Genomic DNA, 461,373 nt, shown 5'->3' with positions numbered 1-461,373 from the left:
TCCTTGGTGATGGGCCTCATCCTGGGCCAGGCAGCGCTCGTCTCCACCACCGGAATTATCCTCGGTACCGTTGGAGCCGTCACCTTCCTGGCAGGCACAAACTCGCCGGTCCCCGGCCTGGGGTACCTGGTCGCCGTCGGGCTTCTCACCCTGTTCACCTGCCTGGCGGCCTCCATCCTCCCTGCGATCGGCGCCGCCTGGCGAGACCCCATCAAGGAACTCCGGGTCCCGTGAGCGGCACCCTTCACGCATCCCCGTGCCGCCCAAAAACACAAAACCCCCGCAACGCCAGGCGCCGCGGGGGTTTTGCAAACAACAATAATTAGCCGTCGGTCTTCACGATGTACACGTCGCACGGGGCGTTGTGTGAAACAGCGTTTGCAACCGATCCCAGCACGCGAGCCAGGCCCTGCATGCGGACGTTGCCAACAACGATCAGTTCAGCCTTGAGCTTGGTGGCTTCTTCGAGCAGGACGTCGGCGGGCTTGCCCAGTGCCGAGGAGTACTCGGTCTTGACGCCGCTGATCTTCAGCTCTTCCGCGACGCGCTGAGCAACACGCTCTGCCTCGTCTGCTGTTGAGAGGAACCACTCGTCGTTTCCGATGGCAACCTTTTCGGTCTTGTCTTCGCCGAACGCGGTCACGACGCGCAGGGTGCGCCCGGTGGCCTTGGCTAGTTCCGCGGCAACGCGGGCAGCCTTCATGGACGTTGAGTTGCCGTCTACGCCGACAATGATGATTCCAGCCATTTGTTTCATCCTTTGCTTGCTTCGAAACACCAGCACATTGCGTACTGACGCCATATCTTGTCCCCTACTTTAGCCACAACTGCCCGTGTTTAGGCCTAAACGTGCGCGAACTTACCCTCCTGTTACGCGAACCGGGGCGGAAACGGCGTCGGCAAGGATTTCCAGCACATGCCGGTAGTCCTGCCCCGTGGCCCGTGTCATGCCAAGTTCGCAGGTCCTGTTGCAGGAGGCATGCACGATTGCGTCCATCGCCGCTACATCCCCGGCCTGTGCAGCCGTGGCTGAGGCCGTGAGTTCCGGGTGCAGCATGCCGCGGTCCCCGGCAAAGCCGCAGCAGCCCCAGTTGTCCGGCACCTGCACGGAATCCGCCGCCGCCTCCGCCACCTGAACCAGGGCGGGGTTCAGGCCCATGCGAACCGACGAGCACGTGGGGTGCAGTGCCATCGACTCCAATTTCTCCCAGCCCCCGCCCAGCAGCGGCAGCAGCTTCTCCGCCGTGAACTCCACCGCATCCACCACCCGCAACGGCCTCTGCCCGACCGCCAGGACTTCGCTTTCGATCGTGTGCAGCAAACCCTCGGTGCAACTGGAGGCGTCGCAAATGACGTCCAGCTCGCCGTCGCGCGTAGCCTCGCGCAGCAGCTTCAGTGTCCGTTCATGCATCTGCGCCAAGCCGGCGGCCATGCCCTTCGACGACCACGGCGTCCCGCAGCAGGCATCGGAAATGCCCTCCGGCACCAGCAGTTCCACCCCGGCGGCCGCACACAGCTGCTCAAAACTCGCCTGCACACCGGCCGAGCCGGCCTCCGCAGGCCCGAACATCACGTTCACGCAGGCGGGGAAATACACGGCCGCCGGCTCCTCCAAAGGTGCGGGCCGCCGTCGAGCCGCACCTCCCGCAGGCAGTTCGGAGGAGTACAGCGGCAGCGTGTCCGCACCAAGGATCTTTCGTCCCAGCTTGTTTGCCGGCTGCACGACGGCGGCCGGCACCTTCGCGGCGACGCCCAGTGCCAGCCCGGCCCCCTGGGTGACGGCGCCCCAATGCTTGGCGGCCGTCCCCCACACGCCGTTTTCAATCTTGCCGGCAGCCTTGGTGCGCAGGTGTTTGACCAATGTGCCGGTGTTGATGTCCACGGGGCAGGCGGTCTGGCACATGCCATCCACTGCGCAGGTGTCAACGCCGGCGTAGTCGTAGTCCTTGGCGAGCTCCTCCGCCAGGGCCGTGTTGCCGTCGTGGCGGGCCGCCTCCATGTCGCGCAGCGTGACAATGCGCTGGCGCGGGGTCAGCGTCAGGTTCTTGCTGGGGCACACGGGTTCGCAGTAGCCGCAGGAGACGCAGCGGTCCACTTCCGGGTCGACCTCCGGCGGCGCCGCCTTGATATGGCGCAGATGCGCTACAGGATCCTCGTCGAGAATGACGCCCGGATTGAGCATGCCGGCGGGGTCGCATAGCTCCTTAATGCGGCGCATCACCGCGTACAGCTCAGCGCCGTACTGGCGGCGCACAAATGGTGCCATGACACGGCCAGTGCCGTGCTCGGCCTTGAGCGAGCCGCCTTCGCCGAGCACCACATCCACCATGTCCTCGGTGAAGGCCGAGTAGCGGTCCAGCTCGTCCTTGCTGGCGAACTTGTCGGTGAGCATGAAGTGGATATTGCCGTCCTTGGCGTGCCCAAAAATGACGGAATTAGCATAACTGTACTTATTAAAGAGGGTGTTCAACTCCAGGCAGGTCCGGGCCAGTGCGGGCACCGGAACCACCACGTCCTCCAACAGTGCGGTGGTGCCCTGCGGGCGCGCCCCGGCCACCGACGTGTACAGGCCCTTGCGCAGGTGCCACAGCTCAGCCCGGACCAAGGCATCCGAGCTGAACTCGGCCGGCTCGTCCAGCCCCAGCGTTCCGGCAAGCGCCACAGCCTGGGCGTGGTGCCCTGCCAGTTCGTTCGGGTCACCGCTTTGGTATTCCACCAGCAGCGCCGCCTGCTGCTCAACATGCAATCCACGCACGACGCCGGGCACCTGTGTGAGCCGCTGTCCCACCTTGAGCGAGAGCGAGTCCATGAGCTCAATGGTTGCGGCGCCGCTATCCACCAGGGCGGGCAGGGCCGTGTTGGCGGCTTCGAGATTTTTAAACACCAGCAGCCCGGATGTGGCATGGGCCAGCCGCGGCACCGTCCGGAACACGGCCTCCGCCACGAACCCCAGCGTGCCTTCGCTGCCGATGACCAGGTGGGCCAGGATGTCCACGGGGTCCTCGAAGTCCAGCAGCGAGTTCAGTCCGTAGCCCATGGTGTTCTTCATGGCGAACTGCGCCTCAACGGTGGCACGGGAGACCGGATTGCTGCGCACCCTCTCGGCCAGTTCACCCAGGCCCTTGAACAGTTCGGGCTCCAGGGCGCGCAGGCGTGCCGAGGCATCTGGGGCGCCGGTGTCGATGACAGTGCCGCTGGGCAGCACCAGGGTCAGTGATTCCAGCGTGCGGTAGGCGTTGTCGGTGGTGCCGCACGCCATGCCGGAGGAGTTGTTGGCCACGACGCCGCCAATCGTGCATGCCGCTTCGCTGGCCGGGTCGGGTCCAAACTTCCTGCCAAAGCGCAGCAGCCTCGCATTCAGCTCCCGCACCGTAACCCCCGGTTGCACGCGGACCCGTGCCCCGCCGTCGAGCACGTCAATGGCACGGAAGTTCTTGCGCACATCCACCAGCAGTCCTCCGCTGACGGCCTGTCCGCTCAGGCTTGTGCCGCCGGAGCGCAGGGTCAGGGGCAGTCCGCGGGCGGCGCTGATCCTCATGAGCGCGCCCACTTCTGCGGCGTTTGCGGGGACGGCCACGGCCTGCGGGATCAGCAGGAAGTGCGAGGCATCGTGGGCATTGGCATGGCGGTCAAGGGCGCCCGTGCGGGTCTGTTCCGGGCGTCCCATGGCCGCAGCAATTTCCTGGCGCACCACGCCACTCAATGCTGCCGAGATTCCGTCATCCACGCCTGTCTGCGCCGACATTTTTGCCCCTTTGCATTCCCCTGGCCCATCGAGGCGGAATGCCATCAATGGTGCGTCCGCTGGCTTGCGCTCTCGCGTTCCACGAGTATTTCACTTTATGCTGGGCCAAACATCATCTCCAGCGTTGGGAGCACCATGAGCATCGCCACTGCAGACCTTTATGACTTGCACGGCCCCGAACTGGCCTCCGTTTCGGTGCAGTTTCGGGACTTTGGCGCGATTGCGACCTTCAGCGGGCCGGCCCGCACCATTCAATGCCTGGGCGGCAACGGACTGGTGAAGGCAACGCTGACGACGCCCGGCCGGGGCGCCGTCCTGCTGGTCGACGACGGCGGTTCACGGCTAACCGCGCTGATGGGGGACATGATCGCCCAGTCTGCGGTGGACAGTAGCCGCGCTTTCGCCCCGGGATCACCCCTTGAAGTTGGCCGGTCCCCGCAGTGGCAGCAATTGCGCCTTCTTCTCCGCTGTTAGCCGCACGAGGATGCCGCTCGGTTCGTGAAAGAACGCCAGCACCGTCTCGGCGATGACGCACTTGGTTTCGTCGACCGGATCAAAAATTGCGTAGGCCACGGTAAAGCTGGCACCCTTCACGGCACTGATCCAGAGCTCCACGCGGGCCGGGATGTTGCGGTAGTTCAGCGGCGTCAGGTACTTGACCCGGTGCTCGACCACCAATGCCTGCACGTCAGCAGCCAGCTCGGAGAAGATGGGCTGGGGCACTTCCACCCCCGGCAGTCCCGTCCCTGCCGGTGGCCCAAACGCGTGCACTCGGGCCTCCTCGAGGATGCGCAGCACCTCCACATTGTTGATGTGCCCGTAGGCATCCATGTCTCCCCAGCGCATGGGAACCTGGAGCGTGAGGTGCGTCCCGCCGTCGTGCTTGTCCTGTTGCTGGGTCATGAGAATCGTCCGCTTTCATGTGGCATGGCCGCCAGCACCTGCTCCTGCGCGGCGGCGAGATAGTTCGATAAATTGGCTGCTGCCTGCGCACGCTGGCCATGACGCCACAGGGCTAAAATCTCGGCATTTTGGCTGCTGAAGGGTGCGTGGAATGCGGGATCCGCGGCCATGGCATGAAACACCAGCCGCATCTCCGACTGAACATGAGCCATCAGGGTGTCCAACCGCGAACTCCCCGCCAGGGCCACCACCAGGGCATGAAATTGCTGGTTTGCCGCGGCCATTCCCGGCACGTCGTGCCGTTCGCGCGCAGCCAGGCCCTGCTGCACCGCCGCGGCGAGCTCCGGCTCGATGGTGGCCCCGGCCGCCGGCGTGCGCTCCTGCAGCAACGCCGCAGGCTCCAGGATGCACCGAATCCGGTACATTTCCTGCACATCAGCCCGCGACGGCTGGGCCACGAAAACGCCCCTGTTGGGGATGCGCGTGACAATCCGCTCCGCACCCAGCACGGCAAACGCCTCGCGCAGGGTGTTCCGCGAAACGCCCAGCGTCTCACCGAGTGACTGCTCCGACAGCTTCGTCCCCGGCCGCAGTTGACCACCCAAAATGGCCGCCCGCAGCCAATCCGCTGCCCCCTTGCCGGCATGGGCGCGTTTGAGGGTGGGCGCACTTTCGGTGACGTGCCCGCCTTTCCCCAGGGCCGACGTCGAACGTGGCGGTTGCCTTTGGCTCACCTCAGGACGCATCTTCGGCAGGCCATTCGCGGTTGAGAATGGCGTAGTGGCGCAGGGTGATCCATTCATCCTTGCTCCAGTCCGCTTCCACAAACGTTGCCTCACGCCGCATTCCGAGACGGGTCATGAGTGCGGCAGACTTTTCATTCCTGTCATCGCAAATCCCCTCCACCCGGTGCCAGCCGAAATGGTTGAAGGCGATGTTCAGGGCGGCGGCGCAGGCGGCATGGGCGATCCCCCGGCCCTGGACCTTGGGGCTGAAAACAAACCCGATTTCTCCTCGCTGCGGATTGGCGACATCCCACTTCAGCAGCACCTCACCCACGACTTCCGCGGAATTGCCATGCTCCACCGCGAGATCAAGCCACTGGCCGGGCGTGGACAGCTCCTTTTGTGATGCCATCGAGGCCATGGTCAGCACGGTGTCGGCCATGGTGTGGGGCGGGTGCGGCAGATAGCGGGCAACCTCGGCGAGTGACCTATAGGCATTCACGGCCAGCGCATCTGCCTCGGTGACGGGTCGCAGCCGGATGCCGTTGTGACTGAAGGGATAGCTCGGCTGGGATGGGGCGGAGATCTCGGAAGCCATGTTCAGATCCTAATGGCGATTGGTATTCTTCCTGGACGCAGCGGCTTTCGCGGCCGGTTTTGAGGGCTGCCTGGCAGCAGAAAGGCTTGCGGGAAACAGTCAGGATCCTTCGATAGCATGAGCGCATGTCTGCCGCTCCAACAACTCGCCGTCGCGTGGAACTTGTTTTGGTTCCCCTGGTCGCCGCCTTTTGCATGGCATTCGTCATCGGGGCCATAGTCCTCGACCGTGATGGCGGAGCCTGTCCCTCCCCCAACTGGGATAACCAGCTCACGCTCTCATTGGCAGGCAACCTCAACGGCATGACCCACGCCGCGGCAGTCAGTGCGTGCTCCGGTGCCGAGTGTGTGCCCGTGGCGCCCGGCACATCCGCGGCCGCTGCTGCCCTTCATTCAGTGGAGAACACCCGCTCCCTGACCCAGCAGAAGGACGGAACCTGGCTGTTGAACGTTGGCGCGCAGCCGCCCAATGCGGTCAACTTCAGTGTTTACGACCACAACGGCAAGGTACTCGCAACCGAGTCAGCGGCCTTGAATTGGACACGCGTCTCCGGCAACGAACGTTGTGGCGGCCGCATGGCGGGCATCAATGTAGTGATGGAGATGCCTTAGCTTTCGTGATGGAGTCGCTTGGGCGTTCCTCGGACGACTCCGGCCCGTTCATGTCTAGCGATTCAGGAAATGGATCAGGACGCCAAGTCCCCACGTCCCCGCAGCCAGCGAGGCGAAGCCAAATTCGGCAAGGATTCCCAATCCCGTCGCCTTGATGGCGGCCATGGACGAGGACACCGCTGCACGTGCATCCTTCTGCCGGGCGAGCTCGGAGAGAAACAGGCCCAGGGCAAAGCCCACCAGCAGCCCCACCACCGGGATCACGAAGAACCCAACGATTCCCAGCAGCAGCCCAATAACCACCGACCTGCCGGGAATGGACTGTTTCTTCATGGCCCGGCCGGTCAGCACTGCGCTGGAGGCCATGCCTGCGGCAACAAAGACAATGCCGACACCAAAGACAACCCACCCCAACGTGGATCCCGTCGTCAGCGCCCAGACCAGCAGGCTGATGCCAATCAAAATACTGCCGGGCAGCACCGGGACGATGATGCCGACTGCGCCGACCATGATGGCCAACCCGCAAACAATGGTCCAAATAATCTGTGCATCCATGCTGCAATGATGCCACTTCCACTCGAAGAGGCTGCACCGCCGCGGCGCAGCTTTCTCAATGTCAGCCCTGCCGGGCCTGCGGCCTAGACTTTCCCTGTGACCACAGTGCAGAAGCCCGACCCCCAGGCATCAGCAGGGCCGGCCCCCTCCGGGCCCGGCTGGCCTGCCGCGTTCCAACGTGCAGCCGCACTCAGCCGTGCAGCAGCATCGCCGCTTAGCCTTGCCGGACTGGCGGGCGCCATGGCGTTGGCGCTGTATTCGTTGTTCTCGTGGCTGCAATGGCAGAGCTTCACCATTCGTTCCTGGGACCTGGGGATCTTCACCCAACTGGCCAAGGCCTATGCAAACTTCCAGCCACCCATCGTGAGCCTGAAGGGTGAGGGCTACAACCTCCTGGGCGATCACTTCCACCCGTTGCTGGTGGTGTTGGGCCCGATCTACAAGGTATTCCCCCACGCGTTCACCCTGCTGGTGGTCCAAAATGTGTTGTTCGCCGTTTCCGTTGCGGTCATCACGCACTTTGCCATCAAACGGCTCGGCAGATTCACCGGCGTCTGCATCGGCATCGGCTACGCACTGAGCTGGGGCCTGCAATCGGCCGTTGACTCACAGTTCCATGAGATCGCCTTCGCCGTGCCGCTGCTGGCGCTCTCGCTCACGGCGCTACTCGATGGGCGGTGGCGCGCAGCCTGGATCTGGGCTGCCCTGCTGGTGTTCGTCAAGGAGGACCTGGGCCTGACGGTCCTGACGATTGGCCTCGTCATGGCGTTTCGCGTCCACACCACCGCGGGCCTGTGGCTTGCAGCGTGGGGGGCTGGCTGGTTCGTGCTGACCACGAAGGTGATCCTGCCGGCTTTGAATCCGGGCTCCCAATGGGCCTATGAAAGCCAGCTCAACATTGGCGGGCTGCTCAGCGACCCGCTCTCATTTTTCTATCCTGACAAGGTTGTCACGGTGCTTTTGCTGGTGGCCATCACGGCCGGGCTGTGCCTTTTTTCACCCCTGGCCTTGATAGTTCTACCAACTTTGGCGTGGCGTTTCCTGTCCGAGTTGCCCGTCTACTGGGGTCAGGATTGGCAGTATAGTGCCGTGCTCATGCCAGTTGTTTTTGCCGCCGCCATCGATGCCCTGTCCCGCCGGAGGGTCCTTGACTCAGCCCGTTTACGGCGACTTCTGGGTGCCGGAATCCTGCTCATTTCGGTGGTGCTGAGCAGCCAGTACGCATTGGGAAGCCTCCTTGATCCTTCACGGCACTTCCCCCTCACCACGGTGGCTTCCTCGGAAAACGCCCTCGCCGCAGTGCCCGACGGGGTCACAGTTGAGACCGACATTTCCCTCATGAGCTACCTCGTTGACCGCTCGGAGGTTTACTGGATCGGCAATGAAAACCCGCCACCGCAGTATGTGCTCATCGACGTTTCGGCCCGCCCCGGCCTTGCCCCCACCGCCGCGGCTGCGGAGGCGCAACAGCGTTTCCCCGGCACCCGCTATGAAACCGTATTTGCCGATTCCCGCTACCAGGTGGCCCGGCAAAAGTAGTCAATCAATAGCCCTGAACGCTCCCGCGGTTTTTTGGGCCCACGACGGCGAGGTCCCGCAGCGGTTCTGGGCCCACGACCGCGAGGGCCCCGGGCCGAGCTTGCGAGGTCCCGCAGCAGTTCCGGGCCCACGACCGCGAGGGCCCCGGGCCGAGCTTGCGAGGTCTGGGAGCGGTTGGGGAACGACGGCGAGGGCCCCGGGCCGAGCTTGCGAGGTCTGGGAGCGGTTGGGGAACGACGGCGAGGGCCCCGGGCCGAGCTTGCGAGGTCTGGGAGCGGTTGGGGTACGACGGCGGAACTTGGGTTCCGCCGTCGTTCTTGGCTTTACGGGTGGTCAGCCGCCGAAATACCGGCTAGGCAGCGGCCTTGCGTGCGGCGTCGAGATCGACGAAGACGGCGCGGTTAAGCTCAAAGGACTCGGCCGCAAAGTTCAGGATGTTGTCCTTCTGCACGCGGCTGAAATCGGTGCTGTCAAGGAGTTCGCGGTAGGCGTCCTTATACGGCTTGGGTTTGGTGATCTCATCGAACGCGTAGAAGTTCAGGCCTTCGCTGGCGATGCCGTAGTGGCGCTGGACCATGCGCTGGATGATCAGGCCGCCGGAGAGGTCACCCAGGTAGCGCACGTAGTGGTGGGCCAGCAGGAACTCGATGGATTCGCGGCCCATGGTGGACAGGACGTCGGCGTAGGCGAGGGTGGCGGGCACGATCACGATGCGGCCGTCGGCAAGTTGCGCTTCCCAATCCTCGCCGTGGTGGTAGGCCATGTCCGCTTCCAAGGCAGCGACGCGCGCCAGCTTCGGGTCGATGAATCCCCCCAGCTGGGGATGGTCTGTGTGGGCTGCCAGCGCTGTTTCCAGTGCCCGGTAAATGATGAGGCTCTGGTCCAGCAGGCTTACCAATGCCGGCGCATCCAGGGAGCCACCCATCAGCTCCGCCACAAACGTGGAGTCTTCAGCGGCCATGTGTGCTGCTGCGGTGTGGCTCTTGAGCTCCTGCGACAAGGCGGCGGGAATTTCGGACACTACGGATTCAACTGCGGGTGCGGACATGAGTAACTCCATGATTAGGTAACGGTAACCTTAGCTAATCAAGGATGGTGACACTGTGTCAAGATCTTAATGACACAGTGTCACTGACATTCGTCACATTTTCCTGCCTTAATCGACGCCCTTGATCTTCACCACGAAGAATGCACCCAGCAATCCGATGACGGCCGCCACCACGTACAGCGTGACGTAGCCACCCAAAATGGTGACGAGCGGCCACGCGATGATCGGGGCAATAACCTGGGGCAGTGAATTCGCCACGTTGATCACGCCCATGTCCTTTCCGCGGTTCGCAGCCGATGGCAGGACCTGGGTAAGCAGGGCAAAGTCGACGGCCAAATACACGCCATAGCCGATGCCAAGGACTGCGGCTCCCGTCAACGCTCCGGGCCAGGTGGGGAAGAACGCGAGGATCAGTGCGGCCAGGGCAATGATGCCGGAGGAAACAATGACAAAGGGTTTGCGCTTGCCCACCTTGTCGGTCCAGCGCCCGCCAATGACGGCGGTAATCAGCGTCAGCACCGCATAGATGCCGGTGAGGATCAGCACGCCAAATTCCGGGTTCTCGAACCCAACGGCGTCGGTCAGAAAGAACAGCAAGTACAAGGTGACCAGGTGGTTTCCCACATTGACCAGAAAACGCGTGATCCAGGCCCAGGCAAAGTCAGGGTAGCGGCGCGGAGAGATCCAAAAGCCCGTGAAAAAAGCGGGCCAGGTGAAGGCAGGCCTGTCCTTCGCATCCAGGACAGGGTCGTTGGAGAAGAACAGGTACGGCACCATGCCCACAATCAGGGCGACGGCACAGATGATGAAACCAAGGGAGAAGTTCCCTGCCACCACGGCGGCTATCGCGGCACCGACCAGGATGCCGGCCACCGTCCCCATCGAGGCGAGACCACCAATGCTGCCGCGCTGGCGCACCGGCACCTGGTCGGGGATGGCCGCCGTCGTCGCCGCAAGAGCGCCGTTGCAGCCCAATTGCACCAGGCACCACAGCAGGGTCATGGCGGCCACAGTGGGTGCGCCGGCCAACCCCACAAGGCCGATGGTGCCCAGCAGTGCGCCGATGAACACCCAGGGGACCCGGCGGCCGAAGCGGGAGGTTGTCCTGTCGCTGAAGGTGCCAAAAAGGGGATTCGCCACGAGGGAAACCGCGGCGCCAGCACCGGTGACGAGTGCCAGAATTCCTTCCTTGTCAGCTTCGCTGAAATCGGCGGCCTGCTGGCCCAACAGGACCTGGATGGGGCCGAAGAACGCGGCATTGATGCCCACGTTGACCAGCACAATGGAGGTGGTCCAGCGATGGCGCACATTGACCGTGGGTTCGGCGAGCGCCAGGCTCGGCGGCTGCACCCCCTGGTGTCCGGCAGTTTCCTTGTGGGTCATCGTGTCCTCAGCCTCCCCAGATGGGCAGATGATTGCCGCATTGTGTGTTCGCCCAGCTTACGTGCCAGCCGTGCGTTCCACATGAGCCGCACGAATTTGTTCAATAATGCGCAGCCCGGCCACCGAGTCGGCCGGGTCCACGGGGACCGGCCCGCCGTCAAGGATTGCTGCGGCCAGCAGTTCGTAAAAGCAGGAAAAATCGCCCCGTTCGGTGGGCACAGCCACGGTGGCGCCGTCGGATCCGAGCAGGCCCCATGCTTCTTCCGGGTCCACCCCGTAGCCGGGCATGCCCGGGTGGATGCCGGCTTGAATCTGGGCTTCCTGAATGTCAGCACTACGCTTGACGTACGCCGCCTTCGAACCAAGGACGCGCAGCCGGGGGCCGTTTTGTGCAACGTTGGCATTCACCCACAGGTGGGAGATGACACCACTGCCATGTTCAAGGGCGATGAAGACGTCGTCGTCCGTCAATTCCATGGGGCGACGGGCGTTGAGCTCCCCGTACACACGCACTACCGGGCCGAACAGCAGCAGCGCCTGGTCGATCAGGTGCGTGCCTAGGTCAAAGAGCAGCCCTCCCCCGTCAGCCGCCGTGGCCTGGGCCTTCCATTCCTTGGTGATGAGGGGCTGGTGGCGTTCCAGCCGGGATTCAAAGCGGTGGACCTGGCCCAGCGCTCCGTCGGCGAGCAGCTTTTGCACGGTGCGGAATTCGCCATCCCACCGCCGGTTCTGGTAGCTGCTCAGCAGTGTTCCGCGTTCCTTTGCCAAGGCGAGCAAGGCGTCCCCTTCCGAACTTGAGAGGGCAAAGGGCTTGTCTACAACAACGGAACAACCGTGCTCGACGGCGGCCGTGGCCAGTGGGACGTGGGTGGCCGGAGGTGTTCCCACCACGACGAGATCAATGTTGTTGTGGCTTCCGGCAGCAGCCCATTCCTGGCGCGTGAGAACGGCTGCTTGAGGGCAGGCGCGCCGGGCCGCGGCCTGGCGGTGCGGATCGGAGGTGACGATGACGTCGAGGCTGAACGCCTCCAGCGACGCCAGCGATGGTGCGTGGAAGACACTGCCTGCCAGGCCAAACCCCAGAAGTGCGGTGCGAATGCTTTGTGTCATGTGGCCAACCATACTGCCGGGTTACTATGTGTTCCATGACATTAGATGCTCCCAAAGTCAGCTCCCCCTTGGACCCGGCCGAACAAGCATTCCTGGTCCGCGCCCTTTCGGACAGCGACGACGTGACGGTGTTTGTCGATGGCACGGCCCACAGGCTGGGTACTGGCGCCAAGGAAGCAGTCCACGACCTGCTGCTGCGTTTCTCGCGCGGGGACGCCGTGAGCGTTGCAAGCATTTCCGAACTGCTCACCACCTCACAGGCGGCCGAACTGGCGGGCATCTCCCACACCTTCCTGCGCAATCTCACCGACCGGGGTGAGATTGCCGTGCAATACAGGGGCTCCCACAGGCGCATCCGCCGCCAGGACATCATGGCCTGGGTGGAGCGCCAAAAAACAGCAGATCAAGCCCGCTGAGCAGCCAGCCCATCCAGTCCGACCCGAACGCTCTTCTGCTAGTGTCAGCCCATGGACGATACCCTGGGGAAATTTGTGTCCGACTTCAGCGCCTTGGTGGGGCTGGCCCAAAAGGAAATGACGGCCGTTCCCAACGGCCGGCAATTGCTTGAGGAGCTGGAAAGCCACTTGGGTTCACCGCCGGGCATGCTCAGTGTTGTGCTGGAAGAGATCCCCTCCCACCGCCTGGTCGATGCGGACATTCTGCTCTCGGAATTGGCCGCGGCGGACCCGGACAGCCGGCTGCTGGGCATCGGAGGCGGCGACCAGCGCAACCACATGTCACTGAGTGACATGATCCAAAATGCGCTCACGTGGTCAAACATCCCCCTGGCCCAGCCTGATTACAGCAACGTGGCGGTGGGTCCGGCGGAACAGCGCCAGGTTGTTGCCCTTGGGTTGCGGCTGTTCAGGCATGGCGGCGACCCCGTCGCGGTGTTGCAGCGTGGCGCCAATCCACAGTTTGGCCGCCAGCTCGCGAGCCTTGAAGTCCTGGCCGCCGACCCCGCAACGGCGGCCGGAATGTTGGCGGAGCTGCGCCTGGGCATGGAAAGCCGCAGCATCTTCAAGGGCCAGGTCATTTCACTTGCCGCCGGTGATTACGGGCCCAGCATCGCCGGGGTGAGCTTCATTGCGCGCCCGGAGCTGTCGGGCAGCGATGTCATCTTGCCTGACGGTGTCCTCGGGCGGGTAGAAGAGCACACGCTTGGCATTGGCCGGGCTGCGGCTGCGCTGAGCGCCCATGGACAGCACCTCAAGCGTGGACTTCTGCTCTATGGCCCGCCCGGAACGGGCAAAACTCACACCGTGCGTTACCTGCTCAGCCGCAGCGAAGGCACGACGGCGATCCTCCTCTCAGGCGGCTCCCTCGCCCGCATCTCGGAGGCCGCCACGATGGCCCGCGCCCTGGCGCCCTCCATTGTTGTCATGGAGGATTGCGACCTCATCGCCGAGGACAGGAGTTTTGGCCACGGTCCGCAGCCACTGCTGTTTGAGGTGTTGGACGCCATGGACGGGTTGGACGCCGACTCCGACGTGGCGTTTGTACTGACCACGAACCGCGTCGACATGCTCGAGCGGGCCTTGGCCCAGCGCCCCGGCCGGGTGGACCTGGCCGTGGAGATCCCGCTACCGTCCGAACATGAACGGGCGGCTCTGCTGCGCCTCTACTCCCACGGCCTTGCCTTCTCAACGGACGCGTTGACGGCGGCAGCGGCACTGACGGCAGGCACAACGGCGTCGTTCGCCAAGGAACTTGTCCGACGCGCGGTGGTCGCCGCCTCCCTCACCGGCACCACCCCCGGGGACGGCCACCTCAACGACGCCACTGCCCAGTTGATGGCCGACTCCGAGGCGCTGACCCGCAGTCTGCTGGGCAGTGGGGACCCTGGACATGCCCTTGAAAAACACCGGGACGGCCGCTTTGGCGGGGACGGCCAGACTCCGTTCCAGCCGTGACCTGCCCGCGACCAGATTGCAGTTGCGTCCCCTTTGCGCCCAAGCACTGCCGGGACCGCACCTTCCACCGTAGCTTGTAGATACGGCGGAACGGCCGGCAGAAATTACAGGAGCAGTGTCATGGAGACCATGAGAAAGTCGTCAATGGTGGCACTTCTTGCCGCCGCAGCACTCACGCTGGCCGGTTGTGGGGGTACAGCAACTGAGGGCGGCACAAACTTGCCGGCCGTTTCCTCTGCCAGCAGCCCCGCCACTGGTGACGCAACAAGTCCCACCCAGGCGCCGCCGTCGAGCATCCCACCAACCACACCAACGGCGACCGAATCAAGCGGGGACCCCACCGTCCTGCCCACCCTCGCATCGGTCACCGTGGTTTACGTTGCCGTGGGTGACGGCGGAGTATCGGGTCCGGAATTTGGCTGCGGCGACAGCACTGTGGGCGTGACGAGCCCCGCCATCAGCTTCACCGACCCGGTTGAGGCGGCGTTGCGGACGTTGCTGGAAAACCACGACATGGAAGTTGGCGAGTCAGGATTGCGGAATGCGTTGTGGCAGTCGGATCTCACCGTGAAGTCGGTCGACAGGTCCGGGAACCCCATCATCGTGGATCTGGAAGGCACCTTGCAGCTGGCCGGCGAGTGCGACATTCCTCGGGCGCAACTGCAACTTCTACTCACGGCCCAGCAGGCTGCCGGATTCCCCATTGAGATCACGATCAACGGAATACCGATGGCCGAGGCCCTGAGCCTGAAGTGAGGCACACGTAGAAAAACTTTTGATGCCTATTTAGCAACAAACGTTATATCCTGAGCACGTGAACATTACAGCCTCCGGCGCCAATGCCGCCGCCGAAACCCTGTCCGAAGAAGCCGTCGACGCCCTGAACCGGGCCGGTGGTCCGTCGTCAGGGCCGGCGGGTGAGGCTGCGCCGCACAGGCATGAGTCGCTCCTGTCGGCCCGGGCCGCGAATATCAAGCAGTCGGCCGTGCGCGACGTTTTTGAAATTTCCATGCAGCCCGGCCTGGTGTCGCTGGCCGGCGGAAACCCTTACCTGCAGTCCCTGCCGCTTGACCGGCTGGCCGCCACCGCCGCCTCCATCATTGCCGAGCACGGCCTTGAGGCGCTGCAATATGGCGGCGGACAGGGCACCCTGGAACTGCGCACCCAGATCTGCGAGGTCATGGCGGCCGAGGGGATTCTCGACGCCGACCCCGACAATGTTGTCATCACGGCCGGTTCGCAGTCCGCACAGGATGTTGCGGCGAAGGTTTTTTGCGATCCCGGTGACGTGATCCTGCTCGAGGATCCCACCTACGTTGGCGCACTGAACACCTTCGAAGCCTACGAGGTGGATGTGCAGCCGGTGGTGGGTGACGAGCACGGCATCGTCCCGTCGCTGCTGCGCGAGCGCATCACCGCCCTGCAGGCCGAAGGCAAAAAGATCAAGCTGCTGTACACGATCCCGAACTTCAACAACCCCTCAGGCGTGATGCTGGCACCGGAACGCCGGCAGGAAATTGTGGACATATGCCGTGAGGCGAATATTTTGGTGTTGGAGGACAACCCCTACGGTCTGCTAAAGTTCGACGGCGTTCTGCCGGAGCCCCTGCGCTCGGCCAACCCCGACGACGTGCTGTACCTGGGCTCATTCTCCAAGATCTTCGCCCCGGGCCTGCGCATTGGCTGGGCCCTGGTCCCCGCGCACCTCAAGCAGCGCTATTACCTGGCCAGCGAAGCCGTGACCTTGTGCCCGCCCACCTTCAACCAGCTGCTGGTCAGCGAATACCTGCGCAACTACGACTGGCAGGGGCAGGTCAGCACCTACCGGGCCCTGTACGCCGAGCGCTGCGCGGCACTGCTGGCCGCGCTCGAGGAACACATGCCGGACGGCGTCTCCTGGACCCGCCCGGAAGGCGGCTTCTTCGTCTGGCTGACGCTGCCCGAGGGGATCGACACCTACCCGCTGCTGCACAAGGGCATCGACGCGGGTGTGGTGTTTGTCCCAGGCGCAGCGTTCTCAGCCGCCGGAGGACCCAGCAATAAGCTGCGCCTGGCATTCAGCGCCGTGCCGCCGGCAACTCTGGCCGAAGGCGTCAAGCGCCTGGCACCGGTGCTGGCGCAGGCCATCGCCGCCGCATAAAACGTGATCCACCGATTTGGTTGTTGGTCCAACGGCTTAAACACGAAATGCCCGTCTTTTAGAGGAAACGGAGGTTGCCTAAAGCGTATTTTCCACCAGAGAATGAGCACATGGTAGCTGTTCGTTTTCCACACCCCGGTGGCCGTGGCAGTTTCCTTTGCCGAGCAGAACCTTCTCTCAGCGACTGGCTTGGTGCCGGTGATATGCCGGGCGGATAGCAGTGAACCGGCCGCTCAGGTGGCTCGCAATCTTGGCATGTCGCGGGCTACCTGCTACATACGCCCAGAAAGACTCTCGGATTAGTCACACCTGGTCCAAGTTTATAGAAATTGCTATTGGTTAGTTGACTATTAGTCATTTTACCAATTCAGCTTCGAACCTCAGTCGCGTGCTGGCCGAAAAGATTTCACTTCCGACCAGCACGACATACCGAATTACCTGGTCACATTCTTGGACGGCCAACATTACGTTGCCGTAGATAGGCTATTGATATCAGAAAGCTTACGAGCGCTAGCGGACCTGCGCAGATAATGATGTAAAGTGGCGAAAATTCGAGCGCCAGAAAAAGTAAGACCGTCATGAGGGTTAAGACCCAAAGGATCGCAACGGTGTGCAGTTGAGTAAATTTATTTAGGCCGCTCATTCGTGAACATCTCCTTCTTGGCTCTCATTAAGACAGCAAACAGCTTCTCCACTTTACCCGAAGCAGGAAGCGGCCGCGCCGGTCATTCCCCCGAAGAGACCCCCACCGATGGTCCCGACCAATCCTGCTCCAACGGTGCCCACGATGGGCAGCGTTACTGTCCCGATGGCCGCTCCGCCGAGACCGCCGGCAAGTGCACCGGCTCCTGTCGCACCCACAGTTCCGAGTGCGCACTGGGCTACGCCACGGGAAGCAACCATCTCACCGGGGGGAGTTGCCGCTGAGACTACCAGAGAGCCGTCGCCCACTTCTGCGTAGACCAGATCCACAGCAGCACCGTCGACTCCAAGGGCTTGTGCAGGCAGTACTTCCTGGCTGCCAGTTGATTTGAGGGTGGCCACGGCCGTGCCTTCGCCCGATACTTCGAACTGGTAATCAGTGCTACTAATTCCAAATTGGTGCTCGTTGAGTTCGTAATACTTCAGGTCAGATCCCTGAACTGCCGAAACCGGAGCGGCTGTCCCTTGATCAGAAGCCATGCTCGGAGCGACGGAACCTAACGACATGGCTCCCGCCAGTGCAATTACCGACAATGCTTTTATTTGGTTTCGCGACATCACTGCCCTCTTTCCCAAGGTAAATTCAATGGTCATGCGGTGTTACGCACAACACGATCGACGCTACACACACGTCAAATGCATGTCAAAATTGCCTCGCAGGAAAGACCTGATTTTATTAGTCACTTATAGGGGCTCAGGTTGCGTCCCATGGGGTGGCGTAGTTCCCGGTTGCTGGGCGTCGGATGTCCGATGTGAAGAGCCATCGTGCGATGGTCAGTGAGAACCGATCAAAGTTACTCACAAAGGACACAAACACACCACGACGGCTCCAGGCCAGTCTGCCTTGTTCGACCTGCTTGGCCAACTTAAACTCACCTATGTCTCCGACCGGATCCGTACAACGACCGAAACCCTGTACCAGCAGCTCATCGAGGCCGAGGCCACCGCGTTCATCGGTGCCGGCCCGTTGACCCTGCCCTCGATCATGAAGTAGGCGCTTTCGGGGACCGTGACCTCTCGGCCGTGGACTACCCGTACGTGTTCCATGACGCGACCTACTGCAGGGCCCGTGTCGGGCGCCGGGAAGTGGGGGGCTTCGATCTCGGCGACAGCGAGCACGAAGGGTTCTGGGCCGCGTTCCTGCGCTCGATGAAAACCCGTGGACTCGATGGAGTGAAATGTGGAGTGATGCTGGCGATATCCGATGCCCACAGTGGCTTGAAGAAGGCCATCGCCACAGGGTTCCAAGGTGCGGGCTGGCAGCGGTGCCGGGTCCATTTCATGCCCGACGTGCTCGCGGTCCACCCAAAGGATCCCAGGACATGGTCGGCTCGATCATCCGCACCGCCGTCGCCCAACCCAACGCTGCAGCCCTGCTTGCTCCGGCTCGCCGGCGCCGTCATCGTCGAGCAACACTACGGATGGCAAGCACGCGACCGCCTGCTGCGGCGCGAAGGCCCGCTGCACGAGGCCGGGCCGGCCGTCCTGGCCGCCGCACGAGCCTTCATCGCGGCCGACTAAAGGCACGTGTCGACAGCTAAATTACAGATCGTGAACCTTGTCGAGACAGTGTGGCGCGTGAGTTCCTTACCAGCACCGTGGGGTTGGAGCGGCTGGGAATGGGCCTCCAACGGGCACTTCCCAGGACGCTGGGAAAACCATGAAGGAAATTTGGGCACCGTCGACGCCGGATCGAGCGTGGTGGGCTGCCAGTTCGCAGTACTGGCCTGTTTACGTAAGGTCCCCAGGCTGGCCCTCGACCTAGCCGACATTGGCGAAGAAGACGAGGGCAAGATCCTCCACCCACCCCTTACCCCGGGCATTATTCCGTGCCAATGCTTGGATGGCCGCACAGCGGCCACGGCGGGACTGAGTGGCAGCCCAAAACCGTCAAACCGTCAAACCGTCAAAAAATATGATTCAGCCGCTCCCCAAATCAGATCAGTGGATTGAGGCTACTTTTCAGGGCAGTCAGTCCAGCAGGAGCGCGGGTTCCTCCATGATGGCAGCAACGTCGGCCATGAAGCGGGCGGAGAGGTCCCCGTCCACGACACGGTGGTCGAAGGAACCACCCAGCGTGGTGATCCAGCGCGGAACCACTTCGCCATCCACCACCCACGGCTTTTGCTTAATGGTGCCGAACGCCACGATCGCCACCTCACCCGGGTTGATGATGGGCGTTCCCGTGTCGATGCCGAGCGCACCAATGTTGGTCACCGTCAGCGAGCCGCCCTGCATGTCAGCGGGCTGCGTCTTGCCGGCCCGGGCGGTGGTGGCGAGCAAGTTCAACGCAATCCCCAGTTCCTTCAGGGACAGGTTCTGGGCATCCTTGATATTCGGCACCATGAGCCCGCGGGGCGTGGCGGCCGCGATGCCAAGGTTCATGAAGTGCTTGATGATGATCTCATCGCCGGTCCACGTTGCATTGACCGAGGGGTTGCGTGCGGCGGCCCAAATAACTGCCTTGGCCAGGATCAGCAGGGGCGAAACCTTGATGCCTTCAAAGTCGCGTGAGACCTTCAGCCGCTTCACAAATTCCATGGTCCGGGAGGCGTCAACGTCGACAAAGATGCTGACATGCGGAGCGGAAAACGCGCTTTCCACCATGGCCTTGGCCGTCGCCTTGCGCACACCCTTGACCTTGATGCGCTCCACACGGGGGTCGTCGGCCAGCCCAGTGCCGGTGGCGGGAGCCCAGAACGTGCCGGCACCATCTTGTTCGGCGGTGCGCTGGTCCTGGTAGCTAAGCAGATCCTTCTTGGTCACTTCCCCGCGCAGGCCGGTGGCAAAAACCTCGCTGAGGTTGATGCCCAGATCCTTCGCGGCCTTGCGCACCGGCGGTTTCGCCAGCACGCGGTTTGCCTTTGCCACCATGCGGTTGGCTGTGGCTGCTGCCTTGCCGATCATGCTCGACGCCGAATCCTGGCCGGGTGCCGGAGTTGCCGCTGGGGCAACAACAGCGGGAGGCGCAGCCGGGGCGGGCACCACTGGGGCCGGCGCGGCAGCGGTCGCTGCGGCAGGGGCAGCCTGGCCGGGCACGGCGGAAGCCGAGCCCATCCGCGGGCGGCGCTTGACGGCGTCGGCCTTGGGACCTGAACCAACCAGCGGCTTCATCACTTCGCCACCATCGGTTGCAGGAGACGTGGAGGCAGGCGCTTCGGGGGCCGCCGGCGTGACAGGGGCCGTTACAGCAGCGTCCGAACCGATGGCGATGATGGGCTTGCCCACATCCACGGTATCCCCCTCAGCAACCATCAACTGGGCCACCACTCCCGCGTACGGCGAGGGCAGTTCCACGATCGACTTGGCAGTTTCAATCTCCACAATGACGTCGTTGACGGCAACGACATCGCCCGGCTTGACCTTCCAGGAGACGATTTCAGCCTCCAGCAGGCCCTCTCCGACGTCGGGCAGATTGAATAAATTCAGGGTAGACATGGTGGGCCTTCCTAGAATGCGAAGGCGCGGTCCAACGCCTCCAGCATGCGGTCGATGTCCGGCAGGTAGTGCTCTTCAACGCGGGCCACAGGGTAGGGCATGTGGAATCCGCCCACCCGGATGGCCGGCGCTTCCAGTGAGTAGAAGCAGCGTTCGCTGATGCGGGAGGCGATTTCTCCGCCGATGCCGCCAAAGGTGGGGGCTTCGTGGGCGACAACGAGCCTCCCGGTTTTGTTTACGGATGCTTCAACAGTGTCGAAGTCGATCGGAGAAATGGAGCGCAGGTCAATGACCTCGACACTGTGCCCGTCCTCCGCGGCGGCGTTGGCTGCGGCCAGCGCCACGGGTACCAGCGGACCATAGGCCACCAGTGTGGCGTCGCTGCCTGCACGGACAACATGAGCCTTGAACGGGTCGCCGGGGCTGTTCTCGGTGTCCACCTCGCCCTTGAGCCAGTAGCGGCGCTTGGGTTCAAAGAAGATCACCGGGTCCTGGCACTCAACGGCCTGTTGGATCATCCAGTAGGCGTCGTTCGCGTTGGAGGGTGTGATGATGCGCAGCCCCGGCGTGTGGGCAAACAACGCTTCAGGCGACTCGGAATGGTGCTCGATGGAGCCAATGCCGCCGCCATACGGGATCCGGATGACCACGGGTGCACTGAGCTGGCCGTCGGAGCGGGTGCGGATCTTGGCCAGCTGTGTGGTGATCTGGTTGAAGGCGGGAAACACAAAGCCGTCAAACTGGATCTCGCAGATGGGGCGGTGGCCGCGCAGGGCCATGCCGATGGCCGTGCCGATGATCCCTGATTCGGCCAGCGGTGTGTCCATGACGCGGTGGGCGCCGAATTCCTTTTTCAGGCCCTCGGTGACACGGTAGACGCCGCCCAGGGAGCCAATGTCCTCACCCATGAGAAAGCTTTTGGGATCGTTGGCCAGTTTGGCGCGCAGGCCTTCGTTGATGGCCTTGGCAATGGTCATTGTGCTCATGCGGCACCGCCCTGGGTCTGCGAGTTGTTGGTGTCGGCGTCCGCGAAGGAGGCCTCGTAATTTTCAAACCAGGCCAGCTCTTCAGCCACCAGCGGGTGGGCCTGTGCGTAAACCGTGGCAAACTTTTGGCGAATGTCCGCCCCGCCCATCGCCAGCGTGGCGCGACGGACATGGGCAGCCAGTTCGTCGCCGTCGTTCTTTACCTGCTCAAAAAAATCGTCGTCGGCAAGGTTTTCAGCACGCAGGTACGTCTCGAGACGCTGTAGCGGATCTCGGGTTTTCCAGAGTTCCTCTTCCGCACTCATGCGGTACTTGGTGGGGTCGTCGGCGGTGGTGTGTGCGCCAATCCGGTACGTTGAGGCCTCGATCAGGACCGGGCCGTGGCCGCTGCGGGCATGCTCGAGCGCCCACTGGGTCACGGCGTACACGGCCAGAACATCGTTGCCGTCAACACGGATGCCCGGGATGCCGTAGCCGCCCGCACGGTTGACGAGCGGAATCTTGGACTGGACTTCAAAGGGGACGGAGATGGCCCAGTTGTTGTTCTGGCAGAAGAATACTACAGGGGCGTCGTACGAGGCGGCGAACACCATCGATTCGTGGACGTCCCCTTCACTGCTTGAGCCGTCACCAAAGTAGGCAACGACGGCGGCCGGCTCGGTTGTCGGGTCGGCTGCCAGGTCGCGGCTGATGCCCATGGCGTATCCCACAGCGTGCGGCACCTGGGCCGCCAGGACCAGCGTGTAGAGGTGGAAGTTGGTTTCGCGCGGGTCCCAGCCACCGTTGGAGATGCCGCGGAACAGCTTCAGCAGATCCGCCAGATCCAGCCCGCGCGTCAGGGCCACGCCGTGTTCACGGTAGGTGGGGAAGGCATAGTCGGCCTTGTTCATGGCCCGGCCGGAGCCGATTTGGGCTGCTTCCTGGCCCACGACGGGCACCCACAAGGCAAGTTCACCCTGGCGCTGCAGCGCGGTTGCCTCGGTGTCGAAGCGGCGCACCGTGGCCATGTCCCGGTAGAAGCCGCGCAAAACGTCCGCATCCAGGTTCTGGATGTACGGGCTGAAGGTTGCTTCGTGGTGAAGTGCCCCGTGTTCGTCGAGGAGCTGGACCGCATCGTTCGGCCCCACAGTGGTGTTCTGCAGGACGCCGGCGGAGTCGCCTGCCTGCGGGCGCAGTGCCGCCTGACCTTCAGAGCGTGCTGTTTCCGGGACTGATGATGTTTCACCAGCGGTGCCACTTGCAGCGTGCGGGGCGTTGCCCATGCTGTCTCCTCGTCTGCCGAACCTCAAGGGAACCCAGGCTCCCATTTCGACTCGTTGGTACTGATATATGCCCCCAAGGGAATGCATTCCGCAGGGCGCATATATATACGTTTTCGATTTACCACTGTATCGGTACAGGCCCGCAAACCGTGCCTTTGTTAATGGCTAGGAACGTCGTGGCTCTTTTGTATAGGCTGCACAGATCTCCAGGAATCGAGTGTTGGCCGCCACTTCGCCAATACTGACGCGCACTCCCTCATCACCAAAGGCGCGCAATGAGAGGGCATGGCTTTGCGCCAACGCGGCAAACTCTTGGGAATTGGCACCCAATTCCAGCCACACGAAGTTTCCCTGTGCGTCCGGAACGTCCCAGCCGAGTTCCGCCAGGCCCGCCAGGACGCGCGTGCGTTCATCCACCAGGCTTTGTACTCTTTCCACAACCTGGTCGTAGTTTTCCAACGAGGCGACGGCGGCTTCTTCACCAATGCCGGAGACGGCGAATGGCGTTGCCGCAGCCCGCAAATATTGGGTGATCTCCGGCTGTGAAATGGAATAGCCGACCCGCAGGCCCGCCAGTCCATGCGCCTTGGAGAATGTCCGCAACACCATGACGTTGGTATATTTTCGGTACAATTCCACACCGTTGACGGCGTCCCCGGCACGAACGAATTCCTGGTATGCCTCATCGATGACAATCACCACATTGCTCGGGATGCTACGAATGAACTCTTCAGTTTCACCCGTGCGCAGGGCCGGACCCGTGGGATTGTTGGGTGTGCACAGCAGCACCACCTTGGTGTGTTCTGTGACGGCGGCCGCCATGGCGTCCAGGTCATGGCTGCCGTCGGAGCGCACCGGTACCTGCACACTTCTGGCGCCGGCCAGTCCCACGCAAATGGGGTACGCCTCAAAGGACCGCCAAGCGTAGACCACCTCGTCCTGCACGCCGTTCTCATTTTGCCCTGAGAAGGCGGCGAGAATCTGGTTCAGCGCGCCGAGGCTGCCGGCACCAGTGACAATGTCGTCGGCGGGGACGTCCAGAAACTTGCCCAGGGCGTTGCGGAGAAGGGTGCAGCTGCTGTCCGGGTAGCGGTGGATGTCAATGGCTCCACGCAACACATCCATGACAGCGGGGACCGGCCCCAAAGGGTTCTCATTGGAAGAGAGCTTGAAGCTTTCCAGCCCGGCCACTGACTCCGGCGGCTTCCCTGCCGCATATTTGGGCAGGCGGCCCACTACTGGGCGTGGCTGCACATTGGCATGGGCGGAGGCATTCATCTCGATCATGCAACAAGCTTATGACAGTACCGTCGGCACAAGGGATGCTGCCCAGTGTGTGGAACTATGGATACATGGGAAGAATCATTATTCAAGTTGTCGTCAACGCCCTGGCCTTGTGGGTTGCCAGCTGGATCCTGCCCGGATTCCACATTGCACCGGCCTCCGTAGTGGGTGAAGGCATTGCCGGATCCGAAGGCACCGCGGACACCGTTAATACGGTGCTGGCATACCTCTTCATCGGTTTGGTCTTCGGCATTGTCAATGCCCTGGTGAAGCCCATCGTGAAGTTGCTGTCTCTGCCTGTGACCATTTTGACCCTGGGGCTGTTCACGGTGGTCATCAACGCTGCCATGCTGTGGCTGACCGCCTGGGCCAGCAGTTTCACCCCCATTCGCTTTACGATTGATGACTTTTTCTGGACCGCCATTCTGGCTGCCTTGATCATCAGCATCGTTTCCATGATTGCCGGAAGCCTGGGCCGCACGGGCTCACGCGCCTGATCCCTTTTTGCGACTGTCCCGGCGTGACCTTCACTGCGGTCCCGGCGCGACGGGGTTGTCCAGCTTCGAGGCGCCTGTTCCGCCTTGTTTCAGGGCGTCAGGGCCACCCGCACTAGGGGCACGAGTGACCGTCCTGCCTTTATTTTTGGCATCCTCGTCGACGTCCCTGCCTTGATACACAAATTTTCTTGCCTGCACCACGGCTCCGACACCGACCCCCAGGAATGCCGCCAGTGTTTGCTGTGAGGTGAGCACGGCAGGGATGTCACTTGATTCAAGTGCGACGGCGTCGCTCACGTAATTCTCGATGGCGTGGGCTTCTTTCACCAGAGTTCCCACATCGCCGCTTCCGGCAGCAGCTGGCCGGTGCGAGGTGACGGTGACCCAGTTTGCGGTGGCAGCAGGAGCACCAAAATCCGCGGCGGTGACAATGTCGTTCTCGTTTTCCAGGGCAAGGACCGAGACGCCCTCCGCCACATCCAGATTCTTGGCGGGCGCCCCGGCAATCACGATCATCTTGACATTGATCTCGTTAAGGAACTCCGGGCTTGCCGCGGCAGCAGCGGCGTGGATGCCGCCACCGCTGTGGCCGGTGATGAGCACTTCATCGTCCGGCAGGGCGCCGGACGCGGCGAGCGCCTGCTTGATGAGGTCCTGAACCACAACGTGCTGCTGCTTGTATGCTTCCATGTGTTCGGCCGTGAGCCCTTCCAGGTTCCCTTCCATGTCGAAGGGGTTGGTGCTGTCAAGGGTGGACCAGTCTTCCGTTCCGGGCAGGTTCACCACCCACGCCGGCGAGCCGTCCGGCCGGACAACCTGGAGAACACCGATGGATCCCGGCGGGTAGGAGTAGGCTGCTTGGGTTTCTGCCAGCATGACGGAAATGCTTGCCGCTGTGGTCCATGGTTCTCCTTGTGACGGATCTGCCACGGCATGGCCGGGCGGCCACTGCCTGGCTTCCTTGTTCCATTCCTCCGCCGGGACGGGCCGCATGGTCAGGTGGCCGGGGCGGGCCACTCCTGCCGCGTCAAGGAAAGACCGGGCCGCCTTGGCCGGTTGGATGCCGGCTTTTGCCGCGTCGTGTGGTCGCAGCTGCGAGATCAGGTAGCTCATCGCCACAAGGGGGCCGGCAGCTCCGGCAGCGTAGGCGGCACCATTGTTGAGCAGGTCCTCGACACCGTCCCGTAACCCCTTGTCCTTGGCCTGCCGCATCCAGGCGGTTGCGTCGGCCAGCAGTTTCACGGCAGCCAGCGCCCCCCACCCCCATGTGGCCAGGCCGTCCTGGAGTGCAGCGACCCTGCCGTTCTGTGCAGTTAATGTTGCGGTGCGCGCCTCAGCGCCCGCATAGCTGTCGCCAGCCTGTGCAAGCTTTCGTGCCAAACTCACAGCCTGTATCTGTGCCTGCCGCCCCACCCACAACGCATGCTGCATGGATTCCAGCGCCCCGTAGGGGTAATCCGAGGCTGTTTGGGCAGCGTCGCCTAGCCACACCCGCTCAGATTGCAACCTGTCGAGCAATGGCTCCACGAGTTGCGCCAGCCTGGCGATCCCGGCACCAGCCTCAGCGATTTCCGCCAAGGTGTAGCTGATGGACCCTGCCCCGCCGCTGCGGCTGAACGTGGTTTCCCCTTCTGACTCAGATGCCATGATTCATGGCCCCCAGCCAGCTGTGCCCAGGCCGCCAAATACTGGGCCCGGTCCCACACCAAGCCCAAACCCCGGAGCCGCGCCAATGGCCTGCCCAGCACCGGATCCGGCGCCACTCCCTGCACCCAGCGGGCTGAAGCAACCGTTGGCGAGGGAGCTGGCGCGCAGGTGCAGGCCGTAGCTGCCAACGTCCCCCGCTGCCTCCTCAAATGCCTTCACCGCTGTTGCGAGTGCCACATTCAAGTCAGTGAGTGACGTCAGGAACGCAGCAGCTGCGGGCGAGCGCCATTCCGGTGTCTCCACGGCACCCAATTGCAGCCGAACGCCCTCCAGTTCCCCGGCGAGCGCGGCGAGCCTCTGGGCCACCACCGCCACGGATTCGGGACACGGGCCGGTGCGTGCACCAGCGCCGGCGTTGCCAGCCGCCGGCTCCCACCCAGTTCCCATCGAATAACTCATCGAACCCCCCTGTTGCACTCAGCCTAGAAAGCGGAAGGGCGCTCCGCCAGACGCACCCGCCGATTTGTGGATTTTCACCGTCCCGGCCGCGGCTGTGGAGGAATTGGCGGTTCATGAAAGAATTGGGCCATGTCTGATTCCGCAAATGCCACAGCCCGCATCCCTTCCGGCCGCCTGTCACTGGCCGCTTCCTCCGAGCGCATCGCCCTGGGCCCCTTGGACGGCCGCTACGCCGGCGCAGTCTCCCCGCTCGTTGATTACCTCTCCGAGGCAGCCCTGAACCGTGACCGGGTAGCTGTTGAAGTTGAGTGGTTCATCCACCTGACCAGCAACAACGTGCTTCCGGGCACCGAGCCGCTGACAGCTGAGCAGCAGGCAGGCCTGCGCGCCATTGTGACCGAATTCGATGCGACGTCCGTTACGGAACTGGCCGACATTGAAAAGGTCACGGTCCATGACGTCAAGGCTGTGGAGTACTTCATCGGCAACCGCCTGGCTGCCCTGGGCCTGGAGCGTCTGAAGCCGCTGGTCCACTTTGGCTGCACCAGCGAAGACATCAACAACCTCTCCTACGCCGTGGGCGTCAAGGGTGCCGTCGAGGACGTCTGGCTGCCTGCAGCGCGCGCACTCGTTGCCAAGATTGCCGAGATGGCGGAGCTGAACCGCGCAGTCCCCATGCTTTCGCGCACGCACGGCCAGCCCGCCACGCCCACCACGCTGGGCAAGGAACTCGCCGTCACGGCCTTCCGCCTGACCCGCCAGCTGGACCGCATCGCCAAGACCGAGTTCCTGGGCAAGATCAACGGCGCCACCGGAACCTACGCGGCACACTACGCCTCCGTCCCCGCGGCGGACTGGCAGGACGTTGCCAAGAACTTCGTCGAGGGTTTGGGCCTGGCGTGGAATCCGCTGACCACCCAGATCGAATCCCACGACTGGCAGGCAGAGCTTTACGCCGACATGGCCCGCTTCAACCGCATCCTGCACAACCTGTGCACGGACGTATGGAGCTACATTTCCATCGGCTACTTCGCACAGGTGCCGGTTCCGGGCGCCACCGGCTCATCCACCATGCCGCACAAGGTCAACCCCATCCGCTTCGAAAACGCCGAGGCGAACCTGGAGATCTCCAACGCCCTCCTGGACACCCTGGGCGCAACCCTGGTGACCAGCCGCTGGCAGCGCGACCTCACCGATTCCTCCAGCCAGCGCAACATCGGTGTGGCGTTCGGCCATTCCCTGCTGGCCATCAACAACGTCCTGGGCGGCCTGGGCCGGCTGGACACGGCAGAAGCCGTTCTGGCCGACGACCTTGACCACAACTGGGAAGTTCTCGCCGAGGCCATCCAGATGGTCATGCGCGCCGAGGCCATTGCCGGTGTTGCAGGCATGGAGGACCCGTACGAGCGTCTCAAGGACCTGACCCGCGGCCACCGCGTGGACGCCGCCCGCATGCAGGAGTTCGTCTCCGGCCTGGGCTTGTCCGCCGATGCGCAGGCACGCCTGCTGGCCCTGACCCCGGGCAAGTACATCGGTATCGCCGAGTCCCTGGTGGACCACCTGAGCAAGTAATTCCCAGGGAGTTCCTGTTTGGGGAATGTTCGACGGCGGCACCCGGATTGCGCGTACAGCGCAGCGTGGGTGCCGCCCTCGTTTTGGCAACACTCGAGCCTAAATCCGGTTGTCCAGCCAGGCGTCAAACATCTCACGTGCCACATCCTGCCGCCACCGCCAGAGCTTGCAAGGCTGAGTCGATCCCCGCCGCACTTCCAGGCAATCCGGCACCGCATACGGGATGCCGCAATCGGGGCAGCACTCCGCATCCCAAAGGGCATCGTTGACCATCACGCCGGCTTGCAACAGCCGGCAGTCGCCATAGACGCCCATCCGCACCAGTCGTGCACCAAGTTTGGTGGCTCGCGGCGCGTTGAATTTCCGGTATGTGTCCGTCATGGCGAATCCGGCGGGTTCCAGCAGCACCATGGCCCGCATCAAAAAGCAGATCATGCACTCGTTTTGATACGGCACCATGAGGCTGCCGGCCAGTTCCATGAAGATTCGGTCAACGTCTTCGTCAGGCGCTCCGGGCCCGCCATTTTCAGCGTTCTCGGCACCACTGTAGTGATCCATGGTTTTCCTTTCCATGAATTCAATCTCCCAGTTCAGCTGCCTGCAAGAAAGGGCCTCCCTGGATTTTGTGGACAACCACGATTCCCACCGCGCCTATGGAGGAACGAATGTCCGGTCACGCTATTTGCCAGCGCCCTGTGGCACAAAACATGGTGTGTTCCCGCGGACAAAGCGACCCCGCCACGAGAACCTGAACGGTAGATTGAAGTCCATGAGCAACGGCGATATCACCTTCCACACCCGCAAATGGGTCCGTCCCGAGGACCTCAATGCCAACGGCACCCTCTTTGGCGGCAGCCTGCTGCGCTGGATTGACGAAGAAGCAGCAATTTATGCCATCGTCCAGCTCGGCAACGGCATGGCCGTGACAAAGTACATGTCTGAAATGAACTTCGTTTCGTCGGCCGTCCTGGGGGACCTCATCGAGATGGGCCTGACTGCAACTCACTTTGGCCGGACGTCGCTGACCATGCGCGCGGAAGTGCGCAACATGTTCACGCGCGAATCCATCCTCACCATTGAAAAGGTTGTGTTCGTGAACCTGGGGCCGGACCACAAGCCTGCACCGCACGGCTTTGATTCCATCACCTACGACCGCGACCGGGTCCCCACCACCCACCTGAAGCCGGCCGGATAACCGCTCGGCACCCAACGCCGCGTCACACTGCCTGGGCCGCTTGGAACCTTTCGATCCGCACCAAGGCCTCACGGACGGCGTCGTACCCTGCCGCAAAGCTCAAGCGAACTGTGGCGAGCCCGCCAACCCCGTCAAAGTCGGCGCCCGGCACCAGCGCCACGGCCTCGGCTTCCAGCAGCGCCGCGCAGTATTCGCGGGAGTCGGCGAAACCTGCCAGTGCAGGGCCAAGGTTGGCGTAGTAGTAGAAGGCGCCGTCGGCCGGGGCGGCATCCGTCCAGCCCAGGCCCGCAACGTTGGACAGGACGTAGTCGCGGGTGCGGGCGAACTCGGCAACAGCCGCGTCGGCCTCCGCGTAGGCCTGCTCACTGAACGCTTCAAGTGCCGCCATTTGCGCCGGGGCCGGAGGGCACAGGGCCACATTGCCGGCCAGCGCGTCCACGCCTTGGAGGAGGTCGTCGGGCACAATCGCCCAGCCGAGCCGCCATCCCGTCATCCCCCAGTACTTGGAAAAGCTGGAAATTACGACGCCGGACCGGTCCAGTTCCCAGGCGCACACGCCCTTCGGATCCGAGTTGCCTGGGGCGGGGTAGGTGATGCCGTGGTAGATTTCGTCGCTGATCAGCCGCACGCCGTTGCCGCCGCACCAGTCGGTGAGGGCTGCCAGTTCCGCCCGGGAAACCATGGTCCCGGTGGGGTTGGCCGGCGAGGCCAGCATCAAGCCCGCCAGCGGGCCATGTTTGGCGACCGCCGCGTCGAGGATCGCCGGGGTGGGCTGGAAGCGGGAGTCTGCTCCGGCGTCGAGCTCGATGACCTCAATGCCCAAGGAGGTCAGGATGTTCTTGTAGGCGGGGTAGCCGGGGCGGGCCAAAGCCACCCTGTCGCCGGGGTTGAAGGCGGCAAGGAATACCAGCATGAACGCCCCGGACGAGCCGGTGGTGACGGCAACATTCCGGGCGGGAACATCCAGGCCGTACCAGCGTTTGTAGTGCCCGGCGATGGCCTGGCGCAGCCCGGAAATGCCCAGCGTGGGCGTGTACGTCAGCGGTGTGCCGGCGAAGTGCAGCGCGGCGGCCCGAGCTGAAACCGCACTGGGCGCTCCCCCGCTCGGCTCGCCGGCGCACAAGGAAATCACGTCACGGCCGGCGGCACGCATATCTGCCACCCGCTGCAGAATGTCCATGACGGCAAAGGGCGCCACCTTGGCACGGGCAGCAACGGTGAGTGGTGTGCGCATGGGGATCCTTCAATAAGGCGGGTGTGGACGGCCGGTGGAAGCGTGGGACCAAACTCCAGCTTGTCACACGCCGCTGCCGATACCCTTGTGGGGTGAGTGAATCTACCGAACGCACCCAGCAGGAACTGATCCAGCCCATCATTTTGCTCGTCGACCGGGAGGAACCAGCCGGCGAGCAGCATGGAATTGCTGCGGCGGCACTGGCGTCCGTCCAGGCCTTCCTGCGAGACCCCGAAAATCCCGACTGGCGGCAGTGGGCCTCCGGTGCGTTCGGCAAAACGGTCAGGCGGGCCGACGCCAAGATGTTCGCCAAGGTCCTTGGGGCCTTCCCCGAACACGTCCTCGCCACCGTGGGTGAGGCCTCGGCCGTGGGGCTGCCGCCCATGCCCGCCGCCGAACTGCCCAAGCTGCTGGCCAAATTGCAGGTGTCCGGCACGCAGCTGCCTCCCGGGGAGCCGCTGCCGCCTGCGCCGCTGAGCATTGTGCTGAACGCGTCCCTGGAGATGTCCACGGGCAAGGCCGCGGCCCAGGCGGCACATGCACTCTTTGCCTGGCTGCTGGAATCCAAGCCTGCCGTGGTGGAGGCGTGGGCTGCCGACGGCTTCCCCCTCGGCGTCCTCGAGCTGCCGGCGAAGGAGTTCCGCAAGGGCGCCCGCAAATCGGCCGGCCCTGTCATCCAGGATGCCGGGCGGACAGAGATTGAGCCCGGTTCGACCACCGCCTATGTGGCCGTGGCGAAGGCCAAATAGCACCCGCCCCCGAACGCCCGGTGGCCCGTACAAAAATAACCCTTGCGCATCCATACCTTCATGTGTAATTATTTACTGACAGGTGAAAGGGGGTGCAGAAATGTCATTGGAAGAAGAGATCGCGAAGGTTACGGCAGTTGCCCACCCCACGCGCTACCGCATCATCGCAGCGCTATCGGTCGAACCGCTCCACGTGAGCGAACTGGCCAGGCGTCTGGGAATGTCGCGTCCACTGCTTTACATGCACCTACAGCGACTCGAGGAGGCCGGCTACCTTGCCGGCCGGCTGGAGCTCTCCGCCGACGGCAAGGCCCTGAAGTACTTCGAGGTCGTGCCGTTCAAACTCACCATTGACCCGGCTGCAATCATGGCAGCCGTCGGACCGCTGGATGCGCCCGACACTGAACCTAAACAAGAAAGCGGTAAATGACATGGGACTCGAATTCGTACCGTGGTGGGCCTGGATCGCAATCATTGGCATCATCGGCGGCATCACCTACCAGATCGTCATTGCCCGGGCCAACGCCAAAACGCGTCAGGTGGAACTCGGCGGAGCGTCGGAACTGCGTGAAGTGGTCAAGGAAAACACCGCCGTCAGCACCGAACTGCTCGGCAAGCTGGACTCTCTCGACAAGCGCCTTGCCGCGGTCGAGAAAACCCTGACCGACATCCCCTAACCCAGCCACCGCTTAACCCAAAGAACGACGCCGGAACCCAGGTTCCGGCGTCGTTCTTGCGTCAGTGCCGCTTCAGTCAGGCGCGCCATCAGCAGGCGCCACTCGTTATTCGGTGGCGGCGAGCTGCCCGCAGGCTCCGTCAATTTCCTTGCCGCGGGTGTCCCGCAGCGTGGTGGGGATGCCGTTGTCGATCAGCGTGTTGATGAATTCCCGCATGACTTCCGGCTCGGAGGAGGTCCAGATGGAACCGGGGGTCGGGTTCAGCGGGATCGGGTTCACGTGCACCCAGCCGCGGCCGCGCTGGTTGAGCTTCTTCGCGAGCAGCTCGGCGCGCCAGGGGTGGTCGTTCATGTCCTTGATCAGCGCGTACTCGATGGACACGCGGCGGCCGGTGACCTTGTAGTAGTTGTAGGCGGCGTCGAGGGCGTCATCCACCTTCCACTTGTCATTGACGGGGATCAGCTCGTCGCGGAGTTCGTCGTCGGGCGCGTGCAGGGACAGCGCAAAGGTGACGGCCACGCCTTCCTCGGCCAGCTTGTTGATGCCCGGGACCAGGCCAACGGTGGAGATGGTGATGCCACGGGCGGACATGCCCAGGCCCTCGGGCGCCTCGGCGACCATGCGGTGCACGGCGTTCATGACGCGCTTGTAGTTCGCCAGGGGCTCGCCCATGCCCATGAAGACAATATTGGTGACGCGCTCGGCGTCGTGTCCGCCGTCGCGGCGCAGGTTGCCCAGCCCGCCCTCGGCGATGACCCGGTTGGCCTGCACGATCTGGTCCAGGATCTCCGCCGTGGACATGTTTCGGGTCAGCCCGGCCTGGCCCGTGGCGCAGAACGGGCAGTTCATGCCGCAGCCGCACTGGCTCGACACACACAGGGTCACGCGGCCGGGGTAGCGCATAAGCACCGACTCCACGAGCGAGCCGTCAAAGAGGCGCCACAGGAACTTGATGGTGTCACCGTTGTCCGTGGTGAGGCGCTTGACCTCGGTCAGCAGCTTCGGGAACATGGTCTCGGTGATCTCGGCGCGGCGGTCCTTGGGCAGGTCGCTCATCAGTTCGGGATCAGTGGTGTAGTGCTGGAAGTAGTGCACAGAGAGCTGCTTGGCGCGGAATGCCGGCAGGCCCATCTCCTTGAATTTTGCCTCGCGCTCGGGCAGCGTCAGGTCGGCCAGGTGCACCGGAGGCTGGGACACGCGCGGGGACTTGAACTGCAGCAGCGGGCGCCCACCCGGGTCCTTGGCCTGCTTCCAGCCCTCGGTGGCAGGCATGACCTGGGCCGCGCGGCGGGCAGGGCGCGACTTTGGGGCGGCGGCATCGGTTTCTGCGGCGGCGGGGCTGGGGGCGTTTTTGGGGGAAGTCATCCTTTCCATTGTCGCCTACGGACCGCGGTTCTGTCCCGTCCTGGCTGCCAACATCACATTCCGGCCCGCCCTGCCCGTTGTCCGCATGGCCGGTACGACGGCGGCCCCTCCGTCCACTGCCCTCGCACCTCCCACCGTGGTTGCACAGGAGGCTCCGCGTTTTCCGCCCCTGGTGGCATGCGGGGGCGGCGTGGGATCGCATAGGCTGAAATCATGTTCTCCTTGATCCTTGCCGCGGTCCTGGGCTGCGTCTATGTCTATTTGCGCCGCAAGGACCCGCGGATGCTCCGCAACGGCATCGTGTTGGTGGCTGCGTGCTGGTTTGCGCTGGCCGGGCTGGCCGAGGTTCTCTCCCAGTGGTTCCCCTGGACCGAGTGGATCACGCTGGGCATCCTGGTCCTGACGCCGCTGGCCGTTGTGGTGTTGGCCGGATTCCTGATCGCCAATGGCGTGACCATGCTGCGGAGGGAGGGGCGCAGCATGGGCAATTTGCTGTCCCTTGTTGCCGGCCTGGCCCTGCTGGCACTGCCCGTTGCAGCCTTCGCACTGGTGCTCACCCTCAATACGGTGGCCATTGGCGTGGCGGCGCTGATGTTCCTGTTGTGCAGCTATTTTGGCGTGGTGTTTGTGGTCTTCCTGTCCTATGCAGCCGTCTACGGGAAGATGGTGCACAGCATCACGCCGTCCGCCGTTGTCATCCTTGGCTCACAAATCATCAACGGCAAGGTGCCGCCGCTGCTGCGCTCCCGACTGAACAAGGGTCTGGAGGTTTACCGCGAGGCATCTCCCGCGGATGCTCCATTGCTGATCCCTTCGGGCGGGCAGGGCCCGGACGAATCCCGCTCAGAGGGTGCTGCCATGGCGGAATACCTGGTCCATGCTGGGGCTCCGGATGAGCATGTTGCGGCGGAGGAGCACGCCGCAAACACGGCCCAAAACCTGCAATTCTCGGCGGCCATTGCCCGCGACCACGGCAGAACCGGCCCGCTGGTGGTGGTCACGAACAACTATCATGTGCTCCGCGCAGCCCTGCTGTCGCGCAAGCTGGGGATCGACGCCCAGGTGGTTGGCTCGCCGACGGCTGGTTACTTCCTTCCCAGCGCATTCCTGCGGGAGTTTGCGGCCATTCTGAAGGAGCACAAGCTGCTGCACGTGCTCATGTGCCTGCCTTTTGTCGCCCTTACCGCATTGTTGACGACGGCGCTTGTCCTCGCCAACCAATAGGCCCTGGTTCCGGGGTGCCAGCGCCGACGGCGGGCATGGGCCAACCGGGCGCAGGGTGCCACAGCAGCGGCGGGCGCGTGCCGCCGTCGTGCTTGGAAAAAGCGTCAGTCAACAAACTCGGACTGGGTCACTATAAAATCCCACTCCCGCTGCGTCAGCGTCCCGTCACTCAGGGCACCGCCGGCAGCTTCAACAGCCACCGCGACGTGGTCCGGCACCGCTGCAGCCTCTGTATTTTCTCGTAGCCACTGCTTGGCCGGCAGTTCCATATTGATCCACCACAGGTGAATTTCCATTTGAGCCACCCCCTTGGATGTCCTTCAACGCTATGCCCGTTCGGGGCACCGGGCAAGGGATCGACGGGCCTAAATGGCCAGCCACGCAAGGACAAGAACGACGGCGGCCAGCGGGAACGCGAGCTGCACCAGGGCCGCCCTGGCCTTCTTAGGTGATGAAATGAGGAGGACGAGTCCGGCGGCAAGCATGGAGCCGCAGCCGGCCAGCACCAGCGCCGCACCCACGCCATGGTGCCCGGAAGCCGCGGCAAGTATGCCGGCCACCGCCACTACGGCAAGGAACAGGTTGTAGAAGCCTTGGTTGAAGGCCAGTTCCCTCGTGGCGTGGGCTTGCTCAACGGACGTCCCAAACGTCGTCCTGGTACTCTCCGCCGTCCAGCGCAGCGATTCCAACACGAAGATGTAAACGTGCACCAGTGCAGCCAGTCCGGCGAAAATAAGTGCTGCGCTGAGCAAAGGAATCCTTCTTAAGCGTTTGGCGTCAGCCGCGCGGAATGTTGCGCAGATTGCTGCGTGCCATGCTGACCGCTTCCCCCGCGCCCCTGTTCAGGACCACCTTGGACATGGCCGTGGCAAAACCAAGCACCTGCGCGCCCTTGAGCTTGGGCGGGATGGACAGGGCGTTGGGGTCGGTGACCAGTTCCACCAGCGACGGGCCGTCGTGGGCGAACGCGGCACGGTAGGCGTCGGCAATACCTGCGGGGTCGGTGACGCGCACGGCGTGGAATCCCATGGCCGTGGCGATGGCGGCGTAGTTCGTGTCAGGAACGTCAACACCAAAATCGGCCATCCCGTCAACAAGCATTTCCAGTTTCACCATGCCCAGCGTGGAGTTGTTGAAAACCACAACGTTGATGGGCAGCTTGTGCGCGGCAGCCGTGATCAGTTCACCCAGCAGCATGGACAGCCCGCCGTCACCGGACACGGAAATGACCTGTCGGCCGGGGTGGGCAGCCTGTGCGCCGATGGCCTGCGGCAGGGCGTTGGCCATCGAGCCGTGGAGGTAGGAACCGATCAGCCGCCGCGTGCCCAGCGGGTTGATGTAGCGGGCGGTCCACACATTGCACATGCCGGTGTCGGCGGTGAAGATGGCATCCTCTGCGGCGATTTCATCCAGCAGCGAGGCCGCATACTCAGGATGGATGGGCACCAGCTTGTCAGCCTTGCGGGTGTAGGCGCCAACTGCCTTGTTCATCAGCTTGTCGTGCTTTTTCAGCATTTGCTCCAGGAACTTTGCATCCTCCTTGGCCGCCACGAGCGGGATGAGGGCCGCCAGGGTTGGCAGCACGTCACCGTGCACGGCAATGTCAACGTCGGTGCGCCTGCCCAAATGCTCCGGCGCCCTGTCCACCTGGGCGGTACGTGTGTCTGGCAGGAACTGGTCGTAGGGGAAGTCCGTGCCCAGCAAGATCAGCAGCTCGGCACCGGCGATGCCTTCCGCGGCGGCCCCGTAGCCCAGCAAGCCCGTCATCCCAATGTCGTAGGGGTTGTTGTACTGGATGAAGTCCTTGCCGCGCAGGCTGTGCCCAATTGGGGCGTTGAGCAGTTCAGCCAAGGCTATGACTTCGGCGTGGGCTCCCTGGACGCCGGCGCCGGCAAAGATGGCAATCTTTTCAGCCTGGTTGATGGCATCAGCGAGCTCCGCCACGCTTTCGGGTGCCGGGACCAGGCTGGCCGGGCGCACGGGGCGTTGCAGGGGCGACGGCGCAGTGGCCGGGAGGCTGGCAATATCGCCTGGCAGCGTCACCACGGCCACCCCGCGCAGGCCCACGGCATGCGAGATGGCGTTGTTCATGACCCTTGGCGCCTGGTCCGAGGTGCTGATGAGCTCGGAGTACACTGAGCATTCGCCAAAGAGCCTGTCCGGGTGGGTCTCCTGGAAGAAGTCGCTGCCAATTTGCACGCTGGGCAGATGCGAGGCGATGGCCAGCACCGGCGCGCCGGTGCGGTTGGCGTCGTACAGCCCGTTCATCAGGTGCAGGTTGCCGGGTCCGCACGACCCTGCGCACACGGCCAGTTCGCCTGTCAGCTGAGCCTCGGCGCCGGCCGCAAACGCCGCGGCCTCCTCATGGCGGACGTGGATCCAGTCGATGCCGCCGTTGGCCGAGCCACCGGTTTTCCGTACCGCGTCCACCAATGGGTTCAGGCTGTCGCCCACAATCCCGTAGATGCGCCGCACACCGGCGGCTTGCAGTTGTTCGATGAGTTGGGTGGCAAGTTCCTTGGCCATGTCAGACCTTCCTGCAGCAGGTTGTCTATCTATCGGATACTGGCCAATATAGCCCCCTGCACCCGGCGGCGCAGCGATCGTCAACACAAAACAACGCGACGCTCATATGAGAACACCTACCACGCTCGTTTGATACAGTGGGATGAAGATCACGTTCAAAGGAGCGCCACCATGCCGCAACTCAATGCCGAGAGCCTCGCCCACCTGCCGGAATCCGTCGCGGTTCCCAGCTATGACCGCAGCGCCGTGAAAACTGGCATCGTGCACTTTGGTGTGGGCGGCTTCCACCGCGCGCATCAGGCCATGTACGTGGACCGGCTCATGAATGCCGGCAAGGCCCTCGACTGGGGCATCTGCGGTGTTGGCGTGCTGCCCCACGACGAGAAAATGGCCCGCGTCATGGCGGAGCAGGACTGCCTGTACACGATGCTTCTGAAGCATCCGGACGGCCGCCGCGAGGCCCGCGTCATCGGCTCCATGACGGAATACCTGTTCGCTCCGGCGGATCCGGAGGCCGTCATTGAAAAGATGGCTTCCCCCGACACCCGTATCGTCTCGCTCACCGTGACGGAGGGCGGCTACAACTTCCACCACGTCACGGGCGAATTCGACGCGGAGAATCCGGACGTCATCCACGACCTCACCCCCGGAGCGGCCCCGCGCACCACGTTCGGCCTCGTCACGGAGGCACTGGCCCGCCGTCACGCCCGGGGCATTGCGCCGTTCACGGTCATGTCGTGCGACAACATCCAGGGCAACGGCGACGTCGCAAAGAAAATGTTCACAGCCTTCGCAGAACTGAAAGATCCGGACCTCGCCGCCTGGATGCGCGAAAACGTCTCATTCCCGAACTCCATGGTGGACCGGATCACGCCCGTCACCACGGATGAGGACCGCAGCGCCATCGCCAAGGAATTTGGCGTCATGGACCAGTGGCCGGTGGTGTGCGAGCCGTTCGAACAATGGGTCCTCGAGGACCACTTCACGCTTGGCCGCCCACCGTTCGAGGACGCCGGCGTGCAGGTGGTTGAGGACGTCGAGCCGTACGAGCTCATGAAGCTGCGCCTGCTCAACTCCAGCCACCAGGCACTCTGCTACTTCGGCACGCTGGCCGGCTACACGTACGCGCACGAGGTCGCCCAGGACCCGCTGTTCGTGCAGTTCCTGCTCGACTACATGGACCTCGAGGGCACGCCCGCACTCGCCCCGCTGCCCGGCGTCGATCTGCCGCTCTACAAGCGCACCCTCATCGAGCGCTTCGCCAACGAGCACGTGCGCGACACCCTGGCCCGCCTCTGCGCCGAGAGCTCGGACCGGATCCCCAAGTGGCTCATCCCGGTGGTTTGGATCAACCTGGGGAACGGCAATTCCGGGAACGACGGCGGGATCTCCCGTTCCGCCGGCATCGTCGCCTCCTGGGCCCGGTATGCCGAGGGGACGGACGAAAACGGTGAACCCATCACCGTGGTTGACCAGCTCAAGGAGCCGCTCATGGCCGCCGCGGCGAAGCAGCATGAGGACAAGCTGGCGTTCCTGCGCAACCGCGACGTCTTTGGCGACCTCGTGGACAACCAGCGCTTCACGGAGGCGTACCTGCGCACTCTCGACACTCTGCACACCCGCGGCGCCCGCGCGGCCGTGGCAGAGCTCGTAGCACTGGGCCGGTAGCCCAACCCGTCCACCCATGACGTGGCAAGCCAACCACCGCCCCACCGGCCGGGACGTTGGCTACACCCCGTAGACAGTCCTCCGTGCGGTGGCGTACCGCTCGCGCACCAGGGCGCCCCATCCGCCGTCGGGCATGAAGGACCTCTCAATCCGCCGGCCCCAGACGGGCAGTTCGCCGGTTGCGGCCCAGGCGGCCTGGCGGGCAGCCCCAAGTGCCACATATTCACGCTGCTCGGGCACGTCGACGGGCACGCCGAACACCGTGGCGGCCGCCTCACGCAGCGCCCGCGACTTCGCACCGCCGCCGATCAGCAGCACCCGCTCCACGGGCACACCGAAGGAGGTCAGCGCAGCAAGCGCGTCGGCCAGTGAGTTCACAACGGCCAAGACCGAGGCGCGGGCCAGGTTCTCCGGCGTCATGTTCGCCCGGGTCATGCCAACGAGCGTGCCGGTGGCGTCGGGCAGGTTCGGGGTGCGTTCGCCGTCGAGGTAGGGCATCAGCGTCAGGCCGTCGGCATCGGGTGCGGCGGCGAGCGCAAGCCGGTCGAACTCGGCCAGGTCAACGTTGAGCATGGCAGCCCCGGCCGCCATGACGCGGGCCGCATTGATCGTGGCAAGCAGGGGCAGGTGCCGCCCCGTGGCGTCGGCAAAGCCCGCGAGTTGCCCCGATACGTCATGCACGGCCGTCTCCGAGACGGTGAACACCGTGCCCGAAGTGCCGATCGAGACCGCCACCTCCCCCGGCGCCAGTTCCAGGCCCAGTGCCGCACCGGCGTTGTCACCCATGCCGGCACCGACGACGGCGGCACTCGAGCCCCAGCGCGGGAGCAGCTGCCCGGCGCTTTCGTTGGGCGCGAGCACCTGCGGCAGGGACGGCACGGCGCCGAAGAACTGTTCCAGTAGTTCGGTCCGGTACTTGTTGGCAACCGGGTCGAAGTAGGCGGTGCCGGAGGCGTCGCTGCGGTCGGTGGACCACGACCCCGAAAGCTGCAGGTTGAGCCAGTCATGGGGCAGGCCCACGGTGTCCAGCCTGGCGGCCGCATCCGGCTGCGAACGTGCCAACCAGGCGAGTTTTGTCAGTGTGAAAGAAGCGACGGGGAGTATGTTGACGGCGCCAACCCATGCCTCGGGACCCAGCTCAGCAACCATGCGGGCAGCATCGTCGGCACTGCGCACATCGTTCCACAGCAGGGCGTCGTGGACCGGCACACCGGCCCCGTCCACACCCACCATGCCGTGCTGCTGGGCCGCAACGGCGACGCCCACAACACGGTCGCCCAGCCCTGCAATTCCAGCCGCATCCCAGGCCTCGGCCAGCGCTGCTGTCCACAGGCGCGGATCGATAGAGGTGCCATCCGGATGTGTGGCCGAACCGGCGGTCACTTGGGCACCCGTGGCAATATCCACGGCCACCACCTTGCAGGACTGCGTGGAGGAGTCAACACCCACCACCAGAGTGCCGGGCGCCGTCGAGCCGGGCACTGGTGAGCCGGGAATTGGCGAGTCGGGCGCCGACGAGCCCGCCGTCTGCGCGCCGCTCATGCGGACACCCCATGACTGGCGGCATGAGCCTGCAGTGCAAGGGCGAGGGATTCATCCAGCACCAGAGTATGGACAATTCCGGCCGCGATGCAGGCCCGCACGGCTTCCGCCCGAACCGCACCCTGGGCAACGGCGATGACCTTGGGGGTGCGCTGCAGCTGCTCGACCGTGACGGAGAGGATGCGGGCATCAAGTTCTGCCTGCACGGCCGTTCCGTCAGCGGCGATCAGCCTGCCGGAACATTCAGCCACGGCCCCCTTGCGGATGCCATCTTGCCGGACGGCGTTGTCCACCCGGTCCCACACGGTTGAGAGGTTGGGCGCCCACGCACCGATGGCCACGACGGCCAGATCCAGGGAATCCGCCTTGCGCATGGCGTCGGCGATTTCCGGTTGGCGCCGCAAGCCCGCGGCAGTGGCCGCACTGTCCACCACGAGGGGCGCCCACATGGGCCAGGTCCGGCCACCACCCACCCGGCCGAGGCGCTGAATGAGCTCCAGGGGATTTCCTCCGCTGCCGGCCGCGGGCAGGGCACCGGCCAGCTGCACGATGTTGCATTTAGGCAACTCCGAGACATGCCGGGCGGCCAGGTCGAGGGTGCGGGACCAGGAGATGCCAATCGTCATGCCCGTGCGTGCCGCAGCCATGAGTTCGTCGGCCACGGCGTGGGCCTGCAGGTCACGCTGGCGGAAATCGTCGCCGAGCGTCTTGACGACCACCACCCGGTGCAGCCCGAGAGCGGCGGCAAGCGCCTCGGCGTCGATCTCCACTGTGGCACCGGGGCGGCGGATTTCAATGTGAACAATGCCTTCAGCACGCGCCTCGTCAAGGAATCGGGCCACCTGGAACCGTGAGATTCCGTGCTCGGTGGCGATTTCAACCTTGGACTGGTTGTCCAGGTAATAAGCCTGCCCGATGCGGGCAAGCAGCTCCTCGTGGGATATTTCCGGCACGGTGCGCCTTCCTAAAAAGAAACATTTGAGCATTCGCTCTTGCTCAAACGAGTATATATGACTAGAGTCACTTAACAAATGAGCAAGATCATGCTCTCAAATGAGCGACAAGATTGAGAGTGACCAATGAAGTTCCCACCCCTCCGTGCCGCGAAAGCACAACGGCCCAGAACAGGCGCAAAAGCCGCCGCCTGGCTCGCCATCGCAGCCGCAGCCACCCTTGCACTGGGCGGCTGTGCCCCGGCCGGCGCCGCCCAAGACACCCTGGTGGTGGCCATTGTGGCCAACCCGCAGATGAAGGACGCCATCTCCCTGCAGGCCGATTTCAAGGCCAAGCACCCCAACGTCAACGTCAAGTTCGTGACACTGCCCGAGAATGAGGCCCGCGCCAAGATCACCGCCTCGGTGGCCACCGGCGGCGGCGAGTTCGACGTCGTCATGATCTCCAACTATGAAACCGAAATGTGGGCGGCGAACGGCTGGATCGAAAATCTCCAGCCCCTCGCAGACGCCACGGAGGGCTACGACACCAACGACTTCATCCCCACCATCAAGGATGCGCTCAGCTACCAGGATGACATGTACTCGGTCCCGTTCTACGGCGAGTCCTCCTTTCTCGTGTACCGCGAGGACCTGTTCAAGGAAGCCGGCATCACCATGCCGGAACACCCCACCTGGGATGAAATCGGCACCATCGCCCGCAAGCTCAACAACCCGGACGAGGACTTTGCCGGCATCTGCCTGCGCGGCCTGGCCGGCTGGGGCGAGGTCATGGCCCCGCTCGGCACCGTCATCAACACGTACGGCGGCCAATGGTTCGACATGGGCTGGAACGCCAAGCTGAACACACCGGAGGTCAACGCCGCCGTCACCGACTATGTGGACCTCCTGCACGACGCCGGCCAACCTGGCGCCGCAACCAGCGGCTACGGCGACTGCATCACCCGCTACAGCCAGGGCAAGGCGGCCATGTGGTACGACGCCACGGCCATGGTTTCCAGCATTGAGGACCCCGCATCCTCCCTGGTGGCCGGCAAGTCGCAGTACGCCCCGGCCCCCGTGAAAAACACGGAGTCGGCAGGCTGGCTCTACAGCTGGTCGCTGGCCATCCCCACCACAACGAAGCACAAGGACGCCGCCTGGGACTTCATTTCCTGGATGACGAACAAGGACTACATCAAGCTGGTCGGCAACACGATCGGCTGGGAACGCGTCCCTCCCGGCAGCCGCCAGTCAACGTATGAGATCCCCGAATACGCAGCCGTCGCCAAGGCCTACGCCAAACCCACCCTTGACGCCATGTACAGCGCCAAGCAATCCACCAGCATGGTCAACCCCGTCCCCTACCCGGGCCTGCAATTTGTGGGGATCCCGGAATTCCAGGACCTGGGCACCCGGGTGAGCCAGCAAATCTCGGCCGCCATTGCCGGACAAAAATCAGTTGACGAAGCACTTAAGCAGGCCCAGCTGTACGCCGAGCCCGTTGCCCAGTCATACCAAGAAGGAGGCAAGTAGTGGCTACCACGCTGGTTGACAAGCACAACCTCAAACAACACGGCCGCAAGAGCGCCAAGGACAGCTCCGGCATGTCCAGGGCGGAAGGCTGGCGCCGCCGCGGCCCGCTCCTGCCGGCCCTGATCTTCACCATCATCATTACGCAGCTGCCCTTCCTGGTCACCATCTGGTACTCGCTGCGCAACTGGAACCTGCTGCGCCCCGACGGCAACCAGTTCATCGGACTGGCGAACTATGTGGACATCTTCCTTGACTCCACCTTCCGCAGCTCGGCGTTGAACAGCATCGTCATCACGCTCGGCTGCGTGTTCCTTGCCATGATCCTGGGCATCATTTTCGCCCTCCTGCTCGACCGCAAGTTCCGCGGCCAGGGTGTAGTGCGCACCATGCTCATCACCCCGTTTTTGATCATGCCCGTCGCCGGCGCCACCCTATGGAGCATCTCCATGCTCAACCCGAGCTTCGGCCTGGTGAACTGGGTCATCTCACTGGTGGGCATCCCGCCGGTCGACTGGACGGCGTCGCACCCCATCATCTCCATCCTCATGGCCCTGGTCTGGCAATGGACCCCGTTCACGATGTTGCTGGTGCTGGCCGGCCTGCAGTCCCAGCCGAAGGATGTCCTCGAGGCCGCGCAGATCGACGGTGCCGGATGGACGAAGACGTTCATCTGGGTCACCCTCCCCCAACTGCGCCGCTACATTGAGCTGGGCGTGCTGCTGGGCACCATTTACGTGGTCAACACCTTCGACCAGATCTACCTCATGACCGCGGGCGGGCCGGGCACCGCCAGCGCCAACCTGCCGTTCTACATCTACCAGCGGGCCTTCCTGGGCTTCGACATTGGCCAGGCAGCCGCGATGGGCGTTGTGGTTGTTATAGCCACCATCATCATCGCCACCTTCGCCCTCCGCCTGATCTTCCGCAGCTTTGACGCAAAGGACTAAGCCGTGACCACCACCATCACTCCCCCCGCCCCCATTTCCGCCGAACGGAAGTCCCGTGAAGCACGACGGCGTTTCACCGGTTCCAGCATCACCACAGTTACGTGGGTGCTCGCCTTTGTCTTCTTCGCCCCGGTGATCTGGCTGGTCATGACGGCCTTCAAGCCCGAATCGGCTGCGGCGTCGAACCCGCCGGTGTTCTTCTTCGCCCCCACCTTCGAACAGTTTGAGGCGGTGCTGAGCAACGGCGCGGGCGCCTACTTCCTGAATTCGCTGATCGCCACGGGTGTCTCAACCATCCTTGTCGTCCTTCTGGCCGTGCCGGCCGCCTATGCGGTGAGCATCCGGCCCGTGAAGAAAACCTCGGATGTGCTGTTCTTCTTCATCTCCACCAAAATGCTTCCCGTCGTGGCTGTGATCATGCCCATCTACGTGATCGCCGGGCAGCTCAAGGTGTTGGACAACATTGGCACGCTCGTGATTTTGTACACGGCCATGAACCTGCCGATTGCCGTGTGGATGATGCGTTCCTTCTTCCAGGAAGTCCCGGCCGAAGTACTCGAGGCCGCGTCCATGGACGGTGCCGGGCTCATCAAGACCCTGCGGACCATCCTGATCCCCATGGTCACCCCCGGGCTGGCGGCCACGGCCCTGATCTGCGTGATCTTTGCCTGGAACGAGTTCTTCTTTGCCCTGAACCTCACAGCCGCCAACGCAGCCACGGTGCCGGTATTTCTGGTTTCCCAAATGACCAGCGAAGGCCTGTTCCTGGCCAAGCTGTCAGCCGCCTCGGTACTGGCCTCACTGCCCGTGGTCATCGCCGGCTGGGTCGCACAGAAGCAGCTCGTCCGCGGACTCTCGATGGGCGCGGTGAAGTAGAAACATGGCACAGCGCAACACTAAGACAGCGCCCCCCGCATCCTCGCTCCCGGACTTAATGACGGCCTCGGTCCTTGTCCGGCAGGGCGAGCTGCGCATCGAGCAGCGCCCCGTACCCACACCTGGCCCCGGCGAGGTGTTGGTGCGCATCACCTCGGTGGGGGTGTGCGGGTCCGACACCCATTACTTCACGGAGGGCCGGATCGGCAGCTTTGTGGTCGATTCTCCGCTAGTGCTGGGCCACGAGCCCGCCGGCGTCATTGTTTCACTCGGGACGGGGGTCACGGACCGCACGGCGGGTCAGCGCGTCTCCCTCGAGCCTGGCATTCCGGACCCGCTGTCGAAGCAGTCGCTGGCTGGCTGCTACAACCTGGACCCGGGCGTGCGGTTCTTTGCCACGCCACCCATCGACGGGGTGTTTTCTGAATATGCAGTACACCCGGCGGCTTTTTGCCACCCTGTTCCAGACTGTGTTTCGGACGATGCCGCTGCACTGCTGGAGCCGCTCAGCGTGGCGCTTGCCGCACGGGCGGCCGGCCGGATCCAGCTTGGCGACAAGGTGCTGGTCGCCGGAGCCGGCCCCATCGGTCTGCTGATCTCGAAGGTCGCCCAGCTGGCCGGGGCGACCGTCACGCTGACGGATGTGCGTGCTGAACGCCTCGAAATTGCGGAAACATACGGTGCAGCGCATACCTTCACGGCCGCCGAACAGCCTCCCGTTGAGCCTGTATTCGACGTGTTCATCGATGCCAGCGGCGCCGAACGCGCCATCCTTGGCGGGCTGGAGCGCCTGGCCCCGCGCGGACGCTGCGTCCTGGTGGGCATGGGCACCGATACGATCGCCCTGCCCGTGCCGTTGGTGCAGGGCCGGGAGCTCACGATCACGGGCACATTCCGCTACGCGAATACGTGGCCAACGGCCATCGCATTGGCAGCCTCCGGACAGGTGGATCTCGACGGGCTTGTCACCTCAACGCACGGCCTTGCAGACGTCGAGGCGGCGCTCACGGCCGGCGCCAACCCCGGCGCGCTGAAGGCCGTGGTCCACCCCTAACACCGTCGCTCGCTCACATAAGGGTCACTTTTCGCAGACGCTCGCTCACACCCTGGATGGTCGCAACCGACGCCCTTGCTGCAGGTGTTCGGGCGTTCCTGCGCATGGTCCCGGACATGAGCGAGCGATGGCTCGCCCCGCCGGCGAGAAGAGCTCCGTCTGTACGTGTTTTGCAGTCCATACGAGGTCAAGAACTCGTCGGGCGATGGTTACGGTTTCCTGTGGTGGCTTCTTGATCGCGTTGCTAGAGGCTCGCCGGGCTTCGATTTTCTCGAACCGGCCGAGCCTGCGCCGGCTCCGCATAGTTCGTAGCAAGGATGTCGCTGGCAGCTAAACGACCCTTGAAGTGCGCGGCGTACTGCCAGAACACCTGATCGATCACATAGTCATGGTCCAGGTACAGGGTTGTCGTTGTTACATAGCCCTCCGGTTCTGCACCGCAGAGTGTATTCGCGGCGAGCACAACGACGTCCCCTGAGTTGAACATGACGAGACCCGAACCCACTAGAAATCCGAGCCCGTCTACCACCACGAATCACAATGAACTTCACGCGGTCGAAAGCGATCGGTGCAATCGGGAGATAGCGGCTAATGGTTCGCTCGTTGAGAGTCGCGTAATCTCCTTCAGTATTGGCTTGATCTAGCATGTAATTTCGAAATGGAGAAAGCTTGGGTCCATCATCGGCGCTGAAAGGACAGCCAAGAAGGGTCTTCCGGGCTGAGAGCATGACGCGGTTGATCGGTGCAGCCAGGCGGAGGCGCAGAGGCGAACGGCTGGCGTCGCAACTCGCTACGAGTCGCTGCAGCCACAACGCGGTTTGATTTTCGAGCGTGCGAGGGGCCAGCCATAGGCTGGCCCCTCGCACGACAGTCAGTCGGTTGCGGAAGCTTCTGCGATGATCTGAGCCAGATCATCAGGGCGGCTCCACATAGGCCAATGGCCCGTTGGGAGATCGATATAGTCGACCTTCTTGAGGTTTGCGACCTCAGCGAACATTGGATGGCCTGCTTCAACGAGTTCCATCACCTGCGAACTCGGGATCGAACAACACACGAGAGTGGTCGGCACCTCAAAGCGTGCGTCGTTGAGGAGTTCCACGGCCTGGCGCAACACAGGGCCCGGTTCCGAAACGGCACGATTTCGGAACCGTTCGAGAGTGTCGGCGTCTAGACCGTCAAGGCTGGCTTGCTCGCCCAGTACGTTGAAGGGGGGCAGCGGAAGCCCCTCCGTGTCTTCGGGGAAGTCAGGAGCGAAAGCCGTGCCGGGGGCGACCGGGCCGCTATCGACCCAGATCACCCGGCGAACCAACTCAGGATGCCGATCAACTACGAGACTCACCGGTGCGTTGGCGCCGCTATGTGCCACGATTACCGTCGGCTCACCATCAGCAATCACGGCTTGCTCGATTGTTGCAGCCTGTTCGTCAAGCGTCCTGGAGGATCGTTCAGGGTCCGTTTGGTCTAGGCCAGGCAGAGTCAGCGGAACAGCTCGCAGCCCATGGGCCGTCAGCTTCTCCAGTACTTCTTCCCAGGCCCAGGCTCCCAGCCAGTGGCCAGGGACCAGGATGATTTTCGGGTTAGTCCTTTTAGTTGTCATACCAAGATCCTCGCAGTAGGTTTGGACAACTGCATGTCACTATTTATGGCACGATTATGGCGAGGGGTGTGGTGAGATGAAGCGGACGGAGAGGCTTCACGCGTTGTCAGAAATGCTGCGACGTAGTGGCTCTCGCGGGTGCACAGCTGACTGGCTGGCGAACGAGTTCGGTGTGTCCGTCCGCACGATTAAGAGAGACCTGGATGCGCTTGAGAACAGCGGCACGCCAATCTGGTCGCGTCCGGGGCCTGGCGGCGGGTATGGTCTGGCTGGACGATCCAACCTCCCGCCAATTACCCTGACGCCGGCGCAAGCAGTCGCCCTGCTTGCCGCTGTTACCGCTGCCCCCGATGCGCCTTATGCGGACCTCGCCGCAGCTGGCATTCGGAAGATTGTGGATGTGCTGGACCCTCGAACCCGTATGAAGGCGGACGAACTCGCCCGTCGAATCTGGGTCAACGCCGATTCGCCCGTTGCACGGGCGATCAGCTCCGCTCTTGAGCAAGCAATGGCCGAGCAGCTGGTTGTGCGTATCCGCTACACCTCGGCTAATGGGAACACAACCACCCGTGACGTTGAGCCCGTTATCTTCGCTTTCAGAGAGGGGCGCTGGTATCTGATCGGCTGGTGCAGACTGAGGAACGAAATCCGATGGTTCCTACTGAAGCGCATCGAACGCGCCAGCGTCACCAAGATCCCCTGCGAGAACCATGACGTTGAAGATATCGGCATCCCCCCAGTGACCGCCAGATCGGTACAGATCGGACACGATTAACGACCTTTGTGAGGGTGGTGTAGCTCTGTCGTGGGATCGTGACGAGCGGTGCAATAGAGATCGTGAGTGAGCTCAGCATTGGGTACTCAAGCCAGGACTGGAGACAGACGATCGGCACAGCTGTCGCGGTAGCCATTGCAGATCTGCTGCTGGAAGTTGCATGAACAAGACGAAGCTTCGTGAGAGGGCGCGACTGGCCACAGTCGAAGCAGGGGTGGTCGCGAGTACAGCTTTGAGGCTCTTCGCAGGGAGAAGGGTATGGCCGCCGCGCGAAGGGCCGCCCGATACGAAATGGATAGATAAGGCTCCGAAACGAAATCTCGCCCTGGCTCTGGACACTTACAGTGAACGTTTAAGGTCTGAATCAGGCGGCATTGAGGTTGTCCGACGCCGTGCAGAGTTCGCATTTACAGCGATCATCGCAGCGCTGGGACTCAGCACCGCTGCCTTCGAACGGCTCTGGGCCGTGGCGTCCAGCTCGATCTGGTTACTGGTTCTTTGGGTGTTTAGTGTTCTTGTCGTGGTTGTCGCAATCCTGATCTTTGCCCGCGTGGCGGTGTCCACCAAGGTCCTTGGAGTCGTTCAAGGACAAGACTTCATCGGCCGCCGGCCCCCGCGTATCCGAGTGAGCGTCGGGGAAATCACCCCGTATGTGATCGAGCGTTAGGGTGCCAGGGAGGGCTGGCAGAAAGCTAGCCGCCGGCCACGGACTGGATGACCATCAGCTCCTGGCCGGCGATGACGCGTGTATCGAGCCCTGAGAGCCGACGCACCTCATCGCCGTCGAGGTAGATGTTCACGAAGCGGCGCAGCGCACCGGTTTCGTCGCGCAGCCGGCGGCCAAAGACCGGATACTCCCCGGCCACCGCGTCCAGCAATTCCGCCAACAAAGCGCCTTCGCCCACGTCCAGGCGCAGCTCTGCACTGTCGCCGACCAGCGGCTGCAGCAGGCGCGGCACCAGCATCGTCACTTCACCCATTCTGCGTGACCTGGGCAGCCACGACGGCGGCACGGACGCACAGCACGTCCGGCAGCTGGTTCAGGACTGGGACGAAGTGTGCGCCCTCGTCGGCGCTGGCATACACGGTTCCGCCGCGGGTGCCGAAGTACAAACCGGCAGGTTCCGCGGTGTCCACGGCCGCAGCATCCCTGAGCACCACATTAAACTCGGGCTGCGCCAGGCCGTCGGCCAAGCGTGTCCAGGACTGGCCGCCGTCGTCCGTCCTGTGCACGGCAAGCTGCCCATCTGGGGGAATCCGCTCGGCATCGGCCTTGATGGGAATGACCCAGGCGGTTCCGGAGCGGCGCGGGTGGGTGAGTACCGTGAAGCCGAAGTCCGCCGGCAGGCCCCGGGCGATGTAGTCCCAGGAGTCGCCATTGTCGCCGCTGCGGTAGACGCCACCGTGGTTTTGCGCAAACAGAACCTCGGGATGGTTGGGGTCCCGGGCCACCTTGTGGACGCACTGGCCGAATTCCGGAGTCTCCTCGGGCAGGAAAGTTGCGCCAATTCCCTTGTTTCGGGGCTCCCACGAGACCCCGCCGTCAACGCTGCGGTAAACACCTCCCGTGCTCATGGCCACGTGGATGGTGTTGGGGTCTGCGGGGCTCGGCAGGACGGTGTGTGCCGCGGCACCGCCAAAGCCGGCGCCCCATTCGGACCGGTGCGGGTGGTCCCAGAGTCCTCGGTTGAGCTCAAAATGCTCGCCACCGTCCGTGGATTTCCACACGGAAATGGGCTCACATCCGGCCCACACCATGCCCGGCCGGCCGTCGGAGTCAGGCTGGATCTGCCACACCCGCTCCAACGCGGTATCGGTGTCCGGCGGAAACGTGATGGCGCCATGTTCCGGTTCCTGCCATGTGGCGCCAAGATCGTCCGAGTGCGCTACCGTGGGGCCCCAGTGCTCGCTGCGCAGCCCGACCAGGATGCGGGTGCGGCCGCCCCGGGTGTCGATGCCGATGCTGGGAATCTCCTGCATCAAGAAATGCGGCCCGGTAAAGCTGTAATTTTCACGGTCCGGGCTCGTGCCCAGCCACAGCCCCTTCTTGGTGCCCACGGCCAGCAAGTGGGTGCCACCTGGACGAATGCCGTCTGGTGCTTCGCTATTTTCCATGGGTTAAAGTCGACCACCGCAGCCACCACACATCAAGGGTTTCCCGCCGGTAACTTACGCGGCAGGGCCGCGTCGGCCGGGCGCATGCCTCCAAAACGGGGCATTTTGCCGGAAAAGCCATCGGAAGACGGCAGATTAACCCAGTTCTCAGCGAAGCACACCCACGCCAAATACCCCCTGGGGGTACTTGACACATACCCTATGGGGGTATAAATTGAAGTCATGGAAACAGCAGAGCATACCCACGGATACTCCGAAGAAAAGCAGGCCTACCTGCGTCGCCTCAAGCGCGCCGAAGGCCAGGTCCGCGGCATCGCCAGGATGGTCGAGGAAGACAAGTACTGCATCGACATCCTCACCCAAATGGCCGCTGTCAACAAGGCCCTGCACGCCGTCAGCATCGGCCTGCTCGAAGACCACATCGCACATTGTGTGGTCAACGCAGCCCATGAATCACAGGAAACCGGCAACCCGGAGATCGTCTCCGACAAGGTCGCCGAAGCAACCGCCGCCATATCCCGCCTACTCAGGAGCTAGCCGCATGAGCAACAACAGCCACACCACCACCGTCAACGTTTCCGGTATGACCTGCGGGCATTGCGTCAGCTCCGTCACGGAGGAACTGACCGAACTCAAGGGCGTGGAAAACGTCGCCGTAATTCTCAACACCGGAGGCATCTCCGAGGTCACCATCACCTCCACGCTGACCCTCGACCCCGCGGAAATCTCCGAGGCCGTTGCCGAGGCCGGATACCTCGTCGTCGCCAACAACGCCTAACCCGCCAACGATTAGGCCGCCAACACATTAAGGAGCGCCATGAGCGCCTCAGATTTTTTGTCCCAAACCGCCACACCCGGCCCCCGCATGGTCGAGATCGACATCGAAGGCATGACCTGTGCCTCGTGCGTCAGCCGGGTTGAGCGCAAGTTGGGCAAACTCGAAGGCGTCAGCGCTTCCGTGAACCTGCCGCTGGAATCAGCCCAGGTCATGGTCCCCGCCGGCATAACAGATGCGCAAATCATCGACACCGTCAAGGCCACCGGCTACAGGGCCACGCTGAAGAATCCTCCCGCCAAGCCCGCCGTTAAGCACGACGCCGGCCCGCACCTTGGGCACGGTTCCCACCCGGGTGCCACCCAAGAAGGCGGCTCCGCGCCGGGCGGACACATGAACGGCGAGCATGCCGGCCACGAAGAAAACCACGAGGACCACATGGCCCACGGCGGCACGGCGTCCACGCTGCGCCCGCGCCTGATCCTGGCCGCGATCCTGACCATCCCGGTCTTCCTCGTTTCCATGTTCCCGGCCCTGGCATTCCCGCATTGGGGCTGGGTTGCCGGCATCCTGACGCTGCCCGTGGTGACGTGGGCGGCCTGGCCGTTCCACCGCGCCGCAGCCATCAACGCCCGCCACTTCGCCTCGACCATGGACACGCTGGTCTCCATCGGCGTCAGCGCAGCGTTCCTGTTCTCCGCCGTGGAACTCGGCCTAGATCCCATGATGACGGCCCATGGCAGCTCCATTTCCGGCCACGCCCCGCTGTACTTCGAGGTCTCGGCCGTCGTCGTGACCTTCCTGCTGCTGGGCCGCTACCTGGAGGCACGGGCCAAGGCGAAGGCCGGCGATGCACTCAAGGCGCTGCTCAGCCTGGGCGCCAAGGAAGCAACCGTCCTGCGCCATGGCGTCGAGGTCAAAATTCCGGCGGCCGACCTTGCCGTGGATGAGATCTTCGTGGTCCGCCCCGGCGAGAAGATCGCCACCGACGGCGTCATCACCGACGGCACCTCCGCCATCGACACCTCACTGATCACGGGCGAGTCCCTGCCCGTCGACGTCACCGTCGATGACACCGTCACTGGCGCGACCATCAACACCTCCGGCCGCCTCCTCGTGCGGGCCACGCGCGTCGGCAGCGAAACCACGCTCGCCCAAATGGGCAAGCTGGTCAGCGCCGCGCAGGCAGCCAAGGCCCCCATCGCCCGGCTCGCGGACCGGATCAGTGCGGTATTTGTGCCGATCGTGCTCGTCATCGCGGTCATCACCTTCGCCCTCTGGCTGCTGACCACCGGCGACATCCAAGCCGCTTTCACGGCCGCCGTCGCCGTCCTGATCATCGCCTGCCCCTGCGCCCTGGGCCTGGCCACGCCGGTTGGCCTGCTGACCGGAACCGGCCGCGCCGCCCAGCTGGGCATCCTCATCAAGGGCCCGCAGGTCCTCGAGGACACCCGCACGGTCGACACCATCCTGCTCGACAAGACCGGCACCGTCACCGAGGGCCGCCTCTCAGTGGTCGACGTCGTACCCCTCACCCAGGTGCCGGCCGCCGAACTCCTGCGACTGGCCGGGGCCGTGGAATCCCACAGCGAACACCCCATCGCCCACGCCATCACAGCCCACGCCCGCGAAAAAGCGGACGAACAGGCCGGCGAAAATGGCACCCTCCCCGAACTGTCCGACTTCATGTCGGCACCGGGCGGCGGCGTCCGTGCCGTCATCGAGGGGCGCACCGTTTTGGCTGGCCGGGCAGGCTGGCTGGAGGAGAACGCCGTCGAACTTTCCGCTGCGGCACGGGCAGCATTGCTGGACCAGCAGCAGCGCGGCACCACAGCCATCTGGGTGGCCGTGGACGGTGAAGCTGCCGGACTGATCGCCCTCAAGGACACCATCAAGGCCGGGTCCAAGGAGGCCATCGCCAAGCTAAAGGAACTGGGCCTGCGCCCCATCCTGCTGACCGGTGACAACGCAGCCGTGGCCGCGCAGGTTGCTGCCGCCATCGGTATTGCCGCCGAGGATGTCTATGCGGAGATCCTGCCAGAGGGCAAGGTCGAGGCCGTCAAGAAGCTGCAGGAGGAAGGCGCCACGGTCGCCATGGCCGGCGACGGCGTGAACGACGCCGCCGCACTGGCGCAGGCCGACCTCGGCATCGCCATGGGTTCCGGCACGGATGTTGCCATTGCGGCCGCCGATCTGACGGTCATGGGCAGCGATTTGGGCCAGGTGGCCACGGCCATAGCCCTGTCCCGCAAGACGTTGGGCACGATCAAGACCAACCTGTTCTGGGCCTTCTTCTACAATGCCATCGGCATCCCGGTGGCAGCGTTGGGCCTGCTGAACCCGATGATCGCCGGGGCCGCCATGGCCGCCAGCTCCGTGCTGGTGGTGGCGAACTCGCTACGGCTGAGGCGCTTCGGCCGGTAAAGATTCGGCAGGCAGCTCGCCAGCTTCAGCGTCAAGGTCGACTGCGTAGGATCGCCCGCGCCGGGGTGATCCTCGCAGTTCGTCCAGCCGCACCAGGACCACGCCAGCCATGATCGCCAGGCCGCCCAGCAGCTGGATGGCCCGGGGCAGCTCACCGAGCAGGATCCACGCCCAAATCACGGCGAACAGCACCTCGAACAAGGCCACAAACGAGGCAACCTTCGAGCCCAGCCCGCGCGTCGAGATAATGCCCATGATGTAGGCAAAAACTGTGGTGATCAGCACCAGGCCCAGCACCGGAACCAGCCAGTTCACCTCGGTTCCGGCAAATACGGGGTTGTTGAAGGTGAACGCCATCGGCAGAATGCCCACCACGCCCAGCCCCAGGATCATGGCCGCACCCACCGCCATGCCCCCGCCGGCCATGAGAATGGGCGGGACATCGTCACCGGTGCGGGCCGACATCACAAAATACACTGCCGAGCACACCGCCGCGGCCAGCCCCCACAAAACACCCTCAACACTCACCTTTTGACTGCCGGCCAGATCCAACACCAGCACCAGGCCCGCCATGGCGCTGACGGCGCCAACAATCGTCAGCAGCCTCGGCCGGCGCCGGGTGATGATCCACGCCCACCCCACCAGCAGCACGGGCGAGAGATATTCCAGCAGCAGCGCCACCCCCACCGACAAGTGCTGCACCGCATTGAAGTAAAACAGCTGGCACAGCGCAATCGGCACCACGCCGTAAATCGCGATCCGACCCAGCGACCCCTTGACCTTGGCCCAGCGCCTCACCAGGGTGATGACCACCGGTATGAAAAGTACGACGGCGGCACCTCCTATGCGTGCAGCGACCGCTGCACCTGGAGACCAGCCAACATCGAAAAGCGACTTGGCGAAGGATCCCGACAAGGCAAAGGCTGCCGCGGAAATCAAGGCCAGCACGAGCGCCGGGGAGGCCAGGGCGGCGCGTGGCCCGGAGGCGGACACGCGGAAGGATGCTGTTGAAGTGGTCACGGATGGTCCATTTGTCAGGAGTAATAGGCGGTAGACTAATGACATTACGCCCGCAGATTGTCAGGAGTCAACATGGTCTTTAGTCATGACACGGAGATGGCCCTGCTCTCTGCCGTGAATTTGATCAACACCGCCCCCATCACCGTCACCGAAGACGGCACCGTCACCGGCCCGGACACTCTGGAATCCGTGGCCGAGCTGGATGCCTTTGTGCTTGCGGAGCAGTTTTCCGGATCGCGTGAACACTCCGCTTCGGAGGTCAAGGCAGTGCGTGACATGCGCACCGAACTGCGCACCATCTTCATTGCCGATGAACTCACCGCAGCCGACATGGTCAATGGACTTTTGGCCCGGGCACAGGCCCTGCCCCAGCTGGTCAAACACGACCAGTGGGACTGGCACCTGCACGCAACTGCCCCGGCCGCCCCGCTGGCCGAGCGCATGGGGGTTGAAGCAGCCATGGCGCTGGTGGATGTGATCCGCAGCAAGGAATTGGCGCGGCTGAAGGTGTGTGCCGCGCCTGATTGCTGCGCAGTGGTGATCGACCTGTCCAAAAACCGTTCCCGCCGGTATTGCGACACCGGCAACTGCGGCAACCGTGCCCACGTAGCCGCCTACCGCCGTCGTAAATCCGCCGAGATGTAAGATCACGCCCTCCAGCGGCGGAGTGTGGCTGCCGCAACCGCGGATTGAGCCCGTCGAAATCAACTGCCCAAAACACCGAAGGCCCGCATCATCATGAGATGCGGGCCTTCGTTGAACCTCGTAAGGGAATGACAATGACTGCTTACTTCATGGTTCCTGCAGCAACAGAGCCCTGCAGCTGGCGCTGGAACAGGACGTACATGACCAATACCGGAACAATCACGATGATGGCGGCCGCGAACAGTGCACCGAAGTCCACTGCATAGCCCATCTGGCCGGCGAAGGCCGCGATGCCCTGCGAGAGCACATAGTTCTCACGCTTGGTGTTGATGGCCACCGGGATCAGGTACTGGTTCCACAAGCCCAGGAAGTTGAAGATGGCTACGGAGGCCATGCCGGGCTTGGCCATGGGAAGCATGACCTGGAAGAAGGTGCGCCATTCGCCCGCGCCGTCAATCTGTGCGGCTTCGGCAATCTCGTTGGGGAGCGCCTTGAAGAAGGAGAACAGGAAGAACACGGTGAAGGGCAGCGCGAACGCCACGTACACGATGATCAGGCCGGGCAGGGTGTTCAACAGGCCCAGGTTCTGCAGGATGAAGAACAACGGAACAATGGCCAGGAAGACCGGGAACGTCAGGCCGGCGAGCATCAGGTAGTAGACGGCGCGGTATCCGGGGAAGACGTAGCGGGCCAAAACGTAGGCACACATGGCACCGAGCACCATCACGATGACAAGCGCGAAACCCACCACAATGACGGTGTTGAAGAAGTACATGCCAATGCCGGCTGTATTCCATGCGGTCACGTAGTTCTGGAATTGCCAATCGGCGGGGAGGGAGAACGGCGAGGCGAAGATTTCCTTGGTCGTCTTGAATGACGACATGAGGGTCCAGCCCAGCGGAATGAGCACCAAAAGCGCCCACAGGGCGAGCATGGTGTGGGAGACACCGGCCACCACCTTGTCACTCTTGCTGTCCTGCCCTTTGCGCTCAACGTGGTCACTTAGTCCCGTGGTTTTTGAAAGTTGCATTGACATTATTCAGACACATCCTTGCTGCCGCCGGTGATCTTGTTGACCAGGAATACAATCGCCGAGAAAAGCAGGGTGATGACTGCCAGCACCACACCCATGGCACAGGCCAGGCCAAACTGGTTCTTCGAGAAGGCCGTGGTGAACAGTTTCTGCGACATGACAAGCGTGGAGTTTTCCGGTCCGCCGGTGGAGTTCAAAACTGACATGTACACAAAGGCGTCGAGAGCCAGGATTCCCATGTAGACGTAGGCGGTCTGGATGTTGTCGCGGATCAGCGGGATCGTGATGCTGATGGCCGTGCGGAAGCGGCCAGCACCGTCAATGCGGGCTGCTTCGAAGGTTTCCGCCGGGATGCCCTTGATGGCTGCGATAAACAGGATCATGTAGAAGCCAACAAAGCCCCACACGATGACGAACATGGAGGCGATCATGGCTGTGCGCGCGTCGCCGAGCCACGGGTAGTCCTTAAAACCGTCCAGCCCGATGCCTGTCAGAATGCCGTTAAGCAGGCCGTTCTTCGGGTTGAAAATCTGCTGCCAGATAATGCCGATGACTACCGCAGGGATGACGTAGGGGAAGAAGGAGATGACCCGGTAGAAACCGGAACCCTTCAGGCCCTTGATCTGCCCGCGGCTGCTGCCGCCAATGGTGACAAGGGTGGCGAGCACCAGTGACAAGATCACCGTGATGACAGGCAGGAAGACGGCCAGCGTGACGCTGTTGCGGACCGAGATCATGAAGATGTCATCGTTGAAGAGCTTGACATAGTTATTCAAGCCCACGAACGGCATGTTGTTGTCGAAGCCGCCCCAGCTGGTCAATGAGTAGTACACCGCCTGAACAAAAGGCGAGATTACAAAGACCAGATAGATCACCAGTGGCAGTCCCAGGAACACTGCCATAAAGCTGACCTTGTCGAATGTCAGTTTTTTCCGGCGCCGCCGGGCGGTGGCGACAACGCCCCCCCCCGACTGCACTTCTTGTGTTGCTTGTGTCACTTCACTTCAATCTTTGTCACCGAATCGTCGTTCCGGACATTGTCGGTGATCTTCTGCATGGCCTCGGTGAGGCCTGCGACGTCGAGCTTGTTGTCGAGGAAGGAGTTCCACGGCACCAGCAGGTCGGCGTTCATGCCGTACAGATCGATGAAGTTCCAGGTGAAGATGTTCTTCCCGGCCTTGTCCAACATGGCGGTCTGGGACACCAATGCGGTGGACCCGAAGCCGTCGGCAGGGACGGTGCCCTTGACAACAGTGGGGGCCAGCTTCTCCTTGGCGAAGTTGGTGGCAGCATCCTTGGAGAGCATGATGCGCAGCAATTCCTTGCCAGCTGCAACATTGACGCCCTTGGACGGAACCACGAAGGGCTCGCCGCCAGCGGAGCGCACGCCCTGCTGGTCGATCTTCGGGCTGTCGGAGACAACGGGAACCGGTGCGCCCGTCATTTCGAAGCCGGCCTTGGTCTGGTCCTTCATCTCGTTTTCAATCCAGGAACCCGAGGGGTACAAGAGTGCTTCCTGGTCGTTGGACCATGAAGCCTGTGCCGCAGTGAAGACCGTGCCGGAACCGCCGGGCATGATGTAGCCAGCCTTGACGATGGCCTCCAAGCCCTTCAGGACTTCCTGCATGGCAGGCAGCGACCAGCAGCCTTCCTTCAGGTTTTCCAGGGCGAGGCGAACCTCGTCGCCGCCCTCCTTGATGGCCGACTCAATGCACATGGTCAGGTAGTAGGTTGCAGCCTCCTTGCCCCAAACGAAGAGGTACTTGTCCTTCTCCTTGGCCTTGGCACCGAGCTCGAGAGCCTCGGCCCAGGTGGTGGGGACCGTCCAGCCGTTTTCCTTGAACAGGCTGGCGGAGTACCACCAGGCGTAGACCGTGAGCACGTAGTTGATGGCGGCGAGCTTGCCGTCAAAGGTGCCCGGTGACAGCACGCCGTCAAACAGGGTGTCGGCGATCTTGGTGCCTTCGAGGTTGTTGGCATCAATGATGTCCTGCAGGTCCTCGAGCTGACCCAGGATGGTGCTGAAGCCGATGGACTTGGCACCGGAGTTGTCAATCAGGTCCGGCGGGGTTCCGCCGGCGAAGCGGGGCTGCAGTTCCTGGGCGATGTCGGTGGATGGGTTGATGCTTACCTTGACGTCGGGGAAGTTCTTGGTGAAAATTGCGCCGGCGAACTCGACGTAGTCGATGCCGTAGCCACCCTTGAAGATGACGGCGTCAAGAGCACCCGTGGAGGCAACGCCAAACGGGTTCTTCGTGGGATCCACGTCGCCACCGGGGGCAGCGGACGAGGTTTCGGGGGTGTTGCTGCCACCTGCACAGGAAGCCAAGGCTCCACCCAGGGGCAAAAGTACGGCGGTGGCCAGTGCTCCACGAAGGAATCCGCGACGCTGCAGAGGCTTGTTCTGAATAGTCATTCTGTGTACTGCCTTCCATTGATGGTACGAACGCTAAAACGGTTTCACTCTGTACTGCTCTGTACTTGGAAAGTACGTTTACTGCATTTCACTGCAATTCGTCTCGGTTGGCTTCATGCGTTTCAGCCGACTTCAACTACGTGCTGTTGGAATCACGCCTCACGCCTGAGCCGGCCAACATACTGGCCCACCAGTGCGGTATTGTGTTCGTCCCCGCCCGGGATATTTGCCGAAATATAGATGGGCGGTTTCTTCCCCGCACGGACCAGGCACTGGACTGTTTCAATCGTGAGCAACTGCGCAATGTATGCAGCTGTGATGGATGAAACAGCACCAACACCTCCTCCGCCGGAAACTTCAAGGGTGGTATCGCCATACGGCGCCCTGTTATCGATAACAATATCGGCAATCTCACTGAGACGCATACCACTTGGGTGTTTTGTTTCGACAGCATTGGTGTGCTCAAGGCTTGTGACGGCGATTACCTTGTGACCACGTTCCTTGGCGGCCAGGGCAAGCCCAACAATGGAACCGTTCACACCAGAGTTGGAGGCAATGATGAAAATGTCGCTGGGATCAACCAGCGAAAGCTTGAACAGCTCCTCGGCAACACCTGTCTCGCGCTCCAGGACGGAACCCTCCAGGGAATCAAGGGCGGCAACGTCGCGGTCGCCATGCAGCACCAGGTCGCGCAGGGCAATCTTGCTGGTGGGAATCAACCCCCCGGCGCGTCCGGCAATTTCCATGGCAAAGGCCTCAGAGTGGCCGGTGCCGAAGGCCTGAATCACTCCGCCATTAGCCAGGGAATCCGCCAGGGCCCTGGCTGCCTCGTCCAGCCCACCGGCAACCGCCCAGGCGGTGATTGCGTCGAGCCTGGCGGAAACTTCCAGGCTGAAGACTGTCAGTGAATCAGACATGGGCGCCACCCTTTCCTGCGCTGCGGGCATTGCGGCTGGCAGCCACCTCCAGCCGGGCGGCCCTGGTGGGGCGCCGGTGGGGCGAAACGGCCATGGCCGAGGCTGCAAGCTTTGATGTGGTCTGGGAAAAATTCACCTGTGCCACCAATAGGTAAATAAGGTCGAGAACCAGCAGCTGCACATGCTTGGCCGAGAGGTCATCGGGCTGCAGGAACTGCTCATGGACCGAGGTGATGATTGATTCATCGGCGCTCTCGGCCAGGGGTGAGCCCGGATTGTTGCTCAACGCCACCGTCAGGGCCCCGGCCTCCCCAGCTTCACGGAGCATCTGCAAGGTTTCTTCGGTGCGGCCGGTGTTGGAAATGCCGATGGCCACCGTGTTGGAATCCTGGATGGCGGCACTCGTCAATCCTGCGTGTACCTCGGACCAGTGATGGGCGTTGATGCCGATCCTGTACAGCCGTGACTGCAATTCCTTCGCCATGACGGCGCTGCCACCGATGCCGTAGATGTCCACGTGGTGGCTCATGGCAATGCGGCGGGCAATTTTGTTCATCTGCGCCAGATCCATCACGGCCGCCGTCTCTGCCAATGAACGGGTGTGGGCATTGACAAGGGTACTGAGGACGTCGCGGGGGGAATCATCGGGGCCAAAGGCCCGGCCGATGTCCGCCTTCCACGATTCCCGTGCGTCGCTGCGACCAAGATCCGAGGCGATGCTGACACGGAAGGGCACGTATCCGGCATAGCCAAGCAGGCGGCAAAAACGTGTCACCGTGGCCGGTGAGGTTTTGGTCCGCTCCGCCAGCTCCATGATGGACAGCTCCAACGGCGCCTGCGGGTGCTCCAGAAGATAGGTGCCGATTTTCGCCATGGCAGCGGGCATATCAGGTAGTTTGGCCTGAATGCGGTTCACGACACCGGCAGCCGGAACAGCTGCGGGAGAGGACGTGAAGGCTGACATCTGAAAATCCGTTTCTTTTTGGCGGGTACATAATGAAAACTATTATCATCACAGATGTAAGTCAAGTCACACCTAGACACAGAATGATAACGATGCGAAATTTTCTTGCCATTGACGCTGGCGGCACCTCCACCAGGGCCGTCCTGATCAATTCCTCCGGACAGTGCCTCGGCTATGGCACCGCCGGCGGTGGGAACCCGGTTTCCCGGGGATTTGATGCCGCCTTGGCGGCGCTGCTTGACGCTTCCCGAAAGGCCACTGGGGGCACCGCGGGAGAGGTTGCCGAAGTGCTCGTTGCCATGGCGGGTGCATCACTGGAATTGCCGACCCATTTGTTTCGCGACGGGTTCGCTGAGCTCGGACTCACCGGCAAGGTCATGATTGAATCTGATCTTTTGGCCACGTTTTATTCTGGAACTTATCACGATGATGGTTTGGCCTTGATAGCCGGCACCGGCGCCGTGGGCGCCCGCGTGGTGTCCAGCCGCCTGGAGGCGGTGACCGATGGAACCGGCTGGCTGCTGGGTGATAATGGCGCGGGTTTTTGGCTCGGCAGGGAGATTGTCCGGGCTGTTGCCGCCGCGCTTGACGGCCGGGGGCAGGCCACGTCCCTGACACTACTGGTGCTGGCGGAGCTGGGCGTTACCCTTGATCCAGGGGAACGCACCCAGGGCCGGCTGCGCGCCCAGCAACAGTTAATTCTTAAGGTTTATGAGCTGCCGGCCATTGAACTCTCGCGTTTTGCGCCGCTGGTGTTTCAGGTAAAGGACGACGCCGTTGCCCAGGACATCATTGACCGTGCAGCCCAGGCGTTGACTCAGACCCTGTTGGCGGCCAGCAGGGCGGGAAACGGCCCCGGGGAAGCCGACGGACGGCAATGGCAACCGGGGGCCCAGCCGCTGGTTTTCGGGGGGAGTGTGCTGACAAAGGGCGGAGCAGTGGCCGCAGCCGTGGTCGGCCGCTTGTCAGCCGCCATGCCCGGTGCGGGCGGGCCAGCCGGCATCTCCCCTGTTCTTGTCGAGGACGGGGTTGTCGGTGCGTCGGTCATGGTGCTCAAGCGCAGTGGCATCCAGGTTGATGCACCGATCTTTGCCCGGATACAGCAAAGCCTGGCCGCTCTCCGGGGCGGAAAGTAGCCAGGCCGGGACGGTGGGTGGGCCACATTCACCCCCTGTGTTGGGCCCACAGCCTCGAGGGCCCCATGGAAAAGGTTGCCTGCGACCTTTTCCATGGGAGAAGCTGGGGACTAACGGGCGGAGGTATCGCCGTCGTCCGTGGCCTTGTCAGCCTTCGCGGCGTCGTCAGCGTCCTTCTTGAGGTTTGCCAACCGGTCCGCGGAGCGGCGGTTGATGCCTGAGCCCTCACTGAGGTAGGGGTCGTTGTCCTTGTGGCCCATGACAAGCAGTGACGCAATGAGAAGTGTCGCGACAAACGCGATGCCAAAGGCGATTCCGCCCAGGTCCCAGCGCAGTCCATTGTCAGTGCCACCGGCCGACACCACCAGGGTGACCAGGCCCGCAACGGCGGCGAGGGCGAAAGAGAAGCTGAGGGGGAATTTGATGGATTTGCCTGAGTTTGGGTTCTTCGGCTCTACGCTGCCCACAATCGGTCCTTTTACTTGTTGGGTATTTCACGCACCACGCGCTTCTACGCAAAGTAGAACATATGGTCTTCAGTTTACGCGGCTTTTGCCTTGGTACTGTCATGTCGCAGTGTGAGGGCTGACAACGTCCACAAGGCGCCGCTCATTAAGGCACCGCCACCGCAGACGCCCAGCAGCGCATGGGGGCCGGCAGCGGCAAAGAAGGGCAGGAGCAGGCCCGTGCCCAGACCCAACACGCCGGAGATGATCCAATCGCTGCGCAATGGCGGGCGGGCTGCTTCGCCGCCTGCGGGTTTGCGCAATGCGGCAAAGAGTTCCGCAGCCCCCATAACGGCCAGCGCCGCGCCGGCAAGCCAGGCGACCACGATTGAGCTCAACGAGATGGCCACGACCACGCCACTGACGGCAATCAGCCCGGCGGCACCCAGCAGGACCATGCGGCGGGTATTGCCGCCGGGCAAGGCCAGTGAGCGGACAACCAGGTAGTGGGATACTGCCAGGGCAAGCAAATAACCGGCGACACTCAGGCACAGGCCGAGCGTTCCTGGATTGGCCCAAAACACCGTGAGCAAACCAAAGGCAACCGTGATTAGGGCGCGCAGTAAGACTGGCTGCCACAGCGGGCGGGTGCCGCTGGAAGAGATGCTTGCATGGCTTGGCTGGGGTAGGGCTGTTTCAGTCACCCATCAAGTCTAGCCGGGGCGGAGCTAGGCACCGACCTGCATCCACCGCCCGGTGCGGGCCCGCAGCCCGAGGGTCAGCCCGCGCGCACCCATATAGCCAAGGCTGAATGCGGCCCAGACCCAGAACAACCCGGAGACGGAGTCGCCTAAATCGTGTTGGTGGACCCAGTACAGCAGCGGCAGGTAGATGACGAGGTTGCCCAGGCCAACCAAGGCAAGGTAGCGGGCGTCCCCCGCTCCGATGAGTACGCCGTCGAGCACGAAAACGTAGCCTGCAAGGGGCTGGCCAACCGCCATGACAATCAGCGCCGCTGTCAGGGCTGCGTGGACGCTGGCGTCGGTGGTGAAGATCCAACCCACGACCCCTGAAGCGGCCCACAACCCCAACCCGGTGACAACACCGAAGCCAAGGCCCCACTTGGTCATGGTATTGGTCAAGACGCGCACCTGGGCTGTGTTTCCAGCACCCAGTTCCTTGCCAATCAGCGCCTGGGCGGCGATGGCCAGCGCATCAAGGGCGAAGGCCAGGAAGCTGAATAGTGTCATCGCGAGCTGGTGGGCGGCCAGGTTGGTTGACCCTTGAGCCGTGACAACGACGACTGTCACCAGTATTGCGGCCCGCAGCGACAGCGTGCGGAGCATGAGCCAGCTGCCCACCCGCGAGACGGCCCGAACGCCGGCCCAGTCCGGGAGCAGACCGACCTGATAGGTCCGTGCGGCACGGACGACGATGACAAGGTAGACGGCTGCCATGCCCCATTGGGCAATCACCGTACCCAGGGCAGCGCCGGCCACCGACATGCCGAGTCCGTAGACGAAGGCGAAGTTCATGACAATGTTGACGGCAAAGCCAGCCGTGGCCACTATCAAGGGGGTCTTGGTGTCCTGCAAACCGCGCAACACACCCATCGCCGCCATGACGAGCAGCATTGCCGGGATTCCGGCCAGGCTGATCAGGAAGTACTGTTGCGCAAATTCCAGCACCTCACCCCGGGCGCCCATGGCGTCGAGGAGGCTTCTTCCGGCAAACATGCCCGCAACAGCAAGGACCACGCCCAGCACCGCGGCCAGCCAGAGTCCGTCCCTGCCCACAGCGAGCGCCTGGGAGTGCTTTCCCGCGCCCAAGAGGCGCGCAACCGCAGGGGTGGTGGAATATGCCAGGAATACCATGAGTCCGACCACAGTCTGCAATACCGTGGCGGCCAGGCCGACGCCAGCCAGTTGCGGGACACCCAAGTGCCCCACAATGGCCGAGTCGGCCAGCAGGAACAACGGCTCAGCAATGAGTGCGCCGAAGGCCGGGATGGCCAGGCCACGGATGGCTTTGGCTGTTGAGCGGCGGGCAGCCTTCGCAGCGTCGTTCGGCATCACTTTATTCGGCATGACTCAACAGTATCGGCAGCCCGGCAATGCCCCGGCCCCGCGCTAGTAGCCGCCACCGCTTTCGCTGGCCATGTTGGCAAAGCGCGAGTAGTGGCCCTGGAAACCCAACACGATGGTTTTGGTGGGACCGTTACGGTGCTTGGCCACAATCACGTCGGCTTCGCCGGCACGGGCCGACTCCTTGTCGTAAATGTCCTCACGGTGCAGCAAGATCACCATGTCGGCATCCTGCTCGATCGATCCTGATTCACGAAGGTCCGAAACCATGGGTTTCTTGTCCGTACGCTGCTCGGAACCACGGTTCAGCTGTGACAGCGCCACTACGGGCACCTGCAGTTCCTTGGCCAGCAGCTTCAACGCACGGGAGAATTCGGAAACTTCCTGCTGGCGCGATTCCACGCGCTTGCCGGATGACATCAGCTGCAGGTAGTCAAGGACCACTAGTTTCAGGTCATGCTGCTGCTTGAGGCGGCGGCACTTCGCACGGATTTCCATGAGCGACATGTTGGGCGAATCGTCAATGAACAGCGGGGCATCGTTCATCCTGCCCATGGTTGTGGCGATCTTGGACCACTGGTCGTCCTTGACCGTTCCCTTGCGCAAATCCTGCAGGCTGATGGTTGCCTCAGCGGAGAGGAGGCGCATGGCGATTTCGTTGCGACCCATTTCCAGGGAGAACACCACGGTGGCCATGTTGTGGTCAATCGCAGCCGATCGCGCCCAGTCAAGTGCGAATGTACTTTTGCCAACGGCCGGTCGGGCCGCAATGACAATCATCTGGCCGGGGTGCAGGCCGTTGGTCAGTTCATCAAATTCATAGAAACCGGTAGGCACGCCGGTCATGCCCTGGCCCTTGTGTCCCGACGCCTCAATTTCATCCACAGTGGCTTCCATGACGTCCTTCAGAAGCACATAGTCCTCTGTGGTGCGACGTTCGGCCACGGCAAAGATCTCGGCCTGTGCCGCATTGACGGTGTCCTCGACTTCGCCGTCCTGGGCGTAGCCCATCTGGACAATCTTTGTGCCTGCCGTGACCAGCCGGCGGAGAACGGCGCGCTCGGCAACGATTTCAGCATAGAAACCGGCGTTGGCGGCTGTTGGCACGGACTGGATGAGCTGGTGCAGGTATGCGGCCCCACCTGTTTTGGTGATCTCACCGCGTTTCGTCAGCTCATCGGCCACCGTAACGGCGTCGGCGGGTTCGCCGCGGCCGTAGAGGTCAAGAATTGCCTCATAGATGCTCTCGTGGGACGGGCGGTAGAAGTCATTGCCGCGCAGGACTTCCACAACATCGGCGATGGCATCCTTGGACAGCATCATGCCACCCAAAACGCTTTGCTCAGCCACAAGGTCTTGGGGTGGCGTCCGGGCGAAATCCGGTTCGCGGGTGGTTGCTTCTGAATCTCTTGCTGGAGCCGACATTTTGGTGCCTCTTTCTGCCCTGCTGGCCGGGCTTTTCACCGCGGGTTGGCGGTGTGTTCCTAGTGCTACTACTCTTTACCAGCTGGTACCGACAAAGTTGCCGCAGAGGAGAGCTCAACTGCAACGTTAGACGTTGCCGGACCTTCCACCAACCTCGTTGTCCACCGACCCTGTGGATAACCGGTGCATTAACTGCCCCAGCTTGTGCACAGGATGGGGACAACTCTGTGGATAAGATCTCATTGCAGCCATCAAAGCGGCCCTGACCTGCGCAAACACTATCCACCGCCTGTGGAAAACAGTATTTTTGGCCACACAAATCATCTGGCTGGTGGCTCTTGACACTGCAGGTGACTAACGATACAGCCGGGATATCCACAGATATATGTCTATATGTGGATATCCCCAACGTGAAACCCCCGGTCGAATGCCGGCAGGTCGCCACCACCGGAAAACCGACCATGTGCCTGCATGCGCACGTGGACATGTTGGCCCTCTATATAGTTAGCACCACCACAGCGCCTGCAGGCACGAGGAGAGCGACCACATGGCCAACAAGACTCAGCCCACAAATATAGATCCCATGGAATTCATTGCGAGCGTGGACACCACAACAGTTCCCCGCGAGGACGCGCTCACCCTGCTGGAGATGATGCACGACGTCACGGGCCAGCCGCCGTACATGTGGGGGCCCAGCATCATTGGCTTTGGCGAGTACCACTACAAGTACGCCTCGGGCAGGGAAGGCGACGCTCCCGCCGTCGCATTTTCACCAAGAAAGGCGAACCTTGTGGTGTACGGGCTGAGTGATCCGCCGGAAGCCACGCCACTGCTGGCGAAGCTGGGCAAGTTCAAGTCGAGCGTATCGTGCGTGTACATCAACCAGTTGGCGGATGTGGACCTGGCTGTGCTGCGCCGGCTGATTGCCATGACTTACCGGCATTCCACCACCACCAACATCCAGTCACGGCAGTCCCAGCGCGAATAACAAAAACAAAAACAGTGCCAAAAAAGCCCGGCCCCCAATGGGGACCGGGCTTCTTGAAGCGGCGCAGCGAGACTAGCTTGCTACAACATTCAAGGTGATGGTCGCTGAAACATCTTCGTGCAAACGAAGAGTTGCAGTGTGCTTGCCAACCGACTTGATGTGGGCGGGCAGTTCAACCTTGCGCTTGTCAATGGTTCCCAGACCTGCAGCGGCAACAGCCTCTGCAACGTCGGCAGCCTTGACGGTACCGAACAGACGGCCTGAGGCGCCTGCCTTGACCTTGAGCACAACAGCATTGGCCTGGAGGGCAGTTGCCTGCTCCTGTGCGGCTTCAATGGTTGCGTGTGCGTGAGCAGCACGTGCGGCCTGAATGGTTGCAACCTGCTTCTCACCGCCCTTGGACCAGGCGAGAGCGAAACCGCGGGGCAGAAGGAAGTTACGTGCGTAACCGTTCTTCACCTCAACGATGTCGCCAGCGGCACCGAGGCCGCTTACTTCGTGGGTCAAAATGAGCTTTGCCATGTTTATTTATCTCCCTTAACCGCGGCCAGCGCCGGAGTAGGGCAGCAATGCAACTTCGCGGGCATTCTTGATTGCCTGGGCGATCTTGCGCTGCTCCTGGACGGTGACACCCGTGACGCGACGCGCACGGATCTTTCCGCGATCAGAGATGAACTTGCGCAGCAATGCTACGTCCTTGTAGTCGATGACGGTGACGTCAGCGGCCTTCAAGGGGTTGGACTTTGGTTTGGGCTTACGGAGTTCAGCCTTAGCCATCGTGGAGCTCCTTAATATTCGTGGAGCCCGTGGATATTAATCCGCGGGATGGTGTGCGTACGGCGGTTGCCGCACAATTGTAATGCGAGGTGCGCGAGGGTCCCTGACGTGGCGGCGGAGCCGGCAAGCAAGGGCGTGCAGCGCGCGTTAGAAGGGAGGCTCGGAGCTATCCGGGCCCGTGCTCCAGCCGCCGGTTGACCCGCCGGGCGTAGCCCAGGGATCTGCCGCCGGTGCGGATTGTGGCTGCTGCTGGCCGCCGCTCCAAGGTGCGTTTCCGCCACCCTGAGTGCCGCCGCCGAAGCCGCCTTGTCCCCCGCCGGCGTTGCCGCCGCCGAAGTTTCCGCCCTGGCCGCCTTGGCCGCCATTGCCGGCACCAAAGTTGCCGCCACCCTGAGCGCCGGAGCGCTGGGTGCGGTTGACCTTGGCGTTGGCATAGCGCAGCGAGGGGCCGATCTCGTCGACCTCAAGCTCCATGACGGTGCGCTTTTCGCCTTCTTTGGTGTCGTAGGTCCGCGACTTCAGCCGGCCTTGAACAAGTACGCGCATGCCCTTTGTCAGGGACTCGGCAACGTTCTCGGCCGCTTCACGCCAGATCGAGGCACGGAGGAACAGCGTTTCGCCGTCCTTCCACTCGTTTGACTGGCGGTCAAAGGTCCGCGGAGTCGACGCAATGGTGAAGTTCGCTACTGCTGAACCGCTCGGGGTAAACCGAAGTTCCGGGTCACTGGTGAGATTACCAATGACCGTGATAGTGGTTTCGCCTGCCATCTGCTCCTGCTTCCTGCTTGGTGTTTTCCTACAATGAAAAAGCTATAAATTGTTGACCGAAATTACTCGGCAACAACCTTCTGCTCTTCCGGACGTGTGATCTTGGTGCGCAGGATGGTCTCGTTGAGGCCAAGCACGCGGTCAAGTTCCTGAGCGGTAGCCGGTGCAGCAGTGAAGTTCACCACGGCGTAGATACCTTCAGACTTCTTCTGGATGTCGTAAGCCAAGCGACGACGGCCCCAGATGTCAACCTTTTCGATGGTTCCACCATCGTTGGTGATGACATTCAGGAACTTCTGAAGCGACGGCTCAACGGTACGCTCATCAACATCGGGGTCGATGATTACCATCAGTTCGTAAGGACGCATATGTGAACCCACCTCCTCTGGTCTAGGCGGTTACGGCATTTCCGTAACAGGAGGTTCATTTGCATTGTCTGGCCGGCAGGGGCACTCGATGAGTGGGTCCTTCGCCAGCACAGACTTGTCTATCCTACCGTAATTACGACGCCGGACACTCACCCCTGTGGGTAACTCCCACCACACGCCGTGGGTGAGTCATGCGAAGCTTCGCCCGGTGATTTGGCACCCGATCGAGAAGGGACGGCGTTTGCGGTTAAAGCCGGTGGTCTACCACCGGCCGAAGCCGCCAACGCCGTCCTTTCCGGTGGGCTCGGCCACTGACCGCGCCGCTCCGGAATTCTGCACCGTCCCCATGCCTTAAAATGGAATGATCCCGTTCCCTTTGCCGAAAGGCCCTGCCATGCGCTCCACTGACAACGCCGTTGCGCAGTGGCACGCGCAGAAACAGCTCCGGCTCAGTCCGGCCTGGAAACTTTTGCAGGGCGCCCCATGGACGCTCGCCTTCCTGCGGGCAGAATTCACTGCCACCAAGCAGCGTGTGGGGCTCGAGGAGTTCCACGCCGACCTGGCGGACTTCATGAAGGAACTGCGCGGGGAAAACCTCAGCCTGAACGAGGCCTGGCAGGCGTCCCACTACGCGGACTCGTGGGTGCGCAGCCAGTTCCTGTCCCGGCCCATGGTGGACGGGAAATTCCAGTACGAGCCAACCGCCGCAACGGCCCGGGTGTTGGCGTTCATGGACACGCTGACCGGCAGCCGCACCAACCTGAACAGTTCGCGCCTGAGCACGCTGTTGAACAGTATCGAGACGCTGTCGCTGCAAAGTGATCCCAATCCGGAATCACGCATCGCCGCATTGGAGGCGGAGGTTGCCGAGCGTGAAAATGAAATTGCGGCCCTGAAAAATGGTGCCAACCCGGCCATTCTGTCGGACGATTCCGCCGTCGCTGCCACCCGCAGCGTGCTTGACCTGGCCGCCAGCCTGCCCGCGGATTTCAAGCGGATGCGCGACGGCGTTGAGGTCATGTTGCACTCGATTCGCACAGAGATCATGGATTCCTCCGTGACGAAGGGCGTTGCTGTGGGCCAGGTGCTTGCCGGCGACAAGGCTCTGCGCGGCACGGCCGAGGGCGAGACGTTCCAGGGCTTCACCGAGTTCCTCAACGACCCCGTCCAGCAGGCCCGGTTCAGGCAGTCGGTCAACGAGGTGCTGGAACGCGACTTCAGCGACCAGCTCAGTTCCGAGGAACGGGCCAACCTTGCCTCCCTGCTGCGGGAGATGCGCCGTCAGGCCGCCGATGTGCACACCATCTACGGCCGCCTGTCCGAGAGCCTGCACGCCTACGTCCAGTCCGCCGAATTCAAGGAATCGGTGCTGCTGCGCAAGGCCATCCATGCCGCCGAACAAGCCGTTGCCACGGCCCGGCTGGGATCCCGCACCGGTGTGGTTGAGCCGCTGCTATATGCCCCCAACTTTGAGACACTGGCCGGGCTGGGCATCTTCAACCCGGAAGACCACGTGCCTCCGCCCAGGCTGGCCGCTCCCCCGGCCCTCAGCGATGCGGACATCCACCGCACCCCAGCGACACCGGCGCCCGACATGCCAGCCCTGCATGCCGCCGTCGACCGCGTGCGGGAAACCCGCAATGGCACGGCCACACTCGCGGACGTCTACACGTCCCTGCCCAGCGAACTGCAGCACATCAACACCATTCGCGGGTTGATTCTTGCCGCGCGCGGCTCCGGCGAGCGCATCGATCCCGAACGCAGCGAAACACTGACATTCACGCAAATTGACGGCACCTCGCGCACCGCCACCGTCCCCTTGTTCACCTTCACGAAGGACTCCACAGCATGAGCACCGAGCGCACACTCTTCCCCGGCGACACCGGATCGTTCCCGCTGGACATGCGCCAAGCCCTGGTTAGGCTGCTGCGCGGGCCCTACATCGACGGCACGGCGGAGCCAGCCCTGTGGACCACGGTCCTGACACACACTGTGTCCCTGCAGCAGTACCTGAGCGAAATTTTCCTGCTGCTGAGCATCGACGCCGAACGCAAGATCGCCCTGCTCACTCCTGCTGAGATTGACGCCGTGCACACGCAGCCCGTCGTGGCCAGGAAGCCGCTGCGCCGTGAGGAGACCCTGTTGGCGCTGCGCCTGCGCGTGCTCCTGGACCGGCATGCCGGCTCGGGGACTGACGTGAGCATGTCCCGGGCCGGCGCACGCGAGATCCTGGCCGAGCACCGCCACCCCGGCATGGTCGACGACAAGCGCCTTGACGAGGCGACCGATGCCGCACTGGCCCGGCTGCTGAACCTGAAACTGATTCTGCCCACCGAGCTGGACCATGAGTACCGGGTCAGCAATGCACTTGCCCTGGCGCTCCCTTTCGACTCGATTGACCAAATTCCGGCCTACCTTGCCGCCTTGGACAAGGCCGCCGGTACCGAAGCTCTTGACCTTGATGCCAGCCATCTGGACGAAGCGGATAACCAGGACGAACCGGACCACCAAGACCAAACCGTGCAGGAGATCTTCTAAGTGAGCATTGCAACCACACTGCCCATCGGCGAAGAGCTCAACCCCGGCCAGTTCAGGCTGAGCCAGATCCAGATCATCAACTGGGGCACCTTCCACGGCCGTCACAGCATGTACGTTGACCGGGCTGGCACCCTGTTGACGGGCCATCCAGGCGTGGGCAAGTCGACCCTTTTTGACGGCATTCAACACATCTTTTACGCCGCGCCGCGCTTGAACGAGTCAGCCCACGAGGCCTCCAACCGCAAGGACCGGCGCACCACATTCAGCTACATGCGCGGTCGCAAGATCAAAACGGCTGACGGCGTGGTGTACCAACGTCCCAGCGCCACCTGGTCGGCCACCGCCCTGGTCTTTGAAGACGGCCTGGGCCGGCACGTCACCATCGCCGCCCTCTTTGACCTGCCCGCCAACGGCCTTGAGGGGCAGGTCGGCAAACATTACCTCATACATGATCGGGCGCTCGACACCGAGGCGCTGGAAAACCACGGCAGCCGCCGCTTCTCGCCGTCGTCCCTGCATGCCGCACTCCCCGGCGCCGAGGCATTCGACGTGCACAAGACGTTTGCCGAGCGGTTCAGGCGCAAACTCGGCATCCACAACGACAAGGCATTCAGTCTCTTGCGCACCCTGCAGAACGGCAAGGGTCTGGACAAGGGCGTCAACCGCTTCTTCCGCTACGAGGTGCTGGACAAGCCAGCAACGCTCGCGGCCGCTGCTGCCGCCGTGGAAGACTTCAGCCACCTCAGCGGCATCTATCGCCAGCTCGAGGATGCCCGCGGCCAGCGCGATGCGCTGGCACCCGTGCCGGAGCTGCACGAAAAACTGCAACAACTGGCAGAAAAACAATCCCGCACAGTTGAGCTAAAAAACATTCAGCTGCCCCTCCTCCGCCAGCAATTCCAAGGTGAGCTGCTGGCCGCCAGGGCCGTCGCCCTGACGGAGTCGCAGGCGCTCAAACACGCGGAGATTGCTGCCGCAACACAGGCGAAGGATGCCCTGGGCGAGTCCGTTGCCGCACTGTCCCAGCAGCACGCCAACCATGGCGGCCAGGCCATCGAAAGCCTGGAAAAGGACATCCGCGCCGGAAAGCGTGAGCTGGCTGAACGGCAGCGGCTCGAGACCGCGGCAAGGGACGATCTCGACAGCGCCGGGCTCGTGTATGACTGGAGCGCGCAGGGGCTGGCCGACGCCCGCGCGGCGGCCGCATCCGGCGTCGAACATCAACAGGAAGAGACCGAGACTGCCCGCACCCGCGAGTACCAGGCGGTAGCGGCCAGTGTGAACGTCAAGGCCCAGGAAAAGGCGCTGCGGGCCGAGATTGCCGCGTACGAACGCCGCGGCTCCAACATCGACTCCCGGAGTGCCGGAGCTCGCCGCGCCATTTGTGCCGCCACCGGACTGAACGCTGCGGACATGCCCTTCGCCGGGGAGTTGGTGGATATTGGCAGCGGGCATGGTGCGTGGCGGCCGGCAGCGGAGAAGGTGCTGCGCTCCCTGGCCACCACCTTGCTGATCCGCGGCTCGGACATTGCCGCAGTGACCTCCGCAATCAACACCCTCGACGGGCACGGCAAGCTGCGCTGGAGTAACCTCGGCGTTCCCGCCAAGCCTGCCAAAGAGGGCCGCAACCACCTGGTGACGAAACTTGATTTCCACGAGTCCGACGCCGGATCCTGGCTTCGGGGAAAAATCGCCTGCGACTTTGCATTCACCTGTGTGGACGACGATGTGGCCCTGCACGAGCACGTAAAGGCGGTTTCCCAGGCGGGAACGGTGAAGCTCAGCTCAGCACTGTTTGAGCGGGACACCCGCACCATCAACCCGGCCGACTACCTGCTGGGGTTCAACAACGTCGCCAAGATTGCCCAGCTCGAGGAGCAGGCGCAGCTGCTCGCCGACGAGCAGGCCGCCGCGGAAGCATCGGCTGCGCAAAGCAGTTTGGCCAAGGAACAGTCGGCACGCAGACTGGCGGCCCTGAAACGGATCGCCGCCGACGGGCGCAGCTTTGAACAACTCGATGCCACGGCTCCGGCCGCAGCACTTGAATTATTGCAGGCCACGCTGGAGCAGACCATTGCCGGCAGCACCACCCTGGCCCAGCTGCGGGAATCCCTCGCGGCTGCCCAGGCAGACCTTGAGGCTGCTGTGGGCCGCGTGGCCGTGCTGCACCATGACCTGGCCGGGATTGAGAAGGACCTGGCCGCCGTGCAGGATGTTTTGGCCGGCGGCGGCCCCGGCAAGCTGGCTGACGAGTGGGCGCAGGAGGCCTTTGAGCCATACCTGCGCGACGGTGAACCTGCCACACTCGACGAGCTTGAAGTGTTATTGAGCCATGTCGCCGTCGACCTGGGCGAGCGCCTGGCCACCATCAAGGAACGCCAATTCCGCACGGAAGGCTCCCTGAGCGAGATCTTCAAGGCCTTTGCCCGGCAATTTGGGCCCTCCATGAGCGCAAGCCACGGCACGGGCGCCGAAGCTGCCACCCACTATGCAGAGCTGTACGGCAGGATCATTTCCGATGGACTGCCCCAACGTCAGGAGGAGTTCAAGGAGTACTTCAACAACCGCTCCTATGAACGCTTCTCCGACCTGCTGCAGCTGCTGGAGGAGGAGCGCCGCTCCATTGAGGAACGCATCCTGCCGCTGAACCAGATCCTGGCCGACGTGCCTTTTGAAAAGGGCAGCCGGCTGCGCCTGGAAGTTAAAACAAGCGTTCCGGACGAGGCCCGGGCATTCCGCAAGGAACTCAAGGAGGCGCTGGGCAATGCGTACACCAAGGCCACCGAGGAAAAGATGGCATCCAGCTACCAGCAGCTGGAACGACTGGTCAACGCCCTGTCGGATCCTGCCCTGGCACATTGGGCGGACACCGTCCTGGACGTGCGCCAGCATGTGACCATCAGCTGCAACGAACACCGCCCCAACGGCGAAATCGAGATCGGGTTGGAGCCCGGGACACTGTCAGGTGGCGAGGGTCAGCGGTTTACCTCCTTCATCATGGGAGCGGCACTGGCCTACCAGCTCGGGATCGATGTTCAGGGGTACAGCACCTACGGGACAGTCATGATCGACGAGGCCTTCATCCAGGCAAACTCCGAATACGCCGGAGCCGGCATCAACGCGCTGCAGGAATTCGGTTTCCAACTGCTGCTCGCCGCCCCTGAGGACAAGGTGGACCTGTCCCGGCACCTCGGCTCTGTCACAGATATCATCAAACACCCGCAGGCCAACGTTTCAGGCTTCGTCTCAACAGGCCAGTCCCCGGCGACCGCCACGGACATTCTCCTGCGGTAGGCCGGGGTTCGTAGAGGCCGATCTACGTGGAATGGGGTCCGGTCAAAACCCCGGCTGCTGCCGCGATCGTTTGCAGTTTCTCGCGCTCGGGCATCTCCAGCCCTACAGCAACGGGGTAACGGGCACATTCCAATGGTGTGTACGAGAGCTCGCGGTAATTGCGCCTGTGTAAAGGGGCCGTGGGCCCACACCACAGGTAGAGACGTTCAGACCGCCCCACGGCTGGCGCTCCTTGAGCAGCAGTTGCCCAGTGACGGCGTCCAGCATGTCCCGGTTGTGGCGGAGTACCCCTACGAAGCTTGTGGTGCGTTCGAGCACTGCTGTGCCTCCGGCGGTGTAGTCCAGGGGTTGTTGTTGGTGATGTGCGACGGCGGTGCCTGGGTGCCCAGCTGGGTCGCCTGTGTGGGTGGCTGGTGGGTGTTAAAAGGGTGTGGCCACCGGGTGGGGTGGCCGTGGTGGTTTTGGGGTGATGTTTGGTGGTGGTGTTTGGTGGTGGTGTGTTTAATGCAGGGAGGCCCCGCACCTGGTGGTGTGGGGCCTCGACCTGTTTTTATGTGTTGTCCGGCGGTGTCCTACTCTCCCACATCCTCTCGAATGCAGTACCATCGGCGCTGTGGGTCTTAGCTTCCGGGTTCGGAATGGGACCGGGCGTTTCCCCCACGCTATGACCACCGTAACTCGTTCCCCAAGACCAAGTGATTGGTTGGGTGGCTTGTTGGGTGTTCTGTGATGAACAACAGTATTTTATTATACGGGATGTTCCTGTGGGTGTCCCGCCACTGTGGGGTGGGGGTTATCACAGGTGTTGATCCCTGGTTTGGTTTCCATTAACAAACGGGTGGGTTTGTTGTTTGGGAACCACATAGTGAACGCGAGCAGTCTTTTTAGTTATAAGAGTGTGTGTGGTGTAAGTTATCGGCCTATTAGTACCGGTCAGCTTCACGAGTCTTTAGTCCTCGCTTCCACGTCCGGCCTATCAACCCAGTGGTCTAGCTGGGGGCCTCTCACACATAACTGTGTATGGAAATCTCATCTTGAAGCGGGCTTCCCGCTTAGATGCTTTCAGCGGTTATCCCATCCGAACGTAGCTAATCAGCGATGCACTTGGCAGTACAACTGACACACCAGAGGTTCGTCCGTCCCGGTCCTCTCGTACTAAGGACAGCCCTTCTCAAATTTCCTGCGCGCGCAGCGGATAGGGACCGAACTGTCTCACGACGTTCTAAACCCAGCTCGCGTACCGCTTTAATGGGCGAACAGCCCAACCCTTGGGACCTACTCCAGCCCCAGGATGCGACGAGCCGACATCGAGGTGCCAAACCATGCCGTCGATATGGACTCTTGGGCAAGATCAGCCTGTTATCCCCGAGGTACCTTTTATCCGTTGAGCGACGGCCATTCCACAATGTGCCGCCGGATCACTAGTCCCGACTTTCGTCCCTGCTCGAGGTGTCCCTCTCACAGTCAAGCTCCCTTGTGCACTTACACTCGAAACCTGATTGCCAACCAGGCTGAGGGAACCTTTGGGCGCCTCCGTTACTTTTTAGGAGGCAACCGCCCCAGTTAAACTACCCATCAGGCACTGTCCCTGACCCGGATTACGGGCCGAAGTTAGATGTCCAAAGTGACCAGAGTGGTATTTCAACGATGACTCCACCACAACTAGCGTTGCGGTTTCACAGTCTCCCACCTATCCTACACAAGCCACTCCGAACACCAATACCAAACTATAGTAAAGGTCTCGGGGTCTTTCCGTCCTGCTGCGCGTAACGAGCATCTTTACTCGTACTGCAATTTCGCCGAGTTTATGGTTGAGACAGCGGGGAAGTCGTTACTCCATTCGTGCAGGTCGGAACTTACCCGACAAGGAATTTCGCTACCTTAGGATGGTTATAGTTACCACCGCCGTTTACTGGGGCTTAAATTCTCAGCTTCGCACACAAGTGTGCTAACCGGTCCTCTTAACCTTCCAGCACCGGGCAGGAGTCAGTCCGTATACATCGTCTTGCGACTTCGCACGGACCTGTGTTTTTAGTAAACAGTCGCTTCCCCCTGGTCTCTGCGGCCCACACCCGCTCACGGAACGCTAGGTTCCTTCACGGGGCAGGCCCCCCTTCTCCCGAAGTTACGGGGGCATTTTGCCGAGTTCCTTAACCATAATTCTCTCGATCGCCTTAGTATTCTCTACCTGATCACCTGTGTCGGTTTGGGGTACGGGCGGTTGGAACCTCACGTCGATGCTTTTCTAGGCAGCATAGGATCACCGAATTCCCCCGTACGGGGGTCCCATCAGATCTCAGAATCGTCATCAAAGACAACACAACGGATTTGCCTATCGTGTTTCCTACATCCTTAGACCGGGACTACCATCGCCCGGCTCGGCTACCTTCCTGCGTCACACCTGTTAATACGTTTACCTCCCCGGTTCAGGTCCCACGCTCCCCACACACCCTGGTCCCGAAGGACACGCAGTGGTGGTTTGGGTGGTTAGTATCACCGGTTCAATAGGGGCGGTTCTTCACCGGTACGGGAATATCAACCCGTTGTCCATCGACTACGCCTGTCGGCCTCGCCTTAGGTCCCGACTTACCCAGGGCAGATTAGCTTGACCCTGGAACCCTTGATCATTCGGCGGACGGGTTTCTCACCCGTCTTTCGCTACTCATGCCTGCATTCTCACTCGTGTGGGCTCCACTGCTAGTTCACACTGCAGCTTCAATGCCCACACGACGCTCCCCTACCACTCCAAACCCCTGAACCAAAGCAAGCTTTGGCTAGGGCAATGTTTGAAATCCACAACTTCGGCGGTGTACTTGAGCCCCGCTACATTGTCGGCGCGGAATCACTTGACCAGTGAGCTATTACGCACTCTTTTAAGGATGGCTGCTTCTAAGCCAACCTCCTGGTTGTCTAAGCAATCCCACATCCTTTCCCACTTAGCACACGCTTAGGGGCCTTAGTTGGTGGTCTGGGCTGTTTCCCTCTCGACTATGAAGCTTATCCCCCACAGTCTCACTGCTACGCTCTGACTTACCGGCATTCGGAGTTTGGCTGACGTCAGTAACCTTGTAGGGCCCATTAGCCATCCAGTAGCTCTACCTCCAGTAAGAAACACGCAACGCTGCACCTAAATGCATTTCGGGGAGAACCAGCTATCACGAAGTTTGATTGGCCTTTCACCCCTACCCACAGCTCATCCCCTCCATTTTCAACTGAAGTGGGTTCGGTCCTCCACGCGCTCTTACACGCGCTTCAACCTGGCCATGGGTAGATCACTTCGCTTCGGGTCTAGATCACGCCACTACACTCGCCCTATTCAGACTCGCTTTCGCTACGGCTTCCCCACACGGGTTAACCTCGCGACGTAACACTAACTCGCAGGCTCATTCTTCAAAAGGCACGCCATCACAAGAACAACTACACCCCAAAGGATGCACGCTTGCTCTGACGGATTGTAAGCACACGGTTTCAGGTACTATTTCACTCCCCTCCCGGGGTACTTTTCACCTTTCCCTCACGGTACTTGTCCGCTATCGGTCATTAGGTAGTATTTAGGCTTATCAGGTGGTCCTGACAGATTCACACGGGATTTCTCGGGCCCCGTGCTACTTGGGATACTCACCAGGGAGTGCACTGCATTTCAGTTACGGGACTCTCACCCTCTACGGTCGGCCATTCAAAACCGTTCACCTATACATGCACCATTCCCCTTCCTAGTCCGGCAGAACTAGATCGGTAAGTCCCACAACCCCGCACCATGCAACGCCCGCCGGCTATCACACATGACACGGTTTAGCCTGATCCGCGTTCGCTCGCCACTACTAACGGAATCACTATTGTTTTCTCTTCCTGTGGGTACTGAGATGTTTCACTTCCCCACGTTCCCTCCACACATCCTATATATTCAGATGCGGGTCACCACCTGGTCTTGCAACCGGTGGCGGGGTTCCCCCATTCGGACACCCTCGGATCAAAGTTTGGTTATCAACTCCCCGAGGCTTATCGCAGATTCCTACGTCCTTCTTCGGCTCCTAATGCCAAGGCATCCACCGTGCGCCCTTAAAAACTTGACCACACACATGCAGTCAAACACAACACACCACACCAAAGCGGGTGCATCATGATTTTTGATTATCGAGAAAACCATGGAAACCAGCACCACCCCAAAAGGTGGTGTCAGATCCAGGTTTTATTTCATATTCTCAAAGAAATTGCTTTCTTATAAAAGATGCTCGCGTTCACTATGTAGTTCTCAAACAACAACCCCTTCACACACGTTCCCCAACCACCAGACACACAAAAATGTGTGTCACCCAGTGACCGGTTCAGTTATGTGAGGGAAACCAGAAATCAACAACGATCGACGATCCCCACGAAGGAAATCGATGACCCGTTGTTGTTTCAGGACCCAACAGTGTGCCAAACACCACCCACCAGAACACACCAATCCTTGATGAACTTTTCCCCACAACCCCAAAAGGTTGTTGTACTCGATTCAGATTGGCCCGTGCCGGCAGGCACCTATTTTATTGATATTCCACCCTTGAGCAGCACGCCGGGAAACTTTCGTTCCCGCTACGTACTATTCTCCTACCACGCAACGCTCAACACCCATGCGGGGTTGTGTTGGTGATTGGTGCTCCTTAGAAAGGAGGTGATCCAGCCGCACCTTCCGGTACGGCTACCTTGTTACGACTTAGTCCCAATCGCCAGTCCCACCTTCGACAGCTCCCTCCCCACAAGGGGGTTAGGCCACCGGCTTCGGGTGTTACCAACTTTCGTGACTTGACGGGCGGTGTGTACAAGGCCCGGGAACGTATTCACCGCAGCGTTGCTGATCTGCGATTACTAGCGACTCCGACTTCATGGGGTCGAGTTGCAGACCCCAATCCGAACTGAGACCGGCTTTTTGGGATTAGCTCCACCTCACAGTATCGCAACCCATTGTACCGGCCATTGTAGCATGCGTGAAGCCCAAGACATAAGGGGCATGATGATTTGACGTCGTCCTCACCTTCCTCCGAGTTGACCCCGGCAGTCTCCTATGAGTCCCCACCATCACGTGCTGGCAACATAGAACGAGGGTTGCGCTCGTTGCGGGACTTAACCCAACATCTCACGACACGAGCTGACGACAACCATGCACCACCTGTAAACCGACCGCAAGCGGGGCACCTGTTTCCAGGTATTTCCGGTTCATGTCAAGCCTTGGTAAGGTTCTTCGCGTTGCATCGAATTAATCCGCATGCTCCGCCGCTTGTGCGGGCCCCCGTCAATTCCTTTGAGTTTTAGCCTTGCGGCCGTACTCCCCAGGCGGGGCACTTAATGCGTTAGCTACGGCGCGGAAAACGTGGAATGTCCCCCACACCTAGTGCCCAACGTTTACGGCATGGACTACCAGGGTATCTAATCCTGTTCGCTCCCCATGCTTTCGCTCCTCAGCGTCAGTTAATGCCCAGAGACCTGCCTTCGCCATCGGTGTTCCTCCTGATATCTGCGCATTTCACCGCTACACCAGGAATTCCAGTCTCCCCTACATCACTCTAGTCTGCCCGTACCCACCGCAGATCCGGGGTTGAGCCCCGGACTTTCACGGCAGACGCGACAAACCGCCTACGAGCTCTTTACGCCCAATAATTCCGGATAACGCTTGCGCCCTACGTATTACCGCGGCTGCTGGCACGTAGTTAGCCGGCGCTTCTTCTGCAAGTACCCTCAACCAGACAACGTCTGGCCTTGTTCCCTACTGAAAGAGGTTTACAACCCGAAGGCCGTCATCCCTCACGCGGCGTCGCTGCATCAGGCTTTCGCCCATTGTGCAATATTCCCCACTGCTGCCTCCCGTAGGAGTCTGGGCCGTGTCTCAGTCCCAGTGTGGCCGGTCACCCTCTCAGGCCGGCTACCCGTCGTCGCCTTGGTGAGCCATTACCTCACCAACAAGCTGATAGGCCGCGAGTCCATCCAAAACCAATAAATCTTTCAACCAATCCCCATGCGAGGAAAAGTCAATATCCAGTATTAGACCCCGTTTCCAAGGCTTATCCCAGAGTTAAGGGCAGGTTACTCACGTGTTACTCACCCGTTCGCCACTAATCCCCCCGCAAGCGGGGTTCATCGTTCGACTTGCATGTGTTAAGCACGCCGCCAGCGTTCATCCTGAGCCAGGATCAAACTCTCCGTTAATAACTAAACAGACACACACGCAACCACCGGAAAATGGTGAGCAACGCATGCACTAAATTCGAAACCAGCTAAACGATCATGCATCACCACAGGGGCGGCAACACACAACCAAATAACCAATTCAATATAAATAAATTGGTATCAATAAAACTTGGCACACTATTGAGTTCTCAAACAACAACCACACCCAGCCAACACACCCGAACCATCAAACAATCCGTGGCGATCAGTGCCGAGGCAACTTTTTCAATCTTACCCCCAAACATTCAGCAATGCAAACCCGGTCAAACCCGATCCACATCCCTCAACACACGGCAGAACAACCGGCAAAAATACCGGCTCAAATACCAGGGAGTCCGCCGCTCCCGCATCAAGCGGGGCAACTCGAAAAACAATACACACCTTTACCCGCCAACACCAACTCCACACCCTGTGACACCCACCACCACACCCCGGCGCCCCGAAACCCCGCGGAAACGCCCGGGATAACGACCCGGAACACCACCCCGCCCACGGCCCGGGCACCCCTGCCCAGCCACCCAGCAGGCCACCCACCACCCGATACTGTGCCCAGCACCACACCCCGAACCCCCTCAACAGCCAGCGTCCACCCCACCAACCGACAACGCCATCACGCCATCACGCCATCACGCCGTCTAACTTCCCTACCATCACGGCGCCGTCGAACTTCCCTGCCATCAAGCTCCCTGGCTGCCTGGCTGCTGCGAGGATCTGGAGGTGGGCCGCTTCCACGGCATCCCCGTCAATGACCTGGACCGGCACCACCACATCAAAAAAAGTGCGACAAGCACCAGTTGGTGCCCGGCGCAGCCGGCCCCGGCAATCCGCACCAGCACACCACCGCGGCTTCGCGGCATCGCACCACCGCACCACCGCACCACCGCACGGTTGAGTGAACACCACCTGGCCCCGGTCTCCAACATCCCTGGCCGGGCACTGCGACCCTGCCACACCGACGGTGCGGTGACTCCAGGGCGCCGGCAGGGAAGAACCCACCGGCGGGACGACGGTGCCGACCAACGGCACCACACACCCAACCCTGGCCTCCACCCAGCCGGCCCGGAAGCAGCAGATCCCCGCCCCAGGTCATCACTGACGTGATCCAGGAAGTTACCTCCATCAATGCCACTAACACCAACAAGAAACACATGGCATCTGATGCCCCGTCAGGAACCACCCCGCACGGTGATCCGGACTGGGCTACTCAACACTGGGTTGTTAAACAAGGACGGCCACCGGGTGGGGTGGCCATGGTTTCGGGGCCCGGTCATTTCCGTACCCGGACGTTTCTGTACCCGGACGTTTCCGTACCCGGTCGTTTCCGTACCCGGTGGTTTCGGTGGATCGGTGGCTTCGAGGTGGCGGGCAGCCTCCGGAACGTGAGGGAGGATCCGTCGATATGGCCCGGAACGTGAGGGAGCGTTCTGGTGGGTTAAACAGCTGTGGCCACCGGGTGGGGTGGCCGTGAGGGTAGGGGGTGGTGGTGGGTTGGGTTGTTGTTATTGCAGGGAGGCCCCGCACCTGGTGGTGTGGGGCCTCGACCTGTTTTTATGTGTTGTCCGGCGGTGTCCTACTCTCCCACATCCTCTCGAATGCAGTACCATCGGCGCTGTGGGTCTTAGCTTCCGGGTTCGGAATGGGACCGGGCGTTTCCCCCACGCTATGACCACCGTAACTCGTTCCCCAAGACCAAGTGATTGGTTGGGTGGCTTGTTGGGTGTTCTGTGATGAACAACAGTATTTTATTATACGGGATGTTTTTGGTGGGTGTCCCGCCACTGTGGGGTGGGGGTTATCACAGGTGTTGATCCGTGGTTTGGTTTCCATTAACAAACGGGTGGGTTTGTTGTTTGGGAACCACATAGTGAACGCGAGCAGTCTTTTTAGTTATAAGAGTGTGTGTGGTGTAAGTTATCGGCCTATTAGTACCGGTCAGCTTCACGAGTCTTTAGTCCTCGCTTCCACGTCCGGCCTATCAACCCAGTGGTCTAGCTGGGGGCCTCTCACACATAACTGTGTATGGAAATCTCATCTTGAAGCGGGCTTCCCGCTTAGATGCTTTCAGCGGTTATCCCATCCGAACGTAGCTAATCAGCGATGCACTTGGCAGTACAACTGACACACCAGAGGTTCGTCCGTCCCGGTCCTCTCGTACTAAGGACAGCCCTTCTCAAATTTCCTGCGCGCGCAGCGGATAGGGACCGAACTGTCTCACGACGTTCTAAACCCAGCTCGCGTACCGCTTTAATGGGCGAACAGCCCAACCCTTGGGACCTACTCCAGCCCCAGGATGCGACGAGCCGACATCGAGGTGCCAAACCATGCCGTCGATATGGACTCTTGGGCAAGATCAGCCTGTTATCCCCGAGGTACCTTTTATCCGTTGAGCGACGGCCATTCCACAATGTGCCGCCGGATCACTAGTCCCGACTTTCGTCCCTGCTCGAGGTGTCCCTCTCACAGTCAAGCTCCCTTGTGCACTTACACTCGAAACCTGATTGCCAACCAGGCTGAGGGAACCTTTGGGCGCCTCCGTTACTTTTTAGGAGGCAACCGCCCCAGTTAAACTACCCATCAGGCACTGTCCCTGACCCGGATTACGGGCCGAAGTTAGATGTCCAAAGTGACCAGAGTGGTATTTCAACGATGACTCCACCACAACTAGCGTTGCGGTTTCACAGTCTCCCACCTATCCTACACAAGCCACTCCGAACACCAATACCAAACTATAGTAAAGGTCTCGGGGTCTTTCCGTCCTGCTGCGCGTAACGAGCATCTTTACTCGTACTGCAATTTCGCCGAGTTTATGGTTGAGACAGCGGGGAAGTCGTTACTCCATTCGTGCAGGTCGGAACTTACCCGACAAGGAATTTCGCTACCTTAGGATGGTTATAGTTACCACCGCCGTTTACTGGGGCTTAAATTCTCAGCTTCGCACACAAGTGTGCTAACCGGTCCTCTTAACCTTCCAGCACCGGGCAGGAGTCAGTCCGTATACATCGTCTTGCGACTTCGCACGGACCTGTGTTTTTAGTAAACAGTCGCTTCCCCCTGGTCTCTGCGGCCCACACCCGCTCACGGAACGCTAGGTTCCTTCACGGGGCAGGCCCCCCTTCTCCCGAAGTTACGGGGGCATTTTGCCGAGTTCCTTAACCATAATTCTCTCGATCGCCTTAGTATTCTCTACCTGATCACCTGTGTCGGTTTGGGGTACGGGCGGTTGGAACCTCACGTCGATGCTTTTCTAGGCAGCATAGGATCACCGAATTCCCCCGTACGGGGGTCCCATCAGATCTCAGAATCGTCATCAAAGACAACACAACGGATTTGCCTATCGTGTTTCCTACATCCTTAGACCGGGACTACCATCGCCCGGCTCGGCTACCTTCCTGCGTCACACCTGTTAATACGTTTACCTCCCCGGTTCAGGTCCCACGCTCCCCACACACCCTGGTCCCGAAGGACACGCAGTGGTGGTTTGGGTGGTTAGTATCACCGGTTCAATAGGGGCGGTTCTTCACCGGTACGGGAATATCAACCCGTTGTCCATCGACTACGCCTGTCGGCCTCGCCTTAGGTCCCGACTTACCCAGGGCAGATTAGCTTGACCCTGGAACCCTTGATCATTCGGCGGACGGGTTTCTCACCCGTCTTTCGCTACTCATGCCTGCATTCTCACTCGTGTGGGCTCCACTGCTAGTTCACACTGCAGCTTCAATGCCCACACGACGCTCCCCTACCACTCCAAACCCCTGAACCAAAGCAAGCTTTGGCTAGGGCAATGTTTGAAATCCACAACTTCGGCGGTGTACTTGAGCCCCGCTACATTGTCGGCGCGGAATCACTTGACCAGTGAGCTATTACGCACTCTTTTAAGGATGGCTGCTTCTAAGCCAACCTCCTGGTTGTCTAAGCAATCCCACATCCTTTCCCACTTAGCACACGCTTAGGGGCCTTAGTTGGTGGTCTGGGCTGTTTCCCTCTCGACTATGAAGCTTATCCCCCACAGTCTCACTGCTACGCTCTGACTTACCGGCATTCGGAGTTTGGCTGACGTCAGTAACCTTGTAGGGCCCATTAGCCATCCAGTAGCTCTACCTCCAGTAAGAAACACGCAACGCTGCACCTAAATGCATTTCGGGGAGAACCAGCTATCACGAAGTTTGATTGGCCTTTCACCCCTACCCACAGCTCATCCCCTCCATTTTCAACTGAAGTGGGTTCGGTCCTCCACGCGCTCTTACACGCGCTTCAACCTGGCCATGGGTAGATCACTTCGCTTCGGGTCTAGATCACGCCACTACACTCGCCCTATTCAGACTCGCTTTCGCTACGGCTTCCCCACACGGGTTAACCTCGCGACGTAACACTAACTCGCAGGCTCATTCTTCAAAAGGCACGCCATCACAAGAACAACTACACCCCAAAGGATGCACGCTTGCTCTGACGGATTGTAAGCACACGGTTTCAGGTACTATTTCACTCCCCTCCCGGGGTACTTTTCACCTTTCCCTCACGGTACTTGTCCGCTATCGGTCATTAGGTAGTATTTAGGCTTATCAGGTGGTCCTGACAGATTCACACGGGATTTCTCGGGCCCCGTGCTACTTGGGATACTCACCAGGGAGTGCACTGCATTTCAGTTACGGGACTCTCACCCTCTACGGTCGGCCATTCAAAACCGTTCACCTATACATGCACCATTCCCCTTCCTAGTCCGGCAGAACTAGATCGGTAAGTCCCACAACCCCGCACCATGCAACGCCCGCCGGCTATCACACATGACACGGTTTAGCCTGATCCGCGTTCGCTCGCCACTACTAACGGAATCACTATTGTTTTCTCTTCCTGTGGGTACTGAGATGTTTCACTTCCCCACGTTCCCTCCACACATCCTATATATTCAGATGCGGGTCACCACCTGGTCTTGCAACCGGTGGCGGGGTTCCCCCATTCGGACACCCTCGGATCAAAGTTTGGTTATCAACTCCCCGAGGCTTATCGCAGATTCCTACGTCCTTCTTCGGCTCCTAATGCCAAGGCATCCACCGTGCGCCCTTAAAAACTTGACCACACACATGCAGTCAAACACAACACACCACACCAAAGCGGGTGCATCATGATTTTTGATTATCGAGAAAACCATGGAAACCAGCACCACCCCAAAAGGTGGTGTCAGATCCAGGTTTTATTTCATATTCTCAAAGAAATTGCTTTCTTATAAAAGATGCTCGCGTTCACTATGTAGTTCTCAAACAACAACCCCTTCACACACGTTCCCCAACCACCAGACACACAAAAATGTGTGTCACCCAGTGACCGGTTCAGTTATGTGAGGGAAACCAGAAATCAACAACGATCGACGATCCCCACGAAGGAAATCGATGACCCGTTGTTGTTTCAGGACCCAACAGTGTGCCAAACACCACCCACCAGAACACACCAATCCTTGATGAACTTTTCCCCACAACCCCAAAAGGTTGTTGTACTCGATTCAGATTGGCCCGTGCCGGCAGGCACCTATTTTATTGATATTCCACCCTTGAGCAGCACGCCGGGAAACTTTCGTTCCCGCTACGTACTATTCTCCTACCACGCAACGCTCAACACCCATGCGGGGTTGTGTTGGTGATTGGTGCTCCTTAGAAAGGAGGTGATCCAGCCGCACCTTCCGGTACGGCTACCTTGTTACGACTTAGTCCCAATCGCCAGTCCCACCTTCGACAGCTCCCTCCCCACAAGGGGGTTAGGCCACCGGCTTCGGGTGTTACCAACTTTCGTGACTTGACGGGCGGTGTGTACAAGGCCCGGGAACGTATTCACCGCAGCGTTGCTGATCTGCGATTACTAGCGACTCCGACTTCATGGGGTCGAGTTGCAGACCCCAATCCGAACTGAGACCGGCTTTTTGGGATTAGCTCCACCTCACAGTATCGCAACCCATTGTACCGGCCATTGTAGCATGCGTGAAGCCCAAGACATAAGGGGCATGATGATTTGACGTCGTCCTCACCTTCCTCCGAGTTGACCCCGGCAGTCTCCTATGAGTCCCCACCATCACGTGCTGGCAACATAGAACGAGGGTTGCGCTCGTTGCGGGACTTAACCCAACATCTCACGACACGAGCTGACGACAACCATGCACCACCTGTAAACCGACCGCAAGCGGGGCACCTGTTTCCAGGTATTTCCGGTTCATGTCAAGCCTTGGTAAGGTTCTTCGCGTTGCATCGAATTAATCCGCATGCTCCGCCGCTTGTGCGGGCCCCCGTCAATTCCTTTGAGTTTTAGCCTTGCGGCCGTACTCCCCAGGCGGGGCACTTAATGCGTTAGCTACGGCGCGGAAAACGTGGAATGTCCCCCACACCTAGTGCCCAACGTTTACGGCATGGACTACCAGGGTATCTAATCCTGTTCGCTCCCCATGCTTTCGCTCCTCAGCGTCAGTTAATGCCCAGAGACCTGCCTTCGCCATCGGTGTTCCTCCTGATATCTGCGCATTTCACCGCTACACCAGGAATTCCAGTCTCCCCTACATCACTCTAGTCTGCCCGTACCCACCGCAGATCCGGGGTTGAGCCCCGGACTTTCACGGCAGACGCGACAAACCGCCTACGAGCTCTTTACGCCCAATAATTCCGGATAACGCTTGCGCCCTACGTATTACCGCGGCTGCTGGCACGTAGTTAGCCGGCGCTTCTTCTGCAAGTACCCTCAACCAGACAACGTCTGGCCTTGTTCCCTACTGAAAGAGGTTTACAACCCGAAGGCCGTCATCCCTCACGCGGCGTCGCTGCATCAGGCTTTCGCCCATTGTGCAATATTCCCCACTGCTGCCTCCCGTAGGAGTCTGGGCCGTGTCTCAGTCCCAGTGTGGCCGGTCACCCTCTCAGGCCGGCTACCCGTCGTCGCCTTGGTGAGCCATTACCTCACCAACAAGCTGATAGGCCGCGAGTCCATCCAAAACCAATAAATCTTTCAACCAATCCCCATGCGAGGAAAAGTCAATATCCAGTATTAGACCCCGTTTCCAAGGCTTATCCCAGAGTTAAGGGCAGGTTACTCACGTGTTACTCACCCGTTCGCCACTAATCCCCCCGCAAGCGGGGTTCATCGTTCGACTTGCATGTGTTAAGCACGCCGCCAGCGTTCATCCTGAGCCAGGATCAAACTCTCCGTTAATAACTAAACAGACACACACGAAACCACCGGAAAATGGTGAGCAACGCATGCACTAAATTCGAAACCAGCTAAACGATCATGCATCACCACAGGGGCGGCAACACACAACCAAATAACCAATTCAATATAAATAAATTGGTATCAATAAAAACTTGGCACACTATTGAGTTCTCAAACAACAACCACACCCAGCCAACACACCCGAACCATCAAACAATCCGTGGCGATCAGTGCCGAGGCAACTTTTCAATCTTACCCCCAAACATTCAGCAATGCAAACCCGGTCAAACCCGATCCACATCCCTCAACACACGGCAGAACAACCGGCAAAAATACCGGCTCAAATACCAGGGAGTCCGCCGCTCCCGCATCAAGCGGGGCAACTCGAAAAACAATACACACCTTTTTTAGGGCGTGCAAATCCTAGGCCCGTGCGCTCGATCACACCCACAGTGGGGGCGTTCGTGAGTGCTGCCCTATTGCTTGGATGAGTTCTTTATTAGGTACTTCGGCACCAACACGGCACACAAGGCGGTAATGGCCCACACGATGAGGGCGGCCCAGATCCAAGTCAGAAATCCGTGGATCCTAATGCCTCCAAACGGGAGGCTGGCAATCAGAAGGGCAAGCCAGGTTGAAACCAGTGTCGCTGCACCTGCCAATGCCGGCGCGTACTTGGTGGCGAGTTTGCTGATCAGCCCCACCAGCAGTGATTGCGCAATAGTAAAGACGACTACTGCGGTGATGAAGCCTCCGAAGCCCAACGTGAAGCGATGCAAGAGCAACGCGGCCAAGATAATAGCCACCGCCGAGCTTCCGAGCTGAATACCAATTCCCACCATAAGTTGCTTCATGGCACGATCCTATGCCTCATGGTCGCCTGCTTGTTCTATATGTCGGCACCCGATTCCTTACCTCTTGATGGGAAGTGCATGACCTCGGGGTCAACGCCGCTCCATACATAGGGTCCGGGTATCCGTCGCCAGGCAGCGGCGCGTGCATTCCAGGGCGGCTGCGTAGCCCGAGGCCGCATGTACCTATATATAGGTACATGACGCAGGTGAGGCGGTGCTTGCCAGAAGTGCCCAGCTGCCTAGAGAGAGAGAGAGAGAGAGAACGCGGGTCCCACGGCAGCAGCCCTACATCAGTCCCGCCAGCGCGAACCATGCCTGCCAAGAATCATTAGAGAGAAGTAGCGGTGCAAGGAAGGCCCGAATGGTCACGGGGTTCTCGCAAAGCCTCAAAAGGTGACGGAGGGTTTTTGGGCAACAAAAAATCCCCGGTAAGAACTCTTGGTTCTTACCGGGGATTCTTCAAAACGTGCGCGAGGGGGGATTTGAACCCCCACGCCCTCTCGGACACTGGCACCTGAAGCCAGCGCGTCTGCCGTTCCGCCACTCGCGCGTTTCGAACTATTTCACCGTCTTGCCGAAGTATTTTCGGCTTTCAGTGGAACAGCGAGATCAAGCATATAGGACGTTTGCCCGATTCACCTAAACGAGCCGTTCCGCACACCAGAAAGGGTACCTGGCGCAGCCTTTGGGACCCCCCTTTATCCCCTACATCACACGGAACTTGGGGCACTTCATGAACCAGGCAATTCCCCCTACTACGGTAGGAACTTTGCCACATTCGAGCCACCTTATGGGTATATTCAAAGACTGCGGCAGTAGTATCAAGCTTGAACAGAGTTGCCCGCAGCGCGGTCGGCTCAGGTGTTGCGCCCATCCGTGGTGCGATTGGAACATTGAATTCGTCCACCTATGGGCGGTAACAACAAGCAGCATCAAGACCTTGAGGAGAGGAGAGCGCATGGGATTGTTTGACAACGTCGAAAAGGGCATTGAAAAGGCAGTGCGTGGTGCCTTCTCACTTGGCTCCAAGACCCTGCAGCCAGTGGAGATGGCCAACGCCCTCCGCCGGGAGCTTGACGACAAGGCCATGACCCTTGACGCGGGCCGCACCTTGGCCCCGAACGTTTTCAACATTGAGCTGGGCGACACCGACTTTGAACGGGCCCGCGCCTGGGGAGTCACCCTCGCTGAAGAGCTGTGCGATGTTGTCATCAACCACGCACGCAGCCAGGGCTACGTGCTGCAGGGCCCCGTACGTGTGGCCTTCAACCACCAGGCCGAACTGCGAGCAGGCCAGTTTGAGGTCCTTTCTTCCACAGAGAAGGAAGGTGCGGCGCCGTCACAATCTGCGCCTGCTCAAGCCCCACAGAACGCACCGGCCCGGCCCACCCAAAGCCCCGTCGCCCAGGTACAGCCGGCGCCAGTGTACAAACGCCAACCAACGCCGTCGCCCGTTCAACCCGAGGCCCCTCAGGGACAGCAGGTCCTTGACATTGACGGCCAGCGCTACTCTCTGAACGCCGCCTCTATCGTCCTTGGCCGTTCATCGGAAGCCGACATCCTGATAGATGACACAGGCGTTTCCCGCAAACATTTGGAAATCCGCACATCGGCCGGCGTGAGCACAGCCGTGGATCTTGGTTCCACCAACGGCAGCTACGTGGACGGCCACCGTGTCCAAGGGTCAGCGCCCCTGCAGGACGGATCAAACATCACCATGGGCCGGACCCAAATCACCTTCCGAGTCCTCCCCGTACGCGGAGGGCCGCGATGAACGATCTCAGCCTTGTTGTAACAATCCTGCGCTTCGGCTTCCTGATTCTGATGTGGATCATGGTGTTCGCCGTCGTGGCAGCCATGCGCCGCGACCTGGTCATCGGCCGCAAGGCCAAAGTTGGCGCGCCCACAGCCCGGCAGGCCCGCAAGCACCCTGAGCTCGTCGACGAGGCTCCTCCGGCAAAGATGCAGGCGCGTGAATTGGTAGTAACCGAGGGACCCTTGGCAGGGACCACGCTGGAGCTGTCCGGCGTGCCAATCTTGTTGGGCCGCGCCCAGGAAGCCACCCTGGTGCTTGAAGATGACTATGCTTCCGGCCGTCACGCGCGCCTGTTCCCGCAGGGAACTCGCTGGTTTATTGAAGATTTGGGCTCCACCAACGGAACCTTCCTCGGCGGTGCGGCGTTGACGCGTGCACTTCCCGTGGAATTGGGTGTCCCGGTGCGGATCGGCAAAACGGTCATCGAATTGAGGCCGTGAACATGGCCGAAAACCCGCTGATTCTGCGCTACGCCGCCAGATCACATGTGGGCATGGTCAGGGCGAAGAATGATGACTCCGCCTACGCCGGCCACTATCTGGCCGTTGTCGCCGACGGCATGGGCGGTCATGCTGGAGGGGATGTCGCCAGTGCCTCCACCGTCCTGGACCTGATCCACCTGGATCACAATCGCCATGGCCAAGATGCCGGAGCGAATCTCGCTGACGAGATTCAAAGCGCCAATTCGCTGCTCTCCGAGCTGGTTCACGTCAATCCAAAACTTGCCGGCATGGGCACCACCGTGACCGCACTGCTGCTCTCCGAAAAGCGCCTGGCGTTCGCGCACATCGGCGATTCGCGTGCGTACCGGCTCAAGGATGGCGTCTTTGAGCAGCTGAGTATCGACCACACCTTCGTCCAGCGCATGATCGACGAGGGTCGTATGACCGAGGCCGAAGCCGAGGTCCACCCGCACAAGAACGTTCTCATGCGCGTCCTGGGCGACGTTGATGCCTCCCCCGAACTGGATTTGCAGTACTTTGACGCGGCCGCCGGTGAGCGTTGGCTGCTCTGCTCCGACGGGCTCAACTTTGTCCGCCACGAGATGATCGAAGAGGTCATTCGCAACACCAAGTCACTGGCCACGGCCGCCGACACACTGATCGACCTGACGCTTGCCGCCGGCTCCCCCGACAACGTCACTGTGGTCGTCTTTGACATCGCTGAGAGCGCTGGTGACGACGCGCCCACAGCCTCCCTCAATGCCGTCCAGCCTGCTGATGCCCATACGACGGCGGCCTCCCTGAGCGTTGAAGGCACGTACGACGCCGGAGAGGCGCCGTTGGCGTCCTCGGCAGCCTCCCCTGTTGTTGCCGCAAGCGACGATGCGGACGCGGAGGCTGGCGTTAATGGCGCTGTGGTTGCCGATGAAGAATCAGGCATCGATGCGGAGTCCGACGCTGGCGCCTTGGATCTCAATATCCGCGAAAAGGCGATTCGCCAGCTGCTTGCATCACGCGACCACGAATTGGTGGGCGCTGCGCTGACGGCAAATGCGGAAGGAAAGATTCCGCACCTGGCCCGCCGTCCTGCCACGCAGCGCGCTGCCACCGTTCTCACCCACAAGACCTCTGCAGCACCCACCGTCGTGGAAGACACGGAGGTGTCCCTGCCGCGACTGCGCTACCGCCCTGTTGTATTGGCGATCATCGGAGTGCTGACTGCGCTGGCCGTTGTGGCCGGCAGCTGGGCCGCCTATGCATGGACCCAGACGCAGTTCTTCGTCGGTGTTTCGCAGGGCAATGTGGCCATCTACCAAGGTGTCTCACAGTCATTGGGACCCATTTCACTGTCGCATCTATACCGGGAAACGACGGTGGAAGTTAAGTCCCTGCCCAACTATTCCCAGCAGCTGGTGGCCCAGACCATGCCGGCAGCAACACTGGGCGATGCCGAGCAGATCATCAAGGATCTCCAATTGGGCACGGGAACCAGTCTTCCCCCCTGCGACTTGGTCGCCCCGCCAAGCACCGCCCAGCCCACAGGAAAACCGTCAGCCTCCGGGGCTGCACCCGGCACCGCCACAGCCCCGGCCGCCACTGCCCCAGCAACAGCGCCTCCCACCACTGCCGCAGCACCGTCTCCGTCCGCGAAAAGCACTGCGGGCACCAAAGCCGGCAGTTCAGCCAGTGCCACGGCAACACCTGCGGCCAACCCGACATGCATCCCTGGAGGTGGAAAGTGAGTCAGCTGCTCACCGTGGCAAAGCCACGACGCAACACCGAGCTGCTCCTGTTGCTGCTTGCCCTGGGCATGTCGGCACTGGCCAATGCCTTGGTCAACCTCAACTTGGGCCGCAACATTGACAACGATTTCTACACGCAACTGGCCGTTTTGGCAGGTCTGTCCATCGCTTTCCATGTGACACTGCGCATCAAGGCGAAATATGCCGATCCGGTCATATTGCCGGTTGTTGTTGCTCTCAATGGCTTGGGCCTGGCGGTCATCCACCGCCTTGACATCACCTCCGGCCTAAAGGATGCAACTCGGCAGTGGATGTGGACCTCGCTTGCCGTGGTCGCGGCCATCACCGTGATCTGGCTTTTGCGCGACCACCGCATCCTGCGCCGCTACACCTATATTTCACTGCTCGCCTCGGTGGTTCTGTTGATCCTGCCACTGGTGCCCGGCATCTCTGCCGGCAGCGTCTACGGAGCCACCGTATGGATTTCCATTGGGCCATTTTCGTTCCAACCCGGGGAAATCGCGAAAATCACGCTGGCAATATTCTTTGCCGGGTATTTATCGTCCAACCGCGATTTGATCCTGCTGGCCGGCAAGAAGCTGGGGCCGTTGCAGTTGCCTCGCGCACGCGACCTTGCCCCCATGATCGTGGCGTGGCTGGCCAGCGTCGGCGTGCTGGTTTTCCAGCGCGACCTGGGCTCCTCGATTCTTTTCTTTGGCTTGTTCATGGTCATGATCTACGTTGCCACCAGCCGCGTGAGCTGGATCTTGATTGGCTTGGTTCTCATCGCTGTGGGCGGGTTCGCGGCGTACCAAATTTTCCCGCACGTGGCCCGGCGCATTGATGTTTGGGTCAACGCCTTTGACCCGGAGTACATTGGCGCAGCGTACGGCAGCTTCCAAGTGGTTGAAGGCCTGTTCGGCCTGGCCAACGGCGGGCTCATGGGAACCGGGTTCGGCCAGGGATCACCGGATGAATTGCCTGTTGCCAACAGCGACATGATCATTGCCGTCATTGGTGAAGAGCTGGGCATGGTGGGCCTCTTTGCTGTCCTGTCCCTCTACGCGCTGCTGATCGCGCGCGGCTTCCGCGCCGCATTGGGCACACGCGACGCCTTCGGCAAGCTCCTGGCCGTGGGCCTCTCCTTTGCGGTCGCACTGCAGTGCTTCGTCATCATTGGCGGCGTGACTCGCTTGATTCCGTTGACGGGCCTCACCACTCCGTTCCTTTCCGCCGGCGGCTCGTCACTGCTGGCCAACTGGATCATCGTTGCGTTGATCCTCAAAATTTCTGATGCAGCAAGGCGCCCCATCGACATTTCCGGCCCCGTGGCCCCAACTGACCCGATCCTCCCGCCCAACCAAGTCGGCACAGACCCGAACAAGGCCGCCCCGAACAAGCCACACCAGAACCCCAAGGAGGCGTCCACACCATGAATCAAGCAATCCGAAACTCCTGGATAGTGGCCATCGCCTTGTTTGCGCTGCTATTTGGCTCCATTTCCTATGTGCAGTTCTTTGCCGCGGATTCCCTCAATGACAATCCCAGCAACCAACGCCAGCTTTTTGCCAGATTCTGCAGCAGCCGCGGACCGATCCTCGTCGATGGCCAAGCCATTGCCGAGTCCGTGCCCACAAACTCGGATTGCAAGTTCCAGCGAACGTATAACGATCCGGAACTGTACGCGGGACTGACAGGTTTCTTCAGCAAGTTCTCGGGCCAGTACGGACTCGAATCCGCCATGAGCGATGAGCTCACCGGCAACTCGGACGATGCCTTGTTTGACCGCATCGCGCAGGTCTTCACGGGCGCGCAACCCCAGGGACGCTCGGTTGAACTGACCATTGATTCAGAGATCCAAAAACTTGCTTATGAACTGATCCCAGACAACATTGGCGGGTCGATCGTCGTGATGAACCCCAAGACGGGGGCGGTCATTGCCATGGCGTCCAAGCCAACGTATGACACGAATTTGATGGCAACACACAACAAGACCGACTTCGACGCCTCGATGGCCGAACTCGTCAATATTCCCGGCATCAACCTGTTCGGCTCCTCCGCGTACCGGCAGCTGTACTCCCCAGGGTCGGTTTTCAAGATCATTGACACCGCAGCGGCCCTGGAATCCGGGAAATATAATAAAGACAGCATACTTCCCAATCCTGCCGACATGACGTTCCCTGGAATGACGTATACCTTGCCGAACTACGCCTACGGGCAGTGCTACACGCAGGACAAGGCATCCTTTGCCTTCGCACTGGAAAACTCCTGCAACACCCCGTTTGCCAGCATCGCCTTGGATCTGGGACAAAAGGCCATCACCGCCCAGGCGGAGAAGTTTGGCTTCAACGACAAGTCCTTGAAGTTCCCTTCCCCGGTAGAGCCCAGCCGCTTCCCCGGCAGTGCAGGTGATCTGGATGATGCAGCCCTGGCCCAGAGCGCGATCGGCCAGCGCGATGTCCTGACAACACCGTTGGAGGTGGCCATGATGACCGCGGCAATTGCCAATGGCGGCAAACAGGTGGCCCCCAACCTCATAAAGACCATCCGCACCCCCGACCTAAAAACCGTTTCTTCCTTGGAACCAGAGGTCCTGAGGCAGTCGACAACTCCGGAAATCGCGGCACAAATCACCGAATGGATGGTCAGCGTCGTCGACAACGGCATTGGCTCCGCAGCGGCCGTTCCGGGCGTTGAGGTTGCAGGAAAAACAGGAACATCAGAGCTCGGAGACGGATTGAACAACGCATGGTTTACCGGATTCGCACCAGCGAACGATCCGGAAGTGGTGGTCAGTATCGTCATGCCAAATGTTGACGTGGCCACCGGAGCAGAATTAACAAGTCCCAATGCAAGCAAACTCTTCAAGGCGGTGTTGAACAAGTGAGGCCTATATCTGGTATCACCTTAGGCGGCAGGTTCCAACTCACATCACGCATTGCCATCGGTGGCATGGGCGAGGTCTGGAAGGCCCAGGACCTGGTCCTTGGTCGCATCGTTGCCATCAAGATCCTCAAGGACGAGTACACCGGCGATCCCGGTTTCCGGGCACGGTTCCGTGCAGAGGCCAAACACACGGCACTGCTGAACCATGACGGCATTGCCAATGTCTTTGACTACGGCGAAGAAGACGGCTCGGCCTACCTGGTCATGGAACTGGTCCCGGGTGAGCCGCTGTCGACATTGATTGAGCGTGAGCACGTACTGTCCGCCGACTGGACCTTGTCAATGATCGCCCAAACCGCCAGGGCCTTGTCAGTGGCACACGCCCAGGGTCTCGTCCACCGTGACGTGAAGCCTGGCAACCTGCTCATCACCCCTGAGGGCAAGGTCAAGATCACCGACTTTGGCATTGCGCGCCTGGCCGACCAGGTGCCCCTCACACAGACCGGACAGGTCATGGGCACGGCCCAGTACCTTGCGCCCGAGCAGGCCACAGGACAGTTGGCTACCGGATCAAGTGATATATATGCCCTTGGTGTTATAGGTTATGAGTGCATCACCGGCCACCGCCCCTTCTCCGGTGAATCACAAATCGCCATCGCCTTGGCGCAGGTCAACGATGCGCCGCCGCCGTTGCCGGATACTTTACCTCGACCCGTGCGGGCACTGTTGATGTCGATGCTGGCCAAGGACCCTGCCAACCGGCCCGCCAATGCCTTGAAGCTGGCTGAGGCTGCGGAGGCCATCCGTTCCGGTGACATCAAGGCCGCCCACGCGGCCGTTCCGGGCATGCTCCTCTTTGAGGCAAGCACGGGGCCCATCACGGCTCCCGTGGATATCAATGCCACGGCACCGACCTCGGTCGTCAGTAGCATTTCCGAACCCAACACCACGGCGCTTCCCCTGATTGAGGAAACCCCGGAAACTGATGCCCACACCCCAACCCGCGCAGAAATCCTCGGCGCGGAACGGGCATGGCAGGCCGAACAGGAAGAACCGGATGCCCTGCCGGAACCGGAAGAAGCAGTTGCGACCACGCCCGTGAAGAAGGGACGCAGTCCCTGGACCTGGCCGCTCGTGGCCCTGCTCGCGCTGCTGGTCTTTGCCATTGGCGCCCTGCTGCTGCAGGGAATGGGCTTGTTCGGCGGCACCCCCGGCCCGACACAGACCCAAACCCAGTCACAGTCTGCCCCGCCCCCCACCACCTCTGAGGCGCCAACGCCGACGATGGTGGAAACCACTCCGGAGCCCACTCCGTCGGCGCCGGAAACAGTCGATGTCATCAACAACCAGCTGGCGGGCCAGCCCTTCGCGGACGTCGCTGCGTTCCTCGACGGCAAGGGTCTCGTGGTGGAACGGGCCGACGAATCCAGCGACACCGTTGCAGCCGACATCGTCATTGCGGTTTCTCCCGTGGGCTCCGTCGAGGTAGGTTCGGTCATCACCGTCAGGGTGTCAACCGGCAAGGCCCTGGAGACCGTCCCGTCATCTGCCGGCAAGACCGGTATTGAATACGACCAGGCTCTGGTCGCCTTAAAGTTCATCCCGAACCGGGTGCCGGAATCTTCCGGGTCGGTGGCCAAGGGCGACGTGATTCGCGTCGAGCCCCCAGCAGGAACCCAGCTGGAGGTCAACTCCACTGTTGTCTACGTGGAATCCACAGGGCCGGAACCCACACCCAGTGCTGAGCCGGAGCCAAGCACGGACCCCGCCCCAAGCGACGAGTCGGCCCCGAGCAACCCGCCGGCCAATGCGCCGGCGAAGGACCAGGCCAAGGACCCGGCAAAGCCGTAAACCCCTCAAGAAGCACCCAAGCATCAGCTCTTCCACGATCGAAAGGACAACAGATACTCATGAGTGTCCCGCGCGTCCTTAATGACCGTTATGAGATTGGCGAACTGTTGGGCCGCGGGGGCATGGCCGACGTCTACAAGGCGCAGGACAAGCGTCTCGGACGGGCAGTTGCCATCAAGCTCCTGCGGGCAGATGTGGCCCGCGATTCGCAGCTCCAGGCCCGCTTCCGCCGCGAAGCCCAGGCGGTGGCGGGTCTCAACCACCCGTTTATTGTCTCCGTCTACGACACGGGTGAGCACATCACCCATGATCATGTCCGCGACAGTGCCCACGTCCCTTACATTGTCATGGAGTACGTCCACGGCAAGACGCTGCGGGATTTGATCCGCAGCAAGGACATTAATATTGAGCAGGCGGTCAACTACACTCTCGGCGTCCTTGCCGCCCTTGACTACAGTCACCGTGCCGGCATTGTGCACCGTGACATCAAACCCGCCAATGTGATGGTCACGGAGGATGACCACGGGGTCCTGGGCCAGGTCAAGGTCATGGACTTTGGCATTGCCCGGACCATTGCCGATTCAGCGGCCACCATGACCCAGACGCAAACTGTGATGGGCACGGCACAATACCTCTCACCCGAACAGGCCCGCGGCGAGAATGTCGATGCCCGCAGCGATCTGTACTCTGCAGCCTGCCTGCTCTACGAAATGCTGGCCGGCCGGCCGCCGTTCACAGGCGATTCCCCCTTCACGGTGGCCTACCAACATGTGCGCGAGCACCCTGCCCTGCCCAGTGCGTTCAATGACGAGATTTCCCCGGCCCTTGATGCAGTGTTAATGCGGGCGTTGGAGAAGGACCGTGACAAGCGTTTCCAGGATGCTGCCTCGTTCCGCCGTGCCCTGCGCGCCGCCAGCGCCGGTGTCATGCCGACGCCTGAGCCGCGGGTCACCCACGAAGCCGTTCCCGCCCCCGCCGTTCTGCCGTTGGTGGCCACGGCGCCCCCTGCCGCTGACGCCACCCACTTAACTGACGACGGCGGACCCGCCACGCGTGCCATGGCGAAAGTTTTGACTGGTGGCCCGTTGACTACGGACGACGGCGTCATCGAGGAAGTGCCCGACGTTGCGCCCGCAACCAAACGCCGGCGCAGGGCCTGGATGGTCACCCTGTTCGTCCTGCTCGCCGTCGTCCTTGGCGGCGGGGCGTTCCTGGGCTACAACTATTTGGAGTCCAGGCCTCCGGCGGTTCAGCCGGTGTCAGTGCCAGACCTCTCCGGTGTCAGTGGAGTTGAGGCAATGAACCAGCTTCGTGACGCGAAGTTGGAACCGCACAGCAATCTGGAGTTCTCCGGAACAGTTCCCAGCGGGGAAGTTATTCGCACCGACCCCCCGGGCGGCACAAGCATCAATCCCGGATCAACAGTGCAGGTTTACGTCTCCAAGGGGTCTTCCACGGTGACCATCCCGGAAGGTCTTGCCGGACGCACGGATGCGGATGTCCGGGCGGCACTGAGCGCCCTAAACCTGAAGATCATGCCCAATGACATGGTCAATGACGGGACAATTCCCGCCAACCTTGTTGTCACCACCGATCCCGCACCCGGGGAGACGGTTCCTGCAGGTTCCAGCATCACGATGAAGGTTTCCAACGGCGAGGTGCTCATGCCTTCGCTGTTTGACCTGACCGAGGACCCCGAGCAAGTCAGGGCAGTTGTCTCGGCAGCCCTGACGGCTGTCTCGCCGTTACTTGAGGTGACGTTCACGGAGGCAGAGAATACTGTTGTGCCGCCCGGATTCGTCACCAACCAGTCCATCAGTGCCGGCACAGAGGTGATCCAGCGAACCACCGTTGAGGTGACCCTGGCCAAGGCCCCGCCGCCCGAGGAGCCGCCAACGGCAGAGCCGACGCCCACGCCAACACCGAAGGCAAAGGCAAAGCCCAAGAAAACACCGACGGCGTCGCCGACGGAAGCCACCAAGGCCCCGTAAGAGACCGCGAAGTAAAAAACGTTGGAGCTGGCAGGTGACAGCTCCAACGTTTTTTTGTGTTGAGTTCTCTAGCTGTTGATCAAGGGGCTGAGCGTTGCGGCCGTGGCGGCAGCGCCAGCCAGGCCGAATGACTCAAGCCAGTTGCCCAACATGGTGTAGCCGCCTTCGGTGAGCACGGATTCCGGATGGAACTGCACCCCGCACAAGGGTGCGCTCTTGTGCGCCAAACCCATGATGACGCCGTCGGACGTCTTGGCGGTCACCTCCAGCACCGCGGGGATACTGGAGGGCACAGCAGACAGCGAGTGGTACCGGGTCGCCGTGACGGGGCTGGGGAGGCCGGTAAACACGCTTGTGCCGTGGTGGAAGACCTCGCTGGTTTTGCCGTGCATGAGCTGCTCAGCATGAGTGACGACGCCGCCATAGGCTTCAGCAAGCGCCTGGTGGCCCAGACAGACCCCCAGCATCGGCTTGGCGTTCGCCCCGCACCACTTGATGAGCTCGATGCACACCCCGGCCTCGGCAGGGGTGCCGGGGCCGGGGGAGACGAGGACGCCGTCGCGGGCAGCGGCTAATTCAATGGCTTCGGCGAGGGTGACGTCATCGTTGCGGACAACGGTGGTTTCGGCACCGAGCTGCTGCAAATAGCCAACCAGTGTGTAAACAAAACTGTCGTAGTTGTCGATCACAAGAATCCGTGTGGCCATGTCAGACCCCACCACCAATCGTCGAGTCATTGAGGGGATTGAACTGGGAAAGCCAGGGGAACACAAATTGCATGAGCAGCAGCATTGCCGCCGCCACGAAAAGAATTGTGGTGAGAATGCGGAACCACAGAGGTCCGGGAAGGTTTCTAAAGATCCAGCTGTACATGGTTAGCCGCTTCCTTTCTGGTTCGCTGCAACTTGGTTCGCAATTGCGGCGGGCGGGCCTGCGCTGGCCGGCTGCCATGATTCCAGGACCGAGTATGCAATGATGCGTTCCTCAGCGCCAAACCGCGGGTTGCAGCTGGTCATGGTCAGGAAACGTTCCGTCGGCACGGCTTCCGGCTGGGTGGGTACAGGCAGCAGCACGTCGGCACGGTTGGGCATCACGATCTGGTTGTTGCGGAAAACGTACGTGTAGTAGCCGTCATGGGTTTGGAGGTAGATCTTGTCCCCGGGGACCAGGGTGTGGATTGCGTCCAAGACGGCGCCGTGGGTCTGGCGGTGGCCTGCCACGGCAAAGTTTCCAATCCCACCTGGCATGGTGGAACTGTCGTACCGGCCCAGGCCCAGGGTGTCCAGTTGCGCCGGCGCCACACCTTCGACGAGCGGGCGGCTGTATGTTTCGCCGAACCGCGGAATGTAGGCAACACCAAAGACCGTACTGGGCGCCAAGGGCTCGGACATGACCACTGGCGGGCCAAAGTCGGTGGGAGCATCAGCTGCGGGAGGAGTCACGGGGCCCTGAAAGCCCTGGGCGAACTCGGACACGGCCTGCTGCTGGACCGAGTTGGCCTCGATGTTGGTCCACCACAACTCCCACACCACAAAGAGCAACAGCAGGACGCCTGCAGTTATCAGCAGTTCGCCGATGACCTGAATCAGGGTTCGAAAAAATCCTTGCTTGGGTCGCTGTTGCCGCTGGCGGCGCTCGGCTTGTTTCCGCCGCTTGCGCCGCGCCTCGTTGCCGGATAGCAATTCGTCCACGCCCACACCAGAATCGACATGGTCTAGCGATGGAACCACGCCGTTCTCCTTCATTGATGTTGAGCGGTAATGTCATGCAATCCAAGGCCGCATTAAATACAGCTAGAATTGCCTCAACAATACCGGCAGTTCAGCACCTGAGAACAATTTGCCCAGCAACATCGGCGCTCATGAACTGCCCTTTCAACTATCAAGCGGCGCGTCCATCCGGCCGCATTGCCAAGGAGCACCTGTGCCTGAGTCAAAATCGCGTCGCCGCCCCACCAAGGGACCGGCTCAAACACCTTCCAGCAAGGCACAGCAGCCCAACGCCGTCTGGTTCCTGCCGGTCATGGTCACCTTGATGTTGCTGGGGCTCGTATGGATCATCACTTATTACATCTCTGACGGCGCGTTCCCAATCCCCAACGTTGGCAACTGGAACATTGGCATTGGTTTTGGCATTGCACTGGCCGGGTTCATGATGACAACCCGCTGGCGCAGCTAGGCACCATCTTTGTCTTCATCCCTCTGTTTTACATCCTGGTCATCGCTCTGCACATAGCGACCCTTGGGATCATCTGCGGCACGGCCCGGTACGTCACCGGCCGTGCCGTAGTCGGCTTCAACGAACCTTCCGGCGCCGGCGTTTTCCGAGGCTTCCTCCACCCCTGCCAGACCGTAGTCACCCTCGATGTAGTGCCCCTCCGGGTCTCCGGGATTGTGGCCCACCTCTGAGCCGGCCCTGCCGTACTCACCTTGGACGTAGCGTCCTCGACTGCCGTCTTCATGCCCCGAGTCTGCCGGGATCGCTTCTTCATGACTGGACATCGTGCTGCCTGCCTTCCGCAGCACCAACACCGAAGCCCTGATGGCTGGCACAGGTGCCGCTCCTTCTCTCCAGTCTAGGCTTCTGCCGTGCGCTTGGACAGGGCGCCGGGCCGACGCCAGCGGCAACGGGACCTGGCGCCGAAGATGACAAAAGCCCCTGCCGGGGGAGGGCAGGAGCCTTTGCGCCTTACGGCCCGGAAGTCCAACTGGGGGATTGAACTTCCGGCGTCTCTAGGGCCTAGTGGCCTTCGAGGTTCTTATCCTCACGACGGCGGATGGTCACCATGATGACGATGCCTCCCGCGAGAAGTAGTCCGCCCAGGCCAAGGAACCAAAGTCCTGTGGCGCCGGTGACGGCCAGCGGCGGCTTCACCGTGGTGGCCGTCGGCGACGGGGACGGTGTTGCCACCGGCGGTGTTGTCGGGGTGACGGTCGGCGACGGCGTCGGGTTCGGCGGCACAACTGGCGGCACCACTGGCGGCACAACCGGCGGCACCACTGTGTGCGTGGTGCTGCAGACCTCCGCTGTTGCACCAGTTTCAGCCGTGGCCATCATGGCCTGTTCCGTCGGGGCTTGCGCAACACATGAGCTGGGCGGCACATCGCCGGATCCGAGGACCGCGTTGGTGATGGTTTTATCGCCGCTGCCTTCATTGATCTGAACTGTGTAGCTCAGCGTCTGGGTTGCACCCGGCGCCAAGGTGCCAACAGTCCAGGTCAGCATCGCCTCGGCAATGGCGGCCTCGCCCTGCGTCGCCTGCGTGCCGCCCACAAGCGAACTTGCGTCCAGAACACTGCCCAGGTCGTCGGTCAGGACGACATCGCGGACAGGAACGTCCGAGGTGTTGGCAGCGGTCAGCGTGTAAGTGATCTTCTGACCAATCTCCACCGTTGTGCCACTTGCCGGGTCACTGCCCTTGCTAACGCTGAAGGAACCGGCAACACGGCCGATGGTGTTCGTGACATCCACGGCAATGGCTGTTGCCTGGTCTGAGACCGTAAACGTGCTGTTGCTGATGTCAACGCCGGTCCACGTAAACGAACTGTCCACCAGGCCATCCCCGGCTCCCAGTCCCGATTCTGAAACCGTGCACTTGGTGCCCACGGGCAGGCTGACTGTCTTGGAGTTGCTGCCTTCAGTCCCCGTCAGCGTGAGGAACTGTGCAGCAGCCCCATCCCCACAGCTCAGGTGGATGTCGAAGGTTTGCTCTCCGTCATAGCCCTGGATGTCGCCGGCCAGCTTCTTTGTGACAACCACTTCGCCGAACTTCTGCGAGATGGTGTTGGTCGCAGCAACCGCCACGGTCTGGGTTTTCCCATCCTCAGGTGCGGGGATGGTGAAGGTGACGTTGCGGTCGCCAACAACAGCCTCGGTGGCCGATCCGATGACAGCGAATCCAACGCCGTCCCAGGTGAAGGACGGTCCCGTGGTTTCGGGCTCGGCCTGCTCGGTGACGGTGCAGCTGGCGCCCGCGGGGATGGCCTCGCTGGGGTTCCAGCTGCCGGATCCGGGGGTCAGCGTGAATTGACCGTTGGCGCCTGCCCAGCCGGTGCCAGTGCACGCCCAACTGAAGTCGAACGTGGTTCCCGGCTGCACGCCGTCGGCCACTCCTGTGCCAGCCAATTCCTTGGTGACGGCGAAGGAGCCGGTCAGTCGTGTGATGGTGTTGGTGACGGTGACTTCTCCGTGCGGGTTCATGGTCGTGAGTACGACATCCTGGCCGGGCGCGTATGACGGGGCCCAAACGTAGGAGGTGTCATCTGACGGGTGGTCGCCCAGGTCGTCCTCTGCAATGTGGCAGGAGGAGCCCAACAGGATTTCCGAGCCAACTTCCGACGCCGGGTCCCCGGCCTTGACTGACCAGTCACCCTGCGTGACCACTGCGGCCTCGCCGGCTCCGTAAGTGCAGACCCAGGTGCCGGTGAAGTTGCCGCCGGTGTACACACCATCGGGATCCTCCAGAACCTTTGCCACCTTAAGCGTGCCGTTGCGGCGCTCAGTGGTGTTGGTGATGGTGACAGGAACAACCTGATTTTCCGTCTCGATGGTGACGGTGACAGGGGCAGGCGTGGTCGCCCAGCCGTAAGAGTCGTCGACGAGTCCGCCTGTGGGCGGCACCTCGGTGACGGTGCACTCGCTGCCAACAGGGATCTGGCCGGTTTCCACAGCCGTTCCGCTGGCTTCAAGGGTGAGTTCACCCGAGTAGGCCTCACCACAGCTGACGTTGGCCGTGAAAGTCTTGCCCTGCACCACGCCACCGACGCCGGCAAGGTCCTTGAGAACCGAGACGGTGCCAAAGATGGGCTGCGTGTGGTTGGTAATGACCGCTTCCACCTCGGCGTCGCGGTCAACGGTGATTTTGCCGTCCACAACGTTCTCGCTCCAGGTACCGGGAATCCACTTGTGGGCGGCTTCCAGGTTTCCTGTGGGGAGGTCCTCGCTCAGTGCACACTCGCGTTGGGCGGGGACACCGTCAACGGTTGCCGATCCATCCTTGGCCAGGGCCAAGGTTCCGGTGTAGCCGATCCCACAGTCGTAGTTGACAGTGAACATCTTGTCATCGGCGGTGCCCGTGAACCCTGCGCCGTCGACCTTCTTGGTGACAGTGAAGGAGCCACTGTCACGGGTGAAGGTGTTGGTCATGACCAAGTTGGCGGGGCTGCCAACTGTGACCGTGTCATTTGTCGGCACCGATGAAACCCAACGGTACGAAGGATCATTCGGAACCGGGGCACTCAGTTCATCCTCGGTGATGACACAGTTGCTGTTGAGCAACACATCATCACTGACTGTGATGGCAGCAGATTTGGCCTTGGCGGTCCAGACGCCGTTGGAGACGATGGCGTTTTCGCCTTCCCCATAGGTACAGACCCAGTTGCCTGTGTAGTCACGGTCGATCGCCACGGCTCCGGCATTGTCGGGGCCCTCAAGGACCTTGGTGACCGTGACTGCGCCCTTGACCCTGGTGATGGGGTTTTCCACGTGGATGTCAGCCGAAGTGGTGTCGTTGTTCAAGGTGATTGTTGCGGGTGTGATGACGGCCGGACCCCATGCGAAGGAGTTGTCCTTCAGCTGGTCCTGATGCGGCACCGATTCGGTGATGGCGCATTCCCAGCCGAACGGAATGCGGTTGCTGGCGAGAGTTTCGGTTCCACCATTGGCAACGGTTGTGCTGCCGGCGATCGTAGCAATATCATCCTCGCCGGGAACCGTACAGCTGTAGTTGACGGTGAAGTAGTTGTCATCGCCGCCGATGTAGCCTGCCGTTTCACCCGTGACCTGCTTGGCCACCGTCAGCGACCCCATGTTGCGTACCAGGGTGTTGTTGACGTTGATGGTTGCAGAGTCCCCGGAAACCACTGTTGCGGAGGTGATCTCCGCCGCCTTCCACATGTAGGACGGGTCGTTGGACGGGGCGCCCAATTCGTCTTCCGTCGCCGTGCAGCTCGTGGTCAGTGGCAGGCCGGTAGCCAGCTCGATGGCCGGGGCACCCGCCGTCGTGCTCCAGTTCCCTGACGCATTCTCGGCACCGTCATAGGAACAGGTGAACGTTCCCGTGTACTCCTTCTCAGGCGAGACCACTCCTGTGGGGCCGCTGAACGTCTTCTGGAGCTTGACGGCGCCCACGTTGCGGACGATGTCGTTGGTGACGGTGACCTTGACCGGGTTGTTGTCGGTTGCCAGGACCACTGTTGCCGGCGCACCGGTTACGGCTCCCCAGCTGTAGGAGGCGTCCTTCAGCTGGTCCGCCGTGGGTGCAGCCTCGCTGATGGCACAGCTCCAGCCGAAGGGAACGTCGTCCAGCAGGGTGGTTTCAACGTTGGGACTGACCGATACCTGGCCGCCCATGATTCCTTCGACACCCTCGACCGAACAGCTGAAGTTCATGGTGAACTGCTGATCGGGCAGAAGCCCTTCAGTTGCGCCGGAGATCTGCTTCGTGAGCAGGATGCTGCCGGTGTTGCGCTTGACCTCGTTGGTGACGGTCAGCGACGCCGGTGTGGTGCCGACGATGGATGCCTCGGAGAAGACCGGTTCTGCCCACACGTAGGAGGGATCAACGTTGGGTGCTGTCAATTCTTTTTCACCGGTGATACTGCAGGCAGAACCCACCAAAATGGATTTACTACCCGACGTCGTCTGACCTGCTTTTACGGACCAGTCGCCCATTACCGGGGCGTCTGTTCCGTAGACGCACTGCCATCCGCCCGTGTAGACACGGTCTTTATCGACAACTTTGGTCACGCCGGTGAGCACCTTACTGACGACCAGTTCACCGTAAACGCGCTTGGTGGGGTTGTGAACGCTCACGACAATGGGCGTTTCGGTCTGGTCGATGGTGACGCTGGCGGGGCTGAACGTTGCCGTATCCCAGGCAAAGGACCCGTCAACCAAACCGCCCGTGCGGGTGTCTTCAGAAACAGCACATTCGCTGCCCAGCGGGATGCCAGTGATGGTGGCACTGGTGCCGCCTGCGAGCTCCGTTGAGAAGGAGCCGCTGGTGGGGCCACAGTTCAAGTTGATCTTGAATTTGTAGCCGGCACTCGCGTCGTAGCCTTCGTCAACGGTCTTTGTCACCGCAACGGAGCCAAATTTCTGGCTCAGTGTGTTGGTGGCCAGGACCTTGACTGAGTTCGGGTTATCAATTGTTATTTCGGGAAGCGTGAAGGTGAAGCCACGTCCATTCTGCGCTCCTTCGGCACCGGTTGCCGTGAACGTCACGGAATCCCAGGTGTAGGAGGGGTTCACCGCTGGGAAGTCTCCCTCAGTGACGGTGCAGGCTGCACCGGCCGGAATGACAGTGCCGGTCCCGGGGCCGTCCCAGAGCTGACCATTCGTCAGGTTGAAGGCGCCGTTGGCACCAACCCAGTTGTCCTTTTCACAGCTCCAGGTGAAGGGGAATTCCGATCCTTCGGGGAATCCCACTTTGGGGCCGGTGACACCCTTGGTCACGCTGAACAGCCCCGTGGAGCGGTTGATGGTGTTGGTGACGTCCACAATGCCTGTGGGGTTCGCAGCCGAAAGGACTACGACGCCGCCATTGGGTGAGAGTGCCGGTGTTCCCCAGCTATAAGAGGTGTCAGTTGACGGCGCGGTTGCCAGCTCCGACTCGATGACAGTACAGCGTGAACCCAACAGGATTTCGCTTCCGGCAACCGTTGCGGCGCCGCCTGCCGATGCTGTCCATGTGCCGTTACCTGAAGGCGTTTCGCCGTAGCTGCAGCTCCACGTTCCGGTGAAGTCCGCACCATTATTGGGTGCGCCGGCATATACGCCGTCGGGATCAACTAGGGTCTTGCTGACCTGCAAATCGCCATAGACACGCTTGGTCGTGTTGGTCACCGTCACTGCGACGATCTGGTTTTCTTCGGTGATCGTCACCGTCTGGGCTGCAGGTTTGCCATCCCAGGCGAAGGATTCGTCAACAAACACACCGCTGCCGGAGGGCAGTTCCGGCTCGTCGATGGTGCAGGTGGTGCCAACAGGCAGTTCAGGCGTGGTGCCCGCTGTGCCTGCAATGTTTTTGAATGTTCCGGTGTAGACATCACCACACGTGACTGTCAGGTCAAAGACCACGGAACTGTTGACTCCGCCACCTGCAACAGCCTTCACAACACTTAGTCCACCAAAGATGGCAACCGTCGTGTTGGTCACCGTGGCGGTGACGGTCTCATTCTTTTTGACAGTTACCGAAGCACTGTTGGGGTTCCAGTTTGCTGCGCCCCACTTGTGGGCGGCATCCAGCAGTTCATCGCTGGGTGCAGTTTCGCTCAGCTCACACAGGGCATTTGCGGGCAGACCATCGATCGTGACGCCGTCGTCACCCGCCGTCAGCTTGCGGGTGCCCGTGTAGACGCCACCACAGTCGTAGGCGACCTCAAACTGTGCACCCTCACCGACATAGCCGTTGCCGTCAACGACCTTCTTCAGGTTTAGTGAGCCAAAGGAGCGGGTGTACTTATTCTCCAGGGTTACGGCCACGGTGGTGCTGTTGCCGATGGTGACGGTGTTGCTGGGACTGAACGCCTCGCTCGTTGGTGCTACCCACTCGTAAGAGCCGTCGGCGAAGTCGCCGTTCTCTGTCGTGAGGTTCGGTTCGCTCAGAACACAGGAGGAACCGGCAGGAATGGCAGGGGATTCCTTTACGCCTGCAGTGGTGACTGTCAGCTCGCCTTCGACGTTGCTGCCCTTTTCCAGGGTGCACACGTAGGCGACGGTGAATTCACGGTCGCTAGGTCCCGTGTAGCCACTGTCCCCTTCGGGGCCGGTGATGGTCTTCGTGATTGAGAACGTTCCGGTGTTCTGCACAACGTGGTTGGTGATGGCGACGGATGCTGTCTTGCCGTTCTCGACCGTGACATTGTCCGAATCATAGGTGGCTGCACCCCACTGGTAGGAAGCATTCAGTAAACCACCGTCGGGGGCATTCTCCTCGACTATACAGTTGCTGCCTGCCGGGATTTCGTTGGCCGGGCTGGCGAATTCGCCATTGGCCTTGAGCTCGAACGGCTTCTCGACGCCTGCGCAGGTGTATGTGCCGGAGAACAGCATGTCTGTGTTTGCGAAAGCACCTGCGGGCCCTTCGACCTTCTTGGTGATCTTCAGCTGGCCGTAGTTGCGCTTGAAGTTGTTCGTCAGTTCAACGCTGGTATTTGAGCCGTTGGCGCCAATGGTGATGGGGCTTGCCGGCATGAAAGTATTGCCGGTCCACTCGTAGGAGCCATCGGCAAAGTCGCCGTCCACGGCAGTCAGCGTTTCCGTCAGGACACAGCTGGCACCAGTGGGGATGGGATCGGAGGTGGCTGAACCGTCCTTCTTGACGTTCAATGTGCCGTTTGCCACCTGGACAGCGGGTGATCCCATGGCGCAAACGTAACCGACCGGGAATTCGCGGTCATTATGAATGAACCCGCTGTTGGGTCCGACTACCCTCTTGGTGACCGTGAAGGTGCCCTTGTTCTGCGTGATCTTGTTAGTGATGGTGACCTTGGAGTCCGCACCGCTGGCGATCTTGACAGTATTGCTCGGGGAAAAGGCGGGAACACCCCATACGAACGAATCGTTCACCAGATTTCCACTGGGAGCCGTTTCGGTCACGGTGCATTCACGCCCGACCGGAATGCGATCAACGGTCATGGCTTCACCGGCCTTGATGTCAAAGGTGCCCGTGTAACTGGGGCCGCAGTTGTACGTGCCCGAGTAGAGCTTCTCCGGATTCGTCAGGCCGCTATTCGGATCCTCCAGAACCTTGGCAATGGTCAGGCTGCCCGAGGTGAAGGTGTTGGTGAAGGTACAGGTGACATTCGGGTTCGCCGTGTTGAGCGGCGCCCCCACCTTGTCCAAGGTAATGGCGCGGCCGTTCGTGGTGACGTTGGGAACGGCCACGGCTGTGCCGGACGCATCCAGCTGGGTGCAGACCATTGAGCTCAGGTCCCAGCGGGAATCACTGACGGGCCCTTCCGTGATGGTCACCTTGTCGGTGCTGATCAAGTCCTTCTTGAAAACTTCAACCGGCGTGCCTGCAACGGTGGGGGTCACACTCTGGCTGCCATTTTTCCAGGCGGAACCTTCCAGAGTTCCCGTTGACGAAAATTTGAATTCCTGGCTGGGTGGATTGATGCCAGCGGTGACCTTGTTAACAGTCAGCTCACGGATCTGCTCAACCGTTGCATAAATGCAGGCGTTCGTGTTCTTCTTCTCGTCGGTCCAGAAATCGTTGACAGCACTTCCGGCCGGTGTTGACGGGCAGGAAGTCGTGGCTGACCCAATGAAACCACCAATAATCAGTTTGTAGCGAAGTCCACCTTTAGTCAGGACCTGGTCGGATATTTGGGAGGTGAACTTGATCTGGTCTTGGCAATTATCAGTGGGGAACCAGTGACCATCTGGACACCCTCTGGATTCGTTTGACGTTTCCCACAAGGTCCAAGGAAACACCAATTCTGGTGACGAATCGAAGCCGGAGAGCTTGATCTTCAAATTGCCGCTAAAAAAGCTCGCCGTCGAAGAGACGGGGTTGTTGTAGTGCGTGATGCGGGCCAGATTGAAGGGAATTCCATCTGCAACAGATATATTTGCCGCCGGCGCAACCCCCACCGCACTCTGTCCGCCGGAAGTTGAAACATTTACGATTGAACCATCGGGACAACCGGCGTTACCGGAACCGTGACCGGTGCGGGCCTCCGATCCCGAACCGACAAATGTCGTAGACCTATAACGGTATCCAGATTGCGCCCATGAGGGCTCATCACGTGGCGTTAATTGGGCTGGATCGTAGGTGATGCAGTTATTCCAAGAATTGCCGTCGCTATTGCCGTTGCCTTTACTGATCCCCTTGTGGTCGCTCACTGCAGCCGTGATGCCGACCGTCGTGATTGGGGCGGCGGAGGCGGCCGGGGCCGTGACCAGGACTGAGCCGATGCCGAGGGTTGCCACCATGGACAGACTCAAGAGAGAGGCAAGAAACTTGCCCCTCGACTTCTTGGCGGGCGCGGCAAAACGCCGGCCACCCGAGCCGCTCGAGTGCACGCTTCGTTGCAGACGAAAAAGACCATTCATGTTGATTTCCCCCAGTAAGAGACCTGGCGCATAGGACGCGCCTCACCATGGTAAGGAGACAGGTCTGGGGGAAACACGAGTGGTGACCACTCTAATTTTTGCCGGTCACCACTCTATTTTTGGGCTTTCAGCACTCAGGATGAACACTCAGGAATAGTAGGCGTCCGTGTCATCTGGCACAGCGGCGCCATTCATCAGTGCCGCCAGCTGGTCCCGGGATTGCAGGTCCAATTTAATGAAAGTCCGGTACAGATGCCCCTCAATGGTTCGCAGGGAAACATTGAGCCTGCTGGCAATGGAGTTGTTGGATTCGCCTTGGGCCACCAGCAACGCGATCTGGTGTTCGCGCCGGGTCATCTTGGGCTGGTCGATTGTTTGAAAGACTGGTGACACCAGCCCTGGCATCTGTTCACGCATGGCCACAACTTTGCTGGCAGTCTTGCGGCTTCTATGAACTTTTCCGCGGTCATGGAACTTCCGGAGGGCATGCGTAGCCAACTCCACACCGATAAGTTCATAGCCGAAGTCCATGGCTGTGGCGCTGGCACTGTCCAGGACGGTGGGATCCTGGGAATGCATCGCCTTGGCCCAACTGACAAAAAATTCCTTACTGGTGGATTCCAGCATTTCCGACACCTCGGCCAAGCGGGAGACGGCAGTTGATTCTCCCACTCGCAATAGCAAGGACAGGACTGTTATCTCAATCCCCAAATAACCATGGGCGACGCATTCGCGTTGCAGGCTGCGCAGTCTTGCCAGTCCCAGTTCACCTTGGCCTGTCATGCATTGTGCAGCTGCGGCGTATGCTGCACCTTCAAGTTCATAGAATTTTCCGCTGCGCTGGTTCAGTGCAGCCAACTGCACCAGGGACTCCTGAGATGCGGCAATATCACCACTCATCACCTGGCCATAGGCGCGGATGCCCAAAGCGGTTGGCAACACAGACCAGGGATCATAGTCGGTCAGTGCACTCACCGCCGGTTCTAAAGCGTTAAGAACCTCTTCCATATGGCCTCGCCGGCAGGCCATCATCGCTGCAGCCAAATCCCGCAATCCGCCCGAATGCAGCATGAGATCAGGATTCTCGAACGTGTCCGGATGCAGCGCGGCACGTACGTAATCCCATGCGCCGTCGTAAATAAACGCGGCAACCGAACGGGTGTATGCCAAAATGGAAATGTCCGGACGCGGGAATCCTGCAGGGTCCTCCAACTCACCGATGACTTCCATGGCCAGGGCGACTGCACTGTCCAGCCGTCCCGTGGCGCTGAGAATTTCGCTGTAGAGCGACTTGAGCAGGACGCGGTCCCCAATGTTGTCCGTGAGCGGGTGCTCACGGAGTGCCTCGATGCGCTGCTTGGCCTGGGCGATTTCGCCGGTGGAAACTTCCATGGTTGCGCGAATGATCAAGACAGCAATGTCAGCTTCGGTGGATGAGTCATTGAGGGCAGGTGTACCAAAGCGGGCCTCAAAATCAGCGAATGCCTCCTTGAGTCGGTTTTGGTATTCCACATCTGAAAAATGGCTCAGATGCACAGCATGCAAAGCCCTGGCGGCATCTTCCGGATTTTCCGCCAGTGCAAACGCCTGCACAGCAAGCGCACGAGCCTCATCGGGCAGGTTTTGGGTCATCGTGGCAATGGCCCGCTCGGCCAACAACGCGGCTGATTCCCTTGAGAACACCTTCCTGTTGCTGAATTCCAAGGCGTCATTCGAGCGCATCAGCTGATTCGCGCAGGTGGTGGCCTCAAGCAGCCGCTCTTCCGACACGGCCATGCCACATTCCATGGACCACCGGGTGAAGTTGATGATCGCTTCAGGACTGGTCCGCCCATCATCGGGAAGCAACCTCGCAACATCGGCGAGGTACTTGCGGCTGCGCCCTACAGGAATAGTGGACCTGATCGCGGGCGCCGTAACAGCCCGGGCAAGCCGCATGGTCAATTGGGGGCCCGGCATAATTTCGACAAGTTCGCGCTGTTGAATGTCGTCAACTGCCTCGGCGCTTGTCAGGTCCAGCAGCACATCTAGTGGCAGCTTGCCGGCCAAGGCCAATATTTCAATGATGCGCTTCGAGTCGGGCTGCAAATGGTCAAGGTCCATCTGCAGGAATTCCCACGACTCCGTGCCGAGTTTGTCACCCGGATGGTCAAGGACCCACACGTTGTTGGCCCTGCGCAGCGAGCCTTCTTCCTGGGCGCCTGTCACCAGGCCTTGGAGCACCAGGGGGTTGCCGGCTGAGCGCCTGGTGAGGTAATCCGCCGTCGGACCTGCAACTTTGCCCCCCAAGAAATCTTCGAGAAATACTTGGACATCCTCGGAATGCAGGGGCGCCAGCTCAAACCGGGTCAGATGGCCGTCCCTCCACAATTCACGCAGGTGGGTGTTGTGGCCGCCTGGCTGGTCGACGAGGATCAGCCGGGCCTCGGTGGACATGACAACCTGCAAGATGATGGCGGCACTGTTGCTGTCCAAAAATTCTGCGTTGTCCACCATCAGAACGACGTGCTTGGCCGTTTCCAAGCCCAGGCTCACCTGGCCCAGCAGGCCGTTGAGAACCTCATAATAGTCATTGCTGCGGACAAGTTTGGCCCCCACACGGGCATTGACGGCGCCAAAAGGTATGGAAGCCAGTGCCTTGCTGGCGGAAAGCCTGACGATCGCGGCGTCGGGACCCAACGCTGAACGGATCTGGCCCAACATCCACGTTTTCCCCACACCGCGGGAACCAACGATGAGCACTCCCCGAGAAGAAGTCCCCGTCAGCTTTCGAACAATGTCCCCAACATTCGCCCGCCTGGCCACGCTTCCCCATTTCGTACAAACACAGTCAGATGCCTGGCATTGGCCGTCAGTACCGCATCAAACACCCCAGATACCACCCACTAGCCATTTGGCTAGTATTTATCTTCAGTCTAAGGACGAAAGGCTAATTGTGTCGATCAAAATGCGATGTTACGGGCATGATCTTGGTTTCTTTTGATCGCCGAACCCGTGCGCGGCCAAGAATCGCCGTGATGACCTCGGTTTTGGCGTCGGCGTAGTAGTTCATGTCAGCCCATTGTTGTTGGGCCAACGCTTTCTTAGTCTGTTCGTACAGTTTGCGTTCACCTTCGTACTGCCGGAGCCAGTCGCGGAGTTCCAGGTACGGCGGCACAGCTGCATTGCCGCTGGAGAATACATGGATGTGCACGTCCCGTTCTGCGGTCCTGAACATGCGGTGCCCCGGTTCCCGGACCCGTAGAACAAAGCCGGCATCCTCCAGTTGAGGCAGGTAGGCGGTCTCGTCGGCAACATCCCGGATCGTGAGCAAAATGTCGATGATCGGTTTGGCTGCCAGGCCCGGGACCGAGGTGGAGCCAATGTGCTCAACCATGAGCGTGTGTTCTCCGATTGCACCACGGATTTGCTGAGCCAGTTTTGTGAATCGTTCGGCCCAGTGGGGATCATAATCGACGATGACAATGGGGCGTTCTTCACGGCCGCCGATGAGCACGGCGTCCAGGTGGGCATCAGAAGTCATTCGCCCATTATCCACTTGTCAGCGCTGCCCGCCGGCCACAAATCACAACATCGAACAGCCAAAGGTCACCATGGGCAACCCACCCAGTGGATGTTCTGCCGCGACACCAATCTGAGTCATCCCGGCCGACCTGTAGAGGTTGATCGCTCCTGTGTTTTCCTCACGAACTTTCAGCTCAAATCTGCTGAAGCCAGCATTTGCAGCGCACGTCAAAGCATCGACTAAAAGTGTCCGTCCCCCGCCGCGACGAGAAGCCTGCGGCGCCACTGCCAACATCTCCAGACACGCAACCCCGCCCCCTCCATCGACGGTGAGTGCAAAACCTTCCACATCATCGCCAAGTGCAGCGAATCGGACGATCCTGCAGGTGAATTTCTCTTGGGCACGTAGGCCGACAGCGACTGCATCAATGTGCCCGTCCCTTGTTGCCACAGCGTCGAGCCATAAATCGATGCAGCGTCTCTGGTCACTTTCGATGACACCGTCCCTAATTTCCATTCCTCAAAAGTACCCGAGTACAACTAAGTCCTTGACGCCCTTTCTGATGTGGCCTAGGCACCGAAAAGGGAAAGGCGCGCAGCGAGACTAGTGATTTATGAGTGCGCTGCATTGGTCTTTGCCCAGTCCTGGCGGTCAAGACGGAGGCGGTCAGACACCATCGCCCTCCCTGCCAGGACGGATCTGGAGACACCGCCGTGACCATAGGCGAGTTTCTGTGAGACTCCCTGTGAGCCCTTGTTGTCTTGAAAGGCCTCGGTAACAGCATTTATCGCCCCCAACACCTCAAATGCGAGGCTCGGCATGGCTGCCCGGGATTCTGTACCAATGCCTTGCCAGTGGTGCACAACGCCCAGCCACGATTCAGTTCTCACCTCACGCAAGACTGAAAAACTTCGAGCTCTCAGCGCAACAGTGCCGACAGACCGGCCACCGTGAAATACACCCAGTTCCAAGGCCCAATCCTGAAGGTCCCACGAACCGCGACGGCTCCAATACTGCTGCATCACATAAAGAGCCCGGTCACGCGGTGGAAGATCAGTCCGCGGCGTTAAGAACGGATTCGCTCCGGGACCATGCACGCCTGCGGCAGCGACGGCGGCAAACTCCGACAGCTCATCACCGCGCGGCACACGGAGCTCCGGTCGCGCAGTCACAACACGCAACTAAGCGAGAGGACAGTAATCTTCAAACATCTGCCCAGTGGGCTCAGGGCTTGCCTCAGAATTTCTGGGTTCGTCCATTTGCTGGAACGCTCCGCCCGGGGCGCCGCAAGGCGCAGCCCAGCGATGCAGTTACGGCTGGCGGACGAACAGACGCACGAAGTGCCAGCAGCGTGAAAATAGGTCACTGTCCCCAGTGTTATCCACAGTGTGGATAACTTTTTCCCACAACCCACAGACTTATCCACCGACGTTGACAACTCATTCGAACTATCCACAAGCCATCTTCGAAACCGGGGTTATCCATAGTTGTTCACAAAGTTATCCACAGAAGTGGATAACTTTGGGCTGATTACGCCGTCCTTGCCGTTGAGCCCCGTCAGAAAGTAATCCACAGCTGTGGAATTACATGTGTGTAACTTATACCCATTGTGCAAAACCCTGTGGGTAACTACGTGTACGACGAACTTTAAACTACTCGAACTACAGCTCTGTAAGTTATGCCCATGTGTGGACAGTGCTGTGGATAACTGTGGATACGTGAAAGTATGGAGTCATGGAACTTGCCGATTCTCTTGATGTCCACAGGGTTTTCCCACAGCAGCCCAGTGAAGAACAGATCGATGAGTATCGCCGCCTCAGTGCAGAACAGGGCAGCTCAGTGGCCATTATCAGCACCCGGCTGCGCAACCGTGACTATGCAGCCACGGTAAGTGCCTACCTGTCAGTGTCCTATGACCCTCCGACATTGTTGGTCAGCCTCTACGCCGAATCCAGGATTGCGCTGGCAGTGGCGGAGTCGGGCACGTGGGCGCTGTCGCTGCTCACGGCGGAGCAGAAATCCCCGGCAAATTGGTTGGCCAGTCCGGGGACCCCCATCGAAGGCCTATTGAACCAGATTGATTTCAGGCGCGGGCCACTCACCGACAATGCTGTCATTGCCGGCGCACTGGCCTACTTTGAAGTTGAAACGACCGACATCCACACGGCAGCAACGCATTTGCTGGTCGTGGGTCAGGTGGTTTCCATGGGTGAGGACGCGCCGTGGACCAAAGACGTCTCACCGTTGATCCACTACGGCGGGGAGTACCGCAGACTCAAGCCCTGAAGGGCCGACCGGACGGTCCGGACGGTCACCGATGTCCTGCGGGATGCGAGACAACGGTGAGCCGGCCGCCGTCGAGCTTTAACCGAAGATGATGATCGGGAAGGTGGAGACCTTCCAGAGGGTCAAACCCACCAACAGCAGCGCCACGGCGCCAATGCCGCCCCACTGGATCAGGGCGCGGTTCTTAGTAGGGGCGTAGGCGACGGCCGCCGCGCACAGGACGCCGGCAATCAAGCCACCCAGGTGTGCCTGCCAGGCGATGTTCGGGATGATGAAGCCAATGGCTGCGTTGATCAGCAGGAGCACAACGATTTGGCGAAGGTCGCCGCCACGCTTCTTCTGCACCACAAAGAGTGCACCAAAGAGGCCGAACACGGCGCCTGAGGCCCCTACAACCACTGTGTCGATGGGGGACAACAGCAGGACCCCTACGGAACCTGCCAGTGCGCTGACGAGATAGATGGCAAGGAATCGTGCCCTGCCAAAAGCCGGTTCCAGGGCGTTGCCTAAAATCCACAGCGCGTACATATTAAAGGCGATGTGCATGAAGTTCGTTGAGTGCAGGAAGGCCGAGGTCACCATGCGCCACGGTTCCGATTCGGTCAGGAACGGGGCATAGGCGAAATTTTGAAAGATGAAGCCTTTGGGGATGGCCAGGTCCAGTGCAAAAGCCACAACACAAATCGCCATCATGGTCATGGTGATGACGGGTCGCCCGGCACGGGCCACACCGCCGAAGATTGTCCGCCGGGATGGGACGGCCTTGGTCGATTCACGGACACAGTCAACACACTGGACACCCACAGCGGCGCTGCGCTGGCAGTCAGGGCAGGTTGGCCGTCCGCACCGCTGGCAGCTCACGTAGGAAACTCGGTCAGGGTGGCGCGGGCAGACAGGGGCACCTGTGGAAGGGTCCTGGACCGGGAATGGCGTGCTCATTGTGGAGTCCTCAGCGAAGAGATAAAAGGATGGCTTCAACCACCGGCCCACAGGGAACCGGCGGCTGAAGCCAGGAAAACGAACTAGTGCCTAAAGCTCGATTGCTTAGAGCTGCTCAACGGTGACGGAGTTGATGACAACGTCTTCGCGGGGCTTGTCGCCTGCACCGGTTGCAACGCCTTCAATGGCGTCGACAACCGCGCGTGAGGCCTCATCGGTGACATCGCCGAAGATGGAGTGCTTGCCCTGCAGCCAGCTGGTGTTCACGGTGGTGATGAAGAACTGTGAACCGTTGGTGCCGCGGCCGCCCTGGATGCCGGCATTTGCCATGGCAAATTTGTAGGGCTCGTTGAAGTTCAGGTCAGGGCTGATTTCATCGTCAAATTGGAAGCCGGGGCCGCCAATGCCACGGCCCAAGGGGTCGCCAGCCTGGATCATGAAGTCCTTGATGATGCGGTGGAAGATGGTGCCGTTGTACAACGGGGCGTTGGTCTTTTCACCTGTGGCCGGGTGGGTCCACTCGATGGTGCCGGTTGCCAGGCCCACGAAGTTGGCCACTGTCTTGGGAGCGTGGTTTCCGAAGAGGTTCACCACGATGTCGCCAAGGCTGGTGCTGATAGTTGCTTTTGCGGTTGGGATAGCAGTCATGGCGATATTCTGCCATGACTACGTGGGAGTTTTCTGACAACACAGGCCATTCCGCGTCCGGCGAACTGCCACGGGATAGCAACAGTGCACTTGTAGACGTAGGCTAAAACATGAAACTGCTGACATCTGGAGGAATTGTGAAGAAGGTTGACCGCATTGCCCGAGGTTTGGAAGATTCACTCAACACCGGCGTTGACAGCGCGGTGGATTGGGTCGCTCCCCGCATGGAACACGCAAAGGACTGGACTGTTCCCCGTGTGGAAGCCGCACTTGGCTGGGCCGTCCCCCGCATTGAGAAGGGCCTCGAACAGGCCTCGCCCATGGTTCAGGATGGCATTCGCAAAGCTGCCCAGTACACAGCCGACGGCGTCGCTGCCGTAACCCCAAAACTCCAGGAAGGCCTTGAAAAGTTGGCACCAAAGATTTCCGATGTCGTTGATGAAGCCACACCCCACATCCAGGAGGTGATGACCAAGACCGGCCCGGCAATCACCACGGCCAAGGACAAGGTGGTTGACGATTTCATTCCACTGGTTTCGGAAAAGTTGGGCAATGCCGCCCATGCCGTTGAGGTTGCGTTGGAGAAGTCCAAGGTTTCCCAGCAGGTGGAGTTGGCCGCTGCCAAACTGACCGGCAACAAGAAGGCCATCGCCAAGGCTGAGAAGGCCGCCAAGGAGGCCGCCAAGAAGCTGGCCGATGAACTCCAAAAGGCTGCCAAGAAGGAAAAGAAGTCCGGCAAGGGTTGGCTTGTGGTCGGCATCATCGCCGCGGCCAGCGCAGCCGGTGTCGCCGCCTGGAAGGCGTCCAAGCCCGTTGAAGACCCTTGGAAGACTCCTGCCCCCGTTGTTCCGGCCACGCCGTCCCACGTTCCCGTTCCCGTTCCCGCGGACGACGGCGCACTCAAGCAGGCGGCCGAGCTCGCCGACACTGTGGAAGAGAAAGTGAAGGACGCCGCAAGTGCGGCTGCTGAAAAGGTTGTCGACGTGGCAGAACAAGCCAAGGAAACCGCAGTGGCTGCTGCTGAAACCGCGGGCGATGTGGTGGATGAGGCCAAGGATAAAGCCGAGGACGTCGCGGAGGCAGTCAAGGACGCAGCCGCCAAGCCGAAGCCAAAGGCTCCTAAACAGTAACTAAACAGTCGGGACAGGGCCGGGATCCGAGAGGATCCCGGCCCTGCTGCGTTTAGTCAGGCCTTATTTCTTCCGACGTGAGATTTTCAACCCGCTTCGTCCCTGACGCAAAATCACGATGGCCAGACCGGCGAGGATCAAGCCGAGCCCAAAGTAGGTGCCGGCCGGCAGTTCCTGGTTAAGGAAAATCCCGGCAAGGAGCGCTGCTCCTGGAATCTCCACCAGGATCATCATGGAGACAACAAGTGGTGAGATGGTTGCCAGTAGATAGTTGAAGATCGTATGGCCAAACAGCTGCGCCGCCACCGTCACCGCCAGAATGCCCCACCAGGCTTCAACCGGGATGTTGACTAGGGGTTGCCCAAAGATGAAACACATGGCCAGCAATATAACCGAACACAAGCTGTAGCAGAGACTCGAGTACACGCTCGTTGAGAGCGTTTTACGGGCTTTGGCACCGGCCAGCGTGTAAACGGCCGCCAGAGCCCCTCCAGCCACCGCGAGCAGGTCACCCAGCAGCGCTTCACGGGAGACTCCCATGTCAAAGCCGGTAATGACCACAACGCCGACGAGCGCCGTGCCAAGACCCAGCAGGACCGGTCTTGCCGGCTTGTTCCCCCTGATCCACTGATACAGCGCAATCCAGGCCGCCTGCAGGCAGACCAGGGCCGTTGCCGCCGCAACACTGGTCAATTTGACCGACGTGACAAAGCAGGCGAAGTGGAGGGCCAGGGCTGTGGCCGCAATGACGATGTGTTTCAGTTCCGACCGTCTCAGCGAGGTGAACTGACGGTGGTTCTTCAGAAGTGCCGGCGTTCCCAGCGCAATGGCTCCAAACACGTTGCGCCATAAGGCAATTGTCAGAGGTGGGGCCAGGGTCGCTGCCATGATGGGGCCGGATGCTGAAACGCCCAGAATGCCCACAACGGCCAGAAGAAATATCACCGTTCAAGCCTAGGCCACGCCCGGATTGCTGCTTACCTGCAGGTGGAGGCACCCGTGTGCGGTTGAGCCTCTGAAGGCAGTGGGGGTTTGAAAGGCAGTGGGGGTTTGAAGTCAGTGCCAGTTTGAAACGCAGTGTGGGTTAAACAAAACAACCCCGGTCCGAAGACCGAGGTTGTTTCCCATGGTGGAGGCACGGGGACTCGAACCCCGAACCCCCTGCTTGCAAAGCAGGTGCGCTACCAATTGCGCCATGCCCCCATGAGGCTGATTCAGTATATATGAACCAAGTCCAAATAATTCAACCTACTGAATCAGTTGCCTTGCTCCATGTTGTCTTCACAACTTTGGATTCCTGCCACTTCTTGTTCAAAAATACTGCAGCACCCAAAGCTGTGACGACTATCAACAACTTCTTCACTACACACCATCCTTGACCAAGAACCTTTAGGTTCCGTGGGCGTACCTGGACTTGAACCAGGGACCTCTTCGTTATCAGCGAAGCGCTCTAACCGCCTGAGCTATACGCCCTCACCGACCCTCAACGGGCCGAGATAAAACTTTACCGCACAGCTTCCCAAAACCCAAAATCGGCGGGTCCAAAAGAGTTTCAGACCCGCCAATTCAAGGATTTTTGCAGGATTTACTGCTAATCGTCAGTCAGGGTGACACCAATTCCGCCCACCAGGGTGGAGGAAATGTTGTACAGCCAGGCCGACAGGACCGAAAGTGTTGTCAACAACACAACATTGACGACGGCGACGATGGTCGAGAAGGAGGCAACCTGGCCCAAGGAAGCAAAGCTCAGCAGGTCAAAAGGCGTACCGGCTTCCTGGCCCTGGATCTCGTTGATGAACTCATTGACCTTGTCGAACAAGCCCATGGTGTCCAGTACCGACCACAATACGATCGTTGCCACCACGGTGATGATGCCGAGTGCCACCGACAGCAGGAAGGCCATCTTCAGCACCGACCATGGGTCGATCTTGCTGACGAGCAGCCGTGCACGCCGGGCCTTGGCCTTCGGGGCAGGCTTGACCAACGTCGGAGGGGCTTTGGGCTTGGATGCCAGGGCCGTTGCTGCCGGACGCTGTGCGCCGGGGGCCGCTGGACGCGTTACGCCTGGGGTCCCTACGGGCTTGGCTGCGCCGGCTGGACGCTGAGGCGGCCGGGCAGGGGCACCTACTTTTGGTGCTGAACCAGGCCGCGGAATCGGCTTATTGGTGCTCAATCGGTACCTCCAGTTATTCCGTCATTACCTTTTAAAGGTACTTCATCATTCTGCTGGCCGCTTTCTAGCTCACCCGCAGCTGATGCTGGCGCTTCCACGTCTTCATCGAATTCCTCGTCTTCTTCGAGGCCACGTTCGGTGTTGCGTGCTATGCCAATGATGCGGTCGTTCTTGTCCGGCTTGGCGAAGATGACACCCATGGTGTCGCGCCCCTTGGCCGGCACCTCGGAGACGTTGGACCTGACGACCTTGCCGCCTCCCATGACCACCAGGACCTCATCTTCCTCCTGCACGATCAAGGCTCCGATAAGATCTCCGCGGTCTTCAACCAACTTGGCCACCTTGATGCCCAAACCGCCTCGACCCTGCAGCCGGTATTCCCCAACCGCAGTTCGTTTTGCATACCCACCCTCTGTGACAATAAACACATAGGATTCATCGCTGACCACCGATGCTGACAGTAACTCATCAAAGTCACGGAACTTCATGCCCGTCACACCGGAAGTTGCCCGTCCCATGGGGCGCAGTGCCTCATTGGTGGCTGTGAAACGGATCGATTGGCCCTTGCGGGAGACCAGCAGCAGGTCATCCGCGTCAGAGACCAGCTGGGCTGAAACCAGCTCGTCGCCGTCGCGCAGGTTGATGGCAATGACACCTGCCGAACGGTTCGTGTCGTAGTCCTCGAGCGAGGTCTTCTTGACCAGACCATTCTTGGTGGCCAATACCAAGTACGGGGACTGCTGATAGTCCTTGAGCTCCATGACCTGGGCGATCTTCTCGTCAGGCTGGAACGCGAGCAGGTTGGCCACGTGCTGGCCCTTTGCGTCGCGGCCGGCTTCGACCAGTTCGTATGCCTTGGCCCGGTAAACACGTCCCAGGTTGGTGAAGAACAGCAGCCAGTGGTGGGTTGTGGTCACAAAGAAATGCTCGACGACGTCGTCACCACGCAATTGCGCACCCTTGACACCTTTGCCGCCGCGGTGCTGGGTGCGGTAGTTGTCGCTGCGTGTCCGCTTGACGTAGCCGCCGCGGGTGATGGTGACAACCATTTCTTCTTCGGGAATGAGGTCTTCCATGCTCATGTTGGGGTCGTAGCCCATCATGATTTCCGTCCGGCGGTCATCGCCGAAGCGGGCAGTAATCTCCGCCAGCTCATCGCTGACAATGCCACGCTGAATTTCAGGATCAGAGAGGATCCTATTGAACTCGGTGATCATGGATTCCAGCACGTTGAAACGATCAGTAATCTTCTGGTGTTCCAACGCAGCTAGACGACGCAACTGCATGTCCAAAATGGCCTTGGCCTGGATCTCGTCGATCTCGAGCAGCTGAATCAAGCCGTCGCGGGCTTCTTCGGTGGTGCTCGAGCGCCTGATCAAGGCAATCACTTCGTCGAGAGCATTCAGGGCCTTCAGGAGCGCACGTTGAATATGTGCTTCTTCCTCCGCCTTGCGCAGGCGGAAGCGGGTCCGCCGAACAATGACGTCCATCTGGTGGGTGACCCAGTGACGGATGAATGCGTCAAGCGGCAAGGTGCGGGGAACGCCGTCAACAATGGCAAGCATGTTGGCGCTGAAATTTTCCTGCAACTGAGTGTGCTTGTACAGGTTGTTCAGGACAACCTTGGCAACGGCGTCGCGTTTGAGGACAATAACCAAACGCTGGCCCGTACGGCCAGAGGTCTCATCGCGCATGTCGGCGATGCCGGAAATCTTGCCGTCCTTGACCAGATCGGCGATCTTTATGGCCAAGTTGTCAGGGTTGGCTTGGAATGGCAGTTCGGTAACTACCAAGCAGGTGCGTCCCTGAATTTCTTCCACATTGACCACCGCACGCATGGTGATGGATCCACGACCTGTGCGGTAGGCGTCTTCAATGCCCTTGCGGCCCAGAATCTGTGCGCCTGTGGGGAAGTCGGGTCCCTTGACGCGCTCAATCAACGCTTCAAGAAGTTCTTCTCGTCCCACATTGGGGTTGGCCAGGTACCACTGCACGCCCTCGGAGACTTCACGGAGGTTGTGCGGGGGAATATTTGTGGCCATTCCCACGGCAATGCCCGAGGATCCGTTGACCAAGAGGTTCGGGTAGCGGGCCGGCAGAATCGTAGGCTCTTGGTTCTTGCCGTCGTAGTTGTCCTGGAAATCAACGGTCTCTTCGTCAATGTCCCGGACCATTTCCATGGCAAGCGGCGCCATTTTGGTTTCCGTGTAACGGGGAGCAGCGGCGCCGTCGTTGCCGGGGGAGCCAAAGTTGCCCTGCCCCAGTGCCAAGGGATAACGCATGGTCCAGTCCTGGATCAGGCGCACCAGCGCGTCATAAATGGAACTGTCACCGTGGGGGTGGTACTGGCCCATGACTTCGCCAACTACACGGGCGCACTTATTGAAAGAGCGCTCAGGACGGTAGCCGCCGTCAAACATGGCGTACAGGACTCGGCGGTGCACGGGCTTGAGTCCGTCGCGCACATCCGGCAGTGCACGGCCGACGATGACTGCCATGGCGTAGTCCAGGTAGGAGCGTTTCATCTCTTCTTGGAGATCAATCTGCTCTACCTTGTCATGCATCAGGCTCCCTTCAAGAACCTCTGCACTGGTGTCATCCACTGTGGGTCCTTCTGGGTTCTGCGGTGTTTCGTCACTCATAATCTTTATATTCCATTCCCAATATATGTCTTGTTCGCACTATTTCCAGAGAGGCATGTTTCGTGCCGGTCTAGATGTCGAGGAACCTGACATCCTTGGCGTTTTGCTGGATGAAGTTGCGTCGTGATTCAACGTCTTCACCCATGAGGATGGAGAAAATCTGGTCGGCTTCAGCTGCGTCGTCCATGGTGACTTGCAGCAGGGTGCGGTGAGCCGGGTCCATGGTGGTGTCCCACAGCTCGGTGTAGTCCATTTCACCCAGACCCTTGTAGCGCTGGATGCCGTTGTCCTTGGGGATGCGCCGTCCGGCAGCTGCACCGGCTTTGAGCGCAGCATCGCGTTCCTTGTCACTGAACACGTAGTCGTGCGGCGCGTTCGACCACTTGATCCGGTACAGCGGAGGCTGAGCCAGGTAGACATAGCCGTTTTCAATCAACGGACGCATGTAGCGGAACAGCAGCGTCAACAACAAGGTGGTGATGTGCTGGCCGTCAACGTCGGCATCTGCCATCAAGACGATCTTGTGGTAGCGAGCCTTGTTCACATCGAAGTCTTCCCCGATGCCTGCTCCGAACGCCGTGATCATGGCTTGGACTTCGGCATTTCCCAAGGCGCGGTCCAGGCGTGCGCGCTCAACGTTGAGGATCTTTCCGCGCAACGGCAGGATCGCCTGGGTATTGGGGTTGCGTCCGCGGACGGCTGAGCCGCCTGCAGAGTCACCCTCCACGATGTAAATTTCCGACAGCGCCGGGTCCTTGGACTGACAATCCTTGAGCTTTCCGGGCATGCCGCCCGATTCCAGCAATCCCTTACGGCGCGTGCTTTCACGCGCCTTGCGGGCTGCAAGCCGGGCCATGGACGCCTGGATCGACTTGCGGATGACGTCACGGGCAGGGCCGGGGTTACGTTCAAGCCAGTCGCCCAGTCCGTCGGTGACAACGCGCTGAACAAAGCCCTTGACCTCAGAGTTGCCCAGCTTCGTCTTGGTCTGGCCTTCGAACTGCGGTTCCGAGAGCTTTACCGAGATGACGGCCGTGAGGCCTTCACGGATGTCGTCCCCTGTGAGGTTGTCATCCTTTTCCTTGATGATGCTCTTTTCACGCGCATAACGGTTGATCAATGAGGTCATGGCCGCACGGAAGCCTTCCTCATGCGTGCCGCCCTCATGGGTGTTGATGGTGTTGGCATAGGTGTGGACGCTCTCTGAGAAGGACGTAGTCCACTGCATGGCAATTTCCACCGCCATGCTGCGTGAGGAATCCTCGGTTTCAAAGGCAATGACGTCCTCATGGACGGTCTCGTACTTCTTGGAAGTGTTCAGGTGCTTGACGTAATCGAGCAGTCCGTCCATGTACTGGTAAACAACTACGCGCTTTCCGGTAGTAACGTCCTTGCCCTCCGGAATGGCGTCCAGATCCGGATCCTCACCGAGGTCCTCCAATGTTTCGCGCTCATCGGAGAGCGTGATTTTCAGACCCTTGTTCAGGAAGGCCATCTGCTGGAAACGGGCCCGCAGGGTCTCAAAATCAAAATCGACCGTATCAAAAATCGTTGCATCAGGGTAGAACGTCTGGGTGGTACCGGTCTCCGTCGTGGTCTCGCCCTTGACCAGGGTGCCCTGAGGTTTACCACCGTCAGCAAACAACATGCGCCAAACAAATCCCTGGCGGCGGATTTCTGTTTCAACCTTGCGGGAGAGTGCGTTCACCACTGAAATACCGACGCCGTGCAGGCCACCCGACACCGCGTAGCCGCTGCCGCCAAATTTCCCTCCGGCGTGCAGGATTGTCATGACGACTTCAACCGTGGGTTTGTGTTCGGTGGGGTGCATATCCACGGGGATGCCGCGGCCGTTGTCCACAACGCGAACACCGCCTTCAGCGGTCAGCGTGATCTCAATATGATCGCAGTATCCGGCCAGTGCCTCATCAACCGAGTTGTCCACCACTTCATAGACAAGGTGGTGCAGGCCGCGCGGTCCCGTGGAACCGATATACATGCCGGGGCGCTTGCGGACAGCCTCCAGTCCTTCCAGCACAGTGATGTCACTTGCATCGTAGTGACCATCGTTTGCTGGTGCAGCAGGTGTTTTGGTGCTCGGTGCCACGCCTGTCTGCGTGTTTTCCGGTTCTGGATTCACGGCACTATCCGAATTATTCGTCGTCACAGGCGCGTTCGACCCCTTTGGTTATTCAGCTCGATTGCCAACAATTGAACGGGCACGGGACATTCATTCACCGTGCATCGTTTCCTTTTCGAAGGCAGATAAATACCGCTCTCAACAGAACCAAAAACCTGACACAGCGCCGCGGAGAGACGGTTATACGCCAATTCTACCTTGTAACAGGCTCAGATGGTGCCCCAACGTGCCCTAAAACGCGAGAAAAGCGGCTCAGGACGCAATTGTTGTCGCTTCTTTAAGGAGATGTACGGCCCAAGGGGTTTGAATGGCCCTGCAGCGCGTTGGCCAGTTTCGGCTCCGGCGTGAACTCAGCCGTAGGTGTCGCGCGGACCGCGTCCCTTGACGTTGCGAAAACCCTTGCGCCAGCTGGGAGCAGTGGGCCCCAGGACCATGATCTTTGTGACCACACCTCGGCCGAGGGCTTCATCGAATTTGGCCAGCAAAGATGACGAGAGCAGACGCAATTGGGTGGCCCAGCTCGTTGAATCACATCTGATGTGAAGGGTCGTCACCTCAAAACTTTCGGGCTGGCAGTGGGCAGCAATATCGGGCCCCACCAAGTCATCCCATTGGGCCATCACCGAGCCAACCGCCAAGGGCGAGCTCCAACCCCTGTCGGACACGAGTCGGCTGACAACATTTCCCAGGCCCTGGGGATCACGTCCGCCACCGTACTTTGCGTCGAGAAACGGTTTCCGCTTGTTCTTGGGTGTTGCTTTTTCACCCAACCGGTTGCGCGAAATCCGCAATTCCCCACGGCTTTTGGCGATGGTGCGCATGCGGTTCAGAGCCTCTTGGGCGGCGTCCACTTCGGTGGTGTGATCACTAGCTGCAGCTTGTTGACTGCGTTTTTTCCCCATGGGATCGTGAGGATTTGAGCCGGGTAGTGACTTATTCATCTGGAACTTCAGCCAGAACGACTCCGCCGGGAACCACCTGCACGGTTGCCCCGGCCAATTCGGCAGGAATGTCCTCACCCACGGCTGCTGTCACCAACACCTGTTCGGCCGCAGTGACCATCCCGGCAAGCTTCGTGCGGCGTTGAGCATCCAATTCGGCAAACACATCATCAAGGATGAGGATCGGCTGGTTCCCGGCAACATGCTTGTCCTCATCAAGGACATGGAAGGATGCCAGCCGCAAGGCCAAAGCAATGGACCACGACTCACCATGCGAGGCATAGCCGCGGGCCGGTGCCTGGCCCAATAACAAATCCAGTTCATCCCTGTGGGGACCGACCAGGGACATGCCGCGTTCAAGTTCGCGCGTCCTCGAAGCCAGCAGCTCTGCCCGGTACTTCGCGGTGAGTACCTCCACCGTGCACAGCGAAAGGTCTTCCCCTTCTTCAATTTTTGCTGGCACCCCAACCTCCGGGGAGCCGTCCATGTCGGGGGATGCGCCGTCGTGCTTCTGCGGATCATTTAAACTGCTGCGGTAAATTGCGTGCAAAAGTTTTGAACCGTCTGTCAACTGGGCATAGGCCTCGGCCATGTGCGGGCGCAGCCGGTTGAGCAGTTCCAGGCGTGCTTCCAGCAGGGTCGCGGCCACAATGGCAAGGTGTTCGTCCCACACATCAAGGGTGGACAAATGGGATTCGGAGACGCCGGAGCGGGAGAAATGTTGAGACCGTGCGGATTTCAACAAGGCATTGCGCTGTTTGAGGACGCGGTCATAATCGCTGCGCGTGCCGGCATGCTTGGGTAGCAGGACCACCAACAAGTCATCCAAAAAACGACGACGGTTCCCAGGGTCACCCTTGACGAGCGCCAAGTCTTCGGGCGCAAACAGCACCGTACGGCAAATGCCCAAAATGTCTCGTGCCCGGACCGGATTCGCACGATTGATGCGGGCACGGTTGGCACGGGTGGCGTTGATTTCCACTTCGACCATGACCTTTTGTCCGCCCCGGACGAGCTGCGCCCGGACAAGTGCCCGCTCGGTGCCAAATCGCAGGAGAGGGCCGTCGTTGCTGACCCGGTGGGAGGAAAGCGTGGAGAGGTAGCCGATGGCTTCCACCAGATTGGTTTTACCCAACCCGTTTGAACCAACAAGCACCGTGACGCCGGGGGTGAGCGTCAGGTCAACTTGGGCATAGCTGCGAAAATCGGTCAGCGAAAGGTGTTCAAGATACATGGAGTCGAACTTTTTCCACTGCTAGGAACCCGCGGGTTTTGTGGCGTGTCCACCAAATTGGTGGCGCAGTGCCGAAACCATTTTCATGGCTGGGGAATTGTCCTCACGGGATGAGAACCTGGCAAAAAGGGCTGCCGTGATGGCCGGCGCAGGGACTGCATTGGCGATGGCCTCTTCCACAGTCCAGCGACCTTCACCTGAATCTTCAACGTAATCGTCAATTGATTCCAAACCTGGATCCTCATCCAGTGCCTTGACCATCAGATCAAGCAGCCAGGAACGAACAACCGTTCCCTTTTGCCAGGCGCGGAAAGTTCCTGGCAAATCCTCGATGATTTCCTTCTTGGCAAGAAGTTCATAGCCTTCGGCGTAGGCCTGCATCAAACCGTATTCGATGCCGTTGTGCACCATTTTCGCGTAGTGGCCCGCACCAATACCGCCAACGTGAACAAAACTGTCGGCCCGTTCACCCTCAGGACGGAGGGCGTCTAGGACAGGAAGAGCACGCTCGATGTCTTCCTTGGCGCCGCCGGCCATAAGCCCATAACCATTTTCCAGGCCCCAAACACCACCTGAAACACCAACATCCATAAAGCCGATGTTCTTCGCAGCCAACATCTCGCCGTGTTTTTGATCTTCAGTGAAACGCGAGTTTCCGCCATCTACCAGAAGGTCCCCAGGTTCCAGCAGCTGCGAAAGTTCGTCTATGACGGAAGTGGTGATGTCACCTGAGGGAACCATGACCCAGATCAGTCTGGGCGCAGGAACAGCCGCAACCAATTCAGTCAGTGAGGGCACGTCGGTGACGTCGGGGTTTCGGTCAAAGCCTGTGACGTCAATGCTCGCCGCACGCAAACGCGCCCTCATGTTGAATCCCATTTTTCCAAGTCCAACGAGTCCGATATGCAAGGTGATAGCTCTCTTTCCTGGGTTGGAGACTGGAGGGAATCAAATAATGGCTGTCAATTACTGATTGGGCAGCCTTACCGGCATGACCAGGTAACGGTATTCGTCGCGGCGTTCGCTGTCGATCTCGTCCTGGGCACTGAGCATTGCAGGCTTTGGTGCGGAGGTGAAGGAGAACCTGACGTACTTGCTGTCAAAGGCGCTAAGCCCTTCGCTCAAGTAATGCGGATTGAAGGCGACGGTTATTTCATCGCCAACCAGGGCGGCTTCCAGGTTTTCAGAGGCCTGCGCGTCTTCGCCGGTTCCGGCATCCAAGGTCAGCTGTCCATCGGTGAAGATCAGCCGGACCGGAGTGTTGCGTTCGGCCACGAGTGATACACGGCGAACCGCTTCTGCAAGCGCACTGGTTTCAACCGTGGCATGGATGGGTGTGGTATCCGGGAACAGCGAGCGGATCTTGGGGTAGTCGCCATCGACCAACAATGAGGTGGTGCGGCGTCCACCGCTTTCAAAACCAATGAGTTCGCTGTTGTCGGACAAGGCAATGTTGATGTTTCCTGAACTGCCCAGTGTCTTGGCGACTTCGCTCAGTGTTTTGGCCTTGACCAGGGCACCTGCTGAGATGTTCGGTGTTGAGGGATTCCAACGAATTTCGCGAAGCGCCAGCCGGTAGCGGTCGGTCGCCAGCAAAGTAATGAGGTCGCCTTCAATCTCCATTTTTACGCCCGTGAGAACGGGCAGAGTGTCGTCCTTGCTCGAGGCAATGATGACCTGGGAAACAGCCTGTGCAAAGGCTTCGCCGTCGACGGTTCCACTGATGTCAGGCAGTGCGGGGAGTTCCGGATAGTCGCTGACAGGCATCGTTGACAAATGAAAACGGCTGCTGCGGCAGGTCAATGTGACCTTGCTGCCGTCGGTTTCAACATCAACAGGTGCGGCAGGGAGACTGCGGCAAATGTCCGCAAGCAACCGGCCCGAGACCAAAATGGTGCCCTCTTCGGAAATATCGGCAGGAATTTGCAGGCGCGCTGAAATTTCGTAGTCGAAACTGGCCAGGCTCAACGTTCCGGCTTCTGCCTTCAACAACAACCCTGAAAGCACTGGAACAGGTGGGCGTGGTGACAGGGAACGTGCGGCCCAGCTGACTGCTTCGGTCAGAACATCCCGTTCGACTCGGAACTTCACGGAAGGGTGCCGCCTTTCATGGTGCGAAAAAGTATCGTGCTGATTTTGCCCAACTTCCATGGAGGCCGTGGGCAGAGATGACATTACATGCTTGCAGCCAGCTTAGCCCCTTGGGCAGGGGATTTGGGTATCGCTTTGGAGTTGGTCAGGCTCGGTGAACAAGGGAAGGTAAATGTTCTTTGAAACGAATGAATCTGTAGTTCGTAGTGTTAATAAGTCCTGTGGATACTGTGGATAAGTGCCTCTCGGCCTGCACCACGGCTAAATTTGTCTGTGCACAGTGTGTGAGGATCCACCGCTTGAGGCTGTGAGGATGGGTGGAGAACTTTTCCGGCCGTTTTAATGATCCACAGGTTGGCGTGTAGTTATCCGCAGACTAGTGATGTTGTGCACCGGTCATCCACAGGGTTATCCACACCTGTTAATTTCTTTTTAAATTCGCCGCTGCGCGGCTCAAGCCTCGCGCTGCTGTTGCTTGATCTTGTTGGTTAGTTCCGTCACCTGGTTGTAGATGGCGCGACGCTCGGCCATGAGCTCACGAATTTTACGATCAGCATGGATGACAGTTGTATGGTCGCGTCCGCCAAATTCCTGTCCGATCTTCGGCAGGGACATGTCAGTGAGTTCACGGCACAAGTACATGGCGATCTGCCGAGCAGTGACCAAAGTCCGGGTGCGGGACTTGCTGCACAGTTCCTCAAGGGAGATGTTGAAGTAAGCAGCGGTCTGTCCCAGGATCGCTGTCGAGGTGATCTCTTGGGCGCCGTCGTCGGTGATGAGATCCTTCAACACCATTTCAGCCAAACCAACATCCACCGGCTGGCGGTTCAGACTGGCGAAGGCTGTGACACGAATCAGGGCGCCTTCAAGCTCTCGAATGTTCGTGGAAATCTTGGAGGCAATGTACTCAAGTGCGTCGTCAGGGGCTGAAAGACCTTCACCAATGGCTTTTTTACGCAGAATCGCAATGCGCGTTTCAAGCTCGGGCGGCTGCACATCGGTGAGCAGGCCCCATTCAAACCGTGACCGCATGCGCTCTTCAAACCCCTGGAGGCGCTTGGGCGGCAGGTCGGAGGTGATCACTACCTGCTTGTTGTTGTTGTGCAAGGCATTGAAGGTGTGGAAGAACTCTTCCTGGGTGGCTTCCTTGTTTGCAAGAAACTGGATGTCATCAATGAGCAGGATGTCAACGTTGCGGTACAGCTGCTTAAAGCTGGCACCTTCATCGTCCCTAATGGAGTTGATGAAGTCGTTGGTGAACTCCTCAGAACTCACGTAACGCACCCGGATACCGGTATAGAGTCGGCGTGCATAGTGTCCGATGGCATGAAGCAGGTGGGTCTTGCCCAAACCGGAATCACCATAAATGAACAACGGGTTGTAGGCCTTGGCCGGTGCTTCAGCCACTGCGACAGCTGCAGCGTGCGCGAAACGGTTGGACGAACCAATCACAAATGAATCAAAAACATACTTGGGATTGAGCCGGCCGAACTCCTGAGAAGTGCTGGGCAACATCGGCGAAGGTTTGGTGGCCGGTCCCACATGTTCGGGGGCGCTGTTCTTCTCACTTGGAAGGACTACCGCGGCCGGTGCCGCCTCTTCTTCCTTGACCGGAGGCACAAGATCGGCGTTGACGCTGAAGGCGCAGCCGATTTCTTCCGGAAATACTTGGGCAAGGGCGTCACTGAGGGCCGTGTGGAGCTGTGTCTGCAAAACTTCGCGCGTGAGCTCGTTGGGAACAGCCACCAACAAGGTATTGCCGATCAAGCCCTGGGGCTGGGTTAGAACAACGAATCCGCGCTGTCTGGGGGAAACCCGCTCATCTTGTTCCAGAATCCTGATGACGCGTCGCCAGGAACTGCCAACGTCATTGATGTCCTCAGTGCTCATTGATCGTTCCATCCTTACTCCCGCAGAATCTGCGGAAATGTTCATTGGGTGCACGCCTACCAGACGTGATTTCGGTTACAGCAGGCAAAGCGCCACTTTCTTCGCCCTGTCAACCGTTGAATCAAAGTAATCCACAGAGTTATGCACATCCGTGGATAACTAGCTACGCGCCTAGCCTAGAGGATGAAAAGCCTAGAAGATAGCGAGAGAAAGTGCTTGTGGATAAATGTCACAAGGATGGGTGTTTTTGGTGTCCATCCACAGATCTTGTCCACGGACTTGTGCACAGCTGTGCACAACGCCTGGATGGGGCTGAACCGGCCCTGTGAGGACAAAATGGATGAAGACCAGGCCCCCCAGCTGCTGTTCCGGCAGTATGGCGTTTGACTGGACGGGGCTGGATGACCTAACGTTGTGAAGTCCCATGTGTCTGTTTTGCGCTCTTGCGCACGCCCCCTGTAATTAGGGAGCGAAACGAGCAGGCATCCATATACTTAGCGTCGACCCCTTTCTTACCTGTTAGCTACGGGCAAGGCGCATCTTTGATTGTCTTGGAGTAACTACCGTGAGCAAGCGGACTTTTCAGCCGAACAACCGCCGTCGTGCCAAGAAGCACGGCTTCCGCCTTCGTATGCGCACCCGCGCTGGCCGCGCCATTTTGGCAGCCCGCCGCACCAAGGGTCGCGTAGAGCTGTCGGCCTAAACAATAACTGCTTGACGTCTAGTCGAGCCTTAGTGAAGTAGCAGTTGATCGCAGGTGCTAGCCACCAAGAATAGAATGCGGACTTCCGCCAACTTCTCACATACTGTACGTTCCGGCGTCCGCAATGGACGCCGGAACTTAGTGTTATATATGGTGTTCACTTCTGCCGACTCACCCAGCCAAATCGGGTTCATCGTGTCGAAGACCGTCGGGAACGCTGTGACTCGCAACCTCGTTAAGAGGAGACTGAGGGAAATAGTTGTCGAGACTGTTCGGCAGCATCCTTACGGAGTCAATGTAGTGGTGCGGGCACTGCCCGTTTCTGCTGCTGCCTCTTTCAGTGAGCTGGTCGCGGATTATCGCAAAGCCTGCTCTTCCGCTTTTTCCCGATTGCAGGGGAAGTCGGGAGCTTCTTTGCCGGCGGCACCAGCACCTGCAGTGAATAAGGTGAACGGGCCAAAAGGAGGAGAAGTTTTGTGAGCACATCACAAACTCAGCGTCGGGCACCCCAGTGGGTGGCCGACGTCGTACTCTTCCTATGGCACCTTCCCCGCAACATTCTTATTATTATTCTGAAACTGTACCGGCGCGTCGTCTCACCCATTTATGGGCAGGTGTGCCGGTTTTTTCCGTCATGTTCGGCGTACGCCCTGGAAGCCGTGACCGTTCACGGTGCCATCAAAGGCAGCTGGTTCGCTGCCCGACGAGTAGTCCGTTGCCACCCTTGGAGCGCAGGCGGCTTGGATCCGGTGCCTTCGCCGGCCACTATTGATTGGGATGACCCTGACACGGTGCCCCTCATTGTCCAGCTGAACCACCCGGATGTATTTCTGGCTAAACAACAGGAAACGCAAAGTCGCAACGCGGCTTGAGGAGATAGATAAAGAAATATGGGCTTCTTCAATACAATTCTGTTCCCCTTCAAATGGGTCGTCTCGTGGATCATGGTGCAGTTCCATGATGGCCTGACCTTCCTGGGGATGGACGGTGCTTCAGGTGTCACATGGACACTGTCCATCATTGGCCTGGTACTGGTGATTCGTGCGGCATTGATTCCTGTCTTCGTCAAGCAGATCAAGGCCCAGCGCGGGATGCAGGCACTGCAGCCGGACATGAAGAAGCTGCAGGCCAAGTACAAGGGCAAGACTGACCAGCTGTCCCGCCAGGCCATGGGGCAGGAACAGATGGCCCTGTACAAGGAACATGGCACCAACCCGTTCTCTGCATGCCTGCCCATGCTGATTCAGATGCCGTTCTTCTTCTCCCTGTTCCAGGTGCTTTCCGGTGTGGCCAAGGCCAACGCCTCAAACCAGGGTATTGGTGCACTGACCCATGCGGAGGTGGTGCAGTTCGACGAGGCCACCATCTTCGGGGCCCGCCTCTCCGACGCCCTGCTGCCTTCCTTCCAGGGCGGCAATCTGACCTTCGCCATTGCGGCGCTCTCGATCGTCATGATTCTTGCCATGATCGCCTCGCAGTTCATCACGCAGAAGCAGATCATGTCCAAGAACATGTCTGAAGAAGCGATGCAGGGCCCCTTCATGAAGCAGCAGAAGATGATGCTTTATGTACTGCCGCTTGTGTTCGGTATCGGTGGCGTGAACTTCCCCATCGGTGTTCTCATCTACTGGACCACCACCAACCTGTGGACCATGGGTCAGCAGTTCTTCGTAATTCGCCGCATGCCGACTCCCGGCTCGCCTGCGTACAAGGAATACCAGAAGCGTCGCGAGGCCAAGGGCCTGCCGCTGTTGGGTGCTTCCAAGAAGAAGGTTGAAGAAGAAGCGATCGAGGAAATTCCTGAGCCGAAGGGCCAGCGGAACCAGCCACAACGCAAGAACAGGAAGAAGAAATAATGCCTGAAGAAATGCAGCTTGTCCCTGAGGAAACACAGCTTGTCGCTGAGGAAGCAACGGCCACAGAGAACACCGGAGTTAGCCGCCTCGAGGAAGAAGGCGACATTGCCGCCGACTATCTTGAAGAGCTTTTGGACATTGCCGATATCGATGGCGATATCGACATCGAGGTCCGCAATGGCCGCACATACATCTCCATCGTTGCCGATGAGGAATCAGAACCCCTGACGAGCCTCGTAGGCCAGGATGGTGAAGTGTTGGATGCACTTCAGGAACTGACCCGCTTGAGTGTTTTGTCGGCCACCGAGTCTCGCTCACGCCTGGTCTTGGATATCTCCGGATACCGTGAGCGCCGGAATGTTGAACTGGCACAGATCGCCAATGATGCGGCGGCGGAGATCAAGGCCGGGGCGGAGTCCGTTGCCCTGGACCCGATGGGCGCCTACGAACGAAAGATCGTTCATGATGCCATTGCTGAGCTTGGTCTTGAATCGGAGTCCGAAGGCGAAGGCGCCAAGCGTCACATTGTAGTGAGCGCTGCGCACTAAAGCGCAGTGTATTCAAGGATTCAAAATGGTCCCGGCCACTACCTCAGGGAAGTGGCCGGGATCAGACTTAAGAGGACATAAACGTGGTGGAACTTACTGCACAAGAAGCCGTTGCTGCTGAGCGTATTTTTGGCGATCGCCTTGATCTTGCCAAGCGCTATGTGGAGCACCTGGCGACATCGGGGATTGAGCGCGGACTAATTGGTCCACGGGAAGTGCCCCGCCTGTGGAGCCGGCACGTTCTGAACTGTGCCGTAGTGGCGGAATTGATTGACGACGGAGTCAAGGTTGCCGATGTGGGCAGCGGCGCCGGTCTTCCAGGCCTGTGTCTGGCGATTGCCCGTCCGGACCTGTACCTGACCCTGATTGAGCCACTGGAACGCCGCGTCATTTGGCTAGAAGAGGTCGTCATGGACTTGGGCCTTTCCAATGTTGAAATCATTCGGTCCCGTGCGGAGGCGGCCATTGGCAAAGTGGAGTGCTCCGTCGTGACCGCCAGGGCAGTCTCGGCACTGAATACGCTTGCGCCGCTGACCATCCCGTTGCTGGGTGGCGAAGGAGAGCTGCTGGCCATCAAGGGCAAGAGTGCGGAAGAAGAAATTACCAAGGCTGCCAAGGTCCTCAAGAAGCTTGGCGGTGTCCACACTGAGGTGGTTGTGGCCGGCCAGGACATCCTGGAAGAACCCACAACTGTAGTGCGGGTGAAGGTGAAGCGGCGCTGATCCCCAGTGCTGTGGGTTGGAACCGATAGGCTAGAGGTTGGCAACCATCGCCACAGGAAAGTGAGAGTGTCAGCGTGACCAGTAGCGAAGCAGCTTCGCAACGGATCCCTCCGTTCATGACGTTAGGATCTGCACGCTCTAACGCTTTCGATCAACCTAAATCGGTTGATAACGTCGGCGGCGGCGCCAATGTTTCACGTGAAACGGGGGAAGCCAAGTCGAGTCCTCTGGATGACGACTTTGATGACAGTAGCCCCATCGCGAGCCAGCTGGTTAATGAAACCAAGCGCCGCGAGCGGCTTCTGGGCCGGAAACTGCCTCGCCCGAACCATACGCGTATCATGACGGTTGCGAATCAAAAGGGCGGGGTCGGCAAGACGACGACTACGGTTAACGTAGCAGCTGCACTGGCGTCGGCAGGACTTCACGTTCTTGTGATCGATATAGATCCACAGGGAAATGCATCTACGGCCTTGGGTGTTCCGCACCACGCTGAGATTGACAGTATCTATGATGTTTTGATCAATGACTTCCCCATGGCCGAAGTGGTCCAGCAGTGCCCGGATATTGACAACCTTTACTGCGCCCCCGCAACCATTCACCTCGCCGGTGCTGAAATTGAACTGGTGTCACTGGTTGCCAGAGAGCAACGACTACGCCGGGCCATTGCAGAATATGTGAAGTTTCGCGAACAAAATGGTCAACAACGCCTTGATTTCATCTTTATTGACTGCCCACCGAGTCTGGGGTTGTTGACAGTCAATGCGTTCTGCGCTGCCAACGAGGTTTTGATACCCATTCAGTGTGAATACTACGCACTGGAGGGTTTGAGTCAGTTGCTGAAAAACATCGAGATGATTCAAAAGCACTTGAATTCTGATCTTGTCGTTTCCACTATCTTGTTGACTATGTACGACGGGCGTACGAATTTGGCCGCACATGTTGCGGCCGATGTCCGAGAGCACTTTCCCGAACAGGTTTTGCAAGCCCTGATTCCCCGCTCGGTGAGGATTTCTGAGGCTCCCAGTTACCAGCAAACAGTCATGACTTACGACCCATCGTCCACCGGGGCGCTTTCGTATCTTGAAGCAGCAGCAGAACTGGCCGAACGGTCAGTAGGCTAGATATGCAATCCTTGCTTCACAATGCCATTTACAATGAAGTTCAGCCGGCCCCAGTCTCGTTGGGGCTAATTCAACGGAGGATGTCTCAATGACTGACAAGCGCAGGGGTCTTGGCCGCGGTTTGGGAGCGTTAATCCCCAATTCTTCGGGCGACGAGACAGGGTCCTCTCAGCCAACACGGCCTGTGGACCTCTTCTTTCCCGAACCTAAGGGACGAAAGTCACCGGCTGCGGCCTCCAAGACGACCAAGAAGCTGGCGGAACCGGCTGAGTTGGTTGACGTTCCCGGCGCCACGTTCATGGAACTTCCTGTGGGAAAGATCCATCCGAACAGGAAACAGCCACGTACGGTCTTTGATGAAGACGACATGGCCGAACTCGTCCATTCAGTCCGTGAAATCGGTGTGCTGCAGCCTATTGTGGTGCGGAAATCGACGGAGAAGGGAGACCAGCCCTATGAATTGGTTATGGGTGAGCGGCGCTGGCGGGCAAGCCAGGCTGCGGGGCTGGAAACCATTCCGGTTATTGTTCGTGAAACCACGGACGATAATCTGCTTCGTGACGCCCTGCTTGAAAACCTTCATCGCAGCCAGCTAAACCCCTTGGAAGAGGCTGCCGCCTACCAGCAGTTGCTGGAAGATTTCGGCACAACACACGAACAGCTGGCTGACAAGATTGGACGCTCGCGTCCGCAGGTTTCCAATACGCTGCGGCTGCTGAAGCTTCCTCCGGTTGTCCAACGTCGTGTTGCCGCGGGTGTTTTGTCTGCGGGACATGCCCGGGCATTGTTGGCGTTGCCCGCTGCTGAGGCAATGGAGCAATTGGCGCAGAAGATTGTTGCCGAAGGGATGTCTGTTCGTGCGACGGAAGAAGCGGTTCAGCTCTATCAGGCTCCGCTGAGCGGTCAGAAGGCTGCAACCAAGAAGCCCAGTCCCCGTCATGAACGCTTAGACTTCTTGGCAAGCTCGCTTTCGGACAGGTTGGACACCAACGTGAAGATTTCATTGGGCGCACGCAAGGGTAAAGTCAGCATTGAATTCGCATCGGTTGAAGACCTCAATCGCATCATGGACGTATTGAGTCCCGGCGGTAAATAGGAACCGAAGGCTGGGTGTGGCGGTGTTTCACGTGAAACACCGCCAGATTCTTTTAATGACGCTTCTCCAGGAACGATCCTAAGCTCCAGTGTTTAGTTCAAGATTTCCTTCGCGAAGGGGATAATTCACTCAGGGGAGCCCGTTCTTCAGCGTGATCGGCGAGTACCTGATAATGAGGATGATCGTCGGACCCCTAGTTGAAAATGCCCTTCAACACGAAGGGGAGCGTTTCACGTGAAACAGTCCCCTGGCCTGCAGGCAACGTTTCACGTGAAACGGGACGTGGATGGGGTATGCAGTCTTGAGGGTGTGCTCCATGGGCGCACCGCTCGCTTGGTTTAGCCGTTATGGTACAAACGGAGGGGATTTCGATAGTTTCTTTGGCTTTTCCAAACCGCCTGCATGTCACTAATGCCTAAATGGATCCCGCTCGGGACAAGCTGCGACAGATGCCCCCAGTTCAGTTGAGGTGCCCCCGCACCAGCCCGCGGCCGAGTTCACTGCGGGCATGACCAGGGGGCGTGCCCCTTGGAAGGTCAGGGGTGCGCTTGCGCGGGACTATTAGTTGGGATCGCCAGTTCAAAAAGGATAGAGAGGGGCGGCCTAAAGCGCCCATTCAATGTATTGAATATCCGCCTGCCTCATTCCTGGTGCTATCAACTCAACCCGGACAGCGAACCCCAAGGGGGAAAATTGACTTGTTCGGACAGCTGCCGAATCAAGCCTGTCGATTCGGCAGTCAGGGGAGTCGTGGCACTGGACTTATTGGTCACCAACCGGCGGTACCCGAGATACTGCGTCTAACTGTAAATTGCGACTTGAAACTGACCCGGGCGGCAATTATGTGCTGGCCGTGTCCGGCAGCGCTTTTGACCGCGGGCGGCAACGAGCCTGGAATGTTTCGTTCCGCGCTGCGGCGGCTCCCACGGCGTCCCATACTGTTCCCACAGGCACCGGACTGCCTTGGCGCACTACGGCCCCATAGGATCAGTGCCAACAGCGGGCCGGCCACGAACGGAACCGCCAGATCGCGGTTACCCTGATACGCCGCCGGGATCAGCCGGCAATGGAGCTCGCCTGACAGGTAAGGCAGTGAGTTGCGGGGTGGCCTTCCAGCGGTCTCTGTACGTGTCTCGCCGGTCTGGAGGCTGCCGCGGCCCGACCCTCCGGCTGCCGTGAATGATCAATCCAAGGCGCCACCAATGATCAGTTCCAAGTTGCAGTGGACATCCAGCATCAGGTTGAATTCAGTAGCTTCTGGGACGCAATCATCCCAACTGCTACGTGCTCCGCAGGAGACCTTGGGTGACCGAAGCAGTCGGAGGAGTCGCCAGCACCCGCCTGGGCTCCCTGACGCCGGCTGGAGGGCACTGCTGAGGGGTGCCAGGGGAGAGCTACGCGTGCCGTGCGGGAACTGGTGCACGGACTAACTCCCACAGGCACGAGAAACCAGATGTATCCTCTGAGCCATCCATGCAAGGCATTGTCGTGCGAAGGCCAAGTTGGATCAGCAACCTTGACTTCCGCGTGGCAGACTTCTTATATGAAACTGGCACTGGCACCGATGAAAGATTCCGAACTGCAGGAGTGGATATCCTCTAGCCTCGATGACTACATTGCAGATCGCATAGAGAGCGGCGAGCAGCCGGAACTGGCCAGGGCAACGGCTGTTGACTCCTTCGCCTCGCTCTTTCCGGACGGGCGTGTGCAGGACGGCCACGTGGTTCGCAAAGCCGTCACTGAAGTTGGATCGGCAGTTGGTTACGTGTGGATTGGCCCAGAGAACGATGGTCCCGTCTCGGCTTGGTGGGTTTGGGACATCGCAGTTACAGAAGGGTTCCGTAGTCGCGGTTACGGACGCCAAATAATGGAATTGGCAGAAACAGAAGTGCGAGACAGGGGTGGTCAAACCCTGGGACTTCACGTGTTTGGATTTAACGTGATTGCCCGGGAACTGTATGAGTCCCTTGGCTATCAGACGACATCAATCAGGATGAGCAAGTCATTGGAGTCTGTTCAGGCGTAGGAAGCATGTTCGGCCTGCGCCGTATTGGCTGCCGCGGTGCAGGGCATGTTGCCTTTCTTGGGAAAACTGTACAAAAAATCGGGGCGGCGCCTTGGGAATCATCGGGTGTGGCATCCATGTTGACTATGGGGCGACTTCAGGCATGATCACATCGCCACGGCTCGGGCGACACTGCATGTAGCGCTTCCATCGGCGGGATACCGGAGCGCAACTGGGTTGCTGCGGTGACACCAACTGTGTGTTGGCCGCCTTGTTTGTCGTCGTCCGAGTACCCGATCCGGGCGAAGTTGGCAACGGCAAGGACCAAGTTGCGCCACTGGATTGGGTCGGATGTATATTGGCTACTCAGAGCCACCAGTCCTGCAGGTCGGCCCCTGAACCTCGTTGGCCGGCGACGGTGTTGCGGATAATTTCTGGCTCCCGAAATGATGTGCCGCTCCCGTAGCTGGTGGCTATGTGGTTGCGAGTGCTGGTGCGTCGTAGAGTGTGTCGTCGCGGCGCATGGCGAAGAGGACGTCGCAGCGTCGCCGCGCGAGGGCGATCGAGGCCAGATTGTGCCGCTTGCCTTCGGCGCGTTTCTTGTCGTAGTAGGCGCGTGAGAGCGGTTCCTTCAACGTCGCGAATGCGGACAGGAAGAACGCGCGTTTCAGGGTTTTGTTGCCCTTTTTTGAGGAGTGGTCGCCGCGGATTGAAGTCCCGGATCGCCACGTCACCGGCACTAGGCCGATGTAGGAGGCCAGACGCCCTGAGGACTGGAATTCCTTGCCGGCAACTTTGGTGATGACGCGTGCGGCGGTCCTGACCCCGATGGCCGGCATGGAGGTCAGGACCTCGTGAAGAGCGTGGGCCTCCACGACGGCCTCGATCGTGGTGAGGAGCTCGTTCCGGGCACTACGCAGCTGCTTGAGCATGGACGCGAGCTGGGCCACAACCATGCCTGCGGCACGGGTGCCGAAGACGACCACACCCTGCTCACCCAAGGCGGTGAAAATCTCTGCAGCCCAGCGTTTTCCGGCCCGCGGGGCATGCTTGGTCAGCAAGGTGGCGACCCTAGTCTGGCCGGCCTTGCGGAGCTTCTCCGGGGACGGGTATTTGAGACGGGTATTTGATCAGCAGCTCGGCCATGGCAGCGTGGTCCAGATGGGGCCCGATGACGCGTTCCAGGGCGGGATGGATCTGGGTGAGCAGGCCCCGGATCCGGTTCGAAGCGGCCGTGGCCTGCTTGGCCAGGTCGTCATCGTAGCCGCACAGCATTGACAGCTCCGCGGCCTGCTCATCCGCGATCACGATGCAGCGAAGGGTGTGCGGCAGGGACCGGGCCGCTTCAGCAGTAATGGCAGCGTCTCGGGTAGTTTTGGATTTCTCGGGGTGCAGATAGGCGATGCGGCACATCGCCAGACCTGGAATGTAGCCGACCAGGATGCCTTCGGCCTGGGCCACGGCGACGGGCAGTGCACCAATGGTGGAGGGCTGGTCCACGACGAGCAGTACGGCGCCTTTACCGGCGACGGACTTGATGATGGCACGGAGTTTCGCCTCGTCTTGGGGCAGTGCCCGGTCGAGGAGTTTCTTGCTGGCCCGGTTGATGGCGATGGCGTGGTGATTGCTTTTGCCAACGTCAACACCGATCAAGGCGTCTATGGATTCATGGTTCTTGATCAACGCAAACCTCCAGAAATTGTGTTGTGCATTCCGGTGTTGGCATGTCCTACGGCGGCAAGGCTCGTGCATCTTTGGTTGCGGCTGACCTGCACGATGTTGCCTTGTACTGGTCCGGTCCCTATTAGCGATCCCCTGACGCCTATCGAATCCCGGTGACAACACCCCCGGATCATCAACGACTGGGGGACTGAACCATGCCGGTACTGATAGGCCAACAACCCCTATTTCTAACTCGCCCTTGGGGCGCTTAGAAAAGCAGCTGGGCAGGCACTGCATTCTGTACAGGCTTGCGGACGGCCCGAGGTCTGTCACTGGGACTTCGTCAAAGCCGTAGAATGTCGTTCGCCAGATATTCCTGTGGTTGGCCGGCGAGTCGAGTGGGCGTCGGATATTCAGCAGACATTGCGTGAACAATTCTCACATGACACACACTCCATTACTCGAACGTTGTGGATGATTCACTTTGTATGCCGTGGGCCGGGGTGCCTCGTAGCAACGTGCCTTCGAGATGAATACTGCGTGCCTCGTCTATTCTGCTCGCGAAACTCCCGGGCTGTATGGGCTTCCTGGCAGTAGGATTTGGTTGGGCCGGGCGGATGTGAAGTGGCTGGACCTTGTTGATTCGGTGTGTCACCCGGGCAGGGCGAAGGTGTACTAGGCGTTGGTCCTGCCCGGGTGACACACCGAATCGAGAAGGCGCATTCTCGAACGGTCCCGCTTCGATAGGGTCTTCCGTGTTCGCCAGCCTGACCTTCATGATCGTGGCTGAGGCACCGTGCTCGCGCAGCTAAGCCGCCATTGATCCGGGCTGCGGTAGCACCTTCAAACGACGCGCGTCCTCAGTGCAGGAGCGGCCACGCCATTCGGCTGCTGCACCTGACAACTGATGTCTCACTGCCTCCCGAAACTTCCCGGTTTCAGAGAACCGTGGCCGGCCGGGCAGACAGGTCTGTCAGGAAAGAGTTCCAGAAAGGACCTGAGATCCGACAGCGGGCAGATCGTGGCTTTCCGTAAGCAACAGCGCGGCTCGTTTCGCGTGAGAACGAAACTGGTGCGGCGTTAGAAACTGACACCGGTCTAGTTCCTCATTTAAGATCAGCGACCAAATGCCAAATCAAGGGTCCATCGTCAGCTTGACGCCGCCAACGAAGAACGTCAAGAGGCCGACGAGAACCCCCAGCGTCAGGCAACCTGACTACCCAGCGTCCTCCAATGCGACGTACAACGCCACTCCGCCGCGGAGCACAGCCAAGTCCTGACGGGCAGTGATGTGCGCCCTTAGTGTGCCAGAGAAGGTGGAGCGCCTGGTGTTGAATTACGTTGACGGTGGTGCGGCCCGTTCGTTCCACGATGCTGCCGTGCAGCTCAGTACCTGCCTGAATCAACTATCGCTGCCATTTCTGAGTTTGGTCTCCATAATGAATCCGGGACGAAACCTCACGGTCAAAGATGAGTGATGAGATTCTCGGAACCCGGCAGTCGTCCATCAGCTGGGCGATGTTCACCTCCCGCGCTTCAAGAGAACGATAGCCTTTTTTTGGAGGGCAACGTGGTCTCCCGGGTCGGTTCAGATGCTCCGCCTTGGTGAGCGCTCACGAGGTTGTGGACCACATGGCATGGTCGGTGGGAGCCACCGCCATTGCCGCTGAGGACCAGCATCTCCCTTACGGGGATCCAGAATGTTACCGAGTGAGCCATAGCCACTACTGTCCGACGCTCTTCTGTTGGTGTTCCTCCACGGCGCAAAGCTGGGTATGGGCATAGGCGAGAACACGAGCAGGCGCGATGCCATCGATTTGGCAGAGGATATGGGCGAAACGGCAAAGTTGATGCGTGGCGCCAAGACGGATGGTTCCCATGTTTTTGCCTACGGTCCAGCAGTCAGTCCCGTGTTTCTGATTTGGTGCGGCTGGTGGCGCTTGGCCAGAACCGGGTCAATGCGAGACGTACGAGGACAGGAAGCAGTCTGTACCGGCGCTCTGTGGTTCGTGTTCACGGAGGTCGCAAACAAGCGCAGCTGGCAAGTCCTTGAACAGCGGAAAGAGTAGGCCAAACACCGTGGACATCTCCAAAGCGTTCTGTGCCCACGCAAGGAACGAGGCTGTGCCCTTGCGGAGGCAACCCACGATAAAACAGTCATGACCACAAACGCTTCCTGCTGGCGGTGTGGCCATTGCTTGTCGTCGTGAGCCACTGTGGATCCTGTTTCACGTGAAACAAGATCCACTGCTTCGTGGGGTAACCACTCGGCTCTTTGTTTACACACGAACTCATGACTTCCTCTATACGCGGCCTCAACACATCGCTGACAATCAAACTCATCACTTCGTTGACGCCGTGTGCATCGGTTTGGACCCTCCGGTCAAGCGGCGGGATCGGTCGGCTAATGATCCTTTTCGTACTCGATTCTCTTCTGCACCCATGCCGGGTTTGGGCCACGGATCCTGGTGCCATAGACCTGCCACAACGGCACCAGCCGCTTGCTCGAGGCGACACGCACCGGCAGTGGGAAGTAGATGCTTTCCTTACCGCCGTGGCTGCTGAACAGGGTGAATCCGGTGGCCGTGGCCACCAGCCGGTAGGTGCCTACCAGATAGGTGGGAACCTTGAAGATCCGGCCGCGGTAACAGATCTGCGGGTTGCTCCGCCGAATCTCCACCACGTCCTCGGGCTGATCCCGCCTCTGGGCGGGCAAGACGTCGTGGGTCTGATCCAGGGCTGGGACTTCCCCGTCGCTCGTTCCATCCAGTGATTCAGCGGCGTCGTGGGCCAGTTTCCTGTCCTTGTACGCGGTCGCGATGGCGTGCCCTCGGCGATGTCGATCGGGGTTCCGTACGAGCCGCGATGTTCCCCGGCCTCCCACGCCTGACCGGGGTGAGGTAGGTACTTGCCAGCTTTCAACGGCTGGCGGCGGCGCCGATAGTTGCAATGCCCCCTGTACTGGAGCAGCAGCTAGGAGAGCTGTTCTGGGCGCTTCGGAGCATGGGCGTCAAGGAACCTGACCAGGGTCTGATGGCTGCGCTCGTTCTTCTCCTGAGTCTGTGCGTTTGCCTGACACGCCCGGTGATCCCTTGGCAGCCGTGTTTGGCCAGAAACATCTCAGTCGCGCCAATGACCCCGCGGCGGGCCTGGTTAAAAGTCACCCCGTTGTCACCTAAGAGCTCCTATGGGGCCCGTATACGGCGAAGGCGTCCTCACCGTTTTCCAGCCGGGCAAAACACTGCGTACCCACATCAAAGCACGTCCCGTCATCAAGCATCTGATAGACCAAGTCCTTCGTACCGTCCGGGTCAAACAGGCGATATTCCATCCCGTCAAGCTGCCACTTCTCCATCCGGAACGACCTGTCGAAACGCATCCAGGCACTACGCGGACGCTATCGCCGAATGGTTTTCGTCATCCCTGCCCCGGCAAGGATTCGGCCGATCGTTGCCACCGCGAGGATGGTCCCGGCGAACTCGTCAGTATCCACACCCTCGAACCAGATCGACTGCAGGCCGTTGTCCCAGCCAGACTGCGCCAAGCGTTTACTGAGCCGCAGGACCACCGCCTTGGTCTGGTCCCCATGAACCCCTCGCAGGAGTCTTTGGCGCTCTTGAGCGCGGGTAGAGGGCCCTGTTGCCTCAGCGATGTAGCGTTTCTTCACCTTGTAATAGGAGGGCCTGCTGATGCCCAATCGCTTGCATAACTCTGAGATACTCACAGCAGCATCTGGCGGGTCCGGAGTGAACTCAATGATCTGACGGCGGATCGACGCCGATAAGGAATTTGACCCCCCCATTATCGAGAGATCTCGCGGCCAGCTCGGACCCGGCCATCATCCTTGCTACCAGTAAACGATGTCTTGAAAGATCCCGTCAGCCATGCCCTGAGAGAGCACATCCACAGTCTCGTGGCAACTGTTACCAAATACGGTATGTCATGGGATATTGGTAGTTATGATGCTTCAGCCAACCCTAAGGTCGGGTCTTGCAAAGCTCGTTCCACTGCCATCTGACTGAGGATGGACTCATCCTCGTTTGTAGGTCGGAACCAGATAGGTTCCTCCGGGCAGTCATCTGGAGTTCCATCTGACATGCAGTGCAGGTCCTCTGGATGGCAAGGGGAGCCGATTTCAGATGCATCAGGGGAGTCTGCGATGAGGGCTTCACTGATGAGCCTTTGCAGCCACTGCGGAAATTGCATGAGTGGTCTGTCGTTGATCGCAGCGGGATAGTTCCTGCCAGTTGGCGACGTCCATGAAACACGTCCCGAGCTTTCCATACGTGGCACCCATCCCCGAAGACTTGCACGTTGGCGTTCTGGATTTTGATTGGCGCGGTACTGGCCGTTGCGTGTTTTATCGTCCTTGAAGTGTTTGATCAGGTGGTGATGAAGACAGAGGCACTCAAGGTTGTCAAAGGTAGTATTGCCACCGCTCTCAAAGCTCTTGATGTGGTCAATCTGGGTACTGCTTGCCTTGGCCATGCAGCCGGGGAACTGGCAGTACTCATCCCTGATGGTCAGCATGGTGCGCATTGCCTTGGTGATTCTGTAGGAGTCGGGAGCGGAATTCAACGGCTCATTTGATACGGGATCGACCAAGATCCGGTACATGCTCGACGACTCAGACATCAGTTGCCTAGCCACCTCCATGCTTATCGGTCCAGCACCCTGCATCCAAGCCGGCTCATCTGTTGCTCCAATCATGGACAATGCGGGGACCAGCAAGATGGGCAGAACCTTGGGAAGCGGCGGCCACACCGCCTCGTTGGAGGACGGACAAGCCCTAGGAACCTCATTGCTGTCGATGGGATGTTTGCCTGGCTGCTCTGTTGGCAACGGAACAAGAATCGGAGGCTTCGCGTTGGGTATCCAATCGGGTAGGTTCCGGACGTCGGGCTCCCTGAAACTGGGATCACGGTAGTCAGGGTCGTGGAAGACAGGGATGGCCCAAGGTGGGTAGAACCATTCACGACGGTCAATATCAACGGGGAGGCTACCTGGAGCTGTTTTGGGATCCACCGCAATAGAATATGACTCCGCGTCAAATGCCGGTGTCGAGGAGGCGCTGGATTCAGGCTGTATGGCAGGTTCGTTGGTTCCAGCAGCCCCAGCAATTTCAGCACCGGAGGGGACTCCACCAGAAGGCGTTCGGTCACCGTCCACTGCCTCTGATGCGCGCGACTCTTGGCAGGCCGACTCTTGACGGTCGCCAGCGGAGGCCACAGGAGATGCGGCTGGGTTGGTGGGAGTTGGAGCGGCTTCAGACGGCACGGGAGACGCCGCGGGGGCAGGCTCGGGAGTGGCTGCGGGTGCATAGATCTGATTGTCCGCAAGACTTTGATTGAGGAGCATTGCGGCTGCGACGTCGACTCTTAATTGTGTGAGTGTCCGTTCCTCGTGGGGCCCCTGAGCCGCCTGGGCGGTGGTCGTGCACTGATCCCAAATACCTTCAACGGTGGGTGCCGGTGCGAAGAAGCTGAGCCATGACATTCCGTCCCGCGCGTGGCTCTTGGACATGTGACGGTCCGCATAGGCACGGCGGGTGCGCGGGACGATGCTCTCCGGGTAGCGGCGTTCACGCAGTCTGCGGGCCTTCTCCCGAAAGCTGGGGAGAGTGGACCTCGATGCCTTGCCGAGAAGCAGAAGCTCGAACGCTGAAATGCTCTCTGCTGCTATGCCCGAGGTGCGCAGCAGCGTGGTTTCCTCAGCGATGATGACGGCATGTTCCCAGCCCAACTCGCCGCACTCAAGATGTTCCATGGTGGTTGGCAGTTCGCGTACAAGGGTGGTGGCTTGGGCCATTAACCTGCTCGAGGACCCTTCAGGGATTTGCAGTATGGCTGCAAGCTCGGCTTCCATGCCGGATAGTGAATTGTTCTGCTGCCAGAGATCCAGGGACAGGATGCTGCCCTCCAGGGCAACAGCGGACCGCAGCCTTTCAATCAATCTCGCAGCGAAAGCGGCACAGCGGTTTTGGTGCCACCTAAGTCCTTCAATGGCATCCACGCAGCTGTCCATGAGGACGCGGGCTGCATCAAGTTGACAGCCGGGGCCTTCCTGGCGTTGACCCTCCCCGCCGACTCCAGCGGCACATGTGGCGTTGCCTAGTTCCGGCAAGGGCGGGAGGGAGGATATTTCTGCAATGTCAGAGGCAAGCGGTTCAATGGAAGGAAGGTGCAGAGCAGCGATTAGGTCCGCCACAGAGGCTGTGGTGGATGAAGCATCCCGATCGTTCGGGAAATCCTGTGAATCGCCCATATCTCATTATAGAGCGTTTTAACGGGTGTCACAAGAGGTTTTGTAAACTTCCAGAACATAGTTTCTAAGACTCCCAAGTGTATCCACTGGCGCACGGGTTCGGTAGATAGCAGGGGGTTTTACACTGGCGTCGACGGTTTCACGTGGAACCAACCGGAAGCGGGCCTGGCGGACACCCGATGTGGTCCATTTTAGGGAATGTCGGCACACGTTTTTGGCGCTTAGAATCAATCTGGGGGAAGCGAAATTCCAGGCTTAAATGGGTGTGGACCGGACATTGTCCGGTCCACACCCAACTGATGTTCAATGCGCAGGGCCGCCTGCTCTCAAGGAGCGCCTCGCGAAAGAATCTATTTCAGGAAATCAGCAAATTCTTTTTCAATGTACTGCTTGGGCCGGGCGCCAATGACGGTGCCCTTAACTTCCCCGCCCTCGAACAGGTAGATGGCAGGGATGGAGGTGATTCCGTATTTGGCCGAAATCGCCGGGTTGGCGTCGACGTCCACCTTGACGACATCGACCTTGTCCGAGTGCTCCACGGAGATCTCGTCCAGGATGGGACCAACCTTGCGGCAGGGCCCACACCATTCTGCCCAGAAATCCACGATGACAGGCTTTTCTGACTTCAGGACCAACTCATCGAATGTTGCATCTGATGCGCTCTTGGCGTTGCTCATGGCAATCTCTACTTTCTCTTAGGATTCCTGCTCGGCCAGGAAGTGCTCCACGTCCAACGCGGCAACACATCCTGATCCGGCTGCTGTAATGGCCTGGCGGTAGGTGGGGTCAACGACGTCGCCGGCAGCGAATACGCCGGGCAGGCTTGTCTTGGAGGACCGGCCCTCAACTGCAATGGTTCCGGCAGCTGTCAGTTCCAGCACGCCCTTGACCAAGTCAACACGGGGATCGTTGCCTATGGCAACGAATACGCCGGTGACGGCAAGTTCAGACGCTTCACCCGTCAGAAGGTTGTTCAAGCGAATGCCAGTGACCTTGGCTTCACCATCAACGGCAACAACTTCTGAGTTCCAAATGAACTTGATCTTCGGGTGGTTCAAGGCCCGATCGGCCATGATCTTGGAGGCGCGCAGGGTGTCACGGCGGTGTACAACCGTGACAGTATCGGCAAACTTGGTCAGGAAGATGGCTTCCTCCATGGCTGAGTCGCCACCGCCAATCACCGCAATGTCCTGGCCCTTGAAGAAGAAGCCGTCGCAGGTGGCACAGGAGCTGACTCCGTGGCCAACAAGGCGCTTCTCGCCCTCCACACCCAAAGCGCGGTAAGCGGATCCGGTGGAGACAATAACGGTGCGAGCCTTGAATTCCTGGCCGTCGGCCAGGGTGACAGTCTTTACCGCACCCTCAAGCTCGACTGAAGTGACGTCGTCGTACATCACCTCGGTACCAAACTTTTCAGCCTGCTGGCCAAGGTTTTCCATGAGGTCAGGACCCATAATGCCATCGGGGAAGCCTGGGAAGTTTTCCACGTCGGTGGTATTCATCAGCTCGCCACCGGCCGTCACAGATCCAGCGATCATGAGAGGCTTCAGATCCGCCCTGGCGGTGTAAATGGCCGCCGTGTAACCAGCGGGGCCGGAACCAACGATGATGACATCACGAACGTCGCTTGCGGGGGTAACTTCAGTGCTCACGGGTGGGTGTTCCTCTTCCTTCATTGATTGAACCGCAACGGCAGCCCAACGGGACCTTCGCTATCCACAACCGGCGCGGGAACGCGGTTATTCCGCGCCGGTGCTGCGAGGGCTACTTAATGCTGATTTCAGAAATCTTCAAGCCAAAGGGGTACGTCACAAACGGTGCCAGGTTCGGCAGCTGCGTGAAGTTGATGATGACGTATTGTGCCTTGACTCCGGGGGCGGCAGTCAGTGTGAACTCGGGGGCGCTGAATGAGCCGCTGCCGATCTTCGTGGCGCCCTCAAGTGACGGCTTGCTGTTGGTCAAGATGTTGAACTGGCCGCCGGAACCGGTCAGCTGGTTGATCGTGACCGAGCTGATGGTGGACTCTTCGGCCAGCGCAGCAACAAGGTTGATGCTGTCCGTCATGCCGGCAAATTCGGCGTTCGAGAACTCTACGGTGGGCCAGTAGGTGCCCGTGTTGCCGTCGATGGCGTCCTTCAGGCGGGGGAAGTACGTTTCACCGTAGTTCGGCACGCCCGGGGCGTATTCGGTGATGTCCGTCAGATCCGTGACCACCGGAGCCACCGGTTTTGGCTCGACGGGGGCCTCGGTGGTGGGTGCATTGGTTGATTCACCGGTCGGCGCGGAGGTGGTGTTGCCCGCCTGGTTGGAACCGTCAAACAGGCCGCCAATGTGCTGGACGGCAAAAATGAGGGCGACAATAAGCAGCACACTGACGATGGCGCCGGTCAGCCAACGGCCGCTGATGCGTGGCGCATTGCCGTCGTCTTCGTACACTTCCTCATCGGCGTAATCGTCACTGGCTTCACGCAACTCTGCCGGGAATATTCCTGGCCGGTGGGTTTCGGCTTCGGCGGCAGGCTCGTCATGGTCATCATTGATGAAGCCGTAGTCGGCGTCATCCCAGAGCGTGACCTTGGCAGGTGTCTTTTGCGCTGCAGGTGGCACGACGGCGGCACCGGACTGAGTGGATCGTGTCACCGCTGCCGTGGGTGGAGGAGTCGGAGCCGGCTCCTGGCGCACCTTGGGGAGGGGGTTGGCGGGTGTCAAGGGCGAGTCGTCGTCATAGACGTAGGCGCCGCCGCCGGGTGCAGCATCACGTGCCGCACCGAAGATTTCAGTGCCGAGCGTATCGGTGAAGAACGGCTCCTGGTAGACATCATCCGTTGGCTCGGTGGGCACAACAAGATCAAGCAGGTCCGCAGGGGTGGTCCGCGCCGCGATCAAGTAGGTTGAATTGTCCTGGACGCCCAGGTCCAGGATTGAAACATTGGATACCCGTGCACCGGTGGCAACTTCACGGGCACTTTGCGTCAGATGTGCTGAATTATCAACAGCAGAGACCAGTATGCTGACGGGCCGGTTAAGTACCTGGTCCAGGCCATCCAAAATGACGTCGTTCTCGGCGGAAGCCAAGATACGGCCAGTCACCTTGTAGCGACCGCCAAGGATGGAGCCCACATCAATAGGTTGTGGCACCAATTCCTCCTCTTACATACAGGGTGGCCTGTGCTGGGTATTCGCACAAAGCCATATTTTGACTGATTCTATAGGAAAACACTGCAAGCACCACGGTTGCAGCCGTGGCTCGCCGCAATGACATTAAACTCAACTACCGGGATGGCAGGCGGTTGCGAACTTTGGCCAGCAAGGGATTCAACAGGGCATCCACTTCGGCGACACGCAATTGTTTGAGAATAACAATATAAATTATCGCCATGGCGGTGCCCACCACCGCCAAGACTATTGCGGAGGCGGCAATGGATGACCACATGAATCCCTCAGGTGTGGAACTGCCAAAGAAGCGAAGTATGACTTCGCCTGCAATGCCGGCGACCAGGGCAGCAATCAGGTAGCGCATGTGCGCCCGCAGGATCAGGCCACCACCGTAATCACCGAGCTTTGCGCGGAGGAAGAAATGGCTGATGATCGGGGCGGAAACATTGCTGATGGTGTAGCTGAGCGCCAACCCATAAATGATCCATTCATGCGGCAGCTGGCTGGCAGCCAGTGCCGTGCATAAACCAATCCCCACCATGATGCACTGAATAATGAACGGCGTCTTGGCATTCTCCTGGGCATAAAACACCCGGTTAAGGATAAAATTGATGCTGTAAAACGGGGCTCCGATGGCAAGAATGGCCAGGGTGATGGCCACCTGCCGGCCGACGTCGGGCTGGTTGCCGGAGAAGAGCATGCCAAAGGGGCCGGAAAGCACCACCAACGCGATGCCGGCAAACACCGTGGCGATGCCGGTGGTGCGCAGTGCCGTGGACAGCGAGCTGCGCACCCCCGAGAGGTCCTTGCTGGCAGCCGCATGGGCCATGGCCGTAAACATCACCGTGGCGATGGACAGGGCAATGATCGAATGCGGCATGATGTACAGCTCGGTGGCGCGGCTCAATACGAACATGCCAGGAACGTCGGATTGTGGGGCGGCTTCACTGTCCCCGCCCGTCGGGATGGTGGCGACCCGCAGGATGACGAGGAAGAACAAATTGCCGATGATCATGGTGCCCATGGTCCAACTGGCAATCTTGGCGGTTGAGCCAAGCCCCGTGCCCTTCAACCCAAACTTGGGGCGAAGGTTCAGGCCCAGCCTGTGCACTGGAATGATCAGCACAGCGGCCTGGACGACGATGCCCAGGGTGGCCGTGCCGGCCAGCATCCAGGTTTCCCCCAGGGTCCAGTTCTCCACGGTGTGAGGGGTGGCTGCGGCGCTGCCGGCAACGGCAATGAAAACCAGGAGTCCAGCAATGGCCACCACATTGTTGATGACCGGCGCCCACGCGTAGGCCTTGAAGGCGTTGTGCGCGTTGAGCACCTGGCCCAGCAGGGAATACAGGCCGTAAAAGAAGATTTGCGGCAAAAGGAACAGACCAAAAGTGATGGCGAGTTCCATGTTTCTGCCCGTGAATGACATGGTCAGCCCCATGATGGGAACCACCAGGAGCATGACCACCACAGTGAGGCCCAGCAGGCCAAGAATGCCAATGGTCAGCAGCCGGGAAATGAATTCGGTGCCCCGGTCCGGATCCTTGCTGGCCTTGGCGATCTGCGGAATCAGCACCGCATTGAAGACGCCGCCGGCAAGCATCACAAAGATCAGGTTTGGCAGGTAGTTGGAACCCTCAAAGATGTCGGCGACCGGGGTGCCGACGATGGCGATGGCCAGCACCATGCCCTTGATGAAACCCAGAATGCGCGATGCCAGTGTCCCGATGGCCATGGAGGCGCCGGAACGTGCTGCGCTTGTCCCTCCGGTACTTTCCCTGCCGGTGCTTGTTCCGTCAGCGCTTGTTCCTGCAGCGGACGACGGCGCACGGCCGGCGGTTCCGTCGGTGGCATCGGTCACCAGCGACTGCGACTGGGTGTACGGGTCCGCCTGCATGGCCGAATGCGGGGAAGCCTGCACGGCTGCCAGCATTGAGGTGTCCATGCTGAGCAGGTGGGCTGCCACCCGTGGCGCTGCGGTGGGTTTTGGCGGGATCTGAACCCGTTCTTCGTTAGACATCTCTCCCATCATCTCACCCAAGCCTTGAGGAGCGCTGATAACAGTGGCGAATGGGGTGCGCCGGTGACAGCGGAACGGCTGCTTAGAAAAGGTGGTGGCTAGAAATGGCAGTGCCTAATGGCAGCGCCTAGAAATGCACGGGCAGCAATTCCCGGGCAAGGTCGGTGATGCGGCGTTCGTTGGGGAAGGAGAGCTTCTTCGCCAGCTCATCCAAGGGAACCCACGCCACGTCGACGGCCTCGTGGTCGGGGTCGTTCTCAATGGTGAGAAAGCCGCCTGTTGCCCGCAACAGGAAATGGTGGACTGTCTTGTGCACCCGGTGGCCGCTGACGGTAAACCAGTAATCAATGCTGCCCAAGGGGGCCAGCACGTCCCCGGCGATCCCGGTTTCTTCCTCAATCTCCCGGACAGCAGCCTCGGCATGCGTCTCGGCACCTTCGGGATGACCCTTGGGCAGGCACCACTCAAGCCGACCACCGCGGTTGATGCGCGCAATGATCGCAACCCGAGGTCCGCCGTCGTGCATCTCAATAACCACACCGCCGGCAGAGACTTCCTCCATGGTGGGCAGCTGGCTGGGGACCGGCTGTGCGGCGGGCATGCCCTGGGCGCCCATTGCCGGCGGCAACGGGTTCCTCTTGGGCGCGCGCGGCACTGGGTGAACCATGGAGTCCACTCTAGCTATCTTTGGGCACGGATGATGACAGGGTGGCACGCGGTTTGCCATGTCCGTAAAAGCAGGCGGAGCGCGCGAACGGGTGCGTGCCGGGAAAAGTCTGGCATTCTTAAGGAACCATGGATTTAGCGCTTGATACTTCAAAATTTGACCCGGTCGTCCTCGAGCTTGGACGGCTTTTTGCCGACGCCGGATACGAGCTTTCCCTTGTTGGCGGACCTGTGCGGGACCTCTTTTTGGGACGAACATCCCCTGACTTGGACTTCACCACCAACGCCACACCCGAGCAGATCCTCGGTGTGGCCAAAAAGTGGGCGGACTCGCATTGGGAAATGGGCCGGGACTTCGGCACCATCGGCTTCCGGAAACGCAACCGGAACAAGGAGGTGCTGCTCATAGAGATCACCACCTACCGTGCCGAGGCGTACGATCCCGACTCCCGCAAACCCATTGTGGCGTTCGGAACCTCTCTCGTGGACGATCTGCAGCGCAGGGACTTCAGCGTCAACGCGATGGCGCTGCGCCTGCCCGAGATGGAACTCATCGACCCGTTTGGCGGCGCTGCCGACCTTGCCGCCGGCATCCTGCGGACTCCGGGAGCCGCTGAGGACTCCTTCTCCGACGATCCACTGCGCATGATGCGGGCCGCCCGCTTCGCCTCCCAGCTGGGCTTTTCCCTGCACTCCGACGTGCTGGCGGCCATGACCGGCATGGCGCAACGGATCAGCATCATCTCTGCGGAGCGTGTCCGGGAGGAACTGGTGAAGCTGATTTGTGGTGCACACCCCCGGGCCGGTGTGGACATCCTGGTCGACACCGGGCTGGCCGAATTGGTGCTGCCGGAGGTACCCGCACTCAAGCTGGAAACCGATGAACACCACCGGCACAAGGACGTGTACCAGCACTCGCTGCAGGTGCTGGAACAGGCCGCATCCCTGGAAACAGGACCGGATGGCGCCGTGCCCGGCCCTGACTTTATCCTGCGTTTCGCTGCCCTGATGCACGACGTCGGCAAGCCCAAGACCCGCCGTTTTGAACCCGGCGGAGGGGTCAGTTTCCGCCACCATGATTTGGCCGGGGCGAAGCTCACAGCCAAGCGCATGAAGGCCCTGCGCTTTGACAATGACTCCATCAAGGCCGTGTCCCGGCTGGTTGAGCTGCACATGCGTTTCTACGGATATGGGGAAGCTGGCTGGAGCGATTCTGCTGTGCGCCGCTATGTGACGGATGCCGGTCCGCTGTTGGAGCGCCTGCACAGGCTGACACGTTCGGACGTGACAACACGCAACCAGCGCAAGGCAGAGCGGCTCTCCTTCGCCTACGACGACCTGGAACAGCGCATCGCCGTCCTGGCCGAACAGGAAGAACTAGACTCCATCCGTCCCGATCTGGACGGCGGCGCAATCATGGCCTTGCTGGACATCAAGCCAGGCCGGGTTGTGGGCCGCGCCTACAACCACCTGCTGGAACTTCGCATGGAACACGGACCCTTGGGGCCTGAAAGAGCCGAAGCAGAACTGCGCAGCTGGTGGACGCAGCAGCCAGAATCACAACCGGCAGAAGCTGCCAGGGACTGAGACCGAATACATTCCTTTTTCGTAATATTCTCTGATTGGAATATGCACCATGAGCAATGAATCTGCAGAAACCATCCCGGCCAGCGCCGCGGCCATCCCCGGCGGCCCCAAGCTGTGGCTGCTGCGCCACGGCGAGACCGAATGGTCCCGCAGCGGACAGTACACGGGACTGACCGACATGCCGTTGACAGAAGTGGGCGAAGGGCAGGCGCGCTCCGCGCAGGCCGCACTGTCCGGCGTCGAGCTCGACCTAGTGCTCACCTCACCGCTGCAACGGGCCCACAAGACGGCCACGCTGGCGGGCTTTCCCGACGCCGTGGTGGAGCCGAACGCCGTCGAATGGGACTACGGCGATTACGAAGGCATCGACAGTGCCGTGGTGCGGGCACAGAACCCCGGCTACCTGATTTGGGATGATGGCGTGCCCAATGGCGAGTCGCTGGAATCGGTGGCTGCCCGGGCGGACCGCATCGTGGAGCGGGTGCGTGCGGTGAAACGGGACGACGGTGCACCGGCGAACGTACTGTTGGTGGCGCACGGGCACTTCTTGCGCATCCTGACAGCCCGCTGGCTGGGTCTGCCGGGCGGGGAGGGTCGCCACTTTGTGTTGGGCACAGCGAAGGTCTGCACCCTCGGCTGGGACAAGAAGACTCCCGCCGTTGAGCAGTGGGGCCTGTAGCCCTGAGGGTGGGGCTGTCGCCCGGCGGAGTGGGGCTGTAGCTTGGCGCTGAAGCTTTCCCGATAACACTTTCCCGGTGATGCTTTCCCGGTGGCTGGGCCGCCACCCGGTAGGCTCGTGATCATGCAGGAATCACCGCCCTTGGGGTCATCGACCCCGCATCCCCTTGTTGTTCCTTCACGTAGCGACGCCTTGCTGTCCACCATGACGGAACCGGTGGGCGGGCCGTTGGGGAAACGGACCGCCCCGGGAGTCATCCAGCCGGGGTTCTTCACGGTTGAACGGGTGCTGGTGCTCATGACAGCTGTGGCCGCACTGATCGCGGTCCTGGGCAAGTCGCACTGCCGCACCTCCGGGTGGACCACGCCGGACCAGTACTCCACCGTGTGTTACTCGGCGTTCCCCAACTCCTTTGTCAACGACATGCTCGGCACACACTTTCCGTTCTTCAGCCAGGGATCTCCGTTTGGGGATTCCGTGCTGGCTGGCTGGGTTGCCGGCCTGACCGCCTGGTTGACGTCATGGCTGCCGGCTGCAAGCGGCGACGGCGCCCCGCGGCAGCTGGCTTTCTTCGACGTTAATGCCGCACTGATTGCGGTGCTGTGGATCATCACGGTGGTGATTGTGGCCCGTACGGCTGGCCGCCGGAGTTGGGACGCCGCGATCGTGGCCACCAGCCCCGTGCTCATCCTTATGGCCTACGTGAGCTGGGATTTCTGGGCGGTTGCCCTGGCGGCTGTTGCCGTCTATCTGTTTGCGCGCAGCAGGGTGGTCGCCGCCGGGGCGGTTCTGGGTGTTGCGGCGATGGCGGCCCCCTACCCCTTGGTGATTCTGCTTGCCCTGCTCTTTTTGGGGATCCGTGCCGGTCGGGTGACAAAGATGCTGGAAATGCTGGCCGCAGCGCTGGTGGCCTGGTTGCTGGTGCTGACGCCCGTCATGCTTGTCAATCCTCCCGCATACCCGAACTACCTCAGGGCGTTGCTGGCGGCTAAGCCCAGCGAGTCGTCCATTTATGGCGGCTACAACCTCGTCGCAGAACGCATGGGCTGGGTGTCCATGGATGTTGGCGTGGCTAATGCGCTGGCCACGGTTTTGCTGGCGGTGCTAGTTTTTGGCCTGTTGACACTGGCCCTCTATGCACCGATTCGGCCCCGGGTGGGACAGCTGCTGTTCGTGGCGGCGGCTGGGTTCATGGTGCTGAACAAGGGGGCCGAACCCTGGCATGCCATGTGGCTGCTGCCGCTGGTGGTGCTGGCCCTGCCACAGTGGCGGCCGGTGCTGTTGTGGCAGGCTGCCGTGGTGGCACATTTCATCGCCTTGATGCTGTTCCGCAGCAAGATTCTGGGCGACATTGGCAGCCAGCACGCCATCGACATGCCGTATTTCCTGATGGCCGCCATGTTTTCCGCCCTGGCGACCTGCGCCCTGGTGGGCATTGTCATCCGGGACATGTACGCCCCGGAACACGATGTGGTGGCCCGCGGACGCATGGCGGATCCGCAAGCCGGGGTGCTGGGATCTGCGGCTGTAAAGCCAGCTGCCAGCGTGGACACAACTTCGGTGGGCACCCTGTCCTCTGGCACCCCCACTGCGGGCGACCGGCATGGTTGATGTAGCAGTTGTTGGCTCGGGGCCGAACGGCCTGGCGGCCGCCGTAACCATGGCCAGGGCAGGACTCTCCGTCCAGCTTTTCGAGGCTGCGGATGCGGTGGGCGGCGGTACCCGCACCGCGGAGCTGACACTGCCCGGGTACCGGCACGATGTATGTGCGGCCGTGCATCCAATGGCCCTGGCGTCACCGTTCTTCCAAGCATTTGAGCTGGCCCGGCGGATTGAGTTGTTGGTGCCCGACATTTCCTATGGACACCCGCTCGACGGCGGACGTGCCGGAATTGCCTACCGCAACCTCGAGCGGACAGCTGAGGGACTGGGGGCCGACGGGCAGGCCTGGCGGCACTTGATGCAGCCGCTGTTGAACCGACTAGCCGGCGTTGTTGACTTCACCCAGGACAATTTGCTCCGGTTCCCCCGCGACCCGCTAGCCGTGCTGCAATACGGCTTGCGGACCCTGGCCCAGGGCACGCCCGCGTGGAACCTGGGTTTCCGGGAAGACGTTGCCCCGGCCATGCTCACAGGAGTGGGGGCGCATGCGATCGGGCGGTTGCCATCGCTGGCCACATCCGGAGCAGGGTTGTTGTTGGGGGTGTTGGCACATGCCGGGGGATGGCCCGTGCCCAAGGGCGGCACACAGGCGATTGCCGATGCCATGGCCGCCGACCTGGTGGCCCACGGGGGGAGGATTTCACGCTCCGAACGGATCGACAGTGTGGCCGAACTGCGGGCGGCAACCGGTGCGAAGGCCGTCATCTGCGACACCACGCCCAGGGCATTGGCGCTCATGGCACGCCCTGAGCTGCCGCTACGTTATATACGCCAGTTGGAATCGTTCAAGTACGGTGCCGGCGTATTCAAGGTGGATTTTGCGCTGTCCGGCCCTGTGCCGTGGACGGCTTCTGAGTTGGGTCAGGCGCCCACACTGCACCTCGGGGGGTCGAGGGAGGCGATTGCCTTTGCCGAGGGCGAGGTGCTGGCGGGCCGGTATCCGGCAGACCCCTATGTTCTCGCCGTACAGCCGTCGGTCATCGACGCCAGCCGGGCACCTGCGGGCCGCCACACCTTTTGGGCCTACACACACGTGCCCTCCGGGTCCACGCGGGACTGCAGCGAACAAGTTATTGCCGCCGTGGAGAAGCACGCCCCGGGATTCAGGGACCTGATTCTGGCCAGTAGTGCGCAGACAGCGCAGGAAACGGGAGACTACAACGCCAACTATATTGGCGGGGACATCGGCTCCGGCGCCGTTACGATGGCGCAGCTGCTCAGGCGTCCGGTCATCTCCCGGGACCCGTGGCGCACTCCGGCGCCCGGACTGTATTTGGGCTCAGCCTCGACGCCGCCGGGTCCGGCAGTGCACGGCATGGGCGGCTGGTTTGCTGCCAGATCGGCGCTAAAAAACACCTTCGGCCTGCCCACGCCACCCCTCGGCCTGGATGATTGAGCCACCAGCGCTCCCCGCCTCAACCACCGGCATTCAACAACCCGCATGCTGCTGCGCGGAGCGCAGTAAACATCTGACCCGCAGAAAACGGCGAGAATTCAACGAAATCGTTGACGTATCGCCATTGTCTGCGGGTCAGCTGAAAAGCAGGGAAGGGTGCGGGGGCTAGTTGCGGCGGTCCAGGGTGCCCAGGGCCGCTCCGGCAGCGTCGGTGACAGTCAGGACGTCGCCGTCCAGATGGCCGCCGGCAGCCTTTGACAGCCAGGTGTCAACGCCCTTGCAGGCCATCAACGTGCCGCCAAGGTTCTGGAAGGTCAGTTCACCCTCGGTGAGGAACCACTGGCCGGAGAGGCGGTTGCAGCCATCGCTGCCGTTGATGAAGCCGGCCTTTTCAAAGGACGGGTCCTGGTCGGCGGCCAGGGCAAGCTCAAGATACGGCTTCTTGTCGGTGTTGTAACCATCGCCCCAGGTGCCGACGGGGCCGGTTGCGGCACCGCAGGAAGAGATGGTCAAAGCAAGGAGAAGGCTGCCGGCAAGGGCTGCGAGGCGTTTCATTGGGGTGGGGCTCCGATCGCGCTGAACTAGACGTGCGTTTCCCTTATGTTATTGCATGGCTGCGCAATCCCGGCCTTCCGGCAGGGAGAACGCGCAGCCACGGGAGACGGCTAGCGTGCGCCCACGCCGGCCTCGGCCGGAACAGGTGCCGTCAGGACGCCGTCGCGCATGGTGGCGACAGCATCGGTGAGCGGCACGAATTCGGTGTCGTGGGTGACCATGACGGTGGCGACGTTGAACTCGTCGCTGACCTTGCGCAACAGACGCACGATCGAATCGCTGCGTGAGTGGTCAAGCGCTGCCGTGGGCTCATCCACCAACAGCACTTTTGGCTGCGCCATGAGTGCGCGGGCAATGTTCACGCGCTGGCGCTGGCCACCGGAAAGCTGGTGCGGACGCTTGTTGGCGCAATCGGTCAGGCCCACCAGGTCCAGCAGTTCGGCCGCCCGGACCCCTGCAGCCTTCAGCGACTTGCCGCGCAGATGATCGGTGATGATGAGCTGCTCGGCAGCTGTTAGGGATGCCAGCAGGTTGGGCTGCTGAAAGATGATCCCCACCTTGTCCCGGCGCAGTTCGGCCAGCTCTTTTTCGCTGAGCCCGGTGGCGTCGACGCCGTCGATCAACACCAGTCCGCTGGTGGGCTTGATGAGCGTTGCAGCAACCGCCAGCAGGCTCGACTTGCCGGAACCCGAAGGCCCCACCAGCGAGATGAACTGGCCGGGGTGAACGGTGAGATTCACGGTGTCCAGCGCCGTCATGGTGCCTTCGCCATCCGGGTATTCAAGGGTGACGTTGACGAGATTCAATGCAGTCATGGCTGATTCCTTAATAATTGTGGGAGGGGTTTCGACGGGCTCGACCGGTGGGAGCGGCTGGGTAGGCCCACAACTCTGACTGAGGGGCCCGGGCGGAGACGCGTCAGCGGATCCGGGTGGGAAGAGCTGGGGATCAGTTGCCGCCGAGGGCGATCATCGCGTCCACGCGGGTGACCTTGCGGACCGCCAGGGCGGCGCCGGCCAGGCCCAAGGCCACGATGCCCGCCATGGGCAGCAGGGTGGTTGCGGGGGTCAGCAGGAATGGCGCGGCTTGGGCAGCGAAGAAACCGCCAACAATGCCCACCAGCCCGCCAATTCCCGCACCGGCCAACAGCACCAGGGCTGCCTGGGTCAGTGCGTCGCGCAGCAGGTAGCTGCCTGAGGCGCCCATAGCCTTCAATACGGCAATGTCGCGGGTGCGCTGGACGGTCCAGACGGTCAGGAACGCCACGATCACGAGTGCAGAGATGCCATACAGGAAGGCCTGCATCATCATGAGTGAACCGTTTTCGCTCTTGTAGCCACCGAGTCCGGCGAAGGATCCGCTGCGGGTGGTGCTGATGGTGCCGGCTGCGGCATTGGCGGCGTCGGCGTCCACTGTGGCACCCTTTTCGTACGTCACGGCGAGCAGTGTGGCCAGTTGGTCCGGGTCGCTCAGGTGGGCAATCTTTGTCCATGTAGGCAACGTGGTCCAAACGACCGAGCTGTGTGAGTACCACTGGTCGGGGACAATCCCGCCAACTTTAAGTTCGGTTCCTGCAATGGTCACGGCATCGCCGGTGGCGAGTGAGAGTTCCTTGGCAACGCCTTCACCGATGACCACTGTTGTGTCACTGATGGCCGACGGCGCGATCCCGGCGTCTGCGGCCGACCCGCCCTCAGCCGGGTTGCCAACGCCAAAGACTGCGACGTTGGTGATGCCCTGGCTGTCGCCGGCACCCTGGAAGCGGCTCTGGCTCACGCCCATCGGGACGGCCGAGGCAACCCCGGGCACGCCAGCCCAGGATTCGGCCTGTTCTGCCGTCACCTGGCTTTCGGTGAAGGAAACCTTGGGTTCGTTATTCGCCGGGGCGCCGAACACTATTTGGCTGACGGGAGCATCTGCGGCTTCGCCCAACGCCGCGACGGCGGAGGTGGACTGGTTACCGAGGCCGGCGGTGAGGCCGGAGAGCAGCACGAGCAGCAGGCTGATCAGTGCCACGACTGCGCCCATGAGGGCAAACCGTCCTTTGGCAAAGCGGATGTCTCGGATGGCGAGGAACATATTGACGCTTCTTTCATGTGCCGGACCACGAAGATTTGTCCGGGAGGTTTTGCAAGTACTTCCACTCTCCTGCGAAAAGGCATTGAATCCATCGCGGAGTTGGTTGATCCTGCGGCGGCGACGGGTTGATCTGCCTCTCAACCTTTTGGTTGATACGCGAGGGGTGCCGGTGGGAATAGGCTGGTGACATGTATGCCGTGGATGCCCCGCCAGTAACGAGTGCCGCGATCCTGCGTTTTTTGCGTGTCACCTTGCATGTTGGCTTCGCCGTGCTGCTCGCCGTGGGCATCGTCCGCCTCCTGATGGAACCCATTGGGCGGCCGGGCCGCTACCTCTTCTTGGTGTTGTCGCTGGTGCTGGCGGCGACGTATGTGGTGGGCACCGTGGCGGAAAAGCGTTTTTCAACGGGCTCCCTGCAGCGGAATCCCCGGCGCTGGGCCGTCCTGTGGCTCGCCCTGATCACCGTGATGTGGGCCGTGCTGATGTTTGGCTCGGTGGAGTTTTCCTGGCTCGTGTTCCCGCTCTTCTTCCTGCACCTGCACCTTTTGCCGCGCTGGGCTGGCATCACCATGGTTTTGCTCATGACGGCCGGCGTGGTGTTTGCGCAATGGTTGTCCAGCGGGTCAGACTTTCCGCCCCTGCCGGTTGTGGTGGGTCCGGTTTTTGGGATGGCGTTTTCGGTGGCCACTTCCAAGGCGTACCGGCTGCTGTACCAGGAGGGTGAAATCCAGCGCCAGGCCGCCGACGAGCTTCGCCGCACCCGTGCTGCACTTGCCGCCACACAGCACGAATCCGGTGTGCTGGCGGAACGTGCCCGGCTGGCGCGGGAAATCCACGACACCTTGGCGCAGGGGTTCTCCTCGATTATTTTGGTCTCCCGGGCGGCCCGACGCAGTTTGGCATCGGGAGATCTGGAATCCACCGGCGAGAGTCTTGCCATGGTGGAGGCCACCGCCGCCGAAAATCTGGCCGAGGCCCGCAATTTTGTGCGCGGCCTGACCTCCCCGGCGCTTGCCGAAACATCCCTCGTAGAGTCCCTGTCCCGGCTGTGCACCCAGACGCAGAGGGAGGCTGCCACCCGGGGCGGCTCGCTCAGGTGCAGTTTCCGGCTCGACGGTGAGCCCATAGACCTGCCGCAGCCGTACAAGGTGACCTTGCTGCGCGCCGCCCAGGCGAGTCTCGCCAATGTCTGGCTGCACGCAAAAGCCTCGTCCGCCGTCGTAAGTTTGGCATTTCTGGGCACCGAGGTGACCCTTGACGTATACGACGACGGACGCGGCTTTGAGCCCGAAAAGCTTGCTGACACGGTGGCCGGGCGGGCGGATGGGAGCGGTTTTGGGTTGCGTTCACTGCGTGAGAGGGTGGAGGCGCAAGGCGGGACGCTGGCCATTGAGTCGGCGCCGGGTGAGGGGACGGTGGTGGCCATCCGGCTGCCATTGGATGAAAGTTTGAGAGCTTTGCAGGGGGATCGCAATGGGTGAAATCCGTATTCTATTGGTCGATGACCATCCGGTGGTGCGCGCGGGTTTGCGGGCCATGCTCACCGAATTTGAGGGATTTGTTGTGGTTGCGGAGGCACCGGAGGGGGCTGCTGCCGTCAGGGAAGTGCAGCGGCTGCAGACCTTGGGTGAGCCGGTTGATGTGGTGCTCATGGACCTGCAGATGGGCGACGGGATGGACGGGGTCGCCGCCACGAAGGCACTGAAGGATTTGCCGGACGCGCCGCCGGTGCTGATCCTGACCACGTACGACACCGACGCGGACATCCTGGCTGCGGTTGAGGCCGGTGCCAGCGGCTATATGCTCAAGGATGCGCCGCCGGAACAGATCCGCAGCGCCGTGCAATCGGCCGCAGCCGGCCAGACGGCGTTGGCGCCCGAGGTGGCGGCGCGGCTCCTGGGACGGATTCGCAACCCTGCTCCGGTGCTGTCGGCACGCGAAGTGGAATTGGTGGAATTGCTGGCGACGGGGATGAGTAACAAGGCGATTGCCAAGCAGTTGTTCATTTCCGAGGCGACCGTGAAGACCCACCTGGTGCACATTTACGACAAGCTGGGCGTGGACAACAGGACTGCGGCAATTTCCGTGGCGGTATCACGACGAATTATCCGCGGCGCCGGATAGCGATGCGAATGTCACGCCGACTCCTTGGAGGGTGAATCTTTTTTGGGCTCAGCCGTCGCCAGAATCAGTGATTGCGCGTAGGCTCATCCTTACCGCGTGCGATGAGGCAGGAGGGCCATCGGGTGGGGGTTTCACGAGGTAATTCACGGCCGTATCAGGTGAGCATGGCAGTCATTTGCACATTCTTGGCGTCCAGTGGATTTGTTGCGGCCGGCTATGCCGACACCTCCTCAGCCGATGCGGCTGCCGCCTTAAGCCCGCAAAACTTCAGCCGCATTTCCAGCAGCTACGACGCGGCAGCTGCCATCAGTTTTGCCCCTGTCGCCGTCGGAGGTGTCGGCGAGAAAATATCCTTTGACAAGATGTTCCTCCAGGCGAGGAAACCCGCCGCACAACAAATCTTGGACCTGACCGACCCCAACGGCAACACCCCACATCTGGCCCGCGGCTTCACAGCCATGCGGGGGAACATTCCGGAAGTCTCCGTGGACGAGATTTCTCAGGTCCGCGCGGAAATATTGACGGCCGCCTATCAGGGCTTGGGCCACCCGTATGTGTGGGGCGGCACCAGTTTTTACAATGGCTGGGACTGTTCTGGATTTGTGCAGTGGGCTTATGCCCAGGCCGGCGTCGCGCTGCCACGCACCGAGCAGTGGGCGCCCATGATCGAAACCAACAGTCCCCAGCCCGGCGATATCGTGGTGCAAAACCCGGACGGCCCCAACCACTGGTCGCACATCGGCATTTACATTGGCAACGGCAAGATGATCAGTGCGCTGAACCCATCCGTGGGCACCATCATGCATGCCCCCTCAGACACCAGCAGCTCATCCACCTACTTCACCATTCCGGCCTTCGCCTCCGCTGATGAACAAGCCAAGGCTGACGCTGCCGCGAAGAAGGCGGACAAGGGGAAATCGAGCGCAAGTGCCACAGCGACGCCAACGAAGTCCGTGGCGGCGACGCCAACACCCACGAAGTCCGTGACCCCCACGGCTCCGGCAACGCCTGCACCCACCAAGCCGACGGAGCCTGGCACAACAAAACCTGCAACCCCAAAGCCGCCGGTCACTACGCCTCCAACGACCCTGCCGCCCACAACGGTGCCTACAACGCCGCCCACTCCGAAACCGACCGTGGCGACCCAGCCCGCAACCACCGCTCCGGCAACGACAGCACCTGACCCTACTACGCCTGCAACCACCACTGAAGCAGCCAAAACCAGTGCGCCAAGCGAAACGCCAACCCCCTCCAGCGCCCCGCCCGCCTCGAGTAGCCCGATTCTGAGGCCCTCGGATGTCGGTACCGCGGCGGAGTCACAGGCAGCTGACCCAACAGCTGCCCAAACCGCGGCTGCCCGATCCACAGGAACCGAACCCCCAACAGCGCCGTCTCCCTAACCTCACAGCTGGAACGTGGCCGGGCGCACCGCGGCACAGGGTGGGACGGTGCCCGACATGACGAACGATGCCGGTTACAGCCGTGGCGTTGACTTTTCGAAAAAAGAACAATGCCATCCGGGCCATGTCCTTTTCTCCCTACTTCACCATTGATCCGCATATGAGTACGGCTAACGAGTACTGAGGATGGATTTTAGGTCCGGCCCGGCTGGCGGCGGTTCTGCAGGAATTGCAGCACGGCCAGGACGCGTCGGTGGTCGGTGGGTGTTTGTTGCAGGCTCAATTTGGAAAAGATGGAGCTGATGTGTTTTTCCACGGCGCCGCCGCTGACCACGAGCGCCCTGGCAATGCCTGCATTCGTGAGCCCCTGGGCCATCAGCTCAAGGACCTCCGACTCGCGTGGGCTGAGTGCGTTCAAGGGATCGGCGGCGCTCCGGTTGCCGAGCAAAGCGCTGACGACCTCCGGGTCAATCACGGTGTTTCCCGTGGTGACGCGGCGGACGGCGTCGGTGAAATCCTCAAAGCGGGCAACCCGGTCCTTCAGTAGGTAGCCCAGCCCAGCGCCTGTTGCGGCGCCCGCCAGCAGTTCGCTCGCATAGCTCAACTCCACATATTGCGAGAGCACCATGATGGCTACCGACGGATGCTTCCTTCGGACGTCGAGGGCAGCCCTCAGGCCTTCGTCTCGGTGAGAGGGCGGCATCCGCACATCCGTGATGAGCAGGTCCGGGACATGCTCATCCACCGCTTTGAAAAGTTCGACGCCGTCACCCACCGCCGCGCACACCTCGGCACCGATCTCCTCGAGCAGGCGGACAAGGCCCTCACGGAGCAGCACGGAATCTTCAGCTAAAACAACACGCATGGTTCAACAGTAGTGCCCGGGGGCGGCGGGGTTCGGTGATGCCCGGCCACGCGGGACTCATTTAGGCAGCGTTCAATCACGCAGCGTCCAATCACGCAGTTTTCAGCCACGCAGTGGGATGCTGGCGCGCAGGGAAGTGGGTCCGCCGTCGGGGCTGATGATTTCCAGCGAGCCGTCCACGCCGGCGAGCCTGTCGACGAGGCCGGCCAGACCGTGGCCCTTGCCCACATGGGCGCCGCCACCGCCGTCGTCCATCACCTCGATGAGCAGCTCGGTGGGATGCGCAGCCACATTGATGGCGGCCTGGTTGGCTCCCGAATGCTTCGAGACGTTGGCCAGGGCTTCGGAGACAACAAAGTAGGCGGCATTCTCGGCACTCTCGGCAAGCCGGGCTCCGTGTTGGAGGTTGCCGGCGACAGTTGCGGGGACTGCCGACTTCCCGGCCAGCGACTCTACGGCCGCCCGCAGCCCCCTGTCGGTGAGCAGCGGCGGGGCGATGCCGCGGGACAGCTGGCGCAGCTCGGTTAGGGCCTCTCGACTTTGCTCCAGCGCGCCGTCCATGAGCTCGCGGGCGGCTTCCGGGTTACTGTCCATTTGCCGCTGAGCCGCGGCGACGTCCATCTGCAGCCGGATGAGGCGCTGCTGCGGGCCGTCGTGCAGATCGCGCTCGATCTTACGCAGCGTGCTGGCTTCCTCCGAAACCACCTGGGCACGGCTCGCAGCCAACTCCTCGCTGCGGGCACGCAGGGCGGCGGTTTCGTTGGTGAGGAGGGCTCGGGTGGTGGCGGCGTCGGCGGTGGCGAGGAGATGGGTGACGAACGGGAGGGCAAGGAGGAAGACGACTGCGATGACCACTTCCAGAAGAGTTTCGGCATCGCCGGCGCTCATGTTGAGCCGGCTGTCAATGCCCAAAATGGATGCTAGTTCAGTGCCGTCCTCGGGCAGATAGATGCGCCAAAACCATTTGGTTAGGCCGCCGACAATGGCAGCCAGCCAGGAAATGCTGAAACAAAAAGTAAAAGTGCGCAGCGGAAAAGCGACCAGGAAACCGTGGGTGAAATCCTTCCACAACTGCGGGTCGGCAAGATTTTTGAACATCCCGCCGACAGTGTTTTTGTGCGGCTCCCTGTAGTGCACTGGCGGGATTTCCCCTGCCCAGCGGCGTAGCGCAGCACGGTTGACGCTGGCAAACCAACGCGCCGTGGCCAGACAGGCCACCAGCACGGGCAGCCCCACCCAAATGACGAGAGTGGACACCCCCAGCGAGAACAAGGTGACAAGCGCCGTGAACGAGGCAAGGGAAACGAAGAAGCCGGGCAGGATGTACGCCAGGTCGGCGCCGATCTGGTGCCACGTCGCGGGGCGCAGGATAAACCACGACTTTTGCCGGGCGGGTGCTAGGGAGTTGGTCATGGTTCAATTCTTGCCGGGGCGGACTCTTGAAACCATCATGCCAGCCGGTGAATGGAAGGTGGGGTTATCCCCACCCTGCCCGGCCCACTGCCTGCCCAGCCCCCCCGCGGAGGTGGGGTTGCCGCACAGCCAAGTGCCGCCGTCGGACTTCCCACTTTCCAAGCCGCCCCACTGCTCGTGCCCCACAGCGGAGCCCTCACGGCGTGGGCCCACCCATTGCTTCCAGGTGCTGCCGGCACTGCAGGTCAGTCCTCGAGTTTCAGGGCCTTTCGCCATGATAGAGCGCCGCCAGTCGCCATGATGGCCCGGCGATAGATGCGTTCCCCCAACAGCACCATGGCCCAGGCCGCGGCAACTGCAATGGCCAACGATGCCAGGGGCTCCCACAGGCGAACGTCACTGCTCAGCAACCGGATGGGCATGGCCACCGAGGAAATGACTGGAATATATGAAGCGACGAGGAGAAAGCTGCCCTTGGCGTAGATCCCGATGAACAACACTGCAACAAGCACGCCGATGACGGGGCCAGTGGACTGCTGCAGGTCCTCGACCCGCGATGCCATCGCGCCGAGTGCAGCCCAGATGGCGGCCAGAAACAGGAAGCCCGCCAGGAAGAAGGCCAGGAACCATCCAGATGTTGCAATGAGCACGGTCAGGAAAGGGATCTCTGTGGGCACCAGGGTCAGCGCCAACAAGCCGACACCAACGAAAATGCACAGTTGGCCCATGGCAAGAATCAGGTTGCCCAGTATCTTTCCGGTCAGAAGCTGGCGGATGGGGATGGCGGTCGCCAGAATTTCCACGACACGGTTTTGTTTTTCCTCGACCACTGAGTTGGCGATCGGCATACCGAAGATCATCGCTGACATGTAGAAGAGGAAGGAAAAAATGAACGCCATGGCCTGAGCCATTGAATTGCGCTCCTGGCTGCCCTCGAGGAGCACCGAAGTGATGGTGGATCCCGCTGTCAGTGTTTCCACATCCACGCCGAGCTGCCCGGCATTGCGGGCCAGTGCCTCGCTGCCGGCCGCGTCGGCAAGGAGCTTCTCTACGGACCCCGGCACATCCTTGAGCCCGGTGAGGCTGTATCCACCGGGGCTGGGGACGAGAACCAGGTCAACGTCGCCCTCCCGTAGAGCCGCCAGGGCCTGTCCGCCGTTGCTGAAGGTGGCCGGTACCAGCTCTATGCTTTGGGACTGCTCCAGTGCCAGGTCATTTGCGGACGAGACCAGCGTCGCAGAGCTGCTTCCGCCAGCGAACCCGATGGTTGCGGTGGTGGTCTTGCCAGCCAAAAACCCGGAGATCACCACGGAGCCAACGATCAATGCCAACGTGACGAGCGTGGAGATGATAAAGGATTTGTCCCGGACTTTCACAGTGACTTCACGCATTGTCACGATCAGCCAAGGGGCTGTTGCCGTCGTGGTGGTTTCCGTGGCCGGGGGTGTGCCTTGCAAGGTGGTGCTCATTGGATGACCTCACGGTAGATGGTGGCCAGGGAGGGGCGCTGCGGGGCAAACTCAGTCACGTCGCCGCGCTCCAGGGCCCTGCGAAGGAGGCTTTGGGCACTGGCCTGGTCGGGGAACTCAACCAGGGCACGCGGACCCGCAACGTCAATGACACGCACATTTGGTTGCTCGCGCAGCCATCCTGCGTCCGGCGGTGTCACCACCACATGCCTGGAGCCGGCCCGGTTGCGGAGGTCCTCGGCGGAGCCGGAGGCGACAATCGTGCCATTGGCGAGCACCACCAGGTTGTCGCAGAGCTGGTCGATCAAATCCAGCTGATGGCTGGAGAACAGGATGGGCACACCGGCGGAGGCGCGCTCTGCGAGCAGGGATGTCATGGAATCCACCGCTAGCGGGTCGAGCCCGGAAAACGGTTCATCGAGAATCAATGCGATGGGGTGGTGCATGAGTGAAGCGGCCACCTGCACCCGTTGCTGATTGCCCAGCGAGAGCGACTCAAGCTTGTCCTTGGTCCGGTCCGCAATGCCGAACCGTTCAAGCAGTTCCAAGGCTTCCCTGCGGGAGTCGCTGCGGCTCATGCCGTGTAGTTGGCCCAAGTATTGCAGTTGGTCCAGGACGGGCTGTTTGGGATAGAGCCCGCGTTCTTCAGGCATGTACCCAAAGCGTGCCCGGTCCTGGCCGGTGATGGCAGTTCCGTTGAATACGACCGAACCGGAATGTGATTTGAGGACACCCATGATGATGCGCATCGTGGTGGTTTTTCCGGCGCCGTTGGCCCCGACAAAACCAGTCATGCCCTCGGCCGGAACCGAGAACGATACGTCGTCCAGGACGGTTCGGTCGCCAAATCGGCGGGTGAGGTTGTGTACTTCTAGCACCGGTCACGAATCCTTGGATTGCGGTTTGCCCCTTGCAGGGTTTGTCTTGTCTTCCAATATATTCGGCGGCGTGGGCAGCCGGATCGGCCGGAAGAATGAAGTTTCGCGGGATGACGGGCCGGGCGGTGTCAGCCCTCCTCCAAAGGGATGAGGCGGGCCCGGTAGGCGAAGACGACGGCCTGGACCCTGTCGCGCAGCCCCGCCTTGGAGAGGAGGTTGGACAGGTGTGTCTTGACCGTGGCCTCCGAGACGGAGAGTCTTGCGGCGATCTCCGCATTGGACAACCCGCCAGCCAGCTTTATAAGGACTTCAAGCTCACGGCCGGTGAGCGCATCAAGTGCCCGCTGTTCGCGTTCTCCGATCTGCAGGCGGGCCGCCGCAGCAACAGCGGCGGAGGGTGCGGCGGGTGACGGCGCAGTTCCCCGGCGGATGATGCGCAGGGTCACTTCCGGGGAGAGTAATGCCTGCCCGCCGGCGATTGCCTGGACTGCCTGCAGGAGAACCTCGGGTTCGGTGTTCTTCAACAGGAATCCGCTGGCGCCCGCATCGAGAGCGGCAAAGAGGTAGTCGTCGCGGTCGAAGGTAGTCAGGACGATGACCTTGGCCGTGCCTTCAGAAGTGATCTGGGCGGTGGCACTCACGCCGTCGAGCACTGGCATCTGGATGTCCATCAGCACAACGTCGGGATGCAACGCCCTTGCGGCGGCGACGGCCTCGGCACCGTTGGCGGCTGTCGCCACAACGTCCAACGAATCGTCGGTGCCCAGAATAAGTTCCAGTGAAGAACGGATCAGCGCCTGGTCATCGCAGATAAGAACTCGGATCCTGTTCATGGGCGTGCCTCCATAGCGCCGCTCGCGAGTGTGTTGGTCTCGCTTGTGGCAGGCAGCGTCACAGGGCTGAGACCTGGCATGGCCGGTGGGACCTGCAGGCGGGCACGGGTGCGCCAGCCTGCAGGTGAACGGGGGCCAATGTCCACTAAGCCTTGGTGCAGCTCGGCCCGCTCTAGGATCCCCCTGAGCCCGAATCCACTGCCGTGTGTTCCTTGGCGCGCAGTCCCGTTGTCCGTCACCTCCACTTCCACCCAGTCTCCATGTTCGCTGCGGCCGCTGCGGAGTGAGAGGACGGCGCTGCGGGCAGTGGAGTGTTGGCGGACGTTGGCCAAAGATTCCGCTGCAATTCGATAAAGCGCCAGACTCAGGCCTGCACCAAGAGAGTCGAGGAAACCTGGCTGGTGCTCCACCATAATCAATTCGATGGACACCCCTGTCTGCTTCGATTGCTCCAGCAGGGCTGGAATTTCGTGCAGGGATGGCTCAGGGGCTCGCCTTGAGTTTCCTTCGTCCGAGCCGGAGCCATGCCGGTCTTCGTGGCGCAGCACGCGCAAGAGTGATCGGGTTTCACCCACAGCCTGCCGGGCAGACCCTTCAATGCTTTGGAGCAGCTCCGCCGTCCGTCCGGGATCCCTCGGCTGGACCAGGCGTGCTGCTGCGGCCTGCACCCCGACCGCGGAAATATGGTGGGCCACCACATCGTGGAGTTCGCGGGCAATGCGCAGCCGCTCATCAATAACGGCCCGCCGGGCCAGCTCGTCTGACTGCTCCTGCAGCTGACGTGACTGGTCGACCACCAGCTCGTGCTGCCATGCGCTGCGCCACGACATGAGGCCCAGGAAAGTGGCGCCACCGAAGAAGAAGAGGTTCACCATAAAGCTGTAGCCGGCAAAGGCAAACACTGGATCAATGGCACCTGACGTTTCCATCGGCGCGGGCAGGTCCAGCTCTGTCCCATAGACGAAGGAGGCGTTGGTGATGGTAATGACCAGCCAGAGGAACATGGCAACGATGACGCCGCATAGCGACATTGCCAGGGCTCGTCTGTCCTTGGCCCACGTGACGGCAGAATACAGGCCCACAAAGTATGCGATCTGCGGGGCCAGCTGGACCGCGACCTGCGGAACCCAAATGCCGAATCCCATGAAGCAGGCGGACAGCACCAGCATGGACGTGATGGGGAACCGCCGCCGAAAGGCCAACGGTGCCGTCATGGCTGCAATGGCCAGATAGCTCATCAGGCGGTCTGGCGCACCTTCGGATGGGGCAAAGCTCAGAATCATTTCCATGCCAAGAATGGCGGCGGCCATGACAGCCAGGGTCACCCAGATGTCGCGGACAAGCAAGGCGGCCGGGGGCTGCGCCCGCTCCCACTCCGGCGGAGGGAAGGTGCCTGGCAGAAATCTTTCACGCAGGGCCTGTAGTTTCATTGAGCATTCCTTACCGTGCTGGATTGGGACACATCCAATGGAAACCTATCCCATCACCGGCGTGCGCATCAGACGCTGGGTCAACTGGATCCCGCCAAGATGGGAGAATTGCTGTGTGGGACATATTGACATTGCAAACATTGACTACTTTCTCTCCGACGGCCGACAGCTGCTGAACGGGGTGAACTTTCGTGTCTCCGACGGCACCAAGACGGCCCTGATTGGCCCCAACGGCACCGGCAAGACCACGCTGCTGCGCATCATCTGCCAGGACATCAAGGCGGATGAGGGCGCCGTGTCGCGCTCGGGCAGCATGGGTGTGATGCGCCAGTTTGTGGGCCAGGTGCGGGATGAAAGCACCGTGCGCGACCTGCTGCTTTCGGTGGCGGCCGCCAACATTGCCGCCGCCGGCAAGGCCGTGGATGCTGCCGAGCTGGCCATGGTGGAGCTCGACGACGAACCCAGCCAGATGGCGTACGCACAAGCCATCGCCGACTGGGGCGACATTGGCGGCTACGAGATGGAAACCGTTTGGGATGAAGTGACCATGGCCGCCATGGGCATGGACTTTTACACGGCCCAGCACCGCAAAGCGGCATCCCTGAGCGGCGGCGAGCAGAAGCGTCTGGTCTTGGAAGCGCTGTTCTCCGGCCCCGATGAGCTGTTGCTACTCGATGAGCCCGACAACTATCTCGACGTGCCCGGCAAGCGCTGGCTCGAGGCGAAGATGGCCGAATCAGATAAGTCGGTGCTGTTCGTCAGTCACGACCGTGAACTGCTGGCCAACGCCGCCGACAGGATTGTCACGCTGGAACCCGGCATCAACGGGGCTTCCAGCTGGACGCACGGTGGAGGATTTGAGTCGTATGTGAAGGCCCGCGAGGACCGCAACGCCCGGTTTGAAGAATTACGGAAGCGCTGGGACGAGGAGCACGTCAAGCTCAAAGAACTCGTCATCATGTACAAGACCAAAGCCGCGTTCCGTTCCGACATGGCGAACCGCTACCAGGCTGCCCAATCGCGTCTGGCCCAGTTTCTGGAGAAGGGCCCGCCGGAGGCTCTGCCCATCGAGCAAAACGTGAAGATGCGACTCAAGGGTGGCCGGACGGCCAAGCGCGCCGTCATTGCCACCAAACTGGAACTGACGGGACTGATGAAGCCGTTCAGCACCGAGGTGTGGTTTGGTGACCGTGTGGGTGTCTTGGGTTCCAACGGTTCGGGCAAGTCCCACTTCCTGCGCCTTCTCGCCGCCGGCGGAAGCGACCCGGACAAGGAACACGAGCCGGTCTCAGACGTCACGATTGCGCCCGTGCCGCATGAGGGATCGGTGAAACTTGGTGCACGGATCCGTCCGGGCTTCTTTGCACAAACGCACGCCAGGCCGGACCTTTTGACCCGGACGCTGCTGGACATCCTGCACCGTGGTGACGAGCACCGCTCGGGACTGGGCCGCGAAGCTGCCGCCGGGGCCCTGGACCGCTACGGCCTGGCATCCAGCTCCGAACAAAAATATGATTCCTTGTCCGGTGGACAGCAGGCCCGCTTCCAGATTCTGCTGCTTGAGCTTTCCGGCGCCACACTGTTGCTGCTCGACGAGCCCACGGATAACCTTGACCTGCACTCGGCCGAGGCGCTGGAAAAGGCCATCGACTCCTTTGAAGGAACAGTCCTGGCCGTCACACACGACCGCTGGTTCGCTCGCTCCTTCGACCGGTTCCTGGTGTTTGGCTCCGACGGCAAGGTCTACGAATCCGACGAGCCAGTCTGGGACGAAAAGCGCGTCGAGCGCGCCCGGTAGTGACCAACCGGCTGCCGCGGATGCAACCGTGCAAGCTCGGCCGGTGCCCTCGGATGGATGGACCCAGGCACCGACCAGCCGCGGTCAGACGTGGCGCACTGGGCGTGATCTCACCTCTCGGCGAAGTGGACTGGGCGTGATCTCACATCTCGAAGGTTTTCTTGGCCAGGCCGAAGCTGAGGGTCAAGCGATGTCTCGGTGTGGTGGCTGTCGCCAATGAGTAGTGTGCCGTCGGGGCGCCGGGTCAGCATGAGGTTTGCGTCGATGGCAAGCAGTTCGGGGCTGCTGTTTTCCAGCTCGGTCCGCAGCGCCGCGGCCGCCGACGTTTCAGCAAAGGCTGGGTAGCGCAGCATCGACGTGCCCGTGAGCACCGCACGGCTGATGGCCGCCGGCTCCACGGGCCGGACCAGTGCCATCGCCAGTGCGCAGCGGTTGACCTCGAACGGTTCGGCTACGTCGGGGTGCACATAGTCAAGGTCGTGGCCCACGCAAACAATGACCCGTGAGGCCGTCAGTGAACCGCGGGAGGTGTGCACGGTGACGGGACCGCCGGAGGGGGATTCGGCGTCGTGCGTGTTTGTGTGAAGGGCGGCATCGGTGCCCAAGTACGAGGTCCGCCACAAGTACGAGGCGCCGGGCTGTTTGGCCAGCGCACTGTGACGCAGCCACCCCTCTCGGGCGGCGGTTGCCAGCTCAAGCAATTCGCCAGACTGGGCGCTGACGCAGCAGTGCCCGAAGTTGCGGATGGAAGCGCCAACGGCCCAGGTGTCCCGGTCGATGATGCGCACGCTCAGGCCTCGGGAATCAGCTTCGGCGGCATGGGGCAGACCGGTGATGCCGGCCCCCGCGACAAGGACATCGGTGGGTTGGAGCCGTGTGCTTGATTCATTCATGGCTTCGACTGTGCCTCGCCGGGAATGGGCCGGGCAAACTGCGGCGGCATGCGTCGTGACAAGTTCTTGCGCGATTCATTTAGCGGCCCCATTGTTTACTTTTTGTGCAATCGGAAGCCCGAAATGTAGCGGATTATGGCGGCTTATCAGCGATGGACTCAATGGCCGTGCACGGACCTGTCCCGTATCCGCAGCACGTCCAGGGACTGAACACCATGATTGAACTAGCCGTCTTTGATCTGGCCGGAACCACAATTGATGACCACGGCATTGTCTACATTGCGCTCAGGGATGCCGTGGAGGAAACCGGTGCGCCGGTTGCTGCAGCAGACCTGCAGGAGTGGATGGGCGCGGACAAGGTCAGCGCCATTACCGCCCTCACGGAGCTTGGCGGCCAGCAGCCCGACGCTGACCGTGTTGCCGCGGCATTGGTGCGGTTCCGCGAAATTCTCGCCGAGCGGTAGGCGGCCACGCCTCCCGTTGCCCTGCCCGGAGTGGCCGCTGCCCATGCCACCCTGCGCAGCCGCGGCATCAAGGTTGCCCTGACCACAGGCTTTGACGACGACGTGGCGTACCCCCTGCTGGAATCGCTTAGTTGGGGAGTGGGTTCCGGCACGGAGAGCACCGTTGATTCTGTGGTTGCGACGTCGGACGTCTCGGAAGGCCGCCCGGCCTCCTGCCTGATCCATCGCACCATGGAAAAGACGGGCGTGCACGACGTCCGCAAGATCCTGGCCGCCGGTGACACGGGGGTTGACGTGCAGGCCGGACGCAACGCCGGCCGTGTGCAGTGGGTGTTCTGACGGGCAAGCTCAGCCGTGAAGATTTTGGCGCCCATTCCCACGACTACATCCTCACCGGCGTGGTGGAGGTTCCCGAGTCGGCGGAAACCCAGCTCCCCGCTTAGACGGCAGTGCCGACACGGCAGTTGGGGGCGGCACTAGAGTTGATATTGCGCCGGTTAAAACGGTGCCCGCCCAGCTCCTCCTGTGTAAAGAGTAATACCGCCATGAACCAGAGAACGGTCCGCGCCGCCGCGATCGCTACCTTTGCCGTATTTGCCATCAACGGCTTTGTGTTCGCCAGTTGGGCTGCCCGGATCCCGGCAGTAACCCGCATTCTGGAGCTGACCGCCGGGGAAATGGGGCTGCTGCTGTTGACCATCGCGGCCGGCTCCGTCATTGCGCTGCCGCTGGCCGGAACTGTCGTGGCCCGGATCGGCACGGCAAACACCATCCGCACCGGTGGTTTCACCGCCTCATTTGGCGGGCTGATCATTGCTTTTGCCCTGTCCCAGCACAACGTTTCGCTGACTGCCGTTGGACTGTTCTTCTTTGGCATCGGAATTGGCCTGTGGGATGTGGCCCAAAATATTGAAGGCGCCGACGTTGAACGGCATCTGGGCCGCACCATCATGCCCCAATTTCACGCAGGATTCAGCGGCGGGGCATTGATTGGTGCACTTGTCGGCGCCGGCCTCTCAGTGCTCAATGTGAGCATGTCCCTGCACCTGTTGGTGATTGTGGTGGGTGTCAGTGTGGCGATGGTGTTTGTGCCCCGGCTGTTCCTGCCCGAGACGCCCATCAGTGGCAGCCGCGCAGCTGCCACTGCCAAGACTGAAAAGGGACGCAGTGCCTGGTCCGAAAAGCGCACCTTGCTGGTGGGCCTGGTGGTGCTGGGCGCGGCCCTGACCGAGGGTGCCGCCAACGACTGGATCGCCAAGGCCAGTGTTGACGGGCTCGGATCCACCGAGGCCGGCGGCGCCATCATGTTTGCCGTTTTTGTTGCGTCCATGACGTTGTTTAGGTTCTTTGGCGGACGCTTCATCGACCAGTTTGGCAGGGTGCCTGTGCTGTACGGCAGCCTGGGGTCGGCGCTGGTGGGGCTCGTGGTCTTTGTTATTGCCCCCAACATGATCCTGGCCGGTGTAGGTGCCGTGCTGTGGGGTGCCGGCGCCGCGATGGGCTTCCCCATGGGCATGAGCGCCGCCGCGGACGATCCAGCCAGGGCCGCCGCGCGCGTATCGGTCGTCTCCACGATCGGCTACGTGGCTTTCCTGGCCGGCCCGCCCCTGCTGGGTTTCCTGGGCGACCATGTCACGATCCGTTGGGCGTTGCTGGCCATTGCGGTGGCCATCATCGCCTCAATTCTGACGGCGCCGGCAGCCAAGCCATTGCCCGCGTCCGAGTTTGAAGCGGCCGGGCACTAGCCGGATAAAACATTCCGTCCAAGGCATTTATCTCTGACGGCAGCCCATAGCAGCAGTGTCAGGCCCGCTCCAAGCAGCGCCCCGGCAACCGTGTCGGAGAGCCAGTGCGCACCAAGGTACGTGCGGCTGTACATCATGGCCACACTGAGAATAGCGCCGCTGAGCCACATCCACAGCCTGCCAAGCACGACGGCGGTTGTCACCATGGCGGCCACAGTGGCACTTACATGCCCCGAAGGATATGAGCCGGAGTCCACCTGGACCAGCCGTTCCTCCGGCCGCGGCCTGGAGACCAGAAACTTGATCAGGTGCGTCAGGCCCAGCGCGCCGAGGTTGGCGCCGGCGGTAAAAAGAGCCAGCCGCCAATGGCGGCGCAGCAACACCAGAAACAAGGCAACACTGAAAATGACCATGCCAGCGTTCCCGGCAAAGTTCAGCACAAGGTTCGCATCGGTGAGCCACGGTGTCCTCGAGGACAGCATCACGTGGTGCCAGTCGTCGTCGAACTTTTGAAAAGGGGGGTTGTTCCCCGTCGCCCACACCATGAGCGCCCCCACCAGCAAGAGGGCAAGCGCCGGCAACGACGTCCAGAACAGCCGGCGCCGGGTCCAATCCAGCGGGTGCAGGACGGCAGCCGGGGAAGTCAATGAACGCATTGGGCCAGTCTAGGGTGCTGCGGCGGGGGCCATGTCATCCCTTGTGATTACCCTGAATGAACCCTGAATCATCCCTGAGATAGATGAAAATCTGGAAAGTGTTGCGTACGGTTATCTTAGATTCGCATGCTTGGCCGCAATGGCCCGGCGCTCATCCAAAGGGGATGTCCACATGATTGAGGCAGTAAACCTGGCCAAGCACTACGGTGCCAAGACAGCGGTAGGCGGTGTCACGTTCACCGTCCAACCGGGAATAGTGACGGGCTTCCTGGGGCCCAACGGCGCAGGAAAGTCCACCACGATGCGCATGATTGTGGGTCTGGACAAGCCCTCACGCGGCACGGTGACGGTGAACGGCAAGCCGTACGCAAAGCACCACGACCCGTTGCACCAGGTGGGTGCACTGCTGGATGCGAAGGCGGTGCACACCTCCCGCAGCGCCTACAACCACCTGCTGGCCATGGCCGCCACGCACAACATCCCCACCAAGCGGGTCAACGAGGTCATTGACATGACCGGGCTGGCCGCCGTCGCCAAGAAGAAGGCTGGCGGGTTCTCCCTTGGCATGGGTCAGCGCCTGGGCATCGCCTCGGCGCTGCTGGGCGACCCGCAGACGCTGATCCTCGATGAGCCGGTCAACGGCCTCGACCCCGAAGGCGTGCTGTGGGTTCGCAACCTGGCCAAGTACCTTGCTTCAGAGGGCAAGACCGTGTTCCTGTCCTCGCACCTCATGAGTGAAATGGCGCAAACCGCCGATCACCTGATCGTGATTGGCCGCGGTGCGATCATCGCCGACGCGCCCATCGCCCAAATCCTGGCCGGTGCGCAGCAGGCCAAGGTTCGCGTCCGCACCTCTGAGGTCACCCGCCTAGGCCAGCTGCTGGCCGGCAACGGCGTCACGGTTGAATGCAACGAGAACGAGACCCTGGAGGTCTCAGGCCTTGACGCCCGCCAGATTGCCGGTGTGGCACTGGAAAACCAGGTCCTGGTGTACGAGTTGACACCGCTGACATCTTCCCTGGAAGAGGCCTACTTCGACCTCACCAAGGATGCTGTGGAATACCACTCCCAAGATCTTACTGACCACGCCCCTGCTGCTGTGAAGGGACTCTAACGATGAGTACGACGACGACTGCCTCACCCCGGCGTGCTGCCGGCGGATCCCTCACCTTTGGCGGGGTGCTGCGTAGCGAATGGATCAAGTTCCGTTCGCTGCTGTCGACCCGCCTTCTGCTGATCTTCACCTTCGTCGCCATTGTGGGCGTCGGGGCCATTGCTGCCTGGGCGCAAGCCATGTCGCTTGAACTATTCATGAAGAACGGCACGGGAATGGGGGTGCCCGGCGCCCCGTCAGAACCCATGACTCTTGCACAAGCGCAAGAATTCGGGAACTTTAACATCTACGCTATCCCGAGTTCAGGTCTGCAAATTGGCATACTTATCCTCGGTGCCTTGGCGGTAATGCTGGTCGCCTCGGAGTTTGGCACCGGAATGATCCGCTCCACCATGACGGCTGTTCCCAAAAGGCTGCCGGCGTTTTTCGCCAAGGCAGTAGTTCTCGTAGTGGTGTCCTACATCCTGACGCTCGTGGCTGCCGTGGCAACGGCCTTGCTGGCCATCCCGATTTTCAAAGCCTATGGTATTGACTTTTCACTTGGTATGGAAGGTGTCCTGTACTCCATTCTCATGGGTGGCCTTTACGTTGCCGGAGTTTCCTTGATTGGCCTGTCCTTGGGCACGCTGCTGCGCAGCTCAGCTGGCGGCATCATCGTGTTGGTTGCGGTTATGTTCCTGCTGGAAATCGGGGCCCAACTGCTAAGTCTGTTTCCCGGTGAGCTCTGGAAGTATTTGGGACAGTACGTGCCCAGTGTTGCCGGTGGACGAATGCTCGAGATCACCGAGAAGACCGCGTTCATAAGCCCCTTGGCTGGTGGGCTGATCTTCCTTGGCTGGATCCTGCTATTCATGATTCCGGCCGTCGTCTCCCTCAAGACCCGTGACATCTAAGAACGGCTGACACCCCGGGGTTCTGAGCCAACTCTTATGCGCACACAAGACCAGGTGGGGGAAGTGGAACGAACGGCCGCTTCCCCCACCGAATTACCATCCGTTGAACGGCGGGCCGCAGAATTTGCGGCCCGCCGTCGCGGCGTTGTCCGAACATATTTTTACAACCACCCCCGCATCATGGATGTGGTGGTGGTTTTGGCGTATTCGCTGGCCGGTACAGGCGTCTTCCTCGGCGAACGTCCGGGCATGAACATGGGCGTCCACTATGTCATTGTGGTCGCCTCGGCCATTGTCCTGGTCTTCCGCCGCGACAAGCCGCTGGCCGTGCTGGCCATCCTCTCGGTCTTTGAGCTGATCAACGTGTTCATGGTGGCCAACACCGGCAACGTCGGCATCAGCATCTGGTTTGCCCTCTATGCCGTCGCAGTGGCGCACCGGCCGCTGCTGAGTTTCCCCCTCGCGGTGGCGGCGGCCGTGCCACTGAGCGTTTACACCTTGTTCTTCTACCAATTTCCCAGTGAACTCTTGATCGTCGATGGGCCCTCCGCCACCGAAACAAGCGTCATTTCAGCTATCATGATGCTGCTCGCGAACATTATTGCGGCAGGCATTGGTGCCTCGGTGCGCAGCGGCCGCAGCCATGAAGCGGAGCTGCGCCAGTGGGCCGTGCGCAACGCCCAACTCGCCTCGGTGGCCGAACGCAACCGCATTGCCCGCGAAATGCACGACGTGGTGGCCCACTCGCTGACGGTCATGGTGGCACTTTCGGATGGTGCCGCCGTCGTGGTTAAACGGGATCCCGCCAAGGCGGGCGAGGTCCTGGGACAGCTGTCCCAAACCGGCCGGACCGCACTGGCTGACATGCGCCGGGTGCTCGGGGTTTTGCGTGCCGACGGTGGCACGCAGCGCTCCCCGCAGCCGGTCCACACTGACATGGGCGCCCTGATTGAAGGGTTCCGGCAGGCCGGGCTGCCCATCGTGTTCAGCAGGTCGGGCCCGCCAGCCGCTGAGGACCCGGCGCTCGCGTTGACGATATATCGGATTGTGCAGGAATCGCTGACCAATGTGTTGCGCTACGGGGCAGCCGTCTCGCGGGTGCAGGTCAGCCTGGACAACAAAGTTGCCGAGGGGGAGCTGGTGGTGCGGATCAGCGATGACGGGCACGGCACCCTGGACAGCTCCGTTGGTACGGGCAGGGGGATTGCGGGCATGCGTGAACGTGCCGGGATCTTTGCCGGAACGCTCGACGCCGGACCCGGTCCGCAGGGCGGTTGGCGGGTCGAGGCTATCCTGTACCCGGCGGAAGGGCCCGAATAGTGCAGACTTTACAGATGGAGGAATCAGTGACAGGCCACGAGGACATCAAGGTTTTGCTGGTGGATGACCAGCCGCTGCTGCGCATGGGATTCCGGTTGATTCTTGAAGGTGAAGATGACCTTTCAGTGGTGGGGGAGGCCTCCAACGGCATTGAGGCCCTTTCGGCCGTCGAATCGCTGCAACCTGACGTTGTGCTCATGGATGTGCGGATGCCGCTCATGGACGGCATCGAAGCAACGGGCAAGATTACCGCTTCACCATCCGACGCCCGGGTCATCATTCTGACCACCTTCGACCTGGACGAATATGCTTTCGCCGGGTTGCAGGCCGGCGCCAGCGCCTTCCTGCTCAAGGATGTTGTGCCCGCGGACTTGGTCCAGGCAGTCCGGCTCGTGGCCAGCGGGGACGCAGTGGTGGCGCCCCGCGTCACCCAACGCCTGCTGGAAAGCTTTGTCCGCAACCGCCACCCCGCCATGCACCCTGATCCACTCCTCGAGGAACTGACGCCCCGCGAGCTCGAGGTCGCCATGCACATTGCGCAGGGACTCTCCAACGCGGAGATCGCCCACACTCTATTTCTCTCCGAAGCCACGGTGAAAACCCACGTGCGCCGGATCCTGACGAAGCTACACCTGCGGGACCGGGTCCAAGTGGTGGTCTATGCCTACGAAACCGGCTTGGTCACCCCCAGCAACCCGGACTACTGACGGGCGGGCCGGCATCCGGCCCATTCGGAGGGTTGAATGTGCACTGGCATAAGGAAATCAACAGCCGCGGGAGGGAGGGGCAAACAACTCACCCCTCCCTCAATTTTCTTATCTTGACTCAGGTTTCTTTTGGCTCCCCAGTTTCACGGCGCCGACGATAAAAACCAGCAGGCCCACTGTGACAATAATTGTTGATATCAGCCATGCCTGACTAACCAATGAGACGCAACCAATGGCAATGATAATTATGCCTATGTTCAGGCTCGAAATTCTCTTTTGTGATTTGCCTTTCGGCTGAGAAATTCCAAGAAATTCAAAAGCGCCCATGTCTTAGACCCCTATTCCATACCGAGCAAGTACGTTTTTGACGATGTTTCCGGCTGCTCCCGCGATGAAACCAAGGGCAGCGCCGAGCTGGCCTGCCACCACTGAGGATCGGCAAATACGGGAAAAGCCGTCGTTTCGTCAAACTTTATGGTTTGCACCAAGGCATTGCCTTGGAGGCTGAAAGATGTCTCGACGGTGGCGTCATTGGCGTCTACAGCCCACGGTGATAGATATCCGCCCACCACCTCACCATTTCGATCAAGAACCGAGACCGCTCCATCGGATTCAAGACTTACTGTGGCTTCATGGGATACCTCCTGTGAGTTCCTTGACATTCTTGTCCCTATGAAGACTGCCACGTACGGCAGCTTGTAAAGTGTCATAATCCAGTTTTATGTGAAAAGTTGTCTGAATGGACAGTGGCAATGTCCGAAATGGCAAGAGCTGTCATAGGTAGGTGTCCCACAAGAAATACCGGACCGTCGTCTTGGAAATTATCAGGATGACCCGCCACGACGTGCGCGGAATTTCGCTGTAGGGCGGACAGGACCGCATTTTTAATTCGTCACCCAAGTCTCGTTGTGTCCGCCACAGCACCTCAAGCTTCCGCGTCCAGAACCCGTGTCCTCGCCCTTCATGATTGAATCGAAGCATGACTTCTGTTGAGCACATCCTGGACCTTCGCGACTTCATTGAGGCGTCGCCGTCGAGCTTTCACGCAGCCCGAGAGGCGGGACGGCGGTTGGGGGAAGCCGGTTTCACCCAGCTGCATGAGACCGACGCATGGCCTGTGCACGGGAAGTTCTTCATGATCCGCGACGGCGCGATCATGGCCTGGATCGTGCCGGAAGGTGCCACTGCCACCACAGGCTTCAACATTTTAGGCGCGCACACCGATTCGCCGTCGTTCAAGCTCAAACCAAAACCCACAACGGGACGGTTCGGTTGGCTGCAGGCCGGCGTGGAGGTCTACGGCGGGCCGCTGATCAACTCCTGGCTTGACCGGGAACTGCAATTTGCCGGCCGTCTCGTGGACCGCGACGGCACGGAGACGCTCGTGGCAACGGGGCCGCTGCTGCGTTTCCCGCAGCTGGCCATCCACCTGGACCGGGCCGCGAATGACGGGCTCAAGCTGGACAAGCAGGTCCACATGAACCCGGTGTGGGGCCAGGGCGACGCCGGCCAGGAAGACCTGCTCGGCCTGCTGGCCGACCGGGCGGGCGTGGCTGCGGCGACGATTGGCGGCTACGACATTGTTGTGGCCGATACCCAGCCCGGCCAGGTGTTTGGCGCCAACAACGAATTCTTCGCAGCCGGGCGCATGGACAACCTGACGTCCGTGCACGCGGGGCTCGTCGCCCTGATCGCTGTGGCGGATGCTCCCGCAGCCGGTGTGATTCCCGTCCTGGCCGCCTTTGACCACGAGGAAATCGGTTCCGGCTCGCGCTCCGGGGCATGTGGCCCCATTTTGGAAGATGTCCTGACCCGGGTGTCGGATGGTTTGGGCGCAACGGTGAGCGAGCGCCGTCGGGCATTCGCCAGTTCTTTCTGCGTTTCTGCCGATGCAGGGCACGCCGTCCACCCCAACTACGGTGAGCGGCACGACCCCGCCAACCTGCCCGTGCTCAACGGCGGCCCGCTGCTGAAGATCAACGCGAACCAGCGCTACGCCACCGACGGTGTGGGTGCCGCTGTGTGGGCGGGGCTATGCGAGAAGGCAGGCGCCCCGTACCAGGAGTTCGTGTCCAACAACAACGTGCCGTGCGGCTCCACGATCGGACCGCTCACGGCAACACTCCTGGGCATCCGCACCCTCGATGTGGGTACGCCCCTGCTGTCGATGCACTCGGCGCGTGAGCTGTGCGGCGTGGACGATCCGCATCACCTGGCAAAGATCACGGAGACGTTCTTCTCAGCTGCGGTTTAAGCGCCGCGGCCCTAAGCGGCGAGGCTGACCACCAGGTTGATGGTGGTGGCCAGGATGCCGGTGCCAAACACAAACGCCAGCAGGCTGTGCCGGAGCACGGCTGAGCGCATGGGCCGTGTGGTGATGCTGGTGTCCGAGACCTGGTAGGTCATGCCCACGCTGAACGCCATGTAGGCGATGTCCGTGTACTGCGGCGGTTCTTCCTGGTTGAAGCCGATGCCGCCGGGCCTCCCGCTGTAATAAATCTGGGCGTAGCGCAGTGTGAACAGCGTGTGCACCATGAGCCAGGACATGGCCGTAGCGCTCATGGCCAGGAGTGCCAGCAGGAACCGTCCCGTGCCCTTAACTTCCGTGCTGCCCACCATCACCAGCACGACGGCGGCCAGGGAACCGATGGCCGCCAGTAAAATCAGCAGGTCTGGGGTGCGCAGGCCGGGGTCCTCTTCCTGCGCGTGGGTGGCTGTTTGTGCTGCATCCATGGGGGCAATCGCAAGCCACACGGTGCTGTTGTAAATGAGGGCGGCCACGGCCCATCCCACTGCCGGAGCGTAAATCCAGGCCCCCAAAATTCCGGTGAGAATCGTGGCGGAAGCCCCGCACACCAGCATGCCGGCGATGCGCAGTCGTCGGTGCCGGGTTCGGGCGGAGCTCACCTGGTTCATGCAGTGACCATGCCATGGCGCCCGCCTAAACGTCCCAAGTTGCAACCATGCCGTCCCTGCCGGGCGAACTGCCGCAAAAAGATGCAGGCTACATTCGGGAATGGCCGATCGGCTCACTAGACCCTGAGGGGCCCATGGACAGGGCTACATCAACTCGAAATAGAAATGGGGGATTCGAGTGACGTCATCACCAAACGAATCACATCCTGGGGTGGACCCTTCCGCGCCACCTGAGCCGGAACTGCATCCAGAGGCAAGGCCGTCTGCGGAACCTGAAGCGAGTGTGGCGCCTGAAGCATCTGCGGAACCTGAAGAGGCAGTTGCACCTGAAGCGGTAGCGCCCGATACGGCAGAGGCGCCCGCAGCACCGGCAGCACCTGCAGTTGGAGCCGTGCCCGAGACTGCAGCGGCACCTGAGATTCCCGCAGCGCCTATGGCACCACCAATGATTCCTGCGGCACCCGCAGCAGCCCCGACACCAAGCGGGATTCCGGCGCCTGGAGTGCCCGCAGCGCCCCAGGCTCCTCCGGCACTCCAGCCCGCCACAGGCAAAGGCTTCCAGCCTCCGGCTGGGATGAATCCTGCCTCTTGGTGGACCGGTGCGGTGGCCGGGGCAGGCGCGTATGCCGCCGTGCTGCTCCTTTCCCTTGTAGTTGCAACGCTCTCCGTAGTTGGGGCGGCCCTCAACGGCTCGGAGGACTCGGTGTCCCTGCCCGAGAATCCCTTCATCTCCGATGGGGATCTGCCCTCACCTTGGAGCATTTGGTTCCAGCTGGCCGCACAGCTCCCGGCATTGGCCGCGATGGGCAGCCTAGGTGGCAAAATTGCCGCAGACCTGGGCATGTTCGGCCAGTTCGACGCATCCGTGGGCATCTCCTTCCTGCCGCTGCTAATTACGGCCGCAGCCATCGCCGCTGTGGTGATCGCGGGACGCCTGGCTGAGAAGCGGACACCGTCCGCCGGCAGGGCCGACCGCCTGATGCAGTCCATCGTTTCCGGCATCGTCTTTTCACTGCTGCTCAACGTCGTAGCAACAGTGGCATCCGTGCGCATTCCCGCGGGAGACGGCATTGTTGTCAGCCTCAACGCCGCCAACTTTGCCTCCGTCGCCGTGGCTTTCCTCATTGGTGCTGCGGCCAGCTATTGCGGGCGACGCAAGTGCAGCGCCCCACAACCCGGTAAGCGTGGTTTTACTCTTTCCCTGACGCGCGACGCCGGAATGACAGTTTTCGTCCATGCCGCACTTTTCCTTGTGGTCGCCATCCCGGTGGCCATTGTGGTGCTGAGCGTGAAGGGCGGCTTCGGTGCTGCGTTCTCCGCTCCGCTGTGGGCGCCCACGCTTGGATTGATTCTTCTCGGTTTGGGCCACTTCGCTGCCTTTGGCACGGTTACGGCCGCCGGCATGGGCAGCGCCGGCATGGGTGAAAGCAACTTTGGCTACGGTGTGGGCGGCTCGCTCTCCGAGCTGGGTCTGCCTGTCTGGGCAGGATGGCTGCTTGTCCTGCTGGTATTGGTGACGCTGAACGCCGCTGCCACCTATTGGTACTTGCGTCGCGGCGCCCAGAAGCCCGCGGGCATCCTGGGGTGGCTGGCGCTGCCCGCCACCTTCCTGGTGTTTGGCACGCTTCTGCTGTGGCTCACGGGTATCGGCGCCAGCTTCAGCATGGCCCAGGCGGCTGGCGGGGCCAGCGCCGAATTTGCCTGGTGGACACCCTTCCTGCTGATGCTGTGGGGTGTGGCCGCCGAGGCAGCCTCCCGCTACGTGGCCCCGGCCATTGCACCGCTGCTGCCGACAGCACTGGTGGAGCGCATTCAGAAGTCACCGTCCCTGCCATACCCGGTTGCGGCTGCGGTGGCAGCAACCGGATCCGCCAGCGCCGCACCGGCGGCAATCCCCGCAGTTGCGGGCCAGGTGGGCGACGGCTCCCAAGGTAATGTTCCGGGTACCGCTGCAGCTCCGGCCCCCGGTGCTGTCCCGGGCGCACCCGTAACGGTGGAGTACAAGCCCCTGTCGAAGCAGGCAAAGCGGAACGTGATTATTGGCGCGGGTGCCGCCGGCCTGATTGCCGTGTTGGCAATCGGCGGCGCCATTGCGGTCAATGTCGTCAAGGCCGCCAACGGCCCGGACGCCATGGTCGAGGCGTATCTCGAAGCTCTGGTGAAGGGTGATGCTGCGCGTGCCATGGAGATTTCCGACCCCAGCGTCCCCAACACGGAGCGGGTCCTGCTGACGAATGACGTCTACGCCAAGGCAACGAACCGGGTGGATGGTTTTACGATCGGCAAGACCTCCATAGTTGACGAGCGTGCCGTCGTGGCGGCGCAGTTGCGGCAGAACGGCGAAAAGGTTGAGGCGAGCTTTGTGCTGACCAAGAACAACCCCACCTGGCTCAACGACAACTGGAGCATGAAGGAAAACGGCCCCGGCGAGCTGCGGTTTTCCAGCGACAATAGCCTCAAAGCGCTCATGGTCAACGGCGTGGAAGTTTCACTTGACGGCGTGGGTGAAACAGGCGGCTCCTACTACACGCTGCCCGCCTTCCCGGGCACGTACCAGCTGGACCTCCCCGCAACGTCCAAGTACCTGGAATCCACACCGGCCACGGCCGTCGTGTCCATCGGACGGGGCAGCTCCGGCGGCACCGCCCGACTGGCAGTGGAAACCAACGACGCCTTTGATCAGGCAGTCGTGGAAAAGGTCAACGGCCACCTGGCCGCTTGCGCCGCACAAACAACGCTGGAGCCGGAGGGTTGCCCGTTCTCCGGGTACTCGTATTCCGACACCAGGGACGTGGCCTGGAAGGTCACCAAGGAGCCCGTGGTGGAGACCTACGAACGCATGGACGGCACCTGGAGCCTGAGCACCTCTTCCTCCGGTACTGCCGAGGCGGCCTTCGAACAAAACACGTCCTACAAAAAGGACGAAGAGAAGTGGGAGCCCACCACCAATGACTCCCGGATCTACGTTCGCGGCACCATCACCCTGGACAAGGACGAGCTGGCAGTGGAGTTTCAGGACTAACCGAATCCACGCAGCGCAGGCCTATAGGCGGGCCACAGCGCAAGGTGGAATGGACGGCGCCGGTGAGGGACCGGCGTCGTCCATTCCCCTTTCAACAGTGGGAGGGCTTTTCGTTAAAAGCGGGAGAGCTCCGGGGCCAGGGCCGTCCCGGTATTGCACAGGCCGATGAACGCGCCCAGCTCCGCCATGCCTTCCGGCCGCCCGGGCATGAAATTGCTCAGCTCGGGGGAGCGGATGATGACGGCCCGCCACTGGCCGCGGGAAACAGCCACGTTGACGCGGTTGCGATTGAGCAGGAACTCCATGCCGCGGGGCGCCGCTGCGGGGTCGGCGCAGGCCATGGTCACCAGGACCACCGGTGCTTCCTGACCCTGAAACTTGTCCACGGTGCCGACCTTGACGCCGGACAGGCCCGCGTTGTCCAGCGTTTCTCGGACCAGATGGACCTGGGCGTTGTAGGCGGCGACCACCAGGATGTCGTCCTGGTCCAGCGGCCTCGCCGGTTTGCCTTCGCCCGGCGTCCACATCAGGCCGAGATGTTCCTTGGCCTGGGCCACTACTTCGGCGGCTTCCTCGGGGGAGGACTGCAAGTTGACCTTCCCGCTCGCAGGGTCCTGGCTGATGTACACGGTTTCCACGCCGGGCGCCCTGCCCTCGAGGTGGCGCTGGGTGGCCGCCAGGGCGGATGAAAGTTTGCCGTCGTAGCTCAGCCTCGACACCGCGGTGCACAAGTCCGGGTGCATGCGCCAGGAATCGGCCAAAAAGTATCCCAGCTCTTCGGGCAGTGTGGCATGCCCCTCCGACAGCCAGCCCAGTGCCGATTCATCCACGGGTGCCGGATGCGAGCCCTGCGTTACCTGCGGCAGCTGCTGCGGATCGCCCAGCAGCAGCAGGTTCCTTGCCGCCCGGGAGACGGCGAGTGTGTTGGCCAGCGAATACTGCCCTGCCTCATCAATGACGAGCAGGTCCAGCGACCCCTCCGGGACGTTGGCGCCGGTCATGGTCCACGCCGTGCCGCCAATCAAGGCGCCGCCGTCACTGTTCAGGAGCTTGGCGAACTGCTTGTCGTCGGTGATCTTCCATGGCACCTCGTGGGGTGCCGCGAGCTTCTTGCCCACGCGTTCGGGGTCGACCTCGGCCTTCCCGATCGCGGCACGCAGCATGTTCTCCACTACAGCGTGCGACTGGCCCACCACGCCAATTTTCCAACCCTTCTTCAACAAGCGGGCGATGACATGCGATCCCACGTGCGTCTTGCCGGTGCCCGGCGGGCCCTGAACCGCGAGATAGGAATGGTCAAGCTCGTGGACGGCCGTGGTGATGGCGCCAATGTAGTCATGGTCGCGCACGCTGTGCCCGTCCCCATGCATGACGGCGGAGGGCAGGCTTGCGCCGTCCAGCAGCCTGGGCGCTGCCTTGCGCAGGATGTCCAGGCCGGGATGCCTGGGGAGAGTGGGCAGGGTTCCTCCCACTGTGCTGGCGAGTTCGGACAACGCCGCCCGGATGCTCACGGTGGGGACAGGCTTGTTGGGTGCCAACGCGATGGGCAGCTGGTTGTAGGGCTGGACCTTGGTGGTGGACTTCTCGGCCACCAGCAAGGCGGTGAGTTCCGGTGTCGCGGCGTCTGAGGCATCCTCGAGAACGGTGATGTTGAAGAGCCCGCCGCGCCGCAGTGCGTCATTGGGGTCCTCCGAGTCTTCCTCCATGCCCTCGGGCAGTGGGGCGTCGTACATGCCAAACCAGGTGGTGCCCGGGCGGAAGTCCGAGCCCTCGGTGGCGGTCCCCGTGACTTTGAGCGTGCGTTCCTCGGTCCGGGCGCGGGGCTTGTCTGCAGGTTTCGCCCAGTCCTCCACCACGTCGACCTGCTCGATGCGGAGCATGTTGCGTTCCTCGGTCCAGGCCTCCGGGCCCTTCTCCAACCGGTCAAAGTGGCCCCACCAAAACTGCTTGTCCTCGCGCCGGTGGTAGCTGGCGGCGGCGGCCACCAGCTCGATCGCGTTCTCGTCTGGGCTTAACTCATAACCTTTTTGCCCGCGCAGGTCGGCGATGTATTCAGCCAGGCGGAGCTCCTCGGGGCTCGGCTCGTAAGTGGCCTTTTTCTCGTCGGTGATGTTCAGCTTGCCGCTGCCTTCGGTCCAGGTTGCCACCTTCGTGGCAGCACCTATCTTAAGCAGCCAGTCCCGCAGGCGCAGGGTGGAGACGCAGTCGTACTCGTTGTAGTCGCTGATCGATGACAGCGTCTGCTCAGCCTTGTCGGCCTGGGCAGCGTCACCCTCAAGTCCGGCGTCGCGCTGTGAACAGTAGTCCGCATAGGCCACCACCGAGGCGCCGGCATCCTTCACATCGCCCGAGCGGACATTTTCTCCCATGTAAAACGGCTCGAGCTTTTTGATGGAGTAGGAACTTTCGGAAATCCGCACCGACTGGCGGACGGTGTCCAGCAGGTCCACGAGCAGGCCGCTGCGCAGCCAGTCGTCAACAATGTCTTCGCCAACGCCGTGCAGGACTGAAAGGTTGCGCAGGGCCGACTTTTCGTAGGGCGCATAGTGATAAACATGCATGTCCGGCCATATTTTGCGACGGACCTGCACATAGTCGAGAAAGCCCAGGAAAGCCGCACGCTCTTCGTCGCGGGAATGTGCCCAGAACGGCTTGAACACCAGTTCCTCGTCTGGCACGGATGAAGGCTCCACCCCGGCTGGCAGCGCCTCGATGGAACCGAACAGGTACTCGATGCCCCACTTTTCCGTGACGGGGTCTTGCCAGAGGGGGTCACCCTCAAAGTCGAAAAAGATGTCGCCAGGGCTGGGAGCCGGCAGCTTGCTGACAACCGGGAGCACCTTGAAGCTGATTTTATGCGCGTCGGCACCCTTGCCCGCAATGGCTGTCCCGTCGACGGTGTCCAGCCCGAGCTGCATGCGGGCCTGGTCGCGCAGGCGCACCAGGGGTCCCGCGGCAGCAGAAGCCGGTATGGCCGCCAAGTCCTGAACGGTGTTGATGCCCTGGGCCATGAGCTTGCGGCGCTGGGACCCCGTCATGCCGTTGACCAGGAGCAGGTCCTGGTGCTCGGTGACCTGCTGGGAGCAGTAATCACAGCGGCCGCAGTAGCTGATGCCGTCCTGCAGCCACGCAACAGCAAGTGGCTGTGCACGGTGGACGGCGGTCAGGGCCAGGAACCGCTCCCGGTGCTCACGGAATACCGGCAGTAAATCCGCCATGGGGTGCTCGCTGTGCTTCCTATCGCCCAATACCAGCGTCGCCGCGGGGGCCACCGGGATCCCGTACTTCTGCAGCTGGTCCCCATAAGCGGCAAGTTGCAGAAGGGCGCTGACGCGGGCATGGCGTGCCAGTTTGGTGTCGTGGACGGCGTAGGAGCCGTCGGGCTGCTTCATCAGGAAGTCGGCGAAGCCCACCATTGAACCGTCAAAGAACGTGGCTTGGAAAACCACGTCGGCACCGGTCCGCAGAGACTCGAGTGTTTCCTCGCGCTTGGCTTCAAGATCGGCCCATTTTGGCGCTGCAGTCTTGCCGTCCGGACCCGTGCTGCGCTGGACAACCTTGACGCCCTTGCCCGCGGCCGGATCCCACGCGCCAAATTTGCGTTGGTATTCGCCAAGAATCTTCTCCTCGAAGGCGTCGCCCAACTCAGCCGCACGCTCCAGCATCTCGTCCTTGGAAAAGCCGGGCTTGTCCGTCCGTCCCAGCTTTTCGTCCAGGATCCGCAGCGTCCGGTACTGGCACTCGCTGGCCGTCACCAGATCCGATGCCGAAAAAATCAGTGGCCTGGTGCCGTCAGGAGAGTCAAGCAAAAACATGCGGGCGCCTTCCGTACGGTTTCGACACATGCAGCGTCGATACCTTGAATCTAGCAAGGGGGGCCGACATTGTTGCCACCACGCCCGCTGTCGACGCCATGCAAGCTCCCCACGCCGCGCGCTGATGAGGCAAGATGGAAGCACCACGCACGCTTGGAGGCGCCATGCCCACGTTCCGCTATGAGACACACCTTCCCCACCCGCGCACGGAGGTTTTCCGGTGGTTTTCCCGGCCCGGCGCCTTGGTGAGGCTCACGCCGTCGTTCTTTGGAACGATCCTGGCCGAGCCCAGCGACGGCATCAATCCAGGCTCGACGGCGGCCATGGGTGTTGGTGTGCCCGGCAAGGCGGGGATGTGGCTGGGCTCGGCGGCGGGGACCGTGCACGGCATGCTGCCGGGGTTGCCGAAATGGGCGCGGCCGGAAGTTCGCTGGAACGCGCTGCACACCGACTTGGTGCCGGGCGAAAGCTTCACCGATGTCATGGACAAGGGGCCGTTGGCGTCGAGCACCCACACGCATACCTTTGCGGACGGCGAGCCCGGCACCACCGTCATGCTTGATGAGATGCATTATGAGCTGCCGTCGCTGGTCCGCGGGAGGTGGACGCACCGGGCGATGGAGGACGAACTGGGACGCATGTTTGCCTTCCGGGAACAGCAGCTGCTCGGCGACCTGGCATTCCATGCCGCGCATCCCGGGGACCCGCAGACCATTGCGGTGACGGGGGCCTCGGGCATGGTGGGCCGCCAGCTGTGCGCGCTGCTGGGCGGAGGCGGACACACCGTGCTGAGGCTGGTCCGCCGTGCACCGCGTGCCAACGACGAGATTTTCTGGGACCCCGACGCCGGTGTCGTCGATGCGGCCGCACTGGCGCGGGCCGACGTGGTTGTTCATTTGGCCGGACACCCGATCGGCGGGCGGTTTACGCAGGTCACCAAGGATGCGATTCACCAGAGCAGGGTCCGCGGCACCGGGCTGCTGGCCCGAACCTTGGCTGATTTATCGTCCGACGGCGTCCGGCGCACCTTGGTCTCCGGCTCCGCCGTGGGCTATTACGGTGCGGACCCGCACGCTGCCTCGGCGGGCAGTCCGACGCCGTTGGTGGAATCGGACCCGTCCGGAAATGACTTTCTTGCCGGTGTTTGCCGGGACTGGGAGGCTGCCTGCGCACCGGCTGTTGCGGCGGGGTTGCGGGTGGTCAATGTGCGCACGGGCATTGTGCTCTCTGCCGGCGGCGGAGTTTTGCAGCGCCTGCTGCCGCTCTATCTGGCCGGTGTGGGAGGCCCGCTCGGGGAGAAGCAGTGGCAAAGCTGGGTGGGCATCGACGACATCGCCGGGATATTCGCCCACGCCGCGTTGTCGCCGTCCCTTTCGGGCGCCGTGAACGCCGTGGCCCCGCACCCTGTGACGGCCGGGGAATTTGCCCGTATTTTGGGGCGTGTGCTGCACCGGCCGGCGGCGCTGAAGGTACCGGACGTTGGTCCGAAACTGCTGCTGGGGGAGCAGGGCGCAGCCGAACTGGCCCTCGCCAGCCAGTACGTATCCGCCGGAAAGATCCAGGATTCAGGATACGCGTTCCGCCATGCGGACCTTGAGTCGGCGCTGCGCCACATTTTGGGACAGCAGTAGGACCGAATCTCCGTAAGGTGCCACGACCCCGTTTCGACCTGAAAGGCGGTCGCTAGATCCGTTCACAGCTAAGCTGACGCACAAAACCCGCAGAATCCAGACGGTCGGCGTAACCACTGCGGACACTGTCGAGGCTAGGTGTGCTACTTGGTGCAGCCCGAGGATGCCGGGGCGAGTGCGCGAGAGTAGGTTGGCACGGAATCGCCATGGGCAGCCCTGAGCTAGGCTCAATCCATGGATTGGTTGGGGAACGCTCTGCTCATAGTTGGATTCGCCGGTGTCATCATAGGCCTGCTGGTCATGTTCCAACGACATCTTTCCAAGCCCGGCGGCCGCAAGGGGACCGGTGCGGCTGCTGGGATGGGTTTGCTGGAGAGCCTATTTGCCCCGTCGAGCTATGAAGCTCGCATTGAGCTGGAACGACAAGGTCAAAAGCAGGCCCCGGCCCCTGCGCCGGGGGACCCCATGCACGGTCTCCACGTGACAGTGAATGACGACGGCATTCCTTATCGAGTGGTCATTAGCGCCAGTAAGCCCTGACGCTAAAGACCTGACGCTAAAGAATGGTGTCGACACGGACCGTCTCGCAGAACGGTCCCACAAGGGGCCTCCCGTCATCGGCTGTCCGGCCTGTTTCCATCCAGTGCCGACGTGGTTCGAGGGCGCCCTGCGGTGTCCACCCGTCGGTAATTTCGTTGCGGACCCGGGAGGGGCAGGCATCGGGGTGGGGTGGGCGGGCAATGCCGCGCCACCGCAGTGAGGCGACGTGGGTGAATGCGTCAATTAATTTGAGATTGCTTCACTTTAGATAAGTGACGACAACTAGGGTCTGACGCCCCGGGCGTCTGAAATGGCTCGTGGCCAGACCACGGCAGCGGCGATCGACAGCACAAACAATCCGACCGTGGACAACAACCAGAGGAACATCTCGCCAATGTCGCCGGCGGCGCCGTCCGCAGAACCGAAGGAGAGCAGCACCCCGCTCATCAGGGCTGAAACTGTGCCAAAGATGCTCAGCCCAATAAGCAGGAAAAGGTGCAAACTCCGCGCGCGGGGCCGCGGTCCACGATTTAGCCAGCCGTAGCTCAGGGGAACGGCCAGGGCCAGGATGAGAGCGACAAAGTGGCCCGCCAGATAGAGGGAGTCCTCGCGCGGCACCATGAGGCCAACTACCGCCGCCAAAACGGCCAAGGAAACAGGCACCATTCTGGTGGGAGCCAGGCTCCTTCGCACATTTGCTTGTTCACTCATGTGGTTCCCCAAGTCGCTGCGGTGGTGGTGGCGTAATGAGTATGCCTGGCCGAGAGGCACCCAGCTTAACCCACGGCGTCGGTGACCTGCTCAGCGGGGGAGGTGTCCGGCGTCGTGCGCAGGGCGCGGAGTCCCAGGACCACCATGACAATGAGGACAGCCAGGGCCACCATGTTCACCCAGAAGAAGCCGCCAAGGGTCAGGACCGGTCCGGCCAGTGCGGCCATGCCGGCGGCGCCGAAGTTCATCATCATGTCATTGGCGCCCTGCAGCGGCACCCGAAGTTCGGTTGGCGCGGACTGATTCAGCAGGGATGAGCCGCCGATCAGGCACGCCGACCAGCCAAGCCCCAGCAGGGTCAGGGCGATCGACATGAGGAGCGGGTCGCTGCTGTCCGAGACCACCGCGCCGACGATGATTGCGGCCAGGAAAATGCCGTAGCCCATCAGAACCACAGCGAGGGCGCCGAACTTGTCAACGAACCAGCCAAACAGCGGACTGGCGGCGTACATGCCCAAAATGTGCAGGCTGATGACGATGCCGATGATTTCCAGTGTGTGTCCGTGCGCGTCCATGGCCACGGGGGTCATGACCATGACGCCCACCATGATGGCGTGCCCTCCCGTGACCGTGGCCAAGGCCGCCAGGGCGCGGGGGTTGTGGCTCGCCAATCGGAGGGCGCGCCAGGCACCGTGTTTCTTGGCGGGCTTTTGCTTCCGGACAGATTTTTGCAGGGCAGCGAACGACGCCGGGCCCCCACCTGCCGCTCTCCCGGTACCAGCCGCAGCGCCACCTGTCGCGACCACCACCGGCGCAACTCCACCAGCAGCACCCTCCATCGCGCCGCCAGCCGGTGGCGCCAGGAAGAACACGGCGATGACAAGGGCCGCCGTCACGAACGCCACGAGGGAGAACACATAGGGGCCGGAAAGTGGCACCAGGCCCAGCGAGATGCCGAACAAGCGGCCGGGTTCGGAGAGGTTGGGTCCGGCCACCGAGCCGATGGTGGTGGCCCAAATGACGATCGCCATGGCCCGTCCGGCCTTCTCCGGCGGGGCGCCGTCAACGGCTGCGTACCGGGCCTGCAAGCCCGCCGCCGTGGCGGAACCAAAGAACAGCATGCCGGCCGCCATGAGCCAGAACTGGCCAACCGCTGCTGAGAGTAGCACCATGGCGGCGCCCACGGCACCGAGGGCGAAACCGGTGCTCAACGCCCAGCGACGCCCGGCCCGCACCGCAAGGTTCGCCAACGGTACGGCAACCAGCCCCGCACCCAAGGCCGACGCTGTTTGCACAAAGCCTGAGGCCGCCGTCGTACCTGCCAATTGGGCAGCCAAAATGCCGCCCACGGCAACGCCGGAAGCCACACCGACCCCTGACAGCAGCTGGCCAACGACCAACACGGTCTGGTTGCGACGCTGGAGGGCGGGAGAGTCCATGGTTCGATCCTTGGTGCCGGGTGGGCGCGGTGCATGTGCCCTAAGGTAAAAGCAGACCGAACCAGTGTGACAGAGGAGACCCGAACCATGACAACCGCAGCCGCAGCGACAGCCACCGGACCCGCATTTGATGAGATTTCGGAGGCGCAATTGCGGGCGGTGGGAAGCCTAAAATGGTCGGAATTCCCGGAAAAGCTGCCTGCCTGGGTCGCGGAAATGGACTTTGGCCTGGCCGCTCCCATCGCCGCCGCCGTGGTGCACTCCGTCGCATCGGGACAGGTGGGCTACCTGCCCAACACGCTGATTCCGGCCATGAGCCAGGCCTGCAGCGACTTCATGGCAGCCCGCCACGGCTGGAATGTCCCCGCCGAATGGATCCGCCCGCTGCCCGACGTCCTCACCGCGCTGGAATGCACCGTCCGCTATTTCACCCCTGACACCGGCCGGATCGTCGTCATGACCCCGGCCTACATGCCATTCATCTGGCTGCCGGCCAGTTACGGGCGCGAGCTCGTCCAGGTGCCCATGATCCGGGCCGTCTCCTGGGAGGTGGATTTCGCCGCGATCGAGGATGCGCTGGCCGAGGGTGACTTGTTGGTGCTGTGCAATCCGCACAACCCGATCGGCAAGGTGTACACGCGCCCTGAGCTGGAGAGGCTCAGCGAGATTGTGCAGCGCCGCGGTGCCCGGGTGTTCTCCGATGAGATCCATGCGCCCCTGGTGTACGACGGCGGCCGGCACGTCCCGTACGCATCGGTCAGTGCCGCTGCTGCCGGGCACACAGTGACGGCCACGTCGGCGTCGAAGTCGTGGAACCTGGCGGGACTGAAGACGGCGCAGATCATCTTCTCCAACGCAGAGGACTTTGCGCTCTGGTCTGAGACGGGCGGCTTCAAGGAACACGGGACCACTCCGCTGGGTGTCGTGGCCAACACGGCCGCCTACGCCGACTGCGTGCCGTGGCTGCAGGACGTCCTCGCGTACCTGGACGGGAACCGTGTGCTGCTGGCCGAGCTCGTGGCCGAGCACCTGCCGGACGCTTCCTTTGCCACGCCCGAGGGGACGTACCTGGCGTTCATCGACTGCACCGGACTGGACCTGGGCGGATTTGCGGGCACCCCCACCGAGTTCTTCGCCGAACAAGCCGGTGTTGTCCTGACCGAGGGCGGGCTGTGCGGCGATGCGGGTGCCGGCTGGGTGCGGCTGAATTTTGCAACGCCGGCGCCGATCCTGCGCAAGATCGTGGAGCGGATGGGCGCGGCGCTGCCGAAATAATTCAACCGCCAATTCTGCACCGAATTTTCAGCTCAGCCCAGTGCAGCAGCGGCCGCCTGGGTGACAGCGGCAGTCAGCGAGTCCAGGGCGGGCGACTGAATCTTCCAGCGCTGCCAGTACAACGGAATGCTTGAAATGTGCCCGGGGACGAGTTCCACCAGTTCACCGGATGCCAGGTCCGGGACGCAATGCGCCACCGGCATGAGGCCCCAGCCGAATCCCAGCTTCACTGCCTCGCCAAATTGCAGGGTGTCCGGGATGTAGTGCTGGGCGCCGGTCAGCCGGGCCCCTGTCACGGTGCTGAAAAAGTTGCTTTGAAGCGTGTCGCCGCGATCAAACTGGATGGCGGGTGCGGCCTTGAAAAGTTCCTTGTTGAAGCCCTGCGGGAACCATCTGCCCATGAAGCGGGGTGAGGCGACAGCCCTGTATGCCATGGCGCCCAGCGGCGTCGCCGAGCAGCCCTGGACCGGCTCCGCTGTGGCGGTGACTGCGGCCATGACAGCCCCGGAGCGCAGCAGGTTCACCGAGTGCTGCTCGTCCTCGCGGAGCAGTTCAAACGTCATGGGACTGCCGGCCGGCACCAAGGCCAGGGCGTCCATGAACCATGTCGCCAAGGAATCGGCGTTCACCACAACCGTCACGGCGTATTGGCCGGCACCGGTGGATCCCAGCTCCGCGGCAGCATCGGCCTCCAACTGGCGCAGCTGCCGTGCCAGCTTGTGCACTACGGCTCCGGCTGGGGTGACGGCGACGGGTGTGGTGCGCTGGAGCAAAACCTGCCCGGCTGCCTGTTCCATGGCCTTGATGCGTTGCGAAACGGCCGACGCCGTAACGTGCAAACTCGTGGCAGCCGCATCAAAGGTGCCATGGTCCAAGACCGCCAGCAAGGTGCGCAACTGTTCCGTCTGAAAGCTGACCATTAGGTTTCCTTAGCTTGCATGAAAATAATTAGCTGTACTGATGCGTCTGAGCCTAGTAGTTTCATTGCTTGTGACACCACTGGATATTTTTGGAACCATGGCGACCGGTCTCGGCGCCGGTCTGGCACTTATCATCGCCATCGGCGCCCAAAATGCCTTTGTGCTGCGGCAAGGCATCCGCGGCGAGCATGTGGGGCTGGTCGTATTGGTCTGCATGCTCAGCGACATCGTGCTCATCGGTGCGGGCATCTTTGGTATCGGAGCCCTGATCGCAGCGGTGCCGGCCGTGGTTGTGGTGATCAGGCTGGCGGGTGCGGCCTTCCTGGTTGCCTACGCCGCGCTTGCCGCGAAACGTGCCTTCCGACCGGGCACCCTGACGGCCGGGGCGCAGCAGGGTGGACTGGGCCGCAAGGCCGTGCTGGCCACGGCCCTGACGCTGACCTGGCTGAATCCGCACGTATACCTGGATACCGTGCTGCTCCTGGGCACCTTGGCCAATCAGCACGGCGAGCAGCGCTGGTGGTTCGGTGCGGGGGCCGCCGCGGGCAGCGTGATCTGGTTCAGCGCCCTGGGCTACGGAGCAAAGCTGTTGCGGCCCATTTTCGCCAAGCCGGGGGCCTGGCGGGTGCTCGACGGGCTGATTGCCGCCGTCATGCTTTTCCTTGGTGTGAAGATGGCGCTTGGAATGTAAGGCTAGAGGAAGTCCATTTCAACCTGCAGGAACGATTCGGCAGAGCGGACGGCCGCGTGGAAGGCTTCTTCCTCGGTGGGGGACGTCTTGGGTGTGCGCAGATACCATTCGTGCGTATTTGTATGGACCCGCAATATCCCACCGTCGGCGGGTGCGTAAAAAAGCGCAAAACGCTGCACCGGCCATTCCGCGGAAGTCTCAATACCCACTAGCAAAGCCGCGTCCAGCGCCGGGTTGAACCATTGGGCGATGGGCCTGCGCCTGTCCTCAAAGAACAGCCCGGCCGCGTAGCGGGCCGCTACAACCGGACCCATCTCGGCGCACAACCTTTCACGCCACAACGGCAGGATCTCCGTGTCGTGGCGTTGCCAGACGGCTGGCACCAGGGGCTGGTCGCTGCGAAAGTCCACTCTTAAAGTCTAGCTATTACTGGGCCAGTTGCTAGGGGCCCATGATGGTTCGGAGCAACTGCCGGGTGGATGTGGTTTCAGGACTCCTGACATCACGATTTAATTGATAAGAGCCGGGGTCTTGGTTTTGATGGCGTATTTGAGGATCAGGTTGCTGCCGGGGTAGCGGGTTTCGGCGGCGGTCAGGTGGTTGCAGAGTTCGGCGGCGGCCGCAGTTTTCGCTGTGGTCGGTAGCGGGTCCAAGGTGATGGTCAGGTATCCGGGCTCGGTGGTGTTGATGTCGCCACTCTGATGGAACATCTGGCGCATGAGGGCGTGGGCTTCCTGGTTCGCGCGACGGTAGCCGGTGTTGGTGCGGATCTCCCGGGCGATCGTCATCGCGGTGTTGTAGGCGGCCATCCGGATGCCGGTGTGGATCATCTTCACCTCGGTATCCAGGACTTGCTGGCCGGGGTTCAGGTCGCCGAGGCGGATCTTCGCCGGGATTCCCTGATGAATCTTTTCAGCAGCAGCCAAGGCATTTTCTGCTTCCCATACTGGTGCCATGACGTGGTTGTGCATGGCGCTGGTCACCGTGACTTCATCCGTGCCCTGGGCCGGGGTTTTCAGGGCCAGCAGGTTCAGATCGGCCACGGCTGCTGCTTCTGCGTGGTGGCGCCGGGCGGCAACAACTTTTTGGTAGGCGCGGGCCTTCGCTGGTTCCGGCACCATCCGGTCCTCGTTGTCATCGCTTGAACGGTAGGAGTCATGGGAGTCGAGCTCGAAGTGCATGCGGGCGTAGCGGAACTGGTTTTCCTGCCGCCACCTGTTCCCCATCCGATACACGACCTCCCCGGCAGGAAGGTCTTTGTCTGTGGTCAGGATATGGATTTGCCGGGTGCCGCCACCGGTGGTGGCCACGATGCGGCTGATCTGGCGGATGTTGAACACTTCCCCAGTTTTCTTGGTGGTGTTCAGGGGCAGGTCAACGAGCGTGTCAGCGACCGACCAGGACCGTGTCTGGCCGTGTTCATCGGTATGGGTGACCTCTTTGAAGAGGTCTTCCTTGATGTCTTCGGTGGTGCCTTTGTGCCAGGTCAGCACATCAAAACCAGCCGCATCCATGTGTTTGAACAGTGCCGGTGACCAGCCGCCACGGTCAAAACCAACCAGCACCCGGCGGTCGTCCCCGACAGTTGTGCGCAGTTCCGGCAGCAGGTCGCGTAGTTCGGCGGCCAGGGACGCACCCGGTGCGGCCATGACAACGAACACGGGGGCGCCGTTCGCGTCGGTGACCCAGGTTTCCTCGGTCGCCGGGACCGGGAACTTCAACCTCGTGGAGTAGAGCCGCCCGATCTTTTTCGTGCCCTGATAGGCGCGCACATGCCCGTCAACGTAGAGGATCGCTGCCAGGTCCTCACCACCAGGACCGGTGCCGGCCAGATGGTGTTTGGCCAAGGCGGCGATCATTTCCTGGGCCTTGCCGCTCTCGGCGAGTTGGCCGATCCGACGGCGGATGGTTTTCACTTCAGGTGCCCGATCCAAACCCAACACCCGCCCCAGCTCTTCCGGGTCAAAACGGGTGGAGCCCTCTGCACGGGCTTCCCCAGCCAATGCCCGCAGCACACTATCGATCAGGACGGTTTCGAGGCCGTAGAACCCATTCGGCAACGCCCCGTAAACCTCCTTCGCGCAGGCGAGCAGGCCGGTGGTTTCCAGGGCGGGGAACGCCAGAAACAGCCCGGCGTGACGGATATGTGCGGCCGGGGCAAACACCGGAGCAGCGCACTCGAGCATGCTGGCAGCGGCTCGCTCGGCCGTGCGGGGTGCCGAGGCCGGCAAGATCGGTAGTTCCCGCTGTTGCGCAACAGCGGGTGCTGGTTCTAGGGGCTCAGGGTTACCCGCGGCGGCTATGTCCGCAGCGTCAGTAGTGGCTTGTTCCGCAGCGATTTTCAGGGCCCGGCGGACGCTGAACTCAGAGACGCCTACCGCGTTGCCGACGGCCTGCTGGGACAGGCCCGTGCTGCGCAGTTCCACGATCCGGGTGATGACAGCGCCGGTGAGTAGGGAAGCTTTCTTTGGCCCCTTCTTTTCCGGCACTAAAGCGATGATGCCGCCATCAGCCAGCAACTGCTTCCATAACCACACCGTTGACGGGGTGACATCAAAGACGGCGGCGATCTCACCGACTCCGGCGGCCTTCATCGCCGCTAGTTTCACCGCTGCCCAGCGGCGGCCGGCTTCGTCCCCCGCGTCCCAGGAAAACGAAGTTTGGCCGTGAAGAAAAACCGTGCCACCACCATCGGCGTCCCTCACCAGTTCCCCGGCCAGACCCAGCGGCACAGCATCCAGAACCATCGCCACAGGAAGAGGAGGTTGAGCAGTCATAACACTCATCATTTCACCCTTCCAAGAGACACTGTTTCTTGGATCTATTATATCGAAGAGTGGGCAAAATTAACAGGCTTTCACCAAGGGAAATCCCGAAAAATCAACGAACTCGCAAACCCGTCACCCGAGCGTGTCCGGAGTCCTGGGTTTACCGGTGCTTACCCGGCAAATCCGGCGGCAGTAGAAATATTTGCATTAATATGCCGATTGACTGGCCAAAGACCCAATGAATGCTGTACGTTATTAAACAGTCCCGATGAATTCCCTCGGGATGTCCGCGTGCAAGATGAAAGGAGGCCATGATGTTTACAGTTATCAAGACCGAAGTCCATGAGTTCGGCAAGGCCTCCCCTCGGCACGCATTTACGGCGTCGTAACACCAGACGTTTCGGTCACTCAGGCGTAGACGTCTGAGGCCACTGCCTGAACAGGCCACCCGGATCGGCTCATAGGCGTGATTCTACGCCTTCCTTTGCTGACACTCATGCACAAAATCAATCGCGCATTTTTGTGCTCTGATAATGCCTATTTCGCTTGGAGATAATGGCTTTATTTGTTGCGCCACAATACCGGCAGCTCGTTTATCAAATGAATGGAAGGAGGTGTAGAAATGAAACAGCAATCGTCATATCCCGGCCGTTTGTCTGCTGTGAAGAGAGTCTTCTTCGCCCCTGTTGACCAGCAGAAGTTTGACCGCATGCGAGCTCGCACGCAGCAAGACATCATGCGGGTCGACTTGTTCAACATCCGCTAAGACCCACCCCTGTGAAAGGAGGTGGCGACGATGACCATTACTCATCATTTTGACCCAAGCCACCCGCATCACCCGCATGGTGCCGCCAACAACGGATACCCTGCAAACTGCGAACAGCCCGCGCTGACCAGCGCGGGCTGTTTCGTTTAAGTTGTTTTGTCTGAGCTGTTTCGGTTAAGCAGCGCCGGATCTAGTTGGCGTCAACCGTCAATGGGGAGGTGGCGTTGACCCTGCGCTCGATTCGCGGACGAGGAGTTCGGGGGTGAAGATGCTCTTCCGGCCGGGACGGCTGCGGTCCAGGGCGCGTTCATCAAGCAGGCGCACGGTTTCCTGGGCGAGCTCGTCCATGGGGTGGCGCACCGAGGTGAGCCTCGGGGAGCTGATTTCGCTGAGTGAAATATTGTCGAAGCTGCCCACCCTGACATCCGCTGGCACACGGACTCCTGAATCGCGCAGCGCGGAGAGCAGGCCGATCGCCACAACGTCCGCGCCACAAATAATGCCGTCCGGGAGCGGCCCGCCGGACAGCAGCTGGCGGCCCGCCGCGCGACCCCACTCCATGCTGAAGTCACCGAGCAGTTCCCAATGCGCGGGTGCGCCCGGCTGCAGCTCCGCTGTCAGGGCCCGAAACTCTGCCTGCCGCTCACCGGCCGTGCTGGTGGTTGGGTGCGCTCCCACATACGCGAAGGTGGTGCACCCCATGTACCTCAGGTGGTTCATCAAAAGCAGGATGCCCGCGGTATTGTCGCTGCCCACGTAGTCGGTTCCAGGGGCATCCGCGTAGCGGTCCAGCTGCACCACCGGAACCCGCAACGCCGCACATGTCAATGCTGCGGCAGATTCGCTGGTCGACACCGGGATGACGACCAGGCCGTCGACCATGCGGTTGATCAGCAGGTCAATGCGGGAGGCCTCCCGCGCAGGATCCTGATGGGAGTCACACAGAATCAAGGACCGGCCGGATTCCGAAAGAACACCTTCCAAGGCCTCCACGGCACTGGGAAAGTAGGGGTTGTTGATGGCTGGGACCACCACTCCAATGGTGTCCGTGCGCTGGGTTCGCAAAGCCCGTGCCATGGCGTTGGCGGAATAACCAAGGCGGATGCTGGCCTCGGACACGCGCCGGACCAGGTCCGGGGCCACCCGCGAATTGCCGGCCAGTGCCCTCGACGCGGTGGCGGGGGAGACCCCGGCTGCTGCCGCCACGTCCTGCATGGTGATCCGCCGGTCCATGAAATCGTCCTCTCGACAGCTTGCGGAGAATGCCGAAAAGCCTGCCCCCAGTGATTCACATTGTAGTTCTGCAAAAGATGTTCTGAACCCTCCCTTGGGGTGGAGTACTGGATTGGCAAGGGTTTGCCCGGATTTGACTTGCTTTTGTTACGTGGGGTGTAATTTGCTGGGACTGTGAAATGGATTTCTCACCATGGGATTTAGGATCACGTGCGGCGTGCGAAGACGTCGCAACTTGCAGCTGCCTGCACGGACAGCCTCGATCAGGCCGTCTGCAGGCCTTCCCTACCCGTCCATTGGCTGTAATTTCACGGTCAACGAGTAGCTCAAAACCCGTGACCCCCTGCAACTTCCGGTCATTCCAGGTAGGACGTAAATCATGACAACTGCACTGATCCTCGACTGCGACACAGGCATCGACGACGCCCTTGCCATCTTTTACGGGGCACACCACGGTGCTGACTTTCGTTTGTGCACTGTCACCCATGGCAACGTCCCGGTGGAGCGCGGCAGCCGAAATACTTTGACCCTGCTTGATGCGGTCGGCCTGAACAGCGTGCCCGTCCACCAAGGAGCAGCACGGCCCTTTGCCCAGGAACTGCACACCGCAGAGTATGTCCACGGCGAGGACGGTTTGGGAAATTCCAATCTGCCGGAGTCAACACGCCAGATTTCAGGTTCCCTGGCCGCCGCGGAAATTGTTGCCCAGGCGCGCCTGCACCCGGGCGAACTGGTGCTCGTTGCCATCGGCCCGCTCACAAATATCGGCCTGGCACTGCTGCTTGAGCCGCAGCTGCCACAACTGGTCAAGCGCGTGGTGGTCATGGGCGGCGCCGTCGGAGTGCACGGCAACATCACTCCGGCCGCCGAAGCCAATATTTGGCACGATCCCGAAGCGGCGCAGCTGGTTGTCGACGCCGAGTGGGACGTCCTGTTCGTTGGGCTGGAAATCACCTTGTCCACGGTCCTGTCACCCGCGGCCCTGGCCCGCATAGAAAACAGCACGGACCCGCGTTCCCAGTTCGCATGGAAGATCATGGCGCACTACCTGGATTTCCACGAGAAAACAATGGGCGTGCGCACCTGCATCCTGCACGACCCGCTGGCGATGGCCCTGGCACTGGAACCCGAACTCGGACGCTACCGGCTCGTCAACGCTTATGTGGAGCTTGCGGCCGGAGCCTCCCGGGGCGCGCTGGTGGGAGACCTGCGAACATCCCGCCCGGCACCACAGGATCCTCGTGCCAAGGGCGTCATCCGGATCGTGGAAGACATCGACGCAGACGCCTTCTATGAAAAGTTCCTTCAGGCGCTCGGCGCCTAACAGACCAAGGCGGCAGGCCGGCGTCGTTCATTGACTGCCGAGGCCAGACCGCAGTAAACAGCAAAAAGACCGCGGCCCACCAGCTGCGGTTCCACTGGACACAGCACCAATTCACACAGCAGCAACTCACATTGCGGCCGGGCGCTACTGCGCGGGCCGGGGATAAGGAAACTCATGAGCCAGAGCACGCCCATGCAGCGCCTGGAGGGCGCAGCCCTTTGGGACGGGGAAACCTTCCGCGGCACCACAACGATCAGCTGGGAAAACGGCAATATCGTGGAAGTTGTCGAGGCGGGCACCGCTGACGCGGCTGCCAGCGAGTACAGCATCATCCCCGGACTTGTCGACACCCACGTCCACCTCGGCGGCTACGCAGGCGAGGGCAAGGTCGACTGGGTGTCCTGGCCGCTGGTCACCCCATCCGAGGAACGCACCCTCCATATTGCCGCCAACGCCCAAAAGGCGGCACGCGCCGGTGTCACCACACTGCGCGACCTGGCCGGCGACCGCCACCAGCTCGCCGTCAGCCGCGCCTTCGAAGCCGGTATCCTTGAGGGCCCCCGGGTCCTGGTGCACGGCCAGGTTGGCATGACAGCAGGCCACGGCGACCTCTTCACCCCTCCCCACTTCCCGCACCGTGAACCGGTGGCCGACAGCCCCGATGAATGCCGCAAACTGGTCCGCCAGTGGGCGCGTGCCGGCGCGCACGGCGTGAAGATCTACACCAGCGGCGGAGTGCTGTCCATGGGCGACAAGGTTGGCTGGCGCAACCAGACCAACGAGGAAATCAGCACCACAGTTGATGAAGCCCATGCACTGAGCATGCCGGTGGCAGCCCACACGCACTCCACCGAAGGCGTGGACATTGCCCTGGCCCACGGCGCCGACTCGCTGGAGCACGGCACCGGAATCACCAGCAAGCACTGGCCCGTGCTGGTGGAGCGCAACATCCCCGTCGCGCCCACACTGCTGATCAACGACGCCATCGCCGACGGCCGCATCACCATTTCCGCCGAAGCACAGGAAAAGGCGCAGGCCGTTGTCAAGGAACGCGACCTCAACTTTGACGGCGCCGGCGCCGCCGGGGTGCGGTTTGTCCTGGGCACCGATGCCAATGGCTTCATGGTGGCCTTCGGCGACCAGATGGAGGAAGTCCGCCTGATGGCCAAGATGTTTGAATGGACCCCCGAGCGTGCTCTTGTCTCCGCGACCTCGGACGCGGCCGACGCCGTGGGCCTCGGGGACACCGTGGGCAAGCTCCAGGCAGGTTTCGGCGCCGACTTCATCCTGATCAAGGGCCGCCCCTGGGAAAACATCGAGGACCTGCGCACCGAAAACATTGTTGCCGTGGTCTCCCGCGGCCGTGTAGTTGCCGGCGAACTGCCCGAGTAATCCACCACCACCACATTTCCACAAAGCTATCCAGAATCCTGACCCTTCAGACTAGGACCATTCGTGAAGATTGCATCGAAGAACGTATTGCGCACCGGGGCGCTTGCCCTGACAGTGCTGCTGGCCGGCGGCGCGCTTGCCTCCTGCTCCACAGGCGGCTCCGACGCCTCCGCCGAGAATGTCATTTTCGCCCTCAAGGAGGATCCGGGTTGCCTGGATCCCCAGCAGGTCACCCTGACGACGGCTTTGAACGTCAGCCGCCAGCTGACCGATTCCCTGCTGGATCAGGACCCCGCAAGCGGTGAACTCAAGCCGTGGCTGGCCAAAACGTGGGCGTCCAATGACGACCTCACACAGTTCACCTTCACCCTGCGCGACGATGTCACCTTCAGCGATGAAACCAAGCTGACCGCCGACGTTGTCAAAGCCAACCTTGACGCGCTCTTTGACATGGGCGCCCAGGCCTCGCTGGCATCCCAGCTGCTGGCCGGCTACACGGGAACCGACGTTGTGGACCCCACGACCATCAAGGTGAGCTTCTCCGCCCCCAACGCACAGTTCCTGCAGGGCGCCTCCACCACCACGCTGGGCATGGTCTCCGAGGCAACAACCAAGGCCAGTGCCGAAGAGCGCTGCCAGGGCATCCTTGGATCGGGCCCGTTCGTACTCGACTCTTACACCCAGAACGACTCCGTGGAGATCAGCCAGCGTGCCGGCTACAACTGGGGCTCCGAACTGCGCCAGCACACAGGTGAATCCCTCGTGAAGACCGTCAGCTTCCCCATCATCTCCGAGAACAGCGTCCGCACCGGCGGCCTGGCCTCCGGCGAGTTCGACGTCATCCAAGATGTCCCGTACGCCGACGAAGCCCGCTTCACAAGCGCAGACTACAACCTCTACGCCGCCGCAAACCCAGGCATCCCGAACTCGCTGATCGCCAACACCAGCAAGGGACTTCTGGGTGACGCCACTGTCCGCAAGGCCCTGCAGATGGGTCTGGACCGTGAAGAAATCAACACCCTGACCGGCTCTGCCAGCGGCAAGGCCCCGAGCAGCGCCCTGACCTCCACCACCACGGGCTACGTCAGCCAGGCAGACGCCATGACGTTCGATGCAGCCGGTGCCAAGGCCCTGCTGGAAGGCGACGGCTGGACCCTCGGCGCGGATGGCATTTACGCCAAGGACGGCAAGGCGCTGACGATTTCTGTCACCGCCTTCTACGCCCAGGATGTCCTGGAGGCTGTCCAGATGCAGCTGAAGAAGATCGGCGTCGACCTGAAGCTGAACATGGTCACAGCCGGTGACTTCTTTGGTGCCGTGGCCAGCCACGACTACGAATTCCTCGGCGCGGCACTGACCCGCACCGACCCTGACGTGCTGCGCGTTGCCCTCTCCAAGGACTCAGGCTCGGCCTGGGGAATCATCGACAACCCGGAACTGGAAAAGTTGCTGCAGGAGCAGGCCAAGACGGCCGACGCCGACGCCCGCCAGGCCCTGGTTGCCAAGGTCCAGGCCCTCGTCATCAAGGAAGGCTACGTCATCCCCACCCTGGAAACCGTGCAGCTGCATGCCTCAACCAGCAATGTTTCAGGCATCGTCTTTGACTCGGCCTCCAGGATCAACCTGTACGACATGACCGTGGCCAAGTAACCCAAACCGCACCCCGCATAAGGAATTAACCATGGATTCAGCAGGAGCGTCGTTCGCGCAACGGGCCCGCACGATCTTGAATTTTGCCGCGCCCAAACTGCTCCAGTTTGTCTTCGTCATCTGGGCAACATACACAGTGACGTTCCTGCTGATCCATTTTCTGCCGGGCGACCCCGTCCTGGCGGCGCTGTCCCTGAAGGGCGGCGATGCAACCACCACGGACCCGGCCGCACTGGAACGCCTGCGCGTGCAATACGGCCTGGACGGATCCCTGTGGACCCAGTACTTCAGGCACCTGGGCGGTGTGCTCACAGGTGACTTTGGCACGTCCATCTCCACCGGCCAGCCCGTCGCGACCATGATCGGGCGGGTCATCCCGCACAGTGCCGCCATCGCCGGCCTGGCGCTGGTGATCGGCATCTTCCTGGCAGTGCTCGTCACCTACCTGGCCTACCTGACGCGGTCCAACTGGCTGCGCCAGACCCTGATGCAGATCCCACCCCTGGGTGTCGCCATCCCCGCGTTCCTGACCGGCCTGATCCTGATCAGCGTGCTGTCCTTTGGGCTCGGCTGGTTCCCGTCCTCCGGAACACGGCACCCGCTCAGCGTGGTCCTGCCCTCGGTCACCCTGGCCCTGCCCGTCGGAGCCATCTTCTTCCAGGTGTTCTCCGCTGCCGTCTTTGAGGCGGCCAACGGTGCCTATGTTTTCACCGCCGTCGCCAAGGGCCTGTCCCCGCGCCGCATCTTCACCCGTCACGTGCTGCGAAACTCCCTGCTGGCCTCAATCACCATCCTGGGCCTGCAGATCGGTTACCTGGCCGGCGGAACGGCCGTGGTGGAAACCGTCTTTTCCCGTGACGGTATCGGCCGCATGACGGTCGACGCCGTCCTGTCCCGCGACATCAACGTCATCCAGGGCGTCGTCATTGTGGTTGCGATCGTGTATTCGCTTGTCAACCTGATCGTGGACCTTTGCTACGGCCTCATCGACCCGCGCATCCGACCCTCCCTGACCACGAAGAAAACCCTGGGAACCAAGGCAACGCCGGACGCACCCAAGCCCACCGGGCCGACCGATCCTGCAAGGAGCGAGGCATGAGATTGTTCAAGAAACCCGGGCTGCTGATCTCCGCCGCCTTCCTGCTACTCGTCCTGCTGGCCGTGGCCGTCCCCGCCCTTTTCGCCACCCACAGCCCGTTGGAGGGCGTCGCCGCCCAAAAGCTGCAGCCACCCGGTGCCGAACACTGGTTTGGCACCGACCACCTCGGCCGGGACGTGTACTCGCGCGTGGTGTACGGGGCACGCCTGTCCGTCGCCGCAGCCGGCCTTGCCGTGGTGATCGGCGTTGCCGTGGGCGCCATCGTCGGTTTGATTGCCGGTGCGGTTGGCGGGAAGACCGACTTTCTCATCATGCGCGTCGTCGACGTCTTCATCGCCGTCCCCGGCATCCTGCTGGCCCTGATCGTCGTCGCCTCCCTGGGCTTCGGCCCATGGTCCGTGGCCGTCGGGGTGGCCCTGGGTGCGGCCGGATCGTTCGCCCGCGTCATGCGTTCCCAGGTGTTGCGCGTGCGCAACGAGGAATACGTGGAGGCGGCCGGGGCGCTCGGTGTCCGCCGCGGCACCGTCCTGGCCACCCACGTGCTGCCCAACGCCTCACGGCCCGTCATCTCCATGGCGGCCCTGGAAATGGGCACCGCGATCCTGTCAGTATCAGCCCTGAGCTTCCTGGGCTTTGGCCCGCAGCCGCCCACCCCCGAATGGGGATCACTGGTGGCGTCGGGCCGTGAATTTGTAGCGACAGCCCCCTGGCTCAGCATCATGCCCGGTGTGGTGATTGTCGCCGTCGTACTTGCCGTGAACCGTGTGGCCCAGCAAATAGGAGCAGCCAAGTGACGCCCCAACCCGTCAACACGCCCCCCGCAGTCCCGGCGGACGAGCGCATCCTGTCGGTCAACGGACTGCACGTGGACTACGTCAGCGCCGGAGAGCGCTTCCCGGCCGTGCGCGGCGTCAGTTTCTCCATACCGCGCGGGAAAATCGTGGCGATCGTGGGTGAATCCGGCTCCGGCAAAAGCACCATCTCACAGTCGCTCATCCGCAGCCTGTCCACGGGGGGCCGCATCACGGCCGGCACCATCATGTTCGACGGCGCCGACCTCGCCTCCGCGGGCGAGAAGACGCTGCGGAACATCCGCGGCGCACGCATTGGCTTTGTGCCCCAGGACCCCAGCAACTCGCTCAACCCGCTGATGAAAATCGGGGAGCAGATTGCCGAAGCCCTGCGCCTGCACGGCAAGTCCAGCAAGTCGGCCGCTGCCGCCAGGGCTGTGGAGATCCTGGATGAAGTAGGGATCCCCGACGCCCCCGCCCGTGCCGGCCAATACCCGCACCAACTCTCCGGCGGCATGCGCCAGCGGGTGCTGATCGGCATGGCCTGGGCATGCAACCCGGACCTCGTCATCGCCGACGAGCCCACCAGCGCCCTCGACGTCACCGTCCAGCGGCAGGTGCTCGACCGCATGGAACGGCTCGCCGCCGAACGCGGCACCGCCGTCCTGCTCGTCACCCACGACCTGGCCGTGGCCGCGGACCGTGCCGATGAAATCCTGGTCATGCAGCACGGCCGGATCGTGGAAGCGGGCAGCGCCCAGGACGTCCTCGCCAACCCCGCACACGAATACACGCAGCGGCTCGTCGCCGCAGCCCCCGGACTCAACAGCGCCCGGCTGCAGGCACAGCCCCTGCCCAGCGGCAGCGCGGGACCGCTTGGCAGCTCCCTCTTTGCGGGAAGGGACGCAGCCGTCGCACCGGGCGTGCCGGTCCTGGAAGTACGCAACCTGGTCAAGACCTTCGCGCTGCGCACCCCCGGGGCGCCCGCCAGCATCCTGACGGCCGTCAACAACGTCTCCTTTGCCGTGGAACGCGGGCAGACGCTCTCGATCGTTGGCGAGTCCGGCTCCGGCAAGACCACCACGGCCCGCATTGCCGCCCGCATCGCCGGCGCCAACTCCGGAACCGTCCTGTTCGACGGCGAGGACGTCACGGAACTGCGCGGGGAGAAACTGCGCCAGCTGCGCCGCCGCATCCAGGTGGTATACCAAAATCCCTTCGGTTCCCTTGACCCGCGCATGAGCCTGGAGAAGATCATTACCGAACCACTGCGTGCGTTCAAGCTGGGGGACCGCAAACGGCAGGCCGAGGCGGCCCGAGAGCTGCTGGAATGCGTCCAGCTCTCTCCCGACCTCATCAACCGGCGCCCCGGGCAGCTTTCAGGCGGGCAGCGCCAACGCGTTGCCATCGCCCGTGCCCTGGCCCTGGGCCCGGAAATGATTGTGCTGGACGAGCCCGTCTCCGCGCTGGATGTCTCCGTGCAGGAACAAATCCTGCAACTGCTCGTGGACCTGCAGTCCCAGTTCAACCTGAGCTACCTGTTCATCTCGCACGACCTGGGGGTGATCCGCCAGGTCTCGGATCAAATCCTGGTGATGCGCTTTGGTGATGTGATCGAGGCCGGCCCGGCCGAGCAGATCCTCAACGCCCCGGCCCAGGCCTACACGCGCGAACTGCTCGAATCCATCCCGGGGCAACTCCAGGGCGCGCCGTGAGCGGGGCAGAGTTCCGCAACGTCGACGCCCTGGGCGCCACCTACGGTGCCTACAGCCACCTGGCCGAGGTGAACGGCGTCGTATATTCCTCCGGGATCGGGCCCTTTGACGCCGCCACCGGCAGCATTCCCGAAGGGATTACGGCACAGGCTGAAGCCGTGGTGGACAACCTGGAACGCGGCCTGGCCGATGTGGGCCTGACCCTGCGGGACGTGGTCAAGGTGACTGTCATCATTGAGGACTTCGCCGTTAACTTTCCCGCGGTCAACGCCGTCTACGCCCGCAGGTTTCCGCAGCCCTACCCGGTGCGGACCGTGCTGGGCGCCGCGCTGCCCGGGCCGCTTGTGGCCATGGACATCACCGCCGTACGCCCGCAACCGGGCCGCGGCGGCAACAAGGAAACCGATTCCACGCAAGAGGAGAAATGATGGGCTTCCGCCACGTTCCCGCAGCCGAGCTGCACCTGCACATTGAGGGCACCCTGGAGCCAGAGTTGATTATGGAACTTGCCGCCCGCAACGGTCTCACCCTGCCGTTTCCCACGTTGGCGCAATTGCGGGCCCAGTATGAGTTCACCGACCTGCAATCGTTCCTGAACCTGTACTACGCCAACATGGCTGTGCTGCGCACGGAAGCCGACTTTGCAGACATGACACGCGCCTACCTGGCCCGCGCCTCCGCCGGCGGCGTGCGTCATGCGGAAATCATGTTTGACCCGCAGGCGCATGTGGTCCGGGGTGTGCCACTGGCTGCAGTGGTCAACGGCATCGCCAGTGCCCTGGCCGCCTCAGAGCAGGAATTTGGCATGACCACGGGCCTGATCGCGGCGTTCCTGCGGGACGAAACGGAAGAGGACGCGCTGGAGATCCTCGAGCAACTGCTGGCCATGGATGCGCCCATTATTGGCATCGGCCTTGACTCCGCCGAAGTTGGCAACCCGCCAACGAAGTTTGTGCGCCTCTACGACCGGGCGCGTGCGGCAGGACTGCACCTGATCGCTCACGCCGGCGAAGAGGGCCCGCCCAGCTACGTCACCGACGCACTGGACCTGCTGGGTGTTGAACGGATTGACCACGGCATCAGGTCCATGGAGGACCCCGCCCTGGTGCGACGCTTGGCCGCCGAACAGGTTCCCCTGACGGTGTGCCCGCTCTCCAACGTTCGCCTGCGAGCCGTGGACACCCTGGCGGAGCACCCGCTCCCACAAATGCTGGCGGCCGGACTAAACGTCTGCCTCAACTCCGATGACCCTGCCTACTTTGGCGGGCACGTTGACGTGAACTTCGCCGCCCTTGAGACTGAGTTTGGCTTCGATGCCGACACAGTTGCCACCCTCGCCGGCAATTCCATCCGGTCATCCTTTGCCGACGGCGACCGCAAGGCCGCCCTGCTGACCGAGCTCCAGGAGTGGCGTACGCAGCAGGGCTGAGGCGGCCTATTCGCAGCCGACTCCGTCGCCATCGCCGTCGAACTTGGACAGGAATCCTGGCTCTCCGGCATGGATCGGTGCCGCGCCTGCAGCACGGACAGCCGAGCAGTTTTGGTAGTACGGCTCAGGACCCGGCACCTCCACGAATGGTGCCGGCGCGGGAACCTCCACCGGAGGGGCCGGCTCAGGAGCGGGCTGCGGCGCGGCCTCAACCGGAGCCACGGGGGCGATCGGGGCAGGCGGGGGCAGGATGACCGGCTCGGCCGGCGGTGCTGCCGGGGGAGGTGTCTGGTTGGTGGGTGCAGCAATGTCTGCGCAGTCGCCAAGGACCCTGGCCATGGCATCATGTTCGGCCTGTGTCACCCACAGGGAATAGCTGGCCTTGACCGAAATCTGCCGGGCCACATACTCACAGCGGTAGGACTTGTTCGGCGGCAGCCAGGTGGCGGCATCGCCGGCACCCTTTTGCTGGTTGCTGGGGCCGTCAACAGCCAACAGGTTCAGGGGATCATTGCCAAAGGCTGTGCGCAGTTCAGGGGAGAGCTGCTGCGCACCCTTCTGCCACGCATCGCTGAGCGCCACCACGTGGTCGATTTGCACGGCACTGCTGGTCCCCGTACCCCGCACGAAATCAATGGTGGTGGCCGTGTACGGATCGGCCAGCACCCCGGTCAGCACCACGCAGTCGCGCGTCCCCGGCTTGAACGTCTTCTCGCCCAGGTCCCGGCCGAGGATGTCGTTGCGGGTGTCGCAGCCGTTCCTGTCGACGTCCGCCCACGCCTGTCCGAACTCCGCGCGGCTGTACCCGGTCTTGGGTGCGCGGCCCTTGATGGGCAGTGTTGCCAGCACGTTCAGCGCCGTCGCCGCATACTCGGGCTGCACCACTCCGGCCAAGGTCGCATCGCCCGCATCCGGCACTGTGTCCCCGTCAAGGGGTGCGGCGTCGTCGGGCTCCGACGCTGGCTCCTTTGTTTGGCTTGGGCTCGTGCTGAGCGACTCGGGCGCTGCGGCGCTGGCGGAGCTCGTCGCAGCCGTGTTTGCCGAGGCCAAGCCCGACGCCGGATCCGCCTTGGCCTGGGACACGCCGCCGCACGCCGTGGTCATGAAAAGGACGGAGGCGAGGGCCGACGCCATGATGAAGTCGGTGGCACCCCAAGTACGGGTCGTGCGTAGAGCGGACAAAGCGTAGTTCTCCCTAGGTTCCAAGAGTTGGTTTCTTCCAGCCTACCGGGCGGGTCTGACACCAACGTTGGCACCCGTTACCTGCCCTTCGTCGAGATGTCAGATGACGCCCGCTCCGCAATGTCCAAGCATTGATCGGCAGGGCGTCATCGCACATCTCGGCAAATGGCGGAGGGCGTGATCGCACATCTCGACCGGGAAGGCAGGGCGTCATCGCACATCTCGGCGGGGTGGGGAGGGGGTGGGGAGGGGGTGGCGGGGTGGCGGGGTGGGGATTGTCAGGCGGTTACCTCGGTGAGGATTTCGCGCAGGATTTCCTCGCCCGCCAGGACACCCCTGACCGAGGTGAGCCGCAGGTTCGAAGCCAGCCAGCCGGCGTCGTGCAATTCACCGTGGAGGGGACGGAAGGCGAGGTCTGCAGCCGCCAGCATGTCCTGGTCCAGGAGGGAATCGCCGGCGGCAATGACGGTGCCGGAGCCGGTGCGCCGGGCAACCTCGGCGAGGGCGTCTGACTTGTTGATGGGCAGCGGCACGCAGTACAGCTTGCGCCCCTGTACCGACACGCCCCAGCCGGCCCCGGCACACAGCTCCACGAGGTCCGCGAGGAAGGAGTCCGGCATGACGGCGCGGTCGATGATGGCGTAGGCGAAGAGGTCCTCGGCCCGGCGCAGGCGCAGGATCCACGGCGCAAAATCAGGGTTGGACAGGTGTGCCTCGATGGTTTCCAGCGGTGCGCAGGCCGCCGCCATCCGGGCGGTCAGCTGCGCATTCCAGTGCGCATCCGGCACGCCATGGTGCAGCAGCACGCCGCCGTTGGACGTCACAGCGTAGTCAGGCACCGGACCGGGCAGCTGCACCCGCTCATATTGGGCTTGGGTACGGGTGGTGACGGGCACGAACACGGCCGCCGACTTCAGTTCGAGCAGCAGCTCCTGGGCCGTGCGCGTCATGAAGGAGAGCGGGGCGCCGTCGTACACCTCGGCCACCACCATGGCCGGGGCGTCCTTGTCGGCGCCCGTGAGCCAGAGGGCGTTTTTGGAGTAAATCAGTGTGCGATCAAGGTCGCAGGCGACGAGGTGGGTGGCGCTCATGCGTGAGGCACCGCCCTGCCGTCGGCGCCGACGGCGCTCTTGTCGAAGGCGGGGTGGATCAGCCCGACACAGCTGTATGGCAGGCCCGGCACTTCCTCCACAGGGGTGCCCCGCTGTTCGGCCAGCAGCAGGACGTGTGCGACGTCGGGCCGCGCCTCAGGGTTGACCAGCACCTTCCACGGCACCCGCCGCAGCAGCACCCGGGTGGTCTCGCCCACGCCCGGCTTGACGAGGTTGACGTTGTTGATGCCGTACTCGACGCTGATCCGCTCCACAGCTTCCCAGCCAACCCAGCTGGGGACGGGCGCTTCGTCTTGGTGCGCGGCGGTGAGCCGGTCCACCTCCGGGCGGAGCTGGAGGAAGTGGCGTGAAATTGCGTCCAGGAAGTCGTTGGAAACGTCGCTGGGGGCCAGCTCGGAGTAGAACTTGGCGCCGTGGAAGTCTTGCGGGTCAATGTGGTCAATGTTGTACACGGTGCGTGAAACCAGCCCCGACACCGTGGAATTCAAGCAGGCTGAGGGGATCAAATAGTCCTCACGGGTGCCAAACATCGATACGCAGTGCCCCGGATCGGCCAGCACCGCAAGGTCGTCGGGGAAACGGGTCCCGGTCTTGGCAGCAAAATCATCCAATGCCGCCGTGAGCTCCCGGGAGATGGCTCCCTTGCCCGTCCAGCCGTCAACGAAGAGAATTCGGGCCGGGTCAAAATTGGCGGCCAGGTAGCGCAGTGCCGTTTTATCCAGGCCAACGCCGCGCACAATGCTCATGGTGAAGTGCGGCAGCTCGATCCCGTGAATTATCTGGGCCCAGCGGCGCATCAAAATCCCGATGGGGGTGCCCGCCCTGGCCAGCGAGACCAAGACGGGATGCCCGTCCCGGGCCGCCAACGCCAGCTCGGTCACGACACCAACGGCCGTGGCAATCCGCTCCCCGGCCCGCTCCACGGCATCCGCATACAGTGCCTGGTATTCGGGGCTGGGTGTGTATTCCACTGGCAGCGACTCGGCGTAGTTCGCCGCCCCGGACTGGATGGCATGCTCACGTTCCGCGGTGGGCGCCTCCAGCACAAGATGGCTCAAATCCTTCAACAGCCAGCTGACTTCCTCCGCCGCATAGGAGCCAAAATCCGGCCCGGTCAGGGGAGTGGGGAGTGGAAAACGGCTCATGGCGCATCCTCTGGTTGGCGGGTGGGTTGTGGGGTGTCAACAGGCAGCAGCACGACGACGACGTCCCCGGCTGCCGCTGTCAGGGCATCTGCCAGTGATGGCAGCGCGGTGCCGGTGGCGTCCAACGGGAACGGATACTTGGAGTCAGCGTTTTTGGAGCCGGCATGGCCCCGGGTCACCGCACTGCGGTTGGTTCCGGGTTCCGGGAACACCACAATGGTGCCCGGCTGTTGGCCTCTGCCGTTGAGGTTGTAGGCAAAACGGACACCAGGGCCATCATTGGTCAGGTCATGGCTGGCGAACGTGAGCGCCCCGGCGATGGCGTAGTCGGCCCTGTCGACGGGGACGATGGGGGAACGCGTGGTGGTGGAAAAGCGCACATCCCGGCCCGGCAGCAGTCGCGTCAGAGCGTGGGCAACGGCCAGGGGCAGGAACATGTTTTCCTCGCAGCCCAGAATCACCAGCGGACCCTGGCAGCCCAGGTTGGCGAGGTGTGTGGCGAGCTGGCCGGCAATCACGGAAATATCGCCCTCCGGAGGAGGCTCCGCATTGCCAAAACGGTCGCTGCGCACGGGAGCAATGTCCGCGCCGGAGAGCTCAAGCATCGACAGGCGCCCGCTGCCTGGCACTGTGCCGTTGGTGCGAGGTTGTGGGGCGGCCTGGTCGGCAGCCGCCAATTCCGGCGTTGCCGCCGGCAGCTCCCGGATGAGTTCCGCAGCCCGGTCCAGGATGTCCGCGCCCAGCTCAATCCAGCCCGTACCGAGTGCCGTCACCACAATTTTGGCGCCCAGCTCGGCGGCCAGGGCGTCAAAGCGGGCGCGGTCGGCGGCGCTGCGCAGGTCGATCAAGGCAGCCACCACATAGAGATCGTGGGGCGACAGGGCATGCAGCTCGCGGATCGTGTTGATGACGGTGGAACCGGTGCTGAACTCGTCGTCCACCAAGACCACGGGCCCGCCGCCGTCCAGCCAGTGCGGGTCCGTGGGCACCATGGCGTGCGAGGTGGCGTGTGAATGCCCCTCTTCAAAGCCCGCCACCGAGTCAATGCCGGGGGTGGCGTGCCGGGTTGAGTGGATGTAGTAGGCGCCCAGGGCGTTGGCCACGAGCCGGCCCAGTCCCGTTGCTGTTTCGGCGTAGCCGATCACGACGGCGTCCGGCACCCGGGTCTCCAAACCCGCCACCTCTTCGCCGAGATGTGAGATGGCGCCCTGCCGCTGGCCGGGCAGACCCTGCAGTGCCGTGCCGAGCGCGGCAGCTGCCTGGGCGAGTGCAGCGGCAGGCGGGCCGGACTGCGGATGGCCGGAGTCGGCGTCGTCCGTCAGGAGCTCATGGGCCACAAAGGCTCCCAGCAAGCCACCGGCGGCCATGACCAGGGCGGGCTCGGTGGGCACGTGCTTGGCCAGCACGGTGGAGACCAGCAGGTGCGCGCGCTTGGGGTTGCGGCGCAGGGCCAGGCCCACCAGGTCCTCAACGGCGATTGCGCTGGTGGGGTCGCTGTGGATGGTGACGGCGAGCCGATCCGCCACGAAACCGCCGCGCCAGGGGGTGCTCACGCCATGCTCACTTCAAGGAAGTCAACGAATGTGACGCCCGCGGCGGCGACACCAAAGGCGTCGGCCCGCAGCAGGGTGCGGCGAGCCCAGGCCTGGTGGGGCTTCATCTCGTTCATCTTGTTCCCGTAGGGGGAGGCCGCGGCGCCGCCGCTCACATTGCCGGCGATGGCCAGGGCGTCGAGGTATTCCTCGTGGCTGACGACGCTCATGGCGTGGACCAAATTGACATGGGTGGGGTGGATGACGGTTTTGCCGAGCAGCCCGTTGGCCAGGTCAAGCTCAATTTCACGGATCAGGGTGTCAAGGTTGGCGGTCATGATGCGCTGGCGCAGTTCCTGCTCCTGCGGGCCTACAAAGGGGGTGACGCGCAGTTGCGGGCGCAGCACCCGTTCCGTATTTGAGTAGTGTTCCCAGACCGGGCCGGAGATGACGAAGCCGCCGTCGGGTCGGCCGAGGACGTTGACGATGTCGCCGATGACGTTGGCCACGACGTGGACGTCGTAGATGCTCAGGTCGCGGGAGCGGCGCAGGCCAAAGGCGCTGGACATGTCGGTGGCGCCGATCCGGACGGAGAGAATGTCCTCACGGTTGGCGTCGAGCAGGGTGTAGATGTTGGTCAGGGCGCCGGCACGGGTCTCCAAGTGGATGATGGCGGCGGATTCCAGGATGGGCATGATGCGCAGCCGATGTGTTGTGCCGGTGCGCCCGTCGAGGCTTTTCCCGTCCAGGCCTTTTCCGTCCAGGCCCAGCTCGGCCTGGATCAGGTGCAGTGCGTCAAGGAAGGCTGCGGCCACACCGGACTCGTTGTCGAACTTGGGGATGACAAAACCCGTCAGCACTCTCGTGGCGGCGCCGGCCCGGCGGGCCACAGACAGCATTTGTTCAGGTGTCCTGACCCTGACAAAAAGCAGCGGCAGGGCGTGCGTGTGTTGTGAGAGCTCGGCCAGCGTGGAGACCACGTTTTCCTCGGCGGCGGGCACGTCGGCGTCGGCAATGGAATCCTCAAGGCACAGCACCATCGACACGCAGCCAAGGTCGCGCTGCCTGATGACGTCCTTGACCAGATTGGGCCGGCTTGCCGGGGTGTACAGCGTCCCGCCCAAGGCCACAGCCAACAGTTCGGGGGCGCTTTGCAACGACAATTTCACGGGCAGGCGGTGGAAGAGCGCCTCGGACGCGGCGGTGGTCAGGGAACGAAAATGTCGCATGGGCCCTTTCAAGCTGTGGGAGGACGGCGCCTGCGGGGACAGTGAATCAGCGCCCGTAAGATGATGCCGGCGCGCTGTGCGTCATGGAAAAATCAAATTCCTGCCAGATTTGGATATCGGGCCAGCTCTGGGGAATAGGTTCGGCACGCAACTCCAACACGTTGCCGACGCGGTGCACCAGCAACACCATTTGGGCGCCGTCGGCCGCGGGCGGCAGGGCCACCGAATGACCCGAAATGAGCCGCACACCCATGGCGGAGCTGCTGCGGTTGATAAAAATGGCGCGGCGGAATTGCCGCACATGGCGCAGGGTCAGCAGTGCGTCCCTGCCGTGATATCCCACCAGCGGCCGGTTGCCGGTGGTCATGACCGAGGTGCCAGCCTTGTGCCCGTCAACGGTTTGCCCGCCGGTCACACGCCGCACGCTTTCCCACGCCACGGCCGTACTTCCGGTAACCACCAGGGTGCCCACGGCCGACTGCAAGGGAGAGAGTCGCAGCAGCCGATCCGTCAGGTTCAGCTCAAACACGTCCGAAATTCCGGGAGCCGGAAACAGCAGCTGGACCTCATGGTCTTCCCGCTTTGCCTTCTCACGCTGCTGCGCCAATTTCTTGGCCCGCCCGCTCAGGTGCGACGCCGGGGCCGCGCCTCCCAGCACCAGGCCGGCTGAGGGTTGTCCGCTGGCTTGGGCGGCGGACGGGGAGCCCGGTTGGCTGGGCGGGGCCGTGGCCCGGGTTTGGGCGGGCGCCAGGTTGAGGGGCTGGCTGTGGCTTGGCGGGGCTGCGGGCCGGGACAACGACAATGACGGTGCGGCGGCCGCGGGGGCTGCTGACTGAACTGCAACCGTTGCAGCGGACTGAGCGGCCGGGGCAGGTCCCGGCTTGCTGCGGCGGCGCAGGTAGGTGATGTCGGGGCGCGGGGTTGAAGAAGCACTCATGAGTTGGCCCTACAGCGCAATCCCGAAGTCCTTGGCGACTCCGGCCAAGCCGGTGCTGTAGCCCTGGCCCAAGGCCCGGAACTTCCAGTCGCTGCGGTGCCGGTACAGTTCACCAAAGATCATGGCCGTAACCGATTCCAGCTTCTCCATGGTCAGGTTGAAACGGACCAGTTCACGGTTGTCGGCCGTGGCGACCCGGATGTGGCTGCTGCGCACCGAGGCAAAAGTGCCCTGACCACGGAATTCCGGGTCAACATAGGCCAGAAAGATAATCTTGGTGATCTCCGCAGGAACCAGATCCAGCTGGACGTCGATCTGTTCCTGGTCGCCGTCGCCGATGAATGTCATGGCCGCGTCGGCGCTCACCAGTTGGTTGAAAAAGACCAGGTGCTCGTTGGAAACAGCCTCCCCGCTGGCATCACACATCAACGCAAAGGGGACCAGCTCGGCCTGCGGGCCGTTGCTGGGGATGGTGTCCCAGCCCATGCCAACCACCACGTGGTCAAGGCCCGGATTCTCGGCGGTCAGGGCCGCATTGGCCCCCGGCACTAGTGTTGCCAACGTTGGCCCTCCAAACGCAATGGGTCCCTTTCGGTCTCTGGTTGATGTAATTGCAGGGCAGCGTCCTGAGCGGAAAACTTGTCCGCCAGGAAACGTCCGTGCGTGGAGAGTTCCTCCACGGCGCCGATGCGGATCTGGTTCAACAGGTCCCCAAGGGTTAGTTCAAGTGTGGCCAGCTGTTCGGCGAACAGGAACGTGGCCGCTGATTCCTCGTCGTGATGTGCCGGCGGGAGCGCCAGGTAAGACTGCAACGGTGCCGGAACGTAGCTGCAGATCATGGCGTTGAGCAGCACCCGCTGTTCGGTGGAACAGCCGCGGATGCTGATGTCCAGCACGGCATCGCGCATGAGGTCGCCCAGCTGGCGCAATTGAGACGTCAGCAGGGGCGGCAGCGCACTGCCGGAGCGGCGCACGGCAGCACGCAGGCTGTCCACCGAAGTGCCCATAGCGGCAATTTCCTCTGCCACGGGGTCCGCCGCAGGAGCCTGCGGCACCTGCGGCGCCGGGCTCCCGCCAAACCTGCCCCCCACAAAACGGCCAATCATTGCACTTACCCTAGTTTCGTCGTCGAGCTTGTCATTTTACTCGCGTTCCGGCTACTCACGATCGGACTGGCGTGAACGCTCCAGGTACGGCTTGGCCTTGGCCAGCCCGTCCTCAAGCGCCAGGACAGTACCTTCCATGTTCTTTGCTGCGCTGGAGCGGAAGCTGTCGATGGCGTCCATGGTCTGGAAGACGTTGTCGAAGGCCTTCTGCAGTGTTTCAACACTGACACCGGAGCTGGCTGCCTGTTCGTGGATGCGCACCGTCTGGTCCTTGAGCATCTCGGAGGTCTTCAGGATCATGTTGTTCGTGGTGGTGTTGATGGCGTCGATCTGGTCCAGCACCATCTTCTGGTTGGCCAGTGCCTGGGCCACAATGACGGCCGTGCGCAGCGCCGAAATGGTGGTGGTGCGGGCCCTGTCAACACCCTTGATGAGCTCAAGGTTGTTCTTGCGGATCAGGTCCATGGCCAGGTAGCCCTGCACCGAGACCGCCAGTTGGGTCAGGATGTCCTGGTGGCGCTGGCGGATGGGGAAGAGCACGTCCGCTTCCAGCTTCTGTGCCTGCTCGATCGCGCCTGAGGCACGCGTTGCGTCGATCTTCTCAACACAGGCGGTGTCCAGGGCCTTGGCGAAAACGGCGTACTCGCTCAGGCTCTGCATGGTTTCCCAGAGCTTGACCTTTTCCCCGGCCAAGGACGCGTTGTCCTTGAGCAGCTCATCCTGGCCGGCCATGAGCGACTTGATGATGGCGTCGAGCTGGACCTGCGCGGACTCGTACTTCTGGAAGTACTTGGCCAGCTTGTTCCCGCCCGGGATGAAGCCCAGGATTTTCCGGCCGGTGCTCAGGTCGGCGTTGTTCGGGGTGAGGTCCTCAACTGTGGTGCGCAGGTCATTGAGCGTGCCGGCCACGTGGGCCTGGGCGCCGTTCCCGCTCTTCTTGGCACCGGCGATTGAGGTGGTGGAGCGTTCCAGCATCCGGCTGGAGGCGTCGGAGGAGGAGGTCATTTCCTGGCCGCCCAGCTTGGAAATGCCATCCACCTTGGTGGTGAACTCGGGGCTGCGGGCATCGACCGTGGCAATCTCGGCAATGAATTCCTTGGCCTGGCGGCTGATCTCTGCCTGGCGTTCCGCCGGAACCGGAACCATGCCGGGGGCTTCGTCAGCCACGACAATTTCAGGGGCATCCGGGGCCTTGAGGACAAGGGCTGTTTCAGCTTCAGAGGGAGGGGTCAAGGGTGTTGTCATGATGAGATCCAATTTTCCTGTCGGTGGTGGATTGTGGGGAGGAGCGGGGACTAGCCCAGCTGCACACCAAAGTCGGCAATCACGCCGGCCAGCCCGGTTGCGTAGCCCTGGCCAACAGCCTTGAACTTCCATTCTGCCCCGCTGCGGTAGATTTCCGCGAACAACATGGATGTTTCGGGAGCGGCGTCTTCGCTCAGGTCGAAACGCACGATTTCTGTATCGTTGCCCTGGTTCAGCACGCGGCAGTACGCCCCGCGGACCTGGCCGAAGTTCTGCCGGCGATCGTCTGCCTGATCGATGGAGACCACGATGACTACGCGCTCAACATCTGCGGCAATCTGGGTCAGGTCAATCAGGATCTGCTCGTCGTCACCGGCACCTTCCCCTGAACGGTTGTCACCCAAGTGGGTGACCGAGCCGTCCTTGGCTGCGGGCTGGTTGTAGAAAATGAAGTCTTCGCTGGAACGGACCTTGCCGTTGGCAGCCACCAGGAGCGCCGAAGCGTCGAGGTCAAAGGGCTCACCGGTGGTGGTGCGCGGGTCCCAGCCCAAACCGACAAGCGCCTTCTGCAGACCCGGGTCAGTCTTCGTCAACGAGAGGTTGTTGCCTTTTGCAAGTGTCAGTCCAGCCATGATTTCATGTCCTTACAGTGTGGAGTTTGGGTGGGATGCGGGTGTGCGGCGAGGGCCGCACACCCGCAGATGCTGCCAATCCGGTGGTGCCAGTGCGGTGGTGCTAGTCCAAAACAATGCCGTAATCGGTGGCGATGCCGTGCAAGCCACTCGCGTAGCCCTGGCCGACAGCGCGGAACTTCCACTCTGCACCATGGCGGTAAATCTCGGCAAAGACCATGGTTGTCTCCGATGCGGCGTCCTCGGAGAGGTCGTAGCGGACCACTTCCGAATCGTTGTCCTGGTTTACGACGCGGCAATAAGCGTCACGGACCTGGCCAAAGTTCTGCCGGCGGGCCTCAGCCTGGTCGATGGAAACCACGATAACAACGCGCTCGATGTCGGGGGAGACCGTGGCGAGGTTGATCAGGACCTGCTCGTCATCACCGTCGCCTTCACCTGTCCGGTTGTCACCCTGATGAACAACGGAGCCATCCTTGGAGGAGAGCTGGTTGTAAAAAATGAAGTCATCGTTGTTGCGGACCTTGCCATTGGCGGTGACCAGAATCGCCGAGGCGTCCAGGTCGAACGCGTCGCCGCTGGTGGTGCGTGGGTCCCAGCCCAGGCCGATCATGGCCATTTGCAGGCCCGGATCGGCCTTGGTCAGGGAAAGGTTGCTGCCCTTGGACAGTGTCAAAGATGCCATGAAAACTAAACTCCTCTAAGTACGAAGCGAGCTATCTGATAAACAGAAATGCTTGATGGAACTGCTTAGTCGAAACTCTATAGGGCGCTGGCTGCCGGCTGGATCAGGTCCATGGCGGTGCGCCCGTTGGCGCGGTCGCCGATGGCTGTGAACTTCCAGCCTGCACCTTCGCGGGAGACCTTGGCCATGATCATGGCCGTATGGGTGCCGGCATCCGTCAGCTGGAAGCGGGCAACCTCGGGGGAGCCGGGGGTCGAATCGTCCACCAGGCGGCAGAACGCGTTCTCGATCATGTCAAAAGTCTGGCGGCTGTAGCTGCTGATGACAAACACGATCTGCTCAACTGCTGCGGACACGCTGGGCAGGTTCACCATGATGGTTTCATCGTCGCCGTCGCCCTCACCCGTCAGGTTGTCGCCCGTGTGCCGGGTCGAGCCGTCCTTGCTGCTGAGCTGGTTGAAGAAGACGGTGTCAATCGCCTTGCCCTGCTTGTCGAACAAGATGGCCGAAGCATCCAGGTCAATGTCGGCTGCCTTCTTCAGGCCGCCAAAGAGGCCGCGCTTGACGGGGGCTGCAGAGTCCCAGCCCAAGCCCATCCGCACCTGGGTGAGTGCGGCGCCGTCGTTCTTCTTCAGTGAAAGGGCCTGGCCCTTTTGCAAACTAAGTCCCATAACGTTTTGCTCCTAATATCTGGGTGTGGAAAATTGTGCCGCGCCTAGCCAACGAGTTGGTCTTGTGTGGCAGGGGTACCTGCCGCGGCGCGTTTGTTGCGGACAATGGAGGACAGGAATGCGGCGCCGATGAAGACCACGCCGATGAGTCCGGTGATGACCTCGTTGATCTCGATGCTGATGGTCAGCAGCAGGATGATGGCGAGGGCGCCGATGGCCCAATGCGCGCCGTGGTCAAGGTATTCATAGTCATCGAGCGTACCTTCACGGACGAGAAAGACGGTGAGTGAACGGACGAAGATGGCACCGATCAAACCGAGACCGAGGGCGATGATGATGGGGTCGGAGGTGATGGCGAAGGCGCCGATCACGCCGTCGAACGAGAACGAGGCGTCGATGACTTCCAGGTAGAGGAACAGCATGAAGGCGGCCTTGCCCACTGCCTTGCCAACGCCCTTGTTGTTCTTCTTTGCCAGGGCCGCGGCTTCGGGGCTTTCGTGCTCATCCTCGTCGCCGTCAACGTTGAACAGATCGCCCAGGCCGTTCACAAGCAGGTAGGTGACCATGCCCAGAATGCCGGCGATGAGCACGTCAATTTCCTTGCCGGGGCGGACCATGGCGGCCGAGGCGACAAGGATCATCAGGGCGATGACAATGGAGGCGCCGTGCAGGCGGCCAATGAACGCGAGCGGCTTTTCCAGCCATTTTAGCCAGTGCAGTTCCCGCTCTTCGAACATGAAGTCAAGGAACAGCATGAGCAGGAAGACTCCGCCAAATGCGGCGATTTGAGGGTGCGCGTCGTGCAGCAGGTAAGCGTAGGAGCCGGGGGTGTGGATGTCGCCCTTTTCCAGGGCCAGCTGGACGGCTTCGATCGGGTTGAGGTTCGCGGTGACGCCCACAATCAGCAGCGGGAAGGCGATGCGCATGCCCAGGACAGCGATCAGGATGCCCACGGTGAGGAACATCGTCTGCCAGAATGCGCTCATCTTTTCCAGGATGCGGGCGTTGACCACGGCATTGTCGAAGCTGAGGCTCACCTCGAGGACACCAAGGATGGCGCAGAGGATAAGCGCTTCAACGCCGCCATAGAAAAATGCGACAGTGAGCGCGACGGCGGTGATCCCGAAGGACCAGCCAAAAGTTCTCATAAACACGCGCTGACAAGCTCCTCTAAAGGTCCTGGGCTACGCTGCCAGGCACCCGTCATTTATGCAGCCGCGGCGTACCGCAGCTCGGGGCCTCCCTTGATCCCCAAATTCCAACTATCTCCATTCACGATACATAGTTCTAATGGTTGAGTGGCAAAAAAGGTTCCCTTGTTCTCTCAAAGCGTTGCGCCAGGACCTGACTTCTTTGCGTAGCGAGGCGCGCCAACAGCCAGCCGAAATCAGGGCAGTTCCTTCTTGGCGGAACGTCCGCGCCACAGTCCAATGCATATGGCGGCCGCAACGATGACCGCCAATAGGCCGAACTGGCCCCATGGAACAGCCCAGCCGTCCGTCGTGATGGTAGCGGCGGTCCCGGGCACCCCGTCGATTCCTTCGGGGGACATTTCCACAGTGGTGGTCAACCAACCCAGAGGCCAGACTCCCTCCAGTGAGGTTGCCACCGCTGCACTGCCGCCAGGGATTAGTTCGGCGGATGCGATCGTCGTGGTGCGCTTGCCCCAACCAAACGGTCCCGCCATGGTGACAGTGTAGGGTCCCCGTGCGCGGACATTGCCGGAGTTGGTGATTTCAAACGCAACGCTGCCCGGGACCGGGGCGAAGGGATTCCAGGCCAGGCCCGTGGATGCTGCAAGCTGGCTCAATGCCATGCTTACCCGGCCGTCGCCAGCCACCCGGACATTCATCCGGGTGGCGAGCCGGCGGTCCACTTGCACTGTCCCGCCATTGGCGATGTCCACGTAGGAGGAGAGCAGCCCACCCACGTAGTCCCCGGGTTCGGCATCCGCCGGGACGGCCACGGTGAACGGCACATCCGCCTGGGCGCCTGGCGCCAGCTCGATGGTGGGTGTTTCAACCGTGACCCATGCTCCGATGCCGGTTGACGCCTCAGTGGCCGGCAGGAGATCCAGCGCCCCGGTGGTGGAGGTGGTTCCGTCAGCGGCATATACCGCCAGTTTGAACGCCTTGGCTCCTAAATTTGTGACGACAAAAGAGTCGTGCTGTGTGCCACCCGCATCCATTTCGTAGCTGAAGTTGGTGCGAGCGGTGTCGCCGCCTGGCTTGACGCTCCATGAGAGATCATCGCCACTTGTTGCCTGTGCAGGGGCTGGCGCGAGCAATAGGGCCATGACGGAGATGAGGACAGCAGCCAGCAAGGCGAGCCAGGCTCGGGGGCACTCGTGTGCGGTGCGGGTTGGGAATCTCATTATTTCCTCAGGCGGGTGTGTGGCGGTTGGTAACGAGAAAATGGGGTGTTGGGTCCTGCGGAGCAAGGTCCGCAGGAGCCAACACCCCGTTGGGGCTTCTCGTTACTCGCTAATGGCGGTAATTGTCAGCGTTGAGGTGTAGCTGCCGGCCGCGGTGCTGGCCGGTGCTAGGAAAGACAGGGCGGCATCCAGCGTTGCGCCGCCAGCTGCTGTGGTTGAGGCCAGGGTGCGAGACTCCGCCAGGCCCGGATTGCCGGCTGACACGGCACCGCCGGCGGTGATGGCACCAACCGGGTTGGAGGCTGTGGGGGTCCAGCCCAGAGCCGAGCCGCTGAAGGACTTGGCGCCGTCGGAGAAGTTTGAGGCCTTGCCGTTGATGGACCATCCCGTCGAACCATCTCGGGTGTCCTTGACGGTGATGGACGGCAGTGTGCCTGTTGCTCCGAAGGTTCCGCCCGCGTTCTGCGTGGCGGTGCCCAAGGCTGCGGAGGTGCCGGCGACGGTCCAGGAGAATTCGCCGGGCTCAGGAGCGACCGGGGCTTCCGGTACGGTCACCTCGAGGTCGATCTTGTTGTTGTCGCCAGGCGCCTCAGGCTCAGCACCGGTAACAGTCCATCCGACGGTGACGGGGGCAGCGACCTTTCGGGCATCGGCTGAGCCGCCGGAGGAGTACCAGTATGCCTGAGTGCCCGTGGCCCCCTGGAACGAAACGAAATCAGCCGGGAATGCGCCAGACGTAGGGGTGCCGGTCGCCTGTTCCACGCCTGCCGGGGCAATGACGCCCAAGTATTGGGGGCTCACCGTGAAACCATCGGCATCCACCTCGACGCCGGTGAGGTTGGCCAGGGTGATTTCGGTGGCCGGAATCGGGATCCACACGTTTGCGTCAGCCTGGTCTGCGCCGTAGCCGCTGGCCGTTGCCTTCAACGTGGCAGTTCCGTCGGCCTTGACCGTGAGGACCGGGTTGCTGGCGCTCCAGTAGGTCAGTCCGCCGTAGAAAACTGAGGTGAGGGAGCCGGTCCAGGAAATTGTTGCTATTCCCGTGGCGGGGTCAACTGTTCCGGAGCCGTTGGCAAACACGGCCTTGTTGTTGCTGAGCGCCGCGGTGCCCATGGGGGAAACGGGAGTTCCCGCCCCGGTCTGGCACTTGTTGGCCCAGGTGGTGGCGATCGTGGTGGCTGAGGGCCCGTCCTTGACTATGGAGACGTTGCCGTCGGTGGACTTGTAGAAGCCGTCTGCTTCGGTCCATGCGCGACTTGAGCCGGTGTCCCCGGCGGTGCCGGCGGAGAGGAAGTTACAACTGCCGTTGAAGGCTCCCGCGCCGGATTCGGCGTTGAGCCCCCAGCTGAGTTCCACGCCGGATACGTCCTGGCTGGCTGCTTGTGCAGGGACCGCAGCGAAGGCGCTGAAGACAAGGGCGAGGCCGGCAACTGCGGCAGCAACGGTAATGGGCTTGCGTACGGTGGGCGTGGCCCAACGGTGTGCGGACATGATTTCTCCGATTTCTGAGTGGTCAAAGAGTGGCGGCAAAGTAAATCAAAGTTAGCTTAGCCTAACCTAACCAATAATGTGCAAATTACGTTAAGTAAAGTTTTCGTAATTAGTTTGGCGGTGGAGCTGCATTGCGTAATGGCCACTGCAGCCAGCCACGTTTGAAGCCGATCCAGGCGAATGCCGAGAGTGCCAAAAGAGCCGCCAGGGACCACAGCAGGGCATCTCGATGATTCTTTGCCATATCAAGGATTGGCGGAATCAACGACCCGCCCAGCCAGTTCATGGCTTGGGCCACCGGAATTGTGGCCGTGTGCACGACGCCGGACACCGGGTTTGAGTCTGTGACGGTCCCGGGTGCGACAGGCGGCCCAGGAGCCGCCGATGCGCCAGGGATGACTCCTTCTGTGGCACCAGGATGCGCGGGCGGGGCGGGGACGCTTGCTGGTGCCCGCGCCTCCACTGGCAAGTCTGCCGAGTAGCTGATGTACAGGGTTGAGGCGACCTTGGCGGCGTCACGCAGGCCCCCGGAAGAGTACCAATATGATCCCTGCCCGGTGGCTGCCTGGAAGTCCAGGAAGTCTTGGGGGAAAGCCCCCCAATAAGGGTTTTCGATGGTCCTGTCTTGAGCTGGTTCCACCCCTTCGGCGGGAACCTTTCGGTAGGCCGGTTCGGTGATTATGCCCTTCGCGCCCAATGCCACTTTGGGCAGTGTGGCAATGGTGACCTGGCGTGGCGGAATGGCAGTCCACGAAGTGCTGTCGCTGCGGTCGGCGGCATGCCCGCTGACGGTGGCCCGGAGGGTGCCTTTGCCCCCGACGACGGAAAGCATGGGATCCGTGACCGACCAGTAGGTCATTCCCCCATACATGGCCACGGTGAATGAGCCCTGCCAGTTGACCGTGGCACTTTGCTGGCTGGCGTTGATGGTTCCCGTACCAGCCTCCATGACGGCCTGGGCGTCCGTTCCAGTTTCTGTGGCTGTTGTGCCGACGGTCCTGCCGTCAGCACCCAAGCACTTTCCGTCCCACGAATCTGTGACCCATTCGCCTGCCGTGTTGGGCTTTTCAATGCGGGTATTTCCCTGCTCGGCTGCGTAGATTCCATCAGCTTGGGTCCACACACGGGAGGAGCCGGTGTCGCCAGCGGTTCCTGCGGAGAGGAAGTTGCACTCGCCAAAATAGGCTCCAGAGCTGACTTCCTGGTTGAGACCCCAACGCAGTTGGGCGTTGCTCACGGAGATTTCCGTTGCGCCGGGGATGACCACGTCAAGGCTGATGTCCTGGCGTTCTGCAGGCCGCGTGGACGCTTGAGCGGGTGCGGCCAGCGCTGCCGGGGCCAGCAGCAGTGAGGCAAGCAGGGGCAGCGTCAACCAAATGGGTTGCTTCACGCCAAGTCACCCACTTGCTCTGCTGCGGGCAACCGCGGGGAGGCTGCCGGAGCGGAGCTGCGCTCCTGTCTGGCGGAGTTCCGGCGACGGGTCAGTGCCGTGAAGAGAGAGGTGAGCACTACCAAAAGGAGCACACAGGCGGCGGCGATGACGGCTGTCAGCGCCCACCAGATTCCGGCCGGCTCGTCCTGGGTGGGTGATGCAAGCCCCGCCGGATTGGCCATGACGGCGAACTCTGCCGCCACGTTCGTCTTGGAGGCTGCCCCGATCAGTGTCAGCTTGTGAGTTCCGGCGACCATGTCCATGGGAATTTCAACTGCCCCGGCAACCTCTCCGAAGCTTCCTGCGACAATGGGGCCGGCGGCGCTCACGCCGCCTGAAAGTGCGGCGGCCACCTGTTCCCCGGCGGCGAATCCCTGCCCTGTAAAGCTGAGCACATTCCCGGCGACTACTGTTTTTGCTGTGACGCCCAGCGACGGTGCTCCGTTGGTGACAACCTTCGGTGCCGCAGTCGACGGCGCCGCGGGCGCCTCTGGTTCGCCGGCACCTGCGGCGGGTGTGGTGGCAGCCTCATCGACTGGCTTGTTGGTGTTTGTCTCGGTAGAGGTCACCGCCGCGGCACCAAAGCTCAGGGGTGTGAAAGTCTCGTTGTTGGCGTTGACGACTCCGTGGGCGCCGAAGGTGAAGATGCCGCACTGGACCTCACGGCAGTCGACGGTGCTGCCGCCGCTGGCCGTTTCGTGGCTAAATGTGGGCCCCGGTATGACCATGGAGAGGCTGAACGAGCCCTCGGCAGAAAGTGTCCCGCCGTTGGCGGAGTCCGATGTGCTGGAGCCCGGAAAAGCCACGAATCGTTGATAACCGCCGTTGTCCTTTGCCTGCGAGTCGGCAACATAGAAGAAGTCAGTGCCGGACTTTCCACCTTGGCTGGGTGCCCAGAAACCGGTGTCGGGTGCGTAGCCAAAGACCACGTAGACGCCGCCAAAAGCCTTGGGAATGGATTGCAAGCCGGATCCTGCCACCGTGATTGTGGTGGCACCGTCCGCTGCCGCCTGGCCGCTGCCCAGGGGGGAATCGACAGTGATGCTGCCTGCTGCACTTGCCGGGCTGGAGGGCAGACCCGGCAGCAGTGGGATTGAAGCCAGGGTTACGGCGAGCAAAGCTATCCGGAAACCCCGCCTGGCTGGAAGGTGCTGTGGCGCGGTCATACTGGGTCCTCCTGGAGAGCCATAAGGTTTTGACGATGGGGACGCAGCGGCACCACTGCCAAGCCGCCCGATCCCGGCAGCTCCATGACGGTCACCGGGTGCCTGTATACGTCACTGAGAATCTGGGATTGCAAGACGTCCCGCGGGGATCCGCTTGCGTGGACCCGCCCGGCGTCGAGCAGCACAATCCGATCGGCGTAAGCCGCCGCCAGTGACAGGTCATGAAGGACGACGACGACGGCGGCGCCCGCCGCTGCACGATCTCTGGCCCGGGCAAGCACCAGTTCCTGGTAACGGATGTCCATGGCTGCCGTGGGTTCATCGAGCAGGATGACCGGTGTTTCCTGGGCCAGCACCCGGGCAAAGGCCACCCGTGACTTTTCCCCGCCAGAGAGTGTGGGGTAATTGCGGTCCGAGAGTGCAGTGGTTTCTGCGCTTGCCGTGGCTGCGCCGATGACGGCTTCGTCGTGGTCCTCGAACCGGGTGCCAACCCACGGGGCACGGCCCATGCGTACGACGTCGTCTGCGCTGAAGGAAAACGACACCTTGGAATCTTGCAGCTGCACCGACCTCAGCCGCGCAAGATCCTTCACTTGCCATTGCCCAAGTTCCACACCATGGATCTCAATGCTGCCTGAGTCGAGGCGCACGTCCCCGCACAGTGCGGCCAGCAGGGTTGACTTGCCGGCACCATTGGGGCCGACGAGGGCAAGTACTTCGCCGGAAAACAGTACAAGATCTATGCCGTCAAGAATGTCTTTTCCTGACAGCTGCAACCGGGCATTGCGTGCCTGCACGACGGGCTCGGCGTTCATGACCAGCCTCCGTCCTGCTTGCGGGTGCGCCGGATGAGCCAGAAGAAGAACGGTCCGCCAACCAGCGCGGTCAACATGCCGATGGGCAGGTCTGCATTCGGGACCAAAGTTCGAGCGACGGTGTCGGCAACCAGCAGCAGCAATGCTCCGCCTAGGGCGCTAGCCGGTAGCAGCACTTTGTGTCCGGGGCCCAGAGCGAGGCGCAACATGTGGGGGACCACCAAGCCAACAAAACCGATGATGCCTGCGAAAGCCACGGCGGCGCCGGTCAAAATGGCGACGATGACGATTACCTGGACACGCAGCCGCTCGACGTCGACGCCCAAGTGTCGTGCCGGGCGTTCACCCAAGGCCAGCAAATCCAGTTTGCGCGTCAGAAAAAAGGCCAGACCAATACCGATGGCCGTGACAGGTCCTGCGATCAAGACGTTGTCCCAACGGGTGCCGTTGAGCGAGCCGAGCTGCCAGAAAATGATCTCTTCGCGGGAGGAGCTATCGCCCAGAAATGTCATGAGAGCGATCACGGCACCCCCGACCGCGTTGATGGCCACACCCGTCAAGACCAGGGTCACGACCTCCGTGCGTCCCCCGGAGCGTGCCGTGGCGTAGACCACTGCGGTGGCGGCGAGCCCGCCCAGGAATGCTGCGAAGGCCACGGTCCAGGTGCCGAAGAAGTTCAGCCCAAAAACTATCACCACGCAGGCCAACGCGGCAGCGCCGGAGGAGACTCCCACAACCCCCGGTTCTGCCAGCGGGTTGCCAAAAACTCCTTGCATCAGAACGCCTGAACAGGCCAAAGCCGCACCAACGACAACCGCCATCACTACCCGGGGGAAGCGGACAGACCACAATGCCGACCCGGCGTACGGGTGTGTAGGCAGGGTTCCCCAGTCGAGACCGATCCCGTGGAGGAGGCTGGCCAAAATTTCGGAGGGGCTCAACTGCATTTGGCCAATGCCGGCCGAAAACAGGGCCATGACAAGAACGGCCAAACCCAAGGCTGTGATCACCAAACCCGACGTCGTCCGGCGTCGAACCAAGCCTTTGCGGGTTGCGCCCGCCCCGACGGAATCCGGCATGCCTGGGTCGGCTGCGTCTAGCGGCGCCACCGTGGGGGACTGTGTTGTCGGGAGGACGAGAGGGAGGGGGAGTAGCCGCGCAGCGGTCATGGTGCTGCCGTGGTGGGTGCGTAAATTGCCACGGACAGGGCTTCTAGTACCTCAGCAGAATTGGGGCCGAAGCTGAGTACAGCGGAATCGGCCATGTCGACGATGCGGTGTTTTGAGCCGGCCGGCGTGAGGGCCAGGGCGGGCACCGAATCAAGTATTCCGTCCACACCGCCTGCCGATTCCAAGCCGCTGGTCATCATGATGACCAAATCCGGTGAGGCCTCAACCAGGGCCTCATCAGTCATGGGGCGCATGCCCTTCCAGCCGATTTCGGTGGCAATGTCGACACCGCCCAGCGAGGTGATGAGTGAATCTGCGCCGGAACCTTCGCCGAACAGGTAGTACACGCCGGACTGCCCGCGAGCATAGAGAAAGAGCATCCTTAAGCGATCCCCGCCGGACGGCGAAATTTCCTTGATCCGAGAACTGATGGAGGCCACCTCTGTCTCCGTGCGGTCGGCGAGCTTGCTACCTTCTTCAGGGACGCCCAGTGCGGAGGCAATTGTGGTGATCATTCCGCCCGCATTTTCCAAACTGCGATGTGAGTCAACCACAAAAACCGGGATCCCGGCGTCGCGCATTTGCAAGACAACATCCCACGGGCCGAGCGAGGAGTCGGTGATGATCACCGATGGCGCCAGTTGCAGGATTGCTTCGGCGTTGAGCTGGTGGCCGTCGTGGGTCACGAGGGGAAGGTCCTTAATTTCATCAAAATCGGACGAGATGTCCCGGGCAACCACGTTCGCGCCCAAGCCGAGATCGAACACGATGCGCGATGAGGTGCCGTAAAGGTCGATGGGCAGGATGCGCGAGACGTCGGAAATAGTGACGCTTGTGCCCTGGGCGTCGGTGACCTGGACGGGCAACGTTGATTCGGGATTGCGTGCCACTGGATTGAGTGCCGCCTCGGTGAGAATAGCGGTGGAAGGCCCTTCGTGGCTCTTGGGATTGTCAATGACGGATGCTTCGCTCAATGCCACGCCGGGTTTGCTGCCTTGAAGCTGTGATGTGGGAGAACACCCAGTCAGACACAGGACGCCCGCCACCAGCAATCCAATGGAAGATTTGGCCAGGCGGCGGGGCAGTGGGGTGGGCACTCTGAAGTCCTTTGGCAGATCAAAAATTTTGGGTGCAGACGGTGCCGAAGACATGGCCTCAAATGATGAAATTTCGTACTTTGGTAAACCTAACCTAACTGCAAATAATAAGATTACACAAATGTGACCAATTTCAGGCCACAGTTGCCTCTGCGGGCCGGTGCGGAGCTGGGGTCCGGCTGGGGGCGGCGTTGCGGAACCCTGGCCACTGCGCGTCCCGCCATATCATGAAGGCATGAAGAGCCCCATCATTCAGCTGCCCAAAGCCGAGCTGCACCTGCACATCGAAGGCACACTGGAACCGGAACTGATCCTAGAGCTGGCCGCCCGCAACAACATCACGCTGCCATTTCCCACCCTGGAGACGCTGCGCGAACAGTACGAGTTCAGCGATCTGCAATCCTTTCTGAACCTGTATTACGCGAACATGGCGGTACTCATCACCGAAGCTGATTTTGCCGACATGACGCGTGCATATCTTCGCCGAGCCCAGGCATCTGGGGTGCGCCATGCCGAGATCATGTTTGACCCGCAGGCGCATGTGGCCCGCGGTGTTGCATTGACGACGGTGGTCAACGGTATTGCCTCGGCGCTGGCTTCCAGCGTGGCTGACTTTGGCATTTCCGCGGGGCTGATTGCCGCGTTCCTGCGTGACGAGTCGGAGGAATCAGCGCTGGAAATTCTGGAGGCTCTGCTGACCATGGATGCACCCATCATCGGGATCGGCCTGGACTCGGCGGAGGTGGGCAATCCGCCGTCGAAATTCATCCGCCTGTTCAAGCGGGCAGGCGAGGCAGGGTTGCGGCTCACGGCCCACGCCGGAGAAGAGGGTCCGCCCAGTTACGTGGAGGACGCGCTGAACCTGTTGGGTGTGGAGCGCATCGACCACGGGATCAGGGCCGTCGAGGACCGGATTCTGGTCAAGCGGCTCGTGGCGGAGCAGATTCCGCTGACCGTTTGCCCATTGTCCAATGTGCGGCTGCGGGCCGTGGACACCCTCGCCGCCCACCCGCTGCCACAGATGCTCTCGGCCGGGCTGAACGTGTGCGTCAACTCGGACGACCCGGCCTACTTTGGCGGCTACGTGGGTGCCAACTTTGACGCCATGGTGGCCGAGTTCCAGTGGGATGCGGCGACACTGGAGACGCTGGCCGGCAACTCGATCCGCTCCTCCTTCGCCTCTTCGGCCCGAAAGGACGAACTGCTGGGCGAACTCGCGGCCTGGAGCGCCGCCCAGGGCTAGGCGTGGACTGAGCCGTGAGAAATTGCGGGTGTGATGCTTCCGAAACAGAATTACTTCGCGGATTGGTGCCGAGATTGGAGCCAAACCGCTCCATCTTCGGCCGCCGCTCCCGAAGATGGGCCCAACTCGCGAAACTGACGGATTTTCGACGTCACGAGTTGGCTCCTGCGTCACGGAAAATGGTGCAGAGATGCCCCGTTCTCGCCGCGCGTCCGGCGGGAACCTTGCAGTCCCGGAAGCCAACGACCAGATCGTGCTTGATCCGTCGCCGCGGCGCGGTGGTTGTCAGAGGTAGGGCATTACACACAAGTACGACGCCGGGCCCGCACCTTTTCGGTGCGGGCCCGGACGTTTCTTGACGTGGGATCGTGGGCCGAACTCAGACGGCGAGGATGGTTGCCAACGACTCGCCAGCCCTGATGCGGGCCATGATCAATGGTTCGGCGGCGTCTGATTCAAGGGCCTGTTGCAGCACCTGCCCGGCTTTCTCGGGGGAGAGGGTCAGCACACCGTTGTCGTCACCGAGCACCAAGTCTCCGGGATTGACGGTCACGCCGCCGCACTGCACCGGGACGTTGACTGCTGATCCGGTGCTGTAAACACGCTTGGTGGTCAGGCATGACGTGCCGCGGGCAAATACCGGCAGCCCGGTTTCCCTCAGTTCCAGGACATCTGTTGCAACGCCATCCACCACGATGGCCGCAGCACCCTGTGCGACTGCGGCAGCTGCGGTGACGGCACCGACCGGTGCGTGCCGGTGGTCCCCTGACATGTCCACCACCAGCACGTCGCCGGGCTTCATGGCCAGAAGCGCATGGTTCATGGCGATGGCGTCGTTGTCGGCAATCCGGACAGTGACTGCGGGGCCGGCAATCTTGACGCCGACCAGCAGTGACTGGATCGCCGGATCGACAAAGCCGTCTTCCAGAAAGTGGCCAATCGTCGGGTAACTGACAGCGGCCAGATTTGGCAGGAGAGTTGCAGTCACGATGTGGCCCCGTTCATGGACGTTGTGATGGCAGTCTGGGACGCCAGCACGGCCACGCACTCGATTTCCAGGGCAACTCCCCAGAGGCTGACGCAGACGGAGGTCCGGGCTGGCTTCGCTGGACCGAAGTATTCGGCGTACACCCGGTTGTATTCTTTCAACTGGTCCTGGCTTGTGAGATAGGTGTTCACCTTGACTACATGTTCCAAGTCCGACCCGGCCGCTTCCAGGACAGCCCGCAGGTTTTCGATGGTCTGGCGGACCTGCCCCTCGAAGGTGCCAGGCTGGTCGTCCAGGCTGGTGATGGCCGGGATCTGGCCGGAGGTGAAGATGAATCCGTTGGCCACCACTGCGTGCGAGAAAGGTCCGACAGCCGGAGCCTGCCCTGGGATCTCGGAGATCCGATGGATGCCGGTCATGCTGCGGCTGCTTCGACCGGTGAAACGTCGACGGCGTCGATGTTTCCGTGCCGGGTCTCGGTCAAGACGAAGAGGGCGCAGAGCGAGACGAGTGCGGCACCCATGATGTACCAGGCGATCGAGGAACTCTGGTGCGTAATACCGAGCAGCCATGTAGTGATGAACGGTGTGGCTGCACTGCCCAGCAGGCCCGAGAGCATGTAGGCCACGGACAGTCCGGAATAGCGGACCTTGGAACCAAACAGTTCGGCCAGGAAGGTGGCGATGGGACCGTAGTTGGCGGCAAAAGCCGTCATCATGACCAGGTAGGCGACGAAAAGCAGCGCCACGGACTTGGTGTCCATCAGCCAGAACATGGGGAAGGCAAAGAGTGCTTCGGCTGCAACGCCGGCGTAAATTATCGGCTTGCGGCCGTACTTGTCGGATAGGTTTCCAAAGAATGGGATGAGCACGAAGCACAAAGCGCAAGATGCCAGCACGACCCAGAGCATGAGACTCTCCGAATGGCCCAGCTCTTTTTTGCCGTAGGCGACGCCCGATGCAACGAGCAGGGTGAACGTGCTGCCAGTTGAGAGAGTTGCAACGCCGCCGAGGACGACCTGCTTCCAATATTTGGCCATGAGGCTGGCAAACGGCATCTTGGCCTTGGCTCCGGCCGACTTCACTGCTTGGAAGGACGGGGTTTCCTCGATGTGGAGGCGGATGTATATGCCCACGGCGACCAACAATGCTGATGCCAGGAAGGGAATGCGCCAGCCCCAGGCGTGCAGTGAATCGCTGCTCATGGTGGAGGCGGCAATCAAGAACACGACGTTTGCGATCAAGGTGCCGGCGGGGACACCCACCTGGACCAGGGAGCCGTAGAAACCGCGGCGGTGTGCGGGTGCATGTTCCACGGTCATGAGAACGGCGCCACCCCATTCGCCGCCCAAGGCCAGGCCCTGGATGACACGAAGGAGCAACAGGAGCAACGGTGCCATGACGCCGATGGTGTTGTAGTCAGGCAACAGGCCGATGGCAAATGTCGCCGCACCCATAGTGAGAAGGGAGACCAGAAGCATGGATTTGCGTCCCACCCTGTCACCGAAGTGGCCAAAGATGATCGCACCAATCATACGTGCCACATAGGCTGACGCAAAGGTTCCGAAAGCGAGCATGGTGCCCACCAGTGGATCAAAGCTGGGGAAGAAGATCTTGTTGAAGACCAGTGCTGAGGCCGTGGCAAAGACGAAGAGGTCGTACCATTCGACGGTGGTTCCGATAACGCTGGCGAAAGCAATCTTTCGCATCTTTACGAGGTCGAGCCGCGCCGATGCGGCTGTGGGCGTTTCAAGAGATTGGGTCATCGTGTACTCCAGATGAGGGTCGTGCAGGTGAAGAAAGCGGGATGCATTCAACTATGGTGTGTCACACGGCACAGTTCAATGGCTTATTTGCCAGTAAAGAACACCAAAAAATGTGTGTTCACACACGTTCTGTATTTTGTCGGACAGGATGGACTCAGGCCCAGGCCACCACCAGCCGTGCCGCCTGATCGGGTACTGTCAGGCTGATCCCGGTCAGCTCCTCAAAACGATTGAGCCGGTTGAGGATCGTGTTGCGATGGCAGAAGAGCTCCTGCGCCGTGGTGGTGATGCTGCCTGTTGTAAGGAAGTGGCGGACCGTTTCCTCGAGCCGCTCACGCTCTCCGCCCCGGCAGTTGGCAAGGCTTGCATCGAGGTCGGCCCACAGGTCCAGCCCGGCGCCCTGAAGTTGCTGTTTTGCCAGCCTCGCCCAGGCTGCTCCCGCGGTCAGGGGTCCGTGGTCGTCTGGCTGCAGTAGAAGGGCCAGGCGTTCGGCCGTGCGGGCCGCCGGAGGGAGTCCGCGCAGTCCCATGAAGCCAGGCACGAAACCGCAGGGTATTCCGTTGATGGCTGCGGGAATGTAATCCTGCCCGCCGTCGGGTGCGCTTTGGCCGGTGGCGCGGGGCAAGGCCCAAAATACGTATGTACTGCCCCCAAACTCGTGCGTGAAAAGTCGCTGGTGCGGCTGGTTCCAGCCACCCTGGGCGGCCGCTGTTCGAAGTTTGGAAGCGGCATCCCCGCTTGCCGCCACAATGGAAAATCTGGCCTCGGCGTCTGTGGCCAGTGCGGCGCCTGCTTGGCTGACGGTGGCGGCGGACAGTTCGGATTTGCTGAACAGCCGGGAGATGAACTCTCGCCGGATGTTGGATTCTTCCTGTGCCATCCGGACGCGCTCCATCGCGTAGCTGGCATGGGTTTGGGTGGCAAATTCATCAACAACACGCCAAACGCGGTCTACGCGGGTGGTCAGCAATGCTGCGTCCCCGGGATCCGATATTTCCAGCAGATCGGCCCATAGGATGCTGAAGTCAAGCCGCACCGCAGACGTCAACGCCTCGGAGGAGACGCCGGCCCGTGCGCGCTTGGCGCCCAGTTCAGAGGAGAACTGCCGCAGCGTGTCTGAGGCGTCCCCTTTGCCGGGGTGGTGGCAAAGTTCGTCGCGCAGTCCGTCGACAAGCCGACTGAAGGTCTCCCTAGCTGTGTCCTGCATTTCCGTCAGGTTGACCCGGCCTTCCGCATATTCGGGGATCTCGGCAACGCGTGCCATGAATGAACTGACCAGAACGTTGAGGCGCCCCCGCAGGCGTTCGACCAGACTGTCCCAGCGGGCATCTTCGCCCGTGAAATCTAAATTGTGCATTCTCACATTCTAGAGCCATATTTCCGTGACGGACTGCTAGTTATTTTGGGTAAAACTACTGGCAGAATTGAAACAGACCCAAGAGTGAGTCCAGTCACATCCCTACTGGTGTGGCTGGGCTGTGCCGATATCCATCGCCCGGACAGGTTCCTGGGCTCCCGGGCAGGCCCCAAAGAAAAGGTATGACGCATTGAGCACTACAACTGCAGGCCATCTGATCGTCGCCCAACTGGAGCGGGCGGGCATCAAGCGGGTATATGGTGTCCCGGGTGAAAGCTATCTGGACGTCTTGGACGGGCTCCATGACTCCACAATTGAAACAGTGGTGACCCGTCATGAAGGGGGTGCCGGGTTCATGGCCCTTGCCGAGGGACGGCTGACCGAACTCCCCGGGGTCGCCATGGTGACACGCGGCCCGGGTGCCGCCAACGCGTTCATCGCCATTCACACCGCACACCAGGACGCCACGCCGCTGGTCCTGTTTGTGGGCCTGATCCCCGTGGCCGATCGCGGAAGGGAGTCCTTTCAGGAATTCGACATCAACGCCTGGTTCGGCAGCACGGCAAAAAAGGTCGTCACCCTTGACGACGCCGCCTCGGCAGCACGTGTCGTTGACGACGCGATGTTCACCTCGATGAGCGGACGGCCGGGTCCCGTAGTGATCGGGCTTCCGGAGGATGTGCTGGTCCACCAAGTTGCCACGGGCACCGTTGAGCCGCGAAGAATCGCCCAGTCGGGTCCCGCCGGCCCGGACCTTGACCTCCTCGAATCCGCATTGGCGAAGGCTGTCCGTCCGCTCATCGTCGTCGGCGGTGAGGGTTGGACGCAGGACGCGGGGGCAGCGCTGTCTGATTGGGCCGCCCATCACGGGATCCCGGTCCTTGCCGACTTCCGGGCCTATGATGCCGTTCCCCACAGCTCCGATTCCTATGCCGGCTTCCTGGGCTACGGCCGCAGCGACGCCAATGCCCGGCGACTGGACAACGCGGACCTGATTCTCTTCCTCGGCTGTGTTCGGGGGGATGTGCTGTCAGACGGGTACACCCGCGGCCTCGAAGCCCATACCGTTGTGGTCCTTCCCGACGCCGACCTATTGGGGCACTTCGGCCGGATGGATCAGCACGTCACAGTTGGGGCCGCTGCATTCGCACTGGCTCTGGCCACCGTGGAATCCGCTGTGCAGCCGACGGCAGGCTGGTTCACCGATGCCCGCGCCGATCAGATTAAGTTCACTACGGCGCAGCCTGACGGTGGAACGGGTGTGGACCTCGGCGTCGTCATGGGACTTCTGAAACAAGAGATGGACGACGACGCAGTCCTCACCTTTGGTGCCGGAAACCACGCGCTCTGGCCGGCCAGGTACCTGGAACACAACAGTGCAAACTCGCTTGCAGCCCCGCGCAACGGAGCAATGGGCATGGGTATTCCAGCCGCGGTGGCGGCATCCCTTGCCTATCCGGGGCGCCAGGTCATCTCCGTCGCCGGGGATGGCTGCTTCATGATGAACGGCCAGGAAATGGCGACGGCCATGGCCCACGGTGCCAGGTTCATCGCACTGGTGGTGGACAACGGCATCTTCGCTACCATCCGCGAACACCAGGAAAACCACTACCCGGGTCGCCCCTCAGGAACACACATGACCAACCCGGACTTCGCCGCATTGGCCCGCTCCTTCGGCGGGTATGGCGAACGGGTGGAAACAGCCGCCGACTTCACCGCAGCTTTCCGCCGCGCAGCAGCCTCGGGCCTGCCCGCCGTACTGCACCTGCCGCAGGACCCCGCAACCCGTTCCCCCAAGAGCAACTGACTGGAGCCCCACATGATTACGCTCAGCAACATCATTGACGGCCAGGCCATGGACGCCGCCGAAACCTTGCCGTTCTTCGATCCCGCGACCGGCGCACAGATCGGCACGGCGCCCGACAGCGGCGCGGCCACCGTTGATCTTGCCTTCCAGGCTGCGGACAGGGCGTTCGCCAGCTACAGGCGCACGACGCCGGGAGAACGGCAGGCCCTCCTGCTCCGCTTCGCAGACCTCATAGAGCAGAACGTTGACCTGCTGGTCGATGCCGAGGTGGCCTGCACCGGCAAACCTCGCGCGGCCACCCGAGAACTTGAAATCCTGCGTGGGGCTGACCAGCTGCGCTTCTTCGCCGGGGCCTGCCGGGTGGTCTCCGGCACCGCCTCCACTGAATACGTTCAGGGATTCACCTCCACCATCCGACGCGAGCCGCTGGGTGTGGTCGCCCAGATCACGCCATGGAATTATCCCTTCATGATGGCCATCTGGAAAATCGCTCCGGCACTGGCCGCGGGCAACACCCTGGTGCTCAAGCCCGCCGACACCACACCGTGGTCGACAGTGATCCTGGGCGAGCTGGCCCAGGAAGTGTTCCCGCCCGGCGTCGTCAACATTATTTGCGGTGGCCGCGGTGCAGGTGCCGCAATGGTGGACCACGAGATCCCCGAAATGGTGTCCATCACCGGCTCCACCCATGCCGGTGAACAGGTCATGTCAGCAGCCTCCAAGACGCTTAAGGACGTGCATCTGGAACTTGGTGGCAAGGCCCCCGCCATCATCTTCGCCGACGTCGACCTTGCCAGAACGGCCGGAGAAATTGCGCTGGCAGCCTTTTTCAACGCGGGCCAGGATTGCACCGCCGTCACCCGCGTCCTTGTGGCGGAGAGCATCCATGCCGAGTTCGCCGCCGCACTTGCGGCGGCTGCCGATGCCCTTAAAGTGGGCGGAGACGCCGCCGACCTTGGCCCACTCAACAGTGCCGCGCAGTTGGAACGGGTCGAGGGGTTCATCGCGCGCCTGCCGAAAAATGCCCGGTTGCTCGCCGGAGGCAAGCGCACCGGCACGGGCTACCACTTCGCGCCCACGGTGATTGACGGCGTCGTCCAACAGGACGAGGTGGTGTGCGAGGAAATCTTCGGTCCAGTCGTGACTGTGCAGTCGTTCGCTACGGAGAGCGAAGCCGTGGTCCTGGCCAACAGCACCAAATATGCACTTGCCTCCAGTGTCTGGTCCGAAAACCACGGCGTTGTCACGCGTGTCTCGAATGAGCTCGACTTCGGCTCCGTGTGGATCAACTGCCACCAGGTCATCCCCGCGGAGGCCCCTCACGGCGGCTTCAAACATTCGGGTACCGGCAAGGACCTCTCAGTCTTCGGTCTCGAGGACTACACCCGCATCAAGTCCGTCACCACATCACATCGCTGACAGCAGCCGAACCTCATTTCCTGCCAGACTCCCAGAGGGGAAAATCATGACCTCAACCGCCATCTTTTCTGACTTAGACACGGCCTTCATAGAAGACTTCCGCATCATGAGCACCTTCGGCGCCACCGGGAACGGCGGAGTTGACCGTCAGGCGGCCACCATCCCGGACGGTGAGCAGCGGCGCTGGTTCAGCGGCCTGCTGCAGGAACGCGGCTTCACTGTGAAGTTTGACCGAGCTGGCAACCAGTGGGGGCTTTTCGAAGCAGTGCCCGGGGCGCCATTTGTTGTGGTTGGTTCGCACATGGACTCCCAGCCCACTGCGGGCCGGTACGACGGCGCCTACGGCGTGCTGGCCGCGGCACATGCTGCGTTCCGGCTTGCAGCGGCGTGGGCGGAAACGGGTGCACCGCAGCCTAGGTACAACATCGCCGTCGTCAATTGGTTCAATGAGGAAGGTTCCCGCTTCAAGCCCTCCATGATGGGATCCTCCGTTTACACCGGCAAGCTGGCGCTGGAGACGGCGCTGGCGACGACGGACGCTGCCGGCGTGTCTGTGCAGGAGGCGTTGGATGCGATTGGCTGCCGGGGCGACTTTGGCGGTCCGGAAGCCGCTTACTGCGCCGAGATCCACATCGAACAGGGCCGCAGCATGGAGCGTGAAGGTGTCACGATCGGCCTGGTGTCCTCAAACTGGGCCGCCAACAAATACGAATTCGTTGTCCATGGCGAGCAGGCGCACACCGGGTCCACGGTGATTGAGGACCGCAGGGATGCACTGTTAGGCGCGTCCATGCTGGTGGTGGCCGCTCGGGAGCTGGCGAACCAATTCCCCGGCGTCCTGCACACCTCCGTGGGGCAGCTGAACGTGTACCCGAATTCGCCGGTTGTGGTGCCGTCGCGGGTCAACCTCCTGCTGGACCTGCGCAGCGCGGACGAGGCGGTCCTTGCCGAGGCAGACAATCGCCTGCACCGCCGCATCACCGAGATTGAGGCGCTCGCCAATGTTTCGGTGGAGCAGCACCAGTCCCATTCCTGGCCCGTGACCCCATACCAGCGCGAGGGCGTCGAGCTTGCCGCAAACGTCGCTGCCGACCTGGGCCTGTCCAACAAGGCCGTCATGACGCTCGCCGGCCATGACTCCACCAACATGAAGGATCTGGTGCCCACCGTGATGCTCTTTGTGCCGAGCGTCGACGGAATCTCCCACAACGAACACGAGTACACCACGGACGAGGACATCGTGGCCGGCCTTGCCATGCTCACCGAAGTGGCCAACCGGCTGTGCCAGGGCGTGCTGGAAGGCTGACGGAGTCGCTTTCCGGGGTTACCCAGTTCGTCCGGACACAAGCACGACGCCAGGCCCGCACCTCTTCAGTGCGGGCCTGGCTTTTGTCCATCCCAGGCTTGCGGCGGCTCCGAGTAGGGCAACGACGTGCCGGCCTGACAGCGGCCGTGCGGCAGTCCGCCGTCGTGCTTGAGCACCGAGAGTGGGTCAAGCCCGTACTTGGGGGTGCTATGTACCGCCGATAATGGGCCAAAACATCGCCATTTTGGTGGCTGCTCCGCGAAGATGGGTCCAACCCGCGAAATGGGCACAACTTTGGCGGCATGTCACGGGGTGGGCCCATTTTCGGCGAGATGGTGGCAAATCTGCGGCGGGTTGGAGCCATTCTCGGCGCAATGGACCATGGAAGATGTGGGTTGCCCCTGCAGCCGGCGGCCGGCCGGTCAGCCGTGGGCCAGCATCCGCCCCGCAGCCTCCGTGACGGGGGAGATCTGCTCAACTAAAAGAACCGCACCCAGCGCGCACATGATGATGCCGCTGGACAGGGTCACTCCGCGGGCGGCGCCGGGCCGTGAACGCAACAGACGGCGGGCCCCTGCCGCCACGAGCGTGTAGATCACGATGGTCGAGAGTACAAAAGACATCCCGAGAATCACCGATTGCAGGGGCACGGAGAAGGCAGCCTCCGGGCGGATGAACTGGGGCGTCAGGGCGACAAAGAGCAGCATCCCCTTGGGGTTAATGGCGCTCGTGCCGAAACCCTGCAGGTAGGCGCCCCAGGATGAACCGGCCAGACCCGAGGCGGTGCCGGGTGCCGTCGCGGAAGGTGCGGGCAGTTCACCGTTGGGGCCGATCGTGACACTCCCCGGGACGTTGAACCCGGCACCGCGCCAGGACCTGGTGGTCTTGATGCCCAGCCACAGCAGGTAGACGGCGCCGGCAATCGTCAGCCACAGCAGGAGTGCCGGGGCCGCGGCCATGAGTGCGGCAATTCCGGCGGCCAGCAAGATGGTGTGCAGGACATAGCCACTGCACAGCCCCGCAACGGAGGGCACAAAACTGCGGCGTCCCAGCCCGGAGGCGATGGCAACGGCCCAGTCGGGTCCGGGCGTGCACGTCAACGTAACAGCAACTATGAGGAAGCCAATGAGTGCCTGCGGTTCCATGGAGTCTCCTGCCGTAGTGGTTTGTTACGGCAAGTTTAGGGAAAAATGAAGCGAAAGTGCTTACCTTTTTTGCCCCTAACAGCCACTGTGTCGATAAGATATTACTGTGATTGATGCCATTGACAGAGAAATATTGCGCACGCTCCAAAATGACGGCCGCATGAGCGCCACGGCGCTGGCTGCGGAGGTGGGCCTGACGGTGGCGCCGTGCCACCGGCGCCTGAAGGACCTGGAGGCGTCGGGCGCCATCAGCGGGTACCGTGCGGTCATCGACCCGGCCGCCGTTGACCTGGGCTTTCAGGCTCTGGTGTTCGTGACGTTGGACCGGGTGGATAGGACCACCGTTGATGAGTTTGAGGCGAAGGTGGCGGAGAATGTGCACATCACCTCGGCGCAGCGCTTGTTTGGGGACCCCGACTACATCTTGAAGGTGCTTGCGCGGGACCTCGCCGATTACCAGCAGTACTTCGACAACGAGCTGACGAGCCTGCCCGGCGTGCTGCGCCTGCGCTCCACCTTGGTTATGAAGAACCTCAAGCCCAAGGCGGGCCTGCCGCTTTAGCCGACTATCCGGCGTCGGACTTGCCCCGAAACCTCCGCGCAACCTCGGATCTTTGGCACTTAGGGTGTGGTCAGTCCACATCCCGGAAGTTTTGCCCTACAGTGGGAATCATGAAAATTGCGCTCTTTGCCACCTGCATCGTCGATGCCATGTACCCGCGCACCGCACAGGCCACGGTCAAGCTGCTCGAACGGCTCGGACACGAAGTTGTGTTCCCTCCCGGGCAGGCCTGCTGCGGCCAGATGCACGTGAACTCGGGCTACTTCAAGGAAGCCCGCACAGTTGTGGCCAACCATGTGGAGGCCTTCGACACCGACGACTACGACGTCGCCGTGGCACCTTCCGGATCCTGCGTCGCCAGTGTGAAGCACCAGCATGAGTTGGTGGCCCGCCGCTGCGGTGACGCTGCGCTGGAAGCCCGGGCCGCCGTCGTGGGCGCCAAAACGTACGAACTCTCGCAGCTGCTGACGGACGTCCTCGGCATCACGAACGCGGCCGAGCAGCTCGGCTCATACTTCCCGCACAAGGTCACCTACCACCCCAGCTGCCACGGCATGCGGCTGCTGCGCCTGGAAGACCGCCAGCTGAACCTGCTGGCCAGTGTGGGCGGCATCGAAATGGTGGAGCTGCCTGAGGCGGACCAGTGCTGTGGCTTTGGTGGCACCTTCTCCATGAAGAACGCAGATGTCTCCAGCGCCATGAACGCCGACAAGGCGGCTAACATTTGCGGCACCGGCGCCGAGCTGTGCTCCGGCGGCGACGCCAGCTGCCTCCTGCATATTGGCGGCGGGCTGTCCCGCCAAGGCAGCGACGTGGGCACACTCCACTTTGCCGAGATCCTGGCCAGCACGCTGGAAAACCCCATCACCGTCACCGGCGAGATCAAACTGGCAGGGAGCAAGCGATGAGCAGCAACACTTTTCTGGGTATGCCCTCGCTGCCCGTCTTTGGCCACGGCAACCTCAACGCCACCGAGCCGTTCCCGGCGGCGGCGCACCGCGAACTCGGCAACGAGCAGCTGCGCGCCAACCTGGGCCACGCCACCCACACCATCCGGGACAAGCGCCTGAAGGTTGTGGCCGAACTTCCCGACTGGGAGGACATGCGCGACGCCGGCGCCGCCATCAAGGACGCCACCATGGCGAACCTGCCGGCCATGCTGGAACAGTTCGAGGCGAACTTCACCGCTCGCGGCGGCATCATTCATTGGGCGCGCGACGCCCAGGAGGCGAACGAGATTGTCACGGCCCTCATCCGGGAAACCGGTGAGACCGAGGTGGTCAAGGTCAAGTCCATGGCCACCCAGGAAATCGGGCTCAACGAGTACCTGGAAGAGCAGGGCATTGCCGCCTACGAGACCGACTTGGCCGAGCTGATCGTGCAGCTGGACCACGACAAACCCAGCCACATCCTGGTCCCGGCCATCCACAAGAACCGCAGCCAGGTCCGCGAGATCTTCCTGCGGGAAATGCCCGTGGTGGACCCGAACCTGACGGACGAACCCGCCCGCCTGGCCGAGGCCGCCCGCACCCACTTGCGCAAGAAGTTCCTCTCCGCCAAGGTCGCCGTGTCAGGCGCCAACTTCGGCCTGGCCGACACCGGCACGCTCACCGTGGTGGAATCCGAAGGCAACGGCCGCATGTGCCTGACCTTGCCGGAAACCCTCATCACCGTCATGGGCATCGAAAAGCTGCTGCCATCCTGGAGCGATTTGGAAGTGTTCATGCAGCTACTGCCGCGCTCCTCAACGGGGGAGCGGATGAACCCGTACACCTCGCTGTGGACCGGCGTCACCCCGGGCGACGGACCCCAGAACGTCCACCTGGTCATGCTGGACAACGGCCGCACCGCCGCACTTGCGGATAAAATGGGCCGCACGGCGCTGAACTGCATTCGCTGCTCCGCGTGCATGAACGTGTGCCCCGTCTACGAACGAACCGGTGGCCACGCCTACGGCTCCACCTATCCGGGCCCCATCGGTGCCATCCTTTCCCCACTGATGACAGGGATCAAGAGCGAGGAAAACAGCTCCCTGCCCTACGCCTCCTCGTTGTGCGGTGCGTGCTTTGACGCCTGCCCGGTGAAGATCAACATCCCGGAAATTCTGGTCCACCTGCGCGGCGAGGACGTTGATTCCAAACGCGCCAAGGTCAAGGTCCCCTCACAGATGGACCTCATGATGAAGGGCGCCGAGTGGGCGTTCGCCAGCGGTTCGCATCTGAACCTGCTGGAAAAGGGCCTGCCCCTGGGCAAGCTCGCGGCCGGGCGCGACAAGGTCATCAAGAAGCTCCCGGGCATCGCCGGCGGCTGGACCCAAAGCAGGGACATCCCCGCGCCGCCCACCCAGTCGTTCCGCCAATGGTGGGCGAAGGAACACAAGCCAGGAGTCGCCGTCGTGCCTGGCTCCACAAACAGCGAAAACGCTGGAAACAGCAGCGAAGGGGAGCAGGCATGAGCGCCCGCGAAGAGATCATGAACCGGATCAAGTCGGCCCTGCGGGATGCGCCGGAGACCCCCGTGGTGCCGCGTGAGTACCGCCGCAGCTCGGACATGACCGTAGAACAGCGGCTCGCGCAGCTCGTGGACCGGCTGGTGGATTACAAGGCGAACGTGTTCGTCACGCCCGAAGCCGAAGCGCCCGCCAAGCTGGCTGAACTGTTGGCGGGCTCGGCTGCGATTGTGGTGCCGCACGGCCTGCCGGAGTCCTGGCTTTCCGCCCTTCCTTCCGCCGGGAAGCACGACGGCGGGACGCTGGCTGTCCATGCTGACTCACCTGAGCACCGCCTCACCGTCGCGGAGCTGGACGCCGTTGATGCAGTGGTAACAGCTGCCGCGGTGGCCGTCTCGGAAACCGGCACCATCATGCTCGACGGCAGTGACGACCAGGGCCGGCGCATCATTTCGCTGGTTCCCGACCGGCACATCTGCTTCCTGAACACTGAGCAGATTGTGGAGCTGTTGCCGGAAGCCATTGCACGGCTGGAGGCAACCCGGCCGCAGACCTGGATCAGCGGGCCCAGCGCCACGAGCGACATCGAACTGGAACGCGTGGAGGGAGTTCACGGCCCGCGCACGCTGGACGTCATCATCCTGACGTAACCGGGGGAGCGAGACCCGGCGGCGCCGACTGGCACAGTTCCAACACCAATTCCGCCGAGATGTAAGATCACGCCCTATACGAGAGGGCGTCATCTCACATCTCGGTGTTGATGAGTGGCTGGCGGCGCCGGGGTTCCCAAGGGGCACCGCGGGTGGAAGCATGGCCGGTATGGAATCTTCGGAGCTTTTAACAGACGCATTTGGCCGGATTGACGGGATTGTTTCCGGCGTCCTGGACGATCTGATGCCGGCCAAGGCTAATTGGCGGCCGGGCGGTGTGGGCAATTCCATTACGTGGTTGGTGTGGCACCTCAGCCGGGGCCAAGATGAGCAGATTGCCGACGTTGCGGGGCATGAATCCATATGGGTCAGGGATGGCTATGCCGCCAAGTTCGGCTTTGCCCTAGAACCGGCAGACCACGGCTACGGGCACAGCTCGGAGCAGGTTGATGCCGTGAGGGTGGAGTCGCTGGACCTGCTGCGCGAATACCACGGGGCCGTACTTGCCCAGAGCCTTGAGTACGTTAGCGGGCTTGATTCGGAGGCGTTAAACCGTGTTGTTGACCGCCGTTGGGATCCCCCGGTCACCCTCGGCGTGCGACTGGTCAGCATCGTTGACGACTGCGTCCAACACGGCGGACAGGCGGCGTACGTCAAGGGCCTGCCGCGCTAATCTCAAGTGACCTGCCGAATCTCAGGTGCTGGCCGTTGTTGGCGGTTCAGCTGGTGAGCGGCTTCGCCGCGCCGGTGGTGCTTGCAGATTCTATTTGCGTATCAGTTGATGAGCGGGGCAGCGTCTGCCTTGCCCAGCCTTGATGTGCTGGCAGTGAAGAGCTTTGCCAAAATCATGCACGCTGCCCCTCGTGCCAGGGTGGCAGGCATGATGGTGGTGGACTCAAATTCCGGTGCAGGGTCATTTTCATGCTTGTACTGGGCCTTGAATTCCCTGAGGGCACCTGCCGCCAATTGCGGAAAGTCAGCCTCGGGGGCCACCGCCAGCACTATTTGTTCGGGAGCGAAGATCTTGCTGACATTAGCCATGGCCATGCCCAGGTGGTAGCCGGCCTCTTTGATGACTTCCGCATCACGGGCGGGGCCCGCCCCGTCGGCACCGAGGCCGCGGCGCTCAAGTTCACTGCGGATTCCCCACAGGCTGCTGCGTGTTTCGAGGCAGTCGCTCGCGCCACAGTGGCACAGCCGCTCGGGCTCGCGGGCACCGCCCACATGGGAGTGCGCGAAACCGCCGGCAGCACCATTGAGCCCCCGGTGGATACGGCCTTCCACCACCACGGAGGCACCCAGGCTGGTGCCGACGCTGAAAGTCAGCAGATTGCGGCCTTCGAGGCTCTTTTCAAACAACAGCAGGCCAAGGGTGAAGGCGTTCACATAGCTGTCGATCTCCACCGAGGCATCGAGCGCCTCGCCCAGCAGCGACCGGAAGGGGACGTCTTTCCAGTTCATGGAACCGCTGTGTTTGACGCTGCCGCCTGCCTGGTCGACAACACCGGATACCGCCACACCAACACCCAGAATGGTGGCTTGCGGGGCCATTGACTGGGCCTTACGCACCGCGGTTGCCGTGGCCGACGCCACGACTTCTGGCTCACAGGAGCTGAGGGACTGGCGGTCCTTGGCAACAATCCTGCCGCGCAGGTCAACAAGAACGGCCAGGACCTCGGTGCTGGAAACCCGCACGCCTGCGGCCACCACCACGTCCTGTCCCAGCTCCAGCATGCGCGCCGGTCTGCCGCCTGTTCCCGTGACAGTGTCGGTCTCCATTACGAGGGAGGCCTGGAGCAGCCGGCCTGTAACACCGGTGACGGTGGCTGCACTCAGCCCCGTCCGGGCGGCGATAGTGGCTCGGGTGACAGGGCCGCTGGACCTGACAACGTCGAGAATAAAGGCCTCATTGATCTCTCGAATGAGTGCTTTGCTGCCGGCACGGGGTTGCATCGGACGCCCTTTCTAGTGTTGGTTCAGGTCTCCATTTGGGGAGCGCAGATTATGGCAACAAGACCAGTGTACTTCTTTTTGTCATTGACAAAACTAACGAAGTGATATTAGTCTCCTCTACATGATCCACAACGATGAGGTTATTCAGGGGAACACGGCTGCGGCACGCCCAGCAGGCAAGAACAAGATTCTTCTCAGCGTCCCGACAGCGGAATCAGCAGCCTTCTTCCCACCGCAAAGCAGAATTGCACTAGAACAATTTGGCGACGTCGTGGAAGTACCCCCGTCCCGGCTTGTCGATCTGGACGCTTTTGAAGCAGTCGCGGCCGAGGCCAATATCTTCATTACGGCTTGGGGGTTTCCCCGTCTGACCGGTGCGTATTTGGAGTTGGCGCCATTGCTGGAGCTGGTGGTGCATGCGCCGTCATCGATTCGGGCTCTTGTCAGTGATGACTTTTGGTCAGCGGGCCTGCCCATTTCCCAGGCCGGTGCAGCGATGGCACCGGCGGTGGCTGAAATGTCGCTCACGCTGACCATGTCGCTCCTGCGCCGGACCCACCGTCTGGACCACGCCATGCGCAACGGAGTTGCATGGGAACAGGCCCGCAACATTTCCCGTGCCCGGGAGATTGGCGGGGCGCGGATCGGCGTTGTGGGGGCCTCGCGGACCGGGCGAAAGTACATTGCTGCCTGCCGCGCCTTGAACGCTGATGTGCGAATTTACGACCCTTACATCTCTTCTGACGATCCGCTCTCGAAAAACACATGCGGGCTTGACGAGCTGATCGAATGGGCCGAAGTCCTCGCATTGCACGCCCCCGAAACGCCGGAAACCAGGGGCTTGATTACGCGAGACCATATTTTTTCCATGACGGCCGGAACCCTTGTTGTCAACACTGCGCGGCCGTCTCTGGTTGACATGGAGGCGCTCTATGAAGCGGTCTCGGCGGGGCGTCTGGACGTGGCGCTGGACGTGTACGACGTCGAACCCCTCCCCGAGGCCGACCGCTGGCGTTCCCTTCCGGGAGCCCTGCTGACGCCGCATGTAGGCGGGGCGACCCTGGAATCGAGGCAGCGTGCCGGGCACATCGTCGTCGACGAGATTCGACGCCACCTCAGCGGTGAGCGGCTGCAACATTCCATTGACCAAACACAACTGAAACGGATGGGCTAGTCACTCCCATGCACAACATCCTCATCATCCACTGCCACGACTTGGGGCGATTTCTGGGATCCTATGGAATCTCGGGTGTGGACACACCCAACCTTGACCGGTTGGCCAGCGACGGCACTCTCTTTGAAGCAGCATTTGCCACGTCGCCCCATTGCAGCCCCGCCCGGGCTTCCTTGTTTACGGGAACATACCCACAGACCAACGGCGTCCTTGGCTTGGCTCATGCGCCGTTTCACTGGGACCTCCATGAACCCAGCAGCCACTTGGCACACCGCCTGGGCCGTCACGGGTACCGCAGCCACCTGATCGGTGTCCACCACGAATCCCGTGACTTTGACGACGACGAAGTGGCCAGACGGCTCGGCTTCACCAGCGTTCGCACAGGGGGCCACCGGGACGAGGTGGTGCAGCGCACCAATGCCGCCCTGAGTGCTGCGGCAACCTCCGGCAGCCCGTTCTACCTGCAGGTTGGCTTCGACGAGCCCCACCGCACTCCCTCAGACCAAGACGAAGCCGGAGTGATGGGCTTCCTGGCTGAAGGAGTAAAGGCAGAGAGCTCACGGGGCATCTCGATACCTCCCTATTTGAGAGATGACGCCGGGGCCCGTGAGGAGATCGCTGAACTGCAGGGTGCCGTCAATTTCATGGACCAAGGAGTGGGGGCAATCCTTGACCACTTGGCACTGCTGGGACTGGACCGGAACACGATCCTGGTCTTCACCACAGATCACGGGCTTGCACTGCCGCGGGCCAAATGCACACTCTACGATTCAGGTCTCGGTGTGGCACTCATGATGCGGGTGCCTGGGAGGGACAGGTGGACAAGCCGGCGAATTCCCGATTTGGTCAGCCACGTTGATGTTCTCCCCACCCTGTTGGAATTGGTGGGTCTGGGCGTCGATGACGACATTCAAGGCGAGAGCCTGGTGCCCATGGTTGAGGCGTCGGAGGCAGGCCGTAACCATGTGTTCGGACAATTTAGCTACCACACCTATTACGATCCAAAGCGGGCTGTCCGGTCAACCACCCACAAGCTAATTGTCAACTTCTCCAACGCTCCAAGCGTCATGGACCCCACCCAGTCTTGGATGCACCGCAGCGCCCCTGTCCAACTGCGAGGCCCGACCGTCCCCACAAGCGAAGCCTTTGAACTATACGAGCTGAACAACGACCCAGACGAAATGGAAAACCTTGCAGCATGCCCGGAACACTACCGCGTCCTGGGCGAGCTTGCCAGAGCACTAATGGGCTGGATGCAGGAGTCACAGGACCCCCTGTTGCAGCTCCAAATTGCTTCACCACGCCACCGTCTTGCGATGGCGGCACTGAAGGAAGCTGCCAGCACCGATGATCCTGTCGAAGCTTCACATCAGATCCACCCAACCTCGGCAGTACCTGTCCTGACTGAACCCTGAGAGAAAGACAAGAGAAAATGCTTAAGAAACCCCTGCAAATTGCTGCCGTTGCGGCGACCATTGCGCTCGCCGCAACCGGATGCGCCCCCGCCGGATCTGATTCGACCGGAGCGTCCGGCGAACTTAGCGGCAAGGTCACGCTGTGGATGTACCCGGTCATCAAGGACGAGACCGTTAGCAAGAAGTTCTGGAGTGACACCGAAGCCGATTTTGAGAAGAAGCATCCTGGTGTTGACCTCACCATCGAGCTGCAAACCTTTGACAAGCGTGACGCCCAAATCTCAGCGGCTTTGGCTGCCAACTCGGGCCCCGACATTGCCTTGGTGACACCGGACCAGGCCGCGACGTACTTGGCGGTAGGCGGGTTGCTGCCCGTTGATGAAGCAGTGAACAAGGAACGCGAGTCATTTGTCCCTGCCACACTCAAATCCGCCACTTTTGATGGCGAACTCTACGGCGTCCCCATCTTCCAAAATATTAATTCCACGGCGTACAACACCAAAATCTTTGCTGATGCGGGTCTGGATCTCCCTGAGACCTGGGCGGACGTGAAGGCTGCCGCGCCTGTCCTCGCGGAGAAAGGTATCGCGGTCATGGACTACGCCGGATCTCCGGAGCAAACCCTAAACCTGACCTTCTACCCCCTCCTCTGGCAGGCTGGGGGAACGGTTTTCACCGAAGATGGAAAAGACATCGCTTTTGACTCGGCTGAGGGTGTCGAAGCCCTGCAGTTCTTGGTGGATCTGATGGAGTCCGGTGGGCTTCCCATCGATGCGGCAGTTGCCGGGTCCAAGATAGACGGTGCGCCCATCGCGGGAGGCAAAGTAGCCATGCGAGCGACAACGTCTTTGGCGGAACTTGGCCTGCTTCGAGGGGCGCTGGGTGATGAGAACGTGGTCCTCGGTGCGCCGTTGAAGGGCAATGTCCAGGCGACGTACGGTAACCCGGGCCTGCTGGCATTGACGTCCATCAATAAGAAGGAAAACCGTGATGCCGCCTACGAGGTGCTGTCGTATCTGTCCTCAGCTGAAGCGCAAGCTGCGCTGAATGCTGCTGCAAGCAACTTCCCCACGCGCACCGATGTGAAATCAGAGGACGAGAACGCGGACACTGACGCCTTGAATGCCGCACTGGAATTCGCAAACTTTGGTGAGGCGTCACCGGTCGCCCGTCAGGTAATGGCCATCCTGGCCCCGTCCATCCAGGCTGCACTGGGTGGAAAGGTTACCGCTAAGGAGGCCTTGTCCAAGGCCGCCGACGAAGCACGGGCGTTGCTCAAGCGTTCCTAACCTTCAATGGAGCGGGGCGCACAGCCCCGTTCCATTCCATCGCCCGTCAACTGATTCTGATTGGTTCCATCATGTCCACCACCACCGCCCCGGGTCGGTTCGCCTCCCGCCATCGCAAAGAAGCGATGGTTGGCATCCTGTTTGTGTTGCCAACTCTCATAATTTTTGTGTTGTTCAAATTTCTTCCCATAGCCGGCGCTGGGGCGATGAGCTTGACGCGCTACAGGCTCAACGGTGACGTCGAATTTCTCGGCGTCGACAATTACACACGCCTTTTCCAAGACGCAAATTTCTGGCAGAGCCTGGGAGTCACACTTGGATACGTCGCCATCTTTGTCCCGCTCATCATGGCGGTATCACTGGGCGGAGCCCTCTTGCTCAACAAGCTTGTACGCTACAGCGGAACCTTTCGGGCACTGCTCTTTGTCCCGTACCTCAGTTCTTTTGTGCTGGCAGGCATCATTTGGACCTGGATCTTCGCGGTCGACGGACCCCTCAACGGTGCCCTCACTGCTGTTGGGGCGGGCCCTGTGCTGTTTCTGTCCGGTGAACAGTGGCTTGTGCTGGGCTCGCTCGCAGTCGTCTCCGTCTGGAAAGGTTTCGGCTACTCCATGCTGATTTTTCTTGCCGGGCTGAAAGCCCAGTCCGTCGAAGTGGAGGAGGCTGCAAACATTGATGGCGCCAACGTCGGGCAGAGGCTGTGGTTTGTGACCCTACCGCTGCTGAAACCAGTAATTTTCTTTGTACTGGTCATTGAAACCATTATTGGTTTCCAGGTCTTCGACACTATTTATGTTATGACCGGAGGCGGCCCGGCACATGCCAGCTACAGCCTGATCTACATGCTTTTCGATGTGGGCTTCAAATTCTTTGATTTTGGCTACGCCTCTGCAATCGGACTGGTCCTCTTTGCGATCGTCCTCATCCTCTCGCTAGTCCAGCGGTACTTCTTTGAAGGGAAGGCAGACCAGTGACGCAACTTGCCGAGTCTGAAGAGTCCCAGCGTGTGGGTGGGCTGCCCACCCAAGCCGGAAAACAACGCAACATCCGTCCCACCGTGAAGCTGAAAGCCAAACGACAACAGCGCACCCAGCGCTGGCTGGTGGCAGTACTGACTGTCATTTCGATTTCCACCATTGCCCCCCTGGTGGCCATCATAGTGTTGGCCCTTTCACCGGAGGGAGAGCCGACCCTGCCCTATGCGTTGCCCTCGTCATTGACGTTTGAGAACATTGTTCGCATCTTCAATGTGGGTACGTTTCCGCGGTGGCTTTGGAACTCGGTTGTTTACTCCGTGGTGTCAGTTGTGATTGTCCTCTTTACTGCATCGATGGCCGCCTATGCCCTGGCCCGCAAGCGCTTCCCGGGGAGAAACTTGGTCCTGTGGTCCATTGTGGCGACCTTGATGGTGCCGATGCAGGCAACGCTCATTCCGACGTTCATTCTGATCGCCGGCATGGACGGTGTGAACACCTTGTGGGGATTGATTCTGCCCACGCTGGCCAACGCCCAGGCAGTGTTCTTGATTCGCCAGTTCATTCGGGATCTGCCCGATGAGCTCTTCGACGCCGCAAAAATTGATGGGGCCGGGGAGTGGCGCACCTTCTTTGCAATCGTGATCCCGCTGATCAAGCCTGTCCTGGCAACCCTTGCGATCTTTGTCTTCCTCTGGCATTGGAACGATCTGCTCTGGCCGCTTGTTGTGGGGCAGTCTGATGCGGCCAGGACCTTGACGGTGGGTCTTGCCACCCTCAATACGGAAACGGTTTCTACCCCCAGCATCATGGCTGCGGCCTTCATCAGCTTCATTCCTTGTTTGGTGATCTTCATCTTCCTGCAGCGCCACATCGTCGCCAGCATCACCTCCTCAGGGGTGAAGGGATGACACAGCTACCCGCAGGAGGGCCAATCAGGTTTGGCTTGATTGGTATCGACTCCCCGCATGCGCCGTCCTTCACCAGACTTTTTGGTGACGGAGTCACCTCAACGGTCCGCGGCGGCATAATCACCAGTGCCTGGGCCGGCGCCGTCTCGGAGGATTTTCCCCTGAGCAGGGACAGAATTGCCGCTCGCACGGAGCAGATGAACGATCTGGGTGTGCCATTGCGGGACAGTCCGGAGGCTGTAGCACGAGAGTGCGATGCCCTGCTCGTAGTTGCCTCCGACGCCAGGACTCATGCGGGCTATTTTTCCCGGCTGGCTCACTTCGGCAAACCCATTTATGTTGACACCCGATTTGCCATGACGACGGCGGATGCGCGTGCCATGCTTGAACTGGCCCATGCCGAAAACTGCCTTGCCCTGGCCGGATCACCTAAACGTTTCGCCCAAGAGTTCCACGATTCCATGGTTCATTCCAAGGTTGAACGCATCGATCTTGACGGGGCCCTTCCCACCCAGCCGGGTCACCCGGGACTGTCCTGGTACGGGGTTCACCTCGTCGATCTGGCTGTAGCAGCCATGGGCCCCGGCTGTGCCGAAGTTGACGCGACCGGGGAGCGAGTGGTGCTCCGCTGGAAGGACGGCAGGGTTGCAACACTTGCTGGCCCGCCCGAATGGGGTCCGCTCACCACGGGGAAAATTGTGGGGGCCGACGCCGCAACGAGCTTTGAGATTGTTGCCGGTGAGGACATGTTGGTTGGGCTGCTCAACGCGGTGGTTCTGGCGTGCCGTACGGGAGCACCTACGGTTCCGGAAGATGAAATCATCTCCATCGTGGCGATTGTCGAGGCCGCCAACAAGAGTCTTGCCAGTGGAAAATCAATCACGGTGTCACCCTCCTGACACCAGCCTTGCTGCGAATCTGCGATGTAAGAGTTGACTGCCTAGTTGGCGGTTGTTGTGCCCATTTTTTGTTCCCGTGATCGTGACCTGTGTTGGAAGGCTGCCCTTGATGTCTACGAAAACTGCTCGCCGGCCGAATGTTGTTTTGATTTTGACTGATGATCATGCTGCGCATGCTGTGGGTGCGTATGGGTCGTTGGTGAATGAGACGCCGCGGATTGATGAGATCGCGGGGAATGGGTGGGTGTTGGCGAATTGTTTTGCCACGAATGCGTTGTGTTCTCCGAGTCGGGCCTCGATTTTGACGGGTACGTATAGCCATGTGAATGGGGTGAGGACGTTGTCGACGCCGTTGGATAACAGCCAGCCGACGTTTATTTCCTTGTTGAAGGAGGCTGGTTACCGTACGGCGGTGGTGGGGAAGTGGCATTTGGGTGAGGGGGACGGGCATGATCCGCAGGGTTTTGATTACTGGGATGTGTTGATTGATCAGGGGGAGTATTTTGATCCGACGTTTCTCTCGCCTGCAGGGCGCCGGACCGTGCCGGGGTATGCCACGGATGTCATCACGGATTTAGCGTTGGAGTGGGTGCAGGGGTTGGAGGGGGAGGAGCCGTGGGTGGTGTTGATCAACCACAAGGCCCCGCATCGTCCGTGGCAGCCGGATGCGAAGCACGCGAACATGTATAAGGATCCGATTCCGGTGCCGAGGACGTTCACGGATGATTTAGCCACACGTTCGGTGGCGACGCGGCGGGCCACGATGGGTGTGGCCGAGTTCTTGAACATGGCCGATTTGAAGGAACTACCGCCGGAAGGGCTCAGCTTTGAGGAGTTGGCGGTGTGGAAGTACCAGCGTTACATGGAGGATTATTTGGCGTGTGTGGCCTCGGTCGATGACAATGTGGGGCGGGTGACGGACTGGTTGCGGGCCAGTGGGCAGTTCGAGGACACCTTGTTGATGTATACCTCGGACCAGGGCTTTTTCCTGGGTGATCATGGCTGGTTCGACAAGCGCTTCATGTATGAGGAAGCGTTGCGGATGCCGTTCGTGCTCAGCTACCCGGCGGCCCTGGCGCCCGGGAAGACGTTCCACGGGATCACCACGAACGTTGATGTCGCGCAGCTGATCCTGGATGCTGCCGGGGTGGCTCATCATGAACGGATGCAGGGCCGGAGCATTTGGCCGGAATTGCGCCAGGCGCCGGTGGCCGGGCCCGTGGAGGGCATGTATTACCGCTATTTTGAGAACGATGATGCCCAGCACCGGGCCCCGGCCCATTACGGGTACCGGAGCGAGCGGTACAAGATCATCTACTTCTACAACGACGGGTTGGGGTTGCCGGGCACCGGCAGGGCCGTGTTCCATCCCGAGTGGGAACTCTATGACCTGGTGGAGGATCCCGAAGAGATACGCAACGTGTTCCACGACCCCGCCTATGCTTCGGTGCGGGCGCAGATGCAGGTGAAGTTGTGGCGGCGCCAGCACGAGGTCGGTGATGAACCGCACCACTCCCAGGCCCGCCCCGTCGGCGCCTAAGAATCGGGCACCCCCGGAACGGGCTGTGCGCCCGCCCCCTTTTCAATGCTTCATGTCATCAGTTTGGAGACTTTTTACCATGGCTCTTATCCGTCCCCAGTCCGGCCTTGGCGCGTATGCCGGCATGGCCGCCTATGCCGGAGACCTGCATAACCACTGCGCGATCAGCTACGGCCACGGCACCCTGGCCGACGCCTACCGTAACGCCCGGTTGCAGTTGGACTTCGCGACCGTGACCGGCCATGCTGCCTGGCATGACATGCCCAGCGAGCCGGCGCATGTCAGTGACTACCACAGTGCCGGGTTTGCCCGGCTGCGCGGGCACTGGCCCGAGGTGCAGCGGCTGACTGAGGAGGTCAACGTGGACGGGTCCTTCGTTTCGTTGCTGTCCTTTGAGTGGCATTCGATGACGTACGGGGACCACTGCGTGTACTACAAGTCGGGCACGGGGCCGCTGGAACCGGCCCAGGCGCAGTCCCTGGAGGAACTACGAGAGGTGCTGCGCGGTCTGGGCAAGGCGGGGCTGGAAGCGTTCGTGATCCCGCACCACATCGGCTACCGTGCGGATCGGCGCGGGATCAACTGGAACACCTATGATCCCGAGCTCTCCCCGGTGGTGGAGCTGGTCTCGATGCATGGCTGCGGGGAAAGCGCCGACGCGCCCCGGAACTACCTGCATACCATGGGCCCGCGCGATGCCGGCTCGATGGCCGACAGGGGCCTGGAACTGGGCAACACCTTCGGGTTCATCGGCTCCACCGACCACCACAGCGCCCACCCCGGCTCCCACGGCCACGGCCGCGCCATGGTCTGGGCCGAGGAACTCACCCGCGACGGGATCTGGGACGCGATCAAGAACCGCCGCACCTACGCCGCCACCGGGGACCGGATCATGCTCGCTACCAGCATCGACGGGCACCCCATGGGCGCCGAATATACGAACCCCGGGATGCGGGAAATCACTGTCGAGGTCCTGGGCGGAGACACCGTGGACTACGTGGAAATCATGCGTAATAACGAGGTCATCGCTAAAAGCGGCCCCACCGCCGTGGATGCCTTCGAGTTCGACGGCATGCTCGCCGTCAGCGTCGGCTGGGGCGAAGTCGGTGTCCTGAACCGGTGGGACGTCCAGATCGAGATCATCAACGGCCGCATCCAGGGCGTGGAACCGCGCTTCCACGGCTACGACATCGTTGAACCCAGCGCCGCGGAACCCGACAGCTTCAGCTTCTCCCACTGGGACCAACAAGACGCCCAACACCTCTCCTTCACCACCGAAACCCACGGCAACCCCAACGTGCTCACCGACGCCACCCAACAAATGGCCCTGCACGTCACCGGTAACAAAAACACCGTCCTGTCCGTGACGTTCAACGGCAAGCAAGTCCACCGCACCATCGGTGAACTCCTACGCGGGCCACAGTCCCAGTACCTCGGCGGCTTCCTCACCGGCGCGATGCTCCTGCACCGCGCCGTCCCCCACACCGCCCGCCACCTCACCATCGAGCACACCGACACCGGAACCCAGGCCCCCCGCGACCAGTACTACGCCCGCGTCCGCCAACACAACGACCACTACGCCTGGAGCTCACCAACCTTCATCAACAACTAACCCACCCCAAACGGAAGGAATACGTGCAACTGGTGCGGGTTAGCCGGCAGATACAGATACCCGGGCGTCCTGGGTCGGGCCTGTCGTTGACGGTGTGTCGGAAGCCCTGCTCGGGACAAAGGCGGCAAGGAGTCCGGCGAGGGCCGCGGCCCCGACGGCGATGGCGAAAGTGACCCGGAAAGCATCGAACGTGGGGACGGAGACCGGACCCACAGACATGGTCATCGACGCCAAGACTACGCTCAGGACCGCGGCCGAGCTGGAGGTGCCGATGGCGCGCATCAGGGAGTTCAGCCCATTTGCGGCGCCAGTTTCGGTGATCGGCACGGCACCCATGATGAGTGCGGGCATGGCGGCAAAAGCCAGGCCAATGCCGGCGCTGATCACCATCGAGGACAGTATGACCTGCCACACTTGTGCGTTAAGGAACAAGACCAGAACATAGCCGGCACAGATGACAATGGCGCCGGTGATGAGCGTGGTTTTGGGTCCCCTGCGGGCCGAAAGCCTGGCTGAGACGGGAGACAGTGCCATCATAACCAGGCCGCCCGGGGCCAGAGCCAGCCCGGTCATGAGCATCGACTGGCCCAATCCGTAGCCCGTGGCAGACGGGGCCATGAGCAGCTGCGGGAACACCAGCGACATTCCGTACATGGCGAAACCGATCATGATCGAGGCCATGTTGGTGAACAAAACCTGTGGCCGTGCGGAAACCCGCAGGTCCACGAGGGGAGCCTTGATACGCAATTCGTAGGCGCCCCACGCCAGCAGGGTGATGACGGAGAAGCCGAAGAGGCCGATGGTGGACAAGCTTCCCCAGCCCCAGTCACTGCCCTTAGTGACCGGGATCAGCAATGCCGACAGGCCCACGGCCAGTCCGAGTGCGCCGATACTGTCAAACTTGGCGGGTGTGCGAACCGTGGATTCGGGCAGGACAAACCAGACCAGGGCCAGGCAGGCTGCGCCCAAGGCGGCTGCCGCCCAAAACAGCATGTGCCAATCGGAGCTTTGCGCGATGAAGGCGGCCAGCGGCAGGCCGACAGCGCCGCCGACACCCATGGTTGCGCTCATCGTGGCCACGGCGGCGCCCACCCTTTGGGGCGGCAGGAGGTCGCGCATGATACTGATGCCCAGCGGGATGGCACCCATGGCCAGCCCCTGAAGAGCGCGGCCGGTGACCATAATCGCCAAGGAATCCGTCAGGGCGCAGAGCACCGAGCCCACCACCATGGCAAAAAGACTGACGATCAGGATCCGGCGCTTGCCGAACATGTCACCGAGACGTCCGCCAATGGGAGTTACCACTGCGCCGGCGAGTAGGGTTGCCGTGATGGCCCAGGAGGCGTTGGCGGACGTGGTGTTGAGCATGGTGGGCAGGCCCGGAATGAGCGGAATGATCAGTGTTTGCATGAGCGAGACAACGATCCCGCAAAATGCCAGTGTGGCGATGACGATCTGAGGTGCTGGGTTACGGCGGGGATTGATAATGCTGGGCACTGGGCTCCTGTTTGGCTAACGACTACTTGCGTATGTATGATGCAATCTAATTGCATTATACATAAACGTCAGGAGCTCGAAAACGTGATACCCGAATCACCAGTCCTGGAGCTGATGGAATATGAGCTCATGCTCTTCTCCCGCTACTACCTCCGTCCGCAGCACAGCGCAGAGGGAATGCTGGATAGATCCGCATTCGTTCTGCTGAGCCGGCTGGAAAACGTTCCCCCCATGACACTGAAGGAACTTGCTGCCACGCTGCGGCTGGATGGCTCCACAGTGCACCGCCAGGTCGGGGCGCTGTTGCGCTCGGAACTGCTGGCCTATGCACCCCACGACGGCGGCGAGCTCGCCCGCCGTGTCACGCCCACGGCGGCTGGCAGGGCTGCGTTGAGAGAGTGCCGAAAAGTCTATGCCCAGGGGATTGGCCAGGTCATTTCCGACTGGTCTGAGGCAAAGAGCGAACAGTTTTTGAAACTGCTCAAGGACTTCAACCAAGGGGTTGAGGCGCTCGAGGGCAGCCCCTGGCCGCGCAGCTAGGACCGTTCCGGGGCGCATCGTGAGGTTCCCTTGATGGCTCAGATAGAAACTTCCGTTGGCTCGTCTTGTTCCATCACGGAGGCAGACGTAGTTTGGTTGGCGGGATTTTCGTGGGTTGGGAGAACTGTTCCAGCTCACCGGCCAGATCAGCAACGGCAGCGGCGGATGAGGTTCGGTCCACGACGCGCTCCCTTACATATTCTTCGTTCCAGTCCTAGACTGGCGGGGACCCCCGATTCCTTTCCGGAGTACTTACGACTGAGGCAGGATGTGCTGCCTCAGTGCGCGGATGTCGGGGTTGTTTTCTCGTTGCACTAGAAGGGGTCACTCGATGCCTTCTGAACTAACCAGGAAGGGATATATTCCATGTCAGGAAACAAAGCCGTTGCCTACAAGGGGCCAGGCGTAGTTGAAGTCATCGACATCGACTACCCGACGTTTGAACTCAAGGACGGGCCGGGTGTCAATCCGGCCAATGTGGGGCGCAAGGTGCCTCATGGCGTCATCCTGCGCACAGTGGCCACCAACATTTGCGGCTCCGACCAGCACATGGTGCGAGGACGCACCACGGCACCGTCGGACCTTGTCCTGGGCCACGAAATCACCGGCGAGGTGGTTGAAGTTGGTCCGGACGTTGAATTCATCAAGGTGGGGGACATTTGCTCGGTGCCCTTCAACATCTCCTGTGGGCGCTGCCGCAACTGCAAGGAGCGCAAGACGGGCATCTGCCTGAACGTGAACCCCGACCGGCCGGGCAGTGCCTACGGCTACGTCGACATGGGCGGCTGGGTTGGCGGCCAGGCCGAGTACGTGCTCGTTCCCTACGCGGATTGGAACCTGCTGAAGTTCCCCGACAGGGACCAGGCGCTGGAGAAGATCATGGATCTGACCATGCTCTCGGACATCTTCCCCACAGGTTTCCACGGTGCCGTCAGCGCCGGCGTCACGGTGGGCTCCACCGTGTACATTGCCGGTGCCGGGCCCGTGGGCCTCGCCGCGGCGACGAGCGCGCACCTGCTCGGTGCCGCCGTCGTGATTGTCGGTGACATGAACGCCGAACGTCTGGCAGCTGCCCGCGCGTTTGGTTGCGAAACGATCGATCTTTCCGAGGGTGAGCCGGGCGGGCAGATAGAGCAGCTGCTAGGTGTTCCCGAGGTCGACTGCGCGGTCGATGCGGTTGGTTTCGAGGCGAAGGGGCACGGCCATGGTGCCGGAGAGGCCCCGGCCACCGTCCTGAACTCGCTCATGGACATCACTGCGGCCGGTGGTTCCCTGGGCATCCCGGGCCTGTACGTCACGGGTGACCCGGGCGGCATTGACGCCGCCGCCCAAAAGGGTTCGCTGTCGCTGAGCCTGGGTACGGGCTGGGCGAAGTCGCTGGCCTTCACGACGGGGCAGTGCCCGGTCATGAAGTACAACCGGGGCCTGATGATGGCGATCCTGCACGACAAGGTCCAGATCGCCAAGAACGTCAACGCCCAGGCGATCGCCCTCACCGATGCGCCGCGCGGCTATGCCGAGTTCGACGCCGGTGCCGCCACGAAGTATGTGCTTAACCCGAACGGCTACCTGAACTAGCCGGGAAGCCCACTTCTGCCGACCCTTTTATGTCTGGTGTCAAGTAAATAGTTTCTCTAGTTGCCGGAAGAGGTCTCGTGCGATGTAGCGTTTGAGGACGCGTTTGATGTCGCGGTAGCTCAGTCCTTGGGCGGTGCGTCGTTCGAGGAATTCCTTGGTTTTTTCATCGCAGCGCATGCGGGTCTTGGCGATGATGTCCAGGGCCATGTTCAGTTGCCTGTCTCCGGTGCGGTTCAGGCGGTGCCGGATGGTGTTTCCCGAGGACGCTTGCAGCGGGGACACCCCGGCCAGGGAAGCGAACGCTGCCTCGTCGCGGACCCTGCCGTGGTGGGAGTAGGCGGCCAGGATGATCCCGGCCGTCACAGGTCCCAGTCCGGGCTGGTCTTGCAGGCCCGGGGCGAGCTCCTCACACAGCCGGCCCAGCTGGGTCTCGTTCGTTTTGAGCCGACCGGCTGCGGCGGTGATCGATAGGGCCAGATTGGTCGCTTCTTCCCGCCCGATCTGCTGCTCCACAGTGTCGCTGGGGCGGGCCCGCCACGAGCCGATCTCGGCGACCTTCTTGTCGCTGAGGGCTTCGCGGGTGTCAAGGCCGAGGTCGATTTGGCGCACCAGGGCGTTGAGGGCGTTGCGGTTGGCGGTGGACTGCCCCTCCAGGCGGCGCCTGCTGGCCAGCAGCACCCCCAACGCTGTCCGTGTGCCCTCGATGCGGGGGTACAGCAGCCGGTTGATTTCGGTGCCCAGGATGCCTGTCGCGGCCGCGATGGCATCGATGGCATCGGTTTTCCCGGCGCTTCCGCGGGTCTTTTTCCGTGGCGGTTTCGCCTCAACAACGGGCAGGTTCTCGTTGACCAGGGCGCGGGTCAGGGATGCCCCGTAGGAGCAGGTTCCTTCCACCGCTGCCAGGATCTCGCCGCTGGTATTGCGGTGGATCCAGCCGATCGCGCGCTTGATGCCGGCGGCGGTGACGGGGAATGCCTCGCATCCAAGGCACGTCCCGGTAGTCGTGGCGGTGATGGCGTAGGTGTGGGTTTTAGCGTGGGTGTCAACACCGATGACGTAGGCATATTTTTCTGCAACGATAGTCATAACGGTGATCCTCCATTCCAGTGTGTAGATGACCGTTTGGACGGCATCGGCCTGGAAATGGGTTCTTGTCAGGCAACTCTCTAACGAGGCACGTTCCCGAGGGTTCGGCCAACCTTTTATCAAGCCATGACAAGAGGCCGGGCCGATGCCGGACCATCACAGCGGACAAGTCGGCGAAAAGGCACCATCAAAAAGACTGGGCCAGAGATGTGAAGAGTCACACTGTAGTAGTCCTGCATCAATCCTGCCAGCGGGTACCAGACCTGCCAATAACTATTAGAGAGGTGTGAGTTCACGCCCTCTCCGAGAGGGCGTGAACTCACACCTCGGCAGAGGCGCTGCTATTTTTCCCAGGGGGCCTTGAAGGGGAAGTACTTTTCCAGGAAGTCGGTGACGAGTTCCCGGCGCTGCTCCGGCGGGGCGTCGCCGAAGCTGCCGTCGTTCAGGCAGAGAAAGTCTGCATTGCGCTGGGCTAGGATGTGCGGCAGGTCCGCCAATCCGGCCATGTTTGCGGTGTCCACGTAGCGGCCCCTGCCGTCCTTGTGCATGATGGCCCGCCCGGTCAGCAACGCGTAGTAGTGGTACAGGGAGTTCGTCACCGAAATGTTCTCCGCCGCACGGAAGGTGCTGGCAGCGGTGGCCTTGAACTCCGCCGCAAATTCCTGTTCAAGTTCCGCCAGGACCGAGCGGCGCAGCGGGGCGGCGCTGTGCTCCAGGTGGTGTGTTGTGAACGCCCCAAAACGATCCCATAGGAGCTTCCGGTTCACCCTGGCCGAGTTCTCAAAGCCGCTGCGCTCGACGTCGCTCTCACCCAAACCGATGCGGTTGGGGGACAACATGAATCGGGTAATGCCACCCGGCGTGAAGAACAGCTCGGGGGACAGCGGCCGGCCAAAGAACATGTCGTCATTGGAATAAAGGAAGTGCTCTGCAAGGCCGTCGATGTGGTGTAGCTGGGATTCCACGGCCATTGAATTGTGGGTTGGCAGCACCGACGGGTTGGGAAAGTGTTCACGGCTGCGAACCAGCGTGACCTTGGGATGGTCAGCCAGCCACTGCGGGGCGGGGGAGTCGGTCGCAATGAAGATGCGCCTGATCCACGGAGCAAAAAGATGCACTGAGCGCAGCGCGTACTTCAGTTCATCAACCTGGCGAAAGCGTGACTCGTGGCCGTCGCCCTCTCCCAGGACCGCATCGACTTCCAGTTCCCGGCGGGCTTCCTGGTAGGAGACCGCGCTGCCGTCGACCCAGGAAAACACCATGTCAATGTCGAAACGGATATCAAAGACGTGGTCGATGAACATGTTGTCAATGGTGGGCCAGCTCTTGCCGTAGCGCTGCACCGTGCTGCGTTGGGTGTCCCTGGGGTCAATGCTGCGCCGTGTGAGTGAGTTTTCCAGGGGCAGGTCAATGCGGGACGGCGAAAAAGTCCACCATTCGATTTGCACGCCCCAGGCTGCGCCGTAGTACAGTCCGCCAGCCGCGGCCACGCGGGGACGGAAGAGTCGCATGATCCTCGTTTTGGGGGAAACCGCAAGGGCTCCATCAGCCAGCAGCACCGTCGATTTGCGGGTGTCGACGCTGCGCGCATAGAAGGGCTCGTTGGCAAAGGAGCTGGTGAGCACCTGCTCCACCAGGTCGCGGAGGGAAGTGTCTATGGCCAGCACGGGGCGTTCATCGTTGCCGCGGACCAATAGGTACTCGATGGCGCATGCATCAAGTACCTGGCGCACGGCCAAAAGGTCAGTCACCATGGCCTGCGCCGGGGTCAGGCCGCCGGCGTTGACAAGCGCCAGCCGGCCGCGGTGCATGAGCACGTCGCTGCGGGTGAGCATGCGTGCTTCCGCTGGCGAAGCTGACGATGCAGTCGTAGCGCGGGCGTCGGGCTGGCTTGGCAAGGCGGGCTCCTGAACGGTGGAGGGGTGGCCCAACTGAGCCTACCGCGTCGGCACCTGCCCCAACCGGAATACGTTGGACGGGTCAAAATGCCGGGCAAGGCTGGAGAGCTGCCCCAGGACAGGCGCGGTGTAGTTGGCCGCAAATCCGGCGGCCCCGCTGCCGGCCGAGAAATTGGGCAACGTTCCGTCATATGCCCAGGCGGACATATTGTCCTGCAAAAGCTTCGAGTGGGCTCCGATCGCAGGAAGGTCCGGCGGCGCTCCCACACCCACGGTGTACAAGCCAAAGGTTGCCTGACGATGGCACAGGGCGCTGGGCACCTCCGGCTCCTGCGCCAGCGCGCCGCCAAATTGGCGGATCTCCACCATGAGCTGCGGGGAAGTGCTGTCGGGACCGGCCGTTTCCAGCAAGGCGTCGGCGGCCGCAACAGTGAAGTCGGTCAGGAGTGCATGCCCCTCGGCGGCTGGCAGGGCATCCTCGGGATCGGAGTGCACCAGCCCAATCATGGAGGAGGGCATGGGGCCGACCAGATCCATGAGCACCGCTCCGGCTGAGCGCATCGGCGCAAGCCAGCTGGCGCCGTCGTCCGCGTTTCCGGTATAAACGTACCGCACGGAGATGGCGAACTTCCCGGCGAGCGGTTCCGGCACGCCGGGCATGGGCGGCAGGTGCATCACGGCGACGGAGGTGGTGGCTTCCGGAGGCAGTGTGGGGCACCATTGGGCCCAGATGCGCAGGACGGTGGCGATGTCGGGGGCGCCAAAGAAGAGCGCGCCGGCGTAAATCTGGGGCAGCGGCAGCAGTTCAAATTCCATCCCGGTGATGATGCCCAGCGAACCCTTGCCGCCGCGCAGGCCCCAGAACAGTTCGGGCTCGGTGCCGGCGGTGACATGGTGCAGCACGCCGTCGCCGGTCACGACGTTGAAGGAGCGCGCCATATCCGAGGCCGCTCCAAAAGTCCTGGCCATCGGGCCGATCCCGCCGCCGCTCGTGTAGCCGGCAACGCTGACGCCCGGCGCGGAGCCGCACAAGCCCATCAACCCGGGGCCTTGGCCCTCAGCGAGGACGGTTTTCCACGTCACGCCGGCGCCGGTGGAGGCTGTGCGCGCGTCCTCGTCGATGCTGCAGTCCTCCAGCGAGCGGGTATGGATGAGCAGGGCGCCGTCCATGTCGCTGGCAATTCCGTGGCCGGTGGCCTGGACGGTCACCGGGAGTCCGTTGGCGGCCGCGAAGCGGACTGCCTCCACCACATCCTGGGCGTTGGCGGCCTCCACCACCGCAGCGGGACTGGTGGACACGGCGATGTTCCACGGTGTCGCCAACTCGGAAAACGCGGGTTCGCCGGGTTCATACAGGGGACCGGACAAGTTGCGGCGCAGTGTTTCAAATCCTGCGTCTGCGCCGTTGATGTGGGTAGGGGTGGGTGTTGCCATGATGTCCTCCGCTGCTTGGCTGGTGCGCGATGCAAGGACCCCCCAGACGGCCTACCTCCAAGGGTGCCACCGCGTGGTTGCCCTGGCTAGGTCTGTACCCCTTAATGTTCGACGGCGGAGCCCAGGTTTAGCTCTCCGGCGTTCGCTTGGTGTGGTGGAAAATGAGGGCAACGGCGATTCCGGCGAGCCAGAAGTCCTTGGCCATGGCCGTTCCGGCGGGTGTTGGGCGGATGCTGCCAGGATGGGTCATGCCGGGGGTCTTGAGGTAGGTGGCGATCAGCCCGCCGGAAAATGCGGCCAGTGCCAGGCCGGCCAGTCGGGTGGGGACGAATGGTGCCAGCACAAATGCGCCCAGCCCGATTTCGGAATAGCTCAGGTACTTCCCAAACTGGTCAGGAGTCAGGTGGGTGAGCTGTGGAATGGCGCGCTGTGCGGATTCCTGCAACCCGGCCGCATGATCGGCTGGGAGATTGAGCTTGCCAATGCCGGTGTTGAGGATGAATGCCCCGGAAACTAACCGAAGTGCTGCGTTACTGATGCTAAATCCCATGGTGGGCTCCTGAAGTGGGTGGCGGGACAGAGTAGGTGCGGTGCTGGTGCCAGCCTAGGGTGGGGAAGCAGCGGGTGGCTAGTGCCGGTGCCCAGTATTTGGAGGAAAGCTATCTCCTAGTGGCCGCCCCTCCTGTCCAAAGGTCTCGTATCCTCGCATCTTTGGTAACAATTATTTATTTTCCCTAGCGGGGGCCGCCGCGTCCGGGAATCATGTCTGGGGTCAGGTACGGCTCCCAGCCCGGGAGCTACCCGAGGAGGAATCATGCAAGGAAGAGCATTGCTGGTGGCGGGGGTCATGGTTGCAGCCATGACGGTCCCGGTGACGGCGGCGTCCGCAGTGGATGATGTCAACACGGACAAGCTGCGTGAGGCTGTAACGGTCGGCGGCATCATGACGCATGAGCGCGTGCTGCAGCGGATTGCGAACAACAATGGAGGGACGCGGGCCTCGGGAACACCGGGCTATGCGGCGTCCACAGACTACGTCAAGAAGACGTTGAAAAAGGCTGGATACAAGGTCTCCGAGCAGGAGTTCGAGTTCCCCTACTACCAAGAGGTGACCCCGGCGACGCTGAGCCAGCTGACTCCGGTTGCCATCCCCATCGAAACGGAATCCTTGCAGTATTCCGGCAGTGGGGAAGTCTCCGGCACTTTGGTGCCAACAACAAACGTGGTGATTCCTGCGACCCCGGAACCCAGCTCAGCGTCGGGGTGCGCCGTTGCTGACTTTGTCCCGGCGTCCGCCACTGAGCCGCAGGTGGCGCTCATCCAGCGCGGCACCTGCACGTTCGCCGACAAGGTCGCCAACGCCGTCGCAGCCGGGTATGACGCGGCAGTGATGTTCAATGAGGGCAACCCCGGACGGACGGAGCTGCTGACCAGCGTCACGCTCGGCGCCCCCGCCGCAATTCCAGTGGTCGGCATCAGCTATGCCGACGGCGTCTCGCTGTACAACGCCACCGCGGCCGGGCCTGTCACTGTTGCCGTGGCCACGGACATCATCAACGAAACGCGCACGACGACGAACATCATCGCGGATTCCAAGAAGGGCAATCCCGAGAAGACCGTTGTGGTGGGCGCCCACCTGGACTCGGTCCTCGCCGGTGCCGGCATCAATGACAACGGCAGCGGAACGAGCGTGTTGCTGGAGACTGCCGTCCAGATGGCGAAGGGGAAGGCCAAGGTCAAGCCGCGCCAAATGGTCCGTTTTGCGTTCTGGGGCGCTGAAGAGTCGGGGCTGCTGGGCTCAGAGCACTACGTGGGCAGCCTGAGCAATGATCAGCTGTCCACCATCTACGCGAACCTGAATTTCGACATGCTGGGATCAACCAACTACGTGCGGTTCGTGTACGACGGCGACGGCTCGGCCGATCCTGACGGTGCGGGTGGCCCTCCCGGGTCCGCCCAGATCGAATCGGTCTTCACGGACTACTTCGCCGGGAAGGGCATGGCGAGCTCCCCGACAGCGTTCGACGGTCGCTCGGATTACGGCCCCTTCATCGCGTCCGGCATCCCGGCGGGCGGATTGTTCAGTGGTGCAGAGGGCATCAAGACCGCCGACGAGGCCGCAGTTTATGGCGGAACCGCCGGAGAGCCCTATGACCCTTGTTACCACGCGGTCTGCGACACCGTAAACAACCTGAGCACGGCCGCCCTGAATGAGCTTGGTGATGCCACCGCCCATGCGGTCATGACCCTGGCCATGACGAAGTCCGGATTCTTCGAGGACGGCAGCAGGATGGCGCAGCGCAAGGAAATCTCGGTCGAAGACTTCGACTACAGCGGTAGCCACCTCGTGCGCTGATTGTTGCGGGGCGGTCCAGCGTTGCTGACGCGGGCCGCCCCGGGGGTCCACGGAAAATAGGACGGCGTTTGCGTAAAAAGCGGGTGGCAGACCGCCCGCCGATTGCGCAAACGCCGTCCTATTTGGCATCAGCGGGAGGGGGGATCAGTCCTGCGGGCCCAAGGTTGCCGCAAGTCCGGCGATCATGGCGTTCAGGCCCAGCGAAAACGCGGTGTCCGCGTCATTGCGCGGCCCGGGACCCGAATCGCCGGCAGCAGCGGCCTCGGCAGGACCCACGCCCGTCGCCAGTCCGCGCCGGGCGACGGCAGCAGTGAAGTTCGGTGCGGACGGAGCCAACTCGCCGGCGTCGAAAATGCCGTCGGGGGCATTGACGTCGTAGGCCGAACCGTAGATGAAAGACTCCAGCGCCACCACGGCGTCGATGACGGCTTCCGGGGCCCAGCCGGCGGCCAGGAAACCGTTGGTGACGGCCTCATACATGGTGATGGTGGCCGGCGCATTCGTCACCGGAAGCAGCGCAATGACGGGGATCAATGGCAGGTGCCCGGCAAAAACGTCCCGGTAGGAGTGCGCCCAGCCGGCCACGGCCTCGGCCCACGGCTGCGCATCAAACGCCGAGACATCCACGCGACCCATTAGGTGGTCCTCCACTAACAGCAGCACATCCTGCTTGGAGCGCACATGGTTGTACAAGGCAGAAGGTGCCACATGCAGGGACCTGGCCAACGCTGCCATGGTCAGTCCCTTGTAGCCGTCGCGGCCCACCAATTTCAGCGCCGCCTGGGTGATCCGGGCGGAACTCAGCAGTGCCTGCGGAGGCCGGCCTGCCCGGCGTCGTGCTTGTTTTGCTTCCCCAGCAACCATGGACAAGGCCCAGATCCCCTTTTCCGGCCCGGCAAGGGCGCAACAAATTTCTGCGAACCACTTTACGTTCGTGGTGATGTCAGTTACAGTCTAATCTAAATGAACGGCATTCATTTAGTGAATCGCACCACAGGAGATTCGCAAGAGAGGGAAACATGACATCCGCAGCAACCCCCAGCATCGACCGCGACGTCGTCATCATCGGCGCCGGACCGTCGGGCCTGACAGCGGCCCGCGAGCTGAAAAAAACCGGCCTGAGCGTGGCCGTCGTCGAGGCCCGAGACCGCGTTGGCGGACGCACCTGGTCCAACACAATCGACGGCGCCTGGCTGGAAATCGGCGGCCAGTGGGTCTCCCCGGACCAGAGCGCCCTCATCGGATTGCTCGAGGAACTCGGCCTGGACACCTACTCCCGCTACCGGGACGGTGACAGCGTCTACATCGCCCCCGACGGCGCCCGCACCCGCTACACCGGCGAAATGTTCCCCGTCGACGCCGACACCGAGACCGAAATGAACAAGCTCATCGACACCCTCGATGCGCTCGCCGCCGCCATGGACCCCGCCAGGCCGTGGGAGCACCCGGCGGCCCGCGAACTGGACATCATCTCCTTCCATCACTGGCTGCGCGAACAGTCCGGCAACGAGGAAGCCTGCAACAACATCGGCCTGTTCATCGCGGGCGGCATGCTGACCAAACCCGCCCACGCCTTCTCCGCGCTGCAGGCCGTGCTCATGGCCTCCTCCGCCGGCTCCTTCACCAACCTCGTCGACGACAACTTCATCCTCGACAAGCGCGTGGTCGGCGGCATGCAGGGCGTCTCCCTCGCCATCGCCGCAGAGCTGGGCGAGGACGTTTTCCTGAATTCCCCGGCCCGCACCGTCCGTTGGGAGAAGCACGACGGCGGATACCTCGCCACCGTGATTGCCGACGGCGTCACCGTGACCGCCAAGCGAGTGGTCATGGCGGTTCCGCCAAACCTTTACAACCGGGTCTCCTTCGACCCGCCGCTGCCGCGCCGTCAGCATCAGATGCACCAGCACCAGTCGCTGGGCTTTGTCATCAAGGTCCACGCCGTCTACGAGACCCCGTTCTGGCGTGCGGACGGGCTCTCCGGCACCGGCTTCAGCGCCTCCTCACTGGTGCAGGAGGTGTACGACAACACGAACCACGAGGACCCCCGCGGAACCTTGGTGGGCTTTGTCTCCGACGAAAAGGCCGACTACGCCTTCACGCTCACCGCTGAACAACGCAAGAAGGAAATCACGGCCTCGCTCGCCGAATTTCTCGGCGATGCCGCCGCCGAGCCGGTTGTCTATTACGAGTCCGACTGGGGCTCGGAGGAGTGGACGCGCGGGGCGTACGCCGCCAGCTACGACCTGGGCGGCCTGCACCGCTACTCGGCCGACCAGCTTACCCCCGTGGGGCCCATTCACTGGTCCTGCTCCGACCTGGCCGCCGAGGGCTACCAGCACGTTGACGGGGCGGTCCGCATGGGACAGTTCACGGCCGGGAAGCTGATCGCTGAACTGAAGTAACACAGGTATCCGCCAAAAGTTGCCAGCAACTTTCGGCGGATACCGCTTTTGCTGTTCATGACAATTTTCGTCCTGAGGAGGACCCTTATGCGGTATGTAGTTGGATATTCAGCAAACGCCCGTGGCGGCGACGCAGTCAATTTGGCCGTGGCACTGGCCCGCAGGCAAGGTGCCGCCTTGGACCTTGTCATGGTGATGCCCCAGGACTCGCCCTACAACGGGGTCTACCCGCCAGTGGCCGGATTCGGCGACATCCTGGCCAAGCAAGTGTCGGCATGGCTTGATGACGGCCTGGCACTCATCCCCGACGATGTCCAGGCCCAGGCGCACATCCGCCGCGGAGAATCCGAGGCCGAAGCGCTCATCGCCGCGGCCCAGGAGCTCGGCGCCGTCCTGCTCGTCATTGGGGCCAGCAGCACCGGCCTGTTCAAGCGCTTCTCCATCGGCTCGGTGGCCGGTGCGCTGCTGCACGCCTCCACGATTCCCGTGGTCCTGGCTCCGTCGGGGTACAGCCGCACCAAGCCCATCACCCGGCTCACCTGCGCGTTGGGCACCCGGCCCGGAGCCGAGGACGTGCTGCGGACCGGCATCGCCATGGCCAGGCGCCGAGAGCTGCCGCTGCGGCTCGTCTCGCTCGTTGCGCTGGGTCCGGGCGAATCGGAGGCAACGGTCCAGGACGCGGAAACCCACCTGCGTGCCGTTGCGGAAGCCGCCCAAGGCGTGGAAGTCGACGATCTCGACAAACTCCACATCGACGTCGTTGTTGGCCATGGCCGCACCATTGAAGACGCCGTGGACGCTCTCGACTGGAAAAAGGGCGAGATCCTGCTCATCGGATCCAGCCGCCTGGCCCAAAACAAGTCCATCTTCCTCGGCGCCACTGCCAACCGGATCCTGCGCGCCCTGCCGGTGCCCATGATCGTGGTGCCGCGCAATTACGTGCCGCTGTCCGAGGAACTTTTCCACACCACCGCGCTCCCCACCGTCATGGCAGCGACGCCTGACACGACCGGCCCCATCGAGGCGACGACATGACTTCCAAAGACACTGTAAAAAACGCCGCCGGCGACCACGGCCTGAGCGAAAAGGGGCTCAAGGCCGGCTCGGTGGGGCTGATTGGCGCCGTCGTGATCGGCATTTCCTGCATCGCGCCGGCCTACACGCTGACCGCCGCCCTGGGTCCCACGGTCTCCGAGGTGGGTGTGCACCTGCCCGCGATTTTCCTGGTCGGCTTCATCCCGATGCTGCTCGTGGCACTGGGTTATCGTGAGCTGAACAATGCCATGCCCGACGCCGGAACCTCCTTCACGTGGGCAACACGCGCCTTTGGTCCGTGGCTGGGGTGGATGGGAGGTTGGGGGCTGATCGCCGCAACCATCATTGTGCTCTCCAACCTGGCCGCGGTGGCGGTGGATTTCTTTTATCTGATGCTGGCGCAGATCTTCAGCAACCCGGGACTGGCCGATTTGACCCGCAACCTGCCGCTGAACCTGGCCACCACCATGGTGTTCATTGCCGGGGCGTGCTGGATTTCCTACCGAGGCATGGAGACCACCAAGTCATTCCAGTACATCCTCGTGGCGTTCCAGCTGCTGGTCCTGGGCTGGTTTGCCATTGCGGCCTTCGCCCACGTGGCCAACGGCACGGCGTTTGACGCCACCGCCATCTCGGCCGACTGGTTCAACCCCTTCGCCGTTGAATCGTTCTCCCAATTCGCGGCAGGTGTTTCCCTGTCCATCTTCATCTTCTGGGGCTGGGACGTCACGCTGACCATGAACGAGGAGACCAAGAACCCGAAGAAGACCCCGGGGCGGGCGGCCACCGTCACGATCATTGTCATTGTGCTCATCTACATGACCGTTTCCCTCGCGACCTTGTCCTTCGCCGGCATCGGGACCACGGGGTTGGGTGCCGGAAACCCGGAAAACCAGGCCAGCATCTTCGCCGTCCTGGCCGGACCCGTCATGGGACCGTTCGCGATCCTGATGTCACTCGCCATCCTGAGCTCCTCGGCCGCGTCGCTGCAGTCCACGTTTGTTTCACCGGCCAGGACGCTGCTGTCCATGGGCCACTACCGAGCCCTGCCGAAGAGCTTTGGCAAGATCAGCCCCACGCACAAGTCACCGGGCTACGCCACGGTTGCGGCCGCCATCGCCGCAGCCGGTTTCTACATCATCACCAGGACCCTGTCCGAGAACGCCCTGTGGGACACCATCACCGCCCTGGGCATGATGATCTGCTTCTACTACGGCATCACGGCGCTGGCCTGCGTCTGGTACTTCCGTGCCGAGGCGTTCCACGGTGCCAAAAACTTCTTCTTCAAGTTCTTGGCTCCGCTGGTCGGCGGTGTCATCCTGCTGGTCATGTTCTGCAAGACCGCCTACGACTCCATGGACCCCAGCTACGGTTCAGGCTCCAACATTGGCGGGCTGGGCCTGGTGTTCATCCTCGGCGCCGGCGTGATCGCGCTCGGTGCCGTGTTGATGTTCTTCATGTACCGCAAGCATCCGGAGTTCTTCAAGGGCGAGGTCCTGAGCCGCGCAAGCCAGCCCTACAACCCCTAACTCAGCAATCATGACCGATCCCGCCCTGGCCCAAGAGGACGTGACACCGATCCCGCTTTCTGATCCCGAGACCCGGGACCAGAAAGCGGGATCGGTGTCACTTTTGCAAGGGCCGCGAGGCGGCTCGCCAAAAAGGGACGGCGTTTGCGCAAAAAGCAGGCGGTAGACCACCCTCCGTTTGCGCAAACGCCGTCCCTTTTGGAATCAGCCGGAGCTGTTAGCTCTTGTCGCGGCGTGCCGTCTCGCGCTCCTTGGCCAGCTTTGCCTCAGCACGGGCCTTGGCGTGCACGGCGCGTTCCTCAACCAGCCACGCGGGGGGAGCCTGCAGCAGCGAGGTGATCTCCGCCGTCGTGAGTGGCTCGGTGATGTTGGAGCGGTTCAGGCCGCCAATGGAGATGTTCAGCTTCTGCGCAATGACAGGGCGCGGGTGCGGGCCGTTGCGGCGCAGCTCGGCCAACCACTCCGGGGGAGTGTCCTGCAAAACCTTGAATTCCTCCCGGCTGATCGCGTTCTCTTGGAACTCCGCGGGCGCCGCGGGCAGGTGGATGCCCAGCTTCTTGGCCGCTGTGGCGGATTTCATGGCTTGGGGGGAAGGATCGATGCTCATATATCAAGGGTACCGGTGCGCGGAAGGTAGTTTAGTGGGAAAGCTGTGAGTTAGGGTAAATAGGTGTCTGAATCCCGCGAACTTACAGTGACCTTCATCCCGGGCGTTACCCCTGGAAAGTGGATCCACCGCTGGCAGGAGCGCATGCCCGACGTGCCGCTCGTGTCCAACCCGGTGCCCGAGGAACAACAGTTGGACGCCCTGCAGGCCGGTGAGTCCGACATGGCTTTCGTGCGCCTGCCCGTGGACAAGACCGGGCTGAACGTCATCACCTTGTACAGCGAACTATCGGTGGTGGTGGCACCCAAGGACCATCCCATCGCCGCCTTTGACGAGCTGGATGTGGCCGATCTGGCGGATGAATACCTGCTCGCCGACCCCGATGATTTCCCCGACTGGCGCGACATCTCCACCGAAATTGCCGCCGGAACCCGCAAGCCCCTGCCGCCCATGGCCACCATCGACGAGGCCCTTGACCTCGTCGAGGCCGGGCTCGGCATCCTGATCCTGCCCATGTCCGTGGCCCGCCTGCTCAGCCGCAAAACACTGCGCTCCCGCCTGCTACACGGCGTGCCGGACAGCAGCATCGGCCTCGCCTGGCTGTTCTCCGACCCGCCCTCGGACGACGAGGAAATCTTCCAGGAATTCGTTGGCGTGGTCCGGGGCCGCAGCGCCCAAAGCTCCCGCCAGCCCTCCGTCCAGGCTAAACAGGACGCGGCGCCGAAGAAGGGTGCCAAGACCGGAAAAAGTACGACGGCGGCACGCCCCAACGCGGCCAAGGGCAAGTCGGGCGGGGCGAACCTCCGCGGCGGCGGTCGCCCGGGTGGCAAGGCCCGCGCGCAAAAGCGCGGCCGGCGGTAACCCAGCTCTTCCCCAAACGGATCCGCTGGCGCGTCTGCGAGCCGGGCTTTGGTCCTCGGAGTTGGGGTCCACCCGCATCTGAGGCCCGCCACTCTCAAGAGTGGCTAGTGGCTTGCGCCTTCACGGATTCTTTTGAAGAAGCTGGGAAACCGGATTTCCTGGCCGGCACGAACTAGAGACTCAAGTTCTTCCGCGAACCACATGGCCTCGGACAACTTGGATCTGAATTCTTGTGCCAGCTCCATAATGGCGAGGTTGGCATTGACTACGAGTGCCGCCTCCGGCCTATCTTTCTCCGAGAGAGCTTGAAACTGTTTCTGGATATTTCCGTGATTCTTGAGCCAATTGTTCGTGTCTGCTTCAAAGACCACAGGATCGACATTTCTACGCTCACGAAGCCACGGATCGTCTGTTTCGGCACGGAGCATCCACAGCTGGAAGAGCACTACTCGCGAAGCCAGCGGTGCGATGTTGTGGATATCGGATTCAAGTCTCTTGGACCGGCACAGCTCCTGATAAGCGCTAGTCAGTGCATTCAAGTGGTCGTGCACTTGTTGCACTGAAATTTCCCAGGCACTACCAGGGGCCGCCCAAGATGTGACTCCGCCGTGCAACGCTGGCAGCCGAGCCTGGTGCCGGCTGGACGGACTCCGCTCGATACCGGAGCAATCGTTCCAGAGGCAACGTCCTGCGGTCAGGGCCGTCGTGACATCACGGATGGCGGTTGTGGCCAAGAAATGGGCCGATTCATCAATTGCTCTGTGCAGCGCAGTAGCCGACTTCTGAGCCTGATCGCTTAGGGCGTCGAGAGTATCGTGGGCATCCTCGAAACGACGAATTCTCCAATTCAGCCTTCCCCGCAATTTGGCCGAGGAGAGTAGAGCAACCAATATTGCAATGCCTGGAATCCAGGCCACGAGGACGGTTCCGGTGTTGGCCTTGGCAAATTCCTGAATGAAGTTACCGATCGGCTGCCAGAATGCGCTGTCTGGTCGCCTTACTGCCCAGAACGCGATCCCGGCAGTAAACAGGAGGAACTTCCAGGACTTGGCAGTGAGGAGTACTCCGGCCACAAACCTAAATGGAATGTAGAGCATGAAGGCTATGGTCTGCATCGTTCGTGCAAGACCGGTGGAAAAGTGCCCCAGAGTTGGGAACTGTCGAAATGAGTCGGACTGATCGGGCATGACTCGGTAAAAGCGGATACCCAGCGCAGCCCGGACTCTTGAAATTGCTTGGTAAACCACATATGTGAAACGAGTGGATCGTCTCATGGATTTCAGACCGCCTGCGTTACTTAGCATGGCAAACAGCGAGAATCTGACCCACCACGCAACTTGGCGGAGGGCCATTGATAGTGCCACTGCAGTGACGAGCCAGATTATTAGGGTTGCCCCGAAAGCGACAGCGAACTCTCCTGAGATGTCCGTGGGGCTTTTACTGAGAACCATAGTGGCTGGCCACGCCAAAGCATCCAAAACCAAGACACAAATATCGACGACAGCATCAAGGATATTGTTTAGAACCATATTAAACTTCCCCTGATAGGATCCACAGCCAGCAGCAACGACATCCCACGCGAGTACTAATATGGTAGCGACGGGACACCGTTCCCCACCTTAGAGGACGTTTGAGGCAATCTACTACGCATCACCTCAAGCATTGACAGTCCAAGGGTGCCGTGCCATATTGACGGCACTGGCCACGGACGCTTCCGGGCCGGAGTTTGGCGGCCCGAGGAGTGATGAGACGTGAAAGCGGCATTGTGGGAAATTGAAACCTTTGACTATCACACGGCCGGCGAACCTTTCCGGATCGTGCCGGCTCTCCCCTTCCTGATCGAGGGGGCCACGGCGCTGGAACGGCGTGAAAATGCCATGACCGGCGACGCCAACAAGATCCGCAAACTACTCGTCAATGAACCGCGCGGCCACGCCGACATGTACGGTGGCTTTGTAGTGCCCCCCAACGACCCCGGCGCACACTTTGGCGCCCTGTTCTGGCATCGCGAAGGATTCTCCACCGTCTGCGGACACGGCACCATGGCGTTGGGGACGTGGGCCGTGCGCAGCGGCCTGGTGCGTGCCCCGGACGACGGCGAAACTGACGTTGTGATTGACATTCCTTCGGGCCGTGTCACCGCCCGGGTCACGATGGTGGACAGCAAGGTCCGTGAGGTCGCCTTCCACAATGTTCCCTCCTACGTAGTGGCCAAGGACATTGACGTCAAGACTGCGGATTTTGGCCGGCTGCGGGTGGACTTGGCGTGGAGCGGGGCACTGTACGCCTCGCTTCCTGCTGCTGCCGCGGGACTTGAGGTCACGCCGTCGAACTTGGCAAAACTGGTGGCCGCCGGGCACCAGGTGGCAGCGGCACTGGCCGACCATCCTGCCACACACCACCCGGCGGACACGCGGCTGGAGGGAATTTTCGGCACCATTTTCCACGAACCCATGAACAGCTCCGGACCCGGGCTGGCGCAACGCAATGTCAGTGTTTTTGCCGACGGCCAGGTTGACAGGTCCCCGAGCGGATCCGGCACGGCTGCACGGGTGGCGCTGCTGACCGAGGCTGGCGAGTTGGAGGAGGGGGAGGTGCTGGAGCACTATTCAATGATCGACTCCCGCTTTGCCGCCCGGGTTGTGGCACGGACCGAGGCTGGGTTGGTTGTTGAGGTTAGCGGGCGAGCATTCCCGGTAGGTGAAGGGAAGTTCACACTCGATGCCGATGACGAGCTCGGCTTGGGGTTTGTGCTGCGGTGAGCTGTTCATGGCAATGGTGGAGGGAGTCGTGCAAAGGCGGGGAAAGCTGGCACGATTGGGACATGAATGAATACAGTTGTCTGGCTGACCTGCCGCCGTTGGAAATGCTGTACTTGAGATGAAGAAGCCGGCAGACAGCCCATGGAAAAATTTCACGTTCTCCGGCTTCTTTAAGATCGGCAGCTCTCCACTGCCGATCTGGATATCATTTCTGATTGCCCTTTTCGTCACAATTTCTGCGTTTGATGACGTCAGGTTGTTGATTTCGACGGGGCAAGTGGACAAGTTTGACTGGTCCGCGATCGCGACAACCGTGACTTACTGGCTGGTCTGGATTGCCCTTGCATTTCAGCCGAAGGTGGTGGGCATCGCCTTTATCGCCATGTTGATCACTATGTTGCCGCATGAAATGCTCGGCGGGCCTCTCTTGATGGCTTTTGGTGCTATTGCGGTTGCTGCCTATCGTGTCTCTACCCGTAGCCAGGCTCTGATGGTTTGTGGATTCCTTGTGTGGCAGGTTGCCTGGGTGCTTGGTGTTTCAGACCTGAGCTCATCGGCGCTTTGGGGATATCTTCTTGTTACCCTGTTGCTTACTACGCCTGGGCTGGCAATGAAGTTGATGCGAGAAAAGGCAATTCGGGTCGAACAGGCCCAACATGCTGCAGAAGAACTGGCTGCGAGGGCTGCCCTTGAGCAGCGCACGGCGCTGGCCAGGGAACTGCATGACGTTGTTACGCATGGGCTGACCATGATTGCCGTGCAGGCCAACCTCGGCAAGCTTTCCAAGGACGAGGACGAGCAACACAGGGCGCTGGCAGACATAGGCGGCATGGCACGCAGCTCGCTGGATGACCTGCGCCGCCTCCTGCAGACTATGCGCACGGACGACGCGCGAGTGCCAGATGGCGAAGTGCCGGAAATCAAGGTCCTTCCCAGTTCGGCCACCATCGACCTGGCACAAAGCGTCGCCGATTCCCAGAAGCGCCTCAACAGCCTAGGCTTCCCCACCCGGGTCATCACGTCCGGGGACCTCGAACGGACCCCCAACGGCCTGCGTTCCACTGTGCTGCGAATCCTGCAGGAAGGTGCCACCAATGCTGTCAAGCATGCAGGCACCGGCAGCGAATGCCACATTTCCATGGACGTGCAGGATGAGCATATTGAAGTGGTAATTGGAAACAAGATGACACCAGGCAAGCCCCGACTGCCGGTCTCAGGCACCGGACTCGTCGGGCTGCGCGAGCGCGTTTCAAGGCTCGACGGAACCATCGACGCCGGGCCGTCTGACGGCTGGTGGAGCGTGCGCACTGTCCTACCGTTCACGGGCCGCCACACCATCCACTAGCGACTGCCGCCACATGCCGGTGGCTGAAAATCATGTATTCCGACTGTCCTTTTGGACAGTCTTGGCCACTTGACCAAGACTTTGACTGGCCGTTTGGCTTGATTTGGCCAGTCTGGATTGAAGGCGGAAGCGCGCCTCCGTATCGTCGTTAAGACGATGCGGTGTTGGGGACCACCAAATCAGTGTGAACAGGGCGCACGCCTTGCCCAACCAAAAGGAGACGGCCATGAAAGTAAGTAACTTGCTGGGAAATGACTCCACTGCAAAGCAGGGTCGGACCAAGCCTGCCGGCATCTGGCCCACGGGATCCTTCCCGACCAACGAAAAGTAAAACTTGCCTGCACCGGAAGGCTGGCGCCTGCGCCACGGGACATCCGGAGCAGGCATCGTGAGCCACATTACGTAGACTGTCAGAATGAGTGTGAACGTGGCAGCAACCCGGTCAATTGATGTGGTCATCGTGGACGATGAAAAATTCGTCCGCGGTGCCCTGCGAACCTATCTATCACAGGCGCCAGACGTTGCTGTCGTCGCCGAGGGTGCCAATGGCGCAGAGGCTGTGAGCCTCGCCCATGAACATCAGCCGGACGTCATGCTCATCGACATCCAAATGCCCGTCATGGACGGCATTGCCGCCATTCGCCGCATTGTTGCCGAACTCCCAGATATCAGGATCCTTGTTGTCACGGGCCATATTTCGGATGTGTACCTCAAGGCGGCCTTGATCGCCGGGGCCAGCGGCTATGTGGTCAAGGACGCCGAACCTGAACGGATCGTTGCCGCCGTCCGGCAGGTCAACGCCGGGGACTGCCCCATCGACCCGGCTGTCACCCATCTCCTCGTCGCCGATGTCAGGAACAGCCTGCCCGGCAAATCCCAGCGCCCTGACATGGAGCTCTCGGACCGAGAAGAGGAGGTCTTAAGACTGCTGTGCGAGGGACTGAGTAACACCGAAATTGCCTCTGCCTTGTTCCTGTCAGAATCAACAGTTAAATATCATTTGGTCCGTTTGGGCAGGAAGTTTCAGGCGCGGGACAGGCTGCAACTTGTTATAACGGCACTCCGTACGGGAGTCATTGTGTAAGTACTGCTGTAGTCCTGGTAGAAAAGACTGTCCAAAAGGACAGGGGCAAGGGGGGCCTTCGAGCTATCGGTGCGGCACTTGCCGACATATGCTTGTGAACCAGCCATGACTTGGTGATCCACATCATGCTTTTTGAAAGGCTCCGCCATGAAATCCCGTTTAACATCTGCCAGTGTTGCCACAGTTCTCGCCGCAGCCTTGCTGCTTGCCCCGGGATTATCCCCGGCCCAGGCCAGCACTTCTGACTTGGGTGCCTCCGGCACCAACATCTCCGACAGCTCGTTGAAGCCCGGCCTGTCACTGGGCAATGGAGCCATCGGCGGTGCCGGAAACACTGCCACCACCTACGGCATGTGGTTCGTGCCATGCAACATCTTCGGCTTCCGTATGTGCTAAATCGACCCGACCTTCAACAAGCCCCATGCCGGCAGACATATCGCGGCAGGGGCTTGTTGCATTTCCAGGAAGTGGTCTCCACCTACCGGGACTGTATGGAACTGGACAAGTCCTCCCACCTGGCCGCGGCTGACCATATCGCTGACAACGATTTCAATGTGAACATTCCGCGCTCCGTATACACGTTTGAGCTGGATGTAGAGATCGGCATCGTGTCGGTCCGGCTGGAGCAGTTCATGGCGTAGTCGCACCAGGCCGGACGTGAGCTAAAAGCCCTGCGTCTTGCGATAGCGCTGCATCTGCTGGTGACGGCGGACTAGGCTGTCGCGTCGCGGGGTCTGCTCGGCGGAAGGCTCCTCTGCTGTGAGGTCGATGTGGCTTTCACCAAACTGCCACAGCAAGAGGTCGTCCAGCAGGCGGTCCGGCCCGGGAGAGTACCTGTGGTCGAGGGCCTTGCGGACGTTGGAGATGATCTCCGGCTGCAACAGCGCAGCCAGATCCACAGTTTTACCCAGCCCGTGAGCGGCGACCAGCTCGGCAGCCCAGCCCCAGTCGTCGTCGGCTTTCCTGTCAACGTGCGGCAGCAGGGTCTGCCACACGGCCTTGATCCGGTTGGGGGTCAGGGAGATATTGCCTTCACCCTCCGTGTCCCAATAGCTCGTGACCGTCTCATACCGGTCATGCAGCTCGGAAAAGGCCGATTCCACCGTCTCCAACATGGCCGCAGTGGCTGTGAACTGCCGGTCAAAGTAGGGGCTCCAGGCCCTGGGATCCTGCGACTTGAAGCGGATGTCGTGTTCGATCTCGCTCCAGGCGTGCGCGAAGATGGTGCGGATCTGGCACTCGAAAAAGTAGCTGCCGTTCGGCTTGGTGTCCGGATCCAGCAACGATTGATACGCGCGCACCACATCGTTTTGGATGGTGCGCAGGATCAGGTGCCGGCTGGAATAGCCGTACGTGCCCGATTCAATGGACCCAATGTCCTTCTCGGTGTCGCCGCGGCAGTCAAAAATGCTGCGCTGGCGCTTGATCAGGTTGGCGGCCTGGGCGTTCTCGCCGGGCAGTGTGGTGATGACCCGCACGCCCACCATGTCGGTGAGATTGCGCAGCGGCTCCGGAAAGAGCAGCGCGGGGGCGGCATCTGGTTCCGGCACCATCCGGGACGCCTTCTCCCGAAACGACTCAATACTCTTGGTCCGGCTCGTCACAAACAACGGCTTGTCCTCAGCCTCGGACAACACCCCGCGAACCAGTGACTCCATCTCCGCCGTGACCTTTTCCAGCGCGGGCAGCGTCCGTTCGTACTCCGCGACGGAGGCAATGACGGCAGGCCGCAGTGATTCATCGAGCTGTTCCCAATTACTACCCATGGTTCGAGCCTAAACGCAGCGACCCAACCATGCGAGCAGCACCGCCGTCGGAGGACCAAAAGATGACACCGGCCGTAACTTTTCGAATTGCAGCCTAAGTCGATGCTCATGAGAGCCGGGGTGGCACGGCAGCATCGTAGGCTAGAGCCATGTTGACTGTTATTGGCGAGGCCCTCATTGACGAAGTAGTGCAGGCTGGCAAGGAGCCGGTTCCGCACGTGGGCGGCAGCCCCATGAATGTGGCCGTTGGCCTGGCCCGTTTGGGGCATCCCGTGCAATTTCTGGGCAGGTTTGGGCGGGACGCGTATGGAGACATGGTGGCCGGCCACCTGCGCTCCAACGATGTGATGGTGCCGTTGTCCCCGGATGCCCAGCCGACCTCCGTGGCCCGTGCCGTCCTGGATGCCAGCGGCGCGGCAGAGTATGAGTTCGCCCTGGACTGGTCGCTGCCGGAATTGGCCGGAGCCGAAGGAGCCCCGCATTTTATGTTGTCCGGCACCACCTTGCTGCACACGGGTTCCATCGCCACCATGCTGGCCCCGGGCGCGGCACACGTGCGCTCCGCCGTCATGGACGCACATCCGCACGCCACCATCGCCTATGACCCGAACTGCCGCCCCACCATCATCACCGATGTGGACTACGCACGGGAGCAAGCCGAAAAGTTTGTGGTCCTGGCCGACGTCATCAAGGCCTCCGACGAGGACCTCGCATGGTTGTACCCGGGTGTTGACCCCAAGGTTTCGGCGCGCAAGTGGCTTGCCATGGGCGGTGCGGAAGGTCCCGCCGTCGTGGTTCTGACCCAGGGCGGCGACGGGCCATGGGCCGTGTGTGCCGCCGGAGAAGCTGCGTGCGACGTGCCGCCGGTGCAGGTGGTGGACACGGTGGGTGCCGGTGATTCCTTCATGGCGGCGCTGCTCTCCACCCTTGTGGACAGGGAGCTGGACGGGGCCCAGCGCCGTGCCGAGTTGCGCGCCATGAGCCGTGAAACTCTGGCGGAGATCATCTCCTACGCGGCCCGCGCCGCCGCCATCACCGTCTCGCGCGCCGGAGCCAACCCGCCCAACCGCACCGAACTGCAGCTGCGCTGACTTGCAGCGCCACCCCGCAATATCAACCAGAGAGAGGCAGCCATGTTTGACTACGATCCCTACTCCTTCCTGACGCCCGTTCCGAACTTTGACGCGCGCAGCGAATCGTTCACGGACGGGGCCACTTTTGCGCCCGCGCAGGTTCACGTCGACGCCCATCCCGGCGGGCTGGATCTCTCACCCCAGCTGTCGTGGAGCGGGTTCCCGGAGGCCACGCGCAGCTTTGCCGTCACCATGTTTGACCCCGATGCGCCCACGGCCAGCGGTTATTGGCACTGGGCCGTTGCTGATGTGCCGCTGGACGTGACGGCGCTGGCAGAGGGTGCGGGGACGGCTGGCTCGCCATTGCTGCCCGCTGCTGCTTTGACCTTGAAGAACGACGGCGGGTTCCCCGGTTATCTGGGATCGGCACCTCCGCAGGGGCACGGTCCGCACCGCTACATGGTGGTGGTCCACGCCGTGGATGTTGACTCGCTGGGGCTGGGTGCCGATGCAACGCCGGCCACCTTGGGCTTCAACCTGCACTTCCACACCCTGGCCCGGGCGCGGCTGACAGGACTTTTCGAGGTGTAGCGACGTAGCACAGGGGCAAGAAGCCCGGCTTTGCGGGAAATTGGATAGCCTTGGGTATGCGTTTAATTGCCAGTGACATTGACGGAACCATTTTGGGCCACGACGGAAAGATCAGCACCCGCACGGTGGAGGCCTTCGCGGCTGCCGCCGAAGCGGGCATTGACATCGTCTTTGTGACCGGCCGTCCGCCGCGCTGGCTGGATCCCATCCGCGAACAGATCGGGCACACCGGCACCGTCATTTGCTCCAACGGCGCCGTTACTTATGACTTGGCCGCCGACAAGGTCGTTGATTCCCACGTGCTCAGCTGGGACGTCGTGGACCAGGTCCGCAGCATCGTCGCCGGGCTGGCCCCGAAGCCTTACTTTGCGCTGGAGTCCCTCACGGGGCTGCATGTTGAAGACGGCTTCTACGGCAACCGCACCTCGGCCTTTGGGGCTGGAATTGTCCCCGCAGCGCTGACCCCCGACATGGCAGACGGGGGCATCGTAAAAATGTTGGCAGTCCTCCACGCGGGTAATGCCGACGAATTCCTGGACCTTGTCAGCCCCAGCCTGAACACCCTCCTCGCCGTCACGCACTCGGCGCCGGATCTGGCATTGTTGGAGATGGGCCCGCTCGGGGTCAACAAGGCCGTAACACTCGCCCAATACGCCGCCGCCCGCGGCTTTGACGCTGCCGACGTTGTGGCCTTCGGTGACATGCCCAATGACATTGAAATGCTTGGCTGGGCCGGTGCCGGATACGCCATGGCCAGCGGGCATCCGCAGGCCATCGCAGCGGCCGCGCTGCAGGCTCCCCGCTTCGAGGACGACGGCGTTGCCCGCGTCATCGAATCCCGCCTAGCTGCGCTTCGGCTGGCGTAGGAAACGTCGCCCGGAGGCCAACGACCATGGCACAGAACAAATCCCCGAAGCCGTACCTGGATTCCGCGCACCCCGTGGCCATTGCCCACAGGGGGTACTCCCGCGACGGCCTGGAGAATTCCCTCACCGCGTTCAAGTCGGCTCTTGAACTGGGATACAGCTACCTGGAAACCGACATCAACACCACCGCCGACGGTGTGCCGATGGTGTTCCACGACGCAACGCTGGACCGCACCACTGATGCGAACGGCACTATTGCAGCCTTGCCCTACTCTGTGGTTGGCCAGGCCCGGATTGCTGGCAAGGAGCCGATCGCCACACTTGATGAATTTCTTGCGGCGCTGCCAACCGCACGCTTCAATATTGACGTCAAGGACGCCGGATCCGTGGGGCCGCTGATCGAGGCCATCGAGAAATTCGGCCTGCACGAACGTGTCTGCGTGGCCTCGTTCTCTGACAAACGCCGCCGCCAGGTGCTGGCGCGGCTGAGTCGGCCTGTGGCCAGCTCACCCGGAAAGTCGCTGTTGGTGGCGTACTTTCTGCTCTCCCCGTGGCTTCCCAGGCGGCTGCTGCGCCACTTGATGCGGGATGTTGATGTGCTGCAAGTCCCCACACACTTCAAGGGCCTGGAGCTCGTCACACCGGCCACTGTGCGCAGGGCGCACAAGCTGGGTTTGAAAGTGCATGTCTGGACGATCAACGAGCCGGTGCAGATGCACGCACTCTTTGACCTGGGCGTGGACGGGGTCATGACGGATAGGGCGGACCTGCTCGCCGAGGTCATGCACCAGCGGGGCTACTGGGCGTCATGATTCAATCCTGCCACCAAGCGGTGGCAGGATGGAGGCATGCGAATTCTGATAGCCCCCGACAAGTTCAAGGGGACCCTGACCGGCCAGGAAGCCGCCGCAGCCATGGCTGAAGGCGCCCTGCGTGTCTACCCCGACGCCGTGGTGACAACATTGCCCATTGCCGACGGCGGTGAAGGAACGGTGGAGGCTGCTGTTGCCGCCGGGTTTGACGAGCGCTTTGCCAGTGTCATTGGTCCGATCCTGAAACCAGCGGGTGCCGTGTGGGGTTTCCGCGAAGACAGCAAGGTCGCTGTCATCGAAACCGCGCAGGCCAGCGGCTACCTGCTGAGCGAACCCACCGTGGAAAATTCGCTACGCGCCCACTCCTACGGCTGCGGCCAGCTGATTGCCGCGGCACTGGATGCCGGTGCCGCCGAGATCATCATCGGCCTGGGCGGCTCCGCCATGACCGACGCCGGGACTGGCGCCTTGCGCGCGCTGGGGCTTAAGCTCGTGGATGCGCACGGGAACCTGGTGCCGCTCGGCGGCGGCTCGCTCATCGATGTCGCAGCTGTTGACGCCACGGGCCTGGACCCGCGGCTGGCTGGGGTGAAGGTGCGGATGGCCGTGGATGTGGACAATCCGCTCTACGGACTCAACGGCGCCGCCCACGTGTTTGCGCCGCAAAAGGGAGCCGACGCGGACGCCGTCGAACTTCTCGACGCCGGACTGCGCAACCTGGCCTCAGTGGTCCGGGAGGCCACCGGCATTGACATTGACCTGCCGGGGACCGGTGCCGCCGGAGGATTCCCTTCGACTTTTGTGGCCTACGCCAACGCCGTTGTGGAGCGTGGCTTTGACCTGGTGGCAGACCTGATCGATTTGGAAACCCACCTGGCCGATGCCGACCTCGTGATCACGGGGGAGGGATCCCTTGATGCGCAGTCGCTGTCCGGGAAGGGGCCGCTCGGCGTGGCTGACGCTGCGCACGCAAGGGGGCTTCCCGTCGTCGTGGTTGCCGGGCGCATCACCGTGACGCCGGAACAGTTGGCTCAACACGGCGTGGTGGCAGCGGTGAGCGCCACCGACGTGGCCGGCTCCCCGGAGGCCGCGCTGGCGGATGCTGCCCGCTACACCACACGCGCCACATCCGAGGCGCTCAACGGCATCTAGCCGGCGCCGAACTTGCAGTTGTTGCCCTCCCGGACGAAAAGGAGCGCAACAATTGCGAGTTCGGCGCCAGGTAGTCCGATGGCAGGCGATAGCTAGCCGCCGGCAGTCCAGGGCCGGTGCCAGGTCGGGCTCAATTACATCTCGGTTCGGTAAAACTGTTGACATCAAAACACGTAACATGTCATATTTTACTGACTAGCGAAGTGTGATGTACCCGACAGCAGGCAGGCATGCGGGGAGTATCCGCGTGGTTGCTTCACGTTGTCCGTCAAAGGAGATGTAGACAATGAAGCTTCGAATTCCCAAAACCGTCACCATGGCCGCCGTGGCCGCAACCATTCTCGCCACAACGGCGTGCGGAGGCATTCTTGGCGGCGGAGACGAGAAGACCGCCGACTCCGGCCCCATCAAAATTGCCGCCGTCATTCCGCTGTCCGGCTCCAGCGCACCCACCGGCGTGTTCATGAAGAACGGCATGCAGATGGCCATCGACGAGATCAACGCCAAGGGTGGCGTGCTCGGCCGGCAGCTGCAATTCGATCCGGAAGACGAAGCCTGTGATCCCACCCAGGCCGCGGCCGCAGCCAACAAGGCAGTCTCCAACGGTGCCGTGGTGTCCGTGGGCGGATACTGTTCCGGCGCCACCCTGCCAACCCTGCCCATCTTCGAAAAAGCCAACATCCCCATGATCATCCCGGCAGCCAACTCCCAGGACCTGGTCAACCAGAAACTGCCCAACGTGTTCCTGATCAACGGCACCGGCGTCCAGCAGGCTGCTGCTGCGGTGAAGTTCATGGTCAAAGACGGCGTGAAGACGGTCGCCCTGGTCGATGACAACACCAGCTACTCCAAGGACATCGCCACCCAGACCAAGAAGGACCTGGAGACCGACGGCAACGTCAAGGTTGCCCTGTCCACCTCCGTCACCGCAGGTGAAAGCGACTACTCCTCCGTGGTTCACGACATCATGGGCGCCAACCCCGACATGCTGTACTGGACCGGCTACTACCAAGAGGGCGGGCTGATCATTAACCAGCTCAAGGCGGCCGGCTACACGGGCAAGATCATGGTGGCTGACGGCAGCGTTGACGCCTCACTGATCAAGATCGCCGGCGCCGCCAATGCAGAAGGCGTCTTCGCCACCATGACCCAGACCCCCGACACCATCAAGGGAGCCGAAACCTGGATCGCCGACTACACCAAGAAGTTCGGCAGCGCCCCCGGACCGTACTCAACACAGTCCTACGACGCAGTCCGCGTGGCGGCTGAGGCCATCACCAAGGCCGGCAGCACCGACGGCGACAAGGTCATTGCCGCCCTGCAGGCCATCGACGGATTCCAGTTGTTCTCCGGACCCTTGAAGTTCACCCCGGAACATACGCTCACCAACGGAGGCTTCCAGATCCTGGTGGTCAAGGACGGCAAGTTCGCCCTCCAGGACGACCTGAGCTGACCATTCACAACCGGCGGGCCATGTCTGTGCTTCGCGCAGCAGTGTCCGCCGGTTGGCCTTCCCTTTCGTGTTCGGCTCTTATGTCAAGGCAGGACAAGCATGACTCAGCTAATCTGGAACGGCCTCTTTGTAGGCTCTTTTTACGCGCTTATCGCCCTGGGCTATTCAATGGTCTACGGCATCATCAAACTTCTAAACTTCGCCCACGGTGACATTTACATGCTGGGCGCCTTCATCGGCTTTGCCACGCTGAGCTCCTTTGGCATCATCCCGGCCTCCATGTCCATCACCGCGCTGCTGCTGGTGCTGCTGCTGACCATGATCATCACCGGCGGCATCGGCGTGGGCATTGAACGCCTCGCCTACCGGCCGCTGCGGAATTCGCCGCGCCTGGCGGTGCTGATCACCGCGGTGGGTGCCTCCTTCACGCTGGAATACGGTGTCAGTGCCATCGCCGGCCCCAACCCGCGAGTGTTCCCCGTCCGCCTCCAGGGCCAGACCTTCGACGTCCTGGGCGCCCGCATCTCCGCACCCCAAATCGTCCTCATGTTCGTGGCCGTGATCCTCATGCTCAGCCTGAACTCCTACATCCAGCGGACGTCCATGGGACGCGCCATGCGGGCCATCGCCTTGGACCCCAAGGGCTCGCTGCTCATGGGCATCAACGTCAACAAGGTCATCACCTGGACGTTCTTCATCGGCTCGGCGCTCGCCGGTGCCGCGGGTGTCATGGCAGGCGCCTACTACGGCAAGATCGACTTCCTCATGGGGTTCATCATCGGGCTGAAGGCGTTCACCGCCGCCGTCATTGGCGGCATCGGCAACATCAAGGGCGCCATGTTGGGCGGGCTGCTGCTTGGGTTGCTTGAGGCCTTCGGCTCCCAGTGGCTGGGTGGGCAGTGGCGCGACGTGTTCACCTTCGCCGTGCTGATCGCCTTCCTGACCCTGAAACCCACCGGCCTGTTGGGCGAACGTGTGACGGAGCGTGTCTAAATGAGTGAGAACGTCGACACTTCCACCGCCCCGCGCCGGATCGGCAAACCCGCCAGCCGCGTCTCACGCCTCTTTGAAAGCAAGCAGCTCGGCTGGGCGGCCTTCGCGATCGCCGTCATCTTCCCGTTCCTGATTGCCAACAACTACGCCATGAACATCGCCACCACGGCCGTGATCTTCGTCTTGCTGGCCTCGGGCCTGAACATTGTGGTGGGCTACTGCGGCCTGCTGGACCTGGGCTACATCGCCTTCATGGCGGTGGGGGCGTACACGGCCGGCATCGTGTCCAAGGCCTTTGAAATGCCCATCCTGTTCACCATCCCGGCCGTCGTGCTCATGTGCATCCTGGCCGGGCTCATCATCGGCGGCCCCACGCTCCGGCTGCGCAGCGACTACCTGGCCATCGTGACGCTCGGCTTCGGTGAGATCATCCGCCTGACGGCCAACAACCTGGAGATCACCGGAGGGCCCTCCGGCATCTACGGCATCCCCGGGGTGGAATTGTTCGGCGTGGACCTCTCCAACCCGGTGCCGTTCTACTACTTCTGTGTGGTGGTGGTGGGACTGCTGGTCCTGGGCTCGGCCCGGCTGGGCAGGTCGCGGCTGGGCCGGGCCTGGCGCTTTGTCCGCGAGGACGAGGACGCCGCCGAGGCCATGGGCATCCACACCTACAAGGTCAAACTGGCCGCCTACATTTTCGGCGCCATCTGGGGAGGCATCGGCGGCATGCTGTTCGCCTCGCACCTCTCCGCCATCTCCCCGCAATCCTTCGTGTTCCTGCAGTCCGCACTGGTCCTGATGGCCGTAGTGCTCGGCGGCATGGGCAACACCCGCGGCGTGGTGGTCGGTGCCGTGGTCATCTCGCTGCTGCCCGAATTCCTGCGCGACATGGGCAACCTGCGCTACGTGATCTTCGGTGTTGTGCTGGTGGCCGTCATGGTCCTGCGCCCCCAGGGCTTCTGGCCTGCCAGGGCCTATGAGCCCGAGAAGGATGGGCCGGGGAAAGACGACGGCGGCACCGGACCAGGTGCCCACGGCGGCAAACGTTCGCGCAGGAAGAAAATGGCCCCTGCCAGTTCTGCGAGCAATGCCGGTCCCGCGACAGGAGAAGACGGATGAGCCCGCTGCTTGAGGTGAAGGACCTGCAAATCGCCTTTGGCGGCGTCAAGGCCGTCAACGGGCTCAGTTTTACGGCCGACGCCGGCGAGATCGTCTCCGTCATCGGCCCCAACGGCGCCGGCAAAACCAGCGCCTTCAACTGCATCACCGGCTTCTACAAGCCCGTCAGTGGCACCGTCACCGTGGACGGGCAGGACGTCACCGGCAAGCGCCCGGCCGTGATCGCCGCAACGGGGGTGACCCGCACCTTCCAGAACCTGCGCCTGTTCCCCGACCTGACGGTCCTGGACAACGTCAGGGGAGGCATGCACCTGTACGGCGGGCAGAACTTCCTGGACTCCTTGTTCCACACGCCCCGCTACCGTAAAAGTGAGGCGTTTTACACGTCCGAGGCCCACCGCTGGCTGGACTTTGTGGGCTACAAGGGAGGCCGCGGCATCCCCGTGCGAAACCTTGCCTACGGCCAGCAGCGACAGGTGGAAATGGCCCGCGCCATGGCCCGCAAGGCCAAGCTGGTACTCCTGGATGAGCCCGGCGCCGGCCTGAACCACTCGGAGAAACGAGACCTGCTGGCCTTGTGCCGCAAGATCCGGGACGAGGGCGCCGCCGTCGTGCTTATTGAACATGACATGGGGGTGGTCATGGAGGTGAGCGAGCGGGTGGTGGTCATGAACTTTGGCAAGGAAATTGCCGACGGCACCCCTGCGGAAGTGAAGAAGAATCCGGCCGTGATCGAGGCGTATCTGGGCAAGGAAGACGAACCGGAAGAAGGTGGGTCCTGATGTCCATGCTGGAATTTGAGAACGTGGAAGTGTTTTACGGCAAGATCCAGGCACTGCGCGGGATGAACATCCGGGTCGAGGAGGGCGAGATCGTCTCGCTGCTGGGCAACAACGGGGCGGGGAAGACCACCACACTGTCCACGGCGTCGGCCATCGTGAAATCCCACGCGGGCAAGATCAGCTTTGCCGGCACCGACATCACGAAAGCGAAACCGTGGGAGGTGGTGGGTGCCGGGCTTATTCATGTTCCCGAGGGGCGGCGGATCTTCTCCACCCTGAGTGTCACGGAGAACCTGCAACTGGGCGGCTACCTCGTTAAGGACAGGGGTGCGGTCAGCAAGCGGATGAAGGAAGTTTTTGAGATGCTGCCGCTGCTGGCCGAACGCCGCAACCAACAAGGCGGCACGCTGTCAGGGGGGGAGCAGCAAATGCTGGCCATCGGGCGGGCGCTCATCGCCGGGCCGAAAATGCTGATGCTGGATGAACCATCCATGGGACTGGCGCCGCTGATCGTGGCCCAGGTCATGGCGGTCATCAAGGACGTCAACGCCAACGGCACCACGGTTTTGCTGGTGGAACAAAACGCGCGTGCGGCCCTGAAGATCACCAGCCGCGGCTATGTCATTGAAAGCGGGGTCACCACCATGACAGGAACAGGGCCGGAACTGCTGGCCGATTCACGGATTGTTGAGGCATACCTTGGCGCCTGAGCGGGTACAGAGCAAGCAGCGGGAACAGCATTTGGTAGAGGCCGCGACGTGGCGGGTCGCCACGGTGGATTACCACACGGCGGGGGAGCCGTTCCGGATTGTCCCGGAACTACCCTTCGACATCAGCGGCGCCACGGTCCTTGACCGGCGTGAAAGCGCCCAGACGGGCCCTGCCAATATTCTGCGGCAGCTGCTGGTCAACGAGCCGCGCGGCCATGCTGACATGTACGGCGGCTTCATTGTGCCGCCCAATGATTCCGGCGCCCACCTGGGTGTTTTGTTCTGGCACAAGGACGGCTTTTCCACCGCCTGCGGCCACGGCACCATCGCCCTGGGTGCGTGGGCCGTGGAAAGTGGTCTGGTCACTGCCGCGGACGACGGCGACACGGACGTGGTCATCGACGTTCCCTCAGGGCGGGTCACGGCCCGGGTGACGATGGTGGCCGGCCACGTGGACGCCGTCACCTTCCTCAACGTCCCCTCCGCCGTCATGGCCCGGTCCATCACGGTGGACACGGTGGACTTTGGCAAGCTGGAGGTGGATGTGCTGTGGGGCGGGGCGCTGTACGCCTCCCTGCCGGCACGCGCCGCGGGACTGGAGGTCACGCCGTCGTGCCTCAACCAACTGATCGAGGCCGGGCGGCAAATCAAGGCCACACTGTCCGGGAATCCGGCCGCCAGGCACCCCAGCGAGCCGCGGCTGGACGGCATTTACGGCACCATCTTCCATGAGCCGGCGGGCGGCGGCGGGAACCTGGCCCAGCGCAATGTGACCATTTTTGCCGACGGGCAGGTTGACCGCTCACCCTGTGGCTCCGGCACGGCGGCACGGGTGGCCTCACTGGATGACTCCGGCGAACTGGCCGACGGCGCGGTGCTGGACCACTATTCCATTGTCGATTCACACTTTTCGGCACACGTGGCGGCCCGGGAGCCGTCCGGGGTGGTGGTCGGCGTCCGCGGCACCGCCCACCTGGTGGCGCACTGCCTGTTCACCCTTGACCCGAGGGATGCGCTGGGGCTGGGCTTCGTGCTGCGTTGAGGCACACCAAGGCTGGCGCTGCAGGCTGTTGCGGCGGGTTCATTGAGAGGATGGGGTCATGAACGAAACTAAATACATCATCCCCGGCATGGCCGTCACGGACTTCTTCACCACCGTCCCGCTGGACTGGTTCGACCCTGCGGCCACGGAGACCATCACCGTGTTTGCCCGCGAACTCATGGACCCCGTCCGCCGCCACGAGGACCTGCCCGTGATGGTGTTCCTGCAGGGCGGCCCCGGAGGAAAGGGCCCCCGCCCCCTCAGCCCCGCCGGCTGGATTGGGCAGGCACTGAAAACACACCGCGTGCTCCTGCTGGACCAGCGCGGCACGGGCCGCAGCACCCGCATCGACGCCGCCACCATGGCGCGTTTCGGCGAGGGTGCGGCGGGGGCTGCCGCCGGTGCCGACTATCTGTCCCACTTCCGCGCGGATTCGATAGTGTCCGACGCCGAACACATCCGCAAGACCCGCTTCGGCGGCCGCCGCTGGTCAACCATGGGGCAAAGCTATGGCGGCTTCCTGACGCTGACATACCTGTCCCGGGCGCCCGAGGCATTGGAGGCCTGCTATGTCACCGGCGGGCTGGCCAGCATCTGGCCGGACGCCTCCGAGGTGTACCGGCGCACGTTCCCGCGCACGGCCGGGAAAAACCATGAATTTTATGCCCGCTACCCGCACCAGCTGAAACAGGCCGCCGCAGTGGCGGACCACCTGGCCAACCATGACGTCCGCCTGCCCGACGGCGACCGGCTCACCGTGCGCCGATTCCAGACCCTCGGCATCGACTACGGCATGAAGCCCGGCTTCGAGCGCATGCACTGGCTGCTGGAGGAGGCCTTCACGGAAGCGGGCACCCTCAGCGATGGTTTCCTGGCCCAGGTCCTGGCCCGCACCTCCTTCGCCGACAACCCGCTGTTCGCCGCCCTGCAGGAGAGCATCTACTCCCACGGCGGCAACGGCCCCACCAACTGGGCGGCCCAGCGGGAACGGGACAACCACCCCGAATTTGCGGAGACGGCACGGCCCCTGATGTTCACGGGCGAGATGATGTTCCCGTGGATGTTTGAGGAGATCCGCCTGCTGCGCCCCTTTGCCGGGGCCGTCAACGAGCTGGCGCGGCGCGAGACCTTCAGCGAACTGTATGACCTGGACCGCCTCGCCGCGAACGAGGTCCCTGTTGCCGCCGCCGTCTACTTTGACGACATGTACGTGGACGCCGGGCTGCAACTGGCCACGGCGTCCGCCGTGGGCAACGTCCACGCCTGGGTCACGAACGAGTTTGAACATGACGGCATTGGTGACGACAAGGTCTTTGCCTACCTGCGCTCAACCATCGACCGGCTGGGCGGTGGAATCACCACCTGAGTGACGTGCCGGTTGCGGGAGCCGCAACCGGCACGGCCCCTCCTTCGCCGAGGTGTGAGATCACGCCCTGTCCCGCAGGGCGTGATCTCACACCTCGGCGAACTTGGTCCGGATGGAGATCACTCGCGGCTGTTGGGTTGGAAAAATGATCCCGCTCCCGCCTATTGAGCCTGGTATCCCGGGCTCCGAAAGCGGGACCAGCATCATTTCCGTTGGGGCGCCCGCCGGAAGATCCAGCCACCGCTGCGAGAGGGGCGGAGGAAGGCGCGCAGGGAAGAGCCGGAAGAAGTCGGGCCGGAGGGCGCTGAAACAGGTGCAAAATTAGTCCCCGCGAACCCTAGTGGAATGTGACATTGTACTGTTAGGCTGGGCCTGTAATCCATTGTTGGCGGCGCTGCCAGCACCCTCCCGCGGGCGGCGCAACCAAGGACAAATGGCGGCTGACCACCTGCAAGGAGAATTTCATGACATCACGTACCCAGCCCTGGCAGGGCATCCACGTTGCCACGGCGCTTCCCTTCAATGATGACCTCAGCGTCGACTATGTCGCGTTTGGTGAGCATGTGGCCTGGCTTGCGGCCAATGGTTGCGACGGCGTCTGCCCCAACGGTTCCCTCGGCGAGTACCAGACGCTGACCGATGGGGAGCGGGCCAGGGTGGTGGAGACGGCCGTTGCCGCATCCCCGGAGGGCTTCACCGTCATGCCGGGCGTCGCCGCCTATGGTGCCGCGGAATCCCGGCGCTGGGCCGAGCAGGCACGCGACGCCGGTGCCGCGTCCGTGCTGGCGCTGCCGCCGAACACGTTCCGGGCCGACGATGACACCGTCATGGCCCACTACCGGGAAGTGGCCAAGGCGGGCCTGCCGATCGTGGCGTACAACAACCCCCTCGACACCAAGGTTGACCTCACGCCGCCGCTGCTGGCACGCCTGCACGGCGAGGGCCTGATTGTGGCCGTGAAGGAGTTCACCGGCGATGTGCGCCGGGCCTACGAGATCGCCGAGCTGGCGCCGGAGCTGGACCTGCTGGTGGGCTCCGACGACGTGCTGCTGGAAATGGGCATCGCAGGAGCGGTCGGCTGGATCGCCGGCTACCCCAACGCCATCCCGCAAAGCACGGTGGAACTGTACAACCTCGTCACCAGCGGCAACATGGAGGACATCGCCACGGCGCTACCCATCTATCGCGACTTGCATGCCTTGCTGCGGTGGGACTCCAAGGTGGAATTTGTGCAGTCCATCAAGCTGTCCATGGACATGGTGGGCCGCAAGGGCGGTGCTTGCCGCCAGCCCCGCCTGCCGCTCTCCCCTGGCCTGACGGCACGCATCACCGCCGACACCGAGGCCGTCCTGGCCAAGGGCTACAAGTAGCCACCCGCCCCAGCCGCAACCCAGCACGGAGGAAGCCGTTAATGCGCTCCAAGAGGGTGTTTCACGCCGTTGACTCCCACACCGAGGGGATGCCCACCCGGGTCATCACCGGAGGTGTGGGCACCATTCCCGGCGCCACCATGGCAGAACGCCGCCAGTGGTTCATCGAGAACATGGACGACATCCGGACCCTGCTCATGTTTGAACCCCGCGGGCATGCCTCCATGAGCGGAGCCATCCTGCAGCCGCCCACCCGGGCGGACGCCGACTTCGGGGTGCTGTTCATCGAGGTCTCGGGGCTGCTGCCCATGTGCGGTCACGGTACCATCGGCGTGGCCACCGTACTGGTGGAGACCGGCATGGTCCCGGTCCAGGAACCCGTCACCACCATCCGGCTGGACACCCCGGCCGGACTGGTCGTGGCGGAGGTGCACGTGGTAAACGGGGCGGCGAAGGCGGTCACCATCACCAACGTCCCCTCCTTCTCACTGGCCCTGGACCAGTCGGTGGACGTGCCCGGGTACGGAGGCGTCCGGTACGACATGGCGTTCGGCGGAAACTTTTATGCCGTCGTCGAACTTGACGAACTTAAGCTGCCCTTTGAGCGCGCGGCCAAGGACCGGCTGCTGGCCGCGGGGCTGGCCATCATGGCCGCCATCAACGAGCACAACCCGCCCGTGCACCCGGAACGTGCGGACATCCACGGCTGCCACCACGTCTACCTCCAGGCGCCCGACTCCACCGCGGCCCATTCCCGCCACGCCATGGCCATCTATCCGGGCTGGTTTGACCGCTCACCCTGCGGCACGGGAACCAGCGCCCGCATGGCCCAGCTGCACGCCCGCGGCGAACTGGCCCTGGACACCGACTTCATCAACGAGTCCTTCATCGGCACCCGGTTCACTGGCCGGCTCATCGCCGAAACCACCGTGGGCGGACTCCCCGCCGTCATCCCCACCATCACCGGCCGCGCCTGGGTGACGGGGATGGGCCAATACCTCCTGGACCCGGACGACCCCTTCCCGGCAGGATTCCTACTGTGAACGGGGCTGTGAGCGGGCCGGCGCTGTTCCTCACCCCCGAGGAAACTGCCATGCTCGACGGCGGCCACGGCCCGGGAACTGCCATGGCCATGCGCATCGTAGTGGCCGTGGCGGGCGTGCTGGGCGCCGACAGGCTCATGCCCATCACGAACGCACACATCGACAGCTGCCTCTACCACGGCCAGGCCGGGCTGGACTTTGCCCAAAAACTTGCCGACCTTGGTGCGAAGGTCGCCGTCCCCACAACACTGAACACCAGCTCGCTTGACCTGCTGCACCCCGGCCTGGTCCGCCTGCCGCCAAGTGAGGCGGTGCCGGCACGTGCACTTATGGACGCCTACCGGACCCTCGGTGCCCGCGCCACGTGGACGTGCGCGCCCTATCAGTCCACCGAACGGCCCGCCTTTGGTGAGAACATCGCCTGGGCCGAATCCAACGCCATCGTCTTCGCCAACTCCGTCCTCGGCGCCCGCACCGAACGTTACGGCGACTTCCTGGACATCTGCGCCGCCGTCACCGGGAGGGTGCCCCATGCGGGGCTGCACCTGAGTGAACACCGGCTGCCCGCCGTCGAGCTTGACTGTTCGCAACTGTCCACGGCGATGCTGGGGCACGAGGCCGTGTGGGCCGCCCTGGGCGGGGTGGTGGGGCGACTGGTGGGGGAGAGGATCCCGCTGCTGACAGGGATCGACCCCGGCGCGGTGGATGAGGACAAGCTCAAGGCCTTCGGGGCCACGGCTGCCTCCTCCGGCGGCGTGGCCCTGTTCCACATTGCCGGCGTGACCCCCGAGGCGCTCGCCGCCGGATGGGGCGGTGACGGAGCCTCCGGCGGGACCGGCATAGGCGGCGCCGGCGGCACTGGGACAGGCGGCGACGCGGACCCTGGGGCCCCAGATTGGGAAGCCATCACACCCGCCATGGTCCGGTGCATGCGCGATGAACTGACGACGGCGGACCCCGCCGCCCCGCTGGATGCAATCGCCCTGGGAACGCCGCACTTTTCAACCACCGAATTCAACCAGCTGGCCGGGCTGCTCCAGGGGAAGCCGTTCTTCAGCCCGGGCTGCACCGTCTGGATCAACACCTCCCGCGAGGTCCTCGCGCAAGCCCGCGAGTCCGGCCACGCCCAAGCTGCGGAGGAACGCGGCGCCCGGATCGTGGTGGATACCTGCACCTACATCACACCCATCTTGGGACCGGAGGAACGCGCCGTCATGACCCCGTCAGGGAAGTGGGCCTGGTATGCGCCCATGAACATTGGTGTGGACATCATCTTCGCCACCCTGGCCGAATGCGTCGACTCCGCCCTCGCCGGAAAGGTGGTCCGCCATGACGAGCAATGGGCCTGAAACATCCTTCACCGGAACCACCCTGTGTGCCGGCGCCGGGTCTGGCACGCTGCTGGCATTGGCGGAACCCCTCTCCTTCTGGGGTGGCACCGACAGGAATACCGGAATGATCATCGATACCCATCATCCGCAGCGCGGCACCTTGCTGGGTGGGACCGTCCTGTTGATGGCTGCTTCCCGCGGCTCCAGTTCATCGTCGTCCGTCCTGGCCGAGCAGCTCCGCGCAGGTGTGGGGCCGGCCGCCATCCTGCTCACGGCCCGGGACGCCATCGTCTGCCTTGGCGTGCTGGCGGCAGCGGAACTGTACGGGCGCCAAACCCCCGTGGTGCTGCTGACCCAGGCCGACGCCGATACACTGGGCGCCAGCGCAGGCCCGGCCCACGTGTCGGTGACGGCCGCACCCGGCGGGAGTGCCGCCGTCGTACGTACCTTGAACCCCCAAGACTTCCTCGAACCCCAAACGTTAGGACAACCATGACACTGCCCTACATTGACGCTGCACGCCTGCAGGAATTGCTCAAGCCCGAGATTGCCGTGGCCGCCCTCGAGGAGGCGCTGCGCGGCGGCTTGGATCCGGAACTGGATTCGCCCAGGATATTTGCGCCGCTGGATGCCGGGGAATTCTTGCTCATGCCTGCGCAATCGGCCAAGTATGCCGGGATCAAGGTGGCCACCGTGGCGCCAGGAAACCCCGCCCAAGGGCACCCGAAAATCCAGGGCACCTACCTGCTGCTGGACAAGGGCACCCTGGCGCCGCTGGCCACCATGGACGGGGCCGAGCTGACGCTTATCCGCACGCCCGCCGTCACCGTCATGGCCATCAAGGCGCTACTGGCGCTGCGCGGGGCGGACTCGGCCGGGGTCGTGGTGGTGCTCGGTACCTCTTTGCAGGCCGACCGGCACATTGAGGCCCTCGCCGCCGTGTGCGGGATCGAAACACTGATGATCGTGGGACGGCGGCCCGAGGGTGCCCAGGCGCTCGCGGACAAGTATGCCGGGCAGGGCATGGAGGTCCGTGCCGGGACCATGGATGACATTGCCGGGGCCGACACCATCATCTGTGCCACATCCTCACAGGTGCCGGTCTTTGACGGGAACCTGCCCAGCAATACCGCCGTGGTGGCCGCGATTGGTTCGCACGGCTTGGACGCCCGGGAGATCGATCCCGTCCTGGCCCGCCGCGCCGACGTGGTGGTTGAGGGCAGGGCCTCGGCGCTGCGCGAGGCGGGGGATCTGATTCCCGCCCGTTCCTCCGCGGAATGGGAGCAGCGGGGCCTGGCCACACTGTCCGACCTGGTGTCCGGACGTTTTTCTCCCGCAGCCGGCAGGCCGCTGTTGTATACCGGTGTTGGCATGGCGTGGGAGGACATCGTGGTGGCAGGGCGTGCCTTTGAAGCATTGAGTGAATCCGGGACGGCCGTACACTAAAATGTCATATTACAGTGGGTGATTTTCCCGTCTGGGGTCCTTGAGGGAATGGAGCGTCATGAGCACGCAAGCTGCATCGCACCTGACCATGGTCAAAAAGAACGTCAGCCTGCGCGAGACGGTGACCTTGGCACTGCGCGCTGCTGTCATTTCCGGAGAGATGAAACCGGGGGAGGTGTATTCCGCTCCGGCCTTGGGCAAGCGCTTCGGTGTTTCGCCCACCCCCGTGCGCGAGGCCATGCTTGACCTGGCCAAGGAAGGGCTTGTGACCTCGCTGCCGAACAAGGGTTTCCGCGTCACCGAAGTCTCCGACGAGGATCTTGACGAAATCACGGCGCTGCGCCTGCTCATCGAACCGCCCACCGTCCATCAGGTCACCCCTTTGATTGACGACGCCGGTCTGGCCCGCCTGCGTGGGATGGCCAACGCCATTGTGGACTTCGCGGTCTCCGGCGATCTGATCCAGTACACGGAAGCCGACAGGGCGTTTCATATTGCGATCCTTGAGTACAGCGGAAACAAACGCCTGATTGCCCTGATTTCAGAGCTGCGTGCCCACACCCGGCTGCTGGGGCTGGCGCCTCTGGCCGCTGCGGGCAAGCTGCGCGACGCGGCGCTGGAACACGTGGAGCTGGTGGACCTGATCGCCGCCGGCAAGGCTGCGGAGGCGCAGGAACTGATGACCATGCACATAGGCCATGTCCGCACCGACTGGGCCAAGCAGTAACCGCATCCCATTCCCTATCCATCGAGTACGCAGTTGTTGGACGTGGAAAGCGCGTTCCAACGATATTTGGTCCAACAACTGCGTACTCGACGAGGGGGGCTTTGGTGGGTGGAATTATTTTCCCCAAGACACGCTCCACGACCTTGTAGTGTGTGACATACTACTGCTATGAGTCTTCCCCGATTCGTTGACGTTGTTGTCATTGGTGGAGGTGCCGTGGGCGCCGCCTGCGCGTATTTTGCTGCGCGCGCCGGACTGTCCGTGGCCGTTGTGGAGCGGGGCGCCATTGCGTCGGGAACTTCCAGCGCCTGCGAAGGCAACATTCTCGTCTCCGACAAGGAAGCCGGCCCCGAACTCACCCTCGCCCAATACTCACAGGAGTTGTGGCGCGGCGAGCTCGGCGAATTTGGCCACTTGTGGGAGTTTGAGTCCAAAGGGGGGCTGGTGGTGTCCGCCCGGCCCGGCGCCCAGGAAAACCTTGTCCGCCTGGCGCAGCGGCAGCGGGCCGCCGGTATCGCCGTAGAGCTCGTCCCCGGGCCGGAACTGCTGGACATTGAACCGCAGCTGAACCCGAACATGTCCGGCGGGGCATACTATCCCCAGGACGCCCAGGTGCAGCCCATGCTGGCGGCGGCCCACCTGTTGCGTCTGGCCCGCGAACGCGGCGCCACCGTTCATGCGGACACCGCGGTCACAGGGTTTCTGCGGCTGGGCGACGCGGTCACGGGCGTGGTGACCAGCAGGGGAAGCATCAGCTCATCCGCCGTCGTCAATGCTGCGGGAACGTGGGGAGGTGCGGTCGCGGCCCTGGCGGATGTCAACGTGCCTGTGTTGCCAAGGAAAGGCTATGTGCTGGTGACGGAGCCACTGCCCGTCCTGGTTCATCACAAGGTGTACGCCGCCGAGTATGTTGACAATGTGGCCAGTTCCGACGCCGGCCTGCAAACCTCCCCTGTGGTGGAGGGGACCGGCGGAGGTACCATCTTGATTGGTTCCAGCCGCGAACGCGTGGGCTTTGACAAGAACTTTGATCCTCTGGTCATCGCGGCCATGGCGGGCAAGGCGATCGCCTTGTTCCCGTTCCTGTCCCGGGCCAAGGCCCTGCGCAGCTATTTCGGTTTCCGGCCCTACTGCCCGGACCATCTGCCCGTCATCGGGTCCGATCCCCGGGCTACGGGACTGTGGCATGCCTGCGGACATGAAGGGGCAGGGATCGGGTTGAGCGTCGGCACGGGGGCGTTGATCGCGGCGGGGCTGGCTGGCGTTGCTCCCGCCATGGACCTTGCGCCCTTTGCGCCCGAACGATTTGATGTCCCAGCCGCACAGGAGAAGGCCGATGCCTGAGATCGAACTGACCTTCGACGGAGCACCCTTGCCGGCCCGCCCCGGCCAAACCGTGGGGGCCGCCTTGACTGCGGCCGGCGTGGCAAGCTGGCGCACCACGGCCAAAAAAGGCCGCCCGCGCGGCTTGTTCTGCGGCATCGGCGTCTGCTTCGACTGCCTGATCACGGCCGACGGCGTCCCCAACCAACGCGCCTGCATCACGCCCGTGCGCGACGGCATGGTGCTGGAAACAGGGTCGGGGGAGTCGGCATGACCTTTGAAGCGGGCTTTGAGGTGGCGGTCGTGGGCGCCGGGCCCGCGGGACTCGCCGCCTTCGATGTGGCGGTCGTGGGCGCCGGGCCCGCGGGACTCGCCGCCGCAGTCCATGCGGCCGACTCCGGGCTGGGCGTGGTCCTGGTGGATGCCGGGCAGCAGCCGGGCGGACAGTTCTGGCGCCACCGCGACGAGGCCGGGCACGGGTCAGGTGTCGGTGGCGAGACCGAGGCTAGCGAAGGTTCCGGCCACCACGACTGGAAACGCTTCGGGGATCTGCGCTCCCGCCTCTACAGCCACGAGGCGGCGGGGCGGCTGCGCTACCTGCGTGGATCTCAGCTGTGGCTGGTGGAGGAGGCCCGATCCGATGGATCTCGGGTGCTGCGGCTGAGTCCCACAGTTGATGATTCGCCAGTGCACGGCGGCGCGGAAGCTGCCGCCGTCCCGGATTCCGTGCGGGCACACCACCTGATTCTGTGCCCCGGCGGATATGACCGCCAACTGCCGGTGCCTGGCTGGGACCTTCCCGGCGTCATGGCCGCCGGCGGCGTCCAAGCCCTGCTGAAGGGCAACATGACAGCGCCGGGGGGAACCGGCGTCGTGGCTGGAACCGGACCCTTCCTGCTCCCGGTCGCAACGGCCCTGGCAGCGGCGGGCGTCAAGGTTGCGGCGATTTGCGAGGCCAACTCTCCCAACGGCTGGCTGCGGAATGTGGCCGGCGTGGTCCAGGCACCGGAGAAGGCCCTGGAAGGCATGGAATATGCGGCGGCCCTGGCGCGGCACCGCATCCCGTACCGCACCCGCACCGCCGTGACGGAAATCCACGGCACGGACAAGGTGGAGGCAGTGACCCTGTCCCGGCTGGCTGCGAATGGGTCCGTGGTGGCGGGAACTGGACGGCGCGTGAAGTGCGATTTTGTGGCATTGGGCTGGGGGTTTACACCCTCGCTGGAACTGGTGCTGGCCGTGGGCGCCGGCACCGTCGTGGACGTTGACGGTTCGCTCGTGGCGGTGGTGGACGACCAGCTGAACAGCACCGTGCCGGGCGTGAGTGTTGCGGGGGAGGCCACCGGCATTGGTGGCGCTGCCATGGCCGTTGTTGAAGGGGAGCTCGCGGCGTTGGGCGTCAGCGCCGCCCAGGCAGCCCGAATTGCGGGCGGCACCGCAGCAGGCGGTGTCAGCCTCCACGGTGTCAGTGCTGCGGGGAGCATCGGAGCCCCCGGTTCGACGGAATTTGGTCAGCGGATCTCCCGCTTGCAAAAGCAGCGTGCCCGGTTGCGTGCCTTTGCCGTGGCCATGCACCGGGCCAACCCGGTGCCCGCGCGCTGGACCGGCTGGCTGAGCCCCGAAACCGTGGTGTGCCGTTGCGAGGAAGTCAGCTACGGGCAGCTGTGCAGTGCCCACGAGGAGCTGGGGGCACTGGATGCGCGGAGCCTGAAGTCCTTTGCCCGGCCCGGCATGGGCTGGTGCCAGGGGCGTGTGTGCGGTTTTGCCACGGCAGGGATTGCCGCAGATTTTACCGGCCGGGCTGTCAGCGCCGACGACCTGCGGGCCATGTCCAAAAGGACGCTGGCCGCGCCAGTGTCACTGGGCCGCCTCGCCGCCCTTGCCGAGGCGACCGGCGAACCCGCGCAACCGGCCACCCAGGCAGACGAAGAACGGACAAGTTCACGAACAAAAAGGATGCGAACCATGAGTGAAACAACCACCACCCCGGCCGAGCTGGAAGCCATTCTGGCCGCGGCAGCCACCGCGGCACAGCAGTGGGGACAACGTCCCGCGGGAGACCGCGCCGCCGCCCTGGTTGCCGTGGCCGACGCCCTCGATGGCGCCTCGCAGGAACTCGTTCCACTCGCCGAAGCGGAAACCAACCTCACGGAGGCCAGGCTGTCCGGGGAGCTGAAACGCACCACCTTCCAACTGCGCCTCTTTGCCGAACTTCTCAACGACGGCGGCTACCAAGACGCCCGCATCGACCATGCCGACGAGGCCTGGCCCATGGGTGCCCGCCCCGACATCCGCCGTGTCCTGGAACCGCTGGGACCGGTGGTGGTGTTTGCCGCCAGCAACTTCCCCTTCGCCTTCAGCGTGGCCGGCGGGGACACCTGTTCTGCCTTGGCCGCAGGCTGTTCGGTGGTGCTGAAGGTGCATTCCGGCCATCCTCGTCTCTCGGCCGCGGTGGGCCGCGTGGCCGCCGAGGCGCTGGAAGGTGCCGGCGCGCCGTCGGGCATCCTGCAACTGGTGTACGGCACGCAGGCCGGCCGCGACGCGCTCCTGGACCCGCGGATCAAAGCCGGAGCATTCACCGGTTCCATCACGGGCGGGCGGGCATTGTTTGACCTGGCCAATTCACGCCCCGAACCCATCCCGTTCTACGGCGAGCTGGGCAGTGTCAACCCCGTCTTCGTCACCGAGGCCGCCGCCGCCGCGCGCGGGTCGGAGATTGTGTCAGGGTTTGTACAGTCGTACACCATGGGCGCTGGACAATTTTGCACCAAGCCCGGAATTCTGCTGGTTCCTGCGGGCTCGACCATGGTCGCGGAGTTGGCTGGCGCCGCCCGCCCGGAACCGGCCAAACTGCTCAACGAAAGGATCCAGTCTGGTTACACGGCCGCGCTGGAAGGCATGTTGGGGCACGGCTCCGTTGCCCCCTTGGGCAGGACCCGGGACACCCTGGCGTCGCCGCCGGCCCCGGCACTGAATGTCACTACGGCGGCGGCCCTGCTGAAGGATCCCGAGGGGCTGATCACCGAGTGCTTTGGCCCGTCGGCGCTGGTGGCCACCTACGAAGCGGAGTCGGAGTTACTGGCTGTGGCTGGCGTGCTGGACGGCCAGCTCACAGCCACCATTCAGGGTGAGGACAGTGACGCGATCGCCCCTGAACTGGTGCGCGTGCTGGCCGGAAAGGCCGGGCGCGTGCTGTGGAACCAGTGGCCGACAGGCGTTTCCGTGACGTATGCGCAACAGCACGGGGGGCCGTACCCGGCCACCACCGCGCCAACGTCCACGTCGGTGGGAACGGCCGGGATCACGCGCTTCCTGCGTCCCGTGGCCTACCAGGGACTGCCGGCCCACCTGCTCCCGCCCGCCTTGCGCGACTCCAACCCCCTGGGCGTCCCGCAGCGGATCAACGGTGCAACCGCCTGATCCGGCCAAAAACAGAGAGCCGCCCCCGCGGCCTTAACGCACAAAGTGCCACGGCGGGAGGCTACCTTCACTGCCAGGTGGCCTCCCCGTTCGCTGCCTCCCACTGCTCGCAAGCTCGCAGCGGGTCCCTCGGCAGCTCTCTTACCGCTTAGGACTTGCTGAGAGCAACCTCGGCGGGGGACTCGTCGGGATCGAGGGGGTTCGTGGCCGTGCCGCGCCACTTCGCCAGGGCGCTCATGCCGTGGTAAATGATCAGAGCGGCGGCGGTGCCCAGGGCGATGCCCTCGAACGTGAGGCTGCCGGCGGTCCAGGTGAAGTTGGCGATGCCGATGATCAGTGCGACGGCCGCCGTGGTCAGGTTGATGTTGTTGGAGAAGCTGACCTTGTTCTGCACCCAGATGCGCACACCGAGCACGCCGATCATGCCGTAGAGCAGGGTGGCGGCGCCGCCGAGGACGCCGACGGGGACGGTGGCGATCAGCTCACCGAACTTGGGGGAGAAACTCAGGACCAGGGCCGCGATGCCGGCCACGTAGTAGGCGGCTGTGGAGTACACCTTGGTGGCGGCCATGACGCCAATGTTTTCCGCGTAGGTGGTGGTGCCGGAGCCGCCGCCGAAGCCGGCCAGGGTGGTGGCGACGCCGTCGGCCATGATGGCCCGCCCGGCGTACGGGTCAAGATCCTCGCCGGTCATGAGTGCCACCGACTTCACGTGGCCAATGTTCTCGGCGACCAGTACCAGGACCACGGGGATGAACAGGCCCAGCACGGCAAAGTGAAATGTGGGGGTCTGGAAGTGCGGCAGGCCGATCCAGGCGGCTTGGTCGATTTTAGAGAAGTCCACCTCGCCGCGCAGCATGGCCACGAAGTAGCCAACCACCACGCCGACCAGGATGGCCAGGCGGCCCAGGATGCCGCGGAACAGCACGCTGACCAGGATGATGACCAGCAGCGTGACCAGCGCCGTGATGGGCGCCTTCTCAAAGTTGGACTTGGCCGACGGGGCCAGGTTCAGCCCGATCAGCGCCACGATGGTTCCGGTCACCGGGGCCGGCATGAGCCGGTTGATCCACGAGGCGCCGAACTTCTGCACGATCAGGCCCAAAACGGCCAGTGTCACGCCGGCAACGACCACGCCGCCGAGCGCCCCGGCCACGCCGAACTGCTGCTGCGAGGCCATGATCGGGGCGATGAACGCAAAGCTGGAACCCAGGTAGCTGGGCACGCGGCCGCGCGTCATGACCAGGAACAGCAGGGTGCCGATGCCGGAGAAGAACAGCGTTGTGGCCGGCGGCATGCCGGTGATCAGGGGGACCAGGAACGTTGCGCCGAACATGGCGACCACATGCTGCAGGCCGATGCCGATGGTCCGGGGCCAGCTCAGCCGCTCGTCGGGGGAGACAACCTCTCCCGGCGCGATGGTCTTGCCATCGCCGTGAACGCTCCATTTAGTGCCCAGCAAACTCATCCGCTTCTCCGATTTCCGCCTTCACACGTGCGAGAGGCCCGCCGATAAGAATATAGGAGTGCGTGCGGTCACGGGTGCGGGACGTGGCCTTCGCTGGTCAGCAGCACGACGCCGAGCAGGTCGTTGAGTGCGTGGGCCAGCTCGGGATGGGCTAATTCATACCGCGACCGGCGGCCCTCCGGGATGGCAACGGCCAGTCCGCATTCTCGCAGGCAGGAGAGGTGGTTGGAGATACTTTGCCGGGAAACGCCCAAATTGACGGCAAGATCCGCGGGATACTGCGGTTCCCTGGCCAGGCCCATGAGAATCTCCGCCCTGGTGGGGTCCGAAAGTGCATAGCCGAAGCGGGCCAGAACTGCTGCGTTGCTAATGGGCTTCATTCTCAATATCATACAGCATTTGATGAATTCAGCGTTCGATGTACTATTGAATTATGTCTGGTCACAATCACTCCCATTCGCACGCAGGCGCCCCTGGCGAGAGCCACCACGTCCGGATCGCCGTTGCGCTGGGCATCACCCTGGCTGTCTTTGTCTTCCAGGTCATCGGCTCCATCATGACCGGCTCCCTGGCGCTGCTCTTTGACTCGGCCCACGTCCTCACCGATGCCGGCGGACTGGCCATGGCCCTGCTGGCCGCCCGGCTGATGGTCCGCCCCGCCAGCAGCAAGCGCACCTGGGGATTTGCCCGCGCCGAGGTCCTCGCCGCCACAGCGCAGGCCGCAGTGCTTCTCGCCGTCGGGCTTGTCGTGCTGGTGGAAGGCGTCCAGCGGCTGTTCAACCCCACCGAAATCGCCTCCAACGAGATGATTGTTTTTGGCGCGATCGGCCTGCTCGGCAACATTGTGTCCATGTTTGTCCTCATGGGCGGGCGCAACAAGAACTTCAACATGCGCGCTGCATTTCTGGAGGTGGTGAACGACGCGCTGGGTTCGGTGGCCGTGATCGTTGCCGCGATCATCATTTCCACCACGGGCTGGATGCAGGCCGACGCCATCGTGGCCATGCTCATCGGCGCCTTGATCCTGCCGCGCACCGTGAAGCTGCTGCTGGAAACCATCCACGTCCTGCTGGAGTCCACGCCGTCGGGCCTTGACCTGGACGAGGTCCGCGAACACATCCTCGGCATTGGCCACGTACGCAGCGTCCACGACCTGCACGCCAGCCAGATCGCCACCGGGCTGCCCATTCTGTCGGCCCACGTGGTGGTGGACGACGAGTGCTTCCACGACGGCCACGCACCGCAAATGCTTGACGCGCTTCAGAGTTGCGTCGCCGGGCACTTCTCGGTCAGCATCGAGCACTCAACGTTCCAGCTGGAACCGGCCAGTCACGCCGACCACGAACTTGGCGCCCACCACTAACGTTTGATTCCGCGCTTGCGCCGGCCGGGCTGCGCTTGCGCCGCAGTTCCCTCGCGAGCAGAAAGATTCTTCGCCCGTTCCCCGATGCTCCCAGTGCTCGCAAGCTCACGGCAGGTCCCGTGCATCCGGGCCCGTGCGTTGACAATCCGTGCCGGCTCCAGGTGCTCCGGATCCGGCGCTGCCGCCGGTCCGGAAGTCCCTCGAGTGTGGCTATGCGGCGGGGACTTCTGCAGAAGCGCAGACTTCAGCTCGACTTTTTCATGCGCAGCCCGGCCCCTCTCCGCTTGCGCATATTGCTCTATGCGCAAGCGGAGCACCCTGAGTGTGCGCCTGGGCAAACTCGACTTTGCCTCTGCGCAAGCGCACGTGGTTGCGCCTGCGCAGACACAAAGCCGGTTGATGCTTGCGCAACGTGAACGGCTACCGGGGCGCATGAGAAAAGCCAGTTGGCCCTTTGCGCCAAGTTCGTCCCTCCGCCAGCGCATAACTCAATGCACGTCCTTGCGGGAGCGAATGTTAGGAGATGACGCCGTCCACGAGGGCCTTGGCCTCGGCCTGGACCTGCGCCAGGTGTTCGGCACCCTTGAAGGATTCGGCGTAGATCTTGTACACGTCCTCGGTGCCGGAGGGGCGGGCCGCGAACCAGGCGTTCTCGGTGGTGACCTTCAGGCCGCCGATTGCCGCACCGTTGCCGGGAGCCTCGGTCAGCTTCGCCGTGATGGTTTCGCCAGCCAGGGTCGTGGCTGAGACGTCGGCGGCGGAGAGCTTGCCGAGCGCGGCCTTTTGTTCGCGGGTTGCGGCGGCGTCGATGCGCGCGTACGACGGCGCCCCGAAGCGGTCTGTCAGCTCGCCGTAGTGAACCGAGGGGGACTTGCCCGTGACGGCTGTGATTTCGGAGGCGAGCAGGGCCAGCAGGATGCCGTCCTTATCCGTGGTCCAGACGGAGCCGTCCTTCTTCACGAAGGAGGCGCCGGCGGATTCCTCGCCGCCAAACACGCCCTCGCCGGAGAGCAAGCCGGGCACGAACCACTTGAACCCCACCGGCACCTCAACGAGCTGGCGGCCAAGGTCGGCTGCCACGCGGTCGATGATGGAGGACGAGACGAGCGTCTTGCCCACGCCAGCGGTGGCGGGCCACTGCGTGCGGTGCGTGTAGAGGTACTGGATGGCAACGGCCAGGTAGTGGTTGGGGTTCATCAGCCCGCCGTCGGGGGTGACGATGCCGTGGCGGTCGGCGTCGGCGTCGTTCCCGGTGGCAATGTCATAGGGTGCCCCGGAAGAGAGCTTGTTGATCAGCGATGCCATGGCCGACGGGGACGAGCAGTCCATGCGGATCTTCTCATCCCAGTCGAGGGTCATGAAGGCCCACTGTGGGTCGACGGTGGGGTTGACCACTGTCAGGTCCAGGTTGTGGCGCTCGCCAATCTCGCCCCAGTAGTCCACGGAGGCCCCGCCCATGGGGTCGGCACCGATGCGGACACCCGCGGCACGGATGGCGTCAAGGTCCAGGACTGAGGGGAGGTCGTCTACGTAGCTGGAAAGGAAGTCGAACTTGCCCGTGGTGGAGGCGGCCATGGCCTCCTGCAACGGCACGCGGCGGACGCCACGCAGGCCGTCCTCGAGGAGGTCGTTGGCGCGGTTGGCGATCCAGCCGGTCGCATCGGAATCGGCAGGTCCGCCGTGCGGCGGGTTGTACTTGAAACCGCCGTCGCCGGGCGGGTTGTGGGACGGGGTGATGACAATGCCGTCCGCAAGCCCGTTGGCGCGGCCCTTGTTGTAGCTGAGGATGGCGTGCGAAACGGCTGGTGTGGGCGTGTAGGCGTGGCGGGCGTCGATCAGCACTTCCACGCCGTTGCCGGCGAGCACTTCAAGGGCGGTGTTCTGGGCGGGTTCGCTCAAGGCGTGCGTGTCCTTGCCCATGAACAATGGTCCGGTGATGCCCTGCCCGGCACGGTATTCGACAATGGCCTGCGTGATGGCGGCGATGTGCCCTTCGTTGAAGGAAGACTTCAAGGAGGAGCCACGGTGCCCGGAAGTGCCAAACGCCACCCGCTGGGCCGGATCGCTGAGGTCCGGGGTCAGGTCGAAGTAAGCGTCCATCAGGGCAGTGATGTCAACGAGGTCTTGGGGAAGGGCAACAGTGCCCGCGCGGCTAGCCATAATTACAGCATGACAGAGCGGGGCCGTCTTTGGCATCCACTGCCCATCCTGTGAACCATCCGGGTGTTGCGGAACCATCCGGGTGTTGCGGCCGGCGGGCCACCGGGATGCTTGCACTAGCATGGGAGGCAACTCTTCTGGATGCCGCTTTTCCTGCACGGGCATCAACTCCCAAGGAGCACACGATGACGAACTACCCGCAGCAACCCGGGCCGGTGCAGTACTACGGGGCGCCCACGCATTTTCAGGGAGGCACGGGCTACGCCGAAAAATCCGCTGGCCCGCAGGGATTGAGCCTGGCCAGCATGATCCTTGGACTCAGTTCCCTGCTTTTCCTTGGTTGGCTGATGCTGCCGCAAATTGCCGGCATCGTTCTGGGCCACATGGGTCTGCGCAAGGAAGCCCCGCAGGGTCAGAGTTTCGCCGTCACCGGCCTGGTCACCAACTATCTGGCGCTCGTGATTTGGGGCGCGTTGTGGGCCTTTGGACTGTTCTTCTTTGCCGCCATCATGGGCATCCTTGAAGGTGAGTTCACCACCTATGCCTAGCCGCCGGCAGCCCACAGCCCGGCCCTGAGCCCGCACTGAAATTAGCCCGCGGTCGTCCCCAACGCAAACGGCACCCCACCTTCGCGAAAAAGCGAAAGGTGGGGTGCCGCCGTCGTACTTTGCGGTTTAGAGAATGCCTGCCATCAATTTCTTGACCGGCTTCTTGACCAGGAACAGCAGCACGCCGAAACCAATGGAGACCAGGCCCACCACGAGGAAGTAGGGGGTCTCATTGGCGGGGTCGTACCACTGGGCGAGGACGCCGGACATGGCCGTGCCGAGCGAGACGGACAGGAAGAACAGCGCCACCATCTGCGTCTGGAACGCGGCCGGGGCAAGCTTGGTGGCCAGGGAGAGGCCCACGGGGGAGAGCATGAGCTCGGCGACCGTGAACAGCAGCAGGATGAAGACGATCGCCAGCATCGGCACCATGGCCATGCCCGCGAACGGGATGAAGGACAGGTACGCCAGGCCCATGACGACCAGCGCCGCAGAGAATTTCACGGGCGTGCCGGGCTGGCGGGGGCCCCATTTGGTCCACACTGCGGCAAAAACGCCGGCCAGGATGATGATGAAGACGGGGTTGATTGAGGTAACCCAGCTGGCGGGCACCTCCCAGCCGAGGATGCTGCGGTCAAGGCGCTTGTCGGAGTAGAGGGCGATCACGGTGAACTGCTGCTGAAACAGCGACCAGAACACGGCGCTCGCCAGGAACAGCGGCATGAACGAGTACACGCGGCTGCGCTCCAGGCCGGTCAGGGTCTTGTTGGCCAGGATGACGGCAAAGTAGGCGATAGTGGCCAGAATGACGACGGCCACGATGACCCACTTGAGGTTTTCGGCGGTGATGAGCTTCAGGGCCACTGCCACAACGATGAGTGCGACGCCGGCAATCGCCAGGGCGGCGAACTTGCCATACTGCGCCCTGGGAAGCGGGTTGGGAACACCGTGGGCAGATGCGGGCAGGTTCTTGCGCGTCAGGCCGTACTGGAGCAGGCCGAAGCCCATGCCAACTGCGGCGGCAGCGAAACCGATGTGGAAGCCGTACGTGACCTGCAGCCAGCCGGTGGCCAGCGGGCCGATGAGGCCGCCAATGTTGATGCCCATGTAGAAGATGGAGAAACCGGCGTCGCGGCGGTCGTCGTCCTTGGAATACAGGGTTCCCACGAGTGAGGTGGCGTTGGCTTTCAAACCACCGGAGCCGACACCGATGAGGATCAGGCCGATGGTCAGGCCTGTGGCGCCGGGAATGAAGGCAAGGGAGAGATGGCCGGCCATGATCAGGATGGCACTGTAGAACAGCACCTTTTCCGAACCCATCAGGCGGTCAGCGACCCAGGCGCCCAGGATGGTGGAGAGGTACACGCCGCCGCCGTACGCGCCGACAATGCCCAGCGCAGTGGTCTCGTCGATGCCGAGGCCGCCCTGCGTGACGGAGTAGTACATGTAGTAGGCAAGGATGCCCTGCATGCCGTAGAAGGAGAACCGTTCCCACAGCTCGACGCTGAAGAGGTTCAGCAGCATCTTTGGCTGCCCAAAGAAGGATGTGTCGCGGGGTGTCTGGGGAGCCTTGGCCGTTTCGGCGGGGCTGTCTGGTGAACTCACACCACTAATTTTGACACCTGGGTCACAATCAGTCACATTTGCATTTCTGTGGACGGGCTGCATTGGCCAGCCTCGGGTCCCCCGAAGATAGCGCCTATCTCCTCCCAGTACCCGCTTCGCTCGCACCGGCTCTCTCGGGGATAGGCTTGGTCCCGTAATAATTTTTCATGTGCGAGGAGATTACAGATGTCAGACATCATGAGCGTGACCGTCAGCGAACTGGGTGCCGACGCGGTGATTTTGGATGTCCGCGAAGACTACGAATGGGAAGCCGGCCATGTTGACGGGGCCCTGCACATTCCGCTAGAGCAGCTGCCGGAGCGCCTGGAGGAGCTGGATCCAGACGTTGACGTGAACGTCATCTGCCGCACCGGTGGACGCTCTTTCCGTGCCACCACCTGGTTGATCCAAAATGGTTACAGCGCGTTCAACGTTGTTGGCGGCATGGGCGCCTGGTTTGAGGCCGACAAGCCCATGGTCGCCCCCAACGGCGAAACCCCGCGCGTTCTCTAACCCTCCAGCTTTCAGCGGTCCCGTATTTCCACCAACGACAGGTTCTTCATGACTTCCGCGCCGATTTCTTCCACGCTGCCCCTGACTTTCCTTGGGCCGGAGGGGACCTTTACCGAATCTGCCCTGCTGCAGGTTCCTGGCGCGGGCGCCATGGCCCGCATCCCGTCAACCAACGCCGCAGCGGCATTGGCGAAGGTGCGCTCGGGTGAGGCATTTGCCGCGATGCTGCCGATCGAGAACTCCATTGAGGGCGGCGTTCCTGCAACCCTGGACGCGATTTCCAACGGGGTGGAGCTGCGGATCCTGCATGAAGTGGTTGTTCCGGTCAGCTTTGTGCTGCTGGCACGGGCCGGAGTTTCCCTGGAGGACATTACGGCCGTGGGCACCCATCCGCATGCGTGGGCACAGACCCGCGACTGGTTTGGCGAACACCTGCCGTCGGCGTCGCATGTTCCGGCAAATTCGACGGCGGCTGCCGCCCACGCGCTGGTGGCCGGCACCGACGCTTTCCAGGCCGCCGTGTGCGCGCCGCTGGTGGCCCAACAGACCGGCCTGAACGTTCTGGCCGCCGGCATTGAAGACAATATTGGTGCTGTCACCCGGTTTGTGCTGGTGGGCCAGCCCGGGACCCTGCCCGAGCCGACGGGAGCGGACAAGACAACCCTGGCGATTCCGCTGCCCGAGGACCACCCCGGTGCTTTGATGGCCATCCTGGAACAATTTGCCAGCCGAGGCGTGAACCTGAGCCGCATTGAGTCCCGCCCGACCGGGGAATTCCTGGGACACTACACGTTCAGCGTTGATGTGGACGGGCACATCCGCGACGCACGCGTGGCCGATGCGCTGCGCGGACTGCACCGGGTCAGCCCCAACATCCGCTTCCTCGGGTCCTACCCGCGGGCGGACAAGCAGCCGCCGCTGATCCATTCCTACAACGCGGATGCAGCCTTTGACGAGGCTGCAACCTGGGTCGACACCCTGCTCTAGCGGGCGTTTGCTCGTCCGGTCTGGGTGCCGCCTCTGATCAGTCCCCAATTCGAGTACGCAGTTATTAGACGAAAAACGCCGAAAACGGGCCGTTTTGGTCTAATAAGTGCAAACTCGAATTCTTTGAGAGTGGTTGGCCTGCGGCACGCTCAGAGGCAACGGCTGCGGCGCGTCTCTTTCGCCCGCGCACCGGCGAGCCTATGCTTGGCGTATCTCCACGAAAGCACTTTCTGGGGACAAGGAAACGTTGGTCCCAGCAGGGAAGAGGCGAGTCGGTCATGGATCCGCATGCAGGCAAAAACGAAGGCACCATAGTCAATCCCGGCCGGAATGAAGGCAAGGACACTTCGGTGGGCGACGAGGGCGACGACGCCAATGACTTGCGCTTTGACGAAGAGGAACGCCTCATCCGGGAACAGGCGCAACGCCCCGAAACCGACTGAGCGCAAGCTGGCCCGGCAGATACGGATTAAGTCGAAGCCGGCCAGACCGGAAGCGTAATTAGCCCGCCGGGTTGTTCGGCGCCGCCACGCGCACCAGCACGGCCTTGTGTTCCACACTGACTTTCACCTGTGTGGCCGGGCCCGACGGGTCTCCGTCAATCTGTGTCTCCACGGGCAGCACCGTGCGAATGGTCACGTTTTTTGAGCGGTAAAAATTAATCACTGGCAGGTGGTTCTTGTGCTGGAACACCACTTTCCCGGCCATCGCCAGCCAGCCCAGGGCGCTGCGGGGGCTGATCACCACAACGTCGAGGACGCCGTCGTCAATCAACGCATTGGGGACAAAATCAATACCGCCGGGGACCAACCCGCAATTGGCAAACAGCACCGAACGGACCTTGCGCTGCTGTGCCGGCTCGTCGTCCAGGGCGATGCTGACCTTCTTTCGCGGCCCGGCCATGTGCCGCAGCCCCGCCTCGCTGTACGCCAGCCAGCCCACATGCTCCTTCAGCTTGGAATTGGTGTCTCCCATGATCTCGGCGTCCATGCCCAGCCCGGCAATCACCATGAAGGAATGCTTGGCCACCGCGCCCGTGACGCCGTCCTCAATCTCCATCAGACCAGCATCAATGTGCCGTTGGTGCCCGAACAAGGCGATCTGGACGCTGCCGGCAATGTCGGTGACATCCAGGTTCAGGTTGCGCGCCAGCAGGTTCCCGGTGCCCAGCGGAATGATCGCCATGGGCACTTCGGTGTGCCGCAGGGTCTGGGCCACAGCGCGCACCGTGCCATCCCCACCGCCCACAATAACGACGTCGGCCCTTGCCTCAAGCGCGGCCATCGCCATGGCGAGACCCGGGTCCTCGGCGGTTGTCTCCAGAAAAATGGGCCTGGGCCAGTCAGCCTTTGAAACGGAGCGGGCGATGAGCGTCTTTGCGTCCTCGGCCCCGTTTTTGGTGGGGTTGTAGATGAAAACAACCTGCTGCCTGGCCAGGTGGATCTTGTGCGGGGAATCGCCCACGGCGCTGCGGGTGTGCTTTTGTGCAAGCTTGCGGACACCCAGCCAGCTGACGGCCGCCGCAAGTAGAACGGCGGCCACAATAACGACGACGAGAATTTCAGTTGGCATGATTCCCTAACCTTAGCCGGTCAACTTGTTTTGATTGGATAGGCTTAGGGCGTGATCGATGTACGAGACCTCTGCGAAAATCCCGAAACCTACCGTGCCAGCCAGCGTGCCCGTGGTGCCGAGCCGTCCATTGTTGACGCCATCGTTGCCGCCGACGCTGCCCGGAAGTCCGCGATCACCTCTTTTGAGGCATTGCGGGCCGAGCAAAACGCCTTCGGCAAGAAGGTTGCCAAGGCCAAGGGCGAGGAAAAGGCTGCCTTGCTGGCCGAGGTGAAAGAGCTGGCCGTGGCTGTCAAGGCAGCCTCAGCCACTGCCGATGTGGCCGCTGCCGAGCAGGACGCCCTGGTCCGCAGCCTCCCCAACCTGGTCTCCGACGGTGTCCCCGAGGGCGGCGAAGACGATTTTGTTCTGGTAAAAACCGTGGGCACGCCGCGCGAATTCCCCGACTTTACCCCCCGAGACCACCTGGAAATCGGCGAGCTCATTGGCGCGATCGACATGGAACGCGGCGCCAAGGTGTCTGGCTCGCGTTTCTACTTCCTCAAGGGTGTTGGCGCCCGCCTGGAAATGGCGCTGCTGCAGATGGCCATGGACCAGGCCATCGAGGCCGGCTTCACACCCATGATCACCCCCACGCTGGTGCTGCCCGAGACCATGGCCGGGACCGGTTTTGATGTGGAGCACGACGCCGAGATCTACCGTCTCGCTGACGACGACCTTTACCTTGTGGGCACCTCCGAGGTGGCCCTGGCCGGCTACCACGGCAACGAGATCATCAACGTTGACGAACCTGTCCGCTACGCCGGCTGGTCCTCCTGCTACCGCCGCGAGGCCGGTTCGCATGGCAAGGACACCCGCGGCATCATCCGTGTGCACCAGTTCAACAAGGTGGAAATGTTTGTTTACACCACCGTGGAAAAAGCTGCCGAGGAGCACCAGCGCCTGCTGGCCTGGGAAGAGGAAATGCTGGCCAAGGTGGAGCTGCCCTACCGTGTCATCGACACCGCGGCCGGCGACCTTGGCATGTCGGCATCCCGCAAGTTCGACTGCGAGGCCTGGGTCCCCACCCAGGACGCCTACCGCGAACTGACCTCCACCTCAAACTGCACCACCTTCCAGGCCCGCCGCCTGAACATCCGCGAACGCCAGGTTGCCGAAGACGGAGGCAAGGGCAGCACGCGCGCAGTTGCCACCCTCAACGGCACGCTGGCCACCACACGCTGGATTGTAGCCATCCTGGAACACCACCAGAACGCCGACGGCTCGGTCAACGTCCCCGTCGCCCTGCGCAAATACCTGGGCGGCATGGAAGTCTTCCCGGTCCTGTAACTTTGGATCCACAAGCAGCCTGGATGGGCCGCTGGTGAACGCCGGGCAAATATCCACACTGTGCAAACAGCTGTGGATATTTACCCGGTGTTCACAGTTTTAACAGCAAAAATATGTGGCTTTCTTGGGCCGATCTGTTTCACTGGAGATATGACTATGACAGTAAATAATGAAATTTCCGGCATCGATGACCGGATGAATGAAACAACAAAGTACCTCGTGGCCCTTGACGTGGACGGCACCCTGGTGGACCACGACGGCATCATGACCGACGGCGTCCGCGCCGCCGCCCAGGCCGTGGTTGACGCCGGCCACCACGTCATCATCGCCACCGGGCGCTCCCTCGGTGCGCTGCTTCCCATCGTGGAGGCCATCGGGCTGCGCCGCGGCTACGGCGTGTGCTCCAACGGCGGTGTGACCATCCGGCTGGACCCTGAATTGGCCGACGGCTACGAAGTCATCGAGAGGGTGACCTTTGACCCGGCCCCGGCCCTCACGGTATTGCGCGAGAAGGTTCCCGGCGCCCGGTTCGCCCTTGAGGACGCCGATGGCAACTTCCTCTCAACTTCCCGCTTCCAGGATGGCAGTTTTGGCATTGAGGCGCGCGGCGTCGATTTCCACCACCTGCTGGAGGCGAAGGCCGTGCGGGTGGTGGTCAACAGCGCCGAAGCCAGCACACAGGAATTCGCGGACGCGATCGCCGCCGCCGGCCTGCACGGGGTCACCTATGCCATCGGCTGGAGCGCCTGGCTCGACATTGCGGCCGACGGGGTCACGAAGGCCTCCGCGCTGGAGGTGCTGCGCGCGTCACTGAACATCGACAGCGCCCTGACAGTGGCCGTGGGCGACGGCTCCAATGACATTGAAATGTTGCGTTGGGCGGCCCGGGGTGTTGCCATGGGGCAGGCCGAGGATGATGTCAAGGCTGCGGCCAGTGAGGTGACGGCTTCCGTGTACGACGACGGTGCTGCCGCCATCCTGCGCAGCCTGGTGTAGTCCCCAAACGCTCCCACTCCTCGCCAGCTCAGAGCGGGTCCCTCGCGCTTGTGGGCCCACCCAAACGCTCCCACTCCTCGCCAGCTCAGAGCGGGTCCCTCGCGCTTGTGGGCCCACCCAAACGCTCCCACTCCTCGCCAGCTCAGAGCGGGTCCCTCGCGCTTGTGGGCCCACCCAAACGCTCCCACTCCTCGCTTGAGGTGCCTCGGCAGCGGTTTGCCATCTTGCCGGGATTATACGGCGTCCTGTCGCTGAAAAAAGCCGTCATGTAGGGTGGAAGAAGAATACGGACGATCAGTGAACCACCGACGTGGAGGTACGCGCTCATGACCACCAATTCTCAGGGAACAGTTGATCCCCTTGACTTCAATGCAGTATTCAAACGGGATGAAGTAAGCGGGCTGAAAGCCACTTTCTACATACCCACTGACGTGGCCGGCACGCAGGCCGACCAGTCCGCGAACATTCTCAAGAGCCACATCAAACTAGCTTCCGAGCAATTCGTGGAATCTGGGATGAGCAAGTCGGACACCGAAGCCATGTTCGCCCCGATTGCCGACCTAGTCGCTGATTCATCGTATTGGAGACTGCAGAGCCGGGGGCTCGCCGTGTTCGTTGCGCCCGGCTTCCACCTGGCGGTGAGGATCCCGCTCGAAGTGAGCGAGTCTGTCATGGTCGCCGACCACTTCCAGGTTCTGCCCTTGGTCCCAATCTTGGAGAATGACGGCAAGTGCTACATCTTGGCACTGGCGAAAAACTCGCTCCGACTCTTCGAAGCGACTCGTAACAACATAGAGCAGCTTCCACTCGGAACGATCCCCGAGTCTTTCGACGCCGTGATCGGTGAGCTTCCCGAACAATCACTACAGTCTCGTGCAATCGGCGGAGGAGAAGCGGCCTTCTACGGTCAGGGCGGATCTGGTGAGACGGAGACCATGCTCACCGAGAAGTTCATTCACGCCGTTGGCAAGGCAGTCGGCGATGAACTCGGAACCGCGCGGTCGCAACCACTCGTTCTCGCCTCCGTTGCGGAGTATCTGCCGATCTTCCGCGACGCCACCTCCTATCCTGCAGTCCATGACCAAGTAATCGCGGGCAATCCTGAACGTAAACTGCCGGATGAGTTGCGTTCGGCAGCCTGGAAGTTGCTGCATGAGAGTGAAGCCGCTCGCGATTCTGCAGAGCGTGAGCGCGCCCTATCAGCGGTTCACAAAGGCAAGGGCGCGTTGGATGCTGCTGAAATCGCGCGGGCAGCGGACGAAGGCCGAGTCGATTCCCTGTACCTGCCACGTGATGAGAAACGGCTGACTTCATCAACCGTGCGTGAGTTGGTAAACCGAGCCGTCTTGTCGACCGTGCGAACATCCGGCACCTTGCGAACGCTGGGCAAATGGGACCGTGACGACGAGATAATCGCCACTCTGAGGTACTGAGGTCCTGAGAAGGAGCCGGGAAACCCACGGGATCCGTGCCGCCGTCGTGGGTCGTTGGCCGAGCGTGCCTCACATCTTTGTGGACAACGTCCCTGCATCAAGTCATCGAGGTTTCATGACGACTGTGCCCGGTGTCACCTTCCGTGGGGAAAGCAAAGGCGGCGCCACCCGATAGGGGAGCGCCGCCGTCGTGCTTCAGGGCTTAGTGCTTGGTGGCTTCGTAACGCTTGATGGAAGCTTCCAGTTCGGCTTCGGCAGCGGCGCGGTCGGCCCAGCCCTCAGCCTTGACCCATTTGCCGGGCTCAAGATCCTTGTAACGCATGAAGAAGTGCTCGATCTCCTTGATCAGGAATTCGTCCACGTCGGAGAGTTCCTGGATGTGGTCGAAGCGCTTGTCGTCAACAACACACAGCACCTTGGCGTCGCCGCCGCCGTCATCGGTCATGTTGAACACGGCGATGGGGCGGGCATCCACAACGACGCCGGGGTGCAGGTCGAAGTCCTGCAGCATGACGAGCGCATCCAGTGGGTCACCGTCTTCGCCCAGGGTGTCATCGAAGAAGCCGTAGTGCGTGGGGTACGCCATGGACGTGAACAGCACGCGGTCCAGGCGGACACGGCCGGTCTCATGGTCAACTTCGTACTTGACGCGTGATCCGCGGGGGATCTCGATGGTGACGTCGTGCTTCATCGTTATGCTCCTCAAATGATGGGGTGTGCGCGGCCTGACGCGGCTCCACGCAAGATTTCCGTCTAGTATGAGGATATAGGCGCTTTCGTTGCGCTGAAAACCCGCCCGGACTTACTGGGTACATTATTGCCCTTTTTCGGTTGAAATCGTTCGCCGGACCATCACTTGCGAAGGAACCCCGATCCCCATGGGACGCACCTCAAAAGTTGTGACGAGCGGCTTGCTTATTTGCGCCCTCGCCGCCGTCAGCGTACCCGTTGGCATGGAATTGTTTCCCGCATTCTTGCCCAAGGATCCCGCCGCCGTGGCTGTTGTGCCCACCGCGCAGCTGGCGCCCACCACCTTGCATCACGTGACTTCCGTCGCCCCCCTGAGTCCCGACGCGCCCCTGCCTGATGCCGCGAGGCTCTCGGCCGAGCTGAAACAGGCGTTGAAGTCCGACGGCGCAGGTACTTTTAGCGTGTATGTCGCCGACGCCCTGACCGGCCGGGAGCTGTTTTCCCAGGATGGAAAGACGGCGAGGATTCCTGCGTCTAACCTGAAACTGCTCACCGCCGGGGCTGCCCTGAAAACTCTCGGCCCTGACACGCGTTTCACCACCAACGCGGTGGCCGGCGAAAAAATCAACGAGATCGTGCTGGTCGCCGGCGGCGACTCCATGCTCGCTGCCGGGGCAGGTAGCGAGGAATCCGTCATGGGCCGTGCCGGGTTGGAAACGCTCGCCAAGGAAACAGCGGCAGCCCTGGCCACCAAGGGGACGAAGGCCCCCGTCACCATCAGTATTGACGACACCTTGTTCACGGGACCCGCACTGAACCCTGCTTGGGCGTCTGAAGATGTTGAGGTTGGCGAGATCGCTCCGATCTACCCCATGGCGTTGAACGCCGGGCGGGTTACCGCCGGCGAGCTGAGCGGGCCGCGCCCGCAGGATTCAGCGGTTGCCGTGGCCGAGTCCTTCGCCCGGGAGCTGGAAAAGGCCGGTGTTGCCACGATGGGCACCATCACCCGCAGCAAGGCACCCGCCGCGCCTGGCACCAACACCACCTCACCCAGCGCCACCGCCTCACCCGCGCCCAGCGAAAGCGACACCGGCCAGCCTGCGGTGCTTGCGCCCGGCGTCGTGCTTGCCTCGGTTGAATCCGCCACGGTCGCCGAACAAACCCGGTTCATGCTGGAAGAGTCCGACAATTATGTGGCGGAAGTCCTGGGCCGCATGGTCGCCGACAAGATGGGGAAGCCTGCCACGAACGACGGCGCAGTGGCCGCCGTCCGCCAGGCCGTCACCGCACTGGGGCTGCCGATGGACACGATCGTGACGGTGGATAATTGCGGGCTGGCGCTTGAAGATCTCATCAGCCCGGCGCAATTGGTGCAGTTCCTGTCGCTGCTGCTGGACAAACCAGGTGCGGACGCCGCACTGGCCCTGCCCGGACTGCCCATTGCAGGGCTGAGCGGCAGCCTCGCCAACCGCTTTGTCCGGCCGCCATCCCTTGACGGGGCCGGGTTGGTGCGGGCCAAGACGGGATCCTTGATTCTTGTCACCGCTTTGTCCGGTTACGTGGTGAATTCCGACGGGCGGCTGCTGGTGTTCTCCATCCTTGGCAACGGGCTCAGCGACGGGGCGGCCGCGGCGCGTCCGGTGGTTGACGCCGCTGCCGCAGTCCTGGCGAAGAGCTGACGGCACACTCATTGCGCTGGCCGCCAGCGGGTGTTCAGCGATCTGTGATCTGATGTAATCATGAGCCCGCAGACAAGCCCCACAGCCACCACACCAGCTCCCCACTCCATGGTCAATTGGGATCTTGCCGCCAAAACAGCGGCCAGGCTGGCACCCGCCGGACCCGCGCTCAGCGGCTCGGAAATCTCCGCCGCCGTGGACAATCTGCGCCTCATGGCCGAAAAATCCGTGCCACACGTCCACGAAATCAGCCAGCTGGAAGCGGCCAGGGACCTGCGGGATTCCGAAGTTCTCGTGGTGGACAGGGCGTCCTGGGCCAAGGCCAACACCCAGAGTTTTGCCGTCATGATGGACCCCGTGCTGCGTGCCCTGGCCGACAAGGCGGCCGAATCCGTCAAGGGCTCGCCGCTCGGGGGCCCCGGCGCGGCCGTCAGCGCCACCGTGACGGGCGCCCAACTGGGCGGTGTGCTCGCCTTCCTCTCCAACAAGGTCCTGGGCCAGTACGACCCCTTCGCTGCACTGGCACCGTCCGCCTCGAGCAGGGCGCAGGCCTCCGGCGGGCGGCTGCTTCTTGTTGCGCCGAACATCCTCACGGTGGAGCGCGAGCTCAAGGTTGACCCGGCCGATTTCCGCCTGTGGGTGTGCCTGCACGAGCAAACCCACCGTGTGCAATTCGCCGCCGCACCATGGCTGCGCCACCACATGCTCGGGGAAATTGAAAAACTAGGTGAACTGCTCGTGGGCGATTCGGAGAACTTCGGTGAACGCCTGCTGCAGTCCGCCAAGGAACTGGGCAGCAAGCGCGGCAAGTCCGACGGCAACAATTCCGCCGGCAACGCGTCCGACGGCGGCGACCCCAGCCGCGGCAGCGTCCTGGACCTGCTGCAGAATCCGGAACAAAAAGAGTCGCTGTCCCACCTGACCGCCGTCATGAGCCTGCTTGAGGGCCACGCCAACGTCGTCATGGACGGGGTGGACCAAAGCATCGTCCCCACGGTGCGCACCATCCGCCAGCGCTTCAACAGCCGCGGCAAGGACCGCGGCATCATAGAAAAGTTCATCCGCAACCTGCTAGGCCTCGACGCAAAAATGCGCCAATACAGCGACGGCGCCAAATTTGTCCGGGAAACCGTGGCAATCGCCGGCATGGAGGGCTTCAACAACGTCTGGACGCAGGCCGAAAACCTGCCCACCGAAGCAGAAATCCACAACGCCCGCCTCTGGGTTGAACGGATGGGCCTGTAAATGACGCCGCAGGAACACCAGCAGCCGCGCGGCCGCCTCGACCCCACCGTAGGTAAGGCGCGGGCCATGGTGGGCGCGCTCCTGGGCCTGAAAACCACCGGCAAAAACCGTGTGGTGGAAAACCCGCCCCTGATCCTGGTCGGTTGCAGCGGCGGCCCCGACTCCCTGGCCCTGGCCGCCGTGTGCGCGTTTTTTGCCAGGCGCGGCGAGGTGCGGGTGGGCGCCGTCGTGGTTGACCACCAGATGCAGGACGGCAGCGCGGAGGTCGCCCAAGCCACCGCCACACAGCTCCGCGGCCTGGGACTGGAACCGGTTTTGGTGCGCACCGTTGACCTGAAGCACGACGGCGTTGGCCCGGAAGCAGCGGCCCGCGCCGCCCGCTTTGGGGCACTTGAGGAGACGGCACGCGAGGTGGGGGCAGCCCATGTGCTGCTGGGCCACACCCTGGACGACCAGGCCGAATCGGTGCTGCTGGGCCTCGCACGAGGCTCGGGAACACGCTCCCTGGCCGGCATGCGCGAACGCCGCGGCAGCTACCTGCGCCCCTTCCTGGGCCTGCGGCGGGAAGAAACCCTGGCCATCTGTGACGCCCTGGACCTGGAACCGTGGCACGATCCCAGCAACCAGGACCCTGCCTATTTGCGGGTGCGGGTGCGCAACAACGTCCTCCCCTTCCTGATCGACGAGCTGGGGCCCGGCATTGCCGAGTCCCTGGCGCGTTCGGCCAGCATTTTGGGCCATGACGCCGACTTCCTCGATGAACTTGCCGCCACGGAATACGAAAAATTGGTGGAACGCGGCGCCAGCAACGGCGAAAATGCGGGCGAAAAAGGTGACCTTGGCCAAATTTGGCTCGCCGAAGATGCCCTGAGGGGACTGGCTCCGGCCCTGAGGATGAGGGTGTTGGCGCTGGCCGCCGTCGAACTTGGGGGAGTGCAGCCAAGCCTGGAACGCCTCGGTGCCGCGGAAAAACTGCTGGAGCGGGAAGGCTCTGCCGGACCGGTGCAATTGGCGGGCAAGGTCAGCGCGTACCGGCAACCCCGAAACCAGGCAGGTCCCCACCAGGGTGCCAGCTATGGGAAGCTTGTCCTTAGACGCAACACATAAGCGCCAAACAGTACTAAAACCTTCACAATCAGGAGCCATGGGTGGATTCACAAGACGTCGCAGCCGATCTGAAGCATGTTCTTTACACCAAGGAGCAAATCCAAACACGCGTCGCCGAACTGGCCGCGCAGATTGATGTTGATTACCAGGACCGCGATGTCCTGCTGGTCGGTGTCCTCAAGGGCGCAGTCATGATCATGGCCGATCTGTCCCGCGCACTGCACAGCCACGTCACCATGGACTGGATGGCCGTCTCCTCCTACGGCTCCGGGACCCAGTCCTCCGGCGTGGTGCGGATCCTGAAGGACCTCGAGACGGACCTCATGGGCAAGCACGTGCTCATCGTAGAGGACATCATCGACTCCGGCCTGACCCTGTCCTGGCTGCGCGCCAACCTGATGTCGCGCGGACCGGCATCCGTGGAAATCTGCACCTTGCTGCGCAAGCCCGCGGCCGCGAAGGTTGCGATTGACGTCAAGTACGTCGGCTACGAGATCCCCAACGAATTCGTTGTTGGTTACGGCCTGGACTTCGACGAGAAGTACCGCAACCTCGACTTCATCGGCACGCTGGCGCCGCACGTTTACGAATAAAGCGCGCGCACCGCAACCGTACTGCGCTTCGGACGGCGTTTGCGTAAAAAGACACCCGTCTACGGCCGGCTTTTTACGCAAACGCCGTCTTTTTTGTTCGACGCGGCGTCGGGAGCTGCCAAAAGTGGGTGCCACAGTCGTTATTTGGGTGCCACAGTCGTTAATGCGGGCCGGGCAGGTCCGGACACGCGTCGAGAATGGGTCCAGCCCGCACTGAGACTGGGCTGATTCGCCGAAGGTGCGTCCAACCCGCGAGAAGGGTGCAACTTCCCACTTCTCGCGGGCTGGACCTACGTTCGGCGCGGCGCAGCGCGGCTCAACGCGGTCTGGCCATCAGTTCACGGGGCGGTCAATAATGGCAGAAACGGACGAATCGTTATGCCCTCAGGGAACTAACGGCACTTGCTGTACGTGTACAAGAGCGAACGGTGTAAAGCTATTACCGGGGGACGTATCGCGTGCGTCCTGGACGAGCATGAATTGGTTGAGCGGGAGGGACGAGGCCTAGCCTCGAACACATGAAAGTTAAGAAACTCTTCAAGGGTCCATTTGTCTGGATCATTGTGGTGGTGGTGCTCATTAGTGCTGCACTCTTCACCCTGACAGGCACCGGCCAGAGCCGCATCGGCACCTCCGAAGCCTTGAACCTGCTCAACACTGACAAGGCTGTCTCGGTCAAGGTCTTTGGTTCCGAGGGCCGTGTGGACATGGTCCTCAAGGACAACTTCGTCAACGAGGCCGGCAAGGACCAGGGCAAGAACGTCCAGTTCTACTACGGCAGCTACCGCGCAACCACCATGGTTGACGCCATTGACAACGCCAAGTTGAAGTCCTTCGACGACCAGCCCGCAACGAACAACTTCTGGTCCAGCATGCTCTCCCTGCTGATCCCCTTCGTCTTGATCGGCCTGATCTTCTGGTTCCTGTTCTCCCGCATGCAGGGCGGCGGCAACAAGGTCATGCAGTTCGGCAAGTCCAAGGCCAAGCTGCTCACCAAGGACCACCCCCAGGTCACGTTCGGCGACGTCGCCGGCGCGGATGAGGCCGTCGAGGAGCTGCACGAGATCAAGGACTTCCTGCAGAACCCGGACAAGTTCACCGCAGTAGGTGCCAAGATCCCCAAGGGCGTACTGCTGTACGGTCCTCCCGGAACCGGCAAGACCCTGCTGGCCCGTGCCGTTGCCGGCGAGGCAGGCGTACCCTTTTACTCCATCTCCGGCTCTGACTTTGTGGAAATGTTTGTCGGCGTGGGTGCCTCCCGTGTCCGCGACCTCTTCGAGCAGGCCAAGGCCAACTCCCCGGCCATCATTTTCGTTGACGAGATCGACGCCGTTGGCCGTCACCGTGGTGCCGGCATCGGCGGCGGAAACGATGAACGCGAGCAGACCCTCAACCAGCTGCTCGTGGAAATGGATGGTTTTGACGTCAAGACCAATGTCATCCTGATCGCCGCCACCAACCGCCCCGACGTCCTGGACCCCGCACTGCTGCGTCCGGGCCGCTTTGACCGCCAGATCCCCGTTGAAGCCCCCGACCGCCTGGGCCGCGAACAGATCCTGCGGGTGCACTCCAAGGGCAAGCCCATGGCGCCCGGCGTTGACCTGAACGCCGTCGCCAAGAAGACGCCCGGTTACACGGGTGCCGACCTGGCCAACGTCCTGAACGAGGCAGCCCTGCTGACCGCCCGTTCCAACGCCCAGCTCATTGACGACCGTGCACTGGATGAATCCATTGACCGCGTCATGGCTGGTCCGCAGAAGCGCACCCGCGTCATGAAGGAACTGGAACGCAAGATCACCGCCTACCACGAGGGCGGCCACGCCCTGGTTGCCGCGGCCATGCACAACACGGCCCCGGTCACCAAGATCACCATCCTGCCCCGAGGCCGCGCCCTGGGCTACACCATGGTGGTCCCCGAGGATGACAAGTACTCGATCACCCGCAACGAACTCCTCGACCAGATGGCCTACGCCATGGGCGGCCGTGTCGCGGAGGAAATCGTGTTCCACGACCCCTCCACCGGCGCCTCGAACGATATTGAGAAGGCCACGGCAACCGCCCGTGCCATGGTCACCCAGTACGGCATGAGCGAACGCATTGGTGCCGTGAAGCTCGGCGCAGCCGCCGGCGAGCCATTCCTGGGCGCCAGTGCCGGCCACGATCGGGACTACTCCGAATCAGTGGCTGCCGTGGTGGATGAGGAAGTCCGCAAGCTCATCGACCAGGCCCACGACGACGCCTACGAGGCGCTGATCATGAACCGCGACGTCCTGGACCGCCTGGCCCTGGAACTGCTGGAACGTGAGACCCTGAACCAGGCCGAGATTGCCGAGATCTTCACCGATCTGCGCAAGCCGTCCCAGCGCAAGGTGTGGCTGTCCAAGGATTCCCGCCCCGTCTCCGAGCTGCCCCCCGTCATCACGGCGAAGGAACGCCGTGAGGCGCAGGCCGCCGGTGCGCCGAATCCGGCGACCGTGTCGCCCCAGGACCAGCTCGCCAGCGCCCACCTCGACGGGGAAGTTGATGCCCCGAACAACGTGCCCGGCCTTGACTTGGGCAAGGGTGACGCCCCGGATCTGCCCGGCCAGTAGCGCCCTCGCGATAGGATCACTTCCGTGACTGATTACGACGACGAACCTGACTTCGCGCAGGGCGGCACCAATGGTGCCGCCCACGCAGCTGACGAATACCCGGTGGACCTGCCCCGCATTGAGGCGGCTGTGCGGGAGATCCTGCTGGCCATCGGGGAAGACCCCGAGCGCAGCGGCCTGCTGGATACCCCCAAGCGCGTGGCCAAGGCGTATGCGGAGGTCTTTTCCGGCATCCACCAGGACCCGTCCGAGATCCTGGGCACCACCTTCGACATTGCCCACCAGGAAATGGTGCTGGTGAAGGACATTCCGTTCTACTCCACCTGCGAACACCACCTGGTCCCATTCCATGGCAGCGCCCACGTGGGCTACATCCCGGGTGTGGACGGCAGGGTTACCGGCCTGAGCAAGCTGGCCCGCTTGGTGGATCTTTTCGCCAAGCGCCCGCAGGTGCAGGAACGGTTGACCAGCCAGATCGCCGACGCGATCGTGGAGCACCTCAAACCTGCCGGGGCCATCGTCGTCGTCGAATGTGAACACATGTGCATGTCCATGCGTGGCGTGCGTAAACCAGGAGCCAAAACCGTCACCAGTGCGGTGCGCGGTTCGCTTCACGAGCCCGCAACCCGGGCCGAAGCCATGAGCTTGATTCTCGGAAGGTAACTTTACACACAATGGATTCCCTCGCAGCCGCACCCGGTACGGGCCCGGCCACCTCGCCCCTGCCCGTGCTTCGCGCCCGCAAATCAGTGACCACTTTTGCCTCCTTGCCCAAGGACCGCACGGTGGTGATGGGAATTTTGAACTGCACCCCGGACTCCTTCAGCGACGGCGGTGAGTACGACTCCACAGAGACGGCCATCGCCCATGGCCTGCGCATGTTCTACGGCGGCGCCGACATTATCGACGTGGGCGGGGAGTCCACCCGTCCGGGTGCAGCGGAGGTTGACGAGGCGCAGGAGCAAGAACGCATCCTGCCCGTCATTGCCACGCTGGCCAAGGCCGGTGCACTCGTCAGTGTCGACACCCGCCACGCCTCAACGGCTGCACTCGCGCTGGATGCCGGCGCCGGGCTCATCAATGACGTCTCCGGCGCCAACGTCCATCCGGACATGATCGCCTTGATCGCTGAGCGCCAAGTGCCGTACGTGCTGATGCACAGCCGTGGGGATTCGCGGCACATGGACTCGCTCACCCAGTACACCGACGTGGTGGATGATGTGGTGCGCGAACTGTCAGAGATTCGTGAGAAGTTCTATGCGGCAGGGGTCAAGGCGGACAACCTGATCCTTGACCCGGGCATCGGCTTCTCCAAGAACGCCGAACAAAACTGGGAACTGCTGGCCAATCTGCACCGCGTGGCGGAGATGGGCAACAAGATCCTGGTGGGCACCTCCCGCAAGCGCTTCCTCGGCTCGCTGCTGACAAGCGCCGGGAAGGCTGCTGCGCCCAAGGAGCGTGACGACGCAACCTCGGCCACCACCGCCCTTGCCGGTGCGCAGGGCGTTTGGGGTGTCCGCGTGCACGACGTCGGGGCCAGCCTTGACGCTGCCAAGGTCGCCGCCCGCCTCCTGCAGGGCAAGGCGAACCGTGATGCCCGCCTACAGGCGGCAAATGAATCCGCACTCGCGGCGGCCACGGCAGCGCAGGATGCACAGTGACGCACCCCGACACCATCAAGCTCACCGGCGTTTCCGCCATTGGTTACCACGGGGTTTTTGCCCACGAGAAGTGTGACGGGCAGCCCTTCATCACCGATGTGGTGCTGCACCTGGACATCGGCGCAGCGGCAGCCACTGACGATCTGGGCAAGACGGCAGACTACGGTGCCGTGGCCGAAGTAGTCGTCTCCATGATCGCCGGCGAACCCTTTGACCTGATTGAGACACTCAGCGTGCGGATGGCCGAGAAACTCATTGCACAGTTCCCTGTGCTCGACGCCGTCGAGGTTACGATCCACAAACCCAAGGCTCCCATCCAGGTTCCCTTTCGCGATGTCAGCATCACGGTTTTCAGGACGCGCCAGCAGTTGCTGGGGCAGGCAAGTTGAGTGCCCCGCGCCCGCAGGTGCGGGCCATCCTGGCACTGGGCAGCAACCTGGGGGAACGTGAAGGCACGTTGCAAAGCGCCGTGGCGGATCTCGTTGACCGCCCCGAGGTGCGCCTGCACAACGTCTCACCCGTGGTCGCCACCAAGGCCATCGGCGGCCCGCTCGGGCAGCCGGACTTCCTGAACATGGTCATCGCCATTGACACCACCTTGGAACCACTGGAACTGCTGGCGCACTGCCAAGCCGTTGAGCTGTCGCACCACCGGACGCGCGAGGTGCGTTGGGGTGCCCGCACGCTGGACATTGACATCATCAGCTATGGTTCGGTCACCAGCGAAGATCCGGTACTGACCCTGCCGCACCCGCGTGCAGCGCTCCGGGCGTTTGTGTTGTATCCCTGGTCGCTGATGGACCCGCAGGCAACCCTGGCGGGGGCATCGGTGGCGGAATTGGCCGGCGCAGCCGATGACATGGCAGGCATTGCCCACGTGCAGGATGTTCCGCTGGAACAGGATTCCTAGGCAGCGGACAAGTTCTGTTCATGGCAGGAAGTCCAAACTGGAAAAAACCCAGTACGGTTAAATATGTAGTTCCCAGCAACGCGATGAGGCAACAATGAGAAGCACGATGCGGACCATCAGGCCTGCATGGTTGGTGGCGGTGGCCATTATTCTGGCGGCTGCCGGTTGGCTGGCCACGGAGCTGACCTCCCGGGCCAGCCTGGCCCTGCCAGTTTTGCCGCTGAGCTCCCTGATCACCATGGCGTTGATCGCCATTGTGTGCCTGATCCTCGGGTTCAAGGTGCGCCGCTGGCGGGACGGAAACCGGGACAAGGTCCTTGACCCGCTGATGGCCGCCCGCACCGTGGTGCTGGCCCAGGCCTGCGCCTACGCCGGGGCCGTGTTGTTTGGCTGGCATGGCGGCATCCTGGTTGACCAGCTGCCCACGATTTCCATGCGCGCCGAGCTGGGCGTGATCTGGCAGATTATTGCCCTCCTTTCCGGAGGCCTTGTCATGGTGGCCGTGGGCGTCATTGTGGAGCGGTTCTGCAAACTGCCCCCAGAGGACACCGACCCAACCGTGAAACCGCGGCCCAAACGTGAGGGCCACGGGGAGGAAGAATTTGCCTAAGGCACTGCAGGAACAACGTCGCAGCACCATCGACCCGGAGGATGTGAATTTCCTGCGGGTTTCCGAGAAACTGATCACGGCCCGGTACATTTCGGCCGGAATCGGGGCCCTCATCTACCTTGGAGCCACCGCGCTGCCGCTGGTCCTCCACCTGACCGGCGTATGGGCCGGCTACCCGGCCTGGCTGGCCTGGGCGGCCCCGGCCGTCGTGCTGGTTATTATCGTGTGGCAGGTCATCCTCATTCCCCGTCAGGTGCGCGCCATCGGCTATGCCGAACGCAATGAAGACCTGCTGATTCGCGGCGGCATCATGTTCCACCGCGTCATGGTGGTTCCGTACGGCCGCATGCAATACGTCGACGTCACCATGGGTCCGCTGGAGCGCATGCTCGGGCTGAGCACCATCCACCTGCACACAGCCTCTCCCGGCACCAACGCACTCATCAACGGCCTGCCAGCTGCTGAAGCCGCCCGCCTGCGCGAACAGCTGTCCGCCCGCGGTGAGGCAAAATTGGCCGGGCTGTGAGCGAAGACCTGCTGGGCGAGGACGCAGCCTTCACCACCGATACCGAGGAAACCTGGCACAGGGTCCACCCGGTGTCGCCCCTGGTCCGCGGCTGGGTTGCCGTGGCCGCCATCATCTTCATCTTTGGCCGGAACTCCCTCGACTCCCTGTTCTCCAGCACCGAAAACGGGATCACGCTCAACGGCCCCGACGCCAAGCAGCTGCTGATTCTGCTCGTGGTGGTGGGGGCCGCCGTCGTCATTTTCGGTGTGGCCTTCTTCCTGCAGTGGCGCTTTACCCGCTATCAGGTCACCAACGATCACGTGCACATCAATTCCGGAATCATTTTTCGCCAGCAGCGCCGGGCCCGGATCGACCGGGTCCAAGCCATCGACGTGGTGCAGCCTCTGCTGGCGCGCGCCTTCGGGCTGGCTGAACTGAAATTTGAAGTGGCCGACGGCGGGAAGTCGGCTTTGAAGCTGTCCTTCCTTAAGCTGGCGGAGGCCAAGCGGCTGCGGGCGGCTATTCTGGCCCGTGCCGCCGGGGTGAGTGTTGATCCGGACGCGCCAGACCACGTGCAGGAAGCCCCCGAAACGCAGGTCCTGGCGCTGACACCGGCAAGGATTATTGGCGCTGCCTTCCTGAGCGGCACCAGTGTGTTTACCCTGCTGGTGATTGTGGGGGCCATCGTGGCGGTGGTGGTGACCGGGCGTCCAGGCGTCCTCGTAGCCGGCATACCGTTCGCCATTGCCATTTTTGCCACCTACTGGAAGACCATCACCACCGACTTCAACTTCCGGGTGGCGGTTTCTCCTGACGGGGTGCGTCTGCACTATGGCATGTTGGAAACCCGGGCGCAAACCATTCCGCCGGGCAGGGTCCAGGCGGTCGGCATCAGCCAGGGCCCCATCTGGCGCCCCTTTGGCTGGTACAAGGTTCGCGTGAATGTTGCCGGGTACGGATCCGACGGGTCCGACGGCGGTGCACGCACGGTCATTTTGCCGGCCGGCACCCTTGATGAGGTCATGGCGGTGCTGGGCCTGGTGTTCCCTGACCCCGGCGTGGAGAACCCCTTTGAGGTGTTTGCGGCAGGGCTGAAGGGGCCCGGCAACACGCACGGCTTTGTCCATTCCCCGCGGTCAGCCCGCTGGATCGACCCGCTCGCCTGGCGGCACAATGCCTTCCGCGCCACCGACACCGCACTGCTGTGCCGCCACGGCGTGATCTTCCGCCGACTGGAAGTGGTCCCGCATGAACGCACGCAGTCGCTCGGGTTGCGGCAGGGTCCGCTCATGGCCGCCCTGGGACTGGTTGACTTTGAGCTGCATTCAACACAGGGCCCCATCCGCCCGCTGGTGCACCACATGTCGGTGGCCAACGCGATGGCGCTCTTTGATGAGCAGGCCGCCCGTGCCGCCACGGCCCGGCGCATCCACCGCAATGAAAAGTGGCTGGCGAAGCCCGACGACACCGAGGCGCCCGAGCCGCATCCGCGGGTTGATCCCCAATCGCTCCCCGTTCTTGCAAGCTCGGCCGGGGCCCCTCGGGCTCTTAGCCCCACGCCGGAAACCCCCGAGCCTGCCGGGACCCCCGCAAACGAACACCCCGTGAAGGAGAACGAACATGGCGATTAAGCCGGGCCGCCTGGGCATTGGCATCATCGGTGCCGGGAAGGTGGGTGCCGTCCTGGGGGCGGCGCTGCGCGGTGCCGGGCACACCGTCGTCGGAGTATCAGCAGTCTCGGAAGCCTCCAAGGAACGGGCCGAGCTGCTGCTGCCAGGCGTCCCCGTCCTTGAGGTGGGCGACATTGTGGAGCGCTCGGAGCTGGTGCTGCTGGCTGTTCCCGACGACGCCCTGCCCGGGCTCGTGTCCGGCCTGGGCGCCATGAACGCGTGGCAGGTGGGGCAGCTGGTGGCGCACACCTCCGGCCGCTTTGGCACGGGCGTTTTGGCGCCCGTCAAGGCTGCCGGCGGCATTCCGCTGGCCCTGCACCCGGCCATGACATTTACCGGCATGAGCCTTGATTTGGCGCGGCTGGCCGACGCCAGTTTCGGTGTCACGGCTGAACCCGCCATGCTGCCCATCGCCCAGGCGCTCGTGATGGAGATGGGTGCCGAGCCCGTGGTGATTGCCGAGGCAGACCGCGTCCTCTACCACGCAGCGCTGGCGCATTCAGCAAACCACATGGTCACGCTCGTGGCGCAGGCAGCGCAGATCCTGGGCGATATCGGCGTCGAAGCGCCCAACCAGCTGCTGGGGCCGCTGCTGCGCGCCGCCCTGGAGAATGCGCTCACCTCGGGGGAGTCGGCGCTCACCGGCCCAGTGGCCCGCGGCGACATGGGCACGGTCGCGGCGCATGCGGCGGCCCTGCGCGAGCACGCCCTGGACACCGGCGCCAGCGACATTGTCGACGCCTACCTGGCCATGTCGGGGGTAACCGCATCCCGGGCTGCCCGGCGCCGGCTGCTGTCCGCCGAGGCGTATCTTGGAGTTCAGGCGGCCTTGCTGCCCGACGGCGAACCCGGCACCGGGCTTCCCGGCGCCTAGTTTTGTCCCGCCCAGGTGACGGCGGGTGTGGTTGGAGGGAAAGCCGTAGTTGCAGGAAAGCAGTGAAGAGAGAAGACCATGAGCATTGAACTTGTCAGTACCATCGCTGAACTGAAAGCCAAAACGTCGCTGCTGCTGCAGGCCCGGGCAGCGCAGACCGTCGTGGGTGCTCCTACAGCCGCCGCCCAGCCAAGCACCCTGGGTCTGGCGGGAACACCTGCCCAGCCGGGCACTCTGGGGCTGGTTCCCACCATGGGCGCACTGCACCATGGGCACGGGACTTTGGCGCGGGCGGCAGTCGCGGAGAACTCAGTGGTGGTGGCCAGCGTGTTCATCAACCCGCTGCAATTTGGCGACGCCAACGATCTCGCCCGGTACCCCCGCACCACGGAAGCGGATCTGGCGTTGCTGGAGGAGGCCGGTGTTGACTTCATGTTTGCCCCGACAGCGGCGGAAATGTACCCGCACGGGGAACCCATGGTGCGGGTCACGGCCGGGACATTGGGTGCGCTGTATGAGGGTGGTACACGTCCCGGACACTTTGACGGGGCCTTGACAGTGGTGGCCAAGCTCCTGCATGTTGGTCTGCCGAACGGCGGACTGGCCGCCCCGGATGCCGCCGGACGCCCGGGCTACCGGGCTTATTTTGGACAGAAGGATGCGCAACAGCTGGCGCTTGTGCGCACCATGGTGGCCGACCTGAACTTCCCCGTGGATATTGTTGCCGTCCCCACCGTCCGCGACGACGACGGGCTAGCCTCCTCCAGCCGCAACCGCTTCCTCTCCGAACAGGAGCGCGCCTCGGCACTCGTCCTCTCGCGCGCACTGCGCCTGCTGAAAGGGCGTGCCGACGCCCATGAGCCCCTCGACATCGCCTCCGCTGAAGAGCTTGTGCGCAGCGCCCCGGGCGTGGAGCTGGACTATCTCGAGGTGGTTGACCCGCAGACCCTGGCAGTGCGGGCGGAGAACTGCCAGGACACCCCGTTCACGGGTGAGGCGCTTGTCCTGATTGCCGCAAAGGTAGGCCCGGTCCGCCTGATCGACAACATCCCCCTCGGCCCCTAACCAACAACTCAACCACGACTCCCGCCTTAAATACCTAGCCCGCAGAAAACGGCGAGGAATGGATGAAATCATCCATTCCTCGCCGTTTTCTGCGGGTCACTTTGTGGGAGGGCGGGGTAGCGCGAGGCTATACTCGGGCTGCGACCTCCGCCGCCGTGGGGTACGCCGTTTGGGTGCCCTTCCGGGTGGCCGCAAGCGCTGCGGCCACGGATGCGAAGCGGGCGGCCTCAGCCAGAGCGTCCCCGGCGGCAAGGCGTGCAGCCACGGCGCCCGTGAAGGCGTCGCCGGCCCCCGTGGTGTCCACGGCGTCAACCGTGGTGGGGGCAATGCGGACCACGGGTGCGGCCGTGTTGGAGGAATCCAGCACCACCGAACCCTCGGAGCCCAGGGTCAGCAGCACCTTGTGCAGTCCGTGCCGGGCAAACTCCTCGAGTGCGTCCTGCCAGGCGACGGCGGGGGAGTCGGCGGCAGGCATGTCGTAGCCGCCAAGGAATTGTGAACCCTCGTGGGCGTTGACCAGCAAAACATCGGTGAGCGCCGCCAGCTCCTGCGCAATGGGAGCGTAAGGGGAGAGGTTCAGCAGAACTGTTGCTCCGGCGTCGTGCCCTGCCTGCGCAGCCGCCTGGACCGTGGCGAGGGAAACCTCCAGGCACAGGCTGACCACGGCAGCGCCAGCGAACAGCGCGGGATCAATGTGGTCGGGGGCGAGCGTGCCGTTGGCGCCGGCGGAGATGATGATGGAGTTCTCGCCGCTGGCATCAACCGAAATGACGGCCACGCCTGTCGGTTCGGGGACGCGTGCAACATGGCTGACGTCGACGCCAGCTCCTGCCGTGGAAGCCACAAGCATGTCGCCATTGGGGTCGGCACCCACAGCCCCGATCAGGGTGACATTGCCGCCCAGGCGGGCCGCGGCAACAGCCTGGTTGGCGCTCTTGCCGCCCGGGTTCACAGCAAAATCGTTGCCGTGAACTGTCTCGCCGGGGGACGGCAGCCGCTCACAATAAATGGTCAGGTCGGCATTGAGTGAGCCGGCAACGACAATCTTGGCCGTGGTCATGGTGCAACCTCCGCGTCAACAGGTTTGGGAACTAGCAGGGAGGCGGCGAAGGCGGCGCCGGTGATGGCCAGGGCCACGATCACGACGGTCAGGTAGGAGCCGTTGCCGCCGAGCGGGGTGGTGGCCACCAGGATGGCCGGCAGGACGAGGAAGCTGAGGCCGGCGCCAAGGTTGAAGGCGCCCGCGTTCATGCCGGGCAGGAATCCCGGGTTTCCTTCGGGGGACAGCACCACACCAAGACCATTAAGCATGATGTTCACTGTACCGGCGTACATGATGCCCAGCAGCACGGTGCCTGCGATCATCCAGCCCAGGCTGTTCAGTCCGAGGAAGCCGATAATCGCCAACGCCGCAATGCTGCCCAGCAGACCGATCCGCAACATCATGGTGTAGCCAATGACCGGTGCCAGCCTGCCCGTGAAGGGGCCGAACAGCCAGCCGAGCAGCGCGTACGGCGTCAGGATCATCAGGCTCATCTGTGTTGCGCCGATGCCAAAGCCGGGGTCGGCTGCCTGCACAAACGCCGGCACAATGCCGTTGATGACGGCAAAGATGCCTGTCATTGTCAAGGTGGTGGTCAGCAGCGGTGCCCAGGTGGAGCGCTGGCGCAGGTGCACGATTTCCACCATGGGATGCGAGGACACCTTTTCCACCCGCCAGAAGGCCACGAAGGAGACGACGGCGACCAGGGCCAGTGCCAGCGAGGTCACCAGCGGGACGGTGGTGATGCCGCCCACCAGCTTCGTCGCCTCATTCAGGGCCGTCAGCAGCGCGCCAACGGCAATGACGATGAAGAACACGCCGAGCCAGTCCATCTTGGTTCCCTCGCCGGGCTTGCTTTCGCCGGCCAGGAACACAATCAGCACCACGGCGATTGCGGCAATGACAACCATGAGCCAGAAGATGCTGCGGAAGCCGAAGTGTTCGGCGAAGTAGCCGCCCACGAAGGAGTCGATGCCTGCGATGCCGCCGTTGACAGCGGTGATCAGGCCCATGAGGGCTCCGTAGCGCTTGGGGTCCTTCACGGCTGAGCGGAGCATGATTAGGCACAGCGGAACGGTGGGGCCGCTGACGCCCTGGATGATGCGGCCAACGAACAGCCAGGTGATGTCAGGGGCCATGGCTGAAATGACGGAGCCGATGCCCATCAGGACCATCATGCCCAGCAGCACCTTTTTGCGCCCGATGATGTCGCTCAAACGGGGCAGGAACAGGGAGAAAACTGCTGCTGCCGTGAAGAACCACGTCTGTGACAGGCCGATCGCGGCCTGGTCGGTGTTCAGTTCCTCGCCCATCGTGACCAGGGCAGGGCTGAGCATTGAGGCGTTGAGCTGGAATGCCACACAGGCGGTCAGCAGTGCCACCATGAGTGTGGCGACGGTGCCGTTCTTGCTGGTTTTTAGTGCGGGCAGGCTCACTGCTCAACCTCGCCAATGTTCACGAGTGCATCGGTGACCATGTTCCAGAACTTCTTGTGATCAAGTTCAACGGCCACACTGGTCTTGCAGTCGGCGGGGGCCGGGGCGCGGAAGTCGGCGACGGTCATGCCCAGGGTCAGCGAGCCTGAAAGCTCAATGTCAACGGGCACCTTCTGGGTGGTCATGACGGTGGGGTCAATGACATAGGCGACGGCGCACGGGTCATGGACGGGCGGGTAATCAAAGCCCTGGGCGTCCTTGTACGTCTGGGTGAAGAATTCCATCAGCTCCATGACGAACTTGGCCGGCTTGGTGCCCACTGCCTCAATCGCGGCAACCACCTCAGGGGTGGCCAGCGCCTGGTGCGTGAGGTCCAGGCCAACCATGACCACTTCCCAGCCGGCGTTGAACACGATGTGTGCCGCTTCCGGGTCAATCTTGATGTTGAATTCGGCCACGGGGCTCCAATTGCCCACGTGGTAGCCGCCGCCCATGAGGACAACTTCCTTCACCCGCTCCACAATGCGCGGTTCCTTGCGCGCGGCCATGGCAATGTTTGTCAGTCCGGCGGTGGGAACCAGGGTGATGGTGCCCGGCTCGTGCGCCATGACGAGTTCAATGATGAGGTCGACGGCGTGGCGCGGGTCGAGCGTGATCGTTGACTCGGGCTGCTGCGGGCCATCCATGCCGGACTCGCCGTGGATGTCGGGTGCGGTTTCGATGTTGCGCACCAGGGGCCTGTCGCAGCCGGCGGCAAAGGGGACTCCGGTGATCCCGGCGATGGTGCCGACGGACAAGGCGTTGCGGGTGACCTTTTCAAGGGTCTGGTTTCCCACCACTGTGGTCACCGCAAGCAGTTCAATGTTCGGGTTGCCATGGGCCAAAAGCATGGCCACTGCATCGTCATGGCCGGGGTCGCAGTCAAGAATGATCTTGCGCGGCTCGTTTGCGGCCTTCAGGGCCGGGGTGGCGGCGTTTGCGGGGGCAGTTTGCTGTTCCATGGTCACTTCTTCTCCACGTCGTTGGGGCGGCTCCGGAATTTTCCGGTGGTGCACGGTAGCTAAGTCTGGCACTACATGAAGTTAACGTCAAGCGCTTAACGTGAGCTGCGTTAAGCGCTTGATGCACTGCGGTTGCGCTGATCTTCCCTGGCGCCGGTACGATCGATCCATGCAGTCGCCACCAACAACCTTCGCCCGCGACCATGGCCCCCGCCGTGTCACGGCCGCCATGGTTGCCGCCAAGGCGGGTGTCTCGGCGGCAACAGTTTCGCTGGTGACCAATGGCAAGACCGCCGGGCGGGTGTCCACGGAGAACATCGCCAAGGTCGAGCAGGCGGTGGCGGAGCTGGGCTACGTCGTCGACGGGCTGGGCAGCTCTCTGGCCAAGGGGCACAGCAACATTGTGATCCTCGTGGCACCGGATGTCTCCAACCCGTTTTACGCCAAGGTTATCGCCGGTGTGAGGGAAGCAATTGGTGAGGACTTTGCCCTGCTGTTGTCGGTGACCGACGCCGGGCTGACGCCGGAACCCGCCGACGTGCGCCGCCTACTGTCCCTGAGGCCGGCCGGGCTGCTCATCGACGCCCCCAGTGCCCACTTCCTTGCCGAACTGCGGGCAACGGAACCCACGGTGTTGCTGGACGCGGCCGGGATTGCCAGCGATTCCCCGTCGGTGAACTTTGACATTGCGGGCGGCGCGCGCCTGCTGGCCGAACATTTGGCCGACCAGGGGCACCGAACTGTTGCCTATCTCGACAGCATTACCGGTACCGAAACATTCCGGGTGCGCCGTGTTGCGTTTGTTGCCGAAGCCCGCCGCCGGGGTCTTCAGGTGGCGGACATGGACGGCACCACCATTGACGTTGGCACTGCGGCCATGGCGTTTGCCAAGTCCTGGCCGAACCTAGCTGCACAAGGTGTCAGCGCCGTTGTTTGCGCCACCGACACCCAGGCCTACGGCGTCCTGCAGGAGGCCCGGGTGGCAGGTGTCGCCGTCCCGGGCGCCCTTGCGGTTACGGGCTTTGACGACCTGCCGTATTCAGAGACGTCGAACCCCGGTCTGACCACTGTTCACCTGCCGGCCCTGGAGATGGGCCGCTTGGCCGGCCGGCAGCTGCTGGCTCTCATGGGTGGCGGGCAGCTTGGCGATGCCCAGTTGATGCTTGAGGCGACGCTTGTGGTCCGCGGCTCCACCGTCAGCCAGTCCTAATCCCCAGGCAAATCGAGTACGCAGTTGTTGCACCGGAAAGCGCTTACTTTCGTGGAATCGGTCCAATAACTGCGTCATCGAATTCTTGGGGAGGGGTTTTGTCGGTCGGAAAAGGCGGCACGGAGGATTCACCCAGATTCACCTACTAAGCTGTTATCTCGTGAGCGCAGAAAATACCCTTACCCCTGAACCCAATGACTTCTCCGAGCAAATGCTCGTCCGTTTGGACAAGCGAGCCAAAATGCTTGAACGAGGCGAGCAGGCCTACCCGGTGGGGGTGGCCCGAACCCATACCTTGGAAGAAATCCGCGCCAAGCACCCCGCGCTCGAAGCCGACACGGCCACCGGTGACATCGTCGGCATCAGTGCCCGCGTCGTGTACGTGCGCAACAAGGGCAAGCTGTGCTTCGCTACACTGCAATCAGGTGAAGGCACCCGCCTGCAGGTCATGCTTTCCTTTGCCAATGTTGGCGAAGAGGCGCTCGCCGACTGGAAGTCGCTCGTTGACCTTGGGGACCACGTATTCATCAAGGGCGAGGTCATCAGCTCCCGGACCGGCGAGCTCTCCGTCATGGCCACCGAATGGGCCATGGCTTCCAAGGCGCTGCGCCCGCTGCCGGTCCTGCACGCCGATCTCTCCGAGGAAATGCGCGTCCGCCGGCGTTATGTCGACCTGATTGTCCGGGACAAGGCCCGTGAGCAGGTGCGGATGCGCTCTGCCATCGTCAAGGCCATCCGGGACACGCTGCACGGCGAAGATTTCATTGAGCTGGAAACACCCATTCTGCAGCTCATTCACGGCGGCGCCTCCGCCCGCCCGTTCCACACCCACCTGAATGCCTTTGACCAGCCCATGACGCTGCGCATCGCCCTTGAGCTTTATCTCAAGCGCGCAGTGGTTGGCGGCATCGACAAGGTATTTGAGCTGGGCCGCATTTTCCGCAATGAAGGCGTTGATTCAACGCATAGCCCGGAATTCACCATGCTGGAACTCTATGAAGCTTATGGCGACCAATTCACCATGGCGCAAATCATGCAGCGAATGATTCTTGCCGCGGCCGATGCCGTGGGCTCACGAACCATTACCACCGAGCGCGGGGATATTAACCTCGACGGCGAATGGCCCTGGCTTCCCGTGTACCAGGGACTCTCCGACGGCGTGGGCGTGGAAATCACGCCGGAAACCACTGCGGAGGAATTGCGGGCCATTGCCGAAAAGCATGACGTCAGCATTGACCTGGACTGGGATGCTGAGAAGCTGGTGGTTGAATTGTTTGGCGAAATCGTCGAGCCAACTATTATTCAGCCCACATTTATCTGCGATTACCCGCCGTCGGCCCAACCACTGGCCCGCCCGCACCGGGACAAGCCCAATTTGATTGAGGCATGGGACCTGATCATTGATGGCACGGAAACCGGAACTGCCTTCTCTGAACTTATTGACCCCGTCATCCAGCGCGAACGCCTGACGCGGCAGTCCCTTGCGGCTGCCGCAGGCGATCCCGAGGCCATGCAGCTGGACGAGGACTTCCTGCGCGCCCTTGAATACGGGGCCCCGCCCATGGGTGGCCTTGGTTTGGGCATTGACCGGCTGGTCATGCTCTTTACCCGTGTTGGCATCCGTGAAGCCATCCTCTTCCCCTTGATGAAACCAGAGTAGGAGCGGCAAAGTAAATGGAATATGTTGCGGTTATCCTGCCTTCTTTAGGCGTAGGTGCACTTTTTTACTTCGCCATGAAGGCAATTTTCAATGCGGATAAGTCGGAGCGTGACGCGTTGGCGCAGGCCGAGCATGAGGCTGATGCCAGCGGAGAAGCGAACACATAAACCGGAATCAGCGACGGGCCTTTGACGTGAATGAATTTTCCCTACATAATTTGTTCTGAAGTATTCATCAAATCTATGTGAGGCGATTACCAACCATGGCACAGAAAATTCACATCACACTCGTGGACGACATTGACCATAGTCCGGCTGATGAAAATGTCACTTTCGGTTTGGACGGCATCAATTACGAGATCGACCTGACCGCAGGGAATGCCCAGGCTTTGCGCGATGCACTGAGCAAATACATTGCTGCCGGCCGTCGTGTCGGCGGACGCGCAGTGCGCGGCCGTGGCCCCGCTGCAGCACCCAAGGGAAACAGCGATGTAGCGGCGATCCGTGCGTGGGCACGCGACAACGGCTACACAGTGCATGAGCGCGGCCGCATCCAGGCCGAGATCCGGGACGCGTACTACGCAGCCCAGGGCGGCCAGGCGTAGGCTTTCTGCCCAAGGCGAGCCAATGCGACGGCGAGAGAACCTCACGAGGTGATCTCGCCGTCGTACGTTAACAACCACAGCAAACGGTGCCGGCGCCAATTTGCTATTTCCCCTGTGGCGAACATGCCCCCATAGCGACCGGGTACTGCGTAGCATCAAAGTACGCAGTAAAAGGAGTGTGGCGAAATGTTTGAGCGATTTACTGATCGAGCCCGACGTGTTGTTGTGCTGGCCCAAGAAGAGGCCCGCATGCTCAACCACAATTACATTGGCACTGAGCACATTCTGCTCGGCCTCATCCACGAGGGTGAAGGTGTTGCCGCCAAGGCCCTGGAGTCCTTGAACATTTCCCTTGACGGTGTCCGGGAACAGGTCCAGGAAATTATTGGACAGGGACAGCAGGCCCCCAGCGGTCACATCCCGTTCACCCCGCGCGCCAAGAAGGTTCTTGAACTTTCACTGCGTGAGGCCCTGCAACTGGGCCACAACTACATCGGCACGGAGCACATTCTGCTCGGGTTGATCCGTGAAGGTGAAGGCGTTGCCGCGCAGGTGCTGGTGAAGCTTGGTGCTGATCTGGGCCGTGTGCGCCAGCAGGTCATCCAACTGCTCTCCGGCTACCAGGGCAAGGAGCCTGTCGCAAGCGGCGGCAACCAGCCCGAAGGCCAGCCTGCCGGCTCGGTTGTTCTTGACCAGTTTGGCCGGAACCTGACCCAGGCTGCGCGCGAAAACAAGCTTGACCCAGTCATTGGGCGCGAGCACGAGATGGAACGCGTCATGCAGATCCTCTCCCGCCGCACGAAGAACAACCCTGTCCTCATTGGTGAGCCCGGCGTGGGCAAGACGGCGGTTGTTGAAGGTTTGGCGCAGGCCATCGTGCGTGGCGACGTGCCCGAGACCATCAAGGACAAGCAGCTGTACACCCTTGACCTGGGTTCCCTCGTGGCCGGCTCGCGCTACCGAGGTGATTTCGAGGAGCGCCTGAAGAAGGTTCTCAAGGAAATCCGCACCCGCGGGGACATCATCTTGTTCATCGATGAAATCCACACCCTTGTGGGTGCCGGCGCCGCCGAGGGAGCCATCGACGCGGCCTCGATCCTGAAGCCAATGCTGGCCCGCGGCGAGCTGCAGACCATCGGTGCCACCACGCTGGACGAGTACCGCAAGCACATTGAGAAGGATGCTGCGCTCGAGCGCCGTTTCCAGCCCATCCAGGTGCAGGAACCAACAGTTCCGCTGACCATTGAGATCCTCAAGGGACTGCGCGACCGCTACGAGGCACACCACCGCGTGTCCATCACAGACGGTGCCCTGACTGCTGCGGCAACGCTGGCGGATCGGTACATCTCGGACCGCTTCCTGCCGGACAAGGCCATTGACTTGATTGATGAGGCAGGTGCGCGCCTGCGCATCCGCCGCATGACGGCCCCGCCGGAGCTCAAGGCCATGGACGTTGAAATTGCTGCCGTCAAGAAGCGCAAGGAAGACGCCATTGATGCCCAGGACTTTGAGGGTGCCGCTGCGTTGCGCGACGACGAGCAGAAGCTCATCACCGCTCGTGCCGACAAGGAACGGCTGTGGAAGTCCGGTGGCCTGGATGAGATCTCCGAGGTCGACGAGGAACTGATCGCCGAAGTCCTTGCCAATTCCACCGGCATCCCCGTCTTCAAGCTGACCGAGGCCGAGTCCACGCGTCTGCTGAAGATGGAAGACGAAATCCACAAGCGCGTGATTGGTCAGAACGAGGCCATCAAGTCCATCTCGCAGGCCATCCGCCGCACCCGTTCGGGGTTGAAGGATCCCAAGCGCCCCGGTGGCTCGTTCATCTTCGCCGGACCCACAGGTGTTGGCAAGACCGAGCTGGCCAAGGCTCTTGCCGAGTTCTTGTTCGGCGATGAAGATGCACTCATCACCTTGGACATGTCCGAGTACTCGGAGAAGCACACCGTGTCCCGTCTGTTCGGTGCCCCTCCGGGCTATGTTGGCTACGAAGAGGGTGGGCAGCTGACCGAGAAGGTCCGCCGCCGTCCGTTCTCCGTGGTGCTCTTCGATGAGGTTGAGAAGGCGCACGCGGACCTGTTCAACTCCTTGTTGCAGATCCTGGAAGATGGCCGCCTGACCGACAGCCAGGGCCGTGTTGTTGACTTCAAGAACACCATCATCATCATGACGACCAACCTGGGAACGCGCGACATTTCCAAGTCGATCGCCACCGGGTTCCAGTCGGGTTCGGACACTCAGACCGGGTACAACCGGATGCGGGCACGGGTCACGGAAGAACTCAAGCAGCACTTCCGCCCCGAGTTCCTGAACCGTGTTGATGACGTTGTGGTGTTCCCGCAGCTGACACAGGACGAAATCATCGAGATCGTCGACCTGATGATTGCACGCCTGGAGGGCCGCCTGGCTGACAAGGGCATGGGCATCGAGCTCACGCCCGCAGCCAAGATCCTGCTCGCCACCAAGGGCTACGATCCCGCCATGGGTGCCCGGCCGCTGCGCCGCACCATCCAGCGCGAGATCGAGGACCACCTCTCCGAGAAGATCCTGTTCGGCGAGCTGAAGGATGGCGACATCATCAGCGTGGACGTTGAAGGCGAAGGCGACGACGCAAAGTTCACCTTTGTGGGCACCGCCAAGCCGCATGTGCCGGAAGCCATTACAGCCTCTGCATAAAGAGTCACCAAGAACGGCACCTTCCTACGCGGGAGGTGCCGTTTTTGCGTGCCGGGTGATGCCGGTTTGCCTGCTGTGCGGTCACTGGCTCTGGCGGGATGCCGGCTTCAGGCATAGCGTGGGAAACGTGGGCAACTTCCTGCGGCGCAACAGTGCACCGGTTCCGGATCGGAGGATGGCTCATGCCCAGCGGCTGCGAAGCGGCACGGAAATCGAAAGAACCATGTTTTTCAGCGATGCCGTGTTTGCGATCGCCATGACGCTGCTGGTGCTCGATTTGAAGCTGCCGGCCATGGACTCAGGAACGACGGCGGCCGAGCTCCGGGACGTGCTGTTGGACCAAGTGGGGCCATTTGCTGCGTTCATCCTGAGCTTTGTCCTGGTGGGCAGGCTGTGGATGAACCACCACCGAAAGTTTAAGGCCATCAAGAACTACGACCCCGCCCTGCAGAGCATCAACCTGCTGGCACTGTTCTTTGTGGTCTTCCTGCCCGTGCCAACCTCACTGCTGTTTCAGGCCAACGCACAGAGCCCGTGGCCGCCGGTTATCTACGCGCTCACCATCTCCGGCAGTTTTGTGAGCTTGAGTTGGCTGTGGGCCCACGCGCACAAAGCAAAACTCATGCACGACTGGGTCGATGCGGCCCTGCACCGCATGATCCTGCACGGCACCGATCCCGTCTGGGCGGTGTTCCTGCTCTCCATCCCCGTAGCCTTCCTCAGCCCCGTCTGGGCCATGTACTCGTGGATCCTGATCTGGCCCGTTTCCATGGTGCACGGGAAATGGCAGTTGGCAAGATTCCTCCGGGACGAGCAGACCGGGCAGGCGGACACTTCCAAAAATGCCGCCCATGAGCCATAGACTGAAGTGGTGACTGTAGATACTGCCCGCTCCACCATTGTCCTCCGGCCCGCCCGCACCTCGGATGTGCATGCCATCAAGGACCTGGTGGCGCCACTGGCCGAGCAGCGCATCCTGATTTCCAAAGAGTCGGTCACCTACTTTGAATCCATCCAGGAATTTCTCATCGCCGAGGTGGACGGGCAGATAGTTGGCTGCGGGGCCCTGCACGTCATGTGGGAAGACCTGGCGGAGATCCGGACCCTCGCAACCGCCGACGCGTGGCGTGGCAAGGGTGTTGGCCGGGCGCTTGTGGCAAAGCTACTGGAGAACGCCGCCACCCTGGGCGTCAACCGGGTGTTCTGCCTGACCTTTGAAGAAGACTTCTTCGTCCGCAACGGCTTCACCATCATGGCCGACCAAAGCGTCGTGGACCCCGCCGTCTACTCCGAGCTGCTGCGTTCGGCAGACGAAGGCATTGCGGAGTTCCTTGACCTGGCCCGGGTAAAGCCCAACACCTTGGGTAACACGCGAATGATCCGCCAGCTCTAGGCCCTGTTCCGTCTCTGGACTGGGCCCGGGAAATTCCCGCAGCGGCAGCACCCGGACTTTCTCGGTGGTTGGCGGCGGACATCCCTACCGACGGGCATGTGTGCCGGGTAGTGTTCACAGTGGGGCCGCAACGAGGCCGCCCACAAATAATCGCTGCGTGATTTCGAAGGGTTTCGTCATGAAAAAGCTCATCAATGATCCCAAGACTGTTGTCAATGAGTCTATGGAAGGGTTTGGCCAGGCCCACGCCCGCCACGTTATGGTTCACCCCGACCCCCTGTTTGTCACCCGCCGGGAAGCCCCGCGCGAAGGCAAGGTTGGCCTGGTCTCAGGCGGCGGCAGCGGCCATGAGCCCCTGCACGCAGGCTATGTGGGCTTCGGCATGCTCGACGCCGCCGTGCCCGGGGCCATGTTCACGTCCCCCACACCCGACGCCATCATTCCGGCGACGATCGCCGCCAACTCAGGGGCCGGCGTCGTGCATATCGTGAAGAATTACACCGGCGACGTGCTGAACTTTGAGACTGCCGCCGAGATGGCCGAGGCGGAAGGCGTGAACGTGCGCACCGTCCTGGTGAACGACGACGTCGCGGTGGAAGATTCGCTGTACACGGCCGGGCGCCGCGGCGTGGCCGGCACCGTCCTGGTTGAGAAGATCGCCGGGGCCGCCGCCGAACGGGGGGACAACCTCGACGCCGTCGCCGCCATCGGCCAGCGGGTCAACGACAATGTGCGCAGCATGGGCGTGGCCCTGTCCGCCTGCACCGTCCCGCACGCCGGGGTTCCCAGCTTTGAACTTGCCGAGACCGAAATCGAGATCGGCATCGGCATCCACGGCGAGCCCGGGCGGCACCGGATCCCCATGGAAAACGCCGACGGCATCACCGAGCGGCTCCTGGAACCCATCCTCACCGACCTCAAACCGAGCGCGGGCGAGAAGGTGCTGCTCTTCGTCAACGGCATGGGCGGCACCCCCGCCAGCGAGCTGTACATCGTGTACCGGCACGCGGCCAAGGTGCTCGAAGCGGCCGGCCTCGTCGTGGAACGCTCGCTGGTGGGCAACTACATCACCGCCCTTGAGATGCAGGGCTGCTCCATCTCGGTGCTGCGTCTCGACGACGAAATGACCGAACTGTGGGATGCTCCCGTGGACACGCCGACACTGCGATGGGGAATGTAAATGAGCCAAACACTTGATGCCGCCTGGGCCGTGCGCTGGCTGCGGTTCTCCGCGAAAGTCGTTGCCGAGAACCGTGTGGCACTGAGCGAACTGGACCGGGCCATTGGCGACGGCGACCACGGCGAGAACCTGGACCGCGGCTTCAGCGCCATTATTGAAAAGCTCGACGGCGAACCGCCCGCCACCCCCGGTGCCGCGTTCAAGCTTGCCGCCATGACCTTGATGTCGAAGGTGGGCGGGGCCGCCGGGCCCCTGTACGGCACGGCCTTCCTGCGCGCTGCAACGGCCGTGGGCGATGCCGCCGAACTGGATTCCGGCACACTTGCTGCCGCCCTGGCCGCCGCCCGCGATGGTGTGGTCGCCCGCGGCAAGGCAGCAGTGGGGGAGAAGACCATGATCGATGCCTGGACCCCGGCCGTCGACGCCGCAACGGAGGCTGCCGGGGCAGGTGCCGAACCGGACGCCGTGCTTTTGGCAGCCGCTGCTGCTGCCGAGTCGGGCGCCGTGTCCACCGATCCGCTCATTGCCCGCAAGGGCCGGGCCAGCTACTTGGGGGAGCGGGCCATCGGCCACCGGGATCCCGGCGCCGCATCCTCCGCGCTCATCCTGCGCGCCGCCGCACAGGCAGCAGGTGAGGGCGCATGAGCGTCGGATTGGTGATCGTCTCCCACAGCGCCCAGCTGGCGGCGGGCGTCGTTGAGCTGGCGGCCCAAATGGCGCCAAATGTTGTGCTGGTTCCCGCCGGTGGCATGGACGACGGCGGCATCGGGACCTCGCTGGAAAAGGTCATGGCTGCGCTGGGGCTGGCCGATACCGGGGACGGTGCGGTGGTGCTGACCGACCTTGGCTCGGCCGTCATGACGGCCGAGTCGGCGCTGGAATTCCTGGGCAGCCCCGAACTGGTCAGCCTGGCCGATGCCCCCTTGGTTGAGGGTGCGGTGGCTGCGGCGGTGGCCGCCCAATCTGGTGCATCCGTTGATGTTGTGTGCAAGGCCGCCGAGACTGCGCTGACACCCGGTGGTGTGCCTGCCGCGGCGGAGGCTGTGCCAACGGCGGCGGGTGGGGCATCCGCCGTCGAACAGCAGGACAAAGAATCCCAGGGTGAAGGCGCGGTGACTGCCGTGCTCACCCTGATCAACCCCATGGGCCTGCACGCGCGGCCGGCGGCGGCGCTGGCCGGTGAGCTGGGCGCCATGGACGTTGAGATTGAGATCAACGGGGCGGACGGGCAGTCGGTCATGATGCTCATGACGCTCGGTGCGGCACAGGGCACCGACCTGAACGTGAGCGCCACGGGGCCGGATGCGCAACGCGCCGTGGACCTGGTGCGCCGCGAGGTGGAGGCCGGCTTCGGCGAGCTCTGAGGGTTCCGTCGGCGGCGGGAGCTGGCCCGTCAGGCAGGCAGGTGGTAGCCGGCGGCCGAGTGCTGGGCCAGGCCGTCCGTCACCAGGCCGGCGAGGGCACGTTCCAGCTGCGGAGCGTGCGTGTTCAATGCGTGCAGTTTATCCAGTTCCTTGGTGACCTCGGTGTGGCGCCTCGCGGCGTCCGCGTTCCACAGCAGGTCCGCGTGGACGGGTGAACTGGCGGCTCGCAGCACGGCCATGACGGCTCCGCGCACCTGCCTGTCGGTGCCGGCCCACGGCTGGCCCTTCGGGATGTAGGTGGGTTCGGGCTGGCCGGCGGCAATCCAGGCACACTGCTCAAACACGGGGCACTCATTGCATTTGGGGCGCCGGGCCGTGCAGATCAACGCCCCGAGTTCCATCACACCGGCGCTCCACAGCACAGATTCGTCGCGGTTTTCCGGCAAGAGAGCTGCGGCCAGCGCCATCTCAGCCGCCGTCAGCGCGGGTGCGGGGAGGGCCTGGCCAATGACGAGCCGGGCGTGCACGCGCCGGATGTTGGTGTCGACAACGGTTGTGCGGCGGCCAAAGGCAAAGGCGGCGACGGCGGCAGCCGTGTACGTGCCCACACCAGGGAGTTCCAATAGCTCGTCGTAGTTGTCGGGGACGTCCCCGCCATGCTTTTTTACTATCTCCGCGGCAGCCGCGTGCAGGCGCAGGGCGCGGCGCGGGTAACCGAGCCTGCCCCAAGCCCGGAGGACATCAGCTGCCGGTGCGGCAGCAAAGTCTGCCGGTGTTGGCCAGCGGTCCAGCCATTCCTCCCACACTGGCTGGACCCGCACCACCGGGGTTTGCTGCAGCATGATCTCGCTGACGAGGATGCCCCATGCCGAGCAGTCGCCGCGCCACGGCAGGTCCCTGGCTTCGCGCTGAAACCACTCGGTGATGCGTGCGTGCAGGACGCTGTGGGGCACGTTGGGCAAGGCAGGATGGGGCATCGGTTTCCTTGGACTGTGGGACGGGTGATTGGGTGCGGGCTGCGGCGTGGCGTGCGGGTCAGCCGGTCGGTTGGCCCTTGGACGTCAGGGGCACCCTGGGTTGGGTCTTGAGCAATTCGCCCGGATGGACACCCAGCCCATCGGCGAGTTTGACGATGGCGTCCAGCGTGGGGTTGCGCCGTCCGCTTTCCAGGCCGCTGATGTAACTGCGGTCCATCCCTACGCGGCGCGCAAAGACCTCCTGCGTCTTCCAGACGCTGTTCCTGCGAAGTTTACGGAGGTTGGTCCCAAAAGCTGTGTAGTCAGGAGAAACGGTCACGCTTTTGGCTCCTTCGTTTTGTGGATTATAGGCACCAATTAGCTGCCTTGTGATAGTCTACCCACACCCGATCCACACTCCTTAACCGGCAGCATTCTGTCCGGTTTTTCTTGTTTCAAGCGGCTGTCGCGAAGTGTCAAGATGGACGTGGCTGGATCGCGGGGGCCGCTCTTGGTTGCCTCCACTATTCGATTCGTTCTGGCCATGACCAACGCCAGCCTTGAAGCAATTCAGGCACGATCGAAGAGGAATCTCTCAATTGAACCAGCGGCATCTCCGTTCCATGCTCACCGTCGCAGTCACCGGCCTGCTCGCCGTCACCCTGGCTGGATGCCAGGGAAACTCCGCGGAACCCGAGGCGAGCCAGCCAGCCCCGACCGCGTCGAGCCCGGCCCCCACCAGCGATAGCCCGGCCCCCACCCCAACCCTCGTCTTTGACCCGAAACTTGAGGTGAGCCAGGGAAGCGAGAGCTTCGAGATCACCGACAATGCGGGGTCGGTGGTGACGTTCAAGGTCGCCTACCCCGTGGCTGCGGTGACGGGGGTGGACCCAGAGATCGCTGAGAAGTTTGCTGCCGCGGTTGCCGGACACCAGGACGAGGTCGTTGAAAGCGCGAAAGCGTACTCCAGGATCACACTCGACGAGTGCCAGGTGACGTGCGAGCGTGAGGCGACGAACGCCGTCGAGCATGCCGGTGTTTACAAGGAATACGGCACGGTGGCCAGCACGAGTGCATACATGTTCGGCACAAGGGACCGCAACGCGGGGGTGCATTCGGCGACGATGAACCTCAAGACAGGGGAGTTGGCCGAGCTGTCGGACTTCATGGACCTCGGTGACGCGCAGGTACTGGGGCTGGCCACGGCCGCGCTGGCAACGACGGAGAACTGGACCTATTGCACCGATGCTGCGGCGGAGTACCTTGCCGGCGCCGGAGCCTTCAGCCCCACTGATGAAGGTGTGCTGCTGCTGTGGGTCGTCAACGGCACGAACACGGCGCAGTGCGGGGTGGAAAGCGTGACGGTGCCCTGGCCGGGAGCCGGCGACTCAGCCGAAGCGCCCATGCAAGAGCCTGCCGAAGAGTCAACCGAGGCCACGAAGGCCGCTGCGGAGGAACAGCCTGCGCCAGTACCGGCAGCCGTGGTACCGGCAGCACCGGCAGCTGCGGATATCGACGGTCGGTGGTGTCCCACACCCGAAAGTGCGGCGTCGGATGGTTGCGTAGCTGTTGCCCTGCCAAACGCCAGCTATGAAAACAGCGCCCTGGTCAGCCAGATCCGCCATATGGGGGAAGCGGACGGAGGCTTCTTGTTCGTGGGGGACGGCGCACCATTTGGCACGTATTACCCCGCCGGCGTCGCCATCGATCTGCCCTCCTATTACGCCGGGGGTGACCTGCCCGAGCAGGACCGCATCTGGAACGGCCAGACCGCAACTATGATGCTGCGCGCGTCATGACAAACAACCACCTTGTGGGGCACCGGCGGCGTGGCCACCCTGATCAGGCTCGGGCAGAAGGTCGACAGCGTGAATGAAGCCGATGCGCTCGCAGTTGCCGGCCCCTTCATCACCATTGCCGCCTTCGCAGGCTTCCTGGCCATCGCGCTGGTGCGCATGGCGGCGGCAGGAGGGGGCCTCGGATGAACCCACAGGGAAGAAAAGCCACAGTGCTGGGGATCATCGGATCCTCCCTGGCGGCTGCGCTCATCGCAGCCCTGCCGCTCAATTCGATCGTGGAGTTCGCCATGACCCTGTCCAGGATCGGCTGAACCAGGCCCATCGGGGTGCCTGACGGCGTGGTTTGCCAGGCCCGTGCCCCGCTTTCGATAGGCTTGGGGAGTGGGAACTACAGGGAAACCAGGAACGGCCAAGGCGCCGCGGACCAACCCTGCCCCAAAACCGCGAGCCTCAGCCCCAGTGTTCCGCCGGCGCCGGATCGTGGTGGCCGTGCTTGCACTGCTCATCATCGGCGGGCTTGTTGCCGGAGGGTTCTTCATTGCCGGCCTGTTTGGTGCAGACCCCGCAGTTAAGGGCAGCACCGAGCAGGGGAGCAGCGGCAACCAGGCCAAACCCAAGCCTGGGGCGAATTCGGGCACCAAGCCCTCGGCCGTGTGCGACGAAGCCGGCATCAAGGTGGCCGCCGCCGTCGACAAGCCCAATTACGGACCAGACGAACATCCCATCCTGACGCTGCGGGTGACGAACACCGGCCCGGCCCCGTGCGACATCAACGTTGGCACCAGCCAGATGGAGTACGTGATCACCAGCGGCGATGACATCATCTTCAACTCGCGAAACTGCCAGCTGGACCCCAACGACCTCGTGAAAAACCTGGCACCGGGGGCCTCGGAATCGGCCAACCTGGTGTGGCAGGTCAACCGCAACTCACCAGATTGCGCGCCCGTGGTCAGCAAGCCGGGCAGGGGTGGCGCCACCTATGTGCTGGTGGCAACCCTTGGCAAGTGGTCAAGCGACCGGGTCGCCTTCACCCTGCAATAAAGCACGACGACGTCCCGCCGGCAGGAGCGCAGCGACAGTTCCGCTGTGCCGGGCCTGCGCCACGGGAAACCCGCGAGCTGGCCGGCATCGTTGGTGCCTAGAGGAACCGGTCGAGCAGGCTGGCCTCGGCAATGCGGGACAGGCCCTCACGGACATTGCGGGCACGCAGCTCACCAATGCCGTCCACCATCATCAGCTCGTCGATGGTTGCCGCCATGAGATTCTGCAGGCCGCCAAAGTGGTCCACCAGGCGTCCCGCAACAGCGCGGGGGACAGTCTTTAGACCGGAAACCAAGCGGTAGCCGCGGGGCTGGATGATGGCATCAAGTGAGTCATTGCCGCTGATGATCCCCACCACGCCCGCAATCAGGTTCAGGTCGATCAGGTCGGCCTGGTCAATCTCCTGAAGGGCCGCCACTGCCGCTTCAACATCCGTGGTTTCGGGGTCAGTGTAGTCGCGGATCACGGTGTCGGCACCCGAGCCGCGGGTGGCTGAGAGTTCTTCCAACTGCAGGGACAGCAGCCGGCCGTCAACACCCAGTTCCAACACATACTGGGCGATTTCTTCCGAAATTCGCCGGACCATCTCGTGGCGTTGCAAGGTGACGGCCACATCGCGGACGGTCACCATGGCCTCAATTTCCAGCGCCGAGAGTGAGCTGGTCACCTGGTCGAGGCGGGCACGGTAGCGTTCGAGGGTGGCAAGGGCCTGGTTGCCGCGGGCCAGCACCTTTTCGGAACCCTCCAAGACGTAGCGGAGCCCGTCAACGTAGAGGGCAATGATCTGCATCGACTGGCTCACGGATACCACCGGCACGCCTGTCTGGATGGCCACCCGCTCCGCCGTGCGGTGCCGGGTGCCGGATTCCTGGGTTTCAATGCTGGGGTCCGGAACCAGCTGGACGGCTGCGCGCAGGATTTTTGTCACATCCTTGTCGCACACAATGGCACCGTCCATCTTTGCCAGTTCACGCAGGCTTGTGGGCGCAAAGTCGATGCCAATTTCAAAACCGCCGGAACAAAGACTCTCAATGGTCTTGTCAGAGCCAAGCACAATGAGTGCGCCGGTGCGGCCGCGAAGAATGCGTTCAAGCCCGTCACGCAGCGCCGTTCCAGGGGCGACACGGGCAATAGTGGCCTTGAGGGCCTCTTCGGGGCTGCGGAGCATTGGCAGTTCCTTCTTTTTAAGCACGGGAATCCGGGCAAGTCACACTGCCCATAATAGTGTGAAAGCGCAGCGGTGCGGGCTAACTGCCGTAGGGGCCCGTTGAACCGTGCCGGATGAGCTCGGTGGCCTCCGCAATGTGCTCGATCTCCTTCACCGTGAAATCCGGTGGGATGGGGCCGGGACCGGTGCTGCTCTTGGGAACCAGAGCGTGCGTGTAGCCAAGACGGCTGGCCTCCTGGATGCGCTGATTGATGCCCGGCACGGGACGAACCTCACCCGCCAACCCCACCTCTCCGAAGGCCACCATCTTGTGGTGCACCACCTTGTTGGTCTTGGCGGAGACGATTGACAGTGCCACGGCAAGGTCCATGGCGGGCTCGCTCAGCCGCGCCCCGCCCACCGTTGCCACATAGCTGTCATCGGCATCCAGGCGGAGCCCGGCCCGCTGCTGCAGCACGGCAAGCAGCATGCCGATGCGGGTGGAGTCCAGCCCGCTCACCGTGCGCCGCGGCTGCGAACCCACGGACGGTGTCAGCAGTGCCTGGACCTCGGCCAGCAGGGGCCGGCGCCCCTCCATGGTGACCGTAATGCAGGTCCCGGACACGGGCGTGGTGGTGCGCGTGGTGAACAGCCCGCTCGGATCGGCCAGGCCCTCAATGCCGTCATCCGTCAGGTCGAAGCAACCCACCTCATCGGTTTGGCCGTACCTGTTCTTGACTGCCCGCAACAGGCGCAGGCGCGAGTGGCGCTCGCCGTCGAACTGACAGACAACATCCACCAGGTGCTCCAGCAGCCGCGGCCCGGCAATGGAACCATCCTTGGTCACATGGCCCACCAGCAGCGTGGTCATGTTCAGCCGCTTGGCCGCAGCAATGAGCGAGGCAGCAACTTCACGCACCTGCGACACCCCGCCGGCGCTGCCGTCCACCATGGCGCTGCTAAACGTCTGCACCGAATCCACGATCAGCAGGGTGGGCTTGACGGCCTCGACCTGGCCAAGGGCGGTGCCAAGATCGGTTTCCGCACCCAAATACAAGGTGTCCGCGACGGCGCCAATGCGTTCGGCGCGCAGCTTCACCTGGGCCGCGGATTCCTCGCCCGTCAGGTACAGCACCTTTTGCGGTTCCCGGCCGTGCTCATTGCGGGCAAACTTGGCGGCAACGTCAAGGAGCAGCGTGGATTTTCCGACGCCGGGTTCCCCCGCCAGCAGTATCACGGCACCCGGCACCATGCCACCTCCCAGAACGCGGTCGAGCTCGGGCACGCCCGTGAGGTTATGCGCGGCCTTGGAGGCGTCCACCTCTGAAATGAGTTGCGCTGGGCGCACCACCGTTGTGGCCGCAGTGGTCCTGATGACGACGGTGCCAACCTCCTCCAGGGTTCCCCATGCCTGGCATTCACCGCAGCGACCCACCCATTTGACGGCGCTCCAGCCGCATTCGGTGCAGCGGAAGTTCTGCCCGGCGTTGTTCTTTGTGCTCTTTGTTGCCATGATGCAACCCTATCCCCGGGCACTGACACGATGGCACTGGGGCGGTGGTGCCGGGTGATGATGCCCAGCCGATGGGCGCAGACCACGGGAGGGGCACAGCCCGGCAGGGCAGCAAAGGCGGGGAATCCGCCGTCGTGCTTCCAAAAGTCAGGCAGTTGGGAATCAGGTGGTCAGAGGTCAGGTAGGAGCGAGCGGGCCTCGGTGGGGTCCATGTTGGCGGCCTCCAGCAGGTCGACCATGAGCGTGCGGAAGAGCAGTACCACGGTCTCGCCCTCCATCCGGGTGATGTCCAACTTTTGCGGATGCAGGCGGGTGGCGATATCGGCCAGGGCGTCTCGCGCGTGGGAAAGGGTGGCCCGCGAGGTGGTGTCGGAGAGAGCCGCGCCCAGCTCATCCACCGCCGTGGCGGTCTCGCTCATGACCTCGGCCAGGTGGACGGAACCGCTGTCCGAGAGGGCGGCGTTGTTGATGACACTGGCCAGCCGCCGTGCCAAAACACGGCTGGATCGCATGGCGTAATCCACCCGCACCATGAGCTTCGAAAGCCCCTCAACTTCCTGCAGGTGCCGGCGGTACAGCGGGGAAAGCTTGGCAATCTCCACCGACCCGCGCAGTCCCTGGCGCATGGCATCGATGCGCGGCTGCTGGCTGCGGGCACGGACCAGGGCATGCCAGGCGGTGGTGGAATCGTTGTAGGACAGGGCCGAAGCGCATTCGCGCAGCACCAGGGAGAGCTCGCCTAGGACCTCCTTGAGATCGTCCTTGGGCTCGCGCCGGGGGTCCCGCGGCAGCAGCAGCGTGGCGGCGAGGGCGAAACAACCACCCACGACGGCGTCCAGGCTGCGGGTGAACGGCCCGCCGGCCGGCATGGGCAGCAACACCACAAGGAGCGACTGCAGGGCCAGCTGCGTGGTGAAGATGGCGCCGCTGTCCAGAAACCTTGCCAGCAGGATGGACAGGAACAACACCAGGACCGCCTGCCAGATCCCCGCACCCAGCCAGTGCAGCAGGAGATCACCCAGGGCAATGCCGATGGTGCAGCCAAGGCCCACCTCAAGGACCCGGCGCAGGCGTGGATCCCGGGAAAAACCGAGCGCAATGATGGCGCTGGTGGCAGCAAACAACGGTCCCTGATGGCCCAGCACCAGTTCGGAGAAGTAGTAGGCGCCCACGGCACAAAACGCCATGAGTAACGCCGGGAGCACCGAGCTGGCGCTGCGGCGCAGCCCCAACCGGATCCGCCGCCGCAGAAACAGCACGGTCGCGGCCACCTGGGTTGGCTCTGCCGGGGCTTCGTTCATGGTGGACAGTCTATGCGTCCCTACCGGCAGGCCGGCGCGGCGGCGGTGCGCTGGCGGTGCGTTGGCGCCCGGTCGCGGCCGGCCGCACCAGCCCCGCTTCTTGAGACTGTCCGGCGGATGGGGGCGGGCCCGGCGATGGAAGCTGAGGGTGTCGGGTGGCTTCGTTCCACCCAGATGCCGCGCCGAGAAGGGGGCCAAACCCGCACCGTGGAGCGTTCTTTTCGCCGAAGATGGGTCCACCCCGTGACATGCCGCCAAAGTGGCGCCCATTTCGCGGGTTGAACCCATTCTCGCGGAAACGGCCTCTGGGCGCCGGCGGGTTTGCCCCCTTCTCGACGGTGGAAGCGGGGCTGATGTGACCGGCGTCGTACATTATGTGTTGGAAACACGGCCGATTTCCAAGAATCCCAACAGCGTTAACCTTGCGTTCACCTTGGAGGGGCCAGCGCTTTACCTCGGACTCCTACGCTCAAGGAGTAATGAATCGCAATGCAACCCATCGAAGAGGTAAAAACGTGAAGGCACTTCACATCGGCCGTGTGGCAGCAGTACTGACCGTCGGCGCATTGGCACTGACAGCGTGCGGCACTGACAGCGTTGTTCCCCCGGCAGACGGCGGATCAACCAGCACCTCGGCAGGCGCCTCCGTCACCGGCACCCTGACCGGCACCGGCGCCAGCTCCATCTCCGCAGCAATGGACGCGTGGAAGGCCGGCTTCGAGTCCGCCAACTCCGGCGCCAAGATCCAGTACTCACCCGAAGGCTCCGGCGCAGGACGCAAGGCCCTGATCGCAGGCGCTGTGCAGTTCGCCGGATCCGACGCGTACCTGAAGGACGAAGAGCTCGCCTCCGCCCAGGAAAAGTGCGGCCCCGACGGCGCCATCAACATCCCCTGGTACATTTCCCCGATCGCTGTCGCGTTCAACGTTGAAGGGGTCAAGGACCTCAAGCTCGACGCCGACACCATCGCCAAGATCTTCCGCGGCGACATCAAGAACTGGAACGACGCAGCCATCAAGGCCGCCAACCCGGACGCCACCCTGCCGGACCTGGCCATCACGCCCGTGCACCGCTCGGACAACTCGGGCACCACCGAGAACTTCACCGACTACCTGGCCGCAGCCGCCTCCAGCGTGTGGACGGATGCGAAGTCAGGCGACTGGCCCACCTCACTGCCCGGCGAGAACGCCAAGGGCACCTCCGGTGTTGTCAAGACGGTCACCGAGACCGCCGGCGCCATCACGTACGCCGATGACTCGGCCGTCACCGACGCACTGGGCAAGGTTGAGTTGAAGGTTGGAGATTCCTTCGTCCCCGTCACCGCAGAGGCCGCAGCCAAGGCAGTCGACGCCGCGACGATCGTTGAAGGCCGCAGCGCCAACGACCTCTCCCTGAAGCTTGACCGCACCACCACCGTGGCCGGCGCCTACCCGGCCGTGCTGGTTTCCTACGGCGTGCTCTGTGCCTCCTACCCCGACGCCGCCACAGCCGACCTGGTCAAGGCCTTCGGAACCTTCGTCCTCAGCGATGAAGGCCAGCAGCAGGCAGCCGACGCCGCCAAGAGCGCCCCGCTGTCAGCTGACCTTGCAGCGAAGGCCAAGACAGCGATCGACTCCATCAGCGTCGCCAAGTAAGCACGGCACACGCCAAACGAAAGTACTGGATTGTCCACCACGAAGCTCGCACCCGTATCGGGTAAAGGGCCAGCCGGAGCAGGCCGCATCGGAGATAAAGTCTTCTCCGGTGCGGCTCTGGGTGCCGGTGCGCTCATTGTCGCCGTGCTGTTTGCGGTTGCCCTGTTCCTTGTAGTCCAGGCACTGCCAACCTTTGGCGCCCCGGCAGCCGACATTACCGGGGGAGAGGGGTTCTTCTCCTACATCTTCCCCATCGTCATCGGCACCTTGATCGCCGCCACCATTGCCCTGTTGATCGCCACCCCCATCGGCGTGGCGGTGGCCTTGTTTATCTCGCACTACGCCCCGCGCCGTCTGGCCCGGGGCCTGGGTTATGTGGTGGACCTCCTGGCAGCCATCCCTTCAGTTGTTTACGGTGCCTGGGGTGCAAGCTTCCTCGCCTCCTCGCTGAAGGCGCCCTACGCGTGGCTGGCCGACAACCTTGGCTGGATCCCCATCTTCGCCGGACCCGCCTCCGGCACCGGTAAAACCATTTTGACGGCCGGCATTGTCCTCGCCGTCATGGTCCTGCCCATCATCGCCTCACTCACCCGGGAGATTTTCCTGCAGGCCCCCATGCTGCACCAAGAAGCGGCGCTGGCACTGGGCGCCACCCGGTGGGAAATGATCCGCATGGCAGTTCTGCCCTTCGCCCGCGGCGGCATCATCAGCGCCGTCATGCTGGGATTGGGCCGCGCGCTTGGTGAGACCATGGCCGTTGCCCTGGTGCTCTCCTCGGGGCCGCTGATCGCCTCCCTGATCCGTTCCGGCAACCAAACCATTGCCGCCGAGATCGCCCTGGACTTCCCGGAAGCATTCGGCCTGCGCATGCACGAACTCATCGCCGCCGGACTCGTCCTGTTCCTCATCACTCTCGCGGTGAACATGGTGGCCCGTTGGATCATCAACCGCCACAAAGAATTCTCGGGAGCCAACTAGCATGGCCACGCTCATGACTGAACGCAAGCGCTCGGCGCTGACCCGCGGCCGCCTCCCGCGCTACACCCCCTGGGTGATCGCCATCGGAGCCATCATTGTTGCGGCAGCCCTGATGTCGCTCATCGGCTTTAACGTCTTTGGCTGGGCCGTACTCTCCGCAGTGCTTTTCACCGTCGCCAACGTCGTCTCCGCCGCAGTGGTGGAGGGCCGCCGCAAGGCCACCGACAAGATGATGACCTCGCTGGTGCTCGGCGCATTCCTGGTGGCCCTGCTGCCCTTGATTTCGGTCATCTGGACCGTCCTCGTCAACGGTGTCCCCGGCCTGCTGACCCCCGGCTTCCTGAGCACCTCAATGAATGGTGTGACGGGCGCCGTCGACAATGCATCGGTGAAGGACGGCACCCCGGTCTTGGGTGGCGTCTACCACGCACTCATGGGCTCGGTGCTGATCACCCTATGGGCCACCATCATCTCCGTGCCGGTGGGCCTGCTCACCGCCATCTACCTGGTGGAATACAGCGCCGGCAACAAGTTTTCGAAGGTCATCACCTTCCTGGTCGACGTTATGACGGGCATCCCCTCGATCGTGGCCGGCCTGTTTGCGGCCGCCTTCTTCGCCATGATCCTGGGCCCCGGTACCAAGACAGGGTTCGTGGCCGCCGTCGCGCTGTCCGTGCTCATGATTCCGGTGGTGGTGCGCTCCAGCGAGGAAATGCTCAAGATCGTCCCGAACGAGCTGCGCGAGGCCGCCTACGCCTTGGGCGTACGGAAGTGGCGCACCATCCTGAAGGTGGTCATTCCGACGGCGATCTCGGGCATCGCCTCGGGTGTCACCCTGGCCATTGCCCGGGTCATCGGCGAGACCGCACCGCTGCTCGTCACGGCAGGCTTCGCCACCACCATCAACATGAACGTTTTCGCCGGCTGGATGTCGTCGCTGCCCACGTTTATCTACACACAGATCATGACGCCCACCTCGCCGTCCAACGCCGACCCATCCACGCAGCGTGCCTGGGCTGCGGCGCTGCTGCTGATCATCCTCGTCATGCTCCTGAACCTCGGCGCCCGCATGGTGGCCCGCCTCTTTGCGCCGAAAACCGGCCGCTAACTTACTTTTTGAACGGAATTCCAGTTATGTCCAAACGTATTGATGTCAGTGATTTGAATGTGTACTACGGCGATTTCCGTGCCGTGGAGGACGTCAACATCACCATTGAGGCCAAGTCCGTGACAGCCTTCATCGGCCCCTCCGGCTGTGGCAAGTCCACGTTCCTGCGCACCTTGAACCGCATGCACGAGGTCATCCCCGGCGCCCGCGTCGAGGGCAAGGTGCTCCTCGACGGTGACAACCTCTATGCCGACGGCGTGGACCCCGTGACGGTGCGCAGCCAGATCGGCATGGTGTTCCAGCGCCCCAACCCGTTCCCCACCATGAGCATCCGCGACAACGTGCTGGCCGGCGTCAAGCTGAACAACCGCCGCATGCCCAAGTCCGACGCCGAGGCGCTCGTGGAGAAGTCCCTGCGCGGCGCCAACCTATGGAACGAGGTCAAGGACCGCCTCGAGAAGCCCGGTTCCGGCCTGTCCGGCGGGCAGCAGCAGCGCCTGTGCATCGCCCGTGCCATCGCCGTCTCGCCCGACGTGATCCTCATGGACGAGCCCTGCTCCGCCCTCGACCCCATCTCCACCCTGGCCATTGAGGACCTCATCAACGAGCTCAAGGACGAGTACACCGTTGTCATCGTCACCCACAACATGCAGCAGGCCGCCCGTGTGTCCGACAAGACCGCCTTCTTCAACATCGCCGGCACCGGCAAGCCCGGCAAGCTCATTGAGTACGCAGAAACTGCCACCATCTTCAACAACCCCTCGCAGAAGTCCACCGAGGATTACGTCTCGGGCCGCTTCGGGTAACCGTTTCCCATGTACGACGGCGGCCCGCGCCTTCCGCGCCCATCGGCGCCTTGGGTGCCCGGTGCGGCCGGTAGCGTGTGCACGTGCGGCTGTCCAGTGTTAAGGGGCTGTGAAGAGCAAAAATCTCCAGGGTTTTGGCGCGGGGATACGCTGGAAGCATGACCAGTCTTCCAGCAGTCCGCGGGGCCCACCTTGTCGGCTCCATCAACCAGCCCACAGCCAAGGACACCCTGGCGATCGTTGCCGAGAACCTTGGCGGACACGTTGCCCGCATCCCCGACGGCGAAGTCGGCGAACGCTACCACTGGATCCTGTTCCAGGGCGCCAGGTTTGAGGCTGTTGACGGCCTGAGCCGCGTGCCGGGGGAGCCGTTCATGATTGCCGGCTTCGACCTGCGCAGAATTGTCCTGGACGGCACCGTGGCCGCCGCCGAGCTGAAGTTCGGCCCGCTGGGCTACGCCGAGGCAGCCCTGGCCAGCTACCAGGATTTCAAGGCGCTGCGGGATGCCGGCAGCATAGCCCAAGGCACCCGCTTCCAGGTCGCCATTCCGTCGCCGCTCGCCCCGCTGGGTTCGTTTGTGGCCGTTGCAGACCAGCCCGCCGTCTACCCGGCCTACGCTGACGCCATCAGGCGGGAGATTGCGGAAATTGCGGCGGGCATCCCTGCAGAGGACCTGGCCATCCAAATCGACCTGGCCGTTGAATTCAGCCACATTGAACAAGTTCCCGTGGCCGGCAACACGCCAGACTGCTGGTACGTGCTGGGTGCTGACCCCTCCTCGGAACGGATCATCGAGGCTGCGACATCCATGGCTGCCGCCGTTGCCGCCGCCGTTCCGGACGACGTGCAGTTCGGGATCCACCTGTGCTACGGCGACGTCGCCGAGAAACACTTCGTGGAGCCCTCGGACGCCACCTACCTGACCGCCGTGGCCAATGCGCTGTCCGAGAAGATCACCCGACCCATCGAGTTCCTGCACTTGCCGGTGCCCATCGAGCGCGACGACGCAGCCTACTTTGCGCCGCTGGCCAACCTGGAGCTGCACCCCGAAACGGCGCTGTTTTTGGGCCTGGTGCACCACGAAGACGGCGTCGACGGCGCGGCCCGCCGCATCGCAGCGGCCCGCCCCGCAGTGGCCGAGGCAGGCTTCTCGGAGTTCGGCATCGCCACCGAATGCGGTTTCGGCCGCGGCCCGGCAGAGCGAACGGCACCCCTGTTGCGCCTGCACGCCGACATCATCGAGGCAGCCAACGCCTAACACGCCAGAGCAACCCGGGCCACGCGCGGCTGTAGATCCTCGTATTTGATGTCACTGTTCTCAGTTGCGTGTCACCGTTGCTGTCCCGCCCGACTCATTCGTGTTGGACCACGAAAAGCGTGGAAGCTAGCGGAATGGTCCGACTGTAGTGAGACGAAATTGCTGCAGTTGTCTCACTACAGCCGGATCAAACTCCAAATCCAGCCGCAACGAGCAGCGAGTCAATTTGATTCATGTCCGGTGGTTGGGTGTCCCGGTAGAGGAACCTCCTGCGGGAAGAATTTTTGGTGGTGGCCGCGTGACGGTGAGAAGTGAGTGCAATTGTTTGGCTTGGAGATTCAGCTAGAAAGTGATCATCTTTGCGAATCAATCTTCAGGGGATGAAGAGCTTACTTCGCCGCGTTCAGCCTGTAGGGTCGCCATATGAACACGACCGTCGAGCCGCAGAGCGAACTAACTCCAGGTCCAGCCACAGTTGCGGCCCTAGTGGCGCAACTGGTGGATGGACCCTGGCCAAGCTCCGATGAGAAACGCAAGTCTCTCTTCAGACGACTTCACTTCAAAACGGGAGAGCGCTTGGATCATGACTCGGACGGGTCGTCCACGGCGTCATTTACCCTCCTCACTGACCTTCCAGGTGTTTCCTTTGCCTCATGGGACTCGTTTCGCGGCAGGTTCATGAGCGTTCACTTCCACCTATACTCATTCCCCGATGCGCAGGGCCCTGCGACCCGCCTCGGCCACGACGCTGTGTCGGGCAAGCTGACGGATCTCTACGGCCAGCCGACCCGGCCGTGGGAGGACGAAGAAGTGCCGCCTAGCATTTGGAAGGTCAACCGCCGCGAGATAGCCACGCATCTCTTCACCAAGCGCGACAGCACATTAATGCTGAGCATTTCCGACGAGGAACTTGAAGCGGCAGCAGAAGCAGAAGCAGTCCACCAGACCCACAAACCAGACAAGATCGACCCATCCCTATAAGTGGAACCCTCTGTGGGACAGTGACATGCCGGGAGGTCTCTTCCAAGTCGCGTGTGAGGTTTTCCCGACTATGGAACTATCCTGAGGATTTCTACTCGAATTCTCGCTCCAACGAGATCCTACGGATGCCCCTGCCGCCCAAAGACATGGAGATCGTCGATGAAACGGACTTCCTACGGACGCATTGACCTACTTGCGATTCCACTCCTGGTGTTGGCACTGGGGTGGTACTACCTGGTTGCCGAAAGACTCGCGGCCTTTCTCTACACAGGGTTTACTCGCGACAGGCTGTGGGAGTTCTGCGTTGAAGAACTGCCGGCGGGCCTTCCCCCGGTGCATGAAGGCCCCTTGCCCGGATCTGAGTCTCAGTTAGTGCCCATCAGCTACGTGTGCACCTATACCCAAACGACTCCGAGCGTCACAGTAGTGCACACGGATATTGCTGGGACCATGATCGCGGCCCTCCCGATTGCAGTCCTTATTGCGTGTGTCGGCATTAGGTGGGCCACGATACTTCGGGGGAAACGTATTGAACAGCTCCGGGCCGCCAGCGTATTGCCAGGCGCTTCCAATGACGGGACTCTTAACACCCAATCCCGTGACGGCAGCTAAAACGCAACAGCCTCTGGCCAGCTGAACTGCAGGATTCGCTTTCTCTTTGCAGGCCGACTCACAAGTCCAGGCTGGCCTGGTCAAAATGGGCAGTCACAATCGATTTCGCTGGACGGCGCACGGCCTGCTAATGCGAGGCCTGCTGGGATGCGATTGCGTGGTCGTAGTCGGAACCCTCTACGGGACCGTGAAAGGTTGCAATAAGAGCGCCATGGAATTGCCGGGACTATTCTTTGGCGGGCGCTAGGTGAATTTCCCGAAGGGTCCGGCAGCGTCGGACGGAATCTGCTCTCGTCTAATGGAGATGGACATGGCCAGAAGCACGATCCCAACCAACAGAACGAGAACAGCAATACCAAGTAGGCCTTGATCACTCCCGGTGGCTGGGCAGCCGGCAGAGCTGTCATCAATCTCGGGGCAGCTCCTCCAAGGCTGTAAAAACATCACCAACCCTCCTGCTACTCCTGCGAGAGCGAGCACGGTTCCCAACGCCGCGTACAGGGTCTTTCTGGAAGCACTCATGGTTCATCCAAACACGGCCACGCCACCGCCAACATCCCCCCGTAGGAGGAACCTTGACCGGGACGGGCCTCCCGCTACTCGTTAGACTGTCGTGCAGGAGGATGGAGGGGTGATGTTATTTCCTTACAGTGACCGGGCGGCCGCAAAATGGATCACGACCAGCGATGAGCACTGGTGGAACCTGGTGACGCTGGGCCCTCCGGGATTCCCGGCGTATGCGCGACTACGGTTCATCCCTGATCCGGCCTACGAGGGTCAGTCCGAAAACGATGCTGCACGCCAGGATGACGCCCTCTCAGACAATGATCAGCTCCGTATCGCGGTGGGGACGTTACTGCAGCACACCGGCTCGCCCACCGAGGGATACCTGCTGATATGGGACGGTTGGGGTGGTGACTCGTTCCCCGAGCCGTTATTGCGCACGCCCCAGGTGGTGGTCCCAAATCGTGAGTACTACTTGTACAGGGTCTCGCTGCAGGACTTCGTATCCGGGGCGATCGAAGACTCGTGGCAAACGGGAACGGGTCACCTTATGCCGCACCCTGCGTTCATTTGGCCTTCGGACCGGTCCTGGTGCATCACCTCAGATGTTGATCCCCATTGGGCTGGTATCGGGGCTGAGCAGGCGCTGATCGACCCGCTACTGACCGAACCACGTCTCGACGTCGTCCGGGTCGAGGCGAACCAAAAACTGCCCTTCTACCACTAGGGGGCGACGAACCAACGAGATAGAGGGAAAGTGCCCGCAGTAGGAACCTTCTACGGGACAGCTGACATGCGAAATTGATCCGTGTAATCAAAGATGTGCACTTTCTCGGATTTAGCCGACATTTCTGGAGGCCTCTGACTCGATCTTCCAAATGCTCGTTCCATCCGTTTCTGAGTCTCCTCCCGGGATATTCAACAAAACTCACCGATAGCACCGATCAGTACACCCTCATTCATCAGGTACACAGGAGTACACTGAGTACACAACTATTCACAGGAGAAGTCGTGACCAGTCAGCAAATAACTCAGAATCCTTTCCGTCCCACGGCAGGAGCCGAGCCACCACAGCTCATCGGTCGAACCGGACTGCTGGACGAGTTCTCCTACGGTCTGCAGATCCGATCCGGGGCCCCTGGCTTGCTCACTATTTTCACCGGAGCCCGCGGTATCGGCAAGACCGTCATGCTCGGCGAGGCTGAAGATATCGCGCGTGCCCAAGGATGGCTGGTGGTCTCGGAGACTGCAACGACAGGTTTCTTGGGGCGAATAGGAGAAGCCATGCGTTCAGCGGCTGAAGAGCTGGGAGAAGGGCCGAAGGGCCGTCGAATTACGGGCATCGGAGCCGCAGGCTTCTCGATCACTGCTCAGTTGCCTCCGGCGCAGCAATTGGGATGGAGGCAATTGGGAGAGCAACTGTTGCAATTGCTGGATGAGAAGCGCACCGGGTTGGCTATCACCCTAGACGAGATTCACGGCGCCAACCGTGATGAACTTGCACAACTGGCCGCCTTCGTTCAGCACTTTATCCGCCAAGGACTGCCAATTGCTCTATTGTTTGCAGGCCTGCCCGCCGCCGTCTCCGATCTGCTCAATGAGGGCGTCGCAACATTCCTCCGCAGAGCCGACCGAATTGACTTGCATGCCGCGGCAATCCGCGAGGTTGAAGAATCTTACCTAGAAACGTTTGCAAGCCTAGAACACCCAATTTCGTCGAAACTCATTCGGAAAGCAGCCGAATCAACCGGAGGCTACCCATTCCTCATACAACTGGTGGGATACCACTTATGGCAGATAGCGGAGTCCACAGAAGCCCCGCTGACAGCAGCAGGCGTTGATCTGGCTTTAGGTGCCGCACACCGGAAAAACACTCGCGTAGTCCTAGCTGCGGCATTGGCCACGGCATCGCCCAAGGATATCGAGTTCTTACAGGCAATGTCTGAAGATGATGGGCCATCGAACACGGCTGATATCGGCAGGCGCCTCGGAGACGCAAAAAATACCATCGGCAACTACCGAGCCCGGCTCATCGACGCTGGGCTCGTCCAACCCGCAGGCCGTGGAGTGATTGACTTCGCCATCCCCGGCTTGCGTGAGTATATCGCCGGAATTTGATGCTATAAGGCTGCAAGTAATCAATGACAACCGCCCTTTGCCCTCTAGGGAGAAGCACGAAAAGCCCTAAGTTTAGGCCTCAGTTCAGACCCACGATGGGTGCTTCTTCCGAAGATTGCAGGCTTTAGTGGTCGAAGAAGTATCACTGTGTCGTTAGCGTAACGCTCTGCGAGACATTTAGGGCAATAGAAACGATCGTAACGCCGCGATCCAGTCTTCGAAGGCGTCAAGGTGTGCGTCATGGGAGGCTCCAGCGAGGTCGATTCGTACGGCATTGCGCCCCCGTCTGACAAATTCAGATTTCTCATCGGGGGTGAACATTCCGTTCTCTCCGTACGCGACGAGCGTTGGTCCTTCTACGCTCTCCCATTCGTGCCACCTCGGCTCCGATACCGCGTTGATTGCCGCGACCATGACGTCAGCATCGAACCGTGGCCACAGGCCATCGCTGCATTGTTCAAGATCATCCACCCACGCTTGTTCTAGTGGACCATCGCCAATATGCGCGCGGGCAACCTCACGATTCGGGAAGGCAATGCCCACGAACGAAAGAAGTCACCCATGGCCTCGTTCTGGGTGTGCGTGCCACTACCGGGGCCGGTTTCCAGTAGCACCAGCCTAGTGACAAGATCTGACCGGGCTGCCGCGACGAGCATTGCCGTGTGCCCGCCCATGGACTGCCCGACAAGCGTCACAGGTCCACCCACGACAGCCTTAATCACGTAAACGACATCGTCAACGAAGGCTTTCCTAGATAGATCACTCGGGCTTCGAGTGCTTCGCCCATGGCCGCGGAGGTCAATGAGGATGGTCCGAAAATCAGGGAGCGCATCCGCAGTCGGGAAGAACTCCCTGGCGCTGCCCGCAAGCCCATGCAAAATGACCACGGGAGAGCCATCGCCACCCGAATCAAAATAGTTGATACGCACGCCCGTTCCCACATCGATAGTGGATCCTTCGAGGGTGCCCTGGTGAAATGCCATTGCACAAGGCTACGTGCGGACATCTGTGTTCATCAATAAATCCCATACGTGGAACATCCTGCGGGACGCTATCTCGGTAGCCTCCGCGCACGCCTCAGATGCATAGCCCTCCGCGCACGCCTCAGATGCATAGCTGAGAAGTCGAGGAACTTTGAATCTCGTCGCCCAAGTGAAACGCGAGAGGTCCCAGCCTCTTCGCTCAAACGGGCAGCCGGCCGTTTTGACGATGGGGAGCGGCTGCACACTCGGGCTGCCGAGTGCAATACTTTCCAATATGGCAACCGAACTGCGGCGCTGGCGCCGAATCACCGACTTCATAGGCATCACAGAATCTGAAGAGGCTACACGCAATCGGCCACGGCCATGGTCCGGCCGGTGGTGGCTTCGCCTGGTTCCTATAGCGCTCATTGTCATTGCGGTCGCAGTGGTTGGTCAGGTGTTGCACCTCTGAGAAGGCCTCTTTGCTTGAAGAAAGCGTGGTGGCTCGCCCCTGCAGATGGATTGCACCGAGGGCGGCACTACCCTCATGTCAACAGTTGCACGGGGCGTTTGCAATGAATGTGCCAATCTGGGGCACGTAGCGGCATTCCGAAGGGGAACCTCTACCGGGACGGTGAATATTGTTCGAAGCTCTGAAGCGACGTTGGCAGGAGTTACTTCATGAGCACGGTTTCTTAGATGCGAAGGCATCTGCCTCGATGAGCTTCTCCTGTGACCGTAGAGTGGGTTGCATGATGACTAGAGTTGCGCTGTCGGTCCGGGCTTTATCCATTGCGCTGCTAGTTGCCGGAGCGATTGTGGTTACGTTCACCAATCTCGGCATACTGGGATGGATCCTAATAGTTGCGGGAATCGTCGTTCTAGTTATCGCCATGACCCGACCAAGACAGTCCCGGCGGTAAACTGCGCTTGACCGGATTGCCAGATAGATATTGACCGTCGCAGATGGGGAACGGTTTACGGGGCAGCTCTTTGACCAAGGTAGCTGAAATCGGAGAACCGGACCGGCTTAGCTACCGGCCACTGGTCAACGAGGGTGATAAATTCAGGGTTCATCAGGGTCGAATTACTGAGAAACCGAGGCAAATCATCGAAAACAACGAGAACAACGATCTGACCATTAAAACGCTCACCGTTAATGTTCCAAAACTGCGAGACATATCAGAGACAGAGGGAATTTCTAGGCTCTTTTCGCTCCTACGTGCCCTTGACGTCGACTGCGAACTTAATGAGTCAGGAACCGGGATCAGTTATGGTCCTGGAGGCGAGGGAATCGAGGGGTCGGAAGCTGAGTTCGCCCAATCCTTGGTAAGTATCTTTGACGCGCGCTTGCTGATGACCCATAAATAACCAGCTCATGAGTTTCCTACCGTGGACCCGCTAACACAGTGTTCGTAACGGGAACCCTCTGCGAGGTGCACATTTCCATCCGAGGGTGCTCAACGGGCTACTTTCGGGACCAAGAGGCTCTGGCGCCTGAATTGCTTCGGGCATCCGCGGCATATTACGGTGATGCCATGATTTCTATCCGCGCAGCTATCGATACCGACTACTCTGCACTACTCGAGATCTGGCGGCGCTCTGTAGAGGCAACACACGAGTTCTTGACGCCAGCGGATGTCGATGCCATTGAGCAGGACGTAGCAACATATTTGCCGCAGATGTCCGACCTGCGCGTTGCCGAAGAAGGTGGGCAACTCATAGGGTTCATCGCGATCGAGAATGACACAGTGGAGATGCTGTTTGTTGATGCGCTTGCGCAGGGCCGTGGGATCGGAAGTGCCCTACTTGCTTCTGTCGTCACTGGCCGGGAGTCCATACGAGTCGATGTCAACGAACAGAATCCATCGGGACGAAACTTTTACGCCGCAAAAGGATTCACTGAGATAGGTCGGTCCGAAACCGACGGTGAAGGCCGCGCGTTCCCGCTTCTGCACCTGCACCTCGCACCTGCACAGGCATATCAACCACAAAGTTAACAGTCACTCACCTGAATGTCGTCCCGCAAGCCGGTCCATGGCCGGTCCAACCGCCATCAAGGATACCCGGAACGACAGTCCGCGTGCTTCCGCGGTCGCCGGATTCCCGTATACCCCGCCCGCAAAATTGCCCGGTGAAGGGACCCTATACGGGACAGGACTTCTGTTCATGTGAGGTCATTCTTCTGGCTCCGACAATCGCTGGGTCGGTGCTCACCAATGCCTGATGGATACAGAGAGTTTAGTTGTCGTACTAGGGACGGAGCGCTGTCATCTTCATCAACGGCAAACTGCCTGTAGGAAAGTGACACAAAACTGAGAATTTCGGTCTCACGGGCCGAGCGTCGTCGCAGGCAAAACAATCCGCTGGTGATGGCCACGCCGGGAGAACCGGTGTGCGGCCGGCCCGCCGCTCAGGCCGCGCCGCCGTTGGCGTAGATTACCTGGCCGTTGACCCAGCGGGCAGTTCCGGCCAGCGCCGAGACGACCCCGGCAATGTCCTCCGCCGTGCCGAGCCGGCCCATGGGGTTGAGCCCCGCAATGGTTTCGATGAGCTGCGCAGGCTTTCCCTCACGGAACAGCGGCGTGTCTGTGGGGCCCGGCGCCACCGTGTTGACGGTGACGTCGCGGCCGCGCAACTCGCGCGCCAGGACCAGGGTGAGCGCCTCGACAGCGCCCTTCGACATCGCGTACGCTGCGTAGCCCGGCGACTGGAGCCGGGTGATGCTGGTGGAGAACAGGACTATCGCCCCGCCCGCCCGAACCCGACGGGCTGCCTGCTGGGCGACGACGGCGGTGCCCCTGACGTTTGTGCGCTGCACCTGGTCAAAAACCGCCAGGTCCAGCTCGGTCAACGGCGCCAGCGGCATGATGCCCGCGGTGTGCACGACGACGTCGACCCCGCCGAACGCCTCTTCTGCAGCCCCGAAAAGTTTGTCCATGGCGGACTCGTCCGCAGCGTCCCCGCCGACGGCGATCGCCTGGCCGCCCGCCGCGCGGACCTCATCCACCACGTCTTCCGCCCGCCCGCGGTTTCCGCCGTAGTGGGCAGTGATGGCAAAGCCGTCGGCGGCGAGGCGTTGGGCCACGGCGCGGCCTATGCCACCGGAGGTGCCGGTCACGATCGCGCTGCGGGTCTGGTTGCTTTCCATGAAAACTCCTATATGAACAAGTTGTACACCATTTACGCTATGTCATAATGAACAACATGTCCATAAAAACTTTGTCCGGTGAGGCCCTGCCGGAACGGCGCGGGAGGGGCCGGCGACCCGCCGCGGAAGTACGGGGCAGGGTGGTTGCCGCAGCTGCCGAGCTGCTGTTCGAGCAGGGCCTGCCCGCCGTCACGTTCGACAAGGTGGCCGCACTCGCAGGCTCTAGCAAGACGACCCTCTACAAGTGGTGGCCCAGCGCCGGGGCGCTCGCCGCAGAAGCCTACTTCAACCGCGTGGAGCACACGCTTGAGTTCCCTGACACCGGCGACATCGAGGCGGACCTGCGCACCCAATTGCGCGCGTTCGTGCACCTCCTGGCCGAGGAGGGCGCCGGCACCGTCATTGCGGAATTGATCGGCGCCTCGCAAACCGACCCGGCACTGCGGGCGGCATTCTCGGCGGCCTACTCACGTCCGCGGCGGGACCTGGCGATTGCGGCGCTGCAGCGGGCGCGGGACCGCGGCCAGCTCCGCGGCGGCTTCTCCCTGGATGTCATCGTCGACCAACTCTGGGGCGCTTGCTACCACCGCCTCGTCATCCCCGACGAGCCCCTCACCGTCGAGTTCGCCGACGAGCTCGTCCGCAACGCACTCCACGGAGCGTTCCCGGCGCCGCGCTGACCCGATCCACGCACGACGACTGGCGGAACAGAGGCTACGCCAGGGGTGACAGTGCCAGGAAGAACAGCGCTCCCAAGGCAACACATACAACCGGGGTGACAACCCAGGCGCCGGCGATCCGAATCAGTACCCGCCCATTGGTTGAGGAGAAGCGCTGGTTGGCCCCGGCCCCCACCGTGGCCGCTGTGACGGTATGGGTGGTGGACAACGGCATGTGAAGGCCGAACGCACCAAAAAACAGCAAGGCGGCACCCACCAGCTGGGCCACAAAACCGCGCATGGGGTCAATCCGAACCAGCCGGTGTCCCAAAGTGTAGGAGATGCGCCAGCCGCCCCAAAGAGTGCCAGCCGTAAGCATCACAGCAGTAAATATGGGCACCCACAAGGGTATCTCCCCAGCCCCAATCGTGCCGGCTGCTATCAGCGCAAACAGGACAACCGCCGTCGTGCGCTGGCCATCTTGCAAACCATGCCCAAAGGCCACAGCAGCCCCCGCCACGGACTGCAACTGGCGGGTGCGCCGGTTCACGCTGTTGGGTGCGGTGTTCCGCGCGGCCCACGACGTGGGATAGACCGCGGCGAATCCCAACACAAAAGCCACGATCGGCGAAACCAGCAATGGCAGCAGCACCAGCGTCAACATGGTGGTGTTGATCCCCTCCAGCGGCGATTGGCCCATCATGGCCGAACCGAGTGAAGCACCCACCAAGGCGCTTATCAACGCATGCGTGGACGAGGACGGATAGCCGCGCCACCACAGGTAAATGCCCCACAGGCACGCCCCGATCAGCGACGCCAGCAGCAGAATCAGCCCGTTCTTGCCAGGCGGCACCGTGAACAGCTTCTCTGCGAACGCGGCGGTCAGCGCCACACTCGCCAGGGCGCCGAGACAGTTGAACAGGGCCGCGAGCAGGACCGCGATGGAGGGTGTCAGTGCACGGGTCCGGACCGAAAGTGCGACGGCGGAGGAGGCATCGCGGAAACCGTTCAGGAATGCGAAGACCGCCGCCGTGACGAGCACGGCACCGAGCAGGAAGGCGACCAAGCCTAGGATTCCTTAACGATGAGGCTGCCCACCTGTATGGCGACGGCACGCATTTGTCCGCTGGCGGCCGCGAATTGGTCGGCGAGGGTCTTGTACTTGGCGAAGGTTGTGGGGCTGTGGGCCTCCAGCAGTTCGGCGACAACTATCCTGTGGGTGTGATCGGCACGTTTGGCCAGGCGCAGCACCTCAAGCCAATAGTCCTCTAGGCTGTCGAGGTCGTTGAGGGACTTCATGGCCCCGGTGGTCAGCTCCGCCTGGCGGGACAGGATTTCCAGCTGGTCACTGACCCGGTTGGGGATGCGGTCAAGGGTGTACAGCTCGATGACTTCCCCGGCACCTGCAAGGATTTCGCTGGTTTCATTGAGGAGCTGGCCCAACGCGTAAAGGTCTTCGCGCGGCAGCGGGTTGATGAAGCTGGTGCGCATGCCTGTCAAGAGTGTGGCGAAATCCGCCGTTGAGGCGGCTTCGTGCTGGCGCAGTGATTCCGTCAGTGCCCCGAAGTTTCCTCGTCCGGCGCCGAGCATCTCTGCAAGGGTGTGTGTGCCGGCCAGAATCTGCTCTGCCATGTTGGCCAGGACCTGCAGCCCGGCGGTCTCCTGGGGGAAAAGTCGAAGCTTCACCATGCAGCCTTTTCGTTGGCGGATCCCATCGGGTTCCGGGACTCTCAGGGCATAAAAGTGGTGTCGAACCGGGAGCGCCTCTCGGCACTGGGCCGCTCTAGGCGGCTATAAAATGGAGCCCGGGGGTTCCACGGTTCGACACCGCTTTCAGTCTTCTACGTCCTGACCCCAGTGTCAACCGGGGCCCAGTTTCTCAGTCGAGTTCGCCCTTGCGCCACGACTTGGCGGCACCCTCTAGATCCTCGGCCGTGCGCACCAATTGGTGGGCCTTCTTTGTCAACGCTGCCGAGTGCTCGGCGTGAGCGGCAACACGTTCCTCAGCGAGTGTGGCCTGGCCCAACGCAATGACCCGGCAAAACGCGGCCGAGCGTTCAAGCGCAACGTCGAAGTCGCCGTCGAACGCGCCAGAGAGAATGGCGTTCGCCATGGCAGTGATTTCCTCGGCTCCGGGAGGCTCGGCCACACCGGCCACGGCGGTGGCCACCTGTGCCTTTTGCTGGCCCGCACGGAAGAACACGCTGATGCCCTCGGGGTCCTGCAAGGTGGCTGCACGCAATGCGTACAGACGCCACAGGGCGCCGGGGAGGGAGCGGGCCGGGCTGGCTGCCCACATCTCGGCGATGGCTTCAAGGCCCTGCTTGTCGGCAAGCTTCACCAGCCGCTTGGTCACCTCGGGGTCGTTGCTTTCACGGCCGCCGTGGACCAAGGCCCGGGCAGCAAGGTGTGCTGCTTCGGAAACGCGCGCCGGATCGATGCCACCAGCAAACGGCTCAAAGTCAGCCGGTGCAAACGGCACCGGCTTGTGCGGTCGGGGAGCGTTGTTGACTGGTCGATCATTCATGACACGACACTACCCCTGCTGCCCGGTGCGGTCGAGGGAGGCCGCGTCATTGCACTGAATCCTGGTGTTGGGGTCCGTGGTCAAATTGCATTCTGGTGCATGCCGTGCGGTAGTCTGATATGCGTCAACTTTTGCAGGGATGGTTTCATCGTTGTACGGGTTGTCGTTTAGGTCGGGCCTTTAGCTCAGTTGGTAGAGCATCGGACTTTTAATCCGTGGGTCGCGGGTTCGAGCCCCGCAGGGCCCACCGACCACAAGAATGCCGCCGTTTGACGCATTTGCCACAGTTTGATCTGTGGAAAATGTGTCAAACGGCGGCATTTTTTGTTCTTGGTGGGAGTTGGCCGGGCCGGCGCGTCAGTACCCCCGGGAGGAGTCCTCCAACGTGGAAGATGATTCCAGCGCCGCGATGAATTCATCCGAGGTGGTGGGAGTTGAGAACATTGGATAATCAAACTTCACCGCCGACTCGCCCTCCTCCACGCTCGTGGCAGCCACGGCATCGGTCAGGGTCACCACGTTGTAGCCGCGTTCATACGCGGTGCGCATGGTGGATTCCACACAACAGTTGGTCAGAAACCCCGCCAGTGCCACGGTCTTGATGCCCTTGGCGCGCAGGATGAAGTCAAGGTTGGTGCTGCCAAACGCGTCCAGGCCACGCTTGCCTTCAATGACAATGTCGGACTCCGCCGGGGCAAACCTGTCCATGATTTTGGCACCCCACGCGCCCTTCACGAACGCCGTGGCGTCTACCACGCCCTTGAGGATGCCGTAGGGGTGCTTGGAAATTTCGTTGTAGCCGGGCGCAAAGCTGATGGGGGAGTGGATGACGGTGGCCCCTGCCGCACGGGCGGCGGCGAGCACCTTCTCTGCGTTGTCCAAGGTGGCGTTGGCCTCCATGGAGTCCTTGACGGCGCCGTGCAGGACCCCGCCCTCGGAGGTGAAATCGTTTTGAAACTCAATGAAAACCACAGCTGTTGAATCAGTATCCACGGCGTTGCTCCTTGGGTTGGGGGAAGGAATCCCAGACAAGGCTGAATCTACCGCCGCCGGATGGACATTGGTAGGGCCGTCCAAGGTGGCAAGATAGTTCCATGACAACAAACGCCCCCGCACTTGCCCTGACCATCGCCGGATCCGAAGCGACTGGCGGTGCCGGTGCCCAGGCCGACCTCAAAACGTTCCAGGAGCTGGGCGTTTTCGGCATTGTGAACCTGACCTGCATCGTCTCCTTTGATCCCAAGGACAACTGGAACCACCGTTTCGTGCCTGTGGACCAGCAGGTCATTGCGGACCAGCTGGAGGCCACGACGGCGGCCTACGGCAAAAACTCCGGCGCACCCACCACGTTGGACACGGTCAAGATAGGCATGATGGGCAGCCCCGCCACCATCAACACCGTGGAAACCGCACTGCAGGCTGCCGCGTTCAAGAATGTGGTGCTTGACCCGGTGCTGATCTGCAAGGGCCAGGAGCCCGGCCACGCACTGGACACCGACCAGGCGTTGAAGGCTCAGCTCCTGCCGCTGGCCACGTTCGTCACACCCAATCATTTTGAGGCCGAATCGCTCTCCGGGATGACCATCAACAATGTTGAGGACCTGAAGGCGGCCGCCCGCAAGATCCACGAGATCAGCGGCGCAGCAGTCCTCGCCAAGGGCGGGGTGCGCCTGATTGGGGCAGACGCCGTCGACGTCTTCTTTGATGGGGTGACCCTTGAGGTCCTCTCTGCACCGAAGGTTGGCGAGGTGGCTGTCTCCGGTGCAGGCTGTTCACTGGCCGCAGCCGTGACCGCCGAGCTGGCCAAGGGGGCAACACCGTTGGAGGCCGCCCGCACGGCCAAGGCTTTTGTCACCGCAGGCATCAAGAACCGTGTTGCCTCGGGTGCGCCGTTCACTGCCCTCTGGCAGGGCGGCGCCCGCGCATAACGGCCCCCGGAACCCGCAGCCGGGACACTGTTGCCAGCGCCAGCCCAGTGTGCCAAGCTCACTTTATGAGTGTCAATGAAGCCTTGGAATCCGACCCCTTCGACGCAACCGTGCGCATGACCCGCAACGATGCCCGGCACCGCTACGAGCTCTATGCTGCGGAGGAACTGGCAGTGATCATCACGTTCAAGGACCTGCCGGGGCACATCGACCTTGTCCACACCATTGGCCAGCCCGGCTTTGAGGGGCGCGGGCTGGCCAAGGTGCTGGCCCGCTACGCGCTCGACGACGTGGTGGCCTCCGGCAAGCGCATCATCCCGCATTGCAGCTACGTGGCCCGGTTCCTGGAGAAGCATCCGGACCCGTACCTGCAGTACACGGACTTCCCCGAGGACGCGTAGATGGACCGCCCCGTTGCGCTGATCACTGGCGCCACTTCCGGGCTCGGTGCCGAGTTTGCCCAGCAGCTCGGCCGCGCCCAGCATGATTTGGTGCTGGTTGCCCGTGACGCCGCCCGGCTTGAGGTCAAGGCCGTCCGGCTGCGCAACGACTTTGGCATTGACGTTGCGATCCTGCCGGCGGACTTGATTACGGACGACGGCGTTGCTTCCGTCAGTGCCCGGCTGGCGGACCCTGCCGTCCCCGTCTCGGTCTTGGTCAACAATGCCGGGTTCTCGCTTGTGAAGGCCTTTGAGAAGAACACGGTGGAGGACGAGGCCGCGCACCTGCGGATCCTGGCCCAGACGCCCATGGAGCTCACACACGCCGTGCTGCCGGGGATGCTGGAGCGCGGCAGCGGGCGCATCATCAACGTCTCAAGTGTCTCGGCGTTCATCCCGCGTGGCACGTACGGCGCCGCCAAGGCGTGGGGTGTCAGCTTCAGCCGCTTCGCCAACCTGCGGTACGGCCCGCGCGGGGTCAACGTGACGGCTGTGTGCCCCGGCTTTGTGCACACCGAGTTCCACCAGCGCATGGGCGCGGACATGAAAGGCGTGAAGCCGTGGATGTGGCTGGACGCCGAGCAGGTGGTGCGCGAGGGCCTGGCCGACAACGCAGCAGGCAAGGCCGTATCCGTCCCGTCCAGGCGATATCGGGTGCTCATGGCAGCCACTAAGTTCATCCCTGACAGGCTGTCCGCGGCCGCAGGCAATCGCGGCCGCTAGTCCCCACACCCTCCCAAATCAGATCCGCTGGCGCGTCTCTGATCTGGGTCCCTCGGGCGTGTGGGCCCACCACTTGCCGGCCCGAAAATCGCTGGCGCGTCTCTGATCTGGGTCCCTCGGGCGTGTGGGCCCACCGAAACCCGCGTGGGGACCGCCTGCGCTAGGCGTCGATGGATTCCGGGCGGCCCACTGTGATGGGGATTCCGGTGCCCGGGGTTGGCGGCTCGTAGGAGTCGTCAAAGGGCAGATAGTCCATGTCCAGCAGCGGATTTTGGTCCTGGGTCGCCACCAGCTCCCGAGCCTCTTCCTCCGTCGATACGCTTGGCATGGAGCCGGGTAGCGGCTTCTGGGAAGATTCCCGCAGGAAATAGATGCCCACTGCGCCAATGGCGGAAGTCAGCATCAGATAGTAGGCAGGCATCATCTGATTGCCGGTGAGGGTGATCAGGCCCTTCATGATGAAGGGGGCGGTGCCGCCAAAGATCGCTACGGCAAAGTTGTAGGAGATGCCCATCCCGCCGTAGCGGCTGGACGTCGGGAACAATGCCGGCAGTGCCGAGGCCAGGTTTGACACGTAGAACGTGACGGGGAAAGCGATCAGCGCAAGCCCCAGCAATGTGGTCCAGACGGGACCTACGCCGATAAGCATGAAGGCCGGGGTGGCCAGCACCACTGTACTTATCGCGCCGACCCACAACACGGGGCGGCGGCCGATCCTGTCGGAGAGGCGTCCGGCCAGTGGTATGCACACGGCCATGGCGACCAGAATGGGGATGGTAAGTATGGTTCCGTGCACCGGGTCATAACCCATGGAATCGGTCAAATATGTTGGCATGTAGGACGTGAGTGCGTAGCCCGCGGTATTGGCTGCTGCCACAAGAATCATGGCGAGCAGGACTTGCCGCCAGTACACCTTGACCAGGTGGACAGGACCGTTTGAAGTGTCCTCGTCACCGGCGGCAGCAGACTTGGACTTCTCTTCGTTGGCGTCCAAGGTGGCTTGGAACTGGGGAGACTCCTCGATCTTCATGCGGAAGTACACAGCAACGAGACCCAAGGGTCCCGCGACCAGGAAGGGCAGGCGCCAGCCCCACTGTTCCATGGCCTCCTGGCCAAGGGTCAGCTGCAGCACAGAGACTAGCGCGGCACCGATGGCGAAGCCCATGTAGCTGCCCAGGTCGAGGATGCTGGCGAAGTAGCCGCGGCGTTTGTCCGGGGCGTATTCGCTGACGAAGGTGGTGGCGCCGGCATACTCGCCGCCGGTGGAGAAGCCCTGAACGAGCTTGACCACCACAAGAAGCACGGCAGCCCAAATGCCTATTTGTGCGTACCCGGGCAGAAGCCCAACGGCGAACGTCGACGCGGCCATGACGATCAGCGTCATGGCCAGCACCTTCTGCCGCCCAATTTTGTCACCCATCCAACCAAACACAACGCCACCGAGCGGGCGGGCCAGGAAGGTTGCGGCAAAGGTGCCCAGGAGGAACAGGGTCTGTACGTCAGGGTCCGAATCCGGCAGGAACACCGGGCCCATGGTGGCGATCAGGTATCCAAAGACACCGACGTCGTACCATTCCATGGTGTTTCCGACAACGGTGCCACTAAGTGCTTTTTTGAGCATTGGGGCATCAACAACATTTACGTCGTCGATGCCCAATCTGCGTTTTTTGAGTTTGGGCAAACGGGGCTTTTTGAGCCGGGGTTGCGAGCGTTCTGCGGTGTCCTTAACACCTGTTTCCGGTTGAGTCATGCTTCGGTCTATGGGCATTTGTTTATCCCCTTAAGGAATCCATTTGCTTGCGACTTTCTGCTGCATCGCTACGGGCAGACCTTAGATTCTAGCAGACGGGCCATTTTCCGCCCTGGGCGGGGTTCTTGTCAATGACGCAAAAACCCCGCAGGAGAAGGCCTGGAACTGCCTTCCCTGCGGGGTTTCGTGCACTTCTTTTTCGGTTGATTGCGACACCTTAAACGGCGCATCCGGTTCCCGTGCGGGAAGCGGAGTCAGGCGTCGTGGTTGGTCTCCAGGATGCGGACCAGTGCGTCCAAGGCCTCGCCTGCGGAGTCGTCCTCGGTGCGCAGGACAACGACTTCGCCGTGCTCCACACCAAGGCTCATGAGTGCGAGCATGCTGTCGGCGTCCACCGCTTCGTCGACGGCCTCGCCGGCACGCGCAATGGTCACTTCCGCGTCCAGTTCACCGGCGGCTTCGGCAAAGATCGAGGCCGGGCGGGCGTGCAGCCCTACGGTGCTGGCAATGGTGGCGGTACGTTCAATCATGGTGTGCTCCTAAAAGGTACGAAAAAAGGTAAATCAGAGGCCGAGTTCGGCCAGGGCTGGCAGCCCGGCACGGACCAGCTTGCGGGCCTCGGCGGCGGACGGTGCGGCAACGGCCCGGTCCGCCAAAGCCCTGGCCTGCTCCAGGGTGACAGTGCGCAGCACAGCGGCCACGGCCGGCAAGGCGCGCGGCGTCATGGACAGCGTGCTGACCCCCAAACCGGCAAGGACGACGGCGAGGGCCGGGTCCGCGGCCGACTCGCCGCACACGCCCACGGGCTTGGGTGATGACGTCTCAAGTGAGACTGAGTGCTTGGCCTGTGAGATGGCGCCCTCAACAGTTGCCTGGACAAGGGCCAGCACGGCTGGCTGCCAGGGGTCGTTGAGGCCGGCCAGGGTGCCCAGCTGTCTGTCCGCGGCCATGGCGTACTGGGTGAGGTCGTTCGTGCCGAGACTGGCAAACTCCACCTGGTCCAGGATGTGCCGTGCGGTCAGGGCCGCGGACGGCACCTCCACCATGACACCCGGGATGCGCAGGCCGGCGGCCGTGCACAGGGCGGCAAAGTCTGCTGCCTCGGCAGAGGTGGAAATCATCGGGGCCATGACCCACACCTCGGCGGAAGCCGCAGCGGCCGCAGCGGCAATGGCGGCCAGCTGCCGGGCCAGCACCCCCGGGGTGGTCAGGTCGGTGCGGTAGCCGCGCACACCGAGTGCGGGGTTGGGCTCGGTGGAATCCGTGAGGAACGGCAGCGGCTTGTCAGCCCCGGCATCAAGGGTGCGGACCACAACCTTCTTGCCCGGGAAGGCGTCAAAGACACCCTTGTAGGCGGCCACCTGGTCGTCGTGACCGGGCTCGGTGCTGTTGCCGAGGAAGCAAAATTCGGTGCGCAGCAGGCCCACGCCCTGGGCGTTGGCAGCGGCCGCCTCACCGGCATCCTTGGCCCCGCCCACATTCGCCAGCAGCGGGATCAGCGTGCCGTCGGCAAGCTGCCCCTCACCGTCAAAGACACTGAGTAAAGAAGACTTTTCCTCCCACACGGCAACGGCGGAACGTTCGGAGTCGCCAGGTTCGGTGCTGACAACCCCGGCGGAGCCGTCAACGAAGACGAGTGCGCCGTCGGCGATGCCGGAGACGCCAACCGCGGCAACCACGGCCGGCAGCCCCAGGCTGCGGGCAATGATGGCGGTGTGCGACTGCGGGCCTCCGCCCGCCGTGACCAGTGCAATGACCTTTGACGGGTCAAGCGTGGCCGTGTCGGCAGGGGCAAGGTCCTCGGCCACCAGGATGAACGGCTCGGCGAAGTCGGGGATTTCCGGGGCGGGCACCCCGCGCAGCACAGCCACGATCCGGGACCGGACGTCCAGGACGTCGTGGGAACGCTCGGCCATCATGCCGCCGAGGTTCGCCAGCATGTTCGCAACTGTGTCGCCGGCCTCCCAGATGGCCCGTTCGGCGGAGGTGCCGGTGTTGACCAGCTTGATGGCTGCCTTGATCAACATGGGGTCGGTGGCCATCAGGGCCGTGGCTTCCAGCACTTCCCGGCCGGCACCATCGGCGCGTGCGGCACGCTCCTGCAACTGCGCTTTCACTGTTGCCCCGGCGGACTTGAGGGATGCCGCGGCAGTCTCGGGCGCCGTCGAACTTTCCAACTTTTCACCAACGGGAGGTTCGGCCAACGCGGGCGGCATGTGCCGGACCGGGCCAATGACACGGCCCCGGAAGACGCCAACTCCAACAAAGTTTTGCACGGGTGCTCCTTCGAAAATCATTTCAGGACTTAGCTGGCCTGGCTTGCAAGCTGCGTTGCTGCAAGGGTATCAACGGGCTTGCGCACGGCCCAGCGCTTGAGTGCAACAACCGCGAAACCGGCCACGACGGTGCCCGCCAGGATGGAAACTACGAACATGACGACGTTGCCGATCGCGAAGAAGACGAAGATGCCGCCGTGGGGTGCCTGCGAGGTCACGTGGAAGGCCATGGTCATGGCACCTGTCACGGCGCCGCCCAGCATGGAGGCGGGGATGACGCGTAAGGGATCGGCGGCCGCGAACGGGATGGCGCCTTCGGTGATGAACGAGGCGCCGAGCAGCCAGGCGGCCTTGCCGTTTTCACGCTCGGCAAGAGAGAAACGCTTCGCATCGAGCACGGTGGCCAACGCCATCGCCAGCGGCGGGACCATACCCGCAGCCATGACAGTGGCCATGATTTCCCACGGCGCTTGGGCGGCAATGCTGCCCGCGCCGAGCCCGGCAACCGCAAATGCGTAGGCCACCTTGTTGACAGGCCCGCCCAGGTCAAAGCACATCATCAGGCCCAGGATGATGCCAAGCGCGACGGCGGATGCCCCGGTCATGCCTGTCAGCCAGCTGTTCAAACCGTCGGAGAGTGCGGCGATGGGCGCGCCCAGGAAGAGGAGCATGGCGCCGGAGGCGATGATGGAGCCCAACAGTGGGATGATCACGACGGGCATGAGGCCGCGCAGCCAGCGGGGCACCTTCCAGCTGCCGATCCAGTAGGCGGCGAGGCCGGCAAGGATGCCGCCCACCAGCCCGCCCAGGAAACCGGCACCCATGAACACGGCAATCGCGCCGGCCGTGAAGCCGGGGGCGATGCCGGGTCGGTCGGCGATGCCGAACGCGATGTAGCCCGCCAACGCAGGGACCAGGAAGCTCATGGACAGGTTGCCGATGGTGAACGCCACGGCGCCAAGGTAGGCACCGAGCGGGCCCAGGGCCTGGTCCGGGAAGTCCGTGGGCAGGTTGGCCAGGCTGTTGGTTGTCAGGATCTTGTCCGCGAAGTCCGGAATCAGGAAACCGCCCAGCAGGAAGCCCAGGGCGATCAGCAAACCGCCGCCGGCCACGAACGGGATCATGTAGCTGACGCCGGTCAGCAGGACCTTCTTGATCTTGGCGCCGAGGCTTTCACTGGAGGATTCGGCCTTCTGGTCGGCGGCTTCCTCTGCGCCGAAGTGCGGCACACGGTGCGCGTTGGGGTTGTTCGACGCGGCAACAGCTTCCTGGACCATCTTGGCGGGTTCGTCAATGCCGCGCTTCACGGGCGAGCTGACGAGGGGCTTGCCGGCAAAGCGCTCCTTGCCGCGCACATCCACGTCGACGGCAAAAATCACGGCGTCCGCTGCTGCAATGACGGCCGGGTCCAGCGGTGTCACGGCGCCGGAGCCCTGCGTCTCGACCTGCAGGTCAACACCGGCCTCCTCGGCTGCGGCGACGAGCGAATCGGCGGCCATGTACGTGTGGGCGATTCCCGTGGGACACGCCGTCACGGCAACGATCCGCTTCCGGCGGGCCGGCTCGGGTGTGGCGGCGGCTGCGCCGGGATCGGCTTGCGCCGCAGGTGCGGCTGTTGCCGTGGCCGGCTTGGGTTTGTCTGCCAGCGCTTCGTCGACGAGGGCGACGATGTCGGCCGGGGTTGCTGCTGCGCGCAGGGCCGCCGTGAAGTCCTTCTTGATGAGGGAGCGGGCCAGCTTGGAGAGCAGCTTGAGGTGGGCGTTGTCGGCGCCGGCCGGGGCCGCAATGAAGAAGATGATGTCGGCCGGGCCGTCTTTGGCACCGAAGTCGACAGCAGGGTTCAGACGGGCCATGGCGAGTGTGGGTTCAAGCACCGCCTCGGAGCGGCAGTGCGGGATGGCGATGCCGCCGGGGACGCCGGTGGCGGTTTTTTGCTCGCGGGCCAGCGCATCGGCGAACAATCCTGCAACTTCGGAGGCCCGGCCGGTCTTTGCAATGAGCTCGGCCAGGGTGCGGATGACGGAGGTGGTGTCCATGCCAAGGTTGGCGTCAAGGAGCACCAGATCGGTGCTAATGAGGGTGGTCATGTTAGATCTCTTCGACTGAGGCCAGAGCCGTCACGGTGACGGCGGTGGGGGTTGTTTGAGCGAGGGAGGGAACCATGGTTCCGGGGAGGGAAGCTGCGGCCGCCCCATGGGCCACTGCTTGCTGCAGGCACGCCTCGGGAGAGTCCCCGCGGAGTGTGCTCAACAGATATCCGGACAAGGCGGAATCGCCCGCGCCGACGGTGCTTTTTGCTTCAATGGCAGGGCCGCGGCCGTGCCAACTGCCGTTTGCGCTCACCAGGACGGCACCCTTGGAACCAAGCGTGGCCAGGACTGCGCCGACACCTCGATGGATGAGGGACGTGGATGCGTCCGCTGCCAATGAGGGGTCCGCCTCGATGGCCTGTCCGTCGGCAATGCCAGTCAGTTCGGCGAGTTCTTCGCCGTTGGGCTTGAGCAGGTCCGGGGCCGAGCGCAGGCATTCGCGCAGCGGTGCACCGGAAGAGTCAACCGCGATCTTCGGGGCTTTCGTTCCGTAGGCGGCACGCACAGCATCGATGACGACGGCATAAAAATCTGCAGGGACTCCGGGCGGCAGCGAGCCGGCAAGGACGAGCCAGGAAGCGCCGTCGGACTTTTCCACGGTGAGCGCCAGCAGGTCCGCAAGCTGTGCGGCGGTGAGCACCGGGCCTGGCTCGTTGACCTTGGTGGTGGTCCCGTCGGGCTCGGTGATGGCCACGTTGCTGCGCAGCGCCGCCCCGATGGGGAGGGTGAGGTGCGGGATGTTTTCAAGGGCCAGGGCGCGGACGACGGCGTCATCCGCGTCCCCGGGCAACAGCGCGAGCGACTCAATGCCGGAAGCAGACAAAGCACGGACAATGTTCACTCCCTTGCCGCCTGGGTGCTGAGAGGCTGAGGTTGCACGCTGGACCGCGCCGCGTTCCAGAGGGGCCTGGAGCTCGATGGTGCGGTCCAGGCTTGGGTTGGGGGTCAGGGTGAGGATCATGCGATCACGACCTCAACGCCGGCAGCGGCCAGGGCTGCCGCAAGTTCGGCAGACGGTTCGGCGGTGGTGATCAACGTGTCGATCTCCTCAAGGGTTGCAAAGCGGACAAGTGTTTCGGCGCCGAGCTTGGAAGCGTCAGCCAAGACCACGACCTGCCGGGCGGCCCGGACCATGGCGGTCTTGGTGGCCGCCTCGACGGGGTCGGGGGTGCTCAAGCCGAAGCCGGCGTGGATGCCGTTGGTGCCAATGAAGGCAATGTCGGGGCGCAGTGCACCGAGCTGCTCCGTGGCGCGGGCGCCCACGACTGCGCTGGTCAAGCCCCTGACACGTCCGCCGACAATGTCCAACAGCAGGTGTTTGTTGGTGCTCAACGAAGCGGCGGTGGGGAGGGAGTTGGTGATGACGAGCAGCTCGTCGCCGTCGTTGGCGGGGATCCAGTCGTCCAGGCGTTCGGCGAGAGCCGCCGTGGTGGTGCCCGAGTCCAACAGGATCGAGGCCGTCGGTGCGTGGGGGATGAGTGCCAGTGCAGCCGTGGCGATGCGCTGCTTCTCATCCAGGTGCTGGGTTTGGCGCTCGGTCAGGCTCAGCTCCGAGCGGGTCAGCCGGTCGGTACCAACCGCGCCGCCGTGGACGCGGCGCAATTGGCCCGCTTCCTCAAGGGCGGCGAGGTCGCGGCGGACGGTTTCCTGGGTGACGGAAAACAGTTCGGCCAGTTCGTTCACGCCGACCCGGCCCCGGGCGCTGACGAGTTCGGCGGTCCTGAGATGGCGTTCCTCCGCAAACATGACGTTCCTTCCGATGGTGGCGACTGCCTGCATGATCCGCTGACGGCGCCGATGCCCGTGATGCGAGTCACAGGAAGTTGTTTCAGCTGACTTTATCTGTGTTTATCTTTGAATGTCAAGACGATTCCCACATAAACACAGATTGATGGTGTGGGCAGGGGGCTCCGGGCGCCGGCTTTTGCCCAACTCAGCGCGATTCTGCCGTCCAAACTGCAGGCGGCCACCCGGCGGGTGAACCGGCGCCGAGACACGAGCCGCCACACCCCAATGGGTAGTCTGGCCCCATGGAAACTGTTGCGTGGTCCCACCCCGAAAACGAACGCGCGGGAAAGCCGCTGCTGCTCATGCTGCACGGTTACGGCTCGGATGAGTCCCGCATGAGCGCCCTGTTCAAGGACATGCCGCAGGGGTTCGTGTGTGCTGCACCTCGCGCCCCGCTGGATATTTCCGGTGACTACGGTTGGTTCCTCCTGGACTACTTCCTGGCCAACGACTTCGCCGAGGTGGTGGGCGCGACCACCGCAGTGCTGGCCTGGCTGGACACCATGATGGTCAAGCACCAGTTCAGCTCCGTCTCCGTCCTCGGCTTCTCGCAGGGCATGGCCATGGCCACCACTCTCATTCGGCTGCGCCCGGACAAATTCACGGCCGGCGTTGGACTCTCCGGATTCGCCCTCCAGAATGAACTGCTCGCCGCCATGGAGCCGCTGGCCCGCAAGCTCCCGTTCTTTTGGGCCCGCGGCACCGCCGACCTTGTCATCAACCCCGACGCCATCGCATTCACCGCCGAATGGCTGGCCCACAACACCGATCTGCAACAGGCCCGCTACGACGGCGTGGGCCACAACTTCAGCGCCGCCGAGCTCGCCGACGTCTCATCATTTTTGACAGCCACCGTGCCCGGCTCCTTCGTGCCCAAGGGGTAGCCGCCCGAATTCCCCCGCCCGGACGCGGGGATGCGAAACCCGGCCCGCTCGTCGCCAAAGCAGCCAACTGCCGCCGCCGATTCAACCAAAAGGTTGATGGTCGGCGTCGTGCGCGTCCGTAGACTGGAAGCAAAGCCCAACCAGGGGCCCACCAGCAAAGGACATCCCATGAAGAAGCTCTTTTACTCATCGTTCGCGTACATGGTCATTGGCGTGCTCTCTGGCCTGTTTTACCGCGAGTACACCAAGGGCAAGGACTTCACCGGCTTCACCCAGCTCTCGGTCGTCCATACGCACCTGCTCACGCTCGGCTTCATCGTCCTGCTCATTGTGCTCATCCTGGAAAAGCTGTTCACGCTGTCTAAATCGCGCCTGTTCAACTGGTTCTTCTGGACGTACAACGCCGGCCTGATCCTGACCGCGGCCATCATGGTGGTCCACGGCATCCTGCAGGTCAACGGCACCACCGACGTCTCCGCAGCCATCCCCGGAATCGCCGGCCTGGGCCACATCCTGCTCAGCGTGGCCATGGTGCTGCTGTTCCTGGCACTGCGCACCCGGCTGTTTGGTGCCTCTGTGAAGCACGACGCCGGAGCCTCCTCAGCGCTCGCAGGCTGAGGTTCCAGCCGGGTGCGGACGGGCGGTTCCCCCGGCTGATTCCACCGGCTGATCCCACCGGCGCTGAGACGTAGGCTGGCCGGACAGGTGCCGTTGGAAACGCCGGCGGCCACCAGTCCGGACGGAGAGCGGTGTGAACGAGTCGGAGACCGACGTCTGGATCTTGTCATTCGGGTGGCTGGAGCGGATCCTGTTTGGCCAGATCGAGGAGCAGCTCGGGAAAGCCCACACGCCAAATCCACGGGAAGATTCCATTGCCTGGGCACTGAAATACTGCCGAAGGGGTTATTTGGTGGCGGGCGATTACGGGGAATGCGGCTTGGTGAAATGGCCGGAAACGGACGATGCTTTGGAAGCCAGGATGTGCCTGTGGCTTGAGCCCGATCCGCTGGATCCGTTGGGGCCCGTCATGACACTGATGTTTGACCTTACGGCGGCCGGCCGGGCCCTCATTCCAGAAGGTCTGCGATATTAGGGCGCCACGGAAGCATGCGGGCTGACCACCGGATGGGTATTCCCACAGTGAATGACGGGGCTGCACCCGGGTTGGGGAGTTACGCTGGAGTGACGATCACGGCAGGGGAGTCAATGGCACGCAAAGATCTCAATCATGTGGGGATGGGCGCTGCCCCGGGCTTTGCCAAAAACACGGCCAGGGCCAACCCTGCCGTGGAAATGGCGGCCGGTGCGGCATTTGATGCTCGCGGAAACCCAACGCCGGCGGTCCATGGCATGTTGCTGCGGGCCGTCGAGGTACAGCGGCCCCTGGTGCTGGCAAACCTGCGCCGCCTGCGCCGGCGCTACCCGAACGCCACCGCCTTTGAACTGAGCCAGCGCCTCGAACGCGACTTCCTCTCCGGCGTCGGAACCGGCGGTGCAGCCATCGGTGCCACCGCCATCATCCCCGGCGTCGGAACTGTTGCCGCACTGTCGATTTCCGCAGCGGCCACTGTTGTTTTCCTTGAAGCCACCGCCTTGTACGCCCAATCCATCGCCGAACTCCACGGTGTGCGGTTGGCGAATCCCGAAAGCGCCCAGCTCACCGTCATGGCCATTATTCTGGGCGACGAGGGGCAGGCCATGTTGGCCGGCTTGACCGGGCACGCTCTCGGCAACGGCAAAACACCCATGCAGGCGTGGGGCAAGACGTTTAGCAAGAATGTGCCGCTGGCTTCCGTCAAGGGCCTTGTGGCGCCCATGCAAAAAATGTTCCTGCGCAAGATGGCCGTCAAGGGCAGCGCCTCAATTGTTGGCAGGGCGTTGCCGTTCGGCATTGGTGCAGCCGTCGGCGGCGTGGGCAACTACATGATGGGCAGGGCGGTGATCGCCTCGGCCCAGCGGGCCTTCGGCCCGGCGCCCCTGGAAATCCCGCCGCTGTTACTCGCCGAACTTAATGCGCCGAAGCCTGCGAAAGTGAAGGCGCTGAAACCGGGAAAGCCCGCCAAGCCCGCCAAGGCCGGTAAGGCTGCGAAGGTCAAGACGCCGAAGGGTCCGAAAGCTCCCCGACGCCCGCGCTGACGGGCCGCAGGAATGAGCACCGTCGAACTACCCGAACACCAGCGTCGCGATCGTGAAGATGGCGACGCCGGCGAGCGAACCGACCACCGTGCCGTTGATGCGGATGAACTGCAGGTCCTTGCCCACCTGAAGCTCAATCTTCTGGCTGGTTTCGGCAGCATCCCAGCGCTCCACGGTGTCGGTGATCAGGGATGTGATCTCGTGTTTGTAGGTGCCGACGAGATATGCGGCGGCGTCCGAAATCCACTTGTTGGCCTTGGCTGCCAGCTCGTCGTCGGTGGTAAGGCGGAGACCAAATTCCTGCACGGCAGAAGTGAACTTGAGCCGGAGTTCCGAGTTGGGGTCCTCGACGGCGTCCGTCAGTGCGGACTTGATGGTTTCCCAGGTGCGCCCGGCCAGTTCGCGGACTTCCGGGTCGCCCAGGACCTGGGCCTTCATGCCCTCGGCCTTCGCGATCATGGCGGGGTCGTGCTGCAGTTCCTGGGCCAGTTCCTGCAAATAGTTGTCCAGCTGCAGGCGGACCTCATGCTGGGGATCGTCCTGCACGGCGCGGGCGAACTTGTAGAACTCGGTGTAGATCTTGTCGCCGACGAGGCCGTCCACGAAGCCGGGAACCCAGCTGGGTGAGCGATTGGCCACGAGTCCGCTGATGGTGGTGTGGTTGGCGCGAATCCACGTCGTTGACCTGTCGACGAGCAGGTCAACGAGGGAGTGGTGGTGGCCTTCGGCAAAAATTCGCTCGGCGAGTTTTCCGATGGGCGGGCCCCACGGTGGTTCCAGGACATGCTTGCGCACCATGGACTCGATGATGTCCTTGACGTCGTCGTCCTTCAGCACGGCCATGGCACCGCGAATGGCGGCGGCACCCTCGGTGGCCACGCGCTGGGCACTTTCCGGTTTGGCCAGCCAGGCCCCGGCTTTTTGGGCAATCTGCGTGGATGCCAGTTTCTGGGCAACGACTTCTTCGGAGAGGAAGTTGGTTTCCACAAACTCGGCCAGGGATTCCCCGATCTCGTCCTTGCGGTTGGGGATGATGGCCGTGTGCGGGATCTTGATGCCCATGGGGTAACGGAACAGCGCCGTCACCGCGAACCAGTCTGCCAGGGCACCCACCATGCCGCCTTCGGCCGCCGCGCGGACGTACGCCAGCCACGGATATTTGTGTTCAAGGGCAAAAGCGAAGCAGAAAACCACCGCCATGAACACCAGCAGCCCCAACGCAATGTTCTTCATGCGCCGCAGTGCCACCGCCTTCGCAACATCGGGGTGCGGTGGAAGTCCGGACGGGTCAAGCTGTTGTGTCTGCGCCATGAAGTAAGCGTAGCGTGGAGCCATGACGGTTCAGATTTTTGCCCACCGCGGTTCCAGCGGCGCCTACGCCGAACACACCCGGGCCGCCTATTTACAGGCCCTGGCCGACGGCGCCGACGGAGTTGAGTGCGACCTCCACCTCACGGGTGACGGCCACCTTGTCCTGCTGCATGACGAAACCGTGGACCGGACCTCCAATGGCAGCGGCCCCGTGGCGGAAATGACCCTAGCGCAGCTGCGCATGCTGGATTTCAGTTCGTGGCACGGCGCCGCCATCCCGCCGGAATTCGGCTCCCAGACGGACCAGCTGCTGACCCTGCCCGAGCTGCTGGAGATCCTTGCCGACGCGCAGCGGAACATCGGCCTCGCCATCGAGTTCAAGTACGCTGCTAATTTTGATCCGGCTCTGGTCGATGCCGCCCTGGAAACCCTGCGTGGCCACGGCTGGACCCCCGAGCCCTCGACGGCCGGGAACGTCGAGCTTTCCTTCATGTCCTTTCACCCCGCGGCCGTCAAATATTTGGCGCAGCGGGTGTCGCCGGCCCAGCTCTGCCAGCTCCTTGAAATTGTTGGGTCGGAGGAGTCGGCGGAGCAAGGGCAGCGTCACCAGATGATGGACGACGGCGTGGCCCACCTTGCCGGGCCCGGCGTCGAGTACCTGCGTGAGCACCCGGGGGACGTAGCCCGCTGGGTTTCTGCCGGGCGCGTCCTGCGGGTGTGGACGGTGAACACCGCAGCAGAACTTCAGCTGTGCCTTGGCGCGGGCGTCGCCCAGGTGACCACCAATGTGCCGCGCGAGATCAGGGAAATGCTGGCGGCACGCCTGTAAATGCAGGCGCCCTTGACCCGATGCGTATGCCGTGTGGTTGCATGGAACCATGGCATCGAGAATTGAAGACTACGCACTCCTGTCAGATCTGCACACGGGCGCCCTGGTGGGCCGGGATGGCAGCATCGACTGGTTGTGTTTTCCACGGTTTGACTCACCCGCAGTGTTCACGGCTCTGCTGGGAACATCCGACCACGGCCGCTGGCTCATGGCACCCACCCATCCGGAGGCTGCCGTTGCGCACCGCTGCTATGCGGATCGGACGTTCATCCTTGAAACGGTGTGGGAAACACCCGACGGTTCCGCCAAGATCACCGACTTCATGCCGTTGGGTGACCGCCGCGCCTCCATTGTGCGCCGCATTGAAGGCCTGCACGGCCTTGTGGAGTTTGGCCAAAACATCACCATCCGCCCGATCTACGGCAAGGTCCTGCCCTGGGTGCGGCGTGTGGAGGAGGCAGACGGCGCCGAGGCCATCATTGCCGTTGCGGGACCAGACGCCCTGGTGCTGCGCGGCGATGAGCTGCCACACGCCGTCGACCATGAACACGCAGGCACCTTCACCGTGCGGGCAGGGGAGCGGGTTGAGCAGGAGCTGACCTGGTACCCCTCGCACAGGAAGATTCCGGTGGCCATCGACACCGACTCGGCCCTGGCACAGACATCCAAATATTGGCAGGACTGGGCCGCGCGCTACAACCAGGACGGCAAGTATGCGGACCTGGTGGAGCGTTCGCTGCTGGTGTTGCGGGCGCTGACGCACGAGGACACCGGCGGCATTGTGGCGGCCCCCACCACGTCGCTGCCGGAGGATTTTGGTGGCGCACGAAACTGGGACTACCGCTTTTGCTGGCTGCGCGATGCGGCCCTGACGCTTGAGGCCATGCTGACCCACGGCTATGCGGATGAGGCGCTGAAATGGCGTGACTGGCTGCTGCGTGCGGTGGCCGGCGACCCCGAGGACCTGCAGATCATGTACGGTCTCTCCGGCGAACGGGACCTGACGGAGGGCGAACTGGAGCATCTGCCCGGCTATGAGGGTGCGCTGCCGGTGCGTATTGGCAATGGTGCCGTGGGCCAGTACCAGGCCGATGTTGTGGGCGAGGTGCTGGTGGCCCTGGAAAAGCTGCGCCTGGCGGGCGGGCACGAGGACCATTTCTCGTGGCCGCTGCAGCAGGCCATGCTGGGATTCATTGAGAAGCACCTTGAGGCCAAGGACCACGGCATCTGGGAAATGCGCGGGGACCTGCTGCACTTCACACATTCGCGCGTCATGATGTGGGCCGCGTTCGACTGTGCCGTGCGGGCCGTACTGGACCACGGCCTGGCAGGGCCTGTTGAGCGGTGGGCGGAACTCCGTGAAAAGTTGCGTGCAGAAATCCTCGAATTCGGCTTCAACAAGGAACTGAACACCTTCACGCAAACGTACGGCGGCACCACCACGGACGCCTCACTCCTAGTCCTGCCGCAAGTGGGATTTGTGGGGTACAGCTCCCCTGAGATGCTGGGCACGGTTGCCGCACTGGAAGCCGAACTTGTTGATGAGCACGGGCTGATCTTGCGCTACCAGACCGCTTCCGGACTGGACGGCCTGGCGCCCGGCGAACACCCGTTCCTCGCCTGCTCCTTCTGGTTGGTTGAGCAGTATGCGCATACGGGCCGCCGCAAGGATGCCTTCGCCCTGATGGACACCCTGGTGGGGCTCGCCAACGAACTGGGGCTCCTCAGCGAGGAGTACGACATGGTGCAGGGTCGGATGGCGGGGAACTTCCCACAGGCCTTCTCCCACCTGGCCCTGGTTCGGGCCGCTGACGCCTTGCATGGCACCGAACACCTGAGCCTGTCGGATGAGCCCATCGACACGCACACCATGCCCATCGTTGTGCCGCAGTGAGCAGACAGGCACTGCTGCAATCCCTGAAGGCCTCCCCGGCGGCGAAGATCGGCGCCTCGATCGCGATCGCCACCGGCCTGTACGGGGTCTCCTTCGGCGCGCTGTCCGTGGCGTCGGGGCTGAGCTTTTGGCAGACCATGGTGCTGAGCCTGCTGCTCTTTAGCGGCGGCTCGCAATTTGCCTTCATCGGTGTCATTGCGGCCGGCGGGACCGGCGTTGCCGCCATGAGTGCCTCGGCGCTGTTGGGCATCCGCAACGGTGTTTACGGCATGCAGCTCAACGCCCTGCTGCGGCCCACGGGTTGGCGCCGCTTTGCCGCAGCCCACGTCACGATCGATGAATCCACGGCGACGGCCACCGGCCAGAGCGATCCTGCCGAGCAAAAGCGGGGCTTCTGGGTTGCCGGTCTGGGTATATTCCTGTTGTGGAATATTATGACGGCGGTGGGTGCGGTGCTGGGTGATGCGCTGGGCGACCCCAAGCAGTGGGGGGCCTGGACGGTGCCGCCGTGGCAGCGTTCCTTGGCCTGTTGTGGCCGCGCATCAAGGCGTTCCAGCCGGCCGCGATCGCCGTGGTCTGTGCCGTGGTGACGCTGCTTGCGGTTCCCTTTGTGCCCCCGGGTGTGCCGATTTTAGTGGCTGCCCTGGTGGCTGGGCTCATCGGCTGGTTCCGCAACGGTGGCACGCCGGACCACGCGCCTGGCCATGTTGACGACGGCATGGAGCCTGACATTGAGCCGTACAGGCATGCGGACGACGAGCACGCCGCCGGTGCCCGCGAGCTGGACGCCCAGGGAACCGGTGCCCAAGGTGCGCAGAGTGCCGGAACGAGCGGAACCGGTGCCCCAGGTGCAAGTCCCAAGGGGGAGACGCCATGAGTTTGTGGTTTTGGCTGCTGGTTGCCGTGGTTTTGGGTTACCTGACGAAGCTGCTGGGCTATCTTGTTCCGGCCAAGGTGTTGGCGAATCCGCGCATGTCCCGGGTGGCGGGCACACTCACCATCGGGCTCCTGGCATCCCTCACGGTGGTGAATGCGGCGGCCAGCGGCACCTCGGTGGTGGCGGATGCCAGGCTCGGCGCACTCGTGGCGGCGGCCATTGCGCTCTGGCTCAAGGCCCCGTTCCTGGTGGTGGTCATTGTTGGCGCGGCCGCCGCCGCGGGGCTGCGGCTGCTCGGCGTTCCCTGACTGCTGTGCGAATCCCTTCGCTACCCACACCCGCTAAGGATGGCCGGGCGGCGATAATGGAAGCCGGACACACCCGTTAATAATGAGGAGAGAATCATGATCGTGGCATTTTCAGTGGCGCCCAGCGGAACCCCGATTGAGGAGCCGGCAGGCACGGGTGACGACGCCTCCGTCCACACAGCCGTCGCCGCTGCCGTTAAGGTGGTGCGAGAATCGGGCCTGCCCAACCACACCAGCTCCATGTTCACCGAAATAGAGGGTGAATGGGATGAGGTCATGGACGTGGTCAAGCGCGCAACCGAGGCCGTGGCCCGCTACGGTTCCCGCGTCTCCCTGGTCTTGAAAGCCGACATCCGCCCCGGCCACACCGGTGAACTCAGCGGCAAGGTGACCCGGCTGGAAGGTGCGCTCGACACGCTTGGTGACTGACCGGCGTCGTGCGTGGAAAAACTCCGTAATTCCACGCAGGACAGCGGATGTGGGCGGGCGTAGCATTGCACCATGACCGGCCATGAGCCCCACCACAGCAGCACGGGTGGCAGCAGTGCCATCGCAGTCCGCGAATACCTCTTCGCACTGACCGACGGCGGCGGCACGGTACCTCCGGAACTTGGCGTTGCGCGGCGGCTGGTGGAGCGGGGGCACCACGTCACGGTGCTGGCCGATCAGTCGATGGCGGGGCAGACCCGGGGCACGGGAGCCGCGTTTTTACCGTGGACGGGGCCGCCGGCGGGGGAGTTGCACGACTGGGGCAGGCAATCGCCGCTGAGCCTTGCACGCAACACGGTCGAGCACATGATCACGGGACCGGGGCCGAGCCAGGCGCGGGACGTGGCGCACGCGATCGACGGCACACGGCCCGAGCTGGTGCTGACCTCGTTCTTTGCCCTCGGCGCCATGATCGCTGCTGAGGGCAAAGGGGTTCCGTTTGATGTCCTGTTGCCCAACGTCTACCCGCTGCCGGCGAAGGGCAGGCCGCCGGGCGGTGCCGGGCTCGCACCGATGGGTGGTCCGTTGGGGCGTTTGCGGGACCGCATGGTGCAGTCCGGCGTCAACGCGATGTTCGACAGGTATGCGCTGGCACCCGCGAATGCGTTGCGCTCCGGGTACGGACTTGGCCCGATCGCGACCATCTGGGAGCAGCTGCAGCATGCGAGGCTGCAGCTGATTCTCTCCTCCGAGGCGTTTGACTTTCTCGCGGAACTACCGGCGAATGCCCGCTATCTGGGGCCGGTCCTGGACGATCCGGCCTGGGCCGCAGATGTGAGCTGGACGGAGCCTGAGGGTGAGGACCCGTTGGTGCTGGTTGCCATGTCCTCCACCTTCCAAAACCATGTGCAGTGCCTCCAACGCATCATCGACGCACTCGGGACCCTGCCCGTGCGGGGCCTGGTGACCACGGGGCCGGCTCTTGCGATTTCCGATCTCACTGCGCCCGCGAATGTTGTGGTGGTGGCCGCCGCACCGCACGCGGAAGTCATGCGCCGCGCCAGCCTCGTTGTCACCCACGGCGGCCACGGCACGGTCATGAAGGCGCTGGCTGCCGGACTGCCGCTCGTCGTGCTGCACCATGGCCGAGACCAGGCCGACAACGCCGTGAGGGTGAGAGTCCACGGCGCCGGCCGCACGGTTCCGCGCGGGGCATCGTCCGCGCGGATTGCCGAGGCCGTCACAACCGTCCTTGGCTCTCCTTCCTATGCCTCGGCTGCCGCGGAGCTGGGCCGTGCTGTCTCGCGCGAAGCCGACGCGGTCAATGCACGGCTGCTTGCCGCCGTCGAGGGCTGAGCCTGCAGGCTGTCGCCTTTGGCCCTTTGCCCGCTGCCGGAACGGGCCTACCGCGTGTCCCCCTCCCCAACCAAACTCGCTGCGCTCGCTTTGGGTCCCTTGGGGGGCCTTCCGCGTGTCCCCCTCCCCAAACTCGCTGCGCTCGTTTTGGGTCCCTCGGGGGCCTACGCTGGGATCATGGTTGAGCATCAGCGCAGGCCCGGTTGGGCCGAGGTTGAGGAGTTTCTATCCCAGACGCTGGTCCACGGCGGGCCGGGCATGGCCGCCGTGATCGAGAGCATCGACGCCGCAGGCATGCCACGGATCGAGGTGGCGCCCACCGCCGGGAAGCTGCTCATGCTGCTGGCCCGGATTAGCGGTGCACGCCGGGTATTGGAGATTGGCACGCTGGCTGGTTTCAGCACCATTTGGCTTGCCCGGGGGATGCCCGACGGCGGCCATGTCACCACGTGCGAGTTCCTGCCGGAGCATGCCTCCGTGGCCCGGCGGAACATTGACGCGGCCGGGTTCGGGCCCATGGTCGACATCCGTGTGGGGGCCGCGCTGGACACGCTGGTTACCTTGGACGGCGGGGAACCGTACGACTTTGTGTTCATCGATGCGGACAAGGCCAACAACGTCGAATACCTCAAGTGGGCGCTGCGCCTGACCCGGCCCGGGGCCGTGATAGTCATGGACAACGTGGTGTGGGAAGGGGCCATTCTGGACCCTGTTTCCGATCCCGACGCCGGAGCCATTAGGGCGGCGCTGGAGTTCATGGGCGCCAGCCCGGCGCTGGACGCCACCGCCATCCAGACCGCGGGGTCGAAGGGCTGGGACGGCTTCGCGATCGCCGTGGTGCGCTGAAGAGCCGTCATGGGCACTGGACTACGCTGGCGGAATGACCATATTGCTGCGAGCCGCCACCCCTGAGGATGCGGAAGCCGTGATGCGTCTGCACCTGCGTTGTCATGAGGAGGCGTATGGCAGGCACCTGCCGCCGGAGTTCTTTGAGATGCGCCGGCGGACCCTGGTCTCGCGGGTGGAGAGCTTCCGTGGCAACCTTCTGGCCGGACGCATACCCATGCTGGCATACGACGACGATGGGCTGGTCGGGGTGGCAGGTGCGGGTCCCGCACGTGACGCCGATGCCCCTACAGCCCTTGAACTGCACTGGATTTACACGCTGGCCCGCGTTCATGGCCGCGGGGCCGGGCAACTGCTGCTCGACGCGCTCATCGGTGCGGATGCGGCCTTCCTTTGGGTCTTGGAAGACAACCCTCGCGCCCAGGCCTTTTATGCCAAGAATGGTTTTGTTGTGGACGGGGCACGGAAGCTGATGCCGCCGGAATGGCACAGCCTTCCCGAGGTCCGGATGGTTCGCGGAGCGACGGGTCAGGTGGTTCCCTCGGCTACGCTGGCAGGGTGAACATTCTTCCGTGCACCACCGCCTATCAACCCGTTGAGCTGTCCTGATGGGCCGCAAGCGGACAACCAAAAATGGTGCTGTTGAACCCGAAGGCTCCGTGAGAGGGACCGCGGCCAAGGGGCCCGTGGCCGGGACCTTTCGGACCGACACCGGCACGGCGGAGCTGATCCCCGACGGCGACAACCCTAACGGTTGGCTGCTCATGCTCAACGGCGTGCAAAGCTCCCACGTTGACCTGGCCGACCCCCTGCGCCTGGAATTCGAATACATGCGCTGGATTATGGCGCTGGTGGAGGACCGCTGGGCGTCCGGCGAGAAGTTGCGCACGCTGAGCCTCGGCGGCGCCGCCTGCTCGATGCCGCGCTACCTTGTGGCTGCCTACCCGAACTCCCGCAACGTGGTGGTGGAGATCGACGGTCAGCTCGCCAACTACGTCCGCGACTGGTTTGAGCTGCCCCGCGCACCCCTCATGAAGATCCGGGTGGGTGAGGCCCGCGAGGTCACGGAATCGCTGACCGAAGCCAGCCGGGACCTGATCATCCGCGACGTCTTTGCCGGATCCAAGACCCCGGTTGCACTGACCACTTCCGAGTTCACGGCAGCCGCCAAAAAAGTTCTTGGTCCCGGCGGCGTCTACGTTGTGAACTGCGGCGATTCCTCCGCCTTGGCCACCGCACGGCGCGAGGCTGCCACGATTGCCGCGGCGTTTAAGCACACCGCCATCATTGCCGACCCGCCCATGCTGAAGGGGCGGCGTTCAGGCAACATCATCATCGCCGGCAGCGATGCCACGCTCGGGGACGGTGCCGGACTGCCTCGAGTCCTGCTCGGCGGAGCCATGCCCGCCCAACTCTGGGACGACTCCAAGGTCCGTCATTTCGCCCGCAGCGCCGTGGTGCTGACCGACGTCGAACCGGAGTAGCGGCTACTTGACTGCCGTGACTGGCGCCTGGGAGACCACGGCGGCGGGCGGGGTTTCATCGAAAAGGTCGGGCCGCCGTCGTCCATCACCACGGACCCACAGCTGGAACGCAACAGTCAGCAACACCAGCCACGCGGCACCGACGTACAGGGCCACGCGGGTGTCGGGGTAGACGCCCAGCAGTACGATGATGCCCAGCATGAACACGCCTGTCAGGACCGAGGCGAGCGGCCAGAACGGGACCGGGAATGCCGACGGGGCCAAGTTGTTGCGGGCGATTTCGCGCTTCATGGCCACGTGCGAGGCGAGGATCATGATCCACACCCACACGGTCGCGAACGTGGCGATCGAGGCGATGAGCAGGAAGACGTCCTCGGGGATGGTGGCGTTCAAGACGACGCCCACCAGCAGCACCCCGGTCATCAGCATGACGGTCATCCACGGCACGCCGCGCCGGGAGATGCGGCCAAAGACGGCGGGTGCGTGGCCCTGCTGGGACAGGCCGAACAGCACGCGGCCGGCGCCGAAAATGTCGGAGTTGATCGCCGAGAGCGCCGCCGTGATGACGACCGCGTTCAGGATGTGCGCTGCCATGGGGATGCCGAGCGAATCAAAGATCTGCACGAACGGGCTGGTTTCGCCGGTGATTTCATTCCACGGGACCAGGCTCATGAGCACGCCGAGGGTCAGTACGTAGAACAGCAGGATGCGCAGGGGCACCGTGTTCACGGCGGCGGGGATGGACTTGCCGGGGTTCTCGGCCTCACCGGCGGTGACGCCGATGGTTTCGATGCCGCCAAAGGCAAACATGACGACGGCGAACGCGGCCAGGAGCCCCACCCAGCCGTTCGGCATGAAACCGTCATTGTTGAACAGATTGCCGAGGCCGGCTGCGGTTTGTGCACCCTCCAGCTGGAAGCCGAACACGATGATGGCGGCGCCGCCGGCGATCATGGCGATGATGGCTGAGACCTTGATGAGCGTGAACCAGAATTCCAGCTCGCCGAACACCTTCACGCTGAGTAGGTTCACGGCAGCCAGGAAGAAGATGATGGCCAGCACCCAAATCCAGCGTGGCACGTCCTGGAACCAGAAGCCCATATAGATGCTGAAGGCCGTGACGTCGGCGATGGCAACGATGGCCATTTCAAAAACATATGTCCAGCCGGTAATGAATCCGGCAAGCGGGCCCAGATAGCGGCTGGCGTATTGGCCGAAGGAGCCTGAGACGGGGTGTCGCACAGCCAGCTCGCCGAGTGCCCGCATCACCATGAACACGGCCGCGCCCGCGATGATGTAAGCCAGCAGAACCGCGGGGCCGGCCTTTTGGATGGCACTGGAGGAACCGTAGAACAAGCCGGTGCCGATGGCGGATCCCAACGCCATGAAGCGGATGTGGCGGGCGTTCAAGCCACGGGTCAGGACGGATCCCTTGGTGTTCATGCGTGAGCTTTCTAACACGGTGTGCGAGGTGGCCGGCGTCGCTCTGGGCGCCGCTGGCGTGAGTGGTGTCACTCATTCAGGTGGAAATGGGCGAAAAGCGCCCCAAAAGGCCCAAGAATCTGGGATTGCAGACTGCAGTATTCTATATTGTGCAAAGACCCATGGCGATTTGGGCCAACGATGAGGGGACCATGACAACCACTGAACGCAAGCCCTCCAAAGTGCCTGCCGCAGAGAACACGCTGCGCATCCTGAAATTGCTGTCCGCCAAGCGCGGGCCGCTGGCGGCATCGACGATCGCGACGTCGTTGGAACTTCCGCGATCCAGCGTTTACCACCTGCTCGGTGTTATGGAGCAGAGCGGATTTGTCATGCACCTGCACGAGGAGCAGCGCTACGGCCTCGGTGTGGCGGCGTTTGAACTCAGCAGTGCGTATTCGCGGCAGGAGCCATTGTCCAGGCTTGGCCGGCCGCTGCTCGCCTCGTTGGTGGACAAGATTGGCGAAAGCGCCCACCTGGCCGTGCTGCACGGGCGCGATGTGCTTTACATTGTTGAGGAGCGGGCCAAGAACCGCCCGTCACTAGTGACCGACGTCGGCGTGCGACTGCCCAGCCACCTCACCGCCAGCGGCCGGGCCATTCTGGCGGCACTGCCCAAGTCCCAGGTCAGGGCGCTGTATCCCAACGCGGCTGCGTTTAGCTCACGCACAGAAGTTCCTTCCCCCATCGTGAAGTACTCAACACTCTCGGCGCACCTGGACCAGGTGCGGATTCGCGGCTACTCCACCGAAAGCGGGGAAGTCACCGACGGGTTCGCCTCGGTTGCCGCCGCCGTGACCGACCACCTCGGCTGGCCGGTTGCCGCCGTCGCCGTGACGTTCCTGGAGGAAAAGGTGCCCGCCGAGCAGTGGCCCGCCCTGGCCGCCCGCGTCACCAAGGTTGCAGGGGAGCTGTCCACAAGGATTCACGGCCGCCGGGACGGCTGATTCGGTCCTGGCATGGCGCGATATTGACGCCCGGGGGTAACTTTTGACGCCCGGGGGTAGTCGTTACCAAGCGACGCCGGTCTACCGGCCGCATTTGGCAACAACTACCCCCGCGTTTACTAAGAGTGTCCACAACGGCGGCGTTGGGTCATATCAACCCCCTCAGCTGGGCCATTTTGATGGCAAGCCGGCCTCGTGGAGAAGCCGAATGAGCCTGCGGCTGTCCTTCAGGTCATCCCAAACCCACCGCACCACGTTGTAGCCTTTGGCGCGAAGCCTGTTCTCACGGTTCTTCTCGTCCACCACGACTTCGGAGGGAGTCTTTCCCTTCAAGTATCGCTGGGCTGAATACTTTTCGTAGCCGTCGAACTCGCCGAGTGTCTTGCATTCCTCCCAATCGAAGTCGGGCCGGCCGATGAATCCTCGGCTGTCCGAGAAGGGAACCTGCAGTGCGGGAAGTGGGAATCCTTGTTCAATCATGATGGCCCGGCTGAAGGATTCGCCCGGAGATCCAGAAAGTGGGTCTGCGACGCTGAGCACTCTCTCAACACGGTGGCGCTGGGTCCTGTAGGGAAGCAAGCTGCTGGCTGAGGCGACGTCGTCCGCCGTGAAGAAGCGTTGCTGGTCCGTGGGGGAATCATCGAGCAACTTACGTTGTAGAAGCTTGTCCATGGAGGGTAAGGATCCGGTGAGAGGCAGGCGAACGGCAAGGTCCCGAGCTGTTTGGGGTGGCGGGGTCAGCCGCATTCCGAACATCTGCCAGGGCGGTGGATCCCCTTCGAGGGCATTGATGCGCCGGACGCCGCGGTTGCTTTGGCCGCCATTCTTGCCGGGTGGGACAACAGTCTGCACTTCCTCGGGTACACCGATGATGGGCAGGCCCATGATCTGGGCAGCGGATTCGCGGGCAAAGACCGGAGGGCTTTCGGCAGACTCGTGGACAGCCTGAATGCGGACTCGATACTTTTCCCAGGGTTTGAGTGCGTCCCAAACCTCTGTGGGGAGGTAAAAGCCCCGGCGCACCCGCTCCAATTTTCCGGATTCAGCCTGCCGGGCAAGCCTCCGGGCTGAGTGCTCGTCGGCGAATTTACTTGAGGGAGTAATGAATGGTGGAACTTGAAAGCTGCTCATTGTCCAATAGTGGGACCCATGGCGCTTGAGTGACAGGCCCAATGGGCGAAATGTGGGCGAGGGTGCAACTTGTAGGGGCTGTGGAGAAACCAACGGGCTCCACCCGGGAGCCACCGACTGGTTCGGGGGGTAGCTGTTACCAAGCGACGCCGGTCTACCGGCCGCATTTGGCAACAACTACCCCCGCGTTTACTAAGAGTGTCCACTACGGCGTCGCCTGGTATGAGTTAATCCCGCTCCGTTGGCTGCCCGGAGCAGCAGGAGCGTTGGCTGGAAACGCCCCACATGTGCAGGAGCGTCGGAAGCCAATGAAGGGTGTGTCTTGCATACCGGACAGCCCGACCGGAAAGCGGCAGACTTCCGCGCGGTTAAGCGCAATAGTGGCAGGTAAGACCGTGCCACTGAAAAGGATCCGCCATGACCGCCACCGTTTTGTCCCAAGAAGTAACGCTCTCCTCAACCGGGGTCACCCCCGAGGACGTCATCGCCGTGGCCCGCCACAATGCCAAGGTGGTGATCAGCGCGGAGGCGCTGGCCGGCGTCGAACGGGTCAGGGAACACATTGAAAAGCTGGCCCACTCCGACACCCCGGCCTACGGCATCTCCACGGGATTCGGCGCGCTGGCCAACCGCCACATCCCGCAGGACATGCGCACGCAACTGCAGAAGTCGCTCATTCGCAGCCACTCCGCCGGCATGGGGCCGGCCGTGGAACGCGAGGTGGTGCGTGCGCTGATGTTCCTGCGCGCCAAAACCCTCGCCTCCGGCCGGACCGGCGTGCGCCCCGTGGTGCTGGAAACCATGGTGGATGTGCTCAACGCCGGCATCACCCCCGTGGTCCGCGAATTCGGCTCGCTCGGCTGCTCCGGTGACCTCGCGCCGCTCTCGCATTGCGCACTGGTACTGATGGGGGAGGGCGAGGCCGTTGGGCCGGACGGCACGCACTTCGGCGGCAACGGGGAGCGCCCCGTCTCCGAATTGCTCGCCGAGGCCGGCATCACGCCGGTGGAGCTCGCCGAAAAGGAGGGGCTGGCACTCGTGAACGGCACCGACGGCATGCTCGGCATGCTGCTCATGGCCATCGCCGACCTCCGCCTGCTTCTCACAACGGCGGACATCACTGCCGCGCTCAGCGTTGAGGGCCTGCTGGGCACCGACCAGGTGTTCCTGCCCGAGCTGCACATGGAGCTGCGCCCGCACCCCGGCCAGGCGTTGAGTGCGGAGAATATGCTGGCCGTTCTCGCCAACTCGCCCATCGTGGCCTCGCACCGGGTGGGCGATTCCCGCGTGCAGGACGCCTATTCGCTGCGCTGCGCCCCGCAGGTGGCCGGCGCCGCCCGCGACACCGTAGACCACGCCCTCATGGTCGCCACCCGCGAGCTCGCCGCCGCGATCGACAACCCCGTGGTGCTGCCCGACGGCCGCGTCTCCTCCAACGGCAACTTCCACGGCGCCCCCGTGGCGTACGTGCTTGACTTTTTGGCCATTGTTTCCGCGGACGTAGCCTCCATCGCGGAGCGCCGCACCGACCGCATGCTCGACCCAGCCCGCTCGCACGGCCTGCCCGCCTTCCTGGCCGGCGACCCCGGCGTGGATTCGGGTCTCATGATCGCCCAGTACACGCAGGCCGGGCTCGTCTCGGACTCCAAGCGCCTTGCCGTCCCCGCCTCCGTGGATTCGATCCCCAGCTCCGCCATGCAGGAGGACCATGTGTCGATGGGCTGGCATGCCGCCCGCAAGCTGCGCCGCTCCGTGGAAAACCTGCGCCGCGTGCTCGCCATTGAACTCGTTGCGGCGACCCGTGCCATTGACATGCGCACTGCCATGTCCGACGGCGAACTGGTCCCCGGACCGGCCGGCGCTGCTGTGCTTGAGGTGCTTCGTGCGACGGTCCAGGGTCCGGGTTCCGACCGTTTCCTGTCCCCGGAACTTGAAGAGGCCGACCGCTTGGTGGGCTCCGGAGCCATCCGCGCCGCCGCAGAAAAAGTGACCGGGACGCTCAACTGATTCTCGCCTGGGGCCTCCCACTGTTCGTCCCTCGCAGCGGGTGCCTCGGGTGCGTGGCCCACGCAGCGGCGGGGCGCTGGTGATTCGGGCGCGTTTGCAGCCGCAACGCGCACCGACTTCCGGGCGTGGCAATTGATGAATGTCCGCCTCCGGGGTCAGCACCTGCCGCAAAGGTCGGCGCCCGGCGGCCAGCATGAGCCTGGACGGCACAACCGCCGCCGAGAACGGGGACAGGCTGCGCGGCCCGGCTCCCCGCGTGCTGAGACGTGCTGAGAACGGAGGCAGTTCGCGTTGCGCGAACTGCTAGGCAAATAGATTTTGCGCGCTCCACCGGCGAGACGAAGCCGCCCACCAACTGACCCGTCGGTCAGGTGGCAGTTAATGCCTTCAAATCCTCATCCGGCGGCATTAACTGCGAGTTCACGGGGCGGGCAGGAGTAGAGCGAGGGCCGGGCAACGGGGTGGGCAGGAGTATGGCGAGGGCCGGGCGGGAGACCCCGACCGGCGCCATAAAAAATCACTTGTGATTGCCCCGGACGGGGTGTTTAATGTTGGTACCCCGAGATTCAAACGTATATTCGAATGGGATCCCTTCGTGAAACTTCTTCGCCTGGCAATCCGCCATGCACAGCCGTATTGGTCGTGGATCATTGCAGTGCTTGTGCTGCAACTGATCTCCACCATCGCCGCCCTGTACCTGCCCAGCCTCAACGCCCAGATCATCGACCAGGGCATCTCCAAGGGCGACACCGACTTCATCTGGTCTACAGGTGTCACCATGATCATCGTCTGCTTCGTCCAAGTGGCCGCAGCGATCGGCGGCATCTACTTTGGCGCCCGCACCGCCATGGCGATTGGCCGAGACCTGCGCCGCGAAGTGTACTACCGTGTCAACGCCCTCGGCGCCCTGGATGTGAGCCGCTTCGGCACTGCCACGCTGATCACACGCAACACCAACGACGTCCAACAGGTACAGATGCTGGTGCTCATGGCGTTGAACTTCATGGTGTCCACGCCCATCATGTGCATTGGCGGGATCGTCATGGCGCTGCGCGAAGACGTGGGCCTGTCCTGGCTCTTGTGGGTGTCCGTGCCGCTGCTGTTCATTGTGGTGGGCTTCCTCGTGGTCAAGCTGCTGCCTCTGTTCCGTGAAATGCAGGACCGGATCGACACCGTCAACGGCGTGCTGCGCGAGCAGATCACGGGCATCCGGGTCATCCGCGCCTTTGTGCGGGAGAAGTTTGAAGCCGAACGGTACCGCGACGCCAACCTGAACCTCACCCGCGTCTCCGTGCGCGTGGGCAACTTGTTCGTGCTGATGTTCCCTCTCATCATGATGATCTTGCACCTGGCCACCGCCGCCGTGCTGTGGTTTGGCGGGCACCGGGTCGACGCCGGCCAGATGCAGATTGGTTCGCTCACCGCATTCCTGCAGTACCTCCTGCAAATCCTGGTCGCCGTCATGATGGGCGTCTTCATGGTCATGATGATCCCGCGCGCAGCCATCTCCGCCGAACGCCTCGATGACGTCCTTACAGCCGAGCCCAGCCTCGCAGTGCCGGCGGGCCGGGAACTGCCGGTGAGTCACGCCGTCGAATTTTCAGCGGTGTCCTTCGGCTATCCCGGGGCCGAGCGTCCCGTCCTAAACAACGTCACATTCACGGCCGAGGCCGGGAAAACGACGGCGATCGTCGGATCCACCGGCTCCGGCAAGTCAACGCTGCTCAACCTCATCCCGCGCCTGTTTGATCCGCAGGACGGGTCCGTGCGCATTGGCGGTGTCGATGTCAGCGAGCTCAGCCGCAAGCAGATGGCCGGCCTCGTGGGACTGGTCCCACAAAAGCCGTACCTGTTCTCCGGTACGGTTGCCTCGAACCTGAAGTTTGGTCGCCCCGACGCGGACGACGGCGATCTGTGGCATGCGCTGACCGTGGCCCAGGCCAAGGACTTTGTGGAAGAAAAGCCCAAACAGTTGGCCACGCCCATCGCCCAGGGCGGCACCAACGTCTCCGGCGGGCAGCGGCAGCGGCTGTGCATTGCCCGTGCGCTCGCAGCCCGTCCGCGCATATTCTTGTTCGACGATTCCTTCTCGGCCCTCGACGTTGCCACCGACCAGCGGCTGCGCGAATCCCTCCACGGCGCCACGGAAGGTGCCACTGTCATCATCGTGGCCCAGCGGATATCAACGATCCGGGAGGCCGACCACATCATCGTGCTCGACGGCGGCGAAATCGTGGGCACCGGCACCCACGACGGACTGCTCGAGAGCAACGAAACCTACCGCGAAATTGTTCAATCGCAGCTGAGCATTGAAGGAGCAGCCTGATGGCGCGCAAAGGCAAGGACCAGAAGGCTACAGGTGTGGCACCCAAGTCTTCGTCCGCCGTCGAACTTGAAGAGCTTGAAGAAGAGCTCACCCCCGAGTACAAGCCGAGCGAGGCGGACGGCGACATGTTTGGCGGCACCCCCGCCAAGAAAGCCGAGCACTTCTGGCCCTCGGTGAAGCGGCTCGTGGGGCTGCTGCGCCCGGAACGCGTCATGTTCTCCGTGGTCATTGCCCTCGTGGCGGGCTCGGTGGTGCTGACCGTGATTGCCCCGAAGATCCTGGGGCAGGCCATGGATGTCATCTTCAACGGCGTGATTGGTTCGCAGCTGCCGGCCGGTGTGCCGCTGGAGACTGTCGTTGCGGGCCTGCGCGCCGAAGGCAACGACCAGTTCGCCGACATGCTCGCCAAAACCAACCTGGTCCCCGGCGCCGGCATCGACTTTGTCCAGCTGAGCCGGTTAATCGTGTTTGTGCTGGCCCTGTACATGGTGGCCTCCACGCTCATGTGGCTGCAGGGCTACCTGTTGAACGCCCTCGTCATGCGCGTGGTGTTCCGCCTGCGCGAGGACATTGAACGCAAACTCAACCGCCTGCCGCTGGGGTACTTCGACACCCGCCAGCGCGGGGACCTGATGTCCCGGGTGACGAACGACGTCGACAACATCCAAGCCGCGCTGCAACAGGCCTTCTCGCAACTGGTGCAGTCCGCACTGACGGTGATCGGCATCGGCGTCATGATGTTCATCGTCTCGTGGCAGCTGGCGCTCATCGCACTGATTGCCCTGCCACTGTCCGCCGTCGTCGCCGGCATCATCGGCACACGCTCGCAGAAACTCTTCGCGGCCCAGTGGAAGCACACCGGTTCACTCAACGGCCACATTGAGGAGACGTTCTCCGGCCTCGAGCTGGTCCGTGCCTACGGACGTGACGAGGAAATGCTGGCCGAATTCGACGACCGCAACGACCACCTGTTTAAGGCCTCCTTCGGCGCACAGTTTGTCTCCGGCATGATCATGCCGGCCATGCAGTTCGTCTCCTACCTCTCCTACGTGCTGGTCGCCGTCGTCGGCGGACTGCGCGTGGCCACGGGGCAGATGACGCTCGGCGATGCCACCGCGTTCATCCAGTACTCGCGCGAGTTCTCCCAGCCCATCGGCGAGATGGCGGGTATTGCCAACATGATCCAATCCGGTGTCGCCTCGGCCGAACGGACCTTTGAGATTCTCGACGCAGAGGAGCAGGAAGAGGAAGAGGATTCCGAGCTGCTGCCCGCGCAGACCGACGGGCATGTGCGCTTTGAGAACGTCTCCTTCAGCTACTCGCCCGAGACACCGCTGATCCACGACGTGTCCTTCACGGTGGAACCGGGCCAGACGGTGGCCATTGTGGGTCCCACCGGCGCCGGCAAGACCACGCTGGTCAACCTCGTCATGCGCTTCTACGAGCTCACCGGCGGGCGGATCATGCTCGACGGCGTGGATACCCGCGAGCTGTCCCGCGAGCAGGTGCGCGCCCAAGTCGGCATGGTGCTCCAGGACGCCTGGCTGTTTGAGGGCACCATCCGCGAGAACATCCGTTACGGGCGTCTCGACGCCACCGACGAGGAGATAGTTGCCGCGGCCGAGGCCACCATGGTGGATAGGTTCGTCCGGCAGCTGCCCGACGGCTACGACACCGTGATCGACGCAGACGGCGGCACAGTCTCCGCCGGCGAACGACAGCTGCTCACGATTGCACGCGCCTTCATCGCGAAGCCGTCACTGTTGATCCTGGATGAGGCCACGTCCTCCGTGGACACCCGCACCGAACTCCTCGTCCAGCACGCCATGGCGGCGCTGCGCACGGACAGGACGTCGTTTGTCATCGCGCACCGGCTCTCCACCATCCGCGACGCCCACACCATCCTGGTCATGGAGGACGGGGACATCGTCGAACACGGCAACCACGAGGAGCTGCTCAAACGCCGCGGCGCGTACTACGAGCTGTACATGACGCAGTTCCAAGGTGGCCACGACCTGGAAGATGAGGTCGCCGCCGAGGTGCACTAACGGTCGTTGGCCCGGCCGCGAACGGCCGGGCCACTCGCTCGCAGTAAGATTTTCCGACTCGTTCCTCCCCGAAAAATCCATCCTCGCTCCGTGGCCCAACCGCCCGCCGCCGCAGAAATCTTACTGCCCGCGAGGGAGACTCCGCAGGCTTGCCGCGACTTACCGCAGTAGGGTGTCGATCAGGCGGGCCGCGACCTTGGCGGTGCGGTTGTCGATGTCGAAGGACGGGTTCAGTTCGGCTACATCAAAGTGGAACAGCTTCCCGCTCGCGGCGACCTGGCGGCACACGGCGGCGATGACCGGCAGCGGCACCCCGTAGGCCGCGGGTGCGCTGACGCCGGGAGCCGTTGCGGCGGGCAACACGTCGAGGTCGATCGTCAGGTACACAATGTCCACGGTCTCCAGAAATGAACCCACAAACGCTTCCGTGCGCTCCGCCGAACTGTCCTCGTCGAGCAGGTATTTCACATCGAGTTCATGTGCCGTATCGAACAGTGCGCGCGTGTTGTTTGGTTCACTGATGCCGACGACGGCGTAATTTAGTTCGCGCCCCGCGGCGGCTTCCGCCCGGGCCATCTGCAGGAACGGCGTGCCCGAGCTGGGTGCCGGGGCGTCGCGCAGGTCAAAGTGGGCGTCGAGGTTCAGCACGCCCAGCCGGGCGCCGTTCGTAACGGCCGCCGTGCCGGCCACCCCCAGGTAGCTGGCATAGGCGGTCTCGTGACCCCCGCCCAGGACAAGGGTGAGATATCCGGCGTCGAGCATGGTGGTGAGGGCAGCCCCGGAACGGACTTGGCCGTCCTCGAGGGCGTCCCCGGAAACCACAATATCCCCGGCATCGGTGACTGCGCGGGTGCCGTGGAACGCCAACGAACCAAGGGCGGCACGGATGGCTGCCGGGCCGGCGGCGGCACCTGTTCGCCCAAAATTACGGGCCACACCGGCATCGGAGCAGAACCCCAGAAGAGCGGCAGGACCCGGCAGCTCGGCGTCCAGTGCGGCGGGCGCCATGGCGGACGTGGACACCGCCTGCCACCAGCGGCGGTGGGCGGGGGATCCGCCGTCGTCCCTCCCAGTCCAGGGGGCAGCGGGAACATCAATAGCCAGCGCAGAAAAGTCCATGCTCCCAGCCAACCGCAACCGGCCACTGAAAGCCACCCGCAGGGGCAACGGGGCGTCTCACCTGACAGACACCCACAAAAAAATCGAGTACGCAGTTGTTAGACCGAAATCCGGAAAAACCGGGTAAATCGGTCCAACAACTGCGTACTCGATTGAGAGGTGGGGGAGCCGGGTGGCTATCCGACGCCGAACAGCGCTTCCACGGTGCCGATGCCGAAGAACAGCAGGAACGCCGCCGCAACAGCCCACATCAACGGGTGGATTTCCTTGGCGCGGCCCTGGAACAGGCGGATCAGCACGAAGGCGATAAAGCCGGCGCCGAGGCCGTTGGCGATCGAGTAGGTGAACGGCATGAGGGTGAACGTCAGGAATGCGGGAATGCCGATGCCCCAGTCGGACCAGTCGATCTTGCCCACCTGGGACACCATCATGAAACCAACCACAACCAGGGCAGGGGCGACGGCTTCGAACGGGACCAGCTTGATCAGCGGGGTGGCGAACATGGCTACCAGCAGGAGCAGGCCGGTCACGATGGAAGCCAGCCCGGTGCGGGCGCCCTCGCCGATGCCGGCACCGGACTCCACGTAGATCTGGTTGGAGGAGGCAGATGCGCCACCGCCAGCGATCGCACCAAAGGCGTCAACGAGCAGAACCTTGTCGACGTCGGGGATATTGCCATCCTTGTCCATGGTGCCGGCCTCTGAAGCCAGGCCGACCATGGTGCCCATGGCGTCAAAGAAGATGCTCAGCAGGATCACAAACGCCAGCAGGATTGCAGCCAGGGCGCCCAGCTTGCTGAAGGCGCCAAAGATGTTAACCTCACCGATCAGGGACAGATCGGGCCATGACCATGCGGAAAACTGCGGGGAAACCAGCGACCAGCCCTGCGGGTTACTCGTGGTGCCATCGAAGGACGGACCGATGTGCAATGTCATTTCCAGGATGTTCGCCAGAAGAGTTGAGACCAGGATGCCGATCAGGATGGCGCCCTTGACCTTGCGGACCACCATGCCGATCGTCAAAACCAAACCAATAACAAACACCAGAGTAGGCCAGCCCATGAGCTTGCCGTCGAAGCCCAGGCCCACGGGAACAGTGGTTCCGGCAACGTCCGGGATGCGGCGCACGAAGCCGGCGTTGACCAGGCCGATCAGCGCAATGAACATGCCAATGCCCACCACAATGGCCGTCTTCAGCCCTTCCGGAACGGCCTTGAATACGGCGGTGCGGAAGCCGGTGAGAACCAAGATGAACATGGTGATCCCGGAGAGCACCACCAGGCCCATGACATCAGGCCAAGTTAGCCCCGGGTTGGTGGCGACGGTGACCGCGATGAAGGCGTTGACGCCCAATCCGGCCGCCATGGCGAACGGGTGCTTCGCCCAGGCGCCCATGATGATGGTCAGGATGCCTGCCACGAAAGCTGTGACCGCGGCAACGCGTTCCAGGCCCAATTCGGCGCCGGAGGAGTCTGCGCCGCCCAGGATCAGCGGGTTCAGGACCACGATGTAGCTCATCGCGAAGAACGTGGCGAAGCCGCCGCGGATTTCCCGGGAGTAGTTTGAGCCACGCGCGGTGATCATGAAGTATTTGTCGACCGCTGACAGCCTGACGTCCGTTTTGGTAGCCATATAAGAGCCCTCCGGGCAAAGTGAAATGAAATTTAGTTATTCGAGGAAATACTAGCTGGTAATGCGGCCGCGCAGGATAGTGAGTCAAGCTGGGACTTTCCTGTTTACTAAGCACGACGGCGGCTCCCGGGTTCCTGTCTTGGCCCGCCCAGGTGCCGTCCTTGTTGGGCAAACTCCCATAGTTCTGGGATAGCGTGAAGTGCCGTCACCCAACAAACAAAGGAATTTCCGCTGTGATTTCCCCCGTCAGTCTCCGGCTGAGTGAGACGAACATGACATCAAAAATGCTGGTGCGCCGTACTTTGGCCGCTATGTTGGCGCTTTTGCTCGTGTTTTTTGGCACGTCAACGGCGGCCTTTGCCCACGATGCGGTGACGGGAACGGCACCCGCGGACGGCTCAACTGTGGACACGGTTCCGGAGAAGCTGGAGATCAGCATGTCCAATACACCTGCCAGCATTGGCTCGGAGGTTCAGGTGCTCGACGCGTCCGGAACGAACTGGGCCACCGGTGGGGTGGAGGTGCTGGACAGGGTCGCCACGCAGGCGATCAAGCCCGGTGCGCCTGCAGGAAAATACACGGTCAAGTGGCGTCTGGTGTCCTCCGACTCGCACCCGATTGAGGGCGAGTTTACGTTCACGGCAACCGCTGCCGGAACCGGTGCAAGCCAGGTGGCAGGCGCCGGTCCCGTGGTGCCTGTGTCACCCCAGCCGCAAACTGCCCCTGAGCAAGTTCAGGACAACAGCGCCGTACCGTGGAGTGTCATCGGCCTGATTGTGGTTCTTGTTGGTGTTGTTGTGGCCATGGTGGTTGTGGCCCGGCGCCGGCTGTCCAAGGACGACTAACCTCAGGGCAAATCCGCTGTTCGCCCACTCGCGCAAGCCACTCTCGCCCGGGCATTGGCCGATCCTTGGTGGAAATGCGCCCCGTAGACAGGGCGCATTAATGGGGGCGGGCGCATTTCTTGTTGCGCCCGCCAATGTGGTGGTTTACGCGACGGCGCAGCCTAATTCACGGGCAGCGACCCGGGCTGCGATTGACTGCCCGGCACGTTTGGCTTGGTGCAGGACTTCTTGGGTGGTGGGAATTTCAAGGTTTCCCACGCCCACCAAGTACAGGCCCAGGGTGTGCATGCTGGTGCGCAGGTCAGTGGTGGTGGTGACTCCCACGCCGTGCAGCACCCGTCGGAGCTGGCTGAGTGCGCCGCGCGTAAAGACGACACTGTGCGCTGTCAGTGTGCCGGTGGCCGTATGCACGCGCCACTGCCGGTTTGTGGGTACGGGGTGGTGGGCCCGCGTCAACTCAAGAGCCCTGGTTTCGGGGCGGATGTCCAATTCGTGGCGGCGGGCGTAATGCTCCAGAAGCCGCACAATTTCGCTGCGTTCGCTCAGCTCATCAAGACTGATGCCACCGGTGATGGGCTGAATGGATGAAGGCTGCTTCAGCGCGCAGGAACCGTCCACAACAATCGCCTCGATGCCCTGCCTGTTGAGTTCGGCTGCGACGGCAAGAGCCGAAAAGCCTGAACCGATCACAATGGTGGTGGTCTTCTCCGCGGCCTGCGGGGCAGTTGCTCGGGCGCGGGCAGTACTCGACGCAACACTCATGGCAAATGCCTCCTCGAACGGTGGGAGAACTGGGATTGGCGCAGCCGGGAGCATGGCTTTGCCGTGGTGTGGTTTAGAGCAGGACCCGGTCTAAATAAGCGTTGGTGAACACGCGATTGGGATCGAGAACATCTCGAACCTTACAGAACTTTTCCAGGTCTGGGTAGAGCCCGAGAAAGTCCTTCGATTGGAGAAAATGCCACTTCCCCCAATGCGGCCGTCCGGCGTAGGACCGGAAGATTTCCTCGGCCGCCCGGAAGTACGCAAAGGGATCCGTTTTGATGTGCTGGTGGATGGCAATGTAGCCAGTTTCGCGGTGGTTGGCCGTGGACAGCGCAATGGTGTCCGCCGCCGCGCTGCGCACCTCGACAGGGAAAGAGATCTGAAATCCCCGGCGCTTGATCATGGCCTCGAGGTCCCGCAACGCATTGGGTATCTGTTCCAGCGGAATGGCGTATTCCATCTCGCGAAAGCGCACGGTGCGTTGCGTGGCAAACACCTTGTGGGAGGCGTCCCCAAACTCCCGGTTGCCTGTGAGGTGGGAGGCCATGCGATTGACCCGCGGAATGACGTCCGGCAGCTTCCCCGTGACGTTGCACAGGGCGGAAAACAAGGTGTTGGAGACCAACACGTCATCAACCAGATGCGCCATGGTGGACAACGGGCGCACACGTGCGGGCAGTCCGCCGGGGGCATGGCGCGTGTTGGCCTTGGTCAGCGCCATGTCCGTGTGCGGGAACCAGTAAAACTCAAAGTGGTCGGCAGCCAGCTGGCGTTCCGGCAGGGACTCGAGGACGCCTGCCAGCGACTCCGGCCGTTCAACGGCATGCAGCATGAACGCAGCAACGCATTGCAGGGTGACAGAGGTGATGATCCCCAGTGCCCCAAGCCCCACCCGGGCCACAGTGAAGACCTCCGCGTTTTCCGTCTCCGAACAAGTCAACACTTCCCCCGTTCCCGTCACCAGGGTCAGGGCCCGGATCTGGGTGGCAATGCCGCCGAACCTCAGCCCGGTCCCGTGCGTGCCCGTGGAGACGGCGCCGGAAATCGACTGCCTGTCGATGTCGCCCAGATTCTCCATGGCCAGCCCGTACGGTTCCAGCAGTGCCGGAATCTCATGCAGGCGGGTTCCGCCGGCAAGCGTCACGAGCTTCTTGTCCCGGTCGACGGCCAGCAGCCCGCTGATCCCGTCCAGGCGCAGCTGCACGCCCTGCGTCAGGGCAATGTCGGTGAAACTATGCCCGGCACCCACCGCCTTGAGCACGCCGCCCGATGCCGCGGCAGAGGCGACCAAGGCGGAAATTTCGGCCACCGTGCTGGGATGCGCGACGTCGGTTGGCCGGCACCGCTGGTCCCCGGCCCAATTGCGCCACTCACTCATACGAATGCCTTCCCTTCTCCTCGGTAGGTGGGCGCCGCGCCCACCCTTTGGCCGCCGTCGAGCATCTCCAAAGCGTCCACGTGCTCACACACCTCGCCGGACTTGGCATGCCTGAACCACACCTTGTCACCAATGCGCAGCTGGGCGGCGCCCGCGCCGCGCAACGGGGTCTGCACCTCGCCGGCGCCCTCGGTGCCGATCAGTGACAACCCGGCCGGGTGCACGGGGACGGGGGAGCGGTCGGAGCCGGCGGGGCCGGAGGCAATCCAGCCGGCACCCAGGACTGTGACGATATCGGGGGCCGGGCGGCGGACCACCGGCACGGCAAAACCTACGGCAGGTGCCGGGGTGAAGCGTGAATAGCCGTCAAAAAGGGTGGGGCCAAACAAGCCGGAACCGGCGGCGAGTTCGGTCACCGACGCGTCCTTGGTGGTCAGCTCAAGGCTGCCGGTGCCGCCGCCGTTGACGAACTCCAGATCAACCACATTGCGCACGGCAGTCACCACATTGCCGCGGCGGTGGAGGATCTCGGCCATCGAGGAGCGCTGCATCTGCTGGAGGACGGCGGACTTGGCCAGATGTGCCACCTTGCTGGAGCTGTGCGGGGTGTCCTGCAAACCGGCAACCTGGGCTTCATAGGCCATGATGCCGACCAACTGGAAGAGCGGAACGGTGCCGTTCTTGAAGCCGTCAACCGCCAAGGCGAGGGTCACAGCGTCGGCCCCGTCGCGGAGGGGGGAACGGTACACGCCAATGTGGCCCAGGGCGCGCCCGCGCACCGACGGCCGCCACGAGGCGTCAAGGTCAAGGCACAGCCGGAGCGGCGCTGCCGGGTTGGCGTCCGCCAGGATCGCGGCCATCCACTGCAACTGCTCTGTGGAATCAACCATCAACGTGACCCGGGCGCAGGCCGCCGGATCGGCCGCCAGTTCCCGCAGCGCATGGGCGTCCGCGGTGGGGTAGGCCACCACAATGTCGGTGAACGCATCGCTGGGGTCCGTTGCCAGCCAGATCGCCTCGGGAAGCGTGAAGCCAAGGATCCCCGCGAATCCGGGCTGCGCCAGCACGGCCCGCAGCACGTCCTTGTTGCGGATGGACTTGCTGGCCACCCGGATGGGCTTGCCGGCGGCCCTGCGCAACAAGGAACCGGCATTATAGGAAAGGGCCTTCACATCGAGGATGGCCAAAGGCGCTGAAAAATCGGCGCAGGCGGTGTCCGCCGCGGCCCAAATCTTCGCCGGCGCGCGGCCATTGTTACGTCCGGCGGACAGCTCCGGTTCAAGCAACGTCAGCATGGTGCCCCACTTTCAAGTTACTCTCCAGTATGTGATTCTCGTCTCTACTGTGCCACAAGTGGGGCGATCATGTGCCAAAGCAGATTACGTGACTTTTTCGCTGCCGGGCGAGGTAACTTGACGTGCCAAGCTGAACCCGCAATAGTCACAAGTACAGGCCGCGAAGGGGAGGCGCCACACGCGTTTCGCACCATCCGGCATACAAAAGCCAGGAGGCGCAGCATGAGCAGCCCAGAAGACACTTCGCCGGCACCCACGCCCGAATTCGCACCCACGCCCACAGGGATTGTTGTGGGCATTGACGGCTCCGAGCAAAGCCACTGCGCCTTGATCTGGGCCGCCCGTGAGGCCAAGCTGCGCAACGTTCCGCTGCACCTGGTCACCGCCTACACCGTGCCCATTTTCGCTGCCTCCGGGCTCGACGGCGGGTACGCCACCGTGGACGACGACGTCATCCGCCAAGGTGCCGAGGCTGTCCTTCGCGAGTCGGCAGCCAAGGTTGCCCACCTGGACATCCAGATGGATGCCCGGGTTGAAAACGGCGATGCGGCAGGGGTGCTGCTGGAGCTCAGCGAGACCGCGCAGCTGCTGGTCTTTGGCTCACGCGGCCGCGGCGGTTTCATCGGGAGGCTGCTGGGCAGCGTCAGCTCCGCGTTGCCGGCCCACGCCAAGTGCCCCACCGTCACCGTCCCCCTCAGCTGTGCACCCCGGCTCGGCGAAGCGCCGGATGTGGATGGTGCCAAGGCGAAGATTGAAAAGGTCGTCACGGTGGGTGTGGACGGTTCCGACCAAGCCCGGTACGCCGTGCTGCTCGCTGCGGAACAGGCCGAACGTAACGGCAGCACGCTGCGCATTATTTGTGCGGTGCAGCCGTACACGGGATCGCTGGCCTGGATGCCGGCACCCGTGGACCGGGAGTCGTTGTTTGCCGAGATACAAGTACAGCTCGACGCCGGGGAGAAATGGCTCCAACACCACTTCCCGAAGCTGCCGATTAAGATCGACCTGCTTGAAGGATCGGCCGTGGAGGCCCTGGTAAACGCCACTGAGATCTCGGAAATCGTTGTCATGGGCACCCGCGGACGCGGCGGCTTCGCAGGCATGATGCTCGGTTCCACCACTGACGGGGTGCGGCACCACGCCAAGGGCCCCATCATGGTCGTCAAGGACAGGGAAGACCCCCGCCAAGGCGACCGCTCAGCATTTGGCCCGCTACTGAAGGCCTGACCTTGGCCTGACTGTTGCCGGGCGGACAACCTGCAGGCCAGGCAGCACTTAAAGAAGGCGCCTACTCCCCACAATTCGTGGTGGAGGGGCGTCTTCTTTGTATGCTTTTTGCGGTCTGTGCGCGTTACGGTGCGGGGTCAGTACCTTGCCGCATACGGGTACAGGTTCATGCCTGACATCCACGATAAATCCGTTACGCCCAGCGGCTGGTCCGGGTTTAGGGCCTGGACCACCTGGTTGTTGCCAATGTAGATGGCGATGTGGCTGAACCGGCTGCCGGATTCATTGAAAACCAGCAGGTCCCCGTACCGCATTTCCGAGAGCGGCACCCGCACGGGAGCCGCCCAGAACTGGTCCGAGCCCTGGCGCGGAACCGACCGTCCGGCGGCGGCAAAGGCCTGCTGCACCAGCCCGGAGCAGTCAAAGACGTTAGGCCCATTGCCGCCCAGCAGGTACGGGCTGCCGACCTTGGACATGGCGTAGTTCACCATGACCTGGATGGAGTTGTCCGACGGCGGCGCAACAGGGGGTGCCGGCGGTTCCACCGGCGGCGTCGTGGGCGGGGGCGCCGGTGCCTGGGTGGGTTCCGGTTTGGGAGCAGGTGCCGGCGCGGGAGCCTTTGTTGGTTCGGGTATCGGGGCCGGCGCCTGAGTCGGCTGAGGGGCCGGATCCTTCGTGGCCTGCGGCTTAGGGAGCTGGACCGGTGGCGGGGGAGCCGGGGTGGCCGCTGCCGAGGGAAGCGCCGGGGCAATGATCGCGTTCTCCACGCTGCCCATCGGCCTGACAGGTTCCGGCGTTTTGGCTGAACTCTCGATCTGCTTCGCCAGCGCGGCATCCTGGGCCTTGCGCTCCAGCTCGTCAACACGGGCGCCTTCCAGCTCCACGGTCGTGTTGTGCAAGGAGGCCAGCCGTTCAAGCAGGGTCGCGCGTTGGGCAGTGTTTTCAGCGACGACGGCGGACTGGGCCGCCGCTGCCTTCTCGGCTTCCGTGTAGGATGCCTGGGCGGCAGCGATCGCGGCATCCGCTGCCTTGCGGGCTTCCGCTGCCTGGGCGGCCAAGGCGCTGGAGGTTGCGGCCGTGGCCTCTGCCGTATTAAAGGTTTGCGCCCGGTTGGTGCCCAACACCATGAGGGTTGAGGCCTGGTAGATGGCGTCGTCGGCGTCCTCACTTGTGAGAAAACTTTGCACGCTCAGGTCCAGGCCGCCATTCTTGTACAGGCTGCCGGCCAGCTGTCCCAGCTGCGACTTCGCCTCGCCATACGCCTGCGTGGCTGCATCCGCGTTGACCTGGGCGGCGTCGGCCTCGGCCACCCGCTGATCCCGGAGCACCATGGCGGTTGTGTACGCATCGTTGGCACCCATGGATGCCACCACGGACTCAGCCAAGCGCTCGCTGGCCTCGCTGATGACCGACTCCAGTTGGGTCGATGCGGCCGCCGTGGCCGATTCGGATTCCTTGGCCTTGGTGATCTCTTCCTCGGTGGGCACCTTGGGGCTGAAGGGCCGCAGCGAGAACTGTTGCAACGCCGTCGTGCTTAAAAAGTGGGAGCCCGGCGGGACGGCTTGGGCGGCGGGGGCAAAAAATGCCGTCGAGGCCAAAGTGGCGCAGGCCAGTGCTGTTGTGCCGCGAAGCAAGAAGCGCTTGGTCATCCGGTGCCTAACTGCAGATCGGGAGATAAATGCGCCGCCGCTGCCGGTCGAGGGCAGGATACGCAATTACACAGCTGATCTGACACTACGACGCGCCGACATCTTTGGCAACATCTGCCACTTTGGAAACACTGTTCACAGCGGTCAGCCCCAGCCCAGCTCGTGCAGGCGTTCGTCGCTGATGCCGAAGTGGTGGGCGATCTCGTGGACAACCGTCACGGTGACCTCGTGAATGACGTCCTCGCGGCTGAGGCAGATGCCCAGGATCGGTTCGCGAAAGATGGTGATCCGGTCAGGCAGCGAGCCCGCTCCCCACCAGGAATCGCGTTCCGTGAGCGGGGTGCCTTCGTAGAGGCCAAGGAGCACAGTGTCGGGATCCTCGCCGGGTCCTGGAATGTAGTCGTCGGCTGTGAAGATCGCCACATTGTTCATCTCGGCGCGAAGATCCGCCGGGATGCCGGCCATAGCCGACTGCACGGCAGCATCAAATTCGGCCTCAGTCATGCGAAAGGGGCCAAAGGAGGGAATCGAAGCCAACGGGTTCACTTGCATGCCTCCAGCCTAGTGAAATGCGGCAAGAATGGCGTATTCATGGGGAATTTGAGCGGAAACCGCGCCCTTGCAGATGGTGCCGGGGGGCGAGGGGGTGGTGGCTGCGGGTCCGGGATCGCCGTCCGTTTTGTGTTCTAGACAAATAAGCCCTATAGTTTTTGAAGTCCGCTTCGAACCAAAGCACTGGAAACAATGCAGAGGATTGAAGGAGACTTAGGCCCCCATCGTCTAGCGGCCTAGGACACCGCCCTTTCACGGCGGCGGCACGGGTTCGAATCCCGTTGGGGGTACGTTGCGAGTGAGTGGTAAATCAGTAAGAAATTTGCTGGTACGCTATAACTCGTGAAAATCACACGAGAGTGTTGATGGCAACAAAACGCAGTAAACGTATGGCCCTGTAGCGCAGTTGGTTAGCGCGCCGCCCTGTCACGGCGGAGGTCGCGGGTTCGAGTCCCGTCAGGGTCGCTTTGGTTTTCTTGACTAGTGCAAGAAGATCTGGTGACGAGATTTTCAGATCACCAAGGCTCTGTAGCTCAGTTGGTAGAGCGTTCGACTGAAAATCGAAAGGTCACCGGATCGACGCCGGTCGGAGCCACCAGCAAGACCCCTTAGAAATAAGGGGTCTTTCTTTTTGCCCGGGGGCCGAAAATGGCTGGGTGTAACCATTGGTGTAGCCGAACTCTGTCCGCCACATTGCGAAAAGCCGGTGGTTGCGGTTAGCGCCGGTGGTAGAACACCCGTTGTGAAGGAAAGCACCCTTTTTTCGTGGGGGCACCGCCAAAATCCGGAAAATGATCCCGCTCCCGCTTACGGATCCCGCCGATCCCGGTGTCAGATAGCGGGATCGGGACCATTTTTGCAGCTCGGCACCCGAGCCCGCCCTGTGCCCTTCCCGCGACGGGAACAATGGCCCCGCAGCAGATAAACCCGCAGCAGATAAGACTGGGGGAGCGGCTGGACCACCCTTAAGTCACGGCGGCGTTGCCCCTCAACTACGCTGTACATAGGCTTACCGTAGGAGAAACAGAAAGGGTGCGTCCATGGACTCGCACAATCTTGCATCGAGTGTCCCGGCCTCAAACGGCCTTGACGACACCCAAGGCCGAACGGTCATTGCCGAGACGGCTGTGGCCAAGGTGGTTGGCGTTGCGGTGCGCGGTGTTGCCGGGATCCACGCGCTGGGCTCCGGGGCATCCCGGTCCATCGGTGCAATCCGTGAAGTGGTCGGCGCCACGGATCTGACGCAGGGTGTTCGCGTAGAAGTTGGCGAGTCCCAGGTTGCCGTGGACATCGTCCTGACAGCCGAATACGGTTACCCGCTGCAAACGCTGGCGAACACGGTCCGGGCAGCTGTTTACGCGGCCGTGGAGGACCTTGTCGGCCGCGATGTCATTGAAGTGAACATTGAGATCACAGACGTGTTCATCCCCGTGTCCGACGCTGAAAAACCCGCTGCACGTCCGCGCTTCGCCGACAGAATCAGTGCCGCCGCCAAGCCCGCAGTCGGCGGGGCCGCGGCCTCCGAAAAGACTGAAACACCCGAGACATCGCACATCAACCCAACAGAAACAGGGGAACAGTCATGAATCTCAGCGTAGTGTGCGCGGCCTTCGGTGCCTTCCTGGCATTCATGAGTTTCGCCTTCGGCTTTTGGGGCTTTGTGGTCTCGGTAGTGTTCATCGCCGTCGGGGCATTCGTTGGCCGTGCTGCTAGCGGGAAACTTGATTGGCGGGGCGTCCTTGATGCCCTGACCGGACGGCGCTCCTCGTCGTGACACAGCTATCGGTGAACAAAGCTCCTGCAAGTGGGTTCCAGGACACCGCCGTGACCTCCGGGGGGTTTGCCGGGCACAACCGCATCAGCACCCAGGCGCTGACCTCTGTGGCCAAGGTGGCGGCGGCAGAAGTCCTCGCCGTGGCGCCGGGGCAGGTCCGTGTCAGCTGGTCAGATGAGGCGGGGGCCCTGGCCCTGTCGATCTCCTCAGTCATCGGTGCCCCGTCGCTGGCGCAGATCCGGCAGAATCCCGGGCGTGTGACGCAGGGTGGCGGCAGTATTCTGGCACGCGCCACGGCAGCCAAGGCACTGATTCTGGCCCAGGTTGAACACTTGACCGGATCACAGCTCAGCTGCGTGGACGTGCGAATTTCCGGTGTCCTCACCCGCGACGACGGGCGCGTGTCATGAGCGCTTTCACACAAAAGGTGCTGCGCCGGGAAACACATTCGTCACGCTCGCCACTGGCCGTCTTCACCGCCATCATTATCACCATTGCCGCCGTCTATTGCCTGCTGGAAATGTTGCTGGCAGGGCTGGGGCAGCCCACATGGCTTATGGATCCGATCTCCTTCGGGCAATGGCTTGCCGAGCTGCCGGGGAACTACCCGTCCCTCCTGCTGACTGCTGCCGGCGTTCTGCTGGCACTTCTCGGCATCATCTTTCTGGCCAACGGCCTGCTTCCCGGGCGCCGGGCCCGCCACACCATCGCCCACCCGCGCGTCGCCATTGTGGTCGAGGATGAGGTCATTGCCTCGGCGCTGGCCAGAAGCGCCCGCATGGCAGCCGGCGTCACCCGCGAGCAGGTCATGGTGACGGTCTCGGCCAAGCACGTGTACGTCAACATCCGCCCCACATCGGGAATCCGCCTCTCGGAGCCGCGCATCAAGGCAGCTGTTGAGTCCGAGCTCGCGGCCATGGATCTCTACCCCGCACCAACCGTCACCGTGAAGCTCGCCGACAGCGGGGTGATCGGCGTATGAACGGCACTCCCCGTGGATTCAATCGGGTGATGTTGACCCTGATCGGCCTTTTGCTGCTGATCACGGGCTCGGGGCTGACCCTGATTGCAACCGTCCCCGCCGCCGCGCAGTGGTGGCAGAACTATGCCGGCGCGCAGATGGAATGGGTCGCGGACTTTGAGCGGCGCACCCGGCTGATCGTCACCTCGCAGAGTTGGATTTGGTTTGCCGCGGCTGCCGTCTTTGTGGTCATCATTGTGGTGATGATTTCGTGGATTGCCGGCCAGGGCAAGGGGCGCGCCAACACGCTGGTTTCCTATCAAGGAAACACGGACGACGACGGAGCCCCCGGTGCGGTCAAGCTCAGTTGCGCTGTGGCTGAGCAGGCGCTGAAGAGCGCGTTGCTGGAGCGCACGGACCTCCTGAGTGTTTCGGTGACAAGTTATGACTTCAAGGGACAGACCGCGCTCAAGGCAAGGGTGCTGCCGCGACAAGGTGTCGCCCCGCATGAAGTCGCCCAGGAAATTAGTGAATTGGTGGCGGCGCTGGATGAACTTCTAGGACTTGAGGTTCCGGTGCTCCTGAGTATCGGCGCGGCTGCACGGTCACGCTTCACGAAAGCTGAGAGAGTCCGCTAGTCTCAGTTTTAGCAACACCCTTGGGTGCTTTCTGCTTGGGGGACTGGCAGCAATGGAACAAGGAAGGCAACATGACTGAGAACAATGCCGAAAACGTAGTTGAAAACGCTGTTGGCTCTGCAGCCAATGCAGGATCCGAAGGCGCCGAAAAAGCCAAGGACTTCGCTACGGATGCAATGGAGAACGTGAAGGACTTTGCCGGGGACGCAAGCGAAAAGGCCAAGGCCGTGGCAGGCGACGTTGGCGAGAACGTGAAGGAATTCACCGAGGACGCTGTTGAGAACGTGAAGGAATTCGCCGGCGATGCAGCCGAGAACGTAAAGGAATTCACTGAAGATGCCGTTGAAAACGTGAAGGAATTTGCCGAAGACGCGGTAGAGAATGTCAAGGGACTTGGTTCCAAGATTGCCGGGTTCTTCAAGCACGACAAGTAACAATAAATTACCTCCTGAAAACCAAAGGGCGGTGGCTGCCTGCAAGGCGGCCACCGCCCTTTGGCGTTCCCATAACAATTGATAACGAATATGTGCAAGCGCTTGCACGATGGCGGATCAACTCATTAGTGTGAGTTGCACCACTTAAGTGCGCGCATCGTCGAGCTGCGTGTTGCAACCGGAAATCATTGAATTTAGGAGCATGGGCATGGGAACGAAGACAAGCAGAATGCGTTTGCCGCTGGCGGTGGCCGCAGTCATGGCGATGGCGCTGACCGCGTGCAGCGGCGGGACAGGCGGCGGCGGAGGCGGGGGCGGCGCCGCGGATGAAAACCTTGACGGACGAGGCCCCATTACATATGTGCAGGGCAAGGACAACTCGAATGTCGTGCGTCCGCTCCTTGACAAGTGGAATGCTGCGCACCCGGATGAAAAGGTCACATTCAAGGAACAGTCCGACAACGCGGACCAGCAGCACGATGACTTGGTGAAGAACTTTCAGGCCAAGAATGTTGACTACGATGTTGCGAGCGTCGATGTCATTTGGACGGCGGAATTTGCCGCCAAGGGCTGGCTGCAGCCTTTGAAGGACAAGATGGCGGCCTCCACCGAGGGCATGCTTCCAGCCACTGTGCAGACCGGAACGTACAAGGATGTCCTGTACACGCTCCCGCAGACCTCCGACGGCGGCTTGCTGTACTACCGCAAGGACCTGGTCCCGACACCGCCCAAAACCTGGGAGGAAATGATGGGCATGTGTTCGATCGCCAAGGACAAGGGCATCGACTGCTACGCCGGCCAGTTCGCACAGTATGAGGGCCTGACCGTCAATGTTTCCGAGGCCATCAACAGCCAGGGCGGATCAATTGTTGACAAGGATGGCAAGGCCACGGTGAACTCGCCGGAAGCCAAGGCAGGGCTGCAAAACCTCGTGGATGGGTTCAAGGACGGCAACATTCCCAAGCAGGCGCAGACCTATCAGGAAGAACAAGGACGCCAGTCCTTTGAAGCCGGCAAATTGTTGTTCCTGCGCAACTGGCCCTACGTCTACAACCTTGCCAAGACCGACGGTTCCTCCACGGTGAAGGACACCTTTGGTGTTGCCCCGCTTCCGGGCAAGGACGGTCCCGGAGCTTCCACCCTGGGCGGGCACAACATGGGGGTAAGCGTGTACTCGAAGAACAAGGCCACGGCCAAGGACTTCCTGGCCTTCATGACGACCGAGGAAACTCAGAAGTTCTATGCCACACAGGGCTCGCTGGCACCCGTGCTGGAATCCCTGTATGACGATGCCGACTTGATTTCCAAGCTGCCGTACCTGCCAGTGCTAAAGACCTCAATCCTGAACGCAGTCCCGCGTCCAGTGACACCGTTCTATCCGGCCGTCACCCAGGCCATCCAGCAAAACAGTTTCGCGGCCCTGCAAGGGACCAAAACCGTTGATCAGGCCCTGAACGACATGGAAGCCGCCATCAACACAACAGGGTCCAAGTAGCAGACCCTTCCGGCGTTGGCAGCCGATGCGGGTGCCAGCGCCGGGTTGGACTGTGCTGACAAGCGAGAGCGATGAAAGGGGCAGGAATGTCCGCAAACGTGGACCCACAAGCCAAAACCAGCACCGCGGCACGCATGCCTGGTGGCAATAGAGAAGTGGGAATGGACCGCAAGGAAAAGACCCAGGGCAGGTTGGCGGCGCTGCTGATCGTGCCAACTATGGTGGTCCTGGCCATCGTCATCCTTTACCCGGTGGTCAACGCCATCATCATGTCCCTGGAGCATGATGAAGGCCTGGACCCTGTGACGGGAACATTTGTTGCCGGGGGATTTGCCGGTTTCGCCAATTATCTTCATTGGCTGTTCCAACAGTGCACCGGACCCGGCGGTGAAACTGTCAGTTGCCCGCCCGGCACCCTGGGGGCGCAGTTCTGGTCCGCAACGGGAGTGACATTCTTCTTCACGGTGGTGACGGTTTTCTTTGAAACCATCCTCGGGTTCTGGATGGCCATCATCATGGCCCGTGCCTTCAAGGGCCGCAGTGTGCTCCGGGCGGCCGTTCTGGTGCCGTGGGCCATTCCCACAGCAGTGACCGCCAAGCTGTGGTTCTTCATCTTTGCCTTTGAGGGGATTGCCAACACTCTGTTCAACACCTCAATCCTGTGGACGGGCAGCGAGGGTCCGGCCCGCGCCGCCATCATCATCGCCGACATCTGGAAAACCACACCGTTCATGGCGCTGCTGATTCTGGCCGGACTCCAAATGATCCCCTCGGACATTTATGAGGCGGCAAAAGTGGACGGGGCTTCGGCATGGCAGCGCTTCCGGTTGATCACCCTGCCCCTCGTGAAACCCGCGCTGATGGTGGCAATCCTGTTCCGCATCCTGGACGCGCTGCGCATGTACGATCTGCCGGCCATCATGACAGGCGGCGCCAATGGCACCACAACGCTGTCAATCCTGGTGGTGAACCAGATCCGGATCGGTTTCAACTCCGCAGCAGCCCTGTCGACGATTACGTTCCTGATCATCTTCATCGTGGCATTCATCTTTGTCAGGTTCCTCGGGGCCAATGCTGTTGAATCCGCAAGTGGCGGAGCGAGGGGGAAGCTGAAATGAGTATCATGACCCAATCCACCGATGCCCACACTGCCGCTGCCAAGGGCGTTGCCCGGCGCCGTGAACGCTGGGCCAGTTCGCGGACCTACATCAGCGCCGCAGTCATTGTCATTTGGTGCCTGCTGCCGTTCTACTGGATGGTGGTCACCGCCTTCAGGGATGTTGGCTACACCTTTGACCCCACACCATTTTTCACGCACGTCACCTGGGATAACTTTGCTACGGCGTTCTCGTCCGAAAGGGGCAATCACCTTGACAGGGCGCTGCTGAACTCGCTGTTCATCTCAGGAGTCACGACCGTCGTCGCACTGCTATTTGGTGTGTTCGCGGCCTACGCACTGGCCAGGCTCAACTTCCGCGGAAAGTTCCTTGTTCTGGGCGTTGTCTTGGGTGCATCGATGTTCCCGGGTGTTGCCATCGTGACGCCGCTGTTCCAGCTGTTCACCAACATCAACTGGACCGGCACCTACCAGGCGCTGATCATACCCAACATTTCCTTCGTGCTGCCGCTGACGGTCTACACCCTGACATCCTTCTTCAGGGAGATGCCGTGGGAGCTGGAGGAGGCGGCCCGCATTGACGGATGCACTGCGGGGCAGGCCTTCCGCAAGGTCATCTTGCCACTGGCCGCGCCGGCAGTTTTTACAACGGCCATCCTCGCGTTCATCGCGGCGTGGAATGAGTACCTGATCGCCAGTATCCTCTCGAATGATGCGACCCAGACAGTTACCGTGGCCATTGCCAGCTTTGCCGGTGCCCAGCCGCACCAGGAACCGTACACGGCTGTCATGGCTGCCGGCACCGTGGTGACCATTCCACTCGTGGTGCTGGTGCTGATCTTCCAGCGCAAGATCGTTGCCGGTCTGACAGCAGGGGCGGTGAAATAGCCATGGCACGGTCTGGAGGGCGGAAATTGGAACAAACTGATGGCTTGCACATCCCTACAACACGGCAAAAAAGCGGCGAGGATTTTGACATCATCATTGGCTTCCTCGGGTTCTGGGCCGTGCTGCTGTTCGGCGTCACCGTGTGGTTGGAAGTCACGGGCCAGCCGGCCCTGATTTGGGCACTAGGATTATTGCTGGTCTGCCTCGGACTGTGGTTCATGGTCCGCCTGCGCCGGAAGCTTCCGGAGAGGCGCAACAGAAGGCAGCCGTAGTTCTGCGGCAGCCTGGGTAAGGAGATCTCATGGGCGCGAGCATTGACGATGTTGCCCTGCGCGCAGGGGTCTCCACCGCCACGGTTTCACGGGCCCTTCGCGGGCTGCCCCGGGTGAGCCCTGAAACACGCGCACGTGTACTGAGCACTGCCCAGGAACTTGGCTATGTGCCCTCTCCATCGGCCAGCGGCCTGGCCACCGGACGCACCAAAACCGTGGGAGTCCTTGTGCCCTATGTTGACCGCTGGTACTTCGGGCATGCCATTGAGGGCATAGATCAGGTCCTGCGTGAGAATGGGTACAACCTGCTGCTTTTCAGCCTTGGCGGATACTTGCATGGGCGCAAGCGGAACTTCACCGAGAGCATGGTGCGCAAGCAGATTGATGCGCTGCTGGTGCTTTCACTGTGGCTCTCGGACGAAGAGCTGCAGCAATTGCAACGCACCGATATTCCGCTGATGTCAGTTGGGGGCCCGGTGGACGGCTGTGCCGGCGTCCACATAGATGACATTGCTGCGGCCGCGGCGGCCACCGAACACCTCATCGGGTTGGGGCACCGCCGTATCGGTTACCTTCACGGAGCCGCGGACGAGGAACGCAATTTCAAGGTTCCGGGGCTGCGCAGTGTGGCGTTCAAGGACACCATGGTCCGGGCAGGGCTTGAATTGCGACCGGAGTGGCTGGAGCCGGGCGATTTTACTGTCGCTGACGGTGCACGGGCGGCAGCCCGCATCTTTGATCTGCCCGGTGAACTGCCAACAGCGCTCTTTTGCGGCTCCGACGAAATGGCGTTGGGCGCCATGTTTGAAGCCCAGCGGCGCGGCATCCGCGTCCCCGCGGACCTGTCCATCATCGGCATCGACGACCACGACTTCTCTGCCACGGCAGGCCTGACTACGGTGTCGCAAAAACCTGCAGAGCACGGCCGGGCCGCGGCAGGCATGATCATGGCCGAACTCAAGGGTTCACCGGCAGCCGTGCAGGAACTCGTCATGCCCTTTGAGCTGGTGATTCGGAACACCACCGCACCACCGCGATGACCTGCCCGCAGGGCTGACGTGGGAACTAATTGGCCCGGGCCAGCTGCCGTATAGGCATCCAGCGGTTGGCCAGTCGGCGGTAGGCGGCGGCAGCCCCTGTAAAGTCTCCGTCGGCCAGGCATTGCAGGCCCATGTGGACGTCGGCAGGGGAATCGTCGGGGTGGACGCGGTTGGCAACCGGGCCATAGTCCAGCTCCACCACCCCATCGTCGCCGAATCCGGCCAGCCAGTGTCCCAGATCCTCCAGCTCGGCAAACAGGTCAAGTTCCGGGGCCATGGCTGCCAACATGCCCAGCATCCTCTCGGCGCGGCCCGCCGCTATGGACAGCGGCACCTGGATGCGGACCGTCAGGATCCTGCCATTGGCCTCCACCACTTCCATGCGGTCATTGGCATAGACCAGCGTGAACCAGCTAAACGGTATGCCCCACGTGGACTGGCGGGTCTGCAGAGGCATGCCCAGGGCGGGGGCCGCGGTGGCATGCTCAATCTCCTGCGCCCATTGTTCCTGCGTCAGGACCAGGGTGGCCAGATGCTCCATATGGCCTGTCAGCAGCTCGGCGGAGCCAGCGATGGACCGGGCCACCGCCTGACTTGGCGCGTATAACTCAACATCACCCTCAGGCAAGGTGAGAACGCGCACCTTGTCCTCGTCCGGCGTCGGAAGTGGGTGGGTCTGGGTGAGGCTGACCCGGTTGAGGGAATCTGCCAGTTCCGAGGCATCGATGCTAACCGGGTCCTGCTCCGGGTCCATGAGACTTTTCAGATGCGCAAATTCGGCAGTGGTGTATGCCCCGCGGGGCAAATAAACGCGCAGGCTGGAAACGAAGGGGAGTTGCACGCCGCCCAGATACAGCCCGGATGCCATGAATCAGCCCAGTTCCACAATGACAGGGGCGTGATCCGAGGCGCCCTTGCCCTTGCGTTCCTCGCGGTCAATCTCGGCGGCGCTCACACGGGCGGCCAGGGCGGGGGAGGCCAGCACAAAGTCAATCCGCATGCCTTCCTTCTTGGGGAAGCGCAGCTGCGTGTAGTCCCAATAGGTGTAGACGCCGGGGCCGGGATGCAGAGGGCGGACGACGTCGACATAGCCTGCCGCTTCAAACGCCGAGAAGGCTGCCCGCTCGGGTTCGCTGACGTGCGTCAGGCCTTGGGTGCGGAAGAAGTCGATGTCCCAAACGTCGTCGTCCTGCGGGGCGATGTTCCAGTCGCCTGTCAGTGCGATCTGGGCGTTGGGGTCCGCTTCCAACCAGCCGGTGGCTTGATTCTTGAGCTCGTCGAGCCACTGGAGCTTGTAGGGCATGTGTTCATCGTCAAGGGCGCGGCCGTTGGGGACGTACAGGCTCCAGATGCGCACGCCGTTGCATGTTGCGGCGATGGCTCGGGCTTCCTGAACGGGATCCTTGCCGCCCTTGCCGAAGGCCGGCTGTCCCGAGAACGTGCGTTCCACGTCCTCGAGGCCCACACGGGAGGCGATGGCAACGCCGTTCCACTGGCTGAAGCCAAAGTGGGCCACCTCGTAGCCGTTGTTCTCAAAGAGCTCCCAGGGGAAGTTCTCGTCCTTGCATTTGGTTTCTTGGATGGCCAGCACGTCGGCGTCGGTGCGGCGCAGCCAGTCCTCTACACGGTCGGCGCGGGCACGGAGCGAATTCACATTCCAGGTAGCAATCTTCACGTATCCAAGCTATCAAGTTAAGCCGGTCAGGTAGTCTGCCCGCGGCCGCGATCTGCCAGCGACTGTGGGAAGAGACACCAACGAAGATGCGGTAAGCGCTAAATTACGTTGCCCTAGGTTACAAAACGGTAACTCCTGCCCTGCCCCGCGGCTGCGCTGCCACAGCACCGACGCTGGTGGGGCTGGCGCCCCGAATGGACCCTGATTGCGCCCTTGGCGAAATCGCCTCTGTTAGCGTGGGACGTGAACCAGTAGACCGACAAGCCTGCGGGCAACTGCCTCACTTTATGGCGAACATGACGAATCATGTTCGCCATGCACGTGGGCAGCCAGACACAGGCCGTCGAACTGGCGGTAGGGATAGCTTCCCGATTCCGGCCCTAGCGGGCAGGACCGTCTTTCCTTGCTGCCCCGGCCGGGGCGTGCGGGGGAGCGAAGAGTTTGACGCGTAACAACGCCTGCAGCACGAGATCACCAATCGTGAATGTTCGGACCACCCGCTATGGCGGGATCTGGGCCTTCGCGTAGATGGATACTACGTGTACGAATCCACAAAAAATGTGACGCCAGCGCTAGTAGTTCCGCCCGAACCCGGGCACAATCGCGCTGAAAATGACATTGCACTGAGCGTCAGCAATGTTTACAAGGTCTTCGGGAAACGACCCGCCGAAGTCATCAAACGACTCAAGGGCGGCAAGAAGCGCGATGAACTGACCGCGCTGGGCACGGCCGCCGTCATTGACGCCACCTTTGACGTTAAAAAGGGCGAGATTTTCGTTGTTATGGGCCTGTCAGGTTCAGGCAAGTCCACGCTGATCCGCACGCTCAATGGCCTGTGGGCCCCCAGCGAGGGTTCCGTGGTGGTGGGTGGCACCGACATTTCCAAGATCAGCGACAAGGAACTGCGCCGCGTCCGCCAGGAGAAAATCTCCATGGTGTTCCAGCACTTTGCCCTGATGCCGCACCGCACCGTTGTGGAAAACGCCGCGTACGCCCTCGAAGTTCAGGGTGTTGCCAAGCCCGAGCGCCTGGCCCGGGCGGAGAAGATCCTCTCCCTCGTGGGCCTTGAGGGCTGGGGCGAGAAGTTCCCCGGCGAGCTCTCCGGCGGCATGCAGCAGCGTGTTGGCCTGGCCCGCGCCCTCTGCGCAGAAACCGACATCCTGCTCATGGACGAGGCCTTCTCCGCACTGGATCCGCTGATCCGGCGCGAAATGCAGGAACAGCTGGTGCTGCTGCAGTCCGAGCTGGAAAAAACCATCATCTTCATCACCCACGACCTCAACGAGGCCATGTTCCTGGGTGACAGGATCGCCGTCATGCGTGACGGTGAAATTGTTCAGATCGGCACCCCGGATGAGATTCTCACCAGCCCGGCCAACGACTATGTTGCCGCGTTTGTGCAGGATGTCGACCGGACCCGCGTGCTCACCGCCGGTGGTGTGATGGAACCGGCGCTGGCTGTGGTCAACCTCTCCGGAGGGCCCCGCAACGCGCTGCGCACCATGCGGGACCTGCAGGTTTCGGCCGCGTTCGTCGTCGACCGCCGCCGCAATTACCTGGGCACCGTCCGCGACCGTGACGTCATGAAGCAGGTTGAGGCGCACAGCTCCGACCTGAACTCAGTCATCCGCAACGGCATTGAGCCGGTCAGTCCGGATACCGCCTTGAATGACCTCTTTGGCCGCGCCGTGGAGAGTCCCATTCCCTTGCCTGTGGTGGACGACGCCGGACGACTGGTGGGTGCCTTGCCGAGAGTCACGCTCCTGGCCGCCTTGGGCAACGTCCCCTCCACCACCGGTGAATTCCCCGTGGTTGATGTTGCCGTGGCGCCCATCCCCGAACAACTTGTCACCGCCGCACTGGCGCTGACCGAAGGAGACGCATAGTGGAACCGGTTTTTAGGATCCCGCTGGGCGAATGGGTGGAAGTCGGCCTTGACTGGCTGATCACCACCCTGGACAGTGTTTTCGTGTTCATTCGGGCGTTCTTTGTTGGCGCCTACGACGGCCTTGACTGGCTGCTGACGGCCCCACCGTACTGGGTCATCATCGTGGTCTTTGCTGCCATTGCGTGGTGGGCGAGCAGCTGGAAGATGGGTGTTGGCACAGCGGTGGGGTTCGCAGTCATTTCCGGTGTCAACCAGTGGGAAAATGCCATGCATTCATTGGCGCTGGTGGTGATTGCCACGGTCGTGGCCTTGATTATCAGCATCCCGCTGGGCATCTGGGCAGCCAGCTCCAACCGGGCCTCGTCCATCATCAAGCCCATACTGGACTTCTTGCAGACCATGCCTGCCATGGTGTACCTGATCCCAGCGCTGGCCATGTTCCGCGTGGGTGTGGTGCCGGGCATCATTGCCACCATCATCTTTGCCATGGCTCCGGGCGTCCGCTTCACCGAATTGGGCATCCGCGGCGTCGACAAGGAAGTGGTTGAGGCAGGGCACGCGTTTGGCTCCAGCCCCGCCCGGATCCTGTACCAAATCCAGCTGCCGCTGGCCCGTCCCACCATCATGGCCGGTGTCAACCAGGTCATCATGCTCTCGCTGTCCATGGTGGTCATTGCCGGCATGGTCGGTGCCCCCGGACTCGGTGGCGAGATTGTTTTGGCGCTGGGCCGCATCGACGCCGGGCTCGGCTTTGAAGCCGGCATCGCCGTCGTCGTGCTGGCGGTCTTCCTCGACCGCGTGACAGCCAGCTTTGGCACCAATTCCACGAGTGGGGCCGGCAAGAGCCCAACCCGCAAGGCTGGCAAGAAATTGGCCGGCAAGGCTGGCGCGAACGCCTAAACGGCGCCGGGCAACCGGAACGAACGAAAAGTTTTACAAACCAATCGCGGCAGCCATGAATTCTGGGCTGCCAATGAAAGGAATGAATCATGAAGAAGAAATTTATGGGATTTGCTGCCATTGCAGCAACGCTGGCACTGGGCTTGAGCGCGTGCGGCTCCGGCTCCGGCGACACGGCCACTGTGGAGAACGGTGACAAGAAGGACGTCACCATTGCCGTGTTCAACGGCTGGGATGAGGGTATTGCCGCATCCGAGCTGTGGAAGGCAATTTTGGATGAGAAGGGCTACGACGTCAAGCTCCAAAACGCCGACGTGGCTCCCGTTTTCTCGGGCCTGTCAACCGGTGATTACGACTTCACGCTGGACACCTGGCTGCCGGTGACGCACAAGACCATGATGGACGAGTACGGTGACAAGATCGCCGAACTGGGCCAGTGGAACTCTGAAGCGTCACTGACCATTGCCGTCAACGAGGATGCCCCCATTGACTCGTTGGAGGAACTGGCAGCCAACGCTGACAAGTTCGGCAACAAGATCATTGGCATTGAACCCGGAGCCGGCCTGACGGAAGTAACCACCAATGAGGTCATCCCCGGCTACGGCCTGGACAAGATGGAATACATCACCTCGTCAACACCGGCCATGCTCTCCGAGCTGAAGACGGCCACCACCAAGGGCGAGAACATTGTTGTCACCCTGTGGCGTCCGCACTGGGCCTACGACGCATTCCCGGTCAAGGACCTGAAGGACCCCAAGGGCGCCTTGGGCGAAGCCGAAGGCATCTACGGCTACTCACGCCTTGCCTTCGACAAGGACTACCCCAAGCTTGACGGCTGGCTGAAGGACTTCAAGATGGAGTCCGACAAGCTGTACTCACTGGAAAACGCCATGTTTGGCGGCGACAAGGTCGACGACTACACAGAAGTTGTGAAGAAGTGGATCGGCGAGAACCAGGAATACGTGGACTCACTCACCGCGTAACCTCTCCTCCCAACGCCCGCTCACATACGGGGCGCTTTTGGCGAACGCTCGCTCACACAGCACGTGCTGTGTGAGCGAGCGTTCGCGTTTAATGACCCTTATCTGCACGAGCGTTGCCGTTTAAGGCCCCCCATAGGGGATCGAGCGTTTGGGGGTTACGAGGGGAAGGCCGAGTCTAGGTATTCCTTGTTCGCCAAGTTGTGATCGGGCGCGCCCGGTGCTGTTTCCTCGGTGGAAGCGGTGCCGTGGCGCGCTTCTTCGTTGGCACGGAGCTCAACCCGGCGGATCTTGCCCGAAATGGTCTTGGGGAGCTCCGCAAACTCCAGCCGGCGGATCCGCTTGTACGCCGGCAGGTGCTCGCGGCAGTACGCAAAGATCTCCCCGGCAAGCTCATCGCTGGGCTCGTAGGATGCTGCGAGGACCACATATGCCTTGGGTACGCTCAGTCGCAGCGCATCGGGTGAAGGCACGACGGCGGCCTCAGCCACCGCCGGATGCTCAATCAGCACGCTCTCCAGCTCAAACGGGGAGAGTCTGTAGTCCGAGGACTTGAAGACGTCGTCACTGCGGCCCACATAGGTCAGGATGCCGTTTTCGTCCCGGCTGGCCACATCGCCCGTGTGGTAATAGCCGCCGCGGAAGGCATCGGCCGTCTTCTCCGGGTCCCCGAAATAACCCTTGGTGAGCCCTACGGGGGCGGGATTCAAGCGCAGGCAAAGTTCGCCGTCGTCCGTTTCCTCCCCTGTCAGCAGGTCCACCAGCACGACGTCGTAGCCTGGGAGGGGGCGGCCCATGGACCCGATCTTGATGGGCTGGCCGGGGGTGTTGGCGACCTGGACCGTGGTCTCTGTCTGGCCAAAGCCGTCGCGGATCAGCTGGCCCCAGGCGCGCTCCACCTGGCCGATGACCTCGGCGTTGAGCGGCTCACCAGCGGAAACCACCTTGGTGGGCGGGGTTTTCAGGAGGGTGAGATCGGCCTGGATGAGCATGCGCCAGACGGTGGGCGGGGCACAGAAACTCGTCACGTGCTCCTTTTCCATCTGCGCCATGAGCGCGGCGGCGTCAAAGCGCGTGTAGTTGTAAATGAACACGCAGGCCTCGGCGATCCAGGGCGTGAACACGTTGGACCACGCGTGCTTGGCCCAGCCGGGGGAGGCGACATTGAGGTGGACGTCGCCGGGTTCCAGCCCGATCCAGAACATGGTGGACAGGTGGCCGACGGGGTAGGAGGTGTGCGTGTGTTCCACCAGCTTGGCCTTGGAGGTGGTGCCGGAGGTGAAGTAGAGCAGCATGGTTTCGTCGGCCTTGGTGGGCGCATCCGGGGTGAAATCCTCGCCCGCGGCCTCCGATTCCGCGTAGGTGAGCACGGGGCGTCCGGCCGCGGCCGTTGCGTGGGCACCGGTGTTCTCGGCGCCGCCTTCCAGTCCGACGCCCACCAGGGTGTAGCTGCCGGGGACATCGGTGAACTTGGCAGCATCCTCTTCCCGGGCGCTCACCCAGCGGGCTTGGCCGCGCTCCACCCTGTCACGCAGATCTGCCGGACCCATCATGGTGGTTGTGGGGATCATGACGACGCCGAGCTTGATGCAGGCCAGCATCAGCTCCCACAATTCCACCTGGTTGCCGAGCATGATGATCATGTGGTCGCCGCGCTGGATGCCCTGGCCGCGGAGCCAGTTGGCCACCTGGTTGGAACGTTTTGAGAGGTCCGCGAAGCTGCGGCGGGTGGATGTTCCGTCCTGTTCCACGATGACCAGTGCGGGCTTGTTGCCGGTGTCGGGGTCCGCGGCGATCGCATCGATCCAGTCGAGCGCGAAGTTGAACTCGGTGAAGCGGGGCCAAACAAATTCGCGTTGGGCCCGGGCGTTATCCAGGCGCATATCCAACAATTGGTTGCGGGCTGCACGGAATTTCTCGGTGACATTCATGGTCTCCACCTTTGGCGCGTCGTTGCGGTGTTGGGACTGCCTTGAATAGTTGGGTCTGCCTTGAATATACGCGTAAGCCCGACGGTGGTGCTTCCGAGGGCGGTTAGCGCCACCAGGTGTCGAGCAACGTGACCGGGACGGTGCGCTTGTGGCGGCTCTGCAGGAAGCGGCGTTCGATGCCCTGGGCGGCTGCGTCGCTGACGTCGCGGCCCTCGAGGTAGTCGTCTATTTCGTTGTAGGTGATGCCAAGTTCGTCCTCGTCGGTGCGGCCGGGGACGCCGTCGAGGAGGTCTGCGGTGGGGATCTTGTTCCACAGTTGCTCGGAGGCGCCGAGGTGTTTGAGTAAGGCGCGGTTCTGGCGTTTGTTCAGGGTGAACAGTGGGAGAATGTCGGCGCCGCCGTCCCCGAATTTTGTGAAGAACCCAGTCACAGATTCGGCTGCGTGGTCGGTGCCGATGACCAACAGGTTGTCCTGTCCGGCGAGTGCGTACTGGGCGATCATGCGGCTGCGTGCCTTGATATTGCCCTTGTTGAAGTCGGTGACATCCTCTGTGGCTGTCTTGGCGAACTCGGACTCGAAGCCGTCCACCGCGGGGGCGATGTTGAACGTCCATTCGGTCTTGGCTTTTATGAAATCCATCGCGGCTTGCGCGTCGTCTTCATCGTGTTGGACGCCGTAGGGCAGGCGCACCGCAATGAAGTTGGCGTTGATGCCCTCGTCGGCGAGTTCTTCCACGGCAAGTTGGGCGAGCCGCCCTGCCAGGGTGGAGTCGAGCCCGCCGCTGATGCCCAGCACGTAGCCGCCCGTCCCCGTGGTCTTGAGGTAGTCCTTCAGGAATTGCACCCGGCGGGAAATCTCCGCGGCTGGGTCAATCTCGGGCTGGACGCCAAGTTCTGCAATGATCTGTCCCTGTAGTTCGCGCATGGTCCAAGCATATAGAGAAGTTGAACGGCAGCGGCCAGGGCAGACGCTGGGGGAGGGCCGGACTTCCGCCACGCTGCGAACTCGGGATCCAGCAGGCCCACGGGCGGCAGGGCGCCGACAGGTAACCCTGCGCCGGAGGGCCTCATCGCACATCTCGGCGAAACGGTGCAAAATATCCCCGTTTTCGGTGCCCTACTGATGCACCTCCCGGACCGGGGCTGCACAGGGACGGGGGATTCTCCAGAGTCGTTATTGCATGTCCCTGGATGTTCCATGGTCCTTGGCCCAGATGACAGCCATTTCGACCATGGACTGGTCAACGATCCTTGTCATGGCGGCGTGGGCGGCCTCGCCGTCGCGCCGCTGGATGGCGCTGGCAACATCGACATGGAATTGCATGGCCTTGGCGTTGGGGCTGTGGGGCATCAGACCGTGCTCGATCCGGCCCTTCAGGACTTCTGTCACCAGCGAGTTGAGCTGGGCAAACATTTCGTTTCCGGACGCTTCCAGCAGGTGGTCATGAAAGAGTACGTCCAGCCTGAGAAATGTGTCCATGTCTGATGCATGGCCCGCGGCCCACATCTGTGCAGACAAGGACACAAGGTCGCTCGCGGCGGTAAAGCTCGCCCGAATGGCCGCCAGTTTTGCGGCCATCGGTTCAACGGCGGATCGCAGCTCGCTGAGGCTGCGCAGCTGTTCCAGCCGGCTCTCGGAGGCCAGTCGCCATCGGATGATGTGTGGATCGTACAAGTTCCATGCGGATCGCGGCTGGACCACGGTGCCCAGCCGGCGGCGTGAGGCGAGCAGCCCCAACGATGACAGCACCCGGATGACTTCCCTGATGACGGACCGGGACACCCCATAGCGGGCCTCGAGTTCCTCGATACTTAGCACCGCGTGGGGAGCTAGCTGCCCGGTCACCACTGCCAGGCCAAGGTTGTCCACCAACGTGGCATGGAGGTACTCCCGCGGGCTGCCGGCAGGTGCCTCGGGGTTTGGGGTGGCGGTCATGGATGCATCATACCGATCTGGTCTCGACTATTGATAAGTATGCCTTATGAGACTAATCTCACAAATATGGCATATGTGTTTGGGTGCCGTCCAACTGTTTGAGCCTTGGTTTCGGCCTAATTGAAAAGGAAGTCGTAATGAAGCGACGCTCTGTTTTGCAGCTGCTGGCTGTGGCTGTAGTTGCCCCCTTTGGTGTTGCTGCGTGTAGCGGCAATGATGCGAAAGCCTCGGGCACTGTGCGTGTCACGCTGGCAAATCACGTGTGGACGGACGGCATTAAAGCCGCCATCCCCGAATTTGAAAAGGAGTCCGGCCTCAAGGTCGAACTGACCCAGTTGGGTGAGGACCAGCTGTCGGACCAATACAACGTCAAGCTCAATGCGGGCACGGATGAAATTGACGTGATGATGTACCGTCCACTGCAGGAGGGCAAGTCCTTCGCCCGAAACGGTTACCTGGCGGATTTGACGGACCACGTCACCTCCGATGCCGACTGGGACTGGAAAGACTTCCAATCGGGGCCGGTCTCGGCAACCACCTTTGAAAAGAAGGTTGTGGGCGTTCCCATCATCACCGAGCGTGAGGTCCTCTACTACCGCAAGGACCTCCTGGAAGCCGCCGGCATTGCCGTGCCGAAGACCATGGAAGAACTGGAAGCCGCGGCGAAGAAGATCTCGGAGGACAACGAGGGTGTGGCCGGCTTTGTGGCCCGGACCAACAAGTCCGCGGCCGTTACTCAGTTCTCCAGCTTCTTGTACAGCTTCGGCGGCGACTTCATGGATGAGTCCGGCAAGGCCACGGTCGACACCCCAGAAGCCAAGGCCGCGTACGCGTTTTATGGCGGGCTGCTCAACAAGTACGGGCCAGCAAACGTCAGCACGGACATGAGCTGGCCGGAGGCCATGGCCATCTTCACACAGGGCAATGCTGCGTTCTATACGGAGGCGGACTCCCTGTACCAAAACGCGATGGACACCGCGAAGTCCAAGGTGGCCGACTCTGTCGGTTTTGCTGCCCTGCCGGCGGGTCCGGCAGGTTCCAAACCATACAACGTCCCTTCATGGGGTCTGGGCATCAATGAGGCGTCCAAGAACCAAGATAATGCCTGGAAGTTCATCGAGTGGGCCACCTCGAAGACCCGCACCTTGGAAGCCCAAAAAGCCGGCGTGCCCGGACCTCGCGCCTCCGTCTGGGCGAACCCGGAAGGCACCAGTACGTACCCGAAGGACCTGGCCGAGGCGATCACCTACAGTGCCGAGCACGGCATTGGGCACGACCGGCCGCTCGTGATCGCCGTGGGCAAGGCCCGCGAAATCGTTGGCGAACCGATTGTCACCGCCATCACCGGCGGAGATTCCGCAGCGGCCGCCACAAAGGCCAACGAGGAATTCGCGAAGTTCCTGGAGAGCGACAAGTAGGCGGTTGGCGCGGTGCGGCGGGTGCGGGAATGTCCTCAGCCGCCGCACCCGCACCGCCGTGGCACTGCCAGCCCTGACTATTTTCTTAGGTGAACCATGTCTGCATCCGTAAAAATCCAACAGGCCCCGAGAACAGTTGCACCGTCCCGACCATTCTCCGTTTGGGCCAACAAGCACCGAAAATGGCTCTTTGCCGCCCCCGCCATGATTTTCGTGGGCCTGCTGATCGTCTTTCCGCTCGTCTGGACCGTCTACCTCAGCCTGACAGACTCGCGCGGCTCGGTCCGGGCGCCCGCTGACTTCATCGGCATTGGCAATTACCTGACTGTGCTTTCCGACTTCGACCGGTTCTGGCCGGCCGTGGGCCGGACCGTGTACTTCACATTCACGGCCTTGGCCGTGGAAATGGTGCTGGGCATGATCATTGCACTGCTGTTGTGGCGCCCGTTCCGCGGCGAGAAATGGGTGCGGGTTGCCATCCTGCTGCCGCTTGTGGCCACGCCTGTTGCCGTCGGCATGATGTGGCGGTTGATTTTTGACCCGAACATGGGTTTTGCCAACCAGATGCTGTCTTGGGTGGGCATTCCCCCGCAGCCCTGGCTTTCCGGGCAGGCCACGGCGCTGCCAACCACCATCTTCATGGACATCTGGCAGTGGACCCCCATGGTGGTGCTGATCCTGCTCGCCGGATTGACGTCCCTGCCGGAGGAAACAGACGAGGCAGCCCGCGTTGACGGCGCGAATGCCTGGCAGCGCTTCTTTTTGGTGACGCTGCCGCTGTTGAAAGCCACCGTCATTGTTGCCATCCTGCTGCGCAGCATCGACGCACTGAAAACCTTCGACATCCTGTACGCCACCAAGGGCAAGGGCGGCGGCTCCTTCCACGAGGTGGAGACGCTGAACGTGTACGCCTACGGGCTGAGCTTTGACTACAACGAATATGGGCTCTCCTCCGCGGTGCTCATCATCTTCTTCCTGATCATCATCGGCTTCATGTGGATTTTGACCAGGCGCAGGAAAGGACAGGACTGAATGTCTGAGCACGCAATCAAACAGCGCCGCAAGCCGGCCGGTGTACGGGCATATAGCTGGTTCAGGGTCGCCGCTCTCACCATTGTGGTGCTCGCCCTGCTGGCGCCGTTGGCCTGGCTGGTGGCCTCGTCACTGAAGACGAACGTGGACATCTACGATCCGACGAAGACGTTCATCTTTGTGCCCACCTTTGAAAATTATGTCAATGTCCTGACGCGCAACAACTACTTTGTCTTCATCTTCAACAGTTTTTGGGTCGCCTTTGTCTCCACAGTCCTGTCATTGGTGCTCGGCGTTCCGGCCGCCTACGCCATGAGCCGGTTCACCATGCACCGTTCGGCGCTGGTGGTGTTGATGGCCAGGGTCATCCCGGGCATCACCTTGCTGGTGCCCTGGTACTACGTGTTCTCCAACTTGCGCATGGTGGGCGGGTTCAGCGTGCTGATCCTGAGCCACATGTTCGTTGCGCTGCCACTGATCGTCTACATCATGATGAGCTACTTTGATTCCATGCCGCTGGAACTGGAGGAATCCGCCCAGGTGGATGGGCTGACGCCCATTGGCGCCTTCGCCCACATCACCCTGCCGCTTTCCATCGGTGGCATGGCAACGGCTGGGATCCTGTCCTTCATCTTCTCGTGGAACAACTTCATGTTTGCGCTGGTGCTCTCCGGGGCCAGGACCAAAACGCTTCCGGTGGCGATCTTCGACTTCGTCTCCTACGCCAGCATCGACTGGGGTGGGCTGATGGCGGCAGCCACGGTTGTCACGGTGCCCATCATGGTCATCGCCCTGTTCACCCAAAAGTACATTGTGTCCGGCATGACGGCGGGTGCCATTAAATGACCGAGCGGGAAATCAAAAACCGCATCGTCCGGATCGAAACGTTCATGGTCCCCCCTCGCTGGCTGTTTGTCCGCATTGAAACGGCGGAGGGCATTGTGGGGTGGGGGGAGGCAACGTGTGAGGGTCGCAGCGAAACCGTGCGCACCGCCGTCGAACAACTCTCCGAGATCCTGCTCGGTGCCGATGCGCTGCGCATCGAGGACCACTGGCAGGTCATGACCAAGGGGTCCTTCTATCGTGGCGGACCCATTCTCGCCAGTGCCGTTTCCGGTCTGGACCAGGCCCTGTGGGACATTGCCGGCAAGCACTTCAACACCCCTGTCCACCAGCTGCTGGGCGGGCACGTCCGGGACCGGATCCGCGCCTACGGCTGGGTGGGCGGTGACGAACCCAACGAGGTTGCCGACTCGATAGCCGCGCAGCTGGAGGTGGGGTTGACCGCGGTGAAAATGAACGCCAGCGGCCGCATGTCGCCGCTTGGCACGGTTGCCGAGATCGACGGCGTGGTTCGCCGGGTGGCTGCCGCCCGCGAGGTTCTGGGTGAGCACCGGGACGTGGCGGTGGACTTCCATGGCCGCTTCACCCTCGCCAACGCCCGCAAGGTTGCGCCGCTGCTGGAGCCCTACCGGCCGTTCTTCCTAGAGGAGCCGGTGGTGCCGGAAAACACGCACCTGCTGCGGGAATTCACCTCCAGCACCACCATCCCGGTCTCCACGGGGGAGCGGCTGTACAACCGGCAGGAGTTCCTGCCCGCCCTGCAGGCCGGCATTGCCGTGGCACAGCCCGATCTCTCACATGCCGGCGGAATCACCGAGACACGCAAGATTGCCTCACTGGCAGAGATCTACGACGTGCAGCTGGCCCCGCACTGCCCGCTGGGTCCGCTGGCGCTCGCCGCCTGCCTGCAGCTGGGCTTTGCCACACCGAACTTCCTGATTCAGGAACAAAGCATCGGCATCCACTACAACTTGGGGGCGGAAGTGCTGGACTATGTGGTGGACAAGGAGCCGCTGAAATTCGTTGACGGCCATTTTGAGAGGCTGCTCGGGCCCGGACTGGGCATCGAAGTCGACGAGCGTGCGGTGCGGGAAGCCGACAAACGCGGGCACGCCTGGCGCGGCCCCGTCTGGCGGCACCCCGACGGCTCCTTTGCGGAATGGTGAGGCAGAAATGATACAGACACCACAGGAATTCATTGCCGGGGTGCGGGCTGCCAAGCTGGTGGCGATAGTGCGCGGCACCAGCAGCAGTGCCGCGACGGCCGCAGCACTGGCCCTGTTGGAGGAGGGCTTTCGCTACGTCGAGGTGGCGATGACAACTCCGCAAGCCGCGGACGTCATTGCCGCCGTCCGGGCGGACGCGCCCCCGGGTGTCCAAGTGGGGGCAGGGACCGTGCTGAGTATCCAAGACCTCAAGGACGTCGAAGCAGCCGGGGCGCAGTTCATTGTCACCCCTGCACTGGCCGACTCCATTCACGAAGCCGTCCGCCGTGGACTCCCGGTGCTCGCCGGTGCCCTGACTCCGAGCGACGTGCACGAAGGCATGCAGCGGGGCGCCTCCATGATCAAGCTGTTTCCCGCCTTCATTGGCGGCCCCCGGTACATCAAGGCGCTGCTCGACCCGTTCCCGCAGGTCCACCTGGTCGCCGTTGGTGGTGTTGGTGTCGACGAGGCCGTCGGTTATTGGGACGCCGGTGCCGCCGCCGTCGGGCCCGGCAGCCCCCTGGTGGGGGATGCTGCCTCGTCCGGGGGCGACCTGGACGCCATGCGCTCCCGCGCCCGGGACTATGTGCGCCGTGCAGCCAACCATGCCCGCCATGCAGGCTGAGGGACGCATGGCAGCCGTGGAGGTGCTGACGTTTGGCGAAACCATGGTCTCGCTGCGTTCAACGGGGCCCCTTTCCCAGGGTGGGCAGCTCAGCATGCATGCGGCCGGCGCGGAATCCAACGTTGTCATCGGCCTCGCCCGCCTCGGCCATGCCGTGCGGTGGGTCGGGCGGGTGGGCATGGACCCGCACGGCGACTTCATTGCCCGGGCGTTGCGGGCCGAAGCCGTGGATGTCCGGCTGGGGAGGGATGCCCTCAGGCCCACCGGGGTGATGCTCCTGGAACAGCGGACCCAGGATGTTGGGCGTGCGTTTTATTACCGTGCGGGTTCGGCCGGTTCCCGCATCAGCCGTGCCGACATTGCAGCGGCGCTCGCCGACGGGGCGCGGGTGCTGCACCTGACGGGCATCACCCCTGCCCTGTCCGACGCAGCCCGTGAAGTGTTCACCCACGCAGCGGAGGAGGCTGCCGGGCTCGGCATGGAGGTGTCCCTTGACGTGAATTTCCGCAGCAAGTTGTGGTCCCGGGAAGAGGCGAGGGAGGTGCTGCGCCGCGTGGCCAGGCACGCTACCATCATCACCGCGTCCGACGACGAACTGGACATGGTCTGCACCGGCACCTCGGGTGTCCGCGCACTGGGCGCAACGGTGGAGGCCATGGCAGCGGGGCTCCTGGAATCCGGCGTCCGGGAGGTCGTGGTCAAGTTGGGTGCCGGCGGGGCTTCGGCCTGGACAGCGGACGGCCACCACCACGTCGACGCCGTGCCCGTGACCGTCATTGACACCGTTGGGGCGGGCGACGCCTTTGTTGCCGGCTACCTGTCCGCGATGCTGGACGGCGAAGGCGTCCCAGCGCGGTTGCAGCGTGGGGCGCTTCTTGGTGCGTTTGCCGTCAGTACCGCCGGCGATTGGGAAGGGCTGCCGCAACGCAACGAACTCGGGCTCCTACAATGCATCGGGCGGCAGGGCACCGACAGGTAACCCTGCGCCGGAGGGCGTCATCTCAAATCTCGGCGGAGTTTTGAGACCAAAGTACGACGGCGGGAGGCGCCGCTCGTGGGCGCGAAACGTTCCGGCCGCCGTCGTACTTTGGGAGACGTGGCACGGGGCAGGGGCGTCCGCGGCCGCCGTTAGAATGGAACCCATGACTTCCACTCTCGCCGCTGACCGCGCCCGCCTGCTCGAACTCGTCAAGGAACTCGCCGTTGTTCGCGGCAAGGTAATTTTGTCCTCCGGCAAGGAGGCCGACTACTACATCGACCTGCGCCGCATCACCCTCCACCACGAGGCCTCCCGCCTGGCCGGCCGCGTCATGCTGGCCATGCTGGACGACGCCGGAATCGAGTTTGAGACCGCCGGCGGCCTGACCATGGGTGCAGACCCGGTCGGCACGGCACTGATGCATGCGGCAGGCGATGCCGGCCGCAGCATCGACGCGTTCGTTGTCCGCAAGGCGCAGAAGTCCTACGGCATGGGCCGCCAGGTTGAGGGCCCCAGCGTTGACGGACGCAAGGTTGTTGTCCTCGAGGACACCTCCACCACCGGCGGATCGGCGCTGGCCGCTGTTGAAGGCGTGCGCAAGGCAGGCGGCAACATCCAGGCCGTGGCCGTCATCGTCGACCGCGACACGGGCGCGAAGGAACGCATCGAGGCCGAAGCCAACGTGCCGTACCTGTTTGTGTTCGGCAAGGACGAGCTCGGCCTGGACTAATCACCGCGCCCTCCCACTAAATCGCTGACGCGATTTATTGGGAACCTGGCAAGTGTGGGCCCACCCACGCCCCCCTTTCTCGCAAGCTCGGTTCGGGGCCCTCGGGCGCGGGGGCCCAGCCACGCCCCAATTCCCCTGAAAGGTCCGTCTTGTCGAAGCTGTATTTCCGCCATGGTGCCATGAATTCCGGCAAGTCAACCGGCTTGCTGCAGGCAGCGTTCAACTATGAGGAACGCGGCCAGCGGGTGCTGTTGGCGAAGCCCGGCGTGGACACCAAGGGTGAGAGTTCCGTCGTTTCCCGCCTGGGCGTGAGCCGCGAGGTTGACTTTGTCATCCCGCCCGGCGCCGACGCCCGGGAATTGTTTGCCACGCAGGTGCGCGGCGACGACCCCGACGCGCTGCTCAAGCACGTGGACCTGGCGCCGGTCGCCTGCCTGCTGGTCGACGAGGCCCAGTTCCTGGACCCCGCCCAGGTCGATGACCTGTTCCGCATCGCCGTCCTCGACGGCGTCCCGGTCCTGGCGTACGGCCTCCGCACCGACTTCCGCACCCGCGCCTTCCCCGGCGCCGCCCGCCTGCTGGAAATCGCGCACTCCCTCGAAGAGCTGAAAACCATCTGCCGCTGCGGGCGCAAGGCCATGTTCAACACCCGCCGCGTTGGTGACCAGATAGTGTTCGACGGCGACCAGGTCGCCATCGACGGCGCCGACGTCTGGTACGAATCGCTCTGCGGCAACTGCTACCTCGAAGCCTCGGGCGGCAAGCTCCTGGCGTAAGACGTTGGGGCAGGGCCCTCAACCGGTCCTGGGGCTCGCCCAAAATAGCGGGTTTCATCGATGGGCTTGGTGCCTCAAAGCAATGCCTCCGGGAGACTGAGTCGTTGTCCTTTCATCTTTGGCCACCTAGACTTAGATGCAATCGACGCCCATGCGCGTAGAAGATTGAATTCCTGCGCCGTGGTCGGATGCTGATCTTAGGGGAATCATGGCCTATCCGTATTCCACCGCAGAAACGTCAATCTCCACGGGTTCCCGCACCGCGCCCGTCTCCAAGGGCCGTATTGTGGTCAACTGGTTCACCTCCACAGACCACAAAATCATCGGGCACCTGTACTTGATCACAGCGTTCCTCTTCTTCTGCGTCGGCGGCGTCATGGCGCTGATCATGCGTGCGGAACTCTTTGAACCCGGCATGCAAATCCTGCAAACAAAGGACCAGTACAACCAGCTGTTCACCATGCACGGCACCATCATGCTGCTTCTGTTCGCAACGCCGCTGTTCGCCGGCTTCGCCAACGTCATCATGCCGCTGCAGATCGGCGCCCCCGACGTCGCGTTCCCGCGGCTCAACGCACTCGCGTACTGGTTCTACCTTTTCGGTGGCGTCATTACGCTGGCCGGGTTCGTCACGCCGCAGGGTGCCGCCTCATTCGGCTGGTTTGCGTATGCTCCCTTGAACAACACCACCTTTACCCCCGGTGTTGGTGGAGATTTATGGGTGTTTGGCCTAGCGTTGAGCGGTTTCGGAACCATTCTTGGTTCCGTCAATTTCGTCACCACCATCATCTGCCTGCGTGCCCCCGGCATGACCATGTGGCGGATGCCGGTCTTCACCTGGAACACCCTCCTCACGGCCATCCTGGTCCTCATGGCATTCCCGCCCTTGGCGGCCGCCCTGTTCGCCCTCGGTGCTGATCGGCGCTTCGGAGCCCATATCTTCGATGCGGAAAGCGGTGGAGTCATGCTGTGGCAGCACCTGTTCTGGTTCTTCGGCCACCCCGAGGTATACATCATCGCCCTGCCGTTCTTCGGCATAGTCTCAGAGATTTTCCCGGTCTTCAGCCGCAAACCGATCTTCGGCTACAAGGGCCTGATCTTCGCCACCATCTCCATTGCAGCCCTGTCCGCGACCGTGTGGGCACACCACATGTACGCCACCGGCCAGGTCGCACTGCCATTCTTCTCATTCATGTCCATGCTGATCGCGGTGCCTACCGGCGTGAAGTTCTTCAACTGGATCGGCACCATGTGGCGGGGGTCCCTGACGTTTGAAACCCCCATGCTGTGGAGCCTTGGCTTCCTCGTCACCTTCCTGTTCGGTGGTTTGACCGGCGTCATCCTGGCCTCCCCGCCGCTGGACTTCCATGTCACGGACACCTACTTCGTGGTGGCCCACTTCCACTACGTGGTCTTCGGCACGGTCGTGTTCGCCATGTTCGCAGGCTTCTACTTCTGGTGGCCCAAGTTCACCGGCAAGATGCTCAACGAGCGCCTCGGCAAGATCCACTTCTGGATGCTGTTCCTCGGGTTTCAGGCAACGTTCCTGATCCAACACTGGCTCGGTGTCCTGGGCATGCCCCGCCGCTACGCCGACTACATGATCGAAGACAACTTCACCTGGATGAACCAGTTCTCCACCATCGGGTCAATCGTGCTCGGTGCGTCCATGATTCCGTGGCTCTGGAACGTGTACATCACCTGGCGCAGTGGCAAGAAGGTTGCAGTGGACGACCCCTGGGGCTTCGGCGCCTCACTGGAATGGGCAACATCCTGCCCGCCCCCGCGCCACAACTTCACCTCCCTGCCGCGCATCCGGTCCGAGCGCCCCGCACTGGAATTACACCATCCGGAACTGGCCCCGCATTACCAGCCTGAGCCGATCGCAGCGTCCGATACCGGACACTGACGAACCATAAATATTCCGTGAGCCCTAGTGCAACGCCTGTGAGGCGCGGGCGCGGCGTCGCACAAGGAAACCGGCCGACGGCGTCGAAAGGGGAAGGACGGCGGCCGGATCCAGGGCCAGCGTGTTGGTGACCGTGAAGAACAAGTCCGTCTGGTCGGTCAGACCGGGCGTGGTGGAGCCGGGATAGACGATCTGGCTGCTGTGGGCGTGGTCGGCAGTGACAACCACCAGGGTGTTTCCGTCTGCCTTGGCAAAATCCAGGTCCGCGGTGACGGCCTCGTCCAGGTCGACTGTCTCGGCAATCTGGCCACAGGGGTTGGCGGCATGGTCCTACTTGTTGATGCTGGCGCCCTCAACCTGCAGGAAGAAGCCCTTCTTGCCGTCCTTGAGCAGGTCAATCGCCTTGGATGTCATGGTGGACAGCGACGGTGCGGCGACGACCCCGACGCGCTGCTCAAGCACGTGGACCTGGCGCCGGTCGCCTGCCTGCTGGTCGACGAGGCCCAGTTCCTGGACCCCGCCCAGGTCGATGACCTGTTCCGCATCGCCGGCCTGGACGGCGTTCCCGTCCTGGCCTACGGGCTGCGCACCGATTTCCGCACCCGCGCCTTCCCCGGCGCCGCCCGGTTGATGGAAATTGCGCACTCCCTCGAAGAGCTGAAAACCATCTGCCGCTGCGGACGCAAGGCCATGTTCAACACCCGCCGCGTCGGTGACCAGATAGTGTTCGACGGCGAGCAGGTCGCCATCGACGGTGCCGACGTCTGGTACGAATCGCTCTGCGGAAACTGCTATTTGGAAGCGTCGGGCGGGCAACTGGGCGCTTAAAGGCTCCGCCCGGGTGCCCCTTGGAGGGCCCCGGGTCAGGACTCCAGGATCCGCTGGAACATGACGTGGTCCTGCCAACGTCCAGCAATCTTCAGGTACTTGGGAGCCAGGCCGTAACGGGTGAAGCCGTTCTTCTCCAGCACCCTTTGCGAGCCCGCATTGTGCACCAGCGTCTCCGCCTGCAGCCGGTGCAGGCCGAGGTCCCCGGCCGCCAGTGCAACGGCGTCGGCCACGGCGGCCGTTGCCAGCCCCGCACCGTTCTCCGCCTCGCCGACCCAGTAGCCCAGCGCGGCCGATTCAAGGGCGCCCCCGATAATCCCATTCAGGTTGAGCCGCCCGGCCAAGCCACCCTCCCGGGTGAGGATAACCAGCGGAACCATGGTTCCGCCGTCGTACGCGTCCAAGGCGGCGCGGGCAATCTCACGCTGCTTGGGGACCGTGAAAAACTCGTCGGGCCGCACCGGGTCCCACGGGCGCAGGAACTCACGGTTTTGGCGCAAAAGCCTGGTCAACTCTTCGGCGTCGTCAAGCTGCAGCAGCCTCGTGGTGGACGTAGCGCACTTCCTTTTCTGGTGCTTGGAAAGCCGCGGAGGTTGGCCTCCGCGGCAAGCCGTTTACAGGTGGTCGAGCAGGTCAGCCACGGAGTTCAAGGTCTGGTCCGGACGGAACGGGTACGCATCAACGTCCGCTGGCTGGGTGATGCCGGTGTACACCAGGACCGTGTGCAGCCCGGCCTCCATGCCCGCGATGATGTCGGTGTCCATGCGGTCCCCGATCATGGCCGTGGTCTCCGAATGCGCCTGGATCCGATTCATGGCGGAGCGGAACATCATGGGATTGGGCTTGCCCACAATGTATGGCTCACGGCCGGTGGCCTTGGTGATCAGGGCGGCGACGGCACCCGTGGCCGGCAGCGGGCCCTCGCTCGACGGGCCGGTGGCGTCAGGGTTAGTGCAGATGAAACGTGCGCCGTCGCCGATCAAGCGGATGGCCCGGGTGATGGCCTCGAAGGAGTAGGTGCGGGTCTCGCCGAGGACCACATAGTCGGGCTTCTGGTCGGTGAGGATGAAGCCGGCCTCGTGCAACGCGGTCGTTAGTCCGGCCTCGCCAATGACAAAGGCACGCCCATGCGGCATCTGCGACTTCAGGAACTGGGCTGTGGCCAGGGCCGAGGTCCACAGGTTTTCCTCGGGGATTTCCAGCCCGGATGCCCTGAGCCGGGCGGCGAGGTCGCGCGGGGTGAAGATGGAGTTATTGGTCAGCACCAGGAATCGCCTGGAGGTGTCAACCCAACGCTGGATCAGTTCGGCGGCGCCGGGGACGGCCTTGTTTTCGTGGACAAGAACGCCGTCCATGTCGGTGAGCCAGCATTCAATGTCTGTGGGCTGGCGATCGTTTTGTGTGCTCATGGCGCTCCTTGGGTTGCTGGTCAGGACTTCAGTCTTGCAGAAATTCGCCGCAGCTCGGAAGTGCCCACACTTGTGCGTAAAGTTGAACGGTGAGCAAAACCGGTGAGAACACAGTCCCTGAAGCCCCCGACGCACCCGAATTTCCGGAATTGCACCACGAAGTGGGGGTGGGCCCGTGGGAGGGCGAGCTGCCCGAAGGCGAGTACTGGGATCCTGAGCTGCTGGCCAATGGCGACCGCCGCAACGTCCTGGACGAATACCGCTACTGGTCCATGGACGCGATTGTTGCCGAGCTGGACACGCGCCGCCACGACTTCCACGTCGCCATTGAAAACTGGCAACACGACATGAACATCGGCACCGTGGTGCGCACCGCCAACGCGTTCCTGGCCAAGGAAGTGCACATCATCGGACGACGGCGGTGGAACAAGCGCGGCGCCATGGTCACCGACCGCTACCAGCACGTCCGCCACCACCCTACCGTTGAGGACTTTGTCTCCTGGGCGAAGGGCGAAGGTTTGGCGATCATCGGCATCGACATCTTCCCCGACTCCGAGCAGCTGGAAACGTACGAGCTGCCCCGAAACTGTGTGTTCGTATTTGGCCAGGAAGGCCCGGGTCTCAGCGATGAGGTGCACGCCGCCGCGGAAACCACGCTGTCCATCGAGCAGTTCGGCTCCACCCGCTCCATCAACGCGGCTTCTGCGGCCGGCATCGCCATGCACGCGTGGATCCGCCGGCACGTGTTCAACCAGCGCGTGGGGTAGAGGCCGGTCCCACCCAGTCCGGGAGGGGCGGCAGGCGGGCCGGGCGCTTAAGGAGGGGTCCGGCGTCGGGCATGGGAAAAGTCCAAAAGCTGGGCGGAATCTTCATCTTCTTCGAGACTTTGGGCGCACTCGCTAAGATGGGAGAAGTCATGCCGGAGCTGGCCTGTTGCCAGACTCTTAGTACCGTTCAGCCCAGAGGAGCTTTTCATGCCCATCGCAACACCGGACAAGTATGCCGAAATGATCGACCGCGCCAAGGCTGGCGGCTTCGCCTACCCGGCGGTCAACGTGACTTCCTCACAGACACTTAACGCAACCCTCCAGGGCTTTGCCGACGCCGGAACCGACGGCATCATCCAGGTCTCCACCGGTGGCGGCGCCTACTGGTCCGGCGCCAGTGTGAAGGACATGGTGGCCGGTTCCTTGGGCTTCGCAGCATTCGCCCGCGAAGTGGCCAAGAACTACCCCATCAACGTGGCCCTGCACACTGACCACTGCCCCAAGGACAAGTTGGACGGCTTTGTACTGCCCCTGCTGGCAGCCTCCGAGGCTGAGGTGAAGGCCGGCCGCGACCCCATCTTCAACTCGCACATGTGGGACGGCTCCGCTGAGACCCTCGAAGAAAACCTGCGCATCGGCCGCGAACTGCTGGCCCGCACGCACGCAGCCAAGATGATCCTTGAAGTTGAGATCGGTGCTGTTGGCGGCGAGGAAGACGGCGTCGAAAACGCCATCAACGACAAGCTGTACTCCACCATCGAAGACGGCTTGGCAACGGTTGCAGCGCTGGGCTCAGGCGAGCACGGCCGCTACATCACCGCGCTGACCTTCGGCAACGTGCACGGCATCTACAAGGCTGGCAACGTCAAGCTGCGCCCGGAGATCCTGAAGGAAATCCAGGCTGCCGTTGGCGCCAAGATCGGCAAGGAAAACCCGTTCGACCTGGTCTTCCACGGCGGCTCCGGCTCCTCCGAGCAGGAAATCTCCGACGCTGTCTCCTACGGTGTCATCAAGATGAACATCGACACCGACACACAGTACGCCTACACGCGTCCCGTGGTTGACCACATGTTCACCAACTACAACGGTGTCCTGAAGGTCGACGGCGACGTTGGCAACAAGAAGACCTATGACCCCCGCGTCTGGGGCGCCTCGGCCGAAAAGGGCCTGGCCGCACGCGTTGTTGAAGCCGCCCAGCAGCTCGGCTCCGCCGGCACAACGTTCAAATAACATGAGCGACGATTTCCGCAGGAACCTACTCGGCCCGGAGCCCACACTGCTCCCGGCCGAGGTGGATGTCCAGGCGCGCCTGGACGCAGGGGACGAAGCTGTTGACTTGGCTGCGCCCCATCCCACGTCCTCGCTTTTGTGGGCCATCTTGGCCGACGAGGCATATGCCGAAGGCCGCACCATCGAGTCCTACGCGTACGCGCGCACCGGCTACCATCGCGGCCTGGACTCGCTCCGCCGCAACGGCTGGCGCGGCACCGGCCCGGTTCCGTACTCGCACGAGGGCAACCGCGGGTTCCTGCGCGCGCTCTACGCGCTGGGACGTGCCGCGGGCGCCATCGGTGAGGCCGATGAGGCCGCACGGATTGCCACGTTCCTGAATGACTCCGACCCGTTGGCCGCGGCCGCGATCGAGGCTGCGCTGTAGTCCCCACGGGCACCCAGTAGCACTGGGGCAACGGGAAATGGCACCGATCCCGCTTTCTGACACCGAGATATCGGCATCAGAAAGCGGGATCGGTGTCATTTTTTCGTTGATGGGCCCACGCCGACCAGGTTCCGGAGCAATCGCGCCAGCGATTTGCCCGGCCGGTCGGTGGGGATCAGTTGCGGACCATGCTCAGCTTCCACAGCTCCGGGCCGTCCTCAACGTAGGCCACGGCAAACTTGCCGGGGGAGCGCTGATCCAACTGGGCCAGCAGCGGCAGCGGGTTGTGGTTGGCGATCAGCAAAATGCCCTTGCCGGTGTTCAGCCCCTCCAGCGCGCCGAAGATGGTGGCGTGGCGGATCGCATGGGGGATGACCCGGGTGTCCAGCTCGGAGAGGCCCGGCTCGTCGTGTCCGCCGCAGGCGCAGCCGCCCGACGCCGGAGCCTGACTTTCCGCAATTGCCCCGGCCTCCTCTGTGCTGCGCTTGGGCAGCACGTCGGCCAGTGAGACTGCCGGGTTCTGGGCCAATGCGGGCAGGACCAGCTCGGTTGCCTGGGAGATGAAGGCTGTGGCCGCTTCCAGCAGGCGGCCACTTGCCTGGACCACCTCGATGGGTGATTCCTGGACTTCCAGGGCCTTGGCGGCGGCCACAATCCGCTCATTGTGCCCGGCCGCAACCGTGGCCAGGAGATGTGTCTCAGTGAAGGCCGCTGCATGCGGGAACGCGCCGGCCAGTGCAGTGGCGAGGGGGATCAGCTCTTGTTCGGCGAAATCAACCAGTGCACCCTGGTCCGCCTGGACAAGTTCACCAGCACTGGAGTTGCCGGCTGCGACCGCCAGGTTGTTGCACAGGGTGCCCAGTGTTCCGGCAGATTCTGCCAGCCGGGCGCGGGCTTCTTCCAGGGAAGCAGCCTCTGTGGATGAGGAGGCAAGAACAAGATTATTCACGGGGAAACCTTTCGAAGTGCCACGATCTCGATGGGAATGGAGATTCTGCGAGTATATTACTACACTTAATACCGTGGAAAATAAAACCGTCACAACTGCGCCTTATGGCCCGAAGCCCGGACTGGTAGAAGCCGTCGCGCCCATCTCCAAGGCCCGTGCGGCGGTGCTTGCACGCCTGCGGCAAGTGGCTGGCACTCTGAGCGTGGAGCAACTGGCAACCGAGACCGGCCAACATGCCAACACTGTCAGGGAACATCTCGAAGCCCTGGTGGGTGATGGCCACGCCACAAAGACTGCAGCACCCAAGGAAGGGCGGGGTCGGCCCGCGTGGCTGTACGAGGCCGCAGCCACGCCCGCGGGACCTGTTGGCTACGCCGCCCTGGCCGCCGCCTTGGCGCAACACCTCGCCGCGAACAGCGACAACCCTGCGGCTGAAGGTGAAGACGCCGGCCGCACCTGGGCCAGGGCCCTGCCCGTTGCCTGCGGAGGCGCAAAGGTCGGTGGCACTCTGCCCCGGCAAGGCAGCGCCGGCGTTTCTCCGGCAGCGCCTGCCAGCTCGGCTGCGCCGACCGGCTCGGCCGGCAAAGCCGCACGCACCCGCGTGGTCACTGCGCTGGGCCAGGCCGGCTTTGGCGTGCAGGGAAACCGCGATGCCACCGAGCTGACGCTTACCACCTGCCCCATTGTGGAAGCGGCCCGGGCGAACCCTGAGGTTGTGTGTGCCGTGCACCTGGGCCTGGCGAAGGAACTGCTCTCAGGCAGCGGCCTGCCGGAACGGGACGTGGAACTGCTGCCCTTCGCCGGTCCTGGATATTGCACGCTGCTCCTGCCCGGCGCCGGCAGCGGAACCCCATGAGCGGCGCCCCGGAAGCCAAGTCCACACCCACTCCGCATCCCCATCAGCTGTCCGGGCAAAAACTCCAGACGAGGCGCAAGGGTGGCGTCCTTCGCAAACCGGCCTTCCGGATGTTGTTCATGCTGCCGGCCGGTGCGGCGCTGTTGATTGGGCTGAACGCCGGATTGCAGCTCCTCGGTGCCGATGCGCCGCTAAAGATTGACCGCTTTCCCCAGGTGCACGGAATGCTGTTGGTGCTCAGTTTTGTGGGCACGGTCATCGCCCTTGAACGTTCCGTGGCCCTGAACAAGGCTCTAGGTTACGCGTCCCCGGCACTCCTCGGCATCGCCGGATTGCTGCTCATTTCGCCCCTGGACCTCTTGATCGGGAAGACCGTCATGCTGGCCGGAACCATCGCCATGACACTTGTCTACATCCCACTATGGCGACGCCAATACGACAACGTGGTGCTCATCCAATTCCTCGGCGCAGTCAGCGCCGTCGCCGCGGCCGCCCTGTGGCTGCGCGTGCCAAGCATCCCCGTTCTCCTGCCGTTCCTGGTCGCATTCGTGGTGCTGACCATTGCGGGCGAGCGGCTGGAACTTGCCCGCATCGGTATCAGCAGTCCAAAGGCCGAGCCTCTGCTGCTGGCGGCAAGTTTCACCCTCCTGGCCGCTGCCGCGGCAACGCTGCTGTGGCCGGGCGCAGGCTATCCGCTGTTCGGGCTCACCCTGCTGGCGCTGGTGGGCTGGCTAGTGGTCTACGACGCCGCCCGCAAAACCATCCGCTCCCAAGGCCTGCCGCGCTACATTGCCGCATGCCTCCTGGCGGGCTACGGCTGGTTGGCAATTGCCGGCGTCGTGCTTGCCCTGCATGATCGCCCGCTGACCGGAGGCGCCTACGATGTCGCCATCCACGCAGTGTTCCTGGGTTTCACCATCTCCATGATCATGGCCCACGCCCCCGTCATCCTCCCCGCTGTGCTGCGCAAACCGCTGCCGTACACCCCGGGATTCTGGCTGCCTGCCGGGCTGCTGCACCTTTCGCTGGCAGTCCGCCTGGGCATTGGCGACGGCGCCGGGAGCCATGGCGCGTGGGTGACCGGCGGCGTCCTGAACGTCATTGCAATCCTGATGTTTGCCGCCATGGCAATTTGGCAGGCCACCCGGGCGCGGAAGGGTCAAGCATGAAAATCGGTTCCGCACCCCCGGTTGTCCCCGCCGGCAAGACGCCCATGAACCGGGCGGGCTGGCATATGCGGGCCAATGCGCCCGCCGTTTTTTGGCTCGTCGCCCTTGTCGTTGTGGTGTTGTTCCACCGCAACATTCCCGTCTCCGGCTGGCTCATGGTCCACCTGCTGCTGTTGGGTGCCGTGACCAACTCGATTCTCGTGTGGAGCTGGCACTTCGCGCAGGCCCTGTTGAGGGGCCCGACGCCGGACAACCGCCTCATGATTGCCCGCCTCGTCCTGCTCAACGCGGCCGTTGTGACGGTGGTGGCCGGGATGGTTGCCGACGTCTGGGTTTTGGTGCTTGCGGGCAGCATCGGCGTCGGGCTGGTGGTGGCGTGGCATGCGGTGGTCCTGGGGCTGCGGGCGCGGAAGGCGCTGGCGTCCCGTTTCGGTCCCACGGTTTGGTACTACGTTTCCGCCTGCCTGCTGCTGCCGGTGGGTGCCGGCGTGGGCGCGGCGCTGGCGGCCGGGCCGGGCGGCGAACTGCACACCCGCCTGCTTCTGGTCCACATGAGTGTGAATGTGCTGGGGTTTGTGGGGCTGAGCGTGTTGGGCACCTTGATGACGCTGCTGCCCACCATGCTGCGCACAAGGGTTGCAGACGGTGCCGAAACTGTTGCGCGCCACGGAGCCGTTCCCTTGTTGGTCGGCGTGCTGGCCATTGCCGGAGGCGCAGCCGCGGGAGTCATGGTCCTGAGTGTTCTAGGGCTGCTCGTGTATATATCTGCAGTGATATATATTTGCATTCCGCTGGCCAAGGTTGTGCGTGCCAAGGTGCCCGTCAGCTTTGCGTCGCTGTCCGCCGTTGCGGCCCTGGCCTGGTTGCTGGTGGCGCTGGTGTGGCTGCTCATTCTCGCCCTGGCCGCCCCAAACTGGGAAGGGCTGCACCGCGGGATCGAGGTGGTGGTCCCCGTGCTTGCCGCTGGATTCGTGGCCCAGGTCCTGGGCGGAGCACTGACGTACCTAGTGCCCGTGGTGCTGGGAGGCGGCCCGGCTGTTCTCAAGCGCCGGACGGCCATTTTGGACAGGGCGGCGTGGTTCCGTGTGGTCCTGATAAATGTGGGCCTGCTGGTGTCGCTCCTCCCGGTGCCCAGTATCGTGCGGGTGGGGACCACCTTTCTGGTGTTGATTGGACTGGCCTGGTTCCTGCCGCTACTGGGGATGGCCTTGTTCAGCAGGGATGCCCGGGCAGTGCCCGGCCCGGTGGCTGACGGCCGCGGCGCCCTTGATAGCGGAACGGCGGCAGCGGGGTATGACACGGCCCCCCGCAAAAGGCTGGGCATGGCAGCTGCGGGACTGGCCGTCGTCGTACTTGTCATTGCGGCAGGGGTGCTGGCCGATCCGTCAGCGCTGGAATGGCAGAACCAGGCCGGCGCGGCCACCGGTGTCGTGGCCACGGGTGAGACGACCACAGTGGACATGACGATGAAAAACATGCGCTTCCATCCGGACAAGGTTCAGGTTCCGGCCGGCAACAAGCTGGTCATCAACCTCGTCAACGAGGACAACATGGTGCATGACCTGGTGACGGAGCTCGGGGCGGATTCCGGGCGGCTATATCCGGGGGAACGCACCGTGGTTGACGTGGGTGTGGTCGGTGCCGATGTGGCGGGTTGGTGCTCGGTGGTGGGGCACAGACAACAGGGCATGGTGTTGAGCATCGTGGCTGTGGGCGCGCCGCCGGCCGCCGGCGCCGACTCTGGCGGTGCGGACACCGGCGGCTCGGATGCGGGCATGCCCGGTATGGACCACGGCTCCGCCATGGATGGGCCGCCGGCCACCTTCGACTTCATGAACGAGCCGGCCGCGGACTTCACGCCGCGCAGCGCCGTGCTCCCTGCGCTGCCAGCCGGGACGGGCACGAGCTGACCATGAAGGTTACCGAGGAGGAACGCGACGTGGCGCCGGGGGTCACCCAGAAACTGTGGCTGTTCAACGGCACGGCGCCCGGACCCACACTTCGTGGAAAGATTGGTGACAAATTCAAGATTACGCTTGTCAACGACGGCTCACTGGGGCACTCGATCGACTTCCATGCCGGTGCGCTGGCGCCGGACCAACCCATGCGGACCATCAATCCGGGGGAGTCGCTGACATACTCGTTCACTGCGACGCGCGCCGGGATCTGGATGTACCACTGCAGCACCATGCCCATGAGCCAGCACATTGCCAATGGCATGTTTGGTGCCGTGGTCATTGATCCGCCGGGGCTGGCTCCCGTGGACAAGGAGTACCTGCTGGTCCAGTCCGAGATTTACGCAGGCCCGCAGGGCGGTGTTGCAGATCTGGCCAAGATTCAGGCGGAGAAGCCGGACGCCATCGTGTTCAACGGCTACGCCAACCAGTACAAGTTCGCCCCGCTGCCGGCCAAGGTTGGTGAGCGGGTGCGGATTTGGGTGCTCGACGCCGGACCCAACCGGGCGTCGTCGTTCCACGTGATCGGCGGCCAGTTCGACACCACCTGGAGCGAGGGCAGGTTCCTGCTGGACGGATCCGATCCCACGGCGGGCGCCCAGGTCCTGCCGCTGGCACCGGCTCAGGGCGGCTTCGTTGAGCTTTCATTCCCGGAGGCGGGCAACTACCCGTTTGTCTCACACAGCATGGTCGACGCCGAACGCGGTGCGGCAGGCGTGATCCACGTGGTCAAGTAGCCCCTTCTGAATATCGAGTACGCACTTGGCGGACCGATTTCACCCGTTTTGAGCCTGTTTGGTCTAACAAGTGCGTCCTCGATGACGGGACCTGGACGCTGGCCATCGATGACGGCTGTTGCGTCCGCCAGGAACAGACTGTTCAAGGACTGGGCAGCGGCTCAAATGCCAGGTGTCGCGTGGACTTTCCGGGACGCGGCGGCCACAAAGAACGAGCCCACCAGGCCAATAAACAGGAAGGCCGCGGCTGCCAGAACGGAGGCACTGACGGCCTGGGCGAAACCATCGGCCATAGCGCTGGCCGCGGCAGGTCCGGCGTCGCCCAACGGACCATGCGTGCCTGCTTGACTCAGCTGAGGCACGACGCCGCCCGCCGAGTCACGCAGTTGACCCGCCAGGGTGCCCACCTGATTGACAGGAACACCCGGAACGGCGCCCAGCAATTCCGTTGCTCGGGAGACGGCATAATGAGCGAGCACGCTGCCCATGATGGCCGAGCCCAGCGCCGCGCCCAACTGCCGGACAGTGCTCTGGGTGGCCGATCCCTGGCCCGAAACGGCTGTGGGAATGTCCGCCAGAACAGTCCCCGTCAACTGTGCCGACGCAAGGCCCAATCCTAGGCCGTACACCACGAGAAGTACGGCAATGAGCCAGATTGATGTGCTGGAGGTGATGAGCAACGCCAGCGCCAGCAGCCCCGCCGTCTCCAACGCCAGCCCGATAATCACAACATTGGGCGGGCCCATCCGTGCAGCCAAATGCCGGGCGGAGGCTCCGGAGAAGAAGGCTCCAAGGGCCATGGCGGCCAGCACGAAGCCGGCATTAAGTGTACCCAATCCCAGAATGTTGATCAGGTAAAGCGGCAGCACCAGGAGTAGGCCAAACTCGCCAATTGCCACCGTGGCAGCCACGGCGTTGCCCCAGGAGAACGTCTTTACCCGGAATAACGTCAGGTCCAAAATGGCGGAACGGCCAACGCGTGCCCGGCGCTTTTCCCACAGCACAAAGCCCAGAAGCAGCACAATGCTTGCGGCGAGCGTCAGTGGAACTGCCGAGATGGCCGCGTCGGCCGGCCAGCTGACGGGTCCCAGGTTGAGCGCACTCTTGGCGGACCACCAGCCCAGGGCGGGACCCTCAATCACGGCGAAGACGAACAGGCCAAAGCCGGAGGCGCTAAGCAGCAGGCCCACGATGTCCAGCCCGGAGGTGTCGTGCGGGGTGCGGGTTTCGGGCACCCAGAGAACGGCGCCGACCAGCACAGCTAGGCCCAGGGGGATGTTCACAATGAAGATCCATTGCCAGGCAAAGGAGGAGGTCAGCCAACCTCCCAAGAGCGGCCCAATCGCCGCCATGCCGGAGATGACAGCGCCCCAGATGGCAAACGCCGTCGTCCTGTCCTTGCCGAAAAACGTGGAATTGACGCTGGACAGCGTGGCCGGCAGCACCGCCGCGCCGCCCACGCCCTGCAGGACGCGGCTGAGAATCAATCCGCCGGCATCGTGGGACAGCGCGGCGAAAATGCTGCCCGCCATGAACAGCACGACGCCGATCATGAACAGTTTGCGCCGTCCGAACCTGTCGCCCAGGCGCCCGCTCGTCAGCAGCAGGGCAGCCAACACCACCGAATACAGGCTGTTGACCCACTGTGCTTCGTTCAGGTCCAGATGCAGGTCGTCGATGATCGTTGGCAACGAGACACCCACAATGGTGCCGTCGATGACGATCATGGACAGCCCGGCCGCCAAGACGCCGAGGCCCGCCCACTTGTTGCGTGATGATCCTTTTGCTGATGCACTTTCCTTTAGCTGCTGCATACCTACAAACTATGCCTGCTACAAAGTGGATCCATCAACCATTTGGATGAAAACGGCCCAGCCTGCACAAAAATCGAGGACGCACTTGTTGGACAAAAACGCTCCAATGCGTCAAATATAAGATCCCGACCCGGCTGTCACCAGAGGATCGTTCTGACCTGCGACGACGCCCGGCCCTCGAACGCTGAAGTTCTCAGTTTCGTGTCAGTTTCCTTTCGCGGCCCATCAATGTTGACGAAAATCTCGGCAAGATATTCCAAATTCGATGACAAATCTTCCTCGGATCAGTGGTCTTGGCGAGCCTCAAGCCCGCGGTTGTCAAAGCCAGAAGAATGGGCTCGTACGGGACGAAAACTCCGTCCCGTATAGGGGAGGCGCACCGGGCTTTTTGGCGGGCAGGGTATACGGGAATCTGAGGGCCGCGGAAGCACGCTGTGTCTGTCATTTTCAGAAGTCCTCTGCACAGGTTCCGGTGAACGACCGGCTTGCGGGACACCTGGCACAGCTGTCTCCGGCAAGTCCGATTAGGGGACCTGAACGCACGAATGTGGAGAAATCTGGGGCGTTCACATCGCGGGTTGTTTGACGGCCAACGTTAGTGAACGCTGCGCTTCCTGGCGTATTGCCGGTATCGCACATTCATCAATAACTTCTTGGAGGATCGTTAGAGTGTCTGAATGGTTGAAACTCTCGAAGGCGCGCACAATTTTCCACCGCATTAGCTCATCATTTAGGCTGCTGTGAAGTCTACCGATCAGCGCGCGCAGTGCAGCCAACCGATCCGTTGCCGTCACTGATGAATAGAAGCACATGAAGCCAACCGCATCGATGACCTCTACCACCTGAACCCGTGGTCCGTCGTGAACGGCAGCGGTCAATATCGGCAGGACTGTGGGGTCCATTCGAGCAAGAACTCGCGCCACAATATCTCGTGGAAGCGGATAGCTTGATTTCTTGAACGCCTCAGGGGATGGATGCTTGTGTTGATTCCTTCCGATCGTACCGAGCAGCGGAATGAGAACATGCGCGGTTTCTTCTCCGCCGGTTTGGAGTGCTTCACAGAGCACGATCTTGGTGTACAGCTTGGTTTCCCGCGTCAGTCGCTCCGCAAAAATTCGGTTCACCGAAGCACCCGATTGTGCCGTCTGTGAGAGCAGGTGAATGGCCGCGGATCGTTCAACGGCATCGTCGGATTCCAGCTGTCGAATCAGGTCCGTCGTCGACAGGTGGGTGAATGCGGCGACGTCCTCGGTACTCAGGAATCCACGACTACGCAATTGGCTTATTTGGCTCTTCATTTGATCGCAACTGTATCTTGAGCAGGTCAGATCAACTGCTGCCCCGCAGGAGGTCCCTTCACTGATTAGTCTGCCTGCCGATCTCTCTACTTCCTAGGGTGGTGCAGTGTCATATGACAAACTGAGACTATGGACCGTAAGTATCTCGCTCGTGTCGCGGCAGCATTTTTGGTCGTCGTTGCCATGACTGGCTGCGCCTCCGGTTCTCAATCCGGAAGTGTTGAGGTCGAAGTTCGCACGATGGCGCCTGGTGCTCAAGGTAACTCTTATAAGGTGAAGATCATCGGCCCTGATGGGGACTTAGCCACTTCGCAAGAAGTCTCAGTGGGATCCACTTACGGCATCGAAGGTATCCCCTTTGGGCGGGTCTCAGTCGAGGCAACTTCAGGGTGCACAGTTGAAAGTGAGTTGACTGTAGAGTCGCCCACGATGCGGATGGTAATAGACGGGGAAAACTGCATTCTCGCTGACTAGCCCATTCAGTCACGCGCCTAGACTGCCGCCGCATCTGTCCTCCAGTGACAGTTATCGGAATCTCGTTGGCCTCAAAATGTTGCCCTCGAGCGCGCTGCCCCACTGAGCGTTCCCCATCTGGGGTTTTGGTGGGCATTTCTACGACCGAGAGCCACCCCTGCATTGGAGCAGTTACCCGGCACTGTTTCCATGCATCCGCGCTGGAATATGAACTGGGAAGTCTTCTTCGCCTATGCCTCCGGCCGTATAGAACGAATCCTGGAAGGAGTGAGCCTCCTCAACCAACGCTTCCCTGGACATCCGTGAAGCACCGTCTGGATCGTTTGGTGCAACCTCGCCACCACCACGCCCGATCGTGAACCCGTAGGTTCCGTCCGCCGGCCCATTGAGCCAGGAAAAGTCGTAGCTGAGCCTCCCATCAGGCTGGTACCTCTCGCTGATACGGAACAGCTCGTGATCAACGGAGATTTCGAAATCGCCCATACGACGAGCCTAAACTGATTCTCAGGACTCGCCCATCACTGGCTCCCGTTGGCGGTACTCGGCGCCAGAAGCTGTGGGCGTGCCGTTGCCACAGCAGGTCAACCCCGTCCCGCTCAAGGTTCCACTTGCACGGCGGTAGTAGGCGCCACACCTGAGAACATTGGCCAACGGTGGAACGTGCTGCGGGGCCCTGTTTGTAGAATCGGACAATGGCGGTAAGAGCAATATCCATTCAAGTTGAGGCGTGGTGTTTTCGCGTGTTCGGCCATGGTGCCCTCACGTCGTTGCGTGCCGAAGCTGGCGGTCAAATGTCTCATCAGTTCCAATACGACTCCGACGAGCACGGCACTGTTGCCGTCAAAGTCCGGCCTGATTCCGCCGACAAAATCAATCGATGCCTTCAACTTCAGCGCGTTGCAGCGGATGCTGAGTTCCCCTGTGCCCGGCCGCTGAGCAGGGCTGACCTACTCGAACCGGGTTTGGTTGTCGGTGCTGAGACGTGGCTTCCCGGCGGTGAAATGTACTCCGGTGGAGAGGTTTCCTTTGCCGACCGGTCCGCGAAACTTTTGGCGGACCTGATAGGAATTCTTGAAACACAGTCCCCAACCAGGCTTGGTGCACCACCTCCGTGGATGCATTGGAATCCCCCAACGGGCGGCTTGTGGCCAACAAATCCTGTGGTTGACGCCATGGACCAAGACCTCGTACCAGGGCACGTGCATGCTATTGCCCGCGCCGTTTCGGAACGGCTGGCACAAGGAGTTTTGCCCCTGGTTGTTGGGCACGGTGACTGGGAGAGCCAAAATCTTCGCTGGCAGGGGGACCGCCCCTGGGCGGTCCACGATTGGGACAGCCTTGTTGCCCTCCCGGAAGCGGCTATTGTCGGTGCAGCATCAGGCGCCTTTGCCAGCACCGCCGTCCCAACGCTGGCAACCATCGAAAGCTCGGAAAAATTCATCAACACCTACCAGCAATCGCGTGGTAGGCGGTTTACCGAGGAAGAGCGAGAGGTTGCCTGGGTCGCAAGCCTGTGGCCTGCGCTGCATAACGCCCGCGGCGAAAGTCTCTTCCAGTCCCCGCCGGTCGCGCTAGACGCGCTCACCTGGCAGGCGCCGGAACGACTACAAAGAGCCGGCGTCCGGTAAAGGTTCCCCTTGTAGACCATCCAGTGTCCACTGGAGAATCTGACCATAGGGGAGCATCTTGAAAGCCTGGAAAATTGGCTTCGCATTCTTAGCTGCCCTCAGCATGGCGATGATCTTCAACGGAAATGGGGCACTCGTTAAGTCCAGCTACGCCGCACTGTTTGTCGTGTGCCTTGTGGTCATAGTCCTCGTGTAAAGGAAAGTTCTTTCACGCAAATGACATCGCAGGTAAAACTGGCACCCTAAGAACCGGAATA

403 protein-coding genes, 7 tRNA genes, 6 rRNA genes and 7 pseudogenes (1 of these 423 cut by a window edge) are annotated in these 461,373 nt (G+C 62.4%); 236 read left to right on the top strand and 187 right to left on the bottom strand.

The annotated features are described in order from the left end of the window. Positions 1-234: the end of an ABC transporter permease gene (locus art_RS22290; protein ID WP_038465638.1), read on the top strand. It extends 894 nt beyond the left edge of the window; 234 of the gene's 1,128 nt are visible here — the last part of the coding sequence; its start codon lies beyond the left edge, outside the window; it ends in the stop codon at positions 232-234. 88 nt (positions 235-322) lie between these two features. On the opposite strand, the gene art_RS13655 is transcribed toward art_RS22290, so the two are convergent. Together art_RS13655 and art_RS13650 are read right to left on the bottom strand one after the other, a co-directional pair. Further along, positions 323-748 carry a universal stress protein gene (locus art_RS13655; RefSeq protein ID WP_038465637.1) on the bottom strand — a complete coding sequence of 142 codons (426 nt, stop codon included), beginning with the start codon at positions 746-748 and terminating at the stop codon, positions 323-325. Between the two features lie 111 nt (positions 749-859). Then, the gene (locus art_RS13650) at positions 860-3,667 is read right to left on the bottom strand and encodes an FAD-binding and (Fe-S)-binding domain-containing protein (protein ID WP_052136974.1); all 2,808 of its coding nucleotides are present in this window, start codon (positions 3,665-3,667) and stop codon (positions 860-862) included. A 213-nt stretch (positions 3,668-3,880) separates the two neighbouring features. Between art_RS13650 and art_RS21735 the strand changes: the two genes are divergently transcribed. Beyond that, entirely contained in the window at positions 3,881-4,219 is a 339-nt protein-coding gene (locus art_RS21735) for a hypothetical protein (protein WP_082000296.1), read from the top strand. Here art_RS21735 and art_RS13645 read toward each other — a convergent pair. Genes art_RS13645 through art_RS13635 form a run of 3 tightly spaced genes read right to left on the bottom strand, consistent with a single transcriptional unit; the run spans position 4,157 to position 5,971 of the window. Then, the gene (locus tag art_RS13645) at positions 4,157-4,648 is read right to left on the bottom strand and encodes a thioesterase family protein (protein WP_253901359.1); all 492 of its coding nucleotides are present in this window, start codon (positions 4,646-4,648) and stop codon (positions 4,157-4,159) included. The two genes, art_RS21735 and art_RS13645, sit on opposite strands and share 63 nt — an antisense overlap. After that, positions 4,645-5,382: a GntR family transcriptional regulator gene (locus art_RS13640; protein ID WP_253901358.1), complete on the bottom strand. Its 738-nt coding sequence runs from the start codon at positions 5,380-5,382 to the stop codon at positions 4,645-4,647. The genes art_RS13645 and art_RS13640 overlap by 4 nt, the downstream gene beginning before the upstream one ends. A 1-nt stretch (position 5,383) precedes the next feature. Beyond that, entirely contained in the window at positions 5,384-5,971 is a 588-nt protein-coding gene (locus tag art_RS13635; protein ID WP_038465635.1) for a GNAT family N-acetyltransferase, read from the bottom strand. 125 nt (positions 5,972-6,096) lie between these two features. On the opposite strand from art_RS13635, the gene art_RS13630 reads away from it, so the two are divergent. Further along, positions 6,097-6,582, top strand: coding sequence for a hypothetical protein (locus tag art_RS13630; RefSeq protein WP_157875270.1), 486 nt, complete (start codon positions 6,097-6,099; stop codon positions 6,580-6,582). Between the two features lie 54 nt (positions 6,583-6,636). Here the strand turns inward: art_RS13630 and art_RS13625 are convergent, their stop codons facing one another. After that, complete coding sequence (locus art_RS13625; protein ID WP_038465631.1) at positions 6,637-7,137, bottom strand: DUF456 domain-containing protein; 501 nt, start codon at positions 7,135-7,137, stop codon at positions 6,637-6,639. A 96-nt stretch (positions 7,138-7,233) separates the two neighbouring features. On the opposite strand from art_RS13625, the gene art_RS13620 reads away from it, so the two are divergent. Continuing rightward, entirely contained in the window at positions 7,234-8,676 is a 1,443-nt protein-coding gene (locus art_RS13620) for a DUF2079 domain-containing protein (protein ID WP_052136555.1), read from the top strand. 352 nt (positions 8,677-9,028) lie between these two features. On the opposite strand, the gene art_RS13615 is transcribed toward art_RS13620, so the two are convergent. The 3 genes from art_RS13615 to art_RS13605 form a co-directional block, all read right to left on the bottom strand. Then, on the bottom strand, positions 9,029-9,724 hold the full coding sequence (locus tag art_RS13615) for a heme oxygenase (biliverdin-producing) (protein ID WP_038465629.1): 696 nt from the start codon (positions 9,722-9,724) through the stop codon (positions 9,029-9,031). A 108-nt stretch (positions 9,725-9,832) separates the two neighbouring features. Next, positions 9,833-11,107, bottom strand: a complete 1,275-nt coding sequence (locus art_RS13610) for an MFS transporter (protein ID WP_038465627.1) — start codon at positions 11,105-11,107, stop codon at positions 9,833-9,835. 57 nt (positions 11,108-11,164) lie between these two features. Then, positions 11,165-12,217, bottom strand: coding sequence for a Gfo/Idh/MocA family oxidoreductase (locus art_RS13605; protein ID WP_216699537.1), 1,053 nt, complete (start codon positions 12,215-12,217; stop codon positions 11,165-11,167). A 35-nt stretch (positions 12,218-12,252) separates the two neighbouring features. Here art_RS13605 and art_RS13600 point away from each other — a divergent pair, with 35 nt between their 5' ends. The 4 genes from art_RS13600 (at position 12,253) to art_RS13585 (ending at position 16,270) form a co-directional block, all read left to right on the top strand. Further along, positions 12,253-12,633: a helix-turn-helix domain-containing protein gene (locus art_RS13600; protein WP_038465623.1), complete on the top strand. Its 381-nt coding sequence runs from the start codon at positions 12,253-12,255 to the stop codon at positions 12,631-12,633. 51 nt (positions 12,634-12,684) lie between these two features. Continuing rightward, positions 12,685-14,130 (top strand): ATP-binding protein, encoded by a 1,446-nt coding sequence (locus art_RS13595; RefSeq protein ID WP_082000293.1) that lies wholly within the window; start codon positions 12,685-12,687, stop codon positions 14,128-14,130. Between the two features lie 120 nt (positions 14,131-14,250). Continuing rightward, on the top strand, positions 14,251-14,886 hold the full coding sequence (locus tag art_RS13590; protein ID WP_157875269.1) for a hypothetical protein: 636 nt from the start codon (positions 14,251-14,253) through the stop codon (positions 14,884-14,886). A gap of 58 nt (positions 14,887-14,944) precedes the next feature. Further along, positions 14,945-16,270, top strand: a complete 1,326-nt coding sequence (locus art_RS13585) for a PLP-dependent aminotransferase family protein (protein WP_038465621.1) — start codon at positions 14,945-14,947, stop codon at positions 16,268-16,270. A gap of 696 nt (positions 16,271-16,966) precedes the next feature. Here art_RS13585 and art_RS13580 read toward each other — a convergent pair. Continuing rightward, a complete protein-coding gene (locus tag art_RS13580; RefSeq protein ID WP_052136553.1) occupies positions 16,967-17,452 on the bottom strand; it encodes a hypothetical protein in 486 nt (161 codons plus the stop codon). Positions 17,453-17,759: 307 nt separating this feature from the next. On the opposite strand from art_RS13580, the pseudogene art_RS13575 reads away from it, so the two are divergent. After that, positions 17,760-18,339: pseudogene (locus art_RS13575) on the top strand (transposase); the annotation flags it as partial. 604 nt (positions 18,340-18,943) lie between these two features. On the opposite strand, the gene art_RS13570 reads toward art_RS13575, so the two are convergent. From art_RS13570 to art_RS13555, 4 genes are all read right to left on the bottom strand, one after another. Beyond that, a complete protein-coding gene (locus art_RS13570; protein WP_038465617.1) occupies positions 18,944-20,410 on the bottom strand; it encodes a dihydrolipoamide acetyltransferase family protein in 1,467 nt (488 codons plus the stop codon). A gap of 11 nt (positions 20,411-20,421) precedes the next feature. Beyond that, on the bottom strand, positions 20,422-21,396 hold the full coding sequence (locus art_RS13565) for an alpha-ketoacid dehydrogenase subunit beta (protein ID WP_038465615.1): 975 nt from the start codon (positions 21,394-21,396) through the stop codon (positions 20,422-20,424). After that, positions 21,393-22,658, bottom strand: coding sequence for a pyruvate dehydrogenase (acetyl-transferring) E1 component subunit alpha (pdhA, locus tag art_RS13560; protein ID WP_082000292.1), 1,266 nt, complete (start codon positions 22,656-22,658; stop codon positions 21,393-21,395). The genes art_RS13565 and pdhA overlap by 4 nt, the downstream gene beginning before the upstream one ends. A 165-nt stretch (positions 22,659-22,823) precedes the next feature. Beyond that, positions 22,824-23,945, bottom strand: a complete 1,122-nt coding sequence (locus art_RS13555) for a histidinol-phosphate transaminase (RefSeq protein WP_082000291.1) — start codon at positions 23,943-23,945, stop codon at positions 22,824-22,826. A gap of 65 nt (positions 23,946-24,010) precedes the next feature. Here art_RS13555 and art_RS13550 point away from each other — a divergent pair, with 65 nt between their 5' ends. Continuing rightward, positions 24,011-24,439 carry a phage holin family protein gene (locus art_RS13550; protein WP_038465611.1) on the top strand — a complete coding sequence of 143 codons (429 nt, stop codon included), beginning with the start codon at positions 24,011-24,013 and terminating at the stop codon, positions 24,437-24,439. Positions 24,440-24,469: 30 nt separating this feature from the next. Here the strand turns inward: art_RS13550 and art_RS13545 are convergent, their stop codons facing one another. Both art_RS13545 and art_RS13540 read right to left on the bottom strand, forming a co-directional pair. Further along, positions 24,470-26,086 (bottom strand): hypothetical protein, encoded by a 1,617-nt coding sequence (locus art_RS13545; protein WP_038465609.1) that lies wholly within the window; start codon positions 26,084-26,086, stop codon positions 24,470-24,472. A gap of 3 nt (positions 26,087-26,089) precedes the next feature. Continuing rightward, positions 26,090-26,545 (bottom strand): hypothetical protein, encoded by a 456-nt coding sequence (locus art_RS13540; protein ID WP_157875267.1) that lies wholly within the window; start codon positions 26,543-26,545, stop codon positions 26,090-26,092. Between the two features lie 129 nt (positions 26,546-26,674). On the opposite strand from art_RS13540, the gene purB reads away from it, so the two are divergent. Then, the gene (gene purB, locus art_RS13535) at positions 26,675-28,117 is read left to right on the top strand and encodes an adenylosuccinate lyase (RefSeq protein ID WP_038465605.1); all 1,443 of its coding nucleotides are present in this window, start codon (positions 26,675-26,677) and stop codon (positions 28,115-28,117) included. A 99-nt stretch (positions 28,118-28,216) separates the two neighbouring features. On the opposite strand, the gene art_RS13530 is transcribed toward purB, so the two are convergent. Then, on the bottom strand, positions 28,217-28,675 hold the full coding sequence (locus art_RS13530) for a hypothetical protein (RefSeq protein WP_162182059.1): 459 nt from the start codon (positions 28,673-28,675) through the stop codon (positions 28,217-28,219). A gap of 211 nt (positions 28,676-28,886) precedes the next feature. On the opposite strand from art_RS13530, the gene art_RS13525 reads away from it, so the two are divergent. Then, positions 28,887-29,312 carry an acyl-CoA thioesterase gene (locus art_RS13525; protein WP_082000290.1) on the top strand — a complete coding sequence of 142 codons (426 nt, stop codon included), beginning with the start codon at positions 28,887-28,889 and terminating at the stop codon, positions 29,310-29,312. A gap of 22 nt (positions 29,313-29,334) precedes the next feature. Here the strand turns inward: art_RS13525 and art_RS13520 are convergent, their stop codons facing one another. Beyond that, entirely contained in the window at positions 29,335-30,546 is a 1,212-nt protein-coding gene (locus tag art_RS13520) for an aminotransferase class I/II-fold pyridoxal phosphate-dependent enzyme (protein WP_038465601.1), read from the bottom strand. 92 nt (positions 30,547-30,638) lie between these two features. Between art_RS13520 and art_RS21105 the strand changes: the two genes are divergently transcribed. The 3 genes from art_RS21105 to art_RS13505 all read left to right on the top strand — a co-directional run bounded on the left by art_RS21105 (position 30,639) and on the right by art_RS13505 (position 31,972). Beyond that, positions 30,639-31,295, top strand: a complete 657-nt coding sequence (locus tag art_RS21105) for a peptidyl-tRNA hydrolase (protein WP_052136552.1) — start codon at positions 30,639-30,641, stop codon at positions 31,293-31,295. A gap of 100 nt (positions 31,296-31,395) precedes the next feature. After that, the gene (locus tag art_RS13510) at positions 31,396-31,725 is read left to right on the top strand and encodes a winged helix-turn-helix domain-containing protein (RefSeq protein ID WP_038465599.1); all 330 of its coding nucleotides are present in this window, start codon (positions 31,396-31,398) and stop codon (positions 31,723-31,725) included. Position 31,726: 1 nt separating this feature from the next. Further along, a complete protein-coding gene (locus art_RS13505; protein WP_038465597.1) occupies positions 31,727-31,972 on the top strand; it encodes a hypothetical protein in 246 nt (81 codons plus the stop codon). A 105-nt stretch (positions 31,973-32,077) separates the two neighbouring features. Here the strand turns inward: art_RS13505 and rlmN are convergent, their stop codons facing one another. After that, a complete protein-coding gene (gene rlmN, locus art_RS13500) occupies positions 32,078-33,337 on the bottom strand; it encodes a 23S rRNA (adenine(2503)-C(2))-methyltransferase RlmN (RefSeq protein WP_038465594.1) in 1,260 nt (419 codons plus the stop codon). Between the two features lie 213 nt (positions 33,338-33,550). Here rlmN and art_RS13495 point away from each other — a divergent pair, with 213 nt between their 5' ends. Then, positions 33,551-34,561 carry a YdcF family protein gene (locus tag art_RS13495; protein ID WP_038465593.1) on the top strand — a complete coding sequence of 337 codons (1,011 nt, stop codon included), beginning with the start codon at positions 33,551-33,553 and terminating at the stop codon, positions 34,559-34,561. A gap of 104 nt (positions 34,562-34,665) precedes the next feature. On the opposite strand, the gene art_RS13490 is transcribed toward art_RS13495, so the two are convergent. The 3 genes from art_RS13490 to art_RS13480 form a co-directional block, all read right to left on the bottom strand. Further along, the gene (locus tag art_RS13490; RefSeq protein ID WP_038465591.1) at positions 34,666-34,857 is read right to left on the bottom strand and encodes a hypothetical protein; all 192 of its coding nucleotides are present in this window, start codon (positions 34,855-34,857) and stop codon (positions 34,666-34,668) included. Between the two features lie 69 nt (positions 34,858-34,926). Next, entirely contained in the window at positions 34,927-35,313 is a 387-nt protein-coding gene (locus tag art_RS13485; protein ID WP_038465589.1) for a DUF1304 domain-containing protein, read from the bottom strand. 25 nt (positions 35,314-35,338) lie between these two features. Beyond that, complete coding sequence (locus art_RS13480; protein WP_038465587.1) at positions 35,339-37,087, bottom strand: pyruvate dehydrogenase; 1,749 nt, start codon at positions 37,085-37,087, stop codon at positions 35,339-35,341. 171 nt (positions 37,088-37,258) lie between these two features. On the opposite strand from art_RS13480, the gene art_RS13475 reads away from it, so the two are divergent. Then, a complete protein-coding gene (locus art_RS13475; RefSeq protein WP_038465586.1) occupies positions 37,259-38,755 on the top strand; it encodes a mannitol dehydrogenase family protein in 1,497 nt (498 codons plus the stop codon). A 60-nt stretch (positions 38,756-38,815) separates the two neighbouring features. Here art_RS13475 and xylB read toward each other — a convergent pair whose 3' ends face one another. Both xylB and art_RS13465 read right to left on the bottom strand, forming a co-directional pair. Then, positions 38,816-40,297, bottom strand: a complete 1,482-nt coding sequence (gene xylB, locus art_RS13470; RefSeq protein ID WP_082000289.1) for a xylulokinase — start codon at positions 40,295-40,297, stop codon at positions 38,816-38,818. Continuing rightward, positions 40,294-41,250 (bottom strand): sugar-binding transcriptional regulator, encoded by a 957-nt coding sequence (locus art_RS13465; protein WP_253901357.1) that lies wholly within the window; start codon positions 41,248-41,250, stop codon positions 40,294-40,296. The genes xylB and art_RS13465 overlap by 4 nt, the downstream gene beginning before the upstream one ends. 126 nt (positions 41,251-41,376) lie before the next feature. On the opposite strand from art_RS13465, the gene art_RS13460 reads away from it, so the two are divergent. The 4 genes from art_RS13460 (at position 41,377) to art_RS13445 (ending at position 45,642) form a co-directional block, all read left to right on the top strand. Continuing rightward, positions 41,377-42,765, top strand: coding sequence for a sugar ABC transporter substrate-binding protein (locus art_RS13460; RefSeq protein ID WP_082000288.1), 1,389 nt, complete (start codon positions 41,377-41,379; stop codon positions 42,763-42,765). A gap of 71 nt (positions 42,766-42,836) precedes the next feature. Beyond that, positions 42,837-43,712 (top strand): carbohydrate ABC transporter permease, encoded by an 876-nt coding sequence (locus art_RS13455; RefSeq protein WP_082000568.1) that lies wholly within the window; start codon positions 42,837-42,839, stop codon positions 43,710-43,712. 33 nt (positions 43,713-43,745) lie between these two features. Continuing rightward, on the top strand, positions 43,746-44,588 hold the full coding sequence (locus tag art_RS13450; RefSeq protein ID WP_253901603.1) for a carbohydrate ABC transporter permease: 843 nt from the start codon (positions 43,746-43,748) through the stop codon (positions 44,586-44,588). Between the two features lie 4 nt (positions 44,589-44,592). Further along, positions 44,593-45,642 (top strand): NAD(P)-dependent alcohol dehydrogenase, encoded by a 1,050-nt coding sequence (locus art_RS13445; RefSeq protein ID WP_253901356.1) that lies wholly within the window; start codon positions 44,593-44,595, stop codon positions 45,640-45,642. A 244-nt stretch (positions 45,643-45,886) separates the two neighbouring features. On the opposite strand, the gene art_RS13440 is transcribed toward art_RS13445, so the two are convergent. Further along, positions 45,887-46,129: a hypothetical protein gene (locus art_RS13440; RefSeq protein ID WP_157875265.1), complete on the bottom strand. Its 243-nt coding sequence runs from the start codon at positions 46,127-46,129 to the stop codon at positions 45,887-45,889. A gap of 384 nt (positions 46,130-46,513) precedes the next feature. Next, complete coding sequence (locus tag art_RS13435; protein ID WP_038465578.1) at positions 46,514-47,239, bottom strand: alpha/beta fold hydrolase; 726 nt, start codon at positions 47,237-47,239, stop codon at positions 46,514-46,516. Positions 47,240-47,315: 76 nt separating this feature from the next. On the opposite strand from art_RS13435, the gene art_RS13430 reads away from it, so the two are divergent. Both art_RS13430 and art_RS13425 read left to right on the top strand, forming a co-directional pair. Then, positions 47,316-48,014: a YafY family protein gene (locus art_RS13430; protein WP_038465576.1), complete on the top strand. Its 699-nt coding sequence runs from the start codon at positions 47,316-47,318 to the stop codon at positions 48,012-48,014. Between the two features lie 160 nt (positions 48,015-48,174). Continuing rightward, positions 48,175-48,681 (top strand): hypothetical protein, encoded by a 507-nt coding sequence (locus art_RS13425; protein ID WP_038465574.1) that lies wholly within the window; start codon positions 48,175-48,177, stop codon positions 48,679-48,681. Positions 48,682-48,706: 25 nt separating this feature from the next. Here art_RS13425 and art_RS13420 read toward each other — a convergent pair whose 3' ends face one another. Next, positions 48,707-48,994: a MoaD/ThiS family protein gene (locus art_RS13420; RefSeq protein ID WP_038465572.1), complete on the bottom strand. Its 288-nt coding sequence runs from the start codon at positions 48,992-48,994 to the stop codon at positions 48,707-48,709. Then, positions 48,987-50,129 carry a hypothetical protein gene (locus art_RS13415; protein WP_052136547.1) on the bottom strand — a complete coding sequence of 381 codons (1,143 nt, stop codon included), beginning with the start codon at positions 50,127-50,129 and terminating at the stop codon, positions 48,987-48,989. The genes art_RS13420 and art_RS13415 overlap by 8 nt, the downstream gene beginning before the upstream one ends. Positions 50,130-50,351: 222 nt before the next feature. Here art_RS13415 and art_RS13410 point away from each other — a divergent pair, with 222 nt between their 5' ends. From art_RS13410 to art_RS13400, 3 genes are read left to right on the top strand one after another with little or no spacing between them, the layout of a single operon-like run. Further along, the gene (locus tag art_RS13410) at positions 50,352-50,666 is read left to right on the top strand and encodes a metal-sensitive transcriptional regulator (protein ID WP_038465570.1); all 315 of its coding nucleotides are present in this window, start codon (positions 50,352-50,354) and stop codon (positions 50,664-50,666) included. A gap of 4 nt (positions 50,667-50,670) precedes the next feature. Continuing rightward, the gene (locus art_RS13405) at positions 50,671-50,907 is read left to right on the top strand and encodes a heavy-metal-associated domain-containing protein (protein ID WP_038465569.1); all 237 of its coding nucleotides are present in this window, start codon (positions 50,671-50,673) and stop codon (positions 50,905-50,907) included. Between the two features lie 39 nt (positions 50,908-50,946). Next, positions 50,947-53,328, top strand: coding sequence for a cation-translocating P-type ATPase (locus tag art_RS13400; protein WP_038465567.1), 2,382 nt, complete (start codon positions 50,947-50,949; stop codon positions 53,326-53,328). On the opposite strand, the gene art_RS13395 is transcribed toward art_RS13400, so the two are convergent. Further along, a complete protein-coding gene (locus tag art_RS13395; RefSeq protein WP_253901355.1) occupies positions 53,302-54,348 on the bottom strand; it encodes a DMT family transporter in 1,047 nt (348 codons plus the stop codon). The two genes, art_RS13400 and art_RS13395, sit on opposite strands and share 27 nt — an antisense overlap. A gap of 72 nt (positions 54,349-54,420) precedes the next feature. Between art_RS13395 and art_RS13390 the strand changes: the two genes are divergently transcribed. Beyond that, positions 54,421-54,993: a CGNR zinc finger domain-containing protein gene (locus art_RS13390; RefSeq protein WP_038465566.1), complete on the top strand. Its 573-nt coding sequence runs from the start codon at positions 54,421-54,423 to the stop codon at positions 54,991-54,993. Positions 54,994-55,135: 142 nt separating this feature from the next. Here art_RS13390 and art_RS13385 read toward each other — a convergent pair whose 3' ends face one another. The 5 genes from art_RS13385 to art_RS13365 form a co-directional block, all read right to left on the bottom strand. Continuing rightward, positions 55,136-55,927 carry a carbohydrate ABC transporter permease gene (locus art_RS13385; RefSeq protein WP_253901602.1) on the bottom strand — a complete coding sequence of 264 codons (792 nt, stop codon included), beginning with the start codon at positions 55,925-55,927 and terminating at the stop codon, positions 55,136-55,138. Positions 55,928-56,028: 101 nt separating this feature from the next. Continuing rightward, on the bottom strand, positions 56,029-56,928 hold the full coding sequence (locus tag art_RS13380; RefSeq protein ID WP_082000567.1) for a carbohydrate ABC transporter permease: 900 nt from the start codon (positions 56,926-56,928) through the stop codon (positions 56,029-56,031). 92 nt (positions 56,929-57,020) lie between these two features. Then, positions 57,021-58,442: an N-acetylglucosamine/diacetylchitobiose ABC transporter substrate-binding protein gene (gene ngcE / locus art_RS13375; protein WP_038465562.1), complete on the bottom strand. Its 1,422-nt coding sequence runs from the start codon at positions 58,440-58,442 to the stop codon at positions 57,021-57,023. A gap of 152 nt (positions 58,443-58,594) precedes the next feature. Then, positions 58,595-59,359: a sugar isomerase domain-containing protein gene (locus art_RS13370; RefSeq protein WP_052136541.1), complete on the bottom strand. Its 765-nt coding sequence runs from the start codon at positions 59,357-59,359 to the stop codon at positions 58,595-58,597. Beyond that, complete coding sequence (locus art_RS13365) at positions 59,352-60,323, bottom strand: MurR/RpiR family transcriptional regulator (RefSeq protein ID WP_052136538.1); 972 nt, start codon at positions 60,321-60,323, stop codon at positions 59,352-59,354. Before art_RS13365 ends, art_RS13370 begins: the two co-directional genes overlap by 8 nt. Before the next feature lie 92 nt (positions 60,324-60,415). Between art_RS13365 and art_RS13360 the strand changes: the two genes are divergently transcribed. Then, on the top strand, positions 60,416-61,459 hold the full coding sequence (locus art_RS13360) for an N-acetylglucosamine kinase (RefSeq protein ID WP_052136535.1): 1,044 nt from the start codon (positions 60,416-60,418) through the stop codon (positions 61,457-61,459). Positions 61,460-61,569: 110 nt separating this feature from the next. On the opposite strand, the gene art_RS13355 is transcribed toward art_RS13360, so the two are convergent. From art_RS13355 to dnaB, 4 genes are all read right to left on the bottom strand, one after another. Continuing rightward, positions 61,570-61,926 carry a hypothetical protein gene (locus art_RS13355; protein ID WP_216699536.1) on the bottom strand — a complete coding sequence of 119 codons (357 nt, stop codon included), beginning with the start codon at positions 61,924-61,926 and terminating at the stop codon, positions 61,570-61,572. Between the two features lie 74 nt (positions 61,927-62,000). After that, a complete protein-coding gene (locus art_RS13350) occupies positions 62,001-62,609 on the bottom strand; it encodes a hypothetical protein (protein ID WP_052136532.1) in 609 nt (202 codons plus the stop codon). Positions 62,610-62,633: 24 nt separating this feature from the next. Beyond that, on the bottom strand, positions 62,634-63,977 hold the full coding sequence (locus art_RS13345) for an MATE family efflux transporter (protein WP_038465560.1): 1,344 nt from the start codon (positions 63,975-63,977) through the stop codon (positions 62,634-62,636). Between the two features lie 57 nt (positions 63,978-64,034). After that, the gene (gene dnaB, locus art_RS13340; RefSeq protein ID WP_038465558.1) at positions 64,035-65,414 is read right to left on the bottom strand and encodes a replicative DNA helicase; all 1,380 of its coding nucleotides are present in this window, start codon (positions 65,412-65,414) and stop codon (positions 64,035-64,037) included. Between the two features lie 547 nt (positions 65,415-65,961). Between dnaB and art_RS13335 the strand changes: the two genes are divergently transcribed. Beyond that, positions 65,962-66,402 carry a DUF1801 domain-containing protein gene (locus art_RS13335; RefSeq protein WP_038465556.1) on the top strand — a complete coding sequence of 147 codons (441 nt, stop codon included), beginning with the start codon at positions 65,962-65,964 and terminating at the stop codon, positions 66,400-66,402. A 72-nt stretch (positions 66,403-66,474) separates the two neighbouring features. On the opposite strand, the gene rplI is transcribed toward art_RS13335, so the two are convergent. The 4 genes from rplI to rpsF all read right to left on the bottom strand — a co-directional run bounded on the left by rplI (position 66,475) and on the right by rpsF (position 68,315). Further along, entirely contained in the window at positions 66,475-66,924 is a 450-nt protein-coding gene (gene rplI, locus art_RS13330) for a 50S ribosomal protein L9 (RefSeq protein WP_038465554.1), read from the bottom strand. A gap of 15 nt (positions 66,925-66,939) precedes the next feature. Further along, positions 66,940-67,179: a 30S ribosomal protein S18 gene (gene rpsR, locus art_RS13325; RefSeq protein WP_005273147.1), complete on the bottom strand. Its 240-nt coding sequence runs from the start codon at positions 67,177-67,179 to the stop codon at positions 66,940-66,942. A 147-nt stretch (positions 67,180-67,326) separates the two neighbouring features. Beyond that, positions 67,327-67,947 carry a single-stranded DNA-binding protein gene (locus tag art_RS13320; RefSeq protein ID WP_038465551.1) on the bottom strand — a complete coding sequence of 207 codons (621 nt, stop codon included), beginning with the start codon at positions 67,945-67,947 and terminating at the stop codon, positions 67,327-67,329. Positions 67,948-68,009: 62 nt separating this feature from the next. Continuing rightward, positions 68,010-68,315 (bottom strand): 30S ribosomal protein S6, encoded by a 306-nt coding sequence (rpsF, locus tag art_RS13315; RefSeq protein ID WP_038465549.1) that lies wholly within the window; start codon positions 68,313-68,315, stop codon positions 68,010-68,012. Between the two features lie 394 nt (positions 68,316-68,709). On the opposite strand from rpsF, the gene art_RS13310 reads away from it, so the two are divergent. From art_RS13310 to art_RS13300, 3 genes are read left to right on the top strand one after another with little or no spacing between them, the layout of a single operon-like run. Beyond that, the gene (locus tag art_RS13310) at positions 68,710-70,167 is read left to right on the top strand and encodes a DUF3375 domain-containing protein (protein WP_038465547.1); all 1,458 of its coding nucleotides are present in this window, start codon (positions 68,710-68,712) and stop codon (positions 70,165-70,167) included. Next, complete coding sequence (locus tag art_RS13305) at positions 70,164-70,853, top strand: DUF4194 domain-containing protein (RefSeq protein ID WP_052136527.1); 690 nt, start codon at positions 70,164-70,166, stop codon at positions 70,851-70,853. The genes art_RS13310 and art_RS13305 overlap by 4 nt, the downstream gene beginning before the upstream one ends. After that, complete coding sequence (locus art_RS13300; protein WP_038465545.1) at positions 70,854-74,147, top strand: ATP-binding protein; 3,294 nt, start codon at positions 70,854-70,856, stop codon at positions 74,145-74,147. Between the two features lie 559 nt (positions 74,148-74,706). On the opposite strand, the gene rrf (art_RS13295) is transcribed toward art_RS13300, so the two are convergent. The 8 genes from rrf (art_RS13295) to art_RS13260 all read right to left on the bottom strand — a co-directional run bounded on the left by rrf (art_RS13295) (position 74,707) and on the right by art_RS13260 (position 88,937). Beyond that, positions 74,707-74,823, bottom strand: a 5S ribosomal RNA gene (gene rrf, locus art_RS13295). Positions 74,824-75,049: 226 nt separating this feature from the next. Further along, a 23S ribosomal RNA gene (locus tag art_RS13290) occupies positions 75,050-78,220 on the bottom strand. Between the two features lie 574 nt (positions 78,221-78,794). Then, positions 78,795-80,330, bottom strand: a 16S ribosomal RNA gene (locus tag art_RS13285). Between the two features lie 1,578 nt (positions 80,331-81,908). Next, positions 81,909-82,025: ribosomal RNA gene (gene rrf / locus art_RS13280) — 5S ribosomal RNA — on the bottom strand. Between the two features lie 227 nt (positions 82,026-82,252). Further along, positions 82,253-85,423 (bottom strand): 23S ribosomal RNA (locus art_RS13275). Positions 85,424-85,997: 574 nt separating this feature from the next. Further along, positions 85,998-87,533 (bottom strand): 16S ribosomal RNA (locus art_RS13270). The 16S, 23S and 5S rRNA genes sit together here, the layout of an rRNA operon. A 476-nt stretch (positions 87,534-88,009) precedes the next feature. Beyond that, positions 88,010-88,387, bottom strand: coding sequence for a phage holin family protein (locus art_RS13265; protein ID WP_038465543.1), 378 nt, complete (start codon positions 88,385-88,387; stop codon positions 88,010-88,012). Between the two features lie 467 nt (positions 88,388-88,854). Then, a tRNA-Leu gene (locus art_RS13260) sits at positions 88,855-88,937 on the bottom strand. Between the two features lie 408 nt (positions 88,938-89,345). Here art_RS13260 and art_RS13255 point away from each other — a divergent pair. Genes art_RS13255 through pknB form a run of 7 tightly spaced genes read left to right on the top strand, consistent with a single transcriptional unit; the run spans position 89,346 to position 99,116 of the window. After that, entirely contained in the window at positions 89,346-90,161 is an 816-nt protein-coding gene (locus art_RS13255; RefSeq protein WP_038465542.1) for a DUF3662 and FHA domain-containing protein, read from the top strand. Continuing rightward, complete coding sequence (locus tag art_RS13250; RefSeq protein WP_038465540.1) at positions 90,158-90,643, top strand: FHA domain-containing protein; 486 nt, start codon at positions 90,158-90,160, stop codon at positions 90,641-90,643. Before art_RS13255 ends, art_RS13250 begins: the two co-directional genes overlap by 4 nt. Before the next feature lie 2 nt (positions 90,644-90,645). Beyond that, the gene (locus art_RS13245) at positions 90,646-92,388 is read left to right on the top strand and encodes a PP2C family serine/threonine-protein phosphatase (protein ID WP_052136522.1); all 1,743 of its coding nucleotides are present in this window, start codon (positions 90,646-90,648) and stop codon (positions 92,386-92,388) included. Continuing rightward, positions 92,385-93,824 (top strand): FtsW/RodA/SpoVE family cell cycle protein, encoded by a 1,440-nt coding sequence (locus art_RS13240; protein ID WP_173425239.1) that lies wholly within the window; start codon positions 92,385-92,387, stop codon positions 93,822-93,824. The genes art_RS13245 and art_RS13240 overlap by 4 nt, the downstream gene beginning before the upstream one ends. Next, complete coding sequence (locus art_RS13235; RefSeq protein ID WP_038465536.1) at positions 93,821-95,275, top strand: penicillin-binding protein 2; 1,455 nt, start codon at positions 93,821-93,823, stop codon at positions 95,273-95,275. Before art_RS13240 ends, art_RS13235 begins: the two co-directional genes overlap by 4 nt. After that, positions 95,272-97,125, top strand: coding sequence for a protein kinase (locus tag art_RS13230; RefSeq protein WP_082000283.1), 1,854 nt, complete (start codon positions 95,272-95,274; stop codon positions 97,123-97,125). Before art_RS13235 ends, art_RS13230 begins: the two co-directional genes overlap by 4 nt. 59 nt (positions 97,126-97,184) lie before the next feature. Beyond that, positions 97,185-99,116: a Stk1 family PASTA domain-containing Ser/Thr kinase gene (gene pknB / locus art_RS13225; protein ID WP_038465534.1), complete on the top strand. Its 1,932-nt coding sequence runs from the start codon at positions 97,185-97,187 to the stop codon at positions 99,114-99,116. Positions 99,117-99,184: 68 nt separating this feature from the next. Here the strand turns inward: pknB and art_RS13220 are convergent, their stop codons facing one another. The 3 genes from art_RS13220 to art_RS13210 are packed head-to-tail and all read right to left on the bottom strand — an operon-like array spanning position 99,185 to position 100,705. Then, positions 99,185-99,823 carry an aminodeoxychorismate/anthranilate synthase component II gene (locus art_RS13220; protein WP_038465532.1) on the bottom strand — a complete coding sequence of 213 codons (639 nt, stop codon included), beginning with the start codon at positions 99,821-99,823 and terminating at the stop codon, positions 99,185-99,187. Position 99,824: 1 nt separating this feature from the next. Then, positions 99,825-99,989, bottom strand: coding sequence for a hypothetical protein (locus tag art_RS22600; protein ID WP_038465530.1), 165 nt, complete (start codon positions 99,987-99,989; stop codon positions 99,825-99,827). A 2-nt stretch (positions 99,990-99,991) separates the two neighbouring features. After that, positions 99,992-100,705: a class E sortase gene (locus tag art_RS13210; RefSeq protein ID WP_253901601.1), complete on the bottom strand. Its 714-nt coding sequence runs from the start codon at positions 100,703-100,705 to the stop codon at positions 99,992-99,994. Positions 100,706-101,039: 334 nt separating this feature from the next. Between art_RS13210 and art_RS13205 the strand changes: the two genes are divergently transcribed. Continuing rightward, complete coding sequence (locus art_RS13205; RefSeq protein WP_038465529.1) at positions 101,040-101,294, top strand: cell division protein CrgA; 255 nt, start codon at positions 101,040-101,042, stop codon at positions 101,292-101,294. Here the strand turns inward: art_RS13205 and art_RS13200 are convergent. The 6 genes from art_RS13200 to art_RS23330 all read right to left on the bottom strand — a co-directional run bounded on the left by art_RS13200 (position 101,291) and on the right by art_RS23330 (position 114,779). Then, positions 101,291-101,668 (bottom strand): hypothetical protein, encoded by a 378-nt coding sequence (locus art_RS13200; RefSeq protein ID WP_038465527.1) that lies wholly within the window; start codon positions 101,666-101,668, stop codon positions 101,291-101,293. The two genes, art_RS13205 and art_RS13200, sit on opposite strands and share 4 nt — an antisense overlap. 187 nt (positions 101,669-101,855) lie before the next feature. Next, positions 101,856-110,057 (bottom strand): DUF5979 domain-containing protein, encoded by an 8,202-nt coding sequence (locus tag art_RS13195; protein ID WP_162182058.1) that lies wholly within the window; start codon positions 110,055-110,057, stop codon positions 101,856-101,858. Between the two features lie 267 nt (positions 110,058-110,324). Beyond that, positions 110,325-112,919 carry a LuxR C-terminal-related transcriptional regulator gene (locus art_RS13185; protein WP_038465522.1) on the bottom strand — a complete coding sequence of 865 codons (2,595 nt, stop codon included), beginning with the start codon at positions 112,917-112,919 and terminating at the stop codon, positions 110,325-110,327. Positions 112,920-113,106: 187 nt separating this feature from the next. Then, complete coding sequence (locus tag art_RS13180) at positions 113,107-113,700, bottom strand: GrpB family protein (RefSeq protein WP_038465520.1); 594 nt, start codon at positions 113,698-113,700, stop codon at positions 113,107-113,109. Positions 113,701-113,742: 42 nt separating this feature from the next. Further along, positions 113,743-114,198 carry an N-acetyltransferase gene (locus tag art_RS21100; protein ID WP_052136519.1) on the bottom strand — a complete coding sequence of 152 codons (456 nt, stop codon included), beginning with the start codon at positions 114,196-114,198 and terminating at the stop codon, positions 113,743-113,745. A 95-nt stretch (positions 114,199-114,293) separates the two neighbouring features. Continuing rightward, positions 114,294-114,779 carry a GNAT family N-acetyltransferase gene (locus art_RS23330; RefSeq protein ID WP_367643784.1) on the bottom strand — a complete coding sequence of 162 codons (486 nt, stop codon included), beginning with the start codon at positions 114,777-114,779 and terminating at the stop codon, positions 114,294-114,296. Between the two features lie 637 nt (positions 114,780-115,416). Between art_RS23330 and art_RS13165 the strand changes: the two genes are divergently transcribed. Then, a complete protein-coding gene (locus art_RS13165) occupies positions 115,417-115,968 on the top strand; it encodes a flavin reductase family protein (RefSeq protein ID WP_038465518.1) in 552 nt (183 codons plus the stop codon). 78 nt (positions 115,969-116,046) lie between these two features. Here art_RS13165 and art_RS13160 read toward each other — a convergent pair whose 3' ends face one another. Next, complete coding sequence (locus tag art_RS13160; protein WP_038465516.1) at positions 116,047-116,907, bottom strand: rhomboid family intramembrane serine protease; 861 nt, start codon at positions 116,905-116,907, stop codon at positions 116,047-116,049. Positions 116,908-117,012: 105 nt separating this feature from the next. Further along, positions 117,013-117,555, bottom strand: coding sequence for a peptidylprolyl isomerase (locus tag art_RS13155; protein ID WP_038465514.1), 543 nt, complete (start codon positions 117,553-117,555; stop codon positions 117,013-117,015). Positions 117,556-117,665: 110 nt separating this feature from the next. Between art_RS13155 and art_RS13150 the strand changes: the two genes are divergently transcribed. Further along, positions 117,666-118,685: a hypothetical protein gene (locus art_RS13150; RefSeq protein ID WP_157875260.1), complete on the top strand. Its 1,020-nt coding sequence runs from the start codon at positions 117,666-117,668 to the stop codon at positions 118,683-118,685. Positions 118,686-118,748: 63 nt separating this feature from the next. Here art_RS13150 and art_RS13145 read toward each other — a convergent pair whose 3' ends face one another. From art_RS13145 to dnaA, 12 genes are all read right to left on the bottom strand, one after another. Beyond that, positions 118,749-119,630 (bottom strand): DMT family transporter, encoded by an 882-nt coding sequence (locus tag art_RS13145; RefSeq protein WP_038465510.1) that lies wholly within the window; start codon positions 119,628-119,630, stop codon positions 118,749-118,751. A gap of 182 nt (positions 119,631-119,812) precedes the next feature. Continuing rightward, positions 119,813-119,888 (bottom strand) — tRNA-Ala (locus art_RS13140). Positions 119,889-119,928: 40 nt separating this feature from the next. Beyond that, complete coding sequence (locus tag art_RS22680; RefSeq protein ID WP_216699535.1) at positions 119,929-120,048, bottom strand: DLW-39 family protein; 120 nt, start codon at positions 120,046-120,048, stop codon at positions 119,929-119,931. 36 nt (positions 120,049-120,084) lie between these two features. Continuing rightward, positions 120,085-120,158, bottom strand: a tRNA-Ile gene (locus art_RS13135). Positions 120,159-120,276: 118 nt separating this feature from the next. Next, a complete protein-coding gene (locus art_RS13130; protein WP_052136514.1) occupies positions 120,277-120,858 on the bottom strand; it encodes a DUF3566 domain-containing protein in 582 nt (193 codons plus the stop codon). After that, a complete protein-coding gene (gene gyrA, locus art_RS13125) occupies positions 120,855-123,500 on the bottom strand; it encodes a DNA gyrase subunit A (RefSeq protein WP_038465506.1) in 2,646 nt (881 codons plus the stop codon). Before gyrA ends, art_RS13130 begins: the two co-directional genes overlap by 4 nt. A 70-nt stretch (positions 123,501-123,570) precedes the next feature. Continuing rightward, positions 123,571-125,607 carry a DNA topoisomerase (ATP-hydrolyzing) subunit B gene (gene gyrB / locus art_RS13120; RefSeq protein WP_052136968.1) on the bottom strand — a complete coding sequence of 679 codons (2,037 nt, stop codon included), beginning with the start codon at positions 125,605-125,607 and terminating at the stop codon, positions 123,571-123,573. Between the two features lie 383 nt (positions 125,608-125,990). Further along, complete coding sequence (locus art_RS13115) at positions 125,991-126,542, bottom strand: DUF721 domain-containing protein (RefSeq protein ID WP_052136510.1); 552 nt, start codon at positions 126,540-126,542, stop codon at positions 125,991-125,993. A gap of 31 nt (positions 126,543-126,573) precedes the next feature. Then, positions 126,574-127,815: a DNA replication/repair protein RecF gene (gene recF, locus art_RS13110; protein WP_038465502.1), complete on the bottom strand. Its 1,242-nt coding sequence runs from the start codon at positions 127,813-127,815 to the stop codon at positions 126,574-126,576. A 21-nt stretch (positions 127,816-127,836) separates the two neighbouring features. Then, on the bottom strand, positions 127,837-128,724 hold the full coding sequence (gene gnd, locus art_RS13105) for a phosphogluconate dehydrogenase (NAD(+)-dependent, decarboxylating) (protein ID WP_038465500.1): 888 nt from the start codon (positions 128,722-128,724) through the stop codon (positions 127,837-127,839). Between the two features lie 57 nt (positions 128,725-128,781). Further along, positions 128,782-129,906 carry a DNA polymerase III subunit beta gene (dnaN, locus tag art_RS13100; RefSeq protein ID WP_038465498.1) on the bottom strand — a complete coding sequence of 375 codons (1,125 nt, stop codon included), beginning with the start codon at positions 129,904-129,906 and terminating at the stop codon, positions 128,782-128,784. Between the two features lie 453 nt (positions 129,907-130,359). After that, positions 130,360-131,796 (bottom strand): chromosomal replication initiator protein DnaA, encoded by a 1,437-nt coding sequence (gene dnaA, locus art_RS13095; RefSeq protein ID WP_038465496.1) that lies wholly within the window; start codon positions 131,794-131,796, stop codon positions 130,360-130,362. 565 nt (positions 131,797-132,361) lie between these two features. Here dnaA and rpmH point away from each other — a divergent pair. The 9 genes from rpmH (at position 132,362) to art_RS13065 (ending at position 139,871) form a co-directional block, all read left to right on the top strand. After that, positions 132,362-132,499: a 50S ribosomal protein L34 gene (gene rpmH / locus art_RS21725; protein ID WP_044569795.1), complete on the top strand. Its 138-nt coding sequence runs from the start codon at positions 132,362-132,364 to the stop codon at positions 132,497-132,499. Positions 132,500-132,553: 54 nt separating this feature from the next. Beyond that, positions 132,554-132,979 (top strand): ribonuclease P protein component, encoded by a 426-nt coding sequence (gene rnpA / locus art_RS21720; protein WP_082000280.1) that lies wholly within the window; start codon positions 132,554-132,556, stop codon positions 132,977-132,979. After that, positions 132,976-133,371, top strand: coding sequence for a membrane protein insertion efficiency factor YidD (gene yidD / locus art_RS21715; protein ID WP_082000279.1), 396 nt, complete (start codon positions 132,976-132,978; stop codon positions 133,369-133,371). Before rnpA ends, yidD begins: the two co-directional genes overlap by 4 nt. A gap of 18 nt (positions 133,372-133,389) precedes the next feature. Beyond that, complete coding sequence (gene yidC, locus art_RS13090) at positions 133,390-134,355, top strand: membrane protein insertase YidC (protein ID WP_038465494.1); 966 nt, start codon at positions 133,390-133,392, stop codon at positions 134,353-134,355. Further along, positions 134,355-134,903, top strand: a complete 549-nt coding sequence (locus art_RS13085; RefSeq protein WP_038465492.1) for a R3H domain-containing nucleic acid-binding protein — start codon at positions 134,355-134,357, stop codon at positions 134,901-134,903. The genes yidC and art_RS13085 overlap by 1 nt, the downstream gene beginning before the upstream one ends. A gap of 83 nt (positions 134,904-134,986) precedes the next feature. Then, the gene (rsmG, locus tag art_RS13080; RefSeq protein WP_038465491.1) at positions 134,987-135,625 is read left to right on the top strand and encodes a 16S rRNA (guanine(527)-N(7))-methyltransferase RsmG; all 639 of its coding nucleotides are present in this window, start codon (positions 134,987-134,989) and stop codon (positions 135,623-135,625) included. 74 nt (positions 135,626-135,699) lie between these two features. Next, positions 135,700-136,749 (top strand): ParA family protein, encoded by a 1,050-nt coding sequence (locus art_RS13075; protein ID WP_253901353.1) that lies wholly within the window; start codon positions 135,700-135,702, stop codon positions 136,747-136,749. 88 nt (positions 136,750-136,837) lie between these two features. Continuing rightward, the gene (locus art_RS13070) at positions 136,838-137,845 is read left to right on the top strand and encodes a ParB/RepB/Spo0J family partition protein (protein WP_038465489.1); all 1,008 of its coding nucleotides are present in this window, start codon (positions 136,838-136,840) and stop codon (positions 137,843-137,845) included. A gap of 1,543 nt (positions 137,846-139,388) precedes the next feature. Then, on the top strand, positions 139,389-139,871 hold the full coding sequence (locus art_RS13065) for an N-acetyltransferase (RefSeq protein ID WP_157875259.1): 483 nt from the start codon (positions 139,389-139,391) through the stop codon (positions 139,869-139,871). Positions 139,872-140,323: 452 nt separating this feature from the next. On the opposite strand, the pseudogene art_RS13060 reads toward art_RS13065, so the two are convergent. From art_RS13060 to art_RS13010, 8 genes and pseudogenes are all read right to left on the bottom strand, one after another. After that, a pseudogene (locus art_RS13060) lies at positions 140,324-141,533 on the bottom strand (IS110 family transposase). A gap of 2,383 nt (positions 141,534-143,916) precedes the next feature. Continuing rightward, positions 143,917-145,314 (bottom strand): annotated as a pseudogene (locus art_RS21710) (IS481 family transposase). A 155-nt stretch (positions 145,315-145,469) separates the two neighbouring features. Then, positions 145,470-147,524 (bottom strand): HNH endonuclease, encoded by a 2,055-nt coding sequence (locus art_RS13035; RefSeq protein ID WP_162182057.1) that lies wholly within the window; start codon positions 147,522-147,524, stop codon positions 145,470-145,472. 602 nt (positions 147,525-148,126) lie between these two features. Continuing rightward, the gene (gene trxA, locus art_RS13030) at positions 148,127-148,453 is read right to left on the bottom strand and encodes a thioredoxin (RefSeq protein ID WP_038465477.1); all 327 of its coding nucleotides are present in this window, start codon (positions 148,451-148,453) and stop codon (positions 148,127-148,129) included. 18 nt (positions 148,454-148,471) lie between these two features. Continuing rightward, positions 148,472-149,452 carry a thioredoxin-disulfide reductase gene (trxB, locus tag art_RS13025; RefSeq protein ID WP_052136503.1) on the bottom strand — a complete coding sequence of 327 codons (981 nt, stop codon included), beginning with the start codon at positions 149,450-149,452 and terminating at the stop codon, positions 148,472-148,474. An 88-nt stretch (positions 149,453-149,540) separates the two neighbouring features. Next, complete coding sequence (locus tag art_RS13020; RefSeq protein WP_038470115.1) at positions 149,541-150,914, bottom strand: hypothetical protein; 1,374 nt, start codon at positions 150,912-150,914, stop codon at positions 149,541-149,543. Between the two features lie 133 nt (positions 150,915-151,047). Next, entirely contained in the window at positions 151,048-152,949 is a 1,902-nt protein-coding gene (gene murJ / locus art_RS13015) for a murein biosynthesis integral membrane protein MurJ (protein ID WP_052136498.1), read from the bottom strand. 127 nt (positions 152,950-153,076) lie between these two features. Continuing rightward, complete coding sequence (locus art_RS13010; RefSeq protein ID WP_173425238.1) at positions 153,077-153,616, bottom strand: NUDIX hydrolase; 540 nt, start codon at positions 153,614-153,616, stop codon at positions 153,077-153,079. A gap of 128 nt (positions 153,617-153,744) precedes the next feature. On the opposite strand from art_RS13010, the gene art_RS13005 reads away from it, so the two are divergent. The 4 genes from art_RS13005 to art_RS12990 all read left to right on the top strand — a co-directional run bounded on the left by art_RS13005 (position 153,745) and on the right by art_RS12990 (position 158,939). Beyond that, the gene (locus tag art_RS13005) at positions 153,745-155,202 is read left to right on the top strand and encodes a CCA tRNA nucleotidyltransferase (RefSeq protein WP_038465471.1); all 1,458 of its coding nucleotides are present in this window, start codon (positions 153,745-153,747) and stop codon (positions 155,200-155,202) included. A gap of 49 nt (positions 155,203-155,251) precedes the next feature. Further along, positions 155,252-155,881: a histidine phosphatase family protein gene (locus tag art_RS13000; RefSeq protein ID WP_052136496.1), complete on the top strand. Its 630-nt coding sequence runs from the start codon at positions 155,252-155,254 to the stop codon at positions 155,879-155,881. A gap of 123 nt (positions 155,882-156,004) precedes the next feature. Further along, complete coding sequence (locus art_RS12995; RefSeq protein WP_157875258.1) at positions 156,005-157,492, top strand: hypothetical protein; 1,488 nt, start codon at positions 156,005-156,007, stop codon at positions 157,490-157,492. Next, positions 157,485-158,939, top strand: coding sequence for an NAD(P)/FAD-dependent oxidoreductase (locus art_RS12990; RefSeq protein ID WP_038465469.1), 1,455 nt, complete (start codon positions 157,485-157,487; stop codon positions 158,937-158,939). Before art_RS12995 ends, art_RS12990 begins: the two co-directional genes overlap by 8 nt. A gap of 165 nt (positions 158,940-159,104) precedes the next feature. Here the strand turns inward: art_RS12990 and art_RS12985 are convergent, their stop codons facing one another. The 3 genes from art_RS12985 to art_RS12975 all read right to left on the bottom strand — a co-directional run bounded on the left by art_RS12985 (position 159,105) and on the right by art_RS12975 (position 161,573). Further along, the gene (locus tag art_RS12985; RefSeq protein ID WP_038465467.1) at positions 159,105-159,494 is read right to left on the bottom strand and encodes an META domain-containing protein; all 390 of its coding nucleotides are present in this window, start codon (positions 159,492-159,494) and stop codon (positions 159,105-159,107) included. A 110-nt stretch (positions 159,495-159,604) separates the two neighbouring features. Then, positions 159,605-160,309 carry an ABC transporter ATP-binding protein gene (locus tag art_RS12980; RefSeq protein ID WP_038465465.1) on the bottom strand — a complete coding sequence of 235 codons (705 nt, stop codon included), beginning with the start codon at positions 160,307-160,309 and terminating at the stop codon, positions 159,605-159,607. Positions 160,310-160,442: 133 nt separating this feature from the next. Next, positions 160,443-161,573 carry an ABC transporter permease gene (locus art_RS12975; RefSeq protein WP_038465464.1) on the bottom strand — a complete coding sequence of 377 codons (1,131 nt, stop codon included), beginning with the start codon at positions 161,571-161,573 and terminating at the stop codon, positions 160,443-160,445. A 188-nt stretch (positions 161,574-161,761) separates the two neighbouring features. Here art_RS12975 and art_RS12970 point away from each other — a divergent pair, with 188 nt between their 5' ends. From art_RS12970 to art_RS22675, 3 genes are all read left to right on the top strand, one after another. Continuing rightward, on the top strand, positions 161,762-163,054 hold the full coding sequence (locus tag art_RS12970; protein WP_038465463.1) for a sensor histidine kinase: 1,293 nt from the start codon (positions 161,762-161,764) through the stop codon (positions 163,052-163,054). Further along, positions 163,047-163,697: a response regulator transcription factor gene (locus art_RS12965; RefSeq protein WP_038465461.1), complete on the top strand. Its 651-nt coding sequence runs from the start codon at positions 163,047-163,049 to the stop codon at positions 163,695-163,697. Before art_RS12970 ends, art_RS12965 begins: the two co-directional genes overlap by 8 nt. Before the next feature lie 164 nt (positions 163,698-163,861). Next, positions 163,862-165,097 carry a C40 family peptidase gene (locus art_RS22675; RefSeq protein ID WP_082000275.1) on the top strand — a complete coding sequence of 412 codons (1,236 nt, stop codon included), beginning with the start codon at positions 163,862-163,864 and terminating at the stop codon, positions 165,095-165,097. Between the two features lie 193 nt (positions 165,098-165,290). Here art_RS22675 and art_RS12955 read toward each other — a convergent pair whose 3' ends face one another. From art_RS12955 to art_RS12930, 6 genes are all read right to left on the bottom strand, one after another. After that, complete coding sequence (locus art_RS12955) at positions 165,291-165,962, bottom strand: response regulator (protein ID WP_038465459.1); 672 nt, start codon at positions 165,960-165,962, stop codon at positions 165,291-165,293. A gap of 102 nt (positions 165,963-166,064) precedes the next feature. Next, positions 166,065-167,375, bottom strand: coding sequence for a sensor histidine kinase (locus tag art_RS12950; protein WP_052136442.1), 1,311 nt, complete (start codon positions 167,373-167,375; stop codon positions 166,065-166,067). A gap of 245 nt (positions 167,376-167,620) precedes the next feature. Continuing rightward, positions 167,621-168,844: an ABC transporter permease gene (locus tag art_RS12945; protein WP_038465457.1), complete on the bottom strand. Its 1,224-nt coding sequence runs from the start codon at positions 168,842-168,844 to the stop codon at positions 167,621-167,623. Then, positions 168,841-169,722, bottom strand: coding sequence for an ABC transporter ATP-binding protein (locus tag art_RS12940; RefSeq protein WP_038465455.1), 882 nt, complete (start codon positions 169,720-169,722; stop codon positions 168,841-168,843). The genes art_RS12945 and art_RS12940 overlap by 4 nt, the downstream gene beginning before the upstream one ends. Positions 169,723-169,850: 128 nt before the next feature. Further along, complete coding sequence (locus art_RS12935; protein WP_038465453.1) at positions 169,851-170,555, bottom strand: response regulator transcription factor; 705 nt, start codon at positions 170,553-170,555, stop codon at positions 169,851-169,853. After that, positions 170,552-171,985 carry a sensor histidine kinase gene (locus art_RS12930; protein ID WP_052136439.1) on the bottom strand — a complete coding sequence of 478 codons (1,434 nt, stop codon included), beginning with the start codon at positions 171,983-171,985 and terminating at the stop codon, positions 170,552-170,554. The genes art_RS12935 and art_RS12930 overlap by 4 nt, the downstream gene beginning before the upstream one ends. A gap of 115 nt (positions 171,986-172,100) precedes the next feature. Between art_RS12930 and art_RS12925 the strand changes: the two genes are divergently transcribed. Continuing rightward, positions 172,101-173,783: an ABC-F family ATP-binding cassette domain-containing protein gene (locus art_RS12925; protein ID WP_038470093.1), complete on the top strand. Its 1,683-nt coding sequence runs from the start codon at positions 172,101-172,103 to the stop codon at positions 173,781-173,783. Between the two features lie 110 nt (positions 173,784-173,893). Here the strand turns inward: art_RS12925 and art_RS12920 are convergent, their stop codons facing one another. Further along, entirely contained in the window at positions 173,894-174,676 is a 783-nt protein-coding gene (locus art_RS12920; RefSeq protein ID WP_052136436.1) for an FAD-dependent oxidoreductase, read from the bottom strand. Between the two features lie 152 nt (positions 174,677-174,828). Here art_RS12920 and art_RS22985 point away from each other — a divergent pair, with 152 nt between their 5' ends. The 3 genes from art_RS22985 to art_RS12910 all read left to right on the top strand — a co-directional run bounded on the left by art_RS22985 (position 174,829) and on the right by art_RS12910 (position 176,885). After that, on the top strand, positions 174,829-175,140 hold the full coding sequence (locus tag art_RS22985) for a hypothetical protein (protein WP_253901352.1): 312 nt from the start codon (positions 174,829-174,831) through the stop codon (positions 175,138-175,140). A gap of 30 nt (positions 175,141-175,170) precedes the next feature. Then, the gene (locus art_RS22980; RefSeq protein ID WP_253901351.1) at positions 175,171-175,479 is read left to right on the top strand and encodes an HAD family hydrolase; all 309 of its coding nucleotides are present in this window, start codon (positions 175,171-175,173) and stop codon (positions 175,477-175,479) included. Between the two features lie 206 nt (positions 175,480-175,685). Continuing rightward, positions 175,686-176,885: an MFS transporter gene (locus tag art_RS12910; RefSeq protein ID WP_038465451.1), complete on the top strand. Its 1,200-nt coding sequence runs from the start codon at positions 175,686-175,688 to the stop codon at positions 176,883-176,885. Here art_RS12910 and art_RS12905 read toward each other — a convergent pair. Continuing rightward, positions 176,882-177,541 (bottom strand): phosphatase PAP2 family protein, encoded by a 660-nt coding sequence (locus tag art_RS12905; RefSeq protein WP_052136433.1) that lies wholly within the window; start codon positions 177,539-177,541, stop codon positions 176,882-176,884. The genes art_RS12910 and art_RS12905 overlap by 4 nt on opposite strands. Before the next feature lie 172 nt (positions 177,542-177,713). Between art_RS12905 and art_RS12900 the strand changes: the two genes are divergently transcribed. From art_RS12900 to art_RS12885, 4 genes are read left to right on the top strand one after another with little or no spacing between them, the layout of a single operon-like run. Beyond that, entirely contained in the window at positions 177,714-178,655 is a 942-nt protein-coding gene (locus art_RS12900) for an ABC transporter ATP-binding protein (RefSeq protein WP_038465449.1), read from the top strand. A 2-nt stretch (positions 178,656-178,657) separates the two neighbouring features. Continuing rightward, positions 178,658-179,548, top strand: coding sequence for an ABC transporter (locus art_RS12895; protein WP_038465447.1), 891 nt, complete (start codon positions 178,658-178,660; stop codon positions 179,546-179,548). A 36-nt stretch (positions 179,549-179,584) separates the two neighbouring features. Beyond that, positions 179,585-180,868 (top strand): sensor histidine kinase, encoded by a 1,284-nt coding sequence (locus art_RS12890; protein ID WP_052136430.1) that lies wholly within the window; start codon positions 179,585-179,587, stop codon positions 180,866-180,868. 14 nt (positions 180,869-180,882) lie between these two features. Next, a complete protein-coding gene (locus art_RS12885; RefSeq protein WP_038465445.1) occupies positions 180,883-181,575 on the top strand; it encodes a response regulator transcription factor in 693 nt (230 codons plus the stop codon). A 108-nt stretch (positions 181,576-181,683) separates the two neighbouring features. On the opposite strand, the gene art_RS12880 is transcribed toward art_RS12885, so the two are convergent. Beyond that, positions 181,684-181,902 (bottom strand): hypothetical protein, encoded by a 219-nt coding sequence (locus tag art_RS12880; protein WP_038465443.1) that lies wholly within the window; start codon positions 181,900-181,902, stop codon positions 181,684-181,686. 11 nt (positions 181,903-181,913) lie between these two features. Then, positions 181,914-182,285 (bottom strand): hypothetical protein, encoded by a 372-nt coding sequence (locus art_RS22270; RefSeq protein WP_157875257.1) that lies wholly within the window; start codon positions 182,283-182,285, stop codon positions 181,914-181,916. A gap of 269 nt (positions 182,286-182,554) precedes the next feature. Between art_RS22270 and art_RS12870 the strand changes: the two genes are divergently transcribed. Beyond that, the gene (locus art_RS12870; RefSeq protein ID WP_038465439.1) at positions 182,555-183,829 is read left to right on the top strand and encodes a M18 family aminopeptidase; all 1,275 of its coding nucleotides are present in this window, start codon (positions 182,555-182,557) and stop codon (positions 183,827-183,829) included. Positions 183,830-183,840: 11 nt separating this feature from the next. Here art_RS12870 and art_RS12865 read toward each other — a convergent pair whose 3' ends face one another. Continuing rightward, complete coding sequence (locus art_RS12865; RefSeq protein ID WP_038465437.1) at positions 183,841-184,491, bottom strand: DUF1345 domain-containing protein; 651 nt, start codon at positions 184,489-184,491, stop codon at positions 183,841-183,843. 574 nt (positions 184,492-185,065) lie between these two features. On the opposite strand from art_RS12865, the gene art_RS12860 reads away from it, so the two are divergent. Further along, entirely contained in the window at positions 185,066-187,513 is a 2,448-nt protein-coding gene (locus art_RS12860) for a hypothetical protein (protein ID WP_038465435.1), read from the top strand. A 113-nt stretch (positions 187,514-187,626) separates the two neighbouring features. Here the strand turns inward: art_RS12860 and art_RS12855 are convergent, their stop codons facing one another. Further along, complete coding sequence (locus art_RS12855; RefSeq protein ID WP_038465433.1) at positions 187,627-191,328, bottom strand: bifunctional RecB family nuclease/DEAD/DEAH box helicase; 3,702 nt, start codon at positions 191,326-191,328, stop codon at positions 187,627-187,629. A 164-nt stretch (positions 191,329-191,492) separates the two neighbouring features. Between art_RS12855 and art_RS12850 the strand changes: the two genes are divergently transcribed. Beyond that, the gene (locus art_RS12850; RefSeq protein WP_038470081.1) at positions 191,493-192,959 is read left to right on the top strand and encodes a TIGR01777 family oxidoreductase; all 1,467 of its coding nucleotides are present in this window, start codon (positions 191,493-191,495) and stop codon (positions 192,957-192,959) included. Between the two features lie 234 nt (positions 192,960-193,193). Continuing rightward, entirely contained in the window at positions 193,194-193,499 is a 306-nt protein-coding gene (locus tag art_RS12845; RefSeq protein ID WP_038465431.1) for a hypothetical protein, read from the top strand. A 282-nt stretch (positions 193,500-193,781) separates the two neighbouring features. On the opposite strand, the gene art_RS12840 is transcribed toward art_RS12845, so the two are convergent. Both art_RS12840 and art_RS12835 read right to left on the bottom strand, forming a co-directional pair. Next, positions 193,782-194,210: a hypothetical protein gene (locus tag art_RS12840; protein WP_157875256.1), complete on the bottom strand. Its 429-nt coding sequence runs from the start codon at positions 194,208-194,210 to the stop codon at positions 193,782-193,784. A gap of 65 nt (positions 194,211-194,275) precedes the next feature. After that, positions 194,276-195,649 carry an MFS transporter gene (locus art_RS12835; RefSeq protein ID WP_038465427.1) on the bottom strand — a complete coding sequence of 458 codons (1,374 nt, stop codon included), beginning with the start codon at positions 195,647-195,649 and terminating at the stop codon, positions 194,276-194,278. An 87-nt stretch (positions 195,650-195,736) separates the two neighbouring features. On the opposite strand from art_RS12835, the gene art_RS12830 reads away from it, so the two are divergent. Beyond that, the gene (locus art_RS12830) at positions 195,737-196,924 is read left to right on the top strand and encodes a MalY/PatB family protein (protein ID WP_052136428.1); all 1,188 of its coding nucleotides are present in this window, start codon (positions 195,737-195,739) and stop codon (positions 196,922-196,924) included. Positions 196,925-196,956: 32 nt separating this feature from the next. On the opposite strand, the gene art_RS12825 is transcribed toward art_RS12830, so the two are convergent. Then, positions 196,957-197,844: a LysR family transcriptional regulator ArgP gene (locus art_RS12825; protein ID WP_038465425.1), complete on the bottom strand. Its 888-nt coding sequence runs from the start codon at positions 197,842-197,844 to the stop codon at positions 196,957-196,959. A gap of 97 nt (positions 197,845-197,941) precedes the next feature. Here art_RS12825 and art_RS12820 point away from each other — a divergent pair, with 97 nt between their 5' ends. Next, positions 197,942-198,535: a LysE/ArgO family amino acid transporter gene (locus tag art_RS12820; protein WP_038465423.1), complete on the top strand. Its 594-nt coding sequence runs from the start codon at positions 197,942-197,944 to the stop codon at positions 198,533-198,535. 2 nt (positions 198,536-198,537) lie between these two features. Here art_RS12820 and art_RS12815 read toward each other — a convergent pair whose 3' ends face one another. Together art_RS12815 and art_RS12810 are read right to left on the bottom strand one after the other, a co-directional pair. Next, a complete protein-coding gene (locus art_RS12815) occupies positions 198,538-198,945 on the bottom strand; it encodes a hypothetical protein (protein ID WP_038465421.1) in 408 nt (135 codons plus the stop codon). A 99-nt stretch (positions 198,946-199,044) separates the two neighbouring features. Continuing rightward, on the bottom strand, positions 199,045-201,312 hold the full coding sequence (locus art_RS12810) for a putative transposase (protein WP_157875223.1): 2,268 nt from the start codon (positions 201,310-201,312) through the stop codon (positions 199,045-199,047). A gap of 613 nt (positions 201,313-201,925) precedes the next feature. Here art_RS12810 and art_RS22265 point away from each other — a divergent pair. Then, positions 201,926-202,069 carry a hypothetical protein gene (locus tag art_RS22265; protein WP_157875255.1) on the top strand — a complete coding sequence of 48 codons (144 nt, stop codon included), beginning with the start codon at positions 201,926-201,928 and terminating at the stop codon, positions 202,067-202,069. 207 nt (positions 202,070-202,276) lie between these two features. Here art_RS22265 and art_RS12805 read toward each other — a convergent pair whose 3' ends face one another. Further along, positions 202,277-203,302: a LacI family DNA-binding transcriptional regulator gene (locus art_RS12805; protein WP_038465418.1), complete on the bottom strand. Its 1,026-nt coding sequence runs from the start codon at positions 203,300-203,302 to the stop codon at positions 202,277-202,279. Positions 203,303-203,681: 379 nt separating this feature from the next. On the opposite strand from art_RS12805, the gene art_RS12800 reads away from it, so the two are divergent. The 8 genes from art_RS12800 to art_RS12765 all read left to right on the top strand — a co-directional run bounded on the left by art_RS12800 (position 203,682) and on the right by art_RS12765 (position 212,702). Next, complete coding sequence (locus art_RS12800) at positions 203,682-204,626, top strand: nucleoside hydrolase (protein ID WP_038465416.1); 945 nt, start codon at positions 203,682-203,684, stop codon at positions 204,624-204,626. Positions 204,627-204,800: 174 nt separating this feature from the next. Beyond that, complete coding sequence (locus art_RS12795) at positions 204,801-206,018, top strand: amidohydrolase family protein (RefSeq protein ID WP_052136426.1); 1,218 nt, start codon at positions 204,801-204,803, stop codon at positions 206,016-206,018. A gap of 63 nt (positions 206,019-206,081) precedes the next feature. Then, entirely contained in the window at positions 206,082-207,668 is a 1,587-nt protein-coding gene (locus tag art_RS12790; RefSeq protein ID WP_052136424.1) for an ABC transporter substrate-binding protein, read from the top strand. A gap of 31 nt (positions 207,669-207,699) precedes the next feature. Next, positions 207,700-208,767, top strand: a complete 1,068-nt coding sequence (locus tag art_RS12785; RefSeq protein WP_052136422.1) for an ABC transporter permease — start codon at positions 207,700-207,702, stop codon at positions 208,765-208,767. Further along, positions 208,764-209,561, top strand: coding sequence for an ABC transporter permease (locus art_RS12780; RefSeq protein ID WP_038465414.1), 798 nt, complete (start codon positions 208,764-208,766; stop codon positions 209,559-209,561). The genes art_RS12785 and art_RS12780 overlap by 4 nt, the downstream gene beginning before the upstream one ends. Next, the gene (locus tag art_RS12775; protein ID WP_038465412.1) at positions 209,558-211,273 is read left to right on the top strand and encodes an ABC transporter ATP-binding protein; all 1,716 of its coding nucleotides are present in this window, start codon (positions 209,558-209,560) and stop codon (positions 211,271-211,273) included. Before art_RS12780 ends, art_RS12775 begins: the two co-directional genes overlap by 4 nt. Continuing rightward, positions 211,270-211,701: a RidA family protein gene (locus art_RS12770; RefSeq protein ID WP_052136420.1), complete on the top strand. Its 432-nt coding sequence runs from the start codon at positions 211,270-211,272 to the stop codon at positions 211,699-211,701. Before art_RS12775 ends, art_RS12770 begins: the two co-directional genes overlap by 4 nt. Further along, positions 211,698-212,702, top strand: coding sequence for an adenosine deaminase (locus tag art_RS12765; protein WP_038465410.1), 1,005 nt, complete (start codon positions 211,698-211,700; stop codon positions 212,700-212,702). The genes art_RS12770 and art_RS12765 overlap by 4 nt, the downstream gene beginning before the upstream one ends. Before the next feature lie 6 nt (positions 212,703-212,708). On the opposite strand, the gene art_RS12760 is transcribed toward art_RS12765, so the two are convergent. From art_RS12760 to art_RS12665, 20 genes are all read right to left on the bottom strand, one after another. Then, positions 212,709-213,884: a DUF1524 domain-containing protein gene (locus art_RS12760; RefSeq protein WP_052136418.1), complete on the bottom strand. Its 1,176-nt coding sequence runs from the start codon at positions 213,882-213,884 to the stop codon at positions 212,709-212,711. A gap of 278 nt (positions 213,885-214,162) precedes the next feature. Then, the gene (locus art_RS12755) at positions 214,163-214,975 is read right to left on the bottom strand and encodes a haloacid dehalogenase (RefSeq protein ID WP_038465408.1); all 813 of its coding nucleotides are present in this window, start codon (positions 214,973-214,975) and stop codon (positions 214,163-214,165) included. Next, complete coding sequence (locus tag art_RS12750) at positions 214,972-216,141, bottom strand: cysteine protease StiP family protein (RefSeq protein WP_038465406.1); 1,170 nt, start codon at positions 216,139-216,141, stop codon at positions 214,972-214,974. Before art_RS12750 ends, art_RS12755 begins: the two co-directional genes overlap by 4 nt. Beyond that, entirely contained in the window at positions 216,138-217,694 is a 1,557-nt protein-coding gene (locus tag art_RS12745; protein ID WP_052136416.1) for a phosphoribosyltransferase domain-containing protein, read from the bottom strand. The genes art_RS12750 and art_RS12745 overlap by 4 nt, the downstream gene beginning before the upstream one ends. After that, positions 217,691-218,902 (bottom strand): HpcH/HpaI aldolase/citrate lyase family protein, encoded by a 1,212-nt coding sequence (locus art_RS12740; protein ID WP_038465404.1) that lies wholly within the window; start codon positions 218,900-218,902, stop codon positions 217,691-217,693. The genes art_RS12745 and art_RS12740 overlap by 4 nt, the downstream gene beginning before the upstream one ends. 46 nt (positions 218,903-218,948) lie before the next feature. Then, positions 218,949-219,839: a hypothetical protein gene (locus tag art_RS12735; protein ID WP_038465402.1), complete on the bottom strand. Its 891-nt coding sequence runs from the start codon at positions 219,837-219,839 to the stop codon at positions 218,949-218,951. Between the two features lie 9 nt (positions 219,840-219,848). Further along, complete coding sequence (locus art_RS12730) at positions 219,849-220,400, bottom strand: TerD family protein (RefSeq protein WP_038465400.1); 552 nt, start codon at positions 220,398-220,400, stop codon at positions 219,849-219,851. After that, positions 220,388-220,945, bottom strand: coding sequence for a hypothetical protein (locus art_RS12725; RefSeq protein WP_038465398.1), 558 nt, complete (start codon positions 220,943-220,945; stop codon positions 220,388-220,390). Before art_RS12725 ends, art_RS12730 begins: the two co-directional genes overlap by 13 nt. 51 nt (positions 220,946-220,996) lie before the next feature. Then, positions 220,997-222,190 (bottom strand): toxic anion resistance protein, encoded by a 1,194-nt coding sequence (locus art_RS12720; protein ID WP_038470057.1) that lies wholly within the window; start codon positions 222,188-222,190, stop codon positions 220,997-220,999. A 50-nt stretch (positions 222,191-222,240) separates the two neighbouring features. Then, positions 222,241-222,822, bottom strand: coding sequence for a TerD family protein (locus art_RS12715; protein ID WP_038465396.1), 582 nt, complete (start codon positions 222,820-222,822; stop codon positions 222,241-222,243). 103 nt (positions 222,823-222,925) lie between these two features. Next, positions 222,926-223,507, bottom strand: coding sequence for a TerD family protein (locus tag art_RS12710; RefSeq protein WP_038465395.1), 582 nt, complete (start codon positions 223,505-223,507; stop codon positions 222,926-222,928). Positions 223,508-223,584: 77 nt separating this feature from the next. Further along, a complete protein-coding gene (locus tag art_RS12705) occupies positions 223,585-224,178 on the bottom strand; it encodes a TerD family protein (RefSeq protein ID WP_038465393.1) in 594 nt (197 codons plus the stop codon). 44 nt (positions 224,179-224,222) lie between these two features. Further along, positions 224,223-225,326 (bottom strand): DUF475 domain-containing protein, encoded by a 1,104-nt coding sequence (locus art_RS12700; RefSeq protein WP_253901599.1) that lies wholly within the window; start codon positions 225,324-225,326, stop codon positions 224,223-224,225. A 239-nt stretch (positions 225,327-225,565) separates the two neighbouring features. Next, the gene (locus art_RS12695; protein ID WP_038465389.1) at positions 225,566-226,552 is read right to left on the bottom strand and encodes a DUF916 domain-containing protein; all 987 of its coding nucleotides are present in this window, start codon (positions 226,550-226,552) and stop codon (positions 225,566-225,568) included. Positions 226,553-226,654: 102 nt separating this feature from the next. Next, complete coding sequence (locus art_RS21080) at positions 226,655-228,043, bottom strand: hypothetical protein (protein WP_157875254.1); 1,389 nt, start codon at positions 228,041-228,043, stop codon at positions 226,655-226,657. Positions 228,044-228,152: 109 nt separating this feature from the next. Then, positions 228,153-229,433, bottom strand: coding sequence for an HtaA domain-containing protein (locus art_RS21075; protein WP_052136411.1), 1,281 nt, complete (start codon positions 229,431-229,433; stop codon positions 228,153-228,155). Further along, a complete protein-coding gene (locus art_RS12680; RefSeq protein ID WP_052136410.1) occupies positions 229,430-230,641 on the bottom strand; it encodes a hypothetical protein in 1,212 nt (403 codons plus the stop codon). The genes art_RS21075 and art_RS12680 overlap by 4 nt, the downstream gene beginning before the upstream one ends. Further along, positions 230,638-231,456 carry a heme ABC transporter ATP-binding protein gene (locus tag art_RS12675; RefSeq protein ID WP_052136409.1) on the bottom strand — a complete coding sequence of 273 codons (819 nt, stop codon included), beginning with the start codon at positions 231,454-231,456 and terminating at the stop codon, positions 230,638-230,640. The genes art_RS12680 and art_RS12675 overlap by 4 nt, the downstream gene beginning before the upstream one ends. Continuing rightward, positions 231,453-232,433, bottom strand: coding sequence for an iron ABC transporter permease (locus art_RS12670; RefSeq protein WP_253901598.1), 981 nt, complete (start codon positions 232,431-232,433; stop codon positions 231,453-231,455). Before art_RS12670 ends, art_RS12675 begins: the two co-directional genes overlap by 4 nt. A gap of 188 nt (positions 232,434-232,621) precedes the next feature. Further along, positions 232,622-233,605, bottom strand: a complete 984-nt coding sequence (locus art_RS12665; protein WP_253901350.1) for a hemin ABC transporter substrate-binding protein — start codon at positions 233,603-233,605, stop codon at positions 232,622-232,624. 352 nt (positions 233,606-233,957) lie between these two features. On the opposite strand from art_RS12665, the gene art_RS12660 reads away from it, so the two are divergent. Further along, positions 233,958-234,965, top strand: coding sequence for an adenosine deaminase (locus tag art_RS12660; protein WP_038465385.1), 1,008 nt, complete (start codon positions 233,958-233,960; stop codon positions 234,963-234,965). Between the two features lie 379 nt (positions 234,966-235,344). Here art_RS12660 and art_RS12655 read toward each other — a convergent pair whose 3' ends face one another. From art_RS12655 to art_RS12640, 4 genes are all read right to left on the bottom strand, one after another. Further along, entirely contained in the window at positions 235,345-235,953 is a 609-nt protein-coding gene (locus art_RS12655; RefSeq protein WP_038465383.1) for an RraA family protein, read from the bottom strand. Beyond that, positions 235,950-236,372 (bottom strand): RidA family protein, encoded by a 423-nt coding sequence (locus tag art_RS12650; protein ID WP_052136408.1) that lies wholly within the window; start codon positions 236,370-236,372, stop codon positions 235,950-235,952. The genes art_RS12655 and art_RS12650 overlap by 4 nt, the downstream gene beginning before the upstream one ends. Further along, entirely contained in the window at positions 236,369-237,718 is a 1,350-nt protein-coding gene (locus art_RS12645) for an MFS transporter (protein WP_038465381.1), read from the bottom strand. The genes art_RS12650 and art_RS12645 overlap by 4 nt, the downstream gene beginning before the upstream one ends. Before the next feature lie 154 nt (positions 237,719-237,872). Beyond that, entirely contained in the window at positions 237,873-239,075 is a 1,203-nt protein-coding gene (locus art_RS12640; protein ID WP_038465379.1) for a helix-turn-helix domain-containing protein, read from the bottom strand. A 190-nt stretch (positions 239,076-239,265) separates the two neighbouring features. Between art_RS12640 and art_RS12635 the strand changes: the two genes are divergently transcribed. From art_RS12635 to art_RS12625, 3 genes are read left to right on the top strand one after another with little or no spacing between them, the layout of a single operon-like run. Further along, positions 239,266-240,882: a thiamine pyrophosphate-dependent enzyme gene (locus tag art_RS12635; protein ID WP_038465377.1), complete on the top strand. Its 1,617-nt coding sequence runs from the start codon at positions 239,266-239,268 to the stop codon at positions 240,880-240,882. Between the two features lie 12 nt (positions 240,883-240,894). Next, positions 240,895-242,301 carry a gamma-aminobutyraldehyde dehydrogenase gene (locus art_RS12630; protein ID WP_038465375.1) on the top strand — a complete coding sequence of 469 codons (1,407 nt, stop codon included), beginning with the start codon at positions 240,895-240,897 and terminating at the stop codon, positions 242,299-242,301. 46 nt (positions 242,302-242,347) lie between these two features. Continuing rightward, the gene (locus art_RS12625; RefSeq protein WP_038465373.1) at positions 242,348-243,607 is read left to right on the top strand and encodes a M20 family metallo-hydrolase; all 1,260 of its coding nucleotides are present in this window, start codon (positions 242,348-242,350) and stop codon (positions 243,605-243,607) included. A gap of 422 nt (positions 243,608-244,029) precedes the next feature. Here art_RS12625 and art_RS12620 read toward each other — a convergent pair whose 3' ends face one another. Next, positions 244,030-244,752, bottom strand: a complete 723-nt coding sequence (locus art_RS12620) for a LysE family translocator (protein WP_038465370.1) — start codon at positions 244,750-244,752, stop codon at positions 244,030-244,032. Positions 244,753-244,858: 106 nt separating this feature from the next. Here art_RS12620 and art_RS12615 point away from each other — a divergent pair, with 106 nt between their 5' ends. The 5 genes from art_RS12615 to art_RS12595 all read left to right on the top strand — a co-directional run bounded on the left by art_RS12615 (position 244,859) and on the right by art_RS12595 (position 249,086). Continuing rightward, positions 244,859-245,314, top strand: coding sequence for an Lrp/AsnC family transcriptional regulator (locus tag art_RS12615; RefSeq protein WP_082000272.1), 456 nt, complete (start codon positions 244,859-244,861; stop codon positions 245,312-245,314). A 110-nt stretch (positions 245,315-245,424) separates the two neighbouring features. Then, positions 245,425-246,222, top strand: a complete 798-nt coding sequence (locus art_RS12610) for a (Fe-S)-binding protein (RefSeq protein WP_038470035.1) — start codon at positions 245,425-245,427, stop codon at positions 246,220-246,222. Further along, a complete protein-coding gene (locus art_RS12605) occupies positions 246,219-247,769 on the top strand; it encodes a LutB/LldF family L-lactate oxidation iron-sulfur protein (RefSeq protein WP_038465369.1) in 1,551 nt (516 codons plus the stop codon). Before art_RS12610 ends, art_RS12605 begins: the two co-directional genes overlap by 4 nt. Next, positions 247,766-248,413: an LUD domain-containing protein gene (locus tag art_RS12600; RefSeq protein WP_038465367.1), complete on the top strand. Its 648-nt coding sequence runs from the start codon at positions 247,766-247,768 to the stop codon at positions 248,411-248,413. Before art_RS12605 ends, art_RS12600 begins: the two co-directional genes overlap by 4 nt. 169 nt (positions 248,414-248,582) lie before the next feature. Further along, positions 248,583-249,086 carry a DUF664 domain-containing protein gene (locus art_RS12595; protein WP_038470032.1) on the top strand — a complete coding sequence of 168 codons (504 nt, stop codon included), beginning with the start codon at positions 248,583-248,585 and terminating at the stop codon, positions 249,084-249,086. A 101-nt stretch (positions 249,087-249,187) separates the two neighbouring features. Here the strand turns inward: art_RS12595 and art_RS12590 are convergent, their stop codons facing one another. Then, positions 249,188-250,366 (bottom strand): ROK family protein, encoded by a 1,179-nt coding sequence (locus art_RS12590; RefSeq protein ID WP_052136406.1) that lies wholly within the window; start codon positions 250,364-250,366, stop codon positions 249,188-249,190. A gap of 121 nt (positions 250,367-250,487) precedes the next feature. Here art_RS12590 and art_RS12585 point away from each other — a divergent pair, with 121 nt between their 5' ends. The 8 genes from art_RS12585 to art_RS12550 all read left to right on the top strand — a co-directional run bounded on the left by art_RS12585 (position 250,488) and on the right by art_RS12550 (position 260,180). Further along, positions 250,488-251,540, top strand: coding sequence for a hydroxyacid dehydrogenase (locus art_RS12585; RefSeq protein WP_052136405.1), 1,053 nt, complete (start codon positions 250,488-250,490; stop codon positions 251,538-251,540). 8 nt (positions 251,541-251,548) lie between these two features. After that, positions 251,549-252,955, top strand: a complete 1,407-nt coding sequence (locus art_RS12580) for a sulfatase (protein ID WP_082000271.1) — start codon at positions 251,549-251,551, stop codon at positions 252,953-252,955. Between the two features lie 17 nt (positions 252,956-252,972). Continuing rightward, positions 252,973-254,244, top strand: a complete 1,272-nt coding sequence (locus art_RS12575; protein ID WP_038465365.1) for an extracellular solute-binding protein — start codon at positions 252,973-252,975, stop codon at positions 254,242-254,244. 71 nt (positions 254,245-254,315) lie between these two features. Continuing rightward, the gene (locus art_RS12570; RefSeq protein ID WP_052136404.1) at positions 254,316-255,218 is read left to right on the top strand and encodes a carbohydrate ABC transporter permease; all 903 of its coding nucleotides are present in this window, start codon (positions 254,316-254,318) and stop codon (positions 255,216-255,218) included. Continuing rightward, positions 255,215-256,129: a carbohydrate ABC transporter permease gene (locus tag art_RS12565; RefSeq protein ID WP_253901349.1), complete on the top strand. Its 915-nt coding sequence runs from the start codon at positions 255,215-255,217 to the stop codon at positions 256,127-256,129. Before art_RS12570 ends, art_RS12565 begins: the two co-directional genes overlap by 4 nt. Continuing rightward, a complete protein-coding gene (locus art_RS12560) occupies positions 256,126-257,028 on the top strand; it encodes a dehydrogenase (RefSeq protein WP_038465363.1) in 903 nt (300 codons plus the stop codon). The genes art_RS12565 and art_RS12560 overlap by 4 nt, the downstream gene beginning before the upstream one ends. A gap of 109 nt (positions 257,029-257,137) precedes the next feature. Next, on the top strand, positions 257,138-258,568 hold the full coding sequence (locus tag art_RS12555) for a sulfatase (protein ID WP_038465361.1): 1,431 nt from the start codon (positions 257,138-257,140) through the stop codon (positions 258,566-258,568). Between the two features lie 79 nt (positions 258,569-258,647). After that, positions 258,648-260,180: a DUF3604 domain-containing protein gene (locus art_RS12550; RefSeq protein ID WP_052136403.1), complete on the top strand. Its 1,533-nt coding sequence runs from the start codon at positions 258,648-258,650 to the stop codon at positions 260,178-260,180. A 39-nt stretch (positions 260,181-260,219) separates the two neighbouring features. Here the strand turns inward: art_RS12550 and art_RS12545 are convergent, their stop codons facing one another. After that, complete coding sequence (locus art_RS12545; protein WP_253901348.1) at positions 260,220-261,677, bottom strand: MFS transporter; 1,458 nt, start codon at positions 261,675-261,677, stop codon at positions 260,220-260,222. A gap of 84 nt (positions 261,678-261,761) precedes the next feature. Between art_RS12545 and art_RS12540 the strand changes: the two genes are divergently transcribed. Together art_RS12540 and fdhA are read left to right on the top strand one after the other, a co-directional pair. Further along, the gene (locus art_RS12540; protein ID WP_082000270.1) at positions 261,762-262,217 is read left to right on the top strand and encodes a MarR family winged helix-turn-helix transcriptional regulator; all 456 of its coding nucleotides are present in this window, start codon (positions 261,762-261,764) and stop codon (positions 262,215-262,217) included. A 366-nt stretch (positions 262,218-262,583) separates the two neighbouring features. Continuing rightward, a complete protein-coding gene (fdhA, locus tag art_RS12535) occupies positions 262,584-263,795 on the top strand; it encodes a formaldehyde dehydrogenase, glutathione-independent (RefSeq protein ID WP_038465359.1) in 1,212 nt (403 codons plus the stop codon). A 39-nt stretch (positions 263,796-263,834) separates the two neighbouring features. Here the strand turns inward: fdhA and art_RS12530 are convergent, their stop codons facing one another. From art_RS12530 to art_RS12515, 4 genes are all read right to left on the bottom strand, one after another. Next, the gene (locus art_RS12530) at positions 263,835-264,881 is read right to left on the bottom strand and encodes an IS110 family transposase (protein ID WP_038465357.1); all 1,047 of its coding nucleotides are present in this window, start codon (positions 264,879-264,881) and stop codon (positions 263,835-263,837) included. Between the two features lie 341 nt (positions 264,882-265,222). Then, positions 265,223-266,716 carry a stealth conserved region 3 domain-containing protein gene (locus tag art_RS12525; RefSeq protein WP_216699534.1) on the bottom strand — a complete coding sequence of 498 codons (1,494 nt, stop codon included), beginning with the start codon at positions 266,714-266,716 and terminating at the stop codon, positions 265,223-265,225. Between the two features lie 102 nt (positions 266,717-266,818). Next, entirely contained in the window at positions 266,819-268,213 is a 1,395-nt protein-coding gene (locus tag art_RS12520; RefSeq protein WP_052136401.1) for an FAD-binding oxidoreductase, read from the bottom strand. A 127-nt stretch (positions 268,214-268,340) separates the two neighbouring features. Next, on the bottom strand, positions 268,341-268,763 hold the full coding sequence (locus tag art_RS12515) for a DoxX family membrane protein (RefSeq protein WP_038465355.1): 423 nt from the start codon (positions 268,761-268,763) through the stop codon (positions 268,341-268,343). A 264-nt stretch (positions 268,764-269,027) separates the two neighbouring features. Between art_RS12515 and art_RS12510 the strand changes: the two genes are divergently transcribed. Further along, on the top strand, positions 269,028-270,569 hold the full coding sequence (locus art_RS12510) for a M28 family peptidase (RefSeq protein ID WP_038465353.1): 1,542 nt from the start codon (positions 269,028-269,030) through the stop codon (positions 270,567-270,569). Between the two features lie 144 nt (positions 270,570-270,713). Here art_RS12510 and art_RS12505 read toward each other — a convergent pair whose 3' ends face one another. Further along, on the bottom strand, positions 270,714-271,433 hold the full coding sequence (locus tag art_RS12505; protein WP_038469999.1) for a TetR/AcrR family transcriptional regulator: 720 nt from the start codon (positions 271,431-271,433) through the stop codon (positions 270,714-270,716). 155 nt (positions 271,434-271,588) lie between these two features. Here art_RS12505 and art_RS12500 point away from each other — a divergent pair, with 155 nt between their 5' ends. From art_RS12500 to art_RS12490, 3 genes are all read left to right on the top strand, one after another. Then, on the top strand, positions 271,589-272,971 hold the full coding sequence (locus art_RS12500) for an NAD(P)/FAD-dependent oxidoreductase (protein WP_038465351.1): 1,383 nt from the start codon (positions 271,589-271,591) through the stop codon (positions 272,969-272,971). A gap of 87 nt (positions 272,972-273,058) precedes the next feature. Beyond that, positions 273,059-274,006: a universal stress protein gene (locus tag art_RS12495; protein ID WP_052136399.1), complete on the top strand. Its 948-nt coding sequence runs from the start codon at positions 273,059-273,061 to the stop codon at positions 274,004-274,006. Beyond that, a complete protein-coding gene (locus art_RS12490) occupies positions 274,003-275,535 on the top strand; it encodes an APC family permease (protein ID WP_038465349.1) in 1,533 nt (510 codons plus the stop codon). The genes art_RS12495 and art_RS12490 overlap by 4 nt, the downstream gene beginning before the upstream one ends. Before the next feature lie 217 nt (positions 275,536-275,752). Here art_RS12490 and art_RS12485 read toward each other — a convergent pair whose 3' ends face one another. Beyond that, complete coding sequence (locus tag art_RS12485; RefSeq protein WP_173425265.1) at positions 275,753-276,115, bottom strand: DUF5997 family protein; 363 nt, start codon at positions 276,113-276,115, stop codon at positions 275,753-275,755. 90 nt (positions 276,116-276,205) lie between these two features. Here art_RS12485 and art_RS12480 point away from each other — a divergent pair, with 90 nt between their 5' ends. Next, entirely contained in the window at positions 276,206-277,003 is a 798-nt protein-coding gene (locus art_RS12480) for a substrate-binding domain-containing protein (RefSeq protein WP_038465345.1), read from the top strand. A gap of 104 nt (positions 277,004-277,107) precedes the next feature. Here art_RS12480 and art_RS12475 read toward each other — a convergent pair whose 3' ends face one another. Beyond that, positions 277,108-278,532, bottom strand: a complete 1,425-nt coding sequence (locus tag art_RS12475) for a hypothetical protein (protein WP_038465343.1) — start codon at positions 278,530-278,532, stop codon at positions 277,108-277,110. Between the two features lie 222 nt (positions 278,533-278,754). On the opposite strand from art_RS12475, the gene art_RS12470 reads away from it, so the two are divergent. The 5 genes from art_RS12470 (at position 278,755) to art_RS22260 (ending at position 282,835) form a co-directional block, all read left to right on the top strand. Continuing rightward, positions 278,755-279,765, top strand: a complete 1,011-nt coding sequence (locus art_RS12470) for a proline racemase family protein (protein ID WP_038465341.1) — start codon at positions 278,755-278,757, stop codon at positions 279,763-279,765. A gap of 118 nt (positions 279,766-279,883) precedes the next feature. Continuing rightward, complete coding sequence (locus tag art_RS12465; protein WP_038465339.1) at positions 279,884-281,110, top strand: sensor histidine kinase; 1,227 nt, start codon at positions 279,884-279,886, stop codon at positions 281,108-281,110. A gap of 415 nt (positions 281,111-281,525) precedes the next feature. Continuing rightward, entirely contained in the window at positions 281,526-282,194 is a 669-nt protein-coding gene (locus art_RS12460) for a response regulator transcription factor (RefSeq protein WP_038465337.1), read from the top strand. 147 nt (positions 282,195-282,341) lie between these two features. Continuing rightward, positions 282,342-282,590 carry a hypothetical protein gene (locus tag art_RS12455; protein WP_038465334.1) on the top strand — a complete coding sequence of 83 codons (249 nt, stop codon included), beginning with the start codon at positions 282,342-282,344 and terminating at the stop codon, positions 282,588-282,590. 53 nt (positions 282,591-282,643) lie between these two features. After that, positions 282,644-282,835, top strand: coding sequence for an N-6 DNA methylase (locus art_RS22260; RefSeq protein ID WP_162182056.1), 192 nt, complete (start codon positions 282,644-282,646; stop codon positions 282,833-282,835). Between the two features lie 21 nt (positions 282,836-282,856). On the opposite strand, the gene art_RS12450 is transcribed toward art_RS22260, so the two are convergent. Then, positions 282,857-283,960, bottom strand: coding sequence for a GTP pyrophosphokinase family protein (locus art_RS12450; RefSeq protein ID WP_038465332.1), 1,104 nt, complete (start codon positions 283,958-283,960; stop codon positions 282,857-282,859). 149 nt (positions 283,961-284,109) lie between these two features. Between art_RS12450 and art_RS12445 the strand changes: the two genes are divergently transcribed. The 21 genes from art_RS12445 to art_RS23325 all read left to right on the top strand — a co-directional run bounded on the left by art_RS12445 (position 284,110) and on the right by art_RS23325 (position 306,579). After that, positions 284,110-285,051, top strand: coding sequence for a carbohydrate kinase (locus art_RS12445; protein ID WP_038465330.1), 942 nt, complete (start codon positions 284,110-284,112; stop codon positions 285,049-285,051). 42 nt (positions 285,052-285,093) lie between these two features. Further along, positions 285,094-285,624, top strand: a complete 531-nt coding sequence (locus art_RS12440) for a YbhB/YbcL family Raf kinase inhibitor-like protein (RefSeq protein ID WP_038465329.1) — start codon at positions 285,094-285,096, stop codon at positions 285,622-285,624. 56 nt (positions 285,625-285,680) lie between these two features. Next, the gene (locus art_RS12435; RefSeq protein WP_038465327.1) at positions 285,681-286,490 is read left to right on the top strand and encodes an HAD-IIB family hydrolase; all 810 of its coding nucleotides are present in this window, start codon (positions 285,681-285,683) and stop codon (positions 286,488-286,490) included. 26 nt (positions 286,491-286,516) lie between these two features. Beyond that, positions 286,517-287,302, top strand: coding sequence for a glycerophosphodiester phosphodiesterase (locus art_RS12430; protein ID WP_052136397.1), 786 nt, complete (start codon positions 286,517-286,519; stop codon positions 287,300-287,302). Positions 287,303-287,338: 36 nt separating this feature from the next. Next, a complete protein-coding gene (locus tag art_RS12425; RefSeq protein WP_038465325.1) occupies positions 287,339-288,454 on the top strand; it encodes a glycerate kinase in 1,116 nt (371 codons plus the stop codon). A 286-nt stretch (positions 288,455-288,740) separates the two neighbouring features. Then, the gene (locus art_RS12420; protein ID WP_038465323.1) at positions 288,741-289,907 is read left to right on the top strand and encodes a branched-chain amino acid ABC transporter substrate-binding protein; all 1,167 of its coding nucleotides are present in this window, start codon (positions 288,741-288,743) and stop codon (positions 289,905-289,907) included. A 99-nt stretch (positions 289,908-290,006) separates the two neighbouring features. After that, positions 290,007-290,900 (top strand): branched-chain amino acid ABC transporter permease, encoded by an 894-nt coding sequence (locus art_RS12415; RefSeq protein WP_038465321.1) that lies wholly within the window; start codon positions 290,007-290,009, stop codon positions 290,898-290,900. Then, positions 290,901-292,019, top strand: a complete 1,119-nt coding sequence (locus tag art_RS12410; RefSeq protein ID WP_082000269.1) for a branched-chain amino acid ABC transporter permease — start codon at positions 290,901-290,903, stop codon at positions 292,017-292,019. It begins immediately after the preceding gene. Beyond that, positions 292,016-292,801 (top strand): ABC transporter ATP-binding protein, encoded by a 786-nt coding sequence (locus art_RS12405; protein WP_038465319.1) that lies wholly within the window; start codon positions 292,016-292,018, stop codon positions 292,799-292,801. Before art_RS12410 ends, art_RS12405 begins: the two co-directional genes overlap by 4 nt. A gap of 5 nt (positions 292,802-292,806) precedes the next feature. Continuing rightward, positions 292,807-293,511 (top strand): ABC transporter ATP-binding protein, encoded by a 705-nt coding sequence (locus art_RS12400; RefSeq protein ID WP_367643783.1) that lies wholly within the window; start codon positions 292,807-292,809, stop codon positions 293,509-293,511. After that, positions 293,501-294,553: a proline racemase family protein gene (locus art_RS12395; RefSeq protein WP_253901347.1), complete on the top strand. Its 1,053-nt coding sequence runs from the start codon at positions 293,501-293,503 to the stop codon at positions 294,551-294,553. Before art_RS12400 ends, art_RS12395 begins: the two co-directional genes overlap by 11 nt. 58 nt (positions 294,554-294,611) lie before the next feature. Next, positions 294,612-295,919, top strand: coding sequence for an alpha/beta fold hydrolase (locus tag art_RS12390; protein ID WP_038465315.1), 1,308 nt, complete (start codon positions 294,612-294,614; stop codon positions 295,917-295,919). Positions 295,920-296,383: 464 nt separating this feature from the next. Continuing rightward, the gene (locus art_RS12385; RefSeq protein WP_038465313.1) at positions 296,384-297,289 is read left to right on the top strand and encodes a dihydrodipicolinate synthase family protein; all 906 of its coding nucleotides are present in this window, start codon (positions 296,384-296,386) and stop codon (positions 297,287-297,289) included. 41 nt (positions 297,290-297,330) lie between these two features. Continuing rightward, entirely contained in the window at positions 297,331-298,332 is a 1,002-nt protein-coding gene (locus art_RS12380) for a proline racemase family protein (RefSeq protein ID WP_038465311.1), read from the top strand. Further along, entirely contained in the window at positions 298,329-299,681 is a 1,353-nt protein-coding gene (locus tag art_RS12375) for an aconitase X catalytic domain-containing protein (RefSeq protein WP_253901346.1), read from the top strand. Before art_RS12380 ends, art_RS12375 begins: the two co-directional genes overlap by 4 nt. Beyond that, positions 299,662-300,159: a DUF126 domain-containing protein gene (locus art_RS12370; RefSeq protein ID WP_082000268.1), complete on the top strand. Its 498-nt coding sequence runs from the start codon at positions 299,662-299,664 to the stop codon at positions 300,157-300,159. The genes art_RS12375 and art_RS12370 overlap by 20 nt, the downstream gene beginning before the upstream one ends. Further along, on the top strand, positions 300,156-301,109 hold the full coding sequence (locus art_RS12365; protein WP_038465309.1) for an ornithine cyclodeaminase family protein: 954 nt from the start codon (positions 300,156-300,158) through the stop codon (positions 301,107-301,109). The genes art_RS12370 and art_RS12365 overlap by 4 nt, the downstream gene beginning before the upstream one ends. Before the next feature lie 58 nt (positions 301,110-301,167). After that, complete coding sequence (locus art_RS12360; protein WP_038465307.1) at positions 301,168-301,836, top strand: GntR family transcriptional regulator; 669 nt, start codon at positions 301,168-301,170, stop codon at positions 301,834-301,836. Between the two features lie 168 nt (positions 301,837-302,004). Further along, positions 302,005-303,180, top strand: coding sequence for an FAD-binding oxidoreductase (locus art_RS12355; protein WP_038465305.1), 1,176 nt, complete (start codon positions 302,005-302,007; stop codon positions 303,178-303,180). Further along, positions 303,173-303,433, top strand: a complete 261-nt coding sequence (locus art_RS12350; RefSeq protein ID WP_216699533.1) for a (2Fe-2S)-binding protein — start codon at positions 303,173-303,175, stop codon at positions 303,431-303,433. Before art_RS12355 ends, art_RS12350 begins: the two co-directional genes overlap by 8 nt. Then, on the top strand, positions 303,430-306,579 hold the full coding sequence (locus tag art_RS23325) for an aldehyde dehydrogenase family protein (RefSeq protein ID WP_367643735.1): 3,150 nt from the start codon (positions 303,430-303,432) through the stop codon (positions 306,577-306,579). Before art_RS12350 ends, art_RS23325 begins: the two co-directional genes overlap by 4 nt. A 148-nt stretch (positions 306,580-306,727) precedes the next feature. On the opposite strand, the gene art_RS12340 is transcribed toward art_RS23325, so the two are convergent. Both art_RS12340 and art_RS12335 read right to left on the bottom strand, forming a co-directional pair. Further along, a complete protein-coding gene (locus tag art_RS12340) occupies positions 306,728-308,047 on the bottom strand; it encodes a uracil-xanthine permease family protein (protein WP_038465304.1) in 1,320 nt (439 codons plus the stop codon). Positions 308,048-308,115: 68 nt separating this feature from the next. Beyond that, complete coding sequence (locus art_RS12335) at positions 308,116-308,427, bottom strand: helix-turn-helix transcriptional regulator (protein ID WP_038465302.1); 312 nt, start codon at positions 308,425-308,427, stop codon at positions 308,116-308,118. A gap of 53 nt (positions 308,428-308,480) precedes the next feature. Between art_RS12335 and art_RS12330 the strand changes: the two genes are divergently transcribed. Further along, a complete protein-coding gene (locus art_RS12330) occupies positions 308,481-309,410 on the top strand; it encodes a cation diffusion facilitator family transporter (RefSeq protein ID WP_038465300.1) in 930 nt (309 codons plus the stop codon). 516 nt (positions 309,411-309,926) lie between these two features. On the opposite strand, the gene pgm is transcribed toward art_RS12330, so the two are convergent. Beyond that, positions 309,927-311,570 (bottom strand): phosphoglucomutase (alpha-D-glucose-1,6-bisphosphate-dependent), encoded by a 1,644-nt coding sequence (pgm, locus tag art_RS12325; protein ID WP_038465298.1) that lies wholly within the window; start codon positions 311,568-311,570, stop codon positions 309,927-309,929. Between the two features lie 185 nt (positions 311,571-311,755). Between pgm and art_RS12320 the strand changes: the two genes are divergently transcribed. Next, positions 311,756-312,118 (top strand): DUF4190 domain-containing protein, encoded by a 363-nt coding sequence (locus art_RS12320; RefSeq protein ID WP_052136394.1) that lies wholly within the window; start codon positions 311,756-311,758, stop codon positions 312,116-312,118. Between the two features lie 126 nt (positions 312,119-312,244). Here the strand turns inward: art_RS12320 and art_RS12315 are convergent, their stop codons facing one another. Continuing rightward, positions 312,245-313,723: a peptide MFS transporter gene (locus tag art_RS12315; protein WP_052136393.1), complete on the bottom strand. Its 1,479-nt coding sequence runs from the start codon at positions 313,721-313,723 to the stop codon at positions 312,245-312,247. A 186-nt stretch (positions 313,724-313,909) separates the two neighbouring features. On the opposite strand from art_RS12315, the gene art_RS12310 reads away from it, so the two are divergent. From art_RS12310 to art_RS22255, 3 genes are all read left to right on the top strand, one after another. Then, entirely contained in the window at positions 313,910-314,236 is a 327-nt protein-coding gene (locus art_RS12310) for a rhodanese-like domain-containing protein (RefSeq protein WP_038465296.1), read from the top strand. Between the two features lie 48 nt (positions 314,237-314,284). After that, positions 314,285-315,223, top strand: coding sequence for a prephenate dehydratase (pheA, locus tag art_RS12305; RefSeq protein ID WP_038465294.1), 939 nt, complete (start codon positions 314,285-314,287; stop codon positions 315,221-315,223). A gap of 278 nt (positions 315,224-315,501) precedes the next feature. Next, positions 315,502-315,666 (top strand): hypothetical protein, encoded by a 165-nt coding sequence (locus art_RS22255; RefSeq protein WP_157875251.1) that lies wholly within the window; start codon positions 315,502-315,504, stop codon positions 315,664-315,666. A gap of 58 nt (positions 315,667-315,724) precedes the next feature. Here the strand turns inward: art_RS22255 and art_RS12300 are convergent, their stop codons facing one another. Further along, complete coding sequence (locus art_RS12300; RefSeq protein WP_038465292.1) at positions 315,725-316,795, bottom strand: diacylglycerol kinase family protein; 1,071 nt, start codon at positions 316,793-316,795, stop codon at positions 315,725-315,727. Positions 316,796-316,846: 51 nt separating this feature from the next. Between art_RS12300 and serS the strand changes: the two genes are divergently transcribed. The 3 genes from serS to art_RS12285 all read left to right on the top strand — a co-directional run bounded on the left by serS (position 316,847) and on the right by art_RS12285 (position 320,553). Beyond that, positions 316,847-318,124 (top strand): serine--tRNA ligase, encoded by a 1,278-nt coding sequence (serS, locus tag art_RS12295; RefSeq protein WP_038465290.1) that lies wholly within the window; start codon positions 316,847-316,849, stop codon positions 318,122-318,124. Between the two features lie 150 nt (positions 318,125-318,274). Beyond that, entirely contained in the window at positions 318,275-319,120 is an 846-nt protein-coding gene (locus art_RS12290; RefSeq protein WP_038465288.1) for an HAD family hydrolase, read from the top strand. Positions 319,121-319,446: 326 nt separating this feature from the next. Beyond that, positions 319,447-320,553: a hypothetical protein gene (locus art_RS12285; protein WP_038465285.1), complete on the top strand. Its 1,107-nt coding sequence runs from the start codon at positions 319,447-319,449 to the stop codon at positions 320,551-320,553. Positions 320,554-320,755: 202 nt separating this feature from the next. On the opposite strand, the gene art_RS12280 is transcribed toward art_RS12285, so the two are convergent. Beyond that, on the bottom strand, positions 320,756-321,244 hold the full coding sequence (locus art_RS12280) for an inorganic diphosphatase (RefSeq protein WP_038465283.1): 489 nt from the start codon (positions 321,242-321,244) through the stop codon (positions 320,756-320,758). Between the two features lie 187 nt (positions 321,245-321,431). Here art_RS12280 and art_RS12275 point away from each other — a divergent pair, with 187 nt between their 5' ends. From art_RS12275 to panC, 14 genes are all read left to right on the top strand, one after another. After that, the gene (locus tag art_RS12275; protein WP_052136391.1) at positions 321,432-322,922 is read left to right on the top strand and encodes a D-alanyl-D-alanine carboxypeptidase/D-alanyl-D-alanine-endopeptidase; all 1,491 of its coding nucleotides are present in this window, start codon (positions 321,432-321,434) and stop codon (positions 322,920-322,922) included. 60 nt (positions 322,923-322,982) lie between these two features. Further along, on the top strand, positions 322,983-324,167 hold the full coding sequence (locus art_RS12270; protein ID WP_038465278.1) for a zinc-dependent metalloprotease: 1,185 nt from the start codon (positions 322,983-322,985) through the stop codon (positions 324,165-324,167). Next, positions 324,168-325,274: a tRNA lysidine(34) synthetase TilS gene (gene tilS, locus art_RS12265; RefSeq protein WP_052136389.1), complete on the top strand. Its 1,107-nt coding sequence runs from the start codon at positions 324,168-324,170 to the stop codon at positions 325,272-325,274. It begins immediately after the preceding gene. A 41-nt stretch (positions 325,275-325,315) separates the two neighbouring features. Continuing rightward, positions 325,316-325,867 carry a hypoxanthine phosphoribosyltransferase gene (hpt, locus tag art_RS12260; protein ID WP_038465276.1) on the top strand — a complete coding sequence of 184 codons (552 nt, stop codon included), beginning with the start codon at positions 325,316-325,318 and terminating at the stop codon, positions 325,865-325,867. Between the two features lie 518 nt (positions 325,868-326,385). Continuing rightward, positions 326,386-328,458: an ATP-dependent zinc metalloprotease FtsH gene (gene ftsH, locus art_RS12255; RefSeq protein ID WP_038465274.1), complete on the top strand. Its 2,073-nt coding sequence runs from the start codon at positions 326,386-326,388 to the stop codon at positions 328,456-328,458. A gap of 102 nt (positions 328,459-328,560) precedes the next feature. Then, complete coding sequence (gene folE, locus art_RS12250; protein ID WP_038469968.1) at positions 328,561-329,121, top strand: GTP cyclohydrolase I FolE; 561 nt, start codon at positions 328,561-328,563, stop codon at positions 329,119-329,121. An 11-nt stretch (positions 329,122-329,132) separates the two neighbouring features. Next, positions 329,133-330,119: a dihydropteroate synthase gene (gene folP / locus art_RS12245; protein WP_038465272.1), complete on the top strand. Its 987-nt coding sequence runs from the start codon at positions 329,133-329,135 to the stop codon at positions 330,117-330,119. Beyond that, entirely contained in the window at positions 330,116-330,508 is a 393-nt protein-coding gene (gene folB, locus art_RS12240) for a dihydroneopterin aldolase (RefSeq protein WP_038465270.1), read from the top strand. The genes folP and folB overlap by 4 nt, the downstream gene beginning before the upstream one ends. Next, positions 330,505-331,029 (top strand): 2-amino-4-hydroxy-6-hydroxymethyldihydropteridine diphosphokinase, encoded by a 525-nt coding sequence (folK, locus tag art_RS12235; protein WP_173425236.1) that lies wholly within the window; start codon positions 330,505-330,507, stop codon positions 331,027-331,029. The genes folB and folK overlap by 4 nt, the downstream gene beginning before the upstream one ends. Positions 331,030-331,123: 94 nt before the next feature. Beyond that, positions 331,124-331,639, top strand: a complete 516-nt coding sequence (locus art_RS12230; RefSeq protein WP_253901345.1) for a DUF3180 domain-containing protein — start codon at positions 331,124-331,126, stop codon at positions 331,637-331,639. Beyond that, the gene (locus art_RS12225) at positions 331,632-332,165 is read left to right on the top strand and encodes a PH domain-containing protein (protein ID WP_253901344.1); all 534 of its coding nucleotides are present in this window, start codon (positions 331,632-331,634) and stop codon (positions 332,163-332,165) included. The genes art_RS12230 and art_RS12225 overlap by 8 nt, the downstream gene beginning before the upstream one ends. Further along, positions 332,162-333,778, top strand: coding sequence for a PH domain-containing protein (locus art_RS12220; protein WP_253901343.1), 1,617 nt, complete (start codon positions 332,162-332,164; stop codon positions 333,776-333,778). Before art_RS12225 ends, art_RS12220 begins: the two co-directional genes overlap by 4 nt. Then, positions 333,768-334,691 (top strand): Rossmann-like and DUF2520 domain-containing protein, encoded by a 924-nt coding sequence (locus art_RS12215; protein ID WP_038465266.1) that lies wholly within the window; start codon positions 333,768-333,770, stop codon positions 334,689-334,691. The genes art_RS12220 and art_RS12215 overlap by 11 nt, the downstream gene beginning before the upstream one ends. 78 nt (positions 334,692-334,769) lie before the next feature. Continuing rightward, the gene (panC, locus tag art_RS12210) at positions 334,770-335,756 is read left to right on the top strand and encodes a pantoate--beta-alanine ligase (protein WP_038465264.1); all 987 of its coding nucleotides are present in this window, start codon (positions 334,770-334,772) and stop codon (positions 335,754-335,756) included. 127 nt (positions 335,757-335,883) lie between these two features. On the opposite strand, the gene art_RS12205 is transcribed toward panC, so the two are convergent. The 3 genes from art_RS12205 to art_RS12195 are packed head-to-tail and all read right to left on the bottom strand — an operon-like array spanning position 335,884 to position 339,235. Then, entirely contained in the window at positions 335,884-336,816 is a 933-nt protein-coding gene (locus art_RS12205) for a ribokinase (protein WP_038465262.1), read from the bottom strand. Further along, positions 336,813-338,183, bottom strand: coding sequence for an MFS transporter (locus art_RS12200; protein WP_052136959.1), 1,371 nt, complete (start codon positions 338,181-338,183; stop codon positions 336,813-336,815). Before art_RS12200 ends, art_RS12205 begins: the two co-directional genes overlap by 4 nt. Before the next feature lie 47 nt (positions 338,184-338,230). Then, the gene (locus art_RS12195) at positions 338,231-339,235 is read right to left on the bottom strand and encodes a nucleoside hydrolase (protein WP_052136958.1); all 1,005 of its coding nucleotides are present in this window, start codon (positions 339,233-339,235) and stop codon (positions 338,231-338,233) included. Positions 339,236-339,404: 169 nt separating this feature from the next. Between art_RS12195 and art_RS12190 the strand changes: the two genes are divergently transcribed. From art_RS12190 to dhaM, 10 genes are all read left to right on the top strand, one after another. After that, a complete protein-coding gene (locus art_RS12190; RefSeq protein ID WP_038465257.1) occupies positions 339,405-340,445 on the top strand; it encodes a LacI family DNA-binding transcriptional regulator in 1,041 nt (346 codons plus the stop codon). A 211-nt stretch (positions 340,446-340,656) separates the two neighbouring features. Next, entirely contained in the window at positions 340,657-342,105 is a 1,449-nt protein-coding gene (gene lysS, locus art_RS12185; protein WP_052136385.1) for a lysine--tRNA ligase, read from the top strand. 14 nt (positions 342,106-342,119) lie between these two features. After that, positions 342,120-342,272, top strand: coding sequence for a hypothetical protein (locus art_RS22595; protein ID WP_173425235.1), 153 nt, complete (start codon positions 342,120-342,122; stop codon positions 342,270-342,272). A 95-nt stretch (positions 342,273-342,367) separates the two neighbouring features. Then, the gene (locus art_RS12180; RefSeq protein WP_038465253.1) at positions 342,368-342,709 is read left to right on the top strand and encodes an Lsr2 family protein; all 342 of its coding nucleotides are present in this window, start codon (positions 342,368-342,370) and stop codon (positions 342,707-342,709) included. 186 nt (positions 342,710-342,895) lie between these two features. After that, positions 342,896-345,385 (top strand): ATP-dependent Clp protease ATP-binding subunit, encoded by a 2,490-nt coding sequence (locus tag art_RS12175; protein WP_038465251.1) that lies wholly within the window; start codon positions 342,896-342,898, stop codon positions 345,383-345,385. A gap of 223 nt (positions 345,386-345,608) precedes the next feature. Beyond that, the gene (locus tag art_RS12170) at positions 345,609-346,247 is read left to right on the top strand and encodes a TMEM175 family protein (protein WP_038469953.1); all 639 of its coding nucleotides are present in this window, start codon (positions 345,609-345,611) and stop codon (positions 346,245-346,247) included. A 9-nt stretch (positions 346,248-346,256) separates the two neighbouring features. Then, a complete protein-coding gene (locus art_RS12165; RefSeq protein WP_038469950.1) occupies positions 346,257-346,778 on the top strand; it encodes an amino-acid N-acetyltransferase in 522 nt (173 codons plus the stop codon). Positions 346,779-346,956: 178 nt separating this feature from the next. After that, positions 346,957-347,958, top strand: coding sequence for a dihydroxyacetone kinase subunit DhaK (dhaK, locus tag art_RS12160; protein ID WP_038465249.1), 1,002 nt, complete (start codon positions 346,957-346,959; stop codon positions 347,956-347,958). Continuing rightward, a complete protein-coding gene (dhaL, locus tag art_RS12155) occupies positions 347,959-348,603 on the top strand; it encodes a dihydroxyacetone kinase subunit DhaL (protein WP_038465247.1) in 645 nt (214 codons plus the stop codon). Then, entirely contained in the window at positions 348,600-349,322 is a 723-nt protein-coding gene (dhaM, locus tag art_RS12150; protein WP_038465245.1) for a dihydroxyacetone kinase phosphoryl donor subunit DhaM, read from the top strand. Before dhaL ends, dhaM begins: the two co-directional genes overlap by 4 nt. Positions 349,323-349,351: 29 nt before the next feature. On the opposite strand, the gene art_RS12145 is transcribed toward dhaM, so the two are convergent. Together art_RS12145 and art_RS21695 are read right to left on the bottom strand one after the other, a co-directional pair. Further along, positions 349,352-350,299 (bottom strand): Fe-S cluster assembly protein HesB, encoded by a 948-nt coding sequence (locus art_RS12145; protein WP_052136379.1) that lies wholly within the window; start codon positions 350,297-350,299, stop codon positions 349,352-349,354. A gap of 58 nt (positions 350,300-350,357) precedes the next feature. Beyond that, entirely contained in the window at positions 350,358-350,618 is a 261-nt protein-coding gene (locus art_RS21695; RefSeq protein ID WP_082000263.1) for a helix-turn-helix domain-containing protein, read from the bottom strand. 259 nt (positions 350,619-350,877) lie between these two features. On the opposite strand from art_RS21695, the gene art_RS12135 reads away from it, so the two are divergent. The 3 genes from art_RS12135 to art_RS12130 all read left to right on the top strand — a co-directional run bounded on the left by art_RS12135 (position 350,878) and on the right by art_RS12130 (position 353,118). Further along, the gene (locus tag art_RS12135; RefSeq protein WP_157875250.1) at positions 350,878-352,077 is read left to right on the top strand and encodes a hypothetical protein; all 1,200 of its coding nucleotides are present in this window, start codon (positions 350,878-350,880) and stop codon (positions 352,075-352,077) included. A 182-nt stretch (positions 352,078-352,259) separates the two neighbouring features. Continuing rightward, positions 352,260-352,388, top strand: coding sequence for a hypothetical protein (locus art_RS23160; RefSeq protein WP_301537937.1), 129 nt, complete (start codon positions 352,260-352,262; stop codon positions 352,386-352,388). A gap of 70 nt (positions 352,389-352,458) precedes the next feature. After that, complete coding sequence (locus art_RS12130) at positions 352,459-353,118, top strand: DUF4232 domain-containing protein (protein WP_038465241.1); 660 nt, start codon at positions 352,459-352,461, stop codon at positions 353,116-353,118. A gap of 97 nt (positions 353,119-353,215) precedes the next feature. Here the strand turns inward: art_RS12130 and disA are convergent, their stop codons facing one another. From disA to art_RS12115, 3 genes are all read right to left on the bottom strand, one after another. After that, a complete protein-coding gene (gene disA, locus art_RS12125; protein ID WP_038465239.1) occupies positions 353,216-354,286 on the bottom strand; it encodes a DNA integrity scanning diadenylate cyclase DisA in 1,071 nt (356 codons plus the stop codon). A gap of 79 nt (positions 354,287-354,365) precedes the next feature. Continuing rightward, positions 354,366-355,778 (bottom strand): DNA repair protein RadA, encoded by a 1,413-nt coding sequence (gene radA, locus art_RS12120; RefSeq protein ID WP_038465238.1) that lies wholly within the window; start codon positions 355,776-355,778, stop codon positions 354,366-354,368. A gap of 170 nt (positions 355,779-355,948) precedes the next feature. Continuing rightward, on the bottom strand, positions 355,949-357,079 hold the full coding sequence (locus art_RS12115) for an aromatic acid exporter family protein (RefSeq protein WP_038465236.1): 1,131 nt from the start codon (positions 357,077-357,079) through the stop codon (positions 355,949-355,951). Between the two features lie 515 nt (positions 357,080-357,594). On the opposite strand from art_RS12115, the gene pstS reads away from it, so the two are divergent. From pstS to art_RS12065, 8 genes are all read left to right on the top strand, one after another. Continuing rightward, positions 357,595-358,713: a phosphate ABC transporter substrate-binding protein PstS gene (pstS, locus tag art_RS12110; RefSeq protein ID WP_038465234.1), complete on the top strand. Its 1,119-nt coding sequence runs from the start codon at positions 357,595-357,597 to the stop codon at positions 358,711-358,713. A gap of 30 nt (positions 358,714-358,743) precedes the next feature. Next, entirely contained in the window at positions 358,744-359,691 is a 948-nt protein-coding gene (pstC, locus tag art_RS12105; protein ID WP_052136375.1) for a phosphate ABC transporter permease subunit PstC, read from the top strand. A 1-nt stretch (position 359,692) separates the two neighbouring features. After that, positions 359,693-360,799: a phosphate ABC transporter permease PstA gene (pstA, locus tag art_RS12100; protein ID WP_038465232.1), complete on the top strand. Its 1,107-nt coding sequence runs from the start codon at positions 359,693-359,695 to the stop codon at positions 360,797-360,799. A gap of 26 nt (positions 360,800-360,825) precedes the next feature. Then, positions 360,826-361,605, top strand: a complete 780-nt coding sequence (gene pstB, locus art_RS12095) for a phosphate ABC transporter ATP-binding protein PstB (RefSeq protein ID WP_038465229.1) — start codon at positions 360,826-360,828, stop codon at positions 361,603-361,605. A gap of 158 nt (positions 361,606-361,763) precedes the next feature. Further along, a complete protein-coding gene (locus tag art_RS12090; protein ID WP_038465227.1) occupies positions 361,764-362,864 on the top strand; it encodes a hypothetical protein in 1,101 nt (366 codons plus the stop codon). 423 nt (positions 362,865-363,287) lie between these two features. Further along, complete coding sequence (locus art_RS12085) at positions 363,288-363,845, top strand: hypothetical protein (protein ID WP_038465225.1); 558 nt, start codon at positions 363,288-363,290, stop codon at positions 363,843-363,845. Between the two features lie 1,246 nt (positions 363,846-365,091). Further along, on the top strand, positions 365,092-365,688 hold the full coding sequence (locus tag art_RS12070; protein WP_038465219.1) for a hypothetical protein: 597 nt from the start codon (positions 365,092-365,094) through the stop codon (positions 365,686-365,688). A gap of 284 nt (positions 365,689-365,972) precedes the next feature. Beyond that, the gene (locus art_RS12065) at positions 365,973-367,079 is read left to right on the top strand and encodes an AAA family ATPase (RefSeq protein ID WP_038465217.1); all 1,107 of its coding nucleotides are present in this window, start codon (positions 365,973-365,975) and stop codon (positions 367,077-367,079) included. 177 nt (positions 367,080-367,256) lie between these two features. Here art_RS12065 and art_RS22590 read toward each other — a convergent pair whose 3' ends face one another. Together art_RS22590 and art_RS22585 are read right to left on the bottom strand one after the other, a co-directional pair. Continuing rightward, positions 367,257-367,622 (bottom strand): alpha/beta fold hydrolase, encoded by a 366-nt coding sequence (locus art_RS22590; protein ID WP_173425211.1) that lies wholly within the window; start codon positions 367,620-367,622, stop codon positions 367,257-367,259. Beyond that, on the bottom strand, positions 367,562-368,062 hold the full coding sequence (locus tag art_RS22585; RefSeq protein ID WP_173425234.1) for an alpha/beta fold hydrolase: 501 nt from the start codon (positions 368,060-368,062) through the stop codon (positions 367,562-367,564). Before art_RS22585 ends, art_RS22590 begins: the two co-directional genes overlap by 61 nt. 1,517 nt (positions 368,063-369,579) lie before the next feature. Between art_RS22585 and art_RS12050 the strand changes: the two genes are divergently transcribed. After that, positions 369,580-370,041 (top strand): GNAT family N-acetyltransferase, encoded by a 462-nt coding sequence (locus art_RS12050; RefSeq protein ID WP_038469935.1) that lies wholly within the window; start codon positions 369,580-369,582, stop codon positions 370,039-370,041. Positions 370,042-370,454: 413 nt separating this feature from the next. Here art_RS12050 and art_RS12045 read toward each other — a convergent pair whose 3' ends face one another. Then, the gene (locus art_RS12045) at positions 370,455-371,192 is read right to left on the bottom strand and encodes an SDR family oxidoreductase (RefSeq protein ID WP_038465214.1); all 738 of its coding nucleotides are present in this window, start codon (positions 371,190-371,192) and stop codon (positions 370,455-370,457) included. Between the two features lie 56 nt (positions 371,193-371,248). Between art_RS12045 and art_RS12040 the strand changes: the two genes are divergently transcribed. Further along, entirely contained in the window at positions 371,249-371,872 is a 624-nt protein-coding gene (locus art_RS12040; RefSeq protein ID WP_052136372.1) for a TetR/AcrR family transcriptional regulator, read from the top strand. 34 nt (positions 371,873-371,906) lie between these two features. Here the strand turns inward: art_RS12040 and art_RS12035 are convergent, their stop codons facing one another. The 3 genes from art_RS12035 to art_RS12025 form a co-directional block, all read right to left on the bottom strand. Next, positions 371,907-372,917, bottom strand: coding sequence for an inorganic phosphate transporter (locus art_RS12035; RefSeq protein WP_038465212.1), 1,011 nt, complete (start codon positions 372,915-372,917; stop codon positions 371,907-371,909). A 2-nt stretch (positions 372,918-372,919) separates the two neighbouring features. Then, complete coding sequence (locus art_RS12030; protein WP_253901342.1) at positions 372,920-373,540, bottom strand: DUF47 domain-containing protein; 621 nt, start codon at positions 373,538-373,540, stop codon at positions 372,920-372,922. A 190-nt stretch (positions 373,541-373,730) separates the two neighbouring features. After that, complete coding sequence (locus art_RS12025; RefSeq protein ID WP_038465210.1) at positions 373,731-374,378, bottom strand: hypothetical protein; 648 nt, start codon at positions 374,376-374,378, stop codon at positions 373,731-373,733. Positions 374,379-374,552: 174 nt separating this feature from the next. Between art_RS12025 and art_RS12020 the strand changes: the two genes are divergently transcribed. Then, a tRNA-Lys gene (locus art_RS12020) sits at positions 374,553-374,625 on the top strand. 110 nt (positions 374,626-374,735) lie between these two features. Here the strand turns inward: art_RS12020 and art_RS12015 are convergent. Continuing rightward, positions 374,736-375,371, bottom strand: coding sequence for a cysteine hydrolase (locus art_RS12015; protein ID WP_052136371.1), 636 nt, complete (start codon positions 375,369-375,371; stop codon positions 374,736-374,738). 101 nt (positions 375,372-375,472) lie between these two features. Between art_RS12015 and art_RS12010 the strand changes: the two genes are divergently transcribed. The 3 genes from art_RS12010 (at position 375,473) to art_RS12000 (ending at position 377,469) form a co-directional block, all read left to right on the top strand. Beyond that, positions 375,473-376,306, top strand: a complete 834-nt coding sequence (locus art_RS12010; protein ID WP_038465208.1) for a hydroxymethylpyrimidine/phosphomethylpyrimidine kinase — start codon at positions 375,473-375,475, stop codon at positions 376,304-376,306. Between the two features lie 65 nt (positions 376,307-376,371). Next, a complete protein-coding gene (locus art_RS12005; RefSeq protein WP_038465206.1) occupies positions 376,372-376,707 on the top strand; it encodes a GNAT family N-acetyltransferase in 336 nt (111 codons plus the stop codon). Continuing rightward, positions 376,708-377,469 carry an SDR family oxidoreductase gene (locus art_RS12000; protein WP_038465204.1) on the top strand — a complete coding sequence of 254 codons (762 nt, stop codon included), beginning with the start codon at positions 376,708-376,710 and terminating at the stop codon, positions 377,467-377,469. A gap of 160 nt (positions 377,470-377,629) precedes the next feature. On the opposite strand, the gene art_RS11995 is transcribed toward art_RS12000, so the two are convergent. From art_RS11995 to art_RS11970, 6 genes are all read right to left on the bottom strand, one after another. Then, positions 377,630-379,237, bottom strand: a complete 1,608-nt coding sequence (locus tag art_RS11995) for an MFS transporter (RefSeq protein WP_052136369.1) — start codon at positions 379,235-379,237, stop codon at positions 377,630-377,632. Between the two features lie 236 nt (positions 379,238-379,473). Then, positions 379,474-379,749, bottom strand: coding sequence for an HPr family phosphocarrier protein (locus art_RS11990; protein ID WP_038465203.1), 276 nt, complete (start codon positions 379,747-379,749; stop codon positions 379,474-379,476). Positions 379,750-379,782: 33 nt separating this feature from the next. Then, a complete protein-coding gene (locus art_RS11985; protein ID WP_038465201.1) occupies positions 379,783-381,495 on the bottom strand; it encodes a phosphoenolpyruvate--protein phosphotransferase in 1,713 nt (570 codons plus the stop codon). A 29-nt stretch (positions 381,496-381,524) separates the two neighbouring features. Then, entirely contained in the window at positions 381,525-383,582 is a 2,058-nt protein-coding gene (locus tag art_RS11980; protein ID WP_038465199.1) for a fructose-specific PTS transporter subunit EIIC, read from the bottom strand. 1 nt (position 383,583) lies between these two features. Then, the gene (locus art_RS11975) at positions 383,584-384,546 is read right to left on the bottom strand and encodes a 1-phosphofructokinase family hexose kinase (protein ID WP_038465197.1); all 963 of its coding nucleotides are present in this window, start codon (positions 384,544-384,546) and stop codon (positions 383,584-383,586) included. Further along, positions 384,543-385,331: a DeoR/GlpR family DNA-binding transcription regulator gene (locus tag art_RS11970; RefSeq protein ID WP_038465195.1), complete on the bottom strand. Its 789-nt coding sequence runs from the start codon at positions 385,329-385,331 to the stop codon at positions 384,543-384,545. The genes art_RS11975 and art_RS11970 overlap by 4 nt, the downstream gene beginning before the upstream one ends. Before the next feature lie 284 nt (positions 385,332-385,615). Here art_RS11970 and art_RS11965 point away from each other — a divergent pair, with 284 nt between their 5' ends. The 4 genes from art_RS11965 (at position 385,616) to art_RS11950 (ending at position 388,393) form a co-directional block, all read left to right on the top strand. Then, entirely contained in the window at positions 385,616-386,257 is a 642-nt protein-coding gene (locus art_RS11965; RefSeq protein WP_038465193.1) for an alpha/beta hydrolase, read from the top strand. A 168-nt stretch (positions 386,258-386,425) separates the two neighbouring features. Continuing rightward, complete coding sequence (locus art_RS11960) at positions 386,426-386,875, top strand: DUF2871 domain-containing protein (protein WP_038465191.1); 450 nt, start codon at positions 386,426-386,428, stop codon at positions 386,873-386,875. A gap of 133 nt (positions 386,876-387,008) precedes the next feature. Then, the gene (locus art_RS11955) at positions 387,009-387,350 is read left to right on the top strand and encodes a hypothetical protein (protein ID WP_038465189.1); all 342 of its coding nucleotides are present in this window, start codon (positions 387,009-387,011) and stop codon (positions 387,348-387,350) included. Positions 387,351-387,463: 113 nt separating this feature from the next. Then, entirely contained in the window at positions 387,464-388,393 is a 930-nt protein-coding gene (locus tag art_RS11950) for a hypothetical protein (RefSeq protein WP_216699532.1), read from the top strand. 27 nt (positions 388,394-388,420) lie between these two features. Here the strand turns inward: art_RS11950 and art_RS11945 are convergent, their stop codons facing one another. After that, positions 388,421-389,704: a DUF445 domain-containing protein gene (locus tag art_RS11945; protein WP_038469917.1), complete on the bottom strand. Its 1,284-nt coding sequence runs from the start codon at positions 389,702-389,704 to the stop codon at positions 388,421-388,423. A gap of 22 nt (positions 389,705-389,726) precedes the next feature. On the opposite strand from art_RS11945, the gene art_RS11940 reads away from it, so the two are divergent. The 9 genes and pseudogenes from art_RS11940 (at position 389,727) to art_RS11900 (ending at position 397,727) form a co-directional block, all read left to right on the top strand. Then, entirely contained in the window at positions 389,727-390,533 is an 807-nt protein-coding gene (locus art_RS11940; protein WP_038465187.1) for a glycerophosphodiester phosphodiesterase family protein, read from the top strand. Between the two features lie 31 nt (positions 390,534-390,564). Next, the gene (locus art_RS11935) at positions 390,565-392,427 is read left to right on the top strand and encodes a glycoside hydrolase family 15 protein (RefSeq protein ID WP_301537936.1); all 1,863 of its coding nucleotides are present in this window, start codon (positions 390,565-390,567) and stop codon (positions 392,425-392,427) included. Further along, a pseudogene (locus art_RS11930) lies at positions 392,424-393,304 on the top strand (AzlC family ABC transporter permease). Before art_RS11935 ends, art_RS11930 begins: the two are co-directional and overlap by 4 nt. Continuing rightward, a complete protein-coding gene (locus art_RS11925) occupies positions 393,301-393,612 on the top strand; it encodes an AzlD domain-containing protein (RefSeq protein WP_038465185.1) in 312 nt (103 codons plus the stop codon). The pseudogene art_RS11930 and the gene art_RS11925 overlap by 4 nt, the downstream one beginning before the upstream one ends. A gap of 96 nt (positions 393,613-393,708) precedes the next feature. Continuing rightward, the gene (locus tag art_RS11920) at positions 393,709-394,041 is read left to right on the top strand and encodes a thiamine-binding protein (protein WP_038465183.1); all 333 of its coding nucleotides are present in this window, start codon (positions 393,709-393,711) and stop codon (positions 394,039-394,041) included. A gap of 72 nt (positions 394,042-394,113) precedes the next feature. Next, positions 394,114-395,397: a glycosyltransferase gene (locus art_RS11915; RefSeq protein ID WP_052136365.1), complete on the top strand. Its 1,284-nt coding sequence runs from the start codon at positions 394,114-394,116 to the stop codon at positions 395,395-395,397. A 177-nt stretch (positions 395,398-395,574) separates the two neighbouring features. Continuing rightward, complete coding sequence (locus art_RS11910) at positions 395,575-396,243, top strand: O-methyltransferase (protein ID WP_038465182.1); 669 nt, start codon at positions 395,575-395,577, stop codon at positions 396,241-396,243. A 34-nt stretch (positions 396,244-396,277) separates the two neighbouring features. Further along, positions 396,278-396,805 carry a GNAT family N-acetyltransferase gene (locus tag art_RS11905; RefSeq protein WP_038465180.1) on the top strand — a complete coding sequence of 176 codons (528 nt, stop codon included), beginning with the start codon at positions 396,278-396,280 and terminating at the stop codon, positions 396,803-396,805. 46 nt (positions 396,806-396,851) lie between these two features. Next, positions 396,852-397,727 (top strand): spermidine synthase, encoded by an 876-nt coding sequence (locus art_RS11900; protein WP_038465178.1) that lies wholly within the window; start codon positions 396,852-396,854, stop codon positions 397,725-397,727. Between the two features lie 3 nt (positions 397,728-397,730). On the opposite strand, the gene art_RS11895 is transcribed toward art_RS11900, so the two are convergent. Beyond that, positions 397,731-399,170, bottom strand: coding sequence for an amino acid permease (locus art_RS11895; RefSeq protein WP_052136363.1), 1,440 nt, complete (start codon positions 399,168-399,170; stop codon positions 397,731-397,733). 191 nt (positions 399,171-399,361) lie between these two features. On the opposite strand from art_RS11895, the gene art_RS11890 reads away from it, so the two are divergent. Next, complete coding sequence (locus art_RS11890) at positions 399,362-400,156, top strand: IclR family transcriptional regulator (RefSeq protein WP_038469904.1); 795 nt, start codon at positions 399,362-399,364, stop codon at positions 400,154-400,156. 162 nt (positions 400,157-400,318) lie between these two features. On the opposite strand, the gene art_RS11885 is transcribed toward art_RS11890, so the two are convergent. Beyond that, positions 400,319-401,287 (bottom strand): type IV toxin-antitoxin system AbiEi family antitoxin domain-containing protein, encoded by a 969-nt coding sequence (locus art_RS11885; RefSeq protein WP_157875247.1) that lies wholly within the window; start codon positions 401,285-401,287, stop codon positions 400,319-400,321. Between the two features lie 417 nt (positions 401,288-401,704). On the opposite strand from art_RS11885, the gene hutH reads away from it, so the two are divergent. The 3 genes from hutH (at position 401,705) to art_RS11870 (ending at position 407,668) form a co-directional block, all read left to right on the top strand. Then, entirely contained in the window at positions 401,705-403,294 is a 1,590-nt protein-coding gene (gene hutH, locus art_RS11880) for a histidine ammonia-lyase (protein WP_038465176.1), read from the top strand. Positions 403,295-403,889: 595 nt separating this feature from the next. Continuing rightward, positions 403,890-405,620, top strand: a complete 1,731-nt coding sequence (locus art_RS11875) for an ABC transporter ATP-binding protein (protein WP_038465174.1) — start codon at positions 403,890-403,892, stop codon at positions 405,618-405,620. Then, a complete protein-coding gene (locus art_RS11870) occupies positions 405,620-407,668 on the top strand; it encodes an ABC transporter ATP-binding protein (protein ID WP_038465172.1) in 2,049 nt (682 codons plus the stop codon). The genes art_RS11875 and art_RS11870 overlap by 1 nt, the downstream gene beginning before the upstream one ends. A 159-nt stretch (positions 407,669-407,827) precedes the next feature. On the opposite strand, the gene hutG is transcribed toward art_RS11870, so the two are convergent. After that, positions 407,828-408,787, bottom strand: a complete 960-nt coding sequence (gene hutG, locus art_RS11865) for a formimidoylglutamase (RefSeq protein WP_038465170.1) — start codon at positions 408,785-408,787, stop codon at positions 407,828-407,830. A gap of 176 nt (positions 408,788-408,963) precedes the next feature. After that, a complete protein-coding gene (locus tag art_RS11860; protein WP_038465167.1) occupies positions 408,964-410,418 on the bottom strand; it encodes an NCS2 family permease in 1,455 nt (484 codons plus the stop codon). Positions 410,419-410,690: 272 nt separating this feature from the next. On the opposite strand from art_RS11860, the gene art_RS11855 reads away from it, so the two are divergent. Further along, on the top strand, positions 410,691-411,263 hold the full coding sequence (locus tag art_RS11855) for a copper resistance CopC family protein (protein ID WP_253901341.1): 573 nt from the start codon (positions 410,691-410,693) through the stop codon (positions 411,261-411,263). Between the two features lie 144 nt (positions 411,264-411,407). Here the strand turns inward: art_RS11855 and art_RS11850 are convergent, their stop codons facing one another. From art_RS11850 to art_RS11840, 3 genes are all read right to left on the bottom strand, one after another. Further along, positions 411,408-412,025, bottom strand: coding sequence for a hypothetical protein (locus art_RS11850; protein ID WP_052136358.1), 618 nt, complete (start codon positions 412,023-412,025; stop codon positions 411,408-411,410). 73 nt (positions 412,026-412,098) lie between these two features. After that, entirely contained in the window at positions 412,099-413,406 is a 1,308-nt protein-coding gene (locus art_RS11845; RefSeq protein ID WP_038465166.1) for a D-arabinono-1,4-lactone oxidase, read from the bottom strand. Continuing rightward, entirely contained in the window at positions 413,403-414,701 is a 1,299-nt protein-coding gene (locus art_RS11840; RefSeq protein ID WP_216699531.1) for an amino acid deaminase/aldolase, read from the bottom strand. The genes art_RS11845 and art_RS11840 overlap by 4 nt, the downstream gene beginning before the upstream one ends. Positions 414,702-414,923: 222 nt before the next feature. On the opposite strand from art_RS11840, the gene art_RS11835 reads away from it, so the two are divergent. After that, complete coding sequence (locus tag art_RS11835) at positions 414,924-415,928, top strand: universal stress protein (protein WP_052136357.1); 1,005 nt, start codon at positions 414,924-414,926, stop codon at positions 415,926-415,928. Positions 415,929-416,065: 137 nt separating this feature from the next. Here art_RS11835 and art_RS11830 read toward each other — a convergent pair whose 3' ends face one another. Continuing rightward, positions 416,066-417,577 carry an NlpC/P60 family protein gene (locus art_RS11830; RefSeq protein WP_052136355.1) on the bottom strand — a complete coding sequence of 504 codons (1,512 nt, stop codon included), beginning with the start codon at positions 417,575-417,577 and terminating at the stop codon, positions 416,066-416,068. A 144-nt stretch (positions 417,578-417,721) separates the two neighbouring features. Next, positions 417,722-418,129, bottom strand: a complete 408-nt coding sequence (locus art_RS11825) for a metallopeptidase family protein (RefSeq protein WP_052136354.1) — start codon at positions 418,127-418,129, stop codon at positions 417,722-417,724. A 217-nt stretch (positions 418,130-418,346) separates the two neighbouring features. Between art_RS11825 and art_RS11820 the strand changes: the two genes are divergently transcribed. The 14 genes and pseudogenes from art_RS11820 (at position 418,347) to art_RS11755 (ending at position 426,748) form a co-directional block, all read left to right on the top strand. Further along, positions 418,347-418,419: transfer RNA gene (locus tag art_RS11820), tRNA-Glu, on the top strand. Positions 418,420-418,520: 101 nt separating this feature from the next. Beyond that, positions 418,521-418,594: transfer RNA gene (locus art_RS11815), tRNA-Asp, on the top strand. Positions 418,595-418,651: 57 nt separating this feature from the next. Continuing rightward, positions 418,652-418,727 (top strand) — tRNA-Phe (locus art_RS11810). A gap of 442 nt (positions 418,728-419,169) precedes the next feature. Further along, positions 419,170-419,559 (top strand): annotated as a pseudogene (locus art_RS11805) (Asp23/Gls24 family envelope stress response protein); the annotation flags it as partial. A 152-nt stretch (positions 419,560-419,711) separates the two neighbouring features. Then, positions 419,712-419,903, top strand: coding sequence for a hypothetical protein (locus art_RS11800; RefSeq protein WP_038465163.1), 192 nt, complete (start codon positions 419,712-419,714; stop codon positions 419,901-419,903). A 50-nt stretch (positions 419,904-419,953) separates the two neighbouring features. Next, positions 419,954-420,313, top strand: coding sequence for a hypothetical protein (locus art_RS11795; RefSeq protein ID WP_038465161.1), 360 nt, complete (start codon positions 419,954-419,956; stop codon positions 420,311-420,313). Further along, on the top strand, positions 420,310-420,885 hold the full coding sequence (locus tag art_RS11790; RefSeq protein WP_038465159.1) for a DUF6286 domain-containing protein: 576 nt from the start codon (positions 420,310-420,312) through the stop codon (positions 420,883-420,885). Before art_RS11795 ends, art_RS11790 begins: the two co-directional genes overlap by 4 nt. A gap of 29 nt (positions 420,886-420,914) precedes the next feature. Next, positions 420,915-421,502, top strand: coding sequence for a hypothetical protein (locus art_RS11785; RefSeq protein WP_253901340.1), 588 nt, complete (start codon positions 420,915-420,917; stop codon positions 421,500-421,502). A 71-nt stretch (positions 421,503-421,573) separates the two neighbouring features. Beyond that, entirely contained in the window at positions 421,574-421,936 is a 363-nt protein-coding gene (locus art_RS21070; RefSeq protein WP_052136352.1) for a hypothetical protein, read from the top strand. Between the two features lie 208 nt (positions 421,937-422,144). Beyond that, positions 422,145-423,431 carry an ABC transporter substrate-binding protein gene (locus tag art_RS11775; protein WP_038469876.1) on the top strand — a complete coding sequence of 429 codons (1,287 nt, stop codon included), beginning with the start codon at positions 422,145-422,147 and terminating at the stop codon, positions 423,429-423,431. Between the two features lie 86 nt (positions 423,432-423,517). Then, positions 423,518-424,549, top strand: a complete 1,032-nt coding sequence (locus art_RS11770; protein ID WP_038465155.1) for a carbohydrate ABC transporter permease — start codon at positions 423,518-423,520, stop codon at positions 424,547-424,549. Positions 424,550-424,554: 5 nt separating this feature from the next. Then, on the top strand, positions 424,555-425,436 hold the full coding sequence (locus tag art_RS11765) for a carbohydrate ABC transporter permease (protein WP_038465153.1): 882 nt from the start codon (positions 424,555-424,557) through the stop codon (positions 425,434-425,436). Positions 425,437-425,438: 2 nt separating this feature from the next. Then, entirely contained in the window at positions 425,439-425,708 is a 270-nt protein-coding gene (locus art_RS11760) for a hypothetical protein (protein ID WP_052136350.1), read from the top strand. A gap of 29 nt (positions 425,709-425,737) precedes the next feature. Beyond that, positions 425,738-426,748, top strand: coding sequence for a LacI family DNA-binding transcriptional regulator (locus art_RS11755; protein WP_052136348.1), 1,011 nt, complete (start codon positions 425,738-425,740; stop codon positions 426,746-426,748). A gap of 25 nt (positions 426,749-426,773) precedes the next feature. Here the strand turns inward: art_RS11755 and art_RS11750 are convergent, their stop codons facing one another. Next, positions 426,774-427,616, bottom strand: coding sequence for a hypothetical protein (locus art_RS11750; protein ID WP_038465151.1), 843 nt, complete (start codon positions 427,614-427,616; stop codon positions 426,774-426,776). 3 nt (positions 427,617-427,619) lie between these two features. Further along, positions 427,620-428,423 (bottom strand): exodeoxyribonuclease III, encoded by an 804-nt coding sequence (locus tag art_RS11745; RefSeq protein ID WP_038465149.1) that lies wholly within the window; start codon positions 428,421-428,423, stop codon positions 427,620-427,622. A gap of 623 nt (positions 428,424-429,046) precedes the next feature. Between art_RS11745 and art_RS11740 the strand changes: the two genes are divergently transcribed. From art_RS11740 to art_RS11730, 3 genes are all read left to right on the top strand, one after another. Next, positions 429,047-430,309 carry a glycine betaine/L-proline ABC transporter ATP-binding protein gene (locus art_RS11740; protein WP_082000558.1) on the top strand — a complete coding sequence of 421 codons (1,263 nt, stop codon included), beginning with the start codon at positions 429,047-429,049 and terminating at the stop codon, positions 430,307-430,309. Then, entirely contained in the window at positions 430,309-431,211 is a 903-nt protein-coding gene (locus art_RS11735) for a proline/glycine betaine ABC transporter permease (protein WP_038465146.1), read from the top strand. The genes art_RS11740 and art_RS11735 overlap by 1 nt, the downstream gene beginning before the upstream one ends. Before the next feature lie 89 nt (positions 431,212-431,300). Then, positions 431,301-432,194 carry a glycine betaine ABC transporter substrate-binding protein gene (locus art_RS11730; RefSeq protein ID WP_038465144.1) on the top strand — a complete coding sequence of 298 codons (894 nt, stop codon included), beginning with the start codon at positions 431,301-431,303 and terminating at the stop codon, positions 432,192-432,194. 155 nt (positions 432,195-432,349) lie between these two features. Here the strand turns inward: art_RS11730 and art_RS11725 are convergent, their stop codons facing one another. The 3 genes from art_RS11725 to art_RS11715 form a co-directional block, all read right to left on the bottom strand. Further along, positions 432,350-434,122, bottom strand: a complete 1,773-nt coding sequence (locus tag art_RS11725) for an AMP-binding protein (RefSeq protein WP_082000261.1) — start codon at positions 434,120-434,122, stop codon at positions 432,350-432,352. A gap of 103 nt (positions 434,123-434,225) precedes the next feature. Then, a complete protein-coding gene (gene nadE, locus art_RS11720; protein ID WP_038465142.1) occupies positions 434,226-435,047 on the bottom strand; it encodes an ammonia-dependent NAD(+) synthetase in 822 nt (273 codons plus the stop codon). A 249-nt stretch (positions 435,048-435,296) separates the two neighbouring features. Further along, positions 435,297-436,058 (bottom strand): FadR/GntR family transcriptional regulator, encoded by a 762-nt coding sequence (locus art_RS11715; RefSeq protein WP_052136345.1) that lies wholly within the window; start codon positions 436,056-436,058, stop codon positions 435,297-435,299. 137 nt (positions 436,059-436,195) lie between these two features. Here art_RS11715 and art_RS11710 point away from each other — a divergent pair, with 137 nt between their 5' ends. From art_RS11710 to ctaD, 9 genes are all read left to right on the top strand, one after another. Then, positions 436,196-437,476, top strand: a complete 1,281-nt coding sequence (locus art_RS11710) for a sugar ABC transporter substrate-binding protein (RefSeq protein WP_038465140.1) — start codon at positions 436,196-436,198, stop codon at positions 437,474-437,476. 96 nt (positions 437,477-437,572) lie between these two features. Beyond that, positions 437,573-438,508, top strand: a complete 936-nt coding sequence (locus art_RS11705) for a carbohydrate ABC transporter permease (protein ID WP_082000260.1) — start codon at positions 437,573-437,575, stop codon at positions 438,506-438,508. Beyond that, the gene (locus art_RS11700) at positions 438,509-439,354 is read left to right on the top strand and encodes a carbohydrate ABC transporter permease (RefSeq protein WP_052136343.1); all 846 of its coding nucleotides are present in this window, start codon (positions 438,509-438,511) and stop codon (positions 439,352-439,354) included. It abuts the gene before it with no gap. Beyond that, on the top strand, positions 439,351-440,517 hold the full coding sequence (dgoD, locus tag art_RS11695) for a galactonate dehydratase (RefSeq protein WP_038465136.1): 1,167 nt from the start codon (positions 439,351-439,353) through the stop codon (positions 440,515-440,517). Before art_RS11700 ends, dgoD begins: the two co-directional genes overlap by 4 nt. A gap of 7 nt (positions 440,518-440,524) precedes the next feature. Continuing rightward, positions 440,525-441,181, top strand: coding sequence for a bifunctional 4-hydroxy-2-oxoglutarate aldolase/2-dehydro-3-deoxy-phosphogluconate aldolase (locus art_RS11690; RefSeq protein WP_038465134.1), 657 nt, complete (start codon positions 440,525-440,527; stop codon positions 441,179-441,181). Continuing rightward, complete coding sequence (locus tag art_RS11685; RefSeq protein WP_253901339.1) at positions 441,171-442,160, top strand: sugar kinase; 990 nt, start codon at positions 441,171-441,173, stop codon at positions 442,158-442,160. The genes art_RS11690 and art_RS11685 overlap by 11 nt, the downstream gene beginning before the upstream one ends. A 163-nt stretch (positions 442,161-442,323) precedes the next feature. Next, positions 442,324-442,890, top strand: a complete 567-nt coding sequence (gene pyrE / locus art_RS11680) for an orotate phosphoribosyltransferase (protein ID WP_038465132.1) — start codon at positions 442,324-442,326, stop codon at positions 442,888-442,890. 149 nt (positions 442,891-443,039) lie between these two features. Then, positions 443,040-443,666, top strand: a complete 627-nt coding sequence (locus tag art_RS11675; protein WP_038465130.1) for a thymidine kinase — start codon at positions 443,040-443,042, stop codon at positions 443,664-443,666. Positions 443,667-443,874: 208 nt separating this feature from the next. Continuing rightward, positions 443,875-445,575 carry a cytochrome c oxidase subunit I gene (ctaD, locus tag art_RS11670; protein ID WP_052136342.1) on the top strand — a complete coding sequence of 567 codons (1,701 nt, stop codon included), beginning with the start codon at positions 443,875-443,877 and terminating at the stop codon, positions 445,573-445,575. Positions 445,576-445,599: 24 nt separating this feature from the next. On the opposite strand, the gene art_RS22975 is transcribed toward ctaD, so the two are convergent. Both art_RS22975 and art_RS22970 read right to left on the bottom strand, forming a co-directional pair. Continuing rightward, on the bottom strand, positions 445,600-445,803 hold the full coding sequence (locus art_RS22975) for a hypothetical protein (protein WP_038465128.1): 204 nt from the start codon (positions 445,801-445,803) through the stop codon (positions 445,600-445,602). A gap of 18 nt (positions 445,804-445,821) precedes the next feature. Further along, positions 445,822-445,989: pseudogene (locus tag art_RS22970) on the bottom strand (alkaline phosphatase); the annotation flags it as partial. Positions 445,990-446,007: 18 nt separating this feature from the next. Here art_RS22970 and art_RS11660 point away from each other — a divergent pair. Further along, positions 446,008-446,403: pseudogene (locus tag art_RS11660) on the top strand (thymidine kinase); the annotation flags it as partial. A gap of 35 nt (positions 446,404-446,438) precedes the next feature. Here the strand turns inward: art_RS11660 and art_RS11655 are convergent. Both art_RS11655 and art_RS11650 read right to left on the bottom strand, forming a co-directional pair. Continuing rightward, on the bottom strand, positions 446,439-446,939 hold the full coding sequence (locus tag art_RS11655; RefSeq protein WP_301537965.1) for a GNAT family N-acetyltransferase: 501 nt from the start codon (positions 446,937-446,939) through the stop codon (positions 446,439-446,441). A gap of 78 nt (positions 446,940-447,017) precedes the next feature. Beyond that, positions 447,018-447,812, bottom strand: coding sequence for an HAD-IIA family hydrolase (locus tag art_RS11650; protein ID WP_038465124.1), 795 nt, complete (start codon positions 447,810-447,812; stop codon positions 447,018-447,020). A 149-nt stretch (positions 447,813-447,961) separates the two neighbouring features. Between art_RS11650 and art_RS11645 the strand changes: the two genes are divergently transcribed. The 3 genes from art_RS11645 to art_RS11635 all read left to right on the top strand — a co-directional run bounded on the left by art_RS11645 (position 447,962) and on the right by art_RS11635 (position 450,236). Beyond that, positions 447,962-448,579 carry an RNA methyltransferase gene (locus tag art_RS11645; protein ID WP_052136957.1) on the top strand — a complete coding sequence of 206 codons (618 nt, stop codon included), beginning with the start codon at positions 447,962-447,964 and terminating at the stop codon, positions 448,577-448,579. 207 nt (positions 448,580-448,786) lie between these two features. Further along, positions 448,787-449,809 carry a class II fructose-bisphosphate aldolase gene (gene fbaA, locus art_RS11640; RefSeq protein WP_038465120.1) on the top strand — a complete coding sequence of 341 codons (1,023 nt, stop codon included), beginning with the start codon at positions 448,787-448,789 and terminating at the stop codon, positions 449,807-449,809. A gap of 1 nt (position 449,810) precedes the next feature. Further along, complete coding sequence (locus tag art_RS11635) at positions 449,811-450,236, top strand: DUF3151 domain-containing protein (protein ID WP_038465118.1); 426 nt, start codon at positions 449,811-449,813, stop codon at positions 450,234-450,236. Between the two features lie 175 nt (positions 450,237-450,411). Here the strand turns inward: art_RS11635 and art_RS22965 are convergent, their stop codons facing one another. Beyond that, positions 450,412-451,185, bottom strand: a complete 774-nt coding sequence (locus tag art_RS22965) for a DUF2249 domain-containing protein (RefSeq protein WP_253901337.1) — start codon at positions 451,183-451,185, stop codon at positions 450,412-450,414. Between the two features lie 73 nt (positions 451,186-451,258). Between art_RS22965 and art_RS11625 the strand changes: the two genes are divergently transcribed. The 4 genes from art_RS11625 to art_RS22960 are packed head-to-tail and all read left to right on the top strand — an operon-like array spanning position 451,259 to position 455,902. After that, complete coding sequence (locus tag art_RS11625; RefSeq protein ID WP_052136341.1) at positions 451,259-452,041, top strand: metalloregulator ArsR/SmtB family transcription factor; 783 nt, start codon at positions 451,259-451,261, stop codon at positions 452,039-452,041. Continuing rightward, positions 452,038-453,210, top strand: a complete 1,173-nt coding sequence (locus art_RS11620; RefSeq protein ID WP_253901336.1) for a hypothetical protein — start codon at positions 452,038-452,040, stop codon at positions 453,208-453,210. The genes art_RS11625 and art_RS11620 overlap by 4 nt, the downstream gene beginning before the upstream one ends. Continuing rightward, the gene (locus art_RS11615; protein ID WP_253901335.1) at positions 453,207-455,120 is read left to right on the top strand and encodes a cupredoxin domain-containing protein; all 1,914 of its coding nucleotides are present in this window, start codon (positions 453,207-453,209) and stop codon (positions 455,118-455,120) included. Before art_RS11620 ends, art_RS11615 begins: the two co-directional genes overlap by 4 nt. 2 nt (positions 455,121-455,122) lie before the next feature. After that, the gene (locus art_RS22960) at positions 455,123-455,902 is read left to right on the top strand and encodes a multicopper oxidase domain-containing protein (protein WP_253901334.1); all 780 of its coding nucleotides are present in this window, start codon (positions 455,123-455,125) and stop codon (positions 455,900-455,902) included. Positions 455,903-456,063: 161 nt separating this feature from the next. Here art_RS22960 and art_RS11610 read toward each other — a convergent pair whose 3' ends face one another. Together art_RS11610 and art_RS11605 are read right to left on the bottom strand one after the other, a co-directional pair. Next, positions 456,064-457,716, bottom strand: coding sequence for a DHA2 family efflux MFS transporter permease subunit (locus art_RS11610; protein ID WP_038465116.1), 1,653 nt, complete (start codon positions 457,714-457,716; stop codon positions 456,064-456,066). Positions 457,717-458,282: 566 nt separating this feature from the next. Then, positions 458,283-459,014 (bottom strand): hypothetical protein, encoded by a 732-nt coding sequence (locus art_RS11605; RefSeq protein WP_038465115.1) that lies wholly within the window; start codon positions 459,012-459,014, stop codon positions 458,283-458,285. A 129-nt stretch (positions 459,015-459,143) separates the two neighbouring features. Here art_RS11605 and art_RS22535 point away from each other — a divergent pair, with 129 nt between their 5' ends. Further along, on the top strand, positions 459,144-459,488 hold the full coding sequence (locus tag art_RS22535; protein ID WP_162182055.1) for a hypothetical protein: 345 nt from the start codon (positions 459,144-459,146) through the stop codon (positions 459,486-459,488). Positions 459,489-459,659: 171 nt separating this feature from the next. Here the strand turns inward: art_RS22535 and art_RS11600 are convergent, their stop codons facing one another. Further along, entirely contained in the window at positions 459,660-459,971 is a 312-nt protein-coding gene (locus tag art_RS11600; protein ID WP_038465112.1) for a hypothetical protein, read from the bottom strand. A gap of 308 nt (positions 459,972-460,279) precedes the next feature. On the opposite strand from art_RS11600, the gene art_RS11595 reads away from it, so the two are divergent. Next, positions 460,280-461,116, top strand: a complete 837-nt coding sequence (locus art_RS11595) for a phosphotransferase (protein ID WP_157875246.1) — start codon at positions 460,280-460,282, stop codon at positions 461,114-461,116. A gap of 58 nt (positions 461,117-461,174) precedes the next feature. Continuing rightward, complete coding sequence (locus tag art_RS22250; protein WP_157875245.1) at positions 461,175-461,312, top strand: hypothetical protein; 138 nt, start codon at positions 461,175-461,177, stop codon at positions 461,310-461,312. The last annotated feature ends 61 nt before the right edge of the window (positions 461,313-461,373 follow it).

The sequence above is a fragment of the Arthrobacter sp. PAMC 25486 genome (assembly GCF_000785535.1).
Lineage (GTDB): Bacteria > Actinomycetota > Actinomycetes > Actinomycetales > Micrococcaceae > Specibacter.
This window is presented reverse-complemented; position numbering and strand designations above follow the sequence as displayed.

What these genes read in the sequence shown, in the direction of transcription:
- art_RS13385 (WP_253901602.1), bottom strand. Translation starts at nt 55,927, where the DNA reads ATGCTCGCCCTGTGGGCGCTTTTGGTGCTCATTCCGCTGGGCTGGACC.
- art_RS22255 (WP_157875251.1), top strand. Translation starts at nt 315,502, where the DNA reads ATGGATCCGCATGCAGGCAAAAACGAAGGCACCATAGTCAATCCCGGC.
- art_RS12320 (WP_052136394.1), top strand. Translation starts at nt 311,756, where the DNA reads ATGACGAACTACCCGCAGCAACCCGGGCCGGTGCAGTACTACGGGGCG.
- art_RS12450 (WP_038465332.1), bottom strand. Translation starts at nt 283,960, where the DNA reads ATGGGTAGTAATTGGGAACAGCTCGATGAATCACTGCGGCCTGCCGTC.
- art_RS11750 (WP_038465151.1), bottom strand. Translation starts at nt 427,616, where the DNA reads ATGGCATCCGGGCTGTATCTGGGCGGCGTGCAACTCCCCTTCGTTTCC.
- art_RS12425 (WP_038465325.1), top strand. Translation starts at nt 287,339, where the DNA reads ATGCGAATTCTGATAGCCCCCGACAAGTTCAAGGGGACCCTGACCGGC.
- folP (WP_038465272.1), top strand. Translation starts at nt 329,133, where the DNA reads ATGGATTCCCTCGCAGCCGCACCCGGTACGGGCCCGGCCACCTCGCCC.
- art_RS13320 (WP_038465551.1), bottom strand. Translation starts at nt 67,947, where the DNA reads ATGGCAGGCGAAACCACTATCACGGTCATTGGTAATCTCACCAGTGAC.
- art_RS13635 (WP_038465635.1), bottom strand. Translation starts at nt 5,971, where the DNA reads ATGGCTTCCGAGATCTCCGCCCCATCCCAGCCGAGCTATCCCTTCAGT.
- art_RS13525 (WP_082000290.1), top strand. Translation starts at nt 28,887, where the DNA reads ATGAGCAACGGCGATATCACCTTCCACACCCGCAAATGGGTCCGTCCC.
- art_RS12025 (WP_038465210.1), bottom strand. Translation starts at nt 374,378, where the DNA reads ATGAATGATCGACCAGTCAACAACGCTCCCCGACCGCACAAGCCGGTG.
- art_RS12385 (WP_038465313.1), top strand. Translation starts at nt 296,384, where the DNA reads ATGACATCACGTACCCAGCCCTGGCAGGGCATCCACGTTGCCACGGCG.
- art_RS12475 (WP_038465343.1), bottom strand. Translation starts at nt 278,532, where the DNA reads ATGGTTCTAAACAATATCCTTGATGCTGTCGTCGATATTTGTGTCTTG.
- art_RS12720 (WP_038470057.1), bottom strand. Translation starts at nt 222,190, where the DNA reads ATGACAACACCCTTGACCCCTCCCTCTGAAGCTGAAACAGCCCTTGTC.
- art_RS22600 (WP_038465530.1), bottom strand. Translation starts at nt 99,989, where the DNA reads ATGTACAGCTGGATCTTTAGAAACCTTCCCGGACCTCTGTGGTTCCGC.
- art_RS11960 (WP_038465191.1), top strand. Translation starts at nt 386,426, where the DNA reads ATGAAGAAGCTCTTTTACTCATCGTTCGCGTACATGGTCATTGGCGTG.
- art_RS12005 (WP_038465206.1), top strand. Translation starts at nt 376,372, where the DNA reads ATGAGTGTCAATGAAGCCTTGGAATCCGACCCCTTCGACGCAACCGTG.
- art_RS12725 (WP_038465398.1), bottom strand. Translation starts at nt 220,945, where the DNA reads ATGATTGGCCGTTTTGTGGGGGGCAGGTTTGGCGGGAGCCCGGCGCCG.
- rlmN (WP_038465594.1), bottom strand. Translation starts at nt 33,337, where the DNA reads ATGACTTCCCCCAAAAACGCCCCCAGCCCCGCCGCCGCAGAAACCGAT.
- art_RS12230 (WP_253901345.1), top strand. Translation starts at nt 331,124, where the DNA reads ATGAGAAGCACGATGCGGACCATCAGGCCTGCATGGTTGGTGGCGGTG.
- art_RS11770 (WP_038465155.1), top strand. Translation starts at nt 423,518, where the DNA reads ATGTCCGCAAACGTGGACCCACAAGCCAAAACCAGCACCGCGGCACGC.
- art_RS13250 (WP_038465540.1), top strand. Translation starts at nt 90,158, where the DNA reads ATGAACGATCTCAGCCTTGTTGTAACAATCCTGCGCTTCGGCTTCCTG.
- art_RS11620 (WP_253901336.1), top strand. Translation starts at nt 452,038, where the DNA reads ATGAGCGGCGCCCCGGAAGCCAAGTCCACACCCACTCCGCATCCCCAT.
- art_RS12930 (WP_052136439.1), bottom strand. Translation starts at nt 171,985, where the DNA reads ATGAAACTACAGGCCCTGCGTGAAAGATTTCTGCCAGGCACCTTCCCT.
- art_RS12980 (WP_038465465.1), bottom strand. Translation starts at nt 160,309, where the DNA reads ATGACTGCATTGAATCTCGTCAACGTCACCCTTGAATACCCGGATGGC.
- art_RS13490 (WP_038465591.1), bottom strand. Translation starts at nt 34,857, where the DNA reads ATGGAAATTCACCTGTGGTGGATCAATATGGAACTGCCGGCCAAGCAG.
- art_RS13445 (WP_253901356.1), top strand. Translation starts at nt 44,593, where the DNA reads ATGGCACAGCGCAACACTAAGACAGCGCCCCCCGCATCCTCGCTCCCG.
- art_RS13550 (WP_038465611.1), top strand. Translation starts at nt 24,011, where the DNA reads ATGGGAAGAATCATTATTCAAGTTGTCGTCAACGCCCTGGCCTTGTGG.
- art_RS12750 (WP_038465406.1), bottom strand. Translation starts at nt 216,141, where the DNA reads ATGAGCCGTTTTCCACTCCCCACTCCCCTGACCGGGCCGGATTTTGGC.
- art_RS12835 (WP_038465427.1), bottom strand. Translation starts at nt 195,649, where the DNA reads ATGGACTCTCCCGCCCTCCAGCGTCGCAACCAGACCGTGTTGGTCGTT.
- hutG (WP_038465170.1), bottom strand. Translation starts at nt 408,787, where the DNA reads ATGGACTTTTCTGCGCTGGCTATTGATGTTCCCGCTGCCCCCTGGACT.
- art_RS12275 (WP_052136391.1), top strand. Translation starts at nt 321,432, where the DNA reads ATGGGACGCACCTCAAAAGTTGTGACGAGCGGCTTGCTTATTTGCGCC.
- art_RS12740 (WP_038465404.1), bottom strand. Translation starts at nt 218,902, where the DNA reads ATGCGACATTTTCGTTCCCTGACCACCGCCGCGTCCGAGGCGCTCTTC.
- art_RS13065 (WP_157875259.1), top strand. Translation starts at nt 139,389, where the DNA reads ATGAAACTGGCACTGGCACCGATGAAAGATTCCGAACTGCAGGAGTGG.
- art_RS13195 (WP_162182058.1), bottom strand. Translation starts at nt 110,057, where the DNA reads ATGGTGGCAACCCTCGGCATCGGCTCAGTCCTGGTCACGGCCCCGGCC.
- tilS (WP_052136389.1), top strand. Translation starts at nt 324,168, where the DNA reads ATGACGCCGCAGGAACACCAGCAGCCGCGCGGCCGCCTCGACCCCACC.
- art_RS12555 (WP_038465361.1), top strand. Translation starts at nt 257,138, where the DNA reads ATGTCTACGAAAACTGCTCGCCGGCCGAATGTTGTTTTGATTTTGACT.
- art_RS11775 (WP_038469876.1), top strand. Translation starts at nt 422,145, where the DNA reads ATGGGAACGAAGACAAGCAGAATGCGTTTGCCGCTGGCGGTGGCCGCA.
- pheA (WP_038465294.1), top strand. Translation starts at nt 314,285, where the DNA reads ATGACTTCCGCGCCGATTTCTTCCACGCTGCCCCTGACTTTCCTTGGG.
- art_RS12215 (WP_038465266.1), top strand. Translation starts at nt 333,768, where the DNA reads ATGGCGATTAAGCCGGGCCGCCTGGGCATTGGCATCATCGGTGCCGGG.
- dhaL (WP_038465247.1), top strand. Translation starts at nt 347,959, where the DNA reads ATGAGCCAAACACTTGATGCCGCCTGGGCCGTGCGCTGGCTGCGGTTC.
- art_RS13510 (WP_038465599.1), top strand. Translation starts at nt 31,396, where the DNA reads ATGTCATTGGAAGAAGAGATCGCGAAGGTTACGGCAGTTGCCCACCCC.
- art_RS12935 (WP_038465453.1), bottom strand. Translation starts at nt 170,555, where the DNA reads ATGAACAGGATCCGAGTTCTTATCTGCGATGACCAGGCGCTGATCCGT.
- art_RS12200 (WP_052136959.1), bottom strand. Translation starts at nt 338,183, where the DNA reads ATGGTGGCACTGCTGACCGCCTGTGTGGCATTCCAGCTCAACGCCTCA.
- art_RS12550 (WP_052136403.1), top strand. Translation starts at nt 258,648, where the DNA reads ATGGCTCTTATCCGTCCCCAGTCCGGCCTTGGCGCGTATGCCGGCATG.
- art_RS11940 (WP_038465187.1), top strand. Translation starts at nt 389,727, where the DNA reads ATGACGGTTCAGATTTTTGCCCACCGCGGTTCCAGCGGCGCCTACGCC.
- art_RS11895 (WP_052136363.1), bottom strand. Translation starts at nt 399,170, where the DNA reads ATGAACACCAAGGGATCCGTCCTGACCCGTGGCTTGAACGCCCGCCAC.
- art_RS13150 (WP_157875260.1), top strand. Translation starts at nt 117,666, where the DNA reads ATGAAACTGCTGACATCTGGAGGAATTGTGAAGAAGGTTGACCGCATT.
- pdhA (WP_082000292.1), bottom strand. Translation starts at nt 22,658, where the DNA reads ATGGGCAACGCCCCGCACGCTGCAAGTGGCACCGCTGGTGAAACATCA.
- dhaM (WP_038465245.1), top strand. Translation starts at nt 348,600, where the DNA reads ATGAGCGTCGGATTGGTGATCGTCTCCCACAGCGCCCAGCTGGCGGCG.
- art_RS22585 (WP_173425234.1), bottom strand. Translation starts at nt 368,062, where the DNA reads ATGGCATTTCACCAGGGCACCCTCGAAGGATCCACTATCGATGTGGGA.
- art_RS12440 (WP_038465329.1), top strand. Translation starts at nt 285,094, where the DNA reads ATGTTTGACTACGATCCCTACTCCTTCCTGACGCCCGTTCCGAACTTT.
- trxB (WP_052136503.1), bottom strand. Translation starts at nt 149,452, where the DNA reads ATGAAGGAAGAGGAACACCCACCCGTGAGCACTGAAGTTACCCCCGCA.
- art_RS12780 (WP_038465414.1), top strand. Translation starts at nt 208,764, where the DNA reads ATGAGATTGTTCAAGAAACCCGGGCTGCTGATCTCCGCCGCCTTCCTG.
- art_RS11760 (WP_052136350.1), top strand. Translation starts at nt 425,439, where the DNA reads ATGGCACGGTCTGGAGGGCGGAAATTGGAACAAACTGATGGCTTGCAC.
- art_RS11800 (WP_038465163.1), top strand. Translation starts at nt 419,712, where the DNA reads ATGAATCTCAGCGTAGTGTGCGCGGCCTTCGGTGCCTTCCTGGCATTC.
- gyrA (WP_038465506.1), bottom strand. Translation starts at nt 123,500, where the DNA reads ATGAGTGACGAAACACCGCAGAACCCAGAAGGACCCACAGTGGATGAC.
- art_RS12560 (WP_038465363.1), top strand. Translation starts at nt 256,126, where the DNA reads ATGACACAGCTACCCGCAGGAGGGCCAATCAGGTTTGGCTTGATTGGT.
- art_RS12270 (WP_038465278.1), top strand. Translation starts at nt 322,983, where the DNA reads ATGAGCCCGCAGACAAGCCCCACAGCCACCACACCAGCTCCCCACTCC.
- art_RS12590 (WP_052136406.1), bottom strand. Translation starts at nt 250,366, where the DNA reads ATGCAACCCCGTGCCGGCAGCAAAGCACTCATTCGAGAGATCAATGAG.
- art_RS13610 (WP_038465627.1), bottom strand. Translation starts at nt 11,107, where the DNA reads ATGACCCACAAGGAAACTGCCGGACACCAGGGGGTGCAGCCGCCGAGC.
- art_RS12850 (WP_038470081.1), top strand. Translation starts at nt 191,493, where the DNA reads ATGCCCACGTTCCGCTATGAGACACACCTTCCCCACCCGCGCACGGAG.
- art_RS12735 (WP_038465402.1), bottom strand. Translation starts at nt 219,839, where the DNA reads ATGAGTGCTTCTTCAACCCCGCGCCCCGACATCACCTACCTGCGCCGC.
- art_RS12175 (WP_038465251.1), top strand. Translation starts at nt 342,896, where the DNA reads ATGTTTGAGCGATTTACTGATCGAGCCCGACGTGTTGTTGTGCTGGCC.
- art_RS12965 (WP_038465461.1), top strand. Translation starts at nt 163,047, where the DNA reads ATGGGTGAAATCCGTATTCTATTGGTCGATGACCATCCGGTGGTGCGC.
- art_RS21100 (WP_052136519.1), bottom strand. Translation starts at nt 114,198, where the DNA reads ATGGAAATTAGGGACGGTGTCATCGAAAGTGACCAGAGACGCTGCATC.
- art_RS13645 (WP_253901359.1), bottom strand. Translation starts at nt 4,648, where the DNA reads ATGACCCAGCAACAGGACAAGCACGACGGCGGGACGCACCTCACGCTC.
- nadE (WP_038465142.1), bottom strand. Translation starts at nt 435,047, where the DNA reads ATGCGCGAACTACAGGGACAGATCATTGCAGAACTTGGCGTCCAGCCC.
- art_RS12400 (WP_367643783.1), top strand. Translation starts at nt 292,807, where the DNA reads ATGCTGGAATTTGAGAACGTGGAAGTGTTTTACGGCAAGATCCAGGCA.
- art_RS13365 (WP_052136538.1), bottom strand. Translation starts at nt 60,323, where the DNA reads ATGTCAGCCTTCACGTCCTCTCCCGCAGCTGTTCCGGCTGCCGGTGTC.
- xylB (WP_082000289.1), bottom strand. Translation starts at nt 40,297, where the DNA reads ATGAGCGGCGCGCAGACGGCGGGCTCGTCGGCGCCCGACTCGCCAATT.
- art_RS13495 (WP_038465593.1), top strand. Translation starts at nt 33,551, where the DNA reads ATGTTCTCCTTGATCCTTGCCGCGGTCCTGGGCTGCGTCTATGTCTAT.
- art_RS11890 (WP_038469904.1), top strand. Translation starts at nt 399,362, where the DNA reads ATGACAACCACTGAACGCAAGCCCTCCAAAGTGCCTGCCGCAGAGAAC.
- art_RS13420 (WP_038465572.1), bottom strand. Translation starts at nt 48,994, where the DNA reads ATGGGTGAAGTGACGATGCTGGTGCCGCGCCTGCTGCAGCCGCTGGTC.
- rpsR (WP_005273147.1), bottom strand. Translation starts at nt 67,179, where the DNA reads ATGGCTAAGGCTGAACTCCGTAAGCCCAAACCAAAGTCCAACCCCTTG.
- art_RS13505 (WP_038465597.1), top strand. Translation starts at nt 31,727, where the DNA reads ATGGGACTCGAATTCGTACCGTGGTGGGCCTGGATCGCAATCATTGGC.
- art_RS12495 (WP_052136399.1), top strand. Translation starts at nt 273,059, where the DNA reads ATGCGGTATGTAGTTGGATATTCAGCAAACGCCCGTGGCGGCGACGCA.
- art_RS12330 (WP_038465300.1), top strand. Translation starts at nt 308,481, where the DNA reads ATGTCTGGTCACAATCACTCCCATTCGCACGCAGGCGCCCCTGGCGAG.
- art_RS12645 (WP_038465381.1), bottom strand. Translation starts at nt 237,718, where the DNA reads ATGACCCAATCTCTTGAAACGCCCACAGCCGCATCGGCGCGGCTCGAC.
- art_RS13425 (WP_038465574.1), top strand. Translation starts at nt 48,175, where the DNA reads ATGAACAAGACGAAGCTTCGTGAGAGGGCGCGACTGGCCACAGTCGAA.
- fbaA (WP_038465120.1), top strand. Translation starts at nt 448,787, where the DNA reads ATGCCCATCGCAACACCGGACAAGTATGCCGAAATGATCGACCGCGCC.
- art_RS12765 (WP_038465410.1), top strand. Translation starts at nt 211,698, where the DNA reads ATGATGGGCTTCCGCCACGTTCCCGCAGCCGAGCTGCACCTGCACATT.
- art_RS12050 (WP_038469935.1), top strand. Translation starts at nt 369,580, where the DNA reads ATGATTTCTATCCGCGCAGCTATCGATACCGACTACTCTGCACTACTC.
- art_RS13605 (WP_216699537.1), bottom strand. Translation starts at nt 12,217, where the DNA reads ATGACACAAAGCATTCGCACCGCACTTCTGGGGTTTGGCCTGGCAGGC.
- art_RS12115 (WP_038465236.1), bottom strand. Translation starts at nt 357,079, where the DNA reads ATGAACGAAGCCCCGGCAGAGCCAACCCAGGTGGCCGCGACCGTGCTG.
- art_RS12865 (WP_038465437.1), bottom strand. Translation starts at nt 184,491, where the DNA reads ATGAACCAGGTGAGCTCCGCCCGAACCCGGCACCGACGACTGCGCATC.
- art_RS12640 (WP_038465379.1), bottom strand. Translation starts at nt 239,075, where the DNA reads ATGCACAATTTAGATTTCACGGGCGAAGATGCCCGCTGGGACAGTCTG.
- art_RS13115 (WP_052136510.1), bottom strand. Translation starts at nt 126,542, where the DNA reads ATGGGGAAAAAACGCAGTCAACAAGCTGCAGCTAGTGATCACACCACC.
- art_RS12870 (WP_038465439.1), top strand. Translation starts at nt 182,555, where the DNA reads ATGACTTCTGTTGAGCACATCCTGGACCTTCGCGACTTCATTGAGGCG.
- art_RS12830 (WP_052136428.1), top strand. Translation starts at nt 195,737, where the DNA reads ATGACAACCGCAGCCGCAGCGACAGCCACCGGACCCGCATTTGATGAG.
- art_RS13180 (WP_038465520.1), bottom strand. Translation starts at nt 113,700, where the DNA reads ATGACTTCTGATGCCCACCTGGACGCCGTGCTCATCGGCGGCCGTGAA.
- art_RS12435 (WP_038465327.1), top strand. Translation starts at nt 285,681, where the DNA reads ATGCGTTTAATTGCCAGTGACATTGACGGAACCATTTTGGGCCACGAC.
- art_RS12410 (WP_082000269.1), top strand. Translation starts at nt 290,901, where the DNA reads ATGAGTGAGAACGTCGACACTTCCACCGCCCCGCGCCGGATCGGCAAA.
- art_RS12090 (WP_038465227.1), top strand. Translation starts at nt 361,764, where the DNA reads ATGACCAGTCTTCCAGCAGTCCGCGGGGCCCACCTTGTCGGCTCCATC.
- art_RS12190 (WP_038465257.1), top strand. Translation starts at nt 339,405, where the DNA reads ATGCAGTCGCCACCAACAACCTTCGCCCGCGACCATGGCCCCCGCCGT.
- art_RS11635 (WP_038465118.1), top strand. Translation starts at nt 449,811, where the DNA reads ATGAGCGACGATTTCCGCAGGAACCTACTCGGCCCGGAGCCCACACTG.
- pgm (WP_038465298.1), bottom strand. Translation starts at nt 311,570, where the DNA reads ATGGCTAGCCGCGCGGGCACTGTTGCCCTTCCCCAAGACCTCGTTGAC.
- art_RS11595 (WP_157875246.1), top strand. Translation starts at nt 460,280, where the DNA reads ATGTCTCATCAGTTCCAATACGACTCCGACGAGCACGGCACTGTTGCC.
- art_RS12715 (WP_038465396.1), bottom strand. Translation starts at nt 222,822, where the DNA reads ATGGCTGGACTGACACTTGCAAAAGGCAACAACCTCTCGTTGACGAAG.
- art_RS12845 (WP_038465431.1), top strand. Translation starts at nt 193,194, where the DNA reads ATGGATTGGTTGGGGAACGCTCTGCTCATAGTTGGATTCGCCGGTGTC.
- art_RS22270 (WP_157875257.1), bottom strand. Translation starts at nt 182,285, where the DNA reads ATGACACTTTACAAGCTGCCGTACGTGGCAGTCTTCATAGGGACAAGA.
- art_RS11650 (WP_038465124.1), bottom strand. Translation starts at nt 447,812, where the DNA reads ATGAGCACACAAAACGATCGCCAGCCCACAGACATTGAATGCTGGCTC.
- art_RS12280 (WP_038465283.1), bottom strand. Translation starts at nt 321,244, where the DNA reads ATGAAGCACGACGTCACCATCGAGATCCCCCGCGGATCACGCGTCAAG.
- art_RS12510 (WP_038465353.1), top strand. Translation starts at nt 269,028, where the DNA reads ATGCAAGGAAGAGCATTGCTGGTGGCGGGGGTCATGGTTGCAGCCATG.
- art_RS12890 (WP_052136430.1), top strand. Translation starts at nt 179,585, where the DNA reads ATGCGCACACAAGACCAGGTGGGGGAAGTGGAACGAACGGCCGCTTCC.
- art_RS13460 (WP_082000288.1), top strand. Translation starts at nt 41,377, where the DNA reads ATGAAGTTCCCACCCCTCCGTGCCGCGAAAGCACAACGGCCCAGAACA.
- art_RS13305 (WP_052136527.1), top strand. Translation starts at nt 70,164, where the DNA reads ATGAGCACCGAGCGCACACTCTTCCCCGGCGACACCGGATCGTTCCCG.
- art_RS12905 (WP_052136433.1), bottom strand. Translation starts at nt 177,541, where the DNA reads ATGCGTTCATTGACTTCCCCGGCTGCCGTCCTGCACCCGCTGGATTGG.
- art_RS12910 (WP_038465451.1), top strand. Translation starts at nt 175,686, where the DNA reads ATGAACCAGAGAACGGTCCGCGCCGCCGCGATCGCTACCTTTGCCGTA.
- trxA (WP_038465477.1), bottom strand. Translation starts at nt 148,453, where the DNA reads ATGAGCAACGCCAAGAGCGCATCAGATGCAACATTCGATGAGTTGGTC.
- art_RS11730 (WP_038465144.1), top strand. Translation starts at nt 431,301, where the DNA reads ATGAAGAAGAAATTTATGGGATTTGCTGCCATTGCAGCAACGCTGGCA.
- art_RS11615 (WP_253901335.1), top strand. Translation starts at nt 453,207, where the DNA reads ATGAAAATCGGTTCCGCACCCCCGGTTGTCCCCGCCGGCAAGACGCCC.
- art_RS13440 (WP_157875265.1), bottom strand. Translation starts at nt 46,129, where the DNA reads ATGTTCAACTCAGGGGACGTCGTTGTGCTCGCCGCGAATACACTCTGC.
- art_RS13370 (WP_052136541.1), bottom strand. Translation starts at nt 59,359, where the DNA reads ATGTCTGATTCACTGACAGTCTTCAGCCTGGAAGTTTCCGCCAGGCTC.
- pknB (WP_038465534.1), top strand. Translation starts at nt 97,185, where the DNA reads ATGAGTGTCCCGCGCGTCCTTAATGACCGTTATGAGATTGGCGAACTG.
- art_RS13360 (WP_052136535.1), top strand. Translation starts at nt 60,416, where the DNA reads ATGCGAAATTTTCTTGCCATTGACGCTGGCGGCACCTCCACCAGGGCC.
- art_RS13655 (WP_038465637.1), bottom strand. Translation starts at nt 748, where the DNA reads ATGGCTGGAATCATCATTGTCGGCGTAGACGGCAACTCAACGTCCATG.
- art_RS11965 (WP_038465193.1), top strand. Translation starts at nt 385,616, where the DNA reads ATGGAAACTGTTGCGTGGTCCCACCCCGAAAACGAACGCGCGGGAAAG.
- art_RS23325 (WP_367643735.1), top strand. Translation starts at nt 303,430, where the DNA reads ATGACCTTTGAAGCGGGCTTTGAGGTGGCGGTCGTGGGCGCCGGGCCC.
- art_RS12145 (WP_052136379.1), bottom strand. Translation starts at nt 350,299, where the DNA reads ATGCCCCATCCTGCCTTGCCCAACGTGCCCCACAGCGTCCTGCACGCA.
- art_RS12650 (WP_052136408.1), bottom strand. Translation starts at nt 236,372, where the DNA reads ATGACCGGCATCCATCGGATCTCCGAGATCCCAGGGCAGGCTCCGGCT.
- art_RS13070 (WP_038465489.1), top strand. Translation starts at nt 136,838, where the DNA reads ATGACTGACAAGCGCAGGGGTCTTGGCCGCGGTTTGGGAGCGTTAATC.
- art_RS12670 (WP_253901598.1), bottom strand. Translation starts at nt 232,433, where the DNA reads ATGGCCCTGTTTTCGGCCGGCATTGGCCAAATGCAGTTGAGCCCCTCC.
- art_RS11855 (WP_253901341.1), top strand. Translation starts at nt 410,691, where the DNA reads ATGACATCAAAAATGCTGGTGCGCCGTACTTTGGCCGCTATGTTGGCG.
- art_RS12810 (WP_157875223.1), bottom strand. Translation starts at nt 201,312, where the DNA reads ATGACTGCTCAACCTCCTCTTCCTGTGGCGATGGTTCTGGATGCTGTG.
- art_RS13085 (WP_038465492.1), top strand. Translation starts at nt 134,355, where the DNA reads ATGCCTGAAGAAATGCAGCTTGTCCCTGAGGAAACACAGCTTGTCGCT.
- lysS (WP_052136385.1), top strand. Translation starts at nt 340,657, where the DNA reads ATGCTCGTCCGTTTGGACAAGCGAGCCAAAATGCTTGAACGAGGCGAG.
- art_RS21735 (WP_082000296.1), top strand. Translation starts at nt 3,881, where the DNA reads ATGAGCATCGCCACTGCAGACCTTTATGACTTGCACGGCCCCGAACTG.
- art_RS12520 (WP_052136401.1), bottom strand. Translation starts at nt 268,213, where the DNA reads ATGGCAACACCCACCCCTACCCACATCAACGGCGCAGACGCAGGATTT.
- art_RS11970 (WP_038465195.1), bottom strand. Translation starts at nt 385,331, where the DNA reads ATGTTTGCGGAGGAACGCCATCTCAGGACCGCCGAACTCGTCAGCGCC.
- hutH (WP_038465176.1), top strand. Translation starts at nt 401,705, where the DNA reads ATGACCGCCACCGTTTTGTCCCAAGAAGTAACGCTCTCCTCAACCGGG.
- art_RS12445 (WP_038465330.1), top strand. Translation starts at nt 284,110, where the DNA reads ATGTTGACTGTTATTGGCGAGGCCCTCATTGACGAAGTAGTGCAGGCT.
- art_RS11755 (WP_052136348.1), top strand. Translation starts at nt 425,738, where the DNA reads ATGGGCGCGAGCATTGACGATGTTGCCCTGCGCGCAGGGGTCTCCACC.
- art_RS12485 (WP_173425265.1), bottom strand. Translation starts at nt 276,115, where the DNA reads ATGAAATCCGCCACAGCGGCCAAGAAGCTGGGCATCCACCTGCCCGCG.
- art_RS13430 (WP_038465576.1), top strand. Translation starts at nt 47,316, where the DNA reads ATGAAGCGGACGGAGAGGCTTCACGCGTTGTCAGAAATGCTGCGACGT.
- art_RS12660 (WP_038465385.1), top strand. Translation starts at nt 233,958, where the DNA reads ATGAAGAGCCCCATCATTCAGCTGCCCAAAGCCGAGCTGCACCTGCAC.
- art_RS11790 (WP_038465159.1), top strand. Translation starts at nt 420,310, where the DNA reads ATGAGCGCTTTCACACAAAAGGTGCTGCGCCGGGAAACACATTCGTCA.
- pyrE (WP_038465132.1), top strand. Translation starts at nt 442,324, where the DNA reads ATGACTTCCACTCTCGCCGCTGACCGCGCCCGCCTGCTCGAACTCGTC.
- art_RS12355 (WP_038465305.1), top strand. Translation starts at nt 302,005, where the DNA reads ATGAGTCTTCCCCGATTCGTTGACGTTGTTGTCATTGGTGGAGGTGCC.
- art_RS12575 (WP_038465365.1), top strand. Translation starts at nt 252,973, where the DNA reads ATGCTTAAGAAACCCCTGCAAATTGCTGCCGTTGCGGCGACCATTGCG.
- art_RS12920 (WP_052136436.1), bottom strand. Translation starts at nt 174,676, where the DNA reads ATGAATGAATCAAGCACACGGCTCCAACCCACCGATGTCCTTGTCGCG.
- art_RS12705 (WP_038465393.1), bottom strand. Translation starts at nt 224,178, where the DNA reads ATGGGACTTAGTTTGCAAAAGGGCCAGGCCCTTTCACTGAAGAAGAAC.
- art_RS22960 (WP_253901334.1), top strand. Translation starts at nt 455,123, where the DNA reads ATGAAGGTTACCGAGGAGGAACGCGACGTGGCGCCGGGGGTCACCCAG.
- rpsF (WP_038465549.1), bottom strand. Translation starts at nt 68,315, where the DNA reads ATGCGTCCTTACGAACTGATGGTAATCATCGACCCCGATGTTGATGAG.
- art_RS12040 (WP_052136372.1), top strand. Translation starts at nt 371,249, where the DNA reads ATGTCCATAAAAACTTTGTCCGGTGAGGCCCTGCCGGAACGGCGCGGG.
- art_RS12755 (WP_038465408.1), bottom strand. Translation starts at nt 214,975, where the DNA reads ATGAGCGCCACCCACCTCGTCGCCTGCGACCTTGATCGCACACTGATT.
- art_RS12460 (WP_038465337.1), top strand. Translation starts at nt 281,526, where the DNA reads ATGAGTGTGAACGTGGCAGCAACCCGGTCAATTGATGTGGTCATCGTG.
- art_RS12785 (WP_052136422.1), top strand. Translation starts at nt 207,700, where the DNA reads ATGGATTCAGCAGGAGCGTCGTTCGCGCAACGGGCCCGCACGATCTTG.
- art_RS12695 (WP_038465389.1), bottom strand. Translation starts at nt 226,552, where the DNA reads ATGAGATTCCCAACCCGCACCGCACACGAGTGCCCCCGAGCCTGGCTC.
- art_RS11950 (WP_216699532.1), top strand. Translation starts at nt 387,464, where the DNA reads ATGGCACGCAAAGATCTCAATCATGTGGGGATGGGCGCTGCCCCGGGC.
- art_RS12335 (WP_038465302.1), bottom strand. Translation starts at nt 308,427, where the DNA reads ATGAAGCCCATTAGCAACGCAGCAGTTCTGGCCCGCTTCGGCTATGCA.
- art_RS13245 (WP_052136522.1), top strand. Translation starts at nt 90,646, where the DNA reads ATGGCCGAAAACCCGCTGATTCTGCGCTACGCCGCCAGATCACATGTG.
- art_RS11905 (WP_038465180.1), top strand. Translation starts at nt 396,278, where the DNA reads ATGACCATATTGCTGCGAGCCGCCACCCCTGAGGATGCGGAAGCCGTG.
- art_RS11995 (WP_052136369.1), bottom strand. Translation starts at nt 379,237, where the DNA reads ATGCCCATAGACCGAAGCATGACTCAACCGGAAACAGGTGTTAAGGAC.
- art_RS11835 (WP_052136357.1), top strand. Translation starts at nt 414,924, where the DNA reads ATGAGCAGCCCAGAAGACACTTCGCCGGCACCCACGCCCGAATTCGCA.
- art_RS11830 (WP_052136355.1), bottom strand. Translation starts at nt 417,577, where the DNA reads ATGACCAAGCGCTTCTTGCTTCGCGGCACAACAGCACTGGCCTGCGCC.
- art_RS11920 (WP_038465183.1), top strand. Translation starts at nt 393,709, where the DNA reads ATGATCGTGGCATTTTCAGTGGCGCCCAGCGGAACCCCGATTGAGGAG.
- art_RS11980 (WP_038465199.1), bottom strand. Translation starts at nt 383,582, where the DNA reads ATGACCACCCTCATTAGCACCGATCTGGTGCTCCTTGACGCCAACCTT.
- dhaK (WP_038465249.1), top strand. Translation starts at nt 346,957, where the DNA reads ATGAAAAAGCTCATCAATGATCCCAAGACTGTTGTCAATGAGTCTATG.
- art_RS11900 (WP_038465178.1), top strand. Translation starts at nt 396,852, where the DNA reads ATGGGCCGCAAGCGGACAACCAAAAATGGTGCTGTTGAACCCGAAGGC.
- art_RS12950 (WP_052136442.1), bottom strand. Translation starts at nt 167,375, where the DNA reads ATGACCAACTCCCTAGCACCCGCCCGGCAAAAGTCGTGGTTTATCCTG.
- art_RS12465 (WP_038465339.1), top strand. Translation starts at nt 279,884, where the DNA reads ATGAAGAAGCCGGCAGACAGCCCATGGAAAAATTTCACGTTCTCCGGC.
- art_RS11690 (WP_038465134.1), top strand. Translation starts at nt 440,525, where the DNA reads ATGATACAGACACCACAGGAATTCATTGCCGGGGTGCGGGCTGCCAAG.
- art_RS12970 (WP_038465463.1), top strand. Translation starts at nt 161,762, where the DNA reads ATGTATGCCGTGGATGCCCCGCCAGTAACGAGTGCCGCGATCCTGCGT.
- art_RS12530 (WP_038465357.1), bottom strand. Translation starts at nt 264,881, where the DNA reads ATGACTATCGTTGCAGAAAAATATGCCTACGTCATCGGTGTTGACACC.
- art_RS12800 (WP_038465416.1), top strand. Translation starts at nt 203,682, where the DNA reads ATGACAACTGCACTGATCCTCGACTGCGACACAGGCATCGACGACGCC.
- art_RS13615 (WP_038465629.1), bottom strand. Translation starts at nt 9,724, where the DNA reads ATGTCCGCACCCGCAGTTGAATCCGTAGTGTCCGAAATTCCCGCCGCC.
- art_RS22595 (WP_173425235.1), top strand. Translation starts at nt 342,120, where the DNA reads ATGGAATATGTTGCGGTTATCCTGCCTTCTTTAGGCGTAGGTGCACTT.
- art_RS12310 (WP_038465296.1), top strand. Translation starts at nt 313,910, where the DNA reads ATGTCAGACATCATGAGCGTGACCGTCAGCGAACTGGGTGCCGACGCG.
- art_RS12170 (WP_038469953.1), top strand. Translation starts at nt 345,609, where the DNA reads ATGTTTTTCAGCGATGCCGTGTTTGCGATCGCCATGACGCTGCTGGTG.
- art_RS12880 (WP_038465443.1), bottom strand. Translation starts at nt 181,902, where the DNA reads ATGGGCGCTTTTGAATTTCTTGGAATTTCTCAGCCGAAAGGCAAATCA.
- art_RS12515 (WP_038465355.1), bottom strand. Translation starts at nt 268,763, where the DNA reads ATGGGATTTAGCATCAGTAACGCAGCACTTCGGTTAGTTTCCGGGGCA.
- art_RS13400 (WP_038465567.1), top strand. Translation starts at nt 50,947, where the DNA reads ATGAGCGCCTCAGATTTTTTGTCCCAAACCGCCACACCCGGCCCCCGC.
- art_RS11705 (WP_082000260.1), top strand. Translation starts at nt 437,573, where the DNA reads ATGTCTGCATCCGTAAAAATCCAACAGGCCCCGAGAACAGTTGCACCG.
- art_RS11945 (WP_038469917.1), bottom strand. Translation starts at nt 389,704, where the DNA reads ATGGCGCAGACACAACAGCTTGACCCGTCCGGACTTCCACCGCACCCC.
- art_RS12340 (WP_038465304.1), bottom strand. Translation starts at nt 308,047, where the DNA reads ATGAGTTTGCTGGGCACTAAATGGAGCGTTCACGGCGATGGCAAGACC.
- art_RS12405 (WP_038465319.1), top strand. Translation starts at nt 292,016, where the DNA reads ATGAGCCCGCTGCTTGAGGTGAAGGACCTGCAAATCGCCTTTGGCGGC.
- art_RS12595 (WP_038470032.1), top strand. Translation starts at nt 248,583, where the DNA reads ATGGAATCTTCGGAGCTTTTAACAGACGCATTTGGCCGGATTGACGGG.
- art_RS12600 (WP_038465367.1), top strand. Translation starts at nt 247,766, where the DNA reads ATGAGCGCCCGCGAAGAGATCATGAACCGGATCAAGTCGGCCCTGCGG.
- art_RS13540 (WP_157875267.1), bottom strand. Translation starts at nt 26,545, where the DNA reads ATGAGTTATTCGATGGGAACTGGGTGGGAGCCGGCGGCTGGCAACGCC.
- art_RS11700 (WP_052136343.1), top strand. Translation starts at nt 438,509, where the DNA reads ATGTCTGAGCACGCAATCAAACAGCGCCGCAAGCCGGCCGGTGTACGG.
- art_RS22985 (WP_253901352.1), top strand. Translation starts at nt 174,829, where the DNA reads ATGGACTCAATGGCCGTGCACGGACCTGTCCCGTATCCGCAGCACGTC.
- art_RS13220 (WP_038465532.1), bottom strand. Translation starts at nt 99,823, where the DNA reads ATGGCCACACGGATTCTTGTGATCGACAACTACGACAGTTTTGTTTAC.
- art_RS12900 (WP_038465449.1), top strand. Translation starts at nt 177,714, where the DNA reads ATGATTGAGGCAGTAAACCTGGCCAAGCACTACGGTGCCAAGACAGCG.
- art_RS12710 (WP_038465395.1), bottom strand. Translation starts at nt 223,507, where the DNA reads ATGGCATCTTTGACACTGTCCAAGGGCAGCAACCTTTCCCTGACCAAG.
- pstB (WP_038465229.1), top strand. Translation starts at nt 360,826, where the DNA reads ATGTCCAAACGTATTGATGTCAGTGATTTGAATGTGTACTACGGCGAT.
- art_RS13265 (WP_038465543.1), bottom strand. Translation starts at nt 88,387, where the DNA reads ATGAAGCAACTTATGGTGGGAATTGGTATTCAGCTCGGAAGCTCGGCG.
- art_RS12955 (WP_038465459.1), bottom strand. Translation starts at nt 165,962, where the DNA reads ATGCGTGTTGTTTTAGCTGAAGATTCCGTGCTGCTCCGTGAGGGCCTT.
- art_RS11605 (WP_038465115.1), bottom strand. Translation starts at nt 459,014, where the DNA reads ATGAAGAGCCAAATAAGCCAATTGCGTAGTCGTGGATTCCTGAGTACC.
- art_RS13590 (WP_157875269.1), top strand. Translation starts at nt 14,251, where the DNA reads ATGGAGACCATGAGAAAGTCGTCAATGGTGGCACTTCTTGCCGCCGCA.
- art_RS13435 (WP_038465578.1), bottom strand. Translation starts at nt 47,239, where the DNA reads ATGACAACTAAAAGGACTAACCCGAAAATCATCCTGGTCCCTGGCCAC.
- art_RS12365 (WP_038465309.1), top strand. Translation starts at nt 300,156, where the DNA reads ATGACACTGCCCTACATTGACGCTGCACGCCTGCAGGAATTGCTCAAG.
- dgoD (WP_038465136.1), top strand. Translation starts at nt 439,351, where the DNA reads ATGACCGAGCGGGAAATCAAAAACCGCATCGTCCGGATCGAAACGTTC.
- art_RS13335 (WP_038465556.1), top strand. Translation starts at nt 65,962, where the DNA reads ATGGCCAACAAGACTCAGCCCACAAATATAGATCCCATGGAATTCATT.
- art_RS13520 (WP_038465601.1), bottom strand. Translation starts at nt 30,546, where the DNA reads ATGCGCACACCACTCACCGTTGCTGCCCGTGCCAAGGTGGCGCCCTTT.
- art_RS13380 (WP_082000567.1), bottom strand. Translation starts at nt 56,928, where the DNA reads ATGGCAGTGTTCCTGGGACTGCCACTGGTGATCTATCTGGTCTTTGTA.
- art_RS13005 (WP_038465471.1), top strand. Translation starts at nt 153,745, where the DNA reads ATGGATTTAGCGCTTGATACTTCAAAATTTGACCCGGTCGTCCTCGAG.
- art_RS11765 (WP_038465153.1), top strand. Translation starts at nt 424,555, where the DNA reads ATGACCCAATCCACCGATGCCCACACTGCCGCTGCCAAGGGCGTTGCC.
- art_RS12360 (WP_038465307.1), top strand. Translation starts at nt 301,168, where the DNA reads ATGAGCACGCAAGCTGCATCGCACCTGACCATGGTCAAAAAGAACGTC.
- art_RS11685 (WP_253901339.1), top strand. Translation starts at nt 441,171, where the DNA reads ATGCAGGCTGAGGGACGCATGGCAGCCGTGGAGGTGCTGACGTTTGGC.
- rplI (WP_038465554.1), bottom strand. Translation starts at nt 66,924, where the DNA reads ATGGCAAAGCTCATTTTGACCCACGAAGTAAGCGGCCTCGGTGCCGCT.
- art_RS12990 (WP_038465469.1), top strand. Translation starts at nt 157,485, where the DNA reads ATGGTTGATGTAGCAGTTGTTGGCTCGGGGCCGAACGGCCTGGCGGCC.
- art_RS12585 (WP_052136405.1), top strand. Translation starts at nt 250,488, where the DNA reads ATGATCCACAACGATGAGGTTATTCAGGGGAACACGGCTGCGGCACGC.
- art_RS12525 (WP_216699534.1), bottom strand. Translation starts at nt 266,716, where the DNA reads ATGCTCACCCGCAGCGACGTGCTCATGCACCGCGGCCGGCTGGCGCTT.
- art_RS12885 (WP_038465445.1), top strand. Translation starts at nt 180,883, where the DNA reads ATGGAGGAATCAGTGACAGGCCACGAGGACATCAAGGTTTTGCTGGTG.
- art_RS12855 (WP_038465433.1), bottom strand. Translation starts at nt 191,328, where the DNA reads ATGTTTTTGCTTGACTCTCCTGACGGCACCAGGCCACTGATTTTTTCG.
- art_RS21080 (WP_157875254.1), bottom strand. Translation starts at nt 228,043, where the DNA reads ATGTCCGCACACCGTTGGGCCACGCCCACCGTACGCAAGCCCATTACC.
- art_RS12085 (WP_038465225.1), top strand. Translation starts at nt 363,288, where the DNA reads ATGAACACGACCGTCGAGCCGCAGAGCGAACTAACTCCAGGTCCAGCC.
- art_RS12070 (WP_038465219.1), top strand. Translation starts at nt 365,092, where the DNA reads ATGTTATTTCCTTACAGTGACCGGGCGGCCGCAAAATGGATCACGACC.
- art_RS13565 (WP_038465615.1), bottom strand. Translation starts at nt 21,396, where the DNA reads ATGAGCACAATGACCATTGCCAAGGCCATCAACGAAGGCCTGCGCGCC.
- art_RS13010 (WP_173425238.1), bottom strand. Translation starts at nt 153,616, where the DNA reads ATGGTTCACCCAGTGCCGCGCGCGCCCAAGAGGAACCCGTTGCCGCCG.
- art_RS11785 (WP_253901340.1), top strand. Translation starts at nt 420,915, where the DNA reads ATGTTGACCCTGATCGGCCTTTTGCTGCTGATCACGGGCTCGGGGCTG.
- art_RS12610 (WP_038470035.1), top strand. Translation starts at nt 245,425, where the DNA reads ATGAAAATTGCGCTCTTTGCCACCTGCATCGTCGATGCCATGTACCCG.
- art_RS13415 (WP_052136547.1), bottom strand. Translation starts at nt 50,129, where the DNA reads ATGGAAAATAGCGAAGCACCAGACGGCATTCGTCCAGGTGGCACCCAC.
- art_RS12420 (WP_038465323.1), top strand. Translation starts at nt 288,741, where the DNA reads ATGAAGCTTCGAATTCCCAAAACCGTCACCATGGCCGCCGTGGCCGCA.
- dnaB (WP_038465558.1), bottom strand. Translation starts at nt 65,414, where the DNA reads ATGTCGGCTCCAGCAAGAGATTCAGAAGCAACCACCCGCGAACCGGAT.
- art_RS12700 (WP_253901599.1), bottom strand. Translation starts at nt 225,326, where the DNA reads ATGAGAACTTTTGGCTGGTCCTTCGGGATCACCGCCGTCGCGCTCACT.
- art_RS12370 (WP_082000268.1), top strand. Translation starts at nt 299,662, where the DNA reads ATGACGAGCAATGGGCCTGAAACATCCTTCACCGGAACCACCCTGTGT.
- art_RS11825 (WP_052136354.1), bottom strand. Translation starts at nt 418,129, where the DNA reads ATGCAAGTGAACCCGTTGGCTTCGATTCCCTCCTTTGGCCCCTTTCGC.
- art_RS12500 (WP_038465351.1), top strand. Translation starts at nt 271,589, where the DNA reads ATGACATCCGCAGCAACCCCCAGCATCGACCGCGACGTCGTCATCATC.
- ctaD (WP_052136342.1), top strand. Translation starts at nt 443,875, where the DNA reads ATGGCCTATCCGTATTCCACCGCAGAAACGTCAATCTCCACGGGTTCC.
- art_RS13570 (WP_038465617.1), bottom strand. Translation starts at nt 20,410, where the DNA reads ATGTCTACCCTGAATTTATTCAATCTGCCCGACGTCGGAGAGGGCCTG.
- art_RS13255 (WP_038465542.1), top strand. Translation starts at nt 89,346, where the DNA reads ATGGGATTGTTTGACAACGTCGAAAAGGGCATTGAAAAGGCAGTGCGT.
- art_RS11710 (WP_038465140.1), top strand. Translation starts at nt 436,196, where the DNA reads ATGAAGCGACGCTCTGTTTTGCAGCTGCTGGCTGTGGCTGTAGTTGCC.
- art_RS13165 (WP_038465518.1), top strand. Translation starts at nt 115,417, where the DNA reads ATGGAACTTGCCGATTCTCTTGATGTCCACAGGGTTTTCCCACAGCAG.
- art_RS12000 (WP_038465204.1), top strand. Translation starts at nt 376,708, where the DNA reads ATGGACCGCCCCGTTGCGCTGATCACTGGCGCCACTTCCGGGCTCGGT.
- art_RS11850 (WP_052136358.1), bottom strand. Translation starts at nt 412,025, where the DNA reads ATGAGTGTTGCGTCGAGTACTGCCCGCGCCCGAGCAACTGCCCCGCAG.
- art_RS11610 (WP_038465116.1), bottom strand. Translation starts at nt 457,716, where the DNA reads ATGCAGCAGCTAAAGGAAAGTGCATCAGCAAAAGGATCATCACGCAAC.
- ftsH (WP_038465274.1), top strand. Translation starts at nt 326,386, where the DNA reads ATGAAAGTTAAGAAACTCTTCAAGGGTCCATTTGTCTGGATCATTGTG.
- art_RS13650 (WP_052136974.1), bottom strand. Translation starts at nt 3,667, where the DNA reads ATGGGACGCCCGGAACAGACCCGCACGGGCGCCCTTGACCGCCATGCC.
- art_RS13160 (WP_038465516.1), bottom strand. Translation starts at nt 116,907, where the DNA reads ATGAGCACGCCATTCCCGGTCCAGGACCCTTCCACAGGTGCCCCTGTC.
- art_RS13410 (WP_038465570.1), top strand. Translation starts at nt 50,352, where the DNA reads ATGGAAACAGCAGAGCATACCCACGGATACTCCGAAGAAAAGCAGGCC.
- dnaA (WP_038465496.1), bottom strand. Translation starts at nt 131,796, where the DNA reads ATGAGCACTGAGGACATCAATGACGTTGGCAGTTCCTGGCGACGCGTC.
- art_RS13405 (WP_038465569.1), top strand. Translation starts at nt 50,671, where the DNA reads ATGAGCAACAACAGCCACACCACCACCGTCAACGTTTCCGGTATGACC.
- art_RS12490 (WP_038465349.1), top strand. Translation starts at nt 274,003, where the DNA reads ATGACTTCCAAAGACACTGTAAAAAACGCCGCCGGCGACCACGGCCTG.
- disA (WP_038465239.1), bottom strand. Translation starts at nt 354,286, where the DNA reads ATGCTCCGCAGCCCCGAAGAGGCCCTCAAGGCCACTATTGCCCGTGTC.
- art_RS12045 (WP_038465214.1), bottom strand. Translation starts at nt 371,192, where the DNA reads ATGGAAAGCAACCAGACCCGCAGCGCGATCGTGACCGGCACCTCCGGT.
- art_RS13530 (WP_162182059.1), bottom strand. Translation starts at nt 28,675, where the DNA reads ATGGATCACTACAGTGGTGCCGAGAACGCTGAAAATGGCGGGCCCGGA.
- art_RS12195 (WP_052136958.1), bottom strand. Translation starts at nt 339,235, where the DNA reads ATGGAACAGCAAACTGCCCCCGCAAACGCCGCCACCCCGGCCCTGAAG.
- art_RS12205 (WP_038465262.1), bottom strand. Translation starts at nt 336,816, where the DNA reads ATGACCACGGCCAAGATTGTCGTTGCCGGCTCACTCAATGCCGACCTG.
- art_RS12805 (WP_038465418.1), bottom strand. Translation starts at nt 203,302, where the DNA reads ATGGACCGGCGGATCACCATGCAGGACGTGGCGGCAGCAGCCGGGGTC.
- art_RS12380 (WP_038465311.1), top strand. Translation starts at nt 297,331, where the DNA reads ATGCGCTCCAAGAGGGTGTTTCACGCCGTTGACTCCCACACCGAGGGG.
- art_RS11870 (WP_038465172.1), top strand. Translation starts at nt 405,620, where the DNA reads ATGGCGCGCAAAGGCAAGGACCAGAAGGCTACAGGTGTGGCACCCAAG.
- art_RS22535 (WP_162182055.1), top strand. Translation starts at nt 459,144, where the DNA reads ATGGACCGTAAGTATCTCGCTCGTGTCGCGGCAGCATTTTTGGTCGTC.
- art_RS12630 (WP_038465375.1), top strand. Translation starts at nt 240,895, where the DNA reads ATGATTACGCTCAGCAACATCATTGACGGCCAGGCCATGGACGCCGCC.
- art_RS13475 (WP_038465586.1), top strand. Translation starts at nt 37,259, where the DNA reads ATGCCGCAACTCAATGCCGAGAGCCTCGCCCACCTGCCGGAATCCGTC.
- art_RS22675 (WP_082000275.1), top strand. Translation starts at nt 163,862, where the DNA reads ATGGCAGTCATTTGCACATTCTTGGCGTCCAGTGGATTTGTTGCGGCC.
- art_RS13480 (WP_038465587.1), bottom strand. Translation starts at nt 37,087, where the DNA reads ATGGCCAAGGAACTTGCCACCCAACTCATCGAACAACTGCAAGCCGCC.
- fdhA (WP_038465359.1), top strand. Translation starts at nt 262,584, where the DNA reads ATGTCAGGAAACAAAGCCGTTGCCTACAAGGGGCCAGGCGTAGTTGAA.
- art_RS12300 (WP_038465292.1), bottom strand. Translation starts at nt 316,795, where the DNA reads ATGCCAACTGAAATTCTCGTCGTCGTTATTGTGGCCGCCGTTCTACTT.
- art_RS13595 (WP_082000293.1), top strand. Translation starts at nt 12,685, where the DNA reads ATGGACGATACCCTGGGGAAATTTGTGTCCGACTTCAGCGCCTTGGTG.
- art_RS13000 (WP_052136496.1), top strand. Translation starts at nt 155,252, where the DNA reads ATGAGCAATGAATCTGCAGAAACCATCCCGGCCAGCGCCGCGGCCATC.
- art_RS13545 (WP_038465609.1), bottom strand. Translation starts at nt 26,086, where the DNA reads ATGGCATCTGAGTCAGAAGGGGAAACCACGTTCAGCCGCAGCGGCGGG.
- art_RS12580 (WP_082000271.1), top strand. Translation starts at nt 251,549, where the DNA reads ATGCACAACATCCTCATCATCCACTGCCACGACTTGGGGCGATTTCTG.
- art_RS12985 (WP_038465467.1), bottom strand. Translation starts at nt 159,494, where the DNA reads ATGAAACGCCTCGCAGCCCTTGCCGGCAGCCTTCTCCTTGCTTTGACC.
- art_RS13630 (WP_157875270.1), top strand. Translation starts at nt 6,097, where the DNA reads ATGTCTGCCGCTCCAACAACTCGCCGTCGCGTGGAACTTGTTTTGGTT.
- purB (WP_038465605.1), top strand. Translation starts at nt 26,675, where the DNA reads ATGTCTGATTCCGCAAATGCCACAGCCCGCATCCCTTCCGGCCGCCTG.
- art_RS12795 (WP_052136426.1), top strand. Translation starts at nt 204,801, where the DNA reads ATGAGCCAGAGCACGCCCATGCAGCGCCTGGAGGGCGCAGCCCTTTGG.
- art_RS11975 (WP_038465197.1), bottom strand. Translation starts at nt 384,546, where the DNA reads ATGATCCTCACCCTGACCCCCAACCCAAGCCTGGACCGCACCATCGAG.
- art_RS12455 (WP_038465334.1), top strand. Translation starts at nt 282,342, where the DNA reads ATGAAATCCCGTTTAACATCTGCCAGTGTTGCCACAGTTCTCGCCGCA.
- art_RS12505 (WP_038469999.1), bottom strand. Translation starts at nt 271,433, where the DNA reads ATGGTTGCTGGGGAAGCAAAACAAGCACGACGCCGGGCAGGCCGGCCT.
- ngcE (WP_038465562.1), bottom strand. Translation starts at nt 58,442, where the DNA reads ATGACTATTCAGAACAAGCCTCTGCAGCGTCGCGGATTCCTTCGTGGA.
- art_RS22265 (WP_157875255.1), top strand. Translation starts at nt 201,926, where the DNA reads ATGAAACAGCAATCGTCATATCCCGGCCGTTTGTCTGCTGTGAAGAGA.
- art_RS12840 (WP_157875256.1), bottom strand. Translation starts at nt 194,210, where the DNA reads ATGAGTGAACAAGCAAATGTGCGAAGGAGCCTGGCTCCCACCAGAATG.
- art_RS13345 (WP_038465560.1), bottom strand. Translation starts at nt 63,977, where the DNA reads ATGCCGAACGACGCTGCGAAGGCTGCCCGCCGCTCAACAGCCAAAGCC.
- art_RS13310 (WP_038465547.1), top strand. Translation starts at nt 68,710, where the DNA reads ATGCGCTCCACTGACAACGCCGTTGCGCAGTGGCACGCGCAGAAACAG.
- art_RS21070 (WP_052136352.1), top strand. Translation starts at nt 421,574, where the DNA reads ATGACTGAGAACAATGCCGAAAACGTAGTTGAAAACGCTGTTGGCTCT.
- art_RS11860 (WP_038465167.1), bottom strand. Translation starts at nt 410,418, where the DNA reads ATGGCTACCAAAACGGACGTCAGGCTGTCAGCGGTCGACAAATACTTC.
- art_RS11600 (WP_038465112.1), bottom strand. Translation starts at nt 459,971, where the DNA reads ATGGGCGATTTCGAAATCTCCGTTGATCACGAGCTGTTCCGTATCAGC.
- art_RS12390 (WP_038465315.1), top strand. Translation starts at nt 294,612, where the DNA reads ATGAACGAAACTAAATACATCATCCCCGGCATGGCCGTCACGGACTTC.
- art_RS12620 (WP_038465370.1), bottom strand. Translation starts at nt 244,752, where the DNA reads ATGGAACCGCAGGCACTCATTGGCTTCCTCATAGTTGCTGTTACGTTG.
- yidC (WP_038465494.1), top strand. Translation starts at nt 133,390, where the DNA reads ATGGGCTTCTTCAATACAATTCTGTTCCCCTTCAAATGGGTCGTCTCG.
- art_RS13625 (WP_038465631.1), bottom strand. Translation starts at nt 7,137, where the DNA reads ATGGATGCACAGATTATTTGGACCATTGTTTGCGGGTTGGCCATCATG.
- art_RS11915 (WP_052136365.1), top strand. Translation starts at nt 394,114, where the DNA reads ATGACCGGCCATGAGCCCCACCACAGCAGCACGGGTGGCAGCAGTGCC.
- art_RS12820 (WP_038465423.1), top strand. Translation starts at nt 197,942, where the DNA reads ATGGCGACCGGTCTCGGCGCCGGTCTGGCACTTATCATCGCCATCGGC.
- art_RS12625 (WP_038465373.1), top strand. Translation starts at nt 242,348, where the DNA reads ATGACCTCAACCGCCATCTTTTCTGACTTAGACACGGCCTTCATAGAA.
- art_RS12680 (WP_052136410.1), bottom strand. Translation starts at nt 230,641, where the DNA reads ATGACCGCGCCACAGCACCTTCCAGCCAGGCGGGGTTTCCGGATAGCT.
- art_RS11925 (WP_038465185.1), top strand. Translation starts at nt 393,301, where the DNA reads ATGAGTTTGTGGTTTTGGCTGCTGGTTGCCGTGGTTTTGGGTTACCTG.
- art_RS12570 (WP_052136404.1), top strand. Translation starts at nt 254,316, where the DNA reads ATGTCCACCACCACCGCCCCGGGTCGGTTCGCCTCCCGCCATCGCAAA.
- art_RS12825 (WP_038465425.1), bottom strand. Translation starts at nt 197,844, where the DNA reads ATGGTCAGCTTTCAGACGGAACAGTTGCGCACCTTGCTGGCGGTCTTG.
- art_RS12285 (WP_038465285.1), top strand. Translation starts at nt 319,447, where the DNA reads ATGACCACCAATTCTCAGGGAACAGTTGATCCCCTTGACTTCAATGCA.
- art_RS11845 (WP_038465166.1), bottom strand. Translation starts at nt 413,406, where the DNA reads ATGAGTGAGTGGCGCAATTGGGCCGGGGACCAGCGGTGCCGGCCAACC.
- art_RS12675 (WP_052136409.1), bottom strand. Translation starts at nt 231,456, where the DNA reads ATGAACGCCGAGCCCGTCGTGCAGGCACGCAATGCCCGGTTGCAGCTG.
- art_RS12430 (WP_052136397.1), top strand. Translation starts at nt 286,517, where the DNA reads ATGGCACAGAACAAATCCCCGAAGCCGTACCTGGATTCCGCGCACCCC.
- art_RS13235 (WP_038465536.1), top strand. Translation starts at nt 93,821, where the DNA reads ATGAATCAAGCAATCCGAAACTCCTGGATAGTGGCCATCGCCTTGTTT.
- art_RS12010 (WP_038465208.1), top strand. Translation starts at nt 375,473, where the DNA reads ATGACAACAAACGCCCCCGCACTTGCCCTGACCATCGCCGGATCCGAA.
- art_RS13155 (WP_038465514.1), bottom strand. Translation starts at nt 117,555, where the DNA reads ATGACTGCTATCCCAACCGCAAAAGCAACTATCAGCACCAGCCTTGGC.
- art_RS13555 (WP_082000291.1), bottom strand. Translation starts at nt 23,945, where the DNA reads ATGATCGAGATGAATGCCTCCGCCCATGCCAATGTGCAGCCACGCCCA.
- art_RS11715 (WP_052136345.1), bottom strand. Translation starts at nt 436,058, where the DNA reads ATGACCGCCACCCCAAACCCCGAGGCACCTGCCGGCAGCCCGCGGGAG.
- art_RS12860 (WP_038465435.1), top strand. Translation starts at nt 185,066, where the DNA reads ATGAATCCTGCCTCTTGGTGGACCGGTGCGGTGGCCGGGGCAGGCGCG.
- pstA (WP_038465232.1), top strand. Translation starts at nt 359,693, where the DNA reads ATGGCCACGCTCATGACTGAACGCAAGCGCTCGGCGCTGACCCGCGGC.
- art_RS13455 (WP_082000568.1), top strand. Translation starts at nt 42,837, where the DNA reads ATGTCCAGGGCGGAAGGCTGGCGCCGCCGCGGCCCGCTCCTGCCGGCC.
- art_RS12180 (WP_038465253.1), top strand. Translation starts at nt 342,368, where the DNA reads ATGGCACAGAAAATTCACATCACACTCGTGGACGACATTGACCATAGT.
- panC (WP_038465264.1), top strand. Translation starts at nt 334,770, where the DNA reads ATGAGCATTGAACTTGTCAGTACCATCGCTGAACTGAAAGCCAAAACG.
- recF (WP_038465502.1), bottom strand. Translation starts at nt 127,815, where the DNA reads ATGTATCTTGAACACCTTTCGCTGACCGATTTTCGCAGCTATGCCCAA.
- art_RS11910 (WP_038465182.1), top strand. Translation starts at nt 395,575, where the DNA reads ATGGTTGAGCATCAGCGCAGGCCCGGTTGGGCCGAGGTTGAGGAGTTT.
- art_RS11885 (WP_157875247.1), bottom strand. Translation starts at nt 401,287, where the DNA reads ATGAGCAGCTTTCAAGTTCCACCATTCATTACTCCCTCAAGTAAATTC.
- art_RS13580 (WP_052136553.1), bottom strand. Translation starts at nt 17,452, where the DNA reads ATGGCTTCTGATCAAGGGACAGCCGCTCCGGTTTCGGCAGTTCAGGGA.
- art_RS12290 (WP_038465288.1), top strand. Translation starts at nt 318,275, where the DNA reads ATGACTATGACAGTAAATAATGAAATTTCCGGCATCGATGACCGGATG.
- art_RS12350 (WP_216699533.1), top strand. Translation starts at nt 303,173, where the DNA reads ATGCCTGAGATCGAACTGACCTTCGACGGAGCACCCTTGCCGGCCCGC.
- art_RS12895 (WP_038465447.1), top strand. Translation starts at nt 178,658, where the DNA reads ATGAGTACGACGACGACTGCCTCACCCCGGCGTGCTGCCGGCGGATCC.
- art_RS12975 (WP_038465464.1), bottom strand. Translation starts at nt 161,573, where the DNA reads ATGTTCCTCGCCATCCGAGACATCCGCTTTGCCAAAGGACGGTTTGCC.
- art_RS13390 (WP_038465566.1), top strand. Translation starts at nt 54,421, where the DNA reads ATGGTCTTTAGTCATGACACGGAGATGGCCCTGCTCTCTGCCGTGAAT.
- murJ (WP_052136498.1), bottom strand. Translation starts at nt 152,949, where the DNA reads ATGTCTAACGAAGAACGGGTTCAGATCCCGCCAAAACCCACCGCAGCG.
- art_RS12945 (WP_038465457.1), bottom strand. Translation starts at nt 168,844, where the DNA reads ATGAGCACCACCTTGCAAGGCACACCCCCGGCCACGGAAACCACCACG.
- radA (WP_038465238.1), bottom strand. Translation starts at nt 355,778, where the DNA reads ATGGCAACAAAGAGCACAAAGAACAACGCCGGGCAGAACTTCCGCTGC.
- art_RS12605 (WP_038465369.1), top strand. Translation starts at nt 246,219, where the DNA reads ATGAGCAGCAACACTTTTCTGGGTATGCCCTCGCTGCCCGTCTTTGGC.
- art_RS12995 (WP_157875258.1), top strand. Translation starts at nt 156,005, where the DNA reads ATGCAGGAATCACCGCCCTTGGGGTCATCGACCCCGCATCCCCTTGTT.
- art_RS11725 (WP_082000261.1), bottom strand. Translation starts at nt 434,122, where the DNA reads ATGAATGTCACCGAGAAATTCCGTGCAGCCCGCAACCAATTGTTGGAT.
- art_RS11840 (WP_216699531.1), bottom strand. Translation starts at nt 414,701, where the DNA reads ATGCTGACGTTGCTTGAACCGGAGCTGTCCGCCGGACGTAACAATGGC.
- art_RS11990 (WP_038465203.1), bottom strand. Translation starts at nt 379,749, where the DNA reads ATGATTGAACGTACCGCCACCATTGCCAGCACCGTAGGGCTGCACGCC.
- art_RS13600 (WP_038465623.1), top strand. Translation starts at nt 12,253, where the DNA reads ATGACATTAGATGCTCCCAAAGTCAGCTCCCCCTTGGACCCGGCCGAA.
- art_RS12415 (WP_038465321.1), top strand. Translation starts at nt 290,007, where the DNA reads ATGACTCAGCTAATCTGGAACGGCCTCTTTGTAGGCTCTTTTTACGCG.
- art_RS23160 (WP_301537937.1), top strand. Translation starts at nt 352,260, where the DNA reads ATGAACCCACAGGGAAGAAAAGCCACAGTGCTGGGGATCATCGGATCC.
- art_RS12030 (WP_253901342.1), bottom strand. Translation starts at nt 373,540, where the DNA reads ATGGTGAAGCTTCGACTTTTCCCCCAGGAGACCGCCGGGCTGCAGGTC.